Genomic DNA, 458,142 nt, shown 5'->3' with positions numbered 1-458,142 from the left:
ACGGAAGAATCGCGGGGGCGCGCGACCGGCGTGGCGATTCCGCCATGACCGGTCGCAGTCCTGGAGTGGGACGCCCGCGTCGGAAAGGGACCGGGCCGAGGGCCGTCAGGTTTCGTCACACATGACAACCATGGACTGACCGCGCTTGCTGCAAGCCCCTTGTTTTGTCATTGGGGGAGTCTTGCGGCTTGTTCAGCGGTCTGAAGTTGCGCGTCATCTTTCAAAGACTTGTGAGGAAGGAAAACCGAATGAACTGGTTAACTCGATTGTTCATTCTCCGGTGCCGCGTCCGCCGTAAGAGCCTGCGCGAGCAGGCGCCGCTCGGACTCATAAGTCAGACGCGAGGCGGCTTCGGCGATCGGCAGCCAGACCGCTTCTTCGACTTCACGATCCGGCTCCCCGACGCGTTCGATCGGCGCCATCTTGAACCACCGAACGGTCTTGTGGATGCGCCGCCCATCCTGCTGGAACCAATATACGGACCGAGGCAGTTCGCGTTCGATCCGACAGCGCCAACCCGTCTCCTCTTCCACTTCGCGCAACGCTGCTTCAGAGCTCCGTTCGCCCTTGTTAAGCCGGCCCTTAGGAAACGTCCACACCTCCCAGCCCTTAAGACTTCGCACGCGGATGAGGAGTACGGTGTCGCCCTTCATCACGACGCCGCCTGCGGAAAACTCAAAATTCGCCTTCGCCATTTGGCACATGCCTCGTTTGTTCTTTTCCTCAGAGCCGCAGGCGTTTGCTCCATCCGACCAATCCGGAGACTCGACGGTGCAGCCCCCTCCTATACCAGTATTGGCCGGCTGAACGCGCGCCACCGGGTCACAACAACGTCCTGACGCTTTCCCCGCCGGAGGACCGGTCCAATTTCTCCACTCGAACCCCGAGGAGTCGGATGAGTTTATTTTTGGGGTTCTCGCGCGTATCCAGGAACGGCAGGAGCAGTTTCAAAGCTTCCAGCTCGAGAACCTTCGCAGAGTCGGTCGGCGCCCGCAGGGTATGGGAACGCGACACCGTTTCGAAATCGGCAAACCGCACGGTGAGGACGACGGTCCGATAACGCACGTGTCCTTCCTCCGCCAGACGGGCTGCCACATTTTGGCACATCGCCTTGAGCCGGTCGCCTAGGATCTTGGGGTCCAGAGTATCCCGCTCGAACGTCTCCTGCTCCCCGATCGACTTCGGTTCATAACACTCCTCGATCGGCGACTCGTCCAGTCCACGAGCCTTCTCGTAGAGGTCAATCCCCCGCTTGCCGAACATCTCACGGAGTTCTTCCAGCGGATAGCGCCTAAGATCCTTCACCAGCCTGATGTCCCGTTTGGCCAGCCACTCTTCCGTCTTCGGACCGATGCCAGGAATCGCGCGGACCGGCAACGGGGCCAGAAATTCTTCCGCCTCGTCCTCTCTGACAACGGTGAGCCCATCCGGTTTCATGACGCCGGAGGCGATTTTGGCGATCAGTTTGTTCGGCCCAATCCCGATCGAGGCAGTCAGCCCCTCCTCAGTGCGAACGGCTTCCTTAATCCGGTGGCACAGGGCTTCGGCCTGCTCGTATGAGCCCGTGAAACTCAGATCCAGATAGGCTTCATCGATGCTGGCTTGTTCGATGTGTGGCGCGAACCGTCGGACGATCTCCATAATTCGATGCGACACCCGCGCGTATTTCTGCATATCGACCCGCAGAAACGCGACCGCCGGCAGTCCCCGCTTCCTGGCCGCTTCGGACAATCGCCAGGCGCGGGAGATCGGCAGCGCAGAATGGATCCCATACTCGCGGGCTTTGTAGTTCGCCGTCGAGACCACCCCGCGCCCTTGGCCCTGCTTCGGATCGGCCCCGACGACGAGCGGCAGGCCGCGCAGAACGGGATTGTCCCGCTCTTCAATCGCTGCAAAGAACGCATCCATATCCAGATGGGCTACGATTCTCGGCATGGTCGCCCCGCCGCTGCCTCAGCGTACCATCCAGAGTCTTGCCCCAGCTACCTTCGCCAGCCCCCCTATCCGTCAACAGCCTGTAGCGTTTTGCCATTTCGCAGTCGGCCGCCTGTGGCATGTTTGCCTGTTCCCCGTCTCCTCGAGACCACACCGGATCACAACTGCTTGATGGTTCAGGGAGAGCACTCTCCCTTCAGAATTCGATCTCACAGTGGCAAAGGAGTTGCTTATCGGATAGGATGAGTCAGGGCAAACATCGCAGATGGGATCGAGAGGAACAGGACACATGACGCCGAATCGGAACCGCACGCTCAGCTTTGATGAAAAGAAAGCCGCCGAAGCCGCCTTTCGAGGCTTGCCGATCGACTCAACATGGTCAGAGAGCGCCCAGGCGATCTACTACGGCATTCTTGCGCACACGCAGGGCCGAAATATCGTGGAAGAGGCAGAGTTCGAAGGCGTCCTGTCATAGAGATAGCCGATACCTGCGATCGACATCGTCTCAAACTGTCCATCACAGACCGTCGCCACGTCCGTTCTTTCCGACACAAACCTTCGGCCGTCATCCCGTCGCACTCTTGGCAGAACCGGTCCCCCCTCTCCCTCCCCTTGCCCCTCCTTACAAAGGAGAGGTTACGCTGACAGCTACTCGCTATTAGCACCTCTCAATGGAGGGGCCTGTTCCAGCACCCGAACGCGTGGTATGTTTATAGGTGAGCCGGCGAGGATGGAGGAACTTACGGAACGTCGCACGAGGACTCTTATGGAATCCTCTCAGAACGGGCGATGGCGGTGGACCGTCCTGATTGCGTGGGGAGTGGGGGCAGGGGTTCTCCTCTCCGCATTCCCAGCAGGGGCGACCGACGCGGAAGTGCCCTGGGAATGTTCGGGGTACATGGGAGAGGCGCAGGCGCGCTGTGTCCGAACCTTCATCGAAATCCAGCGCGAGAAGATTGCAAAGCTGGAAGGCCAACTGAAGGCCCAGCAAGACGCGGTCGCCCAACTGAAAGAACAGGCCGACCGTCAATCCGCGGCAGCCGCCACGCTGCAGCGCCAAGCCGCGGCTCCTCCTGTGGCCGTCACGCCGATCATCCCCTACCCTTATCCATATCCGTATGCATTTGGCTATCCCCCGGTCGGGTTCTCACTCTATCTCGGCCATCCCTGGATCTACGGCCCACCGTACTTTTATGGCCCCAGCTTCAACTTCTACTGGGGGCCGCGGTTGTTCGGGCATCGCGGCTACTGGGGCCGCCGCTGGTAATGCTTGCGCTCGCGGGATTGTGAAGCGCCGTTCGTGAAGCCCATCGAGCGCCGCAGGTGGGTCGAACAGTCTGGGTGAACATCTCACGCGAAAAAATTCGCGGTGGGAGACGGTTAGATCCTGCCACCTCGATCCACGTGTTTCGTTTTAATGCCCGCTAAGTTTTTTCAACAATCTCCTGCCAGTAGCGTCCGGTAGAAAATGAGTGCGTGCCACGGGAAGCCAATGGCCGCGCTGATTGTCGTAGATGTCAAGGTGTCTCCGATTTGAACGCGAATCGAAAATCGGCCTCTTTGCAAATCAACGTGTTGCGACTACATAGATGACGTTTTTCGATTCTGCCGGACACTACTGAATCTCCTGCAAATACCGTCTAGCATATTGCACGGAAACAGAGAACTTGTCTTGTCTAGAGGCCTCTTCAATAAATCGCGAAAAATCCCTACGCGCGGAAGCGCAGTCTTTCTCCTAGAAATAATTGATCATGCCTAGACAATACCACAGTTGGATTTTGTCTGGTTCCGATTCCAATACGTCACTTATAAATACTTCTACATCAAGTGGCGTCTCCTCTAAGACACTTCCTCGAAAGGCTCTCCGGTATATCTTGTGGGCCTCCTCAAGCTTTCCTTCATATGCCGCCAAGAAGGCTTCACTGTACTGCCAAGCTGCATTACGTTCATTTCTATTTCTAGAACCTATCTCAAAATTGTTTCAGCAGCATGGTAATCGATGCGAGCTGCACAAAACCCAGGAAGTTGGTGGCGTAATATTCCCAACGAACCAGGAGCCGTCGCTTCCACTGCAACCAGGCAAAGAATCGCTCGACGAGCCAGCGACGTTGGTAGCGCCGCAGGTGGCGGCCGTCTTGAGTCTTGAGTCTTGAGTCTTGAGTTTGCGCGTGGAGCGGTGCGGGGCAATCATGTTAACGCCGTCCTGCTTGAGGTCGTCATCGAGCCCATCGCTGTCATAGGCGCGATCGCCAATGAGATGCTGGGGCTTGGCCTCCAGCATGTAGAAGTCGAAGCTGAGTTGCACCAACGTGACCTCATGATGATTCGCCGCGTGCGTACTCACGGAGAGGGGCAGTCCATGGCGATCCACAATCGCAAGGATCTTGACGCCTTTGCCACGGCGGGTTTTTCCGATGTCGTCGCCCCCGCCCTTCGCCGAGGCAAACGTCGCGTCGATAAAGCTCTCACGCTCGTCGATCGCCCCTTCGTCGCGCAGCGTATTCGCCAACTGCGTGAGAAGCTCGCGCAGCACCTCGCGTTCGCACCACTGCTGAAAGCGACGATGCACCGTTTTGTAGTTGGGGTAGCATTGCGGCAGCATGTGCCATTGCGCACCGGTGTTCAAAAGCCAGAGCACGGCTTCCAAGATCGCGCGGGCAGGCACGGGTTTGCGGCCCGGACGACTGTCCGGAATATGTTCCTCGGGAAAATGTTCGCGAATCCGTTCCCATTGGTCGTCGCGCAGCCGTCACATGCGGGCGCATTATAGGGACTTTTTTCATCGACACAACTATTTTGAGATAGGTTCTAGCCTTCCTAACCTCTCGCTTAGCTCCATCGATATTGTGGTCGCGAAGAAACAAATATGCCGCTCTTCCTAGATGTGCGTCATAATTGTTCGGATCGATTTCTTGAATTACGTCAAGATAGCGCTTCTTCGATCTAGATATCCATGAGGCCTATTCTTGTAATAAAGCCTTGTCGCCTCAAGTCCGCCCGTGACAAGAAATTTAGCCATTCTATACCGCAAGGTCTTATAGACAGCTGGCGTATTTTCGTCCAGTTGGACTTTCCGCGTAGCATCTTGCCAAGCACCGTAATGCAACTCGAAGGCTGTTATAGGATCTCCTGAGAGGAGGCTAGCGATACCAAGGGTGTATTGCGCTGCGATACCTACCATGTCTTTTGTAATTTCAAATCCTTCGACTTCGTTGGCCACTGGTATGAGCATTTTGTTAGGCAGCGCTAGCCGCATATCCTGACTTAGCTGAGCACTTACCTCTGGAGGGACAGGGGCATGCCTGACGGCTTCCTGAAGATCGAGTACATATGTGGCCTGACCTCGATGGAGTCGAACTCTACACTGCCCAAAGATGATGAGGTGAGCTTGCGTTACCCTCAGGTACTGGATAGCAGCTTCAACGCCCTGTGCGCGTTGGGCGTGATGTTCGGACAACTCAAATACATCAAAATGACGCCGGCTGGTCCTGGAAATCTCATCATTGATGAGCCCTCACGAAATCGGCTTTAAGCCTCATCCGTTCTCTGCGGGTTTCACACACGATAGCCACCACAATTCCTATTTTCCCGGGCAAAGTGCTCCGAGGTTTGCTTGTGGCGTACCACAAAGGAACCAATCGGATAGCCAGGGTTGTCACTATCACTGCTTCCGCAGAAGATATTTCACTTGGCAGACCAAACAAATCGATGCGGTAGGCCAGTATAAGCCCCCCCAACCAGTGCAATAACGAAGAGAATAGCGAGCGAAAGTGGGTTGCCCCAATTTTTCCTCAGGACGGCGATGGTCTCGAAAGCCTCTTTCGGCTCTTTAAATCACTAGCACCATTTTTGTTAAGGCTATCTCGCAATTAAAGAACGACTCGGTTGAGCCTACTGTTCGACAAACATAGTGTCAACTCATTAAGTTCTGTAACTTACCTAGTGTGAAAGGACTCGGTAGTGAGGTTTGCCATTGAACTCGTGAGCCTGACCAGCGAAGTGCGCGGAGGCTGATGTTGCGCACTTGCCGAACAGATACGACCGGCGATCTAGATCTTGTGTCTCACAGGCGCGTGGCGCCGACCTGGGTGCCCCGGGACCCGTTGTCAGGGAATGCAACGGGTGCCCCGCGGCGAGGTCCCTCCACCGGGCGTGGTGCGAGCACGGACGGGCTGGTCGGGGACAGGACCCGCCTCTCTTTGCATAAGAGCAGGCAGGGCTCACCATCCTATTTTTATTCCTCATGCAGCCGCCACAGGCCAGCTTCGCGCGCCAGGCGTACGGCTTCGTCCACTTCGCTGTGCATAACCACGCGGTTCAACGGCGAATGGCGGGTCGCTTTGGCGGCCGGATGGTACTGATCCATGACGTTGACGTAAGTGTCCCGGGAGATCTCCTCGGCCAGAAACCGCATCACCTCGGCCGTTCCGGCAAGGCCGCCGGGCAGCACGAGATGGCGAACCAGGAGACCCCGTACCGCCAGTCCTTCGTCGTCCAACACCAAGTCGCCGACCTGGCGATGCATCTCCTTGATCGCAGCCCGGGCGGCCTGCGGATAATCGGGCACCTTGGACAGTCTGCGGCCGATGTCGGCGTCGGCGTATTTCAGATCGGGCATGTAGATGTCCACAATGCCGTCCAAGAGCCTGAGCATCTCCACGTCGTCGTAGGCGCTGGTGTTGTACACGATGGGCAGTCGCAGGCCGCGCTGCGCCGCGACGAGCACGCCTTCCAGAATCTGTGGGACCTGATGCGAGGGGCTCACAAGGTTGATGTTGTGGCAGCCGTGCTCCTGCAACTCCAGCATAAGGCCGGCCAACGCCTCCGGTTCCAGCTCTTCCCCGTTCGGTTGGTGGCTGATGTCGCAGTTCTGGCAATAGACGCAGCGGAGATTGCAGCTCGCGAAAAAGATCGTCCCCGAGCCGTACCAGCCGCGAATCGGAAATTCTTCTCCGTGGTGCGGTCCTGCGCTCGCGACCAGCGCCTTGGCCCCGACCAGGCAGGTGCCCAGTTCCCCCTCGAACCGGTTGACTTCACAATGGCGCGGGCACACCCGGCAGGACGCGAGCCGAGCCCTTGCCTGCTCGACGCGATCGTACAGTTCGCCGCTCCGCAGGAGTGTCCGATAGCCAGCTTGCCGTCGGGTTCCGACATAGGGCATGGCAAGTTCACTCCCCCCCCTCACCCTACCCTCTCCTACCAAGGGAGAGGACCGGGCGTCCGCCTCATCGCACTGGCGTGCCTATTGTGCCGGATCGTCAGAACGTTTGCCAGCAGGAGGGTTGAGACAAAGGGGCGGTCAACAAAAAGCGAGAAAGGGACGCCCGGCAGCGATTCACTCTTGGCTGTTGGCTCTTCGCTCTTCTTACGGGAGCGTCTGCCACACACCGTCTCTTTTCTCTCGCTTCACGTGGTGCCTTACCTCAGCAACTTGGCCATCGTCTCGAAGCGATCCCAGGGCGTGGCGAGCCAGGTTTCGGTGGTCGCATGTCCGAAGGACCGCACCAGCAGCGCAACTTTGGCGGCCGTCTCGTTGTCCGGCGCCTCGAAAATGTCGAGATAATCGCAGGGACCGAGGACCGCATAATTCGCGATCCACTTCACCCTCGGGCACTCCTGTTTAATTCGCTGCTCGACTTTCTTATTGAGGTCTGCGACCAGTCGGGGCTTGGTCAGCGCCTCGGGCGAGAGTCTGGTTAACATGGCGAACGTAGCCATCGCGCCCTCCTTCCCGCCTTCACGCGGTGCGTACGCGACGAAGCGGACTTAGTCGATCTTCACCGTCACGGATTTTTTCTTGGCCTCTTCCGTCTTGGGCAAGCGAATCTCCAACACCCCGTCCTTGAGCGTCGCTTTGATCTCGTCGGATTTCACCTCGCACGGTAACGCGACGCTCCGAACGAAAGAGCCGTACGACCGCTCCCGGCGATGATAGTCGGGCTCCTTGACCTCTTTCTCCTCTTTCCGCTCACCTTTGATGGTCAACGTCTCGCCAGTGAGCGTCACGTCAATATCTTCTTTGGCCAGACCCGGCACATCCGCCTTGACCACAACTTCTTCTTTGTCCTGATAAACATCGAGCGACGGCATCCGCATCGACAACAGCGATTCCGGGAACCAGCGCTCTGGCCTGAACAGGCTGGGGAACGGTCGTCGCCAGAATTCCTCCGCCATGCGGTCGAACCACCGGTCGATGTCTTCCCATCGCGGGACGAGTTCGGCTGTTTTCTTAGGGATCACCGCCTTCGACTCCTTGTCTTTCTTAGCCATCGTCATTCCTCCTGTTTATCCATCGGGTGGGCAGGCGAACATTCTCTGCTCTGATTCCTTGCGTGTGCGGCTTCTTCCCGCAGCAAGGCTTTTGCTTGCGCGCGGCTGTAGCCGCGCGCGCCTTTCTTGGTACTGTGCGGCCTCGTCGGCTTGGCCGTCAGGCGAATCGGAGGTTTCAGCCGGCGTTTCTTCATCTCCGTCGAGTCAGGACCAGTATTGGCAGGCCTTCACGTACCCGAACAGGAGATCCCGCCTGGCCACCAGCCCAACAAGCTTCGTACCCCGCACCACCGGGAGTCGAGTGACGTACCGATCTTGGAAAAGATTGGCGATCTGGACCAAATTCATGTCCTCGGTCACGGAAAGAACCTGCCGAGTCATAATGTCCGCCGCGGAGAGTTTCCGCAAATCCCTGCCCTCGATCACCGCCTGGAGCACATCGTATTCGCTGACAAGCCCGACCAACGTTCGATCTTCTTCCACCACAGGCAGGCTGCCAAAGTTCCACGTGGTCATCATGCGGACGATCGATAAGACATCCGTGCGAGGCGTGCAGGTAAACACCGCGTCTTGCATGAGTTGCCCGGCCGTTAAGGTGGCTGGATCGCAGGCCTTATCGATGAATTCCGTCTTGCGCATCACGCCTCTGTGGACACACTCCCTGTGGTGGACCCGTCGCTCAGATAGGCGCGCAGCACATCCCGTCTGGCCACGATGCCGATCAGCTTGTCGTGGGCATCGACGACTGGCACGCGGATCAGGCCGCTGGCGCGCAACACATGAACCAGCGTCCCGATCTCCATCTCCGGACGAACCGAGTAGGGATTACGTGCCATCACGTCCTGCGCCGTCACCTCGCTCCACTTCTGCTTCCGGTCGAGCGAAACCAACAGATCATGCTCACTCACGATGCCAATCAGCCGTTTTTGGTCGTCCACGACCGGCACGGCGCCGAAGCCCTCAATCATCATCGACGCGATGACATCTGCTTTGGTGTGCGGATGCGCCACCTGGACCTGCGTCTCCATGACGTGAGCGACCACCAGTCGATCAAACCGCGATGGTTTGTCGTCCTGCATCATCATCAGTGCTCCTTCGCCTTTCCGCGATGCGGGTCACGACCCGTCTCCCTTTGATCTTTGATCACGAACCGCTGCCCAGCAGTGCCTGCTTTTTCCTTCTGGTGAATCCGAGTACAAGATACATGCCGTCAGGCGCCGCCCTCCTATCCCCTTGCCGATCTCCGAGAGTTCGGCCTTCTCTTGGATCTTCGCAATCCGAGCAGCCGGTTCGTCTTTCCGGCATCTTCTCGTTCAGTGTCGCGTTCCGCCACACAATCGGTTCGGTACCCTGTCCCAAGACTCCCCACCGTCGTCAAACGCCAGCAGCTGGTGGCCATTAGCAAACAACCGCCCGGGTCAGGTCCAGTCAATCGGGGGGCAAAGGGAATGAGGGGCCAGCCGGGCGCGAGCCCACTCATCTGGAGGTGGTACCATGCTTGCTGGTTCCATTGCTCTGGACGAGGGCTTTTCTATGAAGCAGCTCATGGCCATGTTGGATCGGGCGGCCGATGCAGCGATGGTGGTCGACGAGCGCGGCACGGTCATCTATTGGAATCGAGCCGCCGAACGTCTGCTGGGGTTCCGCGCCGGGGAGGTCGTCGGGCGCCCCTGTCATGAAGTTCTCTGCGGCATGATGCCGTCCGGCCAACCCCTGTGCTCGCCCACCTGCGCGATCGGTGCCCAACTGGCCCGGGGCGGCCCAGTCCGCCATTTCGACATGCGGACCCGGACCAAAGCCGGTCGGAGCCTGTGGATCAACGTGAGTTCGTTTCCGGTGCCAACCCGCAAGAGAAGCCGGTTCCTCCGGGCACACCTGTTCCGCGACGTAACTACCCTGGCCAAAGTGCGTCGGCTCGTGAACGAGCTCCACTCGGTGGTGTCTGTCCCGGTGGAACAAGCGCATCATCAGTTCAACCCGGCCCCCGCGTTGTCACAGTCCGAGTCCGCGCACCTTCCCTCAGCACTGCCCCTGAGCAAACGCGAGAAAGACGTGCTGCAGCATCTGGCGGCCGGACACACCACAAAGCAGATTGCGGATGAGCTGTGCATCAGTACGGCGACCGTGAGAAACCACATCCAGCATATCCTGGCCAAGCTCGGCGCCCACACCCGTCTGGAAGCCCTGGCTATCGCCTACCACCCCGGAGCATCGCCCACCTGAGGCTCCCGCGAGCCGTTCCTCGCTTCCTCTCTCCGCATGATACGCCTGCTCCAGCCTGCAAAATGATGCACTCGGCTCATTGTTGGTCAAGCGCCCATGCGCTACAGTTTAACCAAGCAAGAGCCAGTGGAAAGCAGAAAAGTCGGAGCAGAATCCATGTTTGGCAACCGTTCATATCTACCGCTCGTTGCGGTATTAGCCGTGGGCACAGCGGTGTTTACCGCATTGCTCCTGATTCCGAGGTCGATCCATGTCACACACGAAAGCGATGCTTGGGTCGATCTTCTCAGGGCGTTTGTGCTCAAGGAAAAGGCGGCAGAGCAGCCGGCCGGCGCCTTTGAGCCCTATCTGGGCCAACTGGCACTCGTGCACCACCTCGTGCGATCCGGCGACCGCCTAGGAGCTTACACGGCGATGAACCGGTTCATGGACATGCTGGAAGCGCGGGAGGGTGGGCTCAGCGACGAAGCGGCGGAGGCGATCTGGGAGTACTGCTACCAGGTGACGCCGGCGCACTACCACGATGTGAGCCGGCATCAGCGGGCTGATTGGAAGCATCTCCAGAAACTTCAATCCTACGGTGATCCGCCGTTGCTGTAGGCATCTCGATCGTCCGCTCGGTGTCGTCGCGCGGATCATGCAAGGGAGTTATTCGGCTTCGTCCGGTTCGTGTCGCCGGCAGTGGGACTCACAGACACACAGGAAGGGAGGTGAACGACGATGACATACAGACTCAACCATAAGTGGATAACCATCGCCTTCGCATGCGCGTTGGCGTTTGTGCCGCTGATCGCGGAAGCCGCATCGGGTGCGTGGATCGATGAGATCACGGCGCTCGTGCGCGACCATCAGGAACTGGCGAAGTTCGAAGCTCGGGAGCGGGCGTACGACCCCTACCTCGGCCAACTCGCCGTCGTGCGGATGGCGTTCAACCGAGGCGATGAGAAGGGTGTGTACGTGGCGATGAACACGCTCATGGATATGCTGGCGAACGATCCCAAAGGAAGCGGGATTCCCACCTGGTCCGCCAAGGAGATCTTCGACTTCTGCGGGAAGGTAACGCCAAACAAGTTCCATGATTTCGCCAGGCACAATCCGGAACTGGCGAAGGCGGGATTTGACTACTGGGATGACAACGTCATCGACCTCGGCGGCGGTGGATGACGCCGCCAGCCTGAAGTTAACACTGTTCGTGCCGTTGAGCCGGACGAAGCCGCAGAAGAGAAGAAAGTGAGGTGCCGCGATGAGATGCCTGGATCATATCGATATGGCTGTGATGGCGGGAGCGATCACCACCATCGGGAGCGCCGTGATGCTGATGGCTTATCTTGGGCTGGACCGAGGTCCGCTGGCGCAGCCTGCACCTCCGATCCCGGACCGATGGCTTGAAGAGGAGTTGAGCAAAGCCATCACCGAGGCTGTAATCACCCCTGCCCGGGTTGTGGAAGAGCGCGAACGGACCCAGGTCGCGCTCGGGAATGCGATAAAGAGGCTGACCCAGGTCAAGGTAGCCACCGACTCGTTCGTGCCGAACATAGCCAAAGGAGCCGCGAGGGATGCCTTGGCCAGGCGGGAGTTCCTGGAGGGTGTCTTCAAGCTCCCGTCGGATTGGAAGAGCCAGGAGTTCCTCGCAATGAAGAGCGCCAGTGACGTGACGGCGCAGGAAGCGCTCGGGCGACGGATCGTGAACGGGACGCGAGCCTTGGTCGACGACCTGGCGAAAGCGGAGATGAACTACGGGCAGGCGGTGGTGGCCGCGATGCACGCGATGGACCGCGCGGCTGGCGAACCGGCTGCGTCTACCGCCACCCTACTCGCGGCCTCGACCGTGATGAGCGATCTGGCCAAGCGGGCGCCATCGGCACCTGAATCCATCGTGATGCGGGAGCAAGGCTGGGGGTTTGGCTCGATCGGCGATGGCACCGTCCTGCCGATACTGTTGGCTGCAGCAGCGCTCTGTATGTTGGTCGCAGCTGGCATGGGCCTGCACGAACGCGGCCCATCCGTCCGAACGATCACGATGTTGTGTGACGAGCACAAGCGGGACGTGACGGTGGAGATGCTGATGAGCGACGACACGCCCTACGAGGTTGTCCGGTGCTCCGCTTTCAACGGAGCCCCCATAACCTGCGACAAACATTGCTTGATGCGGCCGACCGCTCGGGCGGCGGCCTGACGACCTTTCCCGCCAGGAACCGAGGCGGCCGGCAGTGACGTTTTGCTCGCCTGCAGTGCCGGTCGTCCCGGTGACCGAACTGTCGGGTTCCGTGAGGTGATGAACGGGTAGATCGTTCGGACAGGATCTCAGGCGCGGGAGGGAAGAGCCATGAAGCCGCGAAAACACAGCAGACTCACCGTCGTGCTTCTTGTCGGAGCGTTGGTATGCACGGTCAGCGGCCAGAGCGTGTTCGGCGGTACTTTCATCGGAGCCGAGCATGAGTGGATCGTGAGCATGACCCAGGCGGTTCTGATGGCCCAGGCGACCGAGGGTGACGGTGGCGCGGCGAAGTATGCTCCGTACCTGAGGAGACTCCAGGCCGTCATGGGCGCCTTGGAGCGTCGTGACGATCGGGCTGCCTATACCGCCATGAATCGGTTCATGGACATGCTGGAAGCCCGTGAACACGGCATCGCTCCAGAGCTGGCGGATTGGCTCCTCGACTACTGCTATCTCGTGACACCGGCCAAGTACCACGACGTCTCGCGTCACATTCGGAAGGTCACGGAGCGGCTTCCGCGGGAGATGATCGTGCAGACCTCTCCCTGATCTGAGTTCAGAACCCTCATCCCCGTGGCATTTTAGGGCAGTGCGTCATGGGCTGCCTGCCCCTTTTTGCTACGACGCGATGCCTGCCGACTGACTGCTTTCCCCTCCTTTCACCGTCAGCCACGCGGAATTTGAGCAGTTTCTTTTCCCATTGCGATGGGTATTCCCTTTGCCTCAAGAAGAGTTGGGGAGGTCCGAGGATCTGACGGAACATCACAGTGGAGGCCGGAGGAAAGAGGCGTTATGAGGGGGGGCGGCATACATGGCGAGGGCCTGCGATCCTAAGACGCTGACCGTCCGGCAACTCATGGAAGACGCGGTCGTGGCCGTGAGTCCCCAGACGACGGGGCTGGCCATCGCCGAGATTTTGAGCGAGCGGAACTTCGGGAGCGTCCCGGTGGTCGAGGAAGATCGGACCCTGGTGGGCCTGGTAAGCGAGTTTGACCTCTTGCGGGTCATGGATGAGGACCGGGATCTGCGGCAGGTCACGGCGGCTGAGATCATGACCTCCATGGTCGTGACCGTCCCGGAAGATATGCCGGTCAAGAACCTGATTCAACTGCTGCAAGACCGGTTCTTGACCCGGGCGCCGGTCGTGAATGGCGACAAGCTGGTGGGGATCGTGGCGCGGCGGGATATCGTGTTCGGATACGTCAAGGCGCTGGCCAAGTATTGGCCGTAACACAGGCGCTGTGATAGCGGACAGCAACTAGCGAGTAGTTCATAGCCAGACGGGAAGCGGGCACCGCTCTTCGCTCTCAGCTCCCGCAGTGTAGAAGGGAGGTCGTTATGACAATCCTACCCAAGCTCAAAGAGTTTCTGGACAGTCACCACGTTCGCTATGAAGTTCTGGGCCATGAGGAAGCCTATACTGCGCCGGAGATCGCGCACGCCCTGCACGTGTCGGGAAAGATGCTCGCCAAGGTCGTCATCGTCAAAGCAGACGAGCGGTTCGTGATGACGGTGCTTCCGTCGCACTGGAGAATCGATTTCGATCGGCTCAAAGAGGCGCTGGGAGCGCGTCATGTGCGCTTGGCCGCCGAGGATGAGTTTAAAGGGCTCTTCCCCGACTGTGAAATCGGGACGATGCCGCCGTTCGGCAATTTGTATAACATCCCGGTGTATGTCGACCGATCGCACACCGAAGACGAAGAGATTGTCTTCCAGGCCGGCACCCACTTCGGAGCCGTGAAGCTCCGATATCAGGATTTTGACCGGCTTGTCCATCCGACCGTGGCCGAGTTTCATTGTTCATCGGCGAAGATTGCGAGCTAAGGAAGCGGAACGGCCTGAGAAGGATGAAAGAGAGTCTATGAATAGGGCTCCCTTCAAATTGGTTGACAGTCGAAGCCTGATGGGCCGACTGTCAGGGTTGGAACCACCACCAACGAAAGGGGGCAAGACATGCTGTACGTGGGATTGGATGTCAGTGGCAAGAGCCTGGTGGCCTACGCGCTGACGGAGCGCAAGCAGCGTGCGTTTGAGTGGAGCGGTCAGGCGACGCGGGCCGGCCTGCGGGCCCTCATGCAGCAGATCGGGGTCGGCGCCAAGCTGGTGGTCTTCGAGGCAGGGAATCAAATGAAGTGGATCGCGGAGACCTTGAAGAAGCTGACGGAGGTCCAGGTGCATGTGGTGCATCCGAACGAGGTGAAGTGGATCACCGAGAGTCGGGGCAAGACGGATCGGGTGGATGCGAAGAAGCTGGTGGAGTTGGCGCGGCGCGGGGATCCTGCCCCGGGCCGTGCCTGTGGTGGAGGGGGCGGTACGGGAGCTGCGGGAGCCGATGGCAAGGACCTGCTGAAAGATCTGTCGCAAGAAGGGGCCGAACTGCGCGCGACGGGATGCTTTACGAGATCGCTCATCCAGGACATTACGGAGGGGCAGTTAGGTTGAAGCGTCTAGGATGGAACTGGCCTTAACGAGACTGGTAGCGAGAAAGCACTGTTGACACAATACATGACCGAGACGGACGACATTTCACAAAGGAGGGACGCGATGCGAATGCACACGACGTTGGTAATGAGTACACTGGTGGCGAGTCTGGCGATGACGGGGCCGTCCGCCTTCGCCGATCAAGGCGGGAAGCCTGGGGCGAGGTCGTCTCACATGCACGTGAGCGGGGTCGTCTCGAAGGTCGAAAGCGGAGTGACGACCGTGAAGACTCCGTGGGGCACGATGCGGATCGCGTCGTCCCGTACGCCGGAGGGCCTGGAAGTCGGCGAAGAAGTCGAAATGACCGTGAACGAAAACAACGCCGTCATCGACGTCCACCGCAAAGGAGACAAGCGGCATGCGCACCGGTTCGTGACCGGCGATCTGAAGTACACGTCGCCGGACCACAAAGCGATCAAGCTCTGGACGCCGGAAGGAGAGAAGACGTTCGACGTGCAAGCGGGCCGATCGAAGCTGTCCGCGTTTCAGGAAGGCGAACCGGTTACCATCGAGCTGAACGAAGCGGGGAAAGTCATCGATATCCACCGGTTCACCGTGGAAATGGAATTTGACGTACACCCGCGCACCAAGCCCGGGTACGTCATCCAAGTCGATGGAACGGTCACCAAGATGGATGAGGCGTTGGTCTACGTGAAGACGCCGGCCGCCCAGTACCGGCTCATGAAGAAGTATGCGCCGGCCGATGCGGCGGTCGGGGACCATGTCTCCCTCTGGATCAATGAAGAGGGCATGGTCATCGACGTGCATGGAAAAGACAAAGCGACGCCGGGGACCCACCGCCTGATCTTCGGCAAGCTGATCCGCACGGGGCCCAACAAGAACCTGGTCAAGCTTGCGACGCCGGAAGGGGTGAAGGAATTTCCGCTGGATCGGATGGAAGTGAAGACCAAGCCGATCGCGGACGGCTCCAATATCGTGGTGGAGCTGAACGAGCAGGGCAATGTCATCGACGTGAGATTGGCGCAGTAAAGGCGTCACGGGACGGCCTCACGGCCATGACAGCCGTGAGGCCGTGGTCAGCTTCGCAGACGGCGCAGGCGAGCCGATGCGGTGGGTCGGCCAAACAAAGGAGAAAGCACGATGGAAACGCCGAGGATTGCAACCACGCAGCCGGCGGTATTGTCGTTGGAGCCAGGCACCTACTATTGGTGCCGGTGCGGCCGGTCGAACACGCAGCCATTTTGCGACGGCTCCCATCAAGGCACGAGCTTCACGCCGGTGGAATTCACGATGACTGAGAAGAAGCAGGTGGCCCTGTGCCAGTGCAAACACACCACGACCGCGCCTTTCTGCGACGGCTCCCACAAGAGGCTCTGATCGCAACCGTGCGACGAGGCGCCCTTGCATGATCAGGGGCGTTTGGCGCAGACTCGCCTTGGTCGGCGAACCGAATCGTGGAGGACAACCATGCGACAAACCACTCTTCGAGTCGCCCTGTTCGCCTGCTCGGCGAGCGTCTCTCTGGCGGGGCCGATCGACCAAGCCGTGTACGCCGCGGGCGACCCTGCCAAAGGCCAGGCGATCTATCAGGCGAAGTGCATTACCTGCCATGGGCCGCAAGGCAAAGGCGATGGGCCTATCGGCCCCCAGCTGAAGCCACCTGCCGCCGACTTTACGAACGCGGAAAGCAAGAAAAAGTCGGCCGACGAACTGCGTAGCACCATCGAGAACGGAAAACCCAACACAGCCATGGTGGCGTGGAAGTCGCAGCTCTCGGCAAGCGAGATCGACGATGTGTTGGCATACGTGCTGACCCTCCGCAAGTGAGCCCGGTTTCAGAACCCGTTTGGACGAAGAGGAGATTCATATGGGAGCGATCACCACGACATGGACGGCGATGGCGTTGATGATAGCGGCGGTGATCTCGGTGGAAAGCTTTGTGGGTGCCGCAGGAGCCGCGCCCAAAGAGACTCCGGAGTCGGGCTTCGTCTGGAAAGACGGAGCCGAAGTCTATGCCAAAGTCTGCGCCTTCTGCCACGAAGCCAACGTCGGGCCGACGATTCGGGGTCGCGGGCTCGATCCGACCTATATCACGTTCATAGTTCGACACGGCAACAGAGCCATGCCCGCCTTTCGCACAGCAGAGATCGATGACGAGTCGCTGGCGAAGGTGGCGGAGTATGTGTCGAAAGCCGCAGGCAACCGGTAGGGAGGGCTCACGCCATGGATATCGATCGACGCAGCCTCATGAAAGGTTTGTTGGCGGGCGGAGCCCTAATGGCGATGGGGGCTCCGTCCTGGGCGCTTGCGGCCCAGCCGACCCGAAGCGCCAAGCGGTGCATGCTGTTCTTGGGAGATAGCGCCGTGGACGATGCATTTGCGGAAGGTGTCCGGGCAGTCTGTAGGGATATGGGGATTGACGAGCCCCGGACTGTGAAGGTAGCCGGCGGGCTTCTATCCTATCCCGATCAGTTGGTCGAGTGGCTGGAACGCTCCAGTGGAGCGCGGTGGATCGCCGCGATGGACGATGCGAGTGCGGCGGTCTTTCAGGAGCTGGCAAGGTCAGCCGGAGGGCGGCTGCTTTCAGTCGGGTCTCATGCCTCTGGCAATGACGACGATCTTCCGTTTCGACATACGTGGCTCGCGGCCTCGCCCGCACAGGGTGTCGGCGGACTTCTTGCTTCGCAACTCATCGGTGCGGGTGAAAGCTTTTCGATCACAGAAGGTTTTCTCAGCGAATCATCCGCCGCGGGCGAGTTGACTGGATGGTCTGCGCCGGGGTTCTCCTCCTATCGGTCTGCCGGGTCTGAAGCGATGCATCTGCACTGCTCTGGATTCTCTGTCTCGGAGGCATGTCGAGCACTGGCCCTTGCTGATTCCGAAGGCTGGACGTCGATACCCCCGCACGTCAGCAAGCGGGAATCGGTTTCGCGGCGGTCTCCGCACTGGGTGGAATCCGTGGGCTATGCCGTGGCGGCATCGGCGTTCGGGATGCAGTCCGTCCAGGAAGCCTGTTCTGCCCGCGCGTTCGTCCATCGAACGGACGGTCCCGGTCGAAGACGGGGCGGCGTGCGCTTCGTCTCGTTTGTGATGGATGTTTAGGCCACAGGAGGTCATGCATGGCCAGCAAATTTATCGCGTTACCGAAGGGCGTCTCGGAGAAAACATTCACGGCGGCGCTCGCGGAGTTCAGGCGGGCGGTAGGCCAGGACTCCGTTCTCGTGACGGCGGAGCAGCTTGCTCCTTACATCAAGACCATGATGCCGGTTCCGGATGCGGACCATACACCCTCCGCCGCCCTCCTGGCCACGACGGTCGAGCAGATTCAGAAGATCGTCGGCATTTGCAATAAGTATAAAGTCCCGATCTGGATGATCTCGACTGGGCGGAACTTCGGGTACGGCTCGGCGGCTCCGGCGGAGCGAGGCCAGGTGGTGCTCGATCTCAAGCGGATGAACCGGATTCTTGAAGTCGATCCCGATCTCTGTTTCGCGCTGGTTGAGCCGGGTGTGACGTACAAGCAGCTCTACGATTACATCCAGGAGCATAAATATCCCTTGTGGTTGTCTGTACCGGCACCATCGGCCATTGCCGGACCGACCGGCAATACCCTGGACCGTGGTGTCGGGTACACGCCCTATGGGGAGCATTTTCTGTTTGCCTGCGGCATGGAAGTCGTGCTCGCCAACGGCGAAGTGTTGCGCACGGGCATGGGCTCCTTGCCGAAGTCCAATACCTGGCAGGTGTTCAAATGGGGATACGGGCCCTACCTGGACGGCATCTTTACGCAGTCCAACTACGGCATCGTGACGAAGTTCGGATTCTGGTTGATGCCGGCGCCTCCGGCCTTCAAGCCGTTTGTCATCCAGTATGAACAGGAAGATGACATCGTGGAAATCGTCGAGACGATCCGGCCGCTCCGTATCGGCGGCGTCATCCCCAATGCGGTCGTGATCGCCCATGCGCTGTACGAAGCGCCGACGAAGGCCAGGCGGAGCGATTATGTGACCGGCCCCGGCGCCATTTCGGATGAGGCCGTGCGGCAGATCATGAAAGATCACAAATTGGGCGTGTGGAATGTGTACGCGGCGTTGTATGGGACGCCGGAGCAGATCGAGGTGAACTGGAAGATCGTGACCGCCGCGTTCGGCAAGTCCGGCAAGGCCAAAATCCTCACGGAACAAGAGGCGGGCGAGGATCCGGCTTTTCAATATCGCGCGGCCTTGATGCGCGGCGACATGACCCTCAAGGAATTCGCCCTCTACAACTGGCGCGGCGGCGGAGGCTCCATGTGGTTCGCGCCGGTCTCGCAGGCGCGCGGGAGCGAAACGCTCAAACAGATGGCCATGGCCAAGCGCATCTTGACCAAGTATGGACTGGACTATTCGGGCGAGTTCATCGTCGGCATGCGGGACATGCACCACATCGTGGACGTGCTGTATGACCGCACCGACCCCGCCATGATGAAGGCGGCGTACCAGTGCTTTGACGAGCTGATCACCCAGTTTTCAGCGGAGGGTTACGGGACCTATCGCGTGAACACGGTCTTTATGGATAAGGTGGCGCAGACTTACGGGCCGGTCCAGCGGCACGTCCATAAAACGCTCAAGAAGGCGCTGGATCCCAATGGAATCCTGGCGCCGGGGAAATCTGGCATCCGATAACCTGACGGCATGAAGGAACACGCCATGACGAGCACACCGACCAGACACATCAAAGCCGCCGTTGTCCGCCAGAAAGGCGGGCCGTTCGAGATTGACACGCTCAGGCTGGAAGAGCCGCGCCCCGACGAAATCCTCGTCAGAGTCGTCGCGACCGGCATGTGTCACACCGACATGGTAGCGCGCGATCAGCTCTACACAGTTCCGATGCCGGTTGTGCTCGGCCATGAAGGCGCCGGCGTCGTCGAACTGGTCGGCAGCCATGTGAAGAAGCTTAGACCCGGCGATCATGTCGTGCTGACCTACATGTGGTGCGGCCATTGCAAACCGTGCCTGAACGGCGACCTGACCTACTGCGCGAATTTCTACGCGCTCAATTTCGGGGGCGCGCGTGAAGATGGGAGCACCGCCACGTATGACGCCAGGGGATCGGTCCATGACCACTTCTTCGGCCAGTCGTCGTTTGGGACCTTCACCCTTGCCCATGAGCGCAATGCCGTGAAGGTACCGACCACTGCACCGCTGGAATTACTCGGCCCTCTCGGCTGCGGCATTCAAACCGGCGCGGGAGCCGTGATGAACGCACTGAAGGTCGGCCCCGGCAGCAGCTTCGCAGCGTTCGGCGGCGGCGCCGTCGGCTTGAGCGCCGTGATGGCGGCCCGCGTTGCCGGCGCGACCACCATTATCGCCGCGGACGTGGTCCCGTCGCGGCTCGCCTTGGCCAAAGAACTCGGCGCGACCCATACCGTCAACAGCCGCGAAACCGATCCGGTTGAAGCGGTGCGGAAGATCACCGGCGGTGGAGCCGACTTCTCGCTCGAATCCAGCGGACGTCCCGCCGTGCTGCGTCAGGCCATCGATGCGCTGGCGATACGCGGTACCTGTGGCATTGTGGGAGCGCCGGCCTTGGGCACCGAAGCCAGTTTCGACGTGAACGGGGTCATGACGGCCGGCAAGCGGATTATCGGCATCATCGAAGGTGACAGCGTGCCGGATCTCTTCATCCCGAGTCTCGTCGAACTCCACCAGCAGGGACGCTTCCCCTTCGACAAGCTCGTGAAGTTCTACGACCTCGACCAGATCAACCAAGCGGCGGAGGACAGCGAGAAAGGCATCACCATCAAGCCGATCGTCCGTCTGGCGCAATCTGCAGGCTGACCGAAAAGGAGATTCTATGAATAGGCTCCCTTCCAATTGGTTGACAGTCGAGGCCTGATGGGCCGACTGTCAGGGTTGGAACCACCAACGAAAGGGGGCAAGACATGCTGTACGTGGGATTGGATGTCAGTGGCAAGAGCCTGGTGGCCTACGCGCTGACGGAGCGCAAGCAGCGTGCGTTTGAGGGGAGCGGTCAGGCGACGCGGGCCGGCCTGCGGGCCCTCATGCAGCAGATCGGGGTCGGCGCCAAGCTGGTGGTCTTCGAGGCAGGGAATCAAATGAAGTGGATCGCGGAGACCTTGAAGAAGCTGACGGAGGTCCAGGTGCATGTGGTGCATCCGAACGAGGTGAAGTGGATCACCGAGAGTCGGGGCAAGACGGATCGGGTGGATGCGAAGAAATTGGCGGAGCTGGCGCGGGCGTGACTCTTGCCGCGCGCGGTCCATGTGGTCGAGGGACGAACGCGCGAACTGCGGGAGCTGGTGCGTGCCCGCCAGCAGCTTCAGCGCAAGCGGGTGGCGTTGATCAATACGATTCGCGGCTACGTGCAGCAAGAAGACCATCGCCTGCCGGAGAAGTTCTTGGCCGGGCCGACCTGGGCCGCGAAACTGGAGCGGCTGTCGGTGAGCGCCCCGCTGCGGCTGATCATTGAGACGTTCATGACCAGCATCGACGCGCTGGCGGCGGCGGAGCAGCGGCTCACCATGCGGGTGCAGGCGATCCAGGATTCCCGCTGTCCTCTGCTGGAGAGCATCCCGGCCATTGGCCCGCTCTCGGCGCGGGTGCTGCTGAGTGCGCTGGATGACGCCCAGCGGTTTGACGACCAGAAAGCCGTGGCCAACGATGGCGCGCTGGCCCCCACCATTTATCAGAGTGGCGAGGTCCGGCGCGTCGTGTTGCAGTGTGCGCATACGGTGGTCCGCATGAAGAGTCACGGGGCCAAGCCGTTGCAACAGTTCTTCGCCCGTATTGCCCGGTGACGGGGCAGAAAGATCGCGGTCGTGGCGCTGGCGCGGTTACTGACCACGGCTTATGACGTGTTGAAATCCGGGCGGGCCTATGATCCGAGGAAGTTGCAGCCCGCGTAAGGCCGCTCGTGCGCGTGAGGATCGGGCTAGGTTGCCTCGCCCTGATGGACAGGCAAGGACAATGAGCCCGCATGTGCCTTGAGGCACGCACCTCGTTTGGGAGATTGGGCGGCTGTCTTTGAACCGGAAGGTTGGGCGACCGAGCCCGCATGGGAGGTTAACGGTCCATCTATATATTTCCGCAGGCCTCGTGTTGACTGTTGACAGAGACCCTATTCATGGGAGGCGTTATGAGGGGGGGGCGGCATACATGGCGAGGGCCTGCGATCCTAAGACGCTGACCGTCCGGCAACTCATGGAAGACGCGGTCGTGGCCGTGAGTCCCCAGACGACGGGGCTGGCCATCGCCGAGATTTTGAGCGAGCGGAACTTCGGGAGCGTCCCGGTGGTCGAGGAAGATCGGACCCTGGTGGGCCTGGTAAGCGAGTTTGACCTCTTGCGGGTCATGGATGAGGACCGGGATCTGCGGCAGGTCACGGCGGCTGAGATCATGACCTCCATGGTCGTGACCGTCCCGGAAGATATGCCGGTCAAGAACCTGATTCAACTGCTGCAAGACCGGTTCTTGATCTGGGTGCCGGTCGTGAACGGCGACAAGCTGGTGGGGATCGTGGCGCGACGGGATATCGTGTTCGGATACGTCAAGGCGCTGGCCCATTACTGGCCGTAACCCTACTGCAGAAGGGAGGTTGTCATGACAATCCTACCCCGGCTGAAAGAGTTTCTAGACGGTCATCACGTTCGCTATGAAGTTCTGGGCCATCAGGAAGCCTATACCGCGCCCGAGGTCGCGCATGCATTGCACGTGTCGGGAAAGATGCTGGCCAAGGTCGTCATCGTCAGAGCCGACGAACGGTTCGTGATGACCGTGCTTCCGTCGCACTGGAGAATCGATTTCGATCGCCTCAAAGCGGCGCTGGGGGCGCATGCTGTGCGCTTGGCTACCGAGGACGAATTCAAGGGATTGTTCCCCGACTGTGAAATCAGGACGATGCCGCCGTTCGGCAATTTGTATAACATCCCGGTGTATGTCGACCGGTCGCTCACCGAAGACGAAGAGATTGTCTTCCAGGCCGGCACTCACTTCGGCGCGGTGAAGCTCCGGTACCAGGACTTCGCCAATTTGGTCCGCCCCACGGTTGCGGAGTTTCACCAGGCACCGGCGAAGATCGCAAGTTAGGCAGGACGGGTCTCGCGCGTCAAGAGTGACCGGTTGGGCAGCGAGCTTGGCAGAGCACTCTCAGCCAATCTTTAAAAAGAGGGGACGATATGGCGAAGCCAGAAGACACACCTAAACCGACCACAGAGGAGAGCCCGCGAGTGGAAAAGCCGAGCCATTGCCTCCTCTGCGGACTGGCGGGACCGACCCTGTTGTACGGGCACTGGATCTGCGACCATTGCAAGAACGTGGTGCAGGCGGAGGCGGTGTCCCAGAAGCGGAAGATCGTCAAAGAAGGGGGCGGGCCGCTGTCTCGATAAGCCCAACGCGTCAACCCAGTGCGGGACCGTAGTCTGCGTCGCTCGATCGGATTGCATAGAGGCCGCAGGTTGCCGATCGGCAAGCTGCCGTCGGCCCTGCTGCGGACACTCCTGGCCCGCTATGCTAACGGCACTGATTCCCGTCTCGCCGTCGGCCCGGGACTCGGGCTCGATGCCGCCGCCCTCGACGTCGGAGACCAGTACATTGTTGCGACCACCGACCCGATCACGTTCGTCACGGAAGAGATCGGCGCCTACGCCCTGGCCGTCAATGCCAACGACGTGGCAGCGATGGGCGCTGTGCCGCGCTGGTTTCTGGCGACCTTGCTGCTGCCGCCGCAACGCACGAACTCTGTGGCGGTCTCGCGGTTGTTTTCCGAGATCAGCCGGGCCTGCCGGGAACTCCATGTCACGTTGTGCGGAGGGCATACGGAAATCACGGACGCCGTGACCCGGCCGGTGGTGGTCGGATGTCTGTTGGGGGAATGTCCGAAGAACCGGCTTGTCACCGCGGCCGGCGCGCGTGTAGGTGACGCGGTGCTGCTGACCAAAGGCATCCCCATCGAAGCGGTGTCGATTCTGGCGCGTGAACGACATGACGAATTGCGCCGTCGGTATCCGACTCGTTTTGTCGCACGCTGCCGCCGCTATTTCAAGAATCCCGGCGTGAGCGTCGTGCGGGACGCCCAGCTTGCGCTCGCGGCCGGCGGTGTGCACGCGATGCATGATCCCACCGAGGGAGGCCTGAGCGCCGCGCTCTATGAACTGGCCGAGGCCGCACAGGTGGGCCTGCATATCGAAGAACAGGCGATTCCAATCCTGCCGGAGGGCCGGCGGCTGTGCGAAGACTTCGGCGTGCATCCGCTGGGCGCTATTGCCTCCGGCGCGCTCCTCCTGTGCGCCGATCCGACACACGCGCCCGCCATCATCCGGCGTTTGGCGCGCGATAGGATCACAGCCGCTCGAATCGGCACGGTCGTCCCCGCCCGGAAAGGAGTCCGCCTGGTGACGCGCGACGGGCGGATACGCCCGTTCCCGCGCTTTGCCGTGGATGAAATCCTTCGCGTGATCGAAGCGTCACCCGCCTCGATAGCCAGAGTGAAACCCCATGCCTGAACCCGACGCGCAAGGCGCTGCCGATCTCCTCTGCACGGGAGATGCTCCCGACCCGTCGGAGAGCGTGTCGTCGCAACCGACGCGCATGACCTTTGCGCTGGTCCACCTCTCGGGCCCACGACGAGGGCACACTCAATATTTCGACCAGCCCCACCTTCTTCTTGGAAGCGACCCGCGGGCCGATCTCGCATTTTCTGCTGACGGCGATTTTCCGGTCGCCCCATTGCAAGCCGAACTGTACCAGTCGGAGTGTCGAGTCCGGCTGCGGAATCTCGAACCGGCATCCCGCACGCTGGTCAACGACCGGCCGGTCGACGACGTGGCGCTGACGGACCGCGACCTCATTCAGCTTGGTCCCAAGGGACCGACCCTGCGGTTCCGCATCCGCTCCGCAGAATACACCCGCTGCAAGAAGCTCCGGGAAATGCTTGCCGATGCGCGGGATGTCGCCGGGCAAGGACGATTCGATAGACGCGCCGCCGTCGGGGTGTTCATGCGGCAACTCGCCTACGAACTGCGCCAGAACGCCCCGCTCTGGACACAATTGGCCGTACTCGGCTTGCTCGTCGTGCTTATCGGAGTCGTCGCCGGTTTCGTCTACTACACCTACACAATCCAACAGGCCCATCAACGCCAGATCGACGTGCTGCTCAAAGAATTGCAGCAATCCCGCCTCTCCGAGACCGAACTGATCAAGCGGACCAACGAAGAGCGGCGACGCTTGGCCGAGACCTTGGCCGCCCACGAAGCCGAGACGAACCGCCTCCTAGCGCTGTTGGAAGAGCAACGGCAAAAGGGCGCTCCGCAGCAAGAGATCCAAGCGTTGGCCCAACGGCTTAAGATCCTGGAGACCGAGCGAACACGGGCGGAAGTGCTGATCAGGCAGTACGGGCCGTCGGTGTGTTTTCTCTACATCGCCTACGGATTCGTCCGAAAGGGGTCGCCGGAGCCTCCTTCCGTCCTCATGGAATACACCGGCACCGGGTTTCTCGCGGACTCTACGGGGTTGGTGGTGACGAACCGGCATATTACCGAACCCTGGACGATGGATCCGCGCGCAACGGCCGACATGATCAAGGCCGGCCTTGAACCCAAGCTGGTGGCGTTGCGTGCCTACTTCCCGGGACGATCCGAACCCTCTGACGTCTCCCTGGTCCGTCTCTCCGATCGAGGCGATGTAGCGATCGGGCGACTCTCGCCCATTCCGGAGGGAATCGCTCCAATCCCGATCCGACGACCTCCGCCGCAAGGGACGCCCGGTGAAGCCGTCGTCGTGCTGGGCTACCCAGCGGGCATCGAAGGCGTCCTCGCCAGAATCGAAGACAGACAAGCGGTTGCGCTCCTCAAAGGAGCAGATCACAGCCTGCAGAAGCTCGTGCAGGAGGTCGCCAATCAGGCCGCCATCCGCCCCCTCGCCACCCAAGGTCATATCAGCGACGTCGTCCCGAACCGCATCATCTACGACGCGCAGACCACATCCGGTGGCAGCGGGAGTCCGGTGTTTAACAGCCATGGAGAAATCATTGCGGTCCATTCGGCCATTATGACCCGGTTCGGCGCAATCGGCTTCGGCGTCCCGGTGGACGTGGTGATCGAACTCCTTCCGCCTCACTCCTAACGTTGAGTGCCCGGCGCAAGCTGAGGCGTTTCGCAACAATGGCCGGACCTGTGCTGGCCCGAATCTCCCCATTCGATCGCCGCTGCTGGTGCAGACTCAGGCCCCGCGCCCGCCAAACTGTTTCTGGTTTCACCGATTAGAAAGACCCGTCGATTGTCGGCAAGCCAGGCATTCGCTGTGCATTCTGAACAGCAGAGGATCGCCGTTCGGCTTCTCTGAGTTGGTCACTGAGCCGGAGCGGCGGTGAGGTGAAAGAACGATCGTGAAGCGACAACACGCCGAGATCGCAGTGGCTTTTGCGGGGAGCGGCGGTACCGGCGTCATGACGGCCGGCGAGCTGCTGCTCTCGACCGCGGCCGCTTGCGGACTCTACGGCGTCTTAACCAAAAGCTTCGGTCCTCAAATCCGCGGCGGAGAGAGTGCCTGCTTTGTCCGGCTCGGCTCGACCCCTTTTCAGAAGCAAGCGGATGACATCGATCTCCTGGTCGCGTTTGACTGGCGCAATGTGGAGCGGTTCCTGGAAGAGTTGAACCTCCGCACCGGAGCCTGGGTCCTGTTCGAAGAGACCCAAGGGAATCCACCGGACGCCTTGTCATCCCGCGCATCTCGGTGTCTGCCGATGAAATGGAAAGATCTGGCCGGCCGGGCAGGCGCAGGGAAAGGGCATCTCAATGTCCTCGTCCTCGGCATGGTCGCTTTTCTGTTGGGTCTCGACGAGTCCGCTGCTCTCGCCGCGATGACGGAACGGTTCGAAGGGGTCACGCCGGAAAACGAGTCGCTGTCGACCCAGGTAGGATTGCTTCAGGCCGGCTGGCGATGGGCAGAAGAGACCTGGGCGCAGCCGCTATGGCCTCTCGCCTCGAACTCGAAGAAAGAGGCGCTTCCGCGTTGGATCATCACTGGTAATCAGGGCATCGTGATCGGCAGCCTGCGGGCGGGTTGTGAGTTCTACGCCGGATATCCGATCACCCCGGCGACGGACATCATGGAGGAGCTAAGCGAACACCTCCCCCGCCAAGGGGGGATCGTGGTCCAGGCGGAGGATGAGCTGGCGGCGGTGGCCATGGCGATCGGCGCGTCTTTCGCCGGCAAGAAAGCTATGACCGGCACTTCGGGCCCGGGCTTCTCGCTCATGGCCGAAGGGTTAGGCCTGGCGGTGATGGCGGAGATTCCGGTGGTAGTCGTCGACGTGCAGCGCGGCGGTCCCAGCACAGGAATCCCGACTCGCACCGAGCAGAGCGATCTCTGGGCTGCCCTGGCTTCGAGCCACGGCGATAATCCCCGGATCGTCCTCGCTCCGTCTTCGATTCAGGGCTGTATCGAATTGACCGTGAAGGCCTTCAACCTGGCAGAGCGGTATCAGGTCCCGGTAATTCTGCTCAGCGATCAGCTCTTAGGCGGCCAAACCGCCATTGTGGATCCCCTCCCGCTCGACTCGATCGAGGTCGAGCAGCGCCTTCTGGCTCGTGCACCCGAAGCCGGTCGGTACCGGCGCTTCGGCACGCCAATCGCGGAGCCGGTCGCGCCCATTCCGTGGCCGGGCACGCCCGGAACGGAGTACACGGCCGACGGACTCGAACACGACGAATGCAGCCATCCCGATACCTCGCCTCAGATGCATCGCAAGCAAGCTGAGCGCCGCGCGAAGAAACTTGCTCTTCTGGCAACCGCCGCCGGCTGGATCGAACGCTGTGGCGATCCCGACGCCCAAGTGGGCCTGATCGGCTGGGGATCGACCGGCGGAGTCGTCCGCGAAGCCGCCCACGCGGCGCAGGAACGGGGCTTGACGGTGACAGGACTGATCCCCCACTTACTGTTTCCTCCACAGCCCGATCTGCTGAACCCACTGCTCAAGACGCTCCACACCCTGTACGTGATCGAGTTGTCCTCGCTCGGCCAGTTCTATCGCTACCTGCGCGCCTGGTACGACCTCCCTCCCCAGGTGGTCCCTATCGCCCGCGCGGGCGGCCTTCCGTTTCGAACCGCAGAGGTGCTGGCGGAGCTGGAGGCCGGCAGCGGAATAAGATCGCTGCAATGACACAAGAAACTCAAGATCTTCACGACAACTGATGACTTCATCCGACGCCAAATCGTATCAATCGGATCTTCGCCCCGTCTGGTGCCCCGGCTGCGGTGACTACGGAGTCCTCGCCGCCTTGTGCCAAGCACTGGCGGCGTTGAAGATCCCGCACGAAGCGCTAGTGGTCGTGTCGGGGATTGGGTGTTCGAGTCGGATGCCGGGGTACATTCACAGTTATGGATTTCACAGCATCCACGGCCGGGCCATCCCTTTGGCGACCGGGATCAAGCTGGCCCGACCGGACCTGACCGTTCTCGTCACGATGGGGGACGGCGACGCCTACGGCATCGGCGGCAATCACTTCCTCCATGCGGCGCGGCGTAACCTGGATCTCACCTGTATCATCATGAACAATCAGGTCTATGGCATGACCAAGGGCCAAGTCTCGCCGACCACGCCGTACGGCGATCGGACCAGCACAACGCCCTATGGCTCCATCGAGCCGCCCGTGCACCCGCTCCTGCTCGCCCTGGCGGCCGGCGCCACCTTTGTCGCGCGCGGTGCAAGCTGGGAGGCTAAACACTTGGCGGCGCTGATGGCTGAAGGGATCCGGCATCGCGGCTTTTCGGTCATTGACGTGTTGTCCCCCTGCGTCACCTTTCGACCGGAGGACCTAGCCTATTGGAAGGAACGGACCCGGACGGAAGACATTTCGCCCGCGCACGATCGGCTGGACGCCTTGCACCGCGTGTTCATCGACGGTGGACGAACACTAGGCCTGATCTATCAGGAGGGCCGGCCGACCTATTGGGACGAGTGGACGGCGAAAGTTCCGGTCGCGAGGGCTCGCCCCGCTGGGCCCACGGGGTTGGACGCAATCGTCGCCGGGCTTTCGCGTGGCCGACCAAGAGGCTGAGTCGGCACGCGATCGACTGGCAGGAAATGAACCACATGCCTGATGAGCCGGTGCCGCAAGCTCCAGCGATTCTCAAAGCCATCCAGGCCGCCGAGCGGAAGGTAGAGCGGATGGTCCGCGCGGCGGAGCAGGAAGCGGCGGTCATCGTGGAGCGCGGTAAAAGCCAGGCTGAAGCGCTGCTCGCGGAGAAACGCCGGAGCCTCGACGAGAAGCTTCAACGCCTCCGGGAGGAAGCCGCAAGCGAGGTGGAGCGGGAAGGTGAACGACTCGTGCTCAAGGCCCAGATCGAGGCCAATGAGCTGAAAGCCAGGGCCTTGAGCCGGCTGGACGAGGCCGCCGGGCTGGTGCTGCGGCGCATTTTGCCGATGACGGAGGGCGAATAGCTCCGAGCGATCCGCTGGATCATGATCGAACCCATGGCCAAAGTGCGGCTGGTCGCTCCACGAACGCTCGTGGAGCGCGTCACCGCGCTTCTCCAGGATGCTGGTGTGCTGCATATCGAATCGGCGCCCGCCGAAGCGGTACAGATTCCCTTGCGTCCTCAAGTCATCGACGCGACGACGCGCCAACTCCAAACTGAGTTGGAGCGCCTGTACGAAGAACTGTGCCGGCTGTTGGTGCTCCTACCGGAAGTCCATGCCCCGTTAACCGCTGACCGCACGTTGTCACCCTCACCCTTGCCTCCCCCGTCAAGGGGGAGGAATCAGGAAGGGGACTGGAAGCGGATCGCCTACCTCGTCCGCCAGATCGGCAGCCGAGTGGACTATCTGACGAACCACCTGAAGCTGTGCGAGGACGAGTTGGCCTTGCTGTCGAAATACGAGCGCGCAATTGAAGTGCTGACGCCCTTCCTCCGGTTGATCAAAGAAAGCGACGAGATCGATCACCTTGGGGTGACGATTGAGGAAGAAGAAAGGCGTGAGCGGGTACTTCCGCTGCTGCACGAGATGATGGCCAAGGTGACGGACAACCGGTACGAGCTGTTCCACAGCCGGCTGGACGAGCGGACCCTCGCAGTTCTGCTGGTCTTCCCGAAAGCCCACGCCGCCCGGATCCGCAGTCTTCTGTGGGAGGAAGGAATCACTGAACTGCGCCTGCCGGCCTCGGTCTCGGAGAAGCCGTTGGCACAGGCTTTGCGCGTCCTCCTTAAGAAGAAGACGGATCTGCCCCTTCGTGCCGCGCGTTACCGCGAGCAACTCACCGCCGTGGCTCGGACCTGGCGACAGGATCTGCTCCGGTACCGCGATGCGGTCGCTCAACGCCTTCGGCAGATCGAGGCCGCGGCGTCCTTTTATCAAACCGAGTTGGCGACCATCATCTACGGCTGGGTCCCGTCGCGGGCGCTCGGCGCCTTGCGCGACAGGATCGAGCAGGCTTTCGGCGGGGAGGTGGTGCTCGAAGAGTGTCCAATCCAGAGGGCCGAATGGGCGGCGGTCCCGGTGGTGCTCACGAATCCTCGCTGGCTTCAACCGTTCGAATCCTTCACGCGACTGATCGGGCTGCCGCGCTATGGGAGCATCGATCCCACCCCCTATCTGGCGGTCTTTTTCCCGCTCTTCTACGGAATGATCCTGGGCGACATAGGCTACGGGCTGCTCATCCTGATCGCTGTGACAGTGGTCCGCCGTCGGTACGGCCAGCACCCGATGGTCCATGACCTGACGTTTGTCCTTGCGGTCGCCTCGGTGGCGGCCATGCTGTTCGGGTTTCTATTCGGAGAGCTGTTCGGCGAACTTGGCGAATACTTCGGGTTGCATCCGATGCTCAACCGCATGGAGGCGTTCATTCCGCTGCTGTATCTCTCGATTGGCATCGGAGCCGGGCACATCTGTCTTGGCATTCTGCTGGGGGCTTTCGGGGCCTGGCGCGAAGGACACCGGCATGAGTGTCTCGCAAAGAGTGGCGGCTTGGGATTGGTCTTGAGTTTCGTCCTTCTGATCGGCAGCCTTTCCGGCCTGCTCCCGCGTCCGTGGGCCAAGGCAGCCTTGGCCGGTCTCGCGGTGTCGCTGACGATAGTACTGGTGTACGGAGGAGCGCGAGGGGCCTTGGAGTTACACAATCTGGTGAACGTGCTCTCCTATTTGCGTCTCATGGGCATCGGGATCGCCTCGGCCGCGTTGGCCTTTGCGGCCAACACCCTCGGCGGCATGGCAGGCAACGTCTTGCTGGCGATCGTGATCGGCATGACCCTGCACACGATCAACCTGGTGTTCGGCGTGCTGTCCCCGACGATTCAGTCGCTCCGGCTCCATTACGTGGAGTTTTTCGAGAACTTTTTTGCGCCGGGCGGCAGACCCTATACACCGTTCAAACATGGAGCGAGCGGCTGACAGCGAATCGCTGAGAGCTTCCTCACAGAAAAACGAGTTCCGCTGCTCGCTCTTGGCTGTTCGCTATTCGCTCTCACAGGAGGAGACAAGATGACCGACCTCGGACTGATCGCCATCGGAGCCGGCTTGGCTATTGGGCTAGCCGCGCTCGCTACCGGGTTCGCCCAGGCCAAAATCGGCGCAGCGGCCGTGGGCGCCATTCTGGAGAAACCAGAGTCATTGGGGACCGTCCTGATTCTCTTGGTGATTCCTGAAACCCTGGTGATCTTTGGCTTTACGGTGGCGATTTTGATTTTGTTCACGCTGAAGTAACCAGCCTCCCGCGATCCGCGGTCCGCACACGAGCAGCGGGAAGCGGAGTACAGAGAGTGGACTCATGGCTTACGACACGCTCATTGCCGCATTGCTGGCGGAGGGGGAGGCCAAGCGCAAAGAAATCTTGAGCAAGGCCCGGGCGGAGGCGGACCGGCTGATGGCCCAGGCAGCCGCGGACGCCGCCGCCTTGGAACGCGAGGCCGACCGGCGAGTGCGCGAGGAATTGGCCGCCCAATGCGCAGAGGCCTTGAGCCGGGCGTCGATCGACCGGCGCCGCTTGCTCTTGCAAGCCAAGCATGAGGTCCTCGAGGCGATCTGGAAGCGAACGACGGAGATGGCCATGGCGCTGACCGGCCATGAACGAGCGCGAGTCTTGCGAGGACTGCTCGACGAACTGCTGGATGCGGCGCCGCCGGGACCGCTCACCGTGATCATCGATCCACGGGAACGACCGCACTTGGTGCCGTACTTGAAAAGTCGGAACCTCGCGGTCGAAGAACGGTCGGACGACGAGCTGCTCCTGGGCGCCGAAGTCGTCGCGGACGGCATCATGCTCCGAACGAGTCTGGCGACGCGGCTCGCCAAGGCAAGGCCGCAGCTCCTCATCGAGCTGAACCGGTTGCTGTTTAAGCAGCTAACAGCGAACAGTGCGTAGCCGGCCGCCTAAAGCGACCCGCTGATCGCTGCTCGCGATTCGCTCATTGAAGATGGACGACTACGCGTACCTCCACGCTCGGCTAAGAGCCATGCAGGGCCGGCTGTTAACCCATGAGCGGTATGATGGCTTGCTTGCGCAAGACACACCGGATGACGTCATGGAGAATCTGAAGGACTCCCCTTATCGGGAAGCGCTGGAGCGGGTGGTCGAAGCGCTGGAGACCGGCCCTCGCCTGGCTCCGTCCCTTCGCCTCGACGAGGCATTGAGATGGGACCTCGCCGGGACGTTGTCGAAGCTGCGACGCCTAGTGTCAGACCGCATACGGGAATTGCTGGAGGCGCTCCTTATGCGCTGGGATGCCTACAATGTAAAGACCGTCGTGAGAGGAAAACGGGCCGCCGCCCCGATTGAAGAGGTGCTCGCCGCCACGTTTCCTGCGGGAAGCCTCGACGAGATCACATTGGCCGAACTGTCCAGAGCCCCGACGCTCGAGGCCGTCGCCGACACGTTGGCGACGTGGCGCTTCCCGCTGGCGCGCCCGCTCCGCCAAGGCCTCATGCGACTCGGCGAAACCGAATCCCTGCAGGCGGTGGAATTCGAGCTGGACCGTTTCGTCTTCGCCCACGCCTTGAAGGTGACGACTAACGGGGACGACAACGACGCCGTCGCGCGGAAATACGTGCGTCTGATGGCGGATCGCATGAACCTCTCGACCGCGCTTCGTTTTCTGGCGGAACGAAGTCCCCTCTCCCCCCTTGAAGCCGTGCATCATTTCATCGACGCGGGCGGCCGGTTCACGAGATCCCACTATGAAACCCTGGTCGGCGCCCGCGATCTTCGGCACGGGCTCGCCCTCTTGACTGACGGCCCGTTTGCATGGCTCCCGGGCGACATTGGCGCCGCCGAACCTCTCTCTCTTCCGCTCATCGAACGGCGGCTGGATCACTGGATGCTCCGCCAGGCGTACGGCCTTGCGCGACCGGAGCCGCTCGGCATCGGCCTGGCTCTCCTGTACGTCGAACGGAAGATCAACGAAGTCAAGAACCTGCGGATGATCATGCGCGGCAAGGCTCTGGCCATGGGCAGGGAAACGATCGAGGAGTGGCTGATCATGTGACCGGTCAGGCGTCGCGCATCACGCACCACGAGGACTATGGCTCGGCTGAGAGTCATCACCGATCCCGATACCGCGTTGGGCTTCCGCCTGGCGGGTGTGGAAGTGCACGAGGAGGTCGACCCGGTCAAAGCGGGCGAACGGCTCTTCGCGCTGCTGCGGGCGAGAGAAACGGGGATCGTGATCTACAACGAGGATTTTGTGTCCACCCTTCCGGAATCCGCCGTGACCACGCTGGAGGAAAGCCTCACGCCGGTGTTCTTTGCGATTCCGGTGGCGCGGACTATTCCGGCAGCCGAACGGCGGGAAGAATATCTGGCTCGCCTCGTGCGTCGAGCGATCGGGTACCAGTTGAAAATTAAGCGATGAGCGGCATCATCGTCAAAATCTCCGGCCCCACGGTGACCGCGCGAGGGATGGCGACCACGCGCCTTTTCAACCGCGTCGCGGTCGGCCGCATGAGCTTGCTCGGAGAAGTGATCCGCATCCGCCGGGACGAAGCCACAATCCAGGTGTACGAGGAGACAACCGGGCTGACGCTCGGCGAGGAAGTCGAGGATGCCGGCGAACCTTTGCTCGCGGAATTGGGACCCGGGCTGCTGAGCTCGACGTTCGACGGGGTGCAGCGTCCGCTGGAGGTGATCGCGGCCGAACAGGGCGCCTGGATCACCCGAGGAGTCACGCTTCCGGCTGTGTCTCGGAACCGGCGGTGGACCTTTACCCCGGCGGTCCAGCCTGGGACCCCGGTCACCGGCGGAGTCTGTATCGGAACGGTACAGGAGACGGAACACATCCAGCACCGCGTGCTTGTCCCGCCCGGCGTGTCCGGCGTCATCCGCGAGATCCGAGAAGGGACCTTCACCGTCACCGACACCATCGCGCTGCTGGACGGCGACCGCCCGCTCACGATGCTGCAACGTTGGCCGGTGAGAACGCCCCGCCCGCAGGCTGAACGACTCCCTCCGATCGTGCCGCTCATCACCGGGCAACGCGTCTTTGACATGCTCTTTCCGGTCGCATTGGGCGGGACCGTGATCGTGCCCGGCGGGTTCGGCACGGGCAAGACGGTGGTCGAACAGACGTTGGCCAAATACGCCCGAGCCGACATCATCGTCTACATCGGATGCGGAGAGCGGGGCAACGAAATGACCGAAGTCCTCGCCGACTTTCCGCATCTGACGGATCCGGTCACCGGCTTACCGCTCATGCAACGGACGATCCTCATCATCAACACATCCAACATGCCGGTCGCGGCTCGCGAGACCTCGATTTACACGGGCATTACCCTGGCCGAGTATTACCGCGACATGGGCTACGCCGTGGCCGTGATGGCCGACAGCACTTCGCGCTGGGCCGAAGCCACGCGCGAAATCTCGGCGCGGCTGGAAGAGATGCCGGGCGAGGAAGGCTACCCTACCTACCTCTCCACCAAACTGGCCGGCTTCTATGAGCGCGGCGGCCGGGTCCGCTGTCTGGGAGACCCCAACCGGCAGGGCTCGGTCACCATCGTGTCGGCCATTTCCCCTCCCGGCGGCGATTATTCGGAGCCCGTGACCCAAAGCTCCATGCAAGTGGCCGGAGCCTTGTGGGCGCTGGATTCGACGCTCGCCCACCGCCGTCACTTTCCCGCCATCAATTGGAAGCGCAGCTTCTCGCTCTACCCTGCTTCTCTCGACCCCTGGTTCCGGAAGGAAGTGGCGCCGGATTGGCCGCAGCTCAGGGCCGACCTCGCCGCGCTGCTCCAGAAAGAAGAAGAGCTGCAGGAGATCGTCCAGCTTGTCGGCATCGACGCGCTCCAAGACCAGGAACGCCTGGTCATTGAGACGAGTCGCCTCGTCCGCGAAGAATATCTCCGGCAGAACGCCTATTCGGAGATCGACGCCGCCTGCCCGCTGGAGAAACAATACTGGATGCTCAAAGCGCTGCTCACGTTTCTGGCCTACGGCCGGGAGGTCCTCAAGCAAGGCCGCCCGATCGACCAACTGGTGAGTTCGCCGTTCCGCGCAGAACTGGCGCGGCTCAAGGAGATCCCGGCCGACGCCTGCGTCCGGCAGGCTCAAACCCTGATCGAGAAGATGGAACAGGAACTTCGAATGTGAAGCGTAGCCCGCGGGGAACTGGACCATTTTTCTACGAGCTACGCTTCACGAGATACGAGGAGCGAGAAAACATGGAGGATCTGATCACCCGCGAATACGAAACCGTCGGCGGTATCGCCGGCCCCCTCTTGTTCCTCGAACGCGCCAAAGCGGCTTCGTTCGGCGAACTGGTCGACATTCTGCTGCCCAACGGCGACATCAGGCGCGGACAGGTGATCGAACTCTCGGAACAGCACGCCGTGATTCAGGTGCTCGAAGACACCACCGGCCTCGGAGCAGCCGGAACCAGGGTGCGGCTCACGGAATCGGCGGCGATGATGGACCTTTCCCCGGATCTGCTGGGACGACGGTTCAACGGGGTGGCACAGCCGATCGACAGCCTCCCGCCGGTGATCCCCGACACCCGTGCGGAGATCATCGGGCGTCCCATCAACCCGGTCGCGCGCGACAAGCCCGCGCACTTCATCCAAACCGGGATTTCGACGATCGATGGGCTCAATACGCTGGTCCGCGGGCAGAAGCTCCCCATCTTCTCAGGAGCCGGCCTCCCGGCCAAGGAACTGGCTGCTCAGATCGTGCGCCAAGCTAGGGTACGAGAGGGGATGGAGGCCGAGGCTGGTCCCTTCGCTATTGTCTTTGCTGCCATGGGAGTGACATTCCGTGAAGCGTCCTTCTTCCTCCAAGAATTCGAGCGCGGAGGGGTCATGGAACACACCGTCGTGTTCCTGAACATGGCTGACGATCCCGCCATCGAACGGCTGCTCACCCCCCGGTTTGCCCTAACCGCCGCCGAGTATCTGGCCTTCACCTTGGGCCGTCATGTGCTAGTTATCTTGACCGACATGGCCGCTTACTGTGAGGCGCTGCGACAGATCGCCACCGCCCGGGAAGAGATACCGGGCCGGCGCGGCTACCCCGGCTATATGTACTCCGATCTGGCCTCGATTTTTGAACGAGCCGGCCGGATCAAGGGCCAGGCTGGATCGATCACTCAGTTACCGATCGTGACGATGCCGGACGACGACATCACGCACCCGATCCCCGACCTTACCGGCTACATCACCGAAGGCCAGATCGTGCTGTCGCGAGAGTTGCACCGACGCGGGATTTATCCTCCAGTGGATGTGCTTCCCAGCCTCTCGCGGCTCATGAACCTCGGGATCGGATCGGGAAAAACCCGCGAAGATCATCGCACGGTGGCCGATCAACTCTACGCCCTCTACGCGCAAGGACGAGACGTGCGGCGTCTGGCCGCCATTGTGGGCGAGGATGGCCTCACCGAGTCGGACCGCCGTCTCTTGAAACTCGCTCAGGATTTCGAGCAGAAGTTCGTCAACCAGGGCGATCGCGACCGTGACATCGAGGAGACATTGGACCTTGGCTGGACGTTTCTCCGCTATCTCCCGAAAGCGTACCTGACCCGGGTGAAGCCGGAGTTGATCGAGCGGTATTACGGGCCGTGACGCCTCGCTCGCGAAGCGCATCCCGTTCGAGAGACGACAGACGATGGAACCCCTCGGCCGCACGCGCATGAATCTGCTCCTGCTCAAGCGCCAGATCGAAGCGGCGGAGCGGGGGTTGGCGCTGTTGCGGAGCAAACGCGAGGCCCTCGTGCGCGAATTTTTCACCGCGGTCGGCCGGGTGGCGGAACGCCGCGGCGAGCTCGAGGCCGCGATGGCGCAGGGCCGCTCCTCGCTGGCGGTGGCGCTCGGCATGGAAGGACGCGCGGCGCTCCGGTCCGCCGGGTTTGCCGCGCAGCGGAACATGTTGATCGACCTCACCGAGCGAAACGTCTGGGGTGTGCGATTCCCAGATCTCCATTACGCGCCGGTCGCGAGGCCCGCCGATGCCCGCGGGTATGCGCTCTCGGGGGTGTCGGCTTACATTGACGAGACGGCCCGCCGGTTCGAAACCGTGCTCGATGTGATCCTGCGCAGCGTGTCGGTGGAACTGCGCCTCAAAAAACTGGGGGCTGAGATCAAGAAGGTGACCCGGCGGATCAACGCGCTCGAGGAGATCGTCATGCCGTCGCTCAAGCGACAGGTGCGCGAGATTCGACAGACGCTCGAAGAACGTGAGCGGGAGGATCTCTTTCGGATGAAACGGTTCAAAGCGGTGAGCGGAGAGCGAACAGCGGGTAGCAACTAGTTCAACGATGAGAGCTGCCGGCTGTTAGCCGTTGGCTATCAGCTCACGCTGGAGGCGTGCCGTGAACTTCGATCTGACGGATGAGCAGAAGATGGTTCGCGAGATGGTGCAGCGCTTTGCGGACGAGGAAATTGCTCCCGGCGCCGCAGAGCGGGACCGAACCTGCCGGTTTCCTCGTGAACTCATCGACAAGATGGCCAACCTGAGCTTGCTCGGCGGCCCGATTCCCAAAGACTACGGCGGCGCCGGCTTGGACATGATCAGCCATGCGATCATCACCGAGGAGATCGGACGGGTGGACTCCTCGCTGCGTACGACATTGTCGGTACAGGTCTCGTTGGTCGCGCTCAGTCTCCTGAAATGGGGGAGCGAAGAGCAGAAACAGCGCTATCTGCCGCAACTCTGCGCCGGTCGCTTGCTCGGGTGCTTCGGCCTCACCGAGCCTAATGCGGGGAGCGACCCAGCGAGCATGGAGACGGTCGCGGTCAAACGGGGCGATCGCTGGGTACTCAACGGAACGAAAACGTGGATCTCGAACGCCACCGTTGCGGATCTCGCCCTGGTCTTTGCCCAAACCGATCCGTCAAAAGGCCATGACGGCATCGCCGCGTTTCTCATCGAAAAGGGCGCGCCCGGTTTCTCGACGCGGGCCATTACGGACAAGCTAGGGCTGCGGGCATCGGATACGGGGGAGCTGCTCTTCGAGCATTGCGAGGTGCCGGAGGCGACTCTGCTGGGAGCGGTCGGCCAAGGCTTCAAGGTCGCCATGTCAGCATTGGACAACGGCCGCTACAGCGTCGCCGCCGGTTGCGTCGGCATTATCCAAGGTTGCCTCGACGCCTGCACCGAGTACGCCAAAACGCGCAAGCAGTTCGGCAAGCCGATCGGGAGTTTCCAGTTGGTGCAGGACATGATCGCCCGCATGAAGGTGGACCTGGATGCCGCACGCCTGCTGGTGTATCGAGCCGGCCATCTCAAGAACTGCGGGCTCCCCAACACCATCGAGACCTCCATCGCCAAGTATTTCGCGTCCGAGGCGGCGGTGCGCGCCGCGACCGATGCGGTGCAGATCTTCGGCGGGTACGGGTATTCGGAGGAGACGCCGGTTGCACGCTATTATCGCGACGCTAAGGTCGCCACGATCTACGAAGGCACGTCGCAAATTCAGAAGCTCATCATCGGCTCGCACCTGTTGGGGATACGAGCGTTTACATGAAGAGGGAGCGGCCGGCTCTCGGATGGAGTCCGCATGGCACAGCCCGCCTCACACCTCGGGCGAGTGACCGGGTGTCCTGCGGGCTGATCGCCGGATAGACGTCGCGATTCGCAGTCGCTCTCGAACCGCTTAGCGGTGAGGTCTCTTGATACGTGTCGGATTTCCTTTTAGACTCACCATCAAGTGGGCTACATAGGTTTCCAGGGGATCTAAAAAGGGGTCGGGGGGTCTAAAAAGGGGTCGGACCCCTTATTCATCCCCGAAATTAAGAGGTCAGACCCCTTTGTTTTCTCCGCTCCGCTTTCGACTTCGCCATGGACCCCTCCATCAATGAGGGGGCAGTATGCCCCAAATGAGTGTCCAAGGAAATCGTGGGGCGGGGGAATTCTTTCTCCATTTATTCGCCATGTGGCTCGTTTCCCGTCTATGCGCTCAACCTCTTTGCAGTGTTCATGCTTGAACACGGGCAATAGCACTTTTGCATACCATAAGTCTCGGCTGTCTAAGAACACGACTTCCACGGCGCTCCTCCATCTCCGTGAGCGATCTGCCTCATTCGCGAGGTTTCCGATCTGTCAGAACCGGAAAAGACTCCTGATAATCGCCTTGATCGGTACATTATTCTCGATTCTGTTGGGTAGCTTTGTTGCCCCAGTGGATCATTCGTCCTTCCGGGCACCTTGTTCATTGAAAAGGCTATTCCGCCCGAGAAACTTGATCAGAACCTTCTCCAGTTGGGTTCTTTGTGTATCGTCGTCCACGCGAAAATAGCCGCCGCGTTCGAGGAGTCGTCGAAAGAACCATTTGTCTTGTGTCTGATGCTGCTTGTTCCGGCGCCTGAGGTTCTTGGTTTGGCCAACATAGATGGGGCGCTCGGTTCGGTCATAGTAGACGTACACACAGGGCTCCTCAGGAATCATCGAATCATCCCACGGTGAAAAATCGCTGAACTCTCCGAGTCCCTGAACCTCGCTTTCTTCCTTAATTTCTTGAGCAACTTCGCGTGGGAGTGGGACGGACCCTAGCGCTTCGACAAGACGCTCGCGGGTCTTTTTCCAGGGGCTTCGGACGATGCCCATCTCGATGGTGTACACTGCTTGGGAGCTTAGGCCAGCCTTATCTGTGAGCTTGGCGTGGGAAAGGCCTCGTGACTGCCTCTCATTTAGCAACCACTCTCCGAAGCCACTTGTCTCGTGCCCCCTAGGAATGTCTTCCTTTGTTCGAGCAGTGGCCTTCCTTGGGGGCCTCTGGCCATTTTCAGAATGTTCGATCCATTCAAGTACTTTGTCATACGTGTCGCCCCGGGGCTCCGAGGAGCCGCTTTCCCATGTATGTACTGCAGCCTGCGATACATGAAACCTTTCGCCGAGTTCGGCCTGGGAAAGGCCTGCTTTTTCTCGTGCGCCCTTCAGACGTGTACTAAACCGTTTTCCCATTTGCTCCTCTATTACGATTGATTGGAAGCGGCAACAGCTCGTGGTCTGTCGAACCATTGACTATCGTGCCGGCGTCTGATTCGGCGCATGACGGCGTTTCCCGATCAGAGACAAGCTTCTCAACCCACGCACCTGACAGGTGAACTGTAGCCATCGTTCCGCTGAAGACAAAACCTTTTCATCGAAAACGCAAGTGCGGTAACAGGGACAGGCACCGCCGTCCTTCGACCGGCTCAGGACCCCGAGTTCCATCGAGGAGCAGACGGTGGAGCCAGTCCCCTGGCAGCGGGTTCACCCTCATCTTGGCCCGCAAGGGGCGAGGGGCAACTATGGCGGACAGTCAACGATATGCCCAACACGCGGGTTTGGTGGAGGAGGGGGCAGAGGCCGGCGGTGAGGTCAGGGGCCTGGAAATAGGGACATTCTACTTTTCTTGCCCGCCAGTTCCTCTCTGGAGCCTTGCCTCCTCTGCGCCAGCTTCGAGAAGCTGAAAAAGGGGTCGGGAATCTTTTGCAATTGCGGGAATCTTTTGCAATTAAGATACATACACTTGCCCGCTCAGAAGACGTTCCCCGTGTGACCCATCACAAGGGCGATAGGGATGCACGCAAAGACTCCGCCCCCCTTCGTACCGCAATCTTTTTGCCTTACCGCGGCAGAATCGGTTCCAAGTTGAACGCTACACCGATGCGCGGAGCGGTTCCGCGATAGGTCGCCGCGGCATGGTAAAGCTAGCCCGGAAACATGAGGCACTGGCCGCTCTTGGGCGCGATCGAAATCGTGCGGCCAGCATCGTGCAGCTCGGGCATGCTATAGCGCAAGTATGGATGCACCATCTTCGGCACACACCCGCGAGGATCCTGTAATTGCAGCTCGCCGCCGGCGTTGCCCTCTGCCGCCACTTCTCCCGCATCGACGTAGTAGCAGCCGGACCAGAACGCGCCGGGATGCGGATGCCAGTCGTTCCGGCCTCCCTGGCGCTGCACATTGGCCCACATTTCCGCGACCTGCCAATCCGGGCGCTGTCCCTTCAGCCGCGGATCCTGCTCGCCGAATTCGGTCAATTGCTTGGCCACCTGGACGACCGCGCCGAAGAGATCCTTGAGCGACGGCCCGCCCCACTCCAACATCGAGAGATCATGCGGCGACGACCAGCCGATCACTTCGTGATCCGAGTAGGGTGGCGTTGTCGCCTCGCGTTCCAGGATTGCTTGACGAAGCTGGGCATTGATCTGCTCGTATCCCGGCACCATAAACGCAACCAGCGGTGTGCAAAAAAGCGGTCGCACATCGATTTCCAGTTCCTGTTCCATCGGATTGCCTTTCGTGGTCTGAGAGCCGTGCTCTCGGTCGATTGCACGGCGGCCTCGCCTCATCAGGTCGAGCCCGGTTCCAAATCAGGGAAACCCATTCTGGGAAATGCGAGAACGAACGACAGGATTGAACAGGTGGGTGACCGGGCCATCGGCCGCATGATGCATTCCCGCGTACAGGACCGGCCTCGGTCGATTTCCATATAAATGGAGCCGGCCGACACTGTCAACCCGCTCCCGTTGCTCGGCGCCTGTTATTGCCCTTGCCTGCTCGAGTCAGCACATGCCCGAGGTACCGTTCCCTCGCCCAAAGGGAGTGATCGGCTACTCGCTGCTCGCTACTTGCTACTTGCGGTCTTCTTGTTTGAGCCTTTTCACCTCCTCCGTCAGCAAGGGCACGACCTCGAACAGGTCGCCGACGATGCCGTAGGTGGCCAGATTGAAGATCGGCGCGTTGGGGTTGTTGTTGATCGCCACGATCACGCGGGCCGACGACATGCCGGCCTGGTGTTGAATCGCCCCGGAAATGCCACAGGCGATATAGAGTTGGGGCGAAACGGTCTTGCCCGTGAGGCCGACCTGAGAGGCATGCGGCTTCCAGCCCGCATCGACGGCGGCACGCGACGCCCCGACCGCCGCGCCCAGCGCTTTCGCCAGTTCCTCAAGCAGCTTGAAGTGCTCCGGCCCTCGGAGCCCGCGTCCGCCGGCGACAATGATCGGCGCCTCGGTCAATTCCCGTTTGTCCTCCGCCGCCCCACGCACCTCGCGGACCCTAGTCATTGGACGAGTTCGATCGAGTCTCACGCTGAGTCGTTCGACGGGAACACCGGACACGGCCCGCGGTTCCAACGGCGAGAACACATTCGGGCGGAGCGTCGCCACTTGGGAAATCGGATGCGTCGCCCTTACGATCGCTCTCAGTTTCCCGCCATAGAGAAGCCTCGTCCCGACCAACGTGCCGTTCGGCTCGATTTCTAGGGCCACGCAGTCCTGCAGGAGGGCGCTCTCAAGCCTGGCTGCCAGTTTGGCAGCCAGGTCCTTGCCCATCGCGGTCGCGCCCATGAGCACGGCGACCGGCCGAACGCGCGTGGCCGCTTCAGCCAGCCCGGATGTGTAGAGTTCGGGAGAGTAGTGGTCGAGGACCTCATCCTCCATGAGCAGGATGCGGGACGCGCCGTGAGCCGCCAGATCGGCGGCGAGCGAATCGACTGAAGACCCGATGAGAACGGCAATGACCTCTCTTCCGCCTTTCCCGGCGAGACGGCAGCCTTCGCCCAAGGCCTCCAGTCCCGCTTTTTTGAGATGACCATCTCGCTGTTCACAGAAAACCAGGATGGGGTTCATCTGGATCTGTCTGGTTCGACGAATGTTCTCTACTAAATGAGTTTCTCTTTTTCATGGAGCAGCCGCACGAGTTCTTTAGCCTGAGTCTCCGCGTCGCCGGGAATCAGCCGGCCGGGCGGGCGCGGCGGCGGAAGTTCCAAACGGACGACCCTGAGCTTGGCGCCCGCCGCGCCGAGCGTATCGGGAGCCAACCCGAGCGTGTGGCAGGCCAAGACTTCCAGCGGCTTCTGCTTCGCCTTCATGATGCCGGGGAGCGAGGGGTAACGCGGTTCATTGAGTCCCTTCTGGCAGGTGACGAGCACCGGCAGCGGCGCTTCCACCACCTCGATACCCCCTTCGATCTGCCGATGGGCCACGAGGTTTCGGGCCTTCGCGTCCACCTCCAGCCTGTTCACCACAGCGACGTGAGGAATACCCAGGAGTTCGGCGACCTGAACGCCGACCGCGCCTTCGTCATCATCCACCGCCTGTTTGCCGAACAAGAGGAGATCGAACGAAAGTCGGCGCAGCGCGGCGGCCAACGCGAGCGCGGTCGTGAAACTGTCTCCGTCTTCGAACGCCGGATCGCTCAGCAGCACCGCCCTGTCGGCGCCCATTGCTAGGCAGGTCCGCAAGGCCGCTTCCGGCTTCTGCGCCGCATGGGACCGTAGCGTCACGACCGTGACCTCGCCGGTTCCGATCCGTTCTCTGATCCGCAGCGCTTCCTCCACGGCAAACTCGTCATACGGATTCACAATGAAGGTCAGACCTGACCGCTCGATATCCGTGCCGTCCGGCCTGACGGCGAGCATGGATTCGGTCGCCGGAACCTGTTTGACGCAGACGATGAGTTTCATGGCTCCGTTGTCCGTTCTCCGTTACCCGTTCACGGAAAATGAATTACGGATAACGTGTGCGGTCTTGCTACAGCCCCTGATACCGCGGTCCGCCTTCGGCCGGCGCCCGCCAACTGATATTTTGAATATGGTCTGTGGCCAGCACATCGATCGGGTCCTTGATGACACAGGTCTTGCAGTGGAGACAGTTCGCAAAGTTGATCTGAATTCGGCGGCTCTGGCCTTCACCGATCAGTTCATAGACGTTAGCGGGACAAAAGTGGATGCAAGGCGCGTCGCCGAAGCGAGGAATGCAGTGGTTCACACATCGCACTGGGTCAAGGATTCGAATATGGGAGGGCTGATCTTCCCGGTGTTGTGTTCCGGAATAAGACAGGTCGGTGAGCTTGTCGACCATCACGCCAGCATCGTATTGCGCCGGCTCGCGTGTCCACCGTTTGCTCCGTGCTTCGCCGAGGGAACGGAGCGTTTGAAAATCGCATCGAGCGCGGCGGGGCTTCCGCGGCCCCCATCCGGTCCACGCGGTGAGCTCGCCGAGCAAGAGGCCGGGAAGGCGCCCGTAGGCGAATGCCTGCCGAAAGTGCCGCCCTCGGTATAGATCGCGCATGATATAGGAGTCGGCCACTCGCGTTTCATATACCGCAAGCCGGGCGGCAGAAGTATCCTCTTCCACCAAGGCTTCATAAATCGTTTCCGCCGCCAGCATCCCGCTCTTCATCGCGTAGTGGATGCCTTTCCCGGCGGGCACGTTGACGAACCCGGCCGAATCCCCGACAAGCATCGCCCCATCCACGACGAGGCGTGGCACGGCGAAATAGCCTCCTTCCGGCAGCGTCTTGGCTCCGTACGCCACAACCGTTCCGCCCTTGATGAACCGCTGAATGTCAGGATGCTTCTTGAGCCGCTGGAGCTGGGCCTGGACATCCAGTTGCGGATCGTCCCAATCCAGCCCGCAGACCATACCCACCGCGAAGTGATGGTCATCGAGGCCGTAGCAGAACCCGCCGCCGAAGACACGCGGGCCGAGCGGATAGCCGATCGTGTGAATGGCCACCCCCGGCGCCCCGGTTCGCCCGACCCGGATCAACTCCTTCACGCCCAGCGCATAGGATTGAGGAGAGCAGCCGTCGCGCAGGTTGAACCGATGAATGAGGTCTTCGCTCAGCGTTCCATACGGGCCTTCGCCGAAGACCGTCAGCTTGGCGTGAATCGCGGTACCCGGTTCAAAGTTGGGTTTTTTCCCACCGCCCGCTTCCAGTCCTTTGTCGCCCGTGTGCACTCCGCACACGCGGGCGCCGTCGTAGAGGATATCGACCCCGCAGGTCTCGGTGAAGACCGACACCCCCGCCGCTTCCACCTGCTCGCCCAGCCACAGGTTCAGCTTTTGAAGGGACCCGAGGTAACAGCGGCCGTGCCGGCGAGCCCAAGGCAGCAGACAATCCGGGATCCGGATACTGCTTTCCGTTGTGAGATAGCGGAAATCGTGGCGGATGAGTGGCTGTACGAAGGGAAACCCACGATCCTGATAATCAGGCAGCAATTCCTCCAGCGCGACCGGATCGAATATGGCGCCCGACAGAGCATGGGCGCCCACATCGCGCCCCTTCTCGATCAGCGCGATTCGCGGCTCAAGCATCCGGCCCGGCCTTTCTCCTGTGGAAACCTGCTCGTTATGCCGAGCGACGAGCTGCGTCAAGCGCAACGCCCCAGCAAGATTGGCTGGTCCCCCTCCGACGAAAAGCACATCCACTTCGAGGGTCTGGCGAGGATCTTCACCCACAAACTCTTTCCCCACTCTCCTTCCCCACTTATCTGCTCCCCATTGGGGATACCAAAACGCCACACCGACCAGCCGGATAACGGACGTAGTCCAGCAGCGCCGACGCATTCTTTCAGTTCGCGTTCTTGCATCGGATCTGATTGATCTGGTCTGTCCGGTGCATACCACCTTGCCTTTCAACGCACCTCCAGGTTGTTCACGACCTTGTCCACGCCGAAGACGTACCAGGCATCGAACTCCGCCATGTCTTTCTGCGTCGGCGTTGGAACGCTACCCTCCAGCGTCACCGTTCCACGGTCAGCCGTGACCCTGATGCGATCCACATCGACGAACGGATCCTTTTTCAGCGCCAACCGCACCGCCTTGGCCAACTCTTCATCGGAATCCTCCTGCGACGGTTCGACCGCCATCCCGTTGATGACATCGCGGCTGCCCGGCACCCACCAGGCGAGGACCCCGGCCAGGCGTTTCTGCGTGAGGCTGGTCACATGATCGTCCAACAGCACCACACCGTCCTCGACCGACACTTGGATCACACCATGCGGCTCGGTATTCGCTTCCCTCACCGTTTCGAACCGGCCTTTGCGTTTCACCATGATCGTACAGTTCCCAAGAGTCGGCTCTTGAAGCAACGCGTCGCGCACCGCGTCGAGGATTGCCCCGTCGCCCATATGCGTCGAAGGCGCCACTCGCAAGCGGTCGACGATGCCGGTCACGCCGGGCACTGCCGCGGCCAGTTCCATGCAGAGCTTCTTGGCCGCGATATGCTCGGCTTCTCCCTCCAAAGTCAGCACGCCGTCGGCGAACTCAACCTTGACCGGGTACTTGTGCAAGTTGATCCTCGGCTCCCGCTCGAACGCCGCGCGAACGGCTTTGATCACACGCTCTCGCTCGGTCATACCTACCTCAGATGATCTCGGTTGTGTGATGCATCTGGTTTATTGCCTTCGTTTCTCCTTTTCCAACTTGGCGAACTCTTCAAGCAACTCCCGCTGGCGCAGCGTCAGCTCGGTCGGGGTCTTCACTTCGACGACGACGAACAGATCGCCCTTGCCTTTCCCACCCAGTTTGGGCATCCCTTTGCCGCTGAGGCGCAGCGCCGTCCCACTCTGTGTGCCGGCGGGAACCAAGAGATGGATGGATTCCCCGCCTAATCCGGTGAGTGGAATCTTCGTGCCCAATGCCGCCTCCGGAAACGTGATGGTCTTGATCGTGTACAGATCGTCTCCGTGGCGTTCGAAGACAGGATGAGACTGCAGGTGCAGCCGAATCAGCAAGTCACCCGGCGGTCCTCCGTCCGCATTGGCCTCTCCCTGCCCCGCCAACCGTATCACCGTGCCGTCATCGACGCCAGGCGGAATCCGCACTTTGAGCGTGTGCGCGACGAACCGTACCCCGCTGCCTTGGCAGGTCTGGCAGGGAGACTCAATCGTGTGGCCGCGTCCGTGACAGACGGAACAGGTAGTCAGGGTCACCATGCGCATCCCTTTGCTGGTTCGCACCTGTTGTTTCTGCCCGGTCCCGCCGCACTCACGACAGGGCTTCGGTTTGGTTCCGGGCTGCGCGCCGCTCCCGCCGCACGACGTGCAGGTCTCGGAGCGGGTCACCTCGATCTCCCACTCGCCGCCTTTGGCTGCCTCTTCCAGCGTCAAATCCAGGTCGTAACGCAGGTCGAGGCCCCGGGTCGCGCCGGGCCCCGGGTGCGCGCGCCGGCCCCAAAAGTCTCCGAAGATCTCGGACAGGTCATCGAAGCGGCCACCGAAGAAGTCCCCGAAATGGAACTCCCGCATGAGGTCTTCGGGCGTCCAGCGTTCCCTAATGCCGGCATGCCCACTGGCGTCATACTCGCGGCGCTTGGCGTCGTCGGAGAGAACGGCATAGGCTTCCGCAATCTCTCTAAATCTTTCGGCCGCATCTGGGCTTTTGTTGCGGTCCGGATGGTATTTCAGCGCGAGTTGCCGATACGCTCGCTTGATCTCGTCCCGCGTCGCGGAGCGATCCACGCCCAGCACTTCATAGTAGTCACGCTTCGTTTCCGTGACAGGCATGAACCTATTCCTTTCCGCGGGTTGACGTTTGGCAGTGCTCGCTACTTGTCCCCGGTCCGCCCGCCTCGCATGCACCCCGCCGAGGGAGAACCGGGGATCCCCCGCTTGACCTCAACCCTGTGCGCTGGCGACAATCACCACAGTGCCCCGCTTGTGCCTGCTGCAAAACGCCGCACCGAACGGACGTACCGAAAACCGGAACTGTCCGCAACTTCTCGGAAACATTGATGGAGCTGGGAAGACAGAAACATCGGCTGTGGCATATCGAATGCAGGTTGTATTCCAAGGTCATTCCACCACCGAACGCGAGGCTGCACCATGAACGTGCTCTGCGCCGTGGATGGATCCGAATGGTCCGATTGGAGCGTGGACGCGCTGGGTGCGCTCACTGGTCGGTTGCCCGATCGCGTGATCCTGTTGCACGTGGTGGATACCCCAGCCCTCAAGGCGGCAGCCGGCAAGAACCCGGCGAACTGGAAACGGGCGTTGGCCGCCATGGACCACGCCGGGACCGAATTGCTCCGGCGTTCGTCCCACCATGCATCCGTCGCCCTGGGGCAGGCCGCCACCGCTTCCCGATCCAAACTTCGCACGGTCCTGGCGCAGGGGCCCGTGGCTCGCACGATTGTCAGAGTGGCCGACCGGCAGAAAACCGGTCTGATCGTGCTCGGATCGCGCGGGTTGAGCGACGTCCGCGGATTTCTGCTGGGCAGCGTTTCCCGTAAGGTGGCGGCGACCGCTCATTGCCCCGTGCTGGTCGTCAAACACCGCTTTACGAACATGAAGCACGTGATACTGGCCGTGGATGGAACGAAAGCTTCGCTGGCCGCGGGGCGGTTCTTGTGGAACGGGTTTTTGCCCGAATCGGCCCGTGTCACGGTCCTCTCAGTCGCTCAACCGCTCGTCACCGATCTGGCCGCTTCCGTGCTGCCACCGGCGGCATTGGACCAATTGACAAGACCGGCGATTGAGCAAGCCGCTCGGATCGTCGCTCGCTTTCGCGAGCAGTTCATCAAGGAAGGATATGAGGTGACGACCGCCATCAGGACCGGCCACCCGGCCGCAACCATTCTCGCCGAACTTGAAAAAGGGAGGCCCGATGTGCTGGTCGTCGGCTCCCGAGGCTTAACCGGCGCTGAACGCCTATCCCTCGGCAGCATCTCCGAAGCCCTGCTCAAGTATGCGCCCTGCTCGGTCCTGATTGTTCGGAGATCCCATGCGTGACCTCCGCGTTTCGGAGATTCATCGACTGTCGACTGACGAGGTCGTAAAAGCGCTGGCGACCGGCCCTGGCGGTTTGTCTCGCGAAGAGGCGTATCGGCGGTTGACGCAGTACGGGCCGAACGCGCTCCAAGAACCACCTCGCTTTCCGCTTGTTCGCGGGCTTGCCCGCCAGTTCACACACTTCCTGGCCGTCCTCCTCTGGCTTGCCGCCGGCCTCGCGTTTCTGGCCGAATGGATGAAGCCCGGCGAGGGCATGGCGACGCTGGGCTGGGCGATCGTCGGCGTGATCGCCATCAACGCAGCCTTTGCCTTTTTCCAGGAATACAAAGCGGAGCGGGCGGTCCAGGCGCTGCATCGGTGGCTTCCTGCCAAGGCGTGGGTCCTGCGCGCCGGCCAGCCCTCCGAGGTGCCTCGCAGCGAGATCGTTCCTGGCGATATCCTGTTACTCGAAGAGGGCGAACAGGTGCCCGCCGACGCACGCCTCATCGAAGAGGCCGCGTTGCGGGTTGATCTGTCGTCGCTCACCGGCGAATCGCAACCGAAGCGCCGCACGGCGGATCCGGTGGCGGACGGACACCTGCTCGACCTGCCTAACCTGGTTTTCGCCGGCACCACCATCCTTTCGGGCCGTGGCCGAGCCGTTGTCTACGCGACCGGCATGCACACTGAGTTCGGAAAGATCGCCCGGCTCTCCACGAGCGTCACGACCGGGCTCAGCCCGCTACAGCGAGAGATCGCCACGATCACCCATATCATCGCGCTGCTGGCGCTCGCGATGGGAGCGCTGTTTTTCGGGATCGGATTATGGATGGGCCTGGGATTCTGGATCAGCGCGATTTTCGGGATCGGCATCATCATTGCCAACGTGCCGGAAGGGTTGTTGCCGACCGTCACGCTGGCGCTCGCGATGGGCAGTCAGCGGATGGCCAAACGTCATGCCCTCATCAAACAGCTCACTTCTGTCGAAACACTCGGCTGCACCACGGTCATCTGCACGGACAAGACCGGCACGCTGACCGAGAACCGCATGCGCGTGGACCGCTTTTTCATAGACAGCTTGGAGGTCGAGGCTCGGGAAGGCTGCTTACTCGTCCGCGGCCGGCTGGTCAGTCCGGTCGCCGCCGACGACTGGAAACCGCTGTTCGACGCCATGATCCTCTGCAACAACGCCAAGCGGACCCGGCGAGCCGACGGGCGCACGGTCATCACCGGGGATCCAACTGAAGTCGCCCTGCTCGAATTCGCCCTCGAGCATGGACTCCTGCACGGACGCCCCCTGCCGCGCATGGGAGAACTGCCGTTTGATGCGGATCGCAAACGGATGACGACTCTCCATTGGGCCGAGGGGCGTCTGGTCGCCTATCTCAAAGGAGCGCCGGAATCGGTCATTCCACTCTGCACGACAATGCTGAGCCATGGCCGGATCACACCGATGACGCCGGACAAGCACCAGCACATTCTCGCGCACAGCCGATTGCTTGCCCAGCGGGCCTACCGGGTGCTGGCGATCGCCATGCGGGACATCGAGCCGGGACCGGAGAAACTCGATATCGACACGGTGGAGCGTGACCTGACGTTTCTCGGCTTGGTCGCGATGATGGACCCGCCGCACCGCGAAGTGCCGGACGCGATCGCGCGCTGCAAGAAAGCCGGCGTGCGGGTGATCATGATCACCGGCGACCACCCGCTGACCGCGTTGGCCGTGGCACGCCAGATCGGTCTCGCACCGCCGGAAGCCGACCCACACGTCACACCCTTCGCGCCTGTCGTCGAGGGCGCCCACCTCGATACGATGAGTGATGAGGCGCTTCGTCGACTGCTCACCCCTTCTCGCCCGGGGGAGCCGGAGCCGATCTTTGCGCGGATGGCCCCGCGTCACAAAATGCGCATCGTGTCCATCCTGAAAGAGATGGGAGAAGTGGTGGCCGTCACAGGCGACGGGGTGAACGACGCCCCGGCGCTCAAAAAGGCGGATATCGGCATTGCGATGGGCATCGCGGGCACCGATGTGGCGAAAGAGACGGCGCACATGGTGCTGTTGAACGATAACTTCGCCACCATCGTGAACGCGATCGAAGAAGGTCGCGCCGTCTACGCGAATATCCGCAAGTTCGTCACGTACGTGTTATCGAGCAACGTCCCGGAAATCGTGCCCTACCTGGCCTTCGGCTTCTTTCACACCCCCCTCGCGCTGACGGTTCCGCAAATTCTTGCGGTGGACTTGGGCACCGACATGCTGCCGGCCTTGGCGCTTGGCGCTGAGCAGCCGCATCCGGGAATCATGGACATGCCGCCGCGTCCGCGGACCGAACGGCTGCTTAACCGCGCGCTCTTGCTGCGCGCCTATGGCTTCCTGGGGCTCATCGAAGCCGCCGTCGCCATGACGGGCTTTTTCTTGTACCTCGCCGCCCATGGCTGGACGTGGGGCAGTCCGTTGAACTGGAGCGATCCCCTCTATCGGGAAGCGACCACCGTGACGTTGTCCGCGATCGTCGTCGCTCAGATCGCCAACGTCTTCGCCTGTCGATCGCGGCGGGTCTCGGTCTTCCGGCTGGGCTTCTTCAGCAATCCGCTCATCCTGTGGGGAATCGTGGTCGAAATCGTGCTGCTCGGCGTGCTGGTCTATTCGCCGTTCGGCCATTTGATTGTCGGCACGGCCCCGCTGCCGCTGTGGGTCTGGCCGTTGCTCGCGCTCGGCGCGCTCGGTTTGTTGTTGGCCGAAGAAGGGCGGAAGTTCATCGTCGGGCGGTTCTTCTCTCGCACCACATCCGACCGCGCGCCGAACGTGAAGTCGCTCGGCAGTCAGGCCCCGGCATGATCCGGTTCCCGTCCGGCGTTCCGATCGGCGGGACGGCGTTCGGCTCGTTCAACAGCGTCCTTCAACCTGACCGGAACACGGCGGGCGCCCCACGAACCCGGTTGGGCGTCGAAGACTCCGGCGCAGGGCGCCGCGCAGAATTGACACGCGGCCTCTACGGTGAGATTCCATGTCGTCAGCTCGTACCAATCACGCCCGATCAGCCGGTGGCCACACCGATAACAATAGGTGCTGCCGCCGTCTTCATCATGAACATTTCCGGTATAGGCGTAGCGCAGGCCGTTTTTGATCGCGATGCGGCGGGCTTTGGCCAACGTGGCCGCCGGGGTCGGAGGCCGGTCAAGCATTTTCCAGTCCGGATGGAAGGCCGTGAAGTGGATCGGCACATCTGGTCCCAATCGCTCGACGACCCATTGCGTCAGGGCCTCCAGCTCCTGGTCCGAATCGTTCTCGCCGGGGATCAGCAGGGTGGTGATTTCGAACCACACGTGCGTGTGATGTTTGAGATAGATCAGCGTGTCCAGCACCGGCTGGAGGCTGCCGGCGCAGATCTGCTTGTAGAACCGTTCGGAGAAACCCTTGAGATCGACGTTAGCCGCGTCCATGTGTCGATAGAACTCGGCGCGCGGCTCCTCGCACACATAGCCCGCCGTCACGGCGACGGATTTGACGCCGCGTGCACGACAGGCCTGAGCCACGTCAATGGCGTATTCATGGAAAATCACCGGATCGTTATAGGTAAAGGCGACGCTGCGGCAGCCGAGTTGCTCGGCTGCTCGGGCGATCGTCTCCGGCAAGGCCTCATCGGCTAGGGTATCCACTTCACGGGACTTGCTGATATCCCAATTCTGACAGAACCGACAGGACAGGTTGCACCCGGCGGTCCCGAACGATAAGACGGAGGTGCCGGGAAAGAAATGGTTTAACGGTTTCTTTTCGATCGGGTCCACGCAAAAGCCGCTCGACCGGCCGTAGGTCGTGAGCACGATCCGGTCCCCTTGGCGTGCACGGACAAAACATAAGCCCTGCTGGCCCTCATGCAGCTTGCAGAAGCGCGGGCAGAGGTCGCACTGGATACGTCCGTCATCGAGGCGATGCCAGTATTTGGTCGGGACGATCGTAGTCATGGAGTATCTGCCGGATTATACCAACTCAGCCACCGCGCGGCTGCCTGGTGCGGCTCAGCGCTCCCCGCCGCGCGGCGGAGTTGCACGGCGAACGCGCCTCGGCTCAGCGCCCAGAACGGGACGATCGGCAGGCCGGCCGCTCTCAAGGCCTCGGCGGCATACTGATGGCAGGTATGAAGCATATGGTACGAGCGCACCGCGGGATAAAATTGGGAAGTCCCGGCCGCGGCGACCGGCTCCTGCGAGGCGATCGTCGCCTTGAGGTGCGCGCGGAGCCGCCGAAACCCTTCATCGCTCAGATGAAACGTGAAGAGCTCGGCCGGCGGCTGCGGCGTGCGATCCGCCCACACAGTGTCGTGATACCCCACTTCCACCACTCCCTCGGTCGGCCACAAGAGCGCGCGGAGAACCCCGCCGAGCCCCTGCCGGCCTTCTAGATACCACGCGCGCTCGGCGTAGCCCCACTCTTCAAACCCATCCCCACTCATCCCTCCCCCATCCAAGGGGGAGAGAGCAAAGGAAGGGGGAACGGGGAATGCGATCATCGCATGCCAGGTGTCGAGCGAAACGTGAATCGTGTGCGAGGGAGCGCCCGCCGCCGGAGGCCACAGGCCCTCCACCGGCGAGGCGCATCCGCCGAGCAGCAGCACGATGAACGGCGGCACAACGTTCAGCCTGACCCCTCCGCTCGCTGTGATGGCCAGACGCAGGATACAATAGGGTCTCATCATGTCCACGCCGCTCTCACAACCCCATCGCTTCTTCGCCGACGCCATGTTGGGCCGGCTGGCTCGCTGGCTGCGCATCCTCGGCTACGACACGGCCTACGAGCGGACCATCGCCGACGACGTGCTGATCCGGCGCGCGCTCCGCGAGAACCGTTGGCTGTTGACCCGCGACACCTATCTGGCGCAACGCAAGATCCTTCGCGGCCGGCATACGCTGATCGCCGACGACCGCCTGCACGACCAATTGCGGCAGCTCAAGCAAGAACTGGGCTTGCGCTTGGAGCCGAACGGGCAGGCAACCTATCGCTGCGCCGACTGTAACGCCCTTTTGGAGCCCATAGCACGAGAACAGGCCGCTCCCTTGGTTCCGCCGCTCGTCGCCGCGCAGTACCAGGACTTTCTCCGATGCCCGCGATGCGGCCGCGTGTACTGGCCCGGCTCCCATTGGACCAACTTGTGCCGCGAGTTGGAGCGGCTCGACACAGCGTGACCGCGCGCCTTTCACGGCTTGCTCCGCCCCTCGACCATTTCTTGCGCCGATGGGGCCTCAGACCGGTTCTCGCATCCGACCGCCTCTCAGGCTTCCGGGGCTGCTCTCTCTAGGGAATCGCACGAGGCCCGGCGTCATCCAGGCGGGAGCGCCGGGGCAAATTCGTTTCGCCGGCACCATCCCTCACCAATACACCCTGGCTCGGCTGTGCGAGAGCCGCTTCCCGGCGATCGCCGGGTTCGGCAACAGCGACCGGCACAGTAAAGCGGCCGGACACTTGTTCCTTCTGCAACCGGCCGCGCGGAGATAGCTGCTCACCTTGGCTCGAATCGGGCGGTGAAGAAACGCAGCGTCGGCGGCTCGTAGACCATGCGGAGCCCAGTGAGCCGCTCCCGGTGCCGGAACACGTCGAGGACGCCGTCGGCGACGACATCCATGTGGCTGTACGTGTAGACGCGCCGGGGAATGGTCAACCGCACCAGCTCCAGCTTGGATCCGCGATGTCGCCCGGTGGACGGATCACGCCCGGCGGAGACGATGCCCCGCTCCATCCCACGCACCCCCGCCGTTTCGTACAAGGCCGCGGCCAACCGTTGCGCCGGAAACTCCTCCTGCGGGATGTGGGGGAGAAACGCCTGGGCGTCTAGAAACACGGCGTGCCCGCCCGGCGGCTCGACCACCGGCACTCCCGCTTCTTTCACCCGCGACCACAGATAGTGCACCTGCTCCACGCGCGAGCTGATGTAGTCATAGTCGGTCATCTCTTCCAACCCCACCGCCATAGCGGCCAGATCGCGGCTGGCCAGCCCGCCGGACCAGGGCGTCCCTTCGAAGGTCGCGCACAAGGCGGCGCAGCGTTCGTACAGCCCGGGATCGTTCACGCCGAGAATGCCGCCGATGTTCACCAGCACATCCTTCTTCGCGGAGATCGTGCATCCGTCCCCCTGCGCCATGAGCTCCAGGATAATCTCCTTGATCGTCCAGTCCGCATAGGCCGCTTCCCGTTGCTTGATCAAGTAAGCATTCTCCGCCACCCGCGTTGCATCGAAGATGACGGGGATACGATGGTAGCGGCAGATGGCCGAGATTTCTTTCGTCATCCCCAGCGAAATCGGTTGACCGCCGGCCATGTTCACGTTGGTCTCGATGCACACGTAAGCGATGCGCTCCGCGCCGTGTTTCGCGATGAAGTCGACGAGCTTTTTCGGATCGATATCGCCTTTGAAGGGATAGACCGACCGAGGGTCGTAGGCCTCCTCCACGATCAGATCGACGAAGACGCCGCCCGCCCGTTCCTGGTGCTCCCGCGTCGTTGTGAAGTACATGTTGTTGATCACGTATTGGCCGGGGCGGATCATGGCCTGAGAGAGGAGATGTTCGGCGGCGCGCCCCTGATGCGTCGGCAAAATGTACCGGAAGCCCAGCACCTCCCGGCACCGCTCGACGAAGAGGCGCGAGGCGGCGCTCCCGAGTTCCGATTCCTGGACTTCGAGCATCATGGCCCACTGCCGATTGCTCATCGCAGCGGTGCCAGAATCGGTAAGCAGATCGATATAAATGTCCTCGGAGCGGAGCAGGAAAGGGTTGTACCCCGCGTCCCGGATGGCGCGCGTCCGCTCCGCCGCGGACTTGAGCCGGAAGGGCTCCACAACCTTGATGAAATAAGGTTCTGGCCGGTGAGTCGGCGCGAAGTCATCGTGATACTCAGTGATGAACGGACCGTCGACCGCGAAGCGCGTCAACTCCGGAACCGGCGCATCGGCTTCGCGGGCTTGGAGGGGACGAGCGATGCGATACCGTTTCACGTGCTCGAAACTCTCGATCAGGTAGTCGATCTGCCGCTCGGTGTAACAGCGGCGGGGAACATAGACGCCCAGCAGATCGCACTCCCGTCCGACGGCCCTCCGGTCCAAGGGGCGGGTGCGGATGCCGGACACAAGATAGAACAACGCCGCCAAATTGGCGGAGCGCCACGTATAACCGCCCAGATCCATGAGACCGCAGACTGCGACGCTCGGCGTGTCGATCACCACGCCGGACAACCCGAGCGGCCGATGCACCGGATAGCCGACTTCCTCCAGATACCCGGCCAAATACTCCAGCTTCCGCCGGCGAAAGGCCAAGTAGCTTTCATCCAGCATGTCCCGGAGACCCTGAGCCAGAACCTGCATGTCGCGACCCGCTTGGCCGCCGTAGGTGTGCAACCCTTCGTAGACCACGACCAGACTGCGGAACGTGACGTACCACGGCTCCTCGTTCGTGGCGATGAGGCCGCCCGTGTGGCAGCCAGCATCTTCGCGTCCGCTCAGGTACAGAATGTCGCAGGCCTCCGCATAGCGCCGGATGAGATCAGGCAACCCGGCGGCCGCGCCCCGGTTGACCTTGTACAGAAAGGCCGCAGACGCCAGCATCGAAGCATCCAAAACCACCGGCACCCCATACCGGCGGGCAAGCGCAGCGCAGGCCTCGAGGTTCTCCAGCGACAGCGGCTGACCGCCGAACTGCGGCACGGATGCGCCGACGAGCAGAAGCCGGACCGCGCCCCTTTTGAGCCGTTCCTCCAATCGATCGACCGGGAGGTCGGCCTTGAACACCTCCTTCGCGTGAGGATCGTAGGCCTCTTCCGCCAAGAGCGTCTCGACGCGGAGGCTCAATGCCGTGGCGAGGGCGGAGAGGGTGACCAGGTTGCCGTTGGTGAGGACGGTGTCGCCGGCTCGCAGGAGTCCGCGCAGAATCAGATGCTCGGCTCCTCGTCCTTGGTGGGTCGGGACGGTGAACCGTTTCCCGAAGACCTGGCGGCAGGTCCCTTCGAGCGCGTAGAAATTCGCACTCCCGGCGTAGGCTTCATCCCCGATCATGAGCGCGGATAATTGCTTGTCAGTCAGGCCCGCGTTGCCGCGGGTGGTGCCGAAGTCCAGGTACACGCGGTCGCGCGGCAGGCGCAGTACGTTGTAGTCCGCCTCCTTGAGCGCCGCCATCCGGACGTCGTAGGGCACCTTCTGGAGGGTCTGGACCATCTTAATGCGGAACGATTCACCCACCGCGCCAGACGGCATCGGCTCACGATGGATTGGAACTGACGACATTGCGATGTACCTCCTTCGTTCATTGACTTGGCTCCTTATGATGGTTGAGGATGGGAAGCAGATCAAGGGACGATCCGCCTCCTATGATTCCTTGGGGTTGCCTTCCGCTCATCCTGTTTCTCCTTCTACTCATCCTCCTTCCCTTCGCGTTCGGCCACCTCTTTACAGCCGCGCTTATCAAGCTGAACTTGGAACCGCAGACCGCCGTATTGTTGGTGCTCGCGATCATTGCGGGCAGCGCGTTCAACATTCCGGTCAAGCGGATCGCCCGGACGGAGACCTTCGTGGTGGACCCGTTCGCCGTGTTCGGATTCTCCGGATGGTGGCCGAGACTCAGACAGGTTCGGCGGGAGACCGTGATCGCGGTGAATGTCGGCGGCTGCATCGTCCCGGTCGGCTTGGCCGCCTACGAGACGGCTTACCTGCTGATGGAGGGAGCACAGAGCATCTCCGTCCTGCTCGTGACCACGGCGATGAACACAGCGGTGTGCTATTGGCTGGCAAAGCCGATGGAAGGGATCGGTATTGCGTTGCCGGGGTTCGTTCCTCCGTTCGTGGCCGCCCTCGGCGCCTTGATGCTCGCCCCGGAGCAGGCGACACCCGTCGCCTTCGTCGCCGGAGTGCTCGGCCCCTTGATCGGCGCCGATCTACTACACCTGCGCGATGTGGAGCGGATCGCGACGGGCATGGCCAGCATCGGCGGCGCGGGTACCTTCGACGGCATCGTGCTTTCCGGCATCGTCGCGGCCTATCTGGCCTGAAAAGCAGCCGGGGGGCCGTTCATCGTTCACCGTTCCGCATGAACCGCAAGGATTCCACGGGGTTTCACCTGGAACGGTTCACGATACCGCCGCGGCTCAGCGAGGAAACGCCTCTTTCACGCCGCCGTCGACAGGAAGGATGGCGCCGGTGGTCTTGGCGGATCGGTCCGAGGCCAAAAACAAGACGGCTTCAGCCACATCCTGTGGCAGGATCTTGACCTTCAAGAGACTACGCGACACGCAATAGGCTTCGATGGCCTCCACGGGAATTCCGTACGCCGCCGCACGGGCCCGTCGGAGTTCATCGGACCACAAGCCGGACCCTTCGAACACGGCATCGGGATTGACGATGTTGACCCGCACGCCATAGTCCGCGCCTTCAAGGGCCAGGATGCGCGCCAATTGCACCTGCGCCGCCTTCGAAGCCGAGTAAGGACCGAAATGTTTGCCTGGGGCCAGCGCGTTCTTGCTCGCCACCACGACGATGCTCCCGCCCAGCCCCTGCCGCCTGAAGACCCGCATCGCCTCTCGACACACCAGGAAATGACCGGTCGCGTTCACCGCCAGGGTCTCATTCCAGTCCTTCAGCGTGAGCTGATCGACCGGAGCGCTCCGCGCAATCCCGGCGTTGGACACCAGGATGTCCAGTCCGCCGTAGGCCAGGACCGCCTGGCGGAATCCCTTGACCACTTCGTCTTCGCGGGTGACATCCATTCCGATCGCGACGGTGTTTTCTTCGCCGGACTGCGCATTGAGTTCTTCGGACAAGGTCCGCGCGTTGTCCTCGTCCAGATCGCTTAGGATCACCGACGCCCCCTCCCGGACCAACAAGCCTGCAATCGCCCGTCCGATCCCGCCGGCCGCGCCAGTCACCAGCGCAATCCGCCGGGACAATTGTTTTTCCGGCGGCTGCAGCGTCAGCTTGAAGTTCTCGAGCGGCCAGTATTCGAACTCGTAGAGATCCCGGGGCGACAGGGATCGATAGGCATCGATCGCGGAAGCCTCGCAAATCACACGCATCGTATGGGAGTACAGATCGTGTGCAATACGGGCCGCCCGGCGATCCTTGCCCGTGGTAAACATGCCCACGTCGGGAACCAAAATGACCCGCGGGTGGGGGTCGAGCATGGTGACGCCCGGCGAGCGGTAGCGCTCAAAGTATCGGACATAGTCGCGGCGGTAGCGGTCGACCGCTCGCCCGACTTCCCGCTCGATCGATTCCCAATCGCATGAGGGGGAAAGCCGCAAGAACAAGGGCTTGGCCTTGGTATGGAGAAGGTGATCCGGCGTGAACGGCCCGACCTGCGAAAGCAGCCGTGCCCGAGGATCGTTGACGAACTCAAGCACCGCTCGGCTGTCGTCATAGTGCAGCACAACGCGACGGTTTCGGCTCAACGCGCCCCGGAGAATCGGCGCCAGGAGAACGGCCAGGGAACGCCGCTCGGCCGGCGTCGACATCACCCGCGGCGAATCCGACTGGCGGTCACGGCCCGCTCGGGCGCGGCGGATAAACCGTTCGGCTCGTGAGACGATCTCAATCGTGCACAGATAGGCTTCCTTCGGGGTATTGCCCCAGGTCACCAAGCCGTGCTTGTCGAGGATGACGCCACACACCCCTGGTCTTCGCCGATAGGCTTCCGCGACCAGCTTGGCCAGCCGGAATCCCGGCCTGACGTAAGGAATCCATTCCGCGTTGTCGCCGTACACCGTGCGGATCAGGCTCGCACTATCCGAGGTGTCCGTCAGCGCGCAGATGGAATCGGCATGCGTGTGGTAAACATGCGGCGCAGGGAGAAAGGCATGCAGCAATGTCTCGATGGACGGTTTGGGCGCACGAGGATCCAAGATGCAGCGATCGAGGTACGCGACCATTTCCTCGTCCGACATCACGTCCCGTCCCATAAGAAGACACAAGTCGTCAAGGCGAAGCGGGGTGAACTGATTCGGCGTGATCGTCCGCATGTCCGCGCCGCTGCCCTTGATCCACAAGACCCGAATGTCCCGTCCGCAATGGTCCGTCGTGTCGACCTTGGCGGATGAATTACCGCCGCCCCAGAGCACCAATTGCGGCTCCTCTCCGATCGTCCGCGTGGCATACACCAGTGCCTCCAGCCCTTCCAGATGCGCGGCCTTGTCGTCACTCCATCGGCTTTGCACGGCGTGAGTCTCTGGCGTTTCACATGACCGCTGGGGTCTCTTTTGTGCGGACGGGCACCCCAAGCCGGCTCACCGGCGGCATCCCGCCTTCGGCGAGCGATCAATAAGACCAATAACAATCTACTCCCGCTGGGCTTCCCTGCAACAGGTGGGAGAATTGCGAAGGTAAGAAGACGAGGCGCGGGACGGCACTGCGTGGTCAAACCTGACGAGCGTTGGTCTCGCAAGTCTCCGCCCGACGAGGCGACATACACCGGACCTGGTGAGGAACTTGAATATTCCCTGTATTCCATGACCCCATATACAGGGACGGCAGGAACATGAGACACCAGTATGTAGTGGCTTGTACAAAATTCTCAGGCGGAGTATGGGTATCAGTGATTCGCCTGTTTTCCAGAACCAATTCACAAGAACTGAACCGAAGATTCACTTCCTCATTCCCGCAGGTCGGGCCGGTTTCAACTAAGCTGAACCGAAGGCTCCAGAGAAGACCATAGGTCTCAGAAAGGCAGGTGTGGAATGCTACGCATCCATGTCCTTACCTACGACACGTCCCTCTTCATCATGTGCGCGGCATGCGGGCAACGAACCCAAAATCGATACCGGGGAGGCTTTACATTGACGATCTCCTGCCCCCGTTGCCAGGAGAAGGCCGAATGGAAACTCGAAGAGGTCTACTGGAGCGGACTCCCGAAGCAAGCTGAACAGGACATCGTCGCAACAAACGACTACGCTAACCTGGCAAACACCCGCAGGTAGTGCCGTCACCTCAAACGAACGAAGCGCCGCGTTGCGGTGCAGGCAGGAGGAACTTATGAATCAGACCAAGCAGGCCGGGAATGACGCTTTGCTGAAAGCGCGGAAGGTCCCGCGTCAGTGCAGCCACACTCGTCTGGTTGACGAGTACCGAACACCGGATGGGCATGAGACCGGAAAGTTGATTTGTAAGGAGTGTGGAGCGATTTTTGAGCCGCGATCATCGGAGAGAGAAAAAGGTCAGGCAGTTTGAAGAGATAACGGATACCCTGGCCTCCCTCGTCGTGTTCGGGCATGAAGGCTCCCCGCTGCCAGAATGGCGCGGTCGCGAGCGGAATGCTGCGCAAGAACGTGTAGACTGTCAGCCTACCATGATCGTGCCGACGCCGTTCTGAAACTCGACCACGGTGCCGAACACGGCGCACTTGGCCCGCATGCGGCCGCTCACAAGTTCCGCTTCATTTCCCCGCGCGAGCCGAACGCCGAAATCCTCGATCCGAACCGGGTGCAGCCGAATGCGTGTAGCCCGGCTCCGTTCTACCTCGACCGAGAACAGAAACGACAGGTCGTTGCGTTCCTCGGGATCCACCGCGTAGTCATCGATGAAATCTCCGGCCGAATAGAGAATCACCCGGCCATGGAAGAGCTCGATCCCTTGCGGCGTGTGGTTGGAATGGCCCCAGTAGAAGTCTGCGCCGAGCGAGACGACCTCCTGCGCCAGAGCGCGCATCGCGGCGGACGGCGCACCCCAGTTCGGCCCGACGTGGGCGCTGACGATCACAAAGTCGGCCTGTTCGCGGGCCCGCGCGAGTACGTCGGTAAGACGGGACCGATGAGGTTCGAGCAGACCGCGCCGATCGTAGGCGATGACATGGACGCCGGGGTTCTCCGGACCAGCCTCCCAGTCCGGTTCATTGTCGGTCACTGCAACCACGGCCAACCGGCCTTGCGGCGAGTGAAGCCATGCCGGGGCCGACGCCTCGTTCAGGTTCAAACCAGCCCCGCACCGAGCGATCCCAGCCCGGTCTAACAACGCCAGGCAGTCCAGCAGCGCATCAGTGCCATAGTCCAGAACATGGTTGTTCGCCAGGGTGACGCAGTCGATCTTGGCGGCTTGGAGGAACTCAATCGCACGAGGGTGAGCACGAAAGTGGAATGCCTTCGTAAAGGGATGCCAGGGCCGGCCCCGGGCGCTGATGACGCACTCGAGATTGATGAGTCGGTAGTCCGCCGCCCACATCACGGGCAAGACGTCGCCCCAGATGGCCACCGGTGAGCGGACCGGATTACGGATGACTGATTCATCCACCAGCCTACCCAGCATGACGTCTCCGGCTAGCGCAATCCGCATGCTGGCTCGTTCCTCAACCGGGGCTGGAGGATTGGACGTGCTGAGGCACAGGAGGCGTATAGGGCACGAACATCTTCTTCACGATCTTCTGGCCTTCCGGTGAACGCGCAAAGGCCACAAACGCCTCCGTCAACGGGTCGGGGTGTTCGGCGGTCAGGAACAAAACCGGACGGCGGATAGGATAACGCCCGTCCTTCACGGTCGGTTCGCCAGGCTCCACCTTGTCGACGGGCAGGATTCGGATTGGCACTCCATCTTCCATCGCCTTCAGCGCTTCGCCCAATGACACGTAGGTGACGGCATTGTCCCGGCCTGACACGGTGCTCAGCGCTTTCTGATCCGACCGCGCGAGCGAGCCGGAGGCTATGTAACCATCCTGGATTCCCAATGACGACTCAAGCCCACGCCGCACATTGCGGTCCGGCGGGCGATGGATAACGTCGACGTTTTTATCCGCCCCCTCCAATTCGGACCAACGCCTGATTTTCCCGGTGAACAGATCCCGGATTTGGTCTTTTGTCAGTTCCTTGACCGGATTGGAGAAATTCACCACCACGGCGATCCCATCCCACGCAATCGGGGTCGCTTTCAGGCCAGACTCTTCGTAATCCGTCACGGCAATCTGTGCGTCTCCCGATCTGACCATCTCCGCCGCCCTAAGATTCCTGTCCCATTCGAATTCGATCGCGGTACCGGGATGAGTCTTCTCAAAGGCCCGGCCCAGTTCTTCGACCATCGGCAGCTCTGGACCATAGCCGGCCACCAGAATCCGGCCAGTGAGACCGGCGCCTGCCCAGTTTGTCCCCACCCACAGCAATATTCCGGCGACCGAAACAGTCCATCCTATTTGCTGGATCATCGTCACGCTGTTCCATATTTTCATCGTGATACCAACTCCCTTCATCAACTCAACGCAGTCGCTAGCGCATGGGTTCCATACACTTCCCGCCATAGCTCTTACAAAATAAGAGCCGATGAATAGCCTTAAAGATTCGCCGTTGCCGGTCGGAATCCCGCCTTCGCTTGCACCGTCTGCATCCGTCAGTTCGGAATCGGATCGCCACGAAAGCGGAGGGGTATACGGCTCATGCTTGGCCGGTCCGCACGCATTCAGCCGGCCGCCACCGAATCGCCGCGCCCAAGTGGGGGGACGACGATCAACGAAGTTATCCGCGTTCTTCAAGACAAGATAAGCGCTTGCAAGCAGCCCATCAATAGGCTCTCCGATGCGGCTGCTGGAAGAGGCGCTCAGGTTTTGGCGGGAAACTGCCGCAACCCTATCCGTGCGGCCAATTCGTGGAGCTTCTCATGCACCGACTCATTGTTATACGTCTGGATATCGGCCAAGGCCGCACAGAAATCGCTCAGGGCTTCCAGCCACGCTTTCTGGTTCTCGGCGGTCAATGGAAGCTCGCGGACCGCCGCGATCCGCAGCGAGGCGTCCTTGAGTCTAGCCGCCGCTTCTTCGAGATGTTTGGGCACCGCCATACCGCATGTCCTCCCGGTCCCGTTACGATGCGCATCTCCGCGTCTGCTACTCTACTTCTATCGGACGCCCGCACCCAATCGCCTAACATAGGATAAGACTTCCCGTAATTCTTGCTCGCTGAGCTGGCCTCTCCATGCGTGCATGGGGCTCGTGACTACACCAAATTCGATACTGGTCAGCAATTGCTCATCGGACTTGGCTTGCAGCGTCGCGCTTTGCAAGTTGGCCGGCGGCACCCGGAGGTCGCCGGATCTGGGACCGTCTCCCAATCCGGTGCGGCCGTGACAACGCTGGCAATGAGTCTCGTATAAGACCTTGCCGGTTGGCGCGTCGCCGCGGAAAGCGCCCCCTTGCGTCATGAGCGGCACAGCGAAGGCGATGACTGCGGCAGAGACCGCCGCCGTGAACACCGCAATCAATCCGTTCGAACGTCTCCGCCGCATGGACGACCTCCTGCGTTCGTTCTTTCACTCGGCATTCTTACGAGACCCGGATGAATGGGAACCGTGAACGCAGCGCCCGCGTGAGCGCGCCGATTCCGCACTCGTTCCCGATCGTTTCCACGGCAAGGATCACATCCGGATCGTGGAAGCTCACGACGGGGTATTCGCCGCCAGCCTTCAACGACTCGACGAGCGTTCGATCCAGCTCCTGTTCCAGTTCCCGGCTGTGGATCGCGCCGGCATACCCTCGGCGTTCCACCCGCACGTAAAAGGTCCCGCTGCCGATCAGACCGGCATACTTCGCCATCGCCTGCTTGAGCTTCATGGTGAGGTCGTCCACGGTGAACGTGAAGAACTGGTCGATGGGGACCATTCTCGCCAGCGGCTGCAGAAAACCCGGCTCATGCTCTTCGCAACGCCGGAGCTGCTCGAAAAAAGCCTGCTGGTCCTCGACGCGCCCGACCAATACACCGCGAAACCGGGTCCACCGGAAATCGCCGAATCGGCGAAGTCGTCTCGCCAAATGACGCTGCTCCTTATCCTTGGCTGTGGCGAGCACGTTCCAAGGCAGGTCGGCCTCCAACACCGAAGCCGCGGGCAAGGGCGATGCTGCCTGTTGAAATATCATGAAGATCTTCCCGAACCGCCGCGCTGATCATCCGCAGCGATACATCTTCAGCGAACCGGCGGCCACCTGACGCTCCAGATCCTCGATCGAGCGGCCCGACAGCACCGAGGTCGTCCACTCCTCGGTCGCCTGAAAACCGGGCCGAGCTTCTTCGTCCCGCTGCTTGATGAGCAGCCACTGCCGCGGACGCCCTTTCATCCTGACAAGCGAAAACCGGCCGCGCAACCTGTGTCCGTGCAAGCGGATATCCAGTGCTCCCGCTTCCCACATGGCCTCGGCCGACGGCGTCGCTTTCCCCTGACCTACCGGCTCGAACCAGCCAGTGTCCCACACCAGCACCGGCCCGGCGCCATAGCTTCCTTCTTCGATGACTCCCTCGAAGTCAGCATACGCCGGGTCATGATCTTCGACTTCCACCGCCAGCCGCTTGACCGCCGGATCAAGCGACGGTCCCTTCGGAATCGCCCAGGATTTCAGCGCGCCGCCGATCTCGAGGCGAAAATCGTAATGCAGACGCGATGCGCGATGCTTTTGCACGTTGAAGATCGGCCGCTTCATCGCCCAACACTCACGGCCCATTGCTTACCATTTTTACAACTTGTACCCGAATTGCCGCAGTAGGGCTTTCCGAGCGGCGACATCAGCCTCTTGTTCGATTCCTTTGGGTTTCAGGCCGTCCACCACGCCGAGAATCCCTCGCCCCTGGTCGGTCTCGGCAAGGACGACCTCGATTGGATTGGCGGTGGCGCAGTAAATGTGACACACCTCGGGGACTTGGCGGACGACCGGGAGCACGTTAATGGGATAGCAGTTCCCCAGGAGGATGAGGAAACTGTGTCCCGCTCCAATCGCCTGAGCATTGACCCGCGCCAGCTCGATCAACTCCTGGTCCGTTCCACTCCATCGGATGAGGCAGGATCCCGAGGATTCGCAGAAGCCCAAGCCGAACGCGATGTTCGGCACGGCGGTGACGAGCGCTTCGTGCAGGTCTTCGACGGTCTTGATGAAATGGGCCTGGCCCAGAATCAGATTGACAGCCTCCGGTTTTCGAACGGCGACCGTGACGACATTCAGTGCCATGGCAACCGCCTCCTCAACGAGAGGACTCCGTCGCCGGAGCGGATGGCTTCACGACGAGGACCGGACAGGTCGCCGCTTGCGCCACAGCTATGGAGACGCTTCCCAGCGCGATGGCGGTCATACCCGTCAGTCCCCTGGAGCCGACAACCAGCAGATCATACCGGCCTCGTTCGGCTTCTTTGGAAATCGCTTGCGCAGGATGGCCTAACGCCAGACGTGTCTTGAGGGATGCCCCGTCTCTCTGCAGCATTGCCGCTGTTTCTTCAACAGCTCGGCGCGCCATTTCGCGCCGGTTCCGAATGATCTCGGCGCGGACTTTTCGGGATTCGGCCTCGGACAGTCCTTGGCCAGCCAAGTCGCCTTGATCAAACGGCCGGATCGCGCTCAACACCATGATCTGTTGGATATCCGGCAATCCCGCCACCCACCTGACTGCTTCCTTCGCGCCGGGAGATCCGTCAGTGGCTACCAGTACCTTAAACCGCTTAGCGGGTTCGACCTTGAACGGAATCAACAGCACTGAACACGGAGCATATTGCAGCAGCCGCTGAGATACACTCCCCAGCGCCAGGCCCTTGGCCGCCCACAACCCGCGCGTACCGGCCACGACCATGGCGGGCCGCTCCTCGCGCAGCAGTGTCAGAAGTTCATAGATCGGCAGTCCCTCCCGGATGACGGCCTCGACGGTCCGGTACGATTGCTCCAACCGTTTTACGGCCCTGGCCACAAGCGCCTCAGCCGAGGCCAGGCGATGTTTTCTGACAAGGTCCTGCCCATAGCTACCAACCGCTTCGGGGACGTCAAGCGGTTCCATTACATGAGCCAAGGTCAACCGCGTTTCCGGGGGGTGCGGAAACGTCCTCATCCAGCGAATGATCGTGTCGGCATACCGGGACTCATCCAGCGCAACCAGAATATGCATGCGTCCGTCCTATCGGTTAAGCCCATGACCAAGCATCATGCATGCCAACAAAACCTTGAGAACCACATAATGGGCAGTGGTCTATACCTTTCCTGATCATTCTGCATTCTGCGACACGGATGCGAGTCCGCCTCGCCTTTTTCTTTTTGGGAACACAGCTCCACCAGTCCTAAAACGCCACAGATGAGGAATGGCGACTGTAGCATCGGGCCCCTTGATCAAATCGTGAGTCGGCCTTACCTAAAAATCGAGCGGAGGTTTCGGTGAGAGGAACACTCCAAAGCATGAGATCGAGCGCAGAGGCGGTGTGCAGGCCCGGTACCAGCCGGGAAGCCTAAAACCTCTCCAAGATCTCCAATCTTGCACGTGAAGCTCTCTGGACCTGCCTCCGCTCTGTTTTTGCGCCGGTAACCAGAGCGGCTTTCGCAGCCCATTTCCTGCAAATCCCGCAAGTGGTTCCTTCTCTTTCTCTTTAAGAATCCCCTTCTCCGCTTCCGCGTCAGATCTCCACAATGAGCTTCCTGGGCACAATGCCACAGAAGCTCTCTCTCCGCTTGGCATGATGTGTTGGAAGCCCCGGTCAAGGTTTGGTTTAATGAAAAAATGGTAGGATTTTGAAAGAGATTTTCGCAGCCGGGAATAAAAAAGGCTCGCTCTTGTGTGAGCACCGGGTCCGTCGACTGGCCAGGATCCGATCCGATAACCCTCCAGTCGCCCGATTGGCTGGTTACCCCGCGCCTCCTCTTCAAGGGCTCGGTTCTACGGCCGTGCCTAACGGCACCGGGAGTGGATAGCGCGTACCTCGAATCGCGATCCCGCGACTGGCACGGAAGCGATGCCCTCTTGCACGTTGGCTGCACAAGAGCGAGTCACAAAATTCCAGAATTGTGAGCCACGCTCAAGCTTCCGACACCTCTTTTTGCTAATTACAAAATAACCACGCTCGACAGCAAATCAACCAAGTGATAGCGATCAGCTAAGGGCTGTTTTTTCGCTCTTCGGTGATCGATGCGAAGCCCGCGAATCCGACTCCGGACACGCACACGAGACGTCCGTCGATCTTCACCGTCGCGCCGAGACATTGTTCGACAAGCCAGGCGCCGGTCGTCAGATGTTCCGTGACAGCCGGCGCCAGGAACCGACTCTCTCCCTTCGCCAGCGCCGCAAACGGCACTACCTGATCCACGGCGAACCGGTCCAATGTGGCTCCCGTCCGCAGATCCTCCAGAAGCTGCGCCGCCACATGTCTTCCGATCGACTCGGCGGTTCGTCTGAGGGCCCCAGCTTGATCCGCTCCCAGACGGACCTCACCCTCTAAGTCGGCAAAGAGCGCAAGCGCCGCCCCTGGTTGGAGCGACGTCGTATCGTCTCGCTCTTCGATCTCAGCGCCGTAACCGGCACGCTCTAGCACCTGCTTCGCGGCCATGGCCATCCGCTGGCTCACCCTCCGCTCACGCAAATGCGAGGCAAGGGCGATCCCCCAGATGCGCCGGATGGCACCGGCCTCTTCCAGGGTCACACTCTGGAGGGGCATCTGCGGTGGAGCCACAGACAAGCGCAGAATACCCTCCCCTTTCGGCACATAGCCCGGCCGTTCCATCCTCACTTCGACTCCCAACCCCATCCGCTTCAACAGAGGCGCCATTACGTATTGGAGATGAAAGACCGACGGGGCGAAATCCTGGAACAGCCCGCCTCGCAACTCGACCGAGACAGGGGTGGGTGCAAACGCCAGCACAGGAAGGAGGGCCAGACCCAACATTGTGGTCGAACCTGCCGTTCCAATGTCCCACACATACCTCCGTTCCGCTTTTAGGCGGCCAGGTCTGAACCACAGTTCTTGGGACCCCGGTGCCAAACCCTCGGCTGTCCCGTTGACCACTTCTCGGATCGCCTCTACGACGCGGATGTGTTGCGGCCGCAGCCCCGGATTAGGACGGCGGACGCGCGCATTGACGATGTGGACGGGCCGGCCGGTGAGCGCCGCAAAGGCCACCGCCTGGCGGACGATCGTGCCGCTGCCGGAGTAGCGGGAACCATCGATCTCGATCATGGCTAGACCGGGTTCTCCCGCTCAACGCCTTTCATCCGTGGGTCTGACACCCAGCAGGCGCGTGGCTTGCTTCCGGACCTGCTGCTGCGCGTGCTTGATCTTGAGCCTCGTGAACTTCTTCGCCTGCCTTTTGGGCATGTTCTTGAAACCGGCCTTCTGGTTCATGCCTTCCTCCCACGCTGTGACAGATCATCATGATCCCCCGTTATTCCGCGCAGATCACAGAGCAATGCACAAGTCCAGTGTGATTGGAGCGGATAGGAGCGGCCCACTACCGCACATTCTGCGGCTCACTCCTCGATGGCTGTTGTCGCGTTCCACCACAGTCACAACCCGATCACTGTTGCGGAACGCCTCTTTTGGGTGGTCCGGGAGGACCGACGGTTAACGTCCAGGAAAGACGGAAAGGCTGGAGTTAGTTCGCACGGGCGTCGCTTCCCGCAAACAGCTTTTCAGCCTCCTTGCGCATCGCTTGCTGTCTGCGATGGGCTAGGATCACCGGATCGATCCGCTCGCCGCAGATTACGCACCGGAGGCCGGATGTGAACGGATCACCGGTGGATTCCGGGACCATCAAGCCTCCGCACCGCCGGCACTGATCACGATCGACCATCGTATCCGCTTTTTCTTTGACCATCTCTTTCTCTTTCACCATGTTGCTAACTCCGTTGTCATCGTTTGCATCGTCAAATGTCCGGCCACCCTTTCAGCCGAGGGGGCCGGGGCCTTTCGTCATTCGCACACCCAGTTCCCTCCGCGGTTCATGGGTTCAGGGGAAAACATCTCAGGCGGCCCGGTTCAGCGCCGCCGGCTTTTCGCCGGCCACCTGCTTGGCCTCGACCGTGTCGTTCACCAAGAGACTCCACACCATCGTTATGAGGGTAGCGAAGAGGCCAGCAACCGCCAGTGTTCCATCAATCATCGAACCAGTCATAGGATTCACCTCCATTCATTTCGCAGGTCGCCTTTGATAATCCTGCGTCCGTTCATTTAGAGCGGGCGGCGAGCGAAAGGATTCGGGGGTCGGCCGAGAGCTGCGTTCAAGACAGCTACTCGCCGCCCGTTATTTTTTCTATGCAGCCTCCTGGCGCAAATGTCCACGTACACCGACTTCTCAGTGACGAATAATGCCACAGAAGACACAGAAAATTTTGGAAGGATCGGTCGCAGGACACTGGAATCTCAACGTTTTCTCCGCATCGACCACGACCGTCCTATGGCCTATTGCTTGCAGAACCCGTGCTTGGCTATGGACCTCCTCATGATTTGGCAGCCGATCAGAAAAACCTGCCGCGATTGGAAGGTGCCGCCCCATCTCCACGATTACCACGCGGTCTACTCAACCTTTTCCTGGGAACAAGCGCGACGCGAACTGGATGGACTTCCGGACAACCGGGGCCTGAATATCGCATACGAAGCAGTAACCCGCCACGCAGGCGGCCCTCGCGCCGACCATGTGGCCTTGCGTTGGCTTGGCAAGAACGGCACCGTCAAGGAGTACTCGTACCGTCGGCTTGACGAACTGACGAACCGTTTCGCCAACGTCCTGCGGCATCTGGGGATCGGGAAAGGCGACCGTGTCTATGTGTTGGCCGGCCGCATCCCGGAGCTGTACATCGCTGCGCTCGGCACGTTGAAGAACCGCAGCGTCTTCTGCCCCCTGTTTTCGGCCTTTGGTCCGGAACCCATCCGAGCGCGGATGACGATCGGTCAGGCCAAGGTGTTGGTGACAACCGAAACCTTATACGAGCGCAAGGTCGTCGGCATTCGGGCATTGCTTCCCGATCTCGAGCATGTGCTGCTGGTCGGCGACAACGGACGCCGGACGGCCTTTCCGGGCACGCAGAATTATCACCGGCTGATCGAGGAAGCTAGCCCGGAGTTCACCATCGATCAGACGGATCCGGAAGACATGGCGCTCCTGCATTTCACCAGCGGGACCACGGGCACGCCCAAGGGCGCCGTCCATGTCCACCAGGCGGTCGTGGCGCATCACATCACCGGGAAGTTTGCCTTGGACTTGCACCAGGATGACGTCTTCTGGTGCACGGCCGATCCGGGGTGGGTCACCGGCACCTCCTATGGCATCATTGCGCCGCTGACGAACGGCGTGACAAGCGTTGTCGACGAAGGCGACTTCGACGCAGAACGCTGGTACTGTGTGCTTCGGGACCACCGGGTCTCGGTCTGGTATACCGCGCCCACCGCCATCCGCATGATGATGAAGGCCGGCGTGGACCTCGTCCGCAAATACGACCTGACTTCGCTCCGCTTTCTCGCCAGCGTCGGCGAACCCCTCAACCCAGAGGCTGTCGTCTGGGGACAGCAGGCGTTTGGGCTGCCGTTCCACGACAACTGGTGGCAGACCGAGACGGGCGGCATTATGATCGCCAACTTCGCCGCGATGGACATCAGGCCGGGGTCCATGGGTCGCCCCTTGCCCGGCATCAAGGCCGCCATCGTCCGCCGGACCGACACGGGCGATGTGGACGTGATCGAAGAACCTGGCGTCCAGGGCGAGCTCGCCCTGCGATCGGGCTGGCCCTCCATGTTCCGATCGTACTGGCGCGAACCGGAGCGCTATAAGAAATGCTTCGCCGGTGGTTGGTACCTCACCGGCGACCTGGCGAAACGAGACGCCGACGGCTACTTTTGGTTCGTGGGACGGGCCGACGATGTGATCAAGACGTCAGGGCATCTCGTCGGTCCGTTTGAAGTCGAAAGCGTCCTGCTCGAGCACAAGGCCGTGGCGGAGGCCGGCGTCATCGGGAAACCGGATCCGGTCGCCATGGAAGTCGTCAAGGCGTTCGTCTCGCTCAAAGACGGGTTTGAGCCGAGCGAGGCGCTCCGTCGCGAGCTGCTGGGGTTCGCCCGTGCGCGGCTCGGCGCGGTCGTCGCCCCGAAAGAGATCGAGTTCCTGCCCGGCCTGCCGAAGACTCGAAGCGGAAAAATCATGCGCCGATTGCTGAAGGCGAGAGAGTTGGGGCTGCCGGAGGGAGACACGTCGACGCTGGAAGCGTAAACGAGTAGGTGAACCAAACAAACCACACAGCCGAGAGCCAATCCGATAGACAGCCCAGGTGGGGCGGAGGTTAGCTTGGCACACGAGATCAGCCGCGAGCATGGGCTCGAACTGCTCCGCCAGATGCTGCGCATTCGCCGGTTCGAAGAGAAAGCGGCGGAATTGTACAGCCTCGGAAAGATTCGCGGATTCCTTCATCTCTACATAGGCGAAGAGGCGGTGGCGGCCGGAGCGTTGCCGGCGTTCACGGCGGAGGACGCCGTTGTGGCGACGTATCGCGAGCACGGGCATGCCCTGGTCCGCGGCACGCCGATGGGCCCCTTGATGGCGGAGTTGTACGGAAAAGCCAACGGTTGCGCGCGCGGCCGCGGCGGCTCCATGCATTTCTTTGATGCCTCCCGGAAGTTTTACGGCGGCCTCGCCATCGTCGGCGGCGGACTCCCTATCGCGGTCGGGCTTGCGCTCGCGCAGAAGTTCTCCCTCTTATCTCCCGCTTTCGACAAAGGGGAACACCAAGGGAGGGTCACCGCCTGCTTCTTCGGCGATGGCGCCGTCGCGGAGGGTGAATTTCATGAATCGTTGAATCTCGCGGCGCTCTGGAAGTTGCCGGTGCTCTTCCTCTGCGAGAACAACCTCTACGCTATGGGCACCGCGCTGGCACGACACCAGTCCCAGCCCAACATCGCGCTCAAAGCTCACGCGTACGCCATTCCGTCGGTGGTTGTGGACGGGATGGATGTGCTCGCCGTTGAGGAAGCCACGCAGCAGGCTGTGAGCTCCGTTCGCCAAGGCAATGGTCCTTATCTGCTCGAGTACCGCACCTACCGCTTCCGCGCCCATTCGATGTACGATCCCGAACTCTATCGAACCAAAGAAGAAGTCGCGGCATGGAAACGGCGTGACCCGATCGCCACGTTCGAAAAACGGCTCAGCGAATTGGGATGGCTTACCGACGACGATGTCCAGCAGATGGAGGACGCCATCGCCGCCGAGATCGATGACGCGGTCGCCTTCGCCGAAGCAGGTCCTTGGGAGCCGGTTGAAGACCTGGAGAAGGACGTCTACACGCCGACTTCGTCGGCAAACTAGCGGCGGTAGGCTAGATGAAAGTCACGTACAGAGAAGCCGTCCGCGCCGGGTTGCGCGAAGCCCTGCAGAGCGATCCACGCGTCTTTTTGATGGGAGAAGACGTCGGACGCTACGGCGGCACCTACGCCTGCAGCAAAGGGCTGTGGGAAGAGTTCGGCCCGGAACGCATCCGTGACACGCCGCTGTCGGAGAACACGTTTGTCGGTGCTGGCATCGGCGCAGCGCTGGGAGGGATGAGACCAATCGTGGAGATCATGACGGTCAATTTCAGCCTGCTGGCCTTGGATCAGATCGTCAACAACGCGGCGACGATCCGCCACATGTCGGGCGGGCAGTTCAGCATTCCCCTTGTCGTGCGCATGGCGACCGGCGCCGGGCGCCAGGTAGCTGCTCAACACTCGCACAGTTTTGAAGGCTGGTATGCGCACATCCCGGGGATTAAGGTGCTGACCCCGGCCACGGTGACGGACGCCAAAGGCATGTTGCTCACCGCGCTGAAGGAGCCCGACCCGGTCTTCATCTTCGAACATGCCTACCTGTACCCCATGGAAGGAGAGTTGGACGAACAGGCCTTTCCGGTCGATATTGCCAAGGCGGCGGTGCGACGACCCGGACGGGACGTGTCGATCATCACGTTCGGAGGATCGTTGTGGAAGGCCCTGGAAGCCGCCGAGCGGCTGGCGACCGAGGGTGTCGACCCCGAAGTCATCGACCTCCGCGTGTTGCGCCCGCTCGATTCTGCGACGATCCTGACCTCGGTCCGAAAAACCCATCGCGCCGTGGTGGTCGATGAGGCCTGGCGGACGGGCAGTTTCGCGGCGGAAATCAGCGCGCGGATCATGGAAGGCGCCTTTTACGATCTCGACGGACCGGTGGCGCGCGTCTGCAGCGCCGAGGTGCCGATTCCTTATCCCAAACACCTGGAGGAGGCGGCGCTGCCGCAGGTCGTCACGATCATTCAGACCGTTCGTGCCATGATAGGGAAGGGATGACTTGCGCTCGTCATCCGTCAGTCGTTCGCCGCTTGTCGCGCGTATCTCGCGGGACAGGGCAGACCAGTTGCGCATCCTGTTTGACACTTCACGTTTTACGGGTTTCTAGACATGGCTGAATTTGTCATGCCCTCACTCGGCGCGGACATGAACGCCGGCACGCTCATCGAATGGCGCAAGAGGGTTGGTGACCGGGTGACCAAGGGCGAGATCATCGCCGTGGTCGATACCGACAAGGCCGCCATCGAGATCGAATCCTTCACGACCGGCGTCATCGAACAACTGCTCGTTCAGCCCGGCGCCAAGGTTCCCGTTGGCACGGCGATGGCCATCATTCGGGAAGAAAGACCGGCACGAGGCCCGAGGACGGAAGCTCGCGGTGAAGAGATTACCTCAGCGGCTCAGACTCCTCCGTCTGTTGAACCAACACGCCTCCGCATCTCCCCCGCGGCCAAGCAACTCGCGGCCGACCTCGGCATCGACCTGTCCACCGTGCAGGGCACCGGTCCGGGAGGCGCAATCGGTCGGGAAGACATTCTGCGCGCAGCGGAGGCCCGCAGCATGAGGGTCAAAGCTGAAGAGGCGGCCCTGCAAGCCGGCGAAACTGTTGACCGCCAAGCCCGGATGCGACAGGCCATCGCGGCTGCGATGACCCGGTCGAAACGTGAAATCCCCCACTACTACTTGAGCACAACGATTGACATGGGTCGGGCTCTGGCGTGGTTAAGCGAAGAGAATCGCAAACGGCCGGTCACGGACCGGTTCCTGTACGGCGTGCTCCTGCTCAAGGCCGTCGCTCTGGCCCTCCACCAGGTCCCCGAGCTCAATGCCGTGTGGAAAGGAGACACGGCCGTTCCCCGTCAGGACATCCATGTCGGTGTGGCAATTTCCTTGCGGCAAGGCGGTCTCGTCGCGCCGGCCCTTCATCATACGGACCGGCAAAGCTTGAGCGAGCTGATGCGGAACTTGCAAGACCTCGTCGTACGTGCCCGCGCCGGGACATTGCGAGGGTCGGAGCTGTCGGACCCTACAATTACCGTCACCAGTCTCGGGGAACAAGGCGTCGAGACCGTGTTTGGGGTCATTTACCCGCCGCAGGTGGCGCTGGTGGGATTCGGCAAAATCGTCGAACGGCCCTGGATCGTGAACGGCCAAGTCCAGGCGAGACCGGTCCTGACTGCCACCCTCTCCGCCGACCATCGCGTGACGGACGGCCATCGTGGCGGGTTGTTTCTCACCGCGATCGACCGCCTGTTGCAGGAGCCCGATCGACTATGAGCGCTGGACTGACCGCCGAAGAAGTTAAAAGCGCCGTGCTCCGCATTCTCGGCGACATTGCGCCGGAGGCTGACCTCAAGTCGCTGAGCCCGGACGCGAACTTCCGCGATCAGTTGGATCTCGACTCGATGGACTTTTTGAACTTCGTTATCGCCCTGCACAAGACGTTTCGTGTCGAAGTTCCCGAGGCGGACTATCCCAAGTACGCATCGTTGAACGGGTGCATTGAACAACTGACGGCCCGACATTGAGATGGCAATGGGACAAATCGTCGCCGATCGGACGATCCTCAAAGTCCTCGTTGGATCGCAGGCCCACGGGTTGGCCGAGCCAGGCAGCGACGCCGACTATCGGAGCGTTTTCGTCATTCCGACCGAAGACATGTTCCGCTTGGGATTCAAATACCAGGGCGTACGCATGACGAAGGAAGCAGCCGACGAAACAGCCTGGGAGGTCGGCCAATTTCTCCTCCTCGGCACCCAATGCCATCCGTTGATCCTCGAGACCTTCGTAGCTCCCATCGTCGCGATGGATGAGTGGGGAGCGGAATTGCGGCAACTCTTTCCGCACGTTTGGTCTCCGCAGACCGCCTATGATGCGTTCATCAATTATTGCGAGAACCAACGCAGGAAGATGCTGGACAAGAAAGACGAGCGGCCGGCGAAATACGCCGCCGCCTACCTGCGCGTCCTATACAACCTGTGCGAACTGCTGGAGCGGGAGACGTTCAGCACGCACATCGCCGAAACCCCGATCGGTGAGACCATTAGGAAGATCAAAGAGGGGCGCTACCGCCTCGGAGAAGTCATCGATCTGGGCGAGTATTGGACCCAGGAAGCCCGGCGCCGGCTTGCGCTCTGCGCCCACCAATCCAATCTGCGCCTTGTTGACGACTTCCTGATTCGGCTCCGGAAGGCTTTTCTCGCGTGACGCGACCCGCGCTTGAGGTAATTGGCAACAGCGCGGAACCCACTGTTGACCCGAAACGCCACAGTCGTTCGCGTTCGCTCGGTCATCGTTCAAGCTCATGCCCACAAGTGCCCGTCGCGTCAAGGCTCTTGTACGCGGCACGGAGTCGCCTTGTCCTGGCACTCCGAATGCACAGGTGATGGCGTGAGGAGGCCGCGTCAAAAAAAGAGGGAGATGCGCGATGTCCGATGCGTATGCGTCCGCCGATCAGATCATGGAGGTCATCGTTCGGTCTCCAGGCAGCTCGCTGGAAGAGATCGTGCAGCAGTGCCCGAACTTGACCTGGAACCAGGTCTTCCTAGCGCTGGATCATCTGAGCCGGTGCGGCCGGATCCGGCTCTGTCGCCGGGCCCGAGGCGGCTATGCCGCCTTTCCCGCCTCAGCCGATGAGATGAAAGCAAGCGCGTAGCCATGACCGATCACGAAGCGGATCATTGCTTCCGCCGGCTCGCCATGGGACATTCGCCGCGTACGACAAGGCGGAAAGATTCGCGAAGCGAGGGTGACAACCACCGCGCACCTCGCGCGGACCCGTCGTTTACCAACCCCACTCATTCACAAAAGGAGGATGTGTTATGAGCGCCATCACCCGATGGGAACCGTTTAAGACGCGTTGGGACCCGTTCAAGGAACTGGAGGAAATGGAGAAACGTCTGGCGACGTTCTTCGGCCGCGTACCCGTGCGGGCCGACGGCGACAAGGAAGCCATGACAGTGGCGGAATGGTCGCCGCTTGTGGACATCACGGAGGATGACAAGGAATACCTCATCAAGGCGGAGCTGCCAGAGGTGAAGAAGGAAGATGTGAAACTGACCATCGAGGATAACGTGCTCTCGATTTCGGGAGAACGAAAATATGAGAAGGAAGAGAAAGGCAGGAAGTATCACCGCATGGAGCGGGCCTACGGCAGCTTTATGCGGAGCTTCACTCTACCCGATGACGCCGATGGTTCTAAGGTCAGCGCCGAGTACAAGGACGGCGTGCTGAAGGTGCATGTGCCCAAGTCCGAGAAGGCGAAGCCGAAAGCCATCGAGGTGAAAGTAGCCTAATCGTCCAACCAACGACCGAACGGAAATTGAAAAAACCAGTCGGCGCAGACGTTCCCTTTTCGCGATGATGGCGAATCGCGGCGTTTCGGGCGATCTTCCGCTCGGCGTCAGGAGCGACTGGAGCCAGGATGCCCGCGTGGCTCCTGAAATCAGGATCAACACTGTGTTTCGTGACCGAGAAGAAGCCGGGCGCCTCCTAGCGACCAGACTCCTGGCATACCGAGACGACCCCACGGCCCTGATCCTCGCTCTGCCGCGGGGCGGAGTGGCGGTGGGCTATCAGATGAGCCTTGTGCTTTGCCTGCCCCTGGACGTCTTCATCACCAGGAAAATCGGGGCGCCGGACAATCCCGAGTTCGCCCTAGGCGCGATCAGCGAGACCGGCTCACTGTATCTCAACCGGGAGGCAATCGCGTTGTCCGAGATCGAGCAGGAAGCGCTGGACAAATTGATTCGAGCGCAGCAGGAAGAGATCGCCAGACGGCAAGCGCTCTATCGGCAAGGGAGGAACGTGCCGATGCTCACCGACCGGACGGTATTGCTCGTGGACGACGGCATCGCGACAGGCGCCACGTTCTTCGCCTCGTTGAATGCGATACGGGACTTGAAGCCGCGCCGGCTGGTCGGCGCCATCCCGGTCGGACCGCGCGAGACGCTTGAGGAGGTGGCGCGCAAGGTCGACAAGCTGGTCGTGTTGGAAGTACCGGAGCCGTTCTTCGCGGTCGGCTGTCATTACACCGATTTCACCCAGGTCGAGGATGCGGACGTGATCCGCTACCTGGACTTGGCGGAACAGGCGCTGCGCTCACACCGGCAGGAGCCGAGCGCCTGAATGAGACCCAGCCCGACGCAGAACACAGCCGGTAGCGGGCAGCGACAGCCAACAGCGCCAAGGATCGGCTAGTGTTTTTGCGAACGAACTGTTCGCAACGTGCTGCCGGCTGTCGGCTATTCTTGCTGCCGGCCATTTTCAAAGCGGGAAGGACCAATTGTTATGGCGCCAAAGGCTAAGCCCCCTGCAGGACTGGGAGTCCGGCGCGATCGGACCGTCCAGGAATATAAGCACGACACGTACAAGCTGCGGGGCAAACTCAAGGAGCCCACGGTATGCCCCGAGTGCGGCGGCGAACAGTTCGTTTGCGTAAAGTGGGAACGATGCGCCGCAGGCGCTTTTCGCCCGGCATCCATTGCGAGACAGCACGAACGGCTCTACACGCTCGGAGAGCTCGGAGAGGAGGGAGACCATGAAAGTTCAAGAGATCATGACGAGGGACGTGCAGTGCTGCGGCCCCAATACGAATCTGGCCGAGGCCGCCAAGATGATGTGGGACAGCGACTGCGGCATCCTGCCGGTGCTCAATGTGGAGGGAAAAGTCCTGGGTGTGATCACCGACCGTGACATCTGCATGGCCACGGCCACCAGAAACAAACCGGCCGCCGAAATCACAGTGTGGGAGACCGTGTCCGGAAAAGCCCACACGTGCCGTCCCACCGACGATGTTCACACCGCGCTCGATATCATGAAACGCGAGAAAGTCCGACGGCTCCCTGTAGTCGACGAAGACGGCGTCCTCCAGGGTATGTTGGCGATGAACGATTGCATTCTGCACGCGGAGGAATCCAAAGGAAAGAAAGTCCCTGAGCTCTCCTTCGAGGACGTGATGCGAACCCTGAAAGCCATCAGCGCGCACCGGGTGCTGGTGGGCATCTGAAAAAATGATGAATGAGGAATTATGAATTGTCGGAATGCCGCAATTCAGCATTCTTAATTCAGCATTCAGAATTCGCCGATAGGCCCGATGTATCGCCGCGTGATGGCTTTCGATTTCGACGGGACGCTCGCCGTTGACGGGGTCGTTCCTCCCGCGTTGGAGCGAGCGCTCGAGCGTTGCCGCGCCATGGGGCATGCGCTGTTCCTAGTCACCGGTCGGCGCTTCGAGACGGTTGCATTATATCGGCTCGCCGAGTTGTTCATGGGGATCGTTTGGGAAAACGGTGCAGTGCTGACCCACACCGGTAGCGGCGAAACGTATCTACCGTTCGGCCAATTGGACGCAAACCTGGTGAAGGCGCTAGAGGAGCGCGGCATTCCATTTGAGCGGGGGTTGGCCATCGCCGCCACCTGGATGCCGCACGATCAGACGCTTTGGCAAGTGGCCGGCGCCTATGGCGGTAGCGCTTCCATTGAATACAACAAAGGCGCCGTTATGGTGTTGCCGCCTGGTGCCACAAAAGGGTCCGGGCTGGAACGCCTGCTGGCGCTGTGCGGCTTCTCGCCTCGCAACCTCGCGGCCTTTGGTGACGCCGAAAACGACCTGTCCATGTTGACCCTGGCCGAAGTTGCGGTCGCCGTCGCCGACGCAGTTCCCGCGGTGCGGGAGCTGGCGGATGTGGTGGCTGAGGCGCCGGGCCCACGCGGCGTGCTGGAGGTGCTGGAGCGTTACCCGCTGGCCGGCCAGTTCCTGGACATTCCGCTTAAACGGGAGCGCCCAATCCTGCTCGGTCAGACCGAAGCCGGATCGACCGTGTCCCTTCCAGCCTCCCGCCTGGCCGGGCGGAATCTGGGCGTGTTCGGCGACTCGGGGACAGGGAAATCCTGGATAGTCGGCTTGATTGCCGAGGGCTTGCACCATGAGAACTACCAGGTCCTGCTGATCGATCCCGAGGGCGACTTCCGCGGGCTGCGGGTCTTGCCGCGCTTCGTGTCCGTCAGCGGGGACCGTTCGAGCCTGCCGCCTCCTTCGGCCGTCGTCTCGTTGCTCGACGCGGGCGGGGTCTCGTTGACGTTGGATCTCAGCCAGTATCCGGTCCCCTTGCGAAGCGGCTATGTCACCGAGTTGCTCCGCGCACTTCGTCCAGTCCGCGAGCGACGGTACCGGCCACATTGGATTGTACTGGAGGAAGCACAGCAATTCCTCTTCAGCGGCGGCGAAGTGACCGGGGCCATCCTTCCGCTGCTGGCAGCCGGCGGGTGGGCGTTCGTCTCCTATCGACCAGATCGCCTCAGCACCGCAGTACTGGAGGTTCTCCACCATTGTCTGTTCACCCGCGTGTCGGAACCGGAAGCCGCCCGCGGCCTCCGCGAGCATTGTCGCATCTGCGGGCTCTCGGAGACCCGGCTTGACGAGATTCCCATGGGGCATGCACTCTTATGCAGCGGCCAGATGGTTCGCATGCGTCCCGCGATCCGGCGCGTCCCTCATATCCGTCACCTCTATAAGTATTTGGATACACCGCTCCCGGCGGGAAAGCGGTTCTGGTTCCGCAACGAGCACGGGGGGATCGGCCAGGAAGCCGCCAGCTTGTACGAATTTCTGCAACTTATCCCGATCCTTCCGATCGACAGCCTGGAATACCATGACCGTCGGCAGGATTTCGCCCGTTGGGCGGAAGGGACGCTCGGAGATGGCACACTGGCCGCGCGACTGCGAAAAGTCGCCAATCGGCAATATCGGGGCGAGGAATTGCGACAGGCGCTCCTTCGCGTAGTGGCATCGCACTATGAGGAACTCAATGCATTGCGTTGAGCGGAGAGAATGGGAGGACACGATGACTTGTCGAACGGGGTTCTGGCTTCGCGGCGCCGTTGGCGTCGCGCTGATCGTTCTCGCTTTTGGAGTTGGGTTCGCCGGTGACCGGCCGGATGACCGCGCCGCTCAAGAGCAGCGGATCGACCTCACGATCCGCAATTATGAGTTTCTCCTGACTCAACCGGCTCCGATCCGTCCCGGCGTCCCCACCGTCATCATCCTTCGCAATCAAGACATCCTTCGCCACGGGTTCACCGCGGCGATGCTGGCCCAACTGGCGCTGCGCGTAGAGGGCGAGGGGATCGCCGCCTATGGAAGAGGGGTGGAAGGGGTGTACGTGGACCCGGGCAAGACGTTAGTGATCCACTTCACGGCCGATCGCGTCGGCACGTACTCGTTCCGCTGCGACTTGCATCCCGGGATGAAAGGCGAGTTGTACCTGCTCGAAATTCCGGCGGTGTAACGCGCTCTCAGCAACTCGCTGCGAGCTATTCGCTGCCAGCCGTGAGCGCCCAGCTTCTCGCTTTCGGCGCGCGTCGACCAAACTGGTTGCTGAAGCAAGACAGGAAAGAGCAGCAATTATGAAGATCGTCATCGGCGTCGATTGGTCGGAGCAGGCATTTGCCGCCGTGCGGGAAGTCTTCGCGCTCTATGCGCCGCACGAAGTGGTCCTGGTGCACGGTGTCGATCTGGGTATTTTCCGGCATCCCGTGGTGGCGCAGGCGGCGAATCTGCAAGGGTACGAGGAGTTCCGCCGGGCAATGCAGGATGCCGGCCGGCAACTGATGGAGCGCACGTCGGCCCTGGTTCCGTCCGACACGCCGTCCGTGCGGAAAATCTACGACTTTGCGCGTCCCGCCGCGTTTCTCCTGGACACCGCGCAGAAGGTGAATCCCGATCTGATCGCCGTCGGCGCCCGCGGCCGCGGACCGGTGAGCGAACTTCTGTTGGGAAGCGTGTCCCATCGCATCCTCATGCATTCGACCTGCCCGACGCTCATCGTCAAAGGTGAGGCCCGTCCGCCCAAGCGGGTGCTGGTCGCCGTCGAAGGAACGGAGGACGCGCAGCGCATCCGGACGTGGCTGATCAACCACCCGTTCCGCACACCGATCGAACTGGTGGTGACCACGGTGATCGAGCAGCCGCGCCTTACCGATCCCGCCAGCATCTTAGTCTTCGAATCATGGGCCAAGTCGGCCAGCCAATATGCCGAAGACCTTGTCAAAACGACGGCGGCCGCGCTGGCGAATCATCAGTATACGGTCACCACGCAGATCCTGAATGGAGATCCTGCTAGCATGATTGCCGCGCAGGGTGAGGCATTCGACCTCCTGGTCGTAGGATCACACGGGCGAACAGGTGCCGACCGGTTCCTTTTGGGAAGCGTTTCGCATTCAATCACCCATCGTTCGATCCGTCCCGTTCTGGTCGTGCGTTGACCGAAACCGACTGGGCGCTGTTGAGTACCATTTCGCACCGCGTGTTGTTTGCTCCGATGCACGGGTCCCGCACCCGGGAAGGCTGCCCTCACAACGCCGCAACCAAGCGGTTCCAGTCTACGCGATCGAGTTGCTCTGCACGGCGGGCTCGCCCGCGCTCTAGACCCAGATTCTCGCGCTTCGTCCCCTGTTCTGGGAGAATATTACGGATACGTAGGGCTTTACAATGTGGCCTCTATCCCGGACGATAGCCTCATGGTAGCGACCGCCATCGTGACGTTCGTGACGTTGGGGCGCCGAAAGCTCCAGGAAGGAGAAGGGCACTGGTTGAAGCTCATAAACGGGACTGTCATGCTTGGAATGGGGGCCGTCCTCATGCTCAAACCGGAGTGGCTCACGGAGCAGAGACAAATCCTTGCGGCGCGTGACTCGCACAAATCGTGCGGCTCGTGACCATGAACATGAAAAGGAGACATCCGTCCATGGACGCGCGAAGGTGCCAGCCGTTTGGATCCGGCATCGGCCGCGGGAAAGCGCCTGCAGCGCTCGCGGCCGTTTTGCTCGCCCTGTTTCCAGGAAATCCGAGCGCGACAAAGGACACCGACCACCAGGAGACCGACAGAGACGAACTTGTGGTGTTGCCGGCCGGTACGGTCGTCGACCATGATTATTTCGCCGTCGGCAAGATCGTGGAAATCTCCGGGACGGTAAACGGGGATGTCTATGCGGCCGGCCGGCAGATCCTGGTCGACGGCAGTGTCAACGGAGACCTGCTGGCGGCGGGCGGAACCGTGACCGTCTCCGGCACAGTGTCTCAAGATGTCCGTGCGGTCGGGGGCAAGCTGACCTTCAGCGGCGACATCGGTCGGAATGCCACCATCGCCGGGGGCAGCATCGACATCACGCCCTCGGCGCTTTTTCGCGGCAACATCATCGCGGCCGGTGGGCAGGTTGAACTTGGCGGCCTGATCCACCGGGATGCGCGCATTGCCGCGGGGAACCTCAGCGTCTCCAACCGCATCGGCGGCGACTTGACCGCTGCGATCGGCAACTTGCGCCTGTCGTCCAAAGCAGCGGTGGCTGGGAACCTCATGTATTGGAGCCGGCTCCCCGCCTCGATCGATCCCCAAGCCGTGGTCTCAGGACAGACCATCAGGCGGACAGTACCCAAGGATCTGTTGCCAACGCTCAAGGACGTCCTCGCTTTGCTTGTCGGTTTCAAACTCGTGGCGGCTGCGGCCAGCTTCATGTCGACGCTCGTGATCGGCCTGCTGCTGATGCGCCTGTACCCGGCTTCAACGCAGCGCGCACTCGCACACCTGTCACAGCAGCCGCTGGTATCCCTGGGTGTAGGCTTGCTCGGTCTGACGGCCATTCCGCTGGCGGCCGGGCTGCTTGCCGTGACGGTGCTGGGGATTCCACTCGCCGTCTTGCTTCTGGCTTGGTACGCCATCGCGTTGTACGTCTCGCGCGTCTTCACGATCGCGTTGCTGGGACGATTCGCGTTCGACCGGTTCGGTGTTCCCAACCGCGACCGCTGGGCCTTCATATTCGGATTATGCCTGTATTTCTTGCTGACCACCATTCCTTTCCTCGGCGCGTTTGCGACGCTCCTGGCCGTGCTCTTCGGCTTGGGGTCTGTCCTGCTGATGAAAAAAGATGCGTACGTCGAAGCCGGGGCGCAGCGACTGATCTAATCGAACACGGGAAAACGTTCGGAAGAGCGGCATGACCACGTTGCCGACGAGACTGCGGATCGAGAAAGGAACCGCCTACGCGTTGTTCGCTTACGATGTCGGTCAGTCCGTCGACCTGGACGAGGCCGAACGGCGGATGACGACGATCAAGGAGCGAAGCCGGATCAAACACAAGCGCCGGGCGCCCGCCTACTTCGACTACACGCCCGCGCCGCTGAGGATCGGCGCGGACACCGAGCCGCTCGCGATCGGGCGGTTCCGGACCAATCCGGGCGTGGACCTGCTGCTGTACGACTTCGGCGCCGTGTCGGTCACTTACACGATCCCGCTGAGCGGAGCTTTCTCCGACCTGCTGTCGCTCAGCCAGGACCTCTACGACCACGAGCAGCTTCTGGCCGAATCGCGTCGGCGGGTGGAAGACCTGCTGGCCGCCGTCGGCGAGGCCGTTGAGCGCCCCCACGTGGTCGACTCCGTGGAAGACTACGTGATCTATCACATCGAAGCATCGGCTCCCTCCCTCACCGGTTCGGATCTCATCAAGGACTACGCACAGGCGGTCGCGCAGGTGCTGCGCTCGGAATCGCAGAGCCTGGCTGAACAGGAGATCCAGGATGCGATCGGATATCGCCTGTCGTTCGGTCCCGACGACATCGCCGTCATCGACTGGAACGCCGCGCTTTTGCTGGGGCAGGATATGGAAGCGGTGCTAGCTGTGCTCGAATTTGCGAACGTCGAGCTGTTGGAGATGCGCCTGCTGGACCGCCACCTGGATCGGGCGCTGGACGAAGCCTACGAGACCCTATCCAAACACCGATGGACCGGGCTGCATCTGCCGGGAGCGGTGCGCACGGAACTAGAGCCGATCGCTCAATTGCAAGTGGACAGCGCGATTCTGTTCGAGCGGGTCACCAATACGTTGAAGCTGTTCGGTGACCAATACCTGGCCCGCATCCATCGCCTGACCTCCCAACGGTTTCACCTGGAATCGTGGGATGCGAGCATCACCAGAAAACTCCATACACTTGAAAGTATCTACGGGAAACTGACGGCGCAGGCGGCAGCCAGGCGCCTGGAAGTGCTCGAATGGATCATTATCGTGCTCATCGGGTTGTCGATCGTTGTCTCTCTCATAGCCGGCCCGGGCCACTGAACCCGACGGACTCGGGAAGAGGAACTCTTCGATGAAACTGGTCCGACCCCTGTTCATTCCGGCGCCCACTCAGGAGGCGCCGGAGCACGGTCGCTTGATCCTGCGCGACGGGACGACAGCTGCTGTCCGCCTTGCCCGGCCGGACGACGCGCCCGCTCTCCGCGATTTTGTGGATCGGCTGTCTCCGGAAGCCAGGCGCCACCGGTTCTTTGCCGAAACGACGCCGCCGGAGGACCTCATCGCCGCCCTCTGCGACGCCTCAAATCCCAAATCCCAATTGACCCTGATCGTAACCCGCATCTGGGAAGGCGCGTTGCGCATCATCGCCGCGGGCTCCTACCTAGCCAGAGACGGACATACCGCCGAAGTCGCCCTGGCCGTCGACGATGCCTTTCACGGCAAGGGGCTCGGCACACTGTTGTTGGAACGGTTGGCCTTGCTCGCCATCCGCCACGGCTTCCGGCGGCTGTGGGCCGTCACCCACGCCGACAACCTCGCCGTGCGCGAGGTGTTCCGCGAATCGGGGTTTGAGGTCCGCGAACGCCTGGCGGGTGGCGACATCGAGGTCGAGCTCTCGCTCGTTCCTACAGAGGCCAGCGTACACCGCTCCGAAATGCGGGATCGCCTCGCCACCGTCGCCTCCCTTCGGCCGTTCTTCCAACCGCAGGCCGTGGCAGTCGTTGGCGCCTCGCGCGACCCCCAGAGCATCGGATTCCGACTACTGGACGCGCTGCGCGCCGGCGGCTTCACCGGCCGCATCTATCCCGTCAATCCGCAGGCATCCGAACTGGCCGGCCTACCCGTCGCTCCCTCGGTCCGGGCGATCCCCGAACCGGCTGATCTCGCTGTGATCGCGGTGCCGCGTGACGCGGTGTTGCCGGTCGTAGATGACTGTGCGGCGCGCGGGTTGCGGGCACTCGTCGTTATCACCGCCGGTTTCGCCGAGGTTGACCAGAAAGGCTATGAGCTGCAACAACGTCTGGTGGAGAGAGTCCGCCAGCACGGCATGCGCCTGGTTGGACCCAATTGTTTCGGCCTGGTGAACGCCGATCCGGCCGTGCGGCTCAATGCGACATTCACCAACCTGTTCCCGCCCCCCGGACGGATCGCCATGTCCTCGCAGAGCGGTGCCCTAGGACTGGCCCTTCTGGGCGCTGCGCACCGGCTTCAGTTGGGCATCTCCACCTTCGTAAGCGTCGGGAACAAGGCGGACGTGTCGGGCAACGATCTCTTGCAGTATTGGGAGGAAGACCCGGCGACCGAGGTGATCTTGCTTTATTTGGAATCGTTCGGCAACCCACGTCGGTTCGCGCGCATTGCCCGCCGCGTCGGTCGGCGCAAACCGATTGTGGCTGTGAAGGCCGGACGCACTCCTTCGGGCCGGCGGGCCGCCGGCTCGCACACGGCCGCGATGGCGGCGAGCGACACGGCGGTCGAGGCATTGTTTCGACAGACCGGGGTGATCCGGGCCGAGACACTGGACGAGCTGTTCGCGCTGGCGGCCGGCCTGTCCGCCCAGCCGCTTCCGCCGGGGCGGCGCGTGGGCCTGATCACCAACGCGGGCGGCCCGGCCATCCTCTGCACCGACGCCTGCGAAGCCGCCGGCCTGCTCGTGCCGGAACTGTCAACCCGAACAAGGACTGCGCTCGCATCATTCCTCCCGCCCGCCGCCGCCCTCAAGAATCCGGTCGATCTCATTGCCTCCGCCACCCCCGCGCAATATGCCAAGGCGATCGAGACAGTCTTACAAGCGGAGGAGATCGACGCGTTGATTGTGCTGTACATTTCCGTCACCGCAACCGACACCTCCGGCATCGCAGAGGGCATCCGAGCGGGCATTGAAGCCGGCCGCGCCGCCGGAGCCACGGCAAAGCCGGTTTTGATTTGCTGGATGGCGGAGGGTGACCGGGACCGGACCTTCAACCTTTCCGGCGAACGGATTCCTACCTACCCCCTGCCGGAGATGCCCGCCCGCGTGCTGAGCAAGATGGCCGCCTACGCCGAGTGGCGCACACAGCCGCTCGGGATGGTGCCGGATTTCGACGACCTTGATCTCGTGACGGCCAAGGAGATCTGCCAAAAAACCTTGGCTCAGCGAGGGCCCGGGTGGTTGACCGTCGAGGAAACAAGAGCCGTCCTGAGGGCGACGGGACTGTCTTTGCTGGATGGCGGCCTGGCTCGGACCGCGGATGAGGCGGTCGAACTGGCCCGTCGGATCGGATTTCCGGTCGCAGTGAAGCTGGCATCGCATCGGATCGTCCATAAGACGGAAGCCGGCGGAGTTCTCTTGAATCTCGCGTCCGAGACACAAGTCCGCGAAGCGTTCGAGGCGATCCAGTTCCGGCTCGCGCAGATGCAGCAGCTTGAGGCGATGGATGGGGTTGTGGTGCAGCCGATGATTGCAGGCGGCGTTGAGGTGATGATCGGCGTCACCCATGATCCCTCGTTCGGTTCACTTGTCGCCTTCGGATTAGGCGGCGTGTATGTCGAAATCCTCAGCGACATCCGCTTCCGGGTAACGCCGCTCACGGACCGCGACGCCGCCGACATGATCCAGGACATCAAAGGCTATCGGCTCCTGACCGGCTACCGCGGCCATCCTCCCGCCGACGTGCCGGCCCTCGAAGAGGCGCTGCTGCGCATCTCCAGGCTGGCGGAAGAGGTGCCGGAGATCGTCGAACTCGACCTGAACCCCGTGTTCGCGTTGCCACCGGGCCAAGGCTACCGCGTCGTGGACGCAAGAATCGCCATCGGATCGATTGAGCACGCGGATACTCATCGGACAACCCGGAAGAACGGCGGCGCGGCACCTTCGCGCTAAATCCACCCAAGCCACCTCGGGTCAGGGTCGATCATAAGGGGTCGGGTCGATCATAAGGGGTCGGGAGTCTTTTCCAAATCTGGCACCTTCGCCGATATGGATTCGGTGAATTCGTTGACGCTCGCGAGGCATTCCTTTTAGGCTAACCTTCTGAGCTCCGTGAGGGGGCTTTCGATGGACAGAATCTGTCGGTCATCCTTGTCCGTTGACTTGTGACTTGCGGGCGTAGAGAAAATATTTCCATTGGCTTAAGAGGCTCTTCTCCCCAAATCGCGTTGAACGAGTCGCGAGGCGAGCAACCTCCTCTGGTGGCTCTCGCAGTCTGTCCGGGGGATGCGGCTTCTCCTGAGATGTAGGGAGATCGGTGGAGGTGGCGTGAAACGTCAGGTGGCCACGATGTTCGCATGGGCAGCGTAGCCTGGCGGGAGCTCTCGCCAGTCCTCCCCCTGGTCAGCCCGAAAGCTTGGACACAGGCCATACCAAGATAAGCCACGACATCCCAAATGTCGTGAAGTCTTCAACGGCAAACTCGCCTTCCATCATAGCCGACTCCACCCGGCGACCAGATCGGCCAACGACATGTCATGGCGGAGATAGGCCGCAAGCTTATCAGCTACGGTCAGTCGAGTGACAACGCCCATGGGCAGCTACACCTTGCGGTGTCTGATATCCTCAGGATACTTGTTATGCACCCCGACGAGGTTCCCTCTGTCTCCGTCACGGACACCCCGCTGGGGGTCAACTTCCTTCAGGTATCAGGCACGCCAGCGGTTTCGGCCAACCACATCCAACCAATACCGTTTGTTACCGTCGGACAATGGCTCCCAGTTGGGGAACTTCTTCTCATTTCGCTCCAAGGTACTCAAATTGCTTCTGGCCAGACGTTGTAACGCGAAGACGGCCCGCCAATCCCGGCTAGGTCAAGGCCAGCGACGACATGGGAAGAATTTCGAAGAATATCTTGTCCCTTTTTGTCGCGTTGAGCTTGCTCCGTGGGCCAAGGCGCTGAGGTTCCATGACGTGCTCACCCCCGACTGGGAAGCACACACTCAACCAGGAGGTGCAGCCGTGAGCCGGCATATCGGGATCGATCTGCACAAAAAGCCCTTTGAAAACCAAAGCGATCGCGAGTGTCCGTATCAAGACAGAGAGATTGATGCCACCGCTTTGACCCACCAGTGGCGAACGGACTTGCAGCCGGCAGCCTACATTCCGCCGCACCTGATCGAGATACGCGAATTAAAAGTTCTGACCCACCGCTCTCCAAGACAAGTTTCAACAAAGACGGTTCCCGCTCTGACTCCTTGAATCGTCAGTGGCGTGTCTGGGGCGAAATTCGAGGTTCCATAGCGCCCCCAGATGCTGTCCATGACGCCAACGCGTCCATCGACTCAGACCGCGGAACATCGCGGTGTGCGAAAGCAAGGCCACCGGAGTCGTTTCAAAGTCGTTTGAGCGGAGAGTTTCTAGAGAAAACAGTCAGATTGAGCTAGCCCCACTTTCGTGGACACCTCAAAACGCTGACAATAGCCCCGCGGAGGTATCCGATGGCCAAGCGCCAGCAGTTCACCAAAGAGTTCAAGCTGAAAGCCCTCTGGATCTGGAAATCCTTTGAGCTCATTAAGGGGTCAATTCGTTAAGGGGTCAGTCAATTCATTAAGGGGTCAGACCCCTTTTAGTCCTCCAGTTTCGACTTTTACATGCTGAAAGCCAAGCCTGGGTATTTCATCCGCGATCTCGCCTCTGACAGCGACCGGCTGGACGACGACCTCCAGCCAGACGGTGCGACCCTGATCGCGCCACACTGGTCTACCCGTCAACTCAAGACCCGGGATGGGTGCCACTTGCGCCGGTACCAACGCCGCCGGCTCGTCGAAATAGTTCTTGGCCTGGCTCCAATGGAAACGGCGGTTGCTGATTCGTTAGGAATGTGACGCCACCAACCTCCTGGTGGTTTGTGCAGCTCGCCTGCATCACGATGCTGCTCAAGCGATTTTGAGATAGGTTCTCGTGTTTTACCACCTCAAAAATGACTCCCGACCCCTTTTTATTTCGCCCCTTTTTTCAATGGCGTCCAGAGGGATGAATACCGTTTTCCTCATGTTTTCACCTTTGTTGACGCCGATGTTTTCACCTTTGTTGACGCCGCTCACGCACAGGATATACTTGGTCGCAAGACAAAATAATGAGGTGATGCGATGGATTGGCACCTGGCGCTTTGGACGGCTATCAGCTGGATGTTCAGCGGCGGGATTCTGTATCTCGTGTACCGCTTCGGCCTGAACAGCGCGATCGAGCAGGGTTTGAAATGGAACTCCTGGCGGAGCATCTTGTTGCTGCTGGGATTTGTCGTTTGCCTCGCCATGTTCGGAACGGAGTATCCGGATCAAGGGCTGCTCGTCGAATTTGACGAGGACGACCAAGCTCGCTTCATTGGCATCTTCTGTATCATCGTCCTTACATATGCCTTTGGCTACTTCGACGGGAAATCCCGGGAAAAGACTGCGTAGCAGGAGTTTCCTGCTTTCGTCACGCAGCCCCGCGGCCCTCCCCACCCTCCGTAGAATTCCTCTACTGGCTCCCACTGTTCCGCGGTGAGTAGAATAATCTGCCACCCAATCACCATGGGAGGTGGGTTATGACACACTGCACACACCGGGAGGCCTTCGGGTCTCTTCTCGGTCTCGCCCTCTTGCTCACCGCAACCGGCTGCGTAACCACCTCGGATCTGGACAAACTGGAGCACAACCTGGCGCAAAAGGTCGATGCCCAGACGAGATCCGTCCGGTCGGAGGTCGCCACTGTTCGCGACCAAATCAAAGCCGTCAAAGCGGAAGTGGAAGGTTTGCGCGCCCAAATCGGCACGTTCCAAATGGACATGCGGGCCGCGCTGGAGGACGAGAAAAGGACGGATGCCTTGCGGGATCAAATCCTCAAGGATCTGACTCTCGTTGCAACCGGCACGAAAAAGGCGGTCGAAGGTTCTCAGGCTGCCGCGCAAGAAGAGTTGAAGAAACTCGAAGCGGTGACCGGCGACGCGTCCAGGCAGGTCCAGGCACTGCAGCAGGTGGTCTCCACGGTCAGCGCCAGGATGGAACAGTTGCCCGCCCAGGTCGGTGCGCTGAGCGGCGATCTGCGCGCGTTAACCGACACGCTGTTGGGGACTTACGCGCTGGAAGAAGCGGCGTTAAAGGACCGCTTGAGAGCGCTGGATGAGATGAAACGGCGCCTGAAGCCCTTCGAAGCCCGGCAGCCGGGCGAGGCCGGAGCGGCCAGATGATAAGGAAAGAGGGTTGCCGCGTGGGCCGTGTTGCCGGAGCAAGCCTATCGAAGACCGTGCCGACCAATCGGAGGGAGGTGAGGGCGATGCCCGTGTATGAATATAAATGTCTGGACTGCGGCAAAGAAACCGTGCTGTCCCTCAGCTTGAAAGAGCGGGAAAGCGGAGCGGCGGTCTGCCCGTCCTGCAAGAGCAAGCGGATGGAGCAATTGTTTACGAGTGTGATGGCGAAGACCAGCCGGAAGAGCTGACACCCGTCACGTCTGACGTTTCAAGCTCAGCATATAACTGGTCAGGTCGTTGAGCTCCTGCTCGGTGAGCGGGAACTTCGGCATGATCGACCCGGGGGAGACCGATTGCGGGTCGCGGAAGTGCCGGAGGTGCCATTCGCGTTCGGGCCTGAGATCGCCGACATACGAAAGATCGGGCCCGACCGCTCCTCCCTCTCCGTGAATCCGATGGCAGCCCGAACAACCGTATTTTGCGTAGATCTCCTTGCCGTGTGCGATGGCTGGATCCACCCGCGGCACGGCATAGAGATTTTTGAGGGAGATTCCCAGTAAGGAAAAGACGACGACCAGAAATACCGCCCCGGTTCCGATCGCCACAGGACGCGAAGACGGATGGCGGGCCGGATTCCGGTCGATAAACGGCCACAACAGCAGCACCAGCACAAAGAGCGTCGGCAGGATCCACGTGGCCACCGGCTCGAGCGGCCCGTGCACGTATTTCAGCAGTTCATAGTAGAAAAGGAAGTACCACTCTGGGACGGGCACAAAACTGGTGTCGGATGGATTGGCTTTGTCGGTGAGCGGAAAGGGAACGGTGAGGGCGAGCGCCGCGATCATCAGGAACACCCCCAGCATCGCCACCGCATCCATGTATACCTGCCGGGGATAGAAGGTCTCGCTTCCCAGCGCCGCGCGGTCTTCGCTCCACGGTCCGGCCGGTCCAACCCGCCTCAGGATGAACAGGTGCAATGCAATGCAGGCCACAGTCAGCGCGGGAAGGAAGAGGACATGGATCGCAAAGAATCGGGACAGCGTGAGCGCCCCCAGCGTCTCCCCGCCGCGCAGGACCCGCACCAAAAACTCTCCGACCAGCGGGACAGTCCCGACCATGTTGATGCCGACTTGCGTCGCCCAATAGGCTGTCTGATCCCACGGCAGCAGGTAGCCCGTGAATGCGAAGGCCATGACAAGCAGAAACAGCACCACGCCGACCATCCACATCAGTTCCCGCGGCGGCTTGTAGGCGCCGTAGAGAAAGACCTGCAGCATGTGCAGGCCGATCGCGACAACCATCCCGGACGCTCCCCAGTGGTGCAGTCCTCTGACGAACCCGCCGAAGGCCACCTGAGTTTCGATGAAGCGAACACTGTCGTAGGCATGGTCCGGGGTGGGCGCGTAATAGACGGCGAGAAACATGCCAGTGACGGCCTGCAGCACGAAGAGGAAGAGCGTCACCGACCCGAACACATACACCCAACTGGCGCCGCCTGGGATGGGCTCGTCGAGGAGTGTGCGCTCGATCGGCTTGAGCTTCAGCCGGCTGTCAAGCCAGTCATATAATCGAGAAGCCATGCCTCTCTCGTGCATTACAATTCCACGCTTCGCGGTAAACCGGCCTTAAATTCCTTGTACTGAACCAGCAATCGGCCGTTCTCGATTTTCAATGGCAACCGGTCCAGGGGCCTTGGCGCAGGCCCGCCCAAAACCCGGCCCGTGATGTCGAACACGCTCCCGTGACACGGGCACTTGAATTGCTGGTCGCCTCTGTCCCAGTGATAGCCGCACCCAAGATGGGTGCACATCGGCGAGAAGACCGTCACCCGCCCGTCGCCTTCTTTGACCACCCAGACAGCTTTGTTGACCTTCGTCTCCATCCAGCCGTCTTTGATGGTCGCCACGTAATCGAGCTGCTTCGGCTCGCCGACAGGCAATTCATCGAGCCCTCCGACGTCCACCCACGATGATTCCCGACGTTTCAACGCCGGTGAAACGAAGTAGCCGACCAACGGCACCGCCAGGCTGAGCCCGATCACGGTCGCCGCCGCGGCGGTGACCCACGCGAAGAACGTGCGCCGCGATCCGACCGGCGTGAAGAAGCCCGGCGTCTGCTTATCTTTGGGCTCATCCGGCGGATTCATGCATGATTCCTCACGTGGAGGCTGACGGCCAACAGCGAAGAGCCGACAGCCCATCGCTTAGAGGGATCGCCTGCTCGAGGCTCTGAACATGCTCCTCTCCCAGCCTCTCCATAGCCAATTGTCGGACCCCATTGGCATGCTTCAGTGCCATGGGATATTTTCGGAAGATGCCGCTCCGTCAACGCGCCGTGATGAGCTGGCCGGACGCCTGCCGCCGGCTGGTTTCTCTTGGTCCGATCGCCCGCGTGCCTTCATGGCTTTCCCGTGGAAGCCGGGGGGCAGGTATTGATCCCCAAGAGCTTCCATGCCGGACAGAAGCCAATGGCTCCCGTCACCAACGCCACCGCGCCGACCACGAAGGCAATCCCGGCGCCCCAAGGAGGAAGCCCCGCAAACGCGCCAATCCCCAACAATACGATGCCCAGTACGATCCGAATCGGCCGCTCGACTCCGCCAACGTTACACGTCATGGCCGCACCTCCATACCAAGCTTCGCTTGATCCGGCCGCTCTTCTCCGCTTTCTTGCGAGTCACGCGGCCGGAGAGAGTCCTCAACACGACTGCGTAGCCTTTGCGAATGGATTCACCCGTGTCGTGTCCGGTCTTGCCGACTCACACACTATATAGGAGTCGGCCGCCCAGATAAAGATTCTTTGAAGGCCGCTTCGACATGTCGATCTTCAGCCGTTCGTTCCTCGTCGCGTGAAGACCGGCATGGTTTTCCACAGCTCCATTGTCAGCAGCGGCACCAAGCCGACCCCGATCGCCAGCATCCAATGCTTCGGATCGAACGGGCTGACCTTGAAGACCTCGCGCGCCGCCGGCAGTGCGATGATCAGGATCTGTAGGGCGGCCGAAGCGCCGGTCGCCCAGACCAAATGACGATTCGACAAGACGCCGATGGAGAAGATCGACCGCCGGTCGCTCCGGCAGTTGAAGGCGTGGAACAATTGCGCCAGGACCATCGCCGTGAAGGTCACCGTGCGCGCCCGTTCGAGGCTTTGGTCCATGGCGTACAGGCAGGACGCAAAGATCAGGATCGTGCTTACGGCGATGAGGGTTCCTTGGCCAAACAGGAGCAACAGCCGCCGCCGAGACAGGAACCGTTCCTTCGGGTCGCGCGGCGGGCGGATCATGATGTCGGGTTCCTTCGGATCGGCGGCCAACGCAAGCGCCGGAAAACCGTCGGTCACCAGATTGATCCAGAGAATCTGGACTGGCAGCAGCGGCAAGGGGAGCCCAGACAGCGTAGCTAGCAGCATGAGCAACACCTCGCTAAGGTTGCACGAAAGGAGATAATGAACCGATTTACGAATGTTGTCGTAGATCGCCCGTCCTTCCTCAACCGCCGCCGCGATCGACGCGAAGTTGTCATCCGTCACCACCATATCGGAGGCTTCTTTGGTGACGTCCGTGCCGGTGATTCCCATTGCGACGCCGATGTCCGCCGCCTTCATCGCCGGCGCGTCGTTGATGCCGTCGCCCGTCATCGCTACCACCGCGCCCCGCGCCTTCCAGGCCTTGACGATCCGAAGCTTGTGCTCGGCCGACACGCGCGCATAGACAGCCACTTGCTCAACGCGCTCCGCCAGGTCCCGGTCGGACAAGGCGTCCAGTTCGTGTCCTGCCAGTGCCTCCCCCTGCCCGTTCACGAGACCCAGGTCTTTGGCGATCGCAATCGCCGTCTCCTTATGATCGCCCGTAATCATGACGGTGCGGATCCCCGCTTCCCGACATTGCCGGACGGCGAGTTTCGCTTCCGGCCGCAGGGGGTCCTTCATCGCGACAAGGCCGAGCAACTCCAGTGACTGTTCAATGTCCGCGGCCTGGAGGTCGACCGGTTTGTCGTCCAACCGCCGGCGGGCGACTCCCAACACCCGTAAGGCTTCGTGGGCGAACGTCCAGTTGACCTCAAGAATTCTTCGCTTCGCCGACTCATCGAGCGGCTTGACAACGCCATCGACCGTCAGCACCTGGGCGCATCGTTCGATCAACACATCCGGCGCGCCCTTTGTAAACGCAGCGATCCCACCGGGGGTGTTGCGGAGCACGGTCATCATCTTGCGTTCCGGGTCAAACGGAATCTCTCCGATGACAGGCGCCTCCGCCTCGAGCGATTCTTTCCACAACCCGAGCTTCGCCGCCGCCACCAACAGCGCGCCCTCGGTTGGATCGCCGAACACCCGCCAGGCTCCATCCACACAGCGCAGAATCGCCCCGTTGCAGAAAACGGCCGCGGTGAGCAATGCGCGGACCACCTCCCCCTCTCCCTTGCCCCTCTCAGCAAGGGAGAGAGCTGGGGTAAGGGGGCGAATCTCGCCCTCCGGTGTATACCCTTCGCCGGTCACTTCAAACGTGCGGCCGTCGATGAAAAGACGCGTAACCGTCATCTCATTTTTGGTCAAGGTGCCGGTTTTGTCGGTGCAGATCACGGTCGTGGATCCCAGCGTCTCGACGGCGGGGAGCCGGCGGATCAGCGCATGGCGCGCGACCATCCGCGTGACGCCCAGCGCCAGCGCGATTGTGACAATGGCGGGAAGTCCCTCGGGAATGGCCGCCACGGCCAGACTCACCGAGGTCAGGAACATCCCAACCAGAGGTTCTCCGCGCCACAACCCCAGCCCAAAGACGACCGCCACAACCCCCAGCGAGAGATAGAGCAGGAGATGGCCGAGTTGTTCGAGACGGTGCTGCAGCGGCGTGACCTCCGGCTCGGCCGCCTGGAGCATCGTCGCAATCCGCCCCAATTCGCTATTCAACCCGGTCGCGACGACCACCGCTCGCCCTTTCCCAGCGACCACAACCGTGCCCATGAACACCAGGTTCCGCTGTTCGGCGAGGGGATAGTCATCGCCGCTCAGGGTGGTGGGAGATTTGTCCACCGGCGTGGATTCGCCAGTGAGCGCCGCTTCCTGCGTCCGGAGAGCGGCCGCATAGATGAGCCGCGCGTCGGCGGGCACATGGTCGCCCGCTTCGACCAGGAGGAGGTCGCCCGGCACCACCTCACGCGCGGGGATTGATCGGGCCGTCCCGTCCCGCACGACCCGCGCCGTCGCGACCGAAAGCTTTCTCAACGCGGCCAGCGAACGCTCGGCCTTGAACTCCTGCGCGAAGCCCAGGGTGGCGTTCAGCAACACAATCGCGAGAATGGCGCCCGCATCGATCCATTCCTGAAGCAACCCGGACACGACCGACGCGCCGATCAAGACCCAGATGATGAGGCTGGAAAATTGGGCGAGGAACAGAGACAACGGCGACGGCGGCGGGGTCTCCGGCAATTCGTTCGGCCCGTGCAGGGCGAACCGGCGCGCGGCCTCCCGCTCGCTCAATCCGCGATCCAGGTCGGAGCCCAGTTCTCGAACCACCGCCTCAGACGGCATCGCATGCCAGGCAACGGGCTGTCGGGATTGCGCCTGCGCCATGCGTCCGCTCCCCGCTACCGAAACAGAAGCCATAGCCCGAGGAAATAGCCGACGATCATCGCCATGCTGTCAGGTTCGATCAGGAGATAGCGCTTTTCCACCCGATACATGATGCCCATGAGTCCAATGTTCATCAGCAGGATGCTCCACAGGGCCGTCAGCGCGTGCGCAGGATCGACCGCGCTCAGCAGCGGCCCTTCGCGAAAGGCCGCGTCGGCGAAAAAGAAGGCCGCCATGTTGAAGGCGTTGCTCCCGAAGAGGTTACCGACGGCCAGGTCGAACGCCCCCAGGCGCACGGCCGCCAGCGAGGTCACCAACTCGGGCAAAGAGGTGGTGATCGCCACCAGCGACGTGCCGATGTATGTCGCGCTCACACCGGTCTGTTCGGCAATCTCCCGAGCGGAACCGGCCAGGATTGGCGCGGCCACCAGCAAGGCCAGCGCCGCAACCGCGAACCCCGCGGAAGCCCACCGGAGCGCCGCGCGCCTGCCGACCGGACCGTCAGCAGCGAGCACCGCCGCTTCCACAACCGCCTCCTGTTCGCGCTGGCGGCGCTTGACATCTTCCTGCCGGAAGACGACACGCATGCCAAGGACGTAGATCATCAACAGCAGCACGCTGCTGAGGCCGATCCCCGCATGTTCGATGTCAGGCCTCAGCAACACGAGAAACGCAGCCAGTCCGGTCAGAACCATCGCCAGGGACGCCACCAGCGTGTGCTCGAACGCGGCCTGCTGCCAAACCCGTTTTTTCCGGTGAAGCAAATCGATCAGACCCAACGTCAGCATATTGCTCATCCCGGCGCCAAACAGGTCGCCGGCCGCCAGGTCCGGCGCCTTCAGCAGGCTCGCGCTCATGGTCGTGAAGACTTCCGGCAAGGACGTGGCGGCGGCCATCAGCAGCACGCCGATCCACAGTCGGCCCAACCCCGTCAACTCAGCAATCCGATCGCCGTATTGCGAGAGTTTGGTGCCGGCGATCACGATCGTCACGGCGCTCAGCGCGAAGAGCCCCCATGTCGTCCACATCGAGACATGTCCTGCAGAGCGGGGAGTCGCACGCGCCGTTTACCGAGCAAGCGACCGGACATAGGCCAGCACGTCTCGGCTCTCCTGCTCCGACAGCCGCAGTTTCCACGCCGGCATGTTTGGTTTGCCCTCGTGCAGCGTCTTCAGCAGTTCCTCGTCGGATTTGCCCTTGGTCGACGGCGTGGCGAGGTTCGCCGGCTCCGGCCCGAGCAGCCGGTAACCGTCGCCTCGACCCTGCGGGCCGTGACAGCCTGCACAATGCCGCTGATACAACGCCTTGCCTTTCGCCAGGTCGTGGGCTGGCGTGCCGGGTTCCGCTGGCGCGGGAGTTCCACCCATAATCCCCAGAGTCCAGAGCGCTACCACCCCCTTCAGCCACATCCTTCTCATCGCGTCACCTCTTCCGAAACCGCCTCCGACACGTCGTCTGTGAACCGTTGCTCCTCGGCAGCCGGATCCCCCGGCCGGTCGCCAGGTTCCTCGAACCAGCCGTACAACGCTGGCAACACGACCAACGTGAGCAGCGTCGAGGTGAAGAGCCCGCCGATCACCACGGTCGCCAGCGGCCGCTGCACTTCGGCCCCGATGCCCTGCGCGACCGCAAGCGGCAGGATCCCGAGCAGCGTCGTCATCATCGTCATCATGACCGGCCGAAGCCGCAATGTGCAGCCGGCGAGAATCGCCTGGTCCGTCGGCCGCCCTTCGCGCCGGAGCTGATCAATGTAGGACACCAGCACGATCCCGTTCCCCACCGCCAGGCCGAACAGTTCGATGAAGCCGACGGAGGCCGGCACGCTCAGGTACTGGCCGGTGAGCCACAGCGAGACGACGCCGCCGATCAGTGCGAAGGGCAGATTGAACATGATCAGCACCGCATATTTCCACGAGCGGAACGTGAGGAACAAGAGAAAAAGAATCAGGCCCAGCGTGATCGGCACCACCACCGTCAGGCGCGCGTTGGCCCGCTCCATGTTTTCAAAGGCGCCGCCCCATGTCACGACGTAGCCTTGCGGCAGCCGCAGCTCCCTCGCCAATTTGCGCCGCCCCTCATCTACCACGCTCCCGATATCCCGGCCCACGACATTGAATCCGATAGAGATGCGGCGGCGCACCTGCTCGCGACTGATGCGCGCCGGTCCCTCCTGCATCTCAATGGTTGCCAGCTCGCTCAGTGGGATCGGCGCGCCGGAGGCGGCTTTGACGCGAATCTCGCCGATGGCCTTGACGCTGTTGCGATACGCTTCCGGAAATCTGAGGATGAGCTGAAACCGGCGCTCGCCCTCATACACGTGCGTTGCGGGCTTCCCGCCGACGGCCGTAGTGAGAATTTCATGGATATCGGCGACATTGATCCCATAGCGGGCGATTCTTTGCCGGTCGATCTTCACGGTGAGATACGGCTGGCCGGCGATCTGTTCCACCTTGAGATCCTTCACGCCCCGCACCGTACGCATGAGATCGGCGATTTCGTCCGCTTTCTGCTTGAGCACGGTCAGGTCATCGCCGAACAGCTTGATCGCACATTCGGTCCGGATGCCGGAGATCATCTCGTCCAGGCGCTCTTGGATCGGCTGGCTCATGAGGACCGAAATCCCGGGAATATCGGCCAGCCGCCGGCGGATCGCCTCTACGAGATCCGATTTGGTCTTGGCAGTGGTCCACGTCTCCCGCGGACGCAGCAAAACGACCGGGTCGCTTTCGTTGGGCTCTTCCGGCGCGTTGGCGATCTCGGACCGGCCGATCTTGCTCACCGCGAGGCGCACTTCCGGAAACTGCAGCATGGCCCGTTGCGCGCGTTTCTCGATCTCAATGGACTCTGACAGTGAGACACTCGGCAGCCGCATGATCTGGGGCGTGAGGGCGCCTTCGTCCAGGATCGGAATGAATTCTCGTCCCACGAAGGGCACCAGCAGAAGGCTGACCGCCAACAAAGAGACCGCCCCGCTCAACACTCCGATGCGATGCCACAGCGTCCAGCGGAGCACGGGCAGGTACCGCTGCTTCATCCACCGCGTGAGCCGCGTTTCGCGCGCGTGATCGCCGCGCAGCACCATGGAGGCTAACACCGGCGAGAGCGTCAGCGTCACGAGCACCGAGACCAGCAAGGCAATCACGAGGGTATAGGCGAGTGGAGCGAACATCTTGCCCTCCATTCCGTGCAGGGTCATCAGCGGTAGGAATACGACGCTGACGATCAGAATCCCGAACAGGATCGGCCGGCCCACTTCCTTGGTGGCCTGCAGGGTCAGGTCCAGCTTGCTGCGCTCCGGGTGCGGGTTCTGCGACAGGTGGCGATACACGTTCTCGACGACCACCAACGAGCCGTCGGCGATTTCGCCGATCGCGATCGCCAACCCGCCCAGGGTCATAAGGTTGGCCGAAAGACCCAGCCGCTGCATCACGATGAACGTGACGAGCGGGGTCACCAGGAGCGTCACGGTCACCACGATTGCGCTGCGGACGTGGCCCAGGAACAGGAAGAACACCAGGACGACCAGGAGAACGCCCTCGATCAGCGCGTCCCGCACCGTGTTGACGGCGGCAGTGACCAGCTCGATACGGTCGTAGAACGGCACAATCCGCAGGCCTCCCGGCAACGCATTCTCGCGGTGGAGGGTCTCGATCTTCTCCTTCACCGCGTGCACGATCTCCCGCGCATTGCCGCCGCGGAGCATGAGCACAATCCCGGCGACCACTTCGCGCTCTCCGTTGAGCACGGCCGCACCGTGCCGCACGGCATGCCCGATCCGCACCTCCGCCACATCGCGCACGAACACCGGCGTGCCGCCGGCCTCTTTGACGACGATGTTCTCGATATCGGCGACGGAGGTCACCAGGCCCAAGCCGCGCACGATCGCCCGTTCCGCGTGGCGCTCGAGCACGTTGCCGCCGGAGTTGGCATTGTTCTTGGCAACCGCATCGAACACCTCGTGAAGCGTCAGGTCGTACTTGCGGAGCTTGGCCGGCTCCACGAGCACTTGATACTGCTTCACGAATCCGCCCAGAGCGTTGACGTCGATCACCCCGGGCACGCTCTTGAGTAGGGGGCGCAATACCCAGTCTTGGATGGTCCGTTGGGTCGTCAACTCCTCCTCGATGGCGTTGGGATCGGCGGCGTCCACGTCTGGTCTTTCCAGATAGTACTGGTACACCTCGCCCAACCCGGTCGAAACCGGAGCCAAGACCGGCTCCACGCCGGCTGGCAGGCGATCCTTCACGGCGATGAGCCGCTCCAGCACGAGCTGGCGGGCGAAGTACAGATCTACCTCATCCCGGAACACAAGTGTGATCTGGGAGAGGGCGAACTTGGAAAGGGAACGAATCTCGGCGAGTCCCGGAAGGCCGGTCATCTGCAGCTCGATCGGGAAGGTCACGAACCGTTCGACCTCCACCGGCGCCAGTCCCGGCACGTCGGCGAGGATCTGGACTTGGATGTTGGTCGTGTCCGGAAAGGCATCGATCGGCATGGATTGAAACGCAGAGACTCCGGCGACCGCAAGCCCGCAAGCCAGCCCCAGCACCAGGACGCGCTGGCGGAGTGACCATCTGAGCAGGACATCGATCATCGGGCAGGCTCGATCTTGAATTTCTCCGCCTCCGATTTCAGCAGGAAGGCGCCTTTGGTGACGACCCGCTCACCTTCCTGCAGGCCGTCCACAACGACCACGATGTCCCCGCTCTCTTCGCCCAGCTTCACCGGGCGAGCCTCGAACTGCTCTTCATCCCGTTGCACGAAGACGATCTTTCCGGACGACCCGCTCTGTACCGCGGCGAGGGGTACGGTCAGAACACCGGACTTTGGCTGCGCATAAGCCCGCACGAGGGCGAACATCTCGGGCTTGAGAAGCTTGTCGGGGTTGGGAACCGTGATCCGCATGCGCATCGTCCGCGTGGCGGGGTCCAAGACATCCCCGAGATAGGTGATCGTGCCGGCAAACACCGCGTGGGGATAGGCCGCCGCCACCACCTCGACGGACTGGTCCTTGTGAATGAACTGCACATCCTTCTCAGGAACGTTCCCAATGACCCATACCTCCGACAGGTCGGCGATCGTGAACAGCTTCTGGGTTGTCTCCACCACTTCGCCCCGGGTGATATTCCGCATCACCACACGGCCGGCAAATGGCGCACGCAGCGGGACATCGGCGCGGATCGTCTGCTCGTGATCCAACCGCCGAATCTCTTCTTCCTGAACCCCCAGCAGCTCGAGACGGTTCCTGGCCTCGCGTACCTCCGCGCGAGCCGTTCTCCACTCCGCTTCGCGTTTCTGAAACTCGGCCAAACTGACCGCCCGGTGCTGGTGCAGATCGCGAGCCCGCTTATAGGCCAATTCCGCCTCGTGCAGTTTCGCCGTCGCTTTGAGATACGAGGCCTCGGCCAACCCGAGCTCCGTACTGTGGAGCAAGGCCAGCAGCTCGCCTTTCTTGACGTCCTGGCCGAAATCCACATAGACCTCCACCACGCGCCCGCGAATCAGCGACGTGACTTCTGCTAACTCATTTTCGTTGGGTTGGACGGTGGCGGGAAATTCCCGATACAAGCGGAATTCGCCACGGGTCACGGGATGGACTTCGATCCTCGCCCGCGCGATCTCGTCACGTTTCAGGTGCAAGATTCCGGAAGGCGCGGGGGTCGGGGCGGACTTCGCCCCAGAAGCTTCGTCTTCCTTCCTGCCACAACCCAGAGGGCCAACCAGACATACCAGTATGACAAAGGCGCACGCTCTTCGGAGTGAGCGCGAACGACCACCTGGCGGCGGCATCGGTTTTTCACAGCGGGGCAAGGAGGTCTTCACGATCTCCCAGGAATCTGTCGTGTTCACGGGAAACTCGGAGATCGGACGACAGGAAGGGCGGAACTGCATGCCACACCCGCGCCGGCACCCGTGACCCGGCTTACCCTAACAAGGCCGCAATCAGACCAACGCGATGCCTGGCAAAGGCCCTAATGACACAGGGAACAACGCAAGGCCAATGCCAGTCATGGCCACTGGAAGAGGGCAATTCCTTAAAGGGTCTCGCGGCGGGGAACCGAACTCGTCAGGTGACACCGTGGCAGAATGGGACAAATTCATTGAGAGCCCAGGCCCAAAATACCACGCAATGTGGCCGTCACGGTTGTGGAAAAGTGAAGGCAGTGGGCCGCGGTGTTCTCGTCCGAGGACGGCACCCGCTGGTTGCTCATGAACAGGTATCCGCCTGCTTAATCCATCGATTTGATTGCCCGTACAACACGAGCAACCTACCCATGGCCGTGACGATGGTGAAGCTCGGACACATGGGGATGATCGTGCACCAGGGGCGGATGCCGGTGCAGATGCGCGTGCGGCTGTCCAATCACAGCATGGTCGTGCCCATGCTCGTGATGCTTGCCATGCACGTGAGCATGATCGTGCTCCAATTCGTCATGAGCATGTTCGTGGCTGTGGCGCTCCCGGAGGAGAAGAAACAAACCCGCCGCCATCAACGTCGTGGCCAGACCTTCACTCGTTCCCCACCGCTCACCTAAGATCGGAACCGCAGCGACCGCACCGATGAAAGGCGCCGTGGCGAAATAGCCCGCTTCTCGGGCAGCCCCCAATATCCGCAAGGCGCGCATGTCCAACACCAGGCTTAGTCCATAGCTGATCAATCCGAGCACCAGCGCAGACAGGAGAATCGAAAGGCTCGGCAAACTCTGGCCTGTGGCGACGGCAAGGCTCAACGTACAAGTTCCGGCTCCCAGTGTTTTGAGGCGGGTCGCCACAATAGGATCCCGGAGCGACAATTGCTGCGTCAGGTTGTTGTCGATGGCCCAGCACAAACAGGCGCCTAAAAGCGCAAGGAAACCAAGCACGTCGCCGTGCAGGGCCTGCGGCTGATAACTCAGCACGGCAGCGCCGACGAAGATCAGGCTTGCGCCCGCAACCTCCCAACGCCCTAAATGTTCCCGGAACAAGAACACTGCCAGGACCATCGTCAGCGGTGCCTCCAGGTTCAGGAGCAGCGAAGCCAGAACCGCGGACAGACGCTCCAACCCCCACAACATCAACACAGGACCCAGGGCGCCGCCAGCGAGGATGACGCCGGCCAACAACCTGGCATCGGACCGACGTATCGGCGCTTCTTGGTGAGGCGCGCTTGATCTTCGGTAGAACAACAGCTCAAAGGCGAACAACCCCAAACCCGCCCCAAGATACAGCAGGCCGGCAATAAGCAGAGGACCGGCTTCAGGAAGCAGGAGCTTCGCGAGCGGGGGACTGACGCCGAACAGGGCCGCGGCGGTCAGACCGTACGCCGCCCCCCGAGCCTGCGATGAAGCGGAAGGCACAAACATTCACTCAATCAACAAATAAATGACCCCGGGAACCGTCATCCCTGCAAACCTGCCCCCAACTATAAACCTCTATAACCAGAGATCGGGCCGATCCGCCAACTCATCTTCCTCTGACCGATTCACGCCCGCTTTCCAACGATCGGGTCATCTTTTCCCATAATAAGAGGCCCGTGAGACAATGGCTTAGAGGAAAAGATCGAACAGGGAGGAGAATGAGAATCCTCGAATCTTCTCTGGTTGTCTATCCTCCGTGCAGGCTCGAAGCACCAATTTCTCTCCCGCGGTTTCCGCAAGTTCAGCCATGGCTCGGTTTAGATTAGCCTCCAATTGCACTTCTTTCCGCTTTTGTTCTTCCGGTGAATACTCAGCCAAGGCTTTGCCCGGGACCCTGACTCGGAGTGCATCGTCGGACCAGACCGGTCCCTCACAGGGTTGCAGTTGGAACGCATCCAGGTGAACACGGACGGGTCGGAACGCCCAGCCCGCGATCTCCGCTCCTCCATACCAGATTGGAAAGTCGGTGGTCGCATCAACAGCGAGGAACGCCCCGACGGCCGCAGGGTTCCACGCAGTTGCGACCCCGATGGCGGTCGTCCACGCTGAGACATGTAGAAGCCAGCCGGTCACCCAGTACTGCCACCGGACCGCCCCGTAGTCATGGATGAGTCCGGTCACCGCGATATCGGCACCGGTCTGATGACCAAGCGCACGGATTTGATCCTCGGTGAGCGGAGCCCCAGCAGGGGCAAGATCGGCCAGCAGCCGGCGGGTCTCATCAAAGGGCACCACCATGATTCCGCTGTGGCGAGCGAGGTGCTCCGTGAGAAAACGCTGGGCCGTAATCTGAATCTCTTCCTTCATCTGAGCTAGAAGAACGGGATCAATCTCCGGGGAAGGGGCCTCTTCGAACGAGTGAATCTGCGTACTCTTGGTGATCGGTGCTTCCAGGATCACCGGTCCCACTACGACTTTCAGGGGAGAAGCCGTCAAAGAAGCCGGAGGTCTGCCTAGCGTGATACAGCCTCCTAGCATCCCACAGAGAGCGATCATGCTCATACACTGCAAAATTCGATATGTAGTGAAACCATTTCCATCTGTCCTCGCCACTGCCATTGCCTCTCGATGTGGCCCCCGGACGGCCATGGAAGCGACCGCAGAGGTACCGCGGCCGCGATGTGCCGCGCGAAACACGCTGGACGCCATTACGCACGGCTGGGTGTGGGTTAATGAAGTACCTGCTTCGGCTGGGTGTTACCGACCGAGCGGAGGATGAAACGGCAGGGAATTGTGTCCCGGGACCAACGCCGCCGGGGCTTCGCCGTCGCACGGGGAGATGGGACAGCACCCTTCGGGTACAGCTTGGGGGACAGACAGAAAAGCCAGATGGCAGGGACAGCCATCCTCGCTTGCCTGACCTAGGTTCACCGGTTCTGCAGGGGACCGATTTGACAGCGTTGGCGAAGCATGGGGCGCAAGGCTGCGCCACTCATCGAGACAACTCAAGCCGGTCAACTGGACACTTAGCAGCAGGATCAACCCGATCAAGAAGAGGCGGGTGAACGGTTTGGAAATCATCTCGGGCCCATTCTAATCCGCTGAGCGATGTCCGCCAAGCCCGAGCCAAGAAGCAGCCACAGAGCGGTAGCCTTTCATCTATAGCCTTTCGCCACGAGTCTCGACTCGCCACCGCCACATCGCATACGCCGCCGGGATCACGAACAGGGTCAGAAGCATGGCCGAGAGCACGCCGCCCACCTGCGGCGCGGCGACCCGCTTCATCACGTCCGCGCCGGTCCCCGTCGCCAGCATGACGGGGACCAACCCCAGCACGTCCACCAAGCCGATCATGGCCATGGGCCGGATGCGCTCCACCGCGCCGAGATGGACGGTCTCCAAGAGATCCTCCAGAGTTTTCAACCCGCCCGCCGCCTTACGGCGGGCGCAGGCCTCGTCCAGATAGGCGAGCATCACCGCGCTCGTTTCGGCCGCGGTGCCGACGACGGTAATGATCCCCACCCAGACCGCAACGCTCATGTTGTACTCCAGCACGGCCAGATACCAGATCGCGCCGACCAGCGCAAGCGGCACACCCAGCATGACCATGAGCGTTTCGGCGACGGACCGGAACGTCAGGTAGAAGACCACGAAGATGATCAGCAAGGTCAGCGGGACCACGACCTCCAGCCGTTCCCGCACCCGTTGCATGAATTCGTACTGCCCGGACCAGGCGATCGTGTAGCCCGGCGGCAGCTCGATTTTTCCCTGCACAGCGCGCTTGAGGTCCTCCACATACCCGCCGACGTCCCGCCCGGCCATATCGACATAGACATAGGCCGCGAGGCGGCCGTTCTCGTCGCGGATCATCGGCGGGCCGCTCACGAAGCGCAGCGTGGCAAGTTGCGCCAGCGGCACCTGGATACCCGCCGGCGTCGTCACGAGGACCCGCTTGAGCTTCTCTGGATCGTCGCGCAGCTCCCGCAGGTACCGGACGTTGATCGGGTACCGCTCGCGCCCCTCGATCGTCGTCGCGATGTTCTCGCCGCCGATCGCGGACTCGATGATGCGCCCAACGTCCATCACCTTGAGGCCGTAGCGCGCGATCTCGTCCCGGTTGATCTCGAAGTCGAGAAAATAGCCGCCGGTAGCGCGCTCGGCGTAGACGCTCCGCGTGCCCGGGACGTCTTTCAAGACCATCTCCAGGTGTTCGCCGATGCGTTCGATCTCCCTCAAGTCCGAGCCGAAGATCTTGATGCCGACCGGCGTGCGGATGCCGGTCGTCAGCATATCCACCCGATTCTTGATCGGCATCGTCCACGCGTTGGTCACCCCCGGAAACTTGAGCGCCCGGTCCATTTCGTCCACCAGCCCTTCGTGGGTCAGGCCGGGCCGCCATTGGTCCTTCGGTTTCAGTTGGACGACCACCTCCATCATGCTGAACGGCGCCGGATCGGTGGATGTCTCGGCCCGTCCGGCTTTGCCGAAGACCCGCTCCACCTCGGGGAATGCACGCAGCTTGCGATCCATGATCTGCAGCAGGCGACCGGCCTCGGTGACCGAGAGGCCCGGCAACGTCGTCGGCATGTAGAGGATCGTACCCTCGTACAGCGGCGGCATGAACTCGGAGCCGAGTCGCTGAAACGCGGGAACAGCCGAAGCCAGCAAGGCCACGGCCAGCACCATCACCAGCACCCGGTGTCGCAGGCAGCCGCGCAGCACCGGCCCGTAGATCCGCTGCAGCAGCCGGCTCACCGGATGGCGCCGCTCGGGAAGGATCCGGCCCCGCATGGCGCCCGGCAGCACCGCCGGCACGAAGGTGATGGCGAGAGCCGCACAGGCCGCGATGGCGAGATTGTTGGTCCAAGCCAGCGGCCGGAACAGCCGGCCCTCCTGCTCCTGCAGCGTGAAGATCGGGATGAAGGAAATGGCGATCACCAACACCGACGCGAAGGTCGCCGGCCCGACTTCTTTGGCCGAGTCAATCAAGACTTGCAAGCGGTCTCCCGGCCTTCCGGCCCGCTCCCATTCTTCGAGTCGCTTGTGGGCGTTGTCCACCATGATGATCGCGGCGTCCACCATGTCGCCGATCGCCACGATGATCCCGCCCAACGACATGATGTGCACGCCAATGTTCAGCAGGTACATCGGCACGAACGCAATCAGCACGGCCAGCGGCAAGGTCAGGATCGGCAAGGCGGCCGACCGGATGTGCAACAGGAACAGCGCGATCAGCACACTCGTGACGATCAGTTCTTCCGCCAGGCTTTCGTAGGCCGTGGCGATGGATTCGTCGATCAGCCCGCTCCGATCGTAGACGGTCACAACCTTGACCCCCTTGGGGAACGACGGTTCCAGCTCCTTAAGCTTCGCCTTGACGCGCTGGATGACCGTGAGCGCGTTCTCCCCAAAGCGCATGACAACGATCCCGCCGGCGACCTCCCCCTGCCCGTCCAGCTCGGCCAGCCCGCGCCGCATGTCCGGGCCCAGGCGGACCGTTGCGACGTCGCGGAGCAGGATGGGCGTGCCGTTCTCGTTCACGCCGACCGCGATCTTCTCGATATCCTCAACCGACTTGAGATAGCCCCGCCCGCGAATCATGTACTCGATTCCCGAGAACTCCACGACGCGGCCGCCCACGTCGTTGTTGCTTTCCCGAATCGTCTCGATGATCGCCGGAATGGACAGCCGGTAGGCGAGCACCTTGGTCGGATCTAGGTTCACCTGGTACTGCCGGACGAAGCCGCCGATGCTCGCCACCTCGGCGACGCCCTCGACGCTCCGCAACCAGTAACGCAGATACCAATCTTGGAAGCTGCGGAGCGAGGCCAGGTCGTGCTGACCCGACTCGTCCACGAGCGCGTACTGGAACACCCAGCCGACGCCGGTCGCGTCGGGACCGAGTTGCGGCACCACCCCTTCGGGCAGGCGTCCTGCGAGCTGGCTCAGATATTCCAACACGCGGGACCGCGCCCAGTAGATGTCCGTGCCGTCCTTAAAGAGCACATACACATAGGAAAACCCGAAGTCAGAAAGCCCGCGGACCACTGTGACCTTCGGCGCGGACAGCAAGGCGGTCACGATCGGATAGGTGACCTGGTCCTCCACCAGATCCGGCGAGCGGCCCGGCCACGTCGTATAGACAATGACCTGGGTATCGGACAGATCCGGCAAGGCATCCACCGGCGTCTGCCGCACGGCCCACAGCCCGGCTGTGGCGGCGGAAAACACCAGTAGCAGGACGAAGAACCGGTTCCTGGCACTGAAGTCGATGATATGTTCAACCATGCCTGAACCCGTCTCTCATATCTCGCAAGGCGGGGCGAGATACGCTTCACCAGTGACGCTTCACGGTTTACTCATTCCCATCCCCCCCATGCTCTCCACCGCCGCCTTCAATCGGCTTTCGCTATCAATCAGGAAATTCGCCGAGGTGACGACGTGTTCCCCTTCCTTGAGACCCTTGACCACTTCGTAGTAGGAATCGGCCTTCACCCCGGTTCTGATCACGCGCGGCTCCAGCCGCCCGCCGCCGTGATGGATGAACACCAGTTGCTTCTGACCGGACTCGATCACCGCATCCTGCGGGATCGCCAAGCGGGTCCCTAAGTCGACCTTCAACTCCACGTTGGTGTACATATCCGGCTTAAGCTTCTCCTCGGGATTGTCCAGCTCGAAGCGCACCTTCGCCGTGCGGGTCTTGGGATCGAGCGTAGGGTAGACAAAGCCGACGCGGCCGGTCAGCACCGTCCCGGGTTCATAGGAGAGCGAGACCGAGGCCTTCTGACCCACTTGCACGAACGCCAATTCGTATTCGTAGATGTCCGCAATGACCCACACATGAGACAGATCAGCGATGGTATACAGTTCCTGGCCCGGATCCACGTGGGCTCCAGCCAGGGCCTCTTTCCGAATGACCGTACCGGTGATCGGGGAATGAATCGGGAGGGTCTTGAGCACCTTGCCAGTTCGCTCCAGCTCCCGGATGTGGTCCTCGGTGATGTCCCAAAGCTGGAATCGCCGACGAGCCGCTTCCAACAGTTCCCGGGCGCCGCGCGACACCTCGGGAAACTCGCTCTTCCCCAACTCCTGATAGCTGCGGAGGGCCAGCAAATATTCCTCCTGTGTGGCCACAAGATCGGGGCTGTAGATCGTAAACAGGACCTGGCCGCGCTTGACATGGTCGCCGAGCGCGCTGACCATGAGCGTTTCGATCCATCCGTGAAACTTGATCGTCACCTTGGCAAGCCGCCGCTCGTCGACCGCGACCCGTCCCACTGTGCGGATGACCTTCTCCAGCGGACGATGCGCCACTGCCTCATATTTCACCCCAATTGTCTGCAGCCGCTCCGGCGCTATCGTCACGGTGCCGGCTTCCGGCGTGAGGGACGCGGCGTCAGGCATCACGGGCGTGGCCTCTTCACGAGGCATGTTCATCCCCGGCATGTCGGCCATCGTGTCTTGCCGCGAGTCGGCCGGCGGCAACACCACCCGCCGGCTTGTCAGCCACAAGGCCGCCACCGCGCCGATGGCTACAAGGAACGCCAGACTGATCACTGCTCCTCGCGTCATGGTTTGTCCCTTCCCCGTTGTGTGTCGGCGGAAAACGGACGACGGGTAGCGGCTAACGATCCGCCCGTTAACGCTTCCAACCTCGCCACGGCCTGCTCATGCGCCACCATCTCGCCGTGGAGCTCCAACTGATTCTCCTGCAGGGTCAACAGACTGTTGAGCAACGTGAGGAAATCGACTTTGCCGACGGCATACCCAGCCTGGGCCGCCTGAAGCGCCAGCGTGGACTGCGGGATGATCGCGTCGCGAAGGATCGTGATCAGCCGCTCCGCACGCTGGGTCTGCACAAACGCATCCTTGACTTGAAACAGGATGTCCTGCCGGGCGGCGGCGAGATCTTCGCGCGCGCCAGCTAGCCTCGCCAGGGCTTCCCTGACCCCTTGCCGCTGCTTTGTTTCATAGAACAGCGGGATCCTGATCCCTAGGAGCACCTGGTAGCCGTTGTCGTTGATCAGATCGTTCCGCAACCCCAGCGCGGTCACATCGAAATCCGGGTAATATTGCCGGCGGGCGAGTGAGACCGTCTGTTCGCTCCGCTCGATGCTCTTCGCCGACGCGAGGAGAACCGGTGAAAACTGTTCAGCCAACCGATTGAGTTCCGGCAAGGAGATGGTCAGGAGCGGGACCTGAAGCTCCTCCGGCGTCCCGAGCGGATCAGCGGGCGGACGGTTCAGAAGCCGGTTGATCGCCGCATGGAGACTCTCTTTCCGCTGCTCCAGCACGGCGAGCCGGTCGAGAACGCGCGAGATTTCGACTTGCGCCCGGAAGACGTCCTGCTGGGCAGCTTGACCGACGCTGTAGCGGGCCTTCGCGGTTTTCTCGAATTGGATCAGGAGCGCCTTGTTCCGCTCCACGATCTCCATGCTCTTGTGGACGAAGTGCAGGGCATAGTAGGCCTCCTTCAGCGCGGCGATCACACGGAGGCGGGTCGCGAGATATTCCTGCTCCAGGCGCTCGGCTTCGCGCCGGGCGATCTCGCCCCTGAGCGTCAACTTGCCGGGGAACGGGATCTCCTGTCCGAATCCATATAGGGCGCCCTGGACGACGGGCGGCACCATTGGCATCCGCTGATAGCCGAACTGCAGCGTCGGATCGGGAAGCGTTTGCGCCTGCGGGACAACCGCTTTCGCGGCTTCCCATCGCTCCCGCGCCGCCTTGATCTCCGGATTTCGTTCCGTTACCTCCGCCAGAAGGCCGTCCAAGGACAGCCTCGTTTCTTGCGTCGCAGAGGCAACCGAGAGCACCGGCCCCAGAAAGATCGCCGCCACCGCCGCCATGTGTACTAAGACCGTCATGAAGCGGATCATGGTCATCCTCCACCAAAGAAAAGGACCGCACAGCCGTTGACCGACTCGGTCAACGGCCCATTGGCGCATCCACTTCTCAGGAAAAGATCACAGGCGCAGTACGGCGCGCAACTGGAGACAGGGCAGAGGATCAACTGGAGACTGGGCGATCAGGCGGATACAGTAAGATGCCAGCGTCGGATGACAGACCGAGGACGTCATGCCGGCGGGACAGCGCCTGTGCGCGTCATCGTCCGGGTCGAGGGCTTTGGCGGATTCCACGGAGAGGGTCTTGAAGACGTCGCAAAACTGGGGCATCGGCTGCTGCTCCGGTGTCGAACACCCTTTGACCATCATCGCGGCCGAGTCTCCGAAGAGCGGCAAAAGGCAGGCGTAAGCGTTGAAGCTGAAACCCACGAAGAGGAGGATCAAGAGGCTGTTGAGGAGGATACCAACGCGAAACATCGGCGAGTTCCTATTCAACAGTCCATAGCTGACAGCGAAGAGCCAGCAGCCAGTGATTCCAGGCTCCTCGCTAGTCTTAATATATAAACCATACGCTCCGGTTCCTTCCCGGTCAATGCGCCGGCGCCCCGGTTCCCACACGTCAGACGCCCTATCGGACGACAAGCACCGAGCAAGAACTGTGTTGCACCACTTTGGTTGAGACGCTGCCGAGCAGAAACCGCGCGATGGCGCCCAAGCCTTTGGCACCGGTGACGATCAGATCGGCCTTCTTCCGCGACGCGACCTTCATAATTTCCTCGGCCGGCTTGCCGAGCCGCAACACTTCATCAACCCGATAGCCGGCCTTGACCAGTTTCTCCGCGCACCGCTCGACGACTTGCTTGCCCGCCTCCTTCAGCTCAGGATACTTCAGAAACGGCATCACGTGCACGATCGACACGAGGATCGGCTCAGCCACCCCCGCCGGCACGCCTGCGTCCGCCCGGAGCTTATCCGTCAGAAACCGTACCGCCTTCCCGGACGACGGAGATCCATCGGCCGCGAAGACGATGTGGCGAACTGGCCGCGCCTCCTCCTTCACCACGAGTACGGAGCACGGGGCGTGTAACGCCACCTGCGTGGACACGCTGCCGAGCATAAACCGATCGAGCGCGTCTAATCCTCGGCTGCCGACGACGACCAGCCCATCGCGCTTGGGGGACTGGTTGAGAATTGTCGCGGCGACGCTCCCTTTTCGGCTCACGACCCTTCCCTTCAGGCCGTGCGACGAGAACAGTGCGCGGGTCTCCTCAACCGTCTTTTTCGCCCGGGTTTCCAACCGCTTGACCTCTTCCTGGATAAACCGCTCGTTGCCAGCGATCACAGGTTGCACCACGAAGGGCGCGCGCAGCGCCGCCACGTCCATCACGTGCAACGCGGTCACCCGAGGCGGCGACACAAACGGCATCCGCGCGATCCACTCCGTCGCCCACCGACCGTACTTGGACCCGTCGACTGCGAGCAAGATGTTCATCGTCACCATCCTTTCTCAGTCAGCATAAGCCTCTCGCCCCTCGTCTTCCGTCCAGCACTTGAATTTTGGTCCGCGGCAGCAGCCGCTGCACATCCTTCAGCCGGCACAGTTGGTTGCCCGGGGCGAGGGTGGCCGCTGTGCCGGCAGCCGTGGCGAAACGGACGCATTCCTCCAAGTCTTTGCCGCCTGCGTGCTTGAACACAAAGCCCGCCACGGTCGAATCCCCGGCACCGACCGTGCTGCGAACCGTCACGGCTGGAGGCACGGCCCGGTATCGCTCGGCACCGCTGGCCGCCAGCAACCCACGACGTCCTTGCGAAACCAGCACGATCCGCACCCCCGCCCGATTCAGCGCCCGCGCCGCATCCCATACCGCCCCTTCGGTCCGTAACGGCCGTCCGGTCAGCCGACGCAGCTCATTCAAGTTGGGTTTGATGGCGAACGGTCGGGCCTTAAGACCGGCCTTGAAACAGGGACCGTCGGCGTCCAGCACGGCTTTGGCACCCTGCCGTTGAACAAGCGCGATGATCTGCCGGTAGGCATCCCGCGGGACTCCGCGGGGCAGACTGCCGCCCAACACGACATAGGCCCCGCGCAGGTCCAACAAACCGAGATGCGTGAGAAACGCGCGCCATTCCTGCGGCGCGACGAGAGGACCCTTGGCATTGACCATGGTCTGCGTCCCGCGCCGCTTCGCGCAGACGATGACGTTGCGGCGGGTTTCCTGCGCGATCGGCGTGAAGTAACAGGTCACGCCCTCGCGTTTGAGCAGATCGACCATGAGCCGCCCGTTATGCCCGCCGATAAACCCCAGGGCGATGCTGTCGCCGCCCAGACGCCGGATGGCGCGCGACACGTCGATCCCTTTTCCTCCCGCATAGACGCATTCTCCCGTAGCGCGGTTGGTCTCGCCTATCCGCAGCTCTTCGACGTCGAGGAAATGGTCCAGCGCGGGGTTCAGGGTGATGGTGTAAATCATCGTCAGCAGATCCTCGGCAATTGCTCGCCGGACAAGAGATCGAGGAACCGCTTGGTGCCGAGCACGGTCATCAAGACCACGGCTCGTTCTTCTGAATCCATCACGCGGCCGATGATTGCGGCCCCCTGCGAGACCTCGTGCCGGCGCATGATGGTCAGCGCCTTGTACGCCTCCGACTCCGGAACGAAGGCAACAAACCGGCCTTCGTTGGCGACATACAGAGGATCAAGCCCCAACAGTTCACAGGCGCCGCGCACGGGTTCGCTCACCGGAATCGCTCTTTCATCGACCGCCATCGCGACCCGAGCAGCCGCGGCGATCTCGTTGAGCGCACTGGCCAGGCCGCCTCGGGTGAGGTCCCGCAGGCAATGCACTTCGATCCCGCTCGAGAGGAGATCCTCGACTACGGTATGGACCGGAGCGGAATCGCTTCGAATGTCGCCGGCGAAGGCCAGCCCCTCCCGCACGCTCAAGACCGCCAGGCCGTGGCGACCGAGATCGCCACTGAGCAGAATGGCATCCCCGGACCGCACGCGCTGCGGAGCCACCGCCGCCTCCTGGAGCACGAGACCGACACCGGCGGTATTGATGAACATGCCGTCCCCTTTGCCGCGATCCACCACCTTGGTATCGCCGGTTACAACAGCCACGCCGGCTGCCTGTGCGGCCTCGGCCATCGAGGTCACCACCCGCATGAGTGTCTCAAGCGGCAGCCCTTCTTCCAGAATAAATCCCGCGCTCAGGTACAGGGGTTTGGCGCCGCACATGGCGAGATCGTTGACCGTGCCGTAGACGGCAAGCCTCCCGATGTCCCCGCCGGGGAAAAACAATGGTTGAACCACATAGGAATCCGTGGTGAACGCGAGTTGTCCCCCGTCCACCGGCAACACAGCCCCGTCATGGAGCTGAGCCAGCCAGGCGTTGTCGAACGCCGGGAGAAACGTTTGCCGGATCAACTCCTGCATGAGACGTCCACCGCCGCCGTGCGCCAGCGCGATCGTCTGTTGCCTCAACGTCGGCAGCGGACAGGAGAGTTCAAGAGAGTGGTCGTCGCTCATGGTCGGGCTCACCTCTCGTCCTCCCTCGATCCAGACGTCTCATGCATCGCGGGCTTCCGATACCGGTAATAGGCGGCACAGGCACCTTCGCTGGACACCATCGGGGCGCCCAGCGGGCGCTCAGGCGTGCACCGCACGCCGAAAGCAGGACATTCGGTCGGTTTGAGCAAACCTTGCAGCACGAGCCCGCTGCGGCATTCCGGATCCTCTTCGGTATTTCCGGTGGTCTGCGCCAGTTCACGCTGAAACTTCAACGCCGCGTCGTACGCGGCATAGGCCGGTTTCAGGCGAAGACCGCTCGCCGGGATCTCGCCGATTCCCCGCCACGCCCGCGGCGACGGCTCGAACACCTCCGCCAGCAGCGCGGTGGCCGCCTCATTGCCTTGCCGCCGCACCGAGCGGACGTATTGATTTTCCACTTCGGCGCGTCCCTCTTCGAGTTGCCGCACCAGCATCAAGATGCCCTCAAGAATATCCAGCGGCTCGAACCCGGTGACCACGATCGGCACTCGGTATTGGGCGGCCAATAGTTCATACTGCGTATAGCCCATCACCGTGCACACGTGGCCGGCGGCCAGAAATCCCTGGACGCGATTGCCCGGAGCCGAAAGGATCGCTTCCATCGCAGGGGGCACCAAGACATGCGCGACGAGCAGGCTGAAATTGGAGAGCCGAAGCCGCGCGGCTTCCTTGACCGCCATCGCATAGGCCGGGGCGGTCGTCTCGAACCCGACGGCGAAGCACACGATCTCTCGATCCGGATGCGATCGCGCCAACGCCAGTGCGTCGAGCGGCGAGTAGACCAGGCGCACGTCGCCCCCGGCGGCTTTCGCATCGAACAGACTCCGCCGGGAGCCCGGCACGCGGAGCATATCGCCGAACGTGCAAAAGATCACATGCGGCCACGACGCCAAGGCCACGGCCTGATCGATCAACCCCACGGGCGTCACACACACCGGACAGCCCGGTCCATGCACCAACGTCAGCTTCTCCGGCAACAATTCATCCAGGCCGAACCGGACGATGGCATGGGTCTGCCCGCCACAGACCTCCATGAGGGTCCAGGGCCGGGTGACCGAGCGGCGTATGGCGTTCGCCATCGCTTCCGCCGCACCCCGATCCCGGAATTCGTCCACGTACTTCACGGTGTCGTTCCGCCTTCGCCCTCTGCCGGCGCGGTGTCGCTGCGGTTCCGAGCCGTCATAGCTTTGAAGAGCTCGATCGACCGGAGCGCGGCGCCTTCATCCACGGTGCTGATCGCAAACCCGACATGCACCATGACGTAGTCTCCGACACGCGCCTCCGGGACGAGCGCCAGAGACACGTCCTTGATCATCCCGCCGAATGAGACCTTACCTGTTTTGAGCGCGTCGTCGCCAACACTCACAATCCGTCCCGGCACCGCCAGACACATTCTGCACCGCTCCTCGCGATCAGCCTTCGACGCAACTTGCGTCCCTTGCCTGCGCACACGCCACCGCCGCTTGGCCTAGCGATAGTCCGCCGTCGTTGGGGGGAACCTCGCGATGGGTGAAGACCTCACATCCGGCTTTGGTCAGACGTTCCCTGACCAGCTCAACCAACAACCCATTCTGAAAACAGCCTCCGGACAACACCACGCGCGGCAACCCGACTGCCCGCGCCACCTGGTCGATCGCATCGGCCAGCGCGAGGTGGACCCGCACGGCGATCACGGCAGGCGCAATCCCGGCCTTTAGATCATCTTGAATAGCTTGGATCATCGGTCGCCAGTCGATCTCTTGGACTTCAGGGTACGCTGAATCTTCGCCGATGGCTACAGGATAACCCGTCTCGTCGGCCCCTTTCTCCCACGCTTCCAATGCCGCGTGCTCGACAGCCATCGCAGCCTGTCCCTCGAAACTTGCGACCTGACAGAACCCGAGCATGGACGCGACGGCGTCGAAGAACCGTCCCAGGCTGCTGGTCACAGGAGACAGCGCCTGCCGGCGCAACAAGGAAGCCACCGCCTGCACCTGTTCGGTCCGCTTGAAGCCCTGCACGAGGTTGACCGCCTCCTCTCTGAAGACGTCCCACAGCACGGCCAGCGCCGAACGCCGAGGCTCGCGCACAGCTGCTTCGCCGCCGGGCAACCGGAAGGGTCGCCACCGCGCGTACCGGCGACACGACTGGTACCCGACAACGAGCCATTCGCCGCCCCAGACCGTGCCGTCCGGCCCATAGCCGGACCCATCCCACGCGATTCCCAGCACCTCGCCACCGAGGCGGTGTTCCGCCATACAGGCAGCGATGTGGGCATGGTGGTGCTGCACCGGAATCACGGGAACGGCAAGCCGCTCCGCCAGTTCCTGAGCGTACTGTGTCGACCGATAGTCCGGATGGAGATCGCAAGCGATAGCCACGGGCTTCACATCCCACAACCTGATGAGATCGTCGATCGCCCGCCGGAATGCCGCGAAGGCCTCCGGCGTGGACAGATCGCCCAGGTGCTGGCTCACCGTCACCTGATCGCCGGCCGCCAGGGCGACAGTGTTCTTGATCTGCCCGCCGACCGCCAGGATCGACACCGGGGCCCGCCGCCTCCGAAGTTCTTCAGGCAGCAGGATGGAAGAGGGCACATATCCGCGCGCCCTCCTGAGGATCACCGGTCCGGCTTTCATCATCCGCACCACCGAGTCATCAACGGGCCGCGTAATGGCCCGGTCGTGCACGAGATACGCATCGGCGATGTCCTTCAGGCGAGTCAGGGCGTCGTGTTCCTCGATCGCGATCGGTTCATCGGAGCGGTTTCCGCTTGTAGCCACGGCGGGAGCGCCCAAGCCGGTCGCCAACAGCACATGGAGGGGCGAGTGCGGCAGCATGGCCCCGACCAAGGCATTGCCGGGAGCTACCGCCGCGGCCAGCCCGCATGCCGGACGCCGCCGCAGGAGCACAACCGGGGCCTGCGGCGACGTCAGCAGCGCGGATTCCTCGGGCGAGACGACACACGCCTCCTCCACCGCCTCGAGCGATGGAAACAACACCGCAAACGGTTTGTGCGGCCGTCGCTTACGGTCGCGCAATCGCCGGACAGCCGTTTCCGAACGGGCATCCACCCAGAGCTGAAACCCACCCAGACCTTTGACAGCTAACACCAACCCGCCCGCAACCATCTCACAGGCCTGGGCCAACGCGCCTTCGCCCTCCGCCACAACGCGCCCGCAGCCGTCCCAGAGCACCACCCGCGGCCCGCAGGACGGGCACGCGAGTGCCTCGGCATGGAAACGCCGGTCGGCTGGATCTCGATACTCCCTCAGGCAGGAGGCGCACAACGGGAACCGACTCAGCGTCGTGCGTGCACGGTCATAGGGCAGATCGGTCAAGATGCTGAACCGCGGCCCGCACCGGGTGCACGTCAAAAAAGGATAGCGGAACCGGCGATCTCGCGGATCCATCAATTCGCGCAAGCAGTCGGCGCAGATGGCCAGATCGGGCGGCACGGCCGGATATCGCAGCCCTCCCATGAGACTCGTCCGAATCTGAAATCCCCGTTCTCCGGTCACAGGAACCCTTTGACGCGCCACGCGTTCGATGCGCGACAAGTCCGGTGCTTCGGCAATCAGGCGTTCGGCAAACACTTCGACGGTCTCCTTCGTCCCTTCCACTTCAACGAGGAGTCCTTCGGTCGTATTCGCCACCCACCCGCTCAGCCCCAACCGTCTAGCCAGGCGACAGGCAAAGGGGCGAAACCCCACCCCTTGAACGGTTCCCGACACAAGCAGCCGTACCCGCGTCTTTTCTTCACTATCCAGCAACGACGAGTTCATGTAAGACCACTTCCGGCGGTTCTTCCAACTCCAGCGTAAGAGAGCCGCAGGATCGGCAGATCAACGGGTCCCCCCGCCAAACATCGCCCGTGCCGCACCGACCGCACCACGTTCGGACCGGAACCCTCATCATCTCGATCATCGCCCCTTCTGCGACCGTCCCGCGGGCCGCCTCGGCGAAGGCCGACTTGATCCACGACGGATCGAGGTCGTGCAGATGAGACAGCGCGCTCACCTTCAACCGGATCGTCAGGAGACCAACCGGTTCCTGACCCTTCACTGCCGCCTCCACCATCTTCACGACTTGTTCAAACAGGGCGCGTTCATGCATCGCGCTACGCCTCGACCTCCGCCAGAACCTGTCGAACCACTTGTTCCAGGGCCACTCCCACCGCCGGGGAGAGCGGTCGGCCAGCGCCCACTTCTTCGACTTCGATCCCGTAGACCAACACCCGCCCCGGCAGTCTTCCCAGAACCCGGGCCAGCTCCAACGCGTCGACGGCGTTCAACGCGTGGGTCGAGTGCGTGAACACCGGCGCGGCGAGGGGAGTCGTCGAGGCATCGAACCGATGAATAGTGCCGGCCGGCTGGCCGGTCCTGGCCGCATCGATCAGGATTACCGCGTCCACCCCTTGCATCAGCTCGAGCAGCTCGAGCCCCGCCATCTCCGCTTCAACCACCTCAGCCCGTCCCGCCACAAGCCCGCCGAGTCGCCGGGCGGCCAGCAGGCCCACCGCGTCGTCTCCTCCAAACGCGTTGCCGAGCCCGATGATCCGAATACGCGACGGCGGGTTCATGGATTACCCACCCGTCTCGCCGGCAGTGATCTCACGCTCCACGCTCAGTCTGAGAAAATGCGTCGCGCATGAGATGCACGGGTCGTAACACCGGATGACTTTTTCGCATTCCAAAGCGGCTTCCTCATCAGCCCGCTGTAACACATGAGGAAGAAACGCCCGCAGGTCGTCCTCGATCCGCCGTTGATTTTGCGCCGTCGGCGGAACGATTTTCGCCTCTTGGATCACGCCTTCCGCGCTCACTCGGTAGCGGTGATACAGGATGCCCCGCGGAGCTTCGGTACAGGCCGTGCCGGTTCCGGCTCTCACGGTCACAGGAACGGCGGGTTCGGCCGGAGGCTCATAGCACTCAATCAAACGGAGCGCCTCGTCGACGGCATAGAGGATTTCGACCGCACGCGCGACAATTCCGTGAAACGGGTTGCGGAGTGGAAGGGGCAGCCGCGTGTCGGCCAACACCTGCTTGGCGAGCGGCGACAACCGATCATGGTTCAACGCCAAGCGGGCCAAGGGCCCGACCAGGTAGGCGGAGCCGGTCAGCGTACAATGCAGCGCATTGGAATAGGGCACCTGCGTTTCCTGAAAGTGGTCTTCGAAGCGGCCGGCCGGGACGGCAAGGCCCCGATTCGAGGCAATGGGCCCCTCGTTGAACGGATACTCATCCGGCGGCTGGAGCGCCACGAACGTGTAGTCTTGTGAAAAATTCGGAAACTCGAGCCCGGCCGCCCAGCGGACCGTTTCAATCGCGGCATCCCGCGCCCACAGCAGTTCGTCTGTGAGATCGGCCAATTCGGCGCGGCGCGGCACCCGGGAGAAGCCCCCGACCTTTACCGAGACCGGATGGACCGACCGGCCACCCAAGACCGTCATCAGCCGATTGCCGGCTTTCTTCAGCCGCAACCCGCGGGTTACCAACTCCGGATGGCTCTTCGCCATGGCAATGGCGCTCTCGTAGCCGAGAAAATCCGGCGCCTGCAACATGAAGAGATGCAACGCATGGCTTTCAATCCACTCCCCGCAATAGAGGAGCCGCCGCAACTCCCGCAGCGTTCCCGCTACGGGCATGCCGAACGCCTGCTCCAAGGCATGCACCGCACTCATCTGGTAGGCCACAGGGCAGATGCCGCAGATCCGGGCAACAATGTCCGGCACTTCGTCGTACCGGCGCCCGACAAGGAACGCCTCGAAGAAGCGAGGCGGTTCAAAGAGGCGGAGCTGCACTTCTCCGATTTCCCCGTCGCGGACCGTGACCCGCAACGCGCCTTCGCCCTCCACACGGGCGATCATGTCGACCCGGATCGTCCGTTCCCCGTTCGGGTGTTCCGATGTCTGTTCCATTCTCGCGTCCCTATTTGAGTCTCTCACTTCCCGTGCCCCGGCTTGTTGCGCCTAGTCTCGCGGGATCCGGGCGGCCCAGCTCTCCCCTTCGTTTCGAAACGGCTGGACATAGCCGTTGATTCCGCGAAAGCGCCGTACAACCTCGACGGGAATGAGCTTGAGCCCGTCGTGAAACCGCCGCGCCAAGGACGCCGTGTTCGGCGGGAGGCCGGGTCCTCGGGACCTGCCTTCGGCCGGTCCGAAGCAGCCGTAACAGTCCCGACCCATGCTCGGGCAGATCGCGCCGCAGCCCGTGCGCGTGACCGGTCCCAGACAGGGGACGCCCTTCGCCACCATGACGCAGACGATCCCTCTGCGCTTGCACTCCAGACACACGCTGTGCGTCGGCAGACGAGGCTGAACCCCGGCCAGAACGTCGGTGAGCACCGAGAGCAATTGGCCTTTGTCGATCGGACAGCCCCACAGCTCAAGGTCCACGCGCACGTGTTCGGCGATGGGCGTAGAGGTCGACAGGCTCGCAATGTAGTCCGGACTCGGATAGACGACCCGCTTGAAGGCCTCCAGTTCCGCCCAGTTGCGCAGGGCCTGGATCCCGCCGGCGGTCGCACAGGCGCCGATCGTGATCAACGTCCGGCATTGTTCGCGAATCCGCGCGATCCGGCGCACATCCTCCGGTGTGGAGACGGACCCTTCGACCAGACCGATGTCGTAGGGCCCTTCCCCCATCCGGCTTGAGGCTTCAGGAAAGTAGGCGATGTCCAACGCTTCGCCCAACGCCAGTAACTCGTCCTCCAGGTTCAGGACGCTCAGTTGGCAGCCGTCACACGAGGCGAATTTGAACACCGCCAACTTGGGCCGGACCGGACGCGATGCTGTCGTTGCGTTCATTTTTCATACCCCCGTCTTTCCTAGCCATGGCGCGACGCGATCATACCGGAACACCGGTCCGTCTTTGCAGAGAAAAAACGGCCCCATCTGACAATGGCCGCAGAGCCCGATACCGCATTCCATATGGCGCTCAAGCGACACATGGATCGACGAGGCCGGGAGACCCTTTTTAATCAGGATCGGCGCACCCAGGCGCATCATGATCTCGGGGCCGCACATCAGAACAAGGGTCCGTTCGGGATCGACCGAAACTTGGTCGAAGAGCTCGGTCACGACGCCGATGTGATACTGCCAACTCTTATCCGCACGGTCGCACGCCAGCAACACTGTGGTATGCGGCCGGCGGCGCCAGGCATCGAACTGTTCCCGATACAGCAGATCTTGCGGTGTCTTGACCCCATGAACGATGGTGACGGCGCCGTAGGCCGCGCGCCGGCGGAAGATGTATTCGATCGCGCCGACCACCGGCGCGCAACCCAGGCCGCCGGTGATAATGACCACATCGCGCCCGCGCGCCTCTTCCAGCGGCCAACCTTGCCCGAACGGCCCGCGGATACCCAGACTGTCGCCGGGCTCGTGCCGTGCAATGGCGCCGGTCACCCGTCCCACAATACGCACGGTATGGTCTAGCACCTCGGGCTCATCCGGATCGGACACGATGGAAATGGGCACTTCCCCCACGCCGAACGCGTACACCATATTGAACTGCCCCGCCGCAAATCGGAACGAACGGCGGAGAGCCGGATCGGCGAGCCGCAGGCGAAAAGTGTAAATGTCCTCGGTTTCCCGGATCTTGTCGACGATGGTTGCCGGGTGAATCAACGAGGGATTGATCTCGGCTATCGCGGTCGCCATTAGCCGTCGTTTCGCATCGTGTCTCCCGCCGGACTGTCGGCCAGGCGGATGACGGGACCGTCTCTCGAAATCAAGGAGGCCAGTTCCTCAGTCAGATCGATCCCGACTGGGCACCAGGTGATACAGCGACCGCACCCGACGCAGCCGGACACCCCGAACTGGTCGATCCACGACGCCAGCTTATGGGTGAGCCACATCCGATACCGGTCTTTGATGGTCGGACGCACATTCTTCCCATGGATATATCCGTGATCCGGCGTGAAACAGGAATCCCAGAGCCGGACGCGCGTGCTGGTCCGCCGGTCCAGATCCGGAAGATCTGTCACGCTGTGGCAGAAGCAAGTGGGACACACCATGGTGCAGTTGGTACAGGCGAGACACCGTTGAGCCACTTCGTCCCACCGTGCGTGCTCGTGCGCCTCATACAAGGCCTGCGGGAGACGGGAGGCGTCGAGACGGCGGGGCTGGCTCCGCGCGCACGCATCGAGACCCTCCTGAACCGCGGACACCTGTACCGGCGTCGCCAGCGCCGGCGCCAATTCTTCCAGCACCTCGAGTCCGGCCGGCGTTCCGGCTTGCGCCACGAACCCTTCGTCGAGCTCGGTCAGCGCCACGTCGTACCCGCCGCGGGCTTGCGGGCCCGTGTCCATCGAGGCGCAGAAACAGATGCTTGCGGCCCGTGTACAGTTCACCGCGACCAAGAAGAGGCAGTCACGCCTGGCCTGATAGTAGGGATCAGCGACACTCCCTTGCAGAAAAATCCGATCTTGCACCGCAAGACCGGCGAGATCACAGGCTCGTGCGCCAAGAATCGCGACCAACTCCCGCTTGGGGAACGTCGATGAGGCAAGCAAGCCTCCTGCCTTTCGCTCGATCGTCACGAGCGGCTCCCGAGCGGCGAAGGCGAACCGCTTCAACGATTCCGGCCCATGGACGACGTCGAACAGCCGCTCGGATCCGCTCTGTTCAAGCCGATACCGTCCTGGCTCCTGCGTCTCCCGCCAGCCTTTGGGCAAGTCCGCGACGTGACGGATCTCGTCCCAGACGAGGGCGCCGTCGCGAACGGTCGGGCCCATCACCCGATAGCCTTTGTTCCGCAACGTGTCGATCAGTCGCTGAAATAACGAAAGGGGAAGGAATCGAGGACGCGGCGAGGAAGGTCCGGGCGGTCCGTGAGGTCCTGTCGTGTCAGTCATTACACGACCTCTTCCAGCCCGACATGGGCGCGCAGCCGATTATACTCGAATGCAGGGCGGCCTGTCCGGCGCCGCCCGATGTCGTGCCGCTCCATCTCGTCGATCAGCGCCGCGACCTTGTCGCGCGTCGTCGTGGATGCCGCTGCTCGGCGAGGTGTTTGCCCGCCGAGCGCCGGCGATTCCTGATCGGCCCATTCGAGATAAACCCGGTCCAGGAACGAGGCGAGGAATGTGCGATCTTCCTCAGCCGTGATGACGAGTGACGGGCCTTCTGCTTTCATCAGATCCTCAACCGACAGCTTGCGCGCCGGCGGGCCTTCGGTCTCTCCCCTAAAATGCAGCGAATAGCCGAACGTGCCGGCCAGGCGGTGCTTAAGCTCATTGAGCCGCTCGCGAGAATCGCATTCCACCATCAATTGCGTGGGCGCGAGCGTCAGCCTCGCGACGACCGCGCCGCCCTCCCGCTGGATCCAGGTTCGCGTAGGGTGTGTGCTTGTTCCCGGCGCATCCGCGAGCCGCGCAAGGGATTCCGGCTCCAGCCCCTCTAGGGCCGCCAGCCCCTCGGCCAACCACCGGGGTTCATGATGCTCATAGAGGGCCACGGCATACAGATAGGGCTCCCCGGTCGGTGTGCGATACGTGATCCTCGCCAAGGCGTCGGACAGCGCGGCGACGCGCAACCGGGCGAAGTTCCACAGCAGGACATAGCCGTAGAGCTTGGCGAACTCCACCCATTCACCGAGCGCGAACGATCCGGAGGCGGCCTCCATGGCCAACCGCTGCTCGTGGGTGACCTGGTAGAGGCTCTGGCCGTCGGACGCGCTCAGTACAAGGGCGCTGCCGGGAATGATCGCACGATCGGTGTCGGGATCGCCAGGCTCGCGGATGAGCCGCGTCAGCAGGATCTGCCCGGCCTCGACTCGCTTGACGACATCGCCGTCGATGATCCTGAACATCCGCCCGTCGCCGATCGAGCGTGCCGTGCACGTCCCGCTTGAAATGTCCTCTTCCGTCGGGGTCACTTCCAGGAGATCCATATAGGAATGTTTCAACGGATCCAGCCAGGCCCGCTCTTCCTCGGGCACATGTTCCGTAATCGTGTCCCGGAGTTGCTCAATCAGGCTTAACCGCCCTTCAGGGTAAAAGTCCGCATAGAGATAGAGATTTGCCAGTTCCACCTCCTGCGGCAAAGGCGCGAGAAGCGTGGCCGCACCGCCTTCCAGGTACGGTCTGAGCGCCTGCTCCAACGCCATCTGGCGTTGTCCCGCGAATTCCGGCTCTAACGACAAGGCCTCGAGGCGCGCCAGGACCGCTTCCAGCGACGGGGACATCCGTACCCATAGACCGGCCGTCTGTTCATTCGCGAGTTTCATGAATCTCCTCCATCACGATGGCCTCGGCCTCCAGCCAATCCTGCAGGGCATACCCCTCGCGCCGACCCCGTTGTTCCCACAGTTCGTAGGCTTTCTTGGCGATCCGCTCCCACATGCCGTCCGGCAATTCTATGGGTTGTTGAGCGGAGGCGTCCGATGTCCGTATGGGCATCACCTTGGCCGCGCCGGTTTTCTTGACCGAGACGTTCATGGCACTCCTCCCTGTCTAGAAGATAGCGAGCAGCTAGGAGCGCACAGCTTTCAGCTATCCGCTGCTGGCTGCAGGTTCTGGTTTCCGAATGACCCGCCGATGATCCGGGGCGAATTTCGGGCTCCGCACCGTCAAGACCGGGCAATCCGCCCGCCGCAGCACCGCCTCGGTCACACTGCCATTCACTAAATGAGAAATCCCTCGACGCCCGTGCGTACCCATCACGATCAGATCGACCGCCTGACTGTGCGCGTAGTCGAGAATGGAATCCGCCGGCAGCCCTCCCCGCAGAACTTCGTCCGCCTGCAGTCCGCAGCCGGTCACCGCCGCGGTCAGGTCGCGGAGCCGATCGCCGAGTCTCGCCCGCTTGGCTTCCAGTTCGGACGGATGAGAGAGGGTGAAATCCAAGCCGTATGCCACCGGCTCCATGATATAGAGAATGGTGACGGCCGCGTCCAATTGCTTGGCGACCTGCACCGCATACTCCAACGCGTCCAATGAGCAATCGGAAAAATCGATCGGAACCAGCATGCGTCGGACGGCGAGAGGCACGGAGGCGGCCGCCGATTCCACCGCTTCCGCTTTGATCCCGCGAACCGCCAACACGGGACAAGGCGCGCCGCGAATGACCCGCTCCGCCGTACTCCCCAGAAGCACATGTTCCAGACCGGTTCGGCCGTGCGTCCCCACGACCACCAGGTCATCGCCATGTTCACGGGCGACGGCAATGATCTTCTCGCTGGGAATCCCGATCTCGACTTGTTTCCTCACCGAAAGCCCGATCTGCGAAGCTCGGTCCGCCAACCGGCCGAGATGTCGATCGGCCTCCTTCCGGAGCTGTCCCAGGTACACGTCGTTGATCGGATACGCGGGATTCATCCCGGGCGGAAATTCCAACACGCTCAGCACGTCTAGACCGGCCCCCCAAGTCGAAGCTAAGAACAACGCATAACCTTCGGCGCGAGCCGCATAAGCCGAGCCGTCGGTGGCCAAGAGAATTCGCTGAATGAGCGGTGTCATCCGTTCTCCGTTGCCTCTCACCCCTTACCCCTTTACCTCCCATTACCACTCATGCCTGACTGTCCTTCAGACCGCTTCGACGTTCAGCAACAACAATTCGCCTTTCATGGTGGGATGGATCGAACATCTGAATTCGTATCGCCCCGGCCGTTCGATCGTGAAGCGGATCTCGGTCCCCTTTTTCGGATCCAGCAACACACCGCCGAGCCCCCTGCCATAGGAAATGACTCCGTCGCTCTCAACCTTGGTCAAGGTGCCCTCGAACATCGGTGACCCGAAGTCGTGCCGTTCCTCGTCCTGATTCCGGATCGCGATCACCGTGGGCACGCCGAGCCGCAGCGGCGCCTGTTTCGCGACAAAGGTGTAATCCTTGATCGTGACCTCGATACGCTGCTCGATTTGCGCACCGACCGGTACCATACACCCGAGCGCGACGCAGCTGGCGATGACCACTCCGTTCATCCATCTTCGCGAATGCCGCCTTTCCTGCGTCATCGGTCTCCTCCTTCACGAGACTCCGTCCTGCGCGGTCGCAGTCTCGTCGGCAACGGGACGGTTAGGACCGGGCACCCCGCCGTCCGCACCACTTTCTCGGCCGTACTGCCGAAAAAGATCTTGTCCACGCTCTCGACTTGGCCTCCATAACTACCCATCACCACCAAATCCACCCGTTCCATGCGGGCCGTCCGGGCGATCTCGGCGAAGGGAACCCCTTCCGCCAATAACCGCCGGATCGTCACACCCTTGGCCTCGTCGGACTGCAATAGCCGACGGGCCTGCAGCCGTGCATGATGCCGTAGACGTTTCTTCTGCCCGCTCTCTTCCGATGGAAGTGCCAGGCCCAACCGATTCAACGCAGTCAGGCTTTTGACATCGATGACGTGCAGCAGCAACACTTCCGCCTGAAACAGTCGCGCTAGCGCCAGTGCCAACCGGAACGCCTCCTCCGAGCACGGCGAGAAATCCACCGGCACCAGGATCTTCGAAAAGAGTCTTTCCCCCATATAGCCACCTTTCTCCGCTCAAACAAGCGAATAGCCTCACAGCCAACAGCGAACAGCCGCCATCGCTCTCATCTCCTGTCCGACAAGACGCAAGATAAATTGACCCGCTGTCCTCGTGGTTCTGTGGAAATAGTCAGCAAGGCCGGTGCCATCGGCGGAGAGCCAACCGAGAAAAGGAACTCGCGAATAGCAAAGGGGAAAATCCCTCTGGCTCAGCGACTAGCCGTTCGCTGCCTGTTACAGGCTGCGAAGAGGGGGGAGTCTTGCTACAGTCCTACCCACGTTCCTGTAGCGGAAGGCTACATCCTTATGGAGTTCTGAGGGCTAAGTGATCAGCTCTGAGTTTCTAACTCTCGACTCAGCCCTCAGAACTCAACCTGTTTTGTCATGGCACCTGTCTTGCTCAACAAGTAGTGAAACATCGGCGGAGGGAGGAGAGACGCATGACCAGAACCCGATGGCTTCTGGTGGGAGCCGTTCTGTTAGGAGTGGCGATCGTGGTGTACTTCGTTTTCCTCTGCCCCACTGAATGCCACTGACACGACCGGCAGGAGGCAGGGCCCGAGACGAGTGGCCATCGAGCCGGGAGAGAAAAAGATGCGCGGCGAACGACGCCAGGGCTCATGCAATGGCCACGGCCGCCGATCTGATGATACCCTCCGTTTTCAGTTGGCACATGTCTGGCTCGGAGCCGACCCGGCGCTGGCCAGCGGGTGGCCAGCGGGCCGGTGACGACGGTGACGCAGGATCTACTAAGCATAGCCACCTCGTTTGCGCGTCGCCACAATGATCCTGCGCCGGCAGCATGAGACCGAGGTCCTGATGCCACAGCCTAGCCGAACCCCAACCGAGCAGCCGGTGACGCTCGTCGGTCCCGGTATCCGGCTGGAAGGCGTCCTGGCGGTCCCCCCACGTTCCGTCGGCGTCGTGGTCTTCGCTCATGGAAGCGGCAGCGGCCGATTCAGTCCTCGCAACAATTTCGTCGCCCGCAAGTTGCAGAACGGCGGGCTTGCCACATTGCTCCTCGATTTGCTCGAGGAACGCGAAGCGGATGATCGCCGCAAGATCTTCGACATCGATCTGCTCGCCGACCGACTTCTACTCGCGAAGGCTTGGCTGGCGGAACGGCCGGAGACCCGGCCCCTCTGCTTGGGCTATTTCGGCGCGAGCACCGGCGCCGGCGCGGCGCTTGAGGCCGCCGCGCGCGATCCCTCCTTTGTCGGCGCCGTCGTCTCCCGCGGCGGCAGACCGGATTTGGCTGAACGCTATTTGCCAGCCGTGATCGCGCCGACTCTCTTGATCGTGGGAAGTGACGACACCCCGGTAATCGAGATGAACGAACAGGCGCTCAGGCTGCTGACCTGCCCGAAAGATCTGGTCATCATTCCCGGAGCCTCGCATTTGTTCGAAGAACCAGGCACCTTGGAGCAGGTGGCCGACCATGCCTTGCGCTGGTTCCTCCGCCACTTGCCCTCCTGCCCATTCTAACTTCTCTTTGTTTCCGCCCATCCTCTCGACACCCGGAGCTCATCCTTCGTCACTTTTTCTCCTGTCCCACCCTGCCGCAGTGCGCAGGTCCTGCTTTGTCGCCAATTTCCACATACTGAGGGCTCTGCGCGACGTGCGTCCCGAACGGCCGTCGTACTCCGCGAATACTCAAGCCTTCTCCGTCGATGTCGAACTGAGTTTGGGCACCGGTCTTGCTGGTGAAATCGGAGACAGTAACCCGATCATGACCATGCAACCCGAACGACAGCGCGAACCCGCCGGGAATGGAGGCGTGCTCCCGGTCGACGGCATGCCGAACGGTGCGGGAGTCATTGTGGCAAACCACGGGACCGGCCTTCCCGCGTCGCTGCCCTCCGTCAAGCGGAAACCGTATCGCGGGCCTCGTCTCCGACTGTGGCTAGCTGGCGCCGCAGTGACGGCACTGGCTGGCGCAGCACTGTGGGTGTGGCTCTCGCCTGATGCGGCGCTGGTCCGCTATAAGACGGTCCCGGTCGATCGGGGACCGATCGTCGCGAGCGTCACCGCGACGGGGACCGTGAACCCGGTGGTTTCGGTGCAGGTCGGCAGCCAGGTCTCCGGAAAGATCGCCAAGCTGTTTGCCGACTTCAATTCCGTCGTCACCGAAGGGCAGGTCATCGCGATGATCGACGACAAGCCGTTTCGGGCCAGGGTGAAACAAGCGACAGCCACGTTGAAGAGCGCCCGCGGTAACCTGGCCCGGGCTAAGACCACCCTCGCTCAACGAGCGCTGGAGTTGAACCGCGCCAGTCGTCTCCGGATACGAGGGTTCGTGTCGCAAGCCGAATTGGATTTAGCGAAAACCAACTATCGGGACGCACAAGCCCAGGTCGAGGTCGCGCAAGCCCAGGTGGACCAGGCAGAGGCCGCGTTGTCCTCCGCCGAACTCGATCTCGGCTACACCACGATCTATTCCCCGGTCACCGGCACCGTGGTGTCACGCAACGTCGACGTGGGGCAAACCGTGGCGGCCAGCTTCCAGACGCCGACGCTCTTTGTGATCGCGCAAGACCTGTCCCTGATGCAGGTCAACGCCAACGTCAGCGAGTCCGACATCGGCGGCGTGACGGAAGGGAATGCGGCTGAGTTTCGCGTGGACGCGTATCCGAACGAAGTCTTCAAAGGCACGGTGACCCAGGTGCGGAACGCGCCGATCAGCATTCAGAACGTGGTCACCTATGACGTGGTCATCGGCGTAGACAATCGGGACTTCAAATTAAAACCCGGCATGACGGCCACTGTCTCAATCGTCGCCGCGCACAAGGAAGGAGTGCTCCGCGTTCCCAACACGGCGCTCCGCTTTCGGTTGCCCGGAGCTCCAGCGGATCGGAAGAAATCCCAAGTATGGGTCGTCGACCCGGAGGGACGGCTCCATCCCGTTCCAGTGAGCACCGGCCTCACAGACGGCACCTTCACCGAGATCATCGAGGGCGAGCTGGGCGAGGGAGACCGGGTGGTCATCGGCCTTGAATCCGTGGAGGAAAGAGCTCGGCAGGAACTTCCTCCCGGATTTGGGATGGGGCCGAGAATTCGATAGCGCCAGAAAGGCGAGACAGGCAAGTCCCGCGCTTTTCGCCAATCTCGCTGGCCTTGCACATACCTTTATCATGAACTTTCTCTTCATCACCGTCGAGCTCGCGTTCCGAGTGCTTGCCCGCAACCCTTTGCGGGCCGGCCTGACCATGCTGGGCATCATCATCGGGGTCGGCGCGGTCGTCGCGATGGTGAGCCTCGGGCAGGGCGCCAGCGCGTCGGTGCAGGCGCAAATCGCCAGCCTCGGTACCAACATGTTGATCATCATTCCCGGAGCGACCACGGTCAGCGGGGTGCGCACGGGAGCCGGCGGCGCGGCGACCCTGACTGTCGAGGATGCGCGGGACATCGAGCGGAAAATCACCGGGGTTTCCGGCGTATCCTATGCGACGCGAGCCGTCCTGCAAGTGGTGCATGAGAACAAGAACTGGAACACGGTGGTCCTCGGCACGACGGCCGACTTTGCGGATATCCGGGAATGGCCGGTGGCGGAAGGTGCGTTTTTCACGCCGTCCGACGAGGACGCGGCTGCCAAAGTGGCGGTGCTCGGTCAGACGGCAGCGCAGCATCTCTTCGAGCGCGGCGAGGAGGTCATCGGCGCCACTATTCGGATCAAGAATGTGCCCTTGCGTGTGGTCGGCGTCCTGGCACCGAAGGGCCAAACCCTGATGGGACAGGATCAGGACGACGTTGTCATCCTACCGTTCTCGACCGCGGAGCGGAAGGTGTTGGGCACCAAGTTTCTGGGCACGGTCGGGATCATTCTGGTGACCGCCGCACACCGAACCTTGTTGCCCGACGTGGTCCTGGAGATTAAGGAACTGTTGCGCGCCCGCCATCGGTTGCACCCCGCGGAAGAAGATGACTTCACCGTGCGCACGATGGAAGACGTGGCCAAGGCCACCGCCGGTGCCAGCCGGACCATGATGCTGATGTTGTTGAGCATTGCCTCGATTTCGCTGATGGTCGGAGGCATCGGCATCATGAACATTCTGCTTGTCTCGGTCACGGAGCGGACGCGGGAAATCGGCATTCGCATGGCCGTCGGCGCCAAACGGGCGCACATCCTGCTCCAGTTCCTCGTCGAAGCGGTCATCCTCAGCGCCACGGGCGGCATCCTCGGGGTGCTGACGGGAATCATCGGAGCCAAATTGCTCACCACTGTGGCCGGATGGCCCACCATCATCTCGCCCACGGCCATGGCGATTGCGTTCGTATTTTCACTCGGTGTCGGCATTTTCTTCGGCCTATACCCCGCGGAGAAGGCGTCGCGCCTAAACCCGATCGAGGCACTGAGGTATGAGTAGAGGTGGATGCCGGATGCGCAAGACCGGTGACTGGGCCATACTGTGCAGATAGAAGGTCAATGGCCGTTGGTTCCCGATGATTCGGGAAGAGCCCCGTCTAATTCCTGGGATCTCCGTGCACCCGACCGATAACCCTGACGAATCGCCAACAACCACAAATGGAGGATGCTATGCGGATCGTACTGGCGGTGGATGGATCGGATAATTCCTATGAAGCGCTCCGGGCGCTGCCTCATCTCAGCCGAGCCGAGGTGCTTATTCTGCTTCACGCCTTGGACGTTCCGCAGCCGGCTTATCCGATGATGATGCCGGAGGTCGCCCGCGACTTGTACACGACTGTCGAGAAGGAAATGCGCGAAGACGGCCAGCGGCTGTTGGACCGGATGGTGTCATTGCTCCCGATGAACGTCGGTCCGGCGACCAAACGGATCGAGGTCGGCACGCCGGCCGAAGTGATCGTCAGTGTCGCCCAAGACTCCGGAGCCGACCTGATCGTCATGGGCGCCCGCGGGCTGGGCCCGATCAAAGAACGACTCTTCGGCAGCGTGTCCCATCGCGTCCTGACCCACGCCTCCTGCGCAACCCTGATCGTCACCGGCCCCGTTCGGGGCATGAAGCAGATCCTGCTGCCCTTGCAGGGGCCCGACGATGCCGAGGCCGCGATCCGCTTTTTGGCCAAGCAACCGTTTCGCGAGCCGGCTAACCTGACGCTCGTCACGGTCCTCCCGTTCGCCCAACCTCTGTGGCCTGCGGGTATCTCCGTGACGGAAGCCATGAAAGAACAAGTCCTGCAGAGCGCACGGGCGTTCCTCGACAACGTCGCGGGGAAGTTGACCGGGTTGGGGTACCACGCCCGGAGTGCGACGCTGCTCGGCGTCCCCGCGCCTATGATCCTGCACGAAGCCTCGAAGCTGAATCCGGACTTGATCCTGATGGGCTCCCGCGGCCGCCGCGGTCTCGCCCGCTTCGTGCTCGGCAGTACATCCCATGCGGTGTTGCACCAGGCCCCCTGCCCGGTGTTGGTGTTTCGTTGACGAACGGTAAAGCCCGTAGTACCCTCCCACTAGGGCTTCTCGCAGGCTGCCCAATGCTGCCTTAAACCGTTGCGGGGTTCGCTCGGCCTTGAGACCGGTCATCAACGTTGTCGTCAGGATCTCGGCATGAGCATCTTGATCGTAGATGATTCGCCGGATGAATTACAGTTGCTCAGTTCTCTCCTAGAGAGGGCGGGGTACCGATCGCTGCTCACCGCCACCTCCGCGGACGATGCGTTTCGAACATTGGGGGTCGCCGGCTCCGAATCCTCGCCGGCACCGGTCGATTTGGTTCTGATGGACATCATGATGCCGCACACGGACGGGCTGGAGGCCTGCCAGCGGATCAGAGCACACCATCAACTCCACGATCTCCCTATCATTGTGATTACGGTCAAGAGCGACCCCGGCGACCTGCGCGACGCCTTCACGGCAGGGGCCACGGACTTCATCCGCAAGCCGGTCAACGAGGTGGAGCTGGTCGCCCGTGTGAGTGCCGCACTCACTCTGAGAGAGGAACGGGAATGCCGGAAGGAGAGAGAACAACAACTGATCAGACGCACCGAAGAGCTGGAACGGGCCCTTCACGAAGTAAAGGTTCTCCGAGGACTTATTCCGATCTGCAGCCATTGCAAGGGTGTGCGAAACGAGCAAGGTTTTTGGCAGCACATCGAAGAGTACCTTCGGGATCATTCTGAACTGGAATTCACCCATGGTGTGTGCGAGACATGCCTGGCCCAACCGGCCTCCCGCAGCCACAGGCCATCGACGAATCGGAACGCGACGGATTCGTCTCCTGCGGTCGCAATCACCGGAAGCGACAAGCGGGGACAAAGCGGAACGCGCGGCGTTGAGCTTTCATCCACTGAGACGGCGGAAGATGGGGTGCGGGCCAGGAAAGCGCGACGCGTGACTTTCCACTGTCGGCTCCTTTTCTCGGCGGAGCATATCCCATCGGGGGAGGCTCGCGTCCTGGACCTCTCCACCTCGGGATGCAAAGCGGAATCGCTGACGGCGGTGAAAAAGGGGATGGAACTGACGGTGAAGTTTTTTCTCCCGGATCACCAGTGGGAACTTAAAATCGAACGGGCAGCGGTCCGATGGGTCGAGGGGAAGACCTTCGGTTTGGAGTTTCTCAGCATTCGTCCGGCCCAACGCGAACGGCTTCGCCTTCTGCTGGCCAGAAGCGAGAACGACTGAGCCTCCAACAGAAATCCAACCTTCACAGGAATCGTTGCGTGATGAGCGTCATCACCTGCGCAGCCGCTTCAGCCGGCGTTGCCGTGGTCGTATCGATGCGCAAGTCTGGCTTGAGCGGCTCTTCGTAGGGCACCTGGAGGCCCGGCACCGTCGCGGACTCCCCGCCCCGCCCCTTGCGGTAGGTGCCTTTATTATCCCTCGCCATGCACACCTCCAACGGGCAGTCGACGGCGATCTCCAAAAAGCGCGGGATCAGGCTTCGCGCCAGGTCTCGATAGGCCCGCTTGGCAGCGGTGGCGTCGAAGATTACGCTGACACCGTGCTCGACGAGCCGGGCGCCGGTGAAGGCCAGCGCGCGATAGAACAGGTCCCGCTCCTCCGGCGAATAAGTCGGCTCGGGTGTAAGCACGCGCCGGACCTCATCCGACTCCAACACGTCCACGCGCAATCCCAGCGCCTCCAGCTTCGGACGCAACGCCGTGGCGATCGTGCTCTTGCCCGACGCCGGCAGGCCGGTGAGCCAGACAGCGAAGGCGGGGAGTGCTGCGGCAGACATCCATCCGCCTCAGATCCGCTTGCTCCACTTCGCGAACCGGTCCGCCAACAGGACCCCGTTGGTTTTCAGCCCTTCGGCCTGAATGGCTTTTTGGACCGCTTCGATCCGGCTGGAGAAGTTCGGATGGGTCTTGAAAAACGCGCGGTCGTCCCCCTTGAGGTCGCGCAGCCGCACGAGCAGTGTCACATAGGCAAGGGGATCGTAGCCCACGCGGGCCGCGAACACGTCGCCCAGTTGGTCTGCCTCGATCTCCTTGCTCTGATCCAGTCCTTCGTCGAGCAGTTTCTTCACCGCTCCGTCGATCAGATTCTTGAACGCCGCCGGGTTCTGGTTGGCATACGCCAGGCCGGCTTCCGTCACGCCGGCGATCTGTTTGCTCCGCTGGATCACCTGTAAAATGTGCTTCTCGGTCACATGAGCGATCTCGTGGCCAAGCACCGCAGCCAGTTCCGCCTCGTTCCGTATCTGCTTCAGCAAGCCTTTCGTAACAAAGATGTAGCCGGCTGGCGCGGCGAAGGCGTTGATGGAATCGTGATTCAGGATCGCGAACCGATAGGGAATGTCGGGCCGGTCGCAGGTGTTGGCGACTGCACGCCCGACAAGATTGACGTACCGCGTGAGCGCCGGATCCTCGACGACTCCTCCATAGCGGGCCACCACCTGCAGCGCGATGGCCTGACCGATAGAGGATTCCTCCTCATAGCCGATTGGGAGCAACCCGGCGACGAGGGTCCCGGTCCCGCGGATCACCCCGGCCAGCCGCTCATTGCCGGATTGCCGCGCCACGTCTTCAGCCGCCCGTTGCACTTCGGCGCACCCGCCGAACGCCGCGACGAACGCGAGGAGCTCAAGAACTGTAGAGATCTTACTTCGCATATTCGCCGAGCCCCCCTTCTTTCAGGAATTCTTCGACCTCCTGATCCGCAATCTGATACGCCGTCATGCGATCGACCGTGTCGCGGTCTTTCTGGGAAATCCCCGCGCGATTGGCGTACCCCTCGGAGACCTTGTCCAGTCCCCGCGCTCCGGCTGACGCGGTCACCGCCGATGCCTCGCTCCCGCGCATACTGCGGCCGAGCTGCGCCAACCCGTTGTCGCCGCCGCTCGGTTTGGTTTTGCTCGTCTTGCCGGCATAGATCCAACCCTGTGCGCCGCTTTCGGTCTTGACCTGCAGCCAGCTTCCTTCCTTCTTCAAGACCTCCAGCGGATCGCCGTAACGCAGATTGGCGACCACCTGATCCAGCGAGGTCTTGCCGGAGCGGAGTTGCGCCGTCCTGGCCTGCACATAGACGGTTTCCGCAAATACGGCGGTGACACCGACCAGTGTCACGCCGACGATCAGCCCTTGCAGAGTCCACCATGTCCGTCGTTTCACCGTCGCCTCCTCGATCTCGAGTCCACCTTCCACCCTCCGTCCTCGCTTCGCGGCCTTTATTTCGATTTCAGCTCATAGACTCCATCCCAATCCGGCGGCGGCGGAGCCGCCAGGTAGGCGGCCGCCCGCTCGCGATAAACCTTCGACGGCCCATCCACAGGATCCAGCGCCAGCGCCGCCTCGAATCGCTGTTGGGCCGTGACGAAATCCCGCCGCTTGTAAGCGGCCAGTCCCTCGAGGTACAGCTCCATCACTTTTTTCCGTTCGATGGACAGCTCTCCTTTCCGTGCCAGCAATTCGTATACCGTGACCGGTTCTTTCTTGCCCTTTACCCTGAGCACATCCACCTCGCGCGCCTCGATATCCTTCTGGGCTAACTCGTACGTCCGCGGCCCCAGCAAGATCAGTGTGTCGTAAAACTTGTTTGCCCCTTCCAGCCGCGAGGCAAGGTTCACGCTGTCGCCCATCACGGTGTATTCGAGCCGCTCCTGCGACCCCATGTTGCCCACGACCAGCAGACCCGAGTTGATGCCGATCCGCGTCACGATCTCTGGCAAGCCTTCCGCTTTCCAGGCCTCGCGCAGTTTCGTCAACTCCGCCTGGCTGTCCAACGCCGCATAGCAGGCCAGTGTCGCATGGTTCGGATCGCCCAGCGGGGCGCCGAAGATCGCCATGATGCCGTCGCCCAAGTACTTGTTCACGTTGCCGCGATGCCGGCGGATGATATCGGTCATGGCTGACAGATAGCGGTTGAGCAGCTCGACCAGTTCCTCCGGCTGCAGTTGTTCGGAGATCGTGGTGAAGCCCGCGACGTCGGAAAAAAAGACGGTCAGTTCCTTTTTCTCTCCGCCAAGCTTGATGCGCTCGGGATCGCGCATGATCTCTTCGACCACCTCCCGGGACATGTACTTATCGAACGCAGCCCGCAATTGCCGCCGCTGCCTTCCTTCGATCAGATACTCCACCGTCGCCGCGACGCCGAAGGAGACAGCCAGCGCGCCCTCCGGAAACACCAACTCGACCCACAGGCCGTGCGACGTGAAGGCGTGGACAGCCAGGCCATAGTAGATCGCCGCCAGCGCCGCGATGAACCCGATCTTCAGCACCTGCCGCCGGATCAGCATGAAGCTCCAGGCCGTCGCCAGGCACAACGCCAGCGTCGCGACCGCAAACACCCAGTACGGCGCCTGCCGCATGAACTGAGCCTGCAGGAGGTTGTCCAGCGCGGCCATATGGATCAGCACGCCCGGCGTGAACGGCGACAACGGCGTCACGCGCAATTCGTACGTGCCTGCCGCGGTCGTGGCGATGAACACGATTTTGTCCTTGAAGACCGCCGGGTCAAGCAGCGGCCGCTCTCCCTTCTGAAGCTGCGTGAAGGATTGGAGCACGGCGCCGGCTGAATAGGAGGAATAGGTTTTCCGCTCCAGTGTCCCATGCCAATCGATCAGCATGGCGCCCTGGGAGGTCAGCGGCACCGCCACGGATCCCATCCGGACCACATTCGATTCCCACGTGACCTGATCCGCGCCCAGGAGAGGCCGAGCCGCGGCCGCGGCAATCTGGAAGAAGTGACGGCCCTGGGCAGCAGCCACCAGCGGCATGCGGCGCGTCGTCCCGTCGAAATCGGGCATCAGGTTGATGAAGCCGAGACCCCGCGCGGCCTCGGCGAGCGGCGGGATCGGCAGCTTCACGCCAGGATAGGTCGCAAGCGGTGGAGCTTCCACGTCCGCCCGCACCTCGACTGGCACACCGGCCTTCGCCAACAACTCCGGTACAAGGTCCTGCGGTTCTCCCTGAAATAAAATCGGCAGGAACACATTCCCGGCCGCCCGCATCTCGTCGGCGAACACCTGGTCGAATTCTTCGGCGTTGTCGTCCGGTTCCAGAAACAGGATGTCGAAGATGACCGCCTTGGCTCCCGCCTCGCGGAGAAACCGGACGAGATACCCATGGCGGTCGCGCGGCCAGGGCCAGCGGCCGAACGTCTCCAAACTGGCTTCGTCCACCGCGACCAATACGATGTCCGGACTGGCCTTGGAGGGATCGGCGTAGGTCCGGTAGCGATGGTCAAGCGCTTTGAGCTCCACGATCTCGAGCCAACGGGTCCGATGCAGCGCCAACGCTAGAACAAAGACCGCCAGTCCCACGGCGGTCGCGATCAGGACTTTCTTAGCCGACTTAGGGAGTTCCATCCGCGTCAACTCGGAGGGTGACAGCGGCGCCCGCGCGCCACTGTTTGAAGCGTCGGCAGGGCGTTGCCGTGCGGTCGGATGCAGGTGGGTGACCGGAAAGAGTTCCGCCGGAGCCTGTGCGGACCGAAAACCATCAAGGCACGTCCTGGGCGCAGCGGAACCCGAGAGTCGGCCCCCAGTAGGTCATCTCGTCCCAGCTCCGGTAACTGACGCGCAGCTCAAGCGGTCGCTCGTTCCAGTCCCCGCCCCGCAAGACGCGGAAGGAACCGCGGAGCGGCCCCTGTGGATCGCGGGCAGGCGACATCTGGTAGAAGTCCTCGGCATACCAGTCCTTCACCCACTCCCACACGCTGCCGACGAGATCATGAACTCCGTAGGGGGACACGGTGGCCGCCTGGCTGCCGATCTGTTCCGTGCCGTTGGCGCCAGCCTTGATCTCGCCGTTCTTGGGACGCCCCTTGATCATCTCCTCGCTGTTACCCCAGGGATAGCGCCGTCCGTCCGTCCCGCGCGCGGCCTTTTCCCATTCGGCCTCGGTGGGCAGGCGTTTGCCGCGCCATTCACAATAGGTCCGCGCCTGCATCCACGTGACGTTGGTAACCGGATGCTGCGCGCGTTCGGGATCGTCGAACGCCTGGCGATCTTTAGGCGGCGTGCAGCCGCCCCCCTCGACGCACTGGCGATACTGGGCGTTGGTGACCTCGTACTTGTCCAGCCAGTACGAGCTCAAGTACACCCGGTGCATCGGTCGCGAATCCGGCAAGCCGTCCTCCGCCCCCATCAGGAACTCGCCGGCTGGAATCAGGACCATTCCCTCCGGCGGGCTGATCCCTTGCTGGGCCAACTTGCGCAACTCTTCCTGCTGCGCCGCCTGCAATTGCTGATTGACTTTGGTGATCTCGGGCTCGTCGTCGCCGGTCGGCGGCCGACCTTGTGGAGGCGTCGGCGAAGTCCGTGCGGCTGGGGGAGGAGTCGTCTCGGCCTTCGCCGACCTGCCAGACGGTTGATGACTCGCCTGCGCCGCCGGAGGCGCCTCAGCGGCCCGCACCGTCTCGATCCGGACCGTGGCCCGCATCAACTCCTGAACCAAGTCGGCCCCGCCGCCTTTGGTCTTGCGCTCCTTGCCGCCTTTGCCAATCAACGTAAAATCGAAGTCAGGAATGTTCGCCAACAGCGGCGTCGCATAGCTGATCGGAACGGCGAAGGCCATCCCTTCGGGCACGATGCCGGAGGGATGGCTGAACTTGGTCGTCACGATGCCGATCACCTCCCCCCGGCGGTTAAAGAGCGGGCCACCGCTGTTACCGGGATTGACCGCCGCATCGACCTGAAACACCCGCTGCACGCCTTTGGTGCGGACGGCCGCCACGCGCCCGCGGGTCACCGACACCTCCCGCAGACCGAACGGAAACCCGACCGCGATGACTTCCTGATCAAGCCGCACCGCTCCCGCATAGCCCAAAGCGGCTTCGGACAGCCCCACGGTTTCGATCTTGAGCAAGGCCAGATCGTGCTCCGGATCGGCGCTGACGAGGATGGCTGGCGCGCGGAACTCGCCCGGCGTCACGACCATAATCCGCCGGGCGTTCGAGACGACGTGATGCGCGGTCAGGACATATCCGTCCGTATGCACGATGACACCGCTACCGGCCGGCTTTTCCGCCGGAAGAACGAGCCGTTCCGCCGCTCCAGCGAACGGGAGTCCGCCGGCGATCGCCAGCGACGCCGCCAGTGTCAGCCATGCCGATCGTTTCATTTCCGGATGGGAATCATCACGCTGATCGCGCCCGCGTTCTGGCCGAGCTTCAACCCCTCGCGCGGATACCCGGTGCGATCCAGCTCGCCCTTCGGTTCTCCGTGACAATCAAGGCACTGTCGGGTCGTGTACAGCGGAAACATCAGGCGCAACGAACCGCCTCGGGCCGTCACTTCGCTGATCACTTTCTCGCGAGGGAATGCCGGGTCCGCGAACGCTTCCAGCGCCGCCCGCTCCATCGCATCCGGCGCATTGCGGGGATTCCGCGGAAACAGGGCCGTCTGCTTCAGTCGCACGCCGGTCCGTTCGGTAAATCGCGCGGCCACCCGCGCGCCGAAAACCGCCGGGATAAATCCTTTAAACCCGACATCGGGGCGATTGAGTTCCGGCTGCGCGTCCGCGACCACTTGCTTGCTGACCAAGACCAGCTCCCTAAGCAACCGCTTGGCGCCGTCGGGGATGCGGGCCTCCTCCAACTCCGTGAGATCCACGCCGGACCGGCTCCGGAACATGTCCACAAGCTGCCGCTCAAACACATCGGGCGTGAACCCCTTATCCGCGCGCGTGCGATCGTCGAAGAGAGATTGGTTGTCGTTGATGACGGCGCGCCCGGAGTCCAGCAGAATCGCCAGAAGGCGGGCAGTGTGCTCGAATTCCAGAACAGTTTGAAGCGGGACACCGGCGTCCGGACTCCGCTCACGGGTCGCGGCCGCCTCGCGTTCACCTCCTCCGCAGACCATGAAGACCACCATCGGCGCGAGCATCCAGCACAGGCGACGAAACATCGTGTCGATCCTGGCGCGTACGTTCGGGAGGCGACGCGGCGCGGAGACGTCCCCTGCCCGGCGACCAGGTGAGAGGACATCTCAGCGTGGATGGTACTTTTGCCCTCCCGTGAAGTCAAGCCGGGAGGACCAGACGAGGAAGATGTTCAGCGACCTCGATGGATGTCGACCAGCACATTATCGGCATCGAGTTCGATCGTGATAGGCATGCCTTCCTGCAGCACAGAGAGCTTGCTGCCGGCCAGCGGATCGACTTCATAACTGGCCAGCCCCTCCGGGGTCGAGAGCTGAATTTCGCTCCAGTAGGGATCGGAGTAACGGACCATGCCGGCGATGAAGCGATGCTCCGGGAAAAACCGATCCGTGCGCGAGACGTCGATCAGCACATTGCCCGAATCCACCAACAGATTGACCGGCTCCCCGACCTTCGCCTCATGGAGCCCCACCCGATCCGCTTTCGCCGGGCTGATCGTCCGAGGCTGCAGGCCCTTCTCGGTTTTCACAAAGAGAACCCCCGACTGGATTTTGGCAATCACTCCGCTGAACCCGTAATGGGCGGCTTGAACGAACGGCGTCATGGGCTCGGCTTTCCCCGGCGCAACCCCCATCGCCAGGAACACCCCCGTCAGAAGCACAGAGAGAACGTGTCGCATAACCTCACCTCTTGCCTTTCCCGAAGGGAAGGCGGGCCGGCTTGGTTCGCCAGACCCGCCTCTTCCGCATCGCCTTGCACGGAACAGTGTGATAGACCTCAGAACCCTCCACCCGGCGGAGGCGGGACTGAAATCCCGTATTCCTGAACCGGCGTGACCATCAGGGCGAAGTTGAGCAGCTCATCGGCCGCAATGTCGTTGATGCCGTGCTCGCGATTCCGCAGCATCTTGAACCACTTGCCCATCTCGGTCCGCACAGTGCGTTGATCGCCACGCGCCAGAGCCTCCTTCACCAGTGTAAGCTTCTCCTGGTAGGGCTGCCAGTTCGACGTCGGATAATTGGTCTTGTAGAAACTGACGGAATTGGCGATCTCGTCCACCCACGTGGGTTGGGCGAGCGTAAGACCCACAGAACACAGCAACAGCGCGCAGGCGCCGAACGTCACCACGGACAGTCTCATCCTGTTCATGTGCCCCTCCTTCTGCTGTCCCACGACCATTTCCCGGCCGACCGGATTCGGCCGCTTCGCTCAAAATGAAACGGAAGACTGGATGTCCGATTCTCTCGCGTTCTCGAAGTCGGCGAGGTCCGGGCCCTTCAGGCTCTTCAAATCGATGTGGAACGTCTCGCTGTCCGGCACCTTCATCGGTTGTTCAGCGCCTTTCCCGAGTTCGCCCGGCATCGCCTCGGTCGACTTCGAGGTTGACTCCTGGCCCGGCTTGTCTTTCTTGATCTCGGCCGGAGAACCGGTCATCGTGCCCGACGGTTCCGCCGCGAGCGCGACCGGCGCCAGCGTGAACCAGACCGCGACGAGCGCCACCGTCATTAGGGTCAGGCCTATGATGTGACTGTCTCTCATGGTGCTCACCTCCTCGTGTTGGCAGAGATTGTGTTGACGCATGGCCTGTGCCCCGGCCTCGCTGGTCGTCTGTTTACTGTAATCACGGATAGAACGCGCGGCCATCGCCGGAAGGGTGGATTTTCTATCGCCCGATCGGGTGATGGCCGCACACACTCATCCGGCGGCTCCGGGATCGTACACGTCGTCGATCCAATAGTCGCAGCCTCCCTCCTTGCACGGAGGCCCGCCCTCGTAGGGCGTCTGTACGGTATGATCGGGGACGCTCATCGGCCTTTCATTGCTGATTCCCAGCTCGATCGCGCCCGCCGTCGTACCCGGCTCCGCTGGCCGGACACCCAACGTAAAGTTGTACAGTTCATCCGCCGCGACGTCGCTGATGCCGTGCGCCCGCTCCTGAAGCATCCTCAAAAAGCGGTCCGTTTCCAGCTTCACCCGGTGTTGATCGCCGCGGAGCAGGCTCTCATGAATTCTGGCCAACTGCTCTTGATAAGGGGTGAAATCCGAAGCGGGGTTGTTCGCCTTCTCAAAGGCCACCATGTTCTGGATTTCCTCCACCCAGGTGCCTGCGGAGAACGCCGGTCCCGCGAAGAGCAGGCACCAGGCGCCTGCCATGGCCAGCAGCAGAGCAGCTCGTCGTCGAATCGCCTGTGTGTTCATTTCGGCCTCCTTGTGATTCATTTGCCCGACTAGTGCTCATTCTCTCAACCTCTCAACGTTCTCGTCCGTCGACAACCGCGGGCGCCTCGGCCTCGCCGGCGTCATCGCGCGACCGTCCCTCTTCGGCGGCGCGCGGGTCCTCGCACAAGGCGCCTTCGGCACCATGTCATCCCCTTCTCCGGTGACAACTCCGCCTGACGCAGCGGTCATCATAGGCAGCGGAAGCCCGACGGCCTATTCCCACGAGGGTGGATTTTTTCTCCATCGTTCGGGTGAGGAAACGGGAAGAGAAGAGAGGACGAGAAGGAACAGACTGCGCTTATTTCGCGTTTAGGTACGCGAGCACCGCTTCCACGCGGCCGGCGACGCCGAGCTTGCGGTAGATGTGATGGAGATGGGTCTTGACCGTGTCGGCGGAGACGCACAACTGGTCGGCGATTTCCTTGTTCCCGCGCCCCGCAGCGGCAAACGCCAGGATCTCACGTTCCCGCTCGGTGAGCGCCGCGAGCCCGCCCGGTTCCTCCGCGCGGGCTCGGTTCATGGCGGCGAAGGCCGTCCGCGCGAACCCGTCCGGCATGAAGGGCGAAAGCACCGTTTCACCCCGCGCGCTGGCGCGGATGATCCGGAGAAACTCCTGGTGGTCGGCATCCTTGAGGATGTAACCGCAGGCGCCGGCGCGGACCGCCGCGACGATCCGCGCATCGTCGTCGTGCACGGACAGCATCAACACTTTGGTCTCCGGTAGGCAGCCGCGGATCAACCGTGTGGCGGTCACGCCGTCGAGCTTCGGCATGTCCACGTCCATCAGCACGATGTCGGGCTTGAGACGCGTGACGAGATCGAAGGCTTCCCGGCCGTCGGTCGCCTCGCCGAGCACGGACAGATCCGGCTCCCGTTCCAGCAGCAGACGCAGGCTCTGTCGAAACAACCGCTGATCCTCGGCGATCACGAGGGTAATAGGCATGGTGCCTCTTGATTGGCCGGCAAGAGAATCGAAAACACCGCTCCGCCTTCGGGACGGTTCGCCGCCCAGATTCGGCCGTGATGGGCCTCCGCCACCAGCCAGCAGAAGTGCAGTCCTAGCCCCCGCCCGATCCGCAAGTCGCGGCCGTCCTTCTTGCGGAAAAACATCTCGAACAGATGCGGCAAGTCCTCGGGTCCGATCCCGGGGCCCTCATCTTCGACGCGGATCAAGACTGCCGACTCGACCCGGCCAGGCCCTTCCACATGCAGGTCGACTTCCGGCTGCGCTTCGAGCGTGACCGTAACGCGGCTCTCTGGTGGGGAATACTTGAGTGCGTTGTGGATCAAATTCATGGCGACCCGCTGCAGCCGGCGGCGGTCCGCCGTCATCCAGACCTCCTCGCGCGGCACGCGCAGACGAATGGTGACAGCTCTCGCTTCCGCTTCGCTCCGGAACAGTTGCACCACTTCTCCCAACGCCGCATTGACGGAGAACCGGGAGGTAATGAGCGGGAGACCGGAATAGCTCTCCTGATAGACGTCCAGCATATCGTTGATCATGCCCAGCAACAGGTCCGTGGTGAACCGCAGATCCTGAAACCAACGCCGCTGGGGTTCGGCCTGCAGTTCCTCCCGCTGCCCGAGCAGCTCCAGCGTTTTCTTGATCCCCGCCAGGGGATTCCGGATATCGTGCGCGAACATCGAGGCGAACTGACTGAGCGAGGCGAGCCGCTCGGACCGCAACAGTTGCTCTTCCAACCGTTTTTTCTCCGTCACATCGCTCAATTGCAGCATGATGGAGACGCCGGCCCCGGCCTGTTCGACGAGAACGAGATCCGTTTCCATCACCAGCACGGCGCCGCCCGGCGTCCGCACTCGCAGGACCGTCGCGGTGGTCTCTGCGCCGGTCTCCAGAACTTTCCGGAAGGCTTTTAGAAACGCCGCGCGGTCCGCCTCGACGAAAAGGCGCTCCGCTTGCACGCCGACCAACTCGTCAGCCCGCCGGTTCAACTTCATCTCGGCTCGGCGATTCGCGCCCCGCACGATCCCTTCGGCATCGACGAGGAGCTTGGCATCGACCGAATGGTTCCAGAGCATGCGGTAGTGCGCTTCGGACGTCGCCATCTCGCGATTCGCTTTCTCCAGTTCTTCGACGTATCTCCGCCTCTCCTCGGATGCGCGCGCCAGCCGCTCGGTGAGATCGGCGAAGCTGGCCGCTAGGGTGTCGATCTCGACGATTCCCGAGGGTTCAGTGGAGAGCGGCGGAGGGGGAGACTCCTGCCCGATCGATCGCACATGTTCCACCAACGTGTTGATCGGCTTGACGATTCGACGCGCCAACCGCCATCGGAACAGGGCGACAAGGGCGACCGCGCCGACCCAGAATGCGGCGAGCTTCCCCATCAACACGACCAACGGAGCGTAGGTCTCCCGAGGATCCTGCCTCACCAGGACGTACCACATCCCGTCCGGCACAATCTCGGCTGGCAACGAAACCGGTGCGATCCCCACGATGCCGCCGCGGTTCCCGTGCGTATCGCTGTCCACTTCCAGCCACGCGGCGGAACCCTCCCGTACACGGCCGAATCGGTCGCGCAGCGCCTGGATGCCGGTCGCTTTTCGATGCCACGCCGGCGGAAGCACGGAACAAGCCAGAACTTCCCCTTGCTCTCCAACCAGCATCACATGCCCCGTCTCCCCGATCCGACTGCGCAAGATCGACGCGAAGAGTTCATCCTGACCGATGACCACCTTTAACGCGCCGAGCACCGCACCGTCTTCGTCGAGAATCGGCGCCGCGACCTCCCAGAAACCGCGTCCCGACTGGTCAAGACGGAGATCCGACGCCCAGGGTCGCCGTTGCTCGAACACCACCGGCCACCAAGGTTGGCGCTGATAGTACGTCCTCGTCGCCTCGCTCGGGACCCCTCCGACCGAGCGCCCCTGTCGATCGATCACCGCCAGCGAACGGAAGTACCGGTGTTGCTCTTCGCGCCATTTGTGAAACACGGGGGCATCCAACGCCAGCCGGGACCCCTGCCTTACGGCGCTCCGCACATCCGGCAGGGCGCTCAAACGTGCGACCCATTCGACTTCTTTGGCCAGAATCAATCCGACCTTGTCGGCGCTTTGGCGGGCGAGTTCCTGGAACGTCAACCCGATCGAAGCCCGAAGGGAGAGCTTCGCCTGCCAGTAGGCATAGGCGAGACCGATCGTGCCCGAAAGCAGACCGATTGAAAGCACGGAGAGCGTGATCAGACTTTGAAGACTGATCCGCCTGGTCATGGAAGGACATCGCCGTGGCCGCCGGAATCAATCGATAACAGGCAGGCCGGCCACGCAGAACCGGGAGGTTACGCCGCGCGCCTGGTCTTCTCGTCTGATTCTTCTTCGGCGAGCGACCGGCCGGTGGAGGCGACCGGCCGTCGGTGCTCTGCGTCGCTTTCGCCGGCCAGAGTGGCGGCCAACACCCAGATCAACGCACACATCGTCGCCAGACCGATGATCTCGACCATGGTCGCACCTGATTTGGCGCCGCAAGCCCAATCGAACGTCCCGCGCTTAGGCCGCGTGTTTGCCGCCCGTCCGGGTCGTCTCAGCCTGTTCAGCCGGAAGCTCGCCGACTCCGGTCAGACCATTGAGCGGTTTCCTCGCCCGGGCATACAGAATTTCCATGCAGACGAAGAACACGACCAACAGGGCGACCAGGCCCGCCGCGATTCCCCAATATCCCCAGGACATCAGCAATTCGCCCGCGTATGAGGCCAACATTTCCATCCGTCCCTATTCGCGGCGGAGCGCCGCTCGAGTGTGGCGCTCCGCCGGATCTGTACGCCTCCTAAGCCGTCTTTCGATACACTTGCTGGGCCGGCTCCGGTTGAATTTCGCCGACCGCCACTCCGCGCTCCGGTTCGCCGGACGGCAACCACAGCCCGGCAAGAAACAGCCCGATCAACCCGAGCGAGGCCGCGAACCAGTAGCCGACCGGAATCTCCGGCCAGGACCGCGGTTCAGTCACCGGGAGGACTGTCCGTCGAGCCAGCGGCTCGGCTGCATCGAGCCGCGCAAAGAGGTCCGCTCGCAGCTCGGTCCGAATGGCCGCAATGGCCGCGCTGGCGAGCTGCCCCTGGTTCAGGGTCCGTGCCGTGTCATAGTCAGCTTGGACTTTCGTGACCTGCACAACGGCCGCCCCAACATGCTCCTGCGCCCGCTCGACCGCCCTCGCGCGCTGCCGGCTGGATGTCATGATCAGTTGGCCGAGATAGGGCTGCCAGCCGTTTTGGAACTCTTCCTCCATCCGTGCGCCCATGGCCTGCGTCTGCCGAATCATCCGCTTGTTGAACTCGCTCTCGTCTTGAGCCGCCGAGAGCACGCCGCTCCGCACCCCTCGCCGGGTGAAGTTCACGATCGCCCGGCCCATGACCCCTTGAATGCGACCGGCCTGGTCCGCCGCGACCTCAGCGGCGTGAGAACGAATCGCCGCAATGTGCCTAAAGGGATCGCTCGTGAGCCAATGTTGGGTCATCGTCGCCCGATTGAATTCCGAGACGGCAGTCGCCAGGTTTTCGGCCGCGTCGCGCTCGATCAGATAACTCTCCACGATGGCCTGGCCGAGAGCCGGTTGGACCCACTCCATGCCGGCCATGATGCCAGTCGAGTGATTCAGCGAGACCATCTCCGGTCTCGGCGCGGCCGCCTCTAAGGTCCCGTTCGCCGAGATGAAGACGGCGTATCCCCCAACCAGTGTTGCGCAAAGCCCGATCACAACCATCAAATCGACTGGTTCCAGCGTCCGCCTCATGGTCACCTCCCTGCTGTGCGTCCGACGTTTGCTCTATCCATTTGGGTGATTAGGACGAATACCCCACCGCTTGCCATCCGTCCACGGTGTTAACTGGAGAAGGCAAGCCAAGTGCCTGGCGCGAGTCCGTGAAACTCGTTGATCTGTCGAGAACTCTGCGAATTCCTACCTTTTTGTCTTGGTTGATTCCCACCAGATGCGCGTCAAATCCACCACCATGAACTTTTAAAAGGCGCCGCACCGTTGGCACCGTTTTTGACCTGAGACCTCAATACAGCACACGGTTATCCAGGGTCTGCGCTCGCAGCAGCCATTCTTTCCGCTTCTTTCAGACAGAGTCGGCGACCATCCCGTTCGGCGGACGCTAGGGCCGAACGGCCCTAGGCAGATGCGCAGTTCAGCAGTATCGTATTCATATCTCTATGTTTTCTCTACGAACTCTGTTGAGTTCCTCCCGCACCTTGGCCGACGTCGTTTCGAGTTGGACGGGCACTCGGAATTGTCCCGCCGAGCCCGCGGCCCGGTCGGGTCGATACGCATCGCCATTCATCCATCCCGACTCACTTGTGCGTCGCCTCGCACAGAGCGACCACGTCGCCCAAGCGACGATCGGGGCCTCGTTCGTGGGAATTTTTCTGTTGGATCTCTTCAGTCCACCAGATGTTGCGGTCTGGTCTCTCTACCTCTTCCCGTTGTGGCTTGCCCGTCGGTCTTCGAATCGATGGTTCCCCATCGCAGTCGCCGTCGTCGGCACCGGGCTGATCGTGGCGGGCTACGTCCTCTCTCCGCCTGGAGCAGCCATTCGGTTTGCGCTCGTCAACCGCGCGTTGGGCGTGCTGACTCTATGGACACTGGCACTGTTGGCTCGTCGGCGAGTCGACATGGACCCGCGGGTCCGTGAGCACGATACCTTCTTCGCGTCATTCATGCGCCATCTGCCGGCTTTCGCATGGGTCAAGACTCCGGACGGACGCTACATGTACGCGAACAAGTATTTTTGCGAGGTCTTTGGGCTCAAGCCCGACAAAGTGTTCGGACGGACCGACGTGGAGCTGTTTCCGCCGGATACCGCGAGGCAGTTCGTGGAGAACGACCGGTACGTCCTGACCGCCGACCAAGAACTCCAGACCGTCGAAACGTTTCGGATCGACGGCCGACCGCGTTACAGCTTGGTTCGTAAGTTCCCGATTCGGGAGGGTAACGCGACGCGCCTGATCGGCGGCGTTGCCATCGACATGACCGACGCGAAGCTGGCGGATGAGGCTCTGCAGGAGAGCCGAGAACGATTCGGCAGCGCGTTTCGCGACGCCGCCATCGGCATGGCGCTTGTCGGCACCGACGGCCGATGGCTCCAGGTGAACCGAGCCCTATGCCAACTCGTCGGCTATTCGGAAGAGGAACTGCTGGCGACCACGTTCCAAGCCATCACCCACCCGGACGACCTCGACACTGACCTGGGCTACGTGAACCAGATGCTGCACGGCGAGATCCCTACCTATCAAATGGAGAAACGGTATATTCACAAGCTCGGCCACGTCGTCTGGATTCTGCTCAGCGTGTCGCTCGTGCGCGACCAGGATGGAAGACCGCTCTATTTCATTTCTCAGATCCAAGACATCACCGAGCGCAAGCGGGCATTGGAACAACTCCAGGCGGCGCATGATCGGCTGCGTGACGTCACCCGCAAGCTCGTAGCCGCCGAGGAAGAAGAGCGGCGGCGGTTGTCGCGCGAGTTGCACGACGAGTTCGGCCAGGCGTTGACGTGTCTGAAATTCGACCTGGTCGCGGTGATCAAGGGGCTGTCCCAGAGCAAAGCCGCCGTTGGATCCGCACGGTTGATCGACAAGGTTCGCGCCATGGCGAACTTGGTCGACGGTATCATTGAATCGACCCGGCGGATCGCCACCGGCCTCCGACCGAGCATTCTGGATGAACTCGGCCTGGCGGCCGCCGTTGCGTGGCAGGCGCACCATTTTCAGACCCATACCGGCCTCGTCTGTGAGACCGCCGTCGATCCGCGGCTCGCGGCAACTTCCGTCGAGCCGACCCTCTCCACCACGATCTTTCGCATCCTTCAAGAGTTGCTGACCAACGTGCAGCGGCACGCCCAGGCGACCCGCGTGCGCATCACGCTGTACGAACGAGACCGCACAGTGATCTTGTCCGTGCAGGATAACGGCAAAGGCATCGAGCCGGTCCGTATCGGCGGATCGTCCACGCTTGGCATCCGAGGCATTCAAGAGCGGGCGACGCTGCTCGGCGGCGAGTTCTCGCTGCGCGGAGAACCAGGGCGGGGCACGTGGGCGGAGGTGAAGCTCCCACGCCAAGAAATCACGAAGTCGGAGGGCTGTGGACGTTGAGCATCAAGCGTATCCTGGTCGTGGACGACCACGCGATTCTCCGCCAAGGATTGAAACAGGTGCTGGCCGAGGAGTTCAGCGACGCGGTCATCGAAGAGACGGGCACCGGACAGGGAGCCTTGGAAAAACTCCGAAGCCAACGTTGGGACCTCATGATCGCGGACATCAACCTGCCTGACAGGAGCGGACTGGACGTCATCAAAGAGGCGAAAGCCGCGCAACCTCTCCTGCCGGTGATCGTGTTGAGCATCTATCCGGAAGACCAATACGCCGTCCGTGCGCTCAAAGCAGGAGCGGCGGCGTATTTGAACAAGGAAGCGGCCCCAGATGAACTGGTCAATGCCGTCAAGACCGTGACCCAGGGCAGGAGATACATGAGTCCCAGGTTGGCCCGCGAAATGGCCAAAAACGCCGCCGAGGAACCCGCTGCGCCGCCGCACGCGACCCTCTCAGATCGGGAGTTTCAGGTCTTAAGCTTGATCGCCAAGGGCAAAACCCTCAAAGAAGTCGCTGAAACGCTGGGACTCAGTAGCAAGACCGTCAGCACCTATCGCGCCCGCTTGATGGCCAAGCTCAGCCTGCCGACGACGGCCTCGTTGATTCGGTATGCCGTCGAGCAGCGGCTGGTCGAATAGTCCCTTCACCACCCATGCTCCCCTTAAGGTCGCTGTGTAGGATGAACCTGACACCAAAAGAGAGTTTTCCATGGACGTTGGAAATTCCTCGGCTATACTTGAGCTTATGGTTGACTCTGCTTCAGAAGCGCCGCAAGGGCATTGAGACCCTGTGGCGGTTTTGCCTCCGTTCATTGATTGTGCGGGTCACCACCCGGCTGTTCGAATGACCGCACTTCCAATCGAATGACCGCACTTCCAAGGAGCCGCCCTATGGCCAGGATTCTCGTAGTTGACGACGAACAGAGCATCAGAGATCTACTTGATACCATTTTGCGCCGGCGCGGGCACGAGGTGCTGTTGGCCGACCACGGTCAGAAGGCCCTGGATCTGTTCCAGCGAGAACGGCCGCATGTCGTGATCCTGGACCTTCACATGCCGGGGATGAGCGGAATCGCCGCGCTGAAACAGTTCCGGTCGATCGACGCGCATACACCGGTGATCATTCTGACCGGAGTGGGGACCGAAGCCATGGAGCAACAGGCCCGGACGCTGGGCGTGACGGACTTCCTGCAAAAGGGGTTCTCGCTCCACGCCCTCGGAAGCGCGCTAGATCGGGCGCTTCGGCAAGCGAACCCTGCGCCGTCACCGTCTCCTTCCGCGGCGCCTTCGAGAGCCGAGCGCTAACGAGTCCGGTCGCATCCGGCCAGCCATATGGCTCACGTGCTGATCATTGATGACGAGCTTCCCGTGCGAACGGTGCTCCGCGCCCTCTTGGAGCGCGAAGGACACACCGTGCTGGACGCACCCGACGGCCGGGCGGGCCTCGCCTTGCTCCGGACCGCGTCGGTAGACCTCGTGCTGACCGATATTTTCATGCCTGAAAAAGACGGCATCGAAGTCATCATGGAAATCAAGCGCCGCTGGCCTCAGTCGAAAATCATCGCGATCACGGGCGGGGGGCAAACCGGCCAAACGGAATTGATCCCGGCCGCGCTTTTATTGGGCGCGACGCGCATGTTGCAGAAGCCGATCGCCAAGCAAGCGCTCATCGCCGCGGTCGCCGAGGCGCTCGCAGACCGCGGCGCGGACGGAGCGTAGGCGGACACTCTCAGCCGACTGCATTCCAGCGACATCCGGCGCAGGCACGGAATCGGTGAAATAAGGCAGGACAGCCCGCAATGATCAATCGACGCCAACACGCCCGCTACAGGGTCGCCCTTCCGAGCACGTTTCATGGCGAGCGGATCGAGGGTGAGGGGACCGTCGTCGACATTTCGACCGGCGGATGCCGGATCAGGAGCGAGGCTTCCGTGTTCACCGGGGACTACATCGGGATCGCCATCCAACTTTCCGGTGAGACCGCTACCCTGACCGTGGACTTGGCCGCCGTGCGTTGGTCGATCGGCAAAGAGTTCGGCGTCGAATTCATCCGCATGGAAGCGGAACAGCAGGAGCGCCTGCGGGCCGTTGTGACCCAGTTGGAGCGGATTTCCGCTCATCGACAGGGTCACGACCCGGAAAGCCGCGATCCCGTCGCCGCCGAGGAGCGTCGGACACAGCGCTAGCGTAAGGAGAGCGCCGGGATACGGCGCACTCCCGACCCAACTTCGGAGACCCACGAACACATCAATCGCTTCCATCTGCGTCCGGAGGATTCACAAATGGTACGCCGATCGCCCCGCGGCGCTGCGCTCGAGACCGAGACCCGACCCGTTTCCCCGATCGGTTCCACCCGCCACCAACTCATCCTCCTTCACGCGCTGGTCACCATCGTCCTCTGCTACCAGCTCTTGTTCAGCAAAGATCCGCTGCTTCCCTCCGTGGCGCTGGAACTGATCGCGCTCACGCTCATCGGCACGATCGTGGGATTGGGCCTCTTGCCGGCCGGCCTGTGGGTCTCGCGGTGGCTCGTCTGGGCCTTGGTCTTGTTCGACACCGGCATCACCACGGTAACCATCTATCTCTCCGGACACGGGAGCGCCAACTTCTACGTGGCATACTTCCTGATCATGCTCATCGCCGCGTTCGCCCCGACCTTGCCGCAAGTGATTGGCCTGTCGGTGATCCTCTGCCTCTCGTACGCCGTCGTACTGTACTTCGAAATCGGCGAACTCGGAGCCCTGAGCGAGAGTCACTGGCTCCAACTTCCCATTCTGCTGATTCTGGCCATTTTCTACGGAAGCACCAATGAAAGCGCGCGGAAGCTCAACCGCGACAGGGTGCTCCTGGTCGAGCAGATCAGCGAACGTAAACGCGCCGAGCACGCGCTTCGCGAGAGCGAGAAGCGCTATCGCCGCCTCGTGGAAGTCTCCCCCTACGCCATCTTCATCATCCGACGGCATCGCATCGTCTTCATGAACCAAGCGTGCTACCGGCTGTTGAAGGCGACCAGTCCAGACCAGATCATCGGGCGCTCGCCGTTCGACTTCTTCGACCCCGACGACGATCCCGCCGCCATCGACAGGTTCAGACGGGCGCTTGGGGAAGGCCAAACTCTCCCGCTGATCGAACGACGGGTGCTCTGTCTCGATGGGACGGTCATCACCGCCGAACTGGCCATTTGTCCGTTGACCGATTGCACTTCTGCGGGAATGCAGGTGATCCTGCATGACATCACCGAGCGCAAACGGTTGGAGGAGCAGGTCCGGCAGTCCCAAAAGATGGAGGCCGTGGGGCAGCTCGCGGGCGGCATCGCGCACGATTTCAACAACATGCTCACCATCATCGCCGGGCACGGCGATCTGTTGGCCGAAGACGCCGCGCTGACGGAGGCCCAACGACGCAGCATCGAACAAATCAGGCAGGCCTGTATGCGAGCGTCCGCGCTCACGGCTCAACTGTTGACCTTTGGTCGGCGGCAATTGCTGCGCTCGAAGGTCCTGAACCTCAATGAGGTCGTAGCTGACATGGAAGCGATGCTTCGACCGTTGGTCGGTGAACACATCGACCTGGTCACCATCTTGTCGCCGTCGGCGGGCTATGTCAGAGCCGATCTAAACCAGATCGAACAGGCGCTCATCAACCTGGCCATGAACGCCCGCGACGCGATGCCCGACGGAGGGACCTTGACGATCGAAACCGGTGATTGCGATCTGGACGAGGACGGGATCGCTCGGCAGCGTCTCGATATCCGACCCGGCCCCTATATGTCGCTTCGGGTGACCGACACGGGTGTCGGTATGGACGAACATATCCTTTCCCGGATCTTCGAGCCCTTCTTCACCACGAAACCGAAAGGCAAGGGCACCGGATTGGGCCTGTCCACCGTCTACGGCATCATGAAGCAGAGCGGTGGCGGCATTACGGTACGGAGCAGACCCGGCCAGGGCACGACCTTCGTCTTGTATCTGCCCCGAGTGGAGGCGCCCATCTCAGCGGCTTTCCCGGAACGGGAATCATCTGGTGCCTTCGAAGGGACGGAGACCGTGCTTGTCGCCGAGGACGAACCGGGGGTCAGAAGCCTAGTGCGCGACACCTTGCGATTGAAAGGCTATACGGTGCTGGAAGCCGGCAACGGGGCGGAAGCCTTGGCTCTGGCCGACCGATGGTCGGGACCGATTCAGCTGCTGCTCACCGACGTGGTCATGCCGCAGATGAACGGGCGTGAACTGAGCGAACGCCTCGTGGAACGGAGGCCCGGCCTCAAGGTGTTGTTTATGTCTGGCTATGCGGACGACGCGGTCTTCCGGCACGGGGTGATCGCCGAGGACCTGCAGTCCATTCAGAAACCCTTCACTCCTTCGGCCTTGGCGGGCAAGGTGCGAACCGTACTCGATGCCCGCGGCGTAACACCGGTCTCCGCGATTCGCTAGCCCGCGTCAGTCTCAATTCCCACAAGGTGTGTCACTTCCAAGGAACCGGTTTTCGACCTTATTTCAGCTCGACGATCGTGACCCCATCCCCGCCTTCGGCTCGTTCTCCGGACCGGAAGCTCGCGACATAGGGAGACACTTGCAAGTATTCGCGCAGCGCGGCCTTCAGACGCCCCGTTCCATGACCGTGAATGATTTTGAGGGACGGCTCCCCCTGCAACGCCGCCCGATCCAAGCTGGCGATCAGCAGATCGAGTGCTTCATCCGCCGCCTTCCCACGGACATCCAATGCCGTTGGTGCAACGCGAGGCGGATAGGCGGTCGATCCGGATAAAGCCGTGGTTCGAGGCTGTTGACTGTGGACCGGTTCCTCAGCCGGCAATCGGCTGATCCCGGCTAGAGCGGAAACCGGCACCGAGACTTCACCTTCGCCAACTTTGACGCGGACTCGTTTCCTGCCGGACGGGGATTCGAGCAACGTCCCGGTGGCCCCGAGGCGGAGGATCTCCACCGGATCTCCGGCGTGAAGTCGCTCGACCGGCACCGGTTCCGAAGGAGCCGCCAGGGCGGCCTCCGCCCGTTGTTCCAGCTCGGTCAGGCGCTGCTTGGCTTCCTTCGCCTTCTGCACCGTGCGTTCACGCTTCACGTCATCGAGAATCGCCTGAATCGCCGCGCGCGCCCGCAAGAGTTCATCGGTCAGCTTGCGCTTCACACTTTTCCGCTCGTCCTGTTCGGTCTCACACAGCCGGGCAAGGATCTCCGCCGCCTCCCGCGACGCCCGCTCGGCTTCGACACGGGCCAGTGAGGCCCGATCCGCTTCCGCCGCCAGCCGCCGCTGGTGTTCCTGGAGGCCGCTCAGCAGGTCTTCTAAAGCCCGCTCGTCGCCTTTGAGGAATCGGCGGGCGTCTTCGAGGACCGACTCCTCCATCCCCAGGCGGCCGGCGATATCGAAGGCGGAAGACCCGCCCGGCATGCCCATCAGCAGACGATAGGTCGGGGACAAGGTGCCGATATCGAATTCCACGCTGGCGTTGGCGAAGTCCGGTCTGCTCTGTGCCAACGCCTTAAGCGCGTTGTAATGGGTCGTCGCCACGACCTTCATCTTCAGTTGGGCCAGCCGCACCAGGAGCGCTTCGGCCAAAGCCGCTCCTTCCACCGGATCGGTGGAGGTAACCGGTTCGTCCAGGAGAACCAGCGCCCGCGGCGCCTGGTTCGTCTCGGCCGCCGCAGTCGTCGCGTGGTTCAGCAGACGTATCATCTGCGTCATGTGGGCGGAAAAACTCGAGAGGTCCTTGGCGAGATCCTGCGCGTCTCCGATATCAGCGTAGACCTCCGGAAAGAAAGCCATCTCGGACTCCGGCGCGCAGGGCAACGGCAGCCCGGCGCGGACCATCAACGCGAATAGCCCGAGCATCTTGAGGGTCACAGTCTTGCCGCCGGTATTGGGACCCGAGATCACGAGCACCCTTACTTGCTCGTCCACCAGGAGGTCGTTGGCAACCACCCGCTCTTTCGCCAGCGCCAGCAGCGGATGCCGCGCTTGTTTGAGCTGAATTCGACCGCACTCGTTCAAGGCGACCGGTCGAGCTCCGAGTTGACAGCTCAACGCGGCCTTGGCGGCGATACAGTCCAGTTCCGCCAGTGTCTCCATCGCCCTGAGTATGGCGCCGGCCCGCTCCGCAACCATCGCGGACAGCTCGCGGAGAATCCGACGCACCTCCCGGTCGACTTCCAGATCGGCCACCTTAATGGCGTTGTTCAATTCGACGAGTTCGCGCGGTTCCAGGAACACTGTCGCGCCGCTAGCCGAAACATCGTGAACGATGCCGGGAATCTTTCCGCTCATTTCAACTTTCACCGGCACGACGTAGCGACCTTCGCGTTGGGCGAAGTAAGTTTCTTGCAGCACCTCGGCGTAGCGCTTGGAGTGCAGAATCTGTTCCAGGCGCTGGCGCATGTACTGCTTCAAGTCGTGGGCGTGATGAGTCAAGCGCCGGAGTTCGGGAGAGGCCGACTCGCGGATCGACCCATCCGGCTCAATAGCCAGGTCGATCTCGCGCTTGACGTGACCGATTTGCGGCACGCTTTCCAGCGGCTCGGCCAGTTTGCACAACACCGGAGCCCGATCCCGGTGACGGCTAAGATAGCGAACGACCTCGTCCACGAGTCCAAGCACGATCGAGCAGTCCCGCAACTCATACGCCTCCATGGGCGCGCCCTTGCTCGCCCGGGCGAGCGGCTCCCGGACATCGGGAAACGCCAAAGCAGGAAAGGGATCAGCGGTCTCCAGAAGCGAGAGCAATTCCCCAGTCTCCCGCAACCTGGTCCGCGCGGCCTCGAGCCCAGACTCTAACGGCAGTTCCCGACAGCAGCGGGCGCCCATGCTGGAACGGGCGTACCGGGCCAACGCCTCGAGTAGCCGGTCCCATTCAAGGACGCGTGTGGTCTGTTCAAACAACAATGGCTCGCTCATGGGCCGTTGGCGCACCCGCCCGCCGTTCCGCGTGCCGCTCGACGGGCTGTCGGTTACGCGGACTCTACCGAAGAATCCGGCTCGGAACAAGGCACTCCTGGGCCGTCCCCGGCGGTGCATCTCGCGACAATCACCGATCATTTGTCACGTTTGGTTTCCCCCCACAACCAACTTGACAAGGTTTGGGAGGCTGGGTACCATCGGCCCTGCTTGCCGGTTGATCGCCAACCGGCATCTTTTTTTCTGCGGGGTGTACAGCCATGGCCATTCGCGTCGGCATCAACGGGTTCGGACGGATCGGGCGGACCGTGTTGCGCGCCTCTTTAAGCGATCCCGATCTGCAGTTTGTCGCCGTCAACGATTTGACGGACGCCAAGACTCTCGCCTACCTGCTGAAGTATGATTCCGTACACGGCACGCTCAACGCCAAGATCGAGACCAAAGGCGACCAGATTCTCGTCGACGGCAAGGCGATCACGGTGTTGGCTGTCAAGGATCCCAAGGCTCTCCCCTGGAAAGACCTGGGCGTCGAGTTCGTGATCGAATCGACCGGCCGGTTTACGGATCGGGAAGGGGCCGGACGCCATTTATCGGCGGGAGCCAAGGTGGTTGTCATCTCCGCGCCGGCCAAAGACCCCGACGTGACCATCGTGCTTGGTGTGAATGAGCACGTCTACGATCCCAAGGCTCATTGCATCATCTCCAATGCGTCCTGCACGACAAACTGCCTAGCGCCCGTGGCCAAGGTCTTGCTCGAGAATTTCGGCATCCAGCACGGCGTGATGACGACCGTTCACTCTTACACGAACGACCAGCAGTTGCTCGACCTGCCTCACAAAGATCTGCGTCGGGCGCGCGCGGCCGCCATGTCAATGATTCCCACCAGCACCGGTGCGGCCAAAGCGCTGCATTTGGTTCTGCCACAGCTCAAAGGAAAGATGGACGGGATGGCGATCCGCGTCCCCACGCCGAACGTGTCGCTGGTCGATCTGACCGTCGAAACCGAGCGAGACTGCGATGTCGCGTCCGTCAACGCAGCTTTCAGACGCGCAGCCGAAGGTCCGCTCAAAGGCATTTTGCAGTATTGCGAGGAGCCGATCGTGTCGATCGACCAGAAAGGAGACCCCCACTCCGCGACCCTGGACGCGCCGCTGACCACGGTGATCGAACGGCGTCTCGTCAAAGTCACGGCCTGGTACGACAACGAGTGGGGGTATTCGTGCCGCGTCCGCGATCTCATCAAGTTCATCGCGGCCAGGACTTGACCGTCCTGGACTGTCCCGATAGAAAGCCGCGCTCCAGCCCGTCCCGCTTTCCTTCTGGTCCGCCGCCTATCCGGACTGCAGGCGGCGCCGGCGGCGTGAAGCGCGAAGAAGGAGCGGTGCCGTGAACCTGCACAAACGGACCATCGAAGACCTGCAGTTGTCCAACAAGCGTGTCATTATCCGTGCCGACTTCAACGTCCCTCTTGACGACTCCCTTCAGGTGGCCGACGACACCAGGATCCGATCCACGCTGCCGACCATCAATCGCGCGATTGACGAAGGCGCCAAGGTCATCCTGTGCTCGCACCTCGGTCGGCCCAAGGGAAGATTCGATCCCAAGCTCAGCCTGGCCCCGGTGGCCAAGCGGCTCCAACGGTGGTTGGGTAAGGATGTCCTGTTCGCGCCCGATTGCGTCGGCCCTTCCGTCGAGAAGTTGGTCGCGCGCATGAAGCCCGGCGACGTGTTGCTCCTGGAAAACCTGCGTTTTCATCCCGGGGAGGAGAAAAACGACGATGAGTTCTCCAAGGCGCTGGCCTCGTTGGGCGACGTGTACATCAACGACGCTTTCGGCGCCGCCCACCGAGCCCACGCCTCCATCGTCGGGATTCCCAAGTTCATCAAGGAATCGGCGGCCGGATATCTTTTGAAAAAAGAAATCGAATACCTCGAGGGCGCGGTCGAGAACCCCATCCGCCCGTTCGTGGCGATTCTGGGCGGCGCGAAGGTTTCCGGCAAGATCGGAGTCATCGAGAATCTCGGCAAGAAAGTCGACAAGGTCATCATCGGGGGCGGCATGGCCTTCACCTTCATTAAGGCAATGGGGCTGGAAATCGGCAACTCGCTCGTCGAAAACGACATGCTCGATTTTGCCAAAGGCGTCCAGGAACACGCCTTCTCGCGCGGGGTGAAGTTTTATTTGCCGGTGGACTGCGTTGTGGCGGCCAGCCGGGAACCCGGCGCGGAGACCAAGATCGTGCCCGTGCAGGAAATTCCGAAAGACTGGTACGCCCTGGACATCGGTCCCGCGTCGGTCAAACTGTTCACCGAAGCGATACAGAACGCGAAGACGATCTTATGGAACGGTCCGATGGGCGTCTTCGAAATGGACGCGTTCGCCCGCGGGACAATGGCTATCGCTCACGCCGTCGCCAATGCCTATGCCTTGACCATCGTGGGCGGTGGCGATACGGCCCTGGCCGTGCACCGGGCGGGCGAGTCGGAAAACATGTCGTTCATTTCGACCGGCGGCGGCGCGGCCTTGGAACTCCTGGAAGGCAAGGCACTTCCCGGTCTCGTCGCCTTACCTGACCGAAATTCCTGAAGTGCCGTGCTCCCTCGCATAACAATCCGTCGAGGTCACCGCCGTGCGCCGGCTGCTCATCGTGGGCAATTGGAAGATGCATAAGACGGCCTCGGAGGCGATCGACTATGTCTGCCGCCTCTCGCCGCTGGTCCCCAAGACAGTGGAGATTGAGGCGGTCCTCGCGCCGCCGTTCACGGCGCTCCAGGCGGTGCGTGACGCGCTGGCCGGCGATTCCCGCTTTGCCTTGGCCGCGCAGAACCTATTCTGTGAAGATCAGGGCGCATTCACCGGCGAGGTTTCCGGCCCGATGTTGAAAGACCTGGGCTGCCGCTACGTGATCGTCGGACATTCCGAACGGCGGCAGATCTTCGGCGAGCAGGACGACCTCATCAACAAGAAGGTACGCGCCGCCGTGAAGCACGGCCTCCGGCCGATTTTCTGCGTGGGAGAATCGGCCGCCGATCGCGACGCCGATCGTACCGACGCCGTGGTGATTGGACAACTCCTGAAAGGACTGGCGGATCTGCGCAAAGACGAAGCGACGGCGGTGACGATCGCGTACGAACCGGTGTGGGCCATTGGCACGGGACGAGCCGCTTTACCGGAGCAGGCGGCGGTCGTGCACCGGACCATCCGGAGGAAGCTCGCGGATCAGTGGGGATCTGATGCGGCGACTGCGATCCGCATCCTGTATGGCGGGAGTGTGACACCGCAGAACGTGGAATCGTTGCTGGCTGACGACCACATCGACGGCGCGTTGGTCGGAGGGGCTTGTCTCGATCCGAACGCCTTTGCTACAATCCTCGCCGCTGCGCAAGCCCGCGCCGCGCGTTCCCGATGAGGCAGCGATGTACACCTTGATCGTGATCGTTCATGTGCTGGTCTGTTTCCTCATGATCGGCGCCATCTTGCTCCAGTCCGGCAAAGGCGCGGAGATCGGCGCCGCCTTCGGCGGCTCCAGCCAGACCGTTTTCGGAAGCCGCGGGCCGGCCAATTTCCTGAGCAAGTTCACGGTGGTGGCCGCCACCGTATTCATGATCACTTCGCTGAGCCTCGCCATCCTGGCCAAGGAACGTACCTTCTCGTCCACCGTCATCGACTTGAACAAGAAAGCGACGCCCGCCTCTCCGACAGACGGTCCCAAAGACTCCCCGCCAAGCCGGCCGGCAGAAGAAAGCAAGCCAGCGACTCCATAAGTTTTTGGCTGTCCGTCACCAGCTTTCAGTAAAAACTCCGGTCCGCACCACGTAATCAAGCGATCCGCTTCGAACCAAAGCCTCACCCTGTGAGATGGCTCTCCTCTGGAGAGAAGCTGGCCGCTGGAGACCGATGGCTGACGGCTGTTTTTACACCCTCGTCAGCCACGCCTGGTGGGAAGGATCTTCACCTGTGACCACGTCAAAGAAGGCCTTCTGAAGCGCCATTGTGATCGGCCCGGGTTTGCCCGCCCCGATCCGCCGGTTGTCGATTTCCCGCACAGGGGTGAGTTCCGCTGCTGTCCCTGTCACGAACACTTCGTCGGCGACGTACATTTCGTCGCGGGTGAACCGTTCTTCCGCTACCGGAATCCCGCGCTCCCGCGCAAGCTGAATGACGGAATTTCGCGTAATGCCTTCAAGAATGGATGTCAACGGCGTCGTCTTGAGCACGCCTCGCCTGACAATAAAAACATTCTCGCCCGTCCCTTCCGCGACATAGCCCTCGGGATCCAGCATAATGGCTTCGTCATATCCGTCCGCCTTTACCTCGCGCTTGGCAAGGATCGAGTTCACGTAGTAGCCGGAGATTTTCCCGCGGGTCATGGAGACATTCACATGGTGCCGCGTGAAGGACGACACGCGCGCGCGGATGCCGCTGGCCAACGCCTCCTCTCCCAGATAGGCACCCCACCGCCACGCCGCGATCGCGACGCGAATCGGGTTCTCCCCCGGATAGAGTCCCATCGCGCCGTACCCGATGTAGACCAGCGGACGGATATAGCAGGCCTCCAGCTTGTTCACCCGCACGGTCTCGACGATCGCCTCGGTCACCTGTTTTTTGTCATACGGTATCCGAATCATGGCGATATGCGCTGACTCGAAAAGCCGGTCCACATGTTCCGGCAGGCGAAAGATGGCCGAGCCGTTCTTCCCCTGATAGCAACGAATACCCTCGAAGGCCGCCAAACCGTAGTGGAGAGAATGGGTCAGGACATGGACGTTCGCATCCGCCCAATTCACAAACGTGCCGTCCATCCAGATTTTCTCGCTGGGTTGCATCATGGAGCCCCCAATATGGGTTCGGTTCCGAGACAAGCACAACGGTATAGCAGCGCCCTCAACCTTGTCAACGAACCGGCAAGTCCTGAGCGAGTGTCTCGTGAATTGAGCTCTGTTCTAAATCCAAATCCTAAGAGCCCTGGATCCCGTCGTCCTTTACCTTGACAGTTTTTCCGGCCCTGTGTTACATATTTTCCCTCCCGAAGTGGAGGCGAATGGTATCATGTACGCGATTGTGGAGACCGGCGGCAAACAGTATTGGGTCGAGCCGGGGACCCTGCTGCAGGTAGAAGCGCTGCCCGGCGAAGTTGGCGGGACGATCGAACTGGATCGAGTCCGGCTGGTCCACGGCGATAACGGCTTCCTGGTCGGCCAGCCGGTCGTTGAGGGCGCGCGGGTCCTGGCGGAAATCATCAAGCATGGGCGAACCCGTTCAATCACGGTCTTCAAGAAAAAACGTCGGAAGAACTATCGGCGGACGAAAGGTCACCGGCAGGACTACACGCAGATTCGGGTCACTGACATCCAGACCGCGTGAAGCGGCGAGAGCGTCCGGAAAGCGTGCTCATGAAGCGCCGTCCGTCAGCGAGATGCGATCGACGGTCGGGGCGAGAAACAAACGACGAGCGACGAGGAACTGAACAATGGCAACGAACAAAGGCGGCGGCTCCTCCCGAAACGGGCGCGACAGCAATCCCCAATATCTTGGCGTCAAGGCGTTCGGCGGTGAAACGGTGAAAGCGGGGAGCATTCTCGTCCGGCAGCGTGGGACAAAATTCTTTCCCGGCTTCAACGTCGGCCTAGGGCGGGATCATACGCTGTTCGCCAAGATCACCGGGGTGGTGAAATTCGAAGGCGGCCGGGACAGGCAAAAAGTGAGCGTGTATCCGACCTCCTTGACCGACTAGGGCGGCGCCTTCCCCCTCCTCCTTCTGATCCTTTATCCTGTATCAACGCACGGTCGCGGTCAGGTTTGACCAAGCAGATACCCTTTGCGCGATCCACAGGATCGAGCGCGGGTCCTGGTGATCTTCATGTTTGTCGATGAAGTCCGCATTTTCGTGAAGGCCGGGCGTGGCGGAGACGGCGCCTGCAGTTTTCGCCGCGAAAAGTACGTTCCGCACGGGGGACCGGACGGCGGGGACGGCGGGAACGGCGGGAACGTGATCCTGGTCGCGTCGCACCGCCTCAGCACCCTCCTCGACCTCCGGTACCAGCAGCGGTATGAGGCCCGGGCCGGTAGACCCGGAGAGGGGTCCAACCGCCACGGCCGCACCGCCGACGACGTCGTCATTCCGGTCCCGGTCGGCACAATGGTGTTCGACGACGAGACCGGCGAGATGTTGGCCGACTTGGCGGCGGACGGCGATTCTTTCGTGGCCGCCCACGGGGGGCGCGGCGGCCGCGGCAATTCCCATTTCGCGACGCCCACGAACCGCGTGCCGACGCACTTCGAGCACGGCACGCCCGGCGAGGAACGCTGGCTGCGCCTGGAACTCAAGTTGCTGGCCGATGTCGGCTTGGTCGGCTTGCCCAACGCCGGCAAATCCACCTTGATCGCTGCCATCTCCGCCGCGCGTCCCAAGATTGCGGACTATCCGTTCACGACATTGACCCCCAATCTGGGGGTGGTCCGCCTGGGCGAAGACCGCAGTTTCGTCGTCGCGGATATTCCCGGCCTGATCGAAGGCGCTCACCAAGGCAAAGGGCTGGGCTTCCAGTTCCTGCGACACATTGAGCGGACGTCGTTTCTGTTGCACCTGGTGGACGTGTCGGAGTCCGCGCCGGACGACCCCGTTGCTGCCTTCGAAGTCATGCGGAAAGAGCTGGCGGCCTATGACGCGTCGCTCAAAGCCAAACCCTTCGCGGTGGTCGGCACGAAAGTGGACATTCGCGAGTCCGGCTCGCGCCTGGAGCGCCTGCGGACCTATTGCCGACGGCACCGTCTCACATTCTTCCCGATCTCGGCCGTGACCCGTGAAGGGCTCGACGATCTCATGCGCTTCGTCGGCCAGATAGTGGACGCGTTGAGAAAAGAACCGTGCGCGACGAACTCCTAAAACACGCCAAACGGATCGTCGTCAAGATCGGCAGCAGTCTGGTCGCCTCGCGCGACTGCGGCCTGCGTCCGGAACAGATCGACCGGTTGGCCGACGAGATCGCCTTGCTCAGGACGGGTGGGCGGGAGATCCTGATCGTCTCGTCCGGTGCGATCGTGTCCGGCATCAAGAAACTCGGCCTCAAGACTTATCCAAAGAATCTGCCGGTCAAACAGGCCGCCGCCGCCGTCGGCCAGAGTCGGTTGATGTGGGCCTACGAGAAAGCCTTCGAGCGCGTCGGATTCAAGGTCGCCCAGATCCTGCTCACGCATCAGGACCTCGCCGACCGGCGGCGCTTTCTCAACGCCCGCCACACGTTGACCACGCTGCTCGCATTCGGCGTGGTGCCCATCATCAATGAGAACGACACGGTGGCGGTGGACGAGATCCGCTTCGGCGACAACGACACCCTGGCTGGCGAGGTCGCGCATTTGGTGGACGCCGATCTATTGGTGATCCTCTCCGATGTCGACGGGTTCTACACCGAGGACCCGCGACGCAACCCCACAGCGACGTTGATTCCCCTCATCCCGGACGTCACGGAGGACATCGAGCACCGCGCCGGACTCTCCTCCACCTTCGAAGGCACGGGCGGCATGGCGACAAAGGTGCGCGCCGCCAAGAAGGTGGCCGAGTACGGCGTGGCCACGTTGATCCTCAACGGGGGAAAGCCCGGGCTCTTGCCGGCCGTGTTCGCCGGTCAGCCGGGGGGCAGCCTGTTTTTGGCTCGCAGCCGCCGCTTGACCAGCCGCAAGCAGTGGATCGCCTTCACCCTGCGCGCCCGTGGATCGCTCAAACTGGACGACGGCGCGGTGGAAGCGCTGACGAAACGGGGCAAGAGTCTGCTGGCCTCGGGCATCATGGACGTGAGCGGCCGGTTCGAAGCAGGCGACCCGGTCGCCTGCACGAATCGCGACGGCAAAGAATTCGCGAAGGGACTGGTGAATTTCTCTTCCGAGACCCTGGCCCGCATCAAAGGCCTGAAGACGCCGGAGATCCAACAACTCCTCGGTCAGCAGGAGTATGAAGAGGTCATTCACCGGGACAACCTGGTGATCCTCTAGGAGCAATGAGGAATTCTGAATGCTGAGTGATGAATTGCCGGACTAGCGGTATCCTGCCCTGATCCTATGTCCTTTTTAAATTCACAATTCAGAATTCACAATTCAGAATTTTAAGATGCGTCTCGGCTTATTCGGCGGCACGTTCAATCCGATCCACGTCTGCCACCTCACGATCGCCGCACAGACGCGGGACCGGATGGGGCTCGACCGAGTTCTCTTCATCCCCACCGGCGATCCGCCGCATAAGCCGCCGGGCGTGCTCGCGCGGGCGGAGCATCGCTACGAAATGGTCCGGCTCGCCATCGCCGGCGAACCGACCTTCGCCCTGACCGACATCGAGATCCGCCGCCAGACGAAGTCCTATTCGATTGACACGGTGCGGGAGCTGCAGCGCACCCACGGCGCATCGACCTCCCTCTTCTTTATCATCGGCCTCGACGCCTTTTTGGACTTCGACAGTTGGCGGGAGGCACCGACCCTGCTGCGCCTCTGTCATTTCGTCGTTGTTTCGCGGCCCGGCGCGCTGTTCCGTTCGATCGAGAAGGTCTCCTTGCTGCCGCCGATCGAACCGGCACGGCTGACCGAGCTTGACGCCGATCAGCGAGCGCGCGTCGACGTTCAGATCCCCGACGGCCCGGGCCTTTCGCTGCTCCGCCTTCCGCCCTGCACGGTCTCCGCCTCGGACATCCGCCTCCGCATTCGGCAACGCCTGGGCTTGGCTAATCTGTTGCCCGCCCCCGTTGAATCCTATATAATCCAGCACAAGCTCTATTGGGAGGACACCGATCATACCGGAGTCTAAGGCCAAGGCTCTCGCGATTGCCCGGGCATCCCTCGACAAAAAGGCCTCCGATGTCCTGATCCTTCACGTCGCGAAACTGACCTCCGTCGCCGATTATCTGGTGCTGTGTTCCGGGGAATCGGAACGTCAAGTCAAGGCCATCGCAGACAACGTGGACGCGGTCCTCTCGGCGCAGCGATCCGCGCCGCTCAGCATTGAAGGTACCTCCGCGTCCACCTGGATTCTGATGGACTTCGGCGACGTGGTCGCGCATGTGTTCCGCAAGGACGTGCGCGAACACTATGCGTTGGAAAAACTGTGGGCTGATGCCAAACGAGTCCGGTTGCCCTCGGAAGGTTCGTCCAGCCCGGCCCCGGTCCGCCAGACTCCACGGGCCCGTCCGGTTCGGGTCCGGTCGCGAAAACAGGCCTGAGCCATGTTTCGGCTGTTGCTCACCATCTTCTTGGTCAGCGCCGGCATCTTCATTTACGGTTACTTCCGCGAGCTGAATCCCGGCACCATCACCATCCGCATAAGCCCAACCGACACCTTTGAACTGAGTCCGGTGACGCTGGTTTTGGTCTCGATGGCAGGAGGGGCCTTCATCGTCACCCTGCTGGTCGGCATGCGCGAAACGGTTCATTTCATCGGTACGTGGCGGAGCAACCGCCTGCTGCGGCGCAAAGAAAAAGTCGATGCGCTCCACCGCGAAGGCACCCATGCCTTCATGTCAAAGCGCACCGCCGAGGCTATCGGTCTCTTTGAAAAAGCTCTGGCCCTCGACCCGAACCGCACCGATTCCTTACTCTGGCTGGGCAATATCTACCGCTCGGAGAACAATTACGCCGAAGCGATCCGGCTCCACCAACACGCACACCGGGTGGATGCGCGGAACATCGAGGTGCTGCTGGAACTGGCCAAGGATCTCGAGTGCGCCAAGCGCTATGAGGACGCGCTCGAGGCCTTACAGGATATCCTGAAAATCGAGCCGGACAATCTGACCGCTCTGATCCGCAAGCGGGACCTCTTTATCCGATTGGAGAAATGGGCCGATGCGCTCGAAATCCAGCACCGCCTGCTGAAGGCCCACCTCTCGGAGTCCGACAAGCGCGCGGAGACCAACCTCCTGGTCGGCTGCATGTACGAGGTTGGACGCCAACTGCTCGAACGCGGCCATCCGGAAAAGGCGCGCCGCTACTTCCGCGGCGCCATCAAAAAAGACCGAGGGTTTCTGCCCGCCTATATCGGCTTGGGCGAAATTCTCGTCCGCGAAGGCAAGGTCAAGAACGCCGTCGAGATCCTCAAGAAGGTCTATACCAAGACAAAGAACGTCATCATCCTTCACCGACTCGAAGAACTGTACCTGGAACTAGGCGAGCCGGCCGAGATTATCCGCGTCTATCAGGAAGCCGTCCAGCAGGACCCACGCAACCCGGTGCTGCAGTTCTATCTAGGCAAGCTTTACTACCGGCTGGAGATGGTAGACGAAGCCTATGATTTGCTTTCGACGATCGAAGGGCCGCAGGATCAGATGGTCGACTATCACAAGATCATGGCCAACCTTTATTTGCGCAAACAGCACGTGCTGCAGGCCGTGGCGGAACTGAAAAAGGCGCTGGGGTTTAAGAAACGCGTGGTCGTCCCCTATGTCTGCACCCATTGCCAGCACGAGATCGTCGAATGGGCTGGCCGCTGCCGCCGTTGCGGGCTTTGGAACACCTATGTTGCCTTGCCCTGGGTGGACACCGGCAAATCCGGCGCCGATCAGGACCACCCGGTGCCTACCCTCCGCGCCGTGCCCTATCAAGGCATTGCATCGCCCTTCGAAACCGTGTAGGTTGGCCTTGCCTGTTTATCCTGATCCTCGTCCAAGTGGAGACGACTATGCCCGACTTTAACGCTCTCACCGAGAAAGCCCTGCGGGACGACATGCTCACACGGGAGGAATGCCGATTCGTCTTGCAGACTCCCGATGAGGAACTGCTCTCCCTGCTTCAGGCTGCCTTTCGCGTCCGCGAACGCTACTTCGGTAAGACCGTCCGGCTCCAGATGTTGCTGAACGCCAAGAGCGGCGCCTGCCAAGAGGACTGTCACTACTGTTCGCAGTCCTCGATCTCAACCGCCGCGATCGAACGTTACGGTCTGTTGCCTCGAGAGCGGATGGTCGAAGGTGCGAAGCGGGCGGCGGCGTGCAAGGCGCAGCGCTATTGCATCGTGATCAGCGGGCGCAGTCCGCTGGATCGGGAGATTGCCGAGATCGCCGACGCGGTGAAGGCCATCAAGCGGGAGATTCCCCTTCAGATCTGCTGTTCGCTGGGATTGCTGAATGAAGAGCAGGCCCGGACACTCAAGGCCGCCGGCGTGGATCGGATCAATCACAACCTGAACACGAGCGAGGCCTATCATCCCTCGATCTGCACGACCCACACGTTCCAGGATCGGCTGGCGACGATCCGACACGCCCGATCCGCCGGCCTCGAAATCTGCTCGGGCGGTATCGTCGGCATGGGCGAACGGGACGACGACATCATCGATCTGGCCCTGGCGCTGCGCGACGTCAAACCGGATTCCATCCCGCTGAACACCCTGCATCCGGTCCCCGGCACACCCTTGGAGCACTGCAAGGACCTCACCCCGCAGCGTTGCCTGAAAGTGCTGTGCCTCTTCCGGTTCCTTCATCCAAGGACGGAAATCCGGATCGCCGGCGGACGGGAATTCAATCTTCGTTCATTGCAGCCGCTCGCGCTCTACCCTGCCGACTCGATGTTTGTGGACGGCTACCTCACCACCCCCGGTCAACCGGCCCCCGAAGTGTGGCAGATGATCGCCGATCTGGGGTTCGAGATTGAAGTGCAGTACAGCCAAGCCTGCGCTCGTGAGGAACTGGTGACTACCCACCGGCCCGGAACCTCGTGAGCCCCTCCTGCACTTATGCACGCCAAGACTGATCACGGCTTCCTGACTTTAAAGTAGACATAGCCCACCAGAAGAAGCGCAAGGACTGACAGAAACCCTGGCGACAGGATCAGCGATTCGGGGGGCAGCTCTGTCGGCACACCAAACCCTTTCAGACGTTCCTCTGCTTGTGTGGCGGCCTCGGCCAGCCAATTGGTGCCCTGTCCTCGACTGCCCTCCTCTCCTCCGAAAGGTACTGACGATCTCTCCATCACCGCTACTGAACCGGACGCTAAAAGACAGACCAGCGCCTGACCGACCGACGCCGGGACCAGCGCTCGCATCCACGCCCAATCAGGAACAGACAGGCACCCAACGACCGGACGGACGGGCGTCTCCTGACGCGCTTCCGGCCTGCTCTGTGCAGAGTCATTGATCCTAAGCAGCAGAGTAACGGCAACGCATCCGACTACTAGAACTAGGAGTTGCGCAAGACGGTTCAGCATTTTGATATGAAAATGGGCGTCAGAAGTGATACCCCACTCCGAACACCACAAAGTGAGCGCTGTAATCAGCTTTCAAGCCGCCGAAGAAGGGAAGAAAGCTCGCCTGATTGAACTTGTATTCTCCAAAAGCGGCGATATGCTTCGTCATGAAGCCCCGCACTCCGGCCAAGACATTCAAGCCCGGCCGGATTGCAGAGCCCGCCGTCGATGAAGGAGAGGTGTACCAGAAGAGACCGAGTCCGGCCCCTGCATAGGGCACAATTTCACCAGGATAACGGTAGACCCCGTTAAAGGCCGCGTGGTCACCCGAAGATGAACACCGGGAACAATAGCGGTTTGTTCTCCGCCCGAACCGCTCTCCGTGAAGTGCTGCTGCTTGAGATAGGGAGTCGCCGTATAGACCTCTGCTTCGCCTCCGAAATATTGCAGGTTGCCCAGAAAGTCCCCCCCCCATAGATCGGAGAATTCTGGAGACCGAGATTCGACCGGTGACGCCTGCAACTCCCTTGACGTCGCTCAATTGCGCCGAAAGTCCATACCCCACAAACCCTGCCACGTAGGGTTCCGCACGGGTCGCACAGGGGCGGACAAGGATCATGGCAACAGTTCCCATCCATACAAAGCGCTTCCCGCAAAGCACAATTCTGATTTCACGCTTGGCACCCCTCTTCTTGACAGGTTGAGAAGACCCGTGGCTTATGACCTCGCTCAACATTCCTTCTTCGATTCATCGCCACTCATCGTCGAGATCAAACTTTGCATCTCGCCAGCAGGTGCCAACTGAATTGTCTCTTATAATCTGTCCACTTATAGCATGTAGACTCATCGACCAGAAAGATAAAAAGGGGTCAGGGATAAAAAGGGGTCGGGAATCTTTTCTTGCTGTGGACAACGAAAGAACACACTCGAAAAGACTCCCGGCCCTCCTTTTCTCTTCTTTCGCCTCTACGAGCACAGGAGATCGACTAGACCGTCCTGCCCTATTCATACCGCAGCCCTTCCACGATCGGCTGCTTGCCCGCCCAGCGGGCCGGGACATAGCCGGCGAGGAGGGCAACCGCCACGGCCAGCACTACCGCTTCGACGAGCACGCCCATCGGCAACATGAACTGAATCGTCCATCCGAACGACTGTTTGTTGATCACATTGATCAGCAGCAGAGGTATAAAAAGGGGTCGGGAGTCTTTTTTGAACTTCGGGAGTCTTTTTTGAACTTGAACTGCACTCGACAAGGTTCCCGACCCCTTTTCGGCCTTTTTCCTTTTCCGACCTCGTCTATTCATACCGCAGGCCCTCCACGATCGGCTGCTTGCCTGCCCAGCGGGCCGGGACATAGCCGGCGAGGAGGGCAACCGCCACGGCCAGCACTACCGCTTCGACGAGCACGCCCATCGGCAACATGAACTGAATCGTCCATCCGAACGACTGTTTGTTGATCACATTGATCAGCAGCAGAGAGAGCAGGATGCCGCCGACCAAGCCTAGGGCAGCACCCAGCACGCCCAGATAGCCCGCCTCCCACAACACCAAGCGGTGAATCTGCCGGTCGCTGGCGCCGATCGCGCGCAGCGTGGCCAACTCCCGTTGCCGCTCCAGCACAGACGTGAGCAGCGTGTTCACGATGCCCAGGACGGCGATGATGACCGCGATCGCCTCCAGTGCATAGGTCAAGAAAAAGGTCCGGTCGAAGATGTCCAAAATCTCGCGCTTGAGCTCGGCATTGCTGACGAGCGCGGGAGGAGCATAGGCCGATGACTCCACCGCCAGCTTCTGAGCGATCGCCTTCCGCACCGTATCGAGGTCCGCACCCGGCTCCAGATATACAGGGAACACTGTGACCTCGTCGTCTCTCCAGAGCCGGCGGTAGAGGCTTTGGTCCATCACGATCTTGCCGCCATCGGTGGCGTAGTCGTAGAACACGCCCATGATCGTGAAACGTCTCTCGCCGGAGGGAGTCATCAGCGGAAGCGCGTCCCCCTCTTTCACTCCGAGGCGCCCGGCCAGGACTTCCGAAAGGATTATGCCGTCTTCGGCGGCCGCGCGCCGGAGAATCGCGGCGGAGTCTCCTGAGACGAACAGGTATCGGCTCCGTTCAGCATGAAGCCGCAAATCGCGCGAGACCAGCGCCGCCGACCGGCCCTGAATGTCGATTCGCAGATCACGGTAGGCATCCACCGCCGCCACCCCTGGTACCGATGCCACAAGCGCCTCCCACTCCCGGGGAAGGCGCCTGTCCAACATCCCGTGCTGGGTTCCGCGCAACCAGAGGCCCGGTGCCAGCACCAAGTCGGCCATGACCGTCTCGTTGATCCAAATTTCGACCGTGTGGCGAAAGCTGCGAACCATGATTCCGACTCCGACCATGATGGCCAGACCGATCATCAGCGCGGACACGGTGACGCCGTTGCGGCCGGGCGAGCGCGCCGTCTGATCCGCCGCGATCGCCCTGAGCACGCCGGAGGCCGACAGATCCACTCGTCTCCGGCCGCGGCGGGTCAAGGCCCAGCCCCCGTGGATCAGCAGCGGCGCCAGACACGACAGGCCGACCAGCACGCACAGCGTGGAGACGTAGCCGAACACCGGCAGTTCCGAAATCGGTCCAGGCATGGCCAGCAGCCCTGAGACGATCAGGAGCGCGACCCCGATTCCCGCCACGGTGCGCATGCGCAGTTGCCGGTTCGCTTCGTAGCTCCCCGGCGCCAATGCGAGCACCGGAACCGTTCGGCTGGCGTCCAGGCTCGGTCCCAGCGCCCCGACCATCGAGACTAATCCCCCGATCAGCGCGCCTTCGGCCAGCACGCCCAGGATCTCCTCCATCCCAATTTCCGAGCGACCGACTGTTTCGATCACCGACACATAGAGGTCGGACACCGTCCGGCTCAGCAACGCCACAAGCCCCTTGGCCAGCGCCAAACCGAGGGCGCCGCCGAGCAAGCCACCAGCGATCCCGATGGCCGCCGCTTCCGCGAGAAACAGACCTGCCACCGCCCGCTCGGACATCCCCAGAACCCGGAAAACGCCGATCTCCCGGCGGCGCTGGGCCACTGCGAACGACACGGTATTGTAGATGAGGAACATCCCCACCAAGAGTCCGACGCCGCTGAGGACGCCCAGGTTCAGTTGGAACGCGCGGACCATTTCTTCCACTTGCCGGCTCCGTTGGGCCGGCCGCTCCACAGCGATGGAGGGTGACACCGCGGCTTGCAACGCTCCTTGCACCTCATCGATCGGTCGGCTCGGCTCGGTGATCACGTCGATTCGGTCCAGGCGTCCGACCATCCCGAAGAGCGTCTGCGCCGCGGCGATGTCCATCACTGCCAGATCTTCCCAGACCGAGGGAAGCCCCGACGGTGGGTCGATGATTCCTTCGACGGTGACTCGGTGCAAGCGGTTGCCGACGAGGAGGTCCAGCGTGCTTCCCTCGGTCAGACCCAACTCGACCGCCAGTCGACGCCCGACGAACAGCGCCGTCGCGGAAAGCACATGATCCAGCGACTGTTCTCCGACTCCCTCGCTTCGAACCCGAAACGACTTCAGCTCGGCCGCCTCTAACAGATCCAGCCCCAACACCACAAAGGATTGGCCTCGATGCGGGCCCGCCGCCACGCGCGCCCCTTGCTCGATGACCGGGGACGCCGACATGACGTCCGGATGCTTGCGAACGACGGCGATCACCGTTTCGTCCAGGCCCAATTCTCCGCCTGACACCTGCAGCGTCGCGGCCCCGGCCACGGCCATGACCGTCTCCTGAAACGACCGCAGGACATCCTCGTTCGCTGTCCTGACCGCCACCGATGCCGAAACGCCGAGGGCCACGCCCACGACGGTTAATAGGGTCCTGACCGGCCGTTCGGCAACATGTCCTCTCCCCAGCAGCAGCAGCGCTTCAAGCCGACTTAGCACGGGGCCCATATCCACCACAAAACCCAACCGCGCCGGAGGCGGGCGCGGTCTTGTACTCCCCCTTGGGAAATTCTACGGTAGAATCATTTACAGACCGTCCGGCCTCTGTTAGACTGAATTAAAAGCAACGCAACGGGGAGACGGTTATGGCCAAACCTGCCAAGACCAAAAAAGCGGGCAGACCTCAGGCGGCGAAAAAAACTGGACGAAGTGGCGGGCTCACGCCGCGTCAAAAGCAAATTCTGCGTTTCGTAGCGCAAGGGATGACAAACCGAGAGATCGCCTCTCAGCTCGCGATCAGCGTCCGAACGGTTGAAGTCCACCGTTTCAATCTGATGCGGCGTCTAAAGGTGCGCAACGTGGCACAACTGCTGCGCCAGGCTCTGCTCCACGGGCTCCTCCCGAAGAACTTCGCGCTCAGGTAAACGCTCACAATTCTTTCAGTTTGCCGCGGCAAGCCGCCGGTGACGCGTACCCCTTTCTGTCCAGGACCGCTGTCAGCTCTTGTTCCAGCCGCTCGAACACCCCTAATCCTTCCTCGACTAAAACCGTCCCGATCTGGACCGCCGACGCGCCGCACAGGAGATGTTCGAACGCATCGATGCCGGTTGTCACTCCGCCGGTTCCGATGATCGGGAGCCTGTCCTCGAATCGAGTCCAGAACGCCCGCACGTTCGCCAGCGCTATCGGTTTGATCACCGGGCCGCCCAACCCCCCGAACCCGCCCTTCGGTTTGATGACCACCGTCTCGCGTTCCGGATCGACGACTAGTCCGTTGCCGACGGAATTGATCAGCGAGAGAAAGTCCACGCCGGTCCGGCCGATCACCTGCGCCATGATGTCGTGATGGGCCGGATCGAAATAGGGAGGCAGCTTCACGCCCATCGGTACCGTAACCACCTGCCGAACCCTTCGGATGAGCCGTTCGGACGCCTCCGGGTCATAGCCGATCTGTGGTTTGCCGGGAAGATTGGGACAGGAGAGGTTGACTTCGATGAGATCCGGTCCGCTTTTGTCGATGACGGCGGCAATCGTCACGAAGTCGTCTTCGCACAGCCCGGCCACGCTGGCAATAACCGGCTTGCCGAATCGACGCAGGGAGGGGATGAGGTCCGCGTAGGCGAGATAGCCGAGGTTGGGCAGGCCCATGGAATTGATCGAACCTCCGGGGAACCCACAGTAGCGCGGCTCCGGATTGCCCTGCCGCGGCTCCAGCGTCATGGACTTGGTCACGATCGCGCCGGAGCGGGAGCGCCCCAACGCTTCCAGTTCCTCCCGCGTCACGCAGTGCGCGCCCGCCGCGTTCATGAAGCAACTGGGAACCCGCACGCCGGCTATGGTGACGGACAAATCCATCGACTCACACGCCTTGCGAGACAAGCTGGGGAGACGTTCGGCACGTCAGTTGTCCATCCCGCATGTGCCACACGTAGTCGGCTTCCTGAGCCGCTGCCGCGCTGTGGGTCACCAACAGGACGGTGTGGCCGAATTGTTGCGGCAAGGACCGCAACAGAGCGATGATCTCCGCCCCGTTCTTGGAATCGAGATTGCCGGTCGGTTCATCAGCCAGCATCAAACTCGGCCGGTTGACCAGGGCGCGGGCGATCGCAAGGCGTTGCTGTTCGCCTCCCGAGAGTTCCGCCGGCCGGTGTCGTTCCCGCCCGCGCATGCCGACCAGCTCCAGCATCTCATCCACCCGCTTCCGTACCTGCGCTCCGCTTTCTCCTTTCAGCAAAAGCGGCAGCGCGACGTTCTCCGCCGCGGTCAGACCCGGGATGAGATAGAAGGCCTGAAAGATGACCCCGATAAGGTCGCGACGCAGCCTTGTCCACTCATCACTGGTGAATCCGGAGGTCGATCGGCCGTCGATGACGATCTCTCCCGACGTGGGAAGGTCCAAGCCTCCCACGAGATTCAGCAGCGTGGTCTTGCCGCATCCGCTCGGTCCAACGAAGGCACAAAACTCTCCGCGCCCGATTTCGAGCGTGACGTCCCGCAGCGCCCAAACCTTGGCATCGCCACGACTGTATTCTTTAGAGACGTGCACCAATGTGACCATGGGCTTGCGCACTCTCCGCCCTCGTATAACACAACGTCTTGCAAGGCTACAACCTTGACAGAACGCGGCGACTGTCTTAGAAAAACAGCGCGCAACCCGATGCAGATGCTCACGACCGCCACCGAACAGAATTCCGCCTGGTATCGCGTCGCCCGGACGTTCTCGGCCTTGGCCAGGCGGACCCTCAATGCCCTTCTGCCGGTCGAATGTGCGGTTTGCCGGACGTCGCTCACCGACGATCCGATCCCGTTTTTCTGCCGGCGCTGTTGGTCAGCGATCGAACCGTTCTCTGGCCCCTCCTGTCCGCGATGTCATCAGCCGTTTCCGTCCGCCGTTTCCTTGCTCCACAGTCCAGCCCATCTCTGCGGCACCTGCCGCAAGACCAAACCGGCGTACACCGAAGCATGGTCGCCCTACCCCTATGTTCCACCGCTCCAGGAAGCCATCCGCCTGTTCAAATACGGCGGCAAAGTAACGCTCGCGGATGCGCTGGCCGACTTGCTGATCCGCGTCCTGCCGGAGACGCCGGCCACTGATCTGGTCATGCCGGTTCCGCTCCACCCGACGCGATTGCGCGAACGGGAGTTCAACCAGTCGTTGCTCCTGGCCGATCGGCTGAACCGACGGCTGGGTTTCCTTCTGTCCTTCACGAACCTGGTGCGCGTCCGGTCAACGGAAGCGCAGACAAGACTGCGGCGGTCAGCGCGCCTCAAGAACCTGCGGCGGGCGTTCCAGGTACGCCGTCCAGAAGAGGTCGCGGGCAAGCGCGTGTTGCTTGTCGATGATGTGTGGACAACCGGAACGACCATCAACGAATGCGCCAAAGCGTTGAGGAAGGCCGGCGCAGGCGATGTCTTTGCGCTGACGCTGGCGCGGGCGGTGAGTCCGGATCTGCTCTCGGCCCGCATGGTACCAAACCTTTCCTCGCCGGCGCCGATTTCAAACTGACCATGCCAATCTACGAATATCGCTGCCGCGATTGCGGCAAACGGAGCAGCCACCTGATATTAAGCATTAGCAATCCATTGCCGGTCTCATGCAAGCACTGTCAGAGCGCGAACGTCGAGCGGCTCATGTCCCGCTTCGCCGCACCCAAATCGGAAGAAGCCCGCCTCGAATCGCTGGCGGACCCCAGCAACTTCGGCGACTTGGACGAGAACGACCCGCAGAGCATGGCGAGGTTCATGAAGAAAATGGGGCGGGAAATGGGCGAGGACTTCGGCGATGAACTGGACGAAGCTCTGGAAGAGACCGGCAACGACTTGGCGGAATCGGACACCACTGACATCGATTGACAGGCATTGTCATCAATAATCGCTTGACTTCAGACAGAAGTGGGACTACGATCGCGCCTGGTTCGTCGTCCGGCCATGCAGGAGCCTTCTTGCTGCGCGATACTCCATGCCCAAAGAGGCCCAGAACGAATTGTTGACCGTGGCCGAGACGTGTCGCTACCTCAAGATCACCCCTCGTACACTTTATCGCTATATCCGGAATCACCGCCTGCCGGCTTTCAAACTGGGAAAGGAGTGGCGGTTCGTACGGGCCGACCTCGAACAGTGGATCCGACAACGGGCCGACGAAACCCACACATGACGCACTGAGGAGCGCAGCCATGTTTGCAGGCGAATACCTCTGCAAGGTCGATGAAAAGGGTCGATTCATTGTCCCCTCACCCCTTCGCGAACAGGTCGAGACACAGGGCAATAGCGTGGTCTTCCTCAAAGGGCCCGAGCAGTCGCTCTGGCTTTACTCAATGGGCGAGTGGGAAAAGGTGCTGGAGCGGACCAAGGCCGCGCTCGATGAGGATCAAAGCCGCCTTTTTATGCATTGTATCGTCTCGGAGGCCGGCACCTCCGAGATCGATAAAGCGGGACGTATCCTGATCCCCGGCCGGCTCCGGAAGCTTATTCCCGTGGACGAGGATCAGGAGATCGTGCTGGTCGGGCTGTATCATCGGCTGGAGATCTGGAACCCCGCTGAGTGGCGCCGCTATTTGAGCAAGACCGAAAACCGGTACGAACAGCACCTGTCCAAGATTCTCAATCTGCTCTAAGCGACCATCGTGCCGATTCCACTAGGCCGCCGACGTCCGCGTTTACCGCTTTCCCTCCGCCTGACTTCGTATCGGTCTCCGGACAAACTACGCGCCGAGTTCAGAGAACCGGTTGCGCCGACAGCGATGCCGAAGCGCTCGCCGAACACCGGCCGGCTCCGCACCATTCCCCCGGTGACCGGCGGGACGCCCCATCCCTTCCCTGTTGTGGCCGCTGACCGCCTCTCCTTGACCCTGCCGATCCCGCCCAGCGTCAACCATCAATATGCCACGGTCAACGGACGCCGCCTGCTCTCTGCCGCAGGGAGAGCATATAAGACGCTGGTCGGACAACAAATCACCCTTGCGCTGGCTGGCTCTCCGCACCGGCACGCCTTGCTGAAGGTCCTGCGAGCAGAGGATCTGGCCCTGTCGATCCGGTTCTATTTCACGTCCCGACTGCGCCGAGATGTGGATGGAGGCCTCAAGATCGCGCAGGACGCCCTGTGCGAAGGATTGGGCATCAACGACAACCGGATTGTCGAAACGCATCTGTACAAGGACCTCGACAAGGTGAACCCTCGGATCGAAATTGCCTTGTCACCTGTGGCGGCCTCGACTTGATCGGCTTTCACAACAAGATACCAGCCCCGCGCAGGTCCGGCAGGCAGCCGCCAGAAGCCCGCGGCTCACATCACTGAGCTTCATTCGTACCGCAACGCTTCGATCGGACTGAGGCGCGCAGCCTTGTTGGCGGGATAGAGGCCGAAGAACAGTCCCACGGCCAGCGAGAACAGAAGCGCCACCGCCACTGACTCGGCCGAGATGATCGTCGGCCAGCCCGCCGCCATCGTGATGAGCCGGGCCCCACAAACCCCGAGCGCGATACCCAATACACCGCCGATCAGGCTCAAGAACAATGCTTCGATCAGAAACTGAACGAGAATGTGCCGCCGCTTGGCGCCCACCGCCATGCGGACCCCGATCTCCCGCGTCCGTTCGGTCACGGAGACCAGCAGCATGTTCATGATCCCGACCCCGGCTCCCAGTAACGAGACGGCGGCGACGGCCACTAACATTTGGGTCAGTTCAGCATCCGCCGCCTGACTGACACCGCTCATCTCGACGTCCGTTCGAATCGTAAAATCATCCGTCTGTTCAGATCCCTTGCCGTGGCGCTCCCGCAACAGGGATCGGATTTGCTCGATCGCCAGCGAAATCTCTTCCCTCCGGCGTGTGGATGCCAAAATCGCCTCTACCGGCTCCGTGAGCGCATGGCCCTTGATTCTGTGCAACGCGGTAGAAAACGGGACATAGATCACATCGTCCAAATCGTAGCCGAAAGCGTTCACCCCTTTCGGTGCCAAGACCCCGACGATCTCGAAGGTCCACGCGGGGGCTGAGCAATTGGATGGCACGGAATCGACGTCATGGCGACCCCAGGATCTCCATAACGGTTCATACAACTCATACAACGGAAGCCTCCCTCGTCCTGCGCAGGACCGCGATAAGCCTTCTGAGACACAAGGCGCCCTTCTCGCTCTGTCTTCGGATTCCCCGACGCGGGGATTTTGCACGAGCAGTGGAAGGGGCGGAGCGCAACCCGTCTTGATCTGGATTCCCTCCCCCGTTCCCGTCATCAGTCCCTGAGGCGCGACGAGGTGTTTGGACAGCCGAATTCGTGCGGACACCGCCTCTTCACCGACCTCAAAAAGATTGCGGAGGACGGTCAGGCCGATTATGGCCACCGACTTGTTGCGTACGAGATCCTCCTCTTCGAAAGGCCTGCCCGCGATAAAGGACCAATTGCGGATCTCCAAGCAACTGGGAGTAATGCCGACGACGCGCGTTTTCCAATTCCAAGGCCCGTGGATCGCTTGCACCGTCTCTCCGACCGTCCAGCAAATCGACTGTAACAGCGGAATGGCCTCCTGCAACGCCTGTCCATCCGCGACCGTCAATGTGGCGGAAATTTCGGCGGCCCGCCGAACCCCATGAACCACCGGCGCACCGGGATTGACGAAGATGGCGTTTCTGCCGATTGCGAGGAGCTGGTCTACCACGGTCGCCTTCGCCCCGCTGCCGATCGCGATCGTGATCAACACGGCGCCGACCCCGAAACCCAAACTCGCGATGCTGAGCAAGGACCGAAAAGGATGGCGAATCGTTCCTTCGATGCCGACTCGGATGAGCCCTCTGGCGGCGACTCGGACCATGACCGTTATTCCCCGCTAGAGATCCGCCTCGCCGAACAGCGTCTTATTCGTACCGCAACGCTTCGATCGGATTGAGGCGCGCAGCCTTGTTGGCGGGATAGAGGCCAAAGAACAGTCCCACGGCCAGCGAAAACAGGAACGCCACCGCCACAGACTCGGCCGAGATGATCGTCGGCCAGCCGGCAACGACGGTCGTGAGCCGGGCCCCGACGACACCGAGCAGGATCCCGACCGCGCCGCCGGCCAGACTCAGCGTCACGGCCTCGATCAAAAATTGCGCCAGGATGTGCCGCCGCTTGGCACCCACCGCCATGCGGACCCCGATTTCCCGCGTCCGCTCGGTCACGGAAACCAGCAGAATGTTCATGATACCGATCCCACCGACCAGCAACGACACCGAGGCGATCGCGAAGAGCATGACCGTCAAGGTCTGACTGGTCCCTTCCTGCACCCTGCCGATATCCACCTGCGTCCGGACCGTGAAGTCGTCAGGCTGGTCCGGCTGCAGACGATGGCGCGCGCGCAAGACCTCGCGAATCTGCTCGACAGCTTCTGGCAGGTCTTCCGCCCGATCGGTAGACGCGAAGAGAGCGCCGACCGAGCCAAGGAACATGGTCCCGAAGACCTTGCGTTCGGCCGTGGTGAACGGAATGAAGATGATGTCGTCCTGGTCCGAACCCTGTGCGGATTGTCCCTTGGGCGCGAGCACACCGATGACGCGGAACGGCACGTTTTTGATCCGGATCGTCGCACCGACCGGCTCCTCGCCCGGATCAAACAGATTTTCGACCACCGTCTGTCCGACCAAGGCGACCCGCGCAGCGGTATCCATATCGGCCTGCGTAATGGGACCGCCGCTGACGAAGGACCAGTCCCGGATCGTCAGATAGCCAGGGGAGATCCCATTCACCGGGCCGTTCCAGTTCTTGTTGCCGTTGACGATCTGCATCACGTCGCGCTTGGCCCAGGCCGTTTCCCGCAGCAGCGGAACTCGCTTTTTCAGCTCCAGCGCATCCGCGACCGTCAGGGTCACAGCGCCACCCTGTCCACCGCGCACGCCGCCCACCGTCGTCGCGCCAGGCAGGATGATGATCACGTTGGTGCCCATGCTGGCCACCTGCGCCTGCACCGCGGCGCGCGCGCCCTGGCCGATGCTCACCATGGCGATCACCGCTGCGACGCCGATCACGATGCCCAGCATCGTCAAGCCGGCCCGCATCCGGTTGCGGCCGAGAACGCGCAAGGCCGTGACGACGGTCAACCAGACGAACGTCGACATCAGGTTCCGGGTCTCCCTGCGGCGGAGGCGGACAGGACGGCAGCTCGCCGGTCGCTGATGATCCGCCCGTCCTTCATCGCAAGTTCGCGCGACGCATAGGCGGCGATGTCCGGTTCGTGGGTGACCAGGATGACGGTGAGATGATCTTCTCGGTTCAGCCGTTCCAGGATGCCCATGATCTCCCGGCTGGACTCGGTGTCCAGGTTGCCCGTCGGTTCATCGGCCAGCAGGATGGACGGCGAGGATACCAGCGCACGGGCAATGGCGACGCGTTGTTGCTGTCCCCCGGACAGTTGGGTGGGGTAATGATGTTCTCTCCCAGACAACCCGACGCGCGCCAAAGCCGCCGCGGCGAGCGCGCGTTGCTCTTTCAGGGACAGGCCACGATAGAACAAGGGCAACTGCGCGTTCTCAAGAGCGCTGGTTCTGGGGATGAGATTGAAATTCTGAAAGACGAAGCCGATCTGCCGATTGCGGATCTCGGCCAGCGCATCCGGCCCGAGCGTGCCGACTTCGACCCCGTCCAACCAATAGCGCCCCCGGGTGGGTTGATCGAGGCACCCCAGGATGTTCATGAGGGTGGACTTGCCCGATCCAGATGCGCCCATCACCGCCACGAACTCGCCGCGGGTGATGGTGAGATCGATCCCACGGAGCGCCTGGATCTCCACATCGCCCACGCGATAGATCTTCCAGAGATTTTCGCACACGATCAGCGCACCCATCACCGAACCGTGAATTATGGAGTGTCGTTCGTATCTCGTATCTCGTATCTCGTATCTCATGCACGAGATACGCTTCACAAGCTACATTTCACGTCCAACAGATCACATGCCTCGATCGCGCCCGCGCCGTTGACCCGCGCCGAATCCGGGCGGCAGTTGATGCGAGGCCCGTTCGCTGCGCGGCAACTCGAGGCCGACGACGACTTGATCGCCTTCGCTGAGCCCACCCGAGATCACTTCCGTGGCCATCCCGTCGGAAATGCCGGTTTGGACGGTGACCGGCTCCGGTTCGCCTGAACTTCCCAACCGCCATACCGTCCTCACCGGTCCGTTCTCGACGCGAAGCGGCGGCTGGCTCTGTCCAACCCCGCCGCCGTCTCTTGCCGCCCGGGCTTCCGATGACCGCCCGGCACCCTGTTCGGTCTTGGGCGGCGTAAAGCGCAGGGCCGCATTCGGCACCTTCAAGACCTGGTCTCTTTTGGCCACCACGATCGTGACATTGGCGGTCATGCCCGGCTTCAGCCGAAGATCTTGATTGTCCACTCCCACCACGACGTTGTACGTGACGACGTTCTGCACGTTGATGGGCGCCAGGCGCACCTGTTTGATCACACCCTGGAATTGTTCACCGGGATAGGCGTCCACGGTGAACGTCGCCTCCTTCCCCTCGGTGATCCCGCCGATGTCCGATTCGCTGACGTTGGTGTCGACCTGCATCTGGGTCAAATCCAAGGCGATCAGGAAGAGGTTGGGCGTGGCGAAGCTGGCGGCGACGGTCTGGCCCACCTCGACGTTTCGGGCGACGACGATGCCGTTCACCGGAGACCGAATGACGGTGTATTTGAGATCCAGTTCCGCCGCGTTGAGCGCAGCCTCTGCCTGTTTGACCTGCGCTTCGGCGAGTTTCAACTGCGCCGCGGCGCTCTCATAGTTCGTCCGCGCCAGGTCGACGTCGTTTTGCGACACAAACTGTTGAGCGATCAGCGAATTCACCCGATCCAGCTCGCGCTTGCGCTGGGCCACATCCGCGCGAGCGCGGGCCACGTTCGCTTTGGCCATTTCCAAGTTGCTGGCGGCCTGATCACGACGGGCCTTGAACGGCGCCGGATCGATGATGGCGACGACGTCGCCGGCTTTGACTCGGGAATTGAAGTCGGCGTGCAGGCTCTTGATCATGCCGGAGACCTGCGTCCCGACCTGTACCAACACGACCGGATTGATGGTGCCTGTGGCGGTGACGACCGAGACGACAGAGCCGCGTTCCACCGGCACGGTCCGGTACCGAACCGGCGGCCGGCGTTCGCCGTTAAAAAAGACGTACCCCCCGATGGCCAACGCAACCACGAGGGCCCCGACGCTCCAGACGATTTTCTTCATTTTCCGGCCGATGTTGCTCCACGCCTGGCGACTGCTCAGGCATTGTACCAGGAGGACCCGGGGGAATCACCCATCGACAGAGTGGTCCCCACAGTCGGAGCGCGAGGTGTGCCCCAAGCCGTTCTCTTAAACCTTCTCTTAAACCTTTGGCTCGCCCGCTAGTGACTTTTCAGAGCGAGTCCAAACAAAAACGGCCGTTCGCCTCTCGGCGAACAGCCGTTCTGTTCTCTCCCTTTGGGATACCCTACGGCGTCACCGTGATGCGGTCCTTGATCATGTCGAAGGTTTCTTTGGGCAACACGTTCTTGGCCACCAGCTCACCCTTGATCCGGTACGGCCGATTGCTGACGATGCGGTCGGCCATCTCTTTTGTCAAGCCGAGGAACAGGACCATGTCGCCGGCCGATGCGGTATTGATGTTCATCGGCGCCACACTCGGCTGAGAAGGCGCGGGCGGCGCCGAGGGAGTCGATGCACCACCCGGCGCGGCTGCACCCGGAACCGGCGTTGAGCCCGGAGCCGGGACTATCGGCGTTGACGACAGCGTGGGCGGCGCGGTCCGTTGACGTTCTTTGAGCTCTTTTTGGTATCGGGCGACCAGCGACTTCAATGTTTCATTGTGCCGCTTTACATCGTCATATTCCTGGCGAAGGCTGCGGTTCTGCGCCGCGAGCTGTTTCTGCTTGTCCTCCAACTCCTTGAGCCGTGCCGCAATGTCGCTGCGTTCCTTGTCGCGCGCGTGTTCGATGCGTTGCAATTCATCCCGGGCCGCCTGCGCTTCATTGCTGAATTTGACGTTCAGCTCCTTGAGAGTTTTGACTTGCTGTTCAAGGGCATTTTTTTGCGTTCGCGTCTTCTCGAGCTCCGTCTTCGCAGCGTCGGCCTCGGCCAAAGCGGCCTTATACTTGCTGTTGCTCACGCAACCCGCCGCAGTCACAGCGCTGAGCAGAGCTACCCCCATCGTCAGATACTTCTTCATGCCCATCCTCCTCTCAGACATCTCATTTGCGCCACCCGTGCCTTCCTGCCTCCGAACCACGCACATGAACACGCAAAACTCCGAGACATGACGCTGCAGGGGATAAGACCCGGTGAGATCACGGTGCCAACTGTGTGTAGTCCATCGGGCTTATTTTGTCAACATATTTGCTGGCTTGCCGGTCATTCGCGCAAACACGCACGACACGTGCTATCGTTCCGTTTGAAATCCACGCGTGGCTTGACTGACTGCCGGCTCTCTGTGATCATGCGCCGGAGCTATCCTCCCGCGTCGAGACATTCCAACTCTGGCAGGCGTCTATGAACCAATGGGGTCCTGAACTGGCCGTTATCCTAGGGTTGGTGGAAGGCTTGACTGAATTTCTGCCGGTCTCCTCAACCGGCCATCTCATCCTGATCGGCCATGCCCTCAGCTTCACCGGCGCGATCGCGGCAAGCGTGGAAGTGTCGATTCAGTTGGGATCGATCCTAGCGGTGGTCGCCTATGAACGCCGCAAGATCATTCAGCTTCTCTCTCAGGCTGGAAAAGAACAAGCGATTCTGTGGGAGATGCTTAAGGCGCGCGGCGGTTGGTCGACCCTCCAGCGCTCGGCCGAAGCGCACCGCCATCTGTGGTTCCTGATCGGCCTGACCGTCGCCTTCTTCCCCGCCGCGCTGGTCGGGTTTCTGACGCACCGTTGGATTGAATCCTTTCTCTTTACCCCGAAGACCGTCGCGACCTCGCTCATCGTCGGCGGTTTCGTCATCCTCGCCGTCGAGGCTCGCCGCTCGCCGGCGCGGGTCACCCAGCTCGAGCATGTCGGCGTGCGGTCTGCCTTCTGGGTCGGTGTCGCACAATGCGTTTCGCTGATCCCCGGCATGTCTCGATCCGGATCGACGATCGTCGGCGGGTTGCTCGCGGGCTTGGACCGGAAGGTGGCAACCGAATATTCCTTTTTTCTCGCACTGCCGACGATGATCGCGGCGACGGCGTACAAGATAGTCGCGTCCCAGTCTCTATTTTCGAACCAGGACTACCTCGCCCTGGGGCTTGGCCTGGTTGTGTCGTTCGCCGTCGCCTGGGCCGTCATCGCCGCGTTCCTGACTTTCGTCCAGCGCCATACCTTGCGTGTCTTCGCCTACTACCGCCTGGCGCTCGGCGCGGTGGTCCTCATGGTATTTCACTGAAGGGCAACGGACATCCCGAACGCGCCTTTTTGATCCCCCTGCCCAGGAAGGATAGAGGCAATGATCGATTGACGGCGGAGGTTTGACGCGTGACAAGCGTGGATCAGGACTGGTCTTGTTGCAAGGCTGGTTCTTGCCGCTTCTTCTCCAATGCAAAGTGCAGGATCAGGAAGGCGACACCGACGCTGATGGCGGCGTCGGCGACGTTGAAGGCGGGCCAATGGTACACGTCGTAGTAGAAATCCAGGAAATCGATTACTTCACCATAGCGCAGCCGATCCAGGAGATTGCCGACCGCGCCCCCGAGAATCCCCGCGATGCTCAATTGCCCCATCCAATCGCGTTCGGGAAGGCGGAACAGAATAGCCCCCAGCAGGACCAATGCCAAGACGGAGGTGAGCCCAAAGAACACGAAACGGAACGCACTGCTGCTCCCTGCCAACAAGCCAAAGGCGGCTCCCGGGTTTCTGATGTATGTCAGGCTGAAAAGGTTGGGGATAATCGGAATCGACTCATGCAGCCGCATGGTCTGCATGATATACATTTTCGTCACCTGATCCAGACCGACGACTCCCGCGCTGACCAGGCCCAAGATCAGATAGCGGGTCCTGCCGTTCACCGAATCGCCTCAACGCAGCGGTCGCAGAGGGTCGGGTGGTCCGGGAACGTGCCGACTGCTGGCCGATAATTCCAGCAGCGTTCGCACTTCTCACCTTCCGCCTTTGCCACCGTCACGACAACATCCGATTTCTGAGGCGGGTGATGCATCTCCTTGACCTCAACCTGCGACACGATGAAGAGAGTCGGCAAGTCCTGTTCATATTCTTTCAGGAGGCGATAGGCTTCCGGATTCGCCTCTAAGATGACCCGAGCTTCGAGGGATGCGCCGATCATCTTCTCACGCCGTTTCAGCTCGAGTTCGGCTTGTACGCGAGACCTGACCTCCAGCAACCGTTCCCACCGCTGAGCCAGGGCCTCCTCTTTCCATTTGGGATCGGCTTCCGGAAACGAGGTGAGATGCACGCTGTCGACGCCCGCTTCCCGTCGCGCCGCGTCCGGCAGCATCCGCCAGATCTCCTCCGCCGTGAAGCTGAGGATCGGCGCCATAAGTTTGGTCAGCGCCACAAGCACGTCGAACAGCACCGTTTGCGACCCTCGGCGCAGCGGGGAATCTTTTCGGAACGTGTACAGCCGGTCTTTCAAGATGTCGAGGTAGACGGCGCTCAGGTCCACCGCGCAGAAGTTGTTCAGCGCGTGGAAAATCGTATGAAACTCGAAGTCCTCATAGGCGCGCGTGATCCGGGGGATCAGTTCGCCGAGCCTCCCGAGCGCCCACCGATCCAACTCGGGCAACCGCTCGCAGGGGACCCGATGTTGCACCGGGTCGAAATCGTAGAGGTTGCTCAACAGGAACCGGCAGGTGTTGCGGATTTTCCGATAGGCCTCGATCAGGTGGTTGAGAATCTCCTGCGAGATGCGAAGATCCTCCCGGTAGTCCTGAGCCGCTACCCAGAGCCTGAGAATTTCCGCGCCGGATTGCTTGATCACGTCTTGCGGCGCGACGACGTTGCCGGCGGACTTGGACATTTTCTTCCCGGCCCCATCGACCACGAATCCGTGAGTCAGCACGGACTTATAGGGCGCGCGGCGGTCCGTGACGACCCCGGCCAACAACGCGCTGTGGAACCACCCCCGGTGCTGATCGGACCCTTCGAGGTACAGATCGGCCGGCCACCATTTACGCGGCTTGAGCACCGCCGCATAGCTCACGCCCGATTCGAACCACACGTCAAGGATGTCCCGTTCCTTTTCAAACACCTGTCCCCCGCACGCTGGGCACGCCGTCCCCGCCGGCAGCAACTCCGCGGCCGACTTTTGGAACCACACATCGGCCCCGGAGGTCTCGACCAGTTCCGCCACGCGGTCGATCGCCTTGGGATCAGTCAACACGCGGCGGCAGCCTGAACACGTAAAGCCCGGAATCGGTACGCCCCAGACACGCTGCCGCGACAAGCACCAGTCCGGCCTGTTCTCGACCATGCCGCGGATCCGGTCGCGCCCCCACGGCGGAATCCACCGCACCCGCTCGATCTCGCCCAGCGCTTCCCGCCGCAGGTCGTTGGTCTCCATTGAAAGAAACCATTGCTCCGTCGCCCGGAAGATCACCGGGTTCTTGCATCGCCAACAGTGGGGATAGGCGTGCGTCAGCGAGCCATAACCTAAGAGCCGCCCGTTGGCTTTCAGGCGTTCCACGATCGCCGGGTTGGCCTTGAACACGTGTTGGCCGGCGAATTCTTTGACCACTTCGGTAAAGCGGCCGGCGTCGTCCACCGGCGCCAGGATCTCCAGCCGCTCACCCGGCGAGGCGTGTGCGTTATGAGCCAACACCAACGCATAGTCCTCCTGGCCGTGTCCCGGCGCGATGTGCACGCACCCGGTGCCTTGGTCAAGCGTGACGAAATCACCGAGCAGAATCGGCGAGAGGCCGTGCGTCAGAGGACGTTGCGTCTCCAGCCCTTCGAACCCTTCGCTGCCCCGCCTGACTCCGAGTACCGTGTACTCCTGCAACTCGCAGGCTTTGGCCACCCCCTCGAGCAGTTTCTGCGCGATGATGAGGACTTCGCGTCCGACCTTGACGAACGCATACTCGATGTCCGGATGGAGGCAGATCGCCTGATTGGCGGGCAACGTCCAGGGCGTGGTCGTCCAAATCACGACCGAAACGGATTCGATGTCCGGCGGAAATGCAATGTGCAGCGGCGAGGCACTCGCCAAGATTTTGGGCGAAGTCACCACGGGAAACTTCACGTAGATGGACGGCGAGGTGTGATCTTCATACTCCACTTCGGCCTCCGCCAGCGCGGTTTGATCGACCGTGCACCACAGGACCGGCTTCAACCCCTTATACACCCCGCCCCGCTCAACGAACTTGCCGAACTCCCGCAGAATCGTCGCCTCGTAGGCCGGGTCCATCGTGAGATAAGGCCGCTCCCAATCGCCCAGCACGCCCAGCCGCTTGAACTCATCCCGCTGGATCTTGAAATACTTTTCGGCGTAATCCCGGCAAAGCTTGCGGATGGCCGACGTGTCCAGGTCTTTCTTCTTGTCGCCCAATTCCTTGAGCACCTGATGCTCGATCGGGAGGCCGTGGCAATCCCACCCCGGCACGTAGGGGACGTGGTAGCCGGCCATAGTTTTGGACTTGATGATGATGTCCTTCAGAATTTTGTTCAGGGCGTGGCCGATATGGATGCGGCCGTTGGCATAGGGCGGCCCGTCGTGCAGGATGTACAGCGGACGTCCCTTCCCCCTTTCTTGAATCCGCTCGTAGAGACGTTCCTGCTCCCACAAGGCCAATAATTCCGGCTCCCGTTGAGGCAAGTTGGCTTTCATCGGGAAATCGGTTTTGGGAAGGTTGAGCGTCGCCTTGTAGTCCATAAGACAGCAAACAGTAAGCAGCAAATAGCAGCAAACGACGGGGCTTGCTACCTGCTATTCGCTACTCGCTACTAGCTAATTTCCATCATCCGGTCCAGCGCCACCTTCGCCCAGGCTTTTTCATCTTCCGGCACGACGATGCGATTCACGACATGCCCTTCGGCCAGGTTTTCCATCGCCCAGCAGAGGTGGGGAGCATCGATACGGAACATGGTGGCGCACTGGCAGACGGTCGAAGAGAGGAACAACACCCGCTTGTCCGCCTGCTCCCGCTTGAGGCGATTGACCAGGTTCAATTCCGTGCCGACGGCCCAGGTCGTGCCGGGCGGAGCGGAGCGGACCGTGCGGATGATGAACTCCGTCGAGCCGACAAGATCGGCCTTGTTGACGACATCCTCGTGGCATTCGGGATGGACAATGACGATGCCGTCCGGGTACTGCCTGCGAAAATAGTCCACGTGGGCAGGTCGGAACATCTGGTGCACGCTGCAATGGCCCTTCCATAGAATCAGCGTCGCCCGATGAATCGCATCGCGCGTATTCCCCCCGTTCGGCAGATAAGGATCCCACACGATCATCCGCTCGCGCGGCACCCCCATCGCGTTGGCGGTGTTGCGCCCCAGATGCTCATCGGGGAAGAACAGAATCTTTTCACGCCGCGCCCAGGCCCATTCCATCACCGCGCGCGCGTTCGAGGAAGTGCAGGTAATGCCGCCGTGCTCGCCGCAAAACGCTTTGAGCACCGCGGCGGAGTTGACATACACCACCGGCAGCACGGTGTTTTCGACCGGCAGGAGCCGGCCCAACGACTCCCAACACTGATCCACTTGTTCGATCGCCGCCATATCCGCCATCGAGCAGCCCGCCGCCAGATCGGGCAAAATCACGGTCTGGTTCGACCGGCTCAGAATATCGGCCGTTTCGGCCATGAAATGGACGCCGCAAAAGACCACATACGGCCGATCGGCGCGTTCAGCCGCCTGTTTGGCGAGCAGCAGCGAGTCGCCGCGAACATCCGCGTGTTCGATGACCTCGTCCCGCTGATAGTTATGCCCCAGCACCATCACCTGATCGCCCAGGGCGCGTTTCGCCGCCGCCGTGCGCGCGAACAGCTCTTCGGCGGACAACGTTTGATACTCCGCGATGGGTCTGGGGAGCGACGCAACAGATTTCACTGATACCTCCGGCTGTTCCGCACCGGTCCTCGCGGACATGGGGACGGACACGCCGGCATTCTACGACAGCGCCACCCGACAATCAACGCGAAGGGGCTGCGAAAAAGCCCTATGGCGGCCGATAGAGCAGGAGCCCCAGGCAGAGGGGCCAAATGCCGGTTGACTCTGATCGCAGACGCGGGTACGATCCGAAGCACCATAGCTAGGGGAGCCACTCGGCTGAGAGTCCGCCTGCCGGACGACCCTCAGAACCTGACCTGGATAATACCAGCGTAGGGAAGCGGAGAGAGCGTGAACGTTCGGCGACTCAGCCGCACCTTTGCATGGTGCGGCTTTTTAGTTTGAACACGGACAGGCTGTAAAGCGGCCGGTTCTTAGTCCTCAGCATTGGCGCTGAAGGCTGATGGCTGAAACCTGAAAGCCAAGCGATCCAAGACGGAGAAAGGAATCTCAATAATGAGCAAGTCTCAGACCGAAAACGCGACAACAGGCGGCAATGGTCATCACGCCGACGAATCGCTGCCGACGACGGCGCCGTTCCCCGCGTCGCGGAAAATCTATGTCGAGGGTACGATGCCCGGCGTTCGTGTGCCGATGCGGGAAATCACCCTGACGCCGACCAGACCGGCGAACGGCGGCGCGCCGGTGCCGAACCCGCCCATAACCGTCTATGACACATCGGGGCCTTACACCGATCCCGCCGCCAGCGTGGACATCCGAAAAGGGCTGGCCCCCATCCGCCTGCCGTGGATTTTGTCGCGAAACGACGTGGAGGAACTCCCGGCCGTGACGTCGCTGTACGGTCGCCAGCGGGCCGCGGATCCCAGGCTCAAGGAGATTCGGTTCCAGCATGCCAGAAAGCCCCTGCGTGCAAAGCCCGGCCGGAACGTCACCCAGATGCACTACGCCCGGAAAGGCATCATTACGCCCGAGATGGAATTTATTGCCATCCGGGAGAACCAATCCCGTGAACTGGCGCGCGAAGCCTTGGCGGCCCGTCGCGGGCCCGGCGACGGACCGTCGGACGGTGACGCCCGGCTCCGGGTTCAGCATCCCGGCCAGCCGTGGGGCGCCTCGATTCCCGACAAGATCACGCCGGAGTTCGTGCGGGACGAAGTGGCCAGAGGCCGTGCCATCATCCCGGCCAACATCAACCACCCGGAGAGCGAGCCGATGATCATCGGCCGAAACTTCCTGGTGAAAATCAACGCCAATATCGGCAACTCTGCCGTTGCTTCGTCAATCGAGGAAGAAGTGGAGAAAATGATTTGGGCGATCCGCTGGGGGGCCGACACAGTGATGGACTTGTCCACTGGCAAGAACATCCATGAAACCCGCGAATGGATCATCCGCAATTCGCCGGTCCCCATTGGGACCGTGCCGATCTACCAGGCGCTGGAGAAAGTCGGCGGCAAGGCAGAGGACCTGACGTGGGAGATCTATCGCGACACGCTGATCGAGCAGGCCGAGCAGGGCGTCGATTACTTTACAATCCACGCCGGCGTGCGGCTCAGGTACATTCCGTTGACCGCCAAGCGTTTGACCGGCATCGTCTCGCGCGGCGGCTCGATCCACGCCAAGTGGTGTTTGGCGCATCATGAGGAAAACTTCGCCTATACCCACTTCGAAGAGATTTGCGAGATCATGAAGGCCTACGACGTCTCGTTCAGCCTGGGCGACGGGCTGCGGCCGGGTTCGATTGCGGACGCGAACGACGAGGCCCAGTTCGCCGAGCTGGAGACGTTGGGCGAGTTGACCAAGATCGCTTGGAAACATGATGTGCAGGTTATGATCGAGGGCCCGGGCCATGTGCCCATGCACCTGATTCAGGTCAACATGGAGAAGCAGTTGAAGGCTTGTCATGAAGCGCCGTTTTACACGTTGGGCCCGCTGACGACGGACATCGCGCCAGGCTATGACCACATCACCTCTGGCATCGGCGCGGCCATGATCGGGTGGTACGGCTGCGCGATGCTCTGCTACGTCACTCCGAAGGAGCACTTGGGGCTTCCCACCAAGGAGGACGTGAAGGCCGGCGTCATCGCGTACAAGATCGCCGCGCACGCCGCTGATCTGGCCAAGGGCCATCCCGGCGCCCAGGCGCGGGACAATGCCCTCTCGAAGGCGCGGTTCGAGTTCCGGTGGGAGGATCAGTTCAACCTGTCGCTGGACCCCGAGACCGCCCGCGCCTATCACGATGCGACCTTGCCGGACCACGCCGCCAAGGTGGCGCACTTTTGCAGCATGTGCGGACCGCATTTCTGCTCGATGAAAATCACCCAGGACGTGCGGGAGTACGCTGCTCGGAAACAGCTCGACGAGCAGCGGGCGCTGGAAGTCGGCATGAAAGAGAAAGCGGAGGAATTCAGAAAGTCGGGAGCGGAAATCTATCTGTGAGCGAAGAACGAACAGCCGATAGTTGGCAGCCCGGAGCTATTCGTGACTCGCTGTTCGCTGTAAGCCAAGGAGTTTGTATGAACAAGCCCAAACCGGCGCCGCTCAGAGAGCGGGATATCACCAGGCAGATCGCGCGGGAATACTACAAGGAGTTCGATCAGCTCATTGAGAGCGACGTCATCATCGTCGGCGCCGGCCCCTCGGGCTTGATCTGCGCCCATGATCTGGCCGCGATGGGCTTCCGCACATTGGTCGTGGAACAGGCCCTCGCCTTGGGAGGCGGCTTCTGGTCCGGCGGCTATTTGATGAACAAGGCGACAATCTGCGCGCCGGCGAACGACATTCTGGAAGAGATCGGCGCGCCCTGCAAGCAGGTCAAGGACTGCGACGGCATGTACATCGTGGATCCGCCGCACGCGACCGCCGCCTTGATCGCCGCCGCTTACAAGGCGGGCGCCAGGATCATGAACCTAACACGGGTGGTGGACTTGATTCTCCGACAGGACGGCTTACTGGAGGGGGTCGTGGTCAACAATACGACCGCCGAGATGGCGGGTCACGACGTGATTCACGTGGACCCGATCGCTTTGGAAAGCAAGGTAGTGGTGGACGCCACAGGCCACGATGCCGTGGTGGTGAATCTGCTCCACAAGCGGAATCTCTTCCAGCCGGTGCCGGGCAACGGCGCCATGTGGGTCTCCCGCTCCGAGGAAGAAGTCATAAACCGGACGGGCGAAGCCTATCCGAACTGTTTCGTGGTAGGATTAGCCGTAGCCGCCGTGTACGGCACCCCGCGTATGGGCCCGGCCTTCGGTTCCATGTTGCTGTCCGGCCGGTACGGAGCGGAACTGATCAAGAAGAAGCTGAAACAGGAGTAGGGAGTTGATGGCGTATGGCTTGTGGCGCATAGCAGGGACACGCCCCATCATTATTCCCCGGTTCGTGGCCATACGCCATCGGTCATAAGCCACACGCTGCTCCCAGTTGCGATGGACCTTCAAGATTTCCTCCTCCAAGGCGAGGGCAGCGAAGAAGACAAGAAGGAAGCCTGGAATCTGTTTTTGCGGGCGTACGAGCACCAGATGAAAGGCGACCTGGAGGAAGCGGTTCGCTTGTACAAGAAATCCATCGAAACCCATCCGACCGCCGAGGCCTATACCTTCCTGGGGTGGACCTATAGTTTCATGGGCAGACTCGACGAAGCGATCGAGGAATGCCACAAGGCTATCGCCCAAGATCCGGATTTCGGCAATCCGTACAACGATATCGGCGCCTATCTGATCGAGAAGGGGCAATTCGACGAGGCCATTCCTTGGTTCGAGAAAGCCATGCAAGCCAAGCGGTACGAAAGCCCTGCCTTTCCTCACCTGAACCTTGGACGCGTGTATGAACGCAAGGGGCGCTGGACCGACGCCATCGAGTGTTACAAGCGGGCGCTGACGCTCAATCCCAACTATGCGCTGGCAAAACGCGCATTGGGCCGGCTTATCGGCATGATGAACTGAGTTGGTTGATTTCGTTTCTTTCGTTTGAGGTTTGAGGTTGTGACTGGCAAGCGCATTCCGTCATATCCACATGAATCAGACAAATCACACCAACCAAACAAACCAGACAAACGCGATAAACCAGAAAACTGTCCTCGTTGCCGTCAACGACGTGTTTTTCTACACGAAGATCCGCGATGCGCTTCTGCCCCGGGGCTATAAACTGGAGCGAGTCCGGACACCGGACGAGGTACCGCCGAAGCTGTCCGCATCGCACCCTGTAGCCATGATCATCAACATGAACGACCCGTCGCTGGACGCCTTTGCGACGCTAGAGACGGTCAGACGCAGCGTCGGCGCACAGTCCATGCCTATCTTGGCCTTCGCCAACCATGAAGAAGTGGGGACCTGGAAACGGGCCACAGCGCTAGGCGTTACCAAGATCGTGTCTCGAAATGAGCTCTCAGCGCGCACGCGGGACCTGATCGAGGAAGTGATTCGCCACCAGGCGGGCAGCGAATAACGGGCATCGCCGATCGCCGGCATCCGGCTGTTCACCATTCGCAACGAGCGGTCGGCTTGACAGGATGATGAAACATTCCCCCCTCCACGACCAGCACGCAAAACTGGGCGCCGTTTTTGAAGAGGTCGCCGGTTGGACCATGCCCGCGCACTACGGCGATGTGCGGGCCGAGCATAGGGCCGTGCGCCAGGCGGTCGGCCTCGCGGACCTGTCGCATCGAGGCAAAGTCCGCGTCACCGGCGAGGATCGAATCAAGTGGCTACAGAGCGTGATCAGCAACGACATCCTGTCGCTTTCAGTCGGCCAGGGCACCTATTCCAGCTTGCTGACCCACAAGGGCAAGATGCTCACGTACTTCCGGGTCTACCTGCTGGCCGACTCAGTCATGCTGGAAGACGTCGGCGAGATCGGCGAGAGCACGTTGCAGGCCCTGCGCAAGTTTCTCCTGTTCGGCACAAAGGCCAAGCTGGAGAATTGCGCGGAGGGTTGGGGGCTCCTGCTGATCAGCGGGCCAAAGGCGCCGGAGGTACTGAAGGCCGCCTTCGAGATCGAGGTCGGCCATCTCCGGCCGCTGTATGTTCTGACCCACCAGATCGGTAGCCTGCCGGCTTTGTTCATCCGCACTGAAGAGACCGGCGAGACCGACATCGAGATCATGCTCTCCGCAGACGGCACGCGCACTGCATGGGAAGCGCTCATGCAGGCCGGCGCGCCGTTCGGCATCAGGCCGTTCGGCGGCCAGGCGAGGGAAGCGTTGCGCCTGGAAGCGGGATTGCCGAAGGCCGGTCCAGACCTCAACGAGGACATCGTACCCCCGGAAGCGAATCTGGAAGGCAAAGCGTTCAGTCTCAGCAAAGGGTGCTATCCCGGTCAAGAAGTGGTCGCCCGGATGGATACCTATGGCAGCGTCCGTCGACGCCTCGTCGGGCTGGTGTTGAAAGACCCCGTCGTCCCTCCGAAAGGTGCCAAACTCTTTAGCGGCGATCGGGAAGTCGGCTGGATCAGCAGCGCCGCCTATTCACCGCAACTCGATCGCGTCATCGCGTTCGGCTTTCCGCTCCGCGATTTCACCAAACCGGACACTGCGCTCACAGTCGACATCGACGGCCGGCGCTACGACGCCACAGTCCGCCCGCTCCCGTTTTATGCCTGACCTGCGGGTTAGAACGAAACGATCTGTTCATCCGGAAGCCGCCGCTCACGGAGACGTGTCCGAGTCAGCGCGGCATCGAGCAGCGAGTCGGCCAGCCCTTCCATCGCCGAGGCCAAATTAAGCCGTAATTGCACTTCCTTCTTCTTCCGATCCTCTTCCGGAACCTCCTTCAGCCGCCCGCGCATATAGAGCGCGACTTCGGTTTCGTGCCAGACCATCGCGCCGGTGACAGGATCGATCGCCGACGCTTCCACGCGGACTGGACGAAAGGCCACGCCGAACAGGTAGCCTCCGCCGAACCAGACTGGTGTGCTGGTCAAGAGCTCAAAGCCGACATTCCCCAGAATCGCGGCCGGATTCCAGGCCGTGGCCAACCCGAGCGCGACCGATTCCCAGGTCATGTCGGCGAGCATGCCGCCGGCGAGCCATTGCCAGCGGACCTTGCCGTAGTCCTGCACGACCCCGATGACGAGCAGGTCGGCTCCCAGCCGCATGCCCAGATGATTTAGCTGTTCCAGGGATAATGCCTCCGCGGTCGTGACCCCGAGTTCGCCCACTACCCGATCCGTTTCTTCCAATGAGATTAGCGCATAGACGTCCTTGCCAGTCAGCCTGGCATACATAAGGTAACGCGCGTCGTCCCTGATCTGTCTGACCGCCTGTGCAACCAACCGAGACTCCTCCTCTGGATTGAGATCACCATTCACACTTTGAATGGACGACAAGTGTGTTATTTCAACGCCTAGCGCGAACGGCAACATAGCGATCTTGGCCCGGTCAGCCTGCGGTGGATTAGACCTGACCGCTGACTTAGCCCACCCGCACCCAGCCGGGTTGAGGGACAGAATCACAGTGACGGCGCATAAGGCCGTGCAAATCTTCCTGCTGTTGTGCATTTTGGAGAACTCCCTTCACAGGTGAAAGAGACTGTGAGCAGACGTGAGCTCATCTACTCTCGAAGAGACCGGCTCACCGGCTCACAGACTCACAGGCGAAGGGGGGAAAGACAGAAGGCGGAAAAGCGGGATTTGAAGCATCCGCCGACCTGCGCAACGGAATGGGAGAACATATTGAACGCAGAAAGACCCGTCAAGTCATCTTCAGCGTCCACCCATTGCTGACTCATGCCGGCGGTCTTCGCGTAAGGCGACTCGCTGCCGAAGCTTGGCACCGTCGCGTTCTCCGCGGGGTCTTGGAGATCGTCCGGCGGAAACGGCAATTCGGCTGTCTCGGCTTCGGGGACCTCAAAGACAAGGTCCTCAACCACGTCGGCCGAGGCGGTCACAGCAAGGAGAAGCGCCAGCCAGGAGAGGGCTCGCAAGAAACTGTTTCGATGAAATCGTCTCATCGCTGACCGAACTCGATCTTTTTCAATATCATCCTGACGCTCATCCCTTTATTGGGTGCCTTGCTCTTTCGCCTTCGTGGAAGTCATCGTGGAGCTGCGGTGCGATAGTCCACGTAAAGTCGCCCGAACCTGGCTTCCAACTCAAGATGCGCACGCGGCTCCGGTCGCCGCGCCCGGCCTTCGCTTCGGAAGGCTCACCGCCTGCGCTCACCGTTCCGGATTGCGGGCGTCAGCAACCGCGCGAGCAAATTCCCAGACGCTCTTGCGCTCGTTATCGTCCAGCGCGAGCAGGAGGTGGGTTTCTTCGGCATGCATGAGCCGGAGGCTCAGGAATGGCTCTTCCCGGCGTTTCTCCCGGTTTTCCCAGACCGCATCGATAACCTGCACTTTGTCCAATTGCGCCACCGAGACCACGTCGTAACGGAAATATTGATCGCCGATCACGATATCGTACAGGACATTGCCGACGGTGAGCAGCACCAGGTTGAATCGGCCCTGATCCTCATACCCCTCGGGCAGAAACTTGTTGATATGGCACAGGGCGACCTTGCGATCCCCCAAGGCCGTCCGAAACTTGAGCTTCAAGGCATCATAATCGATCTGAAGCGCTCGTTCGTCCGGACCGGTCGCGGCAATCGCCGCCTCCTTCGCTTTCTCATAAACTTCATCCGCCGTCATCAGACCTGCCATCGTTCTCTCTCCTTCTCCTCGATCATTTCGCCTCAGCGTTGATTCGTCGATGCAGCCGCCTCGCGACTCGGTACCCTACCCGGCCCACCACCGGGAAAGCAAGAGGGTTACCGAGCTCGGAGCGTGTGTGTCGCCCGGAGCGCGCCCTTGTCATCGAGAATCCGGACCTCAAGTGTGGTCCTTTTCACCGACACCAGTCCGAAGTTCGAATACCCGCTGTCGCTGAACAGGGTCATGGGTTTAAAGACGGGGTTGGGAGGGGTAGGGCGACCGTAGGCCGCGGAGAGCGGCCCGCAGATGAATTCATGAAAGTCCGCCACCCCATCTCCATCCGGATCGTACGCATTTGCTTGAACATAATGGACATCAGCCGCCAGCCAGACGACGTTCCTGATACGGCGCGACAGGATCGCCTCCACAAGTTGTTCCAGTTCGGTCTGAAAGCCAGTCCCATCCGGACCGCGCGCCCAGCTATCGTTGCCCGGCGTCAACAGGTTGCCTGCCTTGGGATTGGACAACGGTACGCTGGTCGCGATCACCTTCCAGGTCGCCGTGGAGTTTGCCAATCCATCCAGCAGCCATGCCCGCTGGGCCCTACCCAGCATGGTCTTGCCCGGCCCATCCGGCTCCGCGTTACGACTGCGGTACTGCCGCGTATCCAAGATGAAGAGTTCCAGGTCGGCCCCGAAGCGGACCCGCCGATACAGGCGCGCGGGATCGTCGGGCGGCGTCCGGATCGGCCAGTACTCCAGCAACGCCTGCCGGCCGATCGGCATCCGTGGATCATACGGGCCGGCGAAATTGTTGCCGACTTCATGGTCGTCCCAGATCGTGAACACCGGAACGACGGCTAAGAATCGCCGGAGCGCCGGTGCGCCGCGCTGATAGCGATGCTTCGCGCGATACTCATCCAACGTCGCCGCCGTAAAATCGCCCCCCGGAGCATTCGGCGGCGAGGGGCAGGTGTCGTCGCTATACATGAGATCGCCTAACAGGATTGCGAAATCGGGCTGTTGCCGACGCATCACGTCAAAAATCGGATAGCCGGCCCCATCATCGCGACAGCGTTGCTGGCCTCCGAGATCGCCGCTCCACAGAAACGTCACCGGCGCATGCGCGCCCGGCGGAGGCGCCGTCACGAACTCGCCCGTGGCGGCGACCTTCGCCGCCGGTATCGAATCAACTTCGGGGGGCTGCTGCTCCACCAACACCTGATATCGGTACCTCATGCCGGGCTTGAGCCCCTCGATCGGGACCTTGAGGGTGTAGTCGTGCTCGGGTGCGGTCTCAAGCAGGAGGGTTCTGGCCAGATACGGTGCGCGTTCTCGATCGGCTTCCGCTCTCGTCCACTCTTCCACCGGCGCCCACTCGATCTGGATTTTCCGGGGGCCGTCCGTGCGAAGCCACACGACCGCTGAACGGTCGGTCACATCGCCGGTCGCGATCCCGGACGATAGCCCATCGGGAAACGAGACGGATGTCTCTGCAAAAGGGCTGTCCGGCGGGAGGCCGGGTTTAGAAGAAGGTGAACAACCCGTGAGAGAAAGGGTTAGTCCGAGAGAGACAAGACCGAGTGAAATGGTAAGCCACAAACGCATCGAACACTCACACTTACTTGAACAAGCGCGGCTCCGTCAAGACGCGGCCGGCGCCGTTGCATTTCTGACACGCGGTTCGGCATACTGGGATTCCGCAGTGCTTCTCGTCGGCTTTGGAGAGATTTTGGAGAAATGATGAGCGATCAGGCGTGCTCGATTCAGAATTGCAAAGCCAAGGTCTATGCGCCGGCCGGGACGGGCGCGCTCTGCAAAGAGCATTTCCTGAACTTCGTGGCTTGGCGACGCAAGCGCGGGCTGCAGATGTTTCAGAAATATGCGGCCATGACGATGGAAGAACGAGACACGATCATGGCCGAATGGGCCAAGACAGTGAGAATCGACGAGGCGTCGGCGCCGCCCGGCGCGAAGCGATAGTCCGTTGCTGCCTGTCTCCGGGATGCTGCCGTTCATGCGCGCGTTGTTCCGTTTTGCCGCCCTTATTGTTGTCAGCGGCGGGGTCGGCTTGGCTGCGCTGCTTGCAGCGCCGTCTCTCGGTGAGGCCAGTTGCGCCGGTCTGAAAGGTGACGAGTTGCAACGCTGCCTTGCGGGAGAGCTTAAGGATTCAGGGCCAGCCAAGATCCTTTTCCACGACCAGGCGGGCAAAACCATCGCGCTCGATCAAGCCCTCGTCACCCGCTCTATGGACGAAGTCTGCCGGACCATTGGGCGCGACGGCCTGTTCACGGCCTATAAAAACGACGGACCCCGCCGGTCGGCACGTATCTGGAAGGAAGTCTCCTGCAAGAGCGGTCGCGTGGACGGCCTTTGGAAAGAGCATTTCCCGTCCGACAACACCCTGACCATCCTCTTCTACGACGCAACCGGCAAAGCCGTCAAACAGGCCCTCTACTACAACGGCCTGCTCCTCCGCGAGAGCCCCATCGGCGGAAAGTAGGGCGACGACCATTCGTTCTTTCGCTGGTTCCGAGCAACCGATCGATCGAACACTCGAGCCGCCCGGCTCTTGTCCCATACCGAGAGTCCGGCATGAGGTGTTCAACGCCAAGGACGCCTTCCAGTGGTGAGCCATCAAGATTCCACCGAAGTGATCGATATGATCAAAAGAACATAAAAGACTCCCGACCCCTTTTCATTCTCCGAAGGTATATTCGTGGCGCAGATCGTCGCCGGAGACTTCGCCCTTACGTTTCATGTCGCTTCCTCTCATGTCGCGTCGCAGGTCGCGCGCTGATGATGCGTACAGCCTTGCCGCGCTCAGTATGTGAAACAGCTAATAGCCTTCCGTGGGCGGAATAGCCGACCGTGATGAACCTCCGCTCGCCGACGGAGTGATCAGGATCATCGAAGGTGGCGGACAAGGGATCATACCGCTTCGTCAAAGGACACCCTGTGTTTCTGAAGATTCCGTTTGGCCTTTTCGCGATCCCACTCAAATTGCATTCAGCGGTTCCAGATCTCCGGCAAATACTCGGCGTCTAACGTTCGGCATCAGCGGCGGCGCAGTTTGCCGTCCGCTGCATGCCGTTGTTAGACAGCCTGCCCATCATACGCCGTTCGGCCGGACTTGGACTCACGGCGCTGCCGGCGGTATACATCTAGAATCATCGTGACGTGCTTTCTGCGAAGTTCTGTCAAACGAGTGAACCCATAATGCTTAAGCAAAGCTCGAGCCAGAGCCTCGTCATCATGCACGGTACTTGAGGTTTGAATACGGTCGAGCACCAAGAGCAATTCTGATGGTGGAATCTCCAAGAGATCGCGCTGACCAGCGGGCCTTTCCCTGACTCTCGGGGCAGCGGCAAGCCGTAGAACTTGTGACTCAAGCGAGCGGTCACCGAGTTCGTCTTCCACGACAATCTCCCCCGCCCTCTGCATGCTGTGCAAGGCTCTATTCAGTAGACTCCTCACGGCTTTGCCAGCACGGTGCAAAGTTGGACAACCCGCCACGTAGAGCTTGATAAGAAAGCGCTTGGTCAGCGGGCCCTCCCTTTCTATTATCCGGCGCAGAGCTGCCCGAACGTTGGTGGGAGAAGCATCACGCGGATCAGGGAAGCCCGATTCCTCCGAATACACCGCTAAGGGTGCGGGCCCTCGATACTCTCCAGTCCTCTTAGCAGCTTCCTCCCCCTCGCCAGGTTCGCCCTCTTCCTCGTGCTCCTCTGACAACGCTTCGCCTACCGGAGCGCTCCCTGTTGGTTCCTCGTCCATCTCACGTTCTTCCTCTCCGATCGGTCGAATACCGAGTTCCTCGCATGCCTCGACAATCCGGCGTACAACATCCTCGCGGTCCCCGTAGAATTCCGACTCGCGAATGCGCACGAACGTCCATCCGGCTCGCTCAAGCTGCCGCTGCCGGGCCATGTCCTGTGCAAACATCTCCGGCCCATGCCAGGTTTCGCCATCACACTCCACGGCCAACCGGCTGACCAGTCCTTCGACCACAAGATCAAGGCGATAGCCTGCAACCTCAACCTGCGGACGGAGCCGGTATCTTCTCCTCAGGAGCTCTAGGGCAACGTCAACCTCGAACCAGCTTTCGTAGGGGTCAGGCTGTTCGCCCGGCTGTCGTGAAGGGCGTCTTACTTCCCGCTCCAGGCGGTCTGACTCTTCGTAAAGCTCTTCAAGCGCCCCCTGGCCCGGACTGTAGAAGAAGTTTAGAAGACGCCATCGCAAATCTTCGTGACTGAGGTCGTGAGGCTGAACGCTGTGAAAAAGCCATACCTGATCTCGAGCGCGGCTCATCGCCACATTGAAGCGCCGCTGGTCGGGGAGCCCCGTCAATGCCCTGAAATGGTGGTTGGGCGCCACGACAAGCGACAAGAAGATCACGTCCCTCTGGTCGCCCTGAAAAGTAGCAGGTACTCCGCATCGGAGTTTCCTTTCTTCACGAACCTTCGGCTCGAGCACCTCGGCCAGTTTCCTTTCGATGAGCTCTGCTTGAGCGTGTCCCTGGAGGGCGATGACTCCCATTGTCTTACCATAAGCTTCGTTATCGAGACACTCCTGGATTGTCGTAACGATTGCTTCTGCCTCAGCGCGGTTAATGATTCGCTGGCCATCTCCTTCGCAGGCGCCTTTCTCCACAAACATTGCTTTCAGTGGTGGAAGTCTCTTGGGAGGAGGCTGGCGCAACGGAATCAAGGGGGCGTCTGTGTAAAACAGATCGTTGCTGAAACGAATGATCTCGGGCACGCAGCGGAAATGCTCGCGAAGCGAGATCAGGTTTCCGAAAGCTCGTTCGGCATGGTCATAGAGGCTTGTGTCAGGCCGAAATTCGTCGCGGAACCGAAACTCTCGAAGATGGTCACGGGCCAGCCGCGCGATGTCCTCTTCGAGGATGCCCACTGCCTCAGGGCTGTTCTGCTTATCGTCGCCAACGACGATAATGCGCTTTGCGAGCAGAAGGAGGGCCAGCGCGTCGATTCCCGCCTGCGATGCCTCATCAACGATCACAGTATCGAAGACCCCCGGCGTTGGGTCCGTCGTCTCCCAGAGCTTATGGAGGGGCATGATCCAGGCCGGTATCCTCGGGATGCATGCCATCAAATACTGGCGCGCTGTTCTCCGGTGCCGGTAGGCGTACTTTCCCGTCCCTTTTCCGATACGGACAACTGCCTTTGTCCAGGCCGTGAGATTTTGCTCCGTTTGATCGTCTACCCGCACGAAAAACGCCTGCCAAGCTTTGAGGGCCGCTAGTTCTTCGAGCTTCTTCTCGATTCTGTCTTGCAACCGCTGCCTTTCCTCAGCGAGCTGCTCGTAGCGTTCCGGGTCGGTTACCTTACGAAGCCATGCCCTCGCAGCGGCCCAAGCCCATGCCTCTCCAAGCTGAAGCAGTTGACCTTTCCATTCAGGACGCCCCTCGCTCGATCGTAGAAGCTCTCCCAGACCCGGATGCGCCTTATCAAGTTGGCTGATCAGTTCCTCATACCGGCGGAAGCGATCCTTCTCTACCTTTAGACGCTCTCGCGTCTCCCACGCCGTCTTCCACTTCTCACCGTCCCGGTCTTCAACGGCTTCGGCCATCCGTTGCAGGCAGGAGTGAGCGTTTCCTGAAAGGATGATTTGACGCAACGTAGCCCGCCAGCCTTCGAGCGGCTCCCGGACCCGATCTACGTGGCGACGGGCCATTTCGGCCCTGATCAGAGCGAGCCACTTCTCGCGCTCATTGGACTGGGCGAGGTCAACCCTCCTGCCAACGGGCACCGGAGCTAGAGCGTTCGGTGGTTGCTTTCGAAACAATTCGAGCAAGCCGTGTAGCTCTTGCACCAAGCCCTCGATGTGGGCGACATCATGCCTAGGATCGGGACGATCGAGATGAATGGTGGCGGGCCAGAGCCGTTGAAACTCCTCTACGCCCGCTTTCAATTCGAGGAAAGCAAGGAGTCTCTCAAGCTGTTGCGGCTGCCGCGGTGCTTGTCCATCAATCCGGCACGATTCCTCGACATAGCGTGTCTCACGCACGACGCGGGGAGCGAGGAAGCCCAAGCCTCGCCACCCCCCCTTGCTGAAGTGCTCGAGGCGCCTTCGCGCATCGCTCAGTAGCTGTTGATCCGAAGCTTGTGACGGAATCTCTACTTGCCCGTTCCCCCCTCTCTCGCGTGCATCCCGCAGTTTATCAAGTGTCCGAGCGCCATCCTGGGCGAGTTGGCTCCATCGCACCTGTTGCCCAACAAGCAGGTCCCCGAGGATGCCCTCGGTCAGCTCACCGAGCACCCGGCTGGCTCGCACCGCATGCTCTTCGAGGTTCTTGAGGAAAGCTTCGGACGCACTGAGCACCTCGTCGCTTATAGGTCGAAGGGGCTCAAGCTCGTCGGGTTGGATCCCCCTCCGCGTCGCTTCAGCAGACTGCTCCGCATCCTTTAGCTCAACCGAAACATTTTCGAATTCCTTGGGACTAGGAAGGGAGTCAGCGTTGATGTCCAGACGCAGCTCTTTCAACCGCTCCTCGGTCAGATGGCTATGGACATCAGCGAGGAACTCTATGTCGGTAGGCTCCAGTGGGCAGCGGCTATGGTCGTCGGGAAGTTCGGGGAACCAATCGTATTCGCTCCGCCTGGCCTCACGTGCCCGCGCGATCTGCGCGGCTGTGCCCTGATAACCCCCATACAGTGTGTGCGGGTGAGTCTCGGCCTCGCGAGTTTCGCGCAAGTCGCGTTCCACCTGGGCAACTCTGTCTTCCAGTTGACGCAATTCGCGTTCAAGTTCAGCGATCTTTTCCAGTGCCCACCTTTCTCCTCTCCATTCACTTTTTCGAGAGAGAATCCCACGAACGCTGTGTTCAAGAAGGCGCTGGTCGTCACGCGTTGATCCAAACGTAGTGACGCACAAGTTACGAATGTCACCAGGAAGCAACTCCCTCAAGACGGCCAAGGCCTTTGGCGCATGAGCCGTTACTAAGACCCGTTCACCTGAAGCCAAGAGGTGGCAAATGAGGTTGGCGATCGTGTGGCTCTTTCCTGTTCCCGGCGGCCCTTTGACGAGCACATAGGGTCGCACCCGCAAGCGCTCGGCGATCCTTCGTTGCTCCTCGTTCGTTGGGAGGGGGAAGTAGAGGCGGTCCTCGCCCAATCCCAAGTTGTTCTCAGGGTCTTCTACGCTCTCGCCCGCTGAAAGTTCGGTCGGCTCGCCTTCGCGGAGGAAGCGCTCCCAGGGCTCAGTTGTTGTTGAGAGCGACTCATCGTCGGTGGCCTTGAGAAAGCGAGTGATCAGTTCCTCATAGGCCGTCGGGCGTCGCTCGCGCAGGACGAGCGCTGGGGCATAGACTACTCGGAACGTTTCATCCGCCGGCTCGAGCGGCTCCAGTCTGCTCTCGTCCACCTGAGCATCCGGGCTCGCGCGGTTGGCGATTACGCGCAGGATCTCACCAACCGTTGCTCTGTCCCATGCTCGGATGTCAAGTTCCTCCAAACGATCATCGAGACCCGCTCCCTCTAAGCGGGGCTGGTTCTGGAGTTCCAGCATGTCTAGTTCGATGCGAAACTTCTCAAAGGAGGCAGCAGGGCCTACCGTAAGGACACCGCGAGCCGCGTCAAGAGCAATCTCGGCGGGGGCGGTGAGAAGGTGGCGCTTGACAGTCGTCCCGGTGGGATCTCGCCACATGAGAAACCCCACCCCGAGGACCAGTTCGTAGCGCTCCTCAGCCTCCTCGAGACGACGACACATGAAGTCCACATCCTCATAGACCCGCTGAGCCTCCCGCCAGCTACGCATTTCTTGCGCCCAGGGCTCCCACTGATTCACCAGGTACTCAAGCCAGGCATCTTGCACTTCGGGATAATCCTCCAGACGCCGTACTTCTGGAACCTTTTCAGCCAGCGTCTGGCCCTGTTCAGGTGGTGCATCGGGATCTGCCATCCTGGTTTCGACGAGGACTGTGATCTCTGGCAAGAGCTCAGGCTCTTGGCCCGCTTGGTCAAGATCCTGTGGGCGGACCCAGTCTTTGAGGATTTCCGGGACGGCTGGCCGGGGCGGCATGCGCTTCTTGCGTACCTCAAGCCAGAGATCGGGGAAGTCGCCGGGATTGTCAGCCAAGAAAGCAGAACGAATTTCGGGACGATCCCTCGGGACCACACCAAACCAGAAAACCTTGTCGCCCGCCCCGTAGGCCGGGATGCGCTTTCGCCGGAGAGTGGCGGTGTCCTTCAGGAATCGGAGGAGAGCTCCAGACTTCTCTGCTACTGACGATCCCACGGTAGTCTCTCCCACAGCATACGCCGAGGCTGTCTAATATTGAGTAGATTGGTCAGCCTATCCCCGCCAACCGGTTTCTTGGTTACGGCCAATCTAATAAGCTTTTTCCGTACTTAGCAAGAAATTTTTCGGCCCTCCGGAGCCTGGCAAACACTGCAAGCCTGGTCAGCCTATCCCGGCGTGCCTTCACGGCTCTCCGCCCCGCCTGTCAGGGTGTGGCAGGTCCATATCCGAGGCGGTCAGCCGGGCTATGGATTCCCCGACCGCCCCGGTTTAAGACATGCGTGTAGATCATCGTGGTGCTCACGTCCCTGTGGCCCAGCAGCTCTTGGACCGTCCGAATATCATACCCGTCCTCCAGCAGGTGGGTCGCAAAGGAGTGGCGCAACGTATGGCAGCTTGCCGGCTTGGCGATCCCGGCTTTCAGTCGGGCTGCCTTGAAGGCGCGCTGCAGGACGGACTCGTGCAGGTGGTGCCTGCGCCGCTCACCGGTAATGCGGTCGGTGTAATGGCTGGTGGCGGGAAAGACCCGTGGCCATGCCCACTCCTTCCCGGCAGTGGGGTACTTCCGCTCCAGGGCATTGGGTAAGGCGACGCAGCCCGCACCGTTCCTAAGATCGTCCTGATGTTGGCGCTTGACCACCTGCAGATGACGAAGGAGTGCCTCCTTGACCGCCGCAGGCAGCGTAGTGTAACGGTCCGTATCCCCCTTGCCGGCCCGCACCACGATCTGATTCTGAGAGAAGTCAATGTCTTTGACTCGTAGACGGCATCACTCCAGCAAACGCAGTCCCGCGCCATACAGGAGCATCGCCATCAACCAGGGGAGTGCCGCTTAAGCCACTGAGCACGCGTTTGACTTCCTCCTGTGTCAGCACCACGGGCAACCGTCTTGGCTTTTTGGCGCGGACCACGCCGTTCACGTACCCGATGTCCTTGCCCAGGACCTCACGGTACAAAAACAAGAGGGCATTCAACGCTTGATTCTGCGTCGCAGCACTGACGTGCGCGTCACTGGCCAGGCACGACAGGAAGTGACCGATCTCCGTTTCGCCCATCTCTGCTGGCTGACGGTCCTGATGGGAAATGATGAATCGCCTGTCCACCCAACAACGCATCCTCGGTTCGATGACTAAAATGCCTGGCGCGGATGGCCTGGCGGATCTGATCGAGGAGTTTGACGTCGGTCGCGTTCGATTGATCGCCCGTTCGTTTCCAGGATGACTCACGATCATCGGCAGTGATCAGCGGATGCAGCGACGGATCGACCTCAAGCGGCTCTCCCGCAAAGAGAGTCCGCAGATAGGCGAGCGCCGAATCGGTGTGGGGAATCGTCCAATACTTCTCGCCCTGATGCCAGCGGCGACCGGCGACGGTCTTGATCTTAGCCACGCGCTCGGAGGAATAGGGAAGAAGCACTATGAGCCTTCCTGCGTGACCTGGCTTGATCTCAATTGGGTTCTCCGGCACCCTTCACCTCTTCTGTCTCGCTCGCATTGGAAGGACCCGAGTCTGGAAGCACTCGTCTCCCTCAGGGCTCTCTCTTGTGCGACTCCGCTTTCGCCGAGAAAGGCAAGCCGAATGCCAGCGGGGAGATGTGACCCCAATGGTCGGATGCTGCTCTCAATCTCGCGACGGATGGAGTATGCCCTCGATGATCGAAGACATACACGCAGCGTACCACCCCCTGACAGAATACGCCTGTATCAGAAGAGATGCAGGGGGGTGTATCCAAATTCGATGGTGAGCAGAAACCTATGTGGGGCATCCCTGGCAGGCTCACCACATTGCAGAGGCGTCCAAACTGTGTGTGTCTGGTCTCGGATAAAATATAAAAAAATAGATGCGCGGCGCGGTGGCACCTTCCCGCCCACCCTTACCCCCTCGAACCGCTACGGGTAGATCGAAAAACAAGGGCGGCTGTTGTACTTTCACTGCGCACGTCCACCGAAAACCTTTCCCTACGCTTTTGGGGGGTTTGCACATCCTCGAACTGCGCGTGTCCGGCGAACACACCATCCTACAGTGAAGATCCAAATCTGACTCGTGTGCGGGCTGCGCGAGCAATGGGGGCCTTCCAACCGCTCCGTTCTTACTTTCCCTCCCCTACCCGAAAAGAAATGGGCTGATGGTTCCCTAATTGCGGCCGTCGAACCAGCACATCGTTCACCTTGATCGTTTCGTACCAATTATCAGATGTGCGGGCTCCGGGAGCACAGGGGAGCCATCAGCCCATGACTGGCGACCCATGGTGATGAATCATCAGCCACTCATCCCCGATCCGTTCATAGAGGTTCGTGGCTAATACCCGGCTTTCGACCAGCTGGTCATCCTGGCGGCTGGTGATGTTCTCTGTGCAGATGACCCAGGCGATGTCGCCCGCCACCTGGATCTGAATCTCGGTCAGCTCGAATTTCATGGAGAACGTGTTGTTGAAAATCAACACCCACGAGTCTCGCACCGCCGGCCACCCCACCCGCTGCGACCAGCCCGGATGGATGCAGGTGACATATTCCAGGTGAGCCCACACGCGATCCATCCGCGCGATATCCAAGCTCTCGAAGGCGTCGTAAAAGGCCTGGTTGGCGCGCGTCACTTCTTCGATTCGTTCCTTGATCATGCTCGCTCCTTGGCGCTCAGAGTGGCGTATCATACCCCATGTCTGCGGAGCAGAGCGAGCGGCGATAAGGCACCAAGCGGACTTTTTTCAGACTGTTCGGTTAAGCGAGAGGTAATAAGGAAAGCAGGTGAAAGCGACTCAGGTGGCCGAGCGTCGCTCCCGCCCGCGATAAGCAGGCAAGAAAGCGACGCAGTTACTTCAGTTACTTTTTCTTCGAGACCTTGGCCGGCGGACTCTTCACCGCGGATTCCTTTTGGACCGGCATAGAGGCGGTCGCGCCATTCCGCAAGGCCTCGATCATGGCTTTCTTCGTGGCAAACGTCCTGCCCGCGAGCGGTCCCCGCTCACAGACGTAGGGCCCTCTCGGTCGTTCTTGACGGCAATCGTGCTTATCGGTCGATTTCCCGGCGAATGAGATTGCCGGCCCCATGATCAGCACCAGCAGGCTTGCACCCAGGATGACGGACAGTTTGCGTGCCATCGTGATCTCCGGTCTATAGCCAATAGCCAGTAGCTCTGCGTTGGTTGCGGCGAGCTATTCGCTGCTCGCTGTGGACATGTTCATGTTCATGCCGCAGAGTGGACAGGAAAGCCCAATACTGTCCAAGTATAGCAGGCGGCTCTGAGCGGGAGCCTCCGGCGACCAGTGGTCAGCCATCGGCTTGCTGACAAATGACGGAGAGCTGGAGCGGTTAAGCTTTGAGGCGAGAGGTTTGCCAGCCGACCAGCCAGACGCCGGCCAGAACCAAGAGAATTCCGACGATCTCCACTAACCCCACCGGGTCTTTCAAGATGAGCGCGGACAGTCCCACCGCCGCGACGGGCGTCAGGTTGCCCAGGACGGACGCGCGCGAGGGCCCAATTCCGTTCACGCCGTACAGCCACGCTTGCTGCGCGACGGCGGTTGCAAAGATCACCAGATAGCCCAACGCCAGCCAATCAGCACCGGTGACCGAGGCCACGCCAGCCTCCATCATTTTGCGATCGGTCCACAACAAAGGGACCTGGAGCACCGTGGCAACCAACAGCGTCGTCCAATTAACTGTCAGCGCGGACAGCCGTTCCATGATCGCACGGCTGCCGATGCTGTAGAGCGCCCAGCTCACCACGCCCAAGAACACGAGCGTGCCGCCGAGCACCGGCTGTTCGCCGACCGCCTGAAAACCCGCCACGGACACGAGCGTTACCCCCGCGAACGACAGCAGGCACCCCAACCACACGGCCCGCAGAGGCACATCCTGAATCAACATCGCCGACAGTAGCGACGTCACGACCGGAGACGATCCGATGATGACTCCCGCGACGGCCCCACTCACATACTTGAGCCCGATCAAGATCAACAGGTGATTCCCCAGCACGCCGAGCCCGAGGAACCCCAGGATTCGGAGATCCGCGGGCGTAAGGCGGGCGATCGCGCCCTCCTGCCACCACCAGGTCGCCATGAGAAGAGCGAGACCGCCCGTATCCCGCAGCACGGAGGCTTCCACGGGCGAGAAAGACCCGAGCGCCAACTTCTGCGCAACGATAGAGCCACCCCACAGGACAGCCGCCACCGTCACTGCGCCGTAGGCGGCCCACTCCGAAGGCTTCCGCATGGTGCACGGGCTATAACAATCGGCTCTGCCGCTCGTCAAGCGGTTTCTCCCACCGGCCGGTGCCTTGACACGGCGGCGTCGCTTCGTTATGGTGCGCAGTCCAACGACGGCATCTGACCCATTCACTTCATGGAGGAGCGATGGCACAGCGTGCAGAAGGAAGCCGGTTGGTGTCACTGTTTGTCGCTGGGTGTGTGCTCTTGGCGGGCTGCACGAAAACCTTGGTCAAAGACGATATCCGCACAGCTCAAACCTCCGGCGATCACTGCTCAGGCAGCGAATGGGTGGACGACTCCGCGATCGCCGCGTTGCCGATTCCGTTCGTGGCCTTCTTCGTCCCTCACATCGATCTGCACGACATCAAAGCCGACGACTATTTGAAGCGCTGCGGCGGCGATCCCACTCGGCTGGTTAATCGGACGGTCGAGGTCCATCGCACCGCCTGCATCCCCGCCGCGCTGGTCTACATCATCACGCTCGGCATCTGGCAATGGTGCCCGGCGCATGTGTCGTGGGAAGCGGACATCAAAGCCGCGTGACGCTAACGGGTCATGTCCTTTTCTTTATCACCATCACGCCGTCTCGGATTGTGACCAGCACTGCCGTCACGCGCGGATCAGTGGCCACTAGGCGGTTCAGGTCCTGAATGGCGGCTGTCGAAGCATCCAGCGGCGGATGCACCAGCACGTTGCCGGACCAGAGGACGTTGTCGATCAGGATCACGCCCCGCGGTGATACGAGTTCCAGCGCCCGCCGATAATAGTGCACATAGTTCACCTTGTCCGCATCGATGAAGATCACGTCGAAGGGTCCGGCGAGCGCGCGCAAGGTTTCCAGCGCGGGACCCATTCGGACGTCGATTTTGCGGCCATGCGGGCTCTTGGCAAAATACTTGCTGGCCAAGGCCGCGGACTCCGGATCGATCTCGCAGGTGATCACACGGCCGTCCTCCGGCAGGGCTTCCGCGAAGCACAGGGCGCTGTAGCCTGTGAACGTCCCGATTTCCAATACCCGTTTCGCGTCCACCAGCAACGCCATCATTTTCAGAAAGGCGCCCTCCAACGGTCCAACGATCATGTGCGGGATCTCCATGGTCCGGTAGGTCTCCTCACGCAACGCCCGGCAGACTTCCGACTCGGCGGCGGAGTGGGCTTCGGCGTAGGCTTCGATTTCCGGTAAAATTAGATTTCTCATTATCCTCTTCACCTCACGATTTGAAAAAACGCTTCGGCGTTTCGTACACTGACCGGGCGATCATACCCGAAACTTTCAGCCGACTTCGGGCAATAGGCGATGGGCTATAGGCCAGTAAAATCGGTCCTCAGCGCACGGGCCTGAAGCGGCCTCTTGCCGAGAGCTCATGGTCTCTCACCTGTATTTAGGAGTTCACCCGTGAAGACCCTCGCGACCCTGGAACCGCTGACGGCCCGGTTGCTTGAGATTCAACGGATCACCAGCGCAGCGTCTGTACTGTCCTGGGACCAGGAAACGTACATGCCGCCCAAAGGCGGAGAGGCCCGCGCAGAGCAAATCGCCACGCTGCAAGGCCTCGCCCACGAACGGCTTGTCTCGCCGGATCTCGAACGGGAGCTGACCCAATGGATTGATCCGGCGACCGGCCTGATCATCGAGACGCCCGGCGACGCCTGGGACGAGCCGTCACGTTCCCTGCTCCGGGAAGTGTGGCGGGATTTCAGCCGGGCGAAGAAACTGCCGTCGGCGTTCGTGAAGCGCCTGAGCCGCGAATGCTCGCTGGCCCAACAGATTTGGGCCGAAGCGCGGCGCAAGAGCGACTTCGGAATGTTTTTGCCCTGTCTTCGCACGGTCGTGGCTCTCAAGCGGGAGGAAGCCGGCTATCTCGGCTACACGGCATCACCCTACGATGCGCTGCTGGATTTCTACGAACCGGGCTCGACGGCGGCCGCGCTGAAGCCGCTGTTCGACCAATTGAAGGCCCGCTTGGTTCCGTTGCTCACCCGCGTCATGGCCAGCTCCGTCAAGATCGACGATTCCGTCCTCTTCAAATCCTATGACACAGCCCGCCAACTGGAATTCGGCCGCCTGGTGCTGACGGCGATGGGGTATGACTTCGCGCGGGGTCGCCTGGACCTCTCAGCCCATCCTTTTACGACATCCTTCCATCCAACCGACGTCCGCGTCACCACACGCGTGTATGAGAAGGAATTGCCGGTCTGCCTGTTCAGTTGCATCCACGAGGGAGGCCATGCGCTGTACGACCAAGGCCTGGACCCGCGCCATTACGGCACGCCGTTGGGCGAGCCGCTTTCGCTGGGCATACATGAAAGCCAATCGCGACTGTGGGAAAACTGCGTCGGCCGTTCACGCCCTTTCTGGCGGTTCTTTTACCCACTTCTGCAACAGACGTTTCCCGAACAACTCGGCGGCGTCGAACTGGAGCAATTTTATGCCGCCATCAACCGCGCCAAGCCATCGCTGATCCGTGTGGAGGCGGATGAGCTGACCTACAACCTCCACATCATGCTGCGGTTCGAGATCGAGCAGGACCTGATCGAAGGTCGCGTTCAAGTGGAAGATCTCCCAGTTCTCTGGAATCAGAAGATGCAGGACTATCTGGGCATTGCACCGGAGACGGACGCGGACGGTGTCTTACAGGATGTCCATTGGTCGCTCGGTTCCTTCGGCTATTTTCCCACGTACACCCTGGGCAATCTCTACGCTGTCCAGTTCTATGATCAGGCGCGCCTGGAAATCCCCGATCTCGATGCGCAGATCGAGGCCGGCCAGTTGATCGGGCTCCGGCGGTGGCTCGAGCAGAACATTCATCGCTGGGGGCGCATGTTCACCCCCGACCACTTGGTGCAGCGGGTCACCGGCAAGCGCCTTTCCCCCGAACCGTTCTTGGCGTATCTTGAAAGGAAGTACGGCGAACTGTACAAGCTATAAGCAAACAGCGCGTAGCGAACCGGATAGAAAATAAGCAAAAGTATCCTCTCTTTTTGCTATCGGCTATTCGCTAATATCCCATCGCTGTATTCAGTTTTGCGAGGACCGCCGGCGGCAGTGTAAACTCCGCGTCCGTTTCGATGCGGGACGGGACCAAGATCGTGGTGTGAAAGACGATGTCCCGAATAGCGACCTTGAAGTCAGGTTCCTGCGGCGTGCTCAGTTCAACAGCCTCGACGGACTTCGCAATCGCGCTGCTGTCCTGCGGACCGTAGGTCGGAACGACGGCCTCAACAATCTCGATGATTTTTTCATTGGTCTCCACGCCCTCCACGCCTTTCAAAAGCAGCGGGATCACTTCTTCCTTGACTTGGTCGGAGACCGTGAAATTTTCGATCCGCTCCTTGCGCCGCAGCGACATGAGATCGTTGTCCAAATCCTTGCTGAACACGCCGTAGGCATAGCGGAAAAATTCGAAGTGAAAGCCCTTGAGATGCTTCGCGAACATCTGGAGCTCGCACAGGAAGCACAAGGATTGCAATTTCACGTCATTCAGCAGGCCGAACGGCTCCGCAAGATGCAGCACGTAGAGCAGAAGCGCCCGGTCGATCGTCATCTGATGGGGATTGCGCATCGCGTTCTACCCGCGAACCATGCCTGCCGAAAAATTTTCGCACTATAATCTCGGGACAAGCCGCCAGTCAACGTACGGGCCTGGCGATCGGAGACCCGCGGCAGGCCCTGGAAGACAGGCCAGGCCGCCCCTTGACCCCGATTTTCATTTCGTCTTAAATGATTCTGCTCAAGGATCATCTCCGTCGGACTCCGATGGCGTCGCATAAAAATACGCAGAAGAACATGAAAGAAATGCAGGTGCTCAAGGAGCACCTGGCCAAACATCAGCTCAAACTGACTCGGCAGCGGGAGTTGATTCTTAATGAATTCCTCAAAAAGGAGCACATTACCGCCGAAGAGATGTACCATCTGCTAGCGAAGAAAGACCCTCACCTCGGCCTCGCGACCATCTACCGGACCCTCAACCTCTTCTGCGACGCCGGCCTGGCGCAGGCTCGTCATTTCGGATCGCAGACCCAGTACGACAACGTGTCGCACAAGGGGCATCACGACCACCTGATCTGCACAGGCTGCGGGAAGATCGTCGAGTTTGAAAACTGCGACATCGAGCGTCTGCAGGAGGAAGTCGCCGCCAGGAACGGCTTCGTCATTCAGACTCACAAGCTCGAATTGTATGGCCTCTGCTCGAGCTGCCGCCATTGACCCGCCCAATCGCCGGCATCGTTCGGGAAATGAATCATTTCACCGGGAGTCCAATTCATCATGAACACGCACGAAGGAGTTCGTCGATCTGATCATCGGGAGGTCCAGCCTCGGACCGCCTTTCGGTACAGAAACAGGTGGCCGATCCTGATCCTGGTATGCTTGGTCCCGATCGCCGGCCTGGCGCCGTCCTCTCCGGCGGCGGAGCGACTGGTCGTCTACTCCGGACGGGCCGAACGCCTGATCAAGCCGGTCCTTGATGTCTTTCAGGCCCAAACCGGCATCCAGGTGGAGCTGCTGTCATCGGGCACCACCGAATTGGTGAACCGCCTGCAGGCGGAAGGCGAACGGACCCCGGCCGACGTATTGATCACCAACGACGCTGGTAGTTTGGAACGGGCGCGGGAACTGGGGTTGCTGCGGCCGCTCTCTATCCCGGAGGTCGAGCGGGCGATTCCGCCGCAGTTCCGCGCGCCGGACAACAGTTGGGTGGGCTTATCGGGACGCTTCTGGGTCGTGGTCTACAACACGGCGCGCGTAAGGGCCGGAGACATCACGTCCATCCTCGATCTCGCCGAACCGCGTTGGAACGACAAGATCGCCATCCCGAATTCAGGCAGCGAATATCTCCAGGCCGGCGTGTCGGTCATCAAGGCGACCTATGGAGATGAAAAGACCAGGCGGTTTCTCCAGGGGCTGAAAGCCAATGCCGGCACCCGGGTGTACCAGAAAAGCTCGCAGATCGTGGAAGCCGTCGCGAAAGGAGAGGTGGAGGTCGGGTTGGTGAACCACTACTACGTCTATCGATACCTGGCGATCCAGCCAGGAGCTCCCCTCGCCGCGCTGATGCCGGATCAGCACGAAGGAGGGATGGGCGCCATCATGAACGTCGCAGGCATCGGAGTCGTCAAATATACCCGTCGCCTAGACAGCGCGAAGCGGCTGGTCGTGTTCCTCGCCACACAAACCGGCCAAAAGATGTTTGCTGACCTCAACAAAGAATACCCGCTGCATCCCGAGGTGAACGCCGACCCCGCCCTTATCGAGCGCAAGACCTTCCGCGCCGCGACGGTGCCGTTGGCCCGGTTGGCTGAACTGCGGGAGCCGACTATGGCTCTCATCGAGCAGGTAGGGCTTCGCTGACACAGCCGACACCGCATGACCACGGCCGTCCGCCATATCGCCGTCCCGCCGCTCCAGGTGTTCGCCGCGGCGACGGCCGGCCTCCTTGCGCTGCCTTTGCTGTACGTCGGGTTTCTGGCCTTGTCCGCCGATTCGGCCGTTTGGGGCCGGCTGTGGGCCACGCGCATTCCTGAGCTGCTGACCAACACCGTATCGCTGGCCGCCGCAGTATCGCTGGCCGCGTGCGCGCTCGGCGTTTCCCTCGCCTGGCTGGTCGTCCGATTCGACTTTCCGGGGCGCCGCATCTGGGAATGGGCGCTGGTGTTGCCCCTGGCCATGCCGACTTACGTGCTCGCGTATGTGTACACGTTTATCCTGGGCACGGGAGGGCCCTTTCCCCTCTTTCCGCCGCACGGCTTTGCTGGGACGACGCTCGTCATGACTCTCGACACCTTTCCGTTTGTCTATCTGTTGAGCCGGACGGCATGGCTCAATCTGAACGTCTCGTTCGAAGAAGTTGCGCAAGCCTGCGGCGCGTCGCGCCTCGAGATTCTCCGGCGCGTCACGCTGCCGCTCCTGCGGCCGGCGATCGTCGCCGGGCTTGCGCTAGTGATCCTGTATGCGGTGTCGGACTTCGGAGCCGTGTCGCTGCTGCGATACCAGACGCTCACGTACGCGGTCTATCAGCAGATGACCGGCCGCTACGACTACGCGGCCGCCGGCATCCTCAGCCTGCTTCTGGTCGTCATCGCGTTGGTGTTCCTGGTCGCGGAACGCTGGTCCCGCCGGAAAAGCCGGTTCTACCAGACGACAGGCCGCTATCGGGCTCCCAAGCGCCGACGATGCGGACCGCTGGGCGCGCTAGTGGCCACCGGCTATCTCATGATCGTGCTGGGCACGGCCTTCCTTGTTCCGGCGGCACTGCTTGTCCGGTGGAGTCTCTCCGCGATCGCGCAAGGAGCAGTGGACGTCCGGTTCTTCGGATTCATCTGGAACAGCACGGTCCTGTCCGCAGTGGCCGCGACCTGCGCCGTTGCGATCGGGATTCCCCTTGCCTATCTGGCTACCCGGTGTCCCTCACGGTTTAACCTGACCTGCCTCCAAGCGGCCTATGCCGGGTATGCACTGCCGGGGCCGGTCGCCGCCTTGGCGTTGCTGGTGCTCTTTTCCCAGGCCGTGCCGTTCTGGTACGGTTCTGTCGCCATCCTGGTAGTCGCCTACATCGTGCACTTTCTGCCGGCCGGACTGCAATCGCTGGAGCCCGCCCTGCAGCAAGTGACGCCCAATCTGGAAGAAGCGGCCCGGAGCCTGGGCCTGGGCGTGCGCGAGACGCTCCAGCGGGTGACGATACCCCTGGTTCGCAACGGGGTCATCGCGGCCTGGGTCCTGATGTTTCTGCAGTGCATGAAGGAGCTGCCGGCCACGTTGCTGCTCCGGCCCGTGGGATTCGACACACTAGCAATCCGGGTATGGCTCGAGGCGAGCGAGGAATATTATCAACTGGCCGCTCCGCCGGCGCTCTTAATCGTGGCACTGACGCTGCCGGCCCTTCGGCTGCTCATCTCCAAGGATTGGCGGGCGGTTTGACGGATCGAACCATGGACAAGGAATTGCCGGAGCAGACCGTCCTCGAGCTGCGCAAAGTGTCATGCGCCTATCAAGCCGGGCACCCAGCAATCTCGGACATTTCATTCTCGGCGCGAGAAGGCGAGATCCTTTGCCTGTTGGGGCCGTCCGGATGCGGCAAGACGACGGTTCTCCGTGTCATCGCCGGATTCGAACCAGTCTCCGCGGGCGAAGTCTGGCTCTCGGGGCGGCTCGTCTCCGCGGTCAGGCTGACGGTTCCCGCGGAGCAGCGGCGCGTCGGCATGGTCTTCCAGGAATATGCGCTCTTTCCGCATCTGTGCGTGGCGGACAACATCGCGTTCGGTCTCCGCCGCCTGATGCGCGACCGGCGCAGAGCCCAGGTGCAAGCCATGCTGGAGATGACTGGTCTCATCGGCTTGGAAAGGCGCTACCCACACGAACTGTCTGGCGGACAGCAGCAACGGGCGGCGTTGGCCCGCGCCTTGGCGCAGAAGCCCGTCATCCTTTTGCTCGACGAGCCGTTCAGCAACCTCGACCCCGACATGACCGGCAAGATGCGGCAGGACCTCCATGACCTCCTGCGGCAAACTAGGACGACCACCATCCTGGTGACACACGATCACGATGAAGCCTTCGCGATGGCGGATCGGATCGCCGTGCTGAACCAAGGCCGCCTGGAGCAGGTGGACACACCGGAAGCAATCTACCACACGCCCGCGACGCCGTTCGTGGCGGACTTCGTCGGCCAGGCGGATTTCATCCCCGGCGTCGTGCAGAACGGTGTGGTGCGGACGGAGATCGGCGAATTCCCGAACCAGGTCGGCTATGAGAACGGAGTCAAGGTCGTGGTAATGATCCGTCCGGACGATGTCCATATCATGCCTGTCAAAGACTCGCCCGTCCGCATCTTGTCCCGACAGTTCCGCGGCTCGGAAAACCTCTATGCGATCGGCCTGCCGTCCGGCCAAACCATCCATAGCAGCGAAGCTTCGACGCACGTCTATCCCGTCGGCACACCCGTTGAACTCCGGGTGGCAGCCACGCACACGGTCCTGTTTCTTGCGCGTTAATCCCTCTGAACTTTTCCGGAATTTTCCGTTGACAGCGTTTCTAGCAACATGATATTGATAACCTCTCTCAAATTCATTGATTGTCCTATTTGGCAAGGACAAGGCCGGAGAAGACGCGAGGTCATCGAGATATGGAAGTCTTGAAAGAAACGGTCGATTACGGGGTCATCGGGCTGTTGTTAGTTCTCAGCGTGTGGTGCGTCGCCGTGGCCGTCGAGCGATGGCTGTTTTATCGCCGGGTGGACCTCTCGCAGTTCCCAAACCGTCAGGTGTTTGAGATTGCGCTGACCAAGCGGCTGGTCATCATCGGCACGGTCGCCGCCAACGCACCCTACATCGGACTGTTGGGCACTGTGCTCGGCATCATGCTGACGTTCTATACGATGGGCACTTCCGGCACCATGGCCGTGAACACGATCATGATCGGCCTCAGCCTGGCGCTGAAGGCCACCGCGGTCGGCCTGTTGGTCGCCATTCCCTGCGTCGTAATGAACAACGTGCTGCGACGCCGCGTCGCCGAACTGCTCACGCTCCACAAGGTGCGATATGGATCGTGAGTTGGACCAGATCAATGTGATCCCGTTGGTGGACGTGATGCTGGTCCTGCTGGTCATCGTCTTGACCACCGCAACCTTCATCACGACGGGGCAGATCCCCGTCGATTTGGCCAAGGCCAAGGAGGCGGGGGACCGCAGGGATGTTCCGTTGGTGATCACCTTGACGGCGGAAGGGAAGCTCTACCTGAACGATCGCCCTGTTCCCGAGGACGGATTGAGAATCGTTCTGAATTCCCACCCCAGGGAATCCCAGGTTGTTGTCCGGGCTGATCGCGTGACGATGTTGGAGCGCTTCGTTCAGGTGGTGGACGAAGTGCGCGGGCTAGGATTCCAGCAAGTCAGTTTGGAGGTCGTCAGGTCGTGATCACACCGGATTCCGGATCGGATCGAAGCCTCACCTATCGGGTCCAGGGATGGGTAGTCTCGGCCGCCGCCCATACCCTGGCGGTTGGGGCGGCCTTCGCGCTGACGTCCACCTTGCACCTGCCCCCGCAACCCGAACCGTTCAAATGGGAAGTCTCGCTGGTGCAACCTCCCGCGCCCCAGGACGTCGAACCGCCGCAGCCCAATCCGACGCCACCGAAACTGAAACGAATGACGCAGCCGGTGGTCGAGACGAAACCGGTGGTGCAAACGGTCCAGACCGTGACGCAGGTCGTCCGGCAAGAGATCCGAGACATGACACCCGAGGTTCGAAACACCGTGCGAACCGCTGTTCAACCTGCGCCACAGGTCATGACGCGCTCGATGGAGTCCATCAACCAGACGGCGCAAATCGAGTTGGCGGCGGTCCAGACCGTCGCCGCGACCGAATCGCGGCAAGTCGTGACAGAGCCGGCTCCGGTGGCCCGGGAGGAAGCCTCCGTGGCGGCAGTTCCGACTCCGGTGTCGCGTCAGGCGGTTGAACATGCATCGACACCGATCCACACGGCAGCGGTCGCAGAACGGATCATCGAGCCGGTCCAGACGGCCACGGTCGAGAGCGCGTCCGCGCCGGTCGTGACAGGCGCAGTCCAGGAACGCCAGGTTATGGTCGCCGAATCAGCGCATTCATTGGTCTCTCCGCCCGTTTCGACCGGTTCGGTTCAAGAACGTCAGCTCGTGCAAGAGCCTACTCCGGCGACGACACCCTTTGCGCCTATCCAGCAGGCCTCGATCCATCAGTTGCCGGTGCAGTCTCTACCGGCCACCAAAGCCGACTATAGCTGGCTGGCGGAGGCGCTGTGGAACCGTGTCGAACAGCTCAAACGCTACCCTCATCTTGCCAGAATGAACCGGTGGGAGGGCATGGTGGTGTTGCAAGCCGTCATTCGGCACGATGGACAGCTTGTCGATCTGAAAGTGGCCGAAAGCTCTGGCCATGCGGTGCTCGATCAGGACGCCATGGAGGTCATGCGAAAGGCCTGCCCGCTCGATTTGAAACACCCATTGGGCAAGCCTCAAGTGGTGGTGCAAGTACCGATCAGCTACAAGTTGCAATAGCCTCTTTTCCTTGATAAACCTTTGGCCCCACTACCAAAGAGCTTTTTTTGAGAGCGTTGGAGGAGAATGAACGTGAAACAGCAAGGTTTTGATCAGCGACTCCTGCTGACCTTATTAGGACTGCTTGTGGCTTCGGCTTGGCTTAGCGGAGGAACCGTGTGGGCTCAGGCCCAGGGCAAGGCGGAGAAAAGCTTTTCTGCGGTTGTCACCGATGCTCAGGGGATAGAATCGGAAGTCAAGAACATCATTTTTTACTGGGAAGAGAAAGTGAGCGAAACAGCCTTTGTACCCCATGAACTACGCGAAGTCCCGGTGAAGAAAGGGGCGGCCACCATCAAGGTCAAATTCGAATCAATCAAGCAGATCGATGTCAAACCCTCTCCCGACGGCGGGCCGCCGACCGTCTCCATCAGCCTCACGAACGGCAAGACGGGTGAATTCGTGCTGGCCATGAACGGCAGTTTCAAAGGCTCGTCCGATTTCGGCGACGTGGAATTTCCGGCCAACGGCTTGAAGAAGATCGTATTCAAATGACACCGAGTTCTACCTTGCATTTTCAGCGTGTTCACGCGCAACCGATCGCCGGTGTATCCGGCGACGGCCCCTACTTGTTCGTAACGCAATCCCAAATAACCCTATAACCCAGGAGGAGGATTAAATATGCGAGGGCGATTTAGTTTTTTGATATTGAGAATAAGAACTAAAAACAAAATCGTTCCATTACTTCTCGCTTGCCTCATCGCGGGAGCATTGTTACTTCCGCCGCTTGCTCTGTCGGCAAGTGCAGAGGAACCCTCGGGCCAGGTTGCTGGTTCTCAAGAGACAACCGGCCAAGGGCCGGAAGCGCCGGCGTCCGAACAGAAGCCACTCAGAATCCCCCTCACCGAGGTGATCGGGACTGCCCCGGAGGCACTGGAGCATATTCCCGGCTCCGGCCGCGTCGTCACGCAGGAAAGTTTGTGGAAGAACCATCGCCTCACGATCAACGAAGCCTTGCGCGAGGTGCCGGGGGTGAATGTGCGGGATGAAGAAGGATTAGGCATCAGACCCAACATCGGCATCCGAGGCCTCGACCCGACCAGAAGCCGAAAAGTCCACATCATGGAAGACGGTGTCCCGATCATGCTCATGCCCTATGGCGACCCGTCGTCCTATTACTTCCCGCCGGTGTTCCGTTTCGATCGGATCGAGGTCCTGAAGGGTAGCGGACAACTGCTCTACGGCCCGCAGAACATCGGCGGCGTGATGAACTTGATCACGCGCATGCCGCCGTTGACCCCGCAAGGCAACTTTGAGTTCCGTGGCGGCAACCTGAATTACCTGAATACGCATTTTGATTACGGAGGAACCTGGGGTAAGGGCGGCTATCTGGTGGACTACACCCACTTTCAGAGCGATACCCCTCGCTTCACCAACATTCGGGCGAAGATCGACGACCTCACCTTTAAGACGGTCCAAGAACTCACTGCTCGGACCACCATCCTGGCGAAGTTCAATTATTACCGCGAAGATTCCGGCGTCGGCTATCAAGGTTTGACCGAAGCCGATTGGGGGGCGCGCGGTGGCGACCGGCAGACACCGTTCACGCACGATCATTTCGATTTCCGCCGCGTGGGCGTGCACGTCGCGGTCCAGCACATGTTCAATGCCGACCTGAGCGTCACGACGAACTTCTTCGGCCATTACATCGCGCGCGACTGGTCGCGGCAAAATCAATTGGCACTGGCGGCCGATGGCACCCCAATCGGCGGCAGTCTCACCGGCAACAACCTGCCAGCTACAGCTTTTACGGTCGTTCCCGATCCACAGCGTCGCTTCACCAACGAACGGGAGTATTGGGTGTACGGCGTCGAGCCCCGCTTTCATCTGACCCATCGCCTGCTAGGCATCCTCAGCGAAGCCGACTTCGGCGCCAGATTCATGCACGAGCAGTCCGATCGCAAGCAGTTCTTAAACCAGATCACCGGAATCGGGGGCTCATCCACCTGCTTGGCCAGTCCGGCGGCCGCAACGTGTTTAGGCGAAAACAATATCCGAAAAACCGACGCGTACGCGCTGTTTTTCCAAAACCGGTTCTTCGTGACCGACCAGATCACGGTGACGCCGGGCTTCCGGATCGAACACGTGAACTACGAGCAATTCAATAAACTGCCCACCACAGGCGAAACCTTCGGCAAAACCGCCATCACCGAAGTCCTGCCGGGCATCGGGGCGACCTATTCGCCGATCAAGAATTACACCTTCTTTGCCGGTTTCCACCGGGGCTTCGCGCCGCCGCAGATTTCGGATGCGATCACCGGAACCGGCGCGGTGGTCGATTTGGACGCCGAGTTGAGCTGGAACTACGAACTAGGTATGCGGAGTACGCCGGTCCAGTGGCTGGGCTATGAACTGACCTTTTTCCAGATGGACTTTCAGAATCAGATCGTGTCGCAGTCCGTCGCGGGAGGAGTCGGCGCGACCTTGACCAATGCCGGGCGAACTCGCCACCGCGGCATCGAATTCGCCGTGAAGGCTGATGTCTTAGATGCCGTGACGGGACAGAATCGGAACGAAGACATCATTGTCGATCTGAACTACACCTGGGTCGCCGATGCAGAGTTCAGGGGAACCCGGAATAGCGCCATTACCGGAGCCGCGCTTCTCCCAGGCGAAGCCGCAGTGTTCAGCGTGAGCGGGAACCGTCTCCCGTATGCCCCCAAGCACCTGCTCACGGCAGGACTGAGCTACATCAACAGGAACGTCGGGTTCGACGGTCGGGTGGAAACCCAATGCATCAGCGACATGTTCGGCGACGATCGGAACACGCACAACCCGACGCCCAACGGCCTGCGCGGCATCGTTCGCGGCTGGTGCGTGTTGAACGCGGCAGCCAACCAGTATGTGAAGCCGATCAACACCACATTCTTCGTCACCGGGAAAAACCTATTGGATCAGCTTTTTATGGTGGACCGGACGCGTGGCATCTACCCGGGCCTGCCATTGATGGTGCAGGCCGGCGCCCGCTGGACGTTCTGATCCTTGCCCTTTCCCTTCATGGCCATGCGCAGGAGGGGAAAAGAAGGGGTGCAGGAAATGGGTTCTATCCCGAAGCGCGGCAGGATGAACGCCACGGACCACGGCCAGGTCCGTTGCTTATGCGGCCGGCTTCTGGCCCGATGGGGTCCCGACGGCATCCAGGTGAAGTGCCAACGATGCCGGAGAATCGTGACGATACCGTTCGCCGAGATCGAGGGGGCGCCGGCATTCTGCGGTGCCCTGCTCAAGACGGTCACGACATGAACGCGGTCCGCAGGTAGCGCAACGCAACCTAAGGCCAGAGGACCTGGAGTCCTGAGCCCAAGGCGATTTCCTCTTCGCCCCTGCCTTCATACGTGAGAGGCAAAGGGAAGGTCGTCTTGGGCTCTTCTATTTTTGGACTGTTCTGTGAAGGAGCAAGGATCATGAACAGCACCGGTTCTGCCGTGCAATGCCGCCACCCTGATCTCGCCGCTATCGTGGACGAGCTTCATGCGCTTGATCACGTGCGGCTGCCGGCTCGATCTTTGACGAACGTTCGCGCTGTTGGGATACGGCGCGTTGTTCGACGAATCGAGAGTCTCTTACCCCATCACAAGGGCCACGGCGAGCGGACCGCCGGCTGTGCCCTCGCGCTCGGACAGGCGCTCGATCTCTCCCAGGACGAATTACGGGATCTTCATTTCGCCGCCCTGCTCCACGACATCGGCCTGCTGACGATTCCGGCCGACATTCTCTCGAAAGCCGGTCCGCTCACCGGCGACGAGTACGCGGCGTTACAGAGCCATCCGCGCGCCGGCGCTGAACTGTTGGAGCCGATCCGGTTTTTGCGCGAGGCCACGCTCCTGATCGCGCACCATCACGAACGCTGGGATGGGTTCGGCTATCCCTATGGCCTGCGCGGGCAGTTCATTCCGCTGGGCTCTCGCATCCTGGCGCTCGCGGATACCTTTGACACGCTGGCAAACCGGATGCTGGCCGTCGAGGTGTCGGACCACGAATCGGCATTGGCGCACTTGCGAGTTATGGCCGGTTCGCAACTTGATCCTGGTCTTGTGGAAACCTTCCTACGGCTAGCGCCGGCATCGAGACTGGATGGCTCACCCGGGTGGGGTTGTGCCCCCCACCCGTTCGGGCGGGGCGCCTCTGTTCCTCCTGGGCCCCCGCCCGCCCCTTTTTAGGTCAGGCAAGTCCGTGGCGGCCTGCCGGCGGACCTTTGCAAGCGGGTAGACCGGAGCGTTATCGACGACCATGAAGAAGAACCCGCCGAGGCCATCAACCACCGTCTGCGGAGAGACCTTATGCACCGAACCGACGCCACACAACGGCCTGCATGCAAGCCGTCTTGTACGACGAACGCTCAAACCATATTAAGCTCCTCTCGAGTCCCCGGCGACTCGTTTTCGATCCATGGGCATCGCCCCGCATTACACGCGCCTCCGGACGTCGCGCATCTCGTGCAGGAGTTCATCCGGAATAACCTGCACGAGGGCCTGACCCTCAAGGATCTGGCACGGTTTCTCGGCTACTCGGACAAGTATTGCTCCGATCTTTTCAAGGCTCTCATCGGCATGCCCTTTTCGCACTATCTGAAACGTGTTCGCCTCGAACGGGCCGTCGACTTGCTCGCGGAGTCGAACGCGACTCTTTCCTCTATCGCCGAGACCCTCGGCTTCAGCGATCAGTTCGCCTTCAGTCATTTCTTCAAAAACGCCGTCGGCTGTTCCCCTCAACAGTTCCGATCGCAATGCCTCTCACGCCGACTTCGTCCGAATCCTCCGCGCTCCACACGGGCGAGCCGCCGATCTCAACCGTCTATCGGGCGTTGAAGTCCCTGCTGAGCATCGCCGCGGCTGGACGGCTTCTCATATAACCGCCGGATTGTGTTCCCGGTGATCTGGAAAATGAACATGGTTACGGCTTCCGCATCGGTTTATGTTGATATTGAAATGCAATCTCAAAACATGTCCAAGCGGCCGAAGCCTCTAGCGCCGATAGATCTCGGGAACACGACGATCTCCCGAAAGCCGGCGGCGGCCCCATCAGCCCAGCGCCTCACCGCTTTGACGGCGTGCGTCCTGCTCACGTGTCTGTCGGGATCCGAACCGGCAATGGCCGGATCGACGGTCGGCTTTCTCGTCGTCGCCCTCGACCGTGGGTTTCTGGGCAACCAGCAGATCCGGGCCGTGTTCGACGAGTTTGCGCAACACTATGCGCCAGCGGCGCTGGCCTTCGTCGGGCGAGACTACAACGGGATGGGAAGCGAATACTCCGACTATCTCAGCCGAGCGCTGGCCGACCTGCAGCGCGGCGGCGCGACGGACATCGTGGCGATTCCGCTTTTTGTCTCCGCCGCTGACCCTGTCTTAAAGAAAGTCGTTGCTCACCTCCCTGCCTATGCGCATACCGGAACCATCCGGTGGGCCAAGCCGATAGTCGAGAGCCACCTGATCCGCCAAATTCTGCTGGATCGCGTGATGACCCTGAGCCGAGACCCGAAGCAGGAGCGGCTTCTACTGGTTGGACTCGGGGCAACCGACGAGGTCGGCGAGGCATCGATGCGCAAGGATCTTGAACGGTGCCTGGCCTACGTGACGCGGTATCTCTCCTTCCGAGAAGCCACGGCCGTGCTTTATTACGACCGCGACGCACCGGACGCCGAACGGAAGAACAAAGCGGCGGATCAGGTGATGGTCGAAACCGCCGCCAAGAAGGGACAGACGCTGCTGGTCCTGGCTACGATCGGCCCGAAATTTGATCAAACGATGGCCCTGACACGCTGGTTCGGCGACAAGCTGCGTGACTGGGACGTCGCCTATGCGGCCGAAGAACTCCTGCCCCACCCAAACGTGCTGCTGTGGATCAAGAAGACCGCCGATGCCTTTCTGTCGGCATCTCCGGACGAAATCGGCGTCGTGATTATGCCGCACGGCGCCACCCAGCCCTGGAACGACGCCGTGGAGCGCGCGATCGCGCCGCTGCGCTCCCGTTACCGGATCGAAATGGCGTACGGAATGGGCGATCCCGGCGTGATTCAGCAAGCCGTCGCGCGATTGGAGCGGCAAGGCATCCGCCGCATCGTGTTCGTGCGCCTGTACGCCCTCGTTCACCATCTGAAACACCGCATCGAATACCTGCTCGGCCTCTCCGATTCACCAGGGCTCGAGGGCCGACACAGTGGACACGATCGGGAAGCGACCCCTCCGGCACAAATTCGGAGCGCGGCGCTTTTCATGACGTTCGGCGGATATGAGGAAGATTCGGGCATTGTCGAGGCGCTCCATGAGCGGATTCAGGAAATCAGTCGCGACCCGTCGCAGGAGATCGTGATCCTCGTTGCGCATGGCGACAAGCGCGATGAGGACAACACGCACTGGCTCTCGGTCATGCAGGCCAACATCGAGCGGCTCAAGCGCGATCCCCACTGCGTCAAGCTGAGAGCGATTCTGGCGGCCACGGTCCGCGAAGACTGGCCGGAGCTTCGGGAGCGCGCCGTTGCCGAGATCAGAAACCTGATCGATGCCCAAGCGAAAACCGGACGGGTGCTCGTGATCGCCGACCGGCTGTATGGCGCAGGCCCGTATCGGAAACTCTTCGACGGATTGGACTATGTGCTGAACGACAAGGGGCTCGTTCATCCGGCGTTGACCCGCTGGCTGGAGACTGGAATCCAAGAGGCGGTTTCGGTCCTGACCCGACCGGTTACCGCTATTGATCGTGTTGCGAAGCCCTGAGACGGGAATACAGGAGGGATCGCGATGACCTGTCCGAAATGCCAAGGCCTGCTGGTGACCGAACGGTCTTTAGATTTTTGCGCACGCACCGATTCGTGGCGGTGCATCAATTGCGGGGCGGCTCCATCCGGCGGGCGCTCCGTGCAGTCCGATTCGCAGGCCCTCTTGCTTCAACGTCGTCGTGCGCGAACGATTCCGCTTCCCGCCGAATCGCCGAAGCAGCGCCACCTGAGCCGACAGCGTCGAGAATGTTGAAGGAAGTCCGTGCCGCGAATCGGTCAACGCGCCCCCCGTTTTCGAGGCCGGCGTTACAGAACGGAGCGTTGAAATATTTGACTCCTCGGCATTGTACGGCCGCTGGGTTGTCCTGTGCTGCTTGCCGCGTTTGAACCTGGTCGAAGCGACCATCGTAAGTTGTCAGGCCGAGAAGGTGACCCCCGACGGGGCCGACTTTCTCGCCGTCGCGCTCGAGGACCGGGCATTGCACCGGCTATAGCTGAGTCGGCTCGGCATGTTGCAGGTTCCTATCCTGGTCGATCCCCTGCTCTAGCTTCATCGCAGTTATGGGGTCGTCCTAGGGCAGGCTTCGACCCGATGCCGGACTTTCTTCATCGACCCAGAAGGTCTGCTCCGCTTCCATTTGGTGCACGATCTGAACGGCCGTGGTCTGAGCGCGGTCACGAAATCCTGCGCCTGTTTCAACACCAAGGGACGGCGGCTTTGGCGCCGTTCTAAGAAGGAAGGGAGAAAAAACGCATGATGCAGAAGGTGCTTAGAAGCAACACCCGGGCAACGCTGAATGTCTGCGGATGTGGTCGGCTCCATCTGACTTACGGGCCGATCACTCTGCATTTCGAACCGGACGAGTTTCTCGCGTTCGGGGAAGCCGTGACGCAAATGGTCGATCAATTCCGACGGATCCAAGGCAACCTGCTTGTTCCGTCGATGCCGCGGGAACACGAGACGGTTTGTCATTAAGCCAACGAAGGAGTACCGGATGAAGATTCGCGAGTGCCCGCGGTGCCGCCAACTCAGCCTGGCTCCAACCGGGGCGTTTTGGGCGTGCGCAAGCTGCGGTTACGCCATCACCGGGTTTGCGCTGGCGGTCGAACTGCGGATCGCTTCAAGGAGAGAAACCGTTGAGACACGATGACTGGATGGTCCTGATCAGCCTGATCGCTTCCCTAGGGATGGTGGTTATCGCAACCGCCGCTCTGTGGCTGTGGACGATCCTGGCTGAGGCGCCTTTTCCCACGGCATCCGTGAGCCTTCCACCGCCACCCTGACTAGAAGGCGCGAATAAGGCAGATGCCTTTCTTCCCTCCGCAAAGACACGAGATGCGTAACAAACGCTACTTTTTGATCTGCTCGGACAGGTAGTTTTCGAGTCCGACCTGTTTGATGGCGCGGAGCTGCGTCTCGAACCAGTCGACATGCTTCTCGGTCTCGACGACCATGTCCTCGAGCTGGTGCCGCGTGGTAAAGTCCCCGACCTTCGCGCAATGCGCGATGGCGTCGCGCAGGAGTGTCACGTCATCTTGCTCGAACCGCAAGTCCGCCTGAAACAAGTCCGGAACGCTCCGGCCGCTACTGACAGTCCCCAGTTTCTGCACGTCTGGAGCGCCTTCAAGGTAGAGAATATGGCCAATCACCTTGGACGCATGGGCCAACTCTTCCTTGGCCAATTCGTGAAACTCATGCTGCAGGCGTTCATACCCCCAGTTCGCACACAGCGAGGCGTGTAGGAGATATTGATGGACCGCGGTCAGTTCCATGGTAACCACCTTGTTCAAAAAGTCGACGACGCCCTCTTTGGCCTTCATGGCTCGCCTCCCCGCCAAAACAATTGCACGTTTTGACGCCCTATTCCTCTTTGCGAATCTGTTCGCTCAAGTAATTTTCCAAACCGACCTGCTTGATCAATTCCTGCTGAGTTTCGATCCAATCGATATGCTCGTCGACGTCCTTCACCATATCTTCCAGCATGTGGCGCGTGGTGAAGTCTCCGACCTTGGTGCAATGGTTCACGCCTTCGCTCAAGATGGCCAACATCTCTTGTTCGGCTTTCAGATCGGCCTTGAACTGCTCGGGAACGGTTTCACCGACATGTACCGTACCCAGCCGCTGCATGTTGGGCACACCCTCGAGATACAGAATGTGTTCGATCAACTCTTCCGCATCCTTCATCTCATCGAACGCGCGCTTCCGGATGTGATGATGGAGCCGCTCATAGCCCCAGTTCTCGCACATCTTGGCATGGACGAAATACTGATTAATGGCCGTCAAATCCGCGGTGAGGATCTTGTTGAGCAGATTGATGACGCCTTCCTTCGCCTTCATGACAACCTCCTCCGGTCCAGGGGGTTAAGGTAAGATATCTTGCCGAAGATTGCTCTGGAGTTCTGTGCAGCGAAGTGCGTGTCATTCGTCGTTAACATTATCCATCCGCGCCGCGCTTACGTCAACAGCGGATATACGTACAAATGACTACTATTCTCATCTTCGATGAGACCGCATTTCATTATCTTTTTTCGCCGTCTTGGCAAACTGGACGATACAGATTGAAAAGAACGTCGAAGAGCGAAAGGCGGATGAAAGCGGCGGGCAGATGAAAATCGTTATCCGGCCTCCCGATAACCGCACTCTTCATTGCGGCACTGGATGGTTCGACCGGCCTGTTTGCTGACTTTCTCGACGAGAAACGGGGCCTTGCAGGTTGGGCAAGGTTTGTTCACCGGACGATCCCATAACGCGAATTCGCACTGCGGATAGCGGCTGCAGGAGTAGAACGACCGGCCTTTTTTCGTCCGCTTCTGCACCAGATCGCCGCCGCAACCCGGTTGGGGGCACTTGACTCCCAGGGCGACCGGCTTGGTGGTCTTGCAGGCCGGATACGCAGAGCAGGCGAGGAACTTTCCGAAGCGGCCGTTCTTCACCACCATCGGACTGCCGCACTTTTCGCAGGCTTCCCCGGTGGCGATCTCCTCTTTCGGCACGACTTTAATGGTGCCGTCCGGCAACTTCTCGAAGTTCTGGGTGTTCTTGCAAGGAGGGTTCTCTTTGTAGCCGGGACACGCCAGGAACTTCCCGTTCCGGCCCCACTTGATTTCCATCATGCGGCCGCACTTGTCGCACGGGATATCGGTCGGCGGCTCGACAATATCTTTAGGGCCGGGAATGCGCTGTGCTTTTTCCATATCCCTCGTGAACGGACCGTAAAAGTCCCTCACTGCCTCGACCCACGGTTTGTCGCCTTCCTCGACTTGATCCAATTCCTGTTCCATTTGCGACGTGAAGTCGACGTTGATGAGGTCAGGGAAGCCTTTGAGGAGGAATTCGTTTACCGTCTTGCCCGTTTCCGTGGGAACGAATCGCCCGTCAACCTTCTCCACGTACTTCCGCTCTTGAATGGTGGAAATGATGCTCGCGTACGTGGACGGACGGCCGATGCCCTTCTCTTCCAGTTCACGGATCAGCAACGCCTCGTTATAGCGCGGGGGCGGTTGGGTGAAATGCTGCTTCGACGTGATCCCCGGCACGCTTTGCCCCTCCTGCGCGACCAGGCGGAGGCGTTCACCTTCGCTCAGAACCGGGAGTTGGCGCTCCGCCTCGTCCTCAGCGTCGGAGGCGGCCTTTTGATTCCCGTTAAGGGCCTCCATGTCCCTGCCTTCCATATAGACGATCGTATGGCCCGGAAATTTGACGACCGTCCCGGTCGCCCGGAAGACGTACCGATCCCGGGTCCCGATCGGCGCGCAGTCTACCCTTGTGACATCGAGCACGGCCGGCACCATCTGCGAGGCCACGAATCGATTCCAGATGAGCTTGTACAGATTGTAGAGATCGGGTTCCAGATACGGCCTGACGGACTCCGGATCGCGCGCGACAGACGTCGGCCTGATTGCTTCGTGCGCCTCTTGCGCAGCCTTCTGCGTCTTGTAGACATTGGGCGTCGCCGGCAGATATTCCTCACCGAACCGTTCCCGGATCAGGCGCCTGGCTTCTTCCATCGCCTCGTTGGAGATTCTGGTCGAATCCGTTCGCATGTAGGTGATCAATCCGGTCGGCCCCTCGTCGCCGATGTCCACGCCTTCATAGAGTTGTTGAGCCAAGGTCATGGTTTTTTTCGGCGTGAAGTGCAGCTTGCGGGCCGCTTCCTGCTGAAGCCGGCTGGTGATGAAAGGTGCGACGGGGTTGCGCCGCTTCTCTTTGCGCTCGATGGACTGGACGACGAACTCTTTTCCCTGCACGTCCTCTACGATCCGGCGGGCATGCTCCTCGGAAGGGATGGACGCTTCCTGATCGTTGATGCTGTGCAGCTTGGCTTCGAACGGAGGAGGCTGGCTGCCGGCCAGCGTGGCCGTGATCGACCAATATTCTTCAGGCCGAAAGGCCTCCCGCTCCTTTTCCCGATCGCAGATCAATTTCACCGCGACCGATTGGACCCGTCCCATGCTCAAGCCGCGACGGACCTTCTTCCACAGCAACTGGCTGCCCTGATAGCCGACGATCCGATCCAGGACGCGCCGCGCCTGCTGCGCATGCACTAGTTTCATATCGATCTGACCAGGCGACTGCAACGCGCGCTTGATGGCCGATTCCGTGATCTCGTTGAAAAGGACCCGGTAGATTTTCCCGTTGTTCTTCTTCCCTTTGCCGTTGAGTTCCTGGGCGATGTGCCAGGCGATCGCCTCGCCTTCGCGGTCGGGGTCCGGTGCGAGGAACACCTTGTCGGCTTCCTGCGCCTTCTTCTTGATCTCCGCGAGCACTTTGGCTTTGCCTTTGATCGTGACGTACTGGGGCTCGAAATCGCGTTCGACATCGACGCCGAGTCTGCTGGTCGGCAAGTCTTTGACATGGCCGACAGAAGCCATGACGGTGTACCCGCGGCCCAGGTACTTCGTGATCGTCCTGGCCTTCGCCGGCGATTCCACAATGATCAATGACTTCGCCATCTACGCGTCCACTCCTTCACAAACGAGCGTTCGACAATCGTCTCCAACTATATCAGATCGCAAGGGCATGCTCATCTTTCGTCCGGCTCAATTATAACCGAAGGTAGGAATGCCCGGGCAGTTGGCGGATGCGCTGCTTCAGTTCCAGCGACAGAAGAAGCGCGGCGACCTCCGAAGGAGGGAGACCGGTCTTCACGACCACGTCATCCATGTGTTGCGGCTCGTAGGAAAGCGCATCATAAACCTTCGCCTCGTCTCCGCTCAACCGGAATAAGGATACGCACGTCTCGGCCGTACCCACCTTCACCCGCCGCTTGAAGGCTTCGTCAAGCTGCGGCAGGAGTTCGTCGATCACGTCCTGTGCGCACTCGACCAATTTGGCGCCTTGCTTGATCAGTCCGTTCGGTCCGCGACTGTTCTCCGCTTTCGCGAACCCTGGCACGGCGAATACTTCGCGGCCTTGATCGGCGGCCAACCTCGCCGTGATAAGCGATCCGCTCTCGACCGCCGCTTCCGCGACCACCACCCCCAGACACAACCCGCTGATGATCCGGTTGCGTCGGGGAAAGTGGTAGCTGTGCGGCGGTGAACCCGGCGGCAATTCCGACAGCACGGCGCCGTGAGCTTCAATCTGTTCCCGCAGCGTATCGTGTTCAGGCGGATAGGTGCGGTCCACACCGCACCCCAGCACCGCCAACGTCCGTCCACCGGCGGCCAGCGCGCCGCGATGCGCGGCCGCGTCGATCCCTCGCGCAAGCCCGCTGACGATCGTAAACCCGGACGCCGCCAGGTCCCGGCTCAACTCTTCCGCCAAGGCCCTCCCGGCTTGACTCGCGCGTCGCGCGCCGACGATCGCCACCGCATACTGATCGGACGGTCGCAGCCCTCCGGCGACATAGAGCACCGCGGGCGGATCCGGAATCATTTTGAGACGAGCCGGATATTCCTCGTCGAGGCACGTGATCACGGACAGCTTCAACCGATCGATTGTGTCCAATTCCCATTCGATGCGCTCGCGGGCTCGCGCGTCGGGTCCTCGCCGAATGGCTTGCGCCAAGCGAGGACTGCATCCTGCTTCGGTCAGCGCCGTCAGCGTCGCCGTCAAGACTGCCTGAGGCGAACCGAACGTTTGCACAAGCCGGAACAGCGCCGCCTCACCCAGCCCGTTGACGGCCCGCAACGCGAGCCAGGCCTGCAGTGCATGCCGTTCATGCGCCCCTTGCTGCTCCCTCGCCTTTGTCACCGCTCACCGGATTCAACGGTACAAAAGACAACTGCCCTCGCCTGGCCGAACGGGTCAGAGGACGACGATGTCGTATTGCTCCAGATGGAGCTTCTCGTCTGGCGTCACGATGATTTTGGTCGAGAGACGGCGTTCCAGTTCCTCGATGCCCTGCCGCTCCTCGTCCTGGAGCAAATCCGCCACGGCAGGATGCGCACCGACCACGACTTTCTGCCCCTCGCCCAGGCCGCCAATGCGTCGGATCTCTCGGAAGATCTCGTAGGCGACGGTCATGGGCGATTTCGTATAGCCCCGTCCCTCGCAGTACCGGCAGGGCTCGGACATCGCCCGCAGTAAATCTTCGCGAACCCGTTCCCGCGACAGCTCGATAAGGCCCAGGTCCGAGATGCGGGAGATGCGCGTGCGCGCCTTGTCCGACGCCATGGCATCGACCAGCGCCTGGTAGACTTTCTCACGGTTTTTCTCCCGCTCCATATCAATGAAATCGATAATGATGATCCCGCCAATGCCTCGCAACTTGATCTGATACGCAATCTCTTTGACGGCCTCCAAGTTGGTTCGGAGGATGGTTTCTTCCTGATCGCGTTTGCCGACGAAACGCCCCGTATTGACATCGATCACCGTCATGGCTTCCGTATGGTCGATGACAATGTACCCGCCGGACTTGAGCCACACTTTCCGACTGAGCGCACGGGTGATCTCCTGCTCGATACCCAGATAATCGAAGAGGCTCTCTTCTTTGTCGTAGAATTGAATTCGGGAAACCTGTTCCGGCGAGAATCGCTGCACGAAGTCCCGGATGGCGTCGTATTCTTCCTTCGAATCGATCAGCAGCCGTTCGACCTTCTTGCTGAAGAGATCGCGCACCACCCGGAAGCTCAGATTCAGGTCCGAGTGCAACAGCGAAGGAGCGGACTGTTGGTCGCGCTTCTTCAGAATGTCCTGCCACAGCACGTGCAAGAATTCGACGTCCGCGCGCAGATCGTCCTCTTTTACCCCTTCGCTCACCGTCCGGACGATGTAGCCATAGCCGGGCTGCCGAAGGCGCTTCATGATCTCTTTCAGCCTGGCCCGCTCCTCGTCACGCGCGATCCGCCGCGATACACCGATGTGGTCGACGTTCGGCATGAATACCAGATATCGTCCGGGAAGGGACACATAGGTCGTGACGCGCGGCCCCTTGGTGCCGATCGGCCCTTTGGAGATTTGGACCATGAGTTCCTGACCCTCGCTGAGTAACTGTTCGATCGGCTTCAAGGTCTGGCGCCGGGGTCGGGGCAGTTCCGCCCCTTTGTCGTCGTCCTCGCTGTCCATCAAGGTGTCGCCAGGTTCCGTATCGGTCGAGAGATCGGAGACATGCATAAAGGCCGCCTTTTCCATGCCGATGTCGACAAACGCCGCCTGCATGCCCGGCAAGACCTTGGCGACGCGCCCTTTGTAGATATTGCCGACAAAGTCCTTGTCTTTGGCCCGATCACTGTACAGATCGGTGACCAGTCCGTTATCGAGCACCGCCACGCGGGTTTCTTCTCGCGCGACGGAAATCGCGATTTCCATTCCCATCTCAGCTCCCCGACCGACACATCGTGGACGGATGGTCCGTCAACCACGGACGCGGGCGCGCGGACCCAGGTTCCCGGTTGGACACTCCCGTAAGAATTCCGACGATGCGTTCGGCCACATGTAGAAGGTTGATTGTACCGGGATCACGGCCGCCAATGCGGCCGGCCCCGCATCTCTTCGCCGTCAATCAGTAAAACAACGTCAATCGGCGGCGCTTGATATTCAGGAGAAGCCCCAGGGCAGCCATCGTCGCGATTGTGGCGCTTCCACCGTAACTCATCAAGGGCAGGGGGATGCCGACGATGGGGAACATCCCGGCAGTCATGCCGATGTTGACGACGACGCAAAAGCACAGCATCGCGATGACGCCGGCGGCCAGCAGCGCGCCGAGGATATCCTTAGCGCGCGAAGCGATCTCCAGCGAGAGCCAAATCAGCCCCACGAAGAGGGCCAGCAGCAGCAGGACGCCGAGGAACCCCCATTCTTCCGCGAATACCGCGAACACGAAGTCCGTGTGCCCCTCCGGCAGAAACTTAAGCTGGCTTTGGGTGCCTCCGTACAGCCCCTTGCCCAACAACTCACCCGATCCGATCGCAATACGCGACTGCAGCGCATGATAGCCTTTCCCGCCCGGATCGTACTCTGGGTCGACGAAGGCCATAATCCGGTGTCGTTGATACTCATGCAGCGAGCCCCACAGCAGTTCCCAGACGAACGGAAAGAGCATAAGCGAAAACAGCAGGATGATTCCGATCGCCTGGGACCGCATCCCGACCATCAGCAGCATCGCGGCGTAGACCGCCAGGAAACTCAGTCCACTGCCCAAATCCGGCTGTTTCAGAATCAACAGCAAGCCCGGAAGCATGATCAATCCGGGCAGGACGACGCGTTGCAGCCAGCCGATGCGCGGCGCGCTCGAATAATAATGCGCGAGCACGAGGATCAACACCAACTTGGCGAACTCGGAGGGCTGGAACGCAAACGGGCCGATCGGAATCCAGCGCTGCGCGCCCCGGCTGGTTTTCCCCATGACCAGCACGACCGCTAGCAGCACCAGAACGATCGCATAGAGCGGATACGCGAGCCGCGCGATTTTGTGATAGTCGACGATCAGCATCGCGACGAAGGCCGCGCTGCCGAGCGCAATCCACATGAGCTGCTTCAGATAGAACGGCGTGCCACCCTGCTGGGCATGGGTGACACTGTAAATCGACAGGACACCCAGGGACAAAATAGCTAAGACAAGCCCGATAAAACGCCAGTCGAAGCTGTCGAACCCGCGGTTGTCGATCACCCGGTCGATCATGGCGTCTCCCCCGGCGCCGAAGCGGCCGGCGCGTTGGGCCCCTGCGCCACCAGCGGGGCCTTGGGCGGCAATTTCACGAACGCCTCGATGAGTTCCTTGGCCAACGGGGCGGCCGCCGACCCTCCGTGTCCCATATGCTCCACCAAGACCGCCACCGCGATGCGCGGCTTCTCGACCGGCGCGTAGGCTACGAACCAGGCGTGGTCGCGAAATTTCTTGGGAATGTCCTTTTCCGGCCCCGTCCGCAGCGCGGCGGTCTGCGCGGTTCCGGTTTTGCCGGCGATGCTGATGAGGGAGGACCTGGCGCGGGTTGCGGTTCCTTCCCTCACCACCCCAGCCAACCCTTCCTGAATCAGCTTCAACGTCTGCGGTTTCACTTCCACTCTGCCACGCGCGACGGCCGGCAACTCTTGCAGGCGTCCGGTGGCACGGTCCATGATCGCCTGGACGAGCCGTGGCCGGTAAGCGACGCCGTTGTTGGCGATAGTGCCGATTACGCTGGCCATCTGGATCGGCGTCACCGTGACATAGCCCTGGCCGATGGAGGCGGAGATGGTTTCCCCAGGCAGCCACGGCTCGCCTTTCACTTTTTCTTTCCACCCGGTGGAGGGAACGATCCCCACTCGTTCGGACGGCAACTCAATCCCGGTAAGCTGCCCTAACCCGAATTGCTTGGCGTAGTCAGCGATGGTGTCGATGCCCATTCGTTGGCCGACCGTGTAGAAGTACACGTCGCAGGAGTGGATTAACGCCCGTTCCAGGTCGATAAACCCGTGCCCCCCGGCTTTCCAGTCGCGGTAGAGGCGTCTGCCGAACTGATAGCCGCCGGTACAGCGCACCGCGGTCGAAGGACTGACCGTCTTCGTCTCCAGCGCCGCCGCCGCCATAATGACCTTGAAGGTCGAACCGGGCGGATACTGCCCCTGGGTGGCCCGGTTGGTGAGCGGGTGTCCTTCATCCTGCACGATTTCCGCCCATTGTTTGGGAGTCAACTCCCGCGACAGGACATTGGGATCGAAAGCCGGCCGGCTGGCCATGGCCAAGATGTCGCCGTTGGTCGGATCGAGCGCCACAATGGCGCCGGCTTCTTCTCCCAGCAGATCTTCGGCCAGCTTCTGCAATCGGATATCAATCGTAAGGTATAGATCGTCGCCGGCCTCCGGTTTCTTCACGACGGCGCTGCGCTTTTCATGACCCAGCGCATCGACTTCGACGCTTTTCTGCCCGGCTCTTCCTCTGAGAAAACGATCGAAGGTCTTTTCAACCCCGTACTGCCCGATGATGCTACCCTGATGCAACTCCTCAAATTCGGCCCGTTCCAACTGTTCGGCCGAGATCTCACCCACATATCCGAGGAGATGCGCCCCGACCGTCCCGCCCGGATAGTTACGCTGCGATTCGACCTGAATCATGACGCCGGGGAGATCGAGACGGTGCGCTTCGATGACAGCCGCTTCACGCAGGCTGAGCCGGTCCTTGATCTTGCGGGGCAACAACTTCCCGTTCTTCGCAGCCAGTTTCCTGCGCACCACATCCGGATCGAGCCCGAGCAGCGAGGTAAGCTTCTCGATCAGGGCTTCTCGGTCAGCGACGTCCTCCAGCGTCACATAAAGCGTGAAACTCGGCACATTATTTGCCAGCAGCTCGCCGTTTCGATCGTAGATTTGCCCACGGACCGGCTCCAGAATCACCGAACGAGTCCGATTATTTTCCGACAAGTCGCGATAGTAGGGCCCCTCGCGGATCTGCAAATGCCAGAGCCGCAACGCCAGCAGCCCCACCACCAGGAGCAAGCCAATCCGCAAAATGATCAGTCGGCGCTGGAGCTCGACCAGTTCGGCATCTTGAAATCCGATGGAAGCCATACGCTTCGTTTGGGATTACTCGGCCAGCGCCCACCGGTTTCGTACCCGCTCTTCCAGCGCCCAATACGCTCCCGCGCCTACCAGCGCATCGAACACGGCCTGCGGAAGAAGAACCGAGCGGACCGCCAGCGCCGCGCCAGCCCAATCGCCGGTCTGCGTCAAAAGCAGAAAGAGCAGACCCGAGCAGCAAGAAATGATGAAAAGCCCGGCCAACACCACGCCGGTGGTGACATGCGCGACCTGATGCCCGACCAATCCGGACAACAGGCCGACTCCGCTCTTGGCCACCAAGTTGAGCCACAGATCTCCGGCGGAGAGCAGATCCTGTGCGAATCCGAGCAACAGACCGGACAGAAATCCCTGCAACTCCCCCCGCAAGAACCCGATCAGGCAGACCGAGACGAGCACCAGATCTGGTCGAACCCCGCCCAGACTGAGATGATGGAGGACCGTCGCCTGCATCGGCACAAGCGTCAGGAGAAACGCTCCGTACAGCACCGGTTTCATGGTGTGCCCTTGGCGATCGACCGGGACGGCAACAGACCTTCCACGTTCGCGTCCGCGTCTCCGTATGGAGCCGTGATGACCAGAACTTCCTCCAACTTGGAAACGTCCACTTCGGGAAGAATCTCGGCGGACTGAAACAGCGCCCCTTCCTCTTTCTCGATGCTGGTGACGACGCCGATCATGAGGCCGCGCGGAAAGCCTCCCGTCAGCCCCGACGTCACGACCCGATCGCCGGCCCGCACGGTCGAGAGCAACGGAATGTACTTGAGTCTGGCTCCTCCTTCGGCGGTGCCCTCCACGATGCCTTCGTCCCTGGTGCGTTGAATGAGACCGGGGACGGCGTTGTTCGGATCGGTGATGAGGAGCACGACCGAGGAGGAATTCGTCGTCTTCACCACCCGCCCCACCACACCGGCCGGCGTGATCACCCCCATCTCCGGCCTCACACCGTCAGCTTCACCCTTGTTCAGCAGCACCGCTCGATACCAATTGGTTGCATCCCTGCCGATCACTTGGGCAGCCAGGGTTTGCGGCGCAGCCTTCTGTTTGAATTCCAGCAACGCCGCCAGGCGCTGCGTCGCGGCCGCGGCTTCCCGGAGCTGACTGTTCTGTTCCTTCAGTTCTTCGATCTCCTTCCACAGCGCCTTGTTCTCCTCGCGCACGTGCTGCAGGGCTATATAACCATCCCACAGTTCGGTCAGGCCCCGCTCCACCGCCGAAAAGACCGCCAGCGGCATGCCGAGCACCTGCCCGACCGGTCCGCCCACATAGTGCAGCAGCATCTGGATCTGGCTGGGGAGCAAAAAAAGAACGGAGAGCAGAAGGGCGAACAGAACGATGGCGAGGCGTCTCGTGCCGTATGTCGAACGAAAAATGGCCATCCACATTAGGGATGGGACCTCAACGGAGGCTGCTGCACTGGGACATGACGGACACTTTGCGAAGAAGATCCAGTTCGTCCAGAATCTTTCCAACGCCCAACACCACAGACGTCAGTGGATCGTCCACAGTGATGATGGGCAAATTGGTTTCTTCGCGGAACCGCGTGTCCATCCCCTTCAAAAGCGACCCGCCTCCGGTCAACACGATGCCGCGATCGATGATGTCCCCGGCCAGCTCCGGAGGCGTATTCTCCAGCGCAACCTTGATGGCGTTGACGATCGTCCCGATCGGTTCTTGCAAGGCTTCCCTGATTTCGGCGTCGTCCACGACAAGCGTGCGGGGGATGCCAGAGATCAGATCGCGTCCCTTGATCATCATCGTCTTGCGCTCCTCGAACGGATAGGCCGAGCCGATCTCCACTTTGATGCGCTCGGCCATGTGTTCCCCGATGAGGAGGTTGTACTTTTTCTTGATGTAATTCATGATCGCTTCGTCCATCCGGTCGCCGGCCACTTTCACCGACTCGCTGTACACGATGCCGCCCAGCGAGATCACGGCGATGTCGGTCGTCCCGCCGCCGACGTCCACGACCATGTTGCCCGACGGCTCGGTGATGGGGAGACCGGCGCCGATGGCGGCGGCGACCGGTTCCTCGATCAAATAGACTTCCCGCGCACCGGCCAGTTCGGCGGAATCCCGTACGGCCCGTTGTTCTACCTGGGTGATGCGCGACGGCACGCCGATGATGATCCTCGGCCTGACGAAGGCACTCCGGTTGTGAGCCTTGCGGATAAAGTACTTGAGCATCTGCTCGGCCATCTCGAAGTCGGCGATCACCCCTTCCTTCATGGGCCGAATGGCGGTGATGTTGCCGGGGGTACGGCCGAGCATCTTTTTCGCTTCGGCCCCGACCGCAAGGACCTTTTCGCTCTTCTTCTCCACGGCGACGACGGAGGGCTCGTTCAGCACGATCCCCTTTCCATGCACATACACCAAAGTCGTCGCGGTGCCCAGGTCGATCGCGAGATCGTTTGAGAACCAGCCGAACACGTCGCCAGAGAATCCCACAGCTTGTCTCCCTTCCTCTTAGTCCTTCGCGTGCCGCACGGTTACGCCGCCGGTCGGTTCATTCGGGCAGATTCAGTCGACCGGCATCCAACACCTGGGTACGCGCCACCTCGTCTCCGAGACGGCGTCCCTGGTCGTTGCCGATCACGAGCAGCGCTTCGAAGGACACAATGGCGAGTGAACCCACCCATCCCACATAGGGGATTTGAAACAGCAAGAGCGCCGCGGCGAAGGGCAGGTTGCGGATAATGGATTCCTTGAAGCCGGCCGCCTCACGCGTATGCGGGACAATCGTCTCGAGACCGATCAACCGCTTGCCAACGCTCCGTCCCCCGGCGAACCCATCGGCGACTAAGACATAGGCGAGCCCAACGAGGAAACCGACCGGAGAAACGACCTTGTCCGCAGCAGCGACGATAAGAAGATCGATCAGCTTCGCAATGAATCGGTTGAGGACATGCGCTTTGGGGTAGACACCGACATTCGACGGACCGACCCCGGCGATTTCCTCCGCCAACTGACCTCCTCGCAATTAGTGGACAAGTATAACAAATTGGGTCAGGCAGCACAAACAAAGGGACGATCCGCACGAATGTCCACCGACGGACGACAGCAGCAGTCCACGGCTGAGTCGCGGCCTCACTGCCTGCCATCGCGCGGACCTCCGCATTCCCGCCGCTTGCCTTTGTGCCGAGGGCTGAGTAGAATCCGCGCACCGCCGACGAGGAGACCGGACATGATCAAATTGATGCGCGAGGCCGCCCATAAGTATCCCTGGTTGCTGAAGTCGATCATGGGCATCCTGGCGATCGCGTTCGTCATTACCATGGGCTGGTGGGGATTCGGCGAATCCCAGGGCAATGTCGTCGCCTCAGTCGGCGATCTGACGATCACCCGCGACGAATATCGGCGCGCCTATGAAAACACCTATCGCTTTTATAAGGACAAAGTGCAGGGCGATTTCAAGGAAGAGACGCTCAAGCAGTTCGTGTTGGAGCAATTGATCGAAAACCGACTCTGGTTGGTCGCGGCGAAGGAAATGGGGCTGGTGGTGGCCCCGGAGGACTTACGGGAGGACATTCTGCAGCGTCCGGAGTTTCAGCGGAACGGCGCGTTCGATCCGGACCTTTACCGCCGGCTCCTGGCCGCCAACCGCCTGACGCCAGCGATTTTCGAAGCGGCGCAGACCAAGGAGCTTCTGGGCGAGAAGGCTCGCATGATCATCCGGGACGCAGTGGCCCTGACGCCAGAGGAGCTTGCAGAAGCCCAAGCCCTCGTCGCGCGGCAAACGACGGCGGACGCGGGCAAGAACCAGGCGGCTGCCGAACGTATCTACCAGGATTTCTTGTTTCAGAAACAACAGCGCGCGCTGACAGCCTACGCCGAAGCGCTCAAGACCCGGGTGCCGATCAAGGTTCATAAGGAACTGCTTTAGCCCGGGGCAAGCAGCGAGCAGCCAGGAGCCCCGGCAGCTTTGAGCTGCCGGCTCATCGTATCAACATCGCGTCCCCGTAGCTGTACAACCGATATCGCTCGTTGATCGCCTCCTGGTAGGCAGCCCGCATGCGTTCGACCCCGGCGAAAGCGGACACGAGCATGAGCAGCGTCGTCCGGGGAAGGTGAAAGTTGGTCATCAGGATATCGACGGCCCGGAAGCGATAACCGGGAACGATAAACAACTCGGTTTCCCCTCGAAACGGTCGGACAGTCCCGTTCGGATCGGCGGCCGATTCCAACGCGCGGACGACGGTGGTCCCCACCGCCACGACCCGACCGCCGGCGGCTTTCGTCCGGCGAAGCAATTCCGCCGTTTCCACCGATACCTCGATCCATTCGGCTCCCATGGAGTGGTCCTCGATACGCTCTACGGTCACGGGTCTGAAGGTGGCCGGGCCCACGTGCAACGTGACGGTGGCGAGCATGACGCCGTGCTCGCGCAACGACGCGAGCAACCGGTCGGTGAAGTGCAAGCCGGCGGTCGGGGCGGCCACAGCCCCCTCTTGGCGCGCGAACAGGGTCTGATACCAGGTCCGATCCTCAGCGGTCGGCTCGCGCTTGATGTAGGGGGGGAGAGGCATCCGGCCAATCTCCCGCATGACTTCCTGAAACGGCCGGGGTGATTCGACGCGCACGGTCGTTCGAGACTCGCCGCGCTCTACAATAACCGCACGGGTCTGTGAGGTCAACTCGATCGCATCCCCCGGCTGAAATCTCCCTTTCAGCAGGACCTCCCAGATGCCTCCTCCCAGATCCTTGACGAACAGCACGTCCACCTGTCTGCCGCCTGGTTGCTTGCGGCCGTTCAGGCGCGCCGCCATCACTTTGGTATCGTTGACGACGACGAGGTCTCCAGGCTTCAGCAAGGAAGGTAAATCCAGGACTCGTCGATGGAAGAAACGACCGGCTCCTCGATCCACGACCAGGAGGCGAGCCTGGTCGCGGGGTTCAACGGGCTTCGACGCGATGAGGCTCGAATCGAAGGGAAAGTCGAACTCGGAAAGCAACATCACGGACCGAGACCGGATGGCGGTCTGACCAACGAGACGGATTGCAGTTCCGTCCCCGGATAGTAATAGCGGAGAATCGTCGCGAAGGGATAGCCGAGTTCGGCCAGTTCCTTCGCACCCCACTGACACAGCCCGACGGCATGTCCAGCCCCATGCCCGGACACGACCACATCAGGGCCGACAACATCCAGGTCGAACTGCGTGCTGGGAATCACCGCGTACCCGATGACGCGGCGCAGATCCTCACCGCGAAGGTACAGTTCTCCTTGGGAGTGCAAGACCCGCAGTTTCGTCACCCGACCGGCCCGGCTGTAGGAGGCAGGTGCCAACGTCGCGATCGTGCCGACTGCAATCCCCTGTTGCCGGAGATTCCGCTCCAGGGTCTCCAGCTTGAACGAGGTCCGCCAGCGATAGTAAGGGGAGTTGGCATCGAACGGACATTCCACGCCCTTCAGGTAGGGCAAATCCTTCGACCAGACGTTGAGCGCGTCCTCGGTGAGGCCCGCGGCGGTGGAAGAAAACGCCGCATAGATCGGCGCCTGCTGATAGGTCACGACGAGCCCGCGGGTCGTTTCGACCGCCTGCTCGATCCGGCTATCGATGCCGTGGCGTCCCCGATAGACCTGATCCTGCGTGCCGGCCGCCAAATCATAGTCGCGTCCGGCGCTCAACATCCGCTGGTAGAGTGCATACGTGCGTGCAGCGACCGCCTGGGCCTTCAGCACCTCCGGATGCCAGGCTGCGTTGACCTCCGAGGGGACGACTCCTTTGACATATTCCTCTAGATCCAGTTCGTTGACGACCATGAGCCCTTGGCCCCGGCGCAGCACCGACACCTGGCCAGCGACTTCCAGCGTGGTCATGCCCGATCCGGGTGTGACTCCGTTCCCGTTGGCCGACGTCCCGTTCGAAGATCCTGCGGCGATCACGAGCGTCAAATGGCCGCTCGACACTTGGACCACGAGCCAGTCGCCGGGCGCTTTCTCTCCGTTCAGCGCGATCAAGCCGCCGACCGCCGTCACCGAAATCGGTGGACGCATCGCTCGGTGTTCTCCGGTCGAGAGCTGGAGCGTCAGGCCGACGCCGGCTCGCAGTTCGATCCGTTGGGCATCCTGCGCGAGCAGCACACGGATCGACTCCGCCGCCGCGGCCGCTTCCCCGCACAACGGTCCCGTCCATTGCCAGGCGCACAGGCCCGCCGCCATGACCGTCGCGAGTTTCATCGCCGGAACAACCACGAGAGGAGATAGAGGAGCAGACTCAGCACGACGCTGAGGAGGATGCTGGTCGCAATCGGAAAGTAGAAACTGAAGTGGTCGCGCTTGATCGAAATATCGCCGGGGAGCCTCCCGAACCAACTGAATGCGCCTCCTAGACTGGGCAGTTTGTCGGAAAGTGTCAGCAGCAGGCCGATCAGCGCGATACCCAGCCCCAGCGCGATCAAGAGCTTGCCTATCGGACTCCACTCAAACATCGCGCGTTATTGTATCAGACATTCGGCGATCTGGACCGCATTGAGCGCAGCGCCCTTTCGCAGATTATCGGCTACCACCCAGAGGTTTAAGCCGTTGGGAATCGATTCATCCTCGCGAATCCGGCCGACGTAGACCTCGTCCCTGCCGGCCACGTCGAGCGGCATGGGATAGATCTTCCGCTGGGGATCGTCGTACAGTTGCACGCCGGGCGCGGTGGAGAGAATCGCCCGCGCTTCGTTGGCGGTCAGTTTCCGCTCCGTCTCGATATTGATGGCCTCCGAATGCCCGACATAAACCGGCACGCGTACGGTCGTGGCCGTCACCCGAATCGACGGATCGCCCATGATTTTCCTGGTCTCGTTCAATAACTTCATTTCTTCCTTCGTGTACCCGGAGGGAAGAAACTCGTCAATGTGCGGCAGGCAGTTGAACGCGATCTGATAGGGATAGACCTTGGGCTTCGCCTCCTTGAAGCTCAACAGAGCCCGCGTTTCCTCCATCAACTCGTCCATCGCCTCTTTTCCGGTGCCGGAGACAGATTGGAAGGTGGTGACCACGATCCGTTTAATCCGTGCCTGATCGTGAAGCGGCTTCAGGGCGACGACCATTTGGATCGTTGAGCAGTTCGGATTGGCGATGATCCCCTTGTGCGAGAACACGTCGGACCGGTTCACTTCCGGAACCACCAGGGGCACATCTGGTTCCATCCGCCATGCTGCGCTGTTATCAATCACCACCGCACCGGCTTTTGCGGCCAGTGGGGCGAACTCCCGGCTCACATCACTCCCGGCCGAGAACAGCGCAATGTCAATGCCTTCGAAGGAATCCTTACTTAAAATCCTGACGGGAATCTCCTGGCCGCGGAACGACACGGTTCCACCGGCTGATCGAACGGATGCCAGGGGCAGGAGGTTCTCGACCGGAAACTTGCGTTCTTCCAGCACCTCGATCATCTCCGCCCCAACCGCGCCGGTCGCCCCGACCACCGCTACGCGGTACGCCGCTTTCCTGGTCAGCATACTTTCCACCTCTCTAGCCCGTTACGCATCACGCGTCACGTCCGTTCCGTCACGATCACGCGAATCCGATGGTTGAACGTGTCCGCGACAAAGATCCTCCCGCACCCGTCAACGGCGACCCCGAACGGATAATTCAGACTGGCCTCGCCAGCTGGCCCACCGTCTCCTGCAAACCGGGCCGCACCCGCACCGGCGATTCGCATCACGCTTCCGGTCTTCCGATCCCACCTTCGGATGAGGTGGTTGTCGGAATCAGTCACCAGAATGTTACCCTGTCGATCGACAGCGATGCCATAGGGACGGGAAAGGCTCATCGAAGGACGGTCCGCCTCTCCCTGATACTGATACTCACCACCATCCCCGAGGACAGTATCGATCAGCCCCGTCACCGGATCGATCCTGCGAATCCGGCCGTTAAAGGTATCGGCGACGTAGAGCACCTCTTCCGGCCCCCAGGCGAGACCGCTCGGGCCAGCCAAGCTGGCGTGAATCCCACGTTCCCCGTCTCCACCGTAGGCCGCCGTTCCCGTACCCGCGATGGTTCGGATGATGCCCGTTTCCAGATCGACGACGCGAACCCGGTTGTTGCTCTGGTCGGCGATGTAGAGACGACCGTTCCGGTCCACAACCACCGCGGTCGGTTCGTTCAACGCCGCGGCGACGGCCGGCCCGCCGTCGCCGGAGAACCGAGGCTGTCCCGTACCAGCCACGGTCGTGATGATGCCAGTTGCCCCGTCCACCCGGCGAATCCGGTGATTCATCGTGTCCGCGATATAGAGGTTGCCGTACTCGTCCACCGCGACGCCGGAGGGAAAATTCAAGAGCGCCTCGGTCGCCAGTCCGCCGTCTCCCGCAAACCGCCCCTTGCCGGATGCCATGCCTGTGACAAACCGCACTGTCCCGCTTAGATCGGCCAGTTGTGCGAACCGTTCGGGACCGGACCGATCCAAAGTTTCGAAGGGATCGTCATCGGCAGAGCCATGCATCAGGCACGAATTGTCTCGATCATCAGAGAGGCCCACCGGACCCACCGCTTTTCCCGCAACGGTCGTGATGATACCTGTTGTGAGATCGACCCTCCGGATGACGTGATTTTCCGAATCGGCGATATAGACGGACCCGCGCTCGTCCACGGTCACACCCTTGGGCTCGTTCAGACAAGCTGCTGCCGCCGGTGCGCCATCTCCCGAGTACCCCGGTTCGCCAGTACCGGCGACCGTGTGAATCGTCCCTGGTCTTGCTGAGATCAACATGGTCGGAGCCCGTCACGCTACCTAAGGTTGCGCACAATCGCGTCGCCCATCTCGGTCGTTCCCACAATCCTGGTCCCCGGAGCGGCAATGTCCTTGGTCCGGTAGCCCAGGTCCAGCGTCTTGACAATAGCCTGCTCGATCGCATCCGCTTCCTTGCCTAGGTTGAACGTATAGGAGAGCATCATGGCCGCCGACGCGATCGTGGCGATGGGATTAGCGATGTTCTTGCCGGCGATGTCCGGGGCGCTGCCGTGAATGGGCTCGTACAGGCCGGCGTGGGCACCGAGGCTGGCCGACGGAAGCATGCCGATGGAACCGGTCAGCATGGCCGCCTCATCGCTCAGGATATCGCCGAACAGGTTATTGCAGAGCAACACGTCGAATTGCTTCGGATTCCGAATCAACTGCATAGCGCAGTTATCGACGTACATATGAGTCAGCTCGACATCCGGATAGGCTCGATGAACCTCCGTGACCACGCGCCGCCACAGCTCGGACGATTCCAGCACGTTGGCCTTGTCCACCGATGTGACCTTTTTGCGCCGCTTGCGCGCCGCCTCGAAGGCGACCTTGGCGATGCGTGCGATCTCTCCCGTCGTATAGACCTCGGTGTTGACGCCCCGCTCACCGCCGGGAATTGTTTCGATGCCTTTCGGTTTGCCGAAGTAAATCCCCCCGGTCAACTCCCGTACGACGAGCAGGTCGATGCCCTCGATGACTTCCCGTTTGAGCGTCGACGCCTCAGCCAGCATCGGGTAGAGCTTGGCCGGACGCAGATTGGCGAACAGACCGAGCTGCTCGCGCAGCCCCAACAGCGCCCGTTCCGGTCGGAGCCCGTACGGGAGCCCTTCCCACTTGGGACCGCCCACCGCCCCGAGCAACACTGCGTCGCTCTGCTTCGCCAATATCAGGGTCTCTTGCGGCAGCGGGACGCCCATTTTCTCAATAGCCTGCCCACCGATGTCTCCTGCGATGAACTCGAACGCATGCCCGTACCGTTCCGCGACGGCCTTAAGCACCTTGACCGCCTCGGGCACGATTTCCCGACCGACGCCGTCACCAGCTAGCACCGCAATCTTCGCTTTCACCAGCCACTCCTGAGGTTAGAGGGGCGACGGGCGATGGCAAGGGGAATTGCGAAGTATCCTGGTCCGGCAATTCATGGCCTATTGCCCATCACCTATCGCCACCTATTCCAACACTTCCTCGTCCTCTCGCCGCCAGGCCGGGTCCACCAGACACAGAAACTCAAGGGGAACGGCGCCGTCGTTCAGCAGCGACTGTTTGCTTCCTGGCGGCACGTATACGACAGACCCGGGTGCCACCGGCACCGAGCGGTCGCCGACCGTGAAGACGCCTCGGCCGGCGATGAAGTAATAGACTTCCGACGACGCCAGCCGGTGCCACTTCGACCTCCGGCCCGGATCCAGCTTACCGTGCGCCAAACTGTACCGGATGCACAGAGGCGCCTTGTCCGGATGGAGGAGTTCCCGCAACCACGTATGATCGCCGGCCAAAAACTCCGGGCATTCGCTCAGGCTCGTCTTCAGCACTTAGAGTTCCGCTCAAATCACGCTGACTTTTTGCATCCCCTCGGCCTGTTTGGATGCCCAGAACGCGAGCTTGTTCAAGGCATTCAGGTACGCCCGTGCGGACGCCACGATGATGTCCGTATCGGCCCCGTGCCCGGACACGGTCCGCCCGCCCTCCTCGAGCCGCACCGCGACTTCACCCTGCGCATCCGTCCCGCCGGTGATCGCCTTGACCGCATACATCAGCAGCCGGCTCTTGGTCTGGGTCATCGCTGCGATGGTCCGATAGACGGCATCGACCGGCCCGTCTCCCGTACCTGTTTGCTTGACCAGTCGTCCGTCGATTTCCAACTCGACCGTGGCAGTGGGAATCCGGTTGGTGCCGCTCTCGACAGACAACGATTTCAGCACCACCCGCTCCGAGATCTTCGCGATCTCCTCGGACACAATCACCTCGAGGTCTTCCTCGTAGATCTCTTTCTTCTGATCAGCCAGACGTTTGAACCGATCGAAGGCGCGGTTGATCTCTTCGTCTGTCAGCGTGTACCCGAGTTCTTCCAGCCGCTGTCGGAAGGCATGCCGGCCCGACAGCTTGCCCATGACCAGCTTGCTGTCCACCAGACCGATGGACTCCGGCCGCATGATCTCGTAGGTGGTCTTCTCCTTTAGCAAACCGTCCTGATGGATGCCGGACGTGTGCGCGAAGGCGTTGGCTCCGACGATGGCTTTGTTGGGTTGGACCACCATGCCGGTGATTTTGCTGACCAGGCGGCTCGTCTTGGAGATCTCCTCCGTGTTGATCCTGGTGTCAGCACCGTAGAAATCCTTGCGCGTCCGCAGACCCAAGACGATTTCTTCCAGCGCGGTGTTACCGGCCCGCTCGCCGATGCCGTTGATGGTGCATTCGACCTGCCCGGCGCCCTCCAGCACGGCGGCCAAACTGTTGGCCACCGCCAACCCCAAATCGTTGTGGCAGTGCACGGATATCACCGCTTTCGAGCTGTTCGGCACTTTTTCCCTAATCCCGCGGATGAGCCTACCGAACTCCTGCGGGACCGCGTAGCCCACCGTGTCGGGAATGTTGATGGTCCCCGCTCCCGCCTCGATCACCGCCTCCAAGACCTCGTACAAATAGGAGGGGTCGGATCGGCTAGCGTCCATCGGCGAGAATTCCACGTCGTCCACATAGCTCCGCGCCCGTTGGACCATTTCGACGGCCCGTTTCTTGGCTTCTTCTCGCGTCATCCGAAACTGGTATTTGAGATGGATGTCGGACGTGGACAAAAACGTATGGATGCGGACCTTGGGTGCGCCTTTCAACGCTTCCCACGCGCGATCGATGTCTTCGGGTCTCGCTCGCGCGAGACTGCAGATGATCGGCCCTTCGACTTCCTGGGCAATCCGCCGCACCGCTTCGAAATCGCCGGGAGAGCTGTAGGCGAAGCCGGCTTCGATGATGTCCACGCCCAGCCGAGCCAGTTGCTTGGCGATCATCACTTTTTCTTCCACGTTCATGCTGGCTCCCGGCGACTGCTCGCCGTCCCGCAATGTCGTGTCGAAGATCCGGATCATCCGTGTCATGTCGGCACCCCCCTACCTGCGCGAGCAGACAATAGCGAACAACCCCCCTCGCTCGCGAAGCTATTCGCGACTAGCTACTCGCTGGCACAATTTCCGCTCAGAAATACAAAAGCCTCCATCCCGCCTCAGGGACGAAGGCTTCACGCGCTCCGTGGTACCACCCTGATTCAGCGACCGTCCCGACGTTCCCGCGGTCGGTCGCCCTTCCTTGCACCCGTATCGTGGGTGAGGCGGGGTCTGCTACGCGGGGCGCCTTGCACAAGGCCCAAAAGCCGCACCAGACGCCCCTTCACAAACCCGGCTCGGAGGCGAGTTCGGCGAGTCACGGGTTGGTTCGCACCGCCCACCAACTCGCTCGATTCCGTGCGGATCGCCTACTACTCCTCGTCGTCGCCGTTATTCTTTGCCGTTCAACAACGGCAGCTCGGTCTTCGCCTGGCTGCCGCGCTTCCCAAACATCTTCGTCAACAGTCCGAGACCACGTTCAATCGGCCCTGACACCGCGTACGCGGCAAAAATAACAAATAACATGACCTGAGGCCAAGCCATCACCAGCATAAGTCCGAGGATCACCCAGACTAGGTAGTTGAAGTGGCGGCCGCCTCTGAACTTCAGATCCTTGAAGCTGCGATACTTGATCGTGCTGACCATAAGGAACGCCAACGTCAGCGTGATGATCAGGATCAACAGCGGCTTGACTTCCGCCCCCATCCGCACGATGTGATGGTCGAAGATGACGAGCGAGGCGACCACCCCGGCCGCGGCTGGAATGGCCAGGCCCGTAAAGTATTTGCTGTCCGTGCTGGCGACAGTCGAGTTGAATCGAGCCAGGCGGACGGCCCCTAGGGCCACATACGCGAACATCACCGCGGCGCCGAACATGCCCTGCCCGCTGAGCGCCCACGAATAGATCAACAGGCCCGGAGCCACTCCGAACGACACCACGTCGGCCAGCGAATCGTATTCCAGGCCGAACTGGCTCGTGCTGTTCGTCAGCCGCGCCGATTTTCCATCCAACACGTCGAATACCATCGCCACAAGGATCGCGATCGCTGCCGCGAGATAGTTGGCGTTGAAGACCGCGAGAATGGCGAACACGCCGCAACACAGATTTCCGGTCGTGAACAGGTTCGGAATCAGATTGACGGCCCGCCGCCGTCTCCCAACCCTCGCGAAGGCCCCGCGGAATCCGGTTGTTTTCACCGAAACTCCCCCACGACGGTCTCGCCGCCTTTGACCCGGTCGCCCACCGCCACACGCAGCGCGGTGCCCAACGGTAGGAATGTGTCCATCCGTGAGCCGAACCGAATCAATCCAAACCGCTCCCCCCGCTGAACCGTCTCGCCCGGAGAGACCCAGCACACAATGCGGCGCGCGATTATACCCGCCACCTGGACACAGAGCACCTTGGCGCCGCCGGCGGTCCTGAGCATGAGCGCATTCTGCTCGTTCCTCAGACTAGCTTCCGGCCGGTTGGCAGCCACAAAGCGGCCCGGCTGATAGATCACGTCTTCGACCGTTCCCTCACAGGGAATCCGGTTGACGTGCACGTCGAAAATATTGAGAAAAATGCTCAGCCGGATGCTCCGCTCCTTGAGAAACCGCGGCTCGTATTCTTCATCGATGGCGATGACCTTGCCGTCTCCAGGAGCGACGATCAACCCCGGTCCCTGCGGGATGGTTCGCCTGGGATTCCGGAAGAACCATGCGGTAAAGAGCGTGAGCGCACCGAACACCGTCGCGGCGACCGGCCAGCCCAGCCACCCACCGGCGAGTGTAAGACCGCCCGCCGTTCCCACAAAGGGAATTCCCTCTTTGACGATCGGGAGACCGGCCGCGCGATCTGCCATGGCGCAATCAATTCTTCGATTTATCGACCAGCTTGTCCTTCTTCAGCCAGGGCATCATAGCGCGCAATCTGGCGCCAACGTCTTCGATCGGATGGGCTTCGCCTTTGGCCAGCAATGCGTTGTAGACGGGACGATTGGCTTGATTCTCCAATACCCACTCTTTCGCGAACTGGCCGCTTTGAATCTCCGAGAGAATTTTCCGCATCTCCCGTTTGGTCTCTTCCGTGATGATCCGCGGCCCTCGCGTCACGTCGCCGTACTTCGCGGTCGTGCTGATGGAGTAGCGCATGTTGGCGATGCCGCCCTCATAAATGAGGTCCACAATCAATTTGACCTCGTGCAGGCACTCGAAGTACGCCATCTCCGGCGAGTAGCCGGCTTCCACCAGGGTTTCAAATCCGGCTTGAATCAGTGAGGTGAGCCCGCCGCACAGGACAACCTGCTCCCCGAAGAGATCGGTCTCCGTTTCCTCCCGAAAGGTGGTCTCGATCACGCCAGCACGTCCGCCGCCGATCGCACTTGCATAGGCCAACCCCACTTGTCTCGTATTGCCGCTAGGGTCCTGGTGAATCGCCAGCAGCACCGGTACGCCGCTGCCTTTGGTGTATTCCGACCGCACCAGATGCCCCGGCCCCTTGGGCGCAACCATAAAGACATTGATGTTCGCGGGCGGCACAATCTGGCCGAAGTGGATGTTGAACCCATGGCCGAACGCCAGGTAGGCACCCGCCTTCAGATGGGGTGCGATCTCCTGCCGGTAGATGGCCGGCTGAGCCTCGTCCGGCGCCAGGATCATGACCACGTCAGCCATTTTGACCGCATCGGCGACGGGCATTACCTTCAGTCCGCTCGCTTCCGCTTTCTTCCATGAATTCCCTTCCCGCAGCCCAACGACCACCTGGACCCCGCTCTCCTTCAGGTTGAGGGCGTGCGCATGGCCCTGGCTGCCGTATCCGATCACGGCAACTCGCTTGCTGCGAATCTGCTGCAGATCGGTATCCTTGTCGTAATAGATTTTCATCGTCAAAACTCCTCGAGCGCAGGCTGTAGGCGCTGGGCTATAGGCGATGGACACCATCGCCAGGTCCTCCCCCTGCCTATCGCCCAGTACCTATAACCCATAGCCTATTCGCCTATTCTTTTGCGACCCGCTTCGGCTGAGCGGCGGCCGGTCTGATGGGCTCTCGGGCGATGGCGACCCGGCCGGTCCTGACCAATTCCTTGATGCCAAGTGGCTGGAGCAGATTGATAATTGCTTCGATCTTCTTGGGATCTCCCGTCACCTCGATCGTATAGGTCGTCGGCGTGGAATCGATGACGTTGGCGCGGAAAATGTCGGCGATTCGCAGGGCTTCGGCGCGGTCCTCGGATTTGGTGTGCACCTTGATGAGCGCCGTTTCGCGCGACACGAACTCGCTTTCGTTGAGGTCCACCACCTTGATCACGTCGATCAGCTTGTTGAGCTGTTTGACGATCTGCTCGATGATCCGGTCGTCGCCCGAAGTGACGATCGTCATCATCGACATCGACGGATCGAGGGTGGGGGCCACCGAGAGGCTCTCGATGTTGAAGCCCCGCCCGCTGAACAGCCCGGCTACGCGCGAAAGGACGCCGAACTTGTTTTCCACCGTAACGGAGATGATGTGTTCCATACGGCTAATAGCCGACAGCACATAACAAGGTAGCTGGCAGCTCTGAGCTACGAGCTATTCGCTATTTGCGCCCACTCGATCACGCGGTGAGCACCGTGTCTTTGTCCTCCGGCGTCACCGGCGACGGCGTCGCCTGCTTCTTCTTCAGCTCCGGGGGATCGGCCAGGATCATTTCATGGTTGCAGCCGCCAGCCGGAATCATCGGATAGCAGTTTTCGTACTGGTCCACCAACACGTCGACGACCACTGGCCCATTCACGGCGAGGGCTTCCTTCAGCACGCCGTCCAAGTCCGAGACCCTCTCCGCCCGCAGACCGACTGCCCCATAGGCTTCCGCCAACTTGACGAAGTCCGGCACCACATCCAGGTAGCTCGATGCATATCGTCCTTCATAGAACAGATCCTGCCACTGGCGCACCATGCCATGGAACCGGTTGTTGATGATGACCAGCTTTACCGGCAGCTTGTTCACGACGGCCGTCGCCATTTCCTGCATATTCATCTGTACGCTGCCGTCGCCGGCGATGCAGAGGACCAGCCGATCGGGAAAGGCCGCCTGGGCGCCCAATGCGGCGGGGAATCCGAACCCCATCGTGCCCAGCCCACCCGAGGTCAGCCATCGGTTCGGCCTGGCCAGTTTAAAATACTGCGCCGTCCACATCTGGTGCTGACCCACATCCGTGGACACAATCGGATCGCGATCCTTCGTCAATTCGTAGAGCCGTTTGATCACGTGCTGCGGCTTGATTGGGCCCTGCGGATCCTGCTCGTAGGTCAGAGGATGGGCCTTCTGCCATTCGCGGATCTGGTCCCACCACGGCTTCCGAAGCTCTTTCTGATCCCCATTCACCGTCGCCCGCAGGATCTGATTCAACTCCCGCAACACCCGTTTGCAATCGCCTACGATCGGAATATCGACATGAATATTCTTCCGAATGGAGGTCGGATCGATGTCGATGTGAATGATTTTGGCATACGGGCAGAACTCCGAGACCTTGCCGGTGACCCGGTCATCGAAGCGTGCACCGACCGCGATGACCAGATCGGAATAGTGAACCGCCATGTTGGCCCAGTAGGTGCCGTGCATACCCATCATACCCAGGCAGAGCGGATGCTCGCCGGGAAACGCCCCCAGGGCCATCAAGGTCATATCCACCGGGATCTGAGTCAGTTCCGCCAGCTCCAACAGCTCCTGGGAAGCACCGGAGAAAATCACCCCCCCGCCGACGTACAGGATCGGCTTCTTGGCCTTCATAATAGCTTCGGCCGCCTGTTTAATCTGCCATTTGTTTCCGTCGTACGTCGGATTGTACCCCCGGATCGACACTGAGTTCGGGTAGTGGAAGTCAGCCTTGTTCATCGACACATCTTTCGGAATGTCAACCAAGACCGGGCCCGGCCGGCCGGTCGTAGCGATATAGAAAGCTTCCTTGATCGTGACCGCCAGGTCGTTTGCATCCTTCACGAGAAAGTTGTATTTGGTACAGGGCCGGCTGAGCCCGATGTTGTCCGCTTCCTGAAACGCATCGTTTCCGATCAGGCTGGTCGGCACCTGGCCGCTGAAGCACACCAACGGGACAGAATCCATATAGGCGTCAGCCAGAGCAGTGATTACATTGGTCATGCCCGGCCCAGACGTGACAAGCGCGACGCCGGCCTTCCCGGTAGCCTTGGCATAGCCTTCGGCCATGTGTCCAGCGCCCTGCTCATGCCTCGTCAGGATCACTTGAATGTCCTTCTGCTGATGCAAGACGTCGAAGATCTTCAAGACGACCCCACCCGGCAAGGCGAAGATGGTCTTCACTCCTTCACGGCGGAGGCATTCGACAAAAATCTCTGCACCGGTGAGCTTCATAACTCCCCCCTTGCTCCCCACCGTCTCAGCTCTACGACAAACTCCGCACCTTTTGCCACGTTACGAGAAACGGCGCCCGACACTCTCTCCGATCCTACTGAAAAATCAATGATTAAGATGGGCGATGGTACCATCGCCTACCGGTGGCGTCAATAGGAATCACGGCGAACCGGAGAAAAACGGCTCGGTGACAGCCTGAGCCGCTTCATGCTACGCTTTGTTCGACCTTCTGGTCCGAGAAGGCTCGTTCGGACACATGAGCGCGATATCCCCGATCCGGGTTACGGTTCTCTCCAGGCGAGACTGTCACTGGTGTGAAGTTGTCCATCAGATGGCGCAGAGGCTCCAGTGCGAGATGGCATTTGAGCTCGCCAAGGTGGATATTGACACCGACTCACGCCTGGCTAACCGCTACGGGAACCGTATTCCGGTTGTGTTGATCGATCAGGTGGAAAGCCTGTCGGGCAAGATGACTGAATGGGACCTACGACGAGCGATTCTAAAGGCGCGCCGGAGGAAACCTATAAGCCGGATTCTGTTCCATCTGAGAAAGACTCTCGGACGGTGGTGATCATTTCTCTGGGACCCGGATCGCTCCGGGCCTCAAGCGACCTACCCGAGGACCTCGGCCGGGCCAGCCTTTCCGAATCCGGTCGGCATGCCGACCGTTCCGGTCGTCCTCCTATTTGGTCTTGCTCCGGGCGACGCTTACCGTGCCATTTGTGTCGCCACAAACGCGGTGGGCTCTTACCCCGCCGTTTCACCCTTGCCTGATCCGAAGACGACCGAATGGAGTCCATATCGTCTCGGCCATCGGCGGTCTGTTCTCTGTGGTGCTGGTGTCGGATCGCTCCGCCTGGGAATTACCCAGCGCCCCGCCCTCGGAGTCCGGACTTTCCTCCCACCGGGAACCCCGATGAGCGATCACCCGATCTCCTCCAACGCGCAGGGTCAGTATAGTCGTGAATCGTGACTGCTGCAAGCGCGGCGATGGGGAGCAGGCCCGCGGCAACGTCTCCGTGTCGTTAAGAAAAGCACCACCACATGGCTCAACGGCATGATCAGGGGCCGAAGGAGAATCCGATCTACTCGGCCGGCAAATTGGCCGCGGCGGCAGGAGCGTCAACAGCACTGACGCCTATTGGGCCGGATCGCGAAGGAGGCATGTCGGCGAGGTAAAACTGTGCGTCCTTCAGGAGTTGATCCTTCAGCGAGAGCAAACAACGCTCGGTGACTTGTCCTTGCAGTTCTTCAACGGCCAAGGGAGTGGCGCTGAACAAGTGATAATAGGCTGTCCCCTTGGATGATGCCTGATACTGCCTGATCTGGCCGTCCCACCGTTGCAGGTTCAACGTCATCTGCGCCTCATAGTTCGCATTGCAGGAGAAGGAGCGGAGTGGCCAAGAACATCGGCGCGCCGATGAGGAACCCCTTGAAGGCCGCCTTACCGGCGTGAGAATCCACGGTCTGCCGCATCGACAGGCGAGCGACCACATGCTCCCGGTCGACCAACAGCGGCTGGATGTGCGCAGGAAAGAGGAGCTACGAACAGACGCTGGTGTCGTACAGGGCGCTCAATAGGCGGCGCTCTTGATCGGAGTTCGGATTGAGCGGAGCCCCGTTCTGCTCGATGAAGATAGTGTGCAGCACAGCCGGGACTCACGCCTCGGTCGGTAAGCGCGCTCGCGGTCGGCGCAGCGGGCGAAGCAATCTCAGCCACCTGGGTCCACCGTGTGCACCCGCCGCAAGAGACCGCCAAGGCCGCGCAAGCGGTGGCGGTTGCGCAGCGGGTCTCACACAGGATCCGTCGCGTCGCGATAACGGCCGTGCGCGCATGTCAAAGGTGCCCTCCCTTGTTAAAAAAAGAAAAACGAAAAGCCCGCGAAGGGCAAACTGGAGTTGATACCGAGGTTCAGCATGCGTGTGCCGGCACGGCATTGGAAATGTGATGGAACCGATACCCGACATTGAGCACCGTCTGATGGGTCAGGAACCACGAGACGCCAACCCCGGCCGTCATGATGAAGTTGAGCCGAGACGACTCTTTGGGAATGCGTCCGCCCAGGTCGTTCCAGAACGGGCCGCCGGCGAACTCGACATAAGGCCGCAGGCGATCGAGTGCGACGCACGTGTATTTGATTTCGGGTGTGAACCCAATACCATGTGTGAGAACCGGTTCGCGAAACTCGATGCAGACCGCTTCGGCGCCGACCGTGGTCTGCCCCTGATACCAACCGTCTCCGACCAGCTCATGCAGCACCATCTCCCACAACGGCATGAGCGCCGGACCTTCCTGTTCGGTTACGTGGTCCTTCGTAAGTCGGTGCGGAAGCAGGTAGCCGGCGGTCAACCTGAGCTCTTGCATGCTCGCAGGGAAATGCGGTTTGATCTCCTCGGCCTGGCTGTCGACGGTTGAACTGACGAAACCGCTCGCCAGAACCATGAACAAAACAAGAACCCGTGCCCTCATGCAAGAAGGCTGTTCGTCGTCCTAGTGGTTGAAGAAACATGCGCCTGGACCGCCGACGCGAGTGCCCACACAAAGCTAACAGAAGCTTGCGCGTTGTCCAGGAAGGAAAACCACACCAGGAGAGCCAATCACAGCCCGAGCAGTTGGCACAGTCGGCGGTCCAAGGACTGTACGGCGCTGCTCCCAACCCGGCATCTGAAGAAGATTTGAAGATTAAAGGGGTCGCGAGAAGATTAAAAGGGTTGGGAGCCTTTTCACGCTCGAGAACCTTTTCTGGCCGACTCCATGCTCCACAAATCTCTGCAGCCAACGATCGCGCGCACAGAGTTGTCGGACAATCCTGTGGCAACTTGCTGCACGCGGAAAGACTCCCGCCCCACTCTTGTCCAAATAAGTTCTTAAAACACCTCCGGCTTGTGAGTAGGATGAGCTGTTCACCAACACCCGTCCAGGGCGTAGCCGCGCCGTGCCACCCACAAGCCTGAGGTGCCTTATGGTAACCGTTGCGAGTTGCTTTGCACAAATCCTGGCCCTGATCGATCGAGCGGACTTCGCTCGCGCCATCCGGCAGCACGCCGCCGAGCGAGCGGCCAAGGGGTTCGGCTGCTGGGACCACTGTGTGGCCATGCTCTTCTGCCAGATGGGCAGTGCCCACTCTCTGCGGGAGATCTGCGGCGGTCTCGCCACCGCCCTGGGCAAGCTGGTGCATCTGGGCGTGCGGCGGACGCCGACCCGCTCGACGCTCGCCTATGCCAATGCCCATCGGCTGTGGAACCTGTACGAGACCCTCTTCTATCAGGTGCTCGCCCGCTGTCAGACGGTGACGAGCCGTGAAGCGGCGCCGGTTCTAATTCAAGCACCCGCTGCGGACGCTGGATACCACCATCATCGAGCTGTGTGCCGCGGTGTTTGATTGGCCCGGCTCCTGCGGACCCAAGGAGCCATCAAGCTGCACCTCCAGCTCGATCACCAAGGCTGCTTGCCCTGTTGGGCCCTCGTCACCGAAAGCGACGTCAATGATGTCCGCGTGGCCCAGATGCTGACCTTCACCCCGGGACGATCGTGGTGGTCGACCGCGGGTACCTGGACGATGCCCTCTATCAGCGCTGGACGGTGACCGACGAGGGGTTCGTCACGCGTCCGCGCACCAATATGCTGTATGACGTCCTGGAGTGGCGTCCGGTACCCACCCGTGGCCCGGTCTTGTCCAATGAGGTGATTCGCTTTGACCAGTTCGCATGCGGCCGACCGCTGCACCGTGCCGCTGCGGCAGGTGACGATTTGGGACGAGACGCAGCAACGCCGGGTGACGTTCCTGACGAACCTGATGCACCTCGCCGCTAGCACAATTGCCGCCATCTATAAGGAGCGGTGGCAGATTGAGCGGCTCTTCAAGGCCTTGAAACAACACCTCAAGATCATGACCTTTGTGGGCCCCAGTGAGAACGCGGTGCAAGTGCAGATCTGGATCGCCCTAATCGCGATGTTGCTGCTGAAGTTTCTGCAACTCAAGTCCACGTGCCCCTGGAGTCTCTCGAACCTCGCGGCCTTGCTCCGCTTCAACCTGTTGACCTATCGGGACCTGTGGGCATGGTTGGATGCGCCATTTGAACGCCCGGTGCCGAGGCCGGTCCCCATCCAGGGCATGCTGTTCGCCAGGTGATCTTAGACAGCAGCACGGGCAACCTCATCCGAGCAACGGAGCCGAAGCCGTCTGAAACGCACAATTCACGCGGGGAAGATGCTGAAGGACAGATTGTTTTGGACAGCAGTGCTTTCGCCCTCTTTTCGTTCGACCCCCTTTTCATTGCCTCGCGTTGGCGGATTGACTTTTCGTCTACGGTTCTTTACCTACTGGCAGACACTTCTTGTGGCTGCGTTCTTGAACACAACGGCAGGATGTCTCGCCGAGCAGGCGGATTTGTGGCAAACCAACCGGGAGTTGCAGAAGACTCATCAGGAGTTGCAGCACAAGATCCAGAAGGCCAAAGAGGAAATCGATCGGATGGTGGGGGAAACGCGTGCGCGCCTGGCCGAAGAGATTCGGAGCGTGAAGGAGGAGCAGTTGCCCAGCCTTCGAGGAGACATCCAGGTGACGGCGCATCAGGCCATGCAGTTGGTCCGGTCTCAAGAGGACAAGCTCGCTAGGCTGGAGCAGATGGTGCACAAGCTGGAGAACGAGCAGCTACCTTCCCGCAACAGGCTCGAAGAGCGGTTGGAAGCACTGGAGGAGACAACGAGTTCGCTAATGATCAAGGTTGAGGAGATCTTGAAACAGCTCAAGGCAGTAGAACGCCGCTGACACAGGATGAAAGCCGGTTACAGCGACATGCCCTCTTGCTCGGCAGCATGACGCCCTTATAGACTCCCCACCGGGCGGCTTGTTCCAACAGCTCCTGAATGAGCGTCTGATAGGGTTTGCCTGCTTCGACGCCATCCTCCGGAGCGTGCACAACAGGCGCGGCGACAGGCGGATGGCGATCAATTGTTTCGCGACCCCCGCACGTCTAGCCCTACGGAGCCCTTCAGCAGGGCCTACCATCCCTGATTCCTACTGCCCGCCGATCGGCGGCAGTTCAGAGCCGAGTCCGAGGCCGTTTTGCGGGTAGAGCGCCAACGCTTCGGGCATCCATTGCTGGAGTTGCTGGATGCGGGTGCCGTGGCTGGGGTGCGTCGAGAGGAATTCCGACGGAGATTTCCCACTGGAGAGCTGTTCCATGCGTTCCCACAAGCGAGGGGCTTCGCGCGGGTCATAGCCGGCCTGCGCGGCGAGCAGAAGGCCGATGTAGTCGGCCTCGGACTCATGCGCACGGCTGAACGGGAGCAGCACCCCGACCTGCACCCCGGCCCCGAGTGCGGCCATCGCACCTTGCGAGAGGAGCGGGCTGCCGCCGCTTGCCCCTAACGCGATATTCGCCGCCTCCAACCCGATCTGCGCGACGATGTTCTGGCTCATGCGTTCGGCGCCGTGCCGCGCCAGCGCGTGCACGACTTCGTGCCCCATCACGGCCGCCAGCCCGGCTTCGTTTTTGGCCACCGGGAAGATGCCGGTGTAGACCGCGATCTTGCCGCCGGGCAGCGCGAAGGCGTTCATGGTTTTATCGTCCTTGATGACCGTGACTTCCCACTCGAATTGTTTGGCCATCTCCGCGTACTTGGACCGCTTGGCGGCCTCGATGACCCGCTGCGCCACGCGTTTCACCGGCTCGACCTCGCGCGGGTCCTGGGAGAGTTTGACCTTGGGGTCGTTTTTCACCTGCGCATAGGCCTGGGCGCCAAGTTGCAGTTCTTGAGAGATCGGCATCATCAGCAACTGGGATCGTCCCGTATAGGGATTGGTCTCGCAAGCTATCAGGCCCGCTACCGCCACGCTCACAACGGCGATCAGACTCATTATTTTGTTCATGTTGTTCATGCCACCACTCCTTCACCCGGCCGAAATTGACCGGTACTCAGGGCTCTGCTAGATTAGCGCCACGCAACCATCAAGTCCACGTGGAACCGTCCTCTTTGACCGACCAAGCCAGCTTTTCCGGCGTCAACCGCATCGGCATGGATGAGTCCGGGAAAGGCGATTATTTCGGCCCTCTGGTCGTCGCGGCGGTGTTTGTCGATGCGACGACGGAATCCGAGCTTCGCCTGATGCAGGTGCGGGACAGCAAGAAGATTTCCGATGGCCGGATTCTCGAACTGGCGCCGGACATTCGTGCAATCTGCCCGCACAGCGTGGTAGCCATCGGGCCCCAGCGCTACAACGAGCTGTATCGGAAGATCAAGAACCTGAACCGGCTGCTGGCCTGGGGGCACGCCCGCGCTCTTGAAAACGTCTTAGAACGAGTCGAGTGCGGTTTGGCCATCGCCGATCAGTTCGGCGATGAGCGGTTCATCCGGCACGCGCTGCAGGAGAAAGGCCGGAGCGTCCGGCTTGTGCAAATGCCGAGAGCCGAATCCGATGTGGCCGTCGCGGCCGCATCCATCGTGGCGCGCGCCGAGTTTTTGCTTCGCTTGAAACGACTATCCGATGAGGTGGGGACAACGCTGCCCAAAGGCGCGTCACCGGCGGTGGAGCTGGCGGCACGGATGATTGTAAAGAAGCACGGGCAGGAACGGTTGAAGAGCGTCGCGAAGCTGCATTTCAAAACCACCCAAGCGGTGCTGGCGGGTTAGCACGCTAGACCGCCTCGCCGACCTCGTCGTCAGCCTTCTCGGCGCCGGGGGCGACCCTCACATCTTCCACTGGCCCGCCGTCCCAGTACAGCATCCGATGGCAATAGGGACAGGTCTGCAACTCGGTAGATCGTTTGACCTCGGCGACGAGCTGCGGCGGCACCTGCAGCCGGCACCCTTGGCAGACGCCGTCCCGCACCGGCGCCAGCGCCATGTCTTTGCGCACCGCCTTGAGTTTGGTGTAGCGGTCGAAGAGCCCCTTGTCGATCGTGGCGGCCAGCTCCCGCTGCTTGCGGTCCAACTCCGACAGTTCCGCATCCAATTTCGTCTCCAGCTCTTCGAGCGTTTTCTTTTCCCGGCCGAAGGCGCGCTCCGCTTCCGTGACCTTGGCCTGAGCATCCTTGGCGGTTCGCTGCATCTGCTCAATCTTTTCCATAAGGATCAGGATTTGCTCCTCAATTTCCCCCTTTTTCTTGTTCGCCATCTCGATCTCGAAGAGATACGCCTGATATTCTTTGTTAGTCTTGAGCTCGCTCAGACGGGCTTTCAGCTTCTCCGTCTGCGACTCGTGGGCTTCCAGATCCCGCTCGCGCGCGCGACGTTCCTTGACTAGCGCCTCCACCGAATCGGTGGTCTCTTTGAGAAGCCGGGCGGCTTCTCGCAGGGGCGCCTCCGCCTCGGCCAGTCGCTCAGGGATTTTCCGTCGTTGTTCCCTGATCTCGGCGATCCGAAGATCCAGAGTCTGGAGTTCGATGAGGGATGAAAGATGGGGATTCAAATGGAGCCCTTGCTTTCCGCGGTCTGTGACGAGCACCTGGATAGTCGCTCGGCGTTCCCCCGGCGGCGTGGTGGGCCCACTAGGACTCGAACCTAGGACCAACTGATTATGAGTCAGCCGCTCTGACCACCTGAGCTATGGGCCCGCCTCAGCCGCGGGCCAGGCATTTGTCCCGAGTCCCGCGCGTCTCGCCTGTGTGCCCGATCCTCCATTTCGCACGGTATTCTACAGGCTTTCGACGAAGCTGCGCAATTTCTTGCTGCGGCTCGGATGACGCAACTTGCGGAGCGCTTTGGCTTCGATCTGCCGGATCCGTTCTCGCGTGACCTCGAAGTCCTGTCCGACTTCCTCCAGGGTATGGTCCGTCGCTTCGCCGATCCCGAAGCGCTTGCGCAACACCTTCTCCTCCCTGGGCGTCAGCGTCTCCAGGGCGCTGTTGATCTGGCGTTGCAGATCATAGCGGATCGCTGCTTCAAGCGGGGAGATCGCCTTCTTGTCCTCGATGAAGTCGCCCAAATGGCTGTCTTCCTCCTCGCCGATGGGCGTTTCAAGCGAAATGGGTTCACGGGCGATCTTCAGGATCTTACGCACCTTGTCCAAGGGGAGATCCATGCGCTCGGCGATTTCCTCGGGGGTCGGCTCACGCCCCAGTTTCTGCACCAGGTGGCGGGAAGTCCGGATGAGCTTGTTGATCGTCTCGATCATATGCACCGGGATGCGGATGGTCCTCGCCTGGTCCGCAATTGCCCGGGTGATGGCCTGGCGGATCCACCAGGTCGCATAAGTGCTGAACTTGTAGCCGCGTTTGTATTCGAATTTGTCCACCGCCTTCATCAGGCCGATGTTGCCCTCCTGAATGAGATCAAGAAACTGCAGGCCTCGGTTCGTGTACTTCTTGGCGATGCTGACCACCAGCCGCAGGTTGGCTTCGACCAACTCTGCCTTGCCCCGCTTGACCTTTTCTTCGGCGATGTCCAGATGGCGGACGGCTTCTTTGATTTCCTCGGCCGAGACAAGCGCCTCTTCGGTTTCCAATTGCCGGATCCGGGCGCGAGCCGCCTGAAACGTCTTCTTCAATTCCTGAAGCGTCTCCTCCGACAGACCGGTCTTGCGCTTCACGGCTAGCAGATCGCGACGGCTCCGCCCCAGCCGCCGGAGCAGTTCGAGCCCCGTCTCGCCCGACACGCCGAGCTTCCGCTGGCATTGCGCGATTTCGCGCTCGGCCGCTCGGATCTGTTGCGCCAGATCGCGGACCCGCTGGACCATCCGATCCTTCAAAACGGCGTGCAGGTTGACCGACTCCATCTTTTCCACGACCTGCTGCCGGATGGCTTCGATCTGCTTCTTGATTTTCTTCTGCCGGACCGGATCGTTGCCCGCATGTCGGCTCTTTTCATAGAGGCTCTTGAGCGTGGAAGACACTTTCCGGACCGCGTTCAGCGCGTCGAGCGTCTTTCGCTTCAACTCCTCATAATCGCGCTCGACCTCTTCTTCCTCGAACTCCTCCTCCGTCTCCGTGACGGGGACGATCTCCCGGACATCGATCTTTCCGTGCTTGAGCTGGTCACGCAACGACAAGACAAATTCGATCGTCATCGGCATGCCGTACACGACCGAAGCGATTTCTTTTTTCCCCTCCTCGATGCGCTTGGCGATCTCGATCTCGCCTTCCCGGCTGAGCAGCGCGACGCTGCCCATTTCTTTCAGATAGAGCCGGACCGGATCGTCCGTGCGGCTGAGTGCGCCGGGCGAGAGATCGATCTCCTTTTCGCCTTCTTCAATCGTCTCGCCGTCCTCGATCTCTTCAGCCGTCTCTTCGTGTTCGCCCCCCTTCTGGAAGCGTTCGCCGTCGGCCGTATCGACAATCTCGATGTCCATTTCGCCGAACATCGTCATGAGATTCCCGAATTGTTCGGAGGACACCACCTCGGCCGGTAACGTGCTGTTCAGTTCGTCGTACGTCAGAAACCCCTTCTCCTTCCCGAGCGAGATCAGCTTCTTCACCTCGCCGATCAATTCTTGTTTCGGCATAACGACTCCTTCGCAGACAACATTACACGGCGGACGACCGGACCGCGGCTTTTCTGATGCGCCATTCGTTGACCTGAGCGTTCAAGACCCGGACGTCATCGACCCGCCCCTCGCGCTCCGCTGCTTTGAGTTGCGCGATCAGCTCCCGCAACCTCGTTTCGGCCCGCTTGCGCTCCAGGACGGCCAGGCAGTCCCTGATATACCCTTGGATATCGTCATAGGGTTGGTCCGCCAGCGACAGTTCGGTGGCCAACGGCCCGCATTCGGCATCATCGATCACCTCGTCCAGCACTTCCTGCAACCGAACCCGCCCGTCCCAATCGAGGTTCTTGAGCGCGCTTTCGACAATTCGGCGACAGGCTTGGTCCGAAAACAGCTCGGGCCGGAGTCGCCGGACGTCGGCCGGCGACAGCCGTCCGTGCAGCAGAAAGTGGACAAGATCGCGCTCCTCGGGGTTGATCTTGGGGCGCGCCGGTGACGACCGGGGCTGAGCGGCCCGGCCGTTCCATCTGGTCTTGGATTCTCGAGCCAGCAGGGCGGGATAGCGCTCGATCAGCCGCTGTTGACTGATCCCCAAGCGTTCCGCCACGACGCGGAGGCGTTCTTCCTTTTCGATCGGGTGGGTGCTCTTTTGAAGCACTCGCAAGATGTCGTCCACGCTTCTGATCCGATCTTCGATGGTTCCCGATCCCGCATTCTTCAGACAATGTTCCAGAGCGAAATCGAGCAGGCTGGGCGCCCGTTCCTGCAACGCAAGGAACGCCTCCGCTCCGCGCACTCTGACAAAAGTATCCGGATCGTCGCCGTCGGGCAGCGACACGACCCGCACGGCGATCCCGCTGTTCACGAACAGATCCAACGATCGCAGCGCAGCCCGAACTCCGGCCTGATCCGGATCGAACAGGAGCACCACTTTGGACACGACCGGACGGATCTTCTGGATGTGGTCGGCAGTCAGGGCCGTGCCGAGCGTCGCCGCGACGTTGCGGATGCCAACCTGATGCAGAGCGATCACGTCGAAGTAGCCTTCGACAATGACGAGGCTGCCGGTCTTTCCCGCGGCTTCGCGCGCCAGATCCAATCCGAACAGCGTCTGGCCTTTCTTGAAGAGCGGCGTATCGGGAGAGTTCAGATACTTCGGCGTTCCTTTCTCCAGCACCCGACCACCGAATCCGACGACGCGCTTCCGCTGATCGCGGATGGGAAACATCACGCGGGCACGGAACACATCGTAGTATCCACCTGCGCCCGAGCTTCCCTGCACTGGCTTGCGGGCTGCCGCCAGGCCCGCCGCTGCCAGGTCGCCGGGATTAAATCCCTCGCGGGTCAACGCCTTCACCAGCATGTCCCACCCCGGCGGGGCAAAGCCGAGCCCGAATCGCTCACTGATCTCCGGCTGAATACCGCGTCCGATTAGATACGCCTGCGCCTCCTTGCCCGGCCTCGTACCCCACAGATTATGCTGAAACCATGCCGCGGCGGCCTGATTGACTTTCTCCAAGAGCGCCCGATTGGCCGCGTGGGGGTCCAGTCCCTTGCCCGCAAGGTCCGGCACGACCACCCCGACCTGTTGGCCGAGTTGGCGAACGACTTCGGGGAAGCTGGCACCGGTCATTTTCATCAGGAACGAAAAGACGTTCCCGCCGACTTTGCAGCCAAAGCAATGAAAAATCTGGCGTGACGGACTCACGTTGAAAGAAGGCGTTTTTTCGTGATGGAAAGGGCAGAGACCCCGGAAGTTTTGTCCGGCCTTGGAGAGGGCGACGTGCTGGCCGACCACCTCCACAATATCAACCCGGTCCCGAATTTGGTTGATGATCTCGTCAGCGATCAGGCCCTGCCCCACAGCGGCACAGACTCCGTCTGGTTGAGTGTACTCTCCGACAGAACCCGGACAGGTATCGGCCGGCGGATCGGAAAAATTGACCGGTCAACCTAACAAACGAACCGGCAAACTGTCAATGCGACGGGCCAGCACCTCACCCGGGCGGCCAGGTCATGTGTCGGCCGCCAAGCAAATGAAAATGAAGGTGAAACACCGTCTGCCCGCCGTACGATCCGACATTGGTGACGACCCGATAGCCGGCCTCCGCCAGACCCCGCTCTTTCGCAATCTCCTTGCAGGCGAGCATGAGATGGCCCAACAACCCGGCGTCGTTCTCGCCCGCCTCTTGCACAGACCGGATATGTCGTTTAGGAATCACAAGAATATGCGTCGGCGCTTGGGGATTGATGTCTTCGAAGGCCAGGGAAAGTTCGTCTTGACGAACTAGCTTCGCCGGCATGCTTCCTTCGACGATCCGGCAAAAAATACAAGTGTTCACGCGCGGCTCCTCACGGTTGGGCGGGACGCAACCCCGACTTGCCGTAACGTTTGGCCAATTCCTGATAGATCTCGTCGAGCGTGATCCGGTGATAACCCAGAACCAGCAAGGTGTGGAACAGCAGATCGGCCACTTCGTAAACGATATCCTCCCGCTTGCCGTTTTTGGCAGCCAGCAGGACTTCGCCCGCTTCCTCGGCGACTTTCTTAAGGATCCGATCGACTCCCCCTTCCAGCAAGGTGGAGACATAGGAGCCGGATTTCGGCGACGCGCACCGATCCCGAATCGTCTGATAAATCCGTTCCAGAATCCCGCCGAAGGCCTCGGTCGTTTTGCCCGTGTCGGGTGTCCCCTGGTCAGTCACACGGTTAAAAAAACAGGACCGCTCACCGGTATGGCAGGTCGGGCCGACCGGCTCGGCTTTGACCAACACGGTATCCCGATCGCAATCGACAAAGAGATCCTTGACCACGAGCCGATGGCCGGAGGTCTCCCCTTTTTCCCACAGCTTGTTGCGGGACCGGCTCCAAAAATGGACGGAACGGGTTTCCAGCGTCTTGTGGATCGCCTCTCGGTTCATGTACCCCAACATCAGAACCGTGCCGTCCCGCCAATCTTGGACCACCACGGGGATCAACCCTTGCTCGTCAAAAGTTATGGAACTCTGATCGTTCATTCTCGTTTGCCGACTATTCGCTATTGGCTGTTCGCTATCTTCTTGTGCATAGTCACCCAGCCGACGTTTCAGCCGGAACCATCCTCACCGCCACCCCGCGTTCACGCAAGTACCGTTTGACCTGAGGAATCGTGTGCGTCCGATAATGGAAGATCGAGGCCGCTAGGACCGCGTCGGCCCGACCGATGGCGAGCCCCTCGTAGAGATGCTCCAGCGTACCCGCCCCACCGGAGGCAATGACCGGAACGGACACGGCCCGGGCGACCGCCCGCACCAGTTCCAGATCGTACCCTTCTTGGGTCCCATCCCGATCCATACTGGTCAAGAGAATCTCTCCGGCTCCGTAGCTCTCCATGCGGCGGGCCCAGTCGATCACCGACAAGCCGGTCGAGTTCCGGCCGCCATGAGTGTAGACTTCCCACTCACCCGATGCGCCGGACGGTTCGCTGTTTCGGCACCGCTTGGCGTCGATGGCCACCACAATGCACTGCGTGCCGAACCGCTCGGCCGCCTGCCGCACGAATTCCGGATTCTCAACCGCGGCCGTATTGATGCTGACTTTGTCCGCCCCGGCTTTCAGCAACGCCCTGATGTCCTCCAAGGTCTTGACCCCACCTCCCACTGTGAGGGGCATAAAGACCCGCTCGGCGGTTCGCTCCACAACATCCAGGATTGTCTTGCGGTTCTCATACGATGCAGTGATGTCCAGGAAACAGAGTTCATCAGCGCCTTCCCGGTCATAGGCCGTCGCAACTTCGACCGGATCGCCGGCATCGCGCAGGTTGACAAACCCGACTCCCTTCACCACCCGGCCGTCCTTGACATCCAGACAGGGAATGATCCGTTTGGTCAGCATGGCCGTTTGCTTTGCAAGCTCCCAGCCCGCGGACGCCGCGCGAGGTTGAGTACTCAGCACCTTGAGCCTTGCGCCCCTAACCTGCGGCCGCGATCGCAGCCGCGAGGTCCAGCTTTCCCTCATAGAGGGCTTTCCCGACGATCGCGCCTTCCACGCGAGACCCCAGTGCCTTGATCGCCAGCACATCCTCCACGCTCGCGATGCCTCCGGATGCGATGACCGGGACTGCCGATGCGTCGACAACCTCCCGTAAGGCTGCCAGGTTGGGTCCGCTCAGCATCCCGTCTTTGGCGATGTCCGTGTAAACCACTGCACCTAAAGGATAACCCGCGAGGCTCTTGAGCAAATCCACCGCGCGGGTGTTCGACACGCTGGTCCAACCCCGCACGGCCACATGGCCATCACGCGCGTCCAACCCCAGGACGATGCGAAGCGGAAATTCCCGACATGCCTGCTCCAACAATGCCCGGTCGAGCAAGGCCGCCGTCCCCAACACCACCCGAGCCACACCGGCGTCCAGATAGCGACGGACCGTGTCCATCGTCCGAATCCCCCCTCCCACCTGCACCTTAGCCGACACCGCTTTCACGACGGCATCGATCCGGCCTAGATTTGTTGGCTCCCCCGCGACCGCTCCGTCGAGATCCACCACATGGATCAGCGCCGCGCCAAGCCGCTGCCAGCCCAACGCCACACCCAAAACATCGTCCGAATAGACGGTCTCGGCGGCCAAGTCTCCCTGTCGCAGACGGACACACCGCCCGCCTTTCAGATCGATTGCAGGAATCACCAGCATCGCCTACCGCCACTTGATCTGGTGCAGGATCGCTCTATGATGCCGTGCCGAACGGGAAGTCTCGTAAAACCAGATCCGCCCCATAGGCGGCCAATTCGTCGGCCGTCACGAACGCGCCCTTGCGCTGGATGAACCCGATCAGATCCTCGTTCATGGGGCGCTGCTTTTCGTAATAGTTCCCTTCCCACAGGACCGTTCCGTCCCGCGCCACCAATTTCATTTCGAATCCGACCGCGGCCGGATCAGCCCCCAACCGGCTCCCGACCCGCTCCTTGTACACCAACACCCTCCCGACCAACGCAGCATCCGCCGACATCCGGTCGGCAAGCCGTTGAGCCAGCGCTTCGCGAGAGAGGTTTTCATGCTTGCCGGACAACTCCTTCGCTACCTTGTCCGCTTCGTCCAGCGGCAGGATCAGCAACCCCTTCCTCGCCCGCAACCGATTCCAAATCATGCGGGTGACTTTTTCCGGCGCGGATGACGGCACAACCGACGTCGGGCGGGAGGCGGTTTCACTAGCCGGCGGAACGGCCACGGAAATATCGGAGGCCTTGGCGCCGGCCGGAACCTGGAAGCGCGGTTCCAGCGGATCAACCACCTGAGGCGTGGTCAAGGCGTCAAACGGCACCACGGCAATTGTCTGCACCCGATACTTTTCCAGATCCGGCGACGCCTTCACGGTGACTTTGGACGGCCCGCATCCACTCAGCACCGCCCCCGCCACAGACAAGGCCAACCAGACTGCGAGCGCGGCGCGGAACGGCCCGCTACCTGCAAGGCCCCGGCGGCGCTCAGTCATCCCCAATCTCCGAAGTTCTTGACCATTCGGAGACCCACAGCCTGGCTTTTCTCCGGATGGAACTGGCAAGCGACGATGTTGTCACGCCAGACGCTGGATGCAAACCGCAGGCCATAGTCGGTCACGCTGGCGACCACGGCCGGATCGTCCGGCTCCACATAATACGAATGCACGAAATAGCAGAAGCTCTCCGTCTCGATGTTCCGAAAGAGCGGTGCGGGTTTCTCGATCACGACGGCGTTCCAGCCTATGTGCGGAATCTTGAAGGCCGAGCCGTCGCTTTTTCCCGTGCCCCCGTTTCCCGCACCATCAAAGCGAAAGCGTTTGACCCGACCCGGGATGACATCCAGACCCTTGTGGACGCCGAACTCCTCGCTTTCGGTGAACAGGACCTGCAGGCCGAGACAGATGCCGAGAAACGGCTTGCCCGTCCCGATGGCGCGCCGGATTGGATCGATGAGATCGTACCGGTCGAGATTCGCCATGCAATCAGCAAACGCCCCGACGCCCGGCAACACGACATGCGTGGCATCGTGGATCACCCGCGGGTCTCGGGTAACGACCGCGCGATGCCCCACCGCTTCGAACGCCTTGTGGACGCTCCGCAGATTCCCCATTCCATAGTCGATTATGGCGATCATGACGAGCGTGATGCGTGACGCGCGGCGGAACGTGTTACGTTAAGTGGCCTTTTGTCGAAGGCACCCCCGCGATCCGGTCGTCAATGGAGGCGGCCTGGTCCAGCGCCTTGGCCAGCGCCTTGAAGACGGCTTCCATGATATGGTGGGGATTGCGGCCATAGAGCACATTGACGTGCAGATTGAGTGCGCCGTGCGCGACAAAGGCTTGAAAAAAATCTTCGAACAAACCCAGGTCAAACGACTTGATCTTGCGTTCCGGCAGATCAACCCGATAGACCAGATAGGGCCGTCCACTGAGATCGACCGCCACCTGCGCCAGTGTTTCATCCAACGGCACCGAAGCCCAGCCGAATCTCCGGATCCTTTCCTTCGTTCCCAGTGCCTGCTTCAGAGCGTCGCCCAGAACGATGCCGACGTCTTCGACGGTGTGATGGTCGTCGATGTCGATATCGCCCTTAGCCTGAACGGTCAGGTCGAAAAACCCGTGCTTGGCCAGCAACGTCAGCATGTGATCCAGGAACGGAATCGACGTACTGATCGTGCCCTGTCCAGTCCCGTCGAGCTGGAGATCGACCAGGACCTGCGTCTCCGCGGTCGCTCGTTGAACCGAGGCCCGCCGAGGGGCTCCCGCGCTCGTCATGAAAACCTGCTTTCCGCCGATTTGGCGTGGGCGTCGAACCCTTCGATGTGGGCGAGCCGTATCAGTTGTTCTTTTACCTTGACGAGTTCGTCCCGCGTGTAATGCACGATGTTGCTCATTTTCACGTAATCGTTCACCGACAACGCGGAGAAAAATTTCGCGGTCGTGCCCGTCGGCAACACGTGATTCGGACCCGCGACATAGTCGGCCACCGCAGGCGGCGTATAGCGGCCAAGAAACAGCGCACCGGCATGGCGGACTTTCTCTAGGTAATCGAACGGCCGGTCCACCGAGAGCGTCAAATGTTCCGGCGCGATCTGGTTGGCCAGGTCGATCGCCTCATCCAGCGTGGTCACGACAAAGGCGACGGCGTGGCGGGCAATCGACTTGGCCGCGATCTTCTCTCGCCGCAACTTCTTCACCTGCGCCTCGACCAAACGGACGACTTCCTTGGCCAGCCGCTCGGAGGTGGTCACGAGATAGACCTGCGCATCCTCGTCGTGCTCGGCTTCGCAGAGCAGATCGGCCGCGACGTGCGCGGGCTTGGCGTCGTCGTCGGCGATCACCAGCAGTTCGCTCGGCCCCGCCACCATATCAAGCCCGACCGTGCCGTAGAGCATGCGCTTGGCGGCGGCGACATAGACATTACCCGGCCCTATGATCTTGTCGACGCGGGGGATGGTCTTGGTTCCGTAGGCCAGCGCGCCGATCGCCTGCACGCCTCCGACGCGATAGATCTCGTCCACCCCCGCGATGTCGGCCGCCACCAGCAGATAGGGATTGATTCTGCCTTTCGGCGTCGGCGTGCACATCGCCACCCGTTTGACGCCGGCAACCTTCGCAGGGATGGCGCACATCAGGACCGAGGACGGGTACACGGCTTTGCCTCCCGGCACGTAGATGCCGACGGCGTCCAGCGGCGTCACGGTTTGGCCTAGCGTCGCCCCGTTGTCTTGATACATCCAGGTCTTCGTCCGCTGACGCTCGTGAAAGGCCGTAATGCGTTGCGCCGCGAAACGCAACGCGTCGCCCTCCTCCTTCCGGATGTGATAGTAAGCTTCTTTGATGTCTTCGGGCGTGACCCGAATATCCGCCGGTCCCAGTGAAACCCGGTCAAACTTTTTCGTATAGTACAAAAGCGCCCGGTCTCCACCTCGCTCCACCGCCTGCAAGATCGTTTTCACGCTCTTTTCGACGGCTCCGCCGCAGAGACGTCCGCGGGAGGTAATACGTTTGAGCGCCGGAGCGAAAGCTCGATCGGAAGCGGCGATGATTTTCATCTTGGCGCTCCTGTCTAAGCCAGAAAGAACATCCTCGCTCAGCACAGTCGTCGGCTGCGTCCTGACCGCATGGTTTGGCTGTTCGACGGAGCCTGCGAGCGCAACCGGGAAATGAACTCCGTCAGCGCCTCATGCTTCATCTTCAGACTGGCCCGGTTCACAATCAGCCGCGCCGTGGACCGCGCAATGACTTCCACCTCGGTCAAATCATGGGCTTTCAGCGTCTTCCCGGTCTCGACCAGATCGACAATGCGGTCGGCCAAGCCCACCACCGGGGCCAGCTCAATTGAGCCATACAGCTTAATGATTTCAACCGGGATCCCCATCCGGTTGAAATACCGTTCAGCGATGTTCGGATACTTGGTCGCAACCCTGATCTTGGAAGAAAGTCGGGTTCGCGATTCCCGGCCCCTCAGCGCGGCGACCGAGATTCTACACGCTCCGAAGCGTAAATCCAACGGCTCGTACACATCGCAATCCTGCTCCAAGAGCACGTCCTTGCCCACGATTCCCGCGTCGGCGGCCCCGTATTCCACGTAGGTCGGCACGTCGCTCGGCCTCACGATCAGCAAGGTCATATCACGCCCTGGACAGGCATAGACCAGCCGACGGCTTTCCGCTGAAAGGCCCGGGCTGGCGTAACCCGCCCGCCGGAGCAGCTTCAGGGTCGGCTCCAGCAGCTTCCCCTTCGACAAGGCGATGGTCAGCATGTCCCCTTCCTTGCGCCGACGCCGTCCATCCCGGTTTTTTTCCGCTCGATAACAGCTCCCAGACACCGCAATTTTTCTTCCATCCGTTCGTAACCGCGATCCAGATGGTAGACCCGAGAGACTTCCGTAACGCCTTCCGCCGCCAAGCCCGCCAGGACTAGGCCAGCGCTGGCGCGCAGGTCTGATGCCATCACCGGTGCTCCCGTCAGCCGCTCTCGCCCGGTCACTACAGCCCGGTTCCCCTCCACTCTGATATTGGCGCCCATGCGCCGCAATTCCTCCACGTGGATGAACCGGCTTTCGAACACCGTTTCCGTAATCACACTGGTTCCCTGGGCTACGCTCATCAAGGCCACCATCTGAGCCTGCATGTCAGTCGGAAATCCTGGATAGGGGCAGGTCCTGACGTCGATGCCGTGCGGACGGCGCCCGGCCTTCACGCTCACACTGTCTCTGTCTTCGGCGACGTCGAGTCCGCTTTCGCGCAATTTGATAAGCACCGCTTCTAAGTGGTCGGGACGGCAGCCCTCTACACGAACCTCGCCTCCCGTAATGGCTCCGGCGATCAGGTAGGTGCCAACTTCGATGCGATCGGGGATGATCCGATGATCGGCCCCGTGCAAAGCCGCCACCCCTTCGACCGTAATGATGTCGGTGCCAGCTCCCACAATGCGCGCTCCTCGTTTGACAAGAAACTCGGCCAGATCCACGATCTCAGGTTCTTTCGCGGCGTTTTCAATGACGGTGATCCCCTCCGCGACACAAGCGGCCATCATCAGATTCTCAGTGCCGGTCACGGTCGGTGCGTCGCAGTAGATCCGCGTTCCTCTCAGCTTTTGGGCCTTCGCCTTGATGTACCCGTGTTCGATCGAGATTTCTGCACCCAGTTTAGCCAGACCGGCAAGATGGAGATTGACCGGACGCGATCCGATCGCGCAGCCGCCCGGCAGCGACACGGTGGCCTCGCCCCAGCGGGCGAGCAACGGGCCCAATACCAGCACGGAAGCGCGCATGGTCTTGACCAGCTCATACGGCGCTTCGGTCGAAAGCAGCCGGTCCGCGTTGATGGAAACATGATCCCCCTCCTGTTTGACCGAGGCGCCCAAGATCTCCAGCAATCGCCCCATCGTCCTCACATCCACGACATGGGGCACATTGGAGACCGTGCAGTCCCCCCCGAGAATTGTCGAGGCCAGAATCGGCAGCGCGGCGTTCTTGGCACCGCTGGCTCGGACTTCGCCGCACAACGGATTCCCACCGGTGATGACGATACTATCCATGCTCCGCTCTGCCTTTCAGCCTCGCGCCTCGAGCTTAATTCTTCGGTTCCACACAGACCACCCGCTCGATCCCCGCCATGTCCCGCCTGATGCTAATGATCCTATACCGGTTGAGGCGATCGGCGATTGCGCGGACTGCGCCAGCCTGGCCCTGCCCGACTTCCAGGATCAGCACCCCTCCGGGAGCCAGCCACTCCCAGGCTTCGTTCAAAATCCGACGGTAGTAATTCAGTCCATCCGGGCCGCCCGACAACGCGAGACGGGGCTCGAACAGCCGGACTTCCGGCTGAAGGCCATCGATCTCCGAATCGGCGATATAGGGAGGGTTCGACAGGATCGCAGAAAACGCACCAGTCAATCCACGGGCGCGTAACGGCCTGAACAGATCGCCCCACAGGCAGGTCACCTGCGCCTGGACCCCATGCCGGCGAATGTTTCTTTGGGCCACCTGCAGCGCGGCTTCGGAGAGATCGACGGCGTACACGGAGGCATATCGAAGCATTCGCGCAGCCGCCACCGCCATGCACCCGGATCCCGTTCCAATGTCGGCAACCAGCACCGGTTCGTCCGCCCGCAGGCGACGCGCGAGTTCGTCGACCAAAAGCTCGGTTTCCGGCCTTGGAATAAAAACGGAGGGATCAACTTCAAACTCCAGCCCGCAGAAATCCTGCGAGCCGAGCAAGTACTGCAGCGGTTCGCGTGCGGCTCGTCGCGCAAACAACGCCCGCGCCGCGGCAAGTTCGGCCGGACTGACGAAGCGAGTTCGATCGAGCGTGAGGGCCAGCCGCGGCGTCTTCAGCGCCGCTTCCAAAATCCAGACGGCTTCCTGCTCCGGCCACTCGACGCCGGCGTTCGCCAGCATCGCACGACCATCCTGAAGCAGCGTCGCCAATGTAACGCCGTCCGTGCTTGCAGCGGAAGAAGCCATCGACTCCATTACGTCTCCGCCGCCAGGGCGTTGGCCTCGGCCGCACGCAACCCGTCGACAATCTCGTCGAGATCTCCATCGAGCACTTGTTCCAGCCTGTGCAGAGTGAGCCCGATCCGATGGTCCGTGACGCGATTTTGGGGGAAATTGTAGGTTCGGATTTTCTCGCTCCGTTCGCCGCTCCCGACTTGGGCCTTGCGATCCTGGGCGATTTCGGCCTCCTGCTTCGCGCGTTCCGCTTCCATGATCCTCGCCCGCAGAGTCCGCATGGCTTTGGCGCGATTCTTGAGCTGAGATCGCTCATCCTGGCAGGTCACCACCACGCCGGTCGGGATGTGGGTGATGCGCACCGCCGAATAGGTCGTGTTGACGCTTTGCCCTCCGGCCCCCGAGGAACAGAAGGTGTCGATCCGGAGATCTTTGGGATCGATATGGACCTCCACCTCATCGACTTCGGGCATCACCGCGACGGTCACCGTGGAGGTATGGATCCGTCCGCTCGCCTCGGTGACTGGCACCCTCTGCACCCGGTGGACGCCCGCTTCGTGCTTGAAGTAGCCGTAGGCACCCTTTCCTTCCACCAACAAAACGGCTTCTTTATATCCTCCAATGCCGGTTTCCGACGCTTCCACTACTTCCACGCGCAGGCCCTTGCGCTCGGCATACTTCACGTACATCCGTAGCAGGTCGCCGGCAAACAACGCCGCCTCGTCCCCGCCTGTTCCGGCCCGAATCTCCACGAAGGTGTTCCTGTCGTTGCGCGGATCTTTCGGCACCAGCAATCCGAAGGCCCGTTCTTCGATTGCCTTCCGCCGTTCCCGCAACACCCGCGCTTCTTCCGCGGCCAACTGCTGCAAGTCGGTCCCGGCATGGGGATCGTTGAGAATCTGATCGGCTTCCTCGAGCTGCCTGACGAGATCGCACCGGACGTTGAAAAGCTGGGCGAGTTCCTCGATTGCAGCGCGCTCTTTGTTGAGCTTGCGGATGAGGGCCGGCTGGTTGAGAACGGAGGGATCCTGGAGCTGATGGGTCAGTTCCTCATACCGGACGGCGACCGCCTCCCACTTGGAGAGCAGTCTCGTTTCCTTGGTCTCGGCAGCTGGCATCTGAGCCATGACCTGCTCCGGTCATCGAAGCGCTTTGTCCGATAGAGCAGCATAGGCTGCTTCTTTCGCGTGCTTACTTGGCCTTCTTGGCGTACTTCTTTTTGAACCGCTCCACACGGCCTTCGGTATCTACGATCTTCTGGGTGCCCGTGAAGAACGGATGGCAGCTCGAACAGATATCGACGTTAATGTTGCCGACGGTGGATCTGGTCTTGAACGTCGTCCCGCAGGCGCAGTGCACCGTCGCCTCTCGATAGACCGGATGAATGCCTTTTTTCATATGTGCTCCTGTGAGAAGCTTTTAGTGATCGGCAACCAGTCGTCAGCTTGCGCAGCGGATTTCCGGTGCGTGCCGAAAGCCGCCGCTGAGGGGCCTCTCTTTCTACCGATTCATGGACATGAGGAATTCCTGATTCGTCTTGGTCCCCTGGATTTTGTCCATGAGAAACTCCATCGCTTCCACGGTCCCCAACGGGCTCAGCACTTTTCGGAGAATCCACATCTTGTTGAGCCGGTCCCGATCCACCAGCAATTCTTCCTTCCGAGTTCCGGACTGGCTGATATCAATCGCGGGGAAGATGCGCTTGTCCGCCAACCGCCGATCCAGATGCACCTCCATATTGCCGGTGCCCTTAAACTCTTCGAAAATGACGTCGTCCATACGACTGCCCGTGTCGACCAGGGCGGTCGCAATAATGGTCAAGCTTCCCCCGTTCTCGATGTTCCGCGCCGCTCCGAAAAACCGCTTCGGACGCTGCAGCGCATTAGAATCCAGACCGCCTGAGAGCACCTTGCCGCTCGGCGGCGCGATGGTGTTGTAGGCGCGGGCCAACCGGGTGATGCTGTCAAGCAGAATCACCACGTCACGCTTGTGTTCCACCAGCCGCTTGGCCTTCTCCAGCACCATTTCGGCCACTTGCGCGTGACGCTGGGCCGGTTCGTCGAACGTGGAACTGATCACCTCGGCTTTGACCTGCCGCTGCCAATCGGTGACTTCCTCGGGACGCTCATCAATCAGCAACACGATCACGGTCATTTCCGGATGGTTCTTCAGAATCGCTCGGGCGATTGCCTGCAACAACATGGTCTTTCCGGTTCGCGGCGCGGCGACAATCAATCCGCGTTGCCCTTTGCCAATCGGGGTGATAAGGTCCATGACCCTCGTGCAGTACTCTTCCGGATCGAACTCGAGGTTGATGCGTTCCTCCGGATAGAGTGGAGTCAGGTTGTCGAACAGGATCTTGTCCCGCGCAACTTCGGGGTCCTCGTAATTGACCTTTTCGACTTTCAGCAGCGCAAAGTACCGCTCACTCTCTTTGGGAGGCCGAATCTGCCCGGAGACGATGTCGCCGGTCCTAAGGTTGAAGCGACGAATCTGCGAAGGGGAGATGTAGATGTCGTCGGGTCCCGGCAAATAATTGGAGTCTGGCGCCCGCAGGAAGCCAAAACCGTCGGGGAGCGTCTCCAATACGCCTTCTCCGAACACGACGCCGTTTTTTTCGGTCTGCGCCTGCAGGATCGCGAAAATCAGCTCCTGCTTCCGGAGATTGGCTGCTCCCTCGATTTTGAGTTCCCGCGCTACCTCGTTCAGTTCGGCAATAGTTTTTTGCTTTAATTCGGCCAAATGCATGTTCTCCCCCTTGCCATGTTACGTTCCGAGGCTGACGGGCTCGCTCAGCCTCGCTTCAGCAACGAGTTTTAAGAATAATGTCCGTTCAGCGTGCCACATGAACGAAGCGCATGTCGTCGTTGATGATGTCAGTTGGACTGGCGAGGATGATCCGCGCAGGATGAACGTGTCTTCGGGTTATCGTGTCCGGATTTTCACTCGCTGAATGTCGACTGCTCCCTCAAACTCGGGAACGTCTGACATGGAAACTCGCCTGGGCAACTACGATAAAATCGGCTTGGTTCGAGACGGGCCCCGGAAAGCTGAACGGGGGAAGAGGTAACCTTCTATCGAACCGGAAAGCTGATCAAATGATAACGCTCGCCTTTCACCTTGTCAATAGTCGTTTCCTCCTTCTTTGACCCAGTCTCCCAGGCTGCCTGGGCCACAGAGACCCGCTGACTCAACAAATGAGAATGAGATGGGCTGCCGGCCATGATCATCAGTCGATCATCCGTCCGCCATGTCGCGCCGATCCAACAGTGTTGAACCTCGCTTCGGCGCTGTGTTAAAAAAAACATTGGGGGTTCATAATGGCCGACCGCGACGAAAGCGAGAACCAGAACCGCATCTTTACCCTGTCCGAAGCCAATCGACTGCTTCCTCAATTGCGTGACTATTTGACTGCAATCAAGCAAGGAAAGGCAATCCTCATCCGTACAAAAGACGAGATCAAAAAAGCCAGCGCGAACGCAGAGGCGGCGGGTGGCAGCCCGCTCGGCGCCCTGTACATTACAGCCCTGCAGCAGATCGGTGAAAGTCTTCACGCGGTCCAGGAAATGGGCGTCTTGGTCAAGGACATCGATCTGGGGCTCTGTGATTTTCCCTATCTGCTAGACGGTCGAATCGTCTACCTTTGCTGGAAGCTCGGAGAATCCGAGATCCGCTGGTGGCATGAAGTGACGCGCGGATATAAGGATCGCCACCCCCTCGAGACCTTCGGTTCGTAATAAATAAGTGTCACTTCCGTCCCTGTTCCCTGACGGTCCGCACCGCTGAAGTACGCAGCTGACGCCATGTGACACGACTCCTGTCAGAGAGGTACATGAAGTTCGTCATCCTCGGATTCGACGGTCCGGACAGCCAAGCTAAACGCAACATCCACCGTCCTGCCCATCTAGCAAGGCTCGAGCCGCTGAATGCCCAGGGACGAGTCATTCTGGCCGGCCCGCTGACCGATCAAACCGGCAGCCTGATCGTGATCGAAGCGAAGTCGCAAGAGGAAGCCGAACAGTTCGCACGGGAGGATCCTTACACCGTCCACGGCGTATTCGAGCGGGTCGAAGTACACCCGTTCCTGCAAGTCTTCCCATAGTGCGAAAAATGATGTCCGCTAGTCCTTCCCCGTTCCCATAGATTGTTTCCTCGCTCAGTCGAACGTAGATAGTAATAAAAATGGGTGAATCATGATGGGGTGGACGTTCTTCGCCAAAAGCTGCGCGATGGGTTGCGTGTACGCGGCGCTTTTTTTCGGCTCCCCTGTTCTGGCTGGGACAACGAAGGTCATTGTCGCCGAGGCAAGCTATGTCATGGGCGATGGTGATACCCTGGCGGGTGCGGAGGCGAATGTGCTGTTGAGAGCGAAGCGGAAAGCGGTCGAAGAAGCCGGCGTGTACCTCGAGTCCCTCTTTGTGGATATAGAAAAGACTTCCGGCAGCAAAACCTCTCGGATGAATGCTCTCGAGGTGCGAACGATCTCGGCTGCCGTCACCGAAACGGAGGTCCTCGAATCACACCGGACGTTCGAGGGAGACCGGCCGGTCTTCCGAGTCAAGATTCGCGCGGTCGTCAACCTCGATAAGCTCGAAGAGGCCATCAAGCGGTTGCAATCCGAGCGCCAACTGGCCGCAAACTACCGCGAACTTCAGCGGGAAAATTCGCAACTCCGCGCGCAATTGAATGAACTGCGGAAAGAGGCACAAGGAGTGCGCACGTTGCTGATTGAATCGGCGCCGAAGTCCCAGAACCGACAGCGTGCCAGCGAGCTGGTACGATCGGCAATCAGTGCGCAAAACCTTTCCCGAAAGATCGACTTGGCCACGCAGGCCGTCAGCGCGGATGATCAGTTTATCGACGCGTACATCGTGAGAGGTCAGACCTACTTGCACATCGCTTCCCTCGCTTTCTCGCGCAAACCCAAGCCGGATGAATTGCCCCATTATCTTGAGCGTGCGCGTGCTGACTTCGATCGCGCCTTGGCGCTCGACCCGAACAATACCTGGGCTCTTCTAGGACACGGAGATACTCTGACTTGGCACAAGAACGCGGAAGAAGCCGCCAAAGACTACGAACGGGTCTTGGAGATCGATCCTCTCTTCGACCTCGCTCGACAACGGCTCATCACACTGTATACCACCCTCGCCAGGAAGCAGGCCGCCGCCAAGCAGTGGCTTCAGGCGCTGGCCACCTTGGACAAGCTCCTCGGGGCTGCGTTTGGCGACAGTTGGCTGGTTTACCAAAAGGAGGCGTACCTGCTGCGTAGCGAGATTTACACTAGGCTGAAACAGCCCCAACGCGCCATCGAGGACCTTTCCGTTGTCGTGCGGGCGGATCCCACCGATAAAGACGCCTTTCTACGCCGCGCCAAGCTTTATCAGGGACTAATGTTGGGTCGGTTGGCCAAGGACGACTTTGAGCGCGCCTGCGCTCTGGGCTCTACGATCGCTTGCCAGCGGCTACCTTGATTCAACTGGCCGGAAAACGAAGACCGTTCACCCAGTGAGGCAAAAACGTGCATGAAGGAAAGGCACAGAAGGGCTTCCCCCTCTATCACTTTTGCGAAGCGCAGTGATGGCGCTTACGCGTGTGGGCCTGTCCACGATTGACAGTCTGAAAGAACGCCAGCTATAATGCGGCCTTAGCTCATTCACGCTCCGGCGCGCACTCTTAGTTCCAAAGACCTACAGGGATCCGTTCCCGTAGCCCAAAATTTCTTTATGGTGGGCCTTCTGTTGTCTTGCGGTAGTAGATGGAAACGGCATAGAGTGGCGTTAGACCGTCAAATTGCTTTCATGTTCGCCTGAGGAGAAGAAGCTGGAATGAACCAACACTATCGCGTCCTTCCCGGACCAGAGCATTTTCTGCCCCCTGCAGCGGCCACCATGGGTATTCAGCTTCCGAACCCTGGAGAAGCCCATATCAACGGCGTCATCGTTCCTGAAGAACAGGCGATGGAAGAGGCTGCCAGGCAGTTCCTGATGGCGAAGGTCCCGACGATCTTTCCTGGTCCCCTCGTACTCTGGGCATGGAACGAGAAAGCGGCCAAAAAGGCGACCGCTATTCGGCACCTCTACGAAACTCTCAGAGAGTGCGTTCAGCCGGGCCAGAAACCCATGCTGATTCCAATGCCCGATTACCGGCCGAAATACCCCAAGATCAATCCGGAAATTGAAATCAATCCCAACCATCCGAACCTCACGATTTGGCACAACAAGATCGACTGCTGCATGTTCGTCGGCGTTCACTGCCATCAGGCGAATTTGTCGTTGAAAATCATCCGGGGCGGGACATCCTGCTACACGATTGCCATGTGCGCCCAGGCGGGCCATGAAGACGCCATGCTGTCGTTTCGTGATGCGACGCCTGAGAAAATCATGCGCTTGGCCGAATGGGTGCGCAAATTGAAAGGAACAGTCGAACCACGTTTGGCATCGGTCAAGAGCACGGCCTCAAACTGAAATGAATGTTTGAGCGTTCGCTGCGGAGAAAGGAGGCGGGGGCCATGGCTGAGGGAAAGTCGGTCATCGGGACACAGAACAAAAAGGGTCAAACATACACAGATCCCTGGTACATGCTGCACGAGGCCCCGCGCACACCCTCGTTTTTCACCGGGAGCGAAGTCATCAAGGAAGCCATCCGTCGGGCGAGCTGTGACATCATGATCGCCTATCCGATTACGCCTCAGAGCGAAGCGGCGGCGCTGATCGGCGAGTTGTTCGCCGAAGGCTACGTCGGCGACTACTTCCGGGGAGAGAGCGAGTTCGCGGTCATGTCGGAGTGCGCGGGCGCCGCATTCGGGGGAGCCAGAGTGTTCACGACCACCGCCGGTCCCGGAACAATGCGGGCCATGGAGAACTTTCCAATGTGGGCCGGGGCCCGGCTGCCGATTCAGATGATCGTCACCTGTCGTGGAATCAACTCGCCACTTTCGATTCAACCGGATACGCTGGAAATCGCTTATCTCTTGAATACGGGCATGTTGGTGTGGCATGCCGAGACGGCACAGGACTTTTTCGACTGGATTTTGAAGGGATATATGGTCGCGGAGGAGCCGGACGTCCACTTGCCGTTGGCGCTCTGCTGCGACGGCTTCTTCGTCACACACACCAAGGACGTGGTCTATTTGACCCCGGCAGACATGTGTCTGCCGCCTTACGACCCTTATCGCTCGCCTGTGCCTTGCATGGACATGGAATGCCCACCTGTCCGGATGATGCGCGATCCCTTCGTGATGAAAAGCAATTACATTAGCTATGCGACGCACGCGAGTTGGCAGCAGGAGGTGTGGGCGGCGGTGGAGCGGTCGCGGAAACACACGATCCGCTGGCTTAACGGTTTGATCGACGCGGAAAACACGGACGCTGACATCGTCATTGTGTCGTCCGGGACCGCCGTGTCGCAGGGCCGAGAAGCCATCCGTTTGCTCGAAGATGAGGGCGTGCGCTGCGGATTGGTGAAGATCAAGACATTGCGTCCCTGGCCGGGAGAGGAAATTCGCGAGGCAACAAAGCACGCCAAACACATTTTTGTGCCGGAGTTCAATGTCACCGGATGGTTGGCCAAGGAAATACGGGCCACAATTCCCAACAGCGATCGTGTGCACGCTGGGCCCCATGTCTGCGGCGGCATGACCATGCCGCCGGAAATCATTGTATCTGAAATCAAGACGACATTGGGGATGCGGGCCATATCGCTGGCCGGGCGCGGCAGCTGAGCAACAAATAGCTGATACCGAGCAGACAACAGTTTGAAGCGACGGGCTATCGGCTGTTGGCCGCTCGCTCTCCTGAAGACGAAGAGGAGGCATCCATGAGCAAAGAGCGAATTAAAATCGCGCCGGAATTCTTCGATATCATGCCGCCCGAGTATCAGGATTTGGTACACCGGGCGACGTACGGCAAGGAAGACCGGGGGTGGAAGGATATCGGAACCTCCAAGGAACTGATCGAAGAGCACTCGCTCTGCGCCGGATGCCCCGAATCCATGGCTTTCCGGTACATCCTGGCGTCCCTGCCGAATCCTGAAGACACGGTCATGGTGGGATCAACCGGCTGTACCAGCCTGGTGTTTCCTCATGTGGCCGTGCACAACATCCATTCGTTGTTCGGCAATCAAAATGCCATCGCGTCGGGTCTTAAGCGCGCGCTGACGCTCCGATTTCCAGGTCGAATCAAGGACGTCGTCGTGTTGGCGGGCGACGGCGCGACAGTGGACATCGGTTTGGACATGACGCTCCAAGCCTGGTTCCGCCAGGAGAAGTTCACCACAATCTGTTTCGATAACGAACTGTATGCCAACACTGGAGGCCAAGAAAGCGGTTTGATGCAGAAGGGTTTTGTCGCCAAGATGGCGCCGGTCGGGAAGACGTTTGAAAAAGTGCGATTGCCGGAGATCGCCCGTGAATCCGGCTGCCATTATGTCGTCCAATGCACGGTCAGCAAACCCTCGTTGGTGGAAAAGGTCGTCCGGAACGCCGTGTTCGTGGCTCGCGAGATCGGTCCAACCTATCTCCAGTTTTACACCCCATGCATCCTGGAGATCGGCAAGAACAGCATGGAAGGACTCCAGGAAATGCGGGACTCGGAAAAACCGACGGAGCGGTTCGCTTACAAAGAATATGTGAGCGACGCCGCCAAACAGTTCTTGGCCGAACTGGCCGCCAAGGAAAAGGAAAAGAAGGCAGCCGCGAAACAGTTGGCCGCCCAGGAAGCTTAATCAAACCGGGCGGACAGGTCGGGGAGGACGGACATGATCAAGAAAAGACTGAATATCCGGATGTCGGGCTTGGGAGGGCAGGGCGCCGTGACCGCCGCCCACGTATTGGCTATGGCGGCGAACCGTGATGGCAAGTTCGCCATTTCCAACCCGTTTTTTGGCGCGGAGAAACGGATGGCACCGGCCGAGAGTTACTGCCGCATCGGGGTTGAACGCATCTATGATCGCGGCGAGCTCGTATTTCCCGACGTGATCGAAGTGTTTCATCCTCAAGTGATCACGATGGGCAAGAGCTACACCATGCCATTCTATTCTGGCATCAAGGAAAACGGAGTGGTCATCATCAACTCGGACGTCCCGTTGTTGTCCGAGGAAGATATTCAACGCCTGAAGGACCTGAACGTGGCGGTGTTTTACATCAAGGGGACGCAGATCGCGCTGGAGATTGCCGGCACCGAATTGTCGACCAACATGACCATGATCGGATCGGTTGCCGGCATCACCCGGTGTGTTACGCTGGAAGCCCTCGATGGCGCCTTGCAGGAGCGGTTTGGGAAAAAATTCGTGGCCTCCGGCGGAACGGCGTCCTTGGATGAAGCGATCAAGAAAAAGTTCGCCAAGAAAGAAATGCTGCTGCAGAAGAACCTCGCAACCGTCAAGCGCGCATACGAGCTGGCGGCCGAATGGGCGGACAAAAACAATGTCGAGCTGCGCGTCGGCTTCCCGGTGGCGGCCTAACGGAAAAGGAACCTTGACGCATGTATAACGTCGCGCAAGTGATTGAAGAGAAGTGCGTGGCCAAGAAAGGCTGTCGCCTATGCATCATGTACTGTCCGGAGGCGAATTGCCTCGATCTCAATGTCGCTAAAATGGTCGCCGAAGTGAATATTAACCGCTGCAAAGGCTGTGAACTGTGTGTCGTGGTCTGCAATGCCGCTAAACACCAGGCCATCCAAATGTGCGCAGTCAGCGCCAACGGGGAGTTGCTGTCGAGAAAAGGCGAATCCGCAGCCCTGGGCCAGGCCTACCAGGGCTGATCCTGCACGAGCCTCTGTATCACATTGGAAAACCCCATGGCGCTCGCGCTATGGGGTTTTTTGTTGTTGGACGAGTTTCCACGGGGCACGCCATGATGGAAAGCGAAGACAACGTTGTGCGGTCGTTGATCATGGAAATTTCGACTTTGCTGAAGGAATTTCCTGAAGCGTTGGAACGTCGGGCGGCCGAAATCCAGGCCACAGGTAAGGACCCGGAATTAGCCGGCAAGCTGGCTAAAGGCGCCGATGCGATGCGGGACAGCGGGAACATCTATCTGAGCTGGGCCCGCCATTACGCCGCGCTGTCCGAAGGTAATTCCGACGCCTCGGACGACGAAGACGATTCCGAGGACTTCAGCGTGTAGATCGAGGGAACCATTCCCTTGACTTCCCTTAATCCTCCCAGGCCGCCGCGGTTTGTGCTACAATGCGTTCCGTGTGTCTCCAGATATGAATTCCCCGGTAGCTCAGTTGGTAGAGCGGTCGGCTGTTAACCGATTGGTCGCAGGTTCGAGTCCTGCCCGGGGAGCCATTCCTTTCTGAGATCATCCCACGCAAGACCGGAAGACGGTCTTGAGGCTTCCGCGTTTCAATGGATTCCTTAGGCGGTCTTCTTCCGTTTGAGCCTCACCCTTTGCTTCGAAACGCCCATGCCATGACCATCGTCCCGCATCTGTGGCCGCGCCGAGACCTTTTGCGCAACGTGCCGACAGAGGCGCGGCTCTTTTCCGTCGCAAAAGACACCAAACTCCTCGGGTTTTGTCATTGGCAACGAAACAAGAAAACCTGCCGGACCGTCGTGCTCGTACACGGGTTGGAAGGTTGCAGTGAATCACACTACATGCGAGGGATCGCCGCCAAGGCCTGGCGGGCCGGCCTGAACGCCGTCCGCTTGAATCAACGCAACTGCGGAGGAACCGAATCCCTGACCCCAACGTTGTACCACAGCGGGCTCAGTGCGGATTACCAGGCGGTGATCAAGGAACTGGCCACGGTCGACGGGTTGCCGGATATCTGGCTAGTTGGCTACTCCATGGGAGGCAATCTGGTTCTGAAAACGGCCGGCGAGGCGGGAGCCGATTTCCCCGCGCTGCAAGGCGTGTTGGCTGTCTGTCCTAACATCGATCCGGCGGCCTGCGTCACCGCGCTGGAACACCCCTCTAATCGCCTATATCACTCGTATTTTCTAAAACGTCTCAAAGCCAGGATGCGACGCAAGGCGACGTTGTTTCCAGACAAGTTCGACTTGTCGGATTTACGAGCCATCGGCTCGATGCGCGAATTTGACGATCGGTACACGGCACCGGACGGTGGCTATCACAATGCCGCAGAGTACTACGAGCGCGCCGGCGCTCGGCATGTGCTCGCACAGATCCGCGTGCAGACCGTCATCCTGACCGCACAAGACGACCCTTTTATCCCCTACGCCATGTTTCAGGCGCCTGCCCTGCGCAGCAATCCGCGCATCAAGCTAATCGCCCCACGATATGGGGGACACTGCGGGTTTTTTCAACGCTCCACGCCGAATGAAGATTCCTATTGGGCAGAAAACCGCCTGGTAGAGATTATCGCAAAGGCACCAAGTCCCGACACCGAAGCTCCCTCTTCGGCCATTGAGGACGAGACCAAACTGAGACGCGACTGCACACCCGGGCGACGCACACCGCCGCTGTCCGCGGTGCAGCTCGGCGCAGACTCGCACCGGCCTGGTCTAGAACGCTAGACATTCGGCAGTGCGCGGCTCCTGGCTATCCTCGAACCGGCCGGCAAAGCGATACACCGGATCAGTTGCAGAAGATCTTCTGAATCTTGTCCGCCAACACGTGGGGCAGGATCGGCTTGGGAAGGAATTCGGATTGCTCGCTCACTCCGTTGGCCAAAACCGTATCGCCGGTGTATCCGGAGATAAAGAGCACTTTGAGATCGGGAATAAACGCTGCAAGGTGTCGCGCCAACGCCGGCCCGTTCATCCGGGGCATGATCACATCGGTAACAACCAACCGGCACTCGTTGGCTTGCGTCTGCATGACCTTGAGCGCCTCGACGCCGTCTGACACTTCGAGGACGCGGTAGCCCTGGGCGCGGAGAATCGTCGCAATGAATGATCGCACCCCGCTTTCATCTTCGACGACGAGCACGGTTTTGCGGTCTTCCACCGACCGCTCCGAAACGGCGAGCGCCTGGACACCCCGAACCTCGATCTCGACCCGCGGCAGGAGGACTTTGAAGACCGATCCACGGCCCTTTTCGCTGGACACCTCAATGTAGCCGCCGCTTTGCTTGACGATCCCGTACACCGTCGCCAGCCCGAGCCCTGTTCCCTTTCCCATCTCCTTCGTACTGAAGAACGGTTCGAACAGCCGCGCTTGAGTCGCCGCGTCCATGCCGCAGCCGGTGTCCCGTACGGACATCGCAACATAGCGACCGGGCTTAGCCCCTGGATGCCGGCGCACGTACTCGTCGTCCAACTGGACGTTGCAAGTTTCGATCGTCACGATCCCCCCCTCCGGCATGGCATCGCGCGCGTTGATGATCAGGTTCAGAACGACTTGCTCCAATTGCACCGGATCGGCCAACACTTCACCAACCTCCGGATTCAATAAGGTCACGATCTTGATTTGCTCGCCAATCAAGCAACGCAAAATCTCCTCCATATCCCGAATCAGACAATTGATCGCCAGCGGCTTCTGTCCCAGGACCTGGTGCCGACTGAAGGCCAAAAGTTTCTTGGTCAGCGCCGCAGCCCGCGAGCCGGCCTGACGGATCATGTCCAGGTCTTTCCGGCAGGGATGATGGGCCAACTCGTCGCTCAAAAGCTGACTGTAGCCATTGATGATCGTCAACAGGTTGTTGAAGTCGTGCGCGATTCCTCCGGCCAGCCGACCGATCGCTTCCATCTTTTGGGCCTGTTGCAACGCCTGTTCGACCCGTTTTCGTTCGGTAATATCCGTGATCGTCTCCACGACGTGGGTCTGCCCGTCCACTGTCATGACCTTCGACCATTGGACGAGAAGATATTGGTTGTTCGGGAGCGGCACCTCATTGCACGTGCTCTCTCCGGTGCGCACCGTTTCCGGCATCCGGCAAAAAGTGCAGGGCGCCACGCAATTGGCGATCTTCTCGTGACAAGGCTCCCCAGAAATGTCGCCGAACTTCCGCAGGCCGGTCTCGTTTTGAAACTGAACCCGATAGGTCACCGGATCGATAACGGTGATAATGACCGGCTGGGAATTCAGCAAACTTTTCGGATCATACTGAGGCCGGCGCTCTTCCACGGGCATTGCGGGTGGTCCTCCAACCTGCGCTTCCAGAGCCGTGTCCTTCAAGTGACTGCTCCTTTCTTACAACAGCCCCGTACAGAGTCAAGTTTTAACTCAGCAAGCGCCGCGCGAAATTCTTACGTAGTTAATTGTCGGCGCATGCATTCAAGGAACCAGGGTATCGGAAAGGCCGCCGTAGATGATGCAGATAAAGGATGGAAGAACCGTGACTTCCGGGCATCCTGAGGCGTGGATGCGAACAGCCCCGAGGATGGCAATGAGTCAGACGCTCTGCGGGACCGACAGGGAAAGGGCGACGGCACGGCGCGAGATCGGATCTTTCAGCCAACGTCAATCACCCGCGACACTACTCAAGAGAGACCGCAAAGAGCGCACGCCGGATCAGGCCGGCTGGCGCTTCCCTTTCTTCTGGATCTCCAGCGAGCCGAGCAACGGCGCGCTTTTCAGAAACCACGTCGCGACCAGCCAGACCGCCACGGCGACAATCCCCGCCACGAACAGCCAATTGTAGATGGTCTTGCCGGTTTTCCCCAGGAACGGGCCACAGACCAGCAGTAGAACGCCATATCCCGCGGTCACGACAATCAACGTCGTGGCCGGCAGGATCATCTCCCGGAACGGTGAAAACCTCTTCCACTCTTCCGGGAAATGGAGGGTAGCGTGGCGCCCGAACAACCAAAACATCAGCAGTGCGCCCCCGTAACCCAGGAACTGAGCCACATCGGAGGCTTTGAGCTTGGCGACTCCGAGCGTCGTCCCCGTGAACAGCGGAAGATGACCCAGGATCACGCCCAGCAGCAATGCCAGGATGATCGCCACACCATATTGCACAATCCAACCTTTGGTTTTCATGTTCGAAATGTCTTCCGTCATCATGCATCCTCCTTGCTCTTTGTTCTCATTGCTGCACTTACCATCGGCTTTTTCGCGGCCGCAAAAGCGATCCCTTTGCCGTGTCGGGAGAATCTTAGCACTCGATCCGGAAGGGCTGTCCAAGTACGGCAAATCAACGAGTTAGAGAATCGCTCGGCTCGCGGATTTTTCGGTGAGGACGGTCAGAAATGGAGCGCTCATGCGTCCGACCCACGTGGGCCACTCTTATCAACGTGTTCAATCGGCGAGGTGGGCCCGCACTTCTTGCACATAGGTCTTGAACGGATCGGGCATGGGGAATGGTGGCCGGCCCCGAAGTTGGAAGATCGACCAATTGATGACATAGGCGGGAAAGTCCCGTTCCTCCGGCCTGGAGTCATCAGGCTCCCGCGAGGGACCACAGGCCAGCAGATGGCTGATCAACTCTCCCCGCCCGAAGGCGCGTGTATTTCTCGGCGGGCGAGCCTGCGCCAGTTCCACCGCCTTGTCAGTCGTCAGCCTCGCGACCCGCCCTTCCTCCTGGAGCCCCCAGTACAGTCCTCTGTCCGAATGGAGGTTATGATATTCCAAATCCAGACTCTTCATGATCGGATCGTTCCACTCAACCCGCTCCGCCTCCCGGAACGTCTCGAGCAACCACAATTTGGAGGCCCAATCGACGCGCCCGATCAGTTTCGTGTAGTCGCCGCGCAGGTCGGTAAGGACCTGTTCCCATTGCTCCAACACCCAATCGGTTTCCTCATCCTGTCCCTTGCAGTGTTCTTGGGCCGCTTCCAGAAAGCGCTCCTGAATCTCGACGGCGGACATCGTTTTGCCCGACGTTAATGTTACCAGCCATCGCCGATCCTGATCCTGGGAAATCTCCTGCAGCGTCTCCACCGGCTCCTGAACGTCCAATCCCTTGGGAGCATGGCCCTCCTCTATGAGCTGGAGCACCAGACCGGTCGTGCCCATCTTTAACGCCGTTGCATACTCCGCCATGTTGGAATCCCCCACCAGCAGGTGAATGCGACGGAATTGGTTCGGATCGGCTAGGGGTTCATCGCGGGTGTTTACGATGGCCCGGTTCTGCTGGACCCACTCGAAAAAGTCATTCACGATGTGATCCGCCCGCTGGGAGATCTGAAAAGCCAGCGCCGATGAATGTCGATGAGACGAGATGGCCGCCCGCGGCACGATCAGCCGATCCCGCTGGAACCACCCGTCCTGGGGACAGGCGGCGCCCACCCGTCCGGCGCCGGTAAAAATCTGGCGGGTGACGAGAAAGGTGATCAACGGTGCAAGCCCCCGGCGCGAAAACGGGAACCGCCGCGAGACGAGATAATTTTCATGGGAACCGAAAGTCGCGTCGGTTTCGTGATCGATGTTGTTCTTGATCAGCGACACCGTGTCGACCAGCCCCAGGTCCTCGAGTGCCGTCTGTAGAATCCGATCGCCGGCCCGATCCGAAGCAACCAGATCGGTCAAGCTGCCGCACTCAGGCGAGGCATATTCGAGGTGGCCCATGTCCAGATAGATCCGGCCGGCGTTGGTGAGAAACCCTCCGTTCCCGGGCGGTTCATCGTGGCCACGATGATGGAGATCCAACACGCCGCGCCGCTGAACACGAAAGAGATGATCGCGGATGCGGTGCGCCAGCCACGCGGGCGAGTAAGCCGGGCGATCCTGATGGATGAGCAGGCCGTATTCGGTTTCGAGGCCGAAGATGCGGTTCAGCATGGCCGCAGAATGATGCGTGACACGTGCCGCGTCATGAAACGCGCCGCCCGAGACACGTTCCACCGCGTCTCACGCGCTATCGTGACTCCTCACGTGTGAGGTTCTTCAGTTCACGGGGCAGCAATCGCCCGATCTCGTCCGGTTTGAGCGGGCGATACTTGGAGGACCCGGGGGCTCCGCGGTCCAAGACGGCGCACTCGATCGTTTTTTCGGCCACTGTTTCCCGCAGATGAGCAAGCAGCCGGCCTTTGTCGAGCGGCGCCGGCGCAGACTGAACGTCTTTTGATTGACCGGATCGCTCCTCGCTTGGATCGTCTTCGGTCCGTTCCCGAATCTGCGCCAGCGAACCCACCGCCCAGGCGCAGACCGCGCTCGAGACGGCCTGTTCCAGCGAGGCCGAGGCCAGATCGCATTCCTGCCTGAGATAGGCTCCCATTTCGGCCTGAATGGCCGGGGTGGCCGCCAACGCCGCCCACCCCGTCGCCTCTTCAAACACACCGTCATAGTTGACGGTCAGGAATGCATCGCGCCCGGGTCTGAGCCCCAACTCGGCCACTAGAATTTTCACGATAAACGGGGCCCTGAACACTTCTTCGAACGCCTGCTTGATGGTCGGGGCCAAACCGTACTTCATCAAGCGCGCGCCGGTCACGTCCGAGGGTGAACGGTTGAACCCCTCGACATGGGCCATCTCCAGCAGGCTGAACCGCAGCTTCTCCAAATCGGCCGGATGGCCCATCCCGCCCAGTGCAATGCGGTCGTAGATTTCGTAGAGCTTGGGCGTTCCGCGACTCACCGTCAAAAGCAAAATACCGTCGGCATAGGACAGGGCCACGACTGGACTGCCCCGCTTGAACTGCTCGTCGAGATACTGCCGACGATTGCCGACCGCTTCGACCCATCGATACGGCTCTTCAAACACGGCGCGCCACCTTCCCTTCATACAGGGGCTTGAGCCGGCTCTCCGGCACGGTCTGCACACCGGCTTCCGTGATCAGCTTCACGACGGGATAGAGATTCGCCTCATGGTTCACCCCGCCCGTCGCGGAATCGAATTCCGCCGCGCAGGTCAGCAGGCGCAGCGCCTGGGTCGTCGCCTCTTCTTCGGATTGCGCGCTCAGCGGCTGGGCGCCCCAAGTGTTCAGATAATGGAGGATGCCGCGAATCGTGGGCGACCCGGAACCGGAGACCGCGTATTCCACCCCCTCGAACTCCGCGCCGAGAATGTCGTAGAAAAAAATTTTGGCCGTCCCTTGTTCGATGTCATAGCCGGCGAAGATGGGGGCGACGGCGCCGGTGCCGGCCAACGCGGCCGCGACGTTTTCCTTCAGCAACTTGGACACGGCGCGTAATTTGCCTTCGAAGCTCAATTCCTGCAACTGCGTGCGGCGATAGTACTTGAACGAATGCTCCAGAATACGGGCCATCTCATAAGCCGTCGCCGGCACGCCCGCGATCGCCATCACGCTGTGGCGATCCAGTTCCAGTACCTTGTCGGTCCGGTCGTACATCACCGTGTTGCCGGCCGTGGCCCGACGATCTCCGGCGACCAGGATTCCGTCCCGATACTTCATCGCCAGAATCGTCGTCCCACACACGATCGCAGTCGACGGCCCCGCCCCACTTCCCTCGCCGCCGGCACCCGCGGTTCCGAACCGATACCCGCGATCTTTCAGCAACTGCAGGAAATCGCCTTCCATACCCATCGCTTCACCTTGGTCCTATACCCCAGGTTGTGAGCGCCAAGTTGCCAGCTCTGGGGGTCTTGAATCATACACTCAGAATCCAGCATTCAGAACTCTACACTTCATCTACTGCCCTGTCCGCTGCCGATAACGCTCAGCCTGTTTCGGATCCACCTTGCGCATCCGTTTCAGCAGGTTGTCTTTTTCCGGCGACCCTGGCTCCAGCCGTTTGGGACCCTCGTCTTCTTCCGACGGGCTGACCGGTTTCGGTATCGGATCGAACGGCCGTTCACGTCGCTCGAACATCGCGTGGTGAATCATGACTCATATTCCTTTCGTTGGTTCCACCTTGCTAAGGCTTCGTCGGGTGAAGCCGATCCCCGCAAGATGTCGGCAAGGCGTTTCACCTCTTCCGGTTCAAAGAGATCGCTCAGATCGAGTGTCTTAGGCGACAACCTTCCGGCGAATCCAATGCGTTCCCATTGGACGGATTTGATCCGATCGGGGAACCGACGGACGCACAACCCGCGAATGCCGCCCCGCGTATCGGCGGGTCCAGTGTCGACCGCCGCTTCGATTTCCGAATCGGTCACGACACGGGTTGTCCTGCCCTCGGCTTCCAGTCCAAGATACAGACCCCGCTCAGGGTCGAGGTTGTGGTACTCTAGATCCAGACTGACCAGCCACGGATCATCCCAACTCAGCCGTTCTTCCTGCACAAAGGTTTCCAGAAGCCAGAGCTTGGTCACCCAGTCGAGTTTACCGACCAACCGTAAACGATCACCCGACAGCAGCCTGAGCGTTTCAGACCATTCCCTCAGCACCCAGTCGGTCTCCGCATCTCGGCCGGCGAATGTGTCCCGGGCGGCAAGACAATACGCCTCCTGTAGCTCCCAGCCGGAGATGGTGCCGCCCGACTTGCGCCGGACCACCGTTTTGAGACCCGGGTCCCGCGAGAGGGCCCTGACCGCCTCGACGGGTCGGTCCAATTCCAGCACCGGCGCCGTCCCGCACTCGATCAACTCCAGGACGAGCCTCGTCGTTCCGACTTTCAACGCTGTCGCATATTCGCACATGTTGGCGTCGCCCAAGATCAGATGAAGGCGACGGTATTTCGTCCGATCCGCATGGGGTTCGTCGCGCGTGTTCAGGATCGGCCGGTTGTGCATCGTGTCCACGCCCAACTCGGTCTCGATGAAATCCGCGCGCTGCGAGAGTTGAAAGTTCCCGCGACGGAGTTCCGAACCCGGCGTCTCGACCCCCATCTTCCCTGCGCCGGCGAGCAGTTGCCGGCTGACCAGAAACGGCAACAGCCCAGCCGCCAGAGCCGCAAACGGGATCGCCCTCGGCACCAGGTAGTTATCGTGGCAGCCGTAGCTGTGGCCGTGGAAATCGGTGTTGTTCTTGTAAAGCTGAACGTGCGGGCCACCCAGCGCGCGGTTCCGTCGGATGGCTGCACCGCGCACGATCCGCTCGCCCGCCCGATCATGGGCGACCAGATCGCGCAACGTCCGGCACTCCGGCGTTGAATATTCCGGGTGGGTATGGTCGTTGTAGAACCGTGCACCGTTGGGGAGGACCACGTCACTTTTCATCTCGTGGAACGAAAAGGGCCGACGGGTGTCACGCTGGCCAAATTCCTCCTCTTCTTTATCCTGCTGTAGCCCAGATACGCGAAATCCACGCGCATCCTCGTGGGGATCTTCGCCGCTGTAATCCCATCTTCTCTCGAATGATCCGGTCAGATGTGCCCGAACCAACTCCATCGATTCGACCACCGGGTCAACGGTGTCCAGGTCCGCGCGCGTGATCCCGTACTCGGTCTCGATGCCGAATAAGCGCATAGGATGGGTTGCGAGTGCTGAGCGAGAAACCCCGCCTTTAAATAATCTGGCCGATTAACCGTTCCTCGGCGAGCCGCCCGCGCCGGAACGACGCAATGCCGACCACCTGTTCTGGATGGTGATCCAGCAGCTTCAGCCACTCCTCCGCCGCGTCGTCCGGCGGCAGGACTTCGCCCTCTCGATATTCGGCGGTCGTGGACTCCAGGAGGTCCTCGGCAGTGATCCCCTGCGCGTCGGTCCCGGTGGCGCCCTGAACCGCCCGCTCGATCGCCCGTTCTTTCGCTCGTTGGACAATGGAGGCGAGAATCGCGCCGCTGACCAGATCGCCGCGATACAGCACCTTGTGTTGTCCGCTGCGGAGCCGGACGGACAACAGCCGGTTCTCGTCGCTGCGCCGAAAGACGGCTTCCACGACGGCGGCAATCAGCACCTCGCAGGCTTTCGCCCGGTCTCCTTGGTGAGCCATCACCAGCGCCGGATCGAGCGGCAGATCCGGCGTGAGATAGACTCTCAAAATCTCGGCCGCCGCCTCGCGGTTCGGGCGGGCGACTTTGATCTTCCGGTCGATCCGCCCGGGCCGGAGCACGGCCGGATCGATCAGGTCCGGACGGTTCGAAGCCAGAATGATGACCACGTCGCGCAGCGATTCGATTCCGTCCATTTCGGCGCAGAACATGGGCACGAGCGTATTGTTGATGTTGAAGGCTCGCATCGACCGCCGCGTTCCGAGAATCGATTCCGCCTCGTCGATGAAGATGAACGGCAGCAGGCCTTTTTTACGCCGGGCCCGCGCCTGCGCGAACAGATCACGAACGATGCGCTCCGACTCGCCCAGCCACATATTGAGCACTTCAGGACCTTTGACGTGCAAAAAGACCCCCCCGGTCACCGGCAGCCGACCTGACTCAATTTCGGATTCGACGCTCGTCGATTCGCTCGCCAATTTCGACAGGCTGGCCGCGGCGGCCTGACCGATCAAGGTCTTGCCGCACCCGGGCGGTCCGTACAGCAGAAACCCTTTGGGCTGAGTGAAGCGATAGCGCCGAAAGGTCTCGGCGTGCAGCAGCGGATATTCAATGGCCTTGCGGATCGCCTCGATCGCGGCTCGCTGCCCCCCGATCTGGTCCCAGGTGACCTTCGGCACTTCATCCAGCACGTGCGCTTTAGTCTTCCGGTCTTCGAGGCGCTCGATCGCGATCCGATGGCTGGGATCGATCCGCACTTCATCGCCAACCTTTAAGTCCGTGCCGATCAGATCGCTCGACCGCAACAGGATCAGCGCTTGCCTCCCCGGCTCCTGCTCGAAACGAATGCGGCCGTCCGACAGGGTCTCCGTCACCTTGAGGACGGGGCCGCTGCGATCGTAACCCAACGCCTTGATCACAGCGTAGGCTTCGTTGACGAGAACCTGCGCGCCGATCTTGAGGTCGTCCGCCGGGACGCGCGGGTCCACCGTGCTGTAATACTCCGACCCGCCGACTGCGATGCGGGCCAATCCTTCGGCGGGCAGCTCCAACAAGATGCCAATGCGGTTCGCCGGCGCAGTCAGCTTGGCGACCACGTCGCTCAGCTTCTTGAACTCCGCCTCGCGCTGCTCCTGGGCCGCGGCGTTCAGCAGGATGAGGTGACGCAGCTTGTACAGAATGTTCCGGCGGGGATCACTGTCCGGGAACGCGGCAAGACAGTGGTCGATCAACTCGAGCGGATCCGCGGATATCCGGGACGCACCGGCCCGCTCCTCTCCCCGCCCGCCCTTGGACCCAATTCCGCTGTCTCCCTCCGTCGGCTTCCGATGGTCGCTCATCGTTCCCTTTCCGACCGAAGCTCAGACTCGCCATCCGCTCGATCCATCCATGCGGTCATCTTAACACACTGTCGTCGCCCGCTCAGCCGCCGCAGCTCGCGCGCTGCGCCTCTTCGTCGGAAGATGACAGAACAAACGGACATGCGGGAGCGTCAATTCACCGCTTGCAGGGTGACGACAACCTGCTGACGGCGGTTGCCGCGCAGGATGTCCAGCGTCACCTGGTCACCGACCTTGTGCCGTTCCAGAATCGCCATAAGATCGTCCGCGACCTCGACCGGCTTCCCATCCACAGCCACGATCACATCGCCGATCTCAATGCGGCCGCTGAAGGTCTCGCGGGCCCCGCGCAAACCGGCGCGCGCGGCGGGCCCGCCGGGCTGCACCCGGCCGATGACCAACCCTTTAATCCCCCAGCGTCGGGTGATCGCATCCGGCACCAAGGACACGCCTAAGCCCGGGCGGATGAGCCGGCCGTGTTTGATCAGCTCCGGCACGATCCGATTGACCGTATCGACCGGCACCGCAAAGCCGATGCCCGCGAATGCGCCACTGGGGCTGACGATCTGCGTGTTCACGCCGATCAACCGCCCGGCGCTGTCCAGCAGCGGTCCGCCCGAATTGCCAGGGTTGATGGCCGCGTCAGTCTGGATCACGCCTTCGATCGTCCGGTTGGTCATGGACTTGATCGTGCGACCCAGCGCGCTCACGACGCCGGTGGTCAACGTATGGTCCAGCCCGAAGGGATTGCCAATCGCCAGCACTTTCTGCCCGACCCGCAGATCGCCGGAACTGCCCACCGCGATCGGCCAAAGCGCCGATTCCGGTGCTTGCACCTGCAAGACGGCCAGATCATGGTCCGGATCGATGCCGACCACCCGCGCCTTGTATTCAGTTTGATCAGCCAAGGTCACCGTGATCGCATCGGCGCCGTACACCACGTGAAAGTTCGTGACGATGTGGCCTTGCTTGTTCCAGACGAAGCCGGAGCCCGAGCCCTGCGGCACTTCAAAAAGATTGAACGACCAAGGGTCGCGCTCGATGGCGGTGTTGGCGATGAAGACGACCGACTTGGCGGATTTCTCGAACACCGCGATGGTCGCCCGCTCATCGGCGCCGAGTTCGGCCGGCGGCGGAGTGACCGGACGCGGACGGCCTTCCGGGCCGTCGTAGTTCGGCCCCAGCGGCCTGCCCCACTCCGTGCGAACCACGGCAGCGGTCACCAGCCCGGCGACCGCGAGAATGACAACGAGAGCGAGCGTGGAGGTTTTCATCGCGATCGGGAAACGTCGTCGCTATTCTCCAACCACTTGAATCACCAATTCCCGCGTGCGCGGCCTGGTATCGAAGTCGATCACGACGATCTGTTGCCAGGTCCCAAGCGTCATCGCTCCGTCGTTGAACGGGATCGCCACCGACGGTCCCTGGATTTGGCCGCGCAGGTGACTGTGGCCGTTGTCCTCGCCGGGGTTCCTAGCGTTGTGCTGCCAGGCCGGGCTGGGGGGGATCAAGCGGTCCCAGATAGCTTTGGTGTCGGCGCGGATGCCGGGCTCGTCCTCGATGAGCATGATCGAGGCGGTGGTGTGCTTGATGAACACAGTCAGGATGCCAGCTCGGAGCCCGGTGCTCGCCAATGCCTCTTGTACCTGCTTGGTAATATTCTCGATCTGCGAGTCTCCGCGCATGCTGACGCGCAAGGGGACGCTTTTCACGGGCATGCTAGGGTTCTCCTAGGCAACGCTTCGCACGAGACGTCTCTCGGCGGCGGTCAAGCCGCGGCCACGCGCCTCTTTCAGAATGTCGTCGAACGCCCCTTCGGCGACCAGCTGCCGCAGGCTCCCGACCACCGGCGCGCTGAGAAGGCCTTCGCGTTGCAACTTATCGAGATAGGCGAAGGCCTCGGCCAGTGTCTCCTTGGTGCGCACGTAGTAGTCGCGGCCGCGCCGGTGATTGCTGTAGGCTTCGAACTGCTCGCAGGCCACCAGGATTTCGGCCAACTGCCGCACCCACGGCCGCGCCTTCGCCAGTTTTTCTGGATAGTAGTAGTACAGCATCACCTGCTTCATCCAAGGCAACCACCGCACACCGAGCTTCTTGAGCCGCGGCATGACCTCACGCAACCGACGGGTGAGCCGGCGCGCGTAGCCGAGCCGCATCTCCACCTGCTCGCAGGCCCACCCGTCCATGCGGATGCCTGCGTCCTCGAGCGGCTGCCGATAGCGCGCGAGGAAGCTTTCCGTCTCGCGGCCGTACCGTGTTTCGGGATGGACGGCCCGCCATTCGCGCGGCCTGGTTGGAATGCCGCGTGCCTTCGCCCAAGACCAGATGCGGCCGAATAGAGCGCGGTCGAGCCCCGCCCGTCCCAGATCGTGAAGCAAACAAGCAATCTGATAGTGTTTCACCCGCTCCGGCGCATGACCCAACCGTTGGGCGACCGCCGCGCACATGCGGGCTGTCCGCAGCGCATGAGGGCGGTCATAGCCGCGAATCATCCGGCCGCGGCGACGCGGATCCGGATAATCGTAGAGGCGCAGCAGTTCGGTCGCGAGGGCGCGAGACACCAGGAGCGGCACTCGGCGAGGCAATGCGTTCCGCATGAGACGATCAGTCGTCGTAGACAGACGGCGGGCAGAATATCCCCCGCCCGAACGGAGTGTCAAGGCGACGAACTCGCGAAACGCTCGATCCCGCTCGGCGTCTTTGCTATGCTGAGCTGTAATCGTGAAGACACTTCGTCGGGCAAGACGCACCCCACACGCCGCGATCGTCGCAGCCGGATGGCTGATCTGGACGGCGCCGACGGCGTTCGGGCTCTTCGATCGCCACCACGCGTTCGCCGCCGCTTCCCTCGATCAGTTGACCGATCTCACCGGCCGGGCGACCGCCGTGGTGACGCTGAAAGGGCGGGACAATTTCGCAAGCGAATACCGGTACGACGTCAGCGTGAAGAACCTGTCGCCCGATCCGCTGATCGGCGACTCCCTGGTGGTGGTGTTGGATAAAATCACCAACCTCGCCGGCGAAGATCGCGATTCCCTGAAGGGCGACTCATTTCTGAGCCGATTCGAAATCCTCGGACAGGATGGAGAGACCGACGACGGCAAACCCTACTTCCGCGTTCCAGCCAGCTCCGGACCGGACCTGCTCCCACAGGCCGAGAGCCGACCGGTCACGGTGCGGCTGCGCAACAAAGAGTACCTGATCGTCTTCACGCCGTCCTTTCGCGTGCTGGGCCTCAAACGCCCGCCGGCCGCGCCCAAACTCTCCGAACCGGTGACGACTTCACCATCCGTCAAGAACTCGCTGGACAAGCTGATTGAGCTGCTCATCAAGAAAGGCGTGATCACCGAGGAGGAATGGCGCGGCGCCGCCAAACCATGACGGCGCTCGACCTGCCGAGCCTGCGCGGGTCGACGGCCCGCACAGGCGGAGCCGCGCGCCTCTCTCGTTGCCGCATCCGGTGGGATTGGTATATGGTGTGTTGTTGCCATGCCTCGCAGAACAACGCCCGGCTTCATGGCCAGCCCATCAGTTCCGGTGACACTTCTTGTCGTGCTTAGCGCGCTCTCAGCCCTTCATGGACCCGCCTTCGCCCAGACCGCTCAAAGCCGGCCGACGACAAGTGAACCCGTCCCCAACAGGCCGGCGCCGTCAGTCCTCGACCAGACGAGGACGATCAGCGATCTCCGGGAAACCGTCCGGCGCCAACCAGAATTGGCTGAAACTCGCTTCGCGTTGGCATCCGCGTTGTATGGCGCCGGCGAGTTCGAGGGCGCGATCGACGAATATCGCGCGCTGCTGCGGCTTCAGCCGGACCACATGCAAGCCCGGTTCAACTTAGCCGTGGCTTTGATGGCCAAACAACAGTGGCGCGAGGCGGTCGCGGAGTTGAGGGAATTCCTTCGCCTGGCTCCCGACTCGGCCCAGGCCCAATACAACCTGGGAAACGCTTACTTCGCGTTGAAGAACTGGCCGGCAGCGATCGAGGCTTACAGCTACGCGTTGAAGCTTAACCCCGACTATCCTGACGCCCATTACCGCCTGGGGCTGACTCTCAAACAAGCCAAACGCGACAGCGAAGCCGTGGACGAACTGCTGCTTGCGGCCCGTGACGGCATCGCCAAAGCCCAATATCTGCTCGGAAACGCATTCCAGTCCGGACAGGGTGTCAAAAAGAGTTGGGCCCGAGCCATCGGATGGTGGTTCCTGGCGGCTGAACAAGGCGTAGAGGAAGCGAACGCCGCGTTGGCCCGGTTGCGCCGACTGGCCATGGAGAAAGGGTCCCGCAACGCCAAGGACGCGACAGCGGCGGCGCAGGCCTTCGAAGACTTCCGCGCCGATCTCTGGCTGGATTTTCCCGACCTCGCGCCCTCCACCGACGGGGAAGGGGTCGGAGCGACCTTGCTCAAGCAGGGCCGCGTGCAGGACGCCGTTCCAGTTTTGATCCGCGAGGCCTATGCGCTAGGCGAGGTCTCCCACTACCTGCTGGAACGCCTCTATGAAGAAGGCGTTGAAGGGCGGTTGGCTCCCTACGATCCGCGCATCCTCCGGTACTTGGAAACGACGGCGGCGGAAGGACTGCCCCATTCACGGCTCGCCCTGGCCCGCATTTATGCCAAGGGATTGGGAGTCCCCCGAGACCACGCGCGGGTGAAGACCTTGCTCAAAGGCCTCCCAAAAGAAGAAGCGCAGTTGATCATCGAAAGCCTCTCGTCCACGCCCCAAAATCAGTGAGCGTTTAGGAGCAACGAATCACTCTTGGCTGTTCACGACCGGCTGCTCGCGGTTTTTGAGACAGGGACGCGGCGCGACCGAGGCCGTCGCGGATTCGAGTGGTATAATGCTCGCGGGTCCGACACGTCATCGGGAGGATCGCGGGACCATATGAAACGCCGGTGGGCTCCGCTTGTCGTCCTCGCACTGTTTCCCGTCACCTCCACATTTTCCCAGGACTCCTCGCCACACACCCCACAGAACCAGCCGACGCCGCCCCCAACCGAATCGCCCGCCGCTGAAGGTTCCGCAGCCGGCCCTGCCTCGGAGACCTCTGTCCCTACCCGGGACACTCCGTCCGGCGAACCCCCGGCCGAGCCGGAGCAAGCCATCGAGGCGTTGCGCCAGGCGGTGTCCGCCGCACCGAACGCGTTCGACATCCGGTTTCAATTGGGTCTGGCCGAATGGGCCGCCGGCGACCTGTCCGCGGCGATCGCTCAGCTTCGCCAGGCGGTCCGCCTTAAACCGGATGCCGTGGAAGCCCGCCTGAAACTTGCCGACGCGCTCTACCAGTTTGGCGATGTGGAGGGCGCCATCGAAGAGTACAGGGTGCTGACACGGCTGCAGCCCGACCTCGCGCAGGCTCATGTCGGTCTCGGGACGGCGCTCCTGATTAAACAGGATTGGCGGACCGCCCTGGCCGAGTTTCAGGAAGCGTTGCGCCTGAATCCTGGCCTCGCGCAAGCGTATTACAACATGGGCACGATCCATTACACCACGCGGGATTTTCTCGCGGCCATCCAATCCTACCGCGAGGCGCTGAAGCTCAAACCGGATTTTCCCGACGCACATTATCATTTGGGCCTGGTGCTGAAATTGGTGAACCGCGACGCCGAGGCGGCCGAAGAATTGCAAATTGCCGCCAGCAGCGGCGTGCCCAAAGCGCAGTACTTCCTCGGCAGCGCCTACCGCTCCGGGCATGGCGTGCCAAAGAACCTGCTGCTGGCCATTACCTGGTGGGTGCGCGCAGCGGAACAGGGCATGAGCCAGGCGAGCGAGGCCTTGGCGCAATTGCGACAGGCAACGCTCTCGAAAGGATCTCGTGCGCAGAAAGAGGCCCAGATTGCGCTGCGGGCCTTTCAGGAATATCTGGCGACGCTGGAGCAGGACTTCCCGGATCTCGTTCGTCCCAACGAGGCCGAGAGCGTCGGAGCTGCGTTGCTCAAAGCGGACCGGGCTCAGGAGGCAATTCCGGTCCTGATTCGAGAGGCGTACGTGCTCCATGAACCGTCACAGTCTCTCCTCGAGAAACTGTATGAAGAAGGGATTGAGGGGCAGGTGCCACCCTATGACGTTCGCATTCTGAACTATTTTCAGACGACGGCCGCGGCCGGGTTGCCCCGCTCCCGACTCGTGTTGGCCCGCATCTACGCGAAGGGGCTCGGCGTCTCTGCTGACGGCGCTAAGGCGAAAGCCCTGTTGAAGGGATTCTCCAAGGGCGAGCGCAAACGAATGCCGGAGGACACAAAGCCCGGCCAGAAGTCATCGCCGGCTCAATGATCCCCATGTCGTTCAGTCCCCGCGCCCGCACCGTTTTTGCCGAATCTTCCGCGCTCCAGGCGCTCGCGATCGGCCTGGCGGCCAGCCTCACCGCTTGGCTTCTCTGGCAGACCGCACCGGCCGCATTCACGACATGGGAATGGAGCCCTTACGACGCGTGGCTGCGTTTCCGCGCCTCGGTGCCGGCCAGCCGCTCCATCGTGCTGATAGCCAGGGATCGCGCGAGCGAGGAGCGCTTCGGCACAGGTCCGTGGGACCGCGCGCTCATCGCCAAACTCGTCACGGCGCTCCATGACGCCGGCGCGGCCGTCATCGGCGTGGAGCTGCCCATCACCGCCCCCAGCCCACCCCACCTCGGCGGTGCGGTCAGCGACGCGCTGTTGGCGGAAGCGACCAAGGAAGCTGGCACCGTCGTGTATCCGCTGACGTTTCTCCCGGCGGCTGACTCCTCGCTCCCCGCTGAAGCTCAGGCCGTTGGTGTGGCCTCGTGGACCCACACCAGTTGGCCGACCATCACCCCAGACATCGCAATCCAGCTCCCCACCGGCCCGAGGCTGCTGGACGCCATGCCGCCGCTCGCGCAGCAGGCCTACGCCGTGGGCCATCTGCTTGCCCTGCCTAACGGCGATCGCATCGTTCGGCAGGTCCCGCTGTACCTCTCGATGGGAGATCGCGCTATTCCCGCCTTTGGACTCGCACTGGCCACAGCCTTTTATCGGGACCGCGTAGAAATCAGCCTGGCGGGGTCGACGACGCAGCAACTGGAAGCGCTGGGAATCCCCGCTCGTTCGGTGTCACGGCTGTTCGTGAACTATGCCGGCGACGGACGTACCTCTTCGTTCTCTTCCCTGTCGTTCGCGACGCTCGTGGACGCCGTCGATCTAGGAGACCGGGAACGGCTTGCAGGATGGGTAGACGGCAAGGTTGTCCTGCTTTTGCCGAATTCCTCCGGCGAACCGCTTGGGACGACGCCAACCGGGTACCCGATCACACCGGGACTCATCCATGCGCATGTGCTGCATACGTTGCTGACCCGTCAGTGGGTCGGGCCGGTCTCTTCCCTGTGGCAGATGATCCTGTCGCTAGCCCTTTCCAGTCTGGCCGCCAGGACGCTGCTGTCCCTCAAGGGGTGGAAGGGGCTTCTCACCGTATCAGGGCTGATGCTCGGCTACGGGGCACTGCTGCTCATGATGTTGGCGGCGTGGGGATGGCTGCTGCCTCTCGTCGTCCCTTTCTCCGCAACGCTCCTGGTGTTCAGCGGCATCACCGTTTGGAGTCATGTGTCAGCGGGACAGTGCTTCCGGCTGGTCGAGCAGGAGATGCGGCGCATCCAGCAGGAATCGGTTGCCGTCCGTGAGGCGCTCATTCGCCGGGAAAACGTCGTCGAACGGTTGGAAGAGGACTTGGAGGCCGCCCGCGCCGCCATCGCCCAATCCACCGGCCGGCAAGCCGAGCTGGCCAAGGCCTCTGACGCGCTGCGCGTGGAACTCGCCGAAGCCCGATCCCAGGAAGCGGCGGCCCGAAAACGTCTGCACGAACTGGAACGCGAATGGAGCGACCTCCAGGCGGTCGAATCGGACCGGAGCCGCTTGAGCGACGCAGAGCAGGAGCGTCTGCGGCAGGAATGCGAACAACTCGGCATCATCACGCGGCATCCGGTGGTCCTCGGCTTGTTTCGCGACCTCAAGAAGGGGGCCCGTTCCTCGCTCTCGATCCTCCTGCTGGGTGAGCCCGGCACGGGGAAGGAACTGTTCGCCCGCGCCGTGCACCAGCTCAGCTCCCGGGCCGGCAAGCCTTTCATCGCGGTGAACATGGCGGCCCTCTCCCCCGACCTCTTCGAGAGCGAAATGTTCGGCCATGTCCGGGGCAGTTTCACCGGGGCGACGAGCGAGCGGAAAGGCTACTTCGAACTGGCCCACCAGGGCACGCTGTTCCTGGATGAAATTGGCGACTTGCGCCTGGACCACCAAGGCAAACTGCTTCGGGCGCTCCAAGACCAGACGTTCTACCGCGTCGGTGCCACCACGCTGACCAGCGTCGACGTTCGCATCGTGACGGCGACCAACAAGGACCTGGTGCGCGGGGCGTCGGAAGGCTGGTTCCGCGAGGACCTCTATTTCCGATTGAAGGGACTGGTTTTGCGGCTGCCGCCCCTGCGGGAACGCCTGGACGATGTTCCCCTCCTGGCCGACCATTATCTCCACACCGCCGCCGCGCAGGCGGGCCGCGAGGGGATGCGGCTTTCGCGCGAGGCGTTGGCCGCGCTGCAGCGCCACGAGTGGAAGGGCAACATCCGCGAGCTGCGCCACTGCCTGGAACAAGCCGTCGCGCTGGCCGAGGGGCCGGTGATCACCGAGGCGGATCTCCGGCTGGCTGTCGAGGAAGCCTGGTCACCCGGCCGCGAACACGCTTTCGATCGGTCGGCGGACGAGCCTCTGACCGATGCCGCCGTGCTGGCCGGTCTGCGCCGCCAGGGGTTCGACATGCAGGCCACGGCGAAGGCGCTGAAATGCGACCGCAGCACCGTCACGCAGCGGCTCAAGGGCCTAGGGTTCCAGGCTCTCGTGGATGCGGGCGGTGATCAGACGAAGGCTGCCCTCGCGCTGGCTGGCGATCCGGCCCTGACGAGGACCGTCGAACTCAAGCTGGCGGACTACTACGGACATCTGATCAAAACCATCGAACAATTCCGTTCCGCGGAAGAAGCCCTCTTCGATTGCCAACGGCGCTTCAAGAACCTGCCTGACCGCCACTTTCGTGCCGTCGAGACCCTGATCCGGTGGCATTTCGCGCAGACGCCGGCATCGGTGAAGACCCACGGAGCATAAGGCGAGCCGCGGGAAAACGATGGTCGAGCTTGGCCTACGTCTAGCAGCCGGTCGTTTCAAGGCATGTCAGCTTTTTCCTACAAGAAGTGTCCATTTTCTCTCTTTTCTCACTTTTCTCCCATAAGCTGGGTTGCTTTCCCCAAGGAAATGGCGTAAGCCTCTGCGCAAAAACGACCGGGGAGCATACCCCCTCACCGCTGGGATAGCCGATCCCAAGAACCTCATGCTGCAGGCGTTTTCCCTTGCGTGGTTTCGCTTCGTGCTGGAACCCGACAATCGGCTGGCGCTCCACCCACGCAATCCCGGCAACACTCTCCGCGGCGCGTTCGGCACCACGTTCAAGAGATGATTGGTCTGCCCCACACCGACCGACTGTCGAGAGACCTGCCGTCTGAAAGACGTCTGTCCCTACGGACAGATCTTCGAGCCCAGCCCGCCGCCGGGGGCGGATCGGCTCAGCCTGAACCAGGATATTCCCCGACCATTCGTCTTCCGTCCTCCGAACGGCCACCAGACGACCGCCCAGCCCGGAAACGCTCTGTCGTTCGACGTAATCCTCATCGGCAAAGCGCTCGATTACTTCCCTTACTTTTTGGTCACGTTCCGTGAGCTCGGCGACCAAGGCATCGGGCTCGGTCGAGGCCGGTACCGGATCGCGCGGGTGTCGCTGCTCAATGAACACGGGAACGCTGTCGCGGAGGTCTATTCAGGCCACGACAACGCCGTCCGTCCCTCGCCCTTTCGCATCACGGATAAGCACTGCCGACGCCTCGCTGCTGAGTGGTTAGCAGCTAGCCAGCAGCGAATGGCGAAGAACAAGCCACGGTGTCCCTGCTCCGGCCAACGGTGCACCGTGCGCTTCCTCACTCTGACGCTTCTCAACGTTCACGGCACGATCGTGACACGGCCGGACTTTCACCATGTGATCAAACGCCTGCGCGACCGCGTCAACGCGCTTGCGCATTTCTCCTGCGACCGCTTCGTTACATGTGGATTTCAAAGCCTTCGGCGAGCGAGCTGAAGCAGTCCGAACCATGAGCAGCCACATCAGATGGGAGGATCGCGGCCGCCGCTCCTGGAAAACCGGTCTGACGCACGGCATGGGCGGCTTCGTCGGTGACGCGACATATGAGGGGACACTCGCAGCGTGTCTCCCCTTGCTGATCCTTGGCCAATACACCCATGTGGGGAAGTACGCGGTGTGGGGCCATGGGCAATATGAAGTGGGCATTCTATAATGGCCGCCGAGTGAACGCGAAGCGACGCGCCATGCGTGCAGGTCTCGAACACCTGCTGGGGGATGATCGCGCACCGCCACAGGATGTGCTATGGCGGATGCAGCGGATCGCGGATGGTAGGTCGACTCAAACTTGACGAAGCCATCTGTCACGTTTCTAGACATCTCGCTCTTCGGGTCTTTTCACCTCACCGCGGAATAGCCTGGCAGCGTTGATTGGACAAGAACAGCGCGATGGACGTGACCGGACAGCAACGAACGGTGCTAAGCGGCATGAGCTTTTGTGAAGAGGCGTGTTCCCTGGAACACCGGGCTCACGCGCGACATGGGGGACCGTTGTCCGTTCCCGCAGCCCGCGTCCCGATCACGGATGACGGCTTGCGAAGCGAGCCCTCGAACTCCATCTTTCCTTTTCTGTGATTGCGCGTGACGCACCGTCAGCGATGATCTTCAGGTGTGGTCTATGCTGAAAAGAAGAAGCCAATGAAAACATTTCAGGACTTGCCGGAAGTCGAACGCGCGGTTCTTGAAGAACTCCAGGTGCGAGTCAGCTGCGAGTTCCCCGACTGGGCGTGTCGGCTGACCCTCTTCGGGTCGCGAGCCAGAGGCGACGCCGAACCTGACTCGGATATGGACGTCCTCCTGGAGGTTGAACGGGAGCATCTCTCGTTTGCGGAGAAGCAGCGACTTCGCCGTGCGGCTCGTGAGGGGTCGCGCGAAAGCGGGATCGTCCTTTCCCTCTTGATTGTGGACCAGCGCATGCACGAGGAACGCGGGGACTTCTCGGTCTTTCGCAATATCCGGGAAGAGGGCATCCCGGTCCGAGCCGGAAGGAAATCCACGAACTCTTAGACAAAGCCTGACGGAGTCTCCTGGCAGCAGAACGACTGCTTCGCGATGGCGACAGCGACTTTGCCGTCTCACGACTGCCTACTACGCCATGTTCTACGCTGCACAAGCCCTCCTGTTGTCCCGCGGTATTCGTCGATCCACACACTCCGCGACCATTGCGGCGTTCAATGAGTACTTCGTCAAGACCGGAGAGGTTCCCCCAAGGCTCTTTTCCCTCCTTCGTGAGAGCTTTGAGGACAGAGCCGAAAGCGACTATGGCTTGGTGGTGATTACAGACGAGCAGGCATGGGCCGGGATTGCTGCGGCCCGTGAATTTGTGGAAACGATCAATCGCCGACTTGAGCGGACTGCAGGAGACGAGTCATAAACGGTATCGGCGCGAGGCATATGCCGCCCCGTTCAATCCCAAAATAAAAGGGGACGGCCTGATCCAGACCATCCCCCTGCTCACGCGCCGCCACTGCTCGCAACAGCTCCCGTCACAAGAGCGGCAGTGCTCGCAGCCCTCCTGCACGACTGTCAGCCCCACGCATGTCGAGCAGGTCCGACCCGCCCCCGCTCGCCCCGGACCATTTGCCGGATTTCTGCACGTGGATCGGCCCAGCAAGCCGTCGCTGGTTCTAGATCTGGTCGAGGAATTCCGGCAGCCCGTGGTGGATCGGACCGTCATCGCGCATCTCAACCTGGGCGAAGCCGTCACGCTGAAGGCCGGCATGCTGGACGAGGAGACCTGTTCGCGGTATGCGGCCAAGATCCTGGAACGCCTGGAATCCAATGAAACGGTGAAAGGCAAGAAGTATCAGATCAAGTCCATCATCCAGATGCAGGCGCGGAATCTGTGTGCGTTCTTGCGTCGAGAGGGTGGTTATCGTCCCTGCACCTTCAAGTGGTAACAGGATCGGTGTCTGCAGAGGAACTGACCACGTATATGTTGTACGACATTCCCGACGACGGCGTTCGTTCGAAGATCGCCGATGTCTGCAAAGACTATGGGCTCGAGCGTATCCAGTTCAGCGCATTTTGCGGCCTGCTCACACGTAATAAGCGCGAGGAACTCTTTCTCCGGCTTGGAGACACGTTAGGAGGCTGTGCCGGGAAGATCCTCCTGCAGCCTGTTTGCCAGAAGGATGTGACGGTCAGTTTGAGAATCGAGAATGAGGATACCGGCAGCAAGTCCGAATCAGCCCGAACTGATGCTCCGGGTGAACGATCTGAAACAGTATGACTATTGCCCGCGTGTCGTGTATTACCAGTACGTCATGCCGGTCGAGCGAAAGGCCACGTTCAAGATGGAGCATGGCAAAGCGGCCGAGATCCAGTTGGATCAGTTGGAACGACGTCGAGGCGTGCGCCGCTATGGGCTGCTTGACGGCCGGCGTCATTTTCAGGTGTGGCTGACTTCTGACACACTGGGGCTGTCCAGCAAGCTGGATTTGCTGATCGAATCGTCGTCGGGCTGGTACCCGGTCGATTTCAAGGAGACGACAGGGCCTGCGCGATCAAACCATCGTCTGCAACTGTGCGGGTACGCCATGCTGGTCGAAGAAGCCTATCAGTGTTCGGTTGCTCGTGGATTCCTCTACCTGATTCCAGGGAATCGGATCGAGCCCGTTGATCTGACCGGCGAACTCAGAGCTGAAACATTCGCGTCGCTGGACCGTATTCGGGAGATGATTTTATCCCAGCGCATTCCGCCAGCGACCGAGGTTCGAGCGCGTTGCACAGACCGCGAGTATCGCAACTACTGTGGGGATGTGTTTTGAGCGGTTGACACAGACTGCTGTCCGCTTCCCATCGACCGCAGACAGCTTCCCGGTGATGGAGTTCGGGACGCGGCACGTAGAGTACGAACCGCGGTGAGCGGTCTTTCGCAAACCGCCCCGGGGTTTATGGCAATCGGAAGACTTTCGATGAATTGGCTCTTGACAACGACGAAATGGGTCAGTTTATCGCGCCCTTCGTAAGCGATTGAAGAGCCCTTCCCTATGAAGAGGGCACTGAAAAGTTCCAGCCAGGCGGCCAACAGATGCGCACCCACATAGGAGCCGGAAGACCGCTCAATCCTTCCTGCATGCCTGTAGAGAGCCGAAGTGAAGCCGCCTTGCCCCGCGCTCATGCGGGGATATCCCCGCACAGCGATGCGTGTCCCGCGTGACTCTCCCTGATCTCCAACTCGTTCTCTCTTTTTAACTTCGCGAGATTCCTGCTCGTTTAGCTTCCTACACCCTCCCAAGGCAGCGGCACCACCGTTGCTCAAGCGATCTCTCGTCTTGAACAGCTCGCGGACCGGTTGGAAAGGAGGTGACGGCTCACCGAAGGCCGGCTTTCGCGTGACTCATGACCGAAGGCGCTTTAACCATTGACCGCTCATTGGAGGAGGTATCGACCATGCAAAAACCCACTCCCTCACAAGTCACGTCCGGCAGCATCACCCCCGCGATTGTTGGGCCGAGCAAGGACATGAAAGATATCTCCATCGTGGCCGGGGTCGTTTTGATTCTGGCCGTGATTATTGGCTCTTTTTGGATCTTTTCGCCGCCGGGCGTGTCTACCACGCCAGGCGTGACGGGCAAGCCGGATTCCGCGCAGGTCTCCAACGCGCTCGGGACACCCGCCCCGCCCCTGCCTGAGCCGGCCCCATCCATCCCTGCCGCAAGCGCCGCCTCGGACATCCTCCACGCCGACATCTATTTTGAGGTGGGCCGCACGGGCCTGACCGACGAAGGCAAGACGCTGCTCCAGTGGCAGGCTGCGTTTCTGAACAACAACCCCGAGTATGGCGTCCTTGTACAGGGTCATACCGATCAACACGGCTCAGCGAGCTACAACAAGACGCTTGGCCTCAAGCGGGCGGAAACCGTGAAGGCTGCCCTGCTGAACGCCGGGGTGGCCGAACACCGAATGAAAGTCGTGAGCCTTGGAGAGGAGGGAGTGCTGTGCACTGATACCAGCGACGTCTGCCAGCGCATGAATCGGCGCGTGCATCTGGAACTCCGCAAGATCGGCCAGGAACACATGGCCGCCTCTGCTGGAGCTACTAACGCGCCCGCTCTCGACGCAAGTCACACTGTCACGTCCCCCGGAACTTTAACAGACGGATCTGCCTTGTTGATGGATAGCCTGCCCCCGGCAGCCGAGCCCTCGACAGATACCATCCCCGCCCCGCTTCCTGAATCTTCCACCGTCCACACGGATTCACAGTAAATGAACGCAGCCATCCCGCGTGAGGGTCTCCCGCTCTCACGCGGGCTTCTTTCCGACAAGCCCTTCTCACACACGCTACCGCTGAAGTCTTGCGGAACCGGCAATAAACGCCGTCATCCCTCCTTCCGTTCTCCTCGATGGAGCAGTTGAGAGAGGACCGGCAGCACCACCAAAATCAGAACCGGCGACGTCAGCATCCCGCCGACTATGACACGGGCGAGCGGTTGTTGAGACTGCGCGCCGATCCCTGTGGCCATCGCTGCGGGCAGCAGCCCGATCGCCGCGGCCAGCGAGGTCATCAGGACCGGCCGCATTCGAGCTTCGGCGCTCATCAGGATCGCCGTCCGGACATCATGGCCTTCCTGGACAAGATCGCGGATGCGGCTGATGAGGATGAGCGCACCTTGGACGGCAACCCCGAACAACGAGATAAATCCGACGGCGGCGGAGATGCTGAAGTTCGTCCCTGTCACCACCAGCGCCAACACGCCGCCCACCAGTGAGAAAGGCACGGCAAAGAGAACCAGCAGGGCGTCGCGGAATGAGTTCAGCGCAAAGTACACCAAGAACAGAATGACCAGGAGGGTGATGGGCACGACCTTGGCCAGCCGCAGTTTCTCCTCTTGGAGTTGATCGTATTCCCCGTGCCATTCGATTCGATAGCCTTCCGGCAGCCGGACTGCCGCGGCGATGCGCTTCTGCGCCTCGTGGACCGTGCTCTCCAGGTCGCGGCCGCGCACGCTGAACTTGATGGGGATGTACCGCTCGTTGTTTTCCCGATAGACGATGAATGCGCCGGTTTGTTCCGCAATCGTCGCCAATTGTTTCAGCGGGATCCTTGCGCCCTCTGGCGTACTCACTTGGATGTTGCCGATCGTGTCCTCGTCCCGCCGATACTCCGGCAGAAACCGGACGACCAGGTCGAACCACTTTTCACCTTCATAGACCTGCGTGACGGCTTGCCCGCCGATTGCCGCCTGGATCACATCGTTCACGTCGCCGACCTTGATTCCGTAACGCGCACATTCCTGTCGGTCCACCTCGATGACCAGGTTGGGCTGCCCGAGGAGATGCAAGATGCCGAGATCCTTCACCCCCCGCACCTGCTGCATGACGCCTTTGATCTGCGTCGCGACGGACTCCAGCACCTTCAGATCGGCTCCGTACACCTTCACAACGTTCTCACCTTTGACGCCGGACATTGCCTCCTGCACATTGTCTTGAATGGCCTGAGAGAAGTTGAACGTCACACCTGGAATGCTAGCCAACTGCCGTTCGATCTCTTCGATCAACTCTCTTTTTGACTTTAATTCGGTTCGCCATTCCTTGCGCGGCTTTAATGTCACCAGGAATTCAGCGTTAAAAAAACTCGTCGGGTCGGTGCCATCATCCGGACGGCCGAGCTGAGACACGACGTCGACGACTTCTGGAACCGCTTTGAAGATCGACCGAATCTCCGTCGCAACGTGAGCCGCTTCTTCGAACGAGATATCCACTGGCATCGTCGCCCGCATCCAGATATTGCCCTCCTCCAGAGCCGGCATGAACTCGCCGCCGATCAAGGGAACGGTTGCCAAGGTCAGGGCGAGAGCGCCTAACACGACGCCGATGACCAGAATCTCATGATCGAGCGCCCACCGCAGGCTGACCAAGTACGCGCGCCGAACAACGCTGACGACCCACGTGTCCTCTTCCCGCAGGGGACCATCGAGAAGGAGCGAACACAGGGCCGGAGCCAGCGTGAATGCCATCAGCAGCGCCCCGCTCAGCGCCAGACCGTAGGTCAGCGACATCGGTGCAAAGATTTTCCCCGGTACGCCGGTCATCGTGAATAGCGGAATGAACGCGACGACGATAATCGCCGTCGCGAAAAAGATCGGGCGCCCGACTTCGCGTCCGGCCCGCATAATGTGCATCGGCACAGTCAGCCCTTGGCCCCGCCTGCGAGACAAGTGCGAGAAGATGCTTTCGACCATGATCAGCGTGGAGTCGACGATGATCCCGAAATCGATCGCGCCTAGCGAGATCAGGTTGGCCGAATCGCCGCGGATCACCATGAGGCAGAACGTGAACAGCAAGGCCACCGGTACCGTGAGCGCGACGATGACCGCCGTCCGGAAGTGTCCCAGAAAGACATAGAGAATGACGAACACCAGCAGGATTCCGGCCAGAAGAATATCCACCACGGTTTCGATGGTGGTGCGGATCAACACCGTCCGGTCATAGAAAGTCTTGATCGCGACACCCTGCGGTAGTTTTCGGCTGTTCAGCTCTTCCACCTTTCGGTGCACCCGCTCCAGCGCCGGAGTCGCGCGTTCTCCGCGCTGAAGCAACACGACGCCTTCCACCACATCGTCGCGGTCATTGATCCCGACTTTCCCCAGCCGAACGCGGTGCCCGAGGCTCACCCGTCCCAGATTTCGGATGAACACCGGTGTGCCGCTTTTTTCCGTGACGACGGCGTCCGCGATATCGTCCAGATTTCTGATCAGACCCAGTCCGCGAACGTTGAAGCTTTGTGACCCCATGGTCAGGTAATTGCCCCCCACGTCCGTGTTGCTCTGCCTGAGCGCTTCAATAACCTGGTCGAGGGTCACGTTGTAACTCAGCAAGGCGCCGGGATCGAGATCGACGTGGTACTCCTTGGTCGTCCCCCCGAACGTGGTCACATCGATCACGCCGGGCACGCGCTTGAACTCCCGGCGGATATGCCAGTCCTGGATCGTCTTGAGATCCGTGAGGCTCTTCCCGTCCCCGACCACCTCATACCGATAAATTTCGGCAATCGCCGACCAGGGCGAGATGGTCGGCTGCACGTTCTGCGGCAACGCCGTGAGCTGGAGCCGGTTCAGCACCTCCTGTCGGTCGCGAAAGTAGTCGGTCCCGAACGCGAAATAGACCTTGATATCGCTGAGCCCGAAGATCGATAGCGATCTGATGTCGGTCAACCCGGGCATCCCTTGTAACGCGATTTCAATCGGTAGTGTGATCGCTCGCTCCATCTGCTCGGCCGACCAACCGGGATATTGCGTGATCACTTCGACCATCGGCGGTGAGGGATCCGGGTAAGCGACGACGTCCAGCAGGTGGAACGCGTATAACCCCCCGCCGAGGAGAAGCAATCCGGCAAAGCAGACAAAGACGCGTTGGGTCAAAGCGAACTGCAACAGCCGTTCGAGCATGGATCGGACCTCCCATCAGATGCAGATGGTCGTTGAACCCGAGTCGGGTACGGATGGAGAGCCCTTCGCGGATCGCGTTGCGCCTATTCAGCAGCCGCGGGCCGCTCTCCGCGCCTGAAGGCGCCGAGTCTCAAGAACCGCCTGGAGCTGTCCTGGAAAAGACGATCAGATCCGATAGGTAGAGAGACGCTGATAGAGCGGGCACTCGCTCCTTTTGGAAAGCGCTTGGGTGGAAACGGCGGACGGCGGACGCCGTAAGGGCACGAGAGCGGGCGCTTGCCCAGGCAGGCGCGAAAACGGATCTGCTTCTACGGCACCATGTTTGATTTCGTCTACATCGGGCTCGATGACCTGCGTCATACCCGTCGGGAGCGGCTGAAGTTCGTCATTCAAATCGCACAAGTCCGTCCACGCCACCCCGCCGACGAGAAACCAGGCGGAAAGCACTACCAACAGACGGTATGTCATATGGCGCGAGGCCATCAGCAACATCAGACCACCGCAGACATGATCAGTTGCTGGCGGTCGCTAACCACATTGCCACAGAAAGTCAACCGGCTCTGCGTCCACCGTTCATGCTCCGATTGGTTCGTAAAACCGGTAGGTGTTGCCGCCTGCTTCCTTGGCTTGGTCCATCGCCTGTTCCGCATGGGCCAGCAGCTCGTCCCCCTCGTGAGGATCCAAGGGATAGACCGTGATGCCGAGGCTGGCCGTGACCGTGACCGGATGGACATCCGGCTCGAACGGCTTCGCGAAGAGTCCCAGGACCCGCTTGGCGACGATCTCCATATCGGCCTTGCAGTTGATGCCTTCCAGCAGCAGGGTGAACTCATCCCCGCCCAGCCGGGCGACCGTATCCACTTCACGCATGCACTGCCGCAACCGGTCGGCCGTCATCTTGAGCAACGCGTCGCCCTTCTCACGGCCCAGCGTCTGATTGACCTCCATGAAGCGATCGAGGCCGAGCATGACGATGCCGACTTCCTGCTTCTTGCGCTTGCTCATGGCCAGCGCCCGGCTCATGCGATCCTGAAACAGCACGCGGTTGGCCAGGGTCGTCAAGGGATCGTACTGGGCCAGATAGGCGAGGTTCCACTCCGCCCGTTTCCGTTCGACCGCATGGCGCAGCGCTCGTGCCAGTTGATCAGCGGTCCATTGGCCTTTGACCAGAAAATCCTGCGTTCCGTGTTGGATGGTCTGCCGCTCCAAGGTTTTATCCGGTCGGTCGCTCAGAACGACGATTCGGCATCCGTACCGGCGCCGCCTGAATCAGGCTCAAGGTGTTCAGCCCGTGCGTGTCCACAAGCGTCAGGTCCACCATGATCGCATCGAAAGATTCCCGGGCCTATCGGCGCAACGTGGGGCTCACTCGCTCGACGTGCGTGACCGCGATCTGCCCGCCGCCCGCCTTGGTCAGCATCTCCTGGGCATTCTTGGCGTCGACGGGATTGTTCTCAACCAGCAAGACTTTCATGCGTGATCCGAGGAGTGTGGTTATAGCACACTCGTCAAAGTGGGATGAAGAGAAACATCGCTTGCGGACGGCGAAGGATTAGTCTCTTTTGATCGGATTGCCGGACTTCAGTGGCCGTTGATCCTCGCAGGGATCCCGCAGCGCCGATTTTGTCAAAATGCCTGACAAAATGGACGTTTGTTGGTAGAGTTTTCTTGGCCACTACGTAAAGGCACTCGTCCTCTCATGACCGATCGCTACGCCAGCGTCATTATCCGACGCTCCTCGCCGCGCCTCCTGTTGAGCCTGCTGCAGGTCTTGTTTGCATTCATCCTGGCTTACCGCTTTCCGTCCCTCGATGTGCTCCATCGCGCCGACACCTCACTCTTCGTCATGATCAGTGTGTCGCTCCTCCTGATCCTCTGTCTTCGCGGTCCGGTGCTTGTCGGCAAGCCGTTCGTCTCGCTATTGACCCTGGTGAACACGGGAATCCTGATCTTGAAGACCTATCAAGCCGGAACGATCGAGCCGTGGATGTATTTCGAGTACATCCTCGTGATCCTCATGGCATCGGTGAGCTCCTCCGCGCGGCACCTGTGGGGTCTGGGAGGCGTGGTATCCGCCGCCTATGGCTTGTCGGCGTACGCAGTCGAGGCCACGTTGGCCGAGCATGCCTTGCTCATTCCCGTCCTTTTGTCCACGGCGTTGCTCTGTGGCAATAAAACAGAAATCGCCCGGACCGAGTTCAAGCGGATCGTGGAATCCGAGGAGCAGGCCCGCTATGACACGATGTCCGACCCATTGACCGGACTGCCCAACCGCGCCCAATTCATCGAGCGGGTGTGGCGCTCAATCGAATGCGCGAAGAACAACCGCGAATTCCAGTTCGCCATCATCTTCATCGATCTGGACGGGTTCAAACCGATCAACGACGGCCTGGGTCACAAAGCCGGCGACACCGTCTTGATCAAGACCGCCAAACGGCTGCAGGCGTGCCTGAGAAAGGGCGACGTCGTCGCCCGGTACGGCGGAGACGAATTCACTCTGCTGATCAACAATGTGACGGGCAAGACCGACGCGATCCGCGTCGCCGAGCGCGTACTGCGCAAGCTGACGGAACCAATCGATGTCGGCAAGATCGTCCACGTCGGCGCCAGCATCGGCATCGCTCTCAGCAGCAATGTGCACGCCCGCCCCGAGGATCTTATCCGCGACGCCGATCTGGCGATGTACCGCGCCAAGTCCCAGGGAAAGGGGCGGTACGAGATCAGCGACCAGATTCGCGACACGAAAGTCGGGCATGCCGGTGGGCGCCCGGCCGAGCAGATCCTCATGCCATTGCGGTAACCGCCGAGGCTCCAGCCGCGGGAAAAAGGAGAGCGACGTCTATGTCCCTCTTGTCCAGAGCGCTCGCCCTGATGCCGAGCGCGCAAAGCACCCAGCCGGTTCTGCCGGAAACAGGCGGCGAGACCACGCAAGCGGTCACGACCATGCGCCACAATTTCCTTCAGTTGCAGACGCTCGTGACCATCGTTTTGAGCTACCAACTCCTGCTCAGCCCCAATGCATTGATCACGCCGGAGGTGGAGATGCTCTCCATTCTCGGCCTCCTGCTGCTGTGTGGCATGTTGATGGTCCTCCCGGCTCGCCTCATCACCGCGGATTGGTTCCCCGGCGCGCTGGCTGTCTTGGACACCGTGATCACCTCCGCCCTGATTTATTTCTCCGGTAACGCCGGCTCCGATCTGTACTTGGCCTATTTCGTCATCATTCTGATCGTCACGGCGTCCCGCACGACAATGCAGATGACGCTGTTCCTAACGCTCGTGACGACGATTTACGGATTCGCCCTTTATCGGGAAATCGAGGATACGGGAGAGGTGCTGGAACGGCATCTCATCCGCATTCCGCTTCTGCTGGTCATGGCCATTTTTTATCGGCGGACCGCCGAGTCGGTCCGCCTTTTGACCTACTACGATCCCGTGACGGGGCTCCCCAATCGCCGCCAATTCGTCCGCTTACTGGGCCAGCAATTGACCAACGGGGCGCCCGTCGATCACCGCAAGGCGTTGCTGTTTCTGGATTTGGACGGGTTCAAGCTCATCAATGACACGTTGGGCCATGTCGTCGGGGACCAACTGCTGAAGGCGGTGGCGGCGCGGCTCAAACAATGCCTGCGGACGACCGACACGATCGCCCGGCTGGGACCCGACGAGTTTTCCGTCCTGCTCCAGAACATCACCAGTCCCGACGTGGCGGGACGCTTGGCGCAACGGATTCTGGACACCCTCAAGCCCTCCTTCACGCTGGCTGGCCACGAGGTCTTCGTCACTGCCAGCATCGGCATCGCGATCAGTTCCCCGGGAAACGGCGACGCCGGCAGCTTGATCAAGAACGCCGATGCGGCCATGTACCGCGCGAAAGAGCGCGGCAAGAACAGCTACGAATTCTACTCTCCCGACATGAACGCCCAGGCGTACGAACGTCTGGTGTTGGAAAGCCGACTTCACAAAGCTCTGGAGCGGAACGAGATCGTGGTGTACTACCAACCGCTGATCCACCTTTCCTCGCGGCGCATGATCGGGGTTGAAGCGCTAGCCCGGTGGAAGGACCCGGTCTCTGGCCTTATCCCACCCGCCAAGTTCATTCCGCTTGCCGAGGAGACCGGACTCATCGTGAAGATTGGCGAATCCGTTCTCCGGCAAGCCTGCCGTCAACTGAAGGCCTGGCACGACGCGGGGCACACCGCGCTTCAGTTGTCCGTGAACTTGTCCGCTCGTCAGTTCAAACAGCCGGACCTGGCGAAGATCATTGCCGGTGTCCTGGCTGAGATCGGCCTGGAGCCCAGCCATCTGGATTTGGAGCTGACCGAGACCTCCATCATGCAGGACGCGGAGGCCGCGTTGAAGGCGCTGAAGCTGCTCAAGGGGATGGGGGTTCGCGTCTCCATCGATGATTTCGGCACCGGCTATTCTTCGTTGATTTATTTGAGGAGATTCCCGATCGACACGCTAAAGATCGACCGCGCGTTCACGCAAGATATGATGACGAGCCCAGACGCCCAGGCCATCATCGCCGCCATCATCGCCATGGCCCAGGCCCTCAAGTTGACCGTGATCGCCGAAGGAATCGAAACGGACGAGCAAACCTTGCTGCTCCAGAAGCAAGGCTGTCTTCACGGGCAGGGGTTCGCCTTCAGCGAGCCGGTTTCTGCGGAGGAAATGAGCGAATTGCTGAAGTCCTGGCCGGGCGGAGTCGGACGCAGTCCTTCCGAGCACCGCTTTCCTGCGACCCCTTCCTGATTCGAGTTTCTCTCCCCCGCCGGTCGGCAGTTTCGCCGTGATCTTCACATTCAGCGATCGGCAAACAAGGCGCAACCGGCGCGCTGGATTGGACCACCGACCTGCTGATTACGAATTAAAATAAGTGATTTACCCGAAGGTCTCGATGTTGCGTCGGTTTCCCCGTTTCCTTTTGATTTCTCAGCAGTTGTGGGCATTCTATCGTTTCGATGGTTGTCGGTCCCTTTTCTTCATTTTCGAGTATTTCTGACACAAAAATGACCACAGGGGCAATACGTATGTCGGTCGAGTATAAAGCGGTCGCACGCCATAGCGGTACAGCTACCGCCAGAACAACGTGACGGCTTGCTTGACCTTAGGTGAGTTGTAGAATTTTCCTCATGATATCGAAACATAACTGAAGCTTCTCTCGATCCGCTTCCCGTATCATTTTCTCGATACTCTTCCGCAACACCTTCTCACTCTCCTCTGACTCTCCAAACAGAAAGAGATCATAGGGCTCCACTTCCAGCATCTTCGCGAGACGGATCAACGTGTCCATCGTCGGATTTTCCACGCCGCGTTCAATCCCGCTGATGTACTTCGGACTCAATCCAACCCGTTCGGCCAATTGATCCTGTGTCAGTCCCATCCGTTGCCGCACGGTCTTAATGCGTTGACCCACTGCTCGTTTGATACCCATGCCGCCACCTCACTTGGGCGGGGAGTATGAGATGGCAGATTTGCCTTAGGAACCAACCAACAGACGTAATATGTTGACAAATGGGAACTACCAGATAGACTTACTGAGTGCATAGAGTGTAATTACTCCTTATTTCTCGACTGGTGGTTCCTATCGGGCAAGGAGGCTCAGTATGATTGCCGTTATCGGTTGGTTCGTTATGATCCTGCTTCTCTGTGGCTCTTCGGTCCTCTTTGAACGGACGGCTAACGCGGAACCTTATGTGGCAGGATTCGCCGGTTATGGACTTTCAGCACAGTTGAGTGACGTGAAGGGATCAGGAGACATGGCGGGCTCGACCGGATCGAATCTCGGTCTTCAGAATTCCCCGATTTATGGGCTCAAGGTGGGATACTTTCTTGACAACCTGAAGTATTTCGGTGGCGAAGCGGAGGTCTATACGGCGACTCCCTATCTCAAGCAGCAGCACTTCACGGAGAGCGGTTCGGGCGGAGAACAAACCACTATTGTTCCCGGTGTTCATCGTCGGGTGACCACGGCGGCCTTTAACGTGGTCTACCGTTATCCTGGTGAAATTGTTCAGCCCTATGCGGGGGCCGGACTCGGCCTCTTCTGGTATACCTCTCCTTCATCGACGGCGGGCTCTGCGATCCGGCCGGGCTTGAATGTCTTGGCCGGAGTGCGGGGCTTCATGACGAAGCACATTGCCGCTTTTGGAGAATACAAGTTCAATCAGGCGAGCTTTCTTCCCTTCTTCGGCGGCCTTAAAGCCGACTATAACGCTCACTTTGTGGTGTTCGGAGTGGGGTATCACTTCTGATGCCCATTTTCATATCAAAATGCTGAACCGTCTTGCGCAACTCCTGGTTCTAGTAGTCGGATGCGTTGCCGTTACTCTGCTGCTTAGGATCAATGACTCTGCACAGAGCAGGCCGGAAGCGCGTCAGGAGAAGCCCGACCGTCCGGTCGCTGGGTGCCTGTCTGTTCCTGATTGGGCGTGGATGCGAGCGCTGGTCCCGGCGTCGGTCGATCAGGCGCTGGTCTGTCTTTTAGCGTCCGGTTCCGTGGTGGTGATGGAGAGATCGTCTGTACCTTTCGGGGGAGAGGAGGGCAGTCGAGGACAGGGCACCAATTGGCTGGCCGAGGCCGCCACACAAGCAGAGGAACGACTGAAAGAGTTTGGTGTGCCGACGGAGTTGTCCCCCGAATCGCTGATCCTGTCGCCAGGGTTTCTGTCAGTCGTTGCGCTTCTTCTGGTGGGCTACGTCTACTTTAAAGTCAGGAAGCCGTGATCGGTCAGGCGCTGGGAGGATGAAAGATTATCATGAGTAGCATGGCAGTATTTCACATTAAGGAGGAGAACGATGTTGAAGATGACTGGTCTCTTGCTTGTTAGCTCGATACTTCTCACGGCCTTAGGGTGTGCGTCGATCCTCGACGGGAGTAGTCAGGTGATCAGTTTCAATTCAGACCCAAAGCGTGCCAAGGTCTTTATCAACGGTGTACAGGTAGGCGTTACTCCGCTAAGCACACAAGTGAAGCGATCCAAAGACACAATCGTAGTCTTTAAGAAGGAAGGCTACGAGGATGAACAAGTTACCCTTCAAACCAAACTGAACCCCTACTTTTGGGGCAACGTCATTAGTGGGGGCTTTCTGGGGTCCACAATAGATTACGCAACGGGGGCAATGATCGAGTACGCTCCCAACGCTTACCACATTAGTTTAGAACCGATCAAAAAATCCGATGAAGACCGCAAGCGTCTCAGTTTCCAGAAGCGCGTGCGACACTTCATCCTCACTAACTACGCCAACCTAGCATTCGACCTTAGCAAAGGCGAGGGAGAGTATCTGGCAAGCCTTTATGCGATGCTCGGTGTGGACAGCCAACGGTCTCAAGAAACTCTCCAACAACTCCGGCAGCTAGCAGCGTGTTACGAAGATATTCCCGCGTTTGCGGCTGAAGTCATTGCACAGTTACTACAGATATGAGAACGGACAAAAGGTTTTCGTTTTGAGCCTGTCTACACGCGATTGGAAACCCCAGTCTTGATGCGGGGTCCCGACGATCAGCACGCCGGGGGTTTTTGATCTCGCCGCGAGAGACCGTTGTTCACTCCTGTTCCGGGAGGCTTTTGATTTCGGGTCGTATCACGAGCGGCGCGTACTCCCAGCCTTTCGGCGCTTGCCCCAGTGCCCAGTGATAGTCGAAGTCATCGAGGGGCGGAGCCTTCCGCAACCGATCACGAACGCGATTCTCCATTTTCCGCAACTCCAACTTGGAGGGGCGGAGATTGCCTTCAATCCGACACAGGAGACTGGCAAGACAGCGAAGGCGGGAGGTGACATCCTCCATCGCTTCCTCCTCCGCGAGGTAGCGATCGAGGATTTGCAGAAAGTAGGTCACTTCGATCTCAGGACGGCGTCCGCTCGCCGTGCGTTGCCGATCCTGCGGCGTAGGGAATCGCGGAATGATCCGATCGCCTCGCTGCGTTTGATACTGCTCCGCCTCAACTCGTAGTCGGGCCACCTGCCGCGCCGCCGCCGTCCGCTTCGCCAACGCATCCGGCGGCACGTGTCGCACAAGGGCATGGAGCACCTTCCGCCCTTGCGTTTGTTCCGCCATCTTCGCCTGTTGTCGGATGATTCGCGCGGTCGTCCCCGCTTGACGGGTCGGCTCATGGAGCAAACCGAAATGGTGAATCAACTGGACGACGACCGTGATCGTCTCCTCTTCACAATCCCACTTACGTAACAGTTCCTGTAGTGCCGTGAGCCTGCTGTCGTGATTCGACACGACAGTTCCCGCCCGCTGCCGCCTTTGGCGTGATGACTTCATCGGCTCCCCAATCCGCTTGAAATTCTAGGGCAAAACCCTTCCGGATGCCAATTTCCTCCTAAGTTGTGAAAGTCACTGGTGTAGTGTGGGGACATGACACGAAAAACGCAAAAGGAGGGGCCAATGCAAGAGTATGGATTGATGAGCACCGCCCAGGCTGCGCGGCTTTTGTTCCTCGACGAGGAATCTGTGCGGCGCGCGATTCGTAAGAAACAACTCTACGCAATTAAGCGTGGGCGTCGCTGGTTCGTGCCAAGATTGGAAATCCAACGTTATCAAACGCTGAGACCGGCGCACGAGCGATGCTACTAGATGAACTTCTTAGCCGACTCGACGGCGTCCGTCGAACCGCCAACGGTTGGTCCGCACGTTGTCCGGCACATGACGATCGGCGGCCGTCACTTTCGGTTGCCCGAGGTGAAGACGGACGCATCCTGCTCTTTTGTCACGCCGGATGCCCGCTTGAGGAAATTTTAGGGACTGTTGGGCTTTGCGTCCGCGATCTTTTTCCAAACAGTTCGCGTCCTCGACGCAAGTGGCGAGGGGCACGTCAACGGCAAAGTTACCAGCGCGAGGGGTTGCGTGCCGACGTGATTCGCGAAGCGAGAAAGTTGATCGACGCGGCGGGCGGGATCGACACCAGCACGTGGAGCGATGACCGGCTCGACCGGGAACTCAATCGCCTGGCGGATGCGTATTCTATTTTAGAGGAGTGGACTGATGAGTGAGACTACGTATAAGGAGCAAACGAAGCGATTCGACGAGGCGGCCGCCGCGCTCGTGCGGGCGGATATCGATCTCATTCGTTGTTCCAAAGACCTCCGCGCCTTCGAGCGCAAGCGTAAGATCGCGGCGATCGTTCGCGACGACCTGAGCGGACGTGGTCGATTCATCCGCACGCGCGACGATGAGATCTTTTTTTTCGACCGTGCGACAAGACAGCTTGCCCGCCTGGACGACGACGAGTTTCGCGCTTCCATTCATCACCGCTTCGGGTTGAATCCGACGGAAGACGAAACGCGCTTCGTCGCGGCGGATTTAGTCAACCATGCGTTCACAAGCGGTGAGCGCGTCGAAGCACGCTCATTCGCTTTTTTCGACCGGGGTAGCGGCTGCCTTTTCGTCGACGCAAACAAAGGTCAGATGTTCATGCTCGATGGCCAGCGGATCACGACGGTCGACAACGGACAAGACCGCGTCCTTTTTCAGTGCGACCGCCGCGCGGAGCCCATCCAGCCCGATTGGTCGAGTGGTGATTTTGACGCATTTCACGAACTGTTCGCCGGGCTGAATCTCCAAGGCGACCCGCGTCGCGCGCTTGCCCTCCTCAAAGTCTGGACAATTGGCCTTTTTTTTGCGGAATTGCTCCCGGTGCGGCCGCTTCTTCTCCTTGTTGCGAATCAGGGGGCGGGCAAAACGAGTTTTGCGCGTCGCGTAGGCTGCACGCTCTATGGCCGCGACTTCGAGGTTAGCTCGTTCCGCAATGGAACAGGCGAGGCCGATTTCCTCGCTGCCGTCAGCGCGAAACGCCTCGTCGTTTTTGACAACGCCGATGCGCGCCTGCCGTGGCTCGCGGACCATCTCGCCAAGCTTGCCACCGGCTCTGAGATCGAGCGGCGGAAGCTTTACACCACGAACACTCTAGTGACATACCGGCCGAATTGTTTCCTGATATTGACCGCCCGCACAACCCCATGGAAGCAAGGCCGCGAGGACGTGGTTCAGCGCTTGCTGCCAATTCACCTCGCAACGATCGAAGGCGTGAAGCTGCCGGAGCAGCGTTTGCGTCAGGTGATTTTAGATGCGCGGCCCCGCATCTGGGCAGCATTGCTACATATACTTAATGAAATAGTTGGTGCACTTAGAATGCAGCCGGATTCGGAGACGTCGCACCATCGGCTTGCGGATTTTCACGTTTTCGGCCGTGTGGCCGCCCGCGTGCTTGGGATTGAGAAGGACTTCGAGGAGGCTATGGCCGCGCTCAACGTCGAGCAGTTTGGTCTTCTGGCGCAGGGCGACGAACGCTTCGAGCTCTTCGGGACTTGGGTCAGAACGATATCGAACGGACGCACCGTGGAAACGACGGCGCGCCAACTTTATGGCCAGTTGCAGAGTTTGTTCACCGGCCGGGACCAAGGTTTTCCATTCCCATCGGCGACCGCGCTGGGGACATGGATCGGGATCAACCGCAAGGTACTCGAAACATGCCACGGTATCCACATCACGTCGAGCCACGGACGACGTGAGAATACATGGTTTTTTGAAAAAGCATTACCAGAATAGGGTTTCACAAAAAAGGGTTTCACGGTTTCACAAGATCACAAGTGCGCGAAAGAGCAAAGCACTCACGAGCGTGAAACGGTGAAACCCTCGTCCGCCAAAATTTCTCAAGGCTTTCACACACTGAGGACGCTTTGGCAAAACGTCCAGCCAATATATGAAGTCAATGAAGTGAATAAGAAGCGAAAGGAGGTGAGAACTGATGGAACATAACGAGGAGATCGATAGGGATGAAGAGCAGGATGAAGACATGGGTGAGGATGACGAGGATAGGGATGAAGATGAGGAAGCCGAGTCCTTACCACTCTCGGTCGTGGTGCTGTGGGCGAGCGTGCCTGTGTTGTTATGGTTGGGCGCGTCGATGAGTCACTGGATGCGATCCGCGTTGAGCGGACCGATGGTGCTCGATGAAGGGAGGTGATGACGATGGCGACGAAACGTGAGTTACAAGAGGAAAATGAGCGACTGCGAGCACAGCTAGAGGAAGCGTATGACCTGATCCACGGAGCATCTACCGTGATCGGTGATGCGTTGGGTTTCGAGGATGAGGAAGATAGTGACGATGATGGTGAGGAAACAGACAGCGAGTCGGACGAAGCGAGTGACGATGAGGAGAGTGAGGAGGATGAACGTGAGGACGATGATTCCGATGAGAGCGATGAGAGCGAGGACACGTAGGTAATTATTTCGAAGTCATCAGGTGGGCGAGGCGTTCAGATCACCTCGCCCATCTGGGAAAACATGACTTATAGGGGAAAGGAGTATGGGTGATGAAGCGGCGAGGGCCTAGTATGAGTGACATGATCGAGTTGAAGTGTTCATGGTGTAACTACCGATGCAGGGGATCGCGACGGTGGGAGCGGCATCAGCGCGTCTGTCCGGGCAAGTACGCCCCGGAGTACTTACGCGAACTAAAAGATCAACGGCGGGAAAAACGCTATGGCGCACTGTAATTTCTGCCGCGCAGCCTTTGGGAACCGGCAGGCCGTGCGGGCCCATCTCAAGGGCTGCGCGGCCTATAAGGCCCATCGCGAACGCCAAGGCTCAGGCGAGGAGCCTAAAGGCAGGATGACACTAGGCAACGAGCCTGATCCAGGCAAGGTGCCTTCTAGGCAACCAAGCATGCCTCAGGCAATGCCTCAGGCAAAGTCCCACACATCATCGGAGGCGACGCTGATCGTGCCGCCTCAGGGGTCCCGGCTGGATCACGAGGCCGTTGAAACCGTGCTACGGGTGAGCGAAACCCTGCGCAGTCTCCAGCAAGACCTCGTGGAAAGCCTGCCCATCCGCCGCCTCTTCGATCCCGTGGCGGTCCAGAGAAGGCAGCCCTCGTATGCGGAATGGTACGACCTCGCTCAGGACCTCGTGACCATTGAGCGGGCGCTGGATCGGATCATCACGCAAGCGCGGGTGTCACGGGAGGAGCCCTGGGAGTTATACAAGCTCGCACTTACGGTCAATGACCGATGGGTCTCCTGGCGTCGGGCGGAAGCGCGGTCGTACTGGCAGCGGGAAGGCGAAGCTCTCGGTCAGGCTCTTGAGGAGGTGCTCGCTGAGTTTGGGGTCCCCGACCTGGAGCACCGCTTGACCCGCGTGATCGAAGGGCTTCGATGGTTGACCAGCCACACACGGGCGACTCGGTGAGATGGACCATGAGACGGGGTCAAAAACTTCGGAGAAGGGTTCTGATCGAGGGTCCACGATGAGCGAAACCAGAAGAGAGGTAGGAGCATGAACGTCGCGCTCTATGCCCGCGTCAGCACGGGCGAGCAAGACCCGGAAGTGCAGCTTCAGGCGTTGCGGGCGCATGTGGCGCAACGGGGCTGGCGCATCGTGGAGGAATTCGTCGATCACGGCTACTCCGGCGCGAAAGATCGACGCCCAGCGCTGGATCGGCTGATGAAGCAGGCCTGGAGCGGAGGCTTTCAGGCCGTGCTGGTCTGGCGCTTTGACCGCTTCGCCCGCTCGGTCAAGCACCTGATGACCGCCCTCGAATCCTTCCGGGCCTTGAAGATCGACTTCATCTCTCTGCAAGAGCAGTTCGACACCTCCACGCCCATCGGGCAGGCGATGTTCACGATCATCGGCGCGATGGCGCAGTTGGAACGCGACATCATCCGCGAACGGGTGAAGGCGGGGCTGGATCGGGCGAGAGCGCGAGGCGTCCGGCTCGGTCGGCCTGTGGCATCGGCGAGCCCGGATGAGGTGGCGGTCTTAAAACAACAAGGGCTCTCGCTCCAGGAAATTGCCAAGCGCCTGCACTGTAGCCGCGCAACCGTGAAACGGCGGCTCCGAGCATCCGCCTTCGTCGCCGGAGTCACCCCATGAGACTGCCGCTGCTCACGGTCAAAGAGGTCGCCGCTCGGCTCCAGATCAAACAGGCCACCGTCTATGCTTGGGCCAGTCAAGGAAAAATCCCGTGCCTCAAGGTCAACGGGGCAATTCGGTTTGATGCCGACGACATCGAGGCCTGGCTGCAGGCCTGCCGACGGGGCGCCGCCCAGGCTCCGCCCTCGACCGGCAAGTCGACATGGGCTCGGAGCGAGATTGACCGGGCCATTGCCGCGGCCAAGCGGGCGGTCTATACTGCCCGCCACGGGGAACCCAGACCAGCATCGAGCCCACGCGGAAAGGAGGGAATATGGGGCTCGTAAAACGCGGGAAGGTCTGGTGGATGCAGTTCACCTACCAAGGGGCACGGATTCGCCGGTCAACGGGGACTTCGGACAAGCGTCTCGCCGAGGCGATCCTGGCCAAGGTGAAAGTCAACCTTGTGGAGGGGCGCTACTTCGACGTCTCAGAGGAACAGACCCGGACCGTCACGGAATTGCTGGATCGCTTTGAGCAGGAACACGTGTCCAAGCTAGCCAGTCAGCGGGCCTATCGTGGGTACCTGAAACACTTCCGGGCATTCTTCGGCGACCGGACCTTGGCAGAGATCACCCCGAAACTGATCGTGGCTTACAAAACCCACCGCTATGCGGACGGGGTGAAACCGGCCACGATCAATCGGGAACTGGCCTGCTTAAAGAAGGCCTTTAACCTGGCGCGACGTGAGTGGGAGTGGTGTCAGGATAATCCTGTGAGCCGCGTGTCGATGGAGAAGGAAGCGAACAAGCGGGATCGCTGGCTGACGCAGGAGGAAGAGCGCCGCTTGCTGGCGGCGTGTCCTGCGTGGCTGCGGGAGATCGTGGTCTTCGCCCTGCACACCGGCATGCGGTTAGGCGAAATCCTGGCGCTCACGTGGAGCGGAGTCGATCTCTTCCGCAAAACCGTGACCGTGTTCCGGTCCAAGAACGGGGAGCGGAGGACCATTCCGATCAATCAGACCGTAGTCGATCTGCTCAAAAGGAAGGCCAGGGTCAGATCGTTGCACACGACCTTGGTGTTCTGCAGCACGGCTCACACGCAGATCGAGGCTAACAATCTCAGACGGGCCTTCCGCCTCGCCTTACAGGAAGCGAAGATCGCGGATTGTCATTTTCACGATCTGCGCCACACTTTCGCCACCAGGTTGGTCCAAGCGAAGGTGGACTTGTACACAGTCCAGCGGCTGCTAGGCCACAAGTCTCCGACGATGACGCAGCGGTACGCACATCACTATCCGGAAAGTCTTCGGTACGGAGTCGCAATCCTGGATCAGGGTTGGACGAGTGACACAATTTTGACACAATCGGCAGGATCTGATCAGCCTGGCGTCACCTAAGTGATTGAAATTACTGGAGCCGGCGAGTGGGGTCGAACCACCGACCTGCTGATTACGAATCAGCTGCTCTGCCACTGAGCTACGCCGGCTTTTGCCGATGTTGTGCTCGGATTGCGCCCTCTCTCTGACGCTCGGCAAGGGCAGTGACGTTATACAGGTCTCCCCCTCACTCCGTCAACACGTCGGGCAAGAACTCCGCGCGCAGCTCTTCCGTACATCGACGGCCCACCGACTCGCTTCACCGAAGCTTGGCGAACGGTAGAGTGCGCAACGCGGAACCCTTGCCGGCGCCCGGAATGCAGACCGGCTCCTGATCACTCCCGTCTTGTTTCTTGGCGACGCTGTGGACCTGCGCCCGCACGTATACGCAGAGTTCTCCCACCTGCACGATTCCGTTCTTGTCCATGTCGGCTTCGCCACGCAACCCCTTTAACAAATAGTAGGTGAACAGCCCGTGCCGACCCTGTTCATAGGCATGGGCTTCCTGAAGCGTTCGATTGCCGATCATGAGCAAGATCTTGTCTTCGCGCGACGCGGGTGTTTCGCCATCCCACATGGGCTCGATGCCGCGACCCGAATCCGTTCCTGGAGTCGGTTCCAGTGAGACTTCGAGCATCACCACGGCACGCTGGACCGACGCTCGGTTCAACGCGTTTTGCAAGCGGCGCAGCGAAAACAATCGGGACCGCGACACCGCAACTCCGTCATAAGGAACCAGCGAAACGGCACCCGTGGACGAATCCACGAGCGCCCGCCCCGCGAAATAGACATACACCACGCTGCCTGGTTCCACCTGGCGCGGAAGCCACTCTTCGAACACTTCGGCCAGATCATCCTTCATCGCGTGTTCGTTGACCAGCAGCTTGACCCGGCCGGCTGGAATACCCGCCAACGTCTTGAGATGGCCGGCCACGACCTCGGCGTCCCGCCCTGCGAATCTGACGTCCGGCATACCGGCGTCGCGGAACGTCTCCACTCCGATCGCAATGCCGATGGCTTTGGGCTGCTTGAACCCCGTTCCTGGTTTCACCAGTTGATCCACATCCACGGAGAGGACTTCCACTTCTTCGTTCAGATCGGGCCTGACCGCAATGAGGAACTTCTTGGGCACCGGCAAGTGCACGCCGCTCGAGAGGGTCCTGAGCGAAAGCACCAGCTCCGCCTGTTCCACTTCCTTCACCCCATCGAGCTTGGCACTGGCAGTCACCCGCTTCAGCTCTCCGGCTTGAAGGTCGCCGATCTCGATGGGATTGGGAAACCGCCCGATCAGCGCCGGGCTGCCGCCGAGCAATGCATCTACACCCAAGGCCGGTCCCGGCCCTTCGTTCTTGACCTCGATCTCAATGGAGACCTCCTCGTGGTTCTCCAGGACCTGATTGCGGTTCTCGTCTCGGACGATGGCGCGGAACGAGAGCCTGGCACCTTCGCCGCCCTTACTCGCAACGGGTGGAGAACCCTGCCCGGACGGGGAAGCAGCCGTCCCGACCGGACTCCGGTCGGCAGCCCGGGCCGGCGTCGGCGGCGCAGCCTTAGGAGCCCTTTTCCGCATGGCCGCCTCATGGATCCTCGTCGCAGTTCCCAATTGCTTGGCCATGCCTTCCGTGACTTTCTCGATCGCCTGCTCGGCAATCTTGTCGAGCCCGTGGACCTCGCAGCTTTCACCGTCGGTCTCGACTTCGCCGCGCCCGAAGCTCTGGAGCTTCTTGTTGTACAGCACCGCGCCGTCCGCGTCCGTGTAGGAAAAGTCCAGGCCCAGCGTTACCGTCGCGGGATAGGAGCGTCGGACCTTCCGCGGAATGGAAAGTTCCGTCTGGTTGATCCCCAAGCCAACCGCCACGGTGCCGTCCGAGGCGCCATGCTTAGAAGCAAGGTCGTCCACCTGGATCCGCTCGAACACCGTTCCGATCCGGCGGACCACAGCTTCCTTCAACGCCGCATGGATCGGCAGGGTTTGCGGCTGACCGCAGGCGTCGCGATACTCAAGCGCCGCGTTGGTCACCGTCTCGTCCAGCGTCAGACGGACGGTCAGCGGAAACCAGTAGCCCGACGTGAGCCCGTCCCGGCCGGAGAAGAGCCCACAACCGGCTACGAAGGCCGCCAGGCATACCAGTGCCGCGAGGCCGGCGGCCCGGCCCGTACGAGCACAGCGCGTCATCGTCCATCGGACAGGTTCCACCGTACCGCGCTTATACCGGAAATCCGCCGCAGATAACAACCCGCGACCGGGCTCCCGCATCATTGACAGCCGTTTTCCCGCTGGGCTAAGGTCCCCGCCATGGCCGAGTTGTTGACGCATTGTCCCAAACCGGTTTCCACCGGTTCACCCTCCCGGAGCAAGTGGGATTCCTTTGCCGATCTCGTCCGCCTGCGCAATCAATCCGGCACGATGCTGTTGATGCTACCGACCCTGTGGTCGCTGGTATTGGCTTCGGAGGGCCGGCCGCCGCTCAAGCTGTTGCTCGTCTTCATGGGAGGCTCGTTTCTGATGCGGAGCATGGGTGTCGTTCTCAACGACCTCGCCGACCGGTCGTTTGACCGGCACGTCGCGCGTACCTGTCTGCGCCCGTTGGCTTCCGGCGCAGTCACCGTCAACGAGGCGTTGGGACTCGCGGCCGTCTTAATCGGTTTGGTGGCGGGACTCGTGTTGTTGCTCAACCCGTTGACGATTTTGCTGAGCCCGGTCGCCTTGGCTTTGGCCATCCTGTATCCCTATGCCAAGCGGGTGCTCCACGTACCTCAAGTAGTCCTCGGACTTGCCTTCGGCTGGGGCGTCGTGATGGCCTGGGCCGCCGTGCGCAACGTTGTTGAAACACCGGTATGGATTCTCTATGCCGCCACGATCTGTTGGGTCATCGCGTACGATACCATCTATGCGATCCAGGACCGTGAAGATGACATCCGGATCGGCCTGAAATCCGCCGCGATCGCCTTCGGCGCCCGCACATGGCTTGCCGTCGGATTGTTTCTGCTCGCGATGCTGGGACTCCTCGCGATACTCGGACGCCTGACCGGGCTGGGGCTGATCTACTACGCGATATTAGCGCTAGTGGGAGGATTCTTTCTTCAGCAGGTGAAAAAACTTCGAGGGTCCGTTCCCGCTCCGACGGCATTCGCGATGTTCAAACAACACATCTGGGCAGGGTGGCTCCTCTTAGCGGGAATGTGGCTCGGATGCCTGTGATTCGAAAGACTCGATTCAGGACGAGGAGCCGTCGATTACGTCGCCTGCATTTCGAGCGTTGACCGACACATTTTGAGTGTTGAGCATTACGTCGGTGTGAACCTTCTCGACCGCCTGGTCCGGCCTCGGAGCGCGAAGGGTGGCGAGGTACATCGTCACAGCCTTGGCGTCGGCATCACTCAGTCCCAGGTTTGGCATCCGCGTCTCCGGCTTCATGGATTGCGGATACTTGATCCATCGATACATCCATGCGGTATTGAGGCGAAAACCCGCCCGATCGAGAGCCGGGCCGACCGTACCGCCTTCCTCTCCGATCCGGTGACAGCCATTGCAGCCGTATTTGTTGAAGTAGAGACGCTTCCCGGTCTCGACCAACTGCGCCGCCGCCTCGGCCGTCATCGTAAGGTCCGGTTTCGGCACAGGGGGGAACTTCGGCCGCGACGTGAAATTGGCTAGGGCGGCCTTCGCCTGCTCCTGCTCTTTCTTGGCAACAAGAAGCGCTTCTTGTTCCTTGGCGTACGCGGATTCGTCCACCTCGACGCCTTTTTTCTCCGCCTCTTCATTGGCTTTCTTCTCGGCCGCATCGTACGCCTGCTGGGCTTGATCGTACTTCTGCTGCGCCTCCTGAAGCTTGGCCTCCAGTTCCTTCTTACGGCCCTCCACATCGTACGTCAGTTTCATGCCGTGCAACGTCCGGACATAGGCGACGATGTCCCATATTTCCTCTTCTGAGAGTGTATATTTGAATGTGGGCATCGTCGGGACGGCGAATTCGTCCTCGCCGATCTTGTCCCCGATCTCCGGCGTCGTGTCCTTCATATCCCGCGAGATGACGGCGAAGATTTCCTCGTCCTTGAAGGTGCCCATCTCCTCTTTGTTCGAGAGATCCTTGGGCTTAGGATCCGGCATATATCTCCAGTTGTACCCCTCATTTTGCCGCCCGTTCTCCCCGTGACAGTGCATGCAGTAATGTTCGTACAGCGCCTTCCCTTTCTTGACTTGCTCGCTTTGAAACAAGGTGCAGCCGGTCACCGAAGCCCCGCCCGCGAGGCCGGCAACCGCGGCCGTGAGGATCAGTGTTCGAACAACGCCAGGAGTCGTCCAGCGCGAGGCCGACCTCATCTCGCAGCCCCTTTCTTCTTCAGTTGTCGAATGACGACGAATTGAAACCCCGCCGCGAGGCCGATCGCCAGCACGGCATAAAGATAGGGTGAATAATCCGGCGACGGCTCCGCGCGGAAATACCACCAGGAGGAGACGGCCTTTTGAGAACCCTTTTCCTTCAGGTCCCCGTTTTCCAGTTTCTTCCCATCCCAAATCGCGAACGCGATGCTGGTGAACTCTCCGGGTTTAAACTGCGTATCTTCCTCCCGATGCTCGGTGGTCAGAGCACGCGAGAAGACGACACGCCATTTGCCGTTTTGATACACTCCCTTGGCCTTCACGTCCTGGTGTTCCTGTGCCTTGAGGGTGCCGAACCCTTTGGCGTTCATGTCCACAGCCTTGTTCTCTTTATTTTTCCAATACCAGATGTTGACCGGGCCTCCTTCGACCTGAGCCATCGGCTGACCGTGAGCGAAATGGGCTTTCTTGTCGCCCACCATAAATTCAAGGGCCGCCGCGTCGTCAGGGTCCTCGGTCGGGTCCTCATATTCCAGCAGGATGGCCAGTTCTTTGCCGTCGTGCAGCGCCCGGACCTTGACCGCCTTCACCGTCACCTCTTGAATCCGTTCTCTCCAATGCACCTGCGGCGACAAGGGGAATTCCGCTTCCTGAGCGTCATCCCAGGCGGCCGCCATCGGATCTTCAGCCGGGAGCGCACCCTCGACCATAATCGCTCGGACCACGACGCTTTCCTGCGCCAGGACCATCGCGGGAAAGGTGGACAACAGCGCGAGACCAAGCGCAATGACCGAACGTGATCCAGTGAGCTGGTGAACCGGCGACCGGTCAGAACCTATGGATCCGTTTGTTCTCATCCTTGCTCCTCTACTTCACCGGATCTCCAGATTCCCAAATCGGCCCCAAGACATCACTCCCACGTGCGCGGCGTCTGATGCGCACCGTCGTACTCGCCCATAATGATCTTCCAGATCATCTCGTCGGACAGTTCGACCTCCCACCGGGGCATCGCCGATTTCCACGGCATGCCTTCTATCGGAAGACCGACTCCGCCCGTCTTGATCCGCCAGAACAGGTAACTCTCCTGGAGCATCGCGATGGTGGTGGGATCGGCAAAATTCGCCGGTGGCGGGTTAAACCCTCTCGCCGCAGGCCCCTTTCCGTCAAAATTGGCACCGTGACATGGCGAGCAGAACGCGGCATAAAACCCCTTGCCTTGCATAATGTTCTCCGGAGTTCTGGGCACCGGATTGGAGAGGCCTGTAAATTCCCCAGGCGGCGCCGGGTGAATGGTGCGGTTTTCCGGCGGGGGCAAGTCGCTGGGCACGGTGCTGACGTACGTTTGCCAGCCCACCAAGGTCGGGAACAGCGCCAAGACCGCCCATCGGGCCGCCCGCCAGGACCCCGCCCAATGGGGATTGCCTAACAGGAAGGCCACCACTGGCCCCTTAAACGCTTGCAACACATCTTCAAAGATCGAGACATAGATCAGCAACCCGATCGAGGTCATCGTCATGTACATGAAGATGACACTGGACGGCAAGGGCGGCTTGATGGCGAATTTGAGAAACAGATAAACCCCGACCCAGATGATCGCGACCCTGGCCGGTACCGAAACCCGCCCTTTCTTATGTGGGGACGTTTCGTTTCTCGTATCCATGAACGACCTCTTGCGGTTCCTCGCGATCGGTTCCTAAAACGCTGCTGGCAAGCCGATAGAACAGCTTGGCGCCTTTTCTGTAGAACCAATCCGCGTCAAGAAGAATGACCTTCGTTTCTACCGGATGGAGTCCGGATAAGATAAGCAGGCAGAAAGCCAACACGGCAAACGACAGCAACTGGAGAATGTCCACAACATGAGCCGCGGTGTAAGGCTGATAATCAACCGGCGCGGGAAGGATGCTGTAGAGAGGGCCGGGCACAATGCCAATGAGGATGCACAAAAACGCGGTGATTCCCATGGCAAGGAGCATATTCAGAGGCGGTTCCTTCGCCCGTATCCCAGAATCATGGGAGAAAAATGCATGATAGGGAACCTTGATCCCCGCGTGGTGCAGGACACCTGCCGACGCAAACAGCAGAACAAGCCAAAGCAGCCCCGTCCCCACCTGAGCGGCTGCACCCATAATCATCGATTTGCTGACGAACCCGTTGAATAACGGGAATCCGGAGATCGACACCGCTCCGATAACACAAAAGAGGGTGGTCAGCGGCATGGTCTTGTAGAGGCCACCCAGATCCGTGACGTTGATTCTCCCTGTTTGATGCATGACGGCGCCCATTGACATAAAAAGCAGAGACTTGAACAAGACATTGTTGAAGACATGGGCGACGGCCCCGTTGAGGGACAGAGCGGTTCCAATGCCGATACCGACGACCATGAATCCGGTTTGATTGATGATGCTATAGCTGAGGACTCGCCTCAGGTTATTTTCAATGGCGGCGTAAAAAATGGGGAAGACCGTCATCGCCGCTCCGATCCAGACCAAGACCTCGGTGCCGGGAAACCCTCTTGCAAGGGCATAGACCGCCACCTTCGTAGATAAGACGCTCAAAAAGACCGTGCCGGTGACCGTGGCCTCCGGATAGGCATCAGGAAGCCATGCGTGAAGCAGAGGGAAGGCGCAACTGATGCCCAAGCCGATCAGGATCAGCTGGGAGCCCAATCCCGTTAGTCCAATCGTTCCAAACGCAATCGAGCCCGTTTGGTTCAGATGGATAAGAATGCCCGCCAGAAGGCACAGCCCGCCGAAGAGATGGACGAGAAGATATCTCAATCCGGCTCCATACGATGCCGAAGTTCTCCCCGTCCAGATCAAGTACGTTGAGGCGACCGACATCACCTCCAAGAACGAGAAAAAAGACAAAAGATCTCCGGCAAAGGTCGCGCCCAGCGCGCACCCCATGGCCACGAAGGCCGCCACATGCTGTCCATCCTCCTCCACGTGCAGCGCATAGAGGGTTCCCAAAAAGGAGACCATCGTGAAGATATATCCAAAGGCTCTGCTCAGCCGGTCAACCCGTCCAAAAACGAGTTCGTAATCCAAGAACCTGATGGTCCAGTGGCTGCCTTCGGGAATGGTCAGGACGCTAACGAACGCGATAACCGGCAGCAGCAAGAGATAAACGGACTTGGCCTTCCCCCTCAGAAAGGGAATCAAGAAGGCTCCGAGGATCAATACGGCCGCCGGAGGAAGGCTACTGATCATAATAATCCTCATTTCTGCCGAAGAACTTGCGCAAGACGTAATGTGAGGCTAAGACGATGCTCACATAGGCAACAAATCCGTAGGCCCCGTAAAAGACCGGGTAGCGCTCCCACGGAAGTACCGGATGGTTCGAGATGAACAGGTCAAGGACAACGAGCAGTCCGATAAAGACATAGAATCCCGTCAACAGCCGCTTGATATTCTCGGGTTTGTCGAACACATGCGTGTCTCGCATCGGATACTCCGTCTTGAGGCGCTACGAGGCGGTCAAGAAAATGATGAGGAGATACAGGACAGCGCCGGCACACACGACGTAAAAAACCTTTCTATAGCCTGGCGACTCCTCGTGTGTGAACCCAGCATGCCCTTCCGTCTGTTGGCTCACTTCACATCCCCGACGATCAACTTGGCCAGATCCAGAAACATCTCCGGCGCGAAGAACGAAACCAGGATCCCGGCGGCGGTCAGCGCCAACGGCACCACCATGACAGTGGGGGCCTCCTGCCGGATAGGCTTCTCACCGGGCGGCAACTCGCGGAAGAAAGCCGCGTACACGATGGGCACGAAGTAACACGCGTTAAGGATCGTGCTTGTGATGAGAACAGCGACGAAGGAGTATTGCCCCGCTTCGACCGAACCGAGCGTCAAATACCATTTGCTGATGAACCCGCCAAGGAGAGGAAAGCCGATGAGCGATAGCGCGCCCAACGCAAAGGCCGTCATGGTGTACGGCATCCGTTTGGCGATACCGTTCAGTTCGCTCACTTTGGTTTTATGCGACGCGACATAGATCGAACCCGCGCACAGGAACAGGGTAATCTTTCCCAGGGCATGGTTGGCAATATGGATGATCCCGGCGGCCATACCGGCGGGGGTTAAGAGGGCGCCCCCCAGCACCATATACGAGAGCTGGCCGATGGTGGAATAGGCCAGCAGCGCCTTGAGGTTGTCTCGTGTCAGAGCATAGAGCGAGGCTATGATGATGGTGATGGAGGCGATGACGGCCGTTATGACGCCCAGATTCAACTCCCTCATCAACTCCACACCAAAGACATGAAACATGATCCGGAGAATGCAAAAGATCCCCGTGTTCACCACCGCAACCGCGTGCAACAGCGCGCTGACCGGCGTGGGAGCGACCATGGCGGCGGGAAGCCAGGCATGAAACGGCATGATCGCCGCTTTCGCGATCCCGATTAAAAACAGAAAATAGGTGAGCGTGAGCAGCGTTCGGTCGGTGTCGGGACGGAACATGCCGCTCGGTTTAAACTCAAAAGTCCCGGACAATGCATAGGACAAAAACGTTGCGAGCAACAGGCCCTTTGATGTCATTAACAGGTAAAAGACATACTTGTTTCCCTTGTCGAACGCCTCATCGGTCTCTTTGTGCGCCACCAAGGGATAGGTGGCGAAGCTGATGAGCTCATAAAAGAGGTACAAGGTCACCAAATTGGACGAAAAAGCCACCCCCATCGTGGCCGACATGGTAAGCGCAAAACAGAAATAGTAGCGGGTCTGCGCGTGCTCGTTGAGCGATCGCATGTACCCGATGGAGTAAAAAGTCGTCAGGATCCAGAGAAATGAAGCGGTGGCGGCGAATAGGAGTCCCAGGGCATCCACTCGAAAGGCGACAACGGGCACTTCCGAGGCAATCGCAACGAGCGTGTACTGGATCGTTTTCCCGTCCAGGACGGTGGGAACCATAGTGAGAACAAGACCGAATTTCACGATCCCCGCCATCACCGAGACGCCTTCACGGATATCAGGCCACCGGCGGGTGGCCACAATGAGGACAGCCGCAACGATGGAAACGGCGACGGTCAATAACGGTGTGATCGATTCCATCTCCATCAGAGCGCTCCCCTCGCAACAGTGGTTGGCATCGCGGCCTTCACAACCTCCTCCGGCTGCACCGTGACTTCCCCTCCCAGGCTTTGCACAAAGGCGATGACGGCCAACAGCTCCGCCTCCGTCAATCCCACCGGGGGTTTATTGATGGCCGGCATCTTGGCTGGGAACGGCTTGGGCGGTCCCTCGTGGTCATAAACCAGGTACGTGTAGGCCTGTGGTTGGGTGAGGGACTCATAGAGAAATTCCTTCGTGAGCTTGGCTCCGATGCCTTTCAGATCAGGACAGCGGGCCGCTTCGCTCGGACCAATCGAATGGCACAACGCGCATTGCCCCTTGCTGAAAAAGAGTTTCTGCCCCACTTTGACGATATCCGCCTGGGTTTTGATCTTCGAGGCGTCGAACTCCTCGTGCGCGGGCGGCAATGAGGGCGTCTGCGGAACTTGAAAGGCCAGAAAGGCAAAGGCGATCAAAAACGTACAGGCCGTAGCCGCAGCCTTCAAGAAATAGCGGGGCCGCGGCGCGGCCTGCGCGGCCGCTGGCTTGGGTTCGTCGAACCGGGACGTGAACCACCAGAGGAACGGCGCGATGAAGAAATACTGGAGCGAAAACGCGGGGCGCCGGACCGCACTGGAAACCACCCAGAACACGAAGGCCACCAGAAGCAGCACAATGAAGGTGCTCAATGACATGAAAGAACCCGCGTGGGCCAGCGCGGGGCTATAGGCATGGGGAGAGGTATCCTCCAACACCCCGTAGATATGCCAGTGGACGCGCGAGGAGGAACGCGCGTACCCCATCAGCGCCATCGTCAGGATCACGACCACGGCGTTGAGGATCAGCACGTGCTGGCTGCGGACCGGCATCCTGCCCCAATGCATCGGAATTCGCTTGGCGCCTCGCATGGACAAGACCGCGATGATGGTGGCTATGATGTAGGCGCCCAAGACGGTCAGCACCTGAGAGACGGAGAGCACGTAGACCCGGAACACGGCCGGCACGAAGTAACCGTAGACTCCAGCCCAGATGATGTAGAGCCCGGCCACGCCGAAGAGGACGAGCTGAGCGATGCGAGCCGCCTTCGCCCACCGGACCGTTTCTTGCTTATCGGCCCGCCAATAAATCAAAAAGCTCCCGAACGTGATCAGCAGCATCAGGTTCACGGCCGTCATCTTGGCCGACATGACCCCGAAGACGCCCAGGATGGGATGGTGGGTGCCACCCATCGCGCGGGCTTCTTGCAGGCTCGCTACCAAGCTGTGGGGCGTCAGCCAGACGCCAAAACAGACCAAGAGCGCCACCAGCATGGCCATAATCGGCTTCTTGTATTTCTCGGCTCCTTCCGTTCGGTAGGCTAATCCCAGCCAGAAATAGAGGTTGCTCCCGAGGAACATCGCCCCGATGAGGACCGCCTGGAGGATGAACAACCAGGAGAGGAATCCGCCCATCAGGGTAATCCCCATCTGCTGGTTATACCGGTAGATCTCCATCATCAGCCAATAGCCCGCGAAAGGAAGCGGGAGCAGGCCGAAAATGCCGATGAAATTGCCCACATACCCCATCCAATCGTAGTGCGCGCGCTCCTCCGGCGTTTGGGCGCCAAGATACTTCACAGCAGCGTAGGCTCCGCAAATGAATCCTCCCAACACCACGTTCGCGATGAGCCGGTGAACATTCAACGGCCACCAGGTCGCGTTCCACGCCGCGGCCCAGGCTTTCTCCCAAGGCCCCATCCCCTCCGGGATCACCACCGGACTGGCCTGAAAACTGGCCCACGTATTCGGGACGATCATGATGAAGAAAGCAAAGACATTCAGCAGAAACCCCAGGAACAAATGCAACCCCTGGCGCTCCTTTAAGGTCTCGAATCCGGACCAGTAGAAGTACAGGGTTGTCGTCGAACCAACGAACAGGAGCACGTAGATATAGTAAGTGGGAAGAAAGATGCTCGTCAGGTAATTCACCACCTTGGGATAGAGCGCCATGAGGACGAAGAGCAATGTGGCTCCTAACATGGCGGTCATTTCAAACGCGGCCGTGAGCAAATTCGTGAATTCCTTGGCGAGCCGCATGTAGCGCGGGTCTTTGGTCCGGACCGCAATGATGTGGCAGACCCACGCGAAAATAGGCACGCCCAGCACAAATCCGCCCAGGATCAGATGAACCTGCGCGACCAGCCACACGACATTGCGGCTTCCGATGCCGGGGATCTCGCGATAGGCCACGCCCTCGGACTGGGACACGGCATTCGCTCCCTCAGCCAGCCCCGCAGCCGGCAGCCCCATGAGAGCGACCAGTATCAGTAATCCGGCGATGGCGGCAATCTTCAAAGTCATCACGACGGGCGTTCGTGTTGAATGTCCATCCTGGTACGTCATGGAGCTTCTCCTCAACCGTTACCCAGGTTATGGCTTCTCGGGTTGTGAAGCGGCAGGAGCAGTACTCGCGGATTCGGAGACCGACCCGTTGTCAGCCTTCACTGCGGCCTTGTCTTTCCCTCCGGCCTTCTCCTTCCCCTTTCCCTTTTCTTTTGCCTCGTGCTCCGACTTATGCTCAAGGGCCTGCACGGTCGCTTCAGCCTGCGCCAGCAATTTCTCCGCCTTTTGCAACGCCTCGGCGGGTTTGAACGGCGGCTCGATCTTGACCTCGGGTCGCTTATAGGATTCATGCGGCCGAGGCGTCGTGGCCGGCAGAAACGCCCAGAACAGCAAAACCAGCACGGCGCCTGTTCCAGCAAACACCGTAAGTAACAACGGCTGGTCTGAAGGAATCCGTATCACATCCCATCGCCGAACGAGCGACTGGTAGGGCTCCGACGCGGGGCGCGCGGCCTTCACGTGCGGCTGCACGATCCGGCCGATGCTCCACAGCCATCCGACAATCAAGCCGAGCAAGACGAGCGTCACTGGCACGCCCCACAAATTCAGTTCGAGAGCGATCCGCTCGGCCACCGGCAGCGTTTTCAACCAGTCGGCCTCCATAATCGCGTGCGCAACGGAACGCGCGGCGCTGTACACCGTGCTTTCGACCAGACACAACAGCGGGAAGTAAATCGCGCTGACCAGTGCGATTTTCCACCACAGCGTCAGGCCCAGCCCTTCGGGTGGCTCGACCCGCAGCTTGTCCAAAAAGACCGTGCGCCCGGACAGGCCTAGCGCCCAGATATCGACGGGGATCGCCAGCAGGAACAGGAAGGCTAGCCCCGGGCCTTCGCCGAGGGGCAGATCAAACCCGACGCTGACGATTGGAAGACCGACCGCCGTCACCGGACTGGCAAGCAACAGCAGAAACGCCAGGCCCGCCCCCGCCTCCAGTTGCATCGCTCCGCTCGCGAGCATCAGCAGCGCCACAACCAATTTGATCGGCAGTCCGGTCCAGAAGGCGGGCCAGAGCACCAGAAGGGCGAGCTTCACCGGCGACATGTGCGAATCTTGCGCGGTCATGGTCCGAACAGCTCTTTTCTCCCGCCGCCCGCCTCGCGTACCCTGCCTCTCATTCCAGAAACTCCCGGTTAATGATCGCGGAAACTGTAAAGACCAGAATACCGGTCATGACGGCGATCCAACCGATCAGGGCAATAGGCCGTTTGAAGATGTTCCGCTCAGGATTCTTGTCAAGAAATGGAAGCGCGGCCAAGAAGAGCAGGAATCCAAGGGGAATCGCCACTCCGCCCAAGAATTGTCCGAATTCTCCGGCAAAAATCTTCAGTCTCAACATCTGAAAGAGAAAGAGAAAATACCATTCCGGTTCCGGGTGATAGTCTCCCGGGTCGGGGGTTGCCTCCTCCAAGAGCACCACCGGTTCCCAAAAGGCCAGCGCGCAGATCGTCACAAACACAACGCTCATCGCCACAACGTCTTTCCACACCTGGCGCGGGAAGAAGTAATCGGTCTTCGCCCTCAGCTCCTCTGCTGTCCCGCGAAAAGGCCCGGCCGGACCCGCCTTGCGGAACAAAAAGAGATGCAGCCCTGCCAACCCCATCAACGCCGCCGGAAGGATCATGACATGGATCACGAAAAAGCGGCTGAGCGTCATCTGTCCCGGTGTGGGCCCTCCCTTAAGAAACCGCGCGAGAAAGTCACCGACCACCGGCACCTTGTCCATGATTTCCACGCCCACTGTGGTCGCCCAGTACGCCCGCTGATCCCAGGGCAGTAAATAGCCTGTAAAGCCAAACGCCATCACGATGCCGAAGAGCGCCAGGCCGACGAGCCAGATCATCTCGCGCGGCTTCTTGTAAGCTCCCCACAGAAAGACCTGGGACATATGCGCGAAGACCATCACGACCATCGCCGAGGAGCCCCAAAAATGATAGCTGAGGAGAAACCATCCATAATCGACTTCATGGATGATGTACTGCGTGCTGGCGTAGGCATGATCAGTGCTGGGGACGTAATAAAACATCAACAGGACACCGGTGACCGCCTGCATGATGAAGATGAACAACAGGCATGACCCGAATACGTAGGCCCACCGAGATCCACCGGGAATGGGCTCGTTGAGCATCTTGGCCTGGATGGTCTTGAGGCCGACCCGTTCGTCGATAAAGGCAAGAGCGTTTTCAAAAAAGGTGTGCATGGCCATTTATTTTTTTGATGACAGCTACTGGTCGGGCCACAGACACACGTGCTATTTGGGACGGAGCCCCATAATGATGAACGCGATCACCAGCCCGTACAGCGCGATCGCCTCTACCAGCGCAAATCCAATCCACATATACTTGGCAACACGACCTTCGACTTCCGGTTGCCGACCGAGCGTGGCGATCATGGTCGAGAAGATCCAGCCAATACCAAGCGCCGCCCCGAAAAAGCCGAATGCGGCAAGCCCCATCCCAATCGCAATTGCGCCAAGATCTGTCATAGTCCTACCTTTGTCTGATTGACCACATTATTTTATTGCTCCCGATTGGCACCGCTCTTCAGAGGCGACTTCGCACGCGGACGAAGTAGGCCGCGAACACCACCGGCACCACACCCGCCACGGCGGTCACGCCCGCTAATGTGAAACAGGCCTCGCTGGGTAAGGAATCCGTCCGCACAATGAATCCGATGTCGATCACAATGACGACGAGGAGCGCGAGACACAGCGCTTTGAGCCATCGACCGGCGCCCATCCCCGCCATCCCCTCATTACGGTCAAACCAGTCGGATTTGTTCCCGGACACCCGCCTTGTATTCCACATCAATGATCTCAATGTCGCCGTTCGCCGCAACCCGGATCGGAACAGGATCCAGAGGGCGCGGCGCCGGACCGTCGAGCACCCTACCGCTTGCATCGTAAATGCTGAGGTGGCAGGGGCACAGAAAGATTTCCTTCCCGAGCTTAGGTACATTCCGCCACTTATAGCCGCACCCGAGGTGGGGACACTTTCCCGAAAACGCGACGTAGGGAACGTCTTTCTTGTTGGTCCAGACAACCCGGCCGGTGTGGTCCCTGAAATCCATATCCTTGCCCTGATAGACCCCTTCCAGAACCGCCGGAGAGGCTTTCAAAATCCAGACGTTTTTGTCGACCTCGGTTTCCGGCATGAACGCCTCTTTGACTTTCTTCTTGTACTTGAACTGGACCCCGACATCCTCTTTCTTGATCCGGTTCACATTGCCGATCCTGATCCACCGATTGTCAAAAGGCGCGTACATCGGCTTCATCAGGTAGCGCAGCACCGGGTAGACCATGGGAAGGCCGATCAACAACCCGATTGCATGGGTGAGACCGGTAAAGAACGTCCGGCGCTTGATGTCCCGCTCCAATTCAGGGACCGGCACCAGCACTTCGCCCGGCTCAACGTGGAGATGGTCCTCGAGATGCGCAATCTCGACCTCGCGGGTCGTGACATAGTCGTCGCGTTTAAACGAGGGCAGCTCGGCGATCTCGGCCGATGAGGTCCGTAACTGCACGGTGTCGTCTGTGACGGTCTGGACCTGAGCTATCGGCACTTGGCGTTCCAATGTTCCCGTTCCGTCGCCGACGACGATGTGGCTGATCTCTCGCGACAACGGATCGACGATGATCCTCCTGACTTCCCCGATCTCTCCGTCGGTACAGCGAACTCTTGCCTTGAGCTTGGGCTGCAACATGCTACTTCTTTTTGATAGGCCGAGGCGTGTTCACCGAAGTGTTCTTGAGCGTGGCCAGGAACGCGACCAGCGCATCAATTTCCCTGTCTTCCATCAATTCCTTGTACTTATCCGGCATCTTCTTTTTCTCGTATTCCTTCTCGAACCCTTCCGCCATCCAACTTTGCGGATCGAGAATCTTCTGCTTCAGCTGCTCGGGCGTCATCAGGTTACCGATGTTGTCCAATTCCGGCCCTCGCTTCTTGCCGCCCTGCCCGAAGAGCTTGTGACAGTTGTAGCATTCCTGTAGCTCCCATTGCTCCTTGCCGAGGGCGACCAGATCTCCCGCAGCCGCCGGCGGTGCCGCTCCCGGCTTCACGCTGTCTGTGCCAGGTGGCTCCGCAATCGTCTCCCCACCCACAGCCTTCAGCCTTGCCATGATCGCTTCAGCTTTTTCCTCGAGCTCTTTGGCCCGGGCGATTAATTCTTCGGCTTTCCCCTGCTCGGAAGCTTTCCGTTTCGGAGCCAGAATCTTCTCGATTTTGCCCTTTTCGTCTTCCGGATCGTACTGCGGCCACAGCGACGCGCCGGCGATATATACCGCGCACAGGATGACGTAGAAGACGACCAGGGCGACCACGGCCTTGGCCCCGTAAAGCGGCTTGACCGACGGGGCGTCCAGCATCATGAATACCACCGCGCCGAGGATTGCATAGCAGAAAAACATAATCTGGAAGACCAGAGGGAACCCTAGCGCTTTGGCCGCACCAAACAGCGCAGTTCCCACGACCAATCCGGCAACCGATTTCTTGATCACGTTCCCCATGAGGGCCCTCGTTCATCCCACGACGATTCTTGCTTGCCTCACTTCGCTCCCGCCGGCACAGGGCTCCCTTCGGGCACCGGCGCCTTTGCCTCCGCCGCTCGAAGCGTCACGAGAATGGCAAAACTGACCACGAGATAAAAAACCACCGTGATCGCCGTGATCCACCAGCCCGAGTAGGACAGCGTCGGGGTGAACGATTCGGCAGTGAAATCAGGCACAAGATTGTAGGTATGGAAATATTTCTTGAGCAGCGACCGCACGGCGCCCATCAGTCCCATCGTCCAGATGGCGCTGAACGCCAAGAAGACCAGGACGAATTGGGACGCGAAATCGATTTTCCCCCACACGATGGTGCCCTGTCTGATCGCACGGTTATAGATGACATAGTTCACGACCGTGACGAAAACCAGCGTAAACGCAGCGGAGTTCTTAGCCGGCATGAGTGCCAGGAAGTTCCAATCCGACGGCAACTCCAATTCCTCCACCAGCTTCGCCCCGGTCGGCACGAACCCGTGTGGGGTCATCCAAATGGCATTCCCCACAATCACCATCAAGAACCCGATCTTGATCACCGTCCTGGAAGAGACCGTGAACGGCACAAACTTCCCGAGCACCACAGGAAGCAAGACCAAGGGTACCAGGATGGCAAGGGAGGCAGGATCAGGAGCCGGGAACTGCGTCCAAGCCCAGGTCATGACGAAAGGAAGCGCGATCATCACCAGCGGCGTCAAAACGGTCATCCTGACCCGCTCCACCCCCTCGATCCGCTTCATGCTGAGCCAGATGTAATAATTGCTAGCCAGAAAGATCAATCCCACCATGGCTCCCTGCATCTCGAAAAACATGGAGAGTTGGTCGGCCATCATGTACGGACAAATGGAGGCGTCGTAATCGCACAGTTCGTAAGAAAGCAGATAGCCCATGAACGGCAGGAACATCAGCGCGCCCACGCCGATCAAATTGCCGACGAATCCCATCCAATCATAGTATGCTCGTTCTTCTTCCTTCTTGGCACCCATGTACATATAAGCGGCGATCAACCCGGCGATGAACCCGCCGAACGTCACGTTCCCAACGAGGCGATGCAGGTTCAGCGGCATCCAACTGTAGTTATAGACCTTATCCCACAAGCTGGCGGTCTGGATGAACTCCACGAGGGATACGCCTTCCGCTTTCGCCGGCGTGTTCATGAAGGAAGTCGGGCCGTCGATGACGAACAGCGTGATCGTGCCAATCAGATTCAGCAACACCCCAAGCGCAATGTGACGGGCTTTTTTGTGTCCTTTCCAAGTGTCCCAGGTGTAGAAATACATATAAAGCACGATGGTCTCTCCGATAAACAGCAACGGATAGATCACCGCGAAGATCATGAAGAAATGATTGATCAACCAGGTCGTGAATTGGGGATACGTGGCAAGCAAGACAAAGATGAACAGGCCGCCAGTCAAGGCCGTCATGCTGTACAAGATGACAGTGACTTTCGTGACCTCCTTGGCTAGTCGGTCGTACCTCGGGTCCTGTTTGCGGTACCCTAACCACTCCGAAATCACCACAAAGATCGGGGCGCCGAGTATGAATGCGGCAAACAGAATGTGGAGCTGCGCGACGATCCACACGGCGGTTCGATTTCCCGTATATGGAAATTCGACGCTGGGGGCACTCAGCTCCTGCGCATAGGCCGTGGCGGTCCACAACGCCACCAGCGTCGTTAGGGTCAAGAGACTGCGTTGCCATCTCGTCATAACGTCTCGCCGCCCCTCCTCTGCTTCTGTCTGAATCAGATCACTTTCCCGCTTCAGCGGCCGGCGGGGACGCTCCATCTCCGCTCGGCGCCGGGGCCGACGCTGCGGCCGGCCCCGCAGTCCCGACCGGAACCCAGGCGCTCTTGACCGGATCCCATTCTTGTCCTTTCAACGCAAAGGTCCGCTCAAAGGCCACCAGCTTCCATCGGTCCTCTTCAGAGAGTTTTGTCTTCCAAGCCTTCATTTTAGTGTTGGGCACCCCCTCAGAGATCCGCCAGAACCACACGGAATCGGAATAGAGCTTCATGCGCTCGGCGTTGCGAAAGTCGCGTGCACCTGCCTTGACCGGCTTGCCGTCTTTGCCGTGACAACTCGCGCAATTGACATCCGGATTTTTCTCGCCGATGAAGATCTGCCGCCCCTCTTCGACGATCTTATCGTCTGCCCACCACCCGGCAGGCATATGCTTGTCGGCGTATTCAGCCGGAGCCGGCGGTGGCGGCACGATAGGCCCTTCGCCCCCCTCGCAACCCGCAATTACTGCGCTCACGGTCACGGCACCCAGGATCCAAGCCATCTGCATCAAACCTGTGCGCTCCATAGACAATCACCCACTCCTTTCGTCTTCCCGAACATCAAGAAGGCGCTCTCAAACAGCGCCACCGTTTCGTTCAGAACGTCTAGACATGAAAAAAGACGCTTTCGCCCGAGCCCAGGCGGCCTCAAGCAAAAGCGCCATTGCCTACACGTGCGTCCCGGTCACGCCAGAGCCCCCTTCCCCGCCGCGTAACTGCGTCCGATCCGGCGAGGTACGAGAGCGCCCCACGGACCGCCTACAGTGATGTCTTCCCCTTCCCCTGACTCTTCTTGTCCCGCCGGCCGACTCGCCTCCGTCGTTTCCGAAGCCACTTCAGCCCGGCGAAGACAACTGCCGCCACTCCCATGCCGGATCCGTAATACACCCATCGTGGCGGCCCGCCAATGGTCTTTTCGCATCCCGACCCGAAATTGACCTGAACTTTCCGTTCTGTCTCAAGATCCTTCGGATCGAATTGGACCTTGATCCGCTGCTCCTCGTTTCCCGCGATGACAAGGACCGGATCGCCCAGATTGTCGTTGTGGAGGTGAAGAATCGCCTTGTAGTAACCATCTTCATCAGTCGACACCGTCGCCCCAATTGACACCCGCGTGTCTTTAACGACGACTTCGACGTTCGGGCTGGGCTGTCCGCTGCTTCCACACACGAATCCTTCCACCGTAAACCGGTGGTCGGCTTCATGCGTGGCCCAGACAGCGACCGGAGACGCCGTCAGAAAGAAACCCACGAGAAAAGTAGGCACCCATCGGCTCGCGGTCCACTGGCTGGCTCGTGTTGCACTCCATTCCCCACAGTTCAATGGACTATCGGCGATAGCTGAACCCTCCCCTCTCGCCTCAAGCCACGAAAAGCCTCATCAACACTGGGAGATGCCCGTTTTTGAGGCCGACCCTTTTAACATAGATGATTTTCTTTGTCAATAATTCGGCCAGCCCAACAAACGAGAAAAGCAACAGGAGATTTCAATGAGTTATGTTCGAAATCAAGCGCCTGAGTTAAGCAAAGTTCACAGGACGGCGCTTTGGAACGAGTAAAAAAGACGAGGGCTACAGGGCTACAGATGACCGCGGGCCCTCGCGACGGCGGCCGCCTGCTCCGACTCGGCGCGCCGCTGCGATTCTTTTTTCGCGACCCACGCTTCCCAGGACTTGCCGACAGCCGTGTCTTCGCCAGTGAACGCGATCGACACCACGTCGGCGTAAGCGATCTTGCGGGTGCCTGGAAGCCCCTTTGGAAACAGCTCGAGGACGGGAGCGGCGCCGCCGGCGTCACGGTTGAAGACGTAGCCGGTGACCATCTCCCCTGATGCGAGTTCAAGTGTCACATCACCGCGATAATCGAACGCCAGCTCGACGGCCTCGCACAACTCATTCGCGCTCGACGGGCGTAACACCCGGCCATACAGCGTCTGATCCTCCGGTGTGTGGTACTTGGCATCGGTCATACAGAAGATGTGAAACGTGAATCGCTATGCACGAAACGGGAGGACGGGAGAAGCCACAGCTTGCCGTTGAACGGTTCGGTTCATGACAGACCAACAACGCATGTTTAACGGGCGTTGGGAAGAAGCGTCGCTTTGACAGTGCGGCCAAACCCGGACCAGGAACTGAACGTATCTTCGACCGCAGACGCTTCATACCCACAATGCACCATGCAGTCGGCGCACTTTTCGTTGCGTCCGGTTCCGTAGCGAGCCCAATCCGTCGTTTCCATCAACTCCCGGAACGTCCTGGCGTATCCGTCCTGGAGGAGATAGCAAGGCCGCTGCCAGCCGAAAATGTTGTAGGTCGGATTCCCCCACGGCGTGCACTGATACTCCCGTTTCCCCATTAAAAATTCCAGGAAGAGCGGCGATTGATTAAATCGCCAGCCTGGTTTGCGGTTGCTGAGGATCTTGGAGAACAATTCCCGCGTCCGATGGCGTTTCAAAAAATGCTGTTGATCAGGGGCCTTCTGGTAGCTGTAGCCTGGCGAGATCATCATGCCCTCGACACCCAGTTTCATCATTTCGTCGAAGAAGGCGCGGACCCTTTCAGGATTCGCATCATCGAACAGGGTCGTGTTGGTGGTGACACGAAACCCTCGCTTCAACGCGGCCTTGATCGCCCTCACCGCCGTCTCGTAAACGCCGTCCCGGCAGACGGCCCGATCATGTTCTTCCTTCAGGCCGTCCATATGCACGCTGAAAGTTAAATACTTGGACGGCGTGTACTCGTCGAGCTTCCGCTCCAGCAGGATCGCGTTCGTGCACAGGTATACGTATTTCTTCCGCGCTACCAACCCGCGGACGATCTCCGGCATTTCCGGATGGATCAGCGGTTCCCCTCCGGGGATGCTCACAATCGGTGCGCCGCATTCCTCGGCCGCCGCCCAACATTGCTCCGGCGTCAACCGCTTGTCGAGCACGTGATCGGGATACTGAATCTTTCCACAGCCGGCACAGGCCAGGTTACAGCGGAACAGCGGCTCTAGCATCAGGACCAGCGGGTAGCGTTTGATCCCTTTGACCTTTTGCGTCAGGACATACTTTGTGACGGTGAACATTTGGGAAAGCGGAACGGCCATCCCTTACTCCTTCCTGTGCCGTTGCAACTGAATAGGGGTGCGCGTGGAACCTACGGCTGGGTTCGCCGGTATGCGGGGCGGATTGTAACATCCTGTTTCCAGGCGCGTCAATTTGTTGAATTCGGACGGCGCTGCTGGCACGCTCCACCTTCCGAGAGCACACAGTGCTGCATCGCTCAACTCCGGCGATACCGAATGAGCGTGCAGAATTCTCGGGAAGTTTTCGCTTTTCGTCGGCTTTTGACGTATTCTCTCTTCAGCCGAAACGGAAATTGATATGCCTTCGTCTCGACCAACCGGGTCGCTCGCGGCGGGCTCTCTGAGCGTGCTCGTGCTCGGAATCGCGTGGGGAACGGTCCTGATGAGCATCGAGGCCTCACTGCAACCGGACACGTCTGCGGGACCGACTGTTCTCACGCCTTCCGATTCATCTTCCGATATGTCGCTTCGGCTGCGGAGTGCGTCGGCGGATGGCCCTTCCGTGCCGTCCCCTCGGACGTCGGCCGTTTCCTCTTCCTCGGCCCCCCTTGATCGTTCTCCGGACGACGCGGGACCAAACGCCGCTCGGTTTCCGTTTCCACTTTCGTCTTCGCCCGAAGACGCTCCCGGGAAGACCGAGGCGGTCCGCATCCCGGCCGTCGTCGCGATCAAATGCGAGGCGGAACTGGAACGGTTCTGTCCCGCTTCTCTCAGCAGCCGCGATCGCCTGCGCTGCATGCAGCGGAACGCGCACAAACTACCGTTCGCCTGCCAGAACGCCGTTCAGGCTCGCGTGACGCGGGCGAAAGAAAACCTGCGGCGGTTGCGGTTGGCTTGTGAGGCCGATGCGAGGCAATACTGTCGGCACGTGGGACCGAGGGAAGGACAGCTCCTGCAGTGTTTGGAAACCCGCGCGCAGGAAATTTCGGAGGGGTGTTTCCAAGCCCTGCCCAAGCGACCGGTCATCAACTTCGAATCGGCGCAGTGACAGCCGCGAGTCAGCACACAGCCTGGTCCCTCAGATAGAAATACATCCGGGCGCCGGCCACCTCCACAAGGTCGCCGTCCTTCAGATCGATCTGTCCGTTGACCGCCTGGTTGTTGACCAGCACTTTCTTCCCTGCGTCGGCCGCTACGATGTAATACCCCTCACTGCGGCGCCCAATCATGGCGGCCGTCTTCGGCGCGAACCAGCCAGCGAGCTTGATCGTTGCGTCAGGGCGTGATCCGATGATCGTCAGTTGCTTGGTGAGTTGGTACTCCTTGCGGTTGGTTCGGCCAGACACCACCTGGATTGTCCCGGTTTTTTGCGGTATCAGGCTCCAGCCTCGCGGGGTCGAGCCGGTGATGATCATTGTCCTGTCCGACGCGCTCACACCGGAAGAGTCTTCTGTGGTCGGAACCGCGCTCTCCTCCCGGAAAATCAACCGATGCTTCCCGACCGCCACCACATCCGTATCCCTCAATTGCCGTCGTTCGATCTTCTGACCATTGACGAACGTGCCGTTCGTGCTTCCCAAATCTTCCAGGAAATAGACCGCATGGATTTTGACTAAGCGGGCGTGTCGTCCGGACACGGCCGGATCGTCGACGACCAGATCGTTGCCGTCCTTGCGCCCGATAGTGAACTCGGACTTGGTAATCTCGATCTCTTTGGCCGTACCCCTGTGCGGTTTGACGATGAACTTGGGGCATTTGGTCGCAACTTCTTGCATGGCCTTCCTCCTTCCGCCGGACGGTTCTGCACTCCGCCGGTTTCAGCTCCATAGCCATTGCCGTATGCGGCGCCACAGCGTGAAGCGTAAGCCTTCGTGCAACACCACCACGATAACGGTCGTGTTATCGTTCCCGCCCGCATCGTTCGCCAAGCCGATCAGCCGCTCAGCCGCCACATCGGGAGGATTCCCACGGCGAACAGCCTGTAAAACCTCGTCGGAGGCTACGCCGTTCGTCAGTCCGTCCGAACACAACAACACGATGTCTTCGCTCATCACCGGCACCTCGCCCAATTCCACCTCCACAGTCGATTCCACGCCCAGCGCCCGAGTGAGTACGTGCTTGCGGGAAGATCGTTCCGCCTCCTCTTCGCTCAGAAGGCCACGGCGTACATGGTCGCGCACGAGCGAATGGTCGGCCGTGAGTAACTGCATCGCGCCGTCACGAATCAGATAGGCGCGGCTGTCGCCGACATGCGCCACCGAAAGAATGCAGTCCGTAAGGAGGACGGAGACCACGGTCGTACCCATGCCGGCGCACTCCGGACGCCGCCACGATTCCCGATAGATGACCTGATTGGCGAGCCGAACGGCGCTGGCCAACCGGTTCGTCGGCAGCAAGAAATTCGGATCGTATTCCCCGACGAAGGGAAGCTCGTCGCCGCGGGAGGTGTCGGCGAGATGGCGATGAATCACTTCCGCGGCGATCCCGCTGGCCACCTCGCCAGCGTTGCAGCCGCCCATTCCGTCACAGATCAAATAAAGGCCAAGTCCCGGGTCGGCGCAGAATCGGTCCTCATTATGAGACCGCTGCAAGCCGACGTCCGACCTTGCCGCGTAGGTGCTCATCATGCGCGAGCCGCAGCCGGAGCGGATAGCGCGAGGTGTTGCAAACATACACGGAGATCCTGTGCCATGTCACCAGCCCGTCGATACCGGCTGGCCAAATCCTTTTGAAGCGCCCGATCAACGATTTCTTGAGCCCGGATCGGCAGATCAGGACGAATCTGGCTCAACACCGGATGCGGCTCACGAGCGATCTTGTACAGCAGTGAAGTGACATCGTCGGCGTCGAACGGCCTGCATCCCGTGAGCAGTTCGAACAGGACGAGACCCAACGAGAACGTGTCCGAGCGGCCGTCGACGACTTTGCCCATGATCTGTTCCGGCGACATGTACCCGGGCGTGCCGAGGATCACGCTTGTCTTGGTTTTCCCGGATGTCGTGATCCGCGCGATTCCGAAGTCCATGACTTTCACTAACCAATCCTTCGTCACCATGATATTCGATGGCTTGATGTCCCGATGCACAATTCCCTGGCTATGGGCGTAATCCAACGCATCCGCAACCGTCGCAACAATCTCCATCGCTTTCGCAACCGGAAACAGGTTCCCTCTCCGGCACCACTGCGTCAATGTGTTGCCTTCCAGATATTCCATCGCGATATATACCAGGCCGTTCTGTTCGCCTGCGTCGTAGATGGTCACAATGTGTGGATGCGAGAGCCGGCCCGTCGATTCGGCTTCCCGAAAGAAGCGTTTTTTGACCTCCTCGATCTCACACGAATCGTCCACTTCGTCCAACCGTATCGTCTTGATCGCGACGAACCGCTGGATCATCGGGTCCTTACCCAAATACACGATTCCCATCGCGCCGCGGCCCAATTCCTTGACAATCCGGTACCGGCCCAATGTCGAACCCACGCAATCAGTCGAGCCGGCATGTTTTCGTTCGCGCCCGGTCCCGGCCAGCAGATCCGCCGACCGCCCGCCTTCAAGCAATCGCGTCTCATCGACCATCCGGGTCCGGGGGAAGCCTCCGGCGCAGAAGGCTTTGAGTGTATCCCAGCGGCCAATCCAGGTGACGGTCAGCCAGACGGCGGCGCTGCCGAGCATGCCGGTGTACAGCCAGCGATAGCGCTGGCGGCCGATCTGATCGAGCAGAGTCGAGCCATGGACAGCAAACATCTTGTTCGCGAAAAAGACCACGCCGAACGTGGCGACCGGGAGCAGAACAGCCTGCAGAAACTCGACGCCTTTGGTCTTCCGAAAAAGCCGGCGTGACATGTGGTAAGCCATCGTCCAGGCCATCAGAAGCGCGATGCCGTCGGCAGCCAGGCGCGTCATCTGAGAGGCGTTCAGACCTATGACGTTGATGGAGACCTGCCTCACTGCCTCAAGGTTGGCCAGAAAAGGGCCAAGCAGCAACACGATCACGATCACCAGCAGGTACTGTCGAAGCCAGCTCCAGGCCTTCATCTTGAAACCCTTTCTCTCTGTGTTTCCAGTGTAGCGAAAGGCTGCGGACTGTCAACGAAACGGCTGAAAGAAGCAGGACGGAGAGTCTTCAGGATAATCTTTGAAGAAGACGGTAGAGAATCTGGTGAAGTCCTACATCGACTCTGAACGATTTGACCCATCCTCTCCTGTATGTTACTGTACGGCTCGCGTACGAGCCGCAAAACTACCTACCAATCGCGCACTCGCCCATCTCATTGTGTCTGCGCGACCGGTATCTTAGTCCAGGCTGCTCCCACGGTCAGACAGCTTGACAGATCATGGCGCTAACCGGTCGCTCGGCATGGGCTGTGTTCTTACGCGGAGGAAAAAAAGGAGGAATCGCATGCGCACGAAAATTTATGTCGGCGGCTTGCCTTATTCGACCACCGAACCGCAGCTCACCGAACTGTTTACCCCTCATGGCAAGGTGGAGTCGGTGCGTGTCATCACCGACAAGTACACCGGGCAGTCGCGGGGCTTCGGCTTTGTGGAGATGGCGACGGCCGAAGAGGCCAAACGGGCGATCGCGGCGTTGAACGGGACCGCACTCGAAGGTCGGACTTTGACCGTGAATGAAGCGAGACCGCCTGAAGCCCGCCACGGAGGAAGTCACAGTGATCGTGGTGGCCGCAAAGGCCGCTGGTAACTCGCAGCCAAAGCAAAGATGGCAGGATAGAGGGCTTCGCGCTCCTGCCCGAAGGGCTTAGCCCGAGGAGGTCATCATCGCAAGACGAGGAAAAGCCACGCTTGCGAAGCGCGACCGCGAGCGCGCCAAGCAGGCCAGACAAAAAGAGAAGGAAGCCCGCCGCGCTGTTCGCAAGGCGAACAAAGCCGCTCGGCCGGTGCCGGCAGACGGCCAAGACCCGGACCTCGCCGGCCTCACTTGGGGGCCGCAGGCTCCGCTGTTTTGATCGCACCCAGCGGGTTGCCAAGTTTCACCATTCTGATCTGAAACAGGCAGACCCCGCGCCACTTCGGCCAAGACCGTCTTTGCCATTCGCTCGCCACTCCCCAGTAAGCTTACGTCACCACCAGGATAATAAAGTAGAAGGGAACCCGCCCGAGAGAAGCAAGTGGCTTCACCAGAGACAGTGCAACATCCGCGCACGTGCTCTTGGAGGTGTGTGATCGCGCAGGGGAAAAGCTGTCTCGTGGCGGGACCGACGTCAGGGGAATTCTCCGCCGCCACCAATCACGAAAAAAGCGACAAAGAGCCGGCGGCTCAGCAAGCTCGGGGTGGAGGCGCCGGGCGGGTTCGAACCGCCGCATCGCAGTTTTGCAGACTGCTCCCTTAGCCACTTGGGTACGGCGCCGCGGTCGGCATTATAACGAGGCGCCGCTTTCAAACTCAATAATCAACGGTGTTTCCAGGTAAGGGCGTACGGGATCCTGATCGAGACAACGGATCGCGGCGCCTCGCAGACAGGATCGGGAGACTTTCTAGTTTTTGTCGGAAAGCACCGGCAGTTCGCGCACGAGCGAAGTTGTGGCCACGGAGCCATCAGAACGCAGCAGCGATGAGGCATGTTCGCGGACGAGGGCGACATGTTCGTCGCGTGCACCCTCCGCCTCCTTTTCTCTGGCCAGCAGCTCGACTTCTTCGATCAAGCGATCCATGAGTTCGGCCATCGGCACTTTGCAGACGAGTTTGCCTTTCTTGAACAGAATCCCCACCCCTTCGCCTCCGGCAACGCCGATGTCGGCTTCTTTTCCTTCGCCAATTCCGTTGACGACACACCCGAGAACCGACACGTTGAGCGGCGTCTTGATGTGAGCAAGCCGTTTTTCGAGCTCGTTCGCCATCCGGACTACGTCGATCTCCACGCGGCCGCAAGTCGGGCAGGCGATCACATTGATCCCGCGATGGCGCAGTTCCAGCGATTTCAGAATCTCGAACCCGACCTTGACCTCTTCAACCGGATCGGCGGCCAGCGACACGCGCAGCGTGTCGCCGATGCCGTGGGAGAGCAGCCAGCCTAGCCCGATCGCCGACTTCACCGCCCCGGTTATCGCGGTGCCGGCCTCCGTGATGCCGATGTGCAGCGGATAGTCGGTTTGGTGTGCGAACAGCCAGTAGGCGTCGATCGCCATGTGCACGTCCGAGGCCTTCAGCGACACCTTCATATTCGTGAAGCCGACGTCTTCCAGCGCATGGACGGCATTCAACGCCGACTCAGCCAGCGCTTCCGCCGTCGGGTACCCGTACTTGTCCAGCAGAGCCCGTTCCAGCGATCCCCCGTTGACGCCGATCCGCAACGGAATCCCGCGGTCGTTCACCGCCTTAATGACTTCGGCCACTTTCCACCAGGCACCGATGTTACCGGGATTGATCCGCACGCAGTCCACCACTCCGGCCGCCTTGACCGCCAGACGGTGGTCAAAATGGATATCGGCGATAAGCGGCACACTCATCTGCGCTTTGATCTTTGGGAGCGCCTCTGCCGCTTCCATGTCCGGCACGGCCACGCGGATCAGCTCACAGCCTACCTCCTCGAGTTGACGAATCTGCTCCACCGTGGCTTTGACGTCGCGTGTATCGGTGGAACACATGGACTGGACGGAGATCGGTGCATCTCCGCCGATCTTCACGTTTCCGACCCGGATCTGCCTGGTTTTCCTCCGCGCAATACGCATCTCGTTATCGCCACCTGCGTCCGGTGTATCTCATCGCTTGTGAAGCCTGAAGGGCGCCACACGGTGCAAACGGCGGTCTAGCTCCCCTGTTCATCTCCGACCGACGCACCGCTGAAGGACGCATAGCCGGTACCCAGACTGCATTTGGCGCCAACCGCTCCACGACGGGTGGTCGTGCATGCCATGAGCACCTTGACGCTCTGGTAAATGCCTTCTGCCGTGAGCCCGTACTTCTCGCGCAACAGGTCCTGTGGTCCCTGTTCAATATACCAGTCCGGCAACCCGATGAGTTTGGTGCGCAGGTGCGTGACACCTTCGTCGGACAATGCTTCGAGGACGGCTGAACCGAATCCGCCCATCTTGCATCCTTCCTCGACCGTGACCAGATAACGGACCCGCCGTGCCACCCCGACAATCAAGTCCTTGTCGAGAGGCTTCACGAACCGCGCATTGACAACTGCGGCGGAAATGCCCTCCTGCTCCAGCCGTTCCGCCGCCCGAACGGCCTGCCAAACCGTCACGCCGACGGCAACGATGGCGACGTCTTTTCCATCCCGCAACAGCTCGCCTTTTCCGATCGGAAGCGCCGTCGGTTCCCGATCCATCTCAACTCCCAGGCTGACGCCCCGCGGATAACGTACCGACGCCGGGCCATTATAGGTCAGGCAGGTTTTCACCATGTGCTGCAGCTCGTTCTCGTCCTTTGGAGCCATGACCACCATATTGGGGACATGCCGCAGATAGGCGTAGTCGAACGCGCCGTGATGCGTCGTCCCGTCTTCGGCGACCAAGCCGCCCCGGTCGATGCAGAACGTGACCGGCAGGTTTTGCGTGGCCACGTCATGAACCACTTGGTCGTAGGCCCGCTGCAGGAACGTCGCATACATGGCGACGACTGGCCTCATGCCTTGAGCCGCCAGCCCGGCGGCGAACGTCACCGCATGCTGCTCCGCAATGCCGACATCATAGAGTCGCTCGGGAAATTCCTTCTCGAACGCCGTGAGACCGGTGCCTTCGCACATCGCCGCAGTAATGGCCACGATGCGTTTGTCCGACCGGGCCAGCTTCAGCAGCGTATCGACTGCAATCGCCGTGTAGGTTGGCCTCGGCGACTTTTTCGCCGGCGCACCGGTCTCCCGCACGAACGGCGGGCAGGCATGGAACCAGACCGGATTCTTCACAGCCGGCTCGTACCCCAATCCTTTTTTCGTGATGACGTGAAGCAGAATCGGTCCCTTCAACTTCAGCACGTTCTCCAATGTCGGAAGCAGATGGTCGAAGTTGTGGCCGTCGATCGGGCCGACATACTGGAAGCCCAGCTCCTCGAACAACAATCCCGGCAAAATCACGCCCTTCGCCAATTCTTCGGCGCGGCGCGCCATCTTCTGCATATCCGGCCCGATGCCCGGGATTAAACGCAGCAGATGGCCGGTTTCTTCGCGGACGCGCGTGTAAAACTCTCCCGTAAAGGTCCGGTTGAGGTAGGCGGAGATAGCGCCGACGTTCTTGGAGATCGACATCTGGTTGTCGTTCAGAATCACGAGGAAATCTTTGCCCAGCCCGCCAGCGTGATGCAATCCCTCCAGCGTCATGCCGGCCGTCATCGCTCCGTCGCCCACTACGCACACCACCTTATGCTTTTGGCCCTGCTGATCGCGCGCCTCCACCATGCCGAAGGCGGCCGACACGCCGGTGCCGGCATGGCCGGCGTTGAACGTGTCATAAACGCTTTCTTCGCGCTTACAGAACCCGCTCAACCCGCCGTACTGCCGCAGGGTATGAAACCGTTCGCGGCGACCGGTCAGCAGCTTATGGGTATATGCCTGGTTGCTGGTGTCCCACACGATCTTGTCATTCGGCGTATCCAGCAAATAGTGCAAGGCGACGGTCAATTCCACCACACCGAGGTTGGATGCGAGGTGCCCGCCGACGTTCGAGACCACTCCGATGATTTGTTCGCGTATTTCCTGGCAGAGTTCGGGGAACCGCTCCGGAGGAAGCCGTTTCAAATCAGCAGGGCTGTCTATGGTCTTCAACAACGACATCGTTCGTTCTCCTCGTGTGTCAGTGGTAATCGCCCGATCACTAGGGAAAGCGGCGTGGACAGGAGCTTTGAGAGCAGTAAATTCTTCGGGATCTCGGGCGACCGGCGCTCAGTCTCACACAGATTTCCGTTCGTGTCAAGCAATTCGCCCATGACCTGCCGCGCAGAGCACACTCTACCGCTCTCGATCGAATCGATAGGTGACCACGGTCGAAAGCGTAAAATCCGCTGCGCTGTCCCGAATGAAATCCAAATTTTCCACGCCGTAGACCTGCCAGAGCACATTCGGCCTGAGCCGGTAAGTGAAACCGACCGCCGACTCGGTGACTCCGCGGTCCAGTGGTTTGAGGCCGGTCCCGTGAAACGGCGTGGAATAATAATCGAACTGGGCGGTGAGCGAGAGGTCCTTCGACCACAGATATTCCACCGCCGCGATCGCCGACATGAACGGTCGCAGCGCGAAGCCGCCGGCCCGACCGGTCGGAAAGACGCCGTTGACGTTGCCGTAGAAGATCCATCGCCCTGCCATCGTCTTTTCCGCAGCCAGCCCGATCCCCACGTCGGGATGTCCACTGCCGAAGAATTTGCCTTCGCCCCCCGTGGGCGTCTTGACCGCCAACCGCAACGAGACGGCCGGGAGCAACGCCCTCTGCGAGAGAAATTGGTATTTGCCGAGCAGGATCGTGTCGCCCAGTCCGAGGTCGCCGTCTGTTCCTGAAAAGCGGCTCTGCCCCCTGACCGTCAGATCGTACGCAAAGCCGCTATCCCGCAAGGCCGCCCGTGCCGGACTCAAGCCGGTGGTCGCCCGCTCGGTCGCCGTGATGACGCCTTCCAAGAACCCGCGATAGCGGTAAAGCCCCGGCACTTCCACGCCGATTTCCAATTGGTCTGTCAGACCGTAGCGCAAGAACACGCCGGATCGGAGTTGCTCGAACTTCATAACCGCGCGCGCTGACGCCATACGTTCGTTGAAAATGGTGCTGGTTTCGGCCAGCTCGATCCGCACATCCAGCCGACCTTTCTTGAGCACCTCGGCACGGTCGCCCGGCATGCCCAGGAAGAGTAGCTGGATCGGCTGAAAATTTCGGACCGGCAGCGGCCCGAAGCCTTCCGCCCGCGCGGCGGCCTGTCCCGAACAGACGGAACAAGCCAGCAGAACAAGGAGGAATGGCCAACGGACTTGTCCGGGCATTGCGCGCGCCACCGATAGACCGTCAGTAAGGGAAATCCAATCCGGCGAACACCGCTCCTCCTTCGCGGCTGTAGCCGTAGTCGACGCGGCCGACCACATTGGGCCGCACCAATCCGCGGAAGCCGATTCCCGGGGTCATCCGATAGTCCTTGAAGCTGACGTCCTTAAAGTTTTCGAACACTTGGCCCGTATCAAGGAACGGCGCGACCTCGAAGTCCGCGGTGACGCCGAACAGCTTGGTCCGCATCACGTGGATGCGTTCTTCGACGCTGACCGCCACCAGATGTTTGTCGATAAATCGATCCATCCCGAACCCTCGCAGGTTGTTCTGCCCGCCCAGCGAACTCTGCTCGAAGAACGGCACTTCGCCGCCCAGCGTCGCCTGCAGGTCCGCGCGCACAACCAGGATCGCCCGCTTGGATTCGCTAGGAAACAGCTTTTTGACTTCGATTTCGTACCTGGAGAACACGGGATGGTCGCCGTTGCGAAGATTCTGGTTCAGTTCGGCATAGGCGGTCACTTGCATGCCATCGGTCGGGGTGACCAAACTGTCGCGCGTGTCGTAATGAAAGGTGACCCGATGCCCCAAAATCGTCGCGCCGCGGACACCGTGGACGGCCGGAAAGCGATCCACGGTGAACGGCAGATCGGTCGCGCCACGTTGAAGACTTACGTCTCTGAACCGTTGGCCGACAGCGATCTGAGTCACCTCATTGGCGTGAAGACCGAACTTCCACCAGGCCCGACCCTCCCGCGCCGTGTAGTTCGTTTCGTCGCCTTCGACTGTCGTTTGCCCAATTCCCCAAAATCGCGCGGTCGCATTCTTGAAAAAGGTTCCTCCGTAGCTGAGCGCGTACCGCCCATGGCTGAAGGCCGGGTCTGTATAACTGAACAGCAGCTTCCGCTCGATCTGTTCCGTGAATGAGGCGATAAACCGCATCTCCCGCCCGCCCGGTTCGTAGCGAAAGATATTGAGCGCGCCCCGAACGCCGACGATCGAGTTGCGGATCACCATTGGCGCCACGAGATACTTCAGCTCGCCGTCAGGTTCGGTCACGAGAATCGGCACGATCAGGCCGGCGTCGTTCCCGTCGTTTCTGGTGGTGGACACGGAGGGGATTGGAAAATACTGGGTCTCCGCAACGGCCGACTGCGGCGCGAAGAGGGAGACAGCGCCTCCGAGCACGAGCAGGACCACAACGAGGAGTCGATGCATCGGAGGCATGGAGCGAGTGCAGCGGCTTTAGGGAGCCTTGATCTTGTCGGATTTCTTGCGAAGTTGCTCGACGAGGTCGGCATAGGAAGACGAACGGATGATTTTGGTGAACTGACCGCGATAATTATTGACCAGGCTGACGCCGTCGATGACCACGTCGTACACGCGCCACTCGCCGTTTTTGTTCAGCAACCGGTAATCCAGCGGAATCTCCGCTTTACCGGACACGATCTTCGTCCGGACTTCGGCGAAGTCTTTCTCGGTGCGCTCGTTCACGTATTGCACCGGCTCCCCAGAATAGCTTTCAATCTTGTCGGCATACGAATTGGTGAGCAGGATCCTGAAGAGCTGCACGAATTCCTCCCGCTCCTGCTCGTTGAGCTGATTCCATGGCGCACCCAGCGCCCGTTTCGACATCTCTTCATAATTGAATCGAGCGCCGATGACTTTCTCGAGCAGGCGTCTCCGCTCTTCAGCCCGTTCCGGTTTTTTGAGATCCTTGTCGCGGAGAATGCGCAGCACTTCGTCGATTGTACTTTTCACGGCGTCGGTGGCACCGCCGCTGGCCCACGACGGCTGACCGCCCCTCATCAAGCCGATCAAGGCGGCCGACGCGGCAATCAAGAGAATCGCAGGCCAGCCAATCGTCCCCTTCACCCCACCCCGTGTCTTCGGACGCCATCCATTCCGTCTCCGCTCCATCGCTTGCCCCCGTTATTTCACGTTGCCGTGCACGAATTGGCTGACCAATTCCTCCAAGTCGAGTCCGGACTCGGTGTCCCGGATCGTCTCTCCCGGTTTGAGCGGGTCGCCGCCGCCGCCGGGGGACAGCGCCATGAATTTCTCCCCAATGATGCCGCGTGTCTTGATCGACGCGATCGTATCGGTGTAGAGCCTGATCCCCTCGTCGATCGCAAGGGCCACCAACGCCCGGTCGTCCTTGAGCGTGATCTCTTTCACTCGCCCCACCTCGACGCCGGCGATTTCGACCGACGCGCCGCTCTTCAAACCAGAAACGGAGGTGAATTCGGCGAAGACCGTATAGTTCCGCCCGCCGATGACCTCCAATTTGCCCAGTTTGATCGAGAGATACCCCAGGCACACAATGCCGATCAAGACGAACACGCCGACCACCAGCTCCAGCTTGGCCTTTTCCATGTCCTAGCCTCGTGGCTCGTTCTTCGTGAATCGCGACAGGCAGGCCGCCTGCAGCGGCAAAAGACGATTCGCGTTCACCGATTCACGGGTAACGGCATCATCCCTCCGACCGAAATAAATTCCCGAACCGCCGGGTCCTCGATTCGCTGAAACTCGGCTGCGGGCGCCATGGCCGCGATCCTCCCCTCTTTCAACATGGCCACCCAGTCAGAAATGCCGAAGATCTCGGGAATCTCATGGCTGACCATCACCGCCGTAAACCCGAAAGTCCGTTGCATCCCGATGATCAAGTCGTGAATCTGCTTGGCCATGAGCGGATCGAGCCCTGTCGTCGGTTCGTCGAACAGGATAATCTCCGGCTCCATCACCAAGGCCCTCGCCAGGCCCGCCCGTTTTTTCATCCCGCCGCTCAATTCGGCCGGATACTTGTGCCCCATGCCGGCCAGACCGACCTGCTCCAACTTTTCATTGACCCGGCGGGTCACCTCCGGGTCTTTCAGCCGCAGTTTTTCCCGAAGCGGAAACGCGACGTTTTCGAACACCGTCAAGGAATCAAAGAGCGCCGCGCCCTGGAATAGCATGGCAAATCGCTTGCGCACTTCGTTAAGCGCCTTCCCGCGCAACCGCGAGATGTCCACGCCGTCGACCCAGACCTCGCCACGATCAGGTTGGAGCAGGCCGATCATGTGCTTGAGCAGAACGCTTTTCCCCTCGCCGCTCCGTCCGATAATCGTCGTCAGTTTCCCCTTGGGGATCTCCAGATCGACGCCCCGCAGGACCGGTTGGCCACCGAGTGTCTTTTCAACCCCGATGAGTTTAATCATGTAATCATGGACAGCGAATAGCCCAGAGCTAGCCAACCGCGGGAGATCTTGAAACCCCGACTATTTGCCGCTCGCGTCTGCTGTTAGCTCGCTTATAGCAGCACCGACGTCAGGAAGTAATCCCAAACCAGAATCAGCACAGACGACAGGACCACGGCCTCAGTGGTGGCTGTGCCAAGCCCTTCGGCGCTCATCCTCGTATAAAACCCTTTATAACAGCAGACCCAACTGACGATCAGCCCGAAGCTGATCGATTTCAAGATGCCGCCGTAGACGTCTTTCCATTCCACCGCCGACTCGATCGAACTCCAGTACGATCCTTCGTTCACCCCCAGCAGTTCGACTCCGACCAGATAGCCGCCGTAGATCCCTATCACATCGAAGATGGCCACAAGCAGCGGCACCCCGATAAGCCCCGCCACCAGTTTCGGTGCGATCAGATACTGCAGCGGATTGACGGCCATCGTGTCCAGGGCATCGATTTGTTCGGTGATACGCATGATCCCGATCTCGGCGGTCATGGCGGATCCGGCCCGCGCCGTCACCATGAGGGACGCCAGCACAGGCCCCAATTCCCGGATCATACTCAATGCGACGGCCGAACCCAACAAGGCTTCCGATCCGAACTTGCGGAGCGTGTAGTAGCCTTGCAAGCCCAACACCATGCCGGTAAAGGCCGCCGTGAGCACCACCACGAACGTGGACTTGTACCCGATGAAGTGGAGTTGCTTGACGATTTGAAACAGGCGGAACGGCGGTCGCGCAAGCCACGCGAATGAAGCAAGGGCAAAGAGCAGCATCCGACCCATCTCCTGTACGATGAAGAGCGCGGTCCGCCCGATCTTCGCGATCGCTCGCACGATCATCGGACATGCCCCTGTTCCGACCCAGCTCGGCTATTCCTGAAGCGCATCGAAGAACGTCCCGTAGAAGGCGGTCAGCCGTGCGGCCGCCTCGAGGCTTTGCATCCGAAGCCGATGACAGCCCACAAGAGTGGACGGATGCGTCACGATTCGCGCGAGGCCGCGAAGCCAACCGGCCGGCTGCAGAAAGAGATTGAAGTCGAGCGGAAGATCCTCCTCTGCAAGATCGGAGGCGGCGCGAACAATGATGAACGGCACCCGACGCTCGTGAGCCGACCTGGCGATCGCCGCGCTTTCCATGTCCGCCGCGATACCGCCAGTCGCCGCCGCGACCTCCCGCTTCTGCGCAGCGCGCCACAATACGCGCGGCACGGTGACGAACCGCCCGCAGCGGGGCGCCGGCACGGCCTTCTGAGCCGCTCGCACGGCCGCATCTGCGTAGTCGATCGAACAGGCGAGAGAAAGGGAGGAGAGAGAAGAAGCAGGGGCTTCACCGTACAAGATCACGTCGGTTCCGATCAACAGATCACCGACGCACGCGGAGGACAAGGCGCAAGCGAATCCGGTCGAGACGACCAACTCGAAGGAATACGCCGCCAGCGCTTCCCGACTGACGGCGCCGGCCCTTTCGATTCCCATGCCTGTTTGGATGAGTCGTATCTGAACATGACCTTGCCGCCCCACGATTCCGCGGAAAGTTCCCGTTCGCTCCTGCTTGTCAACGGCGACAGCCTCCCGAACCGCGTTGAATTCCCACCGGGTTGCGACGAACACGCCGACCTGCTTCAATCGGCCTCCCGGGGATCCGGACTAGTCGAACCGAAAGCGTCCTGTCTCGCGAGCGCGTTGGCGCAATTCGTCGGCTCTCGTTCGACCACGTGTCCTGATGTTGCGATACATGGCAAGGGCCCACAACGGGAAATACTGGCAATACCAGTGATAACGGAGATAAAACACGCGAGGGAATCCGGTGCCCGTGTGGCGGATCTCTTCCCATGAACCGTCTTTACGCTGCTGCCGAATGAGATAATTGATCCCCCGCACCACGCTGAACGAATCCGTTGCGCCGGCGGCTATCAACGCCATCAATGCCCAGGCGGTCTGCGACGGCGTGCTGTCGCCCTTTCCGCTGTACGCCGGATCGGCGTAGGAAAGGCAGGATTCGCCCCACCCGCCGTCCGGGTTCTGCTTCGATTCCACCCAGGCCACCGCGCGGCGGACGTACGGTGCCGTGAGATCTTCCCCGATCGCCCGCAAACCGGCCAGCACGGACCACGTGCCATAGATATAGTTGACGCCCCATCGGCCGTACCAACTGCCGTCCGGTTCCTGTTCTCGCTTTAAAAATTCCAAGGCCGGCGCCACGGCCGGATGACTCTTGTCGTAGCCGAGCGTGCCCAGCATTTCCAGGCAGCGGCCCGCCAGGTCCGCCGTGCTAGGATCGAGCAGCGCCCGGTGATCGGCGAACGGAATGTAATTGAATACGATGCGATTGTTGTCCTTGTCGTAGGCCCCCCATCCTCCGTCGGATCCCTGCATGGCCATGACCCACCGGTATCCGCGACGAATCGATTCTCTCTGCCTCGTTTCGTCCGCCATGCGCAGCTTGGAGAGGGCCATGATCACCACGGCGGAATCATCCACGTCGGGGTACAACTCGTTCTCGAACTGAAAATACCATCCGCCTGGCTCGGCCTGAGGCGAGGACACTTTCCAATCCCCTACCGTCCTGGTCTGGCGAGCCATGAGCCACAGAGCGGCCTTCTGCAACGACGGATGGTCCTGCGGCAGCCCCGCCTCGACCAAGGCGTTCAGCAACAGCGCCGTATCCCACACCGGTGAGAAACATGGTTGCAGGTGCATCGCCTCGACCCGCTCTCCGTTCTCACTCACGGTGTCGTAGACTTCGAGCTCTTCAATTTCCCGCAGGGCCTTGACCACCAGAGGATCGTCCACGTCACGTCCCAGGCAGCGCAGCGCCACGACGGAGTTGGCCATGGCGGGGTAGATCGCGCCGAGTCCGCCGCTGCCCTGCATATGGGTTACCATCCAGTCGGCCGCCTTGCGTAACGCCTTCTGCCGCAGCCACGTGATCGGCACACGATCGTACAGCTTCAGCACGGCGTCCAGTGTGATGAAAACGTTCCGCCAGGTGAACCAGGCCGCATCTTTTTTGAACGGGGGGACGTCCCGATAGTCGACGAGACGGCGCGGCGTCGTGTACAACTCGTCGATGCTCTGCTCCGCCGGAATCCGGCAGATCGGCCGGTGCGCGAACACGATCAGCAGTGGAATCAACACGGCACGGGACCAATAGGAAATCGCGTAGACGCTGAAGTAGAACCGTTTGGGGAGCAGCATGATCTCCGGCGGCATGCTCGGGATGCCCCGCCAGTCGTATTGATCGAAGAGCGCGAGCGCGATCTTCGTGAACACATTGGCGGCGACGACGCCACCGAGCGCGAGAATGCATGCCCGCGCACGGACCAGACACGGGTCGTCGGCGGGCACGCCGCATAACTTCAGCGCAAAGTAGGCCTTGACGGAGGCGCTGATGTCAGCCGGGCCGCCGTAGTAAATCGGCCAGCCGCCGTCGGGCAGTTGGGCGGATTTCAAATACCGGACGGCCTTGCGTTCGCGCTCCAGGTCCACGAGGCCCAGGAAGCGCCGCAACATGATGTATTCCGAAGTAAGCGTGGTGTCGGCTTCGAGCTCCGCCACCCAGAAACCGTCGGCGGCGTGCTGGCGGGCGAGGAACCAGGCCTGACTGCGACGGATCGCTTCGTCGATGGAGTCAAGTTGGCTGAATGCCTGCCCCGGCGTGCGGCGCGGCGCCGCATCGGCCGACGACGTCGCACCGGATTTATCGGACACCAGCCGGAGCGCCGGCCCCCTGGCACGATCGCCCGCCATCTTGAGTCGCACCGGTACGGCGGCGAACAAGCTGTCAGAGAGGCGATTGAGCAGTGCCCGAATCAGCTTCATACTACTGTCCCTGGAACGACGGAGATGGCAGGAAGAAAGCGAACTACAGGATCAACCTACCAAGCAGCGGCAGAAGAAGCCAGACAATCCACGTGCCCGCTCATCGAGCGGCTTATAACAAACAACATCGGCGAAGTCAAGCAAAGGAGCGCAGAACCGTCCAGAACTACTGGTCTTTTTCGGCTTCTTGGCGGACAACATTCAGGCCGGCTGCAGATCAGCGAGGCGGACGGAGACCAACTTGGAGACCCCCGGCTCTTCCATGGTCACGCCGAAGAGCGAATCGGCCACCGACATCGTGCGCTTATTGTGCGTGATCACAATGAACTGGGCGGTCCGAGCCAATTCCTCCAGCACCGCCGTGAAGCGGCCGATGTTTTCCTCGTCCAACGGTGCGTCGATCTCGTCCAGAATGCAGAACGGGGTCGGCCGGATGAGAAAACTCGCGAACAGCAGCGCCATGGCCGTCAACGTCTTCTCGCCGCCCGACAGCATCGTGATGCTCTTGAGTCGTTTCCCCGGCGGCTGCGCGACGATGTCCACGCCCGGCTCCTGACTCGTCCCCGGCTCGGTCCCTTCCGGCGACGCGTCGTTCACCAGTACCAACTCGGCTCGGCCCCCGGGGAAAAACTGCGCGAAGACTTCGCTGAACTTCTCCTGCAACTCGTTGAAGGTGGTCAAGAACATTTCTTTCGTCGTGCGATTGATCCGGTGGATGATCTCCTTGAGCGAGGTGATGGAATGGGACAGATCTTGCTCCTGTTCCGTAAGGAAGCGATAGCGCTCTTCTAACTCCCGATGCTCCTCGATGGCGGCAAGATTGATGGGCCCCATCCGATCCAGTCGATCGCGGATTTCCTGCAATTGCTGCCGCAGTTCTTCCGCCGTCGGTTCGCGAGCTTCGCCCGCTATGGGAGCGGAGTCGGCTTCGTCGCCCGCTGCTTCCCGGCGTTCGAGCACCGATGCAGGTGCGACTTGATAGGTGCCGTTCAACGTGCTCTCCACGGCTGCAAGCTGCGTTTTCAATTCGGCGCGCCGGACCTCTGCCGTCATCCGTAACTCCCGAATGGATGCAAACGCCTGCCGGACTTCGGCCAAAGCGTGTTCGAGGCGCTGGGCCGTTCCCATTTCCTCGGTCTGACGTTCTTGCGTCGCGATCAATTCGGCCTTGATCCGGTCCACGGTTCGTCCCAGTTCCAGACACAACGCGTCCTGCCGTTCGCACTCCCGCTGGCTCTGTTGCCGCGCCACCTCCAATGCCGAGACCTGTTGATCGAGCTCCGACCAGCGAACGGTCGACGCCTCCTGCCGATCGACCAGTCGGGCCAACTCGGCTTCCGCATGGGCTCGGCGCACGCGCAATCCTTCCACCGCCAAACGCGCGTCGGTCAACTCCTGTTGCAACGCCCGGCTCTCTTCATCGATGGCCTCGATCCTCGCTTTCAGTCTAGCCAGTTCCGCCTCCTGTTCCTCCTTGTCTCGGACATCACACGCCAGCCGTTCGCGCGTCGACCGGATCGCGGCCTCGATGCGTTGCCATTCCTCGTGCCCGCGCTGCAGCTCGGCCGCGATCCCTTCGGTGCGCCGCATGAGTTCGGCAACCCGTTGTCGCAAACCGGCTTCGTCCTTGACCAGCGAGAGCGCCAGTATATCCGCCTCGCGCAACGCATCAGTCAGGCGCTGCTCCTCGTCCCGCAACGCCGCCAGGTGCATGGCGAGATCCTCTCGACGCCGGCGGATCGTTTCGATCGCACCGACCAATTCTTCGCGCCGGGCCGCGAGTTGCTGGACTTCCCGCCGGCGCTGCAACAGGCCTGTATCCGAGCCAGCTCCTCCACCCGTGATCACACCCGCCGCATCCATGATCTCTCCGGTCAAGGTGACCAACGTCGGCCCGTCGGGGGCGGCCCATCGGTGGCGTTCCCATACCCGGATCGCCGTCTCCAGCGTGTCGACGATGACCACACCGTCGAGCAGGCAGGCGCAAATAGCAGCAGACTCGGCCGGCGTTTGGACAAGGTCGAGCGCCCGCCCGATCACACCCGGCTCCTCCGCCAAAGCGGACCACCAGACATGAACCCGATCGGCCGACCAACGCGGTTGCCGCGGAATAAACGCGCCTCGCCCGAGGTCTTTTTGGCGAAGAAACTCCACGGCCCGGCACGCCACGGACGGCTGGTCGACGAGCCAACCCCGCACCCGTTCGCCCAGCACTGCCTCGATCGCGCGATCCAATCCTAGGGGCACCGCCAGCCATTCGGCGATTGCCTCGCGTATGCCGTCGCAAGCTCTGAGGGCGGTTCCCTCTTCCCCTTGTCGTCCATAGCCCATCTCTTCCCGGACGATGCTTTCCAAAGTCCGCAATCGGGAATCAGTCGCCGCCAATTCCTCCAGCCGCTGGCTGAGAAGTTGTTCCGCCTCCGAGAGCTCCGTCGCCACTCGCTCGGCTTCCTTGAGGGCTTCCCGGCGGGCGCGTTGGACTTCCAGCCGCCGGTCCTCATTCTCACGCCCTTGAACCTGCAGCGCTCGAATGTTCTCCAGCAACGCCGCCCGTTCGCGATCAATCTCCACCCGCTCGCCCGCTAACCCTTCCGCACGTTGGACGCTCTCGCGTTCCCGCTCCGCCAATTGCGTCAGCGCATGTTCCCCGCCGGTCACACGGACCGTCAATTGCAAAATATCCTGGCGTAACCGCTCTTCTTCCGTTTCGACCGTCGCCCGCCGTTCTGACGCCTGCCGCATGGCGGCTTCCAACTCCGCCAGCCGGCCCGTCCGCTCAGCTATTTCCGCATCGCACTCGGACAACACGAGGCGCAGCCGCTCCGCCTCCGCCGCAGTACGGCGTTGCTCCTCGGCCAGCCGCTGCCTTTCTTGGGCGGCCTGGGCTTGCTGCTGGTCGTACAGCGCGATTCGGTTCCGTTCCACCTCCGCCGCTGCCGACGCCTGGGCCTGTCGTTGTTCCGCCTGCCCCAACTCCTCCCGGACACGATTGATTATCTCCCCGCTTTCCAACAGGTTGAGCTTGATCATCTCCAACTCGGCGCTGAGCCGGGCCTGCTCAGCCGCCTGCGCTGACTCCCTGGCTTCCAGCTCGCCGGCTTCCGCCTCGATCCTGTTCAAGCCGTCTCGCAGACTCCGATATTCGTCGGCAAGGAGTCGTATTTCCAACGACCGCGCTTCTTGCTGGAGCGCTTGATATGACCGCGCCTGTCTCGCCTGCCGCTCTAGGGAAGTGAGCTGTTTTTTTACCTCTGCGATGATATCTTGCACCCGCAGCAGGTTCTGCTGGGTCGTTTCGAGTTTGCGGAGCGCCTCGGCCCTCTGTTTCTTGTAACGGACGATGCCCGCCGTTTCCTCGATCAATTCGCGCCGATCCTGCGGCGACGCGTTCAAGATCTGCTCGATCCGACCCTGTTCAATCACCGTATGCCCTTTCGACCCGGCGCGGGTGTCCAGCAACAGACTCCGAATGTCCTTGAGACGACAGGGCGTCTTGTTGATCAAATACTCGCTCTCGCCGTTCCGATAGAGCCGCCTCGTGATCATCAATTCCTGATACTCATGAAGCGGACCCGGCAAGCCGGCGACCACTTCCGGCGCGAGGTTGTCAACCCCACCGATAACCAGCGACACCTCTGCCATTCCGAGCGGCTTCCGAAGCTCGGTCCCGTTGAAAATCACATCCTCCATCCGCTCGCTCCGAAGCGTCTTGGTGCTCTGCTCGCCCAACACCCACAGGATGGCGTCGACCACATTGCTCTTGCCAGCCCCATTGGGACCGACAACGGCGGTGATTCCGCTGGGAAATTGAATCTTGGCTTCGGCAAACGATTTGAACCCGATCATCTCCAGCGATTTCAGGTACATCTGGAAAACCTCCCAGCTGTTTTCCCCTGGCCAGTCGCGAGTTGCGGCCCTTGTAGCACAGCCAACAGCGGAAATCAAAGCAGAAATACCGTATGGGGTGGGGAGAGAGAAAGTCGGCTACTATTTGTAGTGGCCGATTGAGGCGGCGGCAGGAAATTCGAATCAGTCAACCGCCGTTTGAGCGTCGGGAGATTGATTGGACACTCACCAGTTCCTTGGGCAGGAGAAACTCGACGTCCTCTTCGATCACCGTCAAGTCTTCGACCTCGGCCGGTCCGTAGCTCTTTAAATAAGCCACGACTTCGGTCACCAATACTTCCGGCGCGGAGGCGCCAGCGGTAATGCCGACCGCCTTGGCGTCTTTGAGCCATTCCGGATTGATGTCGTCCGCCGAGTCGATCAGATAGGAAGGAATCCCGCAGTGCTCGCCCAATTCGCGCAACCGATTGGAATTCGAACTGTTGGGTGACCCGATGACCAGAATCACGTCCACCAACTTGGCTAATTCCTTGACGGCGTTCTGCCGATTTTGCGTGGCGTAGCAGATGTCCTCCTGATGCGGTCCTTTGATGTTGGGGAATCGACGATGCAGCGCCTCAACGATATCCCGGCATTCGTCTACGCTCAGGGTGGTCTGTGTGACGTAGGAAAGATGGTTCGCGTTTTCGACTTGAAGCTTCTCGACGTCTTTCACCGACGAGACCAGATGAAACTTATCCGGAATCTGACCGAGCGTTCCGATGACCTCGGGATGGCCAGCGTGGCCGATCAGAATCAACTCGTAGCCCTGGGCATAATCCCGGTTCACTTCGTTGTGCACTTTGATCACCAAGGGGCACGTCGCATCGATCACCTTGAGCCGGCGGCTGTTGGCTTCCTTCCACACTTCCTTGGCCACGCCGTGAGCGCTGAAAATCACCACCGACCCTTCCGGCACTTCGCTCAGTTCCTCCACGAACACCGCCCCTTTTTGCCGGAGCGAATTGACCACGTGGCGGCTGTGCACGATTTCATGCCGCACGTAAATGGGCGCTCCGTACTTCTTGAGCGAGAGGTCGACGATGTCGATCGCCCGGTCGACGCCGGCGCAGAACCCACGGGGATTGGCGAGATAAATCTTCATATCCGCTACCGCTCCGTCTCTGTGCAAGAACACGTTCGGACTCAGTCGGACTGAAAGCCGCTCATTGAAACAACACCTTACGTCAGACCCCGCCTCGCCGTCAACACTTTTGACCGCGACCGCCCATGCGAACGCTGGCCGGGCCGGTCCGGCACTCGAGAGACCGCCGACGTCTCGGACGCTGGCAATCTGAACGCGGGACGGTCGGAGTCGAGCCGCAAGGCCTTGACACCTTGAGGCCTTCTCATTAGGCTGTGCTTCAAGTGAGTACGGCTCCCTCCAGCAAGAAAATTCTCATCGTGGAGGATGAGAAAGACATCCTCCAACTGGTCAAGCTCTATCTCGAAAAAGAAGGATACCGCACCGTCGCCGCGATGACCGGCACGGAAGGACTCCGGTTGGTGAAAAGCGAGCGGCCCGACTTAGTGATCCTGGACCTGATGCTGCCCGAATTGGACGGGTTGGAGATCTGCAAGAAAATCCGCACGGCTCGAGAGACGGCCCTCCTGCCGATCATCATGCTGACGGCCAAGGCCGAAGAGGCTGACACCGTGGTGGGACTCGAACTCGGCGCGGACGACTATGTGACCAAGCCATTCAGTCCCAAAGCCCTGGTCGCGCGGGTCAAGGCGCTCTTGCGCCGCGTGGAACGCAGTCAGGAAGAAGGTCCGCCCCGCTACCTGTACGGCGACCTCGTTATGGACCTCGCGAAGCACGAAGTCACGCTTAACAACCGCGAGGTGCCGCTGACCGCCAAAGAATTCGGCCTGCTCGAGCATCTGCTGCGGAACTCCGGCCGCGTCTTGACCCGCGACGTGCTGCTGAACGCCGTCTGGGGGTACGATTATTACGGCACCACGCGCACGGTCGACGTGCATATCCGTCGACTGAAACAGAAGATCCCCCTGTTGAACGACGCCATCGTCTCCGTCAAGTCGCTCGGATACAAGCTCAAGGAACGTGACGGGTGACACGAGACGGGCGACAAACGTTGGGGCACACCCCCCACACTTCCCGCCGCATGACACGCGTCACGCCTCACAGCCTGATGCCCCTTTCCATCCGCTGGAAAGTCACGCTCGGTACCCTATTCGCCGTTGCGCTCGGGCTCGCCGTGGCGGGATGGGTGTCCATCAGCTCGATCGAAACGATCGAATTGACCCGCCTGAAAGACACCCTCCACGCTCAGACCACCCTCGCCGCGTTGACGCTGCAGCCGCTCCTGCAGCAGGAAGATTTGCGCGGCCCCAGCCTCGCCCTCCAGGCTCTCGCCAAAGAAATCGGCCGGCGTTCCTTTGCGCGCGTCACCGTGATCGCCGCCGACGGCACCGTGCTCGCCGACAGCGCCACCGACGACCGTGCGGTGGCGCGAATGGACAACCATGCCACGCGCCCTGAGGTCGTGCAGGCATGGGCGTCCGGGGAGGGTGCGACCATGCGGCTCAGCGAGACTACCGGGCAGCGAACCTTGTATCTCGCGCATCGCCTAGACCTTGCCGGCCAGCCGGAGAACCGCTTGGTGATCGTCCGGCTGGGGTTGCCGATGACGCAGATCGAAGCGCAACTGCGCGAGCTAAAACAGCGACTGACCTTGGCATTGGGATTGGCATTTTTGGTTGCCGTTGCGTTAGGGATGGTCATCGCCCGGAGCCTGACACGCCCGCTCTCCGACATGGCGCGCGTCGCCCGAAAGTTGGCGGCCGGCGCGCCAGGGCAACGCGTCCCCGTTACCTCGCAGGACGAAATAGGAATCCTCGCCCGCGCCCTCAATGACATGACCGACCAGTTGGAAGCCAAGATTCACGAACTGTCCGATGACCGAGCGCAGTTGCTCGCCGTGCTGGTCTCGATGGTGGAGGGCGTGATGGTGCTGGATTGTCGCGGCGTCGTCCTGCAGGTGAACCCCGCGCTCGAGCGGATGTTCACGCTCAAGCCGGGCGAGACCAAAGGGCGTCCGTATTGGGAAGTCATCCGGCACCATGAGCTCAATGAATTGACCGCCCGTGTGCTGGAACGTCGAACGAGCCTGGGAGGAGAGCTTACCCTCACACCGAGCGGGCATCAGCTTCGCGTCGAAGCCTCGGTCACGGCGTGCGCAGGGGAAAACGAACCGTGCGCCGTCTTGGTTTTCCATGACGTCACGGCCGTCCGCCGGTTGGAAAAAGTCCGAAAGGACTTCGTCGCCAACGTCTCTCACGAACTCCGCACCCCATTGACCTCGATCAGGGGGTATGTCGAAGCCCTGCTGGACGGCGGAAAGGACGATCCCGACACGCTGGTTCGGTTCCTCGACATCATTCTCAAACAGAGTCACCGGCTGGAGCTCATCCTGGAAGATCTGCTGCAACTCTCGCAGATCGAGTCCGGACAGGTTTTGTTTAAGCGGGAGCCCGTCGCCCTCGGCACCATCATCGAGCGAACCGTGGCGCTGATCAAGCCGATGGCGGACAAGAAAAATCACGCGCTGGCGGTCCGGATCGCCGACGATCTGCCACCGGTCATCGGCGATGAAGACCGGCTGGTGCAGGTGTTGACCAACCTGCTGGACAACGCGGTCAAATACACCCCGCCGGCAGGCGCGATCACTGTGGCGGCTCGCGCGCTTCGCGTACGGATGGCGGACGGCTCGGACGCCGAGGTCGTGGAGCTCACCGTCACCGACACCGGCGTGGGGATTCCCGAAGCCGACCGCCCCCGCGTTTTCGAACGGTTTTACCGCGTCGACAAGGCCCGCTCGCGGGAACTCGGCGGCACCGGCCTGGGCCTGGCCATCGTGAAGCATATCGTGGAAGGACATGGAGGACAGGTGTGGGTCGAGGGGAACGAACCGGTGGGCAGCCGCTTCGTGGTCCGTTTGCCGGCGGCGGGTGAACGAACGGCCTCCGCTCAATCCTACTTTGCCGCCAAGACATAGATCGCCCCCGCAAGGATCGCCGCACCGGGCAGGGTGAACAGCCAGGCGAACACAATCCGAGCGGTGACACCCCACCGGACGGCGGACAGTCGTTTGATGGCGCCCACTCCCATGACGGACGACGTGATGGTGTGCGTGGTGCTGACCGGCAGTCCGATATGCGCCGTCATCAGCAGAACCGCCGCCGCGCCGGTTTCGGCGGCGAAACCGTGCACCGGTTCCAGCTTGACGATCCGCATCCCGAGCGTCCGGACGATCCGCCAACCGCCGACCGCCGTCCCTAATCCCATCGCGATCGCGCAAGATCCGATCACCCAGCCCGGGACTTCCGCAGTCGAAATCTGACCGGCGGATAGCAATGCCAGCGTGATGATGCCCATCGCCTTCTGAGCGTCGTTGGCCCCGTGGCTGAAGGCCATGAAACTGGCCGAGACGAGCTGCAGTCTGGCAAAAAGTCGCGTCGCCACGCGGCGTGGAACCCGGAAGAACGCCCAACTGATAAAGATCATCAAGACCAAGCCGATCGCGAAGCCGAAAAACGGCGATAACACCATTGCTTCCAGCACCGAGCGCAGCCCGGACCATTTCACCGCCGTCCATCCGCTGTGAATCCATGCCGCGCCGACCATGCCCCCGATCAGCGCATGGGAGGAACTGGTCGGGAGGCCCAGCAACAGGGTAAAAAGATTCCAAGAAATCGCCCCGGCCAAGGCTGCCGCGACTACTTCCTGCGTGACTGCAGTTGGATCCACAATACCTTTTCCCACCATCTTGGCGACGGCCGTCGACATGAACGCTCCCGCCACGTTCAGCACCCCTGCGACCACCACGGCGACGAACGGGCTGACGACCCGCGTGGACACTACAGTGGCGATCGCGTTCGCACTGTCGTGCCAACCGTTCGAAAAATCGAACAGCAGGGCCAGCACGACGACAAGAAGCAGCATGCCGGTCAGATCAAACATGGTTTTGATGGCCAGAGTCGATAAGCGCGGGGCGAGAGTCGAGGCAAGACAAGGAGGGCGCAGCGCTAAGACTGACAGACTGAAGAAGCGGTTTCACCGTTTTAATCCCCTGGCCTATCGCCTCTAACCTCGTGCCCACGCTAGAACTAGATATGCTTCAGCGCGATGCGCTCCAGAATATTCGCCACGTCTTCGCAGCGATCGGTACCCGCTTCAAAATTTTCGTAGATCTCCTTCCATTTGATGACGGAGATTGGATCCGTTTCGTTCTCGAACAGCCGGGAAATCGCATCCCGCGAAATGCGGTCTGCCTCGTTCTCCAGGCTGTTGACCCGAACACTGACTTCGTTCATGTCGGTGTGCGACTTTCCCAGTAAATCCACGGCGGCGCCTACTGCTTCTGAGGCCTGATAGAGGATATTGGACAACTTGATGGCCATTTCGGTGGGCTTTTCCACCTTATAGAGCACGAACCGATCCGCGATCGCCTCCACCACGTCCAAAATATCGTCGATCGCGCTGGCCAAGTCATGGATGTCTTCCCGGTCGATCGGCGTGATGAAGGTCTGATTCAGTTTCCTCGCGATGTCGTGGGTGATCGTGTCACCGTCGTGCTCGATCTTCTTGATGCGCTTCGCCTTTTCGACCGGATCGGTGAAATCCTCCATCATGTCTTTGAGCAGTCGACTCCCTTCGATCATGTTATGCGCTGCTTTGCGAAACAGATCGAAGAAGGCTTCTTCTCGGGGAATCAAGCCGAACATACCGACTCACCGCTGTGTGTTCACAGCGAACTCACCGCTCGGCGCCGTTTTCCGATGATTACCAGCGCATCAAGGCCGTGGCCCATGTCAGCCCGCCGCCGAACGCGCCGAGCAGCACGAGGTCGCCAGCAGCGATACACCCGTCGCGCACCGCCCAGTCCAACGCGATAGGGAGAGACGCGGATGAGACGTTCCCGAATCGCTCGATGACAGAATACAGCACCTCGGGCGGAAGCCCCAGTCGATCCCGCAGCGCCGCCAGGAGACGTGCGTTGGCCTGATGCACCACGATCCGCTTCACCTCGGAGAGACCGACACCGAATTCCTTTACGTGGTCCCGCACGGCCGCTTCCAGTCGACGAACCGCGATCCGAAACAACGACCCGCCCTGCATGCGAATCACGTGCTGGTTGCGACCGATCGTGTCAGAACTTCCGGGAGTCCGCGAGCCGCCGGCTGCAACCTGAATCAACCTGTGTCTCGCGCCATCCGCGTAAAGTCGGATTCCTAGAATACCGGAGCCATGGCCGTCGACGACCGTCTCGCCGACGACGATCGCCGCCCCCGCTCCGTCTCCGAACAACACGGCCGTCGCGTCGTCCTCACGATCCAGGAACCGGGACTTGACCTCCGCCGCAATCACCAGGCAACACTTCGCCTGGCCGCTCCTGACCATCGCGTCGGCCATCGAGAGAGCGTACAAGAACCCGGAGCAGGAGGCCGCCAGATCGAACGCCGCGACGGCCCGCGCGCCCAGCGCCCGTTGGACGTAGCAGGCGGTGGACGGGAAGGTCGTGTCCGGAGAGGTGGTTGACACCAGAATGGCGTCGAGCGACGTCGGAGCCATCCCTGCCGCCTCGAGCGCGTGGCGGGCCGCCTCCGCGGCCAAATCGGATGAAGCCTGACATTCTGATGCCCAATGGCGCGTTCTGATGCCGGTCAGCCGGAATACCCGATCCGGATCCCTTGCCAACGAAGAACTCACCTCGCCGTTGCCGACCACCCGTTCGGGCACATACGAACCTGTTCCAACGATTCGACTGCGCTGCATCGGCATCCGAGTCTCCGAGGCAGGCTCAAGAGCCTGGTTTGTTCGCGCCGGGCGGGATTATAGGGTTCCCTCTCCGACCGGTCAACTGCGCCCGACCTCATTTCCGTTGCATTTCAGCCGGACCTCTGTTACAAAGGCCGCAATTTGCCGACCATCCATCGCCGTGCTCCTCATGCACAGACCACCTATTCGCTGGCGATCGCCGATCGCTTTCACCGTGACGTTGTTGCTCGCCGCAACGTTGGTCACCTGCGGCTGCTCCAGTACCTCGAAAAAAGCCGGCGGCAAGACCTTAAGCGGCACCGACGAGCAAATCTTCATCGGTGACACGATCGAAAAAAATTACGACCCGAACGTCATCATGAAGCGGGGGGAAGCGTTCTTCGAGAGAGAAGAATATGCGGAGGCGCTGGTCGAATATCAGCACTTTCTCGACCTGCACCGCACCCATGTCCTCGCCCCGTATGCGCAATTCCGGCTTGCGGAAGCTCACTTTAAAATGGCGCGGACGATCGACCGGGATCCCGACCCGGTGTACAAGGCCTTGGCCGCGTTTGAGAAGTTGAGGCGGGAATTTCCCGGGAGCCGCTACGACGCGCAGGCGCTGCAAAAAATCCAGGAGTGCCACGAATGGTTGGCGCAGACCCATCTCTTCGTCGGGCAATTCTATTACCGGCGAGGATCTTATCTCGCCGCCGCCTACCGTTTCGAGCTAGTCGTCAAGGAATACCCGGATATGAACGCGGCGCCTGACGCGTTGTATTACCTGGCGCTGAGTTGGAAAGAACTCGGCGCGGACGATTGGGCCCGCGACAGCCTTGTCTTGTTGGCGGAAAAGTATCCCAACAGCCAGTACGCCGAAGACGGCCGCAAGCTGCTCGCGAAACTTGGCAACTCGAAACCGACAGCCTTGGTGGCCAAGTCGTCCGACGGTTCGGACGGCCGCCGGCTGCCCGCTCCATCTTTCAACGGCGCGAACAACCATCGCATTCCCGACTTTCCACCCGGCGCCCAACCTTCCACCTTCACCCCTCCCTCCGCCAACGGTCTCGGCCAGAGCTTCATGCCTTGCCGTATCGGAGCGTGGTGTTGATTCTCCAGCTTCAAGCCAACTAGCCGGTCGCGAATCGCGCAAGGCCGAGGAGGCCATCGATTGTCCGGTATTTCGGTGGCTCGCTGATGGCTATCCGCTGTTTGCCGCTTGCTGTCAACGGAATGGTAGAGCCTCGCGTAGGAGTTCGCGGAACGAGGACTTGACGATGCCTTTGGCCTCGTGGAAAAAGCTGTGATAAGTATGCCGCCCGCGCAACACGTCGTAATACAGGTTGATCACTTCCTGATAGCGGTGCATGAGACGGTGGCAAAGCTTGGGAAACGAATAGACGATGCGGGCGATCCGGGAGGCGATGCGGAATTCCGGGTAGATCTCCCGTCTCACCGCCAACTCGTAGTCCATCAGTGAGCGGCGCCGGTCATGAAACGTTCCCAGAACTGAGGCAGCGGCTATCTGCCCGGATCGAACAGCATAGTAAATGCCTTCGCCGAACAGCGGATCGACCAGATGCCCTGCATCTCCGACTAGCAGAGCACGGCCGCAGACCAGCGCGAAGGGGGGCTGTTCCATGAGTCCGACCGCGCGGGGCGAAAAGAGCGGCAACGGATGGCCGGCCGGATGCGGCACAGTGAAACTCGCCAAGCCTTTCTCCTCCCGCACGAACCGATCGAAAATCTGCTTGGGACTCGTCGTTTTGCCCCGAAACTCCGCCACGCCGATGGACAGCCGCTGATGCTTCGGGAAGATCCACGCATACCCTTTAGCCGTCGCCCCCAGATCGATGAGCACCTTCCCTTCGCCCGGATAAGGCGGCATCATGCCGATACCGATCTCGCTCTCCAACGTGGGCATGCGACGCAGACGACGCGCGGGGAACAACCGCTGGGCCACGACGCTATTGGCCCCATCCGCACCGATCAAGACCTTGGCGCGATAGCGGCCCCGGTCTGTCGTGACCTCGATTGCATCCGACAACTGACGGAAGGCCAGAGCCTGCTCCCCTTCATGGACTTCGGTCCCGGCCCGGCGCGCCTTCTCCACCAGCAGATGATCGAAACGGTCTCGCATGACCATGTAGGCGATCGGCTGGGAAGACTCGATGAGAAATGGTTCCTCGCCCCGATAGGTGAACTGCACGCCGTAGATCGTGTGTTCGACCACCGACTTGAAATCGGACTCCAAGATCCGGTCGATTCGGAGCGAGAGTCCTCCGCCGCAGACTTTATACCGGGGATGGAGCTGCTTCTCGAGACCAAGCACGGCCAAGCCCGCGCGGCTGAGTTCATAGGCGGCCGTGGCACCCGCCGGTCCCATCCCAATGACCATGGCGTCGTAGGACTTTATGTGTGGCGCAAGGGGCATGGGTAAACCCGGTCGTCAGTTCTCAGCCTTTCGGATGCTCAGACCTGACAAGGCTCGGCGGTCCTGAACGCGCCCCTGGGCTCAAAGCTGAAAGCCGACGGCTTTTCACTGTCCCAGATACCAGCCGATGCCGTATCGCTCGAGGAAGCTGGTGATCATGGTGAGCGAGTTGGCGTAGATCATCACGCCGACGACGACCAGCAGCACGCCGCTGACCGTCGAGACTCCCCACAAATAGGCACGGACCTCTTTGAAATAGGCGAGGAACCGATCCACGCCGAGAGCGGTCAGAAACAGCGGCAGCCCGAGGCCGAGCGAATAACACGTGAGCAGCGTCACGCCGTCGGTCAACGCATCGGTGGTGCTGGCGTAGAGCAGGATCGTGCCCAGGACCGGCCCGACGCAGGGCGTCCAGCCCGCGGCAAAGGCCACCCCGATGAGAAAAGAACCGAGGTAACCGGCGGGCCGGTTTCGGAAATGGAAGCGTTTCTCGGTCTTGAGAAAATTCAGGTTCAAAATCCCCAGCAGATAGAGCCCGAAAATAACTACCAGGATGCCGCCGAATCGGCGGAGATGTTCCTGATAGGCAATCAGCATCTGCCCGATCAAGCTGGCGGAGGCGCCGAACGCCACGAACACGACGGAAAAGCCCGCGATGAAGAGCAGCGAGTTCATGATGATGGTCTTGCGGAACCGGCTCCGTTCCGCCGCGTCCGTCAGTTGCTCGACCGAGAGGCCCGTGATGTAGGAGATGTAGGACGGCACCAACGGCAGCACGCAAGGCGACACGAACGAGAGCAACCCGGCCGAGAAGGCGGCGAAGAACGAAATCTGCGGGAGCGATTGCGACATGGTCAGAAGGCCTGCACCAGACTTTGAATCAATTGGATCGCTTCAGGACTTTGCCAATCGCGCGCGCCGAAAATCCGATGCCGAATGATGCCGCGACGATCGATCAAAAAGGTCATCGGCAGCGTACGGGCACCATAGGCGATTCCGATGCGGAAGTCGGCATCGTGCAAGATCGGAAAGCTCAAGCCGATCTCCTGTTGAAACGGTCTGGTCACCGCTGCGCCCTGCGGGTCCGTCGAAACCGCCAGGATCTCGAAGTCTCTGCGGTTGAACGCCCGGTAAAGCTGTTCCATCGCCGGCATCTCAAAGCGGCAGGGACCGCACCAGGTCGCCCAAAAATTCACCAGCACCACTTTGCCGCGTAGTCCATCGAGCGAGACGAGGTTTCCGTCGAGATCCCGCAGTTGGAAGGCAGGCGCCGGCTCGCCGAGCCTGGGTCCCGAGCGGTCCGCCACGGGCACGACCTCCGGCGGCGACGACGAAGCGCGCTCGCTCGGTTCGCAGCCCGCCCCCGCCACCACGAGCATGGCGAGCAGGCACATGTACCCCCACTCCTGCAGCATGACGACGGATCACAGACGCGGCGCGTCAGCACCCGAAGAATCGGCCTGTGCGGACTTGGCGCCGGATTTCAGCAACTGCGTCACAATCTGCAGATTGTCCAGTCGGGTCCAGTCGCGAGGCCCGATGATCTTCTCTCGGAGGACACCCTGTTGATCGATAATGTAGGTCTCGGGGACGCCCATCAACTTGTATCGCTTGTCGGTCTGTCCCCAGGAGTCGATGAGAATCGGGAAGGTGAGGTTCAGACTCTTGACGAAGGGCGGAATGTCCTTCTTCGTCGTGACCCGGTCGATGCTGACCGCGAGAATCACCAACCCGTCCTTCTCAAAGTTCCTGTAGAGCACCTCCATGGACGGCATCTCCTCGCGACAGGGCTTGCACCAGGTCGCCCAAAAATTGAGAAACACGACCTTGCCGCGATAATCGGACAGCCGCACTTCCCTATCGTTGAGGTCCGGCAGTGTGAAGTCAGGCGCTTGCTTGCCCACAGTGAGCGGCTCGTATTTGGCGCTCTGCATCCAGACCACACTGAACGCCAGCGCCAGGATTCCCGCCGCCATGAGTACGATCGTCAGGCGCCGCGAGGCCGGTGGCATGTGCGGCGTGTTCCGCACAGATTCGACAGTCATTGGTTTCGCCATGCGTCGTCGAAACAATCCTGAGCGCTCAGTTGAACATCCAGAGTTTTTTGAATTCCGCGCGTGCCGACTCGGAAGTTGGCACTCTGAACTCACACCTTTTCACTTACGCGTACGCGTGGAGGCCGGACAAGAGAAAATTCACACCCCAGAAACAGAAGATCACCATCAAGAACCCGAAGATGGCATAGATAGCGGCCCGACGGCCTTCCCACCCTCTGGTCATCCGAGCATGGATATAGGCGCCGTAAATCAGCCAGACGATCAGCGACCAGGTCTCCTTCGGATCCCAACTCCAGTAGCCGCCCCAGGCGTAGTTGGCCCACATCGCACCCAGGATGATCCCGAACGCTAACAGGGGAAACCCGATCATGATCGCCTTATATCCCAGTTCATCGATGGTTTCGAGATCGGGAAACCCAGCGAACACCCGCGACCGGCTGCCCCGCCGTTCGGCACGCTCCTTCAACAGATACATGACGCCCAGCCCACCCGCCATCGCAAAGGCCGCATAGCTGGTCAAGGTCACGGAGACATGAATGTAAATCCAATAGCTGTTCAAGGCCGGCACGAGCGGTTCAGCCGTTTGATAGCGGTACGGCAGCAACGAGGCCGCACCCATCGCGATGAACCCGATACCGACCACAAAGGCGCCGATCGCCTTGATCCGATACCGGAACTCCAACAGCACATACCCGAGAATGATGGCCCACGAGACATAGGCCATGGCTTCGAACTGGTTAGACCAGGGCGCGAACGTTCCGGAGTGCTGCATGCGCTCGAACGCCCGCGTGCCTAACGCGAGGGTGTTGACGATCCAGCCGAAGATCGTCACCAGCGTCGCCACCTGTCCCAGTTGGGTCGCCCAGGCCCCTTCGCCTTCTTCGATGTGCGCGGTCGGGTGCCCGGCCGGCGCCAATTGCATGGCCGGGCGCCGCACGAATATGTAGGCGATGTACAACACGAGCGCCGCAAGGTAGAGCCAAAAGGTCATGTCGAACAAGAAAAGCGAGCGAACCATATATCCTCCCCGCCGTTCATATCTCGTGAAGCGTCTCTCGTGTTTCCCGACGCACGCTTCACGCGCGACGCTTCACCGATTCATGCATCCAAGGTTTTGATCCGTTGCGTCAGTTTGGCGAATTCCTTCTGGAAATCGATCTGACTCTTGTGCGTCGTCCCGCCGAGATGTACCGTCACGCCGTTCGGCTCCGGGATCACTTTGGCCCATAGCCGCCGATGGTAGATGAACGACGACAGCGTAATGCCGACGACGATCATCGTGGAGCCCACCCAGACAATATTCACCCCGGGATTCTTTGCGATTTGCAAGCCTGTAAATTTCTTCGGCTGATATCCAACCAGCTCGAACGCATACTTCGAACCTTGGATCTCAAACAAGTCGGGATAATGATAAAAAATCCAGGGCGTCGCTTCCAGCGTCTTGCGTTCCTTGATCGCGAGACGGACCGCCGGGTTCGCATGCTCGATGGTCTTCGAGAACACCTTCTTCTCGGTGGAATTGAACGCGAAGTCGGCCACAAAGTCGGTCAGCGTGACCTTCAAGTCCAGCCCATCGACGCTCGTTTCTTTTTGCCATTCCAGATCGACCGTTTTCAAGACCTTGTCGGTCGCCTTGTCCTTGACGTTAATGCGGGCGACTTCGATCCGGTCCCACGCGTCGCCGTAGCTCGATTGATAAAACCAAATACCCTTGTAAACGAGCGGATCATTCACCGTAATCGTTTTCGTGGTCACCGGCACGCCCTGATCAATGACAGTCAGCGTGCTGTTGTAAGACTTGATCGCACCGTTCTCGTAATAGTCGATCCAGAACTTGTCCACCTTCAGGTCGAAATTCCCGCGCGGGATGTGATAAGTCTGTCCCTCCAAACACACGCCGAATTCCTGAAACCCGTAATAGCTGCCGATGAGTCCGCCGAGCACGATCACGGTGGCGCTCAGATGCGCCATATGGGCGCCAACCCGTCCCATCACGCCTTTGGTCGCATAGAGGGTCACCTCGCCCGGCTCATGCTTTGCCAGGACCCGATAGCCCTTTTCGATCAGTATCTCAGCCATGCGTTCAGCCACTTGTTCCTGTGGCGCCGCGACGGGGATCTCGGCCCTCTGCTTCATGTTCCGGATGAACGCCAGGGAGACGTTCACCTTGTCCTGACGCATGGAACGCCAGACGGCCGGGAACCGCTTATAGAAGCAGGTGAGCGAGTTGACGCAGAGCAATCCGAGCAGACCGGTGAACCACCAGGTGTGATAGACGTCGGTAAAGCCCAGGCGCACGAACCAGCGGTAGGCTTCTTCCCCGTACTCCTGGATATACACCTCCGGCCGCTCGCCCTGCTGAACGACCGTCCCAATCGTGGCGGTCATGGCCAGAGCGATGAACAGGAACATGGCCAGTTTGATCGACGCAAAAAACTCGACCAGTTCCCGAGAAAATTCTTCCCACCCCAACCCGGGCGTGGACGGGCGCGCTGCCTCCCGTTCGGAGATTACCTCGGGTTTTCCGTTCATAACGATTCCGTCCTTATTTTCTGAATGTGAATGCCGAAGCCGGCCGGATTCCATCCGGATCCACAGACGAAAAGACCACCCCTCCCGGCGACTCCGGGTGCGGCCGAGGCCTTGAGGCTGGAGAGGCACGCAAACGAGAGAACTCAGGCAAGCCCGCGAAAATCAAGTTATGGTACAAGCCGAGGTAAAGATGTGTCAAGCAACGGACCCCAGCGGACCGGCGGCGCCCCCATACCGATGAATGGTGGACAAATCCCCGCAGCTTGGTTAATATTCGCCAGGGTTTTGGGCGGTGTTGGGAGTGCTGACACATCCAGGCATTGCCTGGACCGACCATCCGAAAGAAGCCTTCGGCCATGCGTCCCCATTCACCCAAAAATTTAGTCAGAGGACACAATGAGAAATAACTATCTGTTCACCTCAGAATCCGTCACCGAAGGTCATCCGGACAAGATCGCCGATCAGATCTCTGACGGCATCCTTGACGCCATCATCGCCAAGGATAAGCACTGTCGAGTCGCCTGCGAGACCATCCTGACGACCGGCATCGCCTTCGTTGCCGGCGAAATCTCCACCACTGCCTACGTCGAGATTCCGGACATCATCCGTCAGGTGATCAAAGATGTGGGCTATACCGACGCCTCCTGGGGATTCGATTACCACACCTGCTCCGTCCTAACATCCATCCACAATCAGTCACCGGACATCGCGCAGGGGGTCGATTCGGGCGGGGCGGGCGACCAGGGACTCATGTTCGGGTACGCCACCAACGAGACTGAGGAACTGATGCCGATGCCGATCGTGCTTGCGCATCGGCTCACCAGGCGGCTGGCCGAGGTGCGGAAAAAGAAAATCCTGCCGTGGGTGCGGCCGGACGGAAAATCGCAGGTGACCATCGAGTACCGGAACTGGAAGCCAGTTCGGGTCGATACGATCGTCGTCTCGTCACAGCATAGTCCGGATGTCACCAGCAAACAGATCGAGCGCGACATTATCGAACACGTCATCAAGCCCGTGATGCCCAAGGGACTCTATGATCCCGCCAGCGTCAAACACTACATCAATCCCACCGGGCGCTTCGTGGTCGGCGGCCCGATGGGCGACACCGGGCTGACGGGGCGCAAGATCATCGTAGACACCTATGGCGGCGTTGGGAGCCACGGCGGCGGGGCGTTTTCCGGCAAAGATCCCACGAAAGTGGACCGCTCGGCCTCATATATGGCCCGCTATATCGCCAAGAACATCGTGGCCGCCGGCTTGGCGGACAAGTGCGAAGTCCAGTTGGCCTACGCAATCGGGGTGGCGGACCCCGTGTCGATCCTGATCGACACCAAGAACACGGAAAAAGTGGCGGTCGAGACGATCGACAAGCTTGTGCGCAAGCATTTCCCCATGACTCCGCGCGGCATCATCGATCACTTGAAGCTCCGACGCCCGATCTTTAGAAAGACAGCGGCTTACGGCCACTTCGGCCGGAATGAACCGGAGTTCACCTGGGAGAAAACGGACAAAGCCAAGATCCTGAAGAAGGAAGCGGGGCTCTGACTGCAGAGGTTTAACAGGCCATGCGCGAAAGGGGACGGAACGCAATCCCGTCCTCTTTTTATTTTTTATATGGTCGCCGGTAGCTGACAGCGAAGAGCTCATGAAGAATTCGGCTGCGTCAGGTTATGTGCTATCAGCTATCCGCTGTTCGTTTTCAGCTTTTTTAGGGAGGACATGTGGATTACGACGTGAAAGACATCAGGTTGGCTGACCAGGGTCGGTTGAAAATCGAATGGGCCGAAGTCACCATGCCGGTGCTGCGCCTGATCCGGAAGCGGTTTAAGCGGGAACAGCCGCTGAAAGGGATACGGATCACCGCCTGCCTCCATGTGACCACGGAGACCGCGAATCTCATGAAGACGCTACAGGCGGGAGGCGCCGAGATCCGGCTCTGCGCGTCGAATCCGCTCAGTACCCAGGACGACGTGGCGGCCTCCCTCGTCCAGCACGACGGCATCGCTGTCTTCGCGATCAAGGGCGAGGACAACCAGACCTACTACCGGCACATCGAGTCGGCCATTGCGCACCGTCCTCAACTGACGATGGACGACGGCGCCGATGTCGTCTCCACCCTCCACGCCAAACGGAAGGATCTGCTCAAACACGTCATTGGCGGCACGGAAGAGACGACGACCGGGGTGATCCGGCTGCGCAGCATGGCGGACCGCAAGGTCCTGCGCTTCCCCGTCATCTCCGTCAACGATGCGGACACCAAGCACATGTTCGACAACCGCTACGGCACGGGGCAAAGCACGCTGGATGGAATCGTGCGCGCGACGAACCGGCTGATCTGCGGCTCGACCGTCGTGGTGGCCGGCTACGGCTGGTGCGGTCGCGGGGTCGCCATGCGCGCAAAAGGCATGGGCGCGGATGTGATTATCACGGAAGTGGATCCGTTGAAAGCGCTGGAAGCGGTCATGGACGGCTTCCGGGTCATGCCGATGGACCAGGCCGCTTCGGTGGGCGACTTCTTCATCACTGTCACCGGCAACCTTAAGGTCATTCGTAGCGAGCATTTCGCCGTCATGAAAGACGGCGCCATTGTCTGCAACTCCGGCCACTTCAACGTGGAGCTAGATATTCCGGCGCTGGAAAAACTCAGCCGCAAGCGGCGGATCGTCCGGCCCGGCGTGGAGGAGTTTACACTGAAGAACGGTCGCCGCGTCAGCCTGCTGGGCGAAGGGCGGTTGGTGAACCTCGCGACCGCCGAGGGCCATCCGTCCAGCGTCATGGATATGAGTTTCGCCAACCAGGCCTTGAGCGCGGAGTATCTGGTGAAGCATCACAAGACGCTGGAGAAAAAGGTGTATCCGGTGCCGGCGGAGATCGACAAGGAGATCGCGCGGCTCAAGTTGGCGGGGATGGGAGTGAAGATTGATCGGCTGACGAAGGAACAAAAGAAATACTTGGCGTCGTGGGAGATGGGGACGTAAAGAGCTGGCCGGGAGTCTCCCATTGGAGGAAAGGTTGCAGTGAGAGAGATCTTCTCGGATACAGCCCTACCTGTCTTCTCTCCCCTCCCGCACAGGAGATGATGCTTCCAGGATGCGGGGAACAGCAGGTCGGCGAGGAAAATACTCTCGGATCGGGGTCATAGGTTCCGGCCCTATCTTGCTTTTTTGGCATCGCCCCGGAATACGACTTGACTCGCCGTGAAGACTCGTCTATGGTTCCTACATCTGCAGGCCGTCTGGGTCTGGTGGGTTTGCTTATCTCTCGCGCTTCTTCACTTCTCTGAATTCCTCCTTGCGCGACTGATTTCCGAATCTACGCAGCTCCTTCGTCAAGCGCCTTCAATCAAGCGTTGTGCGGTCGACGGCAGAACTCCGTTCTGCTTCGAAGGTTCAGAAAGGAGGGTGCATGTTTTTTCCTGCCACGCCGACCATGTGGGCCACCCTGCTGGAAAATATTTTAGCCGGTCTCCCTGCTGCGATTCTCCTTTGCAATGAGCAGCAGGTCATTACGTATGCCAATTCCCTTGCCATCGCGTACTTTGGCCCGTCCCATGCGACCGTGAAGGGGCGTCCACTTTGCGATGTTCTTGAGCTAGCCCCCGAGCTCCGAAGCCGGCTGCAACGCCAACTGCGATCCAGGTCATTCCTTCACGGCCGTCGAAAGCTGGAGGTTGAGGTCGGCCCGCGTATTCTCCGTTACCAACTGTTTCGCGTCACTCCAGCCAGCGCTATCCTGCCACAATCCGGTATCATGCTCTGGGATGTCACCAGTGAGCGACAGGTAGTGGACAGGCTCATTCAGGCAGAGAAACTGACCAACCTCGGGACCCTCGTGGCCGGTCTGGCCCATGAGATCAACAATCCATCGCAGGCGATCCTGGGGACGGCGGAACTCCTGCTCAATGAGCGAGATCCCGATAAGATCCGAGAATACGCTCAGGACATTACCAACTATTCGAAGCACATCGGGAAGGTGGTCCGGGATTTTTCAGGATATGCAAGATCGCCGTACCAGGACGGACGGATCGAAGTGAACCTTCAAGACCGATTAACCGGCGCAGTTCAGATGGTCCGCCGCGGACCATACTTCGGCGGGGTCGAAGTCGTCACAGCGTTCGAGCCGATTCCTGTCCTCCACGCGCGCAAAGGAGAGATCGATCAGTTGTTTGTAAATCTCATCACCAATGCCGCTCAAGCGATGAACGGAAAAGGGCTCTTGACCCTCGCGACGGCGATGGATGCGGATCAGGCCACCATTCATATCAGCGACAGCGGTTGCGGAATTCCTCAGTCCCTCGTGCCCAGGATCTTCGACCCTTTTGTCACAACCAAGGACCCGGACAAGGGGACCGGACTTGGGCTCAGCATCGTTCAGGAGATCATCACCAGATATGGGGGGACCATTACGGTTAAGAGCCAAGAGGGCAAAGGGACCACCTTCACGATTCGGTTCCCTGTGGATCAGGCCTAACGAGGGATCGCCGAAAAGGGGTCGGGAGTCTTTGTTCCCGCTAGGTCAGCATACAGTCAGCGCATTCATTCGCCGGCAAGTGGGACCGCATTGCCTTCCGCTTTCGCGCCCAGTCGAGCGGCCAGCTGATCTCGATTAGCGCTTCGCGGAACACGCACGCTTCAATTCGAAGTTCGAAGGCCGGTGGGAGCCCCTCCTCTAAGATCATCCGCCGAACCGCCTCGATCTTCCGGCGGCGAGCCGCCCACTGAGTCGACTGGGCTGCCTGTTGCATGTAGGGAGTCTGAAGGTGGAACGGCGCGTCATAGGGGAATCACCCGCGGATCTACACAGAAAATGAAAAACAGGCGCGCGCTTTTCTGCTACAATTAATTTTCTCTTCGATGGTCAGCCCATGGAAACACCCCATCACCACGATCCCAAGCTTGTGCGGACGCTGATCTTGGACGAGCTGTTCGACCAGTCACTGTATCGCGCCTTGCGGGAGATCTCGCCCGACAAGGACGCACAGAAGGTACTCGATGAGCTGGTCCAGGTGGAGATTCAGCACCTGGCGTTCTGGCAGAAGTTCTTCGATTCCACGCTGGACACCCTCGATTTGGGCCGGCGCGTGAAGCTGCGCGTCATCGTGCTGGCCTGCCGGCTGTTCGGGACCACGGCGGTCCATTTGATCCTCGAAGCGATCGAGGTCTACGGCGTAAGGAAATATCTCTCGCTGTGGAAGAGCTATCAAGGCCAGCCCTTGGGCGACGCGCTCAAAGGGATTCTCATGGACGAGTTCAAACATGAGGATACACTCGTCACGCAACTGACCGAGCGGAAGATCAATGCGGAGAAGATCAGGAACATCTTCCTGGGATTGAATGACGGGCTGGTCGAAATCCTCGGAGCGGTGAGCGGCTTCTTCGGCGCCTTCGGCGACGCCGTGATGGTCTTGATCGCCGCGTCGACGACTGCCGTGGCGGGCTCGCTTTCGATGGCCGCCGGCGCCTTCTTGGCGTTGAATTCCGAGAAAGAGGTGAAAACGACCGAGTCGTTGAAGAGGCAGTTCTTGGGCGAGGAAGCGCATTCGGCCGACATGGAGGAACAGCCCTTCGGGTCGGCCGTGGTCGTCGGCGCCAGCTATTTCGCCGGCGCAATGATCCCGGTTCTCCCCGTCCTGTTTGGCGCCACGAACGCCGTGATCTCCGTACTGACGGCCGGCCTCGTCATTATCGTGGTCTCCACAGTTCTCGCCTTCTTGTCCGGCATGAATGTGCGGCGCCGGATCGTCATGAATCTCGTGATCATCACAGCGGCCGTCATCATTACCTATGCCATCGGTATCGCCGCAAAGACACTCTGGGGCATCTCCGTGTAAAGCTGGCGGCGGATAGCTGACAGCTTATGGCAGGCAGCGAATAGTGAATACCAGGTAACCGGCGCCGGCTTGTCCATAGCGCATATCTTCATCGGCTTCTCCGGCTATTCTTACAAACCCTGGCAAGGGCCCGGACGTTTTTACCCGGAAGGTCTCAAGTCGTCTGAGTTCCTGCGTTACTATGCCACCCGGTATCGGACCGTCGAATTGGATGGAGTCTGGTATCGCCTGCCGACCGAACAAACCGTTCGATCGTGGATCGAGCAGACTCCCTCGGCCTTTCTCTCTGCACCCAAGGCTCACCGCTGGATTCTTCACATGTCGAGGCTGAAGCCGGAGGCACTGTCATTCACGCAGCTCATGCGGGACCGGCTGGCACCGCTGGCCAAGAACCGGCATCTCGGCCCGATCCTGCTGCAACGGCCGCCAAACCTGCGACGCGACGATGCCCGTCTTGCCGATTTCCTCGGCAAGCTACCAAGGGGCTTTCGCTGGGCTATCGAGTTTTGCCACGAGTCGTGGAACGTTGCCGAGGTCGAAGCGCTGCTGATGAAGCACGGCCTCGCCTAGATACCAGCCGACATGGATAAGCGACCGGCTGAACGTCGTCACACGGCCGACTTTTACTACCTCCGTCTCCGCCGCAGCAGATATGACGAGAAGGCGTTAGCCAAGTGGGCCGAATGGCTGAAGAAGGAAGCGCAGGCCGGGAAAGAGTGCTCCGTGTACTTCAAGCACGAAGACGAAGGCTCGCTGTGCGTGTGGGCTGATCGGCTGTTGGTCTTAATCGCAAGGTAGGACCGCAGAACGGTTATCTCCCCAACGCTGCCTTCACGGTCGCGCCGATCTCGGCTGGATTGCGGACGACGCGGACGCCGGCCGCTTCGAGCGATGCCATCTTCTCGGCGGCCGTGCCTTTGCCGCCAGTGATAATGGCACCCGCGTGCCCCATGCGACGACCGGGCGGCGCGGTGATGCCGGCGATGAAGCCGATCACCGGCTTGCGAATGTGCTGTTTGATGTAAGCGGCGGCTTTCTCTTCGGCGTCGCCACCAATCTCGCCGATCAGGACGATCGCCTGTGTTTCGGGGTCTTGCTCGAACAGCGGCAGGACGTCCACGAAGCTGGTCCCGTTGACCGGATCCCCGCCGATCCCGATACAGGTCGTTTCGCCAAGCCCCAGCGTGGACAGTTGATGCACCGCTTCATAAGTCAAGGTTCCGCTGCGGGAGACCACCCCGACGACACCGCGCTTATGAATGAAGCCCGGCATGATGCCGATCTTGCATTCCTCGACCGTGATGATGCCGGGACAGTTGGGCCCAATAAGCCGGACATCGCGCCCGCGCAGCGCACGCTTGACGCGGACCATGTCGTTCACCGGAATCCCTTCCGTGATGCAGACAATCAGTCTGATGCCGGCATCAGCGGCTTCCAGGATCGCATCAGCGGCGAAGGCCGGCGGCACAAAGATCAACGAGGTATCGCATTGGGTCTTCTTCACCGCCTCACGGACGGTGTTAAAAACCGGAATCCCTTCAATTTCTTGCCCGGCCTTCCCCGGCGTCACCCCCGCGACCACCTGCGTCCCATAGGCCTTGCACTGCGTCGCATGAAACGACCCTTCCTTCCCGGTAATCCCCTGCACCACCACACGGGTGTTCTTATCGACCAAAATGCTCACGTTTTTTCCTTCCTTCTTTATTCCTCAGATCCCCCCTCCCCTAAAGGGCGAGGAACAAAACTGCATAGCCGGGGCGGGGAGACTCTCGCAGCGTCATCAGAGCGCCGTTGCGAACCGCTCTTGCTGAGCCGGCGCGACCCGCCGCAGGCGGGATGGCGAGCACTGTTCGAAACTGCGTTGGCGCTTCGCGCTAAAACGCAGCGAGTTGCACAGCCAAGTAGAGGCGAGGCTTAGAGCGGTCAACGGCGCTCTGTGGCTTCGCGCGGAGAGAGTCTCCCCGCCCTTGGCCACCACCTTTATATTTATATATTTACGCCGTCGCCACCGCCCCTATCTGATCCTTGCCCCCTGCCTATTTCTGCCTATTTCCATCTCCCTCGTCCGGCGATGCGCGCATCGCGGGTGGCGCCGACCTGGGAGCCCGTCCGCCCGCAGCGGGGCCCTACACCGGGCGGGGTGCGAGGACGGACGGGCTGGTCGGCGACAGGCCCCGCGTCCGCGCTACGCCGTCGCCACCGCCTTCTTCCGCTTCTTCCCCGTCACCCCCACAATCTTCTGCGCCGCCTCCCACAGATCCGTCGCCACATCCACTTTCAACCCGGACTCCAGCAGCAGTTTCCGGCCCTCCTCCGCATTCGTCCCCTGCAGGCGCACGACAACCGGCACCTTAATATCGACCTCTTTCGCCGCCTCAATGACGCCGTGGGCGATCCGCTCGCAGCGCACGATGCCGCCAAAGATATTGATGAAAATGCCCTTCACGTTCTTGTCCTTGAGCAGGATGCGGAATCCCGCCGCCACGGTCTCCTTAGTCGCCCCACCGCCCACGTCGAGAAAATTGGCCGGCTCGCTGCCCGCCAGTTTGATCACGTCCATCGTCGCCATCGCGAGCCCGGCGCCATTGACCATACAGCCGATGTTGCCGTCTAGCTTCACATAGTTCAGGTTGTTGGCGCCGGCCTCAATCTCGAGCGGTTCTTCCTCGTGCAGATCGCGCATCGCTTGCACGTCGGTGTGCTTGAAGAGGCCGTTGTCGTCGAACGACACTTTGCCGTCGAGGGCGACCAGCTTTTTGTCCGTGGTGACGACCAACGGGTTGATCTCGACCAGCGAGGCATTCTTCTCCATGAAGAGGCGATAAAGGTTGCCGAGCATCTGGACGAACGGATTGAGCAGGGTCGGCTCAATGGACGGCAGGCCCAGCCCGAATGCCAGATTACGGCCGTTGTAATTTTGGAAGCCAACCGCCGGGTCGATCGGCTCTTTGACAATCTTCTCCGGCATGTGCGCGGCGACTTCCTCGATTTCCATGCCGCCTTCCGTGCTGGCGATGAACACCGGCCAACCTGCATCCCGGTCGACCAACAGACTCAGATAGAGCTCCTTGGCAATCCCTATTCCCTCTTCGATCAGTAGGCGGCGGATTTTCCGTCCTTTCGGGCCAGTTTGATGCGTCACCAGCGTCTTGCCGAGCAGTTCCTTGGCGAGAACGGGAACCTCGGCGCGGTCCTTCGTGATTTTGACACCGCCGGCTTTACCGCGCCCACCCGCATGGATTTGCGCCTTCACCACAAAGACCGGGCTGTTCAACTGCGCAGCCCATTTCTCCGCGGCCAGCGGCGTTCTAACTTCCTTTCCGCGCGGCACCGGCACGCCGAACTGCGCGAACAACTGCTTGGCCTGAAATTCGTGGATGTTCATGGTTCTCCTTTAAGCGAATAGCGAGCAGCTAGTTGTTGAACGTCTTGGCTAGCTATGGCTACCGCTGTTGCTGTTCGCTATTCCTTTCGCGCGTACGCCGGCAAGACCATCGGCGAGAAGATGGAGAAGGTCGCTCCGTGTTTGCGGGCTTCGGCGCGGAACCGGGCGAGATGGTTCAACGTCAACTTGCCCTGCGACATCGAGGCGGCCCGCTGCGCCGCTGTGGTGCCCGAGCGCTTCCCGAACACCATCAGATCCAGGAGTGAATTACCCATCAAGCGATTGCGCCCGTGCAGACCGCCCGAGGCTTCCCCGGCGACGAAAAGGTTCCGCACCTCGGACTCGCCGTTCACGTCGATCTTCACGCCGCCGTTCTGGTAATGCAGCGTCGGATAGATCAGCACCGGATCCTTGCTGATGTCGATCCCGAAGCGTTCGTATTGGCGTACCATCGCGGGGAAATGCTTCTCCAGCGTGCCCGGTCCGTGCTCGACTTCCAGCAACGGCGTGTCCAGCCACACGCCGACGCGACCGGACATGGTGCGGATACCCCGTCCTTCTTCGCACTCGCGGATGATCGAAGAGGACACAACGTCACGGGTGTCCAGCTCGTTGACAAACCGCTCGCCCCGCGCATTCACCAGATGACCACCTTCCGATCGGATCCCTTCCGTCACCAGCGCCCCCGCCAATTGCTCCGGATAGACGGCCCCAGACGGATGGTACTGGAACGTATCGATCTGGACCAACTTGGCGCCTATCCGATAGGCCAGGCAGAGCCCGTCGCCCGTCGCGCCATAGTGGTTGCTGGTCGGAAAGCCTTGAATATGCAGCCGCCCAATGCCGCCGGTCGCCAGAATCACGGCCTTGGCCGCGACGACGATGTACCGCTTGTTGTCTAGATCTCGCAGGATCGCGCCGGTGCAGGCGCCGTGATCGTCGCTCAACAATTCGACGACGGCGCAAAACTCCAGAAGCTGGATCTTCCGGTTCAACACCTCGTCCTTGAGCACCCGCATGATTTCCAGCCCCGTATAGTCGGAGCAAGTCAGGAGTCGGGGTTTGGAGCTGCCCCCGCCCTTCTTGACGTGCAGGTTGCCGTCGGCGTCCCGATCGAAGAGCACCCCCAACTCGATCAGCCACTTGGCGACGGACGGGCCTTCTTCCACCATCACCTTGAGCAGTTGACGGTCATTCTGCATGTGCCCGCCCTTGAGCGTATCCAGGAAATGTTGGATGGGTGAGTCCTCCGGCGCGACGGACACCTGCATGCCGCCCTGGGCCATCACGCTGTTGGAATCGCCCAAGCGGAGCTTCGTGGCCAAGATGACTTTCGCGCCGTGCCCATGCGCGTGCAGCGCGGCTGCGCACCCGGCCCCGCCCCCGCCGACAACGAGCACATCCGTCGTATAGGCCGGCGTCAAGTCGAGGTCATCCGGAATCGGGCTGTCGCCTTCGAGCAAGGCAGCCAATTCCACGACCGTCTTCTCACCGGCGTTGGGGCCGAAGCGGAGCGTTCGGTAGGCGCTTTCGCGGTAATCGGGGTGGTATTTCTTGATCAGCGTATCGCGTTCGGCGGGAGAATATTTGGGCAACGTCTGCGTGCGCCGAAAATCCCGGGTCTTGTGCACGATCTGCTGGAGAACGTGAATGTCCATCGAACAGCTCTCAGCTTCCAGCTGTCAGTACGAGCCAGCCTAAAGCGTCGACTTCCAATTCGTCGTTCCGGCTGAGGGCTGATCGTTGATTGCTGAAAGCTTTGTTCTTCATTTCACTTCCGCGCACGCGTTCGCCAACTCTTGGTCGTTCATGTTCAGGATCTTGTTCCACTCCGCCTCGTATCGGCCTTCCTGGATCTCCTTGATCCTTCGGTCAAGCCGTTCCGGCTTCTCTGTGAAATGGGCACCCTGGACGCGGCTGACGTACAATGCAACGAAATTCGGTGCGATGTCGGCGATGCACACCGGCGCGCAGAGCCCGCACATGACGCAATCCATGAACATCTCGGAGACACCCTTGAAATCGCCGAACACCGCTTTCCAGACTCCTTCGCGGACGTCGATCTTCTGCGGACAGGCTTCGGTGCAGGCGTTGCAGTTCCGGCAGAGCGGCGCTTCCGGATAGAGATTGAAGAGATCCTGCTTGGGATCCTCCAGTTTGGAAATATCGTAGATAGCCTTCCGGGCGGGAAACGGCGGCACCATGGAAAAGGACATGCCGTCTTCCACCGCGGTCTGACAGGCCAGGCAGGTCTTGACCTTGGGATCGTCTTTCGTCCGGTAGTAGGTCGCGCAGGCGCCGCAGAACCCGCCGAGACACCCGGCGCCGCGGACGACCTCTTGCCCGGTGTACCAGAGCGCCTTGATCACGGTGATCCCTTCCGGTACCTGATACGTCTTCCCGGCGATCTCCACCGTCACCATCTTCGGCCGGAGGACTTCCTCCTGGTCGATGACGTTCTGGGTATCGTAATTCTCTGCGGCCATACACACTAACGGGTTGAAGGCAAGGGGTCGGCGGCGAGAGGGAAGAGCCTCATTCCGCACCCCTCGCCATCCGCCGCTATTCCATGTTCCTGATGATCTCTGTCCCGTACTCGGAGCACTTGATCTCCTTGACGTCCGTCCGCCCTTCTTCTCTCATCAACCGGGCGAAGTCGTAGGTAACCGTCCCGTTGGCGATCGTCTTGGACATGCCCTTCTCGATTAACCGCGCCGCTTCGGTCCAGCCCATATACTCCAGCATCATGACGCCGGAGAGCAAGACCGCCCCGGGATTGACTTTGTCCTGCCCCGCGTACTTGGGCGCGGTCCCATGGGTCGCCTCGAACCAGGCATGGCCGGTCACATAGTTGATGTTGGCGCCCGGCGCGATGCCAAGCCCGCCCACCTGCGCCGCGAGCGCATCGGAAATGTAGTCGCCGTTCAGGTTCATCGTGGCGATCACGTCGTATTCGGCCGGCCTGGTGAGAATCTGCTGCAAGAAGTTGTCGGCAATCGCGTCTTTGATCAACAGTTTCCCAGGAGGCGGGTTGCCGCCGCAGTCATCCCAGGCGACCGTCTTGTCCGGGAATTCCTTCTTCGCCAATTCATAGCCCCACTTGCGAAACGCGCCCTCGGTGAATTTCATGATATTGCCCTTGTGCACCAGCGTCACGCTCTTGCGCTTGTTGGCCAGCGCCCAGTTGATCGCCGCGCGCACCAGGCGGTGGGTACCCTCCTCGCTAATCGGTTTTACCCCGATGCCGGACGTCTCTGGGAACCGGATCTTCTTCACGCCCATCTCCTTCTGCAGGAAGTCGATGACTTTCTTGACCTCGGGCGTGCCCTTTTCCCATTCGATGCCGGCATAGATGTCTTCACTGTTTTCCCGGAAGATCACCATATCGACCAGTTGAGGCTTCTTCACCGGCGCCGGCACCCCGGTGTACCACTTGACCGGGCGCTGGCAGACGTACAAATCGAGCAGTTGCCGAAGGGCCACGTTGATGCTGCGGAACCCGCCGCCGACCGGAGTGGTCAACGGCCCCTTGATTCCGATCATGTATTCTTTGGAAGCAACCAAGGTGTCGTCGTGCAGCCAGGTGTTTTCCCCGTAGATTTTGTTGCACTTCTCGCCCGCATACACTTCGAACCACTCGATCTTTCGCTTGCCGCTGTAGGCTTTTTGCACCGCCGCATCGAACACGCGCACGGAGGCAGCCCAGATGTCCGGCCCGGTTCCATCGCCTTCGATGAACATCACGATCGGATTGTCCGGCACGTGGAGCTTCCCGTCCGGTCCCATCGTGATTTTTTGCCCCTTCGTCGGTGGTGTCAGCTTCGCATATCCCATCGCTCACCTCTCCGTTGATGATAAGGATATTTGTGGTGGCCTGAGCCCGATGTCCAATGCCAAGGTCGCCAGGCCAGCCAGCTCACCGACTCGCTGGCGTCCGCATACGCGACGCCGCCTCCCCGTTGCTCTTCGACTGCAACGGGGGAATCGCCGCGCCGCGAACCCTCCCGCACCGGACCGCGAACCTGTTGGTCTTCAACTCAGAGCATTCAAGGCCGATCCAGCCTTGAACCATCCGATCTGCTGTTCCGTCAAGCTGTGGTTTGCCTGAATGGCGATCTCTCTGCCATCCGGCTTGTGAATGATCACCCGGACCGGCTTGCCCGGTGCCAAGTCCTTCAGCCCCGTGATGCTGATGCGATCGTACTGCTCGATCTTGTCGTAGTCGGCGGGATCGGCGAAGGTCAGCGGAAGAATCCCCTGCTTTTTCAGATTTGTCTCGTGGATGCGCGCGAAACTCTTGGTCAGCACCACGCGAACATTCAGATAGCGGGGCGACATGGCCGCATGCTCGCGGCTGCTCCCCTCGCCGTAGTTCTCATCGCCGACCACCACCGACCCGATGCCCTTCGCTTTGTAGCGCCGGGCGATCTGCGCGATCGTGAGCCCCGACTCGCCCGTTAGCACATCGGTACCTTTCCCAATCTCCGGGAAGAACGCGTTGTTAGCGCCGAGGAACATGTTGTCGCTGATCTTATCCAGATGGCCACGGTACTTGAGCCACGGACCCGCCGGCGAAATGTGATCCGTCGTCGTCTTTCCTTTGGTCTTGATGAGCAACGGCAGCTTGATGAAATCTTGACCGTCCCAGCGGGGGAACGGTTGGAGCAACTGCAACCGCTCGCTGTCAGGAGGGATGTCCACTGTGAGCGCCTCGCCGTCCTCGGCGGGCGGAACATAGCCTTCTTCGCCCTTCGCAAACCCCTTTGCCGGCAGTTCCTCACCTTGCGGAGGCTCAAACCGGAATTCCCGGCCGTCCGCTCCTTTCAGCGTCCCGCGTACCGGGTCGAAGGTGAGATCCCCTGCAAAGGCATACGCCGTCACAATCTCGGGGCTCGCGAGGAAAGAGAGGGTCTCGTTGATGCCGTCGTTGCGGCCAGGAAAGTTCCGGTTGAACGAGCTGACGATCGAATCCGCCCGGCCTTTGACGGCGTCCGCTCGTTTCCATTGACCGATGCAGGGACCGCAGGCGTTGGCCAGGACGGTGGCCCCCATCTGCTCAAAGGCGTCCATGAAGCCGTCCCGCTTCATTGTGTGGAAGATTCGCTCGGAGCCGGGTGTGACCAGGAACGCGGTCTTCGCCCTGAGCCCCGCCTTCAGTCCCTGGCGGGCAACGTGGGCTGACCGGCTGATGTCTTCATAGGAAGAGTTGGTGCAACTGCCGATCAGCGCCGCTTTGAGTTCGACTGGATAACCCTTCTCCTTGGCTTCCGCCGCCATCTTGGAGATCGGCCTGGCCAGGTCCGGCGTGTGCGGCCCGACCACATACGGCTCGAGTTGCGACAGGTCGATTTCGACGATTTGGTCAAAGTACTTCTCCGGCGATTGCAGCACGTCCGGATCGGCGGTGAGCAACTCGCGATTCGCCAGGGCCAGGTTCGCGATATCCGCACGGTCCGTAAGATTCAAGTACGCTACCATTTTCTGGTCGAACGGAAATATCGACGTCGTGGCGCCCAACTCGGCACCCATGTTGGTGATCGTACCCTTCCCTGTGCAACTGATGGTTTCGGCGCCTGGGCCGAAATACTCCAGAATCTTGTTCGTGCCCCCTTTCACGGTGAGCAGACCGCAGATATACAGGATCACGTCCTTCGGAGACGCCCAGCCGTTCAATTTGCCGGTCAACCGGACACCGATCAGCTTGGGATGGAGGACTTCCCACGGAAGCCCGGCCATGACCTCGCCCGCGTCGGCTCCGCCGACGCCGATCGCCAGCATGCCGAGGCCGCCGGCGTTGGGCGTATGGGAGTCCGTCCCGATCATCAACCCGCCGGGGAACGCGTAGTTTTCGAGGACGACTTGATGGATGATGCCGGAGCCAGGCTTCCAGAATCCGATCCCATACTTCTTTGCAGCCGAGGCGAGGAAGTTATAGACTTCCCGGTTCTCGTCCATCGCGCGCAGCAGGTCTTTCTGCGACCCGACTTCCGCGCGAATCAGGTGGTCGCAATGGATCGTGCTCGGCACGGCGACCTTCTTCTTCCCGGCCTGCATGAACTGCAGCATGGCCATTTGCGCCGTCGCGTCCTGCATGGCGACCCGATCCGGCCGCAACGTCAACATGGCCTTGCCTCGTTCCCACACCTGAGTGTCGAAATTGTCGGCGTGCGCCACGAGAATCTTTTCCGTCAGCGTAAGCGCGCGGCCGAACTTCTTGCGCGCTTTCGCCAGCTTCTCCGGCATCGACGCATACAGTGTTTTGGCTATTTCCAGCGACATGGGACTCTCCTCAGCTCATGGCGAATAGCCGATAGCAAGCGGCCAAAAACTATTCGCTGTTTGCTCTTGGCGACGTGCTATTTCACAGGCGGCACCTCGCGCCGCCTGGGCGCGGCGTAGTTGACCAGATAGTCGAATAGCCGGATCAGCCGGCTGTCCTGGCGTTTCTGATCGATCCAGTGACCGATCAGGCCGATCGTTCGGGCCAGGATGAAGAAGCCGTTCAGACTGTCGACGGGGAAGCCCAGATCCACGAGGACGGCCGCCATCGTACCGTCCACGTTCAGGATCAGGTTTTCTTTTTTCGCCGAGGTCACCTTCTCGACCGCTAAGGCGAAGTCCAAGTGCGGCGTCTTGATGCCGAGGCTCTTGACATAGCTGACCAACTCCTTCACCCGCTTGTCCGGATTTCGCACGCTCTTGACGCGATGGCCGATGCCGGGAACCGGGCCGACGTTTTGCTTCATGTACGAAAGAAATTCATCCACCGTCATCTTGTTGTCCACCGCGTACTTGAAATAGCGGCCGGCGTCGGTGACCGCGCCGCCGAACCGAGGCCCGATCATGATCAGCCCGGCCGCAACCGCCTGGGCCATGCCGATCCCGGCGCAGGCCGCAATGATCGTGGCCAGCGCGCCGCTCACGCAGGGACCGTGGTCGGCAGACAACATGATGATCCGCTTGATGACCTCCGCTTCCTGCTGGGAGATGAGCCGTTTGTCCCAGAGGAGACCGATGATGTGGGGGATGTCGTAACCCTTATTGATCAACTCCGAAGCGGGATAGCCGTCGTAGAGCGGTTCGTCGCCGCGATCGTCGCTGATCGTGGTCTTGATCAGCGGCGCCACCGTGACTTCGCCGGTCTTCATGGCTTCGTCGACGGTCTTGGGGAGCTTCGGCAGATCAGCCGGGCTCAAGTCGGGAATCGGCACGACCTGCCCCGTTTTGACGAATTCATCGTACATTTCCTTGATGGCCGGACCCAAGGCGCCGAAGGTCGGCGGGACGATCGCGCCAGCCTTCTTGAGCGCTTCGGACTTCGAGCGGGCCGACCCTTCGCCCTTCAGGCCTTCTTTGGCGCCGGCATGGCCGAACTTCATGCCCTTTGGCAGACTTTCTTGGCAGAACCCTGATACCACCGCCAGGAGCTTGATCCGCCGCTTCCTTGCGCCGTACCACTCGGCTGCCCGCTCCTCCAAATCGCCGCCCATCTCCCCGACGATCACCACTGCCTTCGTTTGGGGATCCTGTTCAAACATTTCCAAATAGGTGACGTAATCCGTACCGGGATAGGCGTCGCCGCCGATGCCGATCGCGGTGGTGATGCCGTCGGCGAACTGGGAACAGATCCAGATGATCTCGTTCGAGAGGCCACCGGATTTCGTGATGACGCCGAATGAGCCCTCGCGATAAAGCTTGCAGGCGACAAGGTTGTCGAATGCGCCGCCGATGACGCCAAGCCGGCAGGAACCCGCCGAAATGATGCCGATGGAGGAAGGTCCGTTGAAGATCTTGCCCAGCTTGACCGCATGACGGCCGAGCAGCTTCGCGTCCTTCTCGGGCACGCCTTCCGTGATCATCGACACAAGCTGAATCTTCGGATCGTTGAGCGCCTCCATTCCCGCGGCCAGGGCTCGGTCAGCGCCGATGTAGACGAGGCTCGTATTGATCTGCGGATGGTTGGCGGTCGCCTCAGCGATGCTCTTGTATACCGGAATCGTCACTAGACCGCTGCCGTACGGCACTTCGTTGGTCTTACCCGCGTCCGGTGGATAGACGAACGCGTCCACGTTTAGCGGACGCTTGATCATGTAACAGAACTCGGCCATCCGACGCGCGGCGTTCAAGCCCGCCGCTCCACCCTGGATCACCACCCGGGTGTCTTTGTTCGCGAGAATACTCATCGGGGTCTCCCCTTCTTAACCAACCGTGACGGATGACGAATGATGAGGGGCGGAAGAAACTGAGCCCTTCCCCCGCGCGCTACCTGCTCATCACGCGTCGTCGCTACTGCTTTTGGAGTGCCATGTCGACGATGTCGGTCAGCGGCGTGTGGCGGTCGAACACCTGAATGTCGAAGCCCTCGTCCTTTAACGCGCGCATCGCATCGAGCCCTTCCTTTTCGCGCGGCCCGCCGCGGCGCACCCAGATTTTCACCCCATTCAACTTGCCTTCGGCCTTCGCCTTTCGGAATCCGGCGATGATGCCGCCGAACGTCTTCTTAACGTCGGTGAAATTCGCAATCGCACCGCCTACGATGATGTGCTTGATGCCGGGCAGGGAGCAGACTTTTTCCGTGAGGACTTCGACAGCCCAATCCGGTGGATCGCCAGAATATTCGGCGTAGTTCGCCAGTTTCCCTCCACGGGCGACCACGGCGTCCGAATAATAGACGCTTGCCCCGCCACCGGCTGGTAACATGGCCACATCGCCCCCGGGAATCTCGATGAACTTCACCGAACCCTTAATCTTGGCGTCTACCGCCATCACTTCCAACTCGTTCTTCGTATAAGGACGGCCGAATTCTGCGGCGAACGGGAAGTTCCAATCGGGATGCCGAAACTTGGCGTCCGCATCGAGGAGCGTGACCGCGTCAAGCGCCACAAGTTCGCCGTCGCTTTCTCGCATCGCAACCGGATTCACCTCGAGGTATTGTGCGTCTTCGTTGTCGAAGCAAGCAAACAACTTCCCGGCGAAATCGGCGATCTTCTTCGCGAGGTCTCCCGTGAAGCCGGCCTCCCTGGCCAATCTGTCGAGTGCATCCCGCGAGGGCGTCGTACCGATTTCGACCGAGAGCCGCTTCACCCGATCCCAGTTCGACTCCACTTCGATTCCACCGCAGTTCGCGACAAGAACGTCCGCCCCCTCGCGGGTGGATTTCACCGCAGCATAATATTCCTCTTTGTGGGGGATCATTTCCGACACGATGACTTGAGAGACCGTGAGACTGCCTACCTGGCGTCCTAGCATCTCCCTCGCAGCCGCCTCCGCACCTGAGAAGTCTAGGCCGACTCTCACAAGTCCGAGCTTGAAGCGGGAACCGAGCGCTTCATGAGCCTTGACGACCAGCTTCGCCTTTTTGAGCCAATCATTGACCTGCCCCAGCTTCGTCAACTCGTCAGCTGAGGACACAACGACATAATTGGGAACCGTAATCCCCCACTTTTTCATCAGCCCCATTCCGGGGCCCTCGAGCACTTTCGCCATTGGCTGGGACTCCTTTTGCCGGCATCAACACAACAGGAGGGCTAGAGTAGCGGAATCTCTTGCCCGCCTCAATCCTCCAAAGGGCCTACCGGGCGGGCTCAGAAGTCCTATCTGCTTCCGATCGACCGGAAAGACTTAAAGTTATTGAATTCCAAAGGTAGGAAGGGAACAAAGTGTACGGAAATTCGCCCGTGCTAGTCAAGGAAGAAATTTTATGACCGGTCGTTTCGCTGACACGAAGGACAATAGAAGGAACTGCGCTCCCCCCGCAACCGCTTGATACGTCGGCCGCAGCCGTTCGGGCAAGGCTGACCCGCTTTTCCGTAAACGAGATGTCGTTGTCTGTACCGTCCCTCCGTTCCGTCCGGCGCAAAGAAATCCCGTACGCTGGAGCCTCCGTATGCAATAGCCTCTTCTAGTACGTCTCGCATGGTCCGGTACAGCCGCTCGGCGGCCGGCCTCCGCAGGCGGCTGGCTCGTTGATAGGGGTGGAGGCCGGCGCGAAACAAAATTTCGTTTGCGTAGATGTTCCCGATTCCAGCGATGACCTGCTGGTGCATCAACAGCGGCTTGAGCCTCCCCCGGCGTGCACGCAGGAGATGCAGGAAGTCCTCCTTCGTCACCACCAGGGGATCACAGCCGAACCGTCTAGCGATAAAACGGTCCAATCCTTGTCGATCCAACAAATAAATTCTCCCGAACCGCCGGGGATTCCAGTAGCGCACCTCGGGCTCCGCCACCCCGTCTAAGTACAGCGTGAAATGCGTGTGTTGGGGAAGCCGTTCGCCCGCCGCCTTGAACAGGAAGCGCCCGGTCATCCCGAGTTCCCCGACGATGTACCGCACCTCAGCTCCGCGGGACAAGGCGAACACCAGACATTTGCCCTGCCGATTCACCGCAATAATCCGTGAACCGCGGTACCACTCCAGCGTGGACAACCCTTCACGCACCATGTCCGCACGACCTACCCAGCAATCTCGGACGACACCGCCGACGATTCGGCTTCGAAGTTGACGAGCGGCGACTTCCGCTTCCGGCAGTTCAGGCATGAGAATGAATTCAGATAGGCGTAACCCCGGCGGGAACACGACATGTTACAAGTGGCCACAGGCAGGATCGGCCGGCCTATCGCGAGATTCAGCCGAACGCTTGTGTTCCTGCCGCATCCGTTGCACGACCCGAATGGTCTCCTGGAGTTTGGGAACCGGCGCGGCTCCCGGACGCCGCGCCGATGCCAGCTTGACCGCATCGTCATACGTCATGCCTTCCACGCAACAAAGATAGGCGATAGCCACCGATACCGAACGGCCCATGCCCGCCCGACAGCAAACCATCACACGACCCGACGGAACGTGTCGTTCAAGCCACTCTATCGCATGGTATAGATCGAGCGGATCGACGGCCGCAAACTCTTTTAAGGGAACGGCATGATACGAAACCCATGGCGGGGGCTGAACCTGGTATTCGCCGGCCACCAGCAAAAGCCCACTCACAAACGGCGCCGGTTCGTGCGCGTCGTCGCTGTTCCCCACCAGCAGCGAATCGGTGATGAAGTGCATCGGACCTAAAGGTATCGAGTAGGCGTTCCTCCGTCAAGGTGTTTAAGGGGCTAGGAGGAGAGAAGTGCGCCATTCCGTATGACTACCGGCAATCCGGCGCCCACCGTCCGATGAGATAGCCGCGGGTTCGGCCAGAACGGCACAGGAGTCCACCTCCAACAGGTTGCAGTCTTGCGGCAATAGCCGTTATACTCGTCATCCCCGATAAGGCAAAGGCTTTTGCGGAGGACCGCGCCGGGATGACCAAGCCGTCCGTTGAAGAAGTAGAATCACGCCTGGCCGAAGTCCGCTGCGCGATCTGCAAGGGAAGTCATTTCATGATCGACCGCCGCACGATGCAGCCGGACGGGGAATGGAAAGGCGTGTGCACCGCTTGCCGTTACACATTCCCGGTTTACACAGACATGGAATTTTATCTTCGCACCCAGCCGGACATTCCGTACCGCCTCAAGGAGATGTCCTGCCCGGCATGCCAGCATCGCGGTGTGACCCTGGATTTTCGAGCGACCCTGTCGGTACGGGAGGCAATCTACTTCTTGACCTGCTCCGCCTGCCAACACCGATTTCCGGAAAAATCGTCGTTGGAAGCGTTCGAGTAGTCCCTTTGCGCTTGTTTCCTTGTTTCAGGGTATATTTTCAACATATGAGCGAACCCAAGCCACCCCAGCGGAAGCCCGCCGAATCCACCGAGCCCGATCAGCCCAAGGCGCGGAAGGAGATTCCGCTGGTTTCGGTTCCGAGCGACCGGGAACTCATCGCCGAGGAAATGGCGGAACTCTTTGATGAGGACCGCGTCACTCATATCCATGGCAACTCGGAACCGGAAGCCGATTAATCCCTGGCCAGGCTGGCCACTCCTGTGTTGTGAAGCTTCGCCTTTACGCCGTGCCGCCTTATACAGACCGGATGACCTCGACGGTGGCAGATTCTGGAATCCGTCCAACCGTGGCTTCCCGTCCTTTCCGTTGCCCACGCACAATCTGGTCGATCTTCACGATCGCACCCCGATGAAGTGCCTCAAACGGGGCGTTCGTCTCCGAGCGCATTCGGTCGAGGAGGCCCACCTCCGGCCTTCCCGTCTCGTTGCACAGCCAGACCCGTTTTTCGCCCTTCATCTTCCGCAACTCGCTCACGACGCGGTAGACATCCGTTCGCCTCGGCACAATCGTCCGACCATCCTTGCGCAGCAACAGATAGGAGAACTTCAACGCGTCCTTGATCAATCCTACGTCCCGATCGATCACCGACACGATCGGCGGCGGCACCCACTGGCGTTCCTCATGGCACCAATCCTCCACCTTGACCAAAGCCGGACAGGTCTGCTCATGTAGACACGGGCTGTAGACGGTGCAGACCTTATCCTCCAGCAGTCGGTCGCGCAGCCGGTGCAGGGCACGCGAGGTGTCCCGCAGCGCCGGTTCGATGATCATCAACGTACCCGCCGGGTCGAGGAGGTCCAGAAGGGAGCTGACCAGCGCGACTCTTGGAGCCAGCGGATCGCGTGCCGAGATGAAAAGTTCCCCCAGAGCGTTGGCAAGTACAATGACGTCGAAGGATTCGCTGGAACGCCGATCCCAGCGCCTCCACAGAGAGGTCCGCTCGACATCCTCACAGACCGTCCGGAGCTGCCCACCAGGCGCCCGCGCCAGACTCCTGTACGTTTCCCACAGACATGCACAATCGCCGAGCGCCATCGGCGAACGGTCTATCGCGACGCACTCGAGCGGCCGCGCCGACAAATTCGGCGCGGCCGCCATCCAGTCCAATACGGCCAGGACGGCCGTCCCCGGTCCGCTCCCAATATCCAGGACTCTGAACGGTCTTCCCGCCGAAGCCGGATCCGTCGGCCACGCGGGCAACTCTTTAAGCAGCGACTGCACCTTCGCCAGGTTGACCGGAAGGTAGTAGGCCACATAGGCCCGTCGCAGATCGTCTCTCTCCAGATACGGCCCGGCGAGTCCGTCACGTTGCCGCGTGAAGAGGAAAAACAGGGCAGCAACGCCGCGTGCGATTTCCTGTGCTGTCTTTGCTTCGGGCGCCGCATAGTCCACGCCTGCCACGCGGGAGAGCGTCTGAAGGATCGGCGGTGATAATCGAGCCAAAGCCGCCATCGCGTCAGGTTGACCCTCGGAAAGAGAGTGGTGTATTTTACCTTCGCGAAGGGAGCGCGGTCATGACTGACGCGATCTTACAGGCTTACCGCGAAGTCGAGCAGGCGATGGCGCGGTACAACAAAGTCCTCGAAGAGCACGTGACATCGCTCCGCACATCCGAATCCGCCGACGCAAGGAAGCTAGAGCGCATGACATACGGCGCTAAGGCCATGCGCGACAGCAGCATGATTTATCTTTCCTACGCCAAATTCATCGCCTACGGCATGCCTGAAAGCGAGGAATTGATCGACGAGGATTTGCAAGGCTAACTTGTCGTTCGGATCTCGTGGAGTGTATCTTGCCCTTTTCTCGCACTGTGCGCTTCGCGCTTGACGAGATACTCGACCGGCAACGAAAAAGGGCCTGATCCCGGACGGGATCAGGCCCTTTCGTTTCTGGCGCAGCCGCTTAAATGCTGCGCATGAAGTGAGCAACCGCGGCGGGGTCCACGTCCGCCGCCCCCATAACCTGGGACAGTGGAACATTGGTAGATTTCTTGCCTGTCAATCCCGACTCGACCTCGTCCACGATGAGTTCCACCGGCATGGACTGCCCGCCATACACGTGAGGCCCGGCGATGATCTTGGCCTTGGAGTGCCCGTAGATCGCCGCCGCGACGTCCTTGGCCAACCATCCCACGTAATTGAACTCCGGAATCACGATCAGTTTCGCGTTAGCGCAGAGCTGTCGGAGTTCTTGCGTTGGGAATGGTCGCAGCGAGCGGATCTTGATCAGGCCTACCTTGATCCCTTTCTCGGCGCACAGCCTGATCGCCTCGCGTGATTGGGCCACCGCGCTGCCGGACGCAATCAGAATGGCGTCCGCATCGTCCGTGTTCTCGGCGGTACAGAGCCCTCCCATGTACTTGTTGATGTACTTCCGCGAACGCTCCACCGCCGCCCAGACCTCCTGCTGCCAGACGGCATGAATGTTATACGCCATGAAGTTGGACTTCTGAACCGGCGCATCGCGAGAAAGACGAGCCGGCGGATTCTCCGCATCCAGCACGGGGACAGCGCCGCGCCAGGGGTCCCGCGGAGGGAGCTTGAGGCTCCGATCCTGCATGTACACATAGCCCCGAGCATGGGTCACGAAGAACCCGTCGCAGGCGACGCCGACCGGCAGCGTCACGTCGTTCTTCTCTCCGATAATGAACCCCTTCATAATGAAATCGAACATATCCTGCTGGTTCTCGGCATGAAAGAGGATCAATCCGCAATTCAGTAGGTACGAAATTTCGATGTTGTCGGGTTGAATCGCGAGCGGCGCGTTGACCACGCGGCATGTGAACATGATTACAGCCGGCAGCCGGTGCCCCGGCCATGACGCGATCGGCTCGATGCCGCGCAGCGTGCCAGGCCCCGCCGTTGCGGTGAAGCACCGCACGCCCGCGCGCGATGCCCCGGCAATGGCCGACATCACGCCGTATTCCTCTTCGCCGCGGTAGTATTCCTTTACGTACCCTTCGCCGTATAACACGCCAATGAGCTGCATGGTCTCGCTTTGAGGCGTGATCGGATAGGCTACCGCGAAGTCCACGTTCGAGCGACGCACCGCTTCTTTGGCCGCTTCGCTTCCCGTGATGAATTCGCGTGTCCTCGGCGCCTCGAGAAACATGTATTCCGGCGTAACCACGCGCTGTTTCTTAGCCTCCGCGTGCGGATCCTTCTTGACGTCCGTAGACTTGGGAGCCGCCACACTGGTGATCGGGTCACCTTGCGGATTGGTCTTGACTTCGGTCTCCAGAGATTCGCTCATGGTGGCACCTCTTGGCTTGTGTACTCATCGCGTGAAGCTATTATAGCTGAAGGCGTTACCGCCGGATCTTTCCTCGTGTAGTCCACCCGCGATCCCTACCGATTGTTCGCCCTCGTTCAGGCTTCGCTGTGCATATGCTCGGGTCGGTGTCCGTAGGCCGCGGCCCCGGCTAGATCCGCCGTCGTCGGTATGAACTCGAGAGGGTTTGTGTGTGTCTTGCCGCCGTGCACCTTGGACTGTGTCCCAGTGAACCGGACATTCTCACCGTTTTCTGGCAGCTTGAGCCCCATCTCTTCTCGCACCCGCTTGATAACCTGCGCGACCCGCCGCAGCTTCGCCGCGTCGCAGTCTCGGATGGTCAGCATCGCGTCTTCGTGCCCCTGCTCGGCGCAAAGCGCGCTCGTGCAGCAGTTCGTTCCCGCCCGAATCATCTTCAGCGTGAGATTGGCGTAATGACAGTGCACACCCACGAAGATACAGGCCTCGATCTTGTTGCCCCAAATGGTCAGATTCGGATGGTTCGGATTAATGACTTCCTCGGGATCGATCTTGGGATATTTCGGGCGATAATCGGGCATAGGGATGATCAGCACGTCAGGAATCTGTGCGGCGATTTCCAAAACCGCTTTAGCTTTCTCCACCGCATGTTCGTTCCAGGCCCAGAGCACCAACGGCCCTGGGAAGATCGTGGCGTTGGGACGCGTCAGCATCTGGCGCGCGATCTCTTCCATCACTTTCTCTTCGTCCTCGTGATGCCCGTACCACAGCCCTTGGCCCGGCTCGGGTAAGGTCACCCCGAGCTGGGCGGCGGACGGCGGATGAAACCCGGCCGGCCCGGGAACGATGATTTTTTCTCGTGTCTGCTGTGTCGTCTGCACGCCCTTTTCTCCCTTTTGTTGTCTCGTCTATCCGACCACCGGACTCGTCAGCAAGGCGGTAGTGGACTTCTCGCCGTATATCACGTTGTCCGTAATCGCCGCCTTGGGCAATTGGTCGATCATCACCATCTTGATGGCATGATGCTTCGCCATGTTGTCACAAACCCAGACGCACTGCGCGCATCCCTTGCAGCGATCCACCGCCACATAAGCCGCTCCATACTTGTACCCTTTCTCTTTGCCCAACTGGTCGTTGTAGAGAATGGTGTTCGCCTCGGGGCAGTACTGCGTACACAGCTTACAACTGGTTTGCGCGCAAATGTCGACGTTGATGTCGGCTACAAGGTACATCGGATCCCCTTTTCGTCAGGAATTTAGACCCTGGCGGCGGCGGTTTCCACCCGTTTGGCCGCTTTACTGATTTCGTCCCAGCCGTTATCGGCCGCGTACTTCCAGCCAGCCGCGATTACTGCCATATTCTTTTCGATGAGTTCCTGCTTCTTCTTGAACTTCCGCTCTACGACGCTGTCCAAGGCCGCCGTTCCGCCGGAGACCACGAATCCCTTGCCCAGAAATCGGTCCCTCACCGCCTGGCCCAATGCGTCCAAATTCGTGAGGCCGGTGATGCACCCAATCGCACCCATCAGCGCCATGTTCGTCGCCAAATCCATCCCCGACACCTCCAGCGAGATCTTGGTAGCTGGCAGGTAGAACAGTTTCGCGCGGCGCTCCTCCAATTCACGCGCATGATCCTTTTGCAGCTTCATCGGCCCGTCGTGGTTGATCAGCGCGACCCCGTCTTCCTTCAACCCGAAATAGAACGGCATCGTGTAAGACTTCCCGTGCGTGATAACCTGCGGGTGAAAGATGATAATGATGTGCGGAAACGTGATCTCCCCGATCTCGTAGATCGGCTCGTCCGACACCCGCACATAACTCTCAACCGGCGCCATACGTTTTTCCGACCCGTAGAATGGCACGATCGTGCTTTCGCCGCCGGCATTAATGACTGCGGTGCTGAGAATGTGCGAAGCGGTAACTACGCCCTGTCCGCCCACACCGGCCATCCGGATGTTAAACCGTTTCGCCATGGTTGCTCCTCCTTCTGCGCGACATCCAGCTCTTCCCGCTTTCCGACCGAATTACGCTTGAGGAACCGTGGCCGCCGGCTTTGCCTGAAATTCCCTATACCCATAGCGATCGGCCAGGTACTGCTTGGCGTCGTCCGTTATGAATTCGGTGAACTGGTAGCGGTCGTTCTCGACGTTCTTGGCGTCTTCCATGACTTTGTCGGTCGGGATCGCGTATTCGATGTTGCAGGAGGTGTAGGCTTGGATGTACGTCGGGCCGACTTCGCGGGCAATGAGGACGGCTTTCTTAATCACGCTTTCGACCCGACGGGGGTTGTTCGGCACGACGGTCGCCACATAGGCGCAGCCGGCGACTTTGGCCATTTCGACCATGTTCATCTTCTCGAACTTCTTGCCCAACGGCGCCATCTTCAACACCGCACCGCGGTTGGTCATACCGCTTTCCTGCCCACCGGTATTGCCGTAGACCTCATTATCCAGCATGATCGTCGTGAACTTTTCTTTCCGGAACCAGGAGTGCAGGACTTGCGAAAATCCGATGTCGGCCAGACCGCCGTCGCCGGCCAACACGACGACATCTTTGGGTTTGTCGCCGAATCGCAACCGCAGCCCGCGGGAAAGTCCGCTTGCCACGCCGTTGGTATCGCCATAGTTGCCGTACACGAACGGAATGGCGGCTTGGGAAAGGGCTAGGCGGCCGCAGCCAGCCGTCCCGACCGTAATCGTATCCTCGGGATTCGGAAACGAAATAATGGCCAACCTGATAAAGAGGGTCATCGCACAACCGGCGCACATGGGATGCTCTTCGAGGATCTCCTTGAAGGTTCCCATCTGGGCTACCCCGACCTTTCTACCGAAAGGCCCGTGCTCGACCATGTCGCGATATTCCTTCGGCATGAATTTTCCGAACCCCGGAGTGAACTTGACGTAATCAAGACTCATTGGATACCCTCCCTGCTGTTCGCCGGCCCTCGCGACGCGTCAGCGGGCCAACTTGAGGCCATATCGATGGGGATCGTCCGTAGTCGCGGAACACTGCTTGCGGCGCAAAGTCGCCGATTGATCCGATTTTTCCGAGAGGCCGAGTGTAACAAAGGCCGGAAAACCGTGTCAATTGCAAATCCGCTTCAAGGCGACTATTGTGCCAGCACAATCGCCAGTTTATAATTCGTTTCGGTTCAATGCAACGCCGCAGAAGGCCCACGGGCGGCGAAAGAAGGCCTAGCGTTGGTTGGTTCGGTAGGCCGTTTGCCCTAAGCTCTCCAACATTCATCTGAATATTCATCGTGATTCATGCCTTGCCGTCCGCATTCGCTCCGGATGGACACGGCGATTGCCGAGAGGGCCGGATCCGTTTACACTAGGGCACCATGCCATTGCGCGTCATCATTCCGGGAGAAGACAGTAGCGCCGAGCACGCGGGAGGCGTGCATAAGCGCCCGCCGATTCCCGAGGGATCGCTCAAAGCTGAATGCCCGAAGTTCATGAGCCACGGTCCTTGCGGCGGGGTGCGGAAAGGCGGATTTTGCGAAGTGTACCCGGACATGAAGTGTCCGTGGGTCACGTTGTATTTCGAATTGGAGAAGATCGGACAGATCGAGTGGATGAAGCAGATCTGAACCCGACGTGAGGCGTGACACCGTGAAGCGCGACAACAAGAAAGCCGGGCGACCCGCGGGAACAGCAACGCGGCTTGGCTATAATGAGCTCCACGCGAAAAGCGGAATTTCCGCGCCGCTTCCGGACATTGAAACGTGGCCGAACCAATATAAAGGCTACGAGGTCACCATCGAGATCCCCGAATACACGGCGATCTGTCCGAAAACCGGACTTCCTGATTTCGGGACAATTCGGCTGCGCTACATGCCCGACAAGGTCTGCCTCGAGCTCAAATCACTGAAACTCTATATCCATGCCTACCGGAATCTCGGTATCTTTTACGAAAACGCCGTCAATCGTATCCTGCAAGACGTGGTCAAAGCCTGCCGACCTGTCTGGGCTGTCGTGACCGGCGAGTTCACCGCCCGAGGCGGTCTGCGGAGTACGATCGAGGCCCGGTACCCCTAAGAAGCACCAACCGTCATTGGACAGTCGTCATCCGCAAGCAGACGGATTCCCCATCTTTATCATCTTTTCTGGCTGGACGACCGCTCTCGTGATCTTTCACACAGGACAAGCGACGAACGGCGGAGCGCGCACTTTTTAGTAGATGGCGACGTACGCAATCGGCGATATTCAAGGCTGTTTCTCCGCCCTGCAGAAACTCATCGACCACATCCGGTTCGATCCCGTGAAGGATCGCTTGTGGTTCGTCGGCGACCTGGTCAATCGCGGGCCGGACTCCCTGAAGGTGCTGCGCTACGTCAAAAGCTTGGGACCGGCGGCGAGGACGGTTCTGGGAAACCACGACCTGCATCTGCTGGCTGTTGCGGCCGGATGTGCGCCGGCCCGAACCAAAGACACATTTCAGGATGTGCTGAGTGCCTCGGATCGCGACGACTTGCTGGACTGGCTGCGCCATCGGCCGCTCCTGTTTCGGAACCACGGCTTCCTGCTCGTTCACGCCGGTCTCTTACCGCAATGGACCAGTACCCTAGCCGCCGAGTTGGCCCAGGAAGTCGAGCACGTGTTGCAGAGCGATGCGTATCCGAAGTTCTTGCGCTTCCATCACAGAAATAGGTGTGCACAATGGGATGCTGGTCTGACGGGCATGACCCGCCTGAGCGTTATCGCCAACGCCCTGACGAGACTCCGCGTCTGTACCCTTACGGGCGAAATGGAATTCTCATACACCGGTCCGCCTGAACAGACCCCGTCTGGCTTCTTGCCCTGGTTCGAGGTTCCCCACCGCAAAAGCACGGATGTGACAATCGTCTGCGGACACTGGGCCGCAGCAGGGCTCCGCATGCTCGACACGGTGCTGGTGGTGGACAGTGGCTGCATCTGGGGCCGGCACTTAACAGCAGTTCGGCTTGAAGACCGGCAGATCGTCCAGGTCTCCTGCGGAGAACGGGGGTACCGCGGTGCATGAGCCGGAGCCGCCTGATCCCCACTGGCCGCGATATGCTGCTCGCCCGTTTCCTTTGTACCGCTACATTCCAGGGCGGACTCCGCATCCGCGTCGCGACCCGCGCGGCCATTCCTACTGTCTGCCCGAACCCCGGCCGGCGCCGTTTCCGCCGGAAGCGTGGGCTTGCTCAGAGGACTACCTCTACGCAGTCGATCTCTACAATTTCGCGTACTGGTGGGAGAGTCACGAGATGCTCGAAGGGCTCTGGCATGCGGCCGGACGCCGGACCGAGGCCGGCCGCTTCTTTCGGGCGTTGATCCACCTGGCCGCCGCCAACCTCAAGCGGTTTAGCCAGAAGGAGGAAGCAGCCAGGATCCTTTTGCTGAGCGGATTGGTGCAGCTCGAGCGACTTCCTCCGCAGTTCATGGGGGTTGATATAGCCGGCTTGAGGGCGGGCATCCGCTCCGTGTCGGCGGATCCCACGGCACAGCCGATACTTGTCCGGCTCGTCATGCCTTGATGCTTCCGTCGTCGACGGCGCGGCGGCCCGGATCCTGCGTCGTCTCTTGGCGATTCAGTGATAGCTCTCTGAATCGCTCGGGAACTTCCCTTGTTCCACTTCTTCCTTGTAGCGCCGCAACGCCTGAAGGGCATCGACCTTCAGGTGAGCGTAAGGTTTGACGAATTTCGGCGTGAACTCGTCGAACAGCCCAAGGAGATCATAGAGAACCAGCACCTGCCCGTCGCAATACGGGCCGGCGCCGATGCCAATAGTGGGAATAGTCAGGGTCTCCGTCACCCGCCGAGCGAGGTCGGCTGGCACGGCCTCCAAAACAACCGCGAAGGCGCCGGCGGCTTCCAAGGCCTTGGCGTCTTCCAGCAAGGCGTCGGCGCCGTGGCGATCCTTGCCCTGCACTTTGTATCCGCCGTATTGATGCACGGATTGCGGCGTCATGCCCAGATGCCCCATGACCGGTATGCCGAACTTCGTAAGCGCGGCCACACGATCCACCACCGGCGCACCTCCTTCGAGCTTGACCGCCGCCGCGCCGGCTTGCAGGAAACGGCCCGCGTTGCGAACGGCTTCTTCCACGCTGACCTGATAAGACAGGAAGGGCATGTCTCCGATCACCAGCGCCTGCTGGGTCGCGCCAGCAACCAGCTTCGTGTGGTACAGCATATCCTCCATCGTGACGGACAGGGTGTTTTTGTTGCCTTGGACCACCACGCCGAGGGAATCGCCGACCAACAGCACGTCGATCCCCGCCTGTTCGACGATGCGGGCGAATAGCGCATCGTAGGCCGTCACGACGATGAGCTTTTTGCCTTCACGTTTGCGCCGTTTGAATTCGGGAATCGTCATCACATCAGCTCCGCCTTGGCGAGAATCTCCGGCAGACGATCGATCGCCTTGATCGCCATGATGTGCACCCCGTCGCAATGCGGCCGCACAGCTTTGATCGTCCGGACGGCAATCTCCACACCCACCTCCAAAGCATGCTTGTCTCCGGCCGCGCGCAGTTCGCGGATCATGTCGTCCGGCACCGAGATGCCGGGAATATTGGCGTTCATGAATTCGGCCATCTTGGCCGAGCGCAGGAGCAGAATCCCCGCCAGGACTTTGACCTTAAATCGGCGCACGGATCGCATGAAGCTCACGAACTGTTCCGGGTGGTAAATCGCCTGGGTCTGAAAGAACTGGGCGCCGGCGCGGACTTTGGTTTCGAACTTCACCAACATGGGGCCGAGTGGGTCGGCCTCGGGGGTGACGGCAGCGCCGATCGTAAAATCGGTCGCGCCGTCCAGTTTATTTCCCGCCATATCCCGACCGTTGTTCAACCCTTGCACCAGTTGCATGACCTGAACCGAATCCAAGTCATACACCGGCTTGGCTTCTTTATGGTCTCCGACGGTCGGGTAGTCTCCCGTCAGGCACAGGACATTGCGGATGCCCAACAAGTGCGCCCCGAGTAGGTCCGACTGCATCGCCAGGCGGTTCCGATCCCGACACGTCATCTGCATGACCGGATCATGGCCCATTTCGTAGAGCAGCCGGCAGACTGGCAGCGAGCCCGCCCGCATGACCGCCGCTGTGTTGTCCGTGACGTTGACGCCGTGCACTCGCCCGACCAACCCCTTGGCGTTCTCCAGCAGGGCGGAAATGTTCGTCCCTTTGGGCGGGTTGTACTCGATCGTCACCGCAAATTGGCCCTGATCGAGAACTTCTCTCAGACGCCGGGGTTCACGCATGGAGTGTCCTTCACAGCACGCCCGCGAAACGCTTCGCGGATTCCAGCGTATTATCCAACAGCATGGCGATCGTCATCGGTCCCACACCGCCCGGCACCGGGCTGATCCAGCCAGCCTTCTGACTGACGGAGTCGAAATCCACATCGCCGACAAAAGTGCCGTCCGCCAGCCGGTTCACTCCGACATCGATCACCAACGCGCCCTCGCGGACCATGTCGGCGGTGACGAATTTGGCCCTGCCGATCGCGACGACGAGGATCTCGGCCTCACGGCACACCGCGGGCAGATCCCTGGTTTTGGAGTGGCAGATGGTCACCGTGGCATGCCGATGGAGCAGCATCAACGCCACCGGCTTCCCGACAATGTTGCTCCGGCCGAGGACGACGGCGCGCTTGCCCTCGATCAGGACACCGGTAGATTCGATCATTTTGATCACGCCTTTGGGCGTGCAGGCTTCGAAGATCGGGTTGCCTTCCACTAAGCGGCCGAAGTTGTACGGATGAAACCCGTCGGCATCTTTCTGGGGAGAAACCGCATCCAATACGACCTTGCTGTCGATGTGCTTGGGCAACGGGAGTTGCACCAGGATGCCGTGAATCTTCGGATCCGCGTTCTTTTGGTCGATCAGGCTCAACAGATCGGCCTGGGACGTGCTCGCCGGCAGCTTATGTTCGTCCACGTAGATCCCAACCGCATCGCAGGCCTTCTGTTTATTTTTCACGTACAGATGCGACGCAGGATCGTCGCCTACCAGGATCGCGGCGAGCCCCGGCCTTACGCCGGTCTTCGCGTGCAGTTCCACGACATCCTTCGCGATACGCTCGCGAATACGCTGAGCCAACGCCTTTCCATCGATCAATCGCGCCCCCACGCCTCCCTCCCTTGGCAATTCCCAACGTCTAACAGCCGTGACCGAGTGAACGGAGCCTGATGCCTTCCTCAGCCGCTTTTGCTGAAAATGAGCGCACCATAGCAGGCGATTCAAATGTCCGTCAAGCGCGCACAACTCCTTTTACTTCACCCCTTTTTCGCTTTTCTTCGGCTTTCGCTTCGCGGCTTCCAAGCGGGGCCGGCCTTCTCAAGGCGACCTGTTCGCCGATTCATGGGCCGCCGAGAAAGGTTGCGCAGCTCATGAGATTCTGAAATGATAGCCTCCCGGCGAATCCACAGAGCTGGCTATGGCGACAGGGGACATCTCAAGATTTCTGCGCAGTTTCAGTTTGAGCATCATGCTCAGCGGTTGTGTCTCTTCTTCAGCCTTGACAACTGACTTTTCGGCCGAGCGGACGGATTTTTTAACCCGCTGTCGCGCGCCCGGTATCGTCCGGTGTTTCGGATTCGACTCCCGGGCAGAAGTCGAACCATACATTTATCCCGGCTTTGACGGAAAGATTCGTCCGGAAATCGACAAGGACGTCAAAGCGTCGGGGACCGGCTCTCTGCGCTTCACGATACCTCCAAACTCCCCGGCGGACAGTTCCGGGAGTTTTCAATTCAATTTCTCGGACGACCTGTCTGTTCAATTCGGAGAAGGACAGGAATTCTTTGTCCAATGGCGGCAGCGGTTTTCGCCGGAATTTCTCGATACGTTTTACGAGGGAGGGCTTGGCTGGAAGCAAATCGTCATCGGAGAAGGAGATCGCCCGGGGTTCTTTTCCCCGGGCTGCACGCAGGTGGAGATCGTGGTGAGCAACACCGAACAACGCGGATACCCGCAGATGTACCACAGTTGCGGCGGAAAGGACGGGCAATACGAAACGCTTGCCCTGAACCGGTATGTGCTTTATGCCGCGAACGAATGGATGACCTTCCAGGTGCACGTCAAAATCGGAACGTGGTACCAGAATGATTTCGACTACAAGAGAGACAGCACGATCCGGTTTTGGGTGACGCGCGAAGGAAAACCGCCGAAGCTCGTCGTCGATCTGAGTCCTCAGCCGGCGACCTTCTTCAGCTTGGAAATCCCATGGACGGGCAACGGATACGATCTGGCCAACACCAACCCGGAAGCCAAATACGGCAAGATCCTCCTGACGCCCTATCACACCGGCAAGTCCGAGTCACAGGCCCACCCCACCGGTTATGTGTGGTACGATGAGTTGATCGTCTCGACCCAACGGATCGCGGAACCGCTATGACAAATATGACAAACAAGCCGGACATATCGATCCTGGGCCTGCGATTCTCCGCGGCGCTTTCGCAGAGGCCACTCGCAATACCCGGCTCACTGATTGGTTCGTGTATCCCCGCGGTCAGCAACCGGGCGCCGAGTGTTCCCACAATGCACGCCCTTCATCATCGCCTTCCTTTTCTTCATCGCCCACAGGTCCGCCGATTGCGACGGTTTTGCCTGGCCCAGCTCGTTGCAGTCTCCATGGTCTTGTCTCAAATCAATTTAGCCGAAGCGCGGCAAGTGGCGGGGCTTCGGTCGCCGCATAGTTTTTTGAGCGACCCGGCTGGCAAGGAATACTTCATTTCGAACGTCAACGGCGAACCCGACGCTAGGGACAACAACGGGTTCATCACCAAGCTCGACGCCGAAGGCCAGGTTGTCGATCTGAAATTCGTCCAAGGCGGCGGCGAGGTCACTTTGCATGCGCCCAAAGGCATGGCATTGGTGAACCGTACGCTTTACGTCGCCGACTTGGATACACTCAGAGCGTTCGATCAAAAAACCGGCCGCCCGGTCCTGACGCTTCCGCTGACCGCGCCGCCCAAAGCTTCGCTGGGCAAGCCGGTTTCCCTGGTGGATGTAGCCTGGGACGGCAGAACCTTTCTTTATGTCTCCGACTCCGCCAACAATGCGATCTACCGGGTAGACGTTGGCAATCAACACGCCGTCGTCCTGCTCGTCCACGACAACCGCCTAGCCGGCCCGTCCGGCCTTGCCGTCCACCCCAAAAACGGGCACATTATTGCTGTAAGCTGGGACAAGGGGAAAATCTTGGAAATCACCCCGGAGGGCGCGTTGATCGAGTTGGTCTCGAACGGGTTTTTTACCGCCCGATTTCAGAATCTCCGCGGCGTCGATTTCGACCGATGGGGCAACATGTACGTGTCGGATCAGACCAAGGGAAAGATCTGGCGCATGACCCCGAATCACCGCTTTCATGTGATCGCGGAATACCTCCCGAGCCCAGCCGACATCGGCATCGACAGAGACAATAATCTGATTCTGGTGCCCTATCAATACGCCGACGCAGCGGAGATGAACGGATTGGAGGCGCCGACCGAAGCCAGGAGCAAAGGCCAGAAGCGCACGCTGGCCGACTACGGCTTCGTGCCGCCCCCGCCCAAGCCGCAGCCGGAGGGGGCGACGAAGAAATGAGCAAGTGCGTCCATTGCTACCGGCGGAAGGGCAAGCGATCCTGTCCGGCGCTCGGCGGCCTCCTCTGCAGCCAATGCTGCGGCGAACATCGCATCGTCCGCATCGCCTGCCCGTCCGACTGTGTCTACCTGGACACCGGCAGCGAATATCAGCAGCGCCGATTGGGGGAGCAGTTCGCGCCGGTCCGGCGCGAACTGTATCGAGAACTCAGCCAACTGGGAGGAGAAAAAGCCGCTGCGTTGTTCAACTTGATCGAGGTCGTCACGTTCAGCTATTTCCAAGGCCGACGCGACGGCCAGGACGCAGAGGTGATCGCGGCGATCCAAGCGCTCCGCCGCTCGCTTAGCCCGCTCCATGTGCCCGCCGCGCCTATGCCGGTGTTCGCCGAGCATCTCAAGAAGCAGTACGAGAACTTCGCCAAGCAGGATCCGCAGCCTGTCATCGATGCTTCGACCGCGCCGGAAGTGCTGGACTGTGTCCTGAAGTTCATTACCGGGTTCTCAGGCGGCGCGTTTCAGTCCCAGCGCTTTCTCAGCGGCCTGATCGGCTATGTCCGCACCTTCCATCCCGATATCGTCGAACACTTGGCCAAACAACAGGAGGGCGGCCGCATCGTGCTTCCCGACCAATTCAGCCCGCCCTCTGTCCAGCCGCACATCCATGCTCCGGAGTCCACCCACCGCCACGAAGGTCACCTTCCTGCTCACCGCCGTTGACGGCGCCTTGAAATCACCTTTTCGGCGTCTTTTCACTTTCGCGGAATTCCGATCGCTATTCTCTCGGAAACGTGTTAAATTAAATTTATTGTATGAGCCACGGTTACTATCTTATCCCTCGCGCGTCCGTTCTTCCTTTCTAATCCTGCGCGATTGATGTTGTAGTTTCCGCTGTTCTTACGTCCGCGTCGTCCGACAGTACAGCGCGCCGCGCCGCAGAGAGGAGTGCGTGAGGGGCGGCCCCGCGTTCACAGCGACCACATCGGACCGTCGGTGAACGGCGCGTGATCGGCGCGGCCTCGATCGCTATCACCACGTGGAGGCCTGATCATCGTGAGCGAAAGAAAACAGACGCCGGCAACGACCGCCAAGCCCTGGGTAAGAATTCCCGACGGGACCAAGGTCCGACATCGATCGGACGGGTACGAAGGATACGTCGATGGATTGACTGAGATCGTAACCGGTCCTCGTCGCAATCCTGATGGACGGACCCAGTACCGGATCAATATCGGCGAGTCGGATCGACTCCTCGTTGTCGAGGAGGATCTGCTGATCCTCACGGATAAGGAAGGCTTGGTCCTCATGGCCAAGCAGAAAGTCGAATACCGCTGTCATATCACCGAGCAACTCCACGGCGCATTCGCGAACGACAGATTCATCGCCTCGCGTTGAGCTGAACGGAGGCGGCCGCCATCGCGCAACCATCGCAACGGGTAATCGAAGGAGTGGCAACATGGTTTGGAGACGATCGCTTCAGCACAAGCGCGCGAAACCGAAACGGAAGATCAAACTGGAGCGTTTGGGGTTGGGAGCATTGGAACAGCCGGTTATTTCGATGGACGAGATCCGGCGCCAAGGGATGCTGCTGGCAGGCCGCAGTCTCGGACACAGCGTCCGGTCTCAACATCCGGTTCAAAGCGGCCCCGTAGTCCGCTCCGCCAAGGCGGCCGAAGCCGCTCGCCGGGGGCGGCGGGACGTCGCGCAATGACTCTCGTGGCTCTGTTCATATCTCAGGTTGCTTTTTGGTCTGTTACCTGTTAAGGTGCACCATGGTTTGTCGCGCAGGGCCTCGCGGTGAACCTGCTAAACGGAAGGCCCGTCACCGATGTTGTTTTGTCCGGGAATCTGATCGGAAGCCAGACCCAAGCCGCTCATTGTTCGCGTCTTCGGCCCGTTTCTTCCTATCGTTGCTTCGTTCTCGCGTCTAAGACAATATCACTCAAAAAGGAGGAACCCCCATGGGTTCGAAGTTGTATGTTGGTGGCTTGCCCTATGCGACCACCGAACCGCAGTTACACGACTTGTTCGCCCAGCACGGCACCGTTGAGTCGGCGCGTGTGATTACGGACAAGTTCACGGGACAGTCACGGGGCTTCGGCTTCGTCGAAATGTCCACTGCCGAGGAAGCCAATGCCGCGATTGCCGCGTTGAACGGCACGCAGCTCGACGGCCGCACGTTGACGGTGAACGAGGCGAAGCCCCAAGAGTCGCGTTCCGGCGGCGACCGGTTCAGCGGTGGCCGCAGCGAGCACCGCAACCGCAGCCGCTTCTAACGGCGCAGGTTCACAGTACGGTGAACAAGAGGGGCGCCTCGGTCGAGGCGCCCCTCTCCAAAAATGAAGGACCATCGTGATGACACATGCTTCCCTTGCTGCACAGCCCCTCCCCCGAGCCTGGAATTACGGAACAGCCATCCTGTTCGGCCTCGTCACCCTCGGCGCCCTGATCGGCGTCCCCGCCTTCGCGTACCTCTATGATTACTCGCGGCTGGATTGGGCCATGTTTGGTCTCCTCTATGTCTTCACCGGTTTGGGCATCACGGTCGGGTACCATCGGTTGGCAGCTCACCGCAGCTTCGACTGCCCGAATTGGGTCAAGGCGGGACTATTGATCGCCGGCGGCTGGGCGCTGGAAAATTCCGTGCTGAAGTGGGCGTCGGACCATATTCGCCACCACGCCCATTGCGACCGCGAGGCGGATCCGTACAACGCCCAGCGAGGGTTTTGGCACAGTCACTGCGGGTGGTTGTTCTTTGACGATCCCTATGCGGACGACAAGTATGCGTCTCGCTCGGGGCAGGATCGAGTGGTCATCTGGCAACACCGGTACTACGTGCCCATCGTGCTCTCCAGCATCGCCCTCACGTTCTTGGTCGGGTTTCTCTCCAACGGGTGGGTCGGCGGAATGGGGTGCTTCCTGTTAGCGGGTGTGGGGCGGACGTTCGCGGTCCTGAACTCCACGTTTTGCATCAATTCCATCTGCCATCTCTGGGGCAATCAGCCCCACGGCCAGTCCGACTCGAGCCGGGACAGTTGGTGGGTTTCGCTGCTGACCTTCGGCGAGGGCTACCACAACTACCACCACATGTATCAAAGCGACTACCGGAACGGCCCCCGCTGGTACAATTTTGACCCCTCCAAGTGGGTGATCTTCACCCTCTCCCTCCTCAGCCTAGCTACCCAGTTACGCCGGGCCTCCGCCGAAACTGAGTAAGCCGTTTCTTTCTAGAAAAGCGGCGGCCGGGAATGCGAGCCGGTACGTGACGTGAGCCGAATCGACCGGCTCTTTCCATGTCCTCCCTTCAACACTGCTCGGATAGGCGATCGGATATAAACGGCAGGGCATCACAGGTGTCCAACACCAAAGCAGCATAGCGAATCCCAATAGCACTACTCTTCTTCAGCCGAGGCTATTCTTCGTTCTCTTCAGTATTCTTTTCCACCGGAAAGTCAGAGCACCGGGGAGAGCCGACCGAACCTGCCAGGCGCGATCGCGCGGAGGCTCGGGAGCACAGGACGCGACGAACAAGGAGCGCCACGTGTGTACGCACGGCCGGGTGGTGAGGCCACAGGGTGATTTCGCGCTTGCCGAGCAGACGCGGTCCGCGAAACGGACGAAGAGCACTGCCCGAAGCGGATGACGCTGACCAGAGGGCCCCTCCTCCCGTAGCGGGGTCCCTACACCGAACGGAGTGCGAGCACGGAGGGGTTGGTCGGCGTCAGGTCCCGCGACCCTACTCTACGATCGTCACTGTCATCTCCACTCGCTCTGTCGGCAGATCGCGTGAGTCGCGGGGCAGATTCACGATCTTGTCTGCCACCCCAATCCCTTTTACGACCTCGCCGAAGACGGTGTACTTGCGATCCAAAAACCGAGAATCCTCCACCACGATGAAGAACTGCGACCCGGCACTGTCCGGATCCTGCGCCCGCGCCATCGAGACGATGCCCCGCTTGTGTGGAATGTCGTTAAATTCCGCTTTGATGGTGTAGCCGGGACCACCCATGCCGTAGGTCTCTTTCTTGGTGGAATCTTTGGTGTTCGGGTCGCCGCCCTGAATCATGAACCCCGGAATCACGCGGTGAAAGATCGTGCCGTTATAAAAGCCGGACTTGGCCAGCTTGATGAAATTCTCCACGTGTTTGGGCGCGACGTCGGGAAAGAACTTGATCTCCATCTCGCCGTACTTCGTCTTGATGATCGCCCGCGGCTCTTTGCCGCCCGACGCCTGATCGGCTGCCGGCGCAGCCGGCGACCCACCCAACAGCATTGCGATACTCAAACCGGCTATTGCTGCACGAATCATCCTCACCATTCGCCGCCCCCTTTCTGTCTCGTTCGCAACCGCCCTCCACTGACGGTGCATCAGGCCCCGACTTGTTCGAGCGCCTGCTTGGCTGCCATCTGTTCCGCTTCTTTCTTGCTGTGTCCCCGTCCCACACCGACCACATCCCCCCGAATCGTCAACTCTACTTCGAAAATCTTCCGATGGTCGGGCCCGGATTCGCGCACCGTCGCGTACTGCGGCAACGTCTCGAATCGTTTTTGACACCATTCCTGCAGCAGGGTCTTGTAATCGTCCATCTCCGGTCTGGTTTTCTGGGTCGCCACTCCCCTCAATTCCGGCGCCAGCACACGGAGAGTGAATTCCCGGCTGGCTTCCAAGCCCCCGTCCAGATACACGGCGGCGATCAGGGCCTCCAGCGCATCGGCGAGCAGCGAATTCTTTTCACGCCCCTTGGTCAGTTCTTCTCCTCGCCCGAGTCGCAACAGGTTACCTAGATTGAGACGGCGTGCCGCCTTGGCCAGCGACGCTTCGCTGACCAGCCGCGCTTTGAGTTTCGAGAGGGCGCCCTCCGACAGCTCTGGAAATGAGGAGGCCAGATGGTCGCTGACGATGAGCGCCAGCACGGCGTCGCCCAGAAACTCCAACCGCTCGTTGTGCTTGCCCTCTTTGCCTCTGCGCTCGTTGACGTGGGACTTATGCGTAAGGGCTTGATCGAGCAGCCCGGGTTGGCGGAACCGATAACCTAAGGTCGTCTGGATGACCTCGATGTCTGTCACTGTGTCGGTTTTGGAACGCGCCATCCGCGCGACACGGTGCGACATGGAGTTACAGGAATTCACGCCGGTGACTCGGAGAGGCGCGGCTGAACCGCGGCCAGTCCCTGTTCAGCAACCGGCTATGTCTCGAAACGTTTGAACAACAGACAGGCGTTCACACCCCCGAATCCGAACGAGTTCGAGAGCACGACGTTGGGCGAGGCCTGACGAGCCTGATTGGGCACGTAGTCCAGATCGCATTCAGGATCGGGATGCTCCAGGTTGATGGTCGGCGGCAGCAGCCCACGATGGAGCGCGAGCACGCTGAAGACAGCTTCCACGCCGCCGGCAGCGCCCAGCAGGTGTCCCGTCATCGACTTCGTGGAACTGACCGGAATACGATAAGCCCGTTCACCAAACACCTGTTTGATGGCCCGCGTTTCGATCTTGTCAGCGAACGTCGATGTGCCGTGCGCGTTAATGTAACCGACCTCGTCCTTGGCCACCCCCGCATCCTTAATGGCCAGTTCCATGCACCGCACTGCTCCTTCTCCTTCGTCGGGCGGCGCGGTGATATGGTAGGCGTCGCTGTTCATGGCGTAGCCGACCACTTCGGCATAGATACGCGCGCCGCGCCGGCGAGCCCGCTCCAACTCTTCCAACACCACCACCCCCGCGCCTTCGCTGAGCACAAAGCCGTCCCGATCCCGATCAAAGGGGCGGCTGGCCCGCGGGGGGTCGTCGTTCCGCGTGGATAATGCCCGGGCTGCGGCGAACCCCGCCACGGCGGTGGGCACAATGCAGGACTCGGTGCCTCCGGCCAGCATGACATCCGCTTCGCCCCGCTGAATAATCCGGAAGGCGTCGCCGATGCAGTGGTTTCCGGTCGCGCACGCGGTCACCGCGCAGGAGTTGGGCCCCTTGGCGCCTAACCTGATGGCCACCTGACCCGACGCCAGGTTGATAATGACCATAGGGATAAAGAAGGGCGACACCCGATCCGGACCTTTCTCCAACAGGACCCTATGATAATGCTCGATCGCCGGAAGCCCGCCGATGCCGGCACCGATGTAGACCCCAACGCGATCCGCTTCCTCCGGCGCGATCTTCAGCCCCGCATCATCCACCGCCATCTGGCTCGCGCCAACAGCGTAGTGGATGAAGGTGTCCATCTTCTTGATTTCTTTTTTCTCGATGAAATGGGCGGGGTTGAAGTCCTTGACTTCCCCCGCGATCTGGACGGGATAGCCGGCAGGATCAAAACGGGTGATGCGACCGATACCGGATTGCCCGGCACACAGCGCTTTCCACGTCTTTTCGACGCCTGTTCCGAGCGGCGTGACCAGGCCCAACCCTGTCACCGCGACCCGTCGTGTCACCCGCTCGCTCATCCGTGGCCTGACCCCGTCTTACACCTTTTCCTTAATATACTCCAACGCCTTGCCGACGGTGAGGATCTTCTCAGCATCCTCATCCGGGATTTCGATCTCGAACTCCTCTTCGAGCGCCATCACCAGCTCGACCGTATCCAGGGAGTCTGCACCAAGATCTTCGACAAAGTGCGCTTCGGGAGTGACTTCGTCTTCCTCAACCCCGAGTTGTTCGGCGATGATTTTCTTCACGCGTTCTTCAACGGTCGCCATCGATTCGCCCACCTCCTTCCCCATCTTCTCTTTCCTTCCTGCATGCCTGGAGCCGGGCTCCGGGCCGCCAGACTTCACAACTTCCAGTTCCGCGTTTTCAACGCAGCGCTCGCGCGGCGGCGCGTTATGCCATCAACATCCCGCCATTGACATGCAGGACATGGCCAGTAATGTACGCGGCCTCCTCCGAAACCAGAAACCGGACCGCGGCGGCGATATCCTCTGGCCGACCCAGTCGGCCCAGCGGAATCTGCTTCTGCAAGGTCTCCTTGACGTCCGCCGGCAATCCCTGGGTCATCGCCGTATCGATGAACCCGGGCGCCACGGCGTTGACGGTCACGTTCCGACTGGCATATTCCCGCGCCACGGTTTTTGTGAATCCGATCACCGCAGCTTTGGACGCGGCATAGTTGGCTTGACCGACGTTGCCCATCACGCCGACGATCGAGGCAATGTTGACGATCCGGCCGTAGCGCTGCTTGGTCATTGGCTGGAGCACCGCTTTCGTGCAGTGGAAGGTGCCGTTCAGGTTAACTTGCAGTACGAGATTCCAGTCTTCCTCTTTCATGCGCAGCAACAGAGCGTCACGGGTGATGCCGGCGTTGTTGACGAGGACATCGACCTTGCCCCATGCCTTCAGCACCTGGTCGACCATCGCCTTCACCTCGTTGAAGTCCGCGACGTTGACCTTGACGTTCAACGCCCGCCGGCCGAGTTTTTCGACGGAAGCGACTGTCTCTTGCGACCGACCCGGATCAAGATCGGCCACCACAACATCAGCGCCGTCGCGCGCCAACTCCTCCGCAACGGCTCGTCCGATCCCCTGCGCAGCGCCGGTGACGATCGCCACTTTACCTGCTAACGACATTGGTCAGTCCCTCATCATGCATGACGCGAGATCCGTGAGGCGCAAGGGATCCTTTGTCTCTTTGACTCATACCACGTGTTACGCGTCACGTTTCACATGTAACGCGGTCAGGGTCGCGTCCAGCGACTTCGGATCATTGACGTTCAGCGTCATAGCGTTGGGTAGGATGCGCTTGATCAATCCGGTCAGGACCGTGCCCGGTCCCACCTCGACAAACGTCGTGACGCCCAGTCCCGCCATGGTCTTGATCGAATCTTCCCACAGCACCGAAGAGGGCAACTGGCGTACCAACGACGCCTGCACTTCGCTTGCCTGCCTGATCGGTTTGGCATCGGCGTTGTTGACCAGCGGCACCGTCAGATCCGACCAGGTCGCTCGCGTCACGTCTCGCGCCAGCCGGTCCGCCGCGGGTTGCATGAGCGGTGTGTGGACCGGCACGCTGACCGGCAACGGGACCGCTCTACGGCTCCCTTTGGTTTTCGCCAGTTCGATCGCCCGTTCGACCGCAGTTTTTTCTCCCGCGATCACCACTTGCCCGGGACAGTTGAAATTCGCCGCCGCGACAACCCCGACCGACGAAACTTCCCGACAAATCTCTCTGACTATCTCACCCGTCAAACCGAGAATCGCGGCGACCAATCCGCTTCCCGACGGCACAGCCTCGGCCATGTACCGCCCACGCTTCTGGACAAGCAACACGGCGTCGCGAAACGCCAACCCTCCGGCGGCGACGACCGCCGAATATTCGCCGAGACTATGACCGGCAACGGCCAGGGGCTTCACGCCGGCCTGTTCTAACAGGCGCAAGGCGGCGATGCTGCTGGTGAGCAGCGCCGGCTGGGTGTACTCCGTCAGGTTCAGCCGATCGGCCGGTCCCTCGAAACAGAGTGCGGCCACATCGTACCCGAGGACGGATGACGCCTCTTCGTAGATCGTTCGGACTGCGGGAAACGCCTCGTACAGCGCTCGTCCCATCCCGACCGACTGCGAGCCTTGGCCGGGAAACACCAGCCCGATTCCGGACGCCATAGCGCGCTATGATATGGTAAAAATTCGATTCAATGTCAACGAGAAAAACATTCCACACACGCGTCTGGTCTTCAGCCGTCGGCGCTCTCTCTGAAAGACACGTTGTGGAGCGGTAAACCGATCTGTGACCACCGACGGCTTCGTCGTTCACCAGCGAATCATCGTCGAAGCCCAGGTCAGGCCAGCGCCGAAGGCACCAATCATGACCAGGTGTCCTTCCCGCAACCGTCCTTCGCGCACCGCTTCATCGAGCGCAATCGGAATCGACGCCGCGGACGTGTTCCCATACCGGTCCATGTTCAGAAACACTTTTTCGAGCGGCAGCCCTAGCCGTTCCGCGACGGCCTTGATGATCCGCACGTTGGCTTGATGCGGGACGTAGAGATCCACATCTTCGATGGACAGATGGTTGTGGGCCAAGGTCTCCCGCGCAATTTCTTCCAAGGTGCGGACCGCCACCTTGAACGTCTCGTTGCCTTTCATTTTGATGTACTGCAGCCGCTCGTTTAGCATCTTCTCCGACGGAGGATGGCGCGACCCGCCGCCCGGCACCACAATCAGATCGCACAGGCTGCCGTCCGATCGCAGATGGGACGAGAGAACCCCGCGCTCGCCTTCGCCGGCGCTGAGCACCACCGCTCCGGCTCCGTCGCCGAATAGGACGCAGGTATTGCGATCCGTCCAGTCGGTGATGACCGACATCACCTCGGACCCGATCACCAACACATGCCGCAAGCCGGTCTTGATGTACGCGTCGGCGACGGCCAAGGCGTAGACGAACCCGCAACAGGCCGCGGAGATGTCGCATGCCGCCGCACGCGTCGCACCGAGTCGGTGTTGGATGAGACAGGCGGTGGAGGGCAGCGGCATATCCCCGGTACAGGTCGCAACCAGGATGAGGTCCAGATCGGCGGGCGACAATCCGGCGGTCTTCAGCGCCCGCTCTCCAGCCTGGACGCCCAGATCCGAGCAGGCTTCCCCTTCGGCGACGACACGCCGCTCGCGGATGCCCGTTCTCTCGACGATCCACTGATCCGACGTGGCGACCATCCGCTCGAGATCGGCATTGGTCACGACGCGTTCGGGCACATACGACCCTGTCCCGGTGATCCTAGCCCTCATGCCGGAACGCCTTCCTGCCCCGACTGTCGGGGCGAGGCCAGACTCTCCTCGATGTCTCGCCGGATCAATTCGTTCAGCCGGCTCTCGACCATCGCCTTGGCCCGCTTGATGGCATTCTTGATCGCCTTGGCCGACGAACGTCCGTGACAGATCATGCACACGCCGTTCACGCCCAAAAGCGGCGCACCGCCGAATTCCGCGTAATCGATCCGACGGCGCAGGCGCAGCAGCGGTCCGGCCACTAGCGGATAGGCAAGCCGGCCTAGGAAGGAGCCGGCCAGCTCTTTCATGAGCAGCTTTTTGATCGTATCGGCCACGCCCTCGGAAATTTTCAACGCCACGTTGCCGATGAAACCGTCGCAGACGATCACATCCGCCGAGCCGCTGTAGACGTCGCGGCCTTCGACGTTGCCGATGAAGTTAATCGGGAGGGCCTTGAGCAGCTTGAAGGCTTCTTTGGTGACCTCGTTGCCTTTCGTGTCTTCCTCGCCGATGCTCAGCAACCCGACGCGGGGATTGGGTTTGCCGTAGAGGTGCTTGGCGTACTCATTCCCCATTAACGCGAACTGCTCCAGATGGCGCGATGTGCAATCGACGTTCGCGCCCACATCCAGCATCACCGCGGTGCCGGTAAGCGTCGGCAGCGTCGTGGCGATGGCGGGCCGTTCCACGCCTTTGATCACCTCCAGCACGAAAAATGCGGCGACCATGCTGGCGCCGGTATTGCCCGCGCTGATAACGGCGCTCGCTTCTCCAGATTTCACCAACTCTGTTGCGATCCAGATGGAGGAATCACGCTTTTTTCGAGCGACGGCCGCCGGCGACTCGTGCATCTCCACAACCTGCGGCGCATGCCGGATAGTCAGACGCGGATCTGTATAGTTCGCCCGCCGGAGTTGTTCCTTAAGAGACCCTTCCTCCCCGACCAGGACGACTTCGACGTCCAGCTCGCGAACGGCTTGATACGCGCCCTCCAGAATGGGTGGCGGCCCGTAATCTCCGCCCATCGCATCGACGGCAATTCGCACGCGTTGTTGCTGGATACCCACCGGTGTTGACGATCGACCGGAACGCGGACCCGCGGTTCACCGCGAACAGGGTCAGGCAGCCGCCCACTGACCCGCGGCGCCCGCGCATTCGGACCTGGTTGAGCCGGCCTCCCGCGCGTTACGCCTCTTCGACAGCAATGACCGCCTTTCCCTTATAGGTGCCGCAATTCAGGCAAGTGTAATGCGGAAGCTTGAGCTCATGACACTGTGGACATACGGAGAAGCCCGGCGGAATGATCTTTGACTTGCTGGTGCGCCTCCGATCGCGGCGGGCTCTGGAGAGCTTGTGTTTTGGATTCGGCATGGTGACTCCTTCCCAGTTCGATCTGTCTTCGCATTGGGAGCGACTCCCATTAGCTAGTCCATCCCGGAGTCCCTGAATCGTTGCAGCACCCGAAACGGCGAATAGGCCGGTTCCTGTGGACAGCCGCATTGACCGACGTTGAAATCCTGCCCGCAGACGCCACAGAGCCCCTGGCAGTCTTCCCGACACAACGGCTGCATCGGCTCGGCCAGGATGACCTGTTCCCGGAGCATCGGGGCTAGATCGATTTCATCCGCGCTATACAGGTACGGTTCATCTTCTTCGTCGGCGCCGAACGCAGCCACCCGTCCATGAGGCAACACGTCCGCGGCTCCACGCAAGGCCCCCTCGCGGACATATTCCGCCTCCACGGAAACCGAAAGCGGATCGGCGAAGTCCTTCAAGCAGCGCACGCACTGGCGAAGGATCAAGCCCTCCAACAAGCCGCTGGCTCGGATGCAGTTGCCGAGCTTGACCAACTCCAGAACCACGGCGAGTGAGCCCTGAACGAGGGCATCCCCTGCGCTCAAACCCAGTTCTTCCGCCGTGACATCGCCTCGTAGAACCAGTCCTTGCCGGGGAATATCGGACACCCGAGGGGTCAAAAGGTTCATCGCCGTCACCATGTCTGAGCCTTGCTTCTCCTATATCGTCAGACCGCCGCGATGTCAAACCGGTCGGCTCATGGCGCAGGCGGTGCCGCCGTCAGCGCTCCTCCGCGAAACTCACCAAGGCGATATGCCGGGCGCGCTTAATAGCAATCGTCAGCTCGCGCTGATGCCGCATGCAATTGCCCGAAATCCGACGGGGCACGATCCGACCCCGCTCGGTCAAGAAATTCTTCAATAGTCCAACGTCCTTGAAATCGATCACCGCCTTGTCCACACAGAACCGGCAAGGCCGCCGCCGCTGAAACAATCGTCCTCGTTCCATGAACCGCCTCCGTTATGGCTGCTCTTCGTATTCGTAGTTCGTATCGTCCGGCATCGGCACCTCGCCGCCGGCCTCAGGCCGCTTGGGCAGGAACGTCACGGTCTGGGCGACGACTTCGTGCTTGCTGCGCTTCTGCCCATCCTCGGTCTCCCAGCGGCGCTGCTGCAGCCGACCGTCCACGATGACGCCGTTTCCCTTGCTGAGATACTGGCCGCAGTGCTCGGCCTGCTTGCCGAAGACGACGATATCGATGAAGCAGACCTCCTCTTTCAGTTCCTCCCCCTGCTTATACCGTCGGCTCACCGCCAAGCCGAAACTCGCCACCGGCGTCCCGCTCGGCGTATAGCGAAGCTCCGGATTGCGGGTGAGGTTGCCAATAAGGATGACTTTATTGAACCCGGCCACTGTCCGACTCCTGAGCGTCGCCCGCCTGTTTCTTGAGAACCGGCTCCTTGTGCAGTCGGACCGTCAAGAACTTGATGACCGCATCTTCCAGCCGGTACGACCGCTCAAGCTCACTGACGACCGTGCCCGGCCCTTTGAAATAGAAATAGACGTACGTGCCTTTCCGCTCGCGTTCCACCTCATACGCCAGTTTCTTACGGCCCCAATTCTCCGCCTTGACCAGCGTGGCGCCGTTCTTCTCCAGGACGCTCTTCATCTTATGAATGATCGCCCCGGTGTCCTCATCGGAGAGCGACGGGCGGACGATAAAGATAGACTCGTAGAGCTGCTGCATGCAGACAACCTCCTGGACAAAAGGCCCCCAAACGCAGTTGGGAGCGAGGGATATGGGCGTCGTCGAATCAGAGGCAACCAGCGGTGGAAGCTATCACAGCGCCAAACCCACTGTCAAATGTAACAAAGGCGGGAATCCTGTGGAACATTCAGCCCGGTCCACTGAGCCTTCGGCTCACCCTGCAGCACGAAAAAAGTCAATAGCTCGCAGCGAATAGCCTACAGCGATGGGCTCTCCGCTGCCATCCACTCACCTCTTTTTTAGATTTTTTAGATAGTAACTGGCTATTCCAGCGCAGCCAGCGACCCGAGAATGTGATACCCCCCATCGACATAGATGATTTCTCCTGTGATGCCGCGGGACAGCGGGCTGACGAGGAACAGCGCCGTGTCGCCCACCTCCGCCTGCTCGGTCGCCCGGCGCAACGGCGCCACCTCCCGATGGTGATCGACCATCTTGCTGATCCCGGAGACGCCCCGCGCGGCCAAGGTCTTGATGGGGCCGGCTGAAATCGCGTTCACACGGATATTCTTGGGGCCCAGGTCATGCGCCAGATAGCGCACGCTCGCTTCGAGGGCCGCTTTGGCCACCCCCATGACGTTGTAATGCGGGACGACCCGCTCGCTGCCAAGATAGGTCAGCGTGACCACCGACCCGCCGTCGGTCATCAGCGGGACTGCCGCCCGTGTGAGGGCCACGAGCGAATAGGCGCTGACATCCAGCGCCGTGGCGAAGCCCTGACGGGTCGTGTTGAGGAACTGACCGGCGAGTTCTTCGCGCGGCGCAAAGGCGACCGAGTGCACGAGGAAATCGAGCCGGCCCAACTCCTGCGCGGCATGCTTCATCAACGCATCGATCTGGGTGTCGTCCGCCACATCGCACGGAAATGCCTTCGCCCCTGGCATGGTGTTGACCAGTTCCACCACATTCTCCCGCAGCCGTTCGTTCTGGTAGTTGAACAGCAGTTGCGCCCCCGCCTGGGCCGCCGCCTGCGCGATCGCCCACGCGATGCTGTGCTTGTTCGCCACCCCGACGATGAGGCCCTTTTTGTCTTTCAGCAACATCGTGTCCGAGTCTCCCGGCTGTATCGTGAAAACCCGTCGCTCGTGAAGCGTATCTCGTAGGCACAGAAGAGACCCCGCGACGCTTCGCGTCCAGACTGGACGCACAACATAGCACGATTCGACTTCAGAGGGAATCGAGTTTTGGTGCGGTGTTTCGGAGGACCGGCAAGCTGCACCCGCGGCCTCCTCACCTTGGAGAGTCAGCCTTGCTGGATGTCCTGAAGAAATCCTTAACTCATGCTCGTTCCCATTCTATAGCATGGCCCCATTCCGCTCACCGCGGATAACAATGACTCCCGACCCCTTTTTATTGACCTTCGACCCCTTTTTATTGACCTTCCCAAGGTGCGGCTGCTTCCACGGTAACTCTCGTCTGGCTAACGCCCACGTTGACCGGCCGCGGCGAGCGAATGCGAGCCAGTGGTCCGGTCGAACGTGTTGTTAGCCGTCAGCTTCAACCGCTCGTCCATCTTACTTCGCCCAACGAAGAACCAGTCGACTCGGGGCTAATACGGATCACCAAGAATACGTGTGACGGATCCGCGACTCGTCGAAGCAATCGATCACCCACTACCGTGATGCCACTAATGAGGTTATCGTCCTCGAGCAGACAGTAGAACGGTGTCTCGCCATCTTTTGGGGCGTCGCCAGGCGGGATCTCCTCCTTGACCTTCGGCATGCGGAGAGCATCGAGAAGGGTCTTTACCCGATTGTCCAGGTCGCCGCCCTGCGTGACGACTCGCCCGGGCTCCTCGGGGCTGAGGAGGATTATCTCGAGACGAGCAACGTGAGACAACTTCTCCGAGATCAGAGGGACGAAAGTGAAGCCGCCAATTTCAACGATGAGAGCTCTCTGGTGCTTCGCGTCGACGAGCCGCTTGAAAGGCTGCATCGGTGGCCGCGTGAGCAGTTCTTTGAGCTGCCCGTGAAATTCGCGCCGCAAGACCTGTTTCTCCACGGGGCCACGGTTGGTCTTCAGCGGACCCTCGTATAGGAGTCGGAACTCTATGTCTCCTCTCGATCCCCTGGCATCAGCTCGTGACGGCTAACTATTGAGTATACTGATCGGCATAGGACGCCTGGAAGGACTGCAAGCTGACGCGCGATTCTTATGCATGTTCAATCACTTGTCAACCCTTTCCACAGCGCGGGATCGGCGTGCTATACAGACCGGCATCATTTCATTATAGCTGCGAAGGACTCAACCGTTCTCCCAGCGCATCAGCTGGGCTCCGCACCCCTTTTCCGCCTCGATTCAACACGTGGGGGTAAATCATGGTCGTTCGCACATCGGTGTGCCCCAAGAGCTCTTGAACCGTGCGGATGTCGTAGCCGTCTTCAAGCAGGTGCGTGGCAAACGAATACCGCAGCGTATGACCACTCGCCGGTTTGGCAATCCCCGCCTTGAGCCGCGCCTCTTTTATGGCTTTCTGCCTCACTGATCCGTGAAGGTGGTGATGGCGGCGTTCTCCCGTAATCCGATCGCTGTAATGACTCGACGCCGGGAACACCCATTGCCAGCCCCACTCCTTGCCCGCGTTGGGGTACTTGCGCTCCAGCGCGAATGGTAGGGCCACCCGGCCAAACCCTTGTCGGAGATCTTCCTCGTGCTGGGACCTCACGCGTTGGAGATGGTGCACAAGGGGCTGTCGGGCGGCAGTTGGAAGGATCGTATACCGGTCCTTGTCGCCTTTGCCGCCGCGAACGAGGAGTTGGTTGTGGGCTAGATCGAGGTCCTTGACGCGCAGGCGGCAGCATTCCATGGGACGGAACCCGCCTCCATCCATCAACATCGCCATCAGCCGGGGTGTGTTGCTGAGGCACCCCAGCAGTCGGCTGACTGTTTCCTTTGTCAGGACGACAGGCAGTCGTTTCGCTCGCTTGGCTCGAACGACGCCCTCAATGAGGCCGATCTTCTTCTCCAGAACGTCATGATCCAGAAGCAGGAGCGCGTTGAGCGGTTGGTTTTGCGTCGAGGCACTCACATGGGATGCTGTGGCCACGCTCGATAAGAACCGACCACTGTCTGGTTCGCCCATGTCGGCCACGGGCCTCAGGTGATGAAAGCTCATGATGCGCTTGATCCAGTGGCAGTACGCTTGCTCGGTGTGGCGGCTGAGATGTCGGGTGCGAGCGGCCAGACGTACCTGTTCGAGAAGTGGATGGTCTCCCGGAACAGTGAGACGGTCCACGGGAACACCGTGCGTGCTGCTCGCGGGACGGAGAGGCGGGTCCACTTCAACCGGCTCTCCAGCGAAGAGTGTCAACAACTGGCGGAGCGTGCCGTCGGTGTCGGGCACCGTCCAATACTTCTCCTTGGGATGCCACCAGCGACCGGCCACCGTCTTGATCTTTGCCACACGCTCGGGCGGGTACGGCACGAGTACGATGAGACGCCCTGCGTGCCCTCGTTTGATCTGGATCGGAGCCACTGGCGTTCCCACTCCTTGGCCATCCACGGTGAGCATCCTTGCCTGTTCAGTGCTCGCCGCCCGCGACCAGTCTGAACATTGAGACCATCACACACCTTGGTGTCCGGGCGCCTAACAAGGGCTGGATCTCCAGATGCCCTGAAACATCCCAGCGTGCGGGCTGAGTTCCTTTCATGTGAGCAAAGCAAACCGAATGCCACCGATGGAGATTGCTTCCCACGGACAGACAGGATCTGTGATCCGCGTGGATTTCACATGGATGCGCTTCAGGGAACCGAGCGAATAAAGATGGGCGACGTCCCGGACCGACTCCGGCCAGGATCAGAAGGGATTTTGGTGGGTTAGGATCTCGGGTGGCGCCGACCTGGAAGCCCGCTCGCCCGCAACGGGGTCCCTACACCGGGTGGGGTGCGAGGGCAAGCGGGCTGGTCGGTGACAGGACCCGCCTCCGGATTTCGGACACTGAAACCTCAGACATTGAATCGAAAATAAACAACGTCCCCTTCCTTGATCACATAGTCCCGTCCTTCCAGCCGGAACAACCCCTTCTCCCGCACCTTCGCCTCCGAGCCGCAGGCGATCAAATCGTCGTAGTGGTAGACCTCCGCGCGGATGAAGCCGCGCTCCATGTCGGAGTGAATCTTCCCGGCCGCTTCCGGCGCCTTCGTCCCCTTACGGATCGGCCAGGCCCGCGCTTCCACCTCTCCGGCCGTGAAGAAGGTGATGAGGTTCAGCAGCTCGTAGGCGACGGCGGTGAGCCGCACGAGACCGGATTGGGCCAGACCAAGGTCCTTCAAAAAGGCCGCGCGGTCCTGTTCCGGCAGGGTCGAGATCTCGGCTTCAATCTGACCGCAGATCAGCACGACCTTGGCGCCCCGTTTGTCGGCCAGTTCCTGCACCGCCCGCACATACGGATGGTCCACCGTCGTGCCTTCCTTCACGTTGGCGACGAACAACACCGGCTTGGTGCTCAGAAGTTGCAGCTCGTTCAGGATGACCCGTTCGTCCGGCGAGAAGGCAAGATTCCCCAGCCATTCGCCCTTATTGAGAAAATCGGTGAGCTTCTGGACCACGGCCAGTTCCTTGCTCGCCTGCCCCTCACCTGACTTGACGCGCTTCTCGATCCGTTGTCGGCGACGGTCTAACGTCTCCAGATCAGCCAGGATCAGTTCGGTTTCGATGGTCTCGATGTCGCGTTGCGGGTTGACCTCGCCGGCCACGTGGACGACGCCCGGGTCTTCGAAGCAGCGCACGACATGCATGAGCGCGTCCACTTCCCGAATCTGCGCGAGAAACTGATTGCCTAACCCTTGGCCTTGGCTCGCCCCCTGGACCAACCCAGCGATATCCCGCACTTCCAGCGTGCTCGGCGTCTTCTTCCTGGATTGAAAAATCTCGACCAGTTTGTCCAGACGCGGGTCCGGCACTGGGGCGATGCCGACGTTGGTTTCAACGGTCGAAAAGGGGTAGTTGGCGACGACCGCCCCCGCGCCGACCAGCGCGTTGAACACTGTCGTCTTCCCGACGTTCGGTAACCCGATCATGCCGCAACACAACCCCATGCGCTTACCCCAATGAGGAATGAGAAATTAGAGGAACGGTCATGAAACATCTACCAATCCCATTGATCGACGGCCCGGAGCGCTTCACACTCCTCATTCCTCATTCGTATCCTCGCGCTCTCGCACGTTGAATTCGTTCATCGCCGCGGCGACGCCCTTGAGCACGATGCACTCCAGCGCCTGAACCGCGCGATCCAAGGTTGGATCGATTCTCGCTCGCTCGTCGCGCGAGAAGGGCTCAAGCACATAGTCGGCGGCCTCCTGGCCGGGAACCGGGCGCCCGATGCCGATCTTGAGGCGCACGAAGGCGGGCGTGCTCAGCGCAGCCACAATCGAGCGGAGGCCGTTATGGCCGCCGTGCCCGCCGGCTTGTTTGATCCGTAGCCGGCCCAGTTCCAGATCCAAATCGTCGTGGATGACGATGAGTTGATCGGGGGAAAGACCCAACTCGTGCAGCAGAGCCTTGAGTGGAGGCCCCGTAACGTTCATCCAGTCGAGATGGCCTGCAAGCTCGACGGATTCCGAACCAACCGTGCCCGCACCCCGCACGGCGATTCCGCGCGGTCGCAAGCGGATGGACCAGCGGGCCGCCGCCCGCTCGAGGACCCAAACGCCGATGTTGTGGCGCGTGTGGGCATAGGCGGCTCCGGGATTCCCGAGCCCGACAATGAGGCGCAACGCTACTTCTTCTTTTCAGGTTCTTTCTTTTCGGCTTTCGGCGCTTCTTTACCGGATTCTTTTTTCTCACCGGCTTTCGCTTCCGCCGCGGGAGCCGCCGCTTTCTCCGCCCCTTCGGCCGGCGCTTCTTCCTTCCCTTTCCCGATCACCTCAGGCTCCTTGCCTGGCTCCGCCGCGCCGCTGGTGAGCAGCGCCTCCAGCTTGGCTTCGGACATCGGGGCCGCAACGCTCACGACCATTTGATCGGGATCGTCCAAAAACCTGATCCCCTCCGCCTTCGGCACCTCCCGGACATGAATCCCCTGGCCGATCGCTAACTGAGAGGCGTCCACCTGGATCGCGTCGGGCAGGGCTGAGGGCAGGCACTCGATAGAGAGTTCGCGCAGGTTGTGATGCAGCACGCCGCCTTCTTTGACGCCAGCCGGCGTGCCGCCGGTGAGCTGCACCGGCACTTTGACCCGGATAGGCTTGTCCATCGACACTTCGAACAAATCCGCGTGCAACACCTCGCCCGTCACAGGGTCGACTTGATAGTCCCGCAGCAGCGCCGTCCGTTTGGCTTTGGCCTTCGCGCCATTCACCGTGAGCGAGATGAGCGCGGTCGTGCCGGCATGGGAGCGCAGAATGGTCTTCAGATCGTCCGGCTTCATCGTGAGCAGGAGACATTCCCCTTGCCCGTAGAGCACGGCAGGCACGCGACCGCTGCGCCGGAGTTGGCGCGCCGCGCCCTTGCCGGACCGTTCTCGCACTTCAACCGCCAGATCGAATTTCATGATGATCCCTCACCTCAGCCAACTAACATAGAGCACGCAGCGAACAGCCTATCGCGCGCTCCTCTGAGCTGCCCGCTATTCGCTAGCGGCTTCCCAATTACGCAAAGAGTGAACTGACCGATTCTTCCTCGTGAATCCGCGAAATGGCTTCTCCGAGCAGCGGCGCGACGGACAGCAGGTGGAGCTTCGGACACAGTTGCTCTTTGTCCCTCAACGGAATCGTATTAGTGACCACTACTTCGCGCAAGCAGGACTGTTGCAGCCGATCGAGGGCCGGCCCCGAGAGGACCGGATGTGTGCAGGCCGCCCACACCTCCCGCGCCCCCTTGTCAGCGCACGCTTGCGCGCCCTGAACGATGGTACCCGCCGTGTCGATCATATCGTCGAGGAGCAGGGCGCTTTTCCCTTCCACGTCGCCAATGATGTTCATGATCTGCGTCTGGTTCGGCCCCTCCCGCCGCTTGTCAATGATGGCCAGGTTGGCCTGGAGCCGCTTGGCGAAGGCCCGCGCCCGCTCCACGCCGCCCGCATCGGGCGACACGACCACAAGATCGGCCACGCCGCGTTTGTTGATGTATTCCAACAGCACCGGCGTGGCATAGAGGTGGTCCACCGGGATGTTGAAGAAGCCCTGAATCTGCCCCGCATGAAGATCCATCGTCAGCACGCGATCGGCCCCCGCGGTCGTGATGAGATCCGCCACAAGCTTCGCCGAGATCGGTACGCGCGGCTGATCCTTCCGGTCTTGACGCGCATAGCCGAAATACGGGATGACGGCCGTGATCCGGCTAGCCGACGAGCGCTTGAGGGCATCGATCATAATCAACAACTCCATGATCGAGTCGTTGACCGGCGAGCAGCAGGATTGCACGACGAAGACGTCAGCCCCGCGGACGTTCTCCTCGATTTTCACCCGCACTTCCCCATCACTGAAGGAAGAGACCGTCGCCTCGCCCAACCGAATCCCTAGATACGCGCAGATCTCCTGTGCGAGCGCAGGATTGGCGTTACCGGTAAACAGCTTAAGTGCCTTGTTCATCGTGGTACCTCGAACGCTGTGAGAGGCCGTCGGATCTTCAGGAACTGCGAGATGTACTTCCGTTACGGCGGGGCCGGCGGGTCTTCGCGTACTCCCGCCCCATGCTTGTCTCTTTCGCTGCGTTCTTGAGGGGATTGAACTGTAGCGAAAAGCGCTCCCGGTTGTCAACCAACGGGCAGCGGCGCGGAAGCCGACGGATCCTCGCAAGACAGGGCCTCCGTGCAAGTCCGCACGACATAGGCTCGGCACCGTTCGAACCGGTCCAGCCCCGCGTGCGCCTGCCGGGCCGCCGTTTCGTCGCGGAAGACACCGAAGACGGTCGAGCCGCTGCCGGACAACAGCGCCGCCTCTGCCCCTTGCGAGAGCAGCCGTGTCTTGATCGTGTGGAGTACGCCGTGTTCGGGAAACACCGCCGCTTCGAAGTCGTTCTCGACCAGCGGCAACAGCTCTTCCCAGGTCACGGCTTCCCACGTTTCCACGGCTCGCAAGGCACTGGAGAGCGACCGCGCGCCGGACCGCGTGGCCGAGAGCCGTTCATAGGCCCAGCGCGTGTCGATCGGAAATCCCGGGTTGACTAAGACGACCCACCGCGCTCCCTTCAATCGGAGCGGCTTGACGATTTCGCCGCGGCCGGTAACCAACGCGCTGGGGGCGAAGAAGAAAAACGGCACGTCGCTCCCTACCTGTTGACCCAACTCCGCCATGCGAGCGACCGTCCATCCCAACCCCAGAAGGCGATTCATCCCCTGGATCGTCGCGGCCGCGTCGCTGCTCCCCCCGCCGAGACCAGCGCCGTGGGGAATCCGCTTCATGAGCTCGATCTCCAATCCGACGTTGAGGCCGGCCCGCTCCAGCGCCAGCGTCGCGGCGCGAGAGACCAAATTCCGATGATCCGTCGGCAGCGTCGGGTCGTCGCATTGGAGCATCACCCCCGCCTGGCCTGCTCTCACCCGCAGCCGCAGCTCATCCTCCAACGCCACGGTCTGCATCACCGACCAGAGGTTGTGATACCCGTCCGGCCGGCGATCCAGCACCCGCAGGATCACATTGATCTTCGCCGGCGCACAGACCCGCACCGCTCCGTCTCCCACCGTCATGCTCGTTCACCCTCGTGGCTCGCGACGGACGCATCGTTCGTCAACATGCACTCCCGATTCTTCTTGCAGTTCACGCCTCTCGCCCTAGTCCTTTCCCCCTTTGATCGCATACTTTTCCAGCCGATAACGGAATGACCGGGTGTTCAGCCTCAGCAGGCGGGCGGCCTTTTTCTTGACCCAGTTGGCCCGTTCCAGGGCTTTCAACAGCAATTCCTTCTCGATGGAGTTGATCAGCGCCTCCAAATCGAGCCCGTCCTCCGGCAGATCGGTCGGATACGTCTGTTGCGGCGTCACCGGGCGATGGAGCCAGCCGCGGATCTCCTCTTCGGTCACCGGCTGGCCGGAGGAGAACGCTACCACCCGTTCGATGAGATTTTCCAATTCGCGGACGTTCCCTCTCCATTCATGCTCCAGGAGCGCCCGCATGGCTTCGCCGGTAATGGCAGGAACGGGCTTTCCGCTTTCGCGGCAAAACTTGTCCAGAAAGTGCTGGACCAAGAGCGGAATATCCCCTGTTCGGAGCCGCAGGGGCGGCAGGACAATGGGGATCACATCCAATCGATAGTACAGATCCTCGCGGAAGGTTCCTTCGGCTACCGCCTTTTCCAGATCTTTGTTCGTGGCGGCGATGATCCGCACATCCACCTTCACATCCTGCGTTCCGCCGACCCGGCGAAATTCGCGCTCCTGAATCACCCGCAGAAGCTTCACCTGCGTCGCCGGCGACGTATCCCCGATTTCATCCAGGAAGATCGTCCCGCCGTTCGCCACCTCGAACAGACCGGCTTTGTTCGAGACCGCCCCTGTGAACGAGCCCTTCATGTGACCGAATAACTCGCTTTCCAGCAAGGTTTCCGGCACCGCGCTGCAATTGACTGTCACGAAGGGCATGGGCGCGCGCGCACTGTTGTAATGGATGGCTCGTGCGACCAGTTCTTTCCCGGTTCCGCTTTCGCCGAAGATGAGCACGTTGCTCTTGGAATCGGCTACCTTGCGCACGACGTCGAAGACCTTTTGCATGGCCTCGCTTTTTCCGATGATTTGCGCGAAGGAGGACTGACTGGCCATTTCGCGCTTGAGCAGCATGTTTTCGGTCGACAACCGACGCCGCTCCAGCGCGTTGCGGATAATGAGCTGGACTTCGTCCACTTGAAACGGCTTGGTGAGATAATCATAAGCGCCGTGCTTCATTGCCTCGACGGCCGACTCCGCCGACGCAAACGCGGTGATCACCAGCACCACCGTATCCGGCGAGGAGGCCTTAACCGCCTTGAGCACGTCGAGCCCGCCCACCTTGGGCATCTTGAGGTCCGTGATCACGAGATCGAAGATTTCTTTGCCGAGGTGGGCAATCGCCTCATCGCCGTCGGAAGCCGCCGTCACCGCATAGCCGGCCCGTTTGAGCATGATGCTCAAGACATCGCGCATGCTCTGTTCGTCGTCGACGACTAGGATCTTTTCCACGGTCCCCTGCCTTCGTGCCACAGCCTCGGTCCGGCTCCGGCCGACCTCGGCAGGCACACCGTAAACCGAGAACCCCTGCCTTCCCGGCTGTCGACCTTGATCCACCCGCCATGCAGATCCACGATCCGATGCACGGCCGCCAGACCGAGTCCGGAGCCTTCTTTTTTCGTCGTAAAGAAGGGCAGGAAAATCTTGTCCAGGTTGCCCTTCGGAATCCCAATGCCCGTATCCTGGAACGCGATTTCGATCACTTCCCCGCTGCGCCCGCTTGAATCGACGCGCCGGCGACCGGTGGAAATGGTTAATTGTCCCCCGGACGGCATCGCCTCAAACGCATTCGTCGCCAGGTTCCAGAACACCTGCTTCAGCTGGTCCTGATCGACCTTGGCCGTCAGGGCGCCCTTGGCCAAGGTCGTGGAGATCGTGATGTTGACCTTGGTCCGCGCTTCATGCGCGATGAGGTCCAACGTGTCCGACAGGATTTTGTTCACATCGCACTCCGCCAGATTGAGGGCGGGCGGCCGCGCATACAGGAGAAATTCGGTGATGATCGTGTCCAACCGCGTCGCTTCCCGGACGGCGATGTCCATAAGCCGCCGGCTGGTCTCATCCGATGCGACGTCTTTGCGCAACATTTGCATGGCGCCAGCGAGCGCGCCCAGGGGGTTCCTGATCTCGTGGGCCATACCGGCGGACATCTCACCCAGCGTCGCGAGCCATTCCCGGCGCCGCATTTCCTCTTCCATGTCCCGAATCTCGGTCAAGTCCTTGAACACGCCAACCAGACCGGTTTGCTGTCCCTGCTCCTGAAGCGGGGACAGCGTCATGCCGAGGATCAAGCGGCGGCCGTCCGCGCGTTTGCACTCGACTTCGAATCGAGAACAGGCGAAGAGAGCCTCCGCCTCTTTCTCCGACCCGTGGTTCGGACGCCAATTGAAAATCTCCCGCCAGGGTCGGCCCTTCACCTGTTCGAGACCGTAACCGGTGGCTTCCTGAGCCGCCCGGTTGAAGGACGTGATCAATCCCGCCGCATCCGTCGTAAATACGCCGCTGCTGATGCTCTGGACGATGTTCTCGTGGAACGCCCGGAGCCTGGTCAGCCCCTGCTCCTTTTCTTTGAGGCGTAAGTCCGCCCGATTGAGTTGGTCGACAAGCGCGCCGCTGAGGAACCCGACCACCAGGAACGCAAGCGCATAGACCCCGAACGTCTGAAGCGTCTCCGCTGCGGACAGCCGCGACGGATGCAGCCAGCCGAGCGGCTCCAGCACACCGTACAATTGCAGATTGGCGACGACGCCGAACAAGATGATGCAGAAACCCGCCGTCACCAATCCGATCCGCTGGCGCGGCACCAGACTGGCCAGCGTCACCGAGATCACGTAGAGCACGGCAAAGGGACTTTCGACCCCGCCAGTTCGCGCGACCAGTACGGTCTCCAACACGAAATCGACGCCGATCTGCACCCAGGCGAACATTGTCAGCGACCGGGGCGAGGACAGTCGCCGAAGAACCACAACGTACGGAATCGTGATCGCGTACGTGAACGCGATCAGGGCGTAAAAGGTGGGAACGCGCTCGCCTTTGGCGACTTGGAAGGTCAGCGACAGTCCCAACAGAAGGGTGACGACCACCACCCGCAGGGCCATTAACCAATGGAGTCTTGTCCGGAGTTCGTCCATGCATCCAGCGGGCTGCCCGTCCGGAAACGTCGTGCGGCGTCACAAGAGTCGGCTCGTCAAGTTCGCAATGCTCCCGAGCGGACTCGAACGCGAGGCCCCGAAGACGCTCCGTCCGCAGAACTGAGGCAGGATCCCTTCGGAGGCCTTTGCGGTCAATCCCAGCTCCGACCGCCGATCCAATCGACTCAGAGGAGGGGGGGAAAGCGGTTCTGCTTCGGCGTCCGACGACCACCGTTCCCGCAAGCGGACGGTTATCCGATCGCCGACGCCATCTGGAAGATCGGCAAATACATCGCGATTACGATGAAGCCGATCACCGTCCCCAGAAACACCATCATCATCGGCTCGAGCAGCGCGGTCAGTGACGCGACGGCTTGATCCACTTCATCCTCGTAGAAGTCGGCGATTTTGCCGAGCATCGCATCGAGCGCGCCGGTCGACTCGCCCACTGCGATCATGTGGGTGACCATTTTGGGAAACGTTTCGCTTTTTGCGAGTGGTTCGGCGATGGTTTTCCCGCCGCTGATGCTCACCCGGGCCCCCAGAATGGCTTCTTCGATGACCTTGTTTCCGGAAGTTTTGGCGCAGATGCTGAGGCCGTCGAGCAGTGGCACACCGCTGGTGATCAACGTGCCGAGCGTCCTGGTGAATTTGGCAACGGAGGCTTTTCGGATCAGTTCGCCAAACACCGGCGTCTTCAGCAGCAACCGGTCGATGACCAGCTTCCCTTTCGGCGTTCCGTAGTATTTCTTGACCCCGTACATCGCCAGCACCAGAGCGATCACCATATAGATGATGTAGGCCTGGACGAAATTACTCATGTCGATCACGAGCTGCGTCGGGCCTGGCAGACCCATTTTTCCACCGGACATTTCCGCGAACATTTTGGCGAAGATGGGAATCACCCAGATCATCAGCACGGTGATGACGATAACGGCCACGCCCATGATGGCGGCTGGGTAGACCATAGCCGACTTGATCTGGCCCTTCAGCTTCATGGCCTTTTCGATGTGTTTGGCCAACCGGGTTAGGATAGTGTCCAACAGACCGCCGACCTCGCCCGCATGGATCATGTTTACGTACAAGTCGTCGAAGATCTTGGGATGTTTCTTCAACGCATCGGAAAAGGTCGATCCGCCTTCCACATCGATCTTCACCTCCCCGATGGTCTTGGCCAGTACCTTGTTTTCCGACTGGGTCGACAGGATCTCCAGGCACTGAATCAACGGTAGGCCGGCGTTGATCATGGTGCCAAATTGGCGGGTAAACACGACCAAATCCTTGTCGGTGATCGCGGACCCCAACGAAAGATTCAGCCCGCCTTTTTTGCCCGCCTTTTCTTCCAGGCTGGTGACGATGACGTTTTGCCTGCGCAGTTGTTCGACGGCTTCATCACGGGTTTTGGCCGTCAATTCCCCCCTGCGGATCGCGCCCGTTCTGGTTCTGCCCACATATGCGAAGGTGCTCATCTGGTGATCTCGGTCCCGCGGTTCTCTCAGTGAATCAGAAGCGCTGCACGGAGAAAAACGATGCAAAACGAAGTCTACTGGACGACCTGGGGCTTGTCAAAAAAATTGCCGGATCGTGCGGCTCGCGCGCAGCCGCACGGGGGAAGCGCTCGGAAGACTCGGTCAGGTACCGCTGGTGCTGACATGAATATAGCCGCGATAGAGATAATGGAAGCCCGAGGTCAGTGTCAGCCCCACCATCACGTACAGCAAGGGCTGAAGAACCCCGAGGTCTATCTGCCGCGAGGCCAAAAAGACCGCGAGAATGATATAGGCGAGCTGAAGGAGCGTTGTTCCTTTTCCCAAAATCGTGGGGGAAATATCGACCCGCGAATCGGCGAGTTGAGCCAGCACAGTGCCGGCCATCAGAATCAGGTCGCGACTGACGACCACGATAGCAATCCACGAGGGAATCAGGTGCATCACCGCCAGTGTCACGAATCCCGAGGTCAGCAACAGCTTGTCGGCCAGCGGATCCAGAAACGCGCCCAGTCTGGTGCGCTGGTTGGCAACCCTGGCGATGGTACCGTCGAGCCCGTCCGTCACACCAGCCAATAGTAGGATCACGAGGGCCTGGTCGTACCGTTCGTAGATCAGGAACCCAACGTACACGGGAATCAAGAGAATGCGCAGAATCGTCAAACTGTTGGGAATGTTCATGGCGTCGCGTGAGGCCCGCTGGCGGCGCGTCAAACTCTCCGTCCGTCGAGAAGCCGGGTCATCTTAGGGATGGGGCCGGAATCTTGTCAACGCGGTTGCAGTCGGCGGGACAGGCCCCTATAATCCCGTCGGATCGCGCAGACGGAGGTCATTACGATGAGCACCCTCCCGCTGATATTCAAGAAAGAAGGCTTGGTCGAACGTCATCAGATCGAAGGGGTCGACCCGAGCGACCGGTACTTTAACCGTTCGATCCTGGTCCATCGGACCGCCAACGGGTATTTCGCGAAAGTCATGTACGAGGCGCTCACCGTTGAGGGGCAGACGCATCCTTCGATCGCCGCAGCGGTGAAAGACGTGGTGGACAGGCTGAGGACGTTGGGGTTCCGGCGGATGAGGACCAGACCGAACTTCAAAGGCCGCCACTACTTGGCCGAAAAGGAAACGTGGATCGACTATCCAGACGAGGCCTAGGCTGGAGCAAGCAGCGAACAGCGAATAGCTGTCAGCTACTGGCTCCTCGCTACGAGCTCCTGAAAGATGAGATCATGAATGAAGGGACGGAAGCGCTGAATCTGATTGTTTCGGCGGGTCGGGTGGACGCGGTTCGACAGTAATACCACTTCCAGCTCCCGGATCGGATCGACCCAGAGTGACGTGCCTGTGTATCCAAGATGCCCGAACGACCGCGGCGAGAATTGGCTCCCCGCCGACGATAGCGCCGAAGGCGTATCCCATCCCAGCGCCCAAGTGGATTGCGGGACGCGATTCTGCCGGGTCACGAATCGGCGTGCGAATTCCGGCTTGAACGGACCCGGCCGTCCGTGATAGGCGTCCAGCCACGCTCCGGACACTGCTAACACCGCCTCCGCCGTCCCGAACAGCCCCGCGTGCCCGGCCGCGCCGCCCAACGCTGAGGCGTTCTCATCGTGCACCTCCCCGCACAGAATCCGCCCTCTCCATGCATCGCGTTCGGTCGCGGCGACCGCATCCCGGTCGGACACTAATCGACCGCCCACGGTCATCCCGTCCGCAGTGGGCGTCGCAAACCCTAACGGGTCGGCGCCAAGCGGCTCGAAGAGGTGTTCCCGACAAAAGGCCGGGAACGACTGCCCGCTCACGCGTTCCACAATGAAACCGAGCAACATGAATCCCAAGTCGCTGTAGACACTGCGCTCTCCGATGTTGTGCAACAAGGTTTCCTCGCGGATATAGCCCATGACCGCCCGCCCGGCGGCCTCACTGCCCCAAAAGCCCGGGGTGAGGCGATCCTGTTCCGCTATCCGTTCGTAATAGGGCCTCCACGCCGGCAACCCGGAACTGTGCGTGAGGAGATGAAAGACCGTCGCGCTCCCGATTGGGCGATCCTTCAGCTCAGGAAGCAGCTCGTCGAGCCGATGATCGAGCGTCAGCCGGCCTTGCTGGACCAACCAAAGGACGGAGGTGGTCGTCGCGAGCGGTTTGGTCAAGGAGGCAAGATCGTAGATCGTCCGGACCTGCGCCGGCGCCCCCGGCGGTTCCGATGAAACGCGGCCGACGGCCCGGTGGTAGACGAGTCGCTTCCGCACGCGCACCGCCAGCACCGCCCCGGGAAACACACCCTCCTGCACGGCGGTTTCGAGCGCACGGTCCACCGAGTCGGTTCCGCTCATGCATTCCTCTTACGATGGTCGTGAAATTTCGCGGGACAAAATCGTTATGCCGATACGGCTCTGGAGGATACGCGCGGCGGCACGAGACCGGATGGCGGGGTGATGAGCTGTCCGGACGGCGACGGTCTCTTCAGTGATTGGAATCGCCGGCAAGTTTGTCATCCGGAGCAGCCTGGTCGGGGTGGTACGTCTCTCCCTCCTCGATCTCCAACATCCGTTCGAACGTGCGGATCGTGGCGCGCAGCCGTTCGATCATCAACAGCCGCTGCTTCCGTAGTTCGGTGAGGTCGCGTTGCGTAACAACCAACTCCCCCCTGGCCTGCCGGAGCATTTCTGCGGCTTTCAACTCGGCTTCCTTGACCACCAACTCCGCGTCCCGCTGCGCCGAGCGCTTCATCTCATCGGCCAATGACTGTGCGGACACCAGCGCATGCGACAGCGTCGCCTCCGTTTTTTTCATCTCGGCCAGTTGCTGTTCGACGAAGGCGAGTTTTTCCCGCAGCACCGCGTTGTCCCGGTTGAGCGCTTCGACGGTCTGTGCGAGGTCCTCCAGAAATCGGTTGACTTCCTGACGGTCGTAGCCCCGGAACGCAGTTCGGAAGACCATTTGCTGGATATCGAGCGGTGTGATCTTCATGGATTTCTCCCGCGCGGAATTATTCGATGTGCATACGCGTCGCCATTTCAAACAACGACCGTACGAGCGCATACTGCAGGAAGACAATGATCAGGATCGCCACCACCGGCGAGAGATCGATGCCCATTCGCCATCCAAGCCACCGACGGATCGGACCGAGCACGGGCTCCGTGGCGCGCTCCAGAAATTGGACGATCGGATTCCAGGGATCGGGATTCACCCAAGAGATCAGCGCGCGCGCAATAATGACATACATGTAGAGGGTCAGGATCCAATCCGCCACATGGGCGATCCCTTCCAGCACGTTCGCCGCCACAAACATCAGCGTCCCAATTCCCCCGACCGCCGCGCGGCCGCCTCCACTGCCGCGATCAAACAGGCCCGCGCGCCGCCGCGTTCCAACCGATGCAGCCCGGCGATGGTCGTTCCTCCGGGAGAAGCCACCCGGTCTTTGAGCGTGCCCGGATGTTCGCCGGTTTCGAGCACCATGCGCGCCGCGCCCAACAGCGTCTGGGCGGCCAGCAGTTCTGCCACGGCGCGCGGCAGCCCCATCTTGACACCGCCGTCCGCCAGGGCTTCGATCGCGACAAACGCATAGGCCGGTCCGCTGCCGCTTAGGCCCGTCACCGCATCCATCACCCGTTCCTCCACCGTCACCACCCGCCCCACGGCCTCAAACAGCGCGCGTGCAAGCCGGCCGTCTTCTTCTTCGATTCCGGCACCCCAGCACAGCGCCGTCATGCCTTCACGAACCAAGGCCGGCGCATTGGGCATCGCGCGGATGATTCTCGTCTGCCGCGGCACCCGGTCAGCAATCCAACGGACGGAGACACCGGCCGCAATCGAGACGACCAGACGGCCGGCCAAGACAGGAGCGATCTCCTCCAGCACGTCGGCCAGAACCTGGGGCTTCACGGCCAAAACGACCACCTCGCCCCATTGAGCCGCATCCCGATTGATCGAGCCGACCTGCACGCCGAAGCGCCGCTTCATGTGGTCGAGGCGGACGGCGTTGAGGTCGGTCGTCCACACGTGACCGGGGTCGCAAGCCCGCGCGGCGAGCATGCCCTCGATCAGCGCCTCGGCCATTTGGCCGGCACCGATGAACGCAATGCGCTTCCCGCCTCCGAGACTAGACACGGCGCGCCCCGAAAATCGCGGTGCCGATTCGCACCATCGTCGCCCCTTCTTCAACCGCAATCTCGTAATCGTGCGACATACCCATCGAGAGTTCGTCCATGCGGATCCGCTCCTGCCCGGAACGCGCGAGCGACTCGGCTAGCTCTCGGAGCCGCCGGAAATACGGGCGCGCGTCTTCGGGATCGGTTACCAACGGTGGAATCGTCATCAGCCCCCTGATAAGCAGGTGCGGCATGGCGTTCAGCTCTGGGAGAATTTCTCCCACGGACTCCGGAGCGAACCCCCCTTTGCTGTCCTCTCCGCCGATATTAATCTCCAGTAAGACTGGCTGGATGATCCCGGCCTGGGCCGCCCGGCGGTTGAGCTCCACAGCTAGCTCGACACTATCCACCGAATGGATAAGCTCGAACAATCCGACGACCGCCTTGGCTTTGCGTCGCTGCAACCGGCCGATGAAGTGCCAGTGCGCTTGCCCAAGACCGATCTGCTTGATTTTTTCCCGCGCCTCCTGCAGCCGATTCTCGCCGAATTCGGTCAAGCCCGCGGCCATCGCTTCGCGCAAACGGGGTACGGACACCGTTTTGGTCGCTCCGATCAACCGAATGCGGTCGGATTGACGCCCGACGCGCTCCGCGGCACGGCGAATGTGCTCGAGGACAGTTCGGATGTTTCGGGCAATCGCATCGGAATCAGACGCCTGAATCAACGGAATCGACCATCATCAGGTACGCGCATCCACCGGACCGCCAACCGACCTTGGCATGATCCCAAACTTATGCATATAGTACCGGAAACCGGCGGCGCTTGTCAGGACTTTACGGTTTCACGCCCGCGCCTGCCGGCGCAAGAGGACGATCCCACTGACCATCGTGCCGTTCACGACCCCCTCGCGACGATACGAAAAGAAGAGGTCGGGATGGCAAATCGTGCAGACGTTCACGCTGTGGATCCTCCCTTCTTCGACTCCGACTGATCGGGCCTGTTGTCGCACCAACTCCCGGAGGTCCAACATCGCCTTGTCTCTCCCGCATTCGAGCACCACGGAGCGCCATCCGCGAAAGCTCGCCCTCAGCCGGGCCAGAACCGGCTCGTCCACTTCATAGCAGCAGGGTCCGGCCGCCGGTCCGATGCCCACGCGAACCGAAGAGGGCTCGGACCCGAACCGCCGTTTCATCGCCTCCAACGTCTTGAGAACGATGCCCGCCACGGCGCCGCGCCAGCCTGCGTGGACGGCCGCCACCACGCCGCGTTGGGGATCATGCAGCAACACCGGCACGCAGTCGGCCGTGCGGACCGTCACAAGCACGCCCGGTTGATCGGTGATCAGGGCATCCCAGGCGCCGTCGAACGTCTCGTCGGTCCGTAGGGGTCGGTCCACAATCAATGCGTCGGTCCCGTGCACCTGTTTCACCGCCACCACCGTCACGCCGGCATCCGTTTCAAGCCGGTCCGGCTGGTTGCGCGTGCCGAAAAAGTGCCGCACGCCGTCGCGCACCGTGGCAAAGGCTGGCAAGGTAATCACGACATCCTTCATTATTTGCAAATGGACGCGTTGGCCCCTCGTCATTCGACACACACTGCACATTGACGAGTGACCCACGCGGGTTGACGAATCAGTCCGCCTGCTTGCGCAGAAACGTCGGCACGTCCCATTCATCGTCGGCCATCAGACTGAGCCGCTCCTGCGCCTCCCGCTGCTCGCTCAGTTTCCGCAAGAACGCCGGTCGGTCCAGGTCCCGATGCGGCAGGTCTGGTCCGCCCGCATGAACGCCCGCCAATACCTGTTGGGCGGTTCGAGGACTTCTCGCCGCCATCCGCTCGGCGGCCGCAACGGCAGGCTTAGCTTGCGGCTCGTCACGATCGAACCCTGTGGCGATGACGGTCACGACCAGGTCGTCGCCCAAATCCGGATTGATCACCTGGCCGACGATGATATTGGCTTCCGCATCGGCGGCCTCCTTGATGATCGACGCGACTTCATCCACCTCGTGCAATGACATGTTCGGCCCGCCCGTGATATTGAGGAGGACCCCCCGCGCCCCCTCGACGCCACCGTCTTCGAGCAGCGGACTGGAGATCGCTTTCTGCGCGGCTTCCATCGCCCGGTTGGCGCCGCGCGACACACCCATGCCCATGACTGCCCGGCCGGTGTGGCTCATCACCGTGCGCACGTCGGCGAAATCCACATTGACATGGCCGGTCGTGGTGATGACGTCAGCGATGCCCTGAATCGCCTGCCGCAGCACGTCGTCCGCGACCTTGAACGCGTCCAGCAACGGCGTGGACTTGTCCACGATGCTCAACAGGCGCTGGTTCGGAATCACCAGCAGCGTATCAACATGCCGACGCAGATCGCGCAGCCCCTCCTCGGCATAGGCCATCCGCCGATGTCCTTCGTATTGGAACGGCTTGGTCACCACGGCGACCGTCAGGATTCCCAGCTCGCGGGCGATGCCCGCCACGATCGGCGCCGCCCCCGTGCCGGTCCCGCCTCCCATGCCGGCGGTCACAAAGACCATGTCCGCCCCTTCCAGCGCTTCCCGAATTTGGTTCTGGCTTTCCAAGGCCGATTCCTTGCCGATTTCAGGCTTGGCGCCGGCGCCCAAGCCCCTGGTCCGTTCCGGTCCAAGCTGAATCTTGAAGGGGGCATGGGCGCGTTCGAGCGCCTGCACATCCGTGTTGGCGGCGATGAATTCGACCCGGCTTAATCCGGCCCCGATCATCGTATTGACCGCGTTGCAGCCGGCCCCGCCTACGCCGATGACCTTGATCCTGACCGGCGTCAGCATATCCTCCTGAAATGCAAACATCGCGACACCTCCCTTTGTGCGATGCGCCCGCTCAAAAGCCAGCAGGCGAGGTTAAAACAACTCGAACATCCACGACCGCATGCGTTCGAAGACCCGACCCAGAGGACGCCCGCGGCGCAGCCCGGCGGTTTCCAATTCTTCAGCGTGGTGCCGGGCGTGCAGCAACAGGCCCACCCCCGTCGCATGCATCGGGTTGCTGACGATGTCCCGCAACCCGCCAACGCCGCTGGGCGTTCCCCGCCTTGCCGGCAGGTTCAGCACCTTCTCCGCCGCCTCCGGCATACCCTCCAGCAGCGAAGTGCCTCCGGTGATCACCACGCCCGCGCCTAACATCCCCTCGTATCCGGCCCTGGCGATCTCACGCTTTACCAGATCGAACATTTCTTCCACGCGCGGTTCGAGGATGTCGGCGATGTCCCGTCGCGAAACGGTCCGCGGCGGCCGGTCGCCGACTGACGGCACCTCCACCATTTGATGGCCGTGGATCAACTCGGTCCGCGCGATGCCGTGCTGGATCTTGATCTTCTCCGCCTCGGTCTGCGAGGTGAGGAGCCCGATGGCAAGATCCTTGGTCAGGTTCTGCCCGCCGATCGGCAGGATCGCCGTATGTCGAATGCTGCCGTCCAGAAAAATGGCGAGGTCCGTCGTGCCGCCGCCGAGATCCACCATCGCGACGCCCAGTTCGCGCTCTTCCTGGTTCAGCACCGCCTCGCTGGAAGCCAACGGCTGGAGAATGATGTCCACCACATCCAGACCAGCCCGGTTCACGCTCTTGATGATGTTCTGCGCAGAGGTGACCGCGCCCGTGATCACATGCACATTCACCTCCAACCGGTTGCCGGACATCCCCAACGGTTCACGGACGCCGTCCTGATCGTCCACCACGAACTCTCGCGGGAGCACATGCAAGATGCGCCGCTCGTGTGGGATGACCGCCAGCGTGCGGGCGCTTTCCACCGCCCGCTGAATGTCTTCGCGCGTCACCTCTCCCTTTTTCAGGGCCACCACGCCTTTGCAATTCTCTCCGGAGATATGGCTGCCCGCGATTCCGGTGTAGACCGAGTTAATCTGGACAGCGGCCATTAGCTCCGCCTCCTCGACCGCTTTCTTGATCGACTCGACAGTGCTCTCGATGTTGACCACGACACCCTTGCGCAGCCCGCGCGACGGACTGGACCCGACGCCGATGATGTTCAGCGCCCCCTCCTCTGTCACTTCGGCGACGATGGCGCAGATCTTGGTCGTCCCGATATCCAGCCCTACGAGAATCTGGTCTCGTTTCGGCACCGTTTACCCCCTTTCGCGGACAATGACGCGGCCGGAATACCGCAGGTCAATCTCGTTAGGCCCACGCCCGTCTCCATCGAAGGTCACGAAGCGGAGCGCCGGTCTGACCTTGCGGAACCGCTCCCATTGCTCGTCGACCGGGGACCGCCCGAATTGGAATCGCAGGCCGCGGACGGAGGCGACAAGATTGGCGGGGTTGCCGACGTCCACCTCCACCCGGCTGTCGAGCGTCTGGGTGACCAGATTCGCCAGGTCAATGCCGACCTTCGCCGCGCGGCGGGCGGCGGGATCGCCATGCAACAGCCCGTGGGAATCGATTCCGGTCAGCAGCGGGAGCGCCGGCTCGTCACCACTTTCCAACTTGGACAGCACATGTCCCTCGTCGTCGGTGAGCCAGTCGCCCGAGGCCGTCCGGACGACCGCCGCCGGCTTGCGCTCGGCGACCGTCACCTGCAACTCATGGAACGGCACGCGCCGGATCTCCACCGCCTTGATCCAGGGATGCCCCATCAGCCGTTCTTCCAATGCCTGCGGGTGCACGGAAAACAGCGTCGCGTCATCACGCAGCGACAGCCGATCGAGAATCTCCTGCCTGGTCACGCGATCAAGCCCCTGCACTGTCACAGTCTGGATAACAAACCACTTGCGGACGACCGGAACGGCCTCTCGTGAGACAACGGAAGCTCCCCACGCAGTCAGTCCGCTCAACACCAGCCACCCGGCCAACCGAAATCCGCGGCGAAACGAACGGCGCCGTCGCTCGCGCATCCGCTCCCAGGCGGCGCTTCCCGGTTCGGGCCCGTCCGCCCGTCGATGGTTCGGTCTGGGGCCTTGCGCCCGTTTCTTCCTCCCCGCCAGCAAAACCCGTCTCTTTCTCATGCTCATGGACGTGAGGTCCCTCGCGCTCAACCGGTTCCGACTCGCCGATGAGCGGCGCGCCTGAGCGCGGATTCCAGAATCCGCTCGGTCAAAGCGTCATAGTCGATCCCCGCTTGCGCCGCCGCCATCGGCAACAGACTCGTCTCCGTCATCCCCGGAATGGTGTTGATTTCCAGCACATAGGGACGGCCGCGCGGTGTGACTCGGAAATCCACCCGCACTGCGCCCTCACAGCCGAACACCTCGTAGGTCTTCACCGCCATCTCTCGCAGTCGGCGGGTCACGTTCGCCGAGAGAGGAGCCGGACACAGATACCGAGTCTTCCCTTTCTGATATTTGGCGGCGTAGTCGTAGAACCCGCTCGGCGCCACGATCTCCACCGCCGGCAGGACGGAGAGCTTTCCCTCTCCTTCATCGAGGAGAGAGACCGTGACCTCATGTCCCGGAATGTAGGCTTCGACCAGTGCCTGCCGGTCATATCGGTGGGCGAGCGCCAGCGCGTCTTTCCACTGTGACGGCCGGCGAACGATGCTCACCCCGATGGTCGATCCCTGCGAAGCCGGTTTCACGACGACAGGCCAGGTCAACCCGGCCGAGCGGAGGACGCGTCCGCTCGGCGTCGACTCGCCCCGCTTGACCACCGTCCCTGGAGGCACCGACACGCCGTGGTGGGCGAGCAGCGCCTTGGCGGTCACTTTGTCCATTCCCATCGCGCTGGCCAGCACCCCGCAGCCGGTATAGGGGATGCCGATCGTCTCCAGGAATCCCTGGATGGCGCCGTCTTCACCGCCTGGACCGTGAAGCGCCAAAAAGGCCAGCTCGATCTTCTGTTCTTGCAAGTCCTTATAGAGAGACGGTCCGACATCGATCGGCACCGCGTCATAGCCGCGCCGAAGCAGAGCTCGATGAACGGCTTGACCAGTCCGAAGCGAGATCTCCCGCTCGGAGGATTGTCCGCCCATCAACACGCCGATGCGGGCTCTGGTCAGCGGCATATTTGCTCGCTCATCACAAGTTGGAGTAACGGGGTAGCGGGGCATCGGGCTGGGGAGCCGTTCTCCGTTTTCTCCTTACCCCGTTATCCCTTTACCCCCTTACCTCTGGTCTCAGACTTGCCCGACGATCTTCAATTCCAGTTCCAGGGCGATGCCGGTCCGCCGCCACACTTGGCGGCGGACTTTCTGAATCAACGCGATCACGTCCGCCGCCCGCGCCCGTCCCAGATTCACGATGAAATTCCCGTGCTTCTCGGACACCTGGGCGTCGCCGACGCGCGCGCCCTTGAGCCCTACCGCCTCGATCAGCTTCCCCGCCGGCTCCTTCCCGGGATTCTTAAACACGCAGCCGGCGTTAGGAAGCGTCAGCGGCTGCGTATCCTTGCGATAGCGCAGATAGTCCTTGACCACCCGCTCAATGTCGCGCCGGGACCCGGGCTTGAGCTGGAGCCACACGCCCACCACGACGCCTTTCGGTAACTTCGCGCGCCGGTAGCTGAATTCAATCTCCGACGCGGGGCAGTCGACGATCCGTCCCAGAGGATCCACGATCCGCACGGCTTTGACGGCCGACCGCATCTCGCCCAACCTCGTGCCTGCGTTCATCACCACGCAACCCGCCACCGTGCCAGGAATCCCCGCCGCCCATTCGAGTCCGGAGAGCGAACGCCGGATGGCATGGCCGATGAGTGTCGGCATGCCGACCCCCCCCTCCGCATAGATGACGTGATCCGGCTCGTCCTCGATCGCCCGGAGCCGGGACAGACTGACGACCACGCCGCGGATCCCCTTGTCCCGCACCAGCAGATTGGTTCCGCCGATGACGAAGATCGGAACCTTGGCCGCGGCCGCTTGTTTCGCCAACTGGCAGACATCCTCGACGTCAGCCGGCTCGACGAGCACATCCGCCGGTCCACCGATCTTGAACGAGGTGTACTCCCGCAGCGGCGCATGAAATCTCACCGTCCCCTTGATGCCGGCGACGACTGTGCGAAGGTCGCGCATCGGCAGGCTTCCCGACCGTTGTGATCGCCCGCGGCGCCGGTCCATAACCTTCATGGTTGAGCCGACGACGCCAATCGATCCAACACCCCCAGGCCTGCCTTCCAGATATCTCCGGCGCCTAGTGTGATAACGAGGTCTCCAGGCTTCAGCACCGGCAGCACTTGATCCGGTAGCGTCTCTTTCCGTTCCACCCAGGTCACAGAGGGATGGCCGGCGGCCCGCACGGCCTCTGCCAATCGTTCGCCGGACACGCCGGGGATCGGCTGTTCACCGGCTGGATAAATGTCCGTCACGAACAGTACCTCCGCCTGGTCGAAGGCATGGGCGAACTCATCGATCAGGTCCCTCGTACGGCTGTATCGATGCGGCTGAAAGAGCACCACCAGTCGGCGATCCCAACCTTGCTTCGCCGCGGCCAGCGTGGCTTTGATTTCCGTAGGATGGTGGCCGTAGTCGTCCACCACCATGATCCCGCCCTTTTCGCCCCGCAGGTGGAAACGGCGCTCCACCCCGGTGAAAGCCGCCAGGCCCTTGCGGATCAGGTCGATCGGCACCTCCAGTTCCATCCCAATCGCGATGGCGACCAGCGCGTTGGCGACGTTGTGCACGCCCGGCGTCGCCAAGCGGAAAGGCCCGAGATTTTTTCCGCGGAAGTACGCTCGAAACTCCGAGCCCCACTGCCTGAGCGAAATGTCCGTCGCTCGAAAGTCCGGCCCCCCCTCTTCCTGTTCCCGCAACCCATAGGTCTGGTAGCGCTTCACGACCCGGGGCAGGAGCGACCGAATCCGCTCGTCGTCAGCACAGAGGACCGCCAGGCCGTAGAATGGAACCTTGTTGATGAATTCCAAAAAGCTTTCGTGGAGCCGCTCCATCGAGCCGTAATGATCCAGATGCTCCCGGTCGATGTTCGTCACCGCGACGATGGTCGGCGACAGCCGCAGGAAGGAGCCGTCGCTTTCGTCTGCTTCGGCCACGAGCAAATCCCCACGTCCCAGGCGCGCATGGCTGCCCAGCGCGTTCACCTTGCCGCCGATGACGATCGTCGGGTCGAGTCCGCCCTGAGCCAGCACGCTCGCGACCATCGAAGTCGTGGTGGTCTTGCCGTGTGCGCCGGCGATGGCGATGCCGTATTTCAACCGCATCAGCTCGGCCAACATTTCGGCGCGCGGAATGACCGGAATCTTTTTGGCCCGGGCTTCCGTCACTTCGGGATTGGTCGGCGCGACGGCCGAGGAAATCACCACCACTTGCGCCCCGCCCACATTGGACGCCTGATGACCGATGAAGATGCGGCCGCCGAGTTCCTGCAACCGCCTGGTCGTCTCGGATTCATGAAGGTCGGAACCCGTCACCGTGTAGCCCAATGTCAACAGGACTTCGGCGATGCCGCTCATGCCCGCTCCGCCGATCCCCACCAGATGGATATGTTGCGTCTTTCTGAACATGGACACCCGGGTTACAACTCCGCGATAACCTCGCCTCTCGTTCGGCCGCATGACGACCTGTTCACGTTCCCCCCGCTCCAACAGATCGGTCGATCTCATGATCTCCCCCTATGAGCGCGTAGCATTCCTGCACGATCGCCGCCGCCGCATCGGTTCGCCCCATCGCCCGGCTCCCGGCGCTCATCCGGCTCAACCGTTCGGGATCGCGCACCAATTCCTCGATCGTCCGCGCCAGCTTCGGCCCGCTCAACTCCGCCTGCGGCAGCACGACGGCGGCTCCGGCCGACGCCATCGCTTGCGCGTTGCGCGCCTGATGGTCGTAGATCGCCTGCGGGAGCGGAATCAGAATCGCCGGCTTGCCGCAGGCGGTGACTTCGGCGATGGTCACAGCCCCGGCGCGGGAGACCACCAAATCCGCTGCACGCAAGACCCGCGGCATGTCGTAGAGAAACGGCGCGACTTCCGCGCTGAACCCCATCGCCCGATAGGCGGCCTGGACCCGCGCATAGTCTGCGTCTCCCGTCTGGTGCGTCACTGCCAGGCGTTCCCGCAGGTCCATCAGGTCCGGCAACGCGTCGATCACCACCGAGTTAATCGCGTTCGCTCCCTGGCTTCCGCCGAAAATCAGCAGGCGGAAGGCACCCGGCGTGCGGCTGATGGGTATGGATTGAACGCCCGCAGCCTGTTCTCTTGCCGGCCGCTCGCTCTTCGTCTCTCGCCCTTCGCCTTCTTCATAGAACGCGCGCCGGATCGGCGTGCCGACTACACGGACCTTTGACGACGCAAAGGCTCCGGCCGCGGACTCGAAAGCCAGAAACACGCGCTGTGCCAAGGGACCCACGACCGTGTTCGCCATCCCGGGATGCGCATTGGGTTCCAGAATGACTCTCGGGATGCCCATGAGAAAGGCCGCCGCCAGCACCGCAGGACTTGTGTACCCGCCCACGCCGATCACAAGGTCCGCCCGCCGTTCACGCAGGATGCCGAGCGACTGCCGGATTCCGGCTGGGAGGGAGAGTAGAGCCATCGCTCCCCGGACGACCCCCCGCCCCATCACCGGCTTGGCTGCAATGAGCCTCAATTCGAACCCTTCGTGCGCCAAGACCTTCGATTCGATGCCGCGAGCCGTGCCGATGAAGAGAATGGCAGCGCGCGGATCCCGCCTCTGAAATTCGTGGGCGAGGGCCACAGCCGGATAGAGGTGGCCACCCGTTCCGCCCGCCGCGATGACGATGTTCATCTGCCGACCGATCCGCTCCCATAGCCGCTTCGGTGCCCGCCGGCCTGTCGGCCTCCCTGCCGATCCCGGGAGATGCTGAGCAACAGACCGACGCCGATCAGATTGACCACCAGCGACGAACCTCCGTAGCTCACGAACGGCAAGGTCAACCCCTTGGTCGGCAGCAAACCGGTGGCGACGCCAGCGTTGATCAGCGCCTGAATGCCGACTAGGAGCGTAATCCCCATGCCCAGATGCCGACCGAACGGCATCCGCGCCCGCTCGGCGATCTGAAATCCCTTCCACATAAAGATCGCGAACAGCAGGATGATCGCCGACGTGCCCATCAACCC

Annotated in this window: 449 protein-coding genes, 4 tRNA genes, 1 other RNA gene, 4 pseudogenes and 1 riboswitch (1 of these 459 running past the window's edge); of the genes and pseudogenes, 186 read left to right on the top strand and 272 right to left on the bottom strand. The window is 60.8% G+C overall.

Going from position 1 to position 458,142, the window contains the following annotated elements; translation table 11 throughout:
* Window positions 1-257 precede the first annotated feature (257 nt).
* Together ACWHTU_RS05415 and dinB are read right to left on the bottom strand one after the other, a co-directional pair.
* Window positions 258-695, bottom strand: a complete 438-nt coding sequence (locus tag ACWHTU_RS05415) for an NUDIX hydrolase (RefSeq protein ID WP_447862260.1) — start codon at window positions 693-695, stop codon at window positions 258-260.
* Between the two features lie 127 nt (window positions 696-822).
* Window positions 823-1,935, bottom strand: coding sequence for a DNA polymerase IV (gene dinB / locus ACWHTU_RS05410; RefSeq protein ID WP_447862258.1), 1,113 nt, complete (start codon window positions 1,933-1,935; stop codon window positions 823-825).
* Between the two features lie 289 nt (window positions 1,936-2,224).
* On the opposite strand from dinB, the gene ACWHTU_RS05405 reads away from it, so the two are divergent.
* The gene (locus ACWHTU_RS05405; protein WP_447862257.1) at window positions 2,225-2,410 is read left to right on the top strand and encodes a hypothetical protein; all 186 of its coding nucleotides are present in this window, start codon (window positions 2,225-2,227) and stop codon (window positions 2,408-2,410) included.
* A gap of 291 nt (window positions 2,411-2,701) precedes the next feature.
* Complete coding sequence (locus ACWHTU_RS05400; RefSeq protein WP_447862256.1) at window positions 2,702-3,202, top strand: hypothetical protein; 501 nt, start codon at window positions 2,702-2,704, stop codon at window positions 3,200-3,202.
* Between the two features lie 714 nt (window positions 3,203-3,916).
* On the opposite strand, the gene ACWHTU_RS05395 is transcribed toward ACWHTU_RS05400, so the two are convergent.
* A complete protein-coding gene (locus ACWHTU_RS05395) occupies window positions 3,917-4,630 on the bottom strand; it encodes an IS5 family transposase (protein WP_447863314.1) in 714 nt (237 codons plus the stop codon).
* 603 nt (window positions 4,631-5,233) lie between these two features.
* Between ACWHTU_RS05395 and ACWHTU_RS05390 the strand changes: the two genes are divergently transcribed.
* Complete coding sequence (locus tag ACWHTU_RS05390; RefSeq protein WP_447862255.1) at window positions 5,234-5,467, top strand: hypothetical protein; 234 nt, start codon at window positions 5,234-5,236, stop codon at window positions 5,465-5,467.
* Window positions 5,468-6,169: 702 nt separating this feature from the next.
* On the opposite strand, the gene ACWHTU_RS05385 is transcribed toward ACWHTU_RS05390, so the two are convergent.
* From ACWHTU_RS05385 to ACWHTU_RS05365, 5 genes are all read right to left on the bottom strand, one after another.
* Window positions 6,170-7,096 (bottom strand): radical SAM protein, encoded by a 927-nt coding sequence (locus tag ACWHTU_RS05385; RefSeq protein ID WP_447862254.1) that lies wholly within the window; start codon window positions 7,094-7,096, stop codon window positions 6,170-6,172.
* 257 nt (window positions 7,097-7,353) lie between these two features.
* Window positions 7,354-7,653, bottom strand: coding sequence for a GYD domain-containing protein (locus ACWHTU_RS05380; RefSeq protein WP_447862252.1), 300 nt, complete (start codon window positions 7,651-7,653; stop codon window positions 7,354-7,356).
* Window positions 7,654-7,701: 48 nt separating this feature from the next.
* Window positions 7,702-8,205, bottom strand: a complete 504-nt coding sequence (locus tag ACWHTU_RS05375; RefSeq protein ID WP_447862250.1) for an Hsp20/alpha crystallin family protein — start codon at window positions 8,203-8,205, stop codon at window positions 7,702-7,704.
* Between the two features lie 204 nt (window positions 8,206-8,409).
* Complete coding sequence (locus ACWHTU_RS05370; RefSeq protein ID WP_447862249.1) at window positions 8,410-8,844, bottom strand: CBS domain-containing protein; 435 nt, start codon at window positions 8,842-8,844, stop codon at window positions 8,410-8,412.
* Window positions 8,844-9,290 (bottom strand): CBS domain-containing protein, encoded by a 447-nt coding sequence (locus ACWHTU_RS05365; RefSeq protein WP_447862247.1) that lies wholly within the window; start codon window positions 9,288-9,290, stop codon window positions 8,844-8,846. The genes ACWHTU_RS05370 and ACWHTU_RS05365 overlap by 1 nt, the downstream gene beginning before the upstream one ends.
* Window positions 9,291-9,738: 448 nt before the next feature.
* On the opposite strand from ACWHTU_RS05365, the gene ACWHTU_RS05360 reads away from it, so the two are divergent.
* The 34 genes from ACWHTU_RS05360 to ACWHTU_RS05195 all read left to right on the top strand — a co-directional run bounded on the left by ACWHTU_RS05360 (window position 9,739) and on the right by ACWHTU_RS05195 (window position 39,024).
* Complete coding sequence (locus ACWHTU_RS05360) at window positions 9,739-10,428, top strand: LuxR C-terminal-related transcriptional regulator (protein ID WP_447862246.1); 690 nt, start codon at window positions 9,739-9,741, stop codon at window positions 10,426-10,428.
* 156 nt (window positions 10,429-10,584) lie between these two features.
* Window positions 10,585-11,028, top strand: coding sequence for a hypothetical protein (locus ACWHTU_RS05355; protein WP_447862244.1), 444 nt, complete (start codon window positions 10,585-10,587; stop codon window positions 11,026-11,028).
* A gap of 120 nt (window positions 11,029-11,148) precedes the next feature.
* Complete coding sequence (locus ACWHTU_RS05350) at window positions 11,149-11,592, top strand: hypothetical protein (protein ID WP_447862243.1); 444 nt, start codon at window positions 11,149-11,151, stop codon at window positions 11,590-11,592.
* 79 nt (window positions 11,593-11,671) lie between these two features.
* A complete protein-coding gene (locus tag ACWHTU_RS05345) occupies window positions 11,672-12,604 on the top strand; it encodes a hypothetical protein (protein WP_447862242.1) in 933 nt (310 codons plus the stop codon).
* A gap of 150 nt (window positions 12,605-12,754) precedes the next feature.
* Complete coding sequence (locus tag ACWHTU_RS05340; protein ID WP_447862241.1) at window positions 12,755-13,195, top strand: hypothetical protein; 441 nt, start codon at window positions 12,755-12,757, stop codon at window positions 13,193-13,195.
* 262 nt (window positions 13,196-13,457) lie between these two features.
* The gene (locus ACWHTU_RS05335; RefSeq protein WP_447862240.1) at window positions 13,458-13,877 is read left to right on the top strand and encodes a CBS domain-containing protein; all 420 of its coding nucleotides are present in this window, start codon (window positions 13,458-13,460) and stop codon (window positions 13,875-13,877) included.
* 107 nt (window positions 13,878-13,984) lie between these two features.
* On the top strand, window positions 13,985-14,470 hold the full coding sequence (locus ACWHTU_RS05330) for an aminoacyl-tRNA deacylase (RefSeq protein WP_447862239.1): 486 nt from the start codon (window positions 13,985-13,987) through the stop codon (window positions 14,468-14,470).
* 129 nt (window positions 14,471-14,599) lie between these two features.
* Window positions 14,600-15,088: an IS110 family transposase gene (locus ACWHTU_RS05325; RefSeq protein ID WP_447862238.1), complete on the top strand. Its 489-nt coding sequence runs from the start codon at window positions 14,600-14,602 to the stop codon at window positions 15,086-15,088.
* 102 nt (window positions 15,089-15,190) lie between these two features.
* Window positions 15,191-16,117: a hypothetical protein gene (locus ACWHTU_RS05320; RefSeq protein WP_447862237.1), complete on the top strand. Its 927-nt coding sequence runs from the start codon at window positions 15,191-15,193 to the stop codon at window positions 16,115-16,117.
* 111 nt (window positions 16,118-16,228) lie between these two features.
* Window positions 16,229-16,465 (top strand): CDGSH iron-sulfur domain-containing protein, encoded by a 237-nt coding sequence (locus tag ACWHTU_RS05315; RefSeq protein ID WP_447862236.1) that lies wholly within the window; start codon window positions 16,229-16,231, stop codon window positions 16,463-16,465.
* Between the two features lie 90 nt (window positions 16,466-16,555).
* A complete protein-coding gene (locus ACWHTU_RS05310) occupies window positions 16,556-16,915 on the top strand; it encodes a c-type cytochrome (RefSeq protein WP_447862235.1) in 360 nt (119 codons plus the stop codon).
* Window positions 16,916-16,994: 79 nt separating this feature from the next.
* Complete coding sequence (locus ACWHTU_RS05305; RefSeq protein ID WP_447863313.1) at window positions 16,995-17,297, top strand: c-type cytochrome; 303 nt, start codon at window positions 16,995-16,997, stop codon at window positions 17,295-17,297.
* Between the two features lie 14 nt (window positions 17,298-17,311).
* Window positions 17,312-18,190, top strand: coding sequence for a twin-arginine translocation signal domain-containing protein (locus ACWHTU_RS05300; protein WP_447862234.1), 879 nt, complete (start codon window positions 17,312-17,314; stop codon window positions 18,188-18,190).
* 17 nt (window positions 18,191-18,207) lie between these two features.
* The gene (locus tag ACWHTU_RS05295) at window positions 18,208-19,752 is read left to right on the top strand and encodes an FAD-binding oxidoreductase (RefSeq protein ID WP_447862233.1); all 1,545 of its coding nucleotides are present in this window, start codon (window positions 18,208-18,210) and stop codon (window positions 19,750-19,752) included.
* Between the two features lie 24 nt (window positions 19,753-19,776).
* Window positions 19,777-20,907 carry an NAD(P)-dependent alcohol dehydrogenase gene (locus tag ACWHTU_RS05290; protein WP_447862232.1) on the top strand — a complete coding sequence of 377 codons (1,131 nt, stop codon included), beginning with the start codon at window positions 19,777-19,779 and terminating at the stop codon, window positions 20,905-20,907.
* 104 nt (window positions 20,908-21,011) lie between these two features.
* Window positions 21,012-21,332: an IS110 family transposase gene (locus ACWHTU_RS05285; protein ID WP_447862231.1), complete on the top strand. Its 321-nt coding sequence runs from the start codon at window positions 21,012-21,014 to the stop codon at window positions 21,330-21,332.
* 3 nt (window positions 21,333-21,335) lie between these two features.
* Window positions 21,336-21,887, top strand: coding sequence for a transposase (locus tag ACWHTU_RS05280; RefSeq protein ID WP_447862230.1), 552 nt, complete (start codon window positions 21,336-21,338; stop codon window positions 21,885-21,887).
* A 358-nt stretch (window positions 21,888-22,245) separates the two neighbouring features.
* Window positions 22,246-22,665, top strand: coding sequence for a CBS domain-containing protein (locus ACWHTU_RS05275; RefSeq protein WP_447862228.1), 420 nt, complete (start codon window positions 22,246-22,248; stop codon window positions 22,663-22,665).
* A gap of 24 nt (window positions 22,666-22,689) precedes the next feature.
* A complete protein-coding gene (locus ACWHTU_RS05270) occupies window positions 22,690-23,175 on the top strand; it encodes an aminoacyl-tRNA deacylase (protein WP_447862227.1) in 486 nt (161 codons plus the stop codon).
* Between the two features lie 89 nt (window positions 23,176-23,264).
* Window positions 23,265-23,474, top strand: a complete 210-nt coding sequence (locus ACWHTU_RS05265) for a hypothetical protein (protein WP_447862225.1) — start codon at window positions 23,265-23,267, stop codon at window positions 23,472-23,474.
* A 69-nt stretch (window positions 23,475-23,543) separates the two neighbouring features.
* Window positions 23,544-24,590: an AIR synthase-related protein gene (locus ACWHTU_RS05260; RefSeq protein ID WP_447862224.1), complete on the top strand. Its 1,047-nt coding sequence runs from the start codon at window positions 23,544-23,546 to the stop codon at window positions 24,588-24,590.
* The gene (locus ACWHTU_RS05255; protein WP_447862222.1) at window positions 24,583-26,208 is read left to right on the top strand and encodes a trypsin-like peptidase domain-containing protein; all 1,626 of its coding nucleotides are present in this window, start codon (window positions 24,583-24,585) and stop codon (window positions 26,206-26,208) included. The genes ACWHTU_RS05260 and ACWHTU_RS05255 overlap by 8 nt, the downstream gene beginning before the upstream one ends.
* A 262-nt stretch (window positions 26,209-26,470) precedes the next feature.
* Window positions 26,471-28,246, top strand: a complete 1,776-nt coding sequence (locus tag ACWHTU_RS05250) for a 2-oxoacid:acceptor oxidoreductase subunit alpha (protein WP_447862221.1) — start codon at window positions 26,471-26,473, stop codon at window positions 28,244-28,246.
* Between the two features lie 31 nt (window positions 28,247-28,277).
* On the top strand, window positions 28,278-29,144 hold the full coding sequence (locus ACWHTU_RS05245) for a 2-oxoacid:ferredoxin oxidoreductase subunit beta (RefSeq protein WP_447862220.1): 867 nt from the start codon (window positions 28,278-28,280) through the stop codon (window positions 29,142-29,144).
* Window positions 29,145-29,179: 35 nt separating this feature from the next.
* A complete protein-coding gene (locus tag ACWHTU_RS05240) occupies window positions 29,180-29,527 on the top strand; it encodes a V-type ATPase subunit subunit G family protein (RefSeq protein WP_447862218.1) in 348 nt (115 codons plus the stop codon).
* Window positions 29,528-29,548: 21 nt separating this feature from the next.
* Window positions 29,549-31,474 carry a V-type ATP synthase subunit I gene (locus ACWHTU_RS05235; protein ID WP_447862216.1) on the top strand — a complete coding sequence of 642 codons (1,926 nt, stop codon included), beginning with the start codon at window positions 29,549-29,551 and terminating at the stop codon, window positions 31,472-31,474.
* A gap of 90 nt (window positions 31,475-31,564) precedes the next feature.
* Entirely contained in the window at window positions 31,565-31,786 is a 222-nt protein-coding gene (locus ACWHTU_RS05230) for an ATPase (protein ID WP_447862214.1), read from the top strand.
* Window positions 31,787-31,850: 64 nt separating this feature from the next.
* Window positions 31,851-32,444: a V-type ATP synthase subunit E gene (locus ACWHTU_RS05225; protein ID WP_447862213.1), complete on the top strand. Its 594-nt coding sequence runs from the start codon at window positions 31,851-31,853 to the stop codon at window positions 32,442-32,444.
* Window positions 32,445-32,496: 52 nt separating this feature from the next.
* The gene (locus ACWHTU_RS05220) at window positions 32,497-33,564 is read left to right on the top strand and encodes a V-type ATPase subunit (protein WP_447862211.1); all 1,068 of its coding nucleotides are present in this window, start codon (window positions 32,497-32,499) and stop codon (window positions 33,562-33,564) included.
* A 36-nt stretch (window positions 33,565-33,600) separates the two neighbouring features.
* On the top strand, window positions 33,601-33,930 hold the full coding sequence (locus ACWHTU_RS05215; protein WP_447862209.1) for a V-type ATP synthase subunit F: 330 nt from the start codon (window positions 33,601-33,603) through the stop codon (window positions 33,928-33,930).
* Window positions 33,927-35,660: a V-type ATP synthase subunit A gene (locus ACWHTU_RS05210; RefSeq protein WP_447862207.1), complete on the top strand. Its 1,734-nt coding sequence runs from the start codon at window positions 33,927-33,929 to the stop codon at window positions 35,658-35,660. Before ACWHTU_RS05215 ends, ACWHTU_RS05210 begins: the two co-directional genes overlap by 4 nt.
* Window positions 35,661-35,731: 71 nt before the next feature.
* The gene (locus ACWHTU_RS05205) at window positions 35,732-37,123 is read left to right on the top strand and encodes a V-type ATP synthase subunit B (protein WP_447862205.1); all 1,392 of its coding nucleotides are present in this window, start codon (window positions 35,732-35,734) and stop codon (window positions 37,121-37,123) included.
* 43 nt (window positions 37,124-37,166) lie between these two features.
* The gene (locus tag ACWHTU_RS05200; protein ID WP_447862204.1) at window positions 37,167-37,808 is read left to right on the top strand and encodes a V-type ATP synthase subunit D; all 642 of its coding nucleotides are present in this window, start codon (window positions 37,167-37,169) and stop codon (window positions 37,806-37,808) included.
* Between the two features lie 61 nt (window positions 37,809-37,869).
* Entirely contained in the window at window positions 37,870-39,024 is a 1,155-nt protein-coding gene (locus tag ACWHTU_RS05195; protein ID WP_447862203.1) for an acyl-CoA dehydrogenase family protein, read from the top strand.
* Between the two features lie 659 nt (window positions 39,025-39,683).
* Here ACWHTU_RS05195 and ACWHTU_RS05190 read toward each other — a convergent pair.
* From ACWHTU_RS05190 to dnaJ, 7 genes are all read right to left on the bottom strand, one after another.
* A complete protein-coding gene (locus ACWHTU_RS05190) occupies window positions 39,684-40,460 on the bottom strand; it encodes a helix-turn-helix domain-containing protein (protein WP_447860287.1) in 777 nt (258 codons plus the stop codon).
* Between the two features lie 731 nt (window positions 40,461-41,191).
* Window positions 41,192-41,773 (bottom strand): putative 2OG-Fe(II) oxygenase, encoded by a 582-nt coding sequence (locus ACWHTU_RS05185; RefSeq protein WP_447862201.1) that lies wholly within the window; start codon window positions 41,771-41,773, stop codon window positions 41,192-41,194.
* 345 nt (window positions 41,774-42,118) lie between these two features.
* Entirely contained in the window at window positions 42,119-43,117 is a 999-nt protein-coding gene (locus tag ACWHTU_RS05180; RefSeq protein WP_447862200.1) for an electron transfer flavoprotein subunit alpha/FixB family protein, read from the bottom strand.
* Between the two features lie 32 nt (window positions 43,118-43,149).
* The gene (locus ACWHTU_RS05175; RefSeq protein WP_447862198.1) at window positions 43,150-43,953 is read right to left on the bottom strand and encodes an electron transfer flavoprotein subunit beta/FixA family protein; all 804 of its coding nucleotides are present in this window, start codon (window positions 43,951-43,953) and stop codon (window positions 43,150-43,152) included.
* A gap of 67 nt (window positions 43,954-44,020) precedes the next feature.
* Window positions 44,021-45,733: a 4Fe-4S dicluster domain-containing protein gene (locus ACWHTU_RS05170; protein WP_447862196.1), complete on the bottom strand. Its 1,713-nt coding sequence runs from the start codon at window positions 45,731-45,733 to the stop codon at window positions 44,021-44,023.
* Between the two features lie 176 nt (window positions 45,734-45,909).
* Window positions 45,910-46,632, bottom strand: coding sequence for a BON domain-containing protein (locus tag ACWHTU_RS05165; RefSeq protein ID WP_447862195.1), 723 nt, complete (start codon window positions 46,630-46,632; stop codon window positions 45,910-45,912).
* A 39-nt stretch (window positions 46,633-46,671) separates the two neighbouring features.
* The gene (gene dnaJ / locus ACWHTU_RS05160; protein ID WP_447862194.1) at window positions 46,672-47,781 is read right to left on the bottom strand and encodes a molecular chaperone DnaJ; all 1,110 of its coding nucleotides are present in this window, start codon (window positions 47,779-47,781) and stop codon (window positions 46,672-46,674) included.
* A 318-nt stretch (window positions 47,782-48,099) separates the two neighbouring features.
* Here dnaJ and ACWHTU_RS05155 point away from each other — a divergent pair, with 318 nt between their 5' ends.
* Both ACWHTU_RS05155 and ACWHTU_RS05150 read left to right on the top strand, forming a co-directional pair.
* Entirely contained in the window at window positions 48,100-49,005 is a 906-nt protein-coding gene (locus ACWHTU_RS05155) for a universal stress protein (RefSeq protein WP_447862193.1), read from the top strand.
* Window positions 48,998-51,823, top strand: a complete 2,826-nt coding sequence (locus ACWHTU_RS05150; RefSeq protein WP_447862192.1) for a cation-translocating P-type ATPase — start codon at window positions 48,998-49,000, stop codon at window positions 51,821-51,823. The genes ACWHTU_RS05155 and ACWHTU_RS05150 overlap by 8 nt, the downstream gene beginning before the upstream one ends.
* Here the strand turns inward: ACWHTU_RS05150 and amrS are convergent.
* Window positions 51,808-52,950 carry an AmmeMemoRadiSam system radical SAM enzyme gene (gene amrS, locus ACWHTU_RS05145; protein ID WP_447862191.1) on the bottom strand — a complete coding sequence of 381 codons (1,143 nt, stop codon included), beginning with the start codon at window positions 52,948-52,950 and terminating at the stop codon, window positions 51,808-51,810. The two genes, ACWHTU_RS05150 and amrS, sit on opposite strands and share 16 nt — an antisense overlap.
* Window positions 52,947-53,681, bottom strand: coding sequence for a DUF2459 domain-containing protein (locus tag ACWHTU_RS05140; protein ID WP_447862189.1), 735 nt, complete (start codon window positions 53,679-53,681; stop codon window positions 52,947-52,949). Before ACWHTU_RS05140 ends, amrS begins: the two co-directional genes overlap by 4 nt.
* Between ACWHTU_RS05140 and ACWHTU_RS05135 the strand changes: the two genes are divergently transcribed.
* Window positions 53,680-54,168 carry a Mut7-C RNAse domain-containing protein gene (locus ACWHTU_RS05135; RefSeq protein ID WP_447862188.1) on the top strand — a complete coding sequence of 163 codons (489 nt, stop codon included), beginning with the start codon at window positions 53,680-53,682 and terminating at the stop codon, window positions 54,166-54,168. The genes ACWHTU_RS05140 and ACWHTU_RS05135 overlap by 2 nt on opposite strands.
* A gap of 314 nt (window positions 54,169-54,482) precedes the next feature.
* Here the strand turns inward: ACWHTU_RS05135 and ACWHTU_RS05130 are convergent, their stop codons facing one another.
* Window positions 54,483-55,880 (bottom strand): tryptophanase, encoded by a 1,398-nt coding sequence (locus ACWHTU_RS05130; protein ID WP_447863312.1) that lies wholly within the window; start codon window positions 55,878-55,880, stop codon window positions 54,483-54,485.
* Between the two features lie 93 nt (window positions 55,881-55,973).
* Window positions 55,974-57,224, bottom strand: a pseudogene (locus ACWHTU_RS05125) (tryptophanase); the annotation flags it as partial.
* Window positions 57,225-57,337: 113 nt separating this feature from the next.
* On the opposite strand from ACWHTU_RS05125, the gene ACWHTU_RS05120 reads away from it, so the two are divergent.
* Complete coding sequence (locus tag ACWHTU_RS05120) at window positions 57,338-58,015, top strand: DUF1614 domain-containing protein (protein WP_447862186.1); 678 nt, start codon at window positions 57,338-57,340, stop codon at window positions 58,013-58,015.
* Between the two features lie 96 nt (window positions 58,016-58,111).
* Here the strand turns inward: ACWHTU_RS05120 and rhaD are convergent, their stop codons facing one another.
* Window positions 58,112-60,172, bottom strand: coding sequence for a bifunctional rhamnulose-1-phosphate aldolase/short-chain dehydrogenase (gene rhaD / locus ACWHTU_RS05115; protein WP_447862185.1), 2,061 nt, complete (start codon window positions 60,170-60,172; stop codon window positions 58,112-58,114).
* A 519-nt stretch (window positions 60,173-60,691) separates the two neighbouring features.
* Here rhaD and ACWHTU_RS05110 point away from each other — a divergent pair.
* Window positions 60,692-60,931 carry a hypothetical protein gene (locus tag ACWHTU_RS05110; protein ID WP_447862184.1) on the top strand — a complete coding sequence of 80 codons (240 nt, stop codon included), beginning with the start codon at window positions 60,692-60,694 and terminating at the stop codon, window positions 60,929-60,931.
* A 358-nt stretch (window positions 60,932-61,289) separates the two neighbouring features.
* On the opposite strand, the gene ACWHTU_RS05105 is transcribed toward ACWHTU_RS05110, so the two are convergent.
* The 12 genes from ACWHTU_RS05105 to ACWHTU_RS05050 form a co-directional block, all read right to left on the bottom strand.
* Window positions 61,290-62,279 (bottom strand): CapA family protein, encoded by a 990-nt coding sequence (locus tag ACWHTU_RS05105; RefSeq protein ID WP_447862183.1) that lies wholly within the window; start codon window positions 62,277-62,279, stop codon window positions 61,290-61,292.
* 13 nt (window positions 62,280-62,292) lie between these two features.
* On the bottom strand, window positions 62,293-63,162 hold the full coding sequence (locus ACWHTU_RS05100) for a substrate-binding domain-containing protein (RefSeq protein WP_447862182.1): 870 nt from the start codon (window positions 63,160-63,162) through the stop codon (window positions 62,293-62,295).
* Window positions 63,163-63,527: 365 nt separating this feature from the next.
* On the bottom strand, window positions 63,528-63,767 hold the full coding sequence (locus ACWHTU_RS05095; protein WP_447862181.1) for a hypothetical protein: 240 nt from the start codon (window positions 63,765-63,767) through the stop codon (window positions 63,528-63,530).
* 57 nt (window positions 63,768-63,824) lie between these two features.
* On the bottom strand, window positions 63,825-64,211 hold the full coding sequence (locus tag ACWHTU_RS05090) for a c-type cytochrome (RefSeq protein ID WP_447862180.1): 387 nt from the start codon (window positions 64,209-64,211) through the stop codon (window positions 63,825-63,827).
* 37 nt (window positions 64,212-64,248) lie between these two features.
* Entirely contained in the window at window positions 64,249-64,839 is a 591-nt protein-coding gene (locus ACWHTU_RS05085) for a THUMP domain-containing protein (RefSeq protein WP_447862179.1), read from the bottom strand.
* Between the two features lie 27 nt (window positions 64,840-64,866).
* On the bottom strand, window positions 64,867-65,397 hold the full coding sequence (locus ACWHTU_RS05080; RefSeq protein WP_447862178.1) for a DNA polymerase ligase N-terminal domain-containing protein: 531 nt from the start codon (window positions 65,395-65,397) through the stop codon (window positions 64,867-64,869).
* Window positions 65,398-65,430: 33 nt separating this feature from the next.
* Window positions 65,431-65,919: an adenosine-specific kinase gene (locus tag ACWHTU_RS05075; protein ID WP_447862177.1), complete on the bottom strand. Its 489-nt coding sequence runs from the start codon at window positions 65,917-65,919 to the stop codon at window positions 65,431-65,433.
* Between the two features lie 13 nt (window positions 65,920-65,932).
* A complete protein-coding gene (locus tag ACWHTU_RS05070; RefSeq protein ID WP_447862176.1) occupies window positions 65,933-66,841 on the bottom strand; it encodes a universal stress protein in 909 nt (302 codons plus the stop codon).
* Between the two features lie 976 nt (window positions 66,842-67,817).
* Window positions 67,818-68,894 carry an RNA 3'-terminal phosphate cyclase gene (gene rtcA, locus ACWHTU_RS05065; protein WP_447862175.1) on the bottom strand — a complete coding sequence of 359 codons (1,077 nt, stop codon included), beginning with the start codon at window positions 68,892-68,894 and terminating at the stop codon, window positions 67,818-67,820.
* Window positions 68,895-68,915: 21 nt separating this feature from the next.
* Window positions 68,916-69,059, bottom strand: a complete 144-nt coding sequence (locus ACWHTU_RS05060) for a hypothetical protein (protein WP_447862174.1) — start codon at window positions 69,057-69,059, stop codon at window positions 68,916-68,918.
* A 250-nt stretch (window positions 69,060-69,309) separates the two neighbouring features.
* On the bottom strand, window positions 69,310-69,549 hold the full coding sequence (locus tag ACWHTU_RS05055; protein WP_447862172.1) for a hypothetical protein: 240 nt from the start codon (window positions 69,547-69,549) through the stop codon (window positions 69,310-69,312).
* 129 nt (window positions 69,550-69,678) lie between these two features.
* Window positions 69,679-69,828, bottom strand: a complete 150-nt coding sequence (locus ACWHTU_RS05050) for a hypothetical protein (RefSeq protein ID WP_447862171.1) — start codon at window positions 69,826-69,828, stop codon at window positions 69,679-69,681.
* A gap of 327 nt (window positions 69,829-70,155) precedes the next feature.
* Here ACWHTU_RS05050 and acsA point away from each other — a divergent pair, with 327 nt between their 5' ends.
* From acsA to ACWHTU_RS04945, 21 genes are all read left to right on the top strand, one after another.
* Window positions 70,156-71,916 (top strand): acetate--CoA ligase, encoded by a 1,761-nt coding sequence (acsA, locus tag ACWHTU_RS05045; protein WP_447862169.1) that lies wholly within the window; start codon window positions 70,156-70,158, stop codon window positions 71,914-71,916.
* Between the two features lie 123 nt (window positions 71,917-72,039).
* Window positions 72,040-73,005, top strand: coding sequence for a pyruvate dehydrogenase (acetyl-transferring) E1 component subunit alpha (pdhA, locus tag ACWHTU_RS05040; protein ID WP_447863311.1), 966 nt, complete (start codon window positions 72,040-72,042; stop codon window positions 73,003-73,005).
* Window positions 73,006-73,019: 14 nt separating this feature from the next.
* Entirely contained in the window at window positions 73,020-73,997 is a 978-nt protein-coding gene (locus ACWHTU_RS05035; RefSeq protein WP_447862168.1) for an alpha-ketoacid dehydrogenase subunit beta, read from the top strand.
* A gap of 111 nt (window positions 73,998-74,108) precedes the next feature.
* Window positions 74,109-75,275, top strand: a complete 1,167-nt coding sequence (locus ACWHTU_RS05030) for a dihydrolipoamide acetyltransferase family protein (RefSeq protein ID WP_447862166.1) — start codon at window positions 74,109-74,111, stop codon at window positions 75,273-75,275.
* Entirely contained in the window at window positions 75,272-75,526 is a 255-nt protein-coding gene (locus tag ACWHTU_RS05025) for an acyl carrier protein (protein WP_447862164.1), read from the top strand. Before ACWHTU_RS05030 ends, ACWHTU_RS05025 begins: the two co-directional genes overlap by 4 nt.
* 7 nt (window positions 75,527-75,533) lie before the next feature.
* A complete protein-coding gene (locus tag ACWHTU_RS05020; protein ID WP_447862162.1) occupies window positions 75,534-76,205 on the top strand; it encodes a DNA polymerase beta superfamily protein in 672 nt (223 codons plus the stop codon).
* A gap of 220 nt (window positions 76,206-76,425) precedes the next feature.
* Window positions 76,426-76,653, top strand: coding sequence for a hypothetical protein (locus tag ACWHTU_RS05015; RefSeq protein ID WP_447862161.1), 228 nt, complete (start codon window positions 76,426-76,428; stop codon window positions 76,651-76,653).
* Between the two features lie 166 nt (window positions 76,654-76,819).
* Window positions 76,820-77,293 carry an Hsp20/alpha crystallin family protein gene (locus ACWHTU_RS05010; RefSeq protein WP_447862160.1) on the top strand — a complete coding sequence of 158 codons (474 nt, stop codon included), beginning with the start codon at window positions 76,820-76,822 and terminating at the stop codon, window positions 77,291-77,293.
* A 64-nt stretch (window positions 77,294-77,357) separates the two neighbouring features.
* Window positions 77,358-78,125 carry a phosphoribosyltransferase gene (locus ACWHTU_RS05005; protein WP_447862158.1) on the top strand — a complete coding sequence of 256 codons (768 nt, stop codon included), beginning with the start codon at window positions 77,358-77,360 and terminating at the stop codon, window positions 78,123-78,125.
* Between the two features lie 412 nt (window positions 78,126-78,537).
* The gene (locus tag ACWHTU_RS05000) at window positions 78,538-79,005 is read left to right on the top strand and encodes a CBS domain-containing protein (protein ID WP_447862156.1); all 468 of its coding nucleotides are present in this window, start codon (window positions 78,538-78,540) and stop codon (window positions 79,003-79,005) included.
* An 87-nt stretch (window positions 79,006-79,092) separates the two neighbouring features.
* On the top strand, window positions 79,093-80,820 hold the full coding sequence (locus ACWHTU_RS04995) for an HAD-IIB family hydrolase (protein ID WP_447862154.1): 1,728 nt from the start codon (window positions 79,093-79,095) through the stop codon (window positions 80,818-80,820).
* Between the two features lie 22 nt (window positions 80,821-80,842).
* Window positions 80,843-81,286 carry a cupredoxin domain-containing protein gene (locus ACWHTU_RS04990; RefSeq protein WP_447862152.1) on the top strand — a complete coding sequence of 148 codons (444 nt, stop codon included), beginning with the start codon at window positions 80,843-80,845 and terminating at the stop codon, window positions 81,284-81,286.
* A gap of 118 nt (window positions 81,287-81,404) precedes the next feature.
* A complete protein-coding gene (locus ACWHTU_RS04985; protein ID WP_447862151.1) occupies window positions 81,405-82,262 on the top strand; it encodes a universal stress protein in 858 nt (285 codons plus the stop codon).
* Window positions 82,263-82,744: 482 nt separating this feature from the next.
* Window positions 82,745-83,959, top strand: a complete 1,215-nt coding sequence (locus ACWHTU_RS04980; protein ID WP_447862149.1) for a hypothetical protein — start codon at window positions 82,745-82,747, stop codon at window positions 83,957-83,959.
* A gap of 31 nt (window positions 83,960-83,990) precedes the next feature.
* Complete coding sequence (locus ACWHTU_RS04975; RefSeq protein WP_447862148.1) at window positions 83,991-85,109, top strand: hypothetical protein; 1,119 nt, start codon at window positions 83,991-83,993, stop codon at window positions 85,107-85,109.
* A gap of 31 nt (window positions 85,110-85,140) precedes the next feature.
* Window positions 85,141-87,930, top strand: a complete 2,790-nt coding sequence (locus ACWHTU_RS04970; protein WP_447862146.1) for a bifunctional acetate--CoA ligase family protein/GNAT family N-acetyltransferase — start codon at window positions 85,141-85,143, stop codon at window positions 87,928-87,930.
* A 1,068-nt stretch (window positions 87,931-88,998) separates the two neighbouring features.
* Window positions 88,999-89,238: a hypothetical protein gene (locus ACWHTU_RS04965; protein ID WP_447862145.1), complete on the top strand. Its 240-nt coding sequence runs from the start codon at window positions 88,999-89,001 to the stop codon at window positions 89,236-89,238.
* 392 nt (window positions 89,239-89,630) lie between these two features.
* Window positions 89,631-89,864: a hypothetical protein gene (locus ACWHTU_RS04960; protein ID WP_447862144.1), complete on the top strand. Its 234-nt coding sequence runs from the start codon at window positions 89,631-89,633 to the stop codon at window positions 89,862-89,864.
* Between the two features lie 264 nt (window positions 89,865-90,128).
* Window positions 90,129-90,440, top strand: a complete 312-nt coding sequence (locus ACWHTU_RS04955; RefSeq protein WP_447862143.1) for a hypothetical protein — start codon at window positions 90,129-90,131, stop codon at window positions 90,438-90,440.
* A 128-nt stretch (window positions 90,441-90,568) separates the two neighbouring features.
* Window positions 90,569-91,210 carry a hypothetical protein gene (locus ACWHTU_RS04950; protein WP_447862141.1) on the top strand — a complete coding sequence of 214 codons (642 nt, stop codon included), beginning with the start codon at window positions 90,569-90,571 and terminating at the stop codon, window positions 91,208-91,210.
* 86 nt (window positions 91,211-91,296) lie between these two features.
* The gene (locus tag ACWHTU_RS04945) at window positions 91,297-91,461 is read left to right on the top strand and encodes an FmdB family zinc ribbon protein (RefSeq protein ID WP_447862140.1); all 165 of its coding nucleotides are present in this window, start codon (window positions 91,297-91,299) and stop codon (window positions 91,459-91,461) included.
* A gap of 6 nt (window positions 91,462-91,467) precedes the next feature.
* On the opposite strand, the gene ACWHTU_RS04940 is transcribed toward ACWHTU_RS04945, so the two are convergent.
* From ACWHTU_RS04940 to ACWHTU_RS04790, 31 genes are all read right to left on the bottom strand, one after another.
* The gene (locus ACWHTU_RS04940) at window positions 91,468-92,793 is read right to left on the bottom strand and encodes a cytochrome b N-terminal domain-containing protein (protein WP_447862138.1); all 1,326 of its coding nucleotides are present in this window, start codon (window positions 92,791-92,793) and stop codon (window positions 91,468-91,470) included.
* Between the two features lie 14 nt (window positions 92,794-92,807).
* Entirely contained in the window at window positions 92,808-93,359 is a 552-nt protein-coding gene (locus ACWHTU_RS04935) for a QcrA and Rieske domain-containing protein (RefSeq protein ID WP_447862136.1), read from the bottom strand.
* 251 nt (window positions 93,360-93,610) lie between these two features.
* Entirely contained in the window at window positions 93,611-93,829 is a 219-nt protein-coding gene (locus tag ACWHTU_RS04930; protein WP_447862135.1) for a YgaP family membrane protein, read from the bottom strand.
* Window positions 93,830-94,039: 210 nt separating this feature from the next.
* Window positions 94,040-96,781 (bottom strand): cation-translocating P-type ATPase, encoded by a 2,742-nt coding sequence (locus tag ACWHTU_RS04925; RefSeq protein ID WP_447862133.1) that lies wholly within the window; start codon window positions 96,779-96,781, stop codon window positions 94,040-94,042.
* Between the two features lie 14 nt (window positions 96,782-96,795).
* Entirely contained in the window at window positions 96,796-97,809 is a 1,014-nt protein-coding gene (locus ACWHTU_RS04920; RefSeq protein ID WP_447862131.1) for a sodium:calcium antiporter, read from the bottom strand.
* Window positions 97,810-97,848: 39 nt separating this feature from the next.
* Entirely contained in the window at window positions 97,849-98,199 is a 351-nt protein-coding gene (locus ACWHTU_RS04915) for a c-type cytochrome (RefSeq protein ID WP_447862129.1), read from the bottom strand.
* A complete protein-coding gene (locus ACWHTU_RS04910) occupies window positions 98,196-101,375 on the bottom strand; it encodes an efflux RND transporter permease subunit (RefSeq protein WP_447862127.1) in 3,180 nt (1,059 codons plus the stop codon). Before ACWHTU_RS04910 ends, ACWHTU_RS04915 begins: the two co-directional genes overlap by 4 nt.
* Window positions 101,372-102,421 (bottom strand): efflux RND transporter periplasmic adaptor subunit, encoded by a 1,050-nt coding sequence (locus tag ACWHTU_RS04905; protein WP_447862125.1) that lies wholly within the window; start codon window positions 102,419-102,421, stop codon window positions 101,372-101,374. Before ACWHTU_RS04905 ends, ACWHTU_RS04910 begins: the two co-directional genes overlap by 4 nt.
* Window positions 102,422-103,050: 629 nt before the next feature.
* Window positions 103,051-104,124, bottom strand: coding sequence for an EamA family transporter (locus ACWHTU_RS04900; protein WP_447862124.1), 1,074 nt, complete (start codon window positions 104,122-104,124; stop codon window positions 103,051-103,053).
* Between the two features lie 183 nt (window positions 104,125-104,307).
* Window positions 104,308-105,180: a hypothetical protein gene (locus ACWHTU_RS04895; protein ID WP_447862122.1), complete on the bottom strand. Its 873-nt coding sequence runs from the start codon at window positions 105,178-105,180 to the stop codon at window positions 104,308-104,310.
* Window positions 105,181-105,777: 597 nt separating this feature from the next.
* Window positions 105,778-108,906 carry an efflux RND transporter permease subunit gene (locus tag ACWHTU_RS04890; protein WP_447862120.1) on the bottom strand — a complete coding sequence of 1,043 codons (3,129 nt, stop codon included), beginning with the start codon at window positions 108,904-108,906 and terminating at the stop codon, window positions 105,778-105,780.
* Window positions 108,907-108,966: 60 nt separating this feature from the next.
* Window positions 108,967-110,190 (bottom strand): efflux RND transporter periplasmic adaptor subunit, encoded by a 1,224-nt coding sequence (locus ACWHTU_RS04885; RefSeq protein WP_447862119.1) that lies wholly within the window; start codon window positions 110,188-110,190, stop codon window positions 108,967-108,969.
* Window positions 110,187-111,497: a TolC family protein gene (locus ACWHTU_RS04880; protein ID WP_447862117.1), complete on the bottom strand. Its 1,311-nt coding sequence runs from the start codon at window positions 111,495-111,497 to the stop codon at window positions 110,187-110,189. Before ACWHTU_RS04880 ends, ACWHTU_RS04885 begins: the two co-directional genes overlap by 4 nt.
* Before the next feature lie 87 nt (window positions 111,498-111,584).
* On the bottom strand, window positions 111,585-111,941 hold the full coding sequence (locus ACWHTU_RS04875) for a hypothetical protein (protein ID WP_447862116.1): 357 nt from the start codon (window positions 111,939-111,941) through the stop codon (window positions 111,585-111,587).
* Window positions 111,942-112,092: 151 nt separating this feature from the next.
* On the bottom strand, window positions 112,093-112,956 hold the full coding sequence (locus tag ACWHTU_RS04870) for a universal stress protein (protein ID WP_447862114.1): 864 nt from the start codon (window positions 112,954-112,956) through the stop codon (window positions 112,093-112,095).
* Window positions 112,957-112,975: 19 nt separating this feature from the next.
* A complete protein-coding gene (gene pfkB / locus ACWHTU_RS04865) occupies window positions 112,976-113,935 on the bottom strand; it encodes a 1-phosphofructokinase (protein ID WP_447862113.1) in 960 nt (319 codons plus the stop codon).
* A 2-nt stretch (window positions 113,936-113,937) separates the two neighbouring features.
* Window positions 113,938-114,993 carry a hydrogenase expression/formation protein HypE gene (hypE, locus tag ACWHTU_RS04860; RefSeq protein WP_447862111.1) on the bottom strand — a complete coding sequence of 352 codons (1,056 nt, stop codon included), beginning with the start codon at window positions 114,991-114,993 and terminating at the stop codon, window positions 113,938-113,940.
* A gap of 8 nt (window positions 114,994-115,001) precedes the next feature.
* A complete protein-coding gene (hypD, locus tag ACWHTU_RS04855) occupies window positions 115,002-116,138 on the bottom strand; it encodes a hydrogenase formation protein HypD (RefSeq protein ID WP_447862110.1) in 1,137 nt (378 codons plus the stop codon).
* Complete coding sequence (locus tag ACWHTU_RS04850; protein WP_447862108.1) at window positions 116,135-116,407, bottom strand: HypC/HybG/HupF family hydrogenase formation chaperone; 273 nt, start codon at window positions 116,405-116,407, stop codon at window positions 116,135-116,137. Before ACWHTU_RS04850 ends, hypD begins: the two co-directional genes overlap by 4 nt.
* Before the next feature lie 19 nt (window positions 116,408-116,426).
* The gene (gene hypF / locus ACWHTU_RS04845) at window positions 116,427-118,778 is read right to left on the bottom strand and encodes a carbamoyltransferase HypF (protein ID WP_447862107.1); all 2,352 of its coding nucleotides are present in this window, start codon (window positions 118,776-118,778) and stop codon (window positions 116,427-116,429) included.
* A complete protein-coding gene (locus ACWHTU_RS04840) occupies window positions 118,756-119,109 on the bottom strand; it encodes a hydrogenase maturation nickel metallochaperone HypA/HybF (RefSeq protein ID WP_447862105.1) in 354 nt (117 codons plus the stop codon). Before ACWHTU_RS04840 ends, hypF begins: the two co-directional genes overlap by 23 nt.
* A 4-nt stretch (window positions 119,110-119,113) precedes the next feature.
* Entirely contained in the window at window positions 119,114-119,575 is a 462-nt protein-coding gene (locus tag ACWHTU_RS04835) for a hydrogenase maturation protease (RefSeq protein WP_447862103.1), read from the bottom strand.
* 3 nt (window positions 119,576-119,578) lie between these two features.
* On the bottom strand, window positions 119,579-120,913 hold the full coding sequence (locus ACWHTU_RS04830) for a Ni/Fe hydrogenase subunit alpha (protein ID WP_447862102.1): 1,335 nt from the start codon (window positions 120,911-120,913) through the stop codon (window positions 119,579-119,581).
* Between the two features lie 51 nt (window positions 120,914-120,964).
* A complete protein-coding gene (locus tag ACWHTU_RS04825) occupies window positions 120,965-121,801 on the bottom strand; it encodes an NADH-quinone oxidoreductase subunit B family protein (protein WP_447862100.1) in 837 nt (278 codons plus the stop codon).
* A gap of 3 nt (window positions 121,802-121,804) precedes the next feature.
* Window positions 121,805-122,656 (bottom strand): FAD/NAD(P)-binding protein, encoded by an 852-nt coding sequence (locus ACWHTU_RS04820; protein WP_447862099.1) that lies wholly within the window; start codon window positions 122,654-122,656, stop codon window positions 121,805-121,807.
* Window positions 122,656-123,852 (bottom strand): 4Fe-4S dicluster domain-containing protein, encoded by a 1,197-nt coding sequence (locus ACWHTU_RS04815; RefSeq protein WP_447862097.1) that lies wholly within the window; start codon window positions 123,850-123,852, stop codon window positions 122,656-122,658. The genes ACWHTU_RS04820 and ACWHTU_RS04815 overlap by 1 nt, the downstream gene beginning before the upstream one ends.
* The gene (locus ACWHTU_RS04810; RefSeq protein WP_447862095.1) at window positions 123,852-125,225 is read right to left on the bottom strand and encodes a hypothetical protein; all 1,374 of its coding nucleotides are present in this window, start codon (window positions 125,223-125,225) and stop codon (window positions 123,852-123,854) included. Before ACWHTU_RS04810 ends, ACWHTU_RS04815 begins: the two co-directional genes overlap by 1 nt.
* Entirely contained in the window at window positions 125,209-125,436 is a 228-nt protein-coding gene (locus ACWHTU_RS04805; protein ID WP_447862094.1) for a DUF2934 domain-containing protein, read from the bottom strand. The genes ACWHTU_RS04810 and ACWHTU_RS04805 overlap by 17 nt, the downstream gene beginning before the upstream one ends.
* Before the next feature lie 54 nt (window positions 125,437-125,490).
* Window positions 125,491-126,456, bottom strand: a complete 966-nt coding sequence (locus tag ACWHTU_RS04800) for a universal stress protein (protein ID WP_447862092.1) — start codon at window positions 126,454-126,456, stop codon at window positions 125,491-125,493.
* Window positions 126,457-126,522: 66 nt separating this feature from the next.
* Window positions 126,523-126,951, bottom strand: coding sequence for a cupredoxin domain-containing protein (locus ACWHTU_RS04795; RefSeq protein WP_447862091.1), 429 nt, complete (start codon window positions 126,949-126,951; stop codon window positions 126,523-126,525).
* Window positions 126,948-127,460 carry a universal stress protein gene (locus ACWHTU_RS04790; RefSeq protein ID WP_447862089.1) on the bottom strand — a complete coding sequence of 171 codons (513 nt, stop codon included), beginning with the start codon at window positions 127,458-127,460 and terminating at the stop codon, window positions 126,948-126,950. Before ACWHTU_RS04790 ends, ACWHTU_RS04795 begins: the two co-directional genes overlap by 4 nt.
* Window positions 127,461-128,282: 822 nt before the next feature.
* Here ACWHTU_RS04790 and ACWHTU_RS04785 point away from each other — a divergent pair.
* The 5 genes from ACWHTU_RS04785 (at window position 128,283) to ACWHTU_RS04765 (ending at window position 134,061) form a co-directional block, all read left to right on the top strand.
* Entirely contained in the window at window positions 128,283-128,948 is a 666-nt protein-coding gene (locus ACWHTU_RS04785; RefSeq protein ID WP_447862087.1) for a dienelactone hydrolase family protein, read from the top strand.
* A gap of 244 nt (window positions 128,949-129,192) precedes the next feature.
* Window positions 129,193-130,524: an efflux RND transporter periplasmic adaptor subunit gene (locus ACWHTU_RS04780; protein ID WP_447862085.1), complete on the top strand. Its 1,332-nt coding sequence runs from the start codon at window positions 129,193-129,195 to the stop codon at window positions 130,522-130,524.
* A gap of 70 nt (window positions 130,525-130,594) precedes the next feature.
* Window positions 130,595-131,827 (top strand): ABC transporter permease, encoded by a 1,233-nt coding sequence (locus tag ACWHTU_RS04775; RefSeq protein ID WP_447862084.1) that lies wholly within the window; start codon window positions 130,595-130,597, stop codon window positions 131,825-131,827.
* A 170-nt stretch (window positions 131,828-131,997) separates the two neighbouring features.
* Window positions 131,998-132,861, top strand: coding sequence for a universal stress protein (locus tag ACWHTU_RS04770; RefSeq protein ID WP_447862082.1), 864 nt, complete (start codon window positions 131,998-132,000; stop codon window positions 132,859-132,861).
* 126 nt (window positions 132,862-132,987) lie between these two features.
* Window positions 132,988-134,061, top strand: coding sequence for a response regulator (locus ACWHTU_RS04765; protein ID WP_447862080.1), 1,074 nt, complete (start codon window positions 132,988-132,990; stop codon window positions 134,059-134,061).
* 22 nt (window positions 134,062-134,083) lie between these two features.
* On the opposite strand, the gene ACWHTU_RS04760 is transcribed toward ACWHTU_RS04765, so the two are convergent.
* From ACWHTU_RS04760 to ACWHTU_RS04690, 15 genes are all read right to left on the bottom strand, one after another.
* A complete protein-coding gene (locus tag ACWHTU_RS04760; protein ID WP_447862079.1) occupies window positions 134,084-134,617 on the bottom strand; it encodes an adenylyl-sulfate kinase in 534 nt (177 codons plus the stop codon).
* Between the two features lie 9 nt (window positions 134,618-134,626).
* Window positions 134,627-135,493, bottom strand: coding sequence for a M48 family metalloprotease (locus ACWHTU_RS04755; protein ID WP_447862077.1), 867 nt, complete (start codon window positions 135,491-135,493; stop codon window positions 134,627-134,629).
* Window positions 135,483-135,992, bottom strand: a complete 510-nt coding sequence (locus ACWHTU_RS04750) for an SH3 domain-containing protein (RefSeq protein WP_447862076.1) — start codon at window positions 135,990-135,992, stop codon at window positions 135,483-135,485. The genes ACWHTU_RS04755 and ACWHTU_RS04750 overlap by 11 nt, the downstream gene beginning before the upstream one ends.
* A 56-nt stretch (window positions 135,993-136,048) precedes the next feature.
* The gene (locus tag ACWHTU_RS04745) at window positions 136,049-138,187 is read right to left on the bottom strand and encodes a CHASE2 domain-containing protein (protein ID WP_447862074.1); all 2,139 of its coding nucleotides are present in this window, start codon (window positions 138,185-138,187) and stop codon (window positions 136,049-136,051) included.
* Window positions 138,188-138,320: 133 nt separating this feature from the next.
* Window positions 138,321-139,943 carry an SUMF1/EgtB/PvdO family nonheme iron enzyme gene (locus ACWHTU_RS04740; RefSeq protein ID WP_447862073.1) on the bottom strand — a complete coding sequence of 541 codons (1,623 nt, stop codon included), beginning with the start codon at window positions 139,941-139,943 and terminating at the stop codon, window positions 138,321-138,323.
* Window positions 139,940-140,728: a Tll0287-like domain-containing protein gene (locus ACWHTU_RS04735; protein ID WP_447862071.1), complete on the bottom strand. Its 789-nt coding sequence runs from the start codon at window positions 140,726-140,728 to the stop codon at window positions 139,940-139,942. The genes ACWHTU_RS04740 and ACWHTU_RS04735 overlap by 4 nt, the downstream gene beginning before the upstream one ends.
* 146 nt (window positions 140,729-140,874) lie before the next feature.
* Window positions 140,875-141,381 carry a hypothetical protein gene (locus tag ACWHTU_RS04730; protein ID WP_447862070.1) on the bottom strand — a complete coding sequence of 169 codons (507 nt, stop codon included), beginning with the start codon at window positions 141,379-141,381 and terminating at the stop codon, window positions 140,875-140,877.
* A gap of 98 nt (window positions 141,382-141,479) precedes the next feature.
* On the bottom strand, window positions 141,480-141,851 hold the full coding sequence (locus tag ACWHTU_RS04725; protein ID WP_447862068.1) for a hypothetical protein: 372 nt from the start codon (window positions 141,849-141,851) through the stop codon (window positions 141,480-141,482).
* Window positions 141,852-141,911: 60 nt separating this feature from the next.
* Entirely contained in the window at window positions 141,912-142,241 is a 330-nt protein-coding gene (locus ACWHTU_RS04720; protein ID WP_447862067.1) for a hypothetical protein, read from the bottom strand.
* Window positions 142,242-142,397: 156 nt separating this feature from the next.
* Window positions 142,398-142,901 carry a hypothetical protein gene (locus ACWHTU_RS04715; RefSeq protein WP_447862066.1) on the bottom strand — a complete coding sequence of 168 codons (504 nt, stop codon included), beginning with the start codon at window positions 142,899-142,901 and terminating at the stop codon, window positions 142,398-142,400.
* Window positions 142,902-143,220: 319 nt separating this feature from the next.
* Window positions 143,221-143,865 (bottom strand): response regulator, encoded by a 645-nt coding sequence (locus tag ACWHTU_RS04710; protein ID WP_447862065.1) that lies wholly within the window; start codon window positions 143,863-143,865, stop codon window positions 143,221-143,223.
* The gene (locus tag ACWHTU_RS04705; protein ID WP_447862064.1) at window positions 143,847-146,150 is read right to left on the bottom strand and encodes an ATP-binding protein; all 2,304 of its coding nucleotides are present in this window, start codon (window positions 146,148-146,150) and stop codon (window positions 143,847-143,849) included. The genes ACWHTU_RS04710 and ACWHTU_RS04705 overlap by 19 nt, the downstream gene beginning before the upstream one ends.
* Window positions 146,151-146,218: 68 nt before the next feature.
* Window positions 146,219-146,380: a hypothetical protein gene (locus ACWHTU_RS04700; protein ID WP_447862062.1), complete on the bottom strand. Its 162-nt coding sequence runs from the start codon at window positions 146,378-146,380 to the stop codon at window positions 146,219-146,221.
* A gap of 46 nt (window positions 146,381-146,426) precedes the next feature.
* The gene (locus tag ACWHTU_RS04695) at window positions 146,427-146,636 is read right to left on the bottom strand and encodes a hypothetical protein (protein WP_447862061.1); all 210 of its coding nucleotides are present in this window, start codon (window positions 146,634-146,636) and stop codon (window positions 146,427-146,429) included.
* A gap of 67 nt (window positions 146,637-146,703) precedes the next feature.
* Window positions 146,704-147,666, bottom strand: a complete 963-nt coding sequence (locus ACWHTU_RS04690) for a hypothetical protein (protein ID WP_447862060.1) — start codon at window positions 147,664-147,666, stop codon at window positions 146,704-146,706.
* Between the two features lie 566 nt (window positions 147,667-148,232).
* On the opposite strand from ACWHTU_RS04690, the gene ACWHTU_RS04685 reads away from it, so the two are divergent.
* The 6 genes from ACWHTU_RS04685 to ACWHTU_RS04660 all read left to right on the top strand — a co-directional run bounded on the left by ACWHTU_RS04685 (window position 148,233) and on the right by ACWHTU_RS04660 (window position 154,455).
* Window positions 148,233-150,026: a PAS domain S-box protein gene (locus tag ACWHTU_RS04685; RefSeq protein ID WP_447862059.1), complete on the top strand. Its 1,794-nt coding sequence runs from the start codon at window positions 148,233-148,235 to the stop codon at window positions 150,024-150,026.
* Window positions 150,023-150,661 (top strand): response regulator, encoded by a 639-nt coding sequence (locus ACWHTU_RS04680; protein ID WP_447862058.1) that lies wholly within the window; start codon window positions 150,023-150,025, stop codon window positions 150,659-150,661. Before ACWHTU_RS04685 ends, ACWHTU_RS04680 begins: the two co-directional genes overlap by 4 nt.
* A gap of 252 nt (window positions 150,662-150,913) precedes the next feature.
* The gene (locus tag ACWHTU_RS04675; RefSeq protein ID WP_447862057.1) at window positions 150,914-151,327 is read left to right on the top strand and encodes a response regulator; all 414 of its coding nucleotides are present in this window, start codon (window positions 150,914-150,916) and stop codon (window positions 151,325-151,327) included.
* A 27-nt stretch (window positions 151,328-151,354) separates the two neighbouring features.
* Window positions 151,355-151,741 carry a response regulator gene (locus tag ACWHTU_RS04670; protein WP_447862055.1) on the top strand — a complete coding sequence of 129 codons (387 nt, stop codon included), beginning with the start codon at window positions 151,355-151,357 and terminating at the stop codon, window positions 151,739-151,741.
* Window positions 151,742-151,821: 80 nt separating this feature from the next.
* Window positions 151,822-152,208: a PilZ domain-containing protein gene (locus ACWHTU_RS04665; protein ID WP_447862053.1), complete on the top strand. Its 387-nt coding sequence runs from the start codon at window positions 151,822-151,824 to the stop codon at window positions 152,206-152,208.
* A 96-nt stretch (window positions 152,209-152,304) separates the two neighbouring features.
* The gene (locus tag ACWHTU_RS04660) at window positions 152,305-154,455 is read left to right on the top strand and encodes an ATP-binding protein (protein WP_447862051.1); all 2,151 of its coding nucleotides are present in this window, start codon (window positions 152,305-152,307) and stop codon (window positions 154,453-154,455) included.
* A gap of 58 nt (window positions 154,456-154,513) precedes the next feature.
* Here the strand turns inward: ACWHTU_RS04660 and ACWHTU_RS04655 are convergent, their stop codons facing one another.
* Window positions 154,514-156,928 (bottom strand): endonuclease MutS2, encoded by a 2,415-nt coding sequence (locus tag ACWHTU_RS04655; RefSeq protein ID WP_447862050.1) that lies wholly within the window; start codon window positions 156,926-156,928, stop codon window positions 154,514-154,516.
* Between the two features lie 260 nt (window positions 156,929-157,188).
* Here ACWHTU_RS04655 and gap point away from each other — a divergent pair, with 260 nt between their 5' ends.
* From gap to secG, 4 genes are all read left to right on the top strand, one after another.
* A complete protein-coding gene (gene gap / locus ACWHTU_RS04650) occupies window positions 157,189-158,193 on the top strand; it encodes a type I glyceraldehyde-3-phosphate dehydrogenase (RefSeq protein ID WP_447862048.1) in 1,005 nt (334 codons plus the stop codon).
* Between the two features lie 127 nt (window positions 158,194-158,320).
* A complete protein-coding gene (locus ACWHTU_RS04645) occupies window positions 158,321-159,514 on the top strand; it encodes a phosphoglycerate kinase (RefSeq protein WP_447863310.1) in 1,194 nt (397 codons plus the stop codon).
* A 43-nt stretch (window positions 159,515-159,557) separates the two neighbouring features.
* Window positions 159,558-160,337, top strand: coding sequence for a triose-phosphate isomerase (gene tpiA / locus ACWHTU_RS04640; protein WP_447862046.1), 780 nt, complete (start codon window positions 159,558-159,560; stop codon window positions 160,335-160,337).
* 7 nt (window positions 160,338-160,344) lie between these two features.
* On the top strand, window positions 160,345-160,692 hold the full coding sequence (gene secG / locus ACWHTU_RS04635) for a preprotein translocase subunit SecG (protein WP_447862044.1): 348 nt from the start codon (window positions 160,345-160,347) through the stop codon (window positions 160,690-160,692).
* Between the two features lie 150 nt (window positions 160,693-160,842).
* On the opposite strand, the gene ACWHTU_RS04630 is transcribed toward secG, so the two are convergent.
* Window positions 160,843-161,757, bottom strand: a complete 915-nt coding sequence (locus ACWHTU_RS04630; protein ID WP_447862043.1) for a branched-chain amino acid transaminase — start codon at window positions 161,755-161,757, stop codon at window positions 160,843-160,845.
* A 220-nt stretch (window positions 161,758-161,977) separates the two neighbouring features.
* On the opposite strand from ACWHTU_RS04630, the gene rplU reads away from it, so the two are divergent.
* The 8 genes from rplU (at window position 161,978) to bioB (ending at window position 168,614) form a co-directional block, all read left to right on the top strand.
* The gene (gene rplU / locus ACWHTU_RS04625; protein WP_447862041.1) at window positions 161,978-162,292 is read left to right on the top strand and encodes a 50S ribosomal protein L21; all 315 of its coding nucleotides are present in this window, start codon (window positions 161,978-161,980) and stop codon (window positions 162,290-162,292) included.
* Between the two features lie 106 nt (window positions 162,293-162,398).
* Window positions 162,399-162,662, top strand: coding sequence for a 50S ribosomal protein L27 (gene rpmA, locus ACWHTU_RS04620; RefSeq protein ID WP_447862039.1), 264 nt, complete (start codon window positions 162,399-162,401; stop codon window positions 162,660-162,662).
* 126 nt (window positions 162,663-162,788) lie between these two features.
* Window positions 162,789-163,814: a GTPase ObgE gene (obgE, locus tag ACWHTU_RS04615; protein WP_447863309.1), complete on the top strand. Its 1,026-nt coding sequence runs from the start codon at window positions 162,789-162,791 to the stop codon at window positions 163,812-163,814.
* Window positions 163,796-164,917, top strand: coding sequence for a glutamate 5-kinase (gene proB / locus ACWHTU_RS04610; protein ID WP_447862037.1), 1,122 nt, complete (start codon window positions 163,796-163,798; stop codon window positions 164,915-164,917). The genes obgE and proB overlap by 19 nt, the downstream gene beginning before the upstream one ends.
* A 115-nt stretch (window positions 164,918-165,032) precedes the next feature.
* The gene (gene nadD, locus ACWHTU_RS04605; protein ID WP_447862035.1) at window positions 165,033-165,719 is read left to right on the top strand and encodes a nicotinate-nucleotide adenylyltransferase; all 687 of its coding nucleotides are present in this window, start codon (window positions 165,033-165,035) and stop codon (window positions 165,717-165,719) included.
* A complete protein-coding gene (rsfS, locus tag ACWHTU_RS04600; RefSeq protein WP_447863308.1) occupies window positions 165,688-166,131 on the top strand; it encodes a ribosome silencing factor in 444 nt (147 codons plus the stop codon). Before nadD ends, rsfS begins: the two co-directional genes overlap by 32 nt.
* Before the next feature lie 3 nt (window positions 166,132-166,134).
* Window positions 166,135-167,535: a tetratricopeptide repeat protein gene (locus tag ACWHTU_RS04595; protein WP_447862034.1), complete on the top strand. Its 1,401-nt coding sequence runs from the start codon at window positions 166,135-166,137 to the stop codon at window positions 167,533-167,535.
* A gap of 47 nt (window positions 167,536-167,582) precedes the next feature.
* Entirely contained in the window at window positions 167,583-168,614 is a 1,032-nt protein-coding gene (gene bioB, locus ACWHTU_RS04590) for a biotin synthase BioB (RefSeq protein ID WP_447862032.1), read from the top strand.
* Window positions 168,615-168,646: 32 nt separating this feature from the next.
* On the opposite strand, the gene ACWHTU_RS04585 is transcribed toward bioB, so the two are convergent.
* From ACWHTU_RS04585 to ACWHTU_RS04570, 4 genes are all read right to left on the bottom strand, one after another.
* The gene (locus ACWHTU_RS04585) at window positions 168,647-168,937 is read right to left on the bottom strand and encodes a hypothetical protein (protein ID WP_447862030.1); all 291 of its coding nucleotides are present in this window, start codon (window positions 168,935-168,937) and stop codon (window positions 168,647-168,649) included.
* A 181-nt stretch (window positions 168,938-169,118) separates the two neighbouring features.
* Window positions 169,119-169,247, bottom strand: coding sequence for a hypothetical protein (locus tag ACWHTU_RS04580; RefSeq protein WP_447862028.1), 129 nt, complete (start codon window positions 169,245-169,247; stop codon window positions 169,119-169,121).
* 832 nt (window positions 169,248-170,079) lie between these two features.
* Complete coding sequence (locus tag ACWHTU_RS04575; RefSeq protein ID WP_447862026.1) at window positions 170,080-170,244, bottom strand: hypothetical protein; 165 nt, start codon at window positions 170,242-170,244, stop codon at window positions 170,080-170,082.
* A 130-nt stretch (window positions 170,245-170,374) separates the two neighbouring features.
* A complete protein-coding gene (locus ACWHTU_RS04570; RefSeq protein ID WP_447862024.1) occupies window positions 170,375-173,002 on the bottom strand; it encodes an ABC transporter permease in 2,628 nt (875 codons plus the stop codon).
* Between the two features lie 146 nt (window positions 173,003-173,148).
* On the opposite strand from ACWHTU_RS04570, the gene ACWHTU_RS04565 reads away from it, so the two are divergent.
* Window positions 173,149-173,427, top strand: coding sequence for a response regulator transcription factor (locus ACWHTU_RS04565; RefSeq protein WP_447862023.1), 279 nt, complete (start codon window positions 173,149-173,151; stop codon window positions 173,425-173,427).
* Window positions 173,428-173,431: 4 nt separating this feature from the next.
* Here the strand turns inward: ACWHTU_RS04565 and ACWHTU_RS04560 are convergent, their stop codons facing one another.
* On the bottom strand, window positions 173,432-174,358 hold the full coding sequence (locus ACWHTU_RS04560; protein WP_447862021.1) for a dihydroorotate oxidase: 927 nt from the start codon (window positions 174,356-174,358) through the stop codon (window positions 173,432-173,434).
* A gap of 4 nt (window positions 174,359-174,362) precedes the next feature.
* Complete coding sequence (locus ACWHTU_RS04555) at window positions 174,363-175,061, bottom strand: ABC transporter ATP-binding protein (protein ID WP_447862019.1); 699 nt, start codon at window positions 175,059-175,061, stop codon at window positions 174,363-174,365.
* A 99-nt stretch (window positions 175,062-175,160) separates the two neighbouring features.
* Between ACWHTU_RS04555 and ACWHTU_RS04550 the strand changes: the two genes are divergently transcribed.
* From ACWHTU_RS04550 to ACWHTU_RS04530, 5 genes are all read left to right on the top strand, one after another.
* Window positions 175,161-176,009, top strand: coding sequence for a phosphoribosyltransferase family protein (locus tag ACWHTU_RS04550; RefSeq protein ID WP_447862017.1), 849 nt, complete (start codon window positions 175,161-175,163; stop codon window positions 176,007-176,009).
* A gap of 2 nt (window positions 176,010-176,011) precedes the next feature.
* A complete protein-coding gene (locus tag ACWHTU_RS04545; RefSeq protein WP_447862015.1) occupies window positions 176,012-176,356 on the top strand; it encodes an FmdB family zinc ribbon protein in 345 nt (114 codons plus the stop codon).
* A 106-nt stretch (window positions 176,357-176,462) separates the two neighbouring features.
* Window positions 176,463-176,657 (top strand): helix-turn-helix domain-containing protein, encoded by a 195-nt coding sequence (locus ACWHTU_RS04540; RefSeq protein ID WP_447862013.1) that lies wholly within the window; start codon window positions 176,463-176,465, stop codon window positions 176,655-176,657.
* Window positions 176,658-176,676: 19 nt separating this feature from the next.
* Window positions 176,677-177,117 carry a division/cell wall cluster transcriptional repressor MraZ gene (locus tag ACWHTU_RS04535; RefSeq protein ID WP_447862011.1) on the top strand — a complete coding sequence of 147 codons (441 nt, stop codon included), beginning with the start codon at window positions 176,677-176,679 and terminating at the stop codon, window positions 177,115-177,117.
* Window positions 177,118-177,243: 126 nt separating this feature from the next.
* On the top strand, window positions 177,244-177,720 hold the full coding sequence (locus ACWHTU_RS04530) for a RusA family crossover junction endodeoxyribonuclease (RefSeq protein WP_447862009.1): 477 nt from the start codon (window positions 177,244-177,246) through the stop codon (window positions 177,718-177,720).
* An 80-nt stretch (window positions 177,721-177,800) separates the two neighbouring features.
* Here ACWHTU_RS04530 and ACWHTU_RS04525 read toward each other — a convergent pair whose 3' ends face one another.
* The 5 genes from ACWHTU_RS04525 to ACWHTU_RS04505 all read right to left on the bottom strand — a co-directional run bounded on the left by ACWHTU_RS04525 (window position 177,801) and on the right by ACWHTU_RS04505 (window position 183,672).
* Window positions 177,801-179,312, bottom strand: coding sequence for an ABC transporter permease (locus ACWHTU_RS04525; RefSeq protein WP_447862007.1), 1,512 nt, complete (start codon window positions 179,310-179,312; stop codon window positions 177,801-177,803).
* Between the two features lie 43 nt (window positions 179,313-179,355).
* Window positions 179,356-180,591 (bottom strand): ABC transporter permease, encoded by a 1,236-nt coding sequence (locus ACWHTU_RS04520; protein WP_447862005.1) that lies wholly within the window; start codon window positions 180,589-180,591, stop codon window positions 179,356-179,358.
* Window positions 180,591-181,316: an ABC transporter ATP-binding protein gene (locus ACWHTU_RS04515; protein WP_447862003.1), complete on the bottom strand. Its 726-nt coding sequence runs from the start codon at window positions 181,314-181,316 to the stop codon at window positions 180,591-180,593. Before ACWHTU_RS04515 ends, ACWHTU_RS04520 begins: the two co-directional genes overlap by 1 nt.
* Before the next feature lie 102 nt (window positions 181,317-181,418).
* Window positions 181,419-182,693: an efflux RND transporter periplasmic adaptor subunit gene (locus ACWHTU_RS04510; RefSeq protein WP_447862002.1), complete on the bottom strand. Its 1,275-nt coding sequence runs from the start codon at window positions 182,691-182,693 to the stop codon at window positions 181,419-181,421.
* A gap of 244 nt (window positions 182,694-182,937) precedes the next feature.
* Window positions 182,938-183,672 carry a helix-hairpin-helix domain-containing protein gene (locus ACWHTU_RS04505; protein WP_447862001.1) on the bottom strand — a complete coding sequence of 245 codons (735 nt, stop codon included), beginning with the start codon at window positions 183,670-183,672 and terminating at the stop codon, window positions 182,938-182,940.
* A 320-nt stretch (window positions 183,673-183,992) separates the two neighbouring features.
* Between ACWHTU_RS04505 and ACWHTU_RS04500 the strand changes: the two genes are divergently transcribed.
* Window positions 183,993-184,859: an undecaprenyl-diphosphate phosphatase gene (locus ACWHTU_RS04500; RefSeq protein WP_447861999.1), complete on the top strand. Its 867-nt coding sequence runs from the start codon at window positions 183,993-183,995 to the stop codon at window positions 184,857-184,859.
* A gap of 103 nt (window positions 184,860-184,962) precedes the next feature.
* Here ACWHTU_RS04500 and lspA read toward each other — a convergent pair whose 3' ends face one another.
* The 3 genes from lspA to nadA all read right to left on the bottom strand — a co-directional run bounded on the left by lspA (window position 184,963) and on the right by nadA (window position 189,472).
* The gene (lspA, locus tag ACWHTU_RS04495; protein ID WP_447861997.1) at window positions 184,963-185,478 is read right to left on the bottom strand and encodes a signal peptidase II; all 516 of its coding nucleotides are present in this window, start codon (window positions 185,476-185,478) and stop codon (window positions 184,963-184,965) included.
* Window positions 185,475-188,297, bottom strand: a complete 2,823-nt coding sequence (gene ileS, locus ACWHTU_RS04490; RefSeq protein ID WP_447861995.1) for an isoleucine--tRNA ligase — start codon at window positions 188,295-188,297, stop codon at window positions 185,475-185,477. Before ileS ends, lspA begins: the two co-directional genes overlap by 4 nt.
* Window positions 188,298-188,368: 71 nt before the next feature.
* Entirely contained in the window at window positions 188,369-189,472 is a 1,104-nt protein-coding gene (gene nadA, locus ACWHTU_RS04485; protein WP_447861994.1) for a quinolinate synthase NadA, read from the bottom strand.
* Between the two features lie 194 nt (window positions 189,473-189,666).
* A riboswitch (TPP riboswitch) is annotated at window positions 189,667-189,768 on the top strand.
* Between the two features lie 277 nt (window positions 189,769-190,045).
* Between nadA and thiC the strand changes: the two genes are divergently transcribed.
* The 5 genes from thiC (at window position 190,046) to ygfZ (ending at window position 195,029) form a co-directional block, all read left to right on the top strand.
* Complete coding sequence (gene thiC, locus ACWHTU_RS04480; protein ID WP_447863307.1) at window positions 190,046-191,869, top strand: phosphomethylpyrimidine synthase ThiC; 1,824 nt, start codon at window positions 190,046-190,048, stop codon at window positions 191,867-191,869.
* Window positions 191,870-191,946: 77 nt separating this feature from the next.
* The gene (locus ACWHTU_RS04475; RefSeq protein ID WP_447861993.1) at window positions 191,947-192,747 is read left to right on the top strand and encodes a sulfide-dependent adenosine diphosphate thiazole synthase; all 801 of its coding nucleotides are present in this window, start codon (window positions 191,947-191,949) and stop codon (window positions 192,745-192,747) included.
* Between the two features lie 111 nt (window positions 192,748-192,858).
* Window positions 192,859-193,374, top strand: a complete 516-nt coding sequence (locus tag ACWHTU_RS04470) for a tetratricopeptide repeat protein (RefSeq protein ID WP_447861991.1) — start codon at window positions 192,859-192,861, stop codon at window positions 193,372-193,374.
* A gap of 70 nt (window positions 193,375-193,444) precedes the next feature.
* Complete coding sequence (locus ACWHTU_RS04465) at window positions 193,445-193,876, top strand: response regulator (protein WP_447861989.1); 432 nt, start codon at window positions 193,445-193,447, stop codon at window positions 193,874-193,876.
* Between the two features lie 64 nt (window positions 193,877-193,940).
* Window positions 193,941-195,029: a CAF17-like 4Fe-4S cluster assembly/insertion protein YgfZ gene (ygfZ, locus tag ACWHTU_RS04460; protein WP_447861987.1), complete on the top strand. Its 1,089-nt coding sequence runs from the start codon at window positions 193,941-193,943 to the stop codon at window positions 195,027-195,029.
* An 8-nt stretch (window positions 195,030-195,037) separates the two neighbouring features.
* On the opposite strand, the gene ACWHTU_RS04455 is transcribed toward ygfZ, so the two are convergent.
* From ACWHTU_RS04455 to ACWHTU_RS04440, 4 genes are all read right to left on the bottom strand, one after another.
* Window positions 195,038-195,700 carry a hypothetical protein gene (locus ACWHTU_RS04455; protein ID WP_447861985.1) on the bottom strand — a complete coding sequence of 221 codons (663 nt, stop codon included), beginning with the start codon at window positions 195,698-195,700 and terminating at the stop codon, window positions 195,038-195,040.
* Between the two features lie 314 nt (window positions 195,701-196,014).
* The gene (locus ACWHTU_RS04450; RefSeq protein WP_447861984.1) at window positions 196,015-196,377 is read right to left on the bottom strand and encodes a hypothetical protein; all 363 of its coding nucleotides are present in this window, start codon (window positions 196,375-196,377) and stop codon (window positions 196,015-196,017) included.
* Window positions 196,378-196,584: 207 nt separating this feature from the next.
* Window positions 196,585-197,067 carry a hypothetical protein gene (locus ACWHTU_RS04445; protein WP_447861983.1) on the bottom strand — a complete coding sequence of 161 codons (483 nt, stop codon included), beginning with the start codon at window positions 197,065-197,067 and terminating at the stop codon, window positions 196,585-196,587.
* A 107-nt stretch (window positions 197,068-197,174) separates the two neighbouring features.
* On the bottom strand, window positions 197,175-198,665 hold the full coding sequence (locus ACWHTU_RS04440) for an alkaline phosphatase D family protein (protein ID WP_447861981.1): 1,491 nt from the start codon (window positions 198,663-198,665) through the stop codon (window positions 197,175-197,177).
* 135 nt (window positions 198,666-198,800) lie between these two features.
* Between ACWHTU_RS04440 and ACWHTU_RS04435 the strand changes: the two genes are divergently transcribed.
* Window positions 198,801-199,040 carry a hypothetical protein gene (locus ACWHTU_RS04435; RefSeq protein ID WP_447861980.1) on the top strand — a complete coding sequence of 80 codons (240 nt, stop codon included), beginning with the start codon at window positions 198,801-198,803 and terminating at the stop codon, window positions 199,038-199,040.
* A 4-nt stretch (window positions 199,041-199,044) separates the two neighbouring features.
* Window positions 199,045-199,560, top strand: coding sequence for a hypothetical protein (locus tag ACWHTU_RS04430; RefSeq protein ID WP_447861978.1), 516 nt, complete (start codon window positions 199,045-199,047; stop codon window positions 199,558-199,560).
* 247 nt (window positions 199,561-199,807) lie between these two features.
* Here ACWHTU_RS04430 and ACWHTU_RS04425 read toward each other — a convergent pair whose 3' ends face one another.
* The 6 genes and pseudogenes from ACWHTU_RS04425 to ACWHTU_RS04400 all read right to left on the bottom strand — a co-directional run bounded on the left by ACWHTU_RS04425 (window position 199,808) and on the right by ACWHTU_RS04400 (window position 209,531).
* The gene (locus ACWHTU_RS04425; RefSeq protein WP_447863306.1) at window positions 199,808-199,984 is read right to left on the bottom strand and encodes a BrnT family toxin; all 177 of its coding nucleotides are present in this window, start codon (window positions 199,982-199,984) and stop codon (window positions 199,808-199,810) included.
* 169 nt (window positions 199,985-200,153) lie between these two features.
* Window positions 200,154-205,316, bottom strand: a complete 5,163-nt coding sequence (locus ACWHTU_RS04420) for an AAA domain-containing protein (protein ID WP_447861977.1) — start codon at window positions 205,314-205,316, stop codon at window positions 200,154-200,156.
* 208 nt (window positions 205,317-205,524) lie between these two features.
* Window positions 205,525-206,480: pseudogene (locus tag ACWHTU_RS04415) on the bottom strand (integron integrase).
* Between the two features lie 1,063 nt (window positions 206,481-207,543).
* On the bottom strand, window positions 207,544-207,936 hold the full coding sequence (locus ACWHTU_RS04410; RefSeq protein ID WP_447861975.1) for a nuclear transport factor 2 family protein: 393 nt from the start codon (window positions 207,934-207,936) through the stop codon (window positions 207,544-207,546).
* A 202-nt stretch (window positions 207,937-208,138) separates the two neighbouring features.
* Window positions 208,139-208,417 (bottom strand): hypothetical protein, encoded by a 279-nt coding sequence (locus tag ACWHTU_RS04405; protein ID WP_447861974.1) that lies wholly within the window; start codon window positions 208,415-208,417, stop codon window positions 208,139-208,141.
* A gap of 211 nt (window positions 208,418-208,628) precedes the next feature.
* On the bottom strand, window positions 208,629-209,531 hold the full coding sequence (locus ACWHTU_RS04400) for a DMT family transporter (RefSeq protein WP_447861972.1): 903 nt from the start codon (window positions 209,529-209,531) through the stop codon (window positions 208,629-208,631).
* A gap of 140 nt (window positions 209,532-209,671) precedes the next feature.
* Here ACWHTU_RS04400 and ACWHTU_RS04395 point away from each other — a divergent pair, with 140 nt between their 5' ends.
* Window positions 209,672-210,070, top strand: coding sequence for a hypothetical protein (locus ACWHTU_RS04395; protein ID WP_447861970.1), 399 nt, complete (start codon window positions 209,672-209,674; stop codon window positions 210,068-210,070).
* Between the two features lie 10 nt (window positions 210,071-210,080).
* On the opposite strand, the gene ACWHTU_RS04390 is transcribed toward ACWHTU_RS04395, so the two are convergent.
* Complete coding sequence (locus ACWHTU_RS04390) at window positions 210,081-210,725, bottom strand: O-methyltransferase (RefSeq protein ID WP_447861969.1); 645 nt, start codon at window positions 210,723-210,725, stop codon at window positions 210,081-210,083.
* Between the two features lie 198 nt (window positions 210,726-210,923).
* Between ACWHTU_RS04390 and ACWHTU_RS04385 the strand changes: the two genes are divergently transcribed.
* The gene (locus tag ACWHTU_RS04385) at window positions 210,924-212,456 is read left to right on the top strand and encodes a carboxypeptidase M32 (RefSeq protein ID WP_447861967.1); all 1,533 of its coding nucleotides are present in this window, start codon (window positions 210,924-210,926) and stop codon (window positions 212,454-212,456) included.
* Window positions 212,457-212,526: 70 nt separating this feature from the next.
* Here the strand turns inward: ACWHTU_RS04385 and ACWHTU_RS04380 are convergent, their stop codons facing one another.
* Window positions 212,527-213,090, bottom strand: a complete 564-nt coding sequence (locus ACWHTU_RS04380) for a hypothetical protein (RefSeq protein ID WP_447861966.1) — start codon at window positions 213,088-213,090, stop codon at window positions 212,527-212,529.
* 224 nt (window positions 213,091-213,314) lie between these two features.
* Between ACWHTU_RS04380 and ACWHTU_RS04375 the strand changes: the two genes are divergently transcribed.
* From ACWHTU_RS04375 to ACWHTU_RS04305, 15 genes are all read left to right on the top strand, one after another.
* On the top strand, window positions 213,315-213,734 hold the full coding sequence (locus ACWHTU_RS04375) for a Fur family transcriptional regulator (protein ID WP_447861964.1): 420 nt from the start codon (window positions 213,315-213,317) through the stop codon (window positions 213,732-213,734).
* A gap of 60 nt (window positions 213,735-213,794) precedes the next feature.
* Window positions 213,795-214,877, top strand: coding sequence for an extracellular solute-binding protein (locus ACWHTU_RS04370; RefSeq protein WP_447861963.1), 1,083 nt, complete (start codon window positions 213,795-213,797; stop codon window positions 214,875-214,877).
* A gap of 15 nt (window positions 214,878-214,892) precedes the next feature.
* Complete coding sequence (locus tag ACWHTU_RS04365; protein ID WP_447861962.1) at window positions 214,893-216,443, top strand: ABC transporter permease; 1,551 nt, start codon at window positions 214,893-214,895, stop codon at window positions 216,441-216,443.
* A gap of 11 nt (window positions 216,444-216,454) precedes the next feature.
* Window positions 216,455-217,513 (top strand): ABC transporter ATP-binding protein, encoded by a 1,059-nt coding sequence (locus ACWHTU_RS04360; protein ID WP_447861960.1) that lies wholly within the window; start codon window positions 216,455-216,457, stop codon window positions 217,511-217,513.
* A 131-nt stretch (window positions 217,514-217,644) separates the two neighbouring features.
* Window positions 217,645-218,070, top strand: coding sequence for a TonB-system energizer ExbB (exbB, locus tag ACWHTU_RS04355; RefSeq protein ID WP_447861959.1), 426 nt, complete (start codon window positions 217,645-217,647; stop codon window positions 218,068-218,070).
* Window positions 218,060-218,434: a biopolymer transporter ExbD gene (locus ACWHTU_RS04350; protein WP_447861957.1), complete on the top strand. Its 375-nt coding sequence runs from the start codon at window positions 218,060-218,062 to the stop codon at window positions 218,432-218,434. The genes exbB and ACWHTU_RS04350 overlap by 11 nt, the downstream gene beginning before the upstream one ends.
* Window positions 218,431-219,552 (top strand): TonB family protein, encoded by a 1,122-nt coding sequence (locus tag ACWHTU_RS04345; RefSeq protein WP_447861956.1) that lies wholly within the window; start codon window positions 218,431-218,433, stop codon window positions 219,550-219,552. Before ACWHTU_RS04350 ends, ACWHTU_RS04345 begins: the two co-directional genes overlap by 4 nt.
* Before the next feature lie 66 nt (window positions 219,553-219,618).
* A complete protein-coding gene (locus ACWHTU_RS04340) occupies window positions 219,619-220,086 on the top strand; it encodes a hypothetical protein (RefSeq protein WP_447861955.1) in 468 nt (155 codons plus the stop codon).
* Between the two features lie 354 nt (window positions 220,087-220,440).
* Entirely contained in the window at window positions 220,441-222,570 is a 2,130-nt protein-coding gene (locus ACWHTU_RS04335; protein ID WP_447861954.1) for a TonB-dependent receptor family protein, read from the top strand.
* Between the two features lie 84 nt (window positions 222,571-222,654).
* Entirely contained in the window at window positions 222,655-222,834 is a 180-nt protein-coding gene (locus ACWHTU_RS04330) for a hypothetical protein (RefSeq protein WP_447861953.1), read from the top strand.
* Window positions 222,835-222,995: 161 nt separating this feature from the next.
* Window positions 222,996-223,751 carry an HD-GYP domain-containing protein gene (locus ACWHTU_RS04325; RefSeq protein WP_447861951.1) on the top strand — a complete coding sequence of 252 codons (756 nt, stop codon included), beginning with the start codon at window positions 222,996-222,998 and terminating at the stop codon, window positions 223,749-223,751.
* 120 nt (window positions 223,752-223,871) lie between these two features.
* The gene (locus ACWHTU_RS04320) at window positions 223,872-224,399 is read left to right on the top strand and encodes a helix-turn-helix domain-containing protein (protein ID WP_447861950.1); all 528 of its coding nucleotides are present in this window, start codon (window positions 223,872-223,874) and stop codon (window positions 224,397-224,399) included.
* A gap of 282 nt (window positions 224,400-224,681) precedes the next feature.
* On the top strand, window positions 224,682-226,304 hold the full coding sequence (locus ACWHTU_RS04315) for a sirohydrochlorin chelatase (protein ID WP_447861948.1): 1,623 nt from the start codon (window positions 224,682-224,684) through the stop codon (window positions 226,302-226,304).
* Window positions 226,305-227,060: 756 nt separating this feature from the next.
* On the top strand, window positions 227,061-227,282 hold the full coding sequence (locus ACWHTU_RS04310; protein WP_447861946.1) for a hypothetical protein: 222 nt from the start codon (window positions 227,061-227,063) through the stop codon (window positions 227,280-227,282).
* Between the two features lie 161 nt (window positions 227,283-227,443).
* Window positions 227,444-227,590, top strand: coding sequence for a hypothetical protein (locus ACWHTU_RS04305; RefSeq protein ID WP_447861945.1), 147 nt, complete (start codon window positions 227,444-227,446; stop codon window positions 227,588-227,590).
* Window positions 227,591-227,656: 66 nt separating this feature from the next.
* Here ACWHTU_RS04305 and bfr (ACWHTU_RS04300) read toward each other — a convergent pair whose 3' ends face one another.
* The 11 genes from bfr (ACWHTU_RS04300) to ACWHTU_RS04250 all read right to left on the bottom strand — a co-directional run bounded on the left by bfr (ACWHTU_RS04300) (window position 227,657) and on the right by ACWHTU_RS04250 (window position 240,210).
* Window positions 227,657-228,127, bottom strand: a complete 471-nt coding sequence (bfr, locus tag ACWHTU_RS04300) for a bacterioferritin (protein WP_447861943.1) — start codon at window positions 228,125-228,127, stop codon at window positions 227,657-227,659.
* A gap of 40 nt (window positions 228,128-228,167) precedes the next feature.
* Window positions 228,168-228,644: a bacterioferritin gene (gene bfr / locus ACWHTU_RS04295; RefSeq protein WP_447861942.1), complete on the bottom strand. Its 477-nt coding sequence runs from the start codon at window positions 228,642-228,644 to the stop codon at window positions 228,168-228,170.
* A gap of 278 nt (window positions 228,645-228,922) precedes the next feature.
* Entirely contained in the window at window positions 228,923-231,259 is a 2,337-nt protein-coding gene (topA, locus tag ACWHTU_RS04290; RefSeq protein WP_447861940.1) for a type I DNA topoisomerase, read from the bottom strand.
* Between the two features lie 91 nt (window positions 231,260-231,350).
* On the bottom strand, window positions 231,351-232,502 hold the full coding sequence (gene dprA, locus ACWHTU_RS04285; protein ID WP_447861938.1) for a DNA-processing protein DprA: 1,152 nt from the start codon (window positions 232,500-232,502) through the stop codon (window positions 231,351-231,353).
* A 54-nt stretch (window positions 232,503-232,556) separates the two neighbouring features.
* A complete protein-coding gene (locus ACWHTU_RS04280; protein WP_447861936.1) occupies window positions 232,557-234,065 on the bottom strand; it encodes an Rne/Rng family ribonuclease in 1,509 nt (502 codons plus the stop codon).
* 187 nt (window positions 234,066-234,252) lie between these two features.
* Window positions 234,253-235,371: a rod shape-determining protein RodA gene (rodA, locus tag ACWHTU_RS04275; protein WP_447861934.1), complete on the bottom strand. Its 1,119-nt coding sequence runs from the start codon at window positions 235,369-235,371 to the stop codon at window positions 234,253-234,255.
* Window positions 235,368-237,236 carry a penicillin-binding protein 2 gene (mrdA, locus tag ACWHTU_RS04270; protein WP_447861932.1) on the bottom strand — a complete coding sequence of 623 codons (1,869 nt, stop codon included), beginning with the start codon at window positions 237,234-237,236 and terminating at the stop codon, window positions 235,368-235,370. The genes rodA and mrdA overlap by 4 nt, the downstream gene beginning before the upstream one ends.
* Window positions 237,237-237,251: 15 nt before the next feature.
* A complete protein-coding gene (locus ACWHTU_RS04265) occupies window positions 237,252-237,743 on the bottom strand; it encodes a hypothetical protein (protein ID WP_447861930.1) in 492 nt (163 codons plus the stop codon).
* Window positions 237,740-238,630: a rod shape-determining protein MreC gene (gene mreC, locus ACWHTU_RS04260; RefSeq protein ID WP_447861929.1), complete on the bottom strand. Its 891-nt coding sequence runs from the start codon at window positions 238,628-238,630 to the stop codon at window positions 237,740-237,742. The genes ACWHTU_RS04265 and mreC overlap by 4 nt, the downstream gene beginning before the upstream one ends.
* Before the next feature lie 13 nt (window positions 238,631-238,643).
* Window positions 238,644-239,693, bottom strand: a complete 1,050-nt coding sequence (locus ACWHTU_RS04255; protein WP_447861927.1) for a rod shape-determining protein — start codon at window positions 239,691-239,693, stop codon at window positions 238,644-238,646.
* A gap of 58 nt (window positions 239,694-239,751) precedes the next feature.
* Window positions 239,752-240,210: an RDD family protein gene (locus tag ACWHTU_RS04250; RefSeq protein ID WP_447861926.1), complete on the bottom strand. Its 459-nt coding sequence runs from the start codon at window positions 240,208-240,210 to the stop codon at window positions 239,752-239,754.
* Between the two features lie 219 nt (window positions 240,211-240,429).
* Between ACWHTU_RS04250 and ACWHTU_RS04245 the strand changes: the two genes are divergently transcribed.
* Window positions 240,430-241,128, top strand: a complete 699-nt coding sequence (locus ACWHTU_RS04245) for a SurA N-terminal domain-containing protein (protein WP_447861925.1) — start codon at window positions 240,430-240,432, stop codon at window positions 241,126-241,128.
* Window positions 241,129-241,180: 52 nt separating this feature from the next.
* Here ACWHTU_RS04245 and queA read toward each other — a convergent pair whose 3' ends face one another.
* The 13 genes from queA to ilvB all read right to left on the bottom strand — a co-directional run bounded on the left by queA (window position 241,181) and on the right by ilvB (window position 254,417).
* Window positions 241,181-242,200, bottom strand: a complete 1,020-nt coding sequence (queA, locus tag ACWHTU_RS04240; protein WP_447863305.1) for a tRNA preQ1(34) S-adenosylmethionine ribosyltransferase-isomerase QueA — start codon at window positions 242,198-242,200, stop codon at window positions 241,181-241,183.
* Window positions 242,200-243,423: a SpoIID/LytB domain-containing protein gene (locus tag ACWHTU_RS04235; RefSeq protein ID WP_447861923.1), complete on the bottom strand. Its 1,224-nt coding sequence runs from the start codon at window positions 243,421-243,423 to the stop codon at window positions 242,200-242,202. The genes queA and ACWHTU_RS04235 overlap by 1 nt, the downstream gene beginning before the upstream one ends.
* Window positions 243,420-243,674, bottom strand: a complete 255-nt coding sequence (locus ACWHTU_RS04230; RefSeq protein WP_447861921.1) for a DUF2905 domain-containing protein — start codon at window positions 243,672-243,674, stop codon at window positions 243,420-243,422. Before ACWHTU_RS04230 ends, ACWHTU_RS04235 begins: the two co-directional genes overlap by 4 nt.
* A gap of 6 nt (window positions 243,675-243,680) precedes the next feature.
* Window positions 243,681-244,694: an aspartate-semialdehyde dehydrogenase gene (locus ACWHTU_RS04225; protein WP_447861919.1), complete on the bottom strand. Its 1,014-nt coding sequence runs from the start codon at window positions 244,692-244,694 to the stop codon at window positions 243,681-243,683.
* Window positions 244,695-244,729: 35 nt separating this feature from the next.
* On the bottom strand, window positions 244,730-245,947 hold the full coding sequence (locus ACWHTU_RS04220; RefSeq protein ID WP_447861917.1) for an NHL domain-containing protein: 1,218 nt from the start codon (window positions 245,945-245,947) through the stop codon (window positions 244,730-244,732).
* A 17-nt stretch (window positions 245,948-245,964) separates the two neighbouring features.
* Window positions 245,965-247,035 (bottom strand): 3-isopropylmalate dehydrogenase, encoded by a 1,071-nt coding sequence (gene leuB / locus ACWHTU_RS04215; RefSeq protein ID WP_447861916.1) that lies wholly within the window; start codon window positions 247,033-247,035, stop codon window positions 245,965-245,967.
* A gap of 102 nt (window positions 247,036-247,137) precedes the next feature.
* Entirely contained in the window at window positions 247,138-247,500 is a 363-nt protein-coding gene (locus ACWHTU_RS04210; protein WP_447861914.1) for a cupin domain-containing protein, read from the bottom strand.
* A gap of 12 nt (window positions 247,501-247,512) precedes the next feature.
* The gene (locus tag ACWHTU_RS04205; RefSeq protein ID WP_447861912.1) at window positions 247,513-249,060 is read right to left on the bottom strand and encodes a 2-isopropylmalate synthase; all 1,548 of its coding nucleotides are present in this window, start codon (window positions 249,058-249,060) and stop codon (window positions 247,513-247,515) included.
* Window positions 249,061-249,456: 396 nt separating this feature from the next.
* On the bottom strand, window positions 249,457-250,263 hold the full coding sequence (gene pssA, locus ACWHTU_RS04200; protein ID WP_447861911.1) for a CDP-diacylglycerol--serine O-phosphatidyltransferase: 807 nt from the start codon (window positions 250,261-250,263) through the stop codon (window positions 249,457-249,459).
* On the bottom strand, window positions 250,260-250,910 hold the full coding sequence (locus ACWHTU_RS04195) for a phosphatidylserine decarboxylase family protein (protein ID WP_447861909.1): 651 nt from the start codon (window positions 250,908-250,910) through the stop codon (window positions 250,260-250,262). Before ACWHTU_RS04195 ends, pssA begins: the two co-directional genes overlap by 4 nt.
* A gap of 7 nt (window positions 250,911-250,917) precedes the next feature.
* The gene (ilvC, locus tag ACWHTU_RS04190) at window positions 250,918-251,931 is read right to left on the bottom strand and encodes a ketol-acid reductoisomerase (RefSeq protein WP_447861907.1); all 1,014 of its coding nucleotides are present in this window, start codon (window positions 251,929-251,931) and stop codon (window positions 250,918-250,920) included.
* Window positions 251,932-252,043: 112 nt separating this feature from the next.
* On the bottom strand, window positions 252,044-252,562 hold the full coding sequence (gene ilvN / locus ACWHTU_RS04185; protein ID WP_447861906.1) for an acetolactate synthase small subunit: 519 nt from the start codon (window positions 252,560-252,562) through the stop codon (window positions 252,044-252,046).
* Between the two features lie 79 nt (window positions 252,563-252,641).
* Window positions 252,642-254,417, bottom strand: coding sequence for a biosynthetic-type acetolactate synthase large subunit (gene ilvB / locus ACWHTU_RS04180; protein WP_447861905.1), 1,776 nt, complete (start codon window positions 254,415-254,417; stop codon window positions 252,642-252,644).
* A gap of 256 nt (window positions 254,418-254,673) precedes the next feature.
* On the opposite strand from ilvB, the pseudogene ACWHTU_RS04175 reads away from it, so the two are divergent.
* Window positions 254,674-254,904, top strand: a pseudogene (locus tag ACWHTU_RS04175) (glutaredoxin family protein); the annotation flags it as partial.
* A 21-nt stretch (window positions 254,905-254,925) separates the two neighbouring features.
* Here the strand turns inward: ACWHTU_RS04175 and rnpB are convergent.
* From rnpB to ACWHTU_RS04160, 3 genes are all read right to left on the bottom strand, one after another.
* Window positions 254,926-255,357: RNase P RNA component class A (rnpB, locus tag ACWHTU_RS04170), an RNA gene on the bottom strand.
* Between the two features lie 145 nt (window positions 255,358-255,502).
* On the bottom strand, window positions 255,503-255,775 hold the full coding sequence (locus tag ACWHTU_RS04165; RefSeq protein ID WP_447861903.1) for a hypothetical protein: 273 nt from the start codon (window positions 255,773-255,775) through the stop codon (window positions 255,503-255,505).
* A 554-nt stretch (window positions 255,776-256,329) separates the two neighbouring features.
* Window positions 256,330-256,887 (bottom strand): acyloxyacyl hydrolase, encoded by a 558-nt coding sequence (locus ACWHTU_RS04160; RefSeq protein WP_447861902.1) that lies wholly within the window; start codon window positions 256,885-256,887, stop codon window positions 256,330-256,332.
* Window positions 256,888-257,380: 493 nt separating this feature from the next.
* On the opposite strand from ACWHTU_RS04160, the gene ACWHTU_RS04155 reads away from it, so the two are divergent.
* From ACWHTU_RS04155 to ACWHTU_RS04145, 3 genes are all read left to right on the top strand, one after another.
* Window positions 257,381-257,800 (top strand): DUF4372 domain-containing protein, encoded by a 420-nt coding sequence (locus ACWHTU_RS04155; RefSeq protein ID WP_447861900.1) that lies wholly within the window; start codon window positions 257,381-257,383, stop codon window positions 257,798-257,800.
* 312 nt (window positions 257,801-258,112) lie between these two features.
* The gene (locus ACWHTU_RS04150; protein WP_447861899.1) at window positions 258,113-258,550 is read left to right on the top strand and encodes a transposase; all 438 of its coding nucleotides are present in this window, start codon (window positions 258,113-258,115) and stop codon (window positions 258,548-258,550) included.
* A gap of 219 nt (window positions 258,551-258,769) precedes the next feature.
* The gene (locus tag ACWHTU_RS04145) at window positions 258,770-259,189 is read left to right on the top strand and encodes a hypothetical protein (protein WP_447861897.1); all 420 of its coding nucleotides are present in this window, start codon (window positions 258,770-258,772) and stop codon (window positions 259,187-259,189) included.
* Between the two features lie 249 nt (window positions 259,190-259,438).
* Here ACWHTU_RS04145 and ACWHTU_RS04140 read toward each other — a convergent pair whose 3' ends face one another.
* Window positions 259,439-260,302: a M48 family metallopeptidase gene (locus ACWHTU_RS04140; RefSeq protein WP_447861895.1), complete on the bottom strand. Its 864-nt coding sequence runs from the start codon at window positions 260,300-260,302 to the stop codon at window positions 259,439-259,441.
* A gap of 80 nt (window positions 260,303-260,382) precedes the next feature.
* Between ACWHTU_RS04140 and rnhC the strand changes: the two genes are divergently transcribed.
* Complete coding sequence (rnhC, locus tag ACWHTU_RS04135) at window positions 260,383-261,054, top strand: ribonuclease HIII (protein ID WP_447861894.1); 672 nt, start codon at window positions 260,383-260,385, stop codon at window positions 261,052-261,054.
* Window positions 261,055-261,058: 4 nt separating this feature from the next.
* Here the strand turns inward: rnhC and ACWHTU_RS04130 are convergent, their stop codons facing one another.
* From ACWHTU_RS04130 to rho, 18 genes are all read right to left on the bottom strand, one after another.
* Complete coding sequence (locus tag ACWHTU_RS04130; protein WP_447861893.1) at window positions 261,059-261,868, bottom strand: zinc ribbon domain-containing protein; 810 nt, start codon at window positions 261,866-261,868, stop codon at window positions 261,059-261,061.
* A gap of 32 nt (window positions 261,869-261,900) precedes the next feature.
* Window positions 261,901-261,977 (bottom strand) — tRNA-Ile (locus ACWHTU_RS04125).
* 80 nt (window positions 261,978-262,057) lie between these two features.
* Window positions 262,058-263,863, bottom strand: a complete 1,806-nt coding sequence (gene rpoD / locus ACWHTU_RS04120) for an RNA polymerase sigma factor RpoD (protein WP_447861891.1) — start codon at window positions 263,861-263,863, stop codon at window positions 262,058-262,060.
* Between the two features lie 22 nt (window positions 263,864-263,885).
* A complete protein-coding gene (gene dnaG / locus ACWHTU_RS04115) occupies window positions 263,886-265,709 on the bottom strand; it encodes a DNA primase (protein ID WP_447861889.1) in 1,824 nt (607 codons plus the stop codon).
* A 133-nt stretch (window positions 265,710-265,842) separates the two neighbouring features.
* Window positions 265,843-266,187, bottom strand: a complete 345-nt coding sequence (locus ACWHTU_RS04110; protein WP_447861887.1) for a histidine triad nucleotide-binding protein — start codon at window positions 266,185-266,187, stop codon at window positions 265,843-265,845.
* A 10-nt stretch (window positions 266,188-266,197) separates the two neighbouring features.
* A complete protein-coding gene (gene hisIE / locus ACWHTU_RS04105) occupies window positions 266,198-266,863 on the bottom strand; it encodes a bifunctional phosphoribosyl-AMP cyclohydrolase/phosphoribosyl-ATP diphosphatase HisIE (protein ID WP_447861885.1) in 666 nt (221 codons plus the stop codon).
* 52 nt (window positions 266,864-266,915) lie between these two features.
* A complete protein-coding gene (gene hisF / locus ACWHTU_RS04100) occupies window positions 266,916-267,719 on the bottom strand; it encodes an imidazole glycerol phosphate synthase subunit HisF (protein ID WP_447861884.1) in 804 nt (267 codons plus the stop codon).
* Between the two features lie 76 nt (window positions 267,720-267,795).
* Complete coding sequence (hisA, locus tag ACWHTU_RS04095) at window positions 267,796-268,515, bottom strand: 1-(5-phosphoribosyl)-5-[(5-phosphoribosylamino)methylideneamino]imidazole-4-carboxamide isomerase (protein WP_447861883.1); 720 nt, start codon at window positions 268,513-268,515, stop codon at window positions 267,796-267,798.
* 34 nt (window positions 268,516-268,549) lie between these two features.
* Window positions 268,550-269,314 (bottom strand): hypothetical protein, encoded by a 765-nt coding sequence (locus tag ACWHTU_RS04090; protein WP_447861881.1) that lies wholly within the window; start codon window positions 269,312-269,314, stop codon window positions 268,550-268,552.
* Entirely contained in the window at window positions 269,311-269,955 is a 645-nt protein-coding gene (hisH, locus tag ACWHTU_RS04085) for an imidazole glycerol phosphate synthase subunit HisH (protein ID WP_447861880.1), read from the bottom strand. Before hisH ends, ACWHTU_RS04090 begins: the two co-directional genes overlap by 4 nt.
* 34 nt (window positions 269,956-269,989) lie before the next feature.
* Window positions 269,990-270,595: an imidazoleglycerol-phosphate dehydratase HisB gene (gene hisB, locus ACWHTU_RS04080; protein WP_447861878.1), complete on the bottom strand. Its 606-nt coding sequence runs from the start codon at window positions 270,593-270,595 to the stop codon at window positions 269,990-269,992.
* Window positions 270,592-271,875: a histidinol dehydrogenase gene (hisD, locus tag ACWHTU_RS04075; protein ID WP_447861877.1), complete on the bottom strand. Its 1,284-nt coding sequence runs from the start codon at window positions 271,873-271,875 to the stop codon at window positions 270,592-270,594. The genes hisB and hisD overlap by 4 nt, the downstream gene beginning before the upstream one ends.
* A 38-nt stretch (window positions 271,876-271,913) precedes the next feature.
* Window positions 271,914-272,585 (bottom strand): ATP phosphoribosyltransferase, encoded by a 672-nt coding sequence (hisG, locus tag ACWHTU_RS04070; protein WP_447861876.1) that lies wholly within the window; start codon window positions 272,583-272,585, stop codon window positions 271,914-271,916.
* Entirely contained in the window at window positions 272,579-273,865 is a 1,287-nt protein-coding gene (gene murA, locus ACWHTU_RS04065; protein WP_447861874.1) for a UDP-N-acetylglucosamine 1-carboxyvinyltransferase, read from the bottom strand. The genes hisG and murA overlap by 7 nt, the downstream gene beginning before the upstream one ends.
* A gap of 34 nt (window positions 273,866-273,899) precedes the next feature.
* Window positions 273,900-274,793: a peptide chain release factor N(5)-glutamine methyltransferase gene (gene prmC / locus ACWHTU_RS04060; protein ID WP_447861873.1), complete on the bottom strand. Its 894-nt coding sequence runs from the start codon at window positions 274,791-274,793 to the stop codon at window positions 273,900-273,902.
* Window positions 274,794-274,801: 8 nt separating this feature from the next.
* Window positions 274,802-275,908, bottom strand: coding sequence for a peptide chain release factor 1 (prfA, locus tag ACWHTU_RS04055; protein ID WP_447861871.1), 1,107 nt, complete (start codon window positions 275,906-275,908; stop codon window positions 274,802-274,804).
* Window positions 275,909-275,972: 64 nt separating this feature from the next.
* Complete coding sequence (rpmE, locus tag ACWHTU_RS04050) at window positions 275,973-276,179, bottom strand: 50S ribosomal protein L31 (RefSeq protein ID WP_447861870.1); 207 nt, start codon at window positions 276,177-276,179, stop codon at window positions 275,973-275,975.
* A 102-nt stretch (window positions 276,180-276,281) separates the two neighbouring features.
* Window positions 276,282-277,529 (bottom strand): transcription termination factor Rho, encoded by a 1,248-nt coding sequence (gene rho / locus ACWHTU_RS04045; RefSeq protein ID WP_447861868.1) that lies wholly within the window; start codon window positions 277,527-277,529, stop codon window positions 276,282-276,284.
* 572 nt (window positions 277,530-278,101) lie between these two features.
* Here rho and ACWHTU_RS04040 point away from each other — a divergent pair.
* The 11 genes from ACWHTU_RS04040 to ACWHTU_RS03990 all read left to right on the top strand — a co-directional run bounded on the left by ACWHTU_RS04040 (window position 278,102) and on the right by ACWHTU_RS03990 (window position 286,262).
* A complete protein-coding gene (locus tag ACWHTU_RS04040) occupies window positions 278,102-278,518 on the top strand; it encodes a DUF2203 domain-containing protein (RefSeq protein ID WP_447861867.1) in 417 nt (138 codons plus the stop codon).
* Window positions 278,519-278,613: 95 nt separating this feature from the next.
* A complete protein-coding gene (locus tag ACWHTU_RS04035; RefSeq protein ID WP_447861865.1) occupies window positions 278,614-278,883 on the top strand; it encodes a YciI family protein in 270 nt (89 codons plus the stop codon).
* A gap of 91 nt (window positions 278,884-278,974) precedes the next feature.
* Complete coding sequence (locus ACWHTU_RS04030) at window positions 278,975-280,252, top strand: hypothetical protein (RefSeq protein WP_447861864.1); 1,278 nt, start codon at window positions 278,975-278,977, stop codon at window positions 280,250-280,252.
* Between the two features lie 354 nt (window positions 280,253-280,606).
* Window positions 280,607-281,245, top strand: a complete 639-nt coding sequence (locus ACWHTU_RS04025; protein ID WP_447861862.1) for a carbon monoxide dehydrogenase beta subunit family protein — start codon at window positions 280,607-280,609, stop codon at window positions 281,243-281,245.
* A 44-nt stretch (window positions 281,246-281,289) separates the two neighbouring features.
* Window positions 281,290-282,501 carry a transketolase C-terminal domain-containing protein gene (locus tag ACWHTU_RS04020; protein ID WP_447861860.1) on the top strand — a complete coding sequence of 404 codons (1,212 nt, stop codon included), beginning with the start codon at window positions 281,290-281,292 and terminating at the stop codon, window positions 282,499-282,501.
* Window positions 282,502-282,596: 95 nt separating this feature from the next.
* Entirely contained in the window at window positions 282,597-283,502 is a 906-nt protein-coding gene (locus ACWHTU_RS04015) for a thiamine pyrophosphate-dependent enzyme (RefSeq protein WP_447861858.1), read from the top strand.
* A 33-nt stretch (window positions 283,503-283,535) separates the two neighbouring features.
* On the top strand, window positions 283,536-284,240 hold the full coding sequence (locus ACWHTU_RS04010; protein WP_447861856.1) for a 2-oxoacid:acceptor oxidoreductase family protein: 705 nt from the start codon (window positions 283,536-283,538) through the stop codon (window positions 284,238-284,240).
* A gap of 20 nt (window positions 284,241-284,260) precedes the next feature.
* Window positions 284,261-284,539 carry a pyruvate ferredoxin oxidoreductase gene (locus ACWHTU_RS04005; protein ID WP_447861854.1) on the top strand — a complete coding sequence of 93 codons (279 nt, stop codon included), beginning with the start codon at window positions 284,261-284,263 and terminating at the stop codon, window positions 284,537-284,539.
* Between the two features lie 92 nt (window positions 284,540-284,631).
* The gene (locus tag ACWHTU_RS04000) at window positions 284,632-284,904 is read left to right on the top strand and encodes a hypothetical protein (protein WP_447861852.1); all 273 of its coding nucleotides are present in this window, start codon (window positions 284,632-284,634) and stop codon (window positions 284,902-284,904) included.
* A gap of 91 nt (window positions 284,905-284,995) precedes the next feature.
* Window positions 284,996-285,071: transfer RNA gene (locus ACWHTU_RS03995), tRNA-Asn, on the top strand.
* Between the two features lie 123 nt (window positions 285,072-285,194).
* A complete protein-coding gene (locus ACWHTU_RS03990) occupies window positions 285,195-286,262 on the top strand; it encodes a YheT family hydrolase (RefSeq protein ID WP_447861850.1) in 1,068 nt (355 codons plus the stop codon).
* Window positions 286,263-286,323: 61 nt separating this feature from the next.
* On the opposite strand, the gene ACWHTU_RS03985 is transcribed toward ACWHTU_RS03990, so the two are convergent.
* The 11 genes from ACWHTU_RS03985 to ACWHTU_RS03935 all read right to left on the bottom strand — a co-directional run bounded on the left by ACWHTU_RS03985 (window position 286,324) and on the right by ACWHTU_RS03935 (window position 298,342).
* Window positions 286,324-287,865, bottom strand: a complete 1,542-nt coding sequence (locus ACWHTU_RS03985; RefSeq protein ID WP_447861848.1) for an ATP-binding protein — start codon at window positions 287,863-287,865, stop codon at window positions 286,324-286,326.
* Between the two features lie 336 nt (window positions 287,866-288,201).
* A complete protein-coding gene (locus ACWHTU_RS03980) occupies window positions 288,202-288,696 on the bottom strand; it encodes a hypothetical protein (RefSeq protein ID WP_447861846.1) in 495 nt (164 codons plus the stop codon).
* 234 nt (window positions 288,697-288,930) lie between these two features.
* Window positions 288,931-290,475 (bottom strand): proteasome accessory factor PafA2 family protein, encoded by a 1,545-nt coding sequence (locus ACWHTU_RS03975; RefSeq protein ID WP_447861844.1) that lies wholly within the window; start codon window positions 290,473-290,475, stop codon window positions 288,931-288,933.
* Between the two features lie 13 nt (window positions 290,476-290,488).
* The gene (locus tag ACWHTU_RS03970) at window positions 290,489-291,334 is read right to left on the bottom strand and encodes a proteasome subunit alpha (protein ID WP_447861842.1); all 846 of its coding nucleotides are present in this window, start codon (window positions 291,332-291,334) and stop codon (window positions 290,489-290,491) included.
* Window positions 291,327-292,118: a proteasome subunit alpha gene (locus ACWHTU_RS03965; protein WP_447861841.1), complete on the bottom strand. Its 792-nt coding sequence runs from the start codon at window positions 292,116-292,118 to the stop codon at window positions 291,327-291,329. The genes ACWHTU_RS03970 and ACWHTU_RS03965 overlap by 8 nt, the downstream gene beginning before the upstream one ends.
* Before the next feature lie 105 nt (window positions 292,119-292,223).
* Window positions 292,224-292,418, bottom strand: coding sequence for a ubiquitin-like protein UBact (locus ACWHTU_RS03960; protein ID WP_447861839.1), 195 nt, complete (start codon window positions 292,416-292,418; stop codon window positions 292,224-292,226).
* Window positions 292,415-293,941, bottom strand: coding sequence for a proteasome accessory factor PafA2 family protein (locus tag ACWHTU_RS03955; RefSeq protein WP_447861838.1), 1,527 nt, complete (start codon window positions 293,939-293,941; stop codon window positions 292,415-292,417). Before ACWHTU_RS03955 ends, ACWHTU_RS03960 begins: the two co-directional genes overlap by 4 nt.
* A gap of 37 nt (window positions 293,942-293,978) precedes the next feature.
* On the bottom strand, window positions 293,979-295,745 hold the full coding sequence (locus ACWHTU_RS03950) for an AAA family ATPase (RefSeq protein ID WP_447861837.1): 1,767 nt from the start codon (window positions 295,743-295,745) through the stop codon (window positions 293,979-293,981).
* 152 nt (window positions 295,746-295,897) lie between these two features.
* On the bottom strand, window positions 295,898-297,019 hold the full coding sequence (locus ACWHTU_RS03945; protein ID WP_447861835.1) for a S1C family serine protease: 1,122 nt from the start codon (window positions 297,017-297,019) through the stop codon (window positions 295,898-295,900).
* A 21-nt stretch (window positions 297,020-297,040) separates the two neighbouring features.
* Window positions 297,041-297,463, bottom strand: coding sequence for a secondary thiamine-phosphate synthase enzyme YjbQ (locus tag ACWHTU_RS03940; RefSeq protein WP_447861833.1), 423 nt, complete (start codon window positions 297,461-297,463; stop codon window positions 297,041-297,043).
* Between the two features lie 12 nt (window positions 297,464-297,475).
* Window positions 297,476-298,342: an HD domain-containing protein gene (locus ACWHTU_RS03935; RefSeq protein ID WP_447861831.1), complete on the bottom strand. Its 867-nt coding sequence runs from the start codon at window positions 298,340-298,342 to the stop codon at window positions 297,476-297,478.
* Between the two features lie 124 nt (window positions 298,343-298,466).
* Between ACWHTU_RS03935 and ACWHTU_RS03930 the strand changes: the two genes are divergently transcribed.
* The 12 genes from ACWHTU_RS03930 (at window position 298,467) to ACWHTU_RS03875 (ending at window position 310,139) form a co-directional block, all read left to right on the top strand.
* On the top strand, window positions 298,467-299,126 hold the full coding sequence (locus ACWHTU_RS03930; protein ID WP_447861829.1) for a hypothetical protein: 660 nt from the start codon (window positions 298,467-298,469) through the stop codon (window positions 299,124-299,126).
* Window positions 299,127-299,234: 108 nt separating this feature from the next.
* Complete coding sequence (locus ACWHTU_RS03925) at window positions 299,235-300,479, top strand: tetratricopeptide repeat protein (RefSeq protein WP_447861828.1); 1,245 nt, start codon at window positions 299,235-299,237, stop codon at window positions 300,477-300,479.
* A gap of 150 nt (window positions 300,480-300,629) precedes the next feature.
* Complete coding sequence (locus ACWHTU_RS03920; RefSeq protein WP_447861826.1) at window positions 300,630-302,018, top strand: tetratricopeptide repeat protein; 1,389 nt, start codon at window positions 300,630-300,632, stop codon at window positions 302,016-302,018.
* Between the two features lie 5 nt (window positions 302,019-302,023).
* Window positions 302,024-304,846, top strand: coding sequence for a sigma 54-interacting transcriptional regulator (locus ACWHTU_RS03915; protein WP_447861824.1), 2,823 nt, complete (start codon window positions 302,024-302,026; stop codon window positions 304,844-304,846).
* 349 nt (window positions 304,847-305,195) lie between these two features.
* Window positions 305,196-305,867 (top strand): hypothetical protein, encoded by a 672-nt coding sequence (locus ACWHTU_RS03910; RefSeq protein WP_447861822.1) that lies wholly within the window; start codon window positions 305,196-305,198, stop codon window positions 305,865-305,867.
* A gap of 13 nt (window positions 305,868-305,880) precedes the next feature.
* Window positions 305,881-306,084, top strand: a complete 204-nt coding sequence (cas6, locus tag ACWHTU_RS03905) for a CRISPR system precrRNA processing endoribonuclease RAMP protein Cas6 (RefSeq protein WP_447861820.1) — start codon at window positions 305,881-305,883, stop codon at window positions 306,082-306,084.
* Window positions 306,085-306,566: 482 nt separating this feature from the next.
* Window positions 306,567-306,935, top strand: coding sequence for a nucleotidyltransferase domain-containing protein (locus ACWHTU_RS03900; RefSeq protein WP_447861818.1), 369 nt, complete (start codon window positions 306,567-306,569; stop codon window positions 306,933-306,935).
* Window positions 306,936-307,023: 88 nt separating this feature from the next.
* On the top strand, window positions 307,024-307,302 hold the full coding sequence (locus tag ACWHTU_RS03895) for a HEPN domain-containing protein (RefSeq protein WP_447861816.1): 279 nt from the start codon (window positions 307,024-307,026) through the stop codon (window positions 307,300-307,302).
* Window positions 307,250-307,828, top strand: coding sequence for a CRISPR-associated endonuclease Cas1 (locus ACWHTU_RS03890; protein ID WP_447861814.1), 579 nt, complete (start codon window positions 307,250-307,252; stop codon window positions 307,826-307,828). Before ACWHTU_RS03895 ends, ACWHTU_RS03890 begins: the two co-directional genes overlap by 53 nt.
* Before the next feature lie 35 nt (window positions 307,829-307,863).
* Window positions 307,864-308,160 (top strand): CRISPR-associated endonuclease Cas2, encoded by a 297-nt coding sequence (gene cas2 / locus ACWHTU_RS03885; protein ID WP_447861813.1) that lies wholly within the window; start codon window positions 307,864-307,866, stop codon window positions 308,158-308,160.
* Complete coding sequence (gene cas4 / locus ACWHTU_RS03880) at window positions 308,129-308,698, top strand: CRISPR-associated protein Cas4 (RefSeq protein WP_447861811.1); 570 nt, start codon at window positions 308,129-308,131, stop codon at window positions 308,696-308,698. Before cas2 ends, cas4 begins: the two co-directional genes overlap by 32 nt.
* 625 nt (window positions 308,699-309,323) lie before the next feature.
* The gene (locus ACWHTU_RS03875; RefSeq protein WP_447861810.1) at window positions 309,324-310,139 is read left to right on the top strand and encodes an OmpA family protein; all 816 of its coding nucleotides are present in this window, start codon (window positions 309,324-309,326) and stop codon (window positions 310,137-310,139) included.
* A gap of 113 nt (window positions 310,140-310,252) precedes the next feature.
* Here the strand turns inward: ACWHTU_RS03875 and ACWHTU_RS03870 are convergent, their stop codons facing one another.
* From ACWHTU_RS03870 to ACWHTU_RS03855, 4 genes are all read right to left on the bottom strand, one after another.
* The gene (locus ACWHTU_RS03870) at window positions 310,253-313,321 is read right to left on the bottom strand and encodes an efflux RND transporter permease subunit (protein WP_447861808.1); all 3,069 of its coding nucleotides are present in this window, start codon (window positions 313,319-313,321) and stop codon (window positions 310,253-310,255) included.
* A 165-nt stretch (window positions 313,322-313,486) separates the two neighbouring features.
* Window positions 313,487-313,813, bottom strand: coding sequence for a hypothetical protein (locus ACWHTU_RS03865; protein WP_447861806.1), 327 nt, complete (start codon window positions 313,811-313,813; stop codon window positions 313,487-313,489).
* Window positions 313,814-313,894: 81 nt separating this feature from the next.
* Entirely contained in the window at window positions 313,895-314,530 is a 636-nt protein-coding gene (locus tag ACWHTU_RS03860; protein WP_447861804.1) for a diguanylate cyclase domain-containing protein, read from the bottom strand.
* A gap of 136 nt (window positions 314,531-314,666) precedes the next feature.
* Window positions 314,667-314,795 carry a hypothetical protein gene (locus tag ACWHTU_RS03855; protein ID WP_447861802.1) on the bottom strand — a complete coding sequence of 43 codons (129 nt, stop codon included), beginning with the start codon at window positions 314,793-314,795 and terminating at the stop codon, window positions 314,667-314,669.
* Window positions 314,796-315,020: 225 nt separating this feature from the next.
* Between ACWHTU_RS03855 and ACWHTU_RS03850 the strand changes: the two genes are divergently transcribed.
* The gene (locus ACWHTU_RS03850) at window positions 315,021-316,121 is read left to right on the top strand and encodes a diguanylate cyclase domain-containing protein (protein ID WP_447861800.1); all 1,101 of its coding nucleotides are present in this window, start codon (window positions 315,021-315,023) and stop codon (window positions 316,119-316,121) included.
* Between the two features lie 41 nt (window positions 316,122-316,162).
* Complete coding sequence (locus ACWHTU_RS03845) at window positions 316,163-318,076, top strand: putative bifunctional diguanylate cyclase/phosphodiesterase (RefSeq protein WP_447861798.1); 1,914 nt, start codon at window positions 316,163-316,165, stop codon at window positions 318,074-318,076.
* A 355-nt stretch (window positions 318,077-318,431) separates the two neighbouring features.
* On the opposite strand, the gene ACWHTU_RS03840 is transcribed toward ACWHTU_RS03845, so the two are convergent.
* A complete protein-coding gene (locus tag ACWHTU_RS03840) occupies window positions 318,432-318,758 on the bottom strand; it encodes a helix-turn-helix domain-containing protein (RefSeq protein ID WP_447861796.1) in 327 nt (108 codons plus the stop codon).
* A 172-nt stretch (window positions 318,759-318,930) separates the two neighbouring features.
* Here ACWHTU_RS03840 and ACWHTU_RS03835 point away from each other — a divergent pair, with 172 nt between their 5' ends.
* The 3 genes from ACWHTU_RS03835 to ACWHTU_RS03825 all read left to right on the top strand — a co-directional run bounded on the left by ACWHTU_RS03835 (window position 318,931) and on the right by ACWHTU_RS03825 (window position 320,749).
* Window positions 318,931-319,578, top strand: a complete 648-nt coding sequence (locus ACWHTU_RS03835) for a hypothetical protein (RefSeq protein WP_447861795.1) — start codon at window positions 318,931-318,933, stop codon at window positions 319,576-319,578.
* Between the two features lie 181 nt (window positions 319,579-319,759).
* Window positions 319,760-320,050 carry a hypothetical protein gene (locus ACWHTU_RS03830; protein WP_447861793.1) on the top strand — a complete coding sequence of 97 codons (291 nt, stop codon included), beginning with the start codon at window positions 319,760-319,762 and terminating at the stop codon, window positions 320,048-320,050.
* Between the two features lie 72 nt (window positions 320,051-320,122).
* Window positions 320,123-320,749 carry a PEGA domain-containing protein gene (locus ACWHTU_RS03825; protein WP_447861791.1) on the top strand — a complete coding sequence of 209 codons (627 nt, stop codon included), beginning with the start codon at window positions 320,123-320,125 and terminating at the stop codon, window positions 320,747-320,749.
* Between the two features lie 121 nt (window positions 320,750-320,870).
* Here ACWHTU_RS03825 and ACWHTU_RS03820 read toward each other — a convergent pair whose 3' ends face one another.
* The gene (locus ACWHTU_RS03820) at window positions 320,871-321,554 is read right to left on the bottom strand and encodes a hypothetical protein (protein WP_447861789.1); all 684 of its coding nucleotides are present in this window, start codon (window positions 321,552-321,554) and stop codon (window positions 320,871-320,873) included.
* A 165-nt stretch (window positions 321,555-321,719) separates the two neighbouring features.
* On the opposite strand from ACWHTU_RS03820, the gene ACWHTU_RS03815 reads away from it, so the two are divergent.
* The 9 genes from ACWHTU_RS03815 (at window position 321,720) to ACWHTU_RS03775 (ending at window position 327,582) form a co-directional block, all read left to right on the top strand.
* On the top strand, window positions 321,720-321,908 hold the full coding sequence (locus tag ACWHTU_RS03815) for a helix-turn-helix domain-containing protein (protein ID WP_447861787.1): 189 nt from the start codon (window positions 321,720-321,722) through the stop codon (window positions 321,906-321,908).
* A 266-nt stretch (window positions 321,909-322,174) separates the two neighbouring features.
* Window positions 322,175-322,324: a hypothetical protein gene (locus ACWHTU_RS03810; RefSeq protein ID WP_447861785.1), complete on the top strand. Its 150-nt coding sequence runs from the start codon at window positions 322,175-322,177 to the stop codon at window positions 322,322-322,324.
* Window positions 322,317-323,879 carry a hypothetical protein gene (locus tag ACWHTU_RS03805; RefSeq protein WP_447861783.1) on the top strand — a complete coding sequence of 521 codons (1,563 nt, stop codon included), beginning with the start codon at window positions 322,317-322,319 and terminating at the stop codon, window positions 323,877-323,879. Before ACWHTU_RS03810 ends, ACWHTU_RS03805 begins: the two co-directional genes overlap by 8 nt.
* A 199-nt stretch (window positions 323,880-324,078) precedes the next feature.
* The gene (locus ACWHTU_RS03800; protein ID WP_447861781.1) at window positions 324,079-324,297 is read left to right on the top strand and encodes a hypothetical protein; all 219 of its coding nucleotides are present in this window, start codon (window positions 324,079-324,081) and stop codon (window positions 324,295-324,297) included.
* Between the two features lie 5 nt (window positions 324,298-324,302).
* Window positions 324,303-324,554 (top strand): hypothetical protein, encoded by a 252-nt coding sequence (locus tag ACWHTU_RS03795; RefSeq protein ID WP_447861780.1) that lies wholly within the window; start codon window positions 324,303-324,305, stop codon window positions 324,552-324,554.
* Window positions 324,555-324,998: 444 nt separating this feature from the next.
* Window positions 324,999-325,520 (top strand): hypothetical protein, encoded by a 522-nt coding sequence (locus ACWHTU_RS03790; protein ID WP_447861778.1) that lies wholly within the window; start codon window positions 324,999-325,001, stop codon window positions 325,518-325,520.
* A gap of 87 nt (window positions 325,521-325,607) precedes the next feature.
* On the top strand, window positions 325,608-326,204 hold the full coding sequence (locus ACWHTU_RS03785) for a recombinase family protein (protein WP_447861776.1): 597 nt from the start codon (window positions 325,608-325,610) through the stop codon (window positions 326,202-326,204).
* Window positions 326,201-326,530, top strand: coding sequence for a helix-turn-helix domain-containing protein (locus ACWHTU_RS03780; RefSeq protein ID WP_447861775.1), 330 nt, complete (start codon window positions 326,201-326,203; stop codon window positions 326,528-326,530). The genes ACWHTU_RS03785 and ACWHTU_RS03780 overlap by 4 nt, the downstream gene beginning before the upstream one ends.
* Entirely contained in the window at window positions 326,518-327,582 is a 1,065-nt protein-coding gene (locus tag ACWHTU_RS03775) for a tyrosine-type recombinase/integrase (protein WP_447861773.1), read from the top strand. The genes ACWHTU_RS03780 and ACWHTU_RS03775 overlap by 13 nt, the downstream gene beginning before the upstream one ends.
* A 14-nt stretch (window positions 327,583-327,596) precedes the next feature.
* Here ACWHTU_RS03775 and ACWHTU_RS03770 read toward each other — a convergent pair.
* Together ACWHTU_RS03770 and ACWHTU_RS03765 are read right to left on the bottom strand one after the other, a co-directional pair.
* Window positions 327,597-327,671, bottom strand: a tRNA-Thr gene (locus ACWHTU_RS03770).
* 149 nt (window positions 327,672-327,820) lie between these two features.
* The gene (locus ACWHTU_RS03765) at window positions 327,821-329,737 is read right to left on the bottom strand and encodes a caspase family protein (RefSeq protein WP_447861771.1); all 1,917 of its coding nucleotides are present in this window, start codon (window positions 329,735-329,737) and stop codon (window positions 327,821-327,823) included.
* A gap of 120 nt (window positions 329,738-329,857) precedes the next feature.
* Here ACWHTU_RS03765 and ubiA point away from each other — a divergent pair, with 120 nt between their 5' ends.
* Window positions 329,858-330,763 (top strand): 4-hydroxybenzoate octaprenyltransferase, encoded by a 906-nt coding sequence (ubiA, locus tag ACWHTU_RS03760; RefSeq protein ID WP_447861770.1) that lies wholly within the window; start codon window positions 329,858-329,860, stop codon window positions 330,761-330,763.
* Window positions 330,764-330,778: 15 nt separating this feature from the next.
* On the opposite strand, the gene ACWHTU_RS03755 is transcribed toward ubiA, so the two are convergent.
* The 18 genes from ACWHTU_RS03755 to hpnH all read right to left on the bottom strand — a co-directional run bounded on the left by ACWHTU_RS03755 (window position 330,779) and on the right by hpnH (window position 348,732).
* The gene (locus ACWHTU_RS03755) at window positions 330,779-331,885 is read right to left on the bottom strand and encodes a c-type cytochrome (protein ID WP_447861768.1); all 1,107 of its coding nucleotides are present in this window, start codon (window positions 331,883-331,885) and stop codon (window positions 330,779-330,781) included.
* Window positions 331,882-332,742 (bottom strand): ethylbenzene dehydrogenase-related protein, encoded by an 861-nt coding sequence (locus ACWHTU_RS03750; protein WP_447861766.1) that lies wholly within the window; start codon window positions 332,740-332,742, stop codon window positions 331,882-331,884. Before ACWHTU_RS03750 ends, ACWHTU_RS03755 begins: the two co-directional genes overlap by 4 nt.
* Before the next feature lie 53 nt (window positions 332,743-332,795).
* Window positions 332,796-333,545: a c-type cytochrome gene (locus ACWHTU_RS03745; RefSeq protein WP_447861764.1), complete on the bottom strand. Its 750-nt coding sequence runs from the start codon at window positions 333,543-333,545 to the stop codon at window positions 332,796-332,798.
* Window positions 333,514-335,094: a Na(+)/H(+) antiporter subunit D gene (locus tag ACWHTU_RS03740; protein ID WP_447861762.1), complete on the bottom strand. Its 1,581-nt coding sequence runs from the start codon at window positions 335,092-335,094 to the stop codon at window positions 333,514-333,516. The genes ACWHTU_RS03745 and ACWHTU_RS03740 overlap by 32 nt, the downstream gene beginning before the upstream one ends.
* On the bottom strand, window positions 335,084-335,329 hold the full coding sequence (locus ACWHTU_RS03735) for a hypothetical protein (protein ID WP_447861761.1): 246 nt from the start codon (window positions 335,327-335,329) through the stop codon (window positions 335,084-335,086). The genes ACWHTU_RS03740 and ACWHTU_RS03735 overlap by 11 nt, the downstream gene beginning before the upstream one ends.
* Window positions 335,330-335,475: 146 nt before the next feature.
* On the bottom strand, window positions 335,476-336,939 hold the full coding sequence (locus ACWHTU_RS03730) for a monovalent cation/H+ antiporter subunit D family protein (RefSeq protein WP_447863304.1): 1,464 nt from the start codon (window positions 336,937-336,939) through the stop codon (window positions 335,476-335,478).
* A 5-nt stretch (window positions 336,940-336,944) separates the two neighbouring features.
* Window positions 336,945-339,320 carry a c-type cytochrome gene (locus ACWHTU_RS03725; RefSeq protein ID WP_447861759.1) on the bottom strand — a complete coding sequence of 792 codons (2,376 nt, stop codon included), beginning with the start codon at window positions 339,318-339,320 and terminating at the stop codon, window positions 336,945-336,947.
* 27 nt (window positions 339,321-339,347) lie between these two features.
* Window positions 339,348-340,385, bottom strand: coding sequence for a hypothetical protein (locus ACWHTU_RS03720; RefSeq protein ID WP_447861758.1), 1,038 nt, complete (start codon window positions 340,383-340,385; stop codon window positions 339,348-339,350).
* A 49-nt stretch (window positions 340,386-340,434) separates the two neighbouring features.
* The gene (locus ACWHTU_RS03715; protein ID WP_447861756.1) at window positions 340,435-341,520 is read right to left on the bottom strand and encodes a cytochrome b; all 1,086 of its coding nucleotides are present in this window, start codon (window positions 341,518-341,520) and stop codon (window positions 340,435-340,437) included.
* Window positions 341,521-341,571: 51 nt separating this feature from the next.
* Window positions 341,572-341,805, bottom strand: coding sequence for an ATP synthase F0 subunit C (gene atpE / locus ACWHTU_RS03710; RefSeq protein ID WP_447861754.1), 234 nt, complete (start codon window positions 341,803-341,805; stop codon window positions 341,572-341,574).
* Between the two features lie 58 nt (window positions 341,806-341,863).
* A complete protein-coding gene (locus ACWHTU_RS03705; RefSeq protein WP_447861752.1) occupies window positions 341,864-342,058 on the bottom strand; it encodes a hypothetical protein in 195 nt (64 codons plus the stop codon).
* A gap of 22 nt (window positions 342,059-342,080) precedes the next feature.
* Window positions 342,081-343,022 (bottom strand): QcrA and Rieske domain-containing protein, encoded by a 942-nt coding sequence (locus ACWHTU_RS03700; protein ID WP_447861750.1) that lies wholly within the window; start codon window positions 343,020-343,022, stop codon window positions 342,081-342,083.
* Between the two features lies 1 nt (window position 343,023).
* Window positions 343,024-343,827: a c-type cytochrome gene (locus tag ACWHTU_RS03695; protein ID WP_447861748.1), complete on the bottom strand. Its 804-nt coding sequence runs from the start codon at window positions 343,825-343,827 to the stop codon at window positions 343,024-343,026.
* Between the two features lie 38 nt (window positions 343,828-343,865).
* Entirely contained in the window at window positions 343,866-345,569 is a 1,704-nt protein-coding gene (locus ACWHTU_RS03690; protein ID WP_447861746.1) for a cytochrome ubiquinol oxidase subunit I, read from the bottom strand.
* A gap of 40 nt (window positions 345,570-345,609) precedes the next feature.
* Window positions 345,610-346,170 (bottom strand): c-type cytochrome, encoded by a 561-nt coding sequence (locus ACWHTU_RS03685; RefSeq protein ID WP_447861745.1) that lies wholly within the window; start codon window positions 346,168-346,170, stop codon window positions 345,610-345,612.
* A 232-nt stretch (window positions 346,171-346,402) separates the two neighbouring features.
* On the bottom strand, window positions 346,403-346,909 hold the full coding sequence (locus tag ACWHTU_RS03680) for a carboxypeptidase-like regulatory domain-containing protein (RefSeq protein WP_447861744.1): 507 nt from the start codon (window positions 346,907-346,909) through the stop codon (window positions 346,403-346,405).
* Between the two features lie 312 nt (window positions 346,910-347,221).
* Window positions 347,222-347,611, bottom strand: coding sequence for a hypothetical protein (locus tag ACWHTU_RS03675; RefSeq protein WP_447861742.1), 390 nt, complete (start codon window positions 347,609-347,611; stop codon window positions 347,222-347,224).
* Window positions 347,612-347,715: 104 nt separating this feature from the next.
* Window positions 347,716-348,732 (bottom strand): adenosyl-hopene transferase HpnH, encoded by a 1,017-nt coding sequence (hpnH, locus tag ACWHTU_RS03670; protein ID WP_447861741.1) that lies wholly within the window; start codon window positions 348,730-348,732, stop codon window positions 347,716-347,718.
* Between the two features lie 277 nt (window positions 348,733-349,009).
* Between hpnH and ACWHTU_RS03665 the strand changes: the two genes are divergently transcribed.
* Window positions 349,010-349,699: a hypothetical protein gene (locus tag ACWHTU_RS03665; protein WP_447861740.1), complete on the top strand. Its 690-nt coding sequence runs from the start codon at window positions 349,010-349,012 to the stop codon at window positions 349,697-349,699.
* Between the two features lie 10 nt (window positions 349,700-349,709).
* Here ACWHTU_RS03665 and ACWHTU_RS03660 read toward each other — a convergent pair whose 3' ends face one another.
* From ACWHTU_RS03660 to ACWHTU_RS03650, 3 genes are read right to left on the bottom strand one after another with little or no spacing between them, the layout of a single operon-like run.
* Window positions 349,710-350,426 (bottom strand): FHA domain-containing protein, encoded by a 717-nt coding sequence (locus tag ACWHTU_RS03660; protein WP_447861738.1) that lies wholly within the window; start codon window positions 350,424-350,426, stop codon window positions 349,710-349,712.
* 42 nt (window positions 350,427-350,468) lie between these two features.
* Window positions 350,469-351,323, bottom strand: a complete 855-nt coding sequence (locus tag ACWHTU_RS03655) for a Stp1/IreP family PP2C-type Ser/Thr phosphatase (RefSeq protein WP_447861736.1) — start codon at window positions 351,321-351,323, stop codon at window positions 350,469-350,471.
* Window positions 351,275-352,684: a serine/threonine-protein kinase gene (locus tag ACWHTU_RS03650; RefSeq protein ID WP_447861734.1), complete on the bottom strand. Its 1,410-nt coding sequence runs from the start codon at window positions 352,682-352,684 to the stop codon at window positions 351,275-351,277. The genes ACWHTU_RS03655 and ACWHTU_RS03650 overlap by 49 nt, the downstream gene beginning before the upstream one ends.
* A 364-nt stretch (window positions 352,685-353,048) precedes the next feature.
* Between ACWHTU_RS03650 and ACWHTU_RS03645 the strand changes: the two genes are divergently transcribed.
* Window positions 353,049-353,351: an RNA recognition motif domain-containing protein gene (locus ACWHTU_RS03645; protein ID WP_447861731.1), complete on the top strand. Its 303-nt coding sequence runs from the start codon at window positions 353,049-353,051 to the stop codon at window positions 353,349-353,351.
* Window positions 353,352-353,942: 591 nt separating this feature from the next.
* Here the strand turns inward: ACWHTU_RS03645 and ACWHTU_RS03640 are convergent.
* From ACWHTU_RS03640 to ispH, 13 genes are all read right to left on the bottom strand, one after another.
* A tRNA-Cys gene (locus ACWHTU_RS03640) sits at window positions 353,943-354,018 on the bottom strand.
* Window positions 354,019-354,145: 127 nt separating this feature from the next.
* Window positions 354,146-355,339 (bottom strand): flavodoxin-dependent (E)-4-hydroxy-3-methylbut-2-enyl-diphosphate synthase, encoded by a 1,194-nt coding sequence (gene ispG / locus ACWHTU_RS03635; RefSeq protein ID WP_447861729.1) that lies wholly within the window; start codon window positions 355,337-355,339, stop codon window positions 354,146-354,148.
* 77 nt (window positions 355,340-355,416) lie between these two features.
* Window positions 355,417-357,384 (bottom strand): 1-deoxy-D-xylulose-5-phosphate synthase, encoded by a 1,968-nt coding sequence (dxs, locus tag ACWHTU_RS03630; RefSeq protein ID WP_447861727.1) that lies wholly within the window; start codon window positions 357,382-357,384, stop codon window positions 355,417-355,419.
* A gap of 174 nt (window positions 357,385-357,558) precedes the next feature.
* Window positions 357,559-358,575: a DUF3187 family protein gene (locus ACWHTU_RS03625; protein WP_447861725.1), complete on the bottom strand. Its 1,017-nt coding sequence runs from the start codon at window positions 358,573-358,575 to the stop codon at window positions 357,559-357,561.
* Window positions 358,576-358,597: 22 nt separating this feature from the next.
* On the bottom strand, window positions 358,598-359,791 hold the full coding sequence (locus ACWHTU_RS03620; protein WP_447861723.1) for a BamA/TamA family outer membrane protein: 1,194 nt from the start codon (window positions 359,789-359,791) through the stop codon (window positions 358,598-358,600).
* A 27-nt stretch (window positions 359,792-359,818) separates the two neighbouring features.
* Window positions 359,819-360,493, bottom strand: coding sequence for an MlaC/ttg2D family ABC transporter substrate-binding protein (locus ACWHTU_RS03615; RefSeq protein WP_447861721.1), 675 nt, complete (start codon window positions 360,491-360,493; stop codon window positions 359,819-359,821).
* Between the two features lie 12 nt (window positions 360,494-360,505).
* On the bottom strand, window positions 360,506-360,949 hold the full coding sequence (gene mlaD, locus ACWHTU_RS03610; protein ID WP_447861719.1) for an outer membrane lipid asymmetry maintenance protein MlaD: 444 nt from the start codon (window positions 360,947-360,949) through the stop codon (window positions 360,506-360,508).
* A gap of 74 nt (window positions 360,950-361,023) precedes the next feature.
* Window positions 361,024-361,773, bottom strand: coding sequence for an ABC transporter ATP-binding protein (locus ACWHTU_RS03605; protein ID WP_447861718.1), 750 nt, complete (start codon window positions 361,771-361,773; stop codon window positions 361,024-361,026).
* 92 nt (window positions 361,774-361,865) lie between these two features.
* The gene (locus ACWHTU_RS03600) at window positions 361,866-362,639 is read right to left on the bottom strand and encodes an MlaE family ABC transporter permease (RefSeq protein WP_447861717.1); all 774 of its coding nucleotides are present in this window, start codon (window positions 362,637-362,639) and stop codon (window positions 361,866-361,868) included.
* Window positions 362,640-362,669: 30 nt separating this feature from the next.
* Window positions 362,670-363,425 (bottom strand): 5'-methylthioadenosine/S-adenosylhomocysteine nucleosidase family protein, encoded by a 756-nt coding sequence (locus ACWHTU_RS03595; RefSeq protein ID WP_447861716.1) that lies wholly within the window; start codon window positions 363,423-363,425, stop codon window positions 362,670-362,672.
* Between the two features lie 21 nt (window positions 363,426-363,446).
* Window positions 363,447-365,621, bottom strand: a complete 2,175-nt coding sequence (shc, locus tag ACWHTU_RS03590; protein ID WP_447861714.1) for a squalene--hopene cyclase — start codon at window positions 365,619-365,621, stop codon at window positions 363,447-363,449.
* 201 nt (window positions 365,622-365,822) lie between these two features.
* Window positions 365,823-369,488, bottom strand: a complete 3,666-nt coding sequence (smc, locus tag ACWHTU_RS03585) for a chromosome segregation protein SMC (protein ID WP_447861712.1) — start codon at window positions 369,486-369,488, stop codon at window positions 365,823-365,825.
* Between the two features lie 166 nt (window positions 369,489-369,654).
* Window positions 369,655-370,611, bottom strand: a complete 957-nt coding sequence (ispH, locus tag ACWHTU_RS03580) for a 4-hydroxy-3-methylbut-2-enyl diphosphate reductase (RefSeq protein ID WP_447861711.1) — start codon at window positions 370,609-370,611, stop codon at window positions 369,655-369,657.
* Window positions 370,612-370,874: 263 nt separating this feature from the next.
* Between ispH and ACWHTU_RS03575 the strand changes: the two genes are divergently transcribed.
* A complete protein-coding gene (locus ACWHTU_RS03575) occupies window positions 370,875-371,582 on the top strand; it encodes a response regulator transcription factor (protein ID WP_447861710.1) in 708 nt (235 codons plus the stop codon).
* Entirely contained in the window at window positions 371,579-373,525 is a 1,947-nt protein-coding gene (pnpS, locus tag ACWHTU_RS03570) for a two-component system histidine kinase PnpS (RefSeq protein WP_447861709.1), read from the top strand. Before ACWHTU_RS03575 ends, pnpS begins: the two co-directional genes overlap by 4 nt.
* Here the strand turns inward: pnpS and ACWHTU_RS03565 are convergent.
* From ACWHTU_RS03565 to ACWHTU_RS03555, 3 genes are all read right to left on the bottom strand, one after another.
* Entirely contained in the window at window positions 373,504-374,490 is a 987-nt protein-coding gene (locus tag ACWHTU_RS03565; protein WP_447861708.1) for an anion permease, read from the bottom strand. The genes pnpS and ACWHTU_RS03565 overlap by 22 nt on opposite strands.
* Window positions 374,491-374,636: 146 nt before the next feature.
* Window positions 374,637-375,254, bottom strand: a complete 618-nt coding sequence (locus ACWHTU_RS03560) for a DUF47 domain-containing protein (protein ID WP_447861707.1) — start codon at window positions 375,252-375,254, stop codon at window positions 374,637-374,639.
* Between the two features lie 58 nt (window positions 375,255-375,312).
* Window positions 375,313-376,305, bottom strand: a complete 993-nt coding sequence (locus ACWHTU_RS03555; RefSeq protein WP_447861705.1) for a 3-oxoacyl-ACP synthase III family protein — start codon at window positions 376,303-376,305, stop codon at window positions 375,313-375,315.
* A 172-nt stretch (window positions 376,306-376,477) separates the two neighbouring features.
* Between ACWHTU_RS03555 and ACWHTU_RS03550 the strand changes: the two genes are divergently transcribed.
* Complete coding sequence (locus ACWHTU_RS03550) at window positions 376,478-377,398, top strand: outer membrane protein assembly factor BamD (RefSeq protein WP_447861703.1); 921 nt, start codon at window positions 376,478-376,480, stop codon at window positions 377,396-377,398.
* Window positions 377,399-377,512: 114 nt separating this feature from the next.
* On the opposite strand, the gene ACWHTU_RS03545 is transcribed toward ACWHTU_RS03550, so the two are convergent.
* The 6 genes from ACWHTU_RS03545 to resB form a co-directional block, all read right to left on the bottom strand.
* Entirely contained in the window at window positions 377,513-378,685 is a 1,173-nt protein-coding gene (locus tag ACWHTU_RS03545) for a geranylgeranyl reductase family protein (protein ID WP_447863303.1), read from the bottom strand.
* Window positions 378,686-378,826: 141 nt separating this feature from the next.
* Window positions 378,827-379,573, bottom strand: coding sequence for a cytochrome c biogenesis CcdA family protein (locus ACWHTU_RS03540; RefSeq protein ID WP_447861702.1), 747 nt, complete (start codon window positions 379,571-379,573; stop codon window positions 378,827-378,829).
* 2 nt (window positions 379,574-379,575) lie between these two features.
* Window positions 379,576-380,136 carry a peroxiredoxin family protein gene (locus ACWHTU_RS03535; protein WP_447861700.1) on the bottom strand — a complete coding sequence of 187 codons (561 nt, stop codon included), beginning with the start codon at window positions 380,134-380,136 and terminating at the stop codon, window positions 379,576-379,578.
* 9 nt (window positions 380,137-380,145) lie between these two features.
* The gene (locus ACWHTU_RS03530; RefSeq protein ID WP_447861698.1) at window positions 380,146-380,766 is read right to left on the bottom strand and encodes a TlpA disulfide reductase family protein; all 621 of its coding nucleotides are present in this window, start codon (window positions 380,764-380,766) and stop codon (window positions 380,146-380,148) included.
* A 115-nt stretch (window positions 380,767-380,881) separates the two neighbouring features.
* Entirely contained in the window at window positions 380,882-381,796 is a 915-nt protein-coding gene (gene ccsB / locus ACWHTU_RS03525; RefSeq protein ID WP_447861696.1) for a c-type cytochrome biogenesis protein CcsB, read from the bottom strand.
* An 80-nt stretch (window positions 381,797-381,876) separates the two neighbouring features.
* The gene (gene resB / locus ACWHTU_RS03520) at window positions 381,877-383,310 is read right to left on the bottom strand and encodes a cytochrome c biogenesis protein ResB (protein ID WP_447861695.1); all 1,434 of its coding nucleotides are present in this window, start codon (window positions 383,308-383,310) and stop codon (window positions 381,877-381,879) included.
* A gap of 396 nt (window positions 383,311-383,706) precedes the next feature.
* On the opposite strand from resB, the gene metK reads away from it, so the two are divergent.
* The 5 genes and pseudogenes from metK (at window position 383,707) to ACWHTU_RS03495 (ending at window position 389,938) form a co-directional block, all read left to right on the top strand.
* A complete protein-coding gene (gene metK / locus ACWHTU_RS03515) occupies window positions 383,707-384,855 on the top strand; it encodes a methionine adenosyltransferase (protein WP_447861693.1) in 1,149 nt (382 codons plus the stop codon).
* Between the two features lie 176 nt (window positions 384,856-385,031).
* Window positions 385,032-386,288 carry an adenosylhomocysteinase gene (ahcY, locus tag ACWHTU_RS03510; RefSeq protein ID WP_447861691.1) on the top strand — a complete coding sequence of 419 codons (1,257 nt, stop codon included), beginning with the start codon at window positions 385,032-385,034 and terminating at the stop codon, window positions 386,286-386,288.
* A gap of 427 nt (window positions 386,289-386,715) precedes the next feature.
* The gene (locus ACWHTU_RS03505; RefSeq protein WP_447861689.1) at window positions 386,716-387,780 is read left to right on the top strand and encodes a two-component system sensor histidine kinase NtrB; all 1,065 of its coding nucleotides are present in this window, start codon (window positions 386,716-386,718) and stop codon (window positions 387,778-387,780) included.
* 394 nt (window positions 387,781-388,174) lie between these two features.
* Entirely contained in the window at window positions 388,175-389,140 is a 966-nt protein-coding gene (locus ACWHTU_RS03500; protein WP_447861687.1) for a VIT1/CCC1 transporter family protein, read from the top strand.
* A 69-nt stretch (window positions 389,141-389,209) separates the two neighbouring features.
* Window positions 389,210-389,938, top strand: a pseudogene (locus ACWHTU_RS03495) (DUF72 domain-containing protein).
* Window positions 389,939-389,951: 13 nt separating this feature from the next.
* Here the strand turns inward: ACWHTU_RS03495 and sucD are convergent.
* From sucD to ACWHTU_RS03445, 10 genes are all read right to left on the bottom strand, one after another.
* Window positions 389,952-390,824 carry a succinate--CoA ligase subunit alpha gene (gene sucD, locus ACWHTU_RS03490; RefSeq protein ID WP_447861685.1) on the bottom strand — a complete coding sequence of 291 codons (873 nt, stop codon included), beginning with the start codon at window positions 390,822-390,824 and terminating at the stop codon, window positions 389,952-389,954.
* A 501-nt stretch (window positions 390,825-391,325) separates the two neighbouring features.
* Window positions 391,326-392,525 (bottom strand): ADP-forming succinate--CoA ligase subunit beta, encoded by a 1,200-nt coding sequence (gene sucC, locus ACWHTU_RS03485; protein WP_447861683.1) that lies wholly within the window; start codon window positions 392,523-392,525, stop codon window positions 391,326-391,328.
* 77 nt (window positions 392,526-392,602) lie between these two features.
* Window positions 392,603-394,183, bottom strand: coding sequence for an FAD-binding protein (locus ACWHTU_RS03480; RefSeq protein ID WP_447861681.1), 1,581 nt, complete (start codon window positions 394,181-394,183; stop codon window positions 392,603-392,605).
* A gap of 108 nt (window positions 394,184-394,291) precedes the next feature.
* Window positions 394,292-395,011, bottom strand: a complete 720-nt coding sequence (locus ACWHTU_RS03475; RefSeq protein ID WP_447861680.1) for a 2Fe-2S iron-sulfur cluster-binding protein — start codon at window positions 395,009-395,011, stop codon at window positions 394,292-394,294.
* Between the two features lie 76 nt (window positions 395,012-395,087).
* Window positions 395,088-396,359 (bottom strand): NADP-dependent isocitrate dehydrogenase, encoded by a 1,272-nt coding sequence (icd, locus tag ACWHTU_RS03470; protein WP_447861678.1) that lies wholly within the window; start codon window positions 396,357-396,359, stop codon window positions 395,088-395,090.
* 198 nt (window positions 396,360-396,557) lie between these two features.
* The gene (locus ACWHTU_RS03465) at window positions 396,558-398,804 is read right to left on the bottom strand and encodes an aconitate hydratase (protein ID WP_447861676.1); all 2,247 of its coding nucleotides are present in this window, start codon (window positions 398,802-398,804) and stop codon (window positions 396,558-396,560) included.
* A gap of 77 nt (window positions 398,805-398,881) precedes the next feature.
* Window positions 398,882-400,708 (bottom strand): citrate/2-methylcitrate synthase, encoded by a 1,827-nt coding sequence (locus ACWHTU_RS03460; protein WP_447861674.1) that lies wholly within the window; start codon window positions 400,706-400,708, stop codon window positions 398,882-398,884.
* 103 nt (window positions 400,709-400,811) lie between these two features.
* Window positions 400,812-402,011 carry an ATP citrate lyase citrate-binding domain-containing protein gene (locus ACWHTU_RS03455; protein ID WP_447861672.1) on the bottom strand — a complete coding sequence of 400 codons (1,200 nt, stop codon included), beginning with the start codon at window positions 402,009-402,011 and terminating at the stop codon, window positions 400,812-400,814.
* 212 nt (window positions 402,012-402,223) lie between these two features.
* Window positions 402,224-403,060 carry a bifunctional DNA-formamidopyrimidine glycosylase/DNA-(apurinic or apyrimidinic site) lyase gene (gene mutM / locus ACWHTU_RS03450; RefSeq protein ID WP_447861670.1) on the bottom strand — a complete coding sequence of 279 codons (837 nt, stop codon included), beginning with the start codon at window positions 403,058-403,060 and terminating at the stop codon, window positions 402,224-402,226.
* A 45-nt stretch (window positions 403,061-403,105) separates the two neighbouring features.
* The gene (locus ACWHTU_RS03445) at window positions 403,106-403,570 is read right to left on the bottom strand and encodes a protein-tyrosine phosphatase family protein (protein ID WP_447861669.1); all 465 of its coding nucleotides are present in this window, start codon (window positions 403,568-403,570) and stop codon (window positions 403,106-403,108) included.
* Window positions 403,571-403,809: 239 nt separating this feature from the next.
* On the opposite strand from ACWHTU_RS03445, the gene ACWHTU_RS03440 reads away from it, so the two are divergent.
* Window positions 403,810-404,169, top strand: coding sequence for a hypothetical protein (locus ACWHTU_RS03440; protein ID WP_447861668.1), 360 nt, complete (start codon window positions 403,810-403,812; stop codon window positions 404,167-404,169).
* Between the two features lie 44 nt (window positions 404,170-404,213).
* Entirely contained in the window at window positions 404,214-404,405 is a 192-nt protein-coding gene (locus ACWHTU_RS03435; RefSeq protein ID WP_447861666.1) for a hypothetical protein, read from the top strand.
* 58 nt (window positions 404,406-404,463) lie between these two features.
* On the opposite strand, the gene ACWHTU_RS03430 is transcribed toward ACWHTU_RS03435, so the two are convergent.
* Window positions 404,464-405,681, bottom strand: a complete 1,218-nt coding sequence (locus ACWHTU_RS03430) for a small ribosomal subunit Rsm22 family protein (protein WP_447861664.1) — start codon at window positions 405,679-405,681, stop codon at window positions 404,464-404,466.
* Between the two features lie 62 nt (window positions 405,682-405,743).
* Between ACWHTU_RS03430 and ACWHTU_RS03425 the strand changes: the two genes are divergently transcribed.
* On the top strand, window positions 405,744-405,992 hold the full coding sequence (locus ACWHTU_RS03425; protein WP_447861663.1) for a hypothetical protein: 249 nt from the start codon (window positions 405,744-405,746) through the stop codon (window positions 405,990-405,992).
* A gap of 139 nt (window positions 405,993-406,131) precedes the next feature.
* On the opposite strand, the gene ACWHTU_RS03420 is transcribed toward ACWHTU_RS03425, so the two are convergent.
* The 5 genes from ACWHTU_RS03420 to ACWHTU_RS03400 form a co-directional block, all read right to left on the bottom strand.
* Window positions 406,132-407,481, bottom strand: a complete 1,350-nt coding sequence (locus ACWHTU_RS03420; RefSeq protein ID WP_447861661.1) for a transketolase C-terminal domain-containing protein — start codon at window positions 407,479-407,481, stop codon at window positions 406,132-406,134.
* A 116-nt stretch (window positions 407,482-407,597) separates the two neighbouring features.
* A complete protein-coding gene (locus ACWHTU_RS03415; protein WP_447861660.1) occupies window positions 407,598-408,359 on the bottom strand; it encodes a carbon monoxide dehydrogenase beta subunit family protein in 762 nt (253 codons plus the stop codon).
* 27 nt (window positions 408,360-408,386) lie between these two features.
* Window positions 408,387-408,710, bottom strand: a complete 324-nt coding sequence (locus ACWHTU_RS03410; RefSeq protein WP_447861658.1) for a pyruvate ferredoxin oxidoreductase — start codon at window positions 408,708-408,710, stop codon at window positions 408,387-408,389.
* A 23-nt stretch (window positions 408,711-408,733) separates the two neighbouring features.
* Complete coding sequence (locus ACWHTU_RS03405; RefSeq protein WP_447861657.1) at window positions 408,734-409,450, bottom strand: 2-oxoacid:acceptor oxidoreductase family protein; 717 nt, start codon at window positions 409,448-409,450, stop codon at window positions 408,734-408,736.
* A 51-nt stretch (window positions 409,451-409,501) separates the two neighbouring features.
* Window positions 409,502-410,392: a thiamine pyrophosphate-dependent enzyme gene (locus tag ACWHTU_RS03400; protein WP_447861655.1), complete on the bottom strand. Its 891-nt coding sequence runs from the start codon at window positions 410,390-410,392 to the stop codon at window positions 409,502-409,504.
* A gap of 428 nt (window positions 410,393-410,820) precedes the next feature.
* On the opposite strand from ACWHTU_RS03400, the gene ACWHTU_RS03395 reads away from it, so the two are divergent.
* From ACWHTU_RS03395 to ACWHTU_RS03380, 4 genes are all read left to right on the top strand, one after another.
* Entirely contained in the window at window positions 410,821-411,069 is a 249-nt protein-coding gene (locus tag ACWHTU_RS03395) for a methylenetetrahydrofolate reductase C-terminal domain-containing protein (RefSeq protein WP_447861653.1), read from the top strand.
* Between the two features lie 22 nt (window positions 411,070-411,091).
* The gene (gene queF, locus ACWHTU_RS03390) at window positions 411,092-411,517 is read left to right on the top strand and encodes a preQ(1) synthase (protein ID WP_447861651.1); all 426 of its coding nucleotides are present in this window, start codon (window positions 411,092-411,094) and stop codon (window positions 411,515-411,517) included.
* 142 nt (window positions 411,518-411,659) lie between these two features.
* Window positions 411,660-412,481 (top strand): symmetrical bis(5'-nucleosyl)-tetraphosphatase, encoded by an 822-nt coding sequence (locus tag ACWHTU_RS03385; protein ID WP_447861650.1) that lies wholly within the window; start codon window positions 411,660-411,662, stop codon window positions 412,479-412,481.
* A complete protein-coding gene (locus tag ACWHTU_RS03380) occupies window positions 412,474-412,980 on the top strand; it encodes a DUF309 domain-containing protein (protein WP_447861648.1) in 507 nt (168 codons plus the stop codon). The genes ACWHTU_RS03385 and ACWHTU_RS03380 overlap by 8 nt, the downstream gene beginning before the upstream one ends.
* A 54-nt stretch (window positions 412,981-413,034) precedes the next feature.
* Here ACWHTU_RS03380 and panB read toward each other — a convergent pair whose 3' ends face one another.
* Genes panB through folD form a run of 3 tightly spaced genes read right to left on the bottom strand, consistent with a single transcriptional unit; the run spans window position 413,035 to window position 415,581 of the window.
* A complete protein-coding gene (panB, locus tag ACWHTU_RS03375; RefSeq protein ID WP_447861646.1) occupies window positions 413,035-413,823 on the bottom strand; it encodes a 3-methyl-2-oxobutanoate hydroxymethyltransferase in 789 nt (262 codons plus the stop codon).
* Window positions 413,823-414,710 (bottom strand): methylenetetrahydrofolate reductase, encoded by an 888-nt coding sequence (locus tag ACWHTU_RS03370; protein WP_447861644.1) that lies wholly within the window; start codon window positions 414,708-414,710, stop codon window positions 413,823-413,825. Before ACWHTU_RS03370 ends, panB begins: the two co-directional genes overlap by 1 nt.
* 10 nt (window positions 414,711-414,720) lie before the next feature.
* Window positions 414,721-415,581, bottom strand: a complete 861-nt coding sequence (gene folD / locus ACWHTU_RS03365) for a bifunctional methylenetetrahydrofolate dehydrogenase/methenyltetrahydrofolate cyclohydrolase FolD (protein WP_447861643.1) — start codon at window positions 415,579-415,581, stop codon at window positions 414,721-414,723.
* 388 nt (window positions 415,582-415,969) lie between these two features.
* Here folD and ACWHTU_RS03360 point away from each other — a divergent pair, with 388 nt between their 5' ends.
* The 7 genes from ACWHTU_RS03360 to ACWHTU_RS03330 all read left to right on the top strand — a co-directional run bounded on the left by ACWHTU_RS03360 (window position 415,970) and on the right by ACWHTU_RS03330 (window position 421,247).
* Window positions 415,970-416,848: a hypothetical protein gene (locus ACWHTU_RS03360; RefSeq protein ID WP_447861641.1), complete on the top strand. Its 879-nt coding sequence runs from the start codon at window positions 415,970-415,972 to the stop codon at window positions 416,846-416,848.
* A gap of 236 nt (window positions 416,849-417,084) precedes the next feature.
* Window positions 417,085-418,038 (top strand): hypothetical protein, encoded by a 954-nt coding sequence (locus ACWHTU_RS03355; protein WP_447861639.1) that lies wholly within the window; start codon window positions 417,085-417,087, stop codon window positions 418,036-418,038.
* Entirely contained in the window at window positions 418,035-418,754 is a 720-nt protein-coding gene (locus ACWHTU_RS03350; protein ID WP_447861637.1) for a hypothetical protein, read from the top strand. The genes ACWHTU_RS03355 and ACWHTU_RS03350 overlap by 4 nt, the downstream gene beginning before the upstream one ends.
* 333 nt (window positions 418,755-419,087) lie before the next feature.
* Window positions 419,088-419,426 (top strand): hypothetical protein, encoded by a 339-nt coding sequence (locus ACWHTU_RS03345; RefSeq protein WP_447861636.1) that lies wholly within the window; start codon window positions 419,088-419,090, stop codon window positions 419,424-419,426.
* A 61-nt stretch (window positions 419,427-419,487) separates the two neighbouring features.
* On the top strand, window positions 419,488-419,742 hold the full coding sequence (locus ACWHTU_RS03340; RefSeq protein ID WP_447861634.1) for a hypothetical protein: 255 nt from the start codon (window positions 419,488-419,490) through the stop codon (window positions 419,740-419,742).
* Window positions 419,743-419,992: 250 nt separating this feature from the next.
* On the top strand, window positions 419,993-420,307 hold the full coding sequence (locus tag ACWHTU_RS03335; RefSeq protein ID WP_447861633.1) for an RNA recognition motif domain-containing protein: 315 nt from the start codon (window positions 419,993-419,995) through the stop codon (window positions 420,305-420,307).
* A 79-nt stretch (window positions 420,308-420,386) separates the two neighbouring features.
* Window positions 420,387-421,247, top strand: a complete 861-nt coding sequence (locus ACWHTU_RS03330; RefSeq protein WP_447861631.1) for an acyl-CoA desaturase — start codon at window positions 420,387-420,389, stop codon at window positions 421,245-421,247.
* A 520-nt stretch (window positions 421,248-421,767) separates the two neighbouring features.
* On the opposite strand, the gene ACWHTU_RS03325 is transcribed toward ACWHTU_RS03330, so the two are convergent.
* The 25 genes from ACWHTU_RS03325 to ACWHTU_RS03205 all read right to left on the bottom strand — a co-directional run bounded on the left by ACWHTU_RS03325 (window position 421,768) and on the right by ACWHTU_RS03205 (window position 444,720).
* Window positions 421,768-422,349, bottom strand: coding sequence for a peptidylprolyl isomerase (locus ACWHTU_RS03325; protein WP_447861630.1), 582 nt, complete (start codon window positions 422,347-422,349; stop codon window positions 421,768-421,770).
* A gap of 50 nt (window positions 422,350-422,399) precedes the next feature.
* Complete coding sequence (rnc, locus tag ACWHTU_RS03320) at window positions 422,400-423,122, bottom strand: ribonuclease III (RefSeq protein WP_447861629.1); 723 nt, start codon at window positions 423,120-423,122, stop codon at window positions 422,400-422,402.
* A 95-nt stretch (window positions 423,123-423,217) separates the two neighbouring features.
* Window positions 423,218-424,468 (bottom strand): beta-ketoacyl-ACP synthase II, encoded by a 1,251-nt coding sequence (fabF, locus tag ACWHTU_RS03315; RefSeq protein ID WP_447861627.1) that lies wholly within the window; start codon window positions 424,466-424,468, stop codon window positions 423,218-423,220.
* An 18-nt stretch (window positions 424,469-424,486) separates the two neighbouring features.
* Window positions 424,487-424,720 (bottom strand): acyl carrier protein, encoded by a 234-nt coding sequence (acpP, locus tag ACWHTU_RS03310; RefSeq protein ID WP_447863302.1) that lies wholly within the window; start codon window positions 424,718-424,720, stop codon window positions 424,487-424,489.
* A 124-nt stretch (window positions 424,721-424,844) separates the two neighbouring features.
* Entirely contained in the window at window positions 424,845-425,588 is a 744-nt protein-coding gene (gene fabG / locus ACWHTU_RS03305) for a 3-oxoacyl-[acyl-carrier-protein] reductase (protein WP_447861625.1), read from the bottom strand.
* A 78-nt stretch (window positions 425,589-425,666) separates the two neighbouring features.
* Complete coding sequence (fabD, locus tag ACWHTU_RS03300) at window positions 425,667-426,617, bottom strand: ACP S-malonyltransferase (RefSeq protein WP_447861624.1); 951 nt, start codon at window positions 426,615-426,617, stop codon at window positions 425,667-425,669.
* Window positions 426,618-426,764: 147 nt separating this feature from the next.
* Window positions 426,765-427,739: a beta-ketoacyl-ACP synthase III gene (locus ACWHTU_RS03295; protein ID WP_447861623.1), complete on the bottom strand. Its 975-nt coding sequence runs from the start codon at window positions 427,737-427,739 to the stop codon at window positions 426,765-426,767.
* Window positions 427,736-428,767 (bottom strand): phosphate acyltransferase PlsX, encoded by a 1,032-nt coding sequence (plsX, locus tag ACWHTU_RS03290; RefSeq protein WP_447861621.1) that lies wholly within the window; start codon window positions 428,765-428,767, stop codon window positions 427,736-427,738. Before plsX ends, ACWHTU_RS03295 begins: the two co-directional genes overlap by 4 nt.
* Window positions 428,768-428,906: 139 nt before the next feature.
* Window positions 428,907-429,092, bottom strand: a complete 186-nt coding sequence (rpmF, locus tag ACWHTU_RS03285; RefSeq protein WP_447861619.1) for a 50S ribosomal protein L32 — start codon at window positions 429,090-429,092, stop codon at window positions 428,907-428,909.
* A gap of 53 nt (window positions 429,093-429,145) precedes the next feature.
* Window positions 429,146-429,706 (bottom strand): YceD family protein, encoded by a 561-nt coding sequence (locus ACWHTU_RS03280; protein WP_447861618.1) that lies wholly within the window; start codon window positions 429,704-429,706, stop codon window positions 429,146-429,148.
* 91 nt (window positions 429,707-429,797) lie between these two features.
* Window positions 429,798-430,025 (bottom strand): 30S ribosomal protein S18, encoded by a 228-nt coding sequence (gene rpsR / locus ACWHTU_RS03275; RefSeq protein WP_447861617.1) that lies wholly within the window; start codon window positions 430,023-430,025, stop codon window positions 429,798-429,800.
* 12 nt (window positions 430,026-430,037) lie between these two features.
* Window positions 430,038-430,430 (bottom strand): single-stranded DNA-binding protein, encoded by a 393-nt coding sequence (locus tag ACWHTU_RS03270; RefSeq protein WP_447861616.1) that lies wholly within the window; start codon window positions 430,428-430,430, stop codon window positions 430,038-430,040.
* Window positions 430,414-430,764: a 30S ribosomal protein S6 gene (rpsF, locus tag ACWHTU_RS03265; RefSeq protein WP_447861614.1), complete on the bottom strand. Its 351-nt coding sequence runs from the start codon at window positions 430,762-430,764 to the stop codon at window positions 430,414-430,416. The genes ACWHTU_RS03270 and rpsF overlap by 17 nt, the downstream gene beginning before the upstream one ends.
* A 284-nt stretch (window positions 430,765-431,048) precedes the next feature.
* The gene (locus tag ACWHTU_RS03260; protein WP_447861612.1) at window positions 431,049-431,828 is read right to left on the bottom strand and encodes an enoyl-ACP reductase FabI; all 780 of its coding nucleotides are present in this window, start codon (window positions 431,826-431,828) and stop codon (window positions 431,049-431,051) included.
* Window positions 431,829-432,282: 454 nt separating this feature from the next.
* Complete coding sequence (locus ACWHTU_RS03255; RefSeq protein WP_447861611.1) at window positions 432,283-432,786, bottom strand: hypothetical protein; 504 nt, start codon at window positions 432,784-432,786, stop codon at window positions 432,283-432,285.
* A gap of 226 nt (window positions 432,787-433,012) precedes the next feature.
* Window positions 433,013-434,287: an integron integrase gene (locus ACWHTU_RS03250; RefSeq protein WP_447861609.1), complete on the bottom strand. Its 1,275-nt coding sequence runs from the start codon at window positions 434,285-434,287 to the stop codon at window positions 433,013-433,015.
* Window positions 434,288-434,730: 443 nt separating this feature from the next.
* Window positions 434,731-435,822: a redox-regulated ATPase YchF gene (gene ychF / locus ACWHTU_RS03245; RefSeq protein ID WP_447861607.1), complete on the bottom strand. Its 1,092-nt coding sequence runs from the start codon at window positions 435,820-435,822 to the stop codon at window positions 434,731-434,733.
* A 93-nt stretch (window positions 435,823-435,915) separates the two neighbouring features.
* Entirely contained in the window at window positions 435,916-436,500 is a 585-nt protein-coding gene (pth, locus tag ACWHTU_RS03240; RefSeq protein ID WP_447861605.1) for an aminoacyl-tRNA hydrolase, read from the bottom strand.
* Between the two features lie 2 nt (window positions 436,501-436,502).
* A complete protein-coding gene (locus tag ACWHTU_RS03235) occupies window positions 436,503-437,273 on the bottom strand; it encodes a 50S ribosomal protein L25 (protein WP_447861604.1) in 771 nt (256 codons plus the stop codon).
* A 97-nt stretch (window positions 437,274-437,370) separates the two neighbouring features.
* Window positions 437,371-438,312, bottom strand: coding sequence for a ribose-phosphate diphosphokinase (locus ACWHTU_RS03230; RefSeq protein ID WP_447861602.1), 942 nt, complete (start codon window positions 438,310-438,312; stop codon window positions 437,371-437,373).
* Between the two features lie 164 nt (window positions 438,313-438,476).
* Window positions 438,477-439,409 carry a 4-(cytidine 5'-diphospho)-2-C-methyl-D-erythritol kinase gene (ispE, locus tag ACWHTU_RS03225; RefSeq protein WP_447861600.1) on the bottom strand — a complete coding sequence of 311 codons (933 nt, stop codon included), beginning with the start codon at window positions 439,407-439,409 and terminating at the stop codon, window positions 438,477-438,479.
* An 84-nt stretch (window positions 439,410-439,493) separates the two neighbouring features.
* Window positions 439,494-440,873, bottom strand: a complete 1,380-nt coding sequence (locus ACWHTU_RS03220; protein WP_447861598.1) for a sigma-54-dependent transcriptional regulator — start codon at window positions 440,871-440,873, stop codon at window positions 439,494-439,496.
* Window positions 440,858-442,552, bottom strand: coding sequence for an ATP-binding protein (locus ACWHTU_RS03215; protein ID WP_447861597.1), 1,695 nt, complete (start codon window positions 442,550-442,552; stop codon window positions 440,858-440,860). Before ACWHTU_RS03215 ends, ACWHTU_RS03220 begins: the two co-directional genes overlap by 16 nt.
* Window positions 442,553-442,803: 251 nt before the next feature.
* Window positions 442,804-444,021, bottom strand: a complete 1,218-nt coding sequence (locus tag ACWHTU_RS03210) for a type II secretion system F family protein (protein WP_447861595.1) — start codon at window positions 444,019-444,021, stop codon at window positions 442,804-442,806.
* Between the two features lie 162 nt (window positions 444,022-444,183).
* Entirely contained in the window at window positions 444,184-444,720 is a 537-nt protein-coding gene (locus ACWHTU_RS03205; protein WP_447861594.1) for a CDP-alcohol phosphatidyltransferase family protein, read from the bottom strand.
* 156 nt (window positions 444,721-444,876) lie between these two features.
* Between ACWHTU_RS03205 and ACWHTU_RS03200 the strand changes: the two genes are divergently transcribed.
* Window positions 444,877-445,194: a hypothetical protein gene (locus ACWHTU_RS03200; protein WP_447861592.1), complete on the top strand. Its 318-nt coding sequence runs from the start codon at window positions 444,877-444,879 to the stop codon at window positions 445,192-445,194.
* Window positions 445,195-445,229: 35 nt separating this feature from the next.
* On the opposite strand, the gene ACWHTU_RS03195 is transcribed toward ACWHTU_RS03200, so the two are convergent.
* The 14 genes from ACWHTU_RS03195 to ftsW all read right to left on the bottom strand — a co-directional run.
* On the bottom strand, window positions 445,230-446,372 hold the full coding sequence (locus ACWHTU_RS03195; RefSeq protein WP_447861591.1) for a serine hydrolase domain-containing protein: 1,143 nt from the start codon (window positions 446,370-446,372) through the stop codon (window positions 445,230-445,232).
* Between the two features lie 130 nt (window positions 446,373-446,502).
* Window positions 446,503-447,009: a DivIVA domain-containing protein gene (locus tag ACWHTU_RS03190; protein WP_447861589.1), complete on the bottom strand. Its 507-nt coding sequence runs from the start codon at window positions 447,007-447,009 to the stop codon at window positions 446,503-446,505.
* A 19-nt stretch (window positions 447,010-447,028) separates the two neighbouring features.
* Window positions 447,029-447,331: a YggT family protein gene (locus ACWHTU_RS03185; RefSeq protein WP_447861588.1), complete on the bottom strand. Its 303-nt coding sequence runs from the start codon at window positions 447,329-447,331 to the stop codon at window positions 447,029-447,031.
* The gene (gene proC / locus ACWHTU_RS03180; protein ID WP_447861586.1) at window positions 447,331-448,149 is read right to left on the bottom strand and encodes a pyrroline-5-carboxylate reductase; all 819 of its coding nucleotides are present in this window, start codon (window positions 448,147-448,149) and stop codon (window positions 447,331-447,333) included. The genes ACWHTU_RS03185 and proC overlap by 1 nt, the downstream gene beginning before the upstream one ends.
* Window positions 448,142-448,855 carry a YggS family pyridoxal phosphate-dependent enzyme gene (locus ACWHTU_RS03175; RefSeq protein WP_447861585.1) on the bottom strand — a complete coding sequence of 238 codons (714 nt, stop codon included), beginning with the start codon at window positions 448,853-448,855 and terminating at the stop codon, window positions 448,142-448,144. Before ACWHTU_RS03175 ends, proC begins: the two co-directional genes overlap by 8 nt.
* A 117-nt stretch (window positions 448,856-448,972) precedes the next feature.
* Window positions 448,973-449,683 carry a peptidoglycan editing factor PgeF gene (gene pgeF / locus ACWHTU_RS03170; protein WP_447861583.1) on the bottom strand — a complete coding sequence of 237 codons (711 nt, stop codon included), beginning with the start codon at window positions 449,681-449,683 and terminating at the stop codon, window positions 448,973-448,975.
* A gap of 79 nt (window positions 449,684-449,762) precedes the next feature.
* Window positions 449,763-450,959 (bottom strand): cell division protein FtsZ, encoded by a 1,197-nt coding sequence (gene ftsZ / locus ACWHTU_RS03165; protein ID WP_447861582.1) that lies wholly within the window; start codon window positions 450,957-450,959, stop codon window positions 449,763-449,765.
* A gap of 51 nt (window positions 450,960-451,010) precedes the next feature.
* Complete coding sequence (gene ftsA, locus ACWHTU_RS03160; protein WP_447861580.1) at window positions 451,011-452,246, bottom strand: cell division protein FtsA; 1,236 nt, start codon at window positions 452,244-452,246, stop codon at window positions 451,011-451,013.
* Window positions 452,247-452,249: 3 nt separating this feature from the next.
* Window positions 452,250-453,131, bottom strand: a complete 882-nt coding sequence (locus ACWHTU_RS03155; protein ID WP_447861578.1) for a cell division protein FtsQ/DivIB — start codon at window positions 453,129-453,131, stop codon at window positions 452,250-452,252.
* Window positions 453,132-453,151: 20 nt separating this feature from the next.
* Window positions 453,152-454,120, bottom strand: coding sequence for a D-alanine--D-alanine ligase family protein (locus tag ACWHTU_RS03150; RefSeq protein WP_447861576.1), 969 nt, complete (start codon window positions 454,118-454,120; stop codon window positions 453,152-453,154).
* Window positions 454,121-454,231: 111 nt separating this feature from the next.
* Window positions 454,232-455,125, bottom strand: a complete 894-nt coding sequence (murB, locus tag ACWHTU_RS03145) for a UDP-N-acetylmuramate dehydrogenase (protein ID WP_447861575.1) — start codon at window positions 455,123-455,125, stop codon at window positions 454,232-454,234.
* Between the two features lie 50 nt (window positions 455,126-455,175).
* Window positions 455,176-456,570 (bottom strand): UDP-N-acetylmuramate--L-alanine ligase, encoded by a 1,395-nt coding sequence (murC, locus tag ACWHTU_RS03140; RefSeq protein WP_447863301.1) that lies wholly within the window; start codon window positions 456,568-456,570, stop codon window positions 455,176-455,178.
* 61 nt (window positions 456,571-456,631) lie between these two features.
* Window positions 456,632-457,810 (bottom strand): undecaprenyldiphospho-muramoylpentapeptide beta-N-acetylglucosaminyltransferase, encoded by a 1,179-nt coding sequence (gene murG / locus ACWHTU_RS03135; RefSeq protein ID WP_447861574.1) that lies wholly within the window; start codon window positions 457,808-457,810, stop codon window positions 456,632-456,634.
* Window positions 457,807-458,142, bottom strand: partial view of a putative lipid II flippase FtsW gene (gene ftsW / locus ACWHTU_RS03130; RefSeq protein WP_447861573.1) — the end only. 873 nt of this gene lie beyond the right edge of the window; the window shows 336 of its 1,209 coding nt (coding positions 874-1,209); its start codon lies beyond the right edge, outside the window; it ends in the stop codon at window positions 457,807-457,809. Before ftsW ends, murG begins: the two co-directional genes overlap by 4 nt.

The organism is Nitrospira calida, from assembly GCF_976986435.1.
This window is presented reverse-complemented; position numbering and strand designations above follow the sequence as displayed.

Bases quoted from the DNA above. Each gene is read 5' to 3' on its own strand.
- ACWHTU_RS05415 (WP_447862260.1), bottom strand. From the start codon at position 695: ATGGCGAAGGCGAATTTTGAGTTTTCCGCAGGCGGCGTCGTGATGAAG.
- dinB (WP_447862258.1), bottom strand. From the start codon at position 1,935: ATGCCGAGAATCGTAGCCCATCTGGATATGGATGCGTTCTTTGCAGCG.
- ACWHTU_RS05405 (WP_447862257.1), top strand. From the start codon at position 2,225: ATGACGCCGAATCGGAACCGCACGCTCAGCTTTGATGAAAAGAAAGCC.
- ACWHTU_RS05400 (WP_447862256.1), top strand. From the start codon at position 2,702: ATGGAATCCTCTCAGAACGGGCGATGGCGGTGGACCGTCCTGATTGCG.
- ACWHTU_RS05390 (WP_447862255.1), top strand. From the start codon at position 5,234: ATGCCTGACGGCTTCCTGAAGATCGAGTACATATGTGGCCTGACCTCG.
- ACWHTU_RS05385 (WP_447862254.1), bottom strand. From the start codon at position 7,096: ATGCCCTATGTCGGAACCCGACGGCAAGCTGGCTATCGGACACTCCTG.
- ACWHTU_RS05380 (WP_447862252.1), bottom strand. From the start codon at position 7,653: ATGGCTACGTTCGCCATGTTAACCAGACTCTCGCCCGAGGCGCTGACC.
- ACWHTU_RS05375 (WP_447862250.1), bottom strand. From the start codon at position 8,205: ATGGCTAAGAAAGACAAGGAGTCGAAGGCGGTGATCCCTAAGAAAACA.
- ACWHTU_RS05370 (WP_447862249.1), bottom strand. From the start codon at position 8,844: ATGCGCAAGACGGAATTCATCGATAAGGCCTGCGATCCAGCCACCTTA.
- ACWHTU_RS05365 (WP_447862247.1), bottom strand. From the start codon at position 9,290: ATGATGATGCAGGACGACAAACCATCGCGGTTTGATCGACTGGTGGTC.
- ACWHTU_RS05360 (WP_447862246.1), top strand. From the start codon at position 9,739: ATGAAGCAGCTCATGGCCATGTTGGATCGGGCGGCCGATGCAGCGATG.
- ACWHTU_RS05355 (WP_447862244.1), top strand. From the start codon at position 10,585: ATGTTTGGCAACCGTTCATATCTACCGCTCGTTGCGGTATTAGCCGTG.
- ACWHTU_RS05350 (WP_447862243.1), top strand. From the start codon at position 11,149: ATGACATACAGACTCAACCATAAGTGGATAACCATCGCCTTCGCATGC.
- ACWHTU_RS05345 (WP_447862242.1), top strand. From the start codon at position 11,672: ATGAGATGCCTGGATCATATCGATATGGCTGTGATGGCGGGAGCGATC.
- ACWHTU_RS05340 (WP_447862241.1), top strand. From the start codon at position 12,755: ATGAAGCCGCGAAAACACAGCAGACTCACCGTCGTGCTTCTTGTCGGA.
- ACWHTU_RS05335 (WP_447862240.1), top strand. From the start codon at position 13,458: ATGGCGAGGGCCTGCGATCCTAAGACGCTGACCGTCCGGCAACTCATG.
- ACWHTU_RS05330 (WP_447862239.1), top strand. From the start codon at position 13,985: ATGACAATCCTACCCAAGCTCAAAGAGTTTCTGGACAGTCACCACGTT.
- ACWHTU_RS05325 (WP_447862238.1), top strand. From the start codon at position 14,600: ATGCTGTACGTGGGATTGGATGTCAGTGGCAAGAGCCTGGTGGCCTAC.
- ACWHTU_RS05320 (WP_447862237.1), top strand. From the start codon at position 15,191: ATGCGAATGCACACGACGTTGGTAATGAGTACACTGGTGGCGAGTCTG.
- ACWHTU_RS05315 (WP_447862236.1), top strand. From the start codon at position 16,229: ATGGAAACGCCGAGGATTGCAACCACGCAGCCGGCGGTATTGTCGTTG.
- ACWHTU_RS05310 (WP_447862235.1), top strand. From the start codon at position 16,556: ATGCGACAAACCACTCTTCGAGTCGCCCTGTTCGCCTGCTCGGCGAGC.
- ACWHTU_RS05305 (WP_447863313.1), top strand. From the start codon at position 16,995: ATGATAGCGGCGGTGATCTCGGTGGAAAGCTTTGTGGGTGCCGCAGGA.
- ACWHTU_RS05300 (WP_447862234.1), top strand. From the start codon at position 17,312: ATGGATATCGATCGACGCAGCCTCATGAAAGGTTTGTTGGCGGGCGGA.
- ACWHTU_RS05295 (WP_447862233.1), top strand. From the start codon at position 18,208: ATGGCCAGCAAATTTATCGCGTTACCGAAGGGCGTCTCGGAGAAAACA.
- ACWHTU_RS05290 (WP_447862232.1), top strand. From the start codon at position 19,777: ATGACGAGCACACCGACCAGACACATCAAAGCCGCCGTTGTCCGCCAG.
- ACWHTU_RS05285 (WP_447862231.1), top strand. From the start codon at position 21,012: ATGCTGTACGTGGGATTGGATGTCAGTGGCAAGAGCCTGGTGGCCTAC.
- ACWHTU_RS05275 (WP_447862228.1), top strand. From the start codon at position 22,246: ATGGCGAGGGCCTGCGATCCTAAGACGCTGACCGTCCGGCAACTCATG.
- ACWHTU_RS05270 (WP_447862227.1), top strand. From the start codon at position 22,690: ATGACAATCCTACCCCGGCTGAAAGAGTTTCTAGACGGTCATCACGTT.
- ACWHTU_RS05265 (WP_447862225.1), top strand. From the start codon at position 23,265: ATGGCGAAGCCAGAAGACACACCTAAACCGACCACAGAGGAGAGCCCG.
- ACWHTU_RS05255 (WP_447862222.1), top strand. From the start codon at position 24,583: ATGCCTGAACCCGACGCGCAAGGCGCTGCCGATCTCCTCTGCACGGGA.
- ACWHTU_RS05245 (WP_447862220.1), top strand. From the start codon at position 28,278: ATGACTTCATCCGACGCCAAATCGTATCAATCGGATCTTCGCCCCGTC.
- ACWHTU_RS05240 (WP_447862218.1), top strand. From the start codon at position 29,180: ATGCCTGATGAGCCGGTGCCGCAAGCTCCAGCGATTCTCAAAGCCATC.
- ACWHTU_RS05235 (WP_447862216.1), top strand. From the start codon at position 29,549: ATGATCGAACCCATGGCCAAAGTGCGGCTGGTCGCTCCACGAACGCTC.
- ACWHTU_RS05230 (WP_447862214.1), top strand. From the start codon at position 31,565: ATGACCGACCTCGGACTGATCGCCATCGGAGCCGGCTTGGCTATTGGG.
- ACWHTU_RS05225 (WP_447862213.1), top strand. From the start codon at position 31,851: ATGGCTTACGACACGCTCATTGCCGCATTGCTGGCGGAGGGGGAGGCC.
- ACWHTU_RS05220 (WP_447862211.1), top strand. From the start codon at position 32,497: ATGGACGACTACGCGTACCTCCACGCTCGGCTAAGAGCCATGCAGGGC.
- ACWHTU_RS05215 (WP_447862209.1), top strand. From the start codon at position 33,601: ATGGCTCGGCTGAGAGTCATCACCGATCCCGATACCGCGTTGGGCTTC.
- ACWHTU_RS05210 (WP_447862207.1), top strand. From the start codon at position 33,927: ATGAGCGGCATCATCGTCAAAATCTCCGGCCCCACGGTGACCGCGCGA.
- ACWHTU_RS05205 (WP_447862205.1), top strand. From the start codon at position 35,732: ATGGAGGATCTGATCACCCGCGAATACGAAACCGTCGGCGGTATCGCC.
- ACWHTU_RS05200 (WP_447862204.1), top strand. From the start codon at position 37,167: ATGGAACCCCTCGGCCGCACGCGCATGAATCTGCTCCTGCTCAAGCGC.
- ACWHTU_RS05190 (WP_447860287.1), bottom strand. From the start codon at position 40,460: ATGGGAAAACGGTTTAGTACACGTCTGAAGGGCGCACGAGAAAAAGCA.
- ACWHTU_RS05185 (WP_447862201.1), bottom strand. From the start codon at position 41,773: ATGGAACAGGAACTGGAAATCGATGTGCGACCGCTTTTTTGCACACCG.
- ACWHTU_RS05180 (WP_447862200.1), bottom strand. From the start codon at position 43,117: ATGAACCCCATCCTGGTTTTCTGTGAACAGCGAGATGGTCATCTCAAA.
- ACWHTU_RS05175 (WP_447862198.1), bottom strand. From the start codon at position 43,953: ATGAAACTCATCGTCTGCGTCAAACAGGTTCCGGCGACCGAATCCATG.
- ACWHTU_RS05165 (WP_447862195.1), bottom strand. From the start codon at position 46,632: ATGACCGAGCGAGAGCGTGTGATCAAAGCCGTTCGCGCGGCGTTCGAG.
- dnaJ (WP_447862194.1), bottom strand. From the start codon at position 47,781: ATGCCTGTCACGGAAACGAAGCGTGACTACTATGAAGTGCTGGGCGTG.
- ACWHTU_RS05155 (WP_447862193.1), top strand. From the start codon at position 48,100: ATGAACGTGCTCTGCGCCGTGGATGGATCCGAATGGTCCGATTGGAGC.
- ACWHTU_RS05150 (WP_447862192.1), top strand. From the start codon at position 48,998: ATGCGTGACCTCCGCGTTTCGGAGATTCATCGACTGTCGACTGACGAG.
- amrS (WP_447862191.1), bottom strand. From the start codon at position 52,950: ATGACTACGATCGTCCCGACCAAATACTGGCATCGCCTCGATGACGGA.
- ACWHTU_RS05135 (WP_447862188.1), top strand. From the start codon at position 53,680: ATGTCCACGCCGCTCTCACAACCCCATCGCTTCTTCGCCGACGCCATG.
- ACWHTU_RS05140 (WP_447862189.1), bottom strand. From the start codon at position 53,681: ATGATGAGACCCTATTGTATCCTGCGTCTGGCCATCACAGCGAGCGGA.
- ACWHTU_RS05120 (WP_447862186.1), top strand. From the start codon at position 57,338: ATGATTCCTTGGGGTTGCCTTCCGCTCATCCTGTTTCTCCTTCTACTC.
- ACWHTU_RS05110 (WP_447862184.1), top strand. From the start codon at position 60,692: ATGCTACGCATCCATGTCCTTACCTACGACACGTCCCTCTTCATCATG.
- ACWHTU_RS05105 (WP_447862183.1), bottom strand. From the start codon at position 62,279: ATGCGGATTGCGCTAGCCGGAGACGTCATGCTGGGTAGGCTGGTGGAT.
- ACWHTU_RS05100 (WP_447862182.1), bottom strand. From the start codon at position 63,162: ATGAAAATATGGAACAGCGTGACGATGATCCAGCAAATAGGATGGACT.
- ACWHTU_RS05095 (WP_447862181.1), bottom strand. From the start codon at position 63,767: ATGGCGGTGCCCAAACATCTCGAAGAAGCGGCGGCTAGACTCAAGGAC.
- ACWHTU_RS05090 (WP_447862180.1), bottom strand. From the start codon at position 64,211: ATGCGGCGGAGACGTTCGAACGGATTGATTGCGGTGTTCACGGCGGCG.
- ACWHTU_RS05085 (WP_447862179.1), bottom strand. From the start codon at position 64,839: ATGATATTTCAACAGGCAGCATCGCCCTTGCCCGCGGCTTCGGTGTTG.
- ACWHTU_RS05080 (WP_447862178.1), bottom strand. From the start codon at position 65,397: ATGAAGCGGCCGATCTTCAACGTGCAAAAGCATCGCGCATCGCGTCTG.
- ACWHTU_RS05075 (WP_447862177.1), bottom strand. From the start codon at position 65,919: ATGGCACTGAATGTCGTCACGGTCGCCGTTCGAAAACCGGAGGCTGTC.
- ACWHTU_RS05070 (WP_447862176.1), bottom strand. From the start codon at position 66,841: ATGCATATTCTGGTTGCGCTGGATGAGTCCCGGTATGCCGACACGATC.
- rtcA (WP_447862175.1), bottom strand. From the start codon at position 68,894: ATGATCGAGATCGATGGTTCCCGCTACTCCGGCAGCGGCACGATCGTC.
- ACWHTU_RS05060 (WP_447862174.1), bottom strand. From the start codon at position 69,059: ATGAACCAGAAGGCCGGTTTCAAGAACATGCCCAAAAGGCAGGCGAAG.
- ACWHTU_RS05055 (WP_447862172.1), bottom strand. From the start codon at position 69,549: ATGGTGAAAGAGAAAGAGATGGTCAAAGAAAAAGCGGATACGATGGTC.
- ACWHTU_RS05050 (WP_447862171.1), bottom strand. From the start codon at position 69,828: ATGACTGGTTCGATGATTGATGGAACACTGGCGGTTGCTGGCCTCTTC.
- acsA (WP_447862169.1), top strand. From the start codon at position 70,156: ATGATTTGGCAGCCGATCAGAAAAACCTGCCGCGATTGGAAGGTGCCG.
- pdhA (WP_447863311.1), top strand. From the start codon at position 72,040: ATGCTGCGCATTCGCCGGTTCGAAGAGAAAGCGGCGGAATTGTACAGC.
- ACWHTU_RS05035 (WP_447862168.1), top strand. From the start codon at position 73,020: ATGAAAGTCACGTACAGAGAAGCCGTCCGCGCCGGGTTGCGCGAAGCC.
- ACWHTU_RS05030 (WP_447862166.1), top strand. From the start codon at position 74,109: ATGGCTGAATTTGTCATGCCCTCACTCGGCGCGGACATGAACGCCGGC.
- ACWHTU_RS05025 (WP_447862164.1), top strand. From the start codon at position 75,272: ATGAGCGCTGGACTGACCGCCGAAGAAGTTAAAAGCGCCGTGCTCCGC.
- ACWHTU_RS05020 (WP_447862162.1), top strand. From the start codon at position 75,534: ATGGGACAAATCGTCGCCGATCGGACGATCCTCAAAGTCCTCGTTGGA.
- ACWHTU_RS05015 (WP_447862161.1), top strand. From the start codon at position 76,426: ATGTCCGATGCGTATGCGTCCGCCGATCAGATCATGGAGGTCATCGTT.
- ACWHTU_RS05010 (WP_447862160.1), top strand. From the start codon at position 76,820: ATGAGCGCCATCACCCGATGGGAACCGTTTAAGACGCGTTGGGACCCG.
- ACWHTU_RS05005 (WP_447862158.1), top strand. From the start codon at position 77,358: ATGATGGCGAATCGCGGCGTTTCGGGCGATCTTCCGCTCGGCGTCAGG.
- ACWHTU_RS05000 (WP_447862156.1), top strand. From the start codon at position 78,538: ATGAAAGTTCAAGAGATCATGACGAGGGACGTGCAGTGCTGCGGCCCC.
- ACWHTU_RS04995 (WP_447862154.1), top strand. From the start codon at position 79,093: ATGTATCGCCGCGTGATGGCTTTCGATTTCGACGGGACGCTCGCCGTT.
- ACWHTU_RS04990 (WP_447862152.1), top strand. From the start codon at position 80,843: ATGACTTGTCGAACGGGGTTCTGGCTTCGCGGCGCCGTTGGCGTCGCG.
- ACWHTU_RS04985 (WP_447862151.1), top strand. From the start codon at position 81,405: ATGAAGATCGTCATCGGCGTCGATTGGTCGGAGCAGGCATTTGCCGCC.
- ACWHTU_RS04980 (WP_447862149.1), top strand. From the start codon at position 82,745: ATGGACGCGCGAAGGTGCCAGCCGTTTGGATCCGGCATCGGCCGCGGG.
- ACWHTU_RS04975 (WP_447862148.1), top strand. From the start codon at position 83,991: ATGACCACGTTGCCGACGAGACTGCGGATCGAGAAAGGAACCGCCTAC.
- ACWHTU_RS04970 (WP_447862146.1), top strand. From the start codon at position 85,141: ATGAAACTGGTCCGACCCCTGTTCATTCCGGCGCCCACTCAGGAGGCG.
- ACWHTU_RS04960 (WP_447862144.1), top strand. From the start codon at position 89,631: ATGCTGAAAGCCAAGCCTGGGTATTTCATCCGCGATCTCGCCTCTGAC.
- ACWHTU_RS04955 (WP_447862143.1), top strand. From the start codon at position 90,129: ATGGATTGGCACCTGGCGCTTTGGACGGCTATCAGCTGGATGTTCAGC.
- ACWHTU_RS04950 (WP_447862141.1), top strand. From the start codon at position 90,569: ATGACACACTGCACACACCGGGAGGCCTTCGGGTCTCTTCTCGGTCTC.
- ACWHTU_RS04945 (WP_447862140.1), top strand. From the start codon at position 91,297: ATGCCCGTGTATGAATATAAATGTCTGGACTGCGGCAAAGAAACCGTG.
- ACWHTU_RS04940 (WP_447862138.1), bottom strand. From the start codon at position 92,793: ATGGCTTCTCGATTATATGACTGGCTTGACAGCCGGCTGAAGCTCAAG.
- ACWHTU_RS04935 (WP_447862136.1), bottom strand. From the start codon at position 93,359: ATGAATCCGCCGGATGAGCCCAAAGATAAGCAGACGCCGGGCTTCTTC.
- ACWHTU_RS04930 (WP_447862135.1), bottom strand. From the start codon at position 93,829: ATGACGTGTAACGTTGGCGGAGTCGAGCGGCCGATTCGGATCGTACTG.
- ACWHTU_RS04925 (WP_447862133.1), bottom strand. From the start codon at position 96,781: ATGGCGCAGGCGCAATCCCGACAGCCCGTTGCCTGGCATGCGATGCCG.
- ACWHTU_RS04920 (WP_447862131.1), bottom strand. From the start codon at position 97,809: ATGTGGACGACATGGGGGCTCTTCGCGCTGAGCGCCGTGACGATCGTG.
- ACWHTU_RS04915 (WP_447862129.1), bottom strand. From the start codon at position 98,199: ATGAGAAGGATGTGGCTGAAGGGGGTGGTAGCGCTCTGGACTCTGGGG.
- ACWHTU_RS04910 (WP_447862127.1), bottom strand. From the start codon at position 101,375: ATGATCGATGTCCTGCTCAGATGGTCACTCCGCCAGCGCGTCCTGGTG.
- ACWHTU_RS04900 (WP_447862124.1), bottom strand. From the start codon at position 104,124: ATGTTTGTGCCTTCCGCTTCATCGCAGGCTCGGGGGGCGGCGTACGGT.
- ACWHTU_RS04895 (WP_447862122.1), bottom strand. From the start codon at position 105,180: ATGAGCATGATCGCTCTCTGTGGGATGCTAGGAGGCTGTATCACGCTA.
- ACWHTU_RS04890 (WP_447862120.1), bottom strand. From the start codon at position 108,906: ATGGTTGAACATATCATCGACTTCAGTGCCAGGAACCGGTTCTTCGTC.
- ACWHTU_RS04885 (WP_447862119.1), bottom strand. From the start codon at position 110,190: ATGACGCGAGGAGCAGTGATCAGTCTGGCGTTCCTTGTAGCCATCGGC.
- ACWHTU_RS04880 (WP_447862117.1), bottom strand. From the start codon at position 111,497: ATGATCCGCTTCATGACGGTCTTAGTACACATGGCGGCGGTGGCGGCG.
- ACWHTU_RS04875 (WP_447862116.1), bottom strand. From the start codon at position 111,941: ATGTTTCGCGTTGGTATCCTCCTCAACAGCCTCTTGATCCTCCTCTTC.
- ACWHTU_RS04870 (WP_447862114.1), bottom strand. From the start codon at position 112,956: ATGAACATCTTGCTCGCAGTCGACGGGTCCAAGTACGGTCGGTGGGCG.
- pfkB (WP_447862113.1), bottom strand. From the start codon at position 113,935: ATGATTTACACCATCACCCTGAACCCCGCGCTGGACCATTTCCTCGAC.
- hypE (WP_447862111.1), bottom strand. From the start codon at position 114,993: ATGAGCGACGACCACTCTCTTGAACTCTCCTGTCCGCTGCCGACGTTG.
- ACWHTU_RS04850 (WP_447862108.1), bottom strand. From the start codon at position 116,407: ATGTGTCTGGCGGTGCCGGGACGGATTGTGAGTGTTGGCGACGACGCG.
- hypF (WP_447862107.1), bottom strand. From the start codon at position 118,778: ATGAACTCGTCGTTGCTGGATAGTGAAGAAAAGACGCGGGTACGGCTG.
- ACWHTU_RS04840 (WP_447862105.1), bottom strand. From the start codon at position 119,109: ATGCATGAACGCGCCCTGTTTGAACAAGTCGTGAAGATGGTGGAGGCG.
- ACWHTU_RS04835 (WP_447862103.1), bottom strand. From the start codon at position 119,575: ATGAACCCGCCGTCGCGTATTCGGATCATCGGGCTCGGCAACGCGTTT.
- ACWHTU_RS04830 (WP_447862102.1), bottom strand. From the start codon at position 120,913: ATGGAACAGACATCGGAACACCCGAACGGGGAACGGACGATCCGGGTC.
- ACWHTU_RS04825 (WP_447862100.1), bottom strand. From the start codon at position 121,801: ATGAACGCAACGACAGCATCGCGTCCGGTCCGGCCCAAGTTGGCGGTG.
- ACWHTU_RS04820 (WP_447862099.1), bottom strand. From the start codon at position 122,656: ATGGCGACCGCGATAGCCGAGATCAATCCCTCGTTGATTCACCCGGCA.
- ACWHTU_RS04815 (WP_447862097.1), bottom strand. From the start codon at position 123,852: ATGACTGACACGACAGGACCTCACGGACCGCCCGGACCTTCCTCGCCG.
- ACWHTU_RS04810 (WP_447862095.1), bottom strand. From the start codon at position 125,225: ATGAAACTCGCGAATGAACAGACGGCCGGTCTATGGGTACGGATGTCC.
- ACWHTU_RS04805 (WP_447862094.1), bottom strand. From the start codon at position 125,436: ATGAACGTCTCGGTCAAGAAAACCGGCGCGGCCAAGGTGATGCCCATA.
- ACWHTU_RS04800 (WP_447862092.1), bottom strand. From the start codon at position 126,456: ATGACACCGCTCATTCAGCGAATTCTCTTGGCCACCGACGGCTCGGCT.
- ACWHTU_RS04795 (WP_447862091.1), bottom strand. From the start codon at position 126,951: ATGACGCAGGAAAGGCGGCATTCGCGAAGATGGATGAACGGAGTGGTC.
- ACWHTU_RS04790 (WP_447862089.1), bottom strand. From the start codon at position 127,460: ATGGGGGAAAGACTCTTTTCGAAGATCCTGGTGCCGGTGGATTTCTCG.
- ACWHTU_RS04785 (WP_447862087.1), top strand. From the start codon at position 128,283: ATGCCACAGCCTAGCCGAACCCCAACCGAGCAGCCGGTGACGCTCGTC.
- ACWHTU_RS04780 (WP_447862085.1), top strand. From the start codon at position 129,193: ATGACCATGCAACCCGAACGACAGCGCGAACCCGCCGGGAATGGAGGC.
- ACWHTU_RS04775 (WP_447862084.1), top strand. From the start codon at position 130,595: ATGAACTTTCTCTTCATCACCGTCGAGCTCGCGTTCCGAGTGCTTGCC.
- ACWHTU_RS04770 (WP_447862082.1), top strand. From the start codon at position 131,998: ATGCGGATCGTACTGGCGGTGGATGGATCGGATAATTCCTATGAAGCG.
- ACWHTU_RS04765 (WP_447862080.1), top strand. From the start codon at position 132,988: ATGAGCATCTTGATCGTAGATGATTCGCCGGATGAATTACAGTTGCTC.
- ACWHTU_RS04760 (WP_447862079.1), bottom strand. From the start codon at position 134,617: ATGTCTGCCGCAGCACTCCCCGCCTTCGCTGTCTGGCTCACCGGCCTG.
- ACWHTU_RS04755 (WP_447862077.1), bottom strand. From the start codon at position 135,493: ATGCGAAGTAAGATCTCTACAGTTCTTGAGCTCCTCGCGTTCGTCGCG.
- ACWHTU_RS04745 (WP_447862074.1), bottom strand. From the start codon at position 138,187: ATGGAACTCCCTAAGTCGGCTAAGAAAGTCCTGATCGCGACCGCCGTG.
- ACWHTU_RS04740 (WP_447862073.1), bottom strand. From the start codon at position 139,943: ATGAAACGATCGGCATGGCTGACACTGGCGGCGTCGCTGGCGATCGCC.
- ACWHTU_RS04735 (WP_447862071.1), bottom strand. From the start codon at position 140,728: ATGTTTCGTCGCCTGTGCTGGATGCTCGCGCCGATGGTGGTCTTCATG.
- ACWHTU_RS04730 (WP_447862070.1), bottom strand. From the start codon at position 141,381: ATGCGACACGTTCTCTCTGTGCTTCTGACGGGGGTGTTCCTGGCGATG.
- ACWHTU_RS04725 (WP_447862068.1), bottom strand. From the start codon at position 141,851: ATGAACAGGATGAGACTGTCCGTGGTGACGTTCGGCGCCTGCGCGCTG.
- ACWHTU_RS04720 (WP_447862067.1), bottom strand. From the start codon at position 142,241: ATGAGAGACAGTCACATCATAGGCCTGACCCTAATGACGGTGGCGCTC.
- ACWHTU_RS04715 (WP_447862066.1), bottom strand. From the start codon at position 142,901: ATGAACACACAGGCGATTCGACGACGAGCTGCTCTGCTGCTGGCCATG.
- ACWHTU_RS04710 (WP_447862065.1), bottom strand. From the start codon at position 143,865: ATGCCTATTACCCTCGTGATCGCCGAGGATCAGCGGTTGTTTCGACAG.
- ACWHTU_RS04705 (WP_447862064.1), bottom strand. From the start codon at position 146,150: ATGACCAGGCGGATCAGTCTTCAAAGTCTGATCACGCTCTCCGTGCTT.
- ACWHTU_RS04700 (WP_447862062.1), bottom strand. From the start codon at position 146,380: ATGGTCGAGATCATCGGTCTGGCGACGATGTGTGCGTTGATCTGGGTG.
- ACWHTU_RS04695 (WP_447862061.1), bottom strand. From the start codon at position 146,636: ATGTTGGCCTCATACGCGGGCGAATTGCTGATGTCCTGGGGATATTGG.
- ACWHTU_RS04690 (WP_447862060.1), bottom strand. From the start codon at position 147,666: ATGAGGCGGACGCTGGAACCAGTCGATTTGATGGTTGTGATCGGGCTT.
- ACWHTU_RS04675 (WP_447862057.1), top strand. From the start codon at position 150,914: ATGGCCAGGATTCTCGTAGTTGACGACGAACAGAGCATCAGAGATCTA.
- ACWHTU_RS04670 (WP_447862055.1), top strand. From the start codon at position 151,355: ATGGCTCACGTGCTGATCATTGATGACGAGCTTCCCGTGCGAACGGTG.
- ACWHTU_RS04665 (WP_447862053.1), top strand. From the start codon at position 151,822: ATGATCAATCGACGCCAACACGCCCGCTACAGGGTCGCCCTTCCGAGC.
- ACWHTU_RS04660 (WP_447862051.1), top strand. From the start codon at position 152,305: ATGGTACGCCGATCGCCCCGCGGCGCTGCGCTCGAGACCGAGACCCGA.
- ACWHTU_RS04655 (WP_447862050.1), bottom strand. From the start codon at position 156,928: ATGAGCGAGCCATTGTTGTTTGAACAGACCACACGCGTCCTTGAATGG.
- gap (WP_447862048.1), top strand. From the start codon at position 157,189: ATGGCCATTCGCGTCGGCATCAACGGGTTCGGACGGATCGGGCGGACC.
- secG (WP_447862044.1), top strand. From the start codon at position 160,345: ATGTACACCTTGATCGTGATCGTTCATGTGCTGGTCTGTTTCCTCATG.
- ACWHTU_RS04630 (WP_447862043.1), bottom strand. From the start codon at position 161,757: ATGATGCAACCCAGCGAGAAAATCTGGATGGACGGCACGTTTGTGAAT.
- rplU (WP_447862041.1), top strand. From the start codon at position 161,978: ATGTACGCGATTGTGGAGACCGGCGGCAAACAGTATTGGGTCGAGCCG.
- rpmA (WP_447862039.1), top strand. From the start codon at position 162,399: ATGGCAACGAACAAAGGCGGCGGCTCCTCCCGAAACGGGCGCGACAGC.
- obgE (WP_447863309.1), top strand. From the start codon at position 162,789: ATGTTTGTCGATGAAGTCCGCATTTTCGTGAAGGCCGGGCGTGGCGGA.
- nadD (WP_447862035.1), top strand. From the start codon at position 165,033: ATGCGTCTCGGCTTATTCGGCGGCACGTTCAATCCGATCCACGTCTGC.
- ACWHTU_RS04595 (WP_447862034.1), top strand. From the start codon at position 166,135: ATGTTTCGGCTGTTGCTCACCATCTTCTTGGTCAGCGCCGGCATCTTC.
- bioB (WP_447862032.1), top strand. From the start codon at position 167,583: ATGCCCGACTTTAACGCTCTCACCGAGAAAGCCCTGCGGGACGACATG.
- ACWHTU_RS04585 (WP_447862030.1), bottom strand. From the start codon at position 168,937: ATGCGAGCGCTGGTCCCGGCGTCGGTCGGTCAGGCGCTGGTCTGTCTT.
- ACWHTU_RS04580 (WP_447862028.1), bottom strand. From the start codon at position 169,247: ATGACGAAGCATATCGCCGCTTTTGGAGAATACAAGTTCAATCAGGCG.
- ACWHTU_RS04565 (WP_447862023.1), top strand. From the start codon at position 173,149: ATGGCCAAACCTGCCAAGACCAAAAAAGCGGGCAGACCTCAGGCGGCG.
- ACWHTU_RS04560 (WP_447862021.1), bottom strand. From the start codon at position 174,358: ATGGATTTGTCCGTCACCATAGCCGGCGTGCGGGTTCCCAGTTGCTTC.
- ACWHTU_RS04555 (WP_447862019.1), bottom strand. From the start codon at position 175,061: ATGGTCACATTGGTGCACGTCTCTAAAGAATACAGTCGTGGCGATGCC.
- ACWHTU_RS04550 (WP_447862017.1), top strand. From the start codon at position 175,161: ATGCAGATGCTCACGACCGCCACCGAACAGAATTCCGCCTGGTATCGC.
- ACWHTU_RS04545 (WP_447862015.1), top strand. From the start codon at position 176,012: ATGCCAATCTACGAATATCGCTGCCGCGATTGCGGCAAACGGAGCAGC.
- ACWHTU_RS04540 (WP_447862013.1), top strand. From the start codon at position 176,463: ATGCCCAAAGAGGCCCAGAACGAATTGTTGACCGTGGCCGAGACGTGT.
- ACWHTU_RS04535 (WP_447862011.1), top strand. From the start codon at position 176,677: ATGTTTGCAGGCGAATACCTCTGCAAGGTCGATGAAAAGGGTCGATTC.
- ACWHTU_RS04530 (WP_447862009.1), top strand. From the start codon at position 177,244: ATGCCGAAGCGCTCGCCGAACACCGGCCGGCTCCGCACCATTCCCCCG.
- ACWHTU_RS04525 (WP_447862007.1), bottom strand. From the start codon at position 179,312: ATGGTCCGAGTCGCCGCCAGAGGGCTCATCCGAGTCGGCATCGAAGGA.
- ACWHTU_RS04520 (WP_447862005.1), bottom strand. From the start codon at position 180,591: ATGTCGACGTTCGTCTGGTTGACCGTCGTCACGGCCTTGCGCGTTCTC.
- ACWHTU_RS04515 (WP_447862003.1), bottom strand. From the start codon at position 181,316: ATGGGTGCGCTGATCGTGTGCGAAAATCTCTGGAAGATCTATCGCGTG.
- ACWHTU_RS04510 (WP_447862002.1), bottom strand. From the start codon at position 182,693: ATGAAGAAAATCGTCTGGAGCGTCGGGGCCCTCGTGGTTGCGTTGGCC.
- ACWHTU_RS04505 (WP_447862001.1), bottom strand. From the start codon at position 183,672: ATGAAGAAGTATCTGACGATGGGGGTAGCTCTGCTCAGCGCTGTGACT.
- ACWHTU_RS04500 (WP_447861999.1), top strand. From the start codon at position 183,993: ATGAACCAATGGGGTCCTGAACTGGCCGTTATCCTAGGGTTGGTGGAA.
- ileS (WP_447861995.1), bottom strand. From the start codon at position 188,297: ATGGACTACAAGGCGACGCTCAACCTTCCCAAAACCGATTTCCCGATG.
- thiC (WP_447863307.1), top strand. From the start codon at position 190,046: ATGCCCGGCGTTCGTGTGCCGATGCGGGAAATCACCCTGACGCCGACC.
- ACWHTU_RS04475 (WP_447861993.1), top strand. From the start codon at position 191,947: ATGAACAAGCCCAAACCGGCGCCGCTCAGAGAGCGGGATATCACCAGG.
- ACWHTU_RS04470 (WP_447861991.1), top strand. From the start codon at position 192,859: ATGGACCTTCAAGATTTCCTCCTCCAAGGCGAGGGCAGCGAAGAAGAC.
- ACWHTU_RS04465 (WP_447861989.1), top strand. From the start codon at position 193,445: ATGAATCAGACAAATCACACCAACCAAACAAACCAGACAAACGCGATA.
- ygfZ (WP_447861987.1), top strand. From the start codon at position 193,941: ATGATGAAACATTCCCCCCTCCACGACCAGCACGCAAAACTGGGCGCC.
- ACWHTU_RS04450 (WP_447861984.1), bottom strand. From the start codon at position 196,377: ATGAGACGATTTCATCGAAACAGTTTCTTGCGAGCCCTCTCCTGGCTG.
- ACWHTU_RS04445 (WP_447861983.1), bottom strand. From the start codon at position 197,067: ATGGCAGGTCTGATGACGGCGGATGAAGTTTATGAGAAAGCGAAGGAG.
- ACWHTU_RS04440 (WP_447861981.1), bottom strand. From the start codon at position 198,665: ATGCGTTTGTGGCTTACCATTTCACTCGGTCTTGTCTCTCTCGGACTA.
- ACWHTU_RS04435 (WP_447861980.1), top strand. From the start codon at position 198,801: ATGAGCGATCAGGCGTGCTCGATTCAGAATTGCAAAGCCAAGGTCTAT.
- ACWHTU_RS04410 (WP_447861975.1), bottom strand. From the start codon at position 207,936: ATGATCAAGGAACGAATCGAAGAAGTGACGCGCGCCAACCAGGCCTTT.
- ACWHTU_RS04405 (WP_447861974.1), bottom strand. From the start codon at position 208,417: ATGGCACGCAAACTGTCCGTCATCCTGGGTGCAAGCCTGCTGGTGCTG.
- ACWHTU_RS04400 (WP_447861972.1), bottom strand. From the start codon at position 209,531: ATGCGGAAGCCTTCGGAGTGGGCCGCCTACGGCGCAGTGACGGTGGCG.
- ACWHTU_RS04395 (WP_447861970.1), top strand. From the start codon at position 209,672: ATGGCACAGCGTGCAGAAGGAAGCCGGTTGGTGTCACTGTTTGTCGCT.
- ACWHTU_RS04390 (WP_447861969.1), bottom strand. From the start codon at position 210,725: ATGAGAAATCTAATTTTACCGGAAATCGAAGCCTACGCCGAAGCCCAC.
- ACWHTU_RS04380 (WP_447861966.1), bottom strand. From the start codon at position 213,090: ATGCGCAATCCCCATCAGATGACGATCGACCGGGCGCTTCTGCTCTAC.
- ACWHTU_RS04375 (WP_447861964.1), top strand. From the start codon at position 213,315: ATGAAAGAAATGCAGGTGCTCAAGGAGCACCTGGCCAAACATCAGCTC.
- ACWHTU_RS04370 (WP_447861963.1), top strand. From the start codon at position 213,795: ATGAACACGCACGAAGGAGTTCGTCGATCTGATCATCGGGAGGTCCAG.
- ACWHTU_RS04365 (WP_447861962.1), top strand. From the start codon at position 214,893: ATGACCACGGCCGTCCGCCATATCGCCGTCCCGCCGCTCCAGGTGTTC.
- ACWHTU_RS04360 (WP_447861960.1), top strand. From the start codon at position 216,455: ATGGACAAGGAATTGCCGGAGCAGACCGTCCTCGAGCTGCGCAAAGTG.
- exbB (WP_447861959.1), top strand. From the start codon at position 217,645: ATGGAAGTCTTGAAAGAAACGGTCGATTACGGGGTCATCGGGCTGTTG.
- ACWHTU_RS04350 (WP_447861957.1), top strand. From the start codon at position 218,060: ATGGATCGTGAGTTGGACCAGATCAATGTGATCCCGTTGGTGGACGTG.
- ACWHTU_RS04340 (WP_447861955.1), top strand. From the start codon at position 219,619: ATGAACGTGAAACAGCAAGGTTTTGATCAGCGACTCCTGCTGACCTTA.
- ACWHTU_RS04330 (WP_447861953.1), top strand. From the start codon at position 222,655: ATGAACGCCACGGACCACGGCCAGGTCCGTTGCTTATGCGGCCGGCTT.
- ACWHTU_RS04325 (WP_447861951.1), top strand. From the start codon at position 222,996: ATGAACAGCACCGGTTCTGCCGTGCAATGCCGCCACCCTGATCTCGCC.
- ACWHTU_RS04320 (WP_447861950.1), top strand. From the start codon at position 223,872: ATGCACCGAACCGACGCCACACAACGGCCTGCATGCAAGCCGTCTTGT.
- ACWHTU_RS04315 (WP_447861948.1), top strand. From the start codon at position 224,682: ATGGCCGGATCGACGGTCGGCTTTCTCGTCGTCGCCCTCGACCGTGGG.
- ACWHTU_RS04310 (WP_447861946.1), top strand. From the start codon at position 227,061: ATGATGCAGAAGGTGCTTAGAAGCAACACCCGGGCAACGCTGAATGTC.
- bfr (WP_447861943.1), bottom strand. From the start codon at position 228,127: ATGAAGGCCAAAGAGGGCGTCGTCGACTTTTTGAACAAGGTGGTTACC.
- bfr (WP_447861942.1), bottom strand. From the start codon at position 228,644: ATGAAGGCGAAGGAAGGCGTCATCAATCTGCTCAACAAGATCCTCACC.
- topA (WP_447861940.1), bottom strand. From the start codon at position 231,259: ATGGCGAAGTCATTGATCATTGTGGAATCGCCGGCGAAGGCCAGGACG.
- ACWHTU_RS04280 (WP_447861936.1), bottom strand. From the start codon at position 234,065: ATGGGAATGGAAATCGCGATTTCCGTCGCGCGAGAAGAAACCCGCGTG.
- rodA (WP_447861934.1), bottom strand. From the start codon at position 235,371: ATGATCGACCGGGTGATCGACAACCGCGGGTTCGACAGCTTCGACTGG.
- mrdA (WP_447861932.1), bottom strand. From the start codon at position 237,236: ATGGCTTCCATCGGATTTCAAGATGCCGAACTGGTCGAGCTCCAGCGC.
- ACWHTU_RS04265 (WP_447861930.1), bottom strand. From the start codon at position 237,743: ATGAAACCGGTGCTGTACGGAGCGTTTCTCCTGACGCTTGTGCCGATG.
- mreC (WP_447861929.1), bottom strand. From the start codon at position 238,630: ATGTGGATGGCCATTTTTCGTTCGACATACGGCACGAGACGCCTCGCC.
- ACWHTU_RS04245 (WP_447861925.1), top strand. From the start codon at position 240,430: ATGATCAAATTGATGCGCGAGGCCGCCCATAAGTATCCCTGGTTGCTG.
- queA (WP_447863305.1), bottom strand. From the start codon at position 242,200: ATGTTGCTTTCCGAGTTCGACTTTCCCTTCGATTCGAGCCTCATCGCG.
- ACWHTU_RS04235 (WP_447861923.1), bottom strand. From the start codon at position 243,423: ATGAAACTCGCGACGGTCATGGCGGCGGGCCTGTGCGCCTGGCAATGG.
- ACWHTU_RS04230 (WP_447861921.1), bottom strand. From the start codon at position 243,674: ATGTTTGAGTGGAGTCCGATAGGCAAGCTCTTGATCGCGCTGGGGCTG.
- ACWHTU_RS04225 (WP_447861919.1), bottom strand. From the start codon at position 244,694: ATGCTGACCAGGAAAGCGGCGTACCGCGTAGCGGTGGTCGGGGCGACC.
- ACWHTU_RS04220 (WP_447861917.1), bottom strand. From the start codon at position 245,947: ATGTTGATCTCAGCAAGACCAGGGACGATTCACACGGTCGCCGGTACT.
- ACWHTU_RS04205 (WP_447861912.1), bottom strand. From the start codon at position 249,060: ATGACACGGATGATCCGGATCTTCGACACGACATTGCGGGACGGCGAG.
- ACWHTU_RS04195 (WP_447861909.1), bottom strand. From the start codon at position 250,910: ATGGCAGATCGCGCGGCCGGTCTCCCGATCGTCAAAGAGGGAATTCCC.
- ilvC (WP_447861907.1), bottom strand. From the start codon at position 251,931: ATGAAAATCTATTACGACAAGGATACCGATCTGCAGCAGATTCGCAGC.
- ilvN (WP_447861906.1), bottom strand. From the start codon at position 252,562: ATGGAACACATCATCTCCGTTACGGTGGAAAACAAGTTCGGCGTCCTT.
- ilvB (WP_447861905.1), bottom strand. From the start codon at position 254,417: ATGAAGCTCACCGGTGCAGAGATTTTTGTCGAATGCCTCCGCCGTGAA.
- ACWHTU_RS04165 (WP_447861903.1), bottom strand. From the start codon at position 255,775: ATGACGTTGAACCTGCAACGGTGGGACGGCCAGATCAGGCAGTATCAG.
- ACWHTU_RS04160 (WP_447861902.1), bottom strand. From the start codon at position 256,887: ATGAGGGCACGGGTTCTTGTTTTGTTCATGGTTCTGGCGAGCGGTTTC.
- ACWHTU_RS04155 (WP_447861900.1), top strand. From the start codon at position 257,381: ATGGTAACCGTTGCGAGTTGCTTTGCACAAATCCTGGCCCTGATCGAT.
- ACWHTU_RS04140 (WP_447861895.1), bottom strand. From the start codon at position 260,302: ATGAACAACATGAACAAAATAATGAGTCTGATCGCCGTTGTGAGCGTG.
- rpoD (WP_447861891.1), bottom strand. From the start codon at position 263,863: ATGCCGAAACAAGAATTGATCGGCGAGGTGAAGAAGCTGATCTCGCTC.
- hisIE (WP_447861885.1), bottom strand. From the start codon at position 266,863: ATGAACGATCAGAGTTCCATAACTTTTGACGAGCAAGGGTTGATCCCC.
- hisF (WP_447861884.1), bottom strand. From the start codon at position 267,719: ATGCTGACCAAACGGATCATTCCCTGTCTGGATGTCAAGGACGGCCGG.
- hisA (WP_447861883.1), bottom strand. From the start codon at position 268,515: ATGCTGGTGATTCCTGCAATCGATCTGAAAGGCGGGCGGTGTGTCCGT.
- ACWHTU_RS04090 (WP_447861881.1), bottom strand. From the start codon at position 269,314: ATGACTGAGCGCCGCCGGGGCCTTGCAGGTAGCGGGCCGTTCCGCGCC.
- hisH (WP_447861880.1), bottom strand. From the start codon at position 269,955: ATGATCGCCATAATCGACTATGGAATGGGGAATCTGCGGAGCGTCCAC.
- hisB (WP_447861878.1), bottom strand. From the start codon at position 270,595: ATGACGAGCGCGGGAGCCCCTCGGCGGGCCTCGGTTCAACGAGCGACC.
- hisD (WP_447861877.1), bottom strand. From the start codon at position 271,875: ATGAAAATCATCGCCGCTTCCGATCGAGCTTTCGCTCCGGCGCTCAAA.
- hisG (WP_447861876.1), bottom strand. From the start codon at position 272,585: ATGCTGACCATCGCCTTGTCGAAGGGGAAGCTGCTGGAGCCGACCCTG.
- murA (WP_447861874.1), bottom strand. From the start codon at position 273,865: ATGGATAGTATCGTCATCACCGGTGGGAATCCGTTGTGCGGCGAAGTC.
- prmC (WP_447861873.1), bottom strand. From the start codon at position 274,793: ATGGCTTCTTCCGCTGCAAGCACGGACGGCGTTACATTGGCGACGCTG.
- prfA (WP_447861871.1), bottom strand. From the start codon at position 275,908: ATGGCTCAGATGCCAGCTGCCGAGACCAAGGAAACGAGACTGCTCTCC.
- rpmE (WP_447861870.1), bottom strand. From the start codon at position 276,179: ATGAAAAAAGGCATTCATCCGGTCTATCGAGAGGCGACGGTGCACTGC.
- rho (WP_447861868.1), bottom strand. From the start codon at position 277,529: ATGCATTTGGCCGAATTAAAGCAAAAAACTATTGCCGAACTGAACGAG.
- ACWHTU_RS04040 (WP_447861867.1), top strand. From the start codon at position 278,102: ATGGCCGACCGCGACGAAAGCGAGAACCAGAACCGCATCTTTACCCTG.
- ACWHTU_RS04035 (WP_447861865.1), top strand. From the start codon at position 278,614: ATGAAGTTCGTCATCCTCGGATTCGACGGTCCGGACAGCCAAGCTAAA.
- ACWHTU_RS04030 (WP_447861864.1), top strand. From the start codon at position 278,975: ATGATGGGGTGGACGTTCTTCGCCAAAAGCTGCGCGATGGGTTGCGTG.
- ACWHTU_RS04025 (WP_447861862.1), top strand. From the start codon at position 280,607: ATGAACCAACACTATCGCGTCCTTCCCGGACCAGAGCATTTTCTGCCC.
- ACWHTU_RS04020 (WP_447861860.1), top strand. From the start codon at position 281,290: ATGGCTGAGGGAAAGTCGGTCATCGGGACACAGAACAAAAAGGGTCAA.
- ACWHTU_RS04015 (WP_447861858.1), top strand. From the start codon at position 282,597: ATGAGCAAAGAGCGAATTAAAATCGCGCCGGAATTCTTCGATATCATG.
- ACWHTU_RS04010 (WP_447861856.1), top strand. From the start codon at position 283,536: ATGATCAAGAAAAGACTGAATATCCGGATGTCGGGCTTGGGAGGGCAG.
- ACWHTU_RS04005 (WP_447861854.1), top strand. From the start codon at position 284,261: ATGTATAACGTCGCGCAAGTGATTGAAGAGAAGTGCGTGGCCAAGAAA.
- ACWHTU_RS04000 (WP_447861852.1), top strand. From the start codon at position 284,632: ATGATGGAAAGCGAAGACAACGTTGTGCGGTCGTTGATCATGGAAATT.
- ACWHTU_RS03990 (WP_447861850.1), top strand. From the start codon at position 285,195: ATGACCATCGTCCCGCATCTGTGGCCGCGCCGAGACCTTTTGCGCAAC.
- ACWHTU_RS03980 (WP_447861846.1), bottom strand. From the start codon at position 288,696: ATGATGACGGAAGACATTTCGAACATGAAAACCAAAGGTTGGATTGTG.
- ACWHTU_RS03965 (WP_447861841.1), bottom strand. From the start codon at position 292,118: ATGGGTATGGAAGGCGATTTCCTGCAGTTGCTGAAAGATCGCGGGTAT.
- ACWHTU_RS03960 (WP_447861839.1), bottom strand. From the start codon at position 292,418: ATGATTCACCACGCGATGTTCGAGCGACGTGAACGGCCGTTCGATCCG.
- ACWHTU_RS03955 (WP_447861838.1), bottom strand. From the start codon at position 293,941: ATGCGCTTATTCGGCATCGAGACCGAGTACGGGATCACGCGCGCGGAC.
- ACWHTU_RS03950 (WP_447861837.1), bottom strand. From the start codon at position 295,745: ATGAGCGACCATCGGAAGCCGACGGAGGGAGACAGCGGAATTGGGTCC.
- ACWHTU_RS03945 (WP_447861835.1), bottom strand. From the start codon at position 297,019: ATGAAAACCTCCACGCTCGCTCTCGTTGTCATTCTCGCGGTCGCCGGG.
- ACWHTU_RS03940 (WP_447861833.1), bottom strand. From the start codon at position 297,463: ATGCCCGTGAAAAGCGTCCCCTTGCGCGTCAGCATGCGCGGAGACTCG.
- ACWHTU_RS03935 (WP_447861831.1), bottom strand. From the start codon at position 298,342: ATGCGGAACGCATTGCCTCGCCGAGTGCCGCTCCTGGTGTCTCGCGCC.
- ACWHTU_RS03925 (WP_447861828.1), top strand. From the start codon at position 299,235: ATGCCTCGCAGAACAACGCCCGGCTTCATGGCCAGCCCATCAGTTCCG.
- ACWHTU_RS03920 (WP_447861826.1), top strand. From the start codon at position 300,630: ATGAAACGCCGGTGGGCTCCGCTTGTCGTCCTCGCACTGTTTCCCGTC.
- ACWHTU_RS03915 (WP_447861824.1), top strand. From the start codon at position 302,024: ATGTCGTTCAGTCCCCGCGCCCGCACCGTTTTTGCCGAATCTTCCGCG.
- cas6 (WP_447861820.1), top strand. From the start codon at position 305,881: ATGAGCAGCCACATCAGATGGGAGGATCGCGGCCGCCGCTCCTGGAAA.
- ACWHTU_RS03900 (WP_447861818.1), top strand. From the start codon at position 306,567: ATGAAAACATTTCAGGACTTGCCGGAAGTCGAACGCGCGGTTCTTGAA.
- ACWHTU_RS03895 (WP_447861816.1), top strand. From the start codon at position 307,024: ATGTTCTACGCTGCACAAGCCCTCCTGTTGTCCCGCGGTATTCGTCGA.
- cas2 (WP_447861813.1), top strand. From the start codon at position 307,864: ATGTTGTACGACATTCCCGACGACGGCGTTCGTTCGAAGATCGCCGAT.
- cas4 (WP_447861811.1), top strand. From the start codon at position 308,129: ATGCTCCGGGTGAACGATCTGAAACAGTATGACTATTGCCCGCGTGTC.
- ACWHTU_RS03875 (WP_447861810.1), top strand. From the start codon at position 309,324: ATGCAAAAACCCACTCCCTCACAAGTCACGTCCGGCAGCATCACCCCC.
- ACWHTU_RS03870 (WP_447861808.1), bottom strand. From the start codon at position 313,321: ATGCTCGAACGGCTGTTGCAGTTCGCTTTGACCCAACGCGTCTTTGTC.
- ACWHTU_RS03865 (WP_447861806.1), bottom strand. From the start codon at position 313,813: ATGTTGCTGATGGCCTCGCGCCATATGACATACCGTCTGTTGGTAGTG.
- ACWHTU_RS03855 (WP_447861802.1), bottom strand. From the start codon at position 314,795: ATGAAAGTCTTGCTGGTTGAGAACAATCCCGTCGACGCCAAGAATGCC.
- ACWHTU_RS03850 (WP_447861800.1), top strand. From the start codon at position 315,021: ATGACCGATCGCTACGCCAGCGTCATTATCCGACGCTCCTCGCCGCGC.
- ACWHTU_RS03845 (WP_447861798.1), top strand. From the start codon at position 316,163: ATGTCCCTCTTGTCCAGAGCGCTCGCCCTGATGCCGAGCGCGCAAAGC.
- ACWHTU_RS03840 (WP_447861796.1), bottom strand. From the start codon at position 318,758: ATGGGTATCAAACGAGCAGTGGGTCAACGCATTAAGACCGTGCGGCAA.
- ACWHTU_RS03835 (WP_447861795.1), top strand. From the start codon at position 318,931: ATGATTGCCGTTATCGGTTGGTTCGTTATGATCCTGCTTCTCTGTGGC.
- ACWHTU_RS03830 (WP_447861793.1), top strand. From the start codon at position 319,760: ATGCGAGCGCTGGTCCCGGCGTCGGTCGATCAGGCGCTGGTCTGTCTT.
- ACWHTU_RS03825 (WP_447861791.1), top strand. From the start codon at position 320,123: ATGTTGAAGATGACTGGTCTCTTGCTTGTTAGCTCGATACTTCTCACG.
- ACWHTU_RS03815 (WP_447861787.1), top strand. From the start codon at position 321,720: ATGCAAGAGTATGGATTGATGAGCACCGCCCAGGCTGCGCGGCTTTTG.
- ACWHTU_RS03805 (WP_447861783.1), top strand. From the start codon at position 322,317: ATGAGTGAGACTACGTATAAGGAGCAAACGAAGCGATTCGACGAGGCG.
- ACWHTU_RS03800 (WP_447861781.1), top strand. From the start codon at position 324,079: ATGGAACATAACGAGGAGATCGATAGGGATGAAGAGCAGGATGAAGAC.
- ACWHTU_RS03795 (WP_447861780.1), top strand. From the start codon at position 324,303: ATGGCGACGAAACGTGAGTTACAAGAGGAAAATGAGCGACTGCGAGCA.
- ACWHTU_RS03790 (WP_447861778.1), top strand. From the start codon at position 324,999: ATGCCTCAGGCAATGCCTCAGGCAAAGTCCCACACATCATCGGAGGCG.
- ACWHTU_RS03785 (WP_447861776.1), top strand. From the start codon at position 325,608: ATGAACGTCGCGCTCTATGCCCGCGTCAGCACGGGCGAGCAAGACCCG.
- ACWHTU_RS03780 (WP_447861775.1), top strand. From the start codon at position 326,201: ATGAGACTGCCGCTGCTCACGGTCAAAGAGGTCGCCGCTCGGCTCCAG.
- ACWHTU_RS03775 (WP_447861773.1), top strand. From the start codon at position 326,518: ATGGGGCTCGTAAAACGCGGGAAGGTCTGGTGGATGCAGTTCACCTAC.
- ACWHTU_RS03765 (WP_447861771.1), bottom strand. From the start codon at position 329,737: ATGACGCGCTGTGCTCGTACGGGCCGGGCCGCCGGCCTCGCGGCACTG.
- ubiA (WP_447861770.1), top strand. From the start codon at position 329,858: ATGGCCGAGTTGTTGACGCATTGTCCCAAACCGGTTTCCACCGGTTCA.
- ACWHTU_RS03755 (WP_447861768.1), bottom strand. From the start codon at position 331,885: ATGAGGTCGGCCTCGCGCTGGACGACTCCTGGCGTTGTTCGAACACTG.
- ACWHTU_RS03750 (WP_447861766.1), bottom strand. From the start codon at position 332,742: ATGAGAACAAACGGATCCATAGGTTCTGACCGGTCGCCGGTTCACCAG.
- ACWHTU_RS03745 (WP_447861764.1), bottom strand. From the start codon at position 333,545: ATGGATACGAGAAACGAAACGTCCCCACATAAGAAAGGGCGGGTTTCG.
- ACWHTU_RS03740 (WP_447861762.1), bottom strand. From the start codon at position 335,094: ATGATCAGTAGCCTTCCTCCGGCGGCCGTATTGATCCTCGGAGCCTTC.
- ACWHTU_RS03735 (WP_447861761.1), bottom strand. From the start codon at position 335,329: ATGCGAGACACGCATGTGTTCGACAAACCCGAGAATATCAAGCGGCTG.
- ACWHTU_RS03730 (WP_447863304.1), bottom strand. From the start codon at position 336,939: ATGGAATCGATCACACCGTTATTGACCGTCGCCGTTTCCATCGTTGCG.
- ACWHTU_RS03725 (WP_447861759.1), bottom strand. From the start codon at position 339,320: ATGACGTACCAGGATGGACATTCAACACGAACGCCCGTCGTGATGACT.
- ACWHTU_RS03720 (WP_447861758.1), bottom strand. From the start codon at position 340,385: ATGACCGCGCAAGATTCGCACATGTCGCCGGTGAAGCTCGCCCTTCTG.
- ACWHTU_RS03715 (WP_447861756.1), bottom strand. From the start codon at position 341,520: ATGCACACCTTTTTTGAAAACGCTCTTGCCTTTATCGACGAACGGGTC.
- atpE (WP_447861754.1), bottom strand. From the start codon at position 341,805: ATGACAGATCTTGGCGCAATTGCGATTGGGATGGGGCTTGCCGCATTC.
- ACWHTU_RS03705 (WP_447861752.1), bottom strand. From the start codon at position 342,058: ATGGGCGCCGGTCGATGGCTCAAAGCGCTGTGTCTCGCGCTCCTCGTC.
- ACWHTU_RS03700 (WP_447861750.1), bottom strand. From the start codon at position 343,022: ATGTTGCAGCCCAAGCTCAAGGCAAGAGTTCGCTGTACCGACGGAGAG.
- ACWHTU_RS03695 (WP_447861748.1), bottom strand. From the start codon at position 343,827: ATGGGGAACGTGATCAAGAAATCGGTTGCCGGATTGGTCGTGGGAACT.
- ACWHTU_RS03690 (WP_447861746.1), bottom strand. From the start codon at position 345,569: ATGACGAGATGGCAACGCAGTCTCTTGACCCTAACGACGCTGGTGGCG.
- ACWHTU_RS03685 (WP_447861745.1), bottom strand. From the start codon at position 346,170: ATGGAGCGCACAGGTTTGATGCAGATGGCTTGGATCCTGGGTGCCGTG.
- ACWHTU_RS03675 (WP_447861742.1), bottom strand. From the start codon at position 347,611: ATGACCGATGCCAAGTACCACACACCGGAGGATCAGACGCTGTATGGC.
- hpnH (WP_447861741.1), bottom strand. From the start codon at position 348,732: ATGGCCGTTCCGCTTTCCCAAATGTTCACCGTCACAAAGTATGTCCTG.
- ACWHTU_RS03665 (WP_447861740.1), top strand. From the start codon at position 349,010: ATGCCTTCGTCTCGACCAACCGGGTCGCTCGCGGCGGGCTCTCTGAGC.
- ACWHTU_RS03660 (WP_447861738.1), bottom strand. From the start codon at position 350,426: ATGCAAGAAGTTGCGACCAAATGCCCCAAGTTCATCGTCAAACCGCAC.
- ACWHTU_RS03655 (WP_447861736.1), bottom strand. From the start codon at position 351,323: ATGTTTGCAACACCTCGCGCTATCCGCTCCGGCTGCGGCTCGCGCATG.
- ACWHTU_RS03650 (WP_447861734.1), bottom strand. From the start codon at position 352,684: ATGAAGGCCTGGAGCTGGCTTCGACAGTACCTGCTGGTGATCGTGATC.
- ACWHTU_RS03645 (WP_447861731.1), top strand. From the start codon at position 353,049: ATGCGCACGAAAATTTATGTCGGCGGCTTGCCTTATTCGACCACCGAA.
- ispG (WP_447861729.1), bottom strand. From the start codon at position 355,339: ATGCGTATTGCGCGGAGGAAAACCAGGCAGATCCGGGTCGGAAACGTG.
- dxs (WP_447861727.1), bottom strand. From the start codon at position 357,384: ATGTCGTTGTTGAAGACCATAGACAGCCCTGCTGATTTGAAACGGCTT.
- ACWHTU_RS03625 (WP_447861725.1), bottom strand. From the start codon at position 358,575: ATGCCCGGACAAGTCCGTTGGCCATTCCTCCTTGTTCTGCTGGCTTGT.
- ACWHTU_RS03620 (WP_447861723.1), bottom strand. From the start codon at position 359,791: ATGCATCGACTCCTCGTTGTGGTCCTGCTCGTGCTCGGAGGCGCTGTC.
- ACWHTU_RS03615 (WP_447861721.1), bottom strand. From the start codon at position 360,493: ATGGAGCGGAGACGGAATGGATGGCGTCCGAAGACACGGGGTGGGGTG.
- mlaD (WP_447861719.1), bottom strand. From the start codon at position 360,949: ATGGAAAAGGCCAAGCTGGAGCTGGTGGTCGGCGTGTTCGTCTTGATC.
- ACWHTU_RS03605 (WP_447861718.1), bottom strand. From the start codon at position 361,773: ATGATTAAACTCATCGGGGTTGAAAAGACACTCGGTGGCCAACCGGTC.
- ACWHTU_RS03600 (WP_447861717.1), bottom strand. From the start codon at position 362,639: ATGATCGTGCGAGCGATCGCGAAGATCGGGCGGACCGCGCTCTTCATC.
- shc (WP_447861714.1), bottom strand. From the start codon at position 365,621: ATGAAGCTGATTCGGGCACTGCTCAATCGCCTCTCTGACAGCTTGTTC.
- smc (WP_447861712.1), bottom strand. From the start codon at position 369,488: ATGTACCTGAAATCGCTGGAGATGATCGGGTTCAAATCGTTTGCCGAA.
- ispH (WP_447861711.1), bottom strand. From the start codon at position 370,611: ATGAAGATTTATCTCGCCAATCCCCGTGGGTTCTGCGCCGGCGTCGAC.
- ACWHTU_RS03565 (WP_447861708.1), bottom strand. From the start codon at position 374,490: ATGTTTGATCTGACCGGCATGCTGCTTCTTGTCGTCGTGCTGGCCCTG.
- ACWHTU_RS03560 (WP_447861707.1), bottom strand. From the start codon at position 375,254: ATGTTCGGCTTGATTCCCCGAGAAGAAGCCTTCTTCGATCTGTTTCGC.
- ACWHTU_RS03555 (WP_447861705.1), bottom strand. From the start codon at position 376,305: ATGCAGCGCAGTCGAATCGTTGGAACAGGTTCGTATGTGCCCGAACGG.
- ACWHTU_RS03550 (WP_447861703.1), top strand. From the start codon at position 376,478: ATGCACAGACCACCTATTCGCTGGCGATCGCCGATCGCTTTCACCGTG.
- ACWHTU_RS03545 (WP_447863303.1), bottom strand. From the start codon at position 378,685: ATGGTCATTGGGATGGGACCGGCGGGTGCCACGGCCGCCTATGAACTC.
- ACWHTU_RS03540 (WP_447861702.1), bottom strand. From the start codon at position 379,573: ATGTCGCAATCGCTCCCGCAGATTTCGTTCTTCGCCGCCTTCTCGGCC.
- ACWHTU_RS03535 (WP_447861700.1), bottom strand. From the start codon at position 380,136: ATGCTGCAGGAGTGGGGGTACATGTGCCTGCTCGCCATGCTCGTGGTG.
- ACWHTU_RS03530 (WP_447861698.1), bottom strand. From the start codon at position 380,766: ATGACTGTCGAATCTGTGCGGAACACGCCGCACATGCCACCGGCCTCG.
- ccsB (WP_447861696.1), bottom strand. From the start codon at position 381,796: ATGGTTCGCTCGCTTTTCTTGTTCGACATGACCTTTTGGCTCTACCTT.
- resB (WP_447861695.1), bottom strand. From the start codon at position 383,310: ATGAACGGAAAACCCGAGGTAATCTCCGAACGGGAGGCAGCGCGCCCG.
- metK (WP_447861693.1), top strand. From the start codon at position 383,707: ATGAGAAATAACTATCTGTTCACCTCAGAATCCGTCACCGAAGGTCAT.
- ACWHTU_RS03505 (WP_447861689.1), top strand. From the start codon at position 386,716: ATGTTTTTTCCTGCCACGCCGACCATGTGGGCCACCCTGCTGGAAAAT.
- ACWHTU_RS03500 (WP_447861687.1), top strand. From the start codon at position 388,175: ATGGAAACACCCCATCACCACGATCCCAAGCTTGTGCGGACGCTGATC.
- sucC (WP_447861683.1), bottom strand. From the start codon at position 392,525: ATGAACATCCACGAATTTCAGGCCAAGCAGTTGTTCGCGCAGTTCGGC.
- ACWHTU_RS03480 (WP_447861681.1), bottom strand. From the start codon at position 394,183: ATGGACATTCACGTTCTCCAGCAGATCGTGCACAAGACCCGGGATTTT.
- ACWHTU_RS03475 (WP_447861680.1), bottom strand. From the start codon at position 395,011: ATGGCCGCAGAGAATTACGATACCCAGAACGTCATCGACCAGGAGGAA.
- icd (WP_447861678.1), bottom strand. From the start codon at position 396,359: ATGGGATATGCGAAGCTGACACCACCGACGAAGGGGCAAAAAATCACG.
- ACWHTU_RS03465 (WP_447861676.1), bottom strand. From the start codon at position 398,804: ATGTCGCTGGAAATAGCCAAAACACTGTATGCGTCGATGCCGGAGAAG.
- ACWHTU_RS03460 (WP_447861674.1), bottom strand. From the start codon at position 400,708: ATGAGTATTCTCGCGAACAAAGACACCCGGGTGGTGATCCAGGGTGGA.
- ACWHTU_RS03455 (WP_447861672.1), bottom strand. From the start codon at position 402,011: ATGGCGAAAGTGCTCGAGGGCCCCGGAATGGGGCTGATGAAAAAGTGG.
- mutM (WP_447861670.1), bottom strand. From the start codon at position 403,060: ATGCCTGAACTGCCGGAAGCGGAAGTCGCCGCTCGTCAACTTCGAAGC.
- ACWHTU_RS03445 (WP_447861669.1), bottom strand. From the start codon at position 403,570: ATGCACTTCATCACCGATTCGCTGCTGGTGGGGAACAGCGACGACGCG.
- ACWHTU_RS03440 (WP_447861668.1), top strand. From the start codon at position 403,810: ATGACCAAGCCGTCCGTTGAAGAAGTAGAATCACGCCTGGCCGAAGTC.
- ACWHTU_RS03435 (WP_447861666.1), top strand. From the start codon at position 404,214: ATGAGCGAACCCAAGCCACCCCAGCGGAAGCCCGCCGAATCCACCGAG.
- ACWHTU_RS03430 (WP_447861664.1), bottom strand. From the start codon at position 405,681: ATGGCGGCTTTGGCTCGATTATCACCGCCGATCCTTCAGACGCTCTCC.
- ACWHTU_RS03425 (WP_447861663.1), top strand. From the start codon at position 405,744: ATGACTGACGCGATCTTACAGGCTTACCGCGAAGTCGAGCAGGCGATG.
- ACWHTU_RS03420 (WP_447861661.1), bottom strand. From the start codon at position 407,481: ATGAGCGAATCTCTGGAGACCGAAGTCAAGACCAATCCGCAAGGTGAC.
- ACWHTU_RS03410 (WP_447861658.1), bottom strand. From the start codon at position 408,710: ATGTACCTTGTAGCCGACATCAACGTCGACATTTGCGCGCAAACCAGT.
- ACWHTU_RS03405 (WP_447861657.1), bottom strand. From the start codon at position 409,450: ATGGCGAAACGGTTTAACATCCGGATGGCCGGTGTGGGCGGACAGGGC.
- ACWHTU_RS03400 (WP_447861655.1), bottom strand. From the start codon at position 410,392: ATGAGTCTTGATTACGTCAAGTTCACTCCGGGGTTCGGAAAATTCATG.
- ACWHTU_RS03395 (WP_447861653.1), top strand. From the start codon at position 410,821: ATGCCATTGCGCGTCATCATTCCGGGAGAAGACAGTAGCGCCGAGCAC.
- ACWHTU_RS03385 (WP_447861650.1), top strand. From the start codon at position 411,660: ATGGCGACGTACGCAATCGGCGATATTCAAGGCTGTTTCTCCGCCCTG.
- panB (WP_447861646.1), bottom strand. From the start codon at position 413,823: ATGACGATTCCCGAATTCAAACGGCGCAAACGTGAAGGCAAAAAGCTC.
- ACWHTU_RS03370 (WP_447861644.1), bottom strand. From the start codon at position 414,710: ATGCGTGAACCCCGGCGTCTGAGAGAAGTTCTCGATCAGGGCCAATTT.
- ACWHTU_RS03355 (WP_447861639.1), top strand. From the start codon at position 417,085: ATGGTCTTGTCTCAAATCAATTTAGCCGAAGCGCGGCAAGTGGCGGGG.
- ACWHTU_RS03350 (WP_447861637.1), top strand. From the start codon at position 418,035: ATGAGCAAGTGCGTCCATTGCTACCGGCGGAAGGGCAAGCGATCCTGT.
- ACWHTU_RS03340 (WP_447861634.1), top strand. From the start codon at position 419,488: ATGGTTTGGAGACGATCGCTTCAGCACAAGCGCGCGAAACCGAAACGG.
- ACWHTU_RS03335 (WP_447861633.1), top strand. From the start codon at position 419,993: ATGGGTTCGAAGTTGTATGTTGGTGGCTTGCCCTATGCGACCACCGAA.
- ACWHTU_RS03330 (WP_447861631.1), top strand. From the start codon at position 420,387: ATGACACATGCTTCCCTTGCTGCACAGCCCCTCCCCCGAGCCTGGAAT.
- ACWHTU_RS03325 (WP_447861630.1), bottom strand. From the start codon at position 422,349: ATGGTGAGGATGATTCGTGCAGCAATAGCCGGTTTGAGTATCGCAATG.
- rnc (WP_447861629.1), bottom strand. From the start codon at position 423,122: ATGGCGCGTTCCAAAACCGACACAGTGACAGACATCGAGGTCATCCAG.
- fabF (WP_447861627.1), bottom strand. From the start codon at position 424,468: ATGAGCGAGCGGGTGACACGACGGGTCGCGGTGACAGGGTTGGGCCTG.
- acpP (WP_447863302.1), bottom strand. From the start codon at position 424,720: ATGGCGACCGTTGAAGAACGCGTGAAGAAAATCATCGCCGAACAACTC.
- fabG (WP_447861625.1), bottom strand. From the start codon at position 425,588: ATGTCGTTAGCAGGTAAAGTGGCGATCGTCACCGGCGCTGCGCAGGGG.
- fabD (WP_447861624.1), bottom strand. From the start codon at position 426,617: ATGGCGTCCGGAATCGGGCTGGTGTTTCCCGGCCAAGGCTCGCAGTCG.
- ACWHTU_RS03295 (WP_447861623.1), bottom strand. From the start codon at position 427,739: ATGAGGGCTAGGATCACCGGGACAGGGTCGTATGTGCCCGAACGCGTC.
- rpmF (WP_447861619.1), bottom strand. From the start codon at position 429,092: ATGCCGAATCCAAAACACAAGCTCTCCAGAGCCCGCCGCGATCGGAGG.
- ACWHTU_RS03280 (WP_447861618.1), bottom strand. From the start codon at position 429,706: ATGAACCTTTTGACCCCTCGGGTGTCCGATATTCCCCGGCAAGGACTG.
- rpsR (WP_447861617.1), bottom strand. From the start codon at position 430,025: ATGGAACGAGGACGATTGTTTCAGCGGCGGCGGCCTTGCCGGTTCTGT.
- rpsF (WP_447861614.1), bottom strand. From the start codon at position 430,764: ATGCAGCAGCTCTACGAGTCTATCTTTATCGTCCGCCCGTCGCTCTCC.
- ACWHTU_RS03260 (WP_447861612.1), bottom strand. From the start codon at position 431,828: ATGTTGCTGAAAGACAAAAAGGGCCTCATCGTCGGGGTGGCGAACAAG.
- ychF (WP_447861607.1), bottom strand. From the start codon at position 435,822: ATGGGGTTGTGTTGCGGCATGATCGGGTTACCGAACGTCGGGAAGACG.
- ACWHTU_RS03235 (WP_447861604.1), bottom strand. From the start codon at position 437,273: ATGAAATTCGATCTGGCGGTTGAAGTGCGAGAACGGTCCGGCAAGGGC.
- ACWHTU_RS03230 (WP_447861602.1), bottom strand. From the start codon at position 438,312: ATGAACAAGGCACTTAAGCTGTTTACCGGTAACGCCAATCCTGCGCTC.
- ispE (WP_447861600.1), bottom strand. From the start codon at position 439,409: ATGACGGTGGGAGACGGAGCGGTGCGGGTCTGTGCGCCGGCGAAGATC.
- ACWHTU_RS03215 (WP_447861597.1), bottom strand. From the start codon at position 442,552: ATGGACGAACTCCGGACAAGACTCCATTGGTTAATGGCCCTGCGGGTG.
- ACWHTU_RS03210 (WP_447861595.1), bottom strand. From the start codon at position 444,021: ATGAGCACCTTCGCATATGTGGGCAGAACCAGAACGGGCGCGATCCGC.
- ACWHTU_RS03205 (WP_447861594.1), bottom strand. From the start codon at position 444,720: ATGAACATTCCCAACAGTTTGACGATTCTGCGCATTCTCTTGATTCCC.
- ACWHTU_RS03200 (WP_447861592.1), top strand. From the start codon at position 444,877: ATGAGCACCCTCCCGCTGATATTCAAGAAAGAAGGCTTGGTCGAACGT.
- ACWHTU_RS03195 (WP_447861591.1), bottom strand. From the start codon at position 446,372: ATGAGCGGAACCGACTCGGTGGACCGTGCGCTCGAAACCGCCGTGCAG.
- ACWHTU_RS03190 (WP_447861589.1), bottom strand. From the start codon at position 447,009: ATGAAGATCACACCGCTCGATATCCAGCAAATGGTCTTCCGAACTGCG.
- ACWHTU_RS03185 (WP_447861588.1), bottom strand. From the start codon at position 447,331: ATGTTTGTGGCGGCGAACGTGCTGGAAGGGATCGCCCATGTGGCGGAT.
- pgeF (WP_447861583.1), bottom strand. From the start codon at position 449,683: ATGAAGGATGTCGTGATTACCTTGCCAGCCTTTGCCACGGTGCGCGAC.
- ftsZ (WP_447861582.1), bottom strand. From the start codon at position 450,959: ATGTTTGCATTTCAGGAGGATATGCTGACGCCGGTCAGGATCAAGGTC.
- ACWHTU_RS03155 (WP_447861578.1), bottom strand. From the start codon at position 453,131: ATGAGCATGAGAAAGAGACGGGTTTTGCTGGCGGGGAGGAAGAAACGG.
- ACWHTU_RS03150 (WP_447861576.1), bottom strand. From the start codon at position 454,120: ATGCCGCTGACCAGAGCCCGCATCGGCGTGTTGATGGGCGGACAATCC.
- murB (WP_447861575.1), bottom strand. From the start codon at position 455,125: ATGCGCGACCTTCGCACAGTCGTCGCCGGCATCAAGGGGACGGTGAGA.
- murC (WP_447863301.1), bottom strand. From the start codon at position 456,570: ATGTTCAGAAAGACGCAACATATCCATCTGGTGGGGATCGGCGGAGCG.
- murG (WP_447861574.1), bottom strand. From the start codon at position 457,810: ATGAACATCGTCATCGCGGCGGGCGGAACGGGTGGCCACCTCTATCCG.